Origin of the sequence: Aeromonas sp. CD, assembly GCF_033349375.1 — a bacterium.
In the GTDB taxonomy this organism is placed as follows: domain Bacteria; phylum Pseudomonadota; class Gammaproteobacteria; order Enterobacterales; family Aeromonadaceae; genus Aeromonas; species Aeromonas hydrophila.
Window position 1 is genome coordinate 1,787,468 of sequence record NZ_CP137631.1, and the last position, 460,148, is coordinate 2,247,615.

The following is a 460,148-nucleotide window of genomic DNA, read 5'->3' on the forward strand; positions in this document are numbered from 1 at the left end:
CGATGGCCACCGGCACCACCTGGATGCCGCCGGATTTCTGGATGACCGGCAGGGTGAAGTCGAGGGCGGTGGCGCCGCCATAGCCGATGGCGGCGGAGGGGTGGCGGCGCATCAGTATCGGAATGATCAGGATGGCGATGAGCTCGCGGCCCAGATCGTTGATGAAGGCGGCGGAGCCCAGTACCGGCCCCAGCTTGTCGGCCACCAGGATGCCGGAGAGCGAATACCAGCCGAAGCTGGAGCTGAGGGCCAGGCCGTGGGTCAGCGGCATGCCGAGCAACTGGGCGGCCAGCAGGCTGCCCAGCCAGCTGCTGAGAATGACGGTGACGGCGATCTTCATGCCCCAGGGGTTGAGCAGGATCTGGCGCAGCCGCATGCCGGAGTTGCGCATCTGCACCCCGATGAGAAACAGCAGCAGCATCAGTGCCCACTCACTCCACTTGTCGATGGGCAGGGTGCGCAGGTCGACCAGCAGCCCCAGCAAGACGCCGCCCAGCACCACGAAACAGAGCTGCAGCGACTCCCACAGCAGGTGCAGCTTGCTCGGCATCTGGCCGTCGCTGGCCTCATGGGTGGGAGGGGAGCGCCTGTCCAGCCACCAGAGGGCCAGCAGGTTGCACAGGGTAATGGCGGCGAGCATCACCCCGGCCACCTTGAAGATCACCGCCAGATTGCTGCCTAGGTTCTCTACGTAGGCGAGCCCCAGCCCCATCAGGAACAAAATGAGATAGACCATCTTGCCCAGCGATTGATTGACCAGCTTGATCAAACGGGCAGAGGAGAGGGGTACCAGATAGCCGATTACCAGCGGCAGCAGGATCAGCAACACATTGAGCAACATCGGGGCCTCGATCACAAAAACTGACAAAAATGACACCTTATCATCACTTATTGGGCCTGTGTCACATATTTGTGTGTTTGCCTGCTCCATCCGGAGCTTTTTTATCAATATGTTATGTTTTTGGTGCGAAATGAGGCCCGCTGTTGGGGCGCCGGCCTATTCTGGTGCAGCCAGAACGGGGTCTGACAGGCCCATTTTTCAACAGGATGCGCGTACTGCATGGTTGAATAAAGTCAATCTGGGTGGCTTGCGGCCAAAACGTAGGAATCTTCTTGCCAGCCTTGCGCTGCGGGTATAAAAAGGCGGTGTCGTCAGGCAGGGTGGATTAGCGTTTTATGCAGACAAAGTGCTGAAAAATACCTGTTTGACCAATAAAAATACAGACAAAACACCAAAGACCTCGGTTCTGTATTGTTTTTTAACTATCCGAGTGATATTTTCGCTGAAGGTTGCCATCGGTTAACTTTTTGTTAAATAAGCGATGGCGTGAGTCACGCCCCAGCGGCGTCTAGGGACAGACAAGGTTGTAATGGATGAGCGACGTTGCCGCACTGGAAGTTCGTGATCTGCACAAGTATTTCGGCACCCACGAAGTGCTCAAGGGCATCGATATGACCGCCCACAAGGGGGATGTCATCTCCCTTATCGGCTCCTCCGGTTCGGGGAAGTCGACCTTTCTGCGCTGTATAAATCTGCTGGAAACACCCTCTTCCGGCACGGTTTCCCTCCATGGCGAACTTATTCGCATGAAAACCAACCGGGCCGGTGAACGGTTGCCGGAGGACGTGCGCCAGGTGGAGCGTATTCGCAGCCGCTTGGCCATGGTGTTTCAAAGCTTCAATCTCTGGTCCCACATGACCATCATGCAGAACATCATCGAGGTACCGATCCAGGTGCTCAAGGTGCCCCGCGCCGAGGCGATGGCCAAGGCGGAACACCTGCTCAACCGGGTGGGACTGTGGGAGCGGCGCGACTACTACCCAGGTCACCTCTCCGGCGGCCAGCAGCAGCGGGCGGCCATCGCCCGGGCGCTGGCGGTGGAGCCCGAGGTAATGCTGTTTGACGAACCCACCTCGGCGCTCGATCCCGAGCTGGTGGGGGAAGTGCTCGGCCTGATGCGCGAGCTGGCCGAAGAGGGGCGCACCATGCTGGTGGTGACCCATGAGATGTCGTTTGCCCGCGATGTGTCGAACAAGGTAATGTTTTTGCATCAGGGCCGCGTGGAGGAGGAGGGCAATCCCAAGGAGATCTTCGCCCATCCCAAGTCCGAACGGTTCAAGCAATTCATCTCCTCCATCTATTGATGGCCGGGGCTGATCCCCAATAATCTGCAATTGCAACAGTCGATGATTTTATCAAGGAGAGATACATGAACAAGCTGATGCTGGCGACCGCCATAGTCACTGCCCTGTCTTCCGGCAGCCTGATGGCCAAGGAGTGGAAAGAGGTGCGGATCGGGGTGGAAGGTGCCTATCCCCCCTTCTCCTGGACCGAGCCGAGCGGCGAGGTGAAAGGTTTCGACATCGACATCGCCAACGCCCTGTGCGAGGAGATGAAGGTGAAGTGTACCCTGATCAAACAGGACTGGGACGGTATCATTCCGGCGCTGCTGTCGCGCAAGTATGACGCCATCATCGCCACCATGGACATCACCGAAGAGCGCAAGAAGAAGGTGGACTTCACCCAGAAGTACCAGCACATTCCGGCTCGCTTCGCCGCCAAGAAGGGCACCGAGATCAAGCTCGACAAGGAGTTCATGAGTGGCAAGACGGTGGCCGTGCAGCGCGCGACCTCCATGGACACCTACATCACCGACAACTTCCCCAACGCCACCATCAAGCGTTATGGCACCGCGGACGAAGCCTATCTCGATCTGAAATCCGGCCGGGTTGACTACGTGATGGCCGACTCCGCCGCCATCAGCGACGGCCTGCTCAAGAAAGAGGGTGGCGATGCGTTCGAGTTCATCGGCCCGAAACTGACCGATCCCAAGTGGTTTGGCGAGGGTGCCGGCATCGCGGTGCGCAAGGCCGACAAGGATCTGAAAGAGAAATTCAACGCCGCCATCCTGGCGCTGCGTGCCAACGGCAAGTACAAGGCGATAAACGACAAGTACTTCGACTTCGACGTGTACGGCGAGTAACCCCGAAGGCGCGCTACCCCGGTAGCCGCCGGCGCAATTGCGGCGAATCATCACGACAGGTTGACCCTAGTCTGTAGTCATCGGGCCCGTTGTCTCTCGCAAGGGAGCGATGGGCCCGCTTAGTTGCAATGGAGCTGCATGTGTTTGGTTTGAAAGGATATTGGGACGGGAGATCCCGCTCAATGAGTTGCAATGGAGCCGCATATGTTTGATTTGAAAGGATACGAAACCTCCCTGCTGGAGGGGGCCTGGGTCACCCTGGAAGTGGCGCTGGCCTCCCTGCTGCTGGCGCTGGTGCTCGGCATGCTGGGGGCGCTGGCCAAGCTCTCCCCCTACAAGTGGGCCCGCGGTTTTGCCACCGCCTACACCACCGTCATTCGCGGCATCCCCGATCTGGTGCTGATGATGCTGCTGTTCTTCGGCGGCCAGGTGCTCATCAACAACCTCTGTACCTGGGTCAACGAGAGCTACAACAACTACCTGCTGGCGAGCAATCCCAACCAGGAGTGGGTCTCCCTGCTGCCCGATTACATCGACATCAGCCCGTTTGCGGCCGGGGTGGCCACCATCGGCTTCATCTTCGGCGCCTATATGACCGAGACCTTCCGCGGCGCCATCCTAGCGGTGGACAAGGGCGAGCTGGAAGCGGCCCGCGCCTTTGGCATGCGGGCTACCCAGGTGTTTGTGCGGATCCTGTTTCCCCAGATGATGCGCCACGCCCTGCCGGGATTTGGCAACAACTGGCTTGTCTTGCTGAAAACCACGGCACTGGTCTCCATCATCGGGCTCGATGACATGGTGCGCAAAGCGTCCCTGGCGGCGGGCTCGACCCAACTGCCCTTCACCTTCTACATGGCGGTGGCCCTGATCTTCCTGATCTTCACTGCGGTCTCCACCTCGGCACTGAAATGGGCCGAGCGTCACTATGCGATAAAGACGAGGTAAGCCATGGATTTCTCAATCATTCTCACCGAATGGCCCACCTACTGGCAGGGCCTCTACACCACGGTGCTGCTGGTGGCGGCGTCCCTGATCCTCGGGCTGATGCTAGCGGTGCCGCTCGGCATCCTGCGCAACAGCCGCAACTGGCTGATCAAGGGACCGATCTGGGCTTATATCTACTTCTTTCGCGGCACCCCGCTGCTGGTGCAGCTGTTCATCATCTACTACGGCGCCGCCCAGTGGGAGTGGCTGAAAAACAGCATCGCCTGGGATCTGTTTGCCGAAGCCTGGTTCTGCGCCCTGCTGGCGTTCACCCTGAACACCGGGGCCTACACCGCCGAGATCGTGCGCGGCGCCGTGCTGAACATGCCCAAGGGGCAGATTGAAGCGGCCAACGCCTTCGGCATGACCCGCTGGCAGACCCTGACCCGGATCATTTTGCCCAACTCGTTTCGCCGGGCACTGCCGGCCTACAGCAACGAGGTGATCTTCATGCTGCAGGGCTCGGCGGTGGCAGGTATCATCACCATCGTCGATCTGACCGGCGCCGCGCGGATCATCAACTCCCGCTACTACAGCCCGTTCGAAGCGTTCTTGACCGCCGGTCTGCTCTACATGCTGCTGACCTTCGTCATCGTCTGGCTGTTCAAGAAGTGGGAAGCCCGCTGGCACGCCCACTTGCGCCCCCGCACCGTGTAAACATCATAAAAAAAGCCCGCAATCGCGGGCTTTTTTGTCGCTGCGTGTTGCTCAGCGGCCCAGGTATTCTCGGTCGAAGAAGGTGTTGACCCAGTGGGGGCGGTAGATGGCGAGCAGGGTCATGGTCATGCCGTTGAGCAATGCTTCGGGGAAGAGCAGCAGTGGCCAGATGGAAAGGTAGTCGGCGCTGATGGTGTACCAGGGGTAAGTGTCGCTAAGGCCCATCAGAAGGGCGCTGGCCACCACCTTGACCGTGATGGAGAGGGCGCCGCCAAGAAAGGCCACCACGAACAGGTAGACGAACAGATGGCGCGGCAGCCAGGCCCAGCTGGCCAGAAACAGCAGCCAGGTGGTGGCGACCGGCAGGGCCACGCCGATGAGGGCCTGCCAACCGATCTCGGCCAGCGGGATGACGCCAAAATAGCTGAGCACCAGCAGGGTGAGGCAGGGAGCGAGCAGGGCGAGGCGCCAGCCCAGCAGCAGGGTCAGGCTGGTGAGGCCGAGAAAGTGCACGTCCAGCCCCTCGTGCAGGCCGGCCCGCAGGGTCCAGAGCGGCACCAGCACGATGGCGCCGCCGAGGCAGAGATGTTGATAGAGCGGATTGTGGTAGAGGGTGCGCAGCAAGGTGCCGCGCAGGCTGAATATGAGCAGCAGTACCCAGAGCAGCAGGGCGGCGGCTTGTCCTTCACTCATGGCAGATCCTTGTCCGGTGACGGCATGCAGATGGGCGAAGCCCGATGTGAAAGGGGCCGGCGTTTTCCCGGCCAGCCCCTGAGCTATCAGTATTTGACGTTGTTGTGGTACTTGGCGAGGATGCCCTGGACGCGGTCCATGGTCTCCTTGCTGGGCGGCTTGATCCCGTTGAGATCATAGGTGTCGCCCAGTACGTCCCACTTGTGCTTGCCAAGCTCATGGTAGGGCAACAGCTCCACCTTCTCGACGCACTCTCCCAGTTCGGCGATGAACTGGCCGAGCCCTTCGGCGCTCTCGTCATCATCCGACCAGGTCGGTACCACCACGTAGCGGATCCACATGGTCTTGCCCTTGGCGGCCAGATAGCGGGCAAACTCCAGGGTGTACTTGTTGCTGACGTGGGTCAGCGGAATGTGCTTGTCGTCGTTGATCTGCTTGATGTCGAGCAGCACCAGATCGGTATTGTCGAGCACCTTGTCGAGCTGCTCGTCGTAGTGGCGCACGAAGCCGTTGGTGTCGAGGCAGGTGTGGATGCCCTTCTCCTTGCAGGCGGCGAACAGTTCGGCGATGAAATTTTGCTGCAACATGGCTTCGCCACCGGAGGCGGTGACGCCGCCGCCCGAGGCATTCATGAAGTGACGATAGCTGGTGATGTCGCTCATCAACTCCGGCACTGTCACCTCGCGGCCGCCCTGGGTGTCCCAGGTGTCGCGGTTGTGGCAGTACTTGCAGCGCATCAGGCAGCCCTGCATGAACACGATGAAGCGTATTCCGGGGCCATCGACGGTGCCGCAGGTTTCAACGGAATGGATCCGGCCAATGACCCCGGATGCATCGGCGGTCACACTGGTTTCAGCGGCGGTGGCGCTGACTTCGACAGCGGGGATCCGATTAATGACAGACATAGACGACTCCAATGATTCGAGCAGGCCGTTATTTTATTACATAAAGCCCTATAAATCCTACATGTTTAGCCCGGTACCGCGGCACCCAGCAGGCTCTCGAGGGCTTTGGCGGTGAGCGGCCGGCTGGTCAGGAAGCCTTGATAATGCTGGCATCCGAGGGATTTGAGGATGGCAAGCTGCTCTTCATCCTCCACCCCTTCGGCGGTGACGGTAAAACGAAAAACCTTGGCCAGTTCCAGGATTGCCTTGACGATGGCCTTGTCCTGTTCGCTGTGTACCAGGGTCTGGATGAAGCTTCTGTCGAGCTTCACCTCGTCCGCTGGCAGGTCGCGCAGATAGGCGAGCGACGAGTAGCCGGTGCCGAAATCATCGATGGAGAGCAGGATGCCGAGCTCCTTGAGCTGGCGCATTCTGGCGATGCTCTCCAGCCGGTTCTCCAGCACCACGGATTCGGTCACCTCCAGCAGCAGGCGGGAGGGGGGTACCCCGGTATCGCGCAGTATGTATTCCACCTGTTGCACGAAGCCGACGGTGTGGAACTGGCGGGCGCTGACGTTGACCGACAGATGGGGAATGGCCAGCCCGCGGTTGAGCCAGAAGCTGTACTGGGCGCAGGCGGTCTTCATCACCCAGTAGCCGATGTCCTGGATGAGGCTGGTCTCTTCGGCAATGGGAATGAACTCCGCCGGCGGCACCATGCTGCCGTCGCTGCGCTGCCAGCGCAGCAGCGCCTCGATGCCGGACAACGCGCCGTTGTCGACCCGGTATTGCGGCTGATAGTGCAGTTGCAGCTCGTGGTGGCGCAGGGCGTCGCGCAGCTGGTTGTTGAGCGCCAGCTTGCTCTTCTCCTTCTCCGCCATCGCCTCGCTGAAGAACACATAGTTGCCCTGGCCGGATCGCTTGGCCATGTGGGTGGCGGTGTCGGCCTGCTGCATCAGCACCAGGTGATCCTTGTCCTCGCTGGAGAAGAGGCTGATCCCCACCGAGGCGCTGCAGTGCAGCTTGTGATCCTCGATGTCGAAGGGAATGCGAAACAGCCCCATCAGCTCGCGGGCGAAGTGCTCGGCCAGAATCTTGGCGGTGACATAGCCCTGGCCCAGGGCGGTGAACAGCAGGGCGAATTCGTCCCCCGAGATGCGGGCCAGCACCAGGTTGTCCTGCGGCAGCCCCTTGAGCCGCTCCACCACCGCCTGCAGCAGCAGATCGCCACAGGCATGACCGAGGGAGTCGTTGATCGACTTGAAGTTGTCCAGATCCACCAGCAGCAGGGCGCCCCACTGGCCGCTGGCCTCCTGCAGAGTGCGCTGCATGATGTCGTTGAGGCTGCGGCGGTTGTAGAGGCCACACAGATCGTCGTAATAGGCGAGCTGCTCGATGTGGCGCGCCGCCTCCTTCTCCTTGCTGATGTCATAGAAGCTGCAGACGTAGTGGCTGATCTCGCCGTGCTCGTCCTGCACCCCGCTCACCATCAAGCGCACCGGGAACAGGTGGCCATCCTTGTGCAGGCAGCGCTCTTCCCCCATCCAGAATTCCTGGGCCGCCACGGCCTGGCGCACGTCCTGCTTCAGGTGATCGCCATAGTAGGTGGGCCTGAGCCGGACGATGTGCTGGCCGATCATCTCATCGTCGGCAAAGCCGGTGATGCGGGTAAAGGAGTTGTTGACCTTGAGGATGATCCCCTTGTGATCCATCACCAGCAGGCCGTCGTGGGTATTGAAAGCCACCTCGGCCAGCCGCAAGGCTTCGTCGGCGGCCAGCCGTTGCAGTTCGACGGCGGCCCGCTCGTGCTGGCTGCTGAGGGCGTCGAGCAGCGGCATGGGGTCGGCCAGCGGTGTGTCGAGCAGCAGGGTGAGCTGGCCGATGGGGGCACCGTGCTGACCGTGCAGCGGAATGCCGACATAGACGGGGGCATTGAGGGCCAGCAGCTGGCTGGCCTGGGGATAGCGCAGGGGCAGGTCTTCCACATAGACTGCCTGGCCGTGCTGGAACAGCTCCTGGCCGGGGCCCGGGTCCATCTGGATGGGTTTGAGCACCGAGAAGGTCTCTCCCTCCAGCACGCAGCGCGGGATCATCCACAGCTCCTGGCCGCGGGGCTGGTACTCGCCGATCCAGCCGATGCGGGCGCCACTGACGCTCATGCCCCAACGCACCAGCGCGCGGCAATAGGCGATGCCGGTCAGCAGGGTGAGCTCGGCCGGCAGGGCCAGCACAGGGTTGTGCACAGGTTCGGGGAGCGGTTGCCAGTGGCCGAGCAACTGGGCGCTGTGCCGCACCAGTTGCAACATCTCCTCGCTGAGCGGGGTGGCGTTGAGGTATTCAAGGCTCAGCACGCCGATCAGTTTTTCCTGCTCAAGCAAGGCGCCGTCGAGGCGCGAGCTCACCCCCGCATTGGCCAGGTAGTAGTGCTGGCTCAGCATGGGCTGGTGCGCCGCCTCCGAAAAGCTCAGGGACTTGCGGGTGCGCAGGGCGCGGATGTAGCGACTATCGCCGCGAATGGCGGCCACTTCGTCGGCCCCCAGGGTGAAGACCGGGGTCAGCTGCTCGCTGCCGAGGGGGCCATTGGCCTGATAGTGCCAGAGGATGAGGCGATCGGCCCCCAGACTCTCCTTGAGGGTCTCCAGCATGGCGGCAAACTGCTGCTGGCTCGCCATCTGGCTCAGGCGCGGCAAGTGCAGCGCCAGATCGGCCACCGGCTCCTGGCGCAGGGTCTGCAGGCAGATGAGCCAGAAGGCGTCCTGTTCGTGGGAGAGGGCAACGTGCCACTGCTGGCCGGCAAAGCGCAGCACCAGCTTGCCGCCCTGGCCGCTGGTGAGCGCCTGCTCGATGGGCAGGCGCAGCGCATCCGGCAACTGGGCCGGCCAGGGGCCTCTGGGCTCATCGAGCCAGTAGAGCGGGGTTTGCATCACATCGGTCAGGGCGACCAGCCGCTGGCTGCGCACGTCCAGACGAAAGAACAGCGGTGTCTGGCTGGCAGAAGAAAGGTGACTGAGCGCGGTTGACGACATGAACTGATAACATCCTGTTGAACGACTGTCGGGTGGCAAGAATACTGCAAAATCGGTACAAACAAAATTTCATTGAATTCTAAATTAGAAAATACTAATTTAATGGCAATCTGTCGTTGACTGGAGTCTTGCTGATGAAACGGATCCTGATTGTAGGCGGTGTGGCCGGTGGTGCCTCTGCGGCGGCCAGAGCCCGCCGTCTGAGCGAAGAAGCGGAAATTGTGATGTTCGAGCGGGGCGAGTTCGTCAGCTTCGCCAACTGCGGGCTGCCTTATCACATCGGGGGCGATATCCCGAACCGGGATGCCCTGCTGTTGCAGACCCCCCAGAGCTTCAAACGCCGCTTCAACGTGGATGTGCGGGTCTTTCACGACGTCATCGAGATAGACAAGGCCGGCAAGAGTCTGCTGGTGCGCAACCTGCTGACCGGCGAAGAGCGGCGCGAAGGTTACGACGTGCTGCTGCTGAGCCCGGGCGCGGCCCCCATCCGGCCTCCGTTCCCCGGTATCGACAGCCCGGGTGTGCACACCTTGCGCAATATTCCCGACATGGATCGCATTCTGGCGGCGCTGGCGCACGATCAGCCGCGCCATGTCACCGTGGTGGGGGGCGGTTTCATCGGGCTGGAGATGATGGAGGCGCTGCACCAGCGCAAGCTGGCGGTCACCCTGCTGGAGCTCTCCGATCAGGTGATGGCGCCGGTGGATAAAGAGATGGCCAACATGCTCCATGCCCGCATCCGGGAGGAGGGGATCGATCTGCGCCTGCGTACCGGCCTCTCGGCCGTCGAGAGCCTGAATGTGTTGGCGGAAAAAACCGCTGCCGTGGCCACTGAACAACGGGGTGGATTACGGCTGACCCTGAGCGATGGCTCCCGGCTCGATACCGGCCTGCTGATCCTTGCCATCGGCGTCAAGCCCGAGACCCTGCTCGCCGCCAAGGCGGGGCTGGAGCTGGGGCCCCGTGGCGGCATCAAGGTGGACGCCGGCATGCGCAGCTCGGATCCCTTCATCTATGCGGTGGGGGATGCGGTGGAGGAGACCGACTTCGTCACCGGCGAATCTGTGCTGATCCCGCTGGCGGGCCCCGCCAACCGGCAGGGGCGCATCGCCGCCGACAACATGCTGGGGCGCAGCGAAACCTACAAGAAGACCCAGGGCACCGCCATCTGCAAGCTGTTCGATCTGGCTGTGGCCAGCACCGGGCTCAACGAAAAACGGCTGCTGCAGTTGGGGCTGCCGTTCGAGAAGGCTTATGTCCACCCGGGCAGCCACGCCGGTTATTACCCCGGCGCCCACCCGGTCAGCCTCAAGCTGCTGTTTGCCCCCGATGGCAAGATTTACGGCGCCCAGGCCATCGGCAAGGACGGGGTCGACAAGCGCATCGACGTGCTGGCGGTAGCCCAGCGCGCTGGTCTCACCGTGTTTGATCTGCAGGATCTGGAGCTCACCTATGCACCGCCCTTCGGCTCGGCCAAGGATGTGATCAACATGGCCGGCTTCGTGGCCAGCAACCACTTGAAGGGGGATACCCTGCTCTGCCACGCCGCTGAGGTAGAGGCCCGTCACCCCCATCAGCAGGTGCTGGACGTGCGCAATGGCCCCGAACTCGACAAGCTGGGTCGCATCCCGGGTGCCCTGCATATCCCCCTCGATGAGCTGCGTGGCCGCCTTCATGAGCTGCCCAGGGATAAAGAGCTGCTCATCAGCTGCCAGGTGGGCTTGCGCGGTCACGTGGCCTGTCGCCTGCTGAGCCAGCACGGCTTCAAGGTGAAGAACCTCTCCGGCGGCTTCAAGACCTGGCAGATGGCGGTGATGGAGTAACTCGCCACAGCCGCAAGCGAGCGCCGACCCCAGGGTCGGCGCTGTTGCATCTGGCGTTTTAAATGCAATGAGTTTTGTGTCAAGCGAGCCTGATCCCTTATCCTGTTGGCTATTGCGCTGCACTGGCAGCGAGCCAATCAGGGATGACATTTATGCGTCGCGTCGACTCTCACCCTCGCTTCTCTTGTTCCTCACCGCAACAGACGGCCGTCCCCGGGCGCCGCTGGTCGGCCCTGCTGCTGGCGGGATTCACGGCGCTGCTGCTGAGTGGCTGCGGCCCTGACAAGCCTGTTGCCAATGGGCCTACCACGCAAACTGATGCCCAGCAGGAGGCCGGTGCGCCGAGTTCAGTCGTACAAGCCAATGCCCGTCAATATCGCGATGCCCCGGCACTGGCGCTGGTCTTCTCCGGCCCCTTGGCGCCCAAGGCAAACTGGCAGAGCTGGCTTTCGGTCAGTGAGGGGGGCAAACAGGTGCAGGGGGAGTGGATCCTGGCCGACGATGGTCGCACCCTCTATTTCCCGAACGTTCAGCCCGACAAGAGCTACGAGGTGAGCCTCAAGGCGGGGCTGGGCCCATCCCCCCAGAGTTGGACCCTCAAGACCCGGCCACTGGAGGCGGGGGCTTCCTTTACCGCGAGCGGCATGGTATTGCCGCTGCGCGACGAGCTGCGCCTGCCCATCAGTGCGGTCAATGTAGACGAGGTCAATATCGATTTCTTCCGGGTCGATGCGGAGTATCTGCCCCGTTTCCTGGCCGAGTATCGCCCCGGTGCCGGCATGGGCAACTGGGAGCTTGAGCAGATCACTAAGCGGGCCAAGCGGGTGTTTAGCGGCCGCTATGCGCTGGAACTCGATGCCAACCGGCGCGAGACCCGCCTCATCAATGTGAAGGAGCCGCAGCTGGCGGAGGCTGGCGTCTACTTTGCGGTGATGTCGCCCCTTGGCAATTACGACTGGCGCAAGGAGACTACCTATTTTGCGGTGAGCGACATGGGGCTCAGTGCCCGCCGTTACCGCGATCAGCTGGAGGTGTTCGTGAGCTCCCTGGCCAGCGCCGACCCGCTCAAGGATGTGCAGCTCTCCCTGCTCGACGAGAAGGGCAACCGGCTGCAGGTGCAAACCACGGATCCGCAGGGCCATCGTCGCTTCGATCAGGTGCAGGGGGCCCGCCTGCTGCTGGCCGAACAGGGCAATCATCTGGCGGTGCTGCGCCTCGATGGGGCTGCGCTCGATCTCTCCACCTTCGATCTCGGCACCCAGCCCTGGCAGGCCCAGCAGCTCTATCTGTTCAGTGGGCGCGATCTCTATCGCCCCGGCGAGCGGCTCGACAGCGAGATCCTGCTCAAGGGGCAGGATGGCCAGTTGCTGCCGGGGATGGCGGTGGAGCTGGAGGTGAAACAGCCGGACGGCCAGCTGCTCGAACAGAAGCGGCTGCTGCCGGATAGCCTTGGCGCCGCTCACTACGGCCTGCGCCTGCCGGACGATGCGCCGCTGGGGCGCTGGACCATCAACCTCAAGACCGCCGCCGGCAGCCGCTTCGAGTGGCCTTTCCTAGTGGAGGAGTTTTTGCCTGAGCGGCTGAAACTGCAGCTTGGCAAGGGGCCGGATGGGGAAGTGACGGATCTTGACGCCGCCCTCAGCCTGCCGCTGCAAGGGGACTATCTCTACGGTGCGCCAGCGAATGCCACCAAGGCGAAGGCGGAGGTGAAGTTAAGCCGCGCCACCATGCCCTTTACCCAGTGGCAGGAGTTCACCCTGGGGGACGTGCTGCTCGCTGAGCAAGCCAGGGATCTCGAGCCGCTGAATCTCACCCTCGATGCGCAGGGACAGGGGGCTTTTTCGCTTGCTGATGAGCTCGATGGGGTGCGCGCCCTCGGGCCGCTGGAGGTGGCCTATCGGGTGTCGCTCGCCGAGCCCGGTGGCCGCGCCGTCAATCGCAGCCGCACCCAGTATGGCTGGCCCGCGGGCAGCCAGTGGCCTGCGCTCAAGACCGACTTTGTGGCGGAGCGGGTAGAGGGGGGCAAGCCGCTGCCCTTCCAGATCCTCAACCTCGATGACAAAGGGCAGCCGGTGGCAGGGGCGGTGAAAGTGCGCCTTATCAACGAGTACCGCGACTACTACTGGCACTACGCCGATGGGGAGGGGTGGAAGTACGAGTTCAACAGCCAGCCCTATCTGGAGCAGGAGCAGACCCTGCAGCTGGATGGCAAGGGGCCGACCCCGCTCACGCTGCAACTGGCGGCGGGCTGGTATCGATTGGAGGTGGAGAACAGTCAGGGCCATCAATCGAGCCTGCGGGTGGAAATCGGCAGTTACGCCTGGGGCGGTGGTGGCGAGCAGGCGCGCCCTGACAAGATTGCCATCACCCTCGACAAGCGCGCCTATCAGGCCGGGGAGAAGGCCAAAGTGACCCTGGTGGCCCCGCGCCCCGGCAAGGGGTTGCTGCTGGTGGAGGATGGCGACGGCCTGCGCTGGTGGCAGCGTATCGAGCTCAAGGGGGCCGGTGGCGATGCCAAGGATGCCCGAGGCGAGTTCGAGATCCCGGTCAGCCCCGAGTGGCAGCGCCATGACTTGCATATTTCTGCCCAGATCGCCGCGCCAGACAGCGCCTCCAAACCGGTCAGCAGTCAGCAGGGGCAGAGCCTGCGCTCGGTCGGTCTGGTGCCGCTCACCCTGGATCGGGAAGCGCGCCGTCTTCCGCTTACCCTGAGCGCACCTGATAAAGCGGTGCCGCTCACTCGACTGGAAGTGACCGCCACCTCCACCCCCAACAGTCAGGGCCGCGTGGTGCTGGCTGCGGTGGATCGGGGCGTGCTCAATATCAGCGACTACCAGCCTCTCGACCCGTTCGAGATCTTCTTTGGTCGCAAGCGCTTCGCCCAAGATTTGTTCGACAACTATGGCCAGGTGATCCCGCCGCAAGATGGCAAGCTGGCTCGCCTCAACTATGGGGGGGACCGGGCGCCGCTGAAAAAGGGCGGCGCGCTGGAGAGTCGGGTCGAAATAGCAGCGCTGTGGAGCGGCGAGGTGAGTTTTGATGAGAGCGGCAAGGCGGTGATCCCGCTCGATCTGCCCAACTTCAATGGCGAGCTGGCACTGATGGCGCTGGCCTGGAACGAACAGCAAGTGGGTGAGGCCGAGCGCGCCGTCAAGGTAGTAGCGCCCTTGGTGGCCGAGATCGGCTGGCCGCGCTTTGGCGCCAGAGGCGATGAGACCCGGGCGCTGGTGCAGTTGCGCAACATGAGTGGCGAGGATCAGACCCTCTCCCTTGCCTGGACCCTGAACGGTGGGCTCAAGGCAAATGGCGAGCTGCCCGGCACCCTGTTCCTTAAAAATGGCGAAGAGCAGTGGCTGACCCTGCCGCTCACCGTGACCGGGGCGAGCGGCGTGGCGAGCCTGCAGTTAGCGGCCAGTGGCAAGGGTTTTGCGATAAGTCGCGACTGGTCGCTACCGCTGCGCTCCCCCTGGCCGGCCGAGACTCGCCAGCGTTACCAGATGCTGGCCCCCGGCCAGCAGATGAGCTTTGCGCCAGCTGAGCTGGCCGGGCTGGATCGCGCCAATCTGCAGGGGCTGCTCAGCCTCTCCGGCACCCCGCCCTGGGATCCGGCAGCCCAGTGGCAGGCGCTGGCCGACTACCCCTACGCCTGTCTGGAGCAGACCTTGTCGCGGGCCTGGCCTTACTTGCTGACCACGGCGGATGAGCGCATCGCCTGGAGCAAACCTGCAGAGGGCAAGCAAGCGGCGAGCGAGGCGGATGTGCAACGCGCCCTGCTGCAACGGCTGCAGCGGTTGCAACTGCCAAGCGGCGGCTTTGGCCTCTGGGATGGTCGCTCCGACGAGGAGCAGTGGCTCACCGCCTATGCTGCCGACTACCTGCTGGCGCGCAAGGAGGCGGGCGATGCCGTGCCGGAGGCGATGCTCAATCAGGCGCTGAACCGGTTGCAAAGCTATCTCACCGACAGCCAGTATGGCGAGCGCTGGAGCCGTGCCCCCGAGCACAGCCGGTTGGCCTATCAGGCCTACAGCGCCTATGTGCTGGCCCGGGTGGGCAAGGCGCCGCTTGCTACCCTGCGCCTTGTCTGGGAGCAGCAGGCCGACCACGCCCGCTCCGGCTTGCCGCTCTTGCACCTCTCGCTGGCCCTCTCGGCCATGGGGGATGAGCAGAACGCCGCCAAGGCCCTCAGCCGGGCGCAGACGATCGAGCGCGGTGACGATTATCTGGGGGATTACGGCTCGCCACTGCGCGATGAAGCCCTTGAGCTCTCCCTGCTGCGCCAGCACAAGCTGGCTGCGGAGCGCTGGCCTGATCTCAGTGCCAAGGTGGCCGATACCCTGGCCCATCGTCAGTGGCTCAGCACCCAGGAGCGGCTCGCCCTGTTGCGACTCGCCCGTTTCGATCCGGCCGTCGACTGGCAGGCCAAGGTAACTTCCTCTCTTGGCAGTGGATCCCAGAGCGGTTCGGCTCCGCTGCAGCTGAGCGCCCCCGAGGCACTGGCGGCCAGCGCCGTCACCAACGAGGGCAAGGGTTCCCTCTATGTGCAGCGCACTCTGGTCGGTTATCCCGAACAGGCACCGGCACGGATCAGCAAGGGAATGAGCGTGACCCGCAGCTGGTTCAACAGCGATGGGCAGCGTTTTGATCCCACCAAGGTGAAGGTGGGCGATCTGGTGGTGGTGCGGCTCAACGTCAGCAGCGAATCGGCGGTGCCCGATGCCCTGCTGGTGGAGATGGTGCCCGCTGGCTTCGAGCTGGAGAACCCGGCCCTTGGCAACAGCATCAAGCTCGAAGAGCTCTCCATCGAGGGGAAACCGGCGTGGCAGAGCGAGTGGAACGACTATCTCAAGCATCAGGAGTTTCGCGATGACCGCTACACGGCGGCGCTGGATCTGAGCGAGGGGAGCAACCAGCAGTTGGTTTACCTGATGCGGGCGGTGACGCCGGGTCGCTATCAGGTGCCGCCGACCCAGGTGGAGGATATGTACCGCCCCGAGCTGCGGGCTGTGGGTGAGGATATCCACGAGGTGCTTATCTCTGAGTAACAAACCCTCCCTTGAGCGGGTTCGCCCGCTCACCCGTTGGCAGCGTTGCTGGCTGAATTTGGGTCGCAGTGGCCGCGCTGGCTGGTGCTGGCTTGGTCGTTTGCCACGCTGGCTGCGTTTCTCGGTGCTGGGCGTTGTAGCACTGCTCCTGTCATTGCTGGCGCTGGATCGTATGTTCCCGCCGCCACCGCTCGACCCTGCCTATGCGCGGGTGGTGCTCGACATGAAGGGGCGGCCGCTGCGGGCCTTTGCCGACACCAGCGGGGTGTGGCGCTACCCCGTGACCCTGGAGCAGGTCTCCCCCCGCTATATCGAGGCGCTGCTCGGCTACGAGGATCGCTACTTCTGGCGTCATCCGGGGGTCAATCCGGTGGCCATGGTGCGCGGCATCGGTCAGTGGCTGCGCTACGGGCGCGCCGTGTCGGGCGGCTCGACCCTCACCATGCAGGTGGCGCGCCTTATCGAGCCCTACCACCGGAGCGTGCCCGGCAAGCTGCGCCAGATGGCGCGCGCACTGCAACTGGAGTGGCACTATGACAAGCGCACCCTGCTCACCGTCTACCTCAACCGAGCACCGTTTGGCGGCAACCTGGAAGGGGTGCAGGCGGCAAGTTTTGCCTATCTCGGCAAGAGTGCGGCCAAGCTGACCTATGCCGAGGCTGCACTGTTGGCGGTGTTGCCGCAGGCCCCCAGCCGTAACCGGCCGGACCGGCATCCCGAACGGGCTCGCACCGCCCGCGACAAGGTGATGGAGCGGCTGGTAGCGCAGGGTGTCTGGCCCGAGCCGGTGTGGTTGGAGGGGCGTATCGAGCCGGTGCTGGCCCGCGGTCACTTCACGCCGATGGAGGCGCCGCTGTTTGCCCGCCTCGCCGCCGACAATCAGGCCGGGGCGCTGGTGCACACCACCATCGACGGCGATCTGCAGCGCTGGCTGGAGGGGCGGGTGGCGAGCTATATCCGCCGCTTCCCCGAGCAAACTTCTGCCGCTCTGCTGCTGGTAGACAACAAAACCATGGCGGTGCGCGCCTATGTGGGCAGCGCCGAGTATGGCAATTTGCGTCGCCACGGTTACCTCGATATGGTGCAGGCGATCCGCTCCCCAGGCTCTACGCTGAAGCCCTTTATCTATGGTCTGGCGATGGACGAGGGGTTGGTGCACTCGGCCTCCCTGCTCTCCGATGCGCCGAGACTCCGGTCTGACTATCGCCCCGCCAACTTTTCCGGTGCCTTTCAGGGGCCGGTGACCCTCGCTCAGGCGCTGCAGCAATCCCTCAACGTGCCGGCGGTGCAGGTGCTGGAGGCGCTCGGGCCCGATAAGCTGGTCAGCCGCCTCGACAACGCCGGGGTGCGGCTGGCGCTCTCCGACAAACCCAATCCGGCCATCGCGCTGGGGGCGGCGGGCATTCGGCTTGAGCAGCTTGTGGCGCTATACAGCGCGCTGACCCGGGAGGGGCAGGTGGCGATGCCGGTCTGGCTGGCGGGGCAGCAGGCGGTGTCACGCCCCTTGCTGAGCCCGGGGGCGGCCTGGATCATCTGGCAGATCCTGAGTGCGCAGGGGCGGGCCGATCAGCCCTTTGCCAGTGAGGCCACCGGCCGGATCAACCGACTGGCCTGGAAGACCGGCACCAGCTATGGCTATCGCGACAGCTGGGCGATGGGGGTCTCCGGTCGCTGGACCATCGGCGTCTGGCTGGGGCGTCCAGACGGCACCCCCATGCCCGGTTTTTACGGCCAGAGCGCGGCGGTGCCGCTGTTGCTGTCGGTTTACTCGCGATTGGCTGACAACAGCCCCTTGCCGGCACAACCCAACACGGTGAGCGAGGCCGAAGTTTGCTGGCCGCTGGGGCGCAAGGCGAGCGCAACCCTGCCTGAAGCCTGTCTGCAGCGCCAGAGCGCCTGGTTGCTGGAAGGGCGCGATCCCCCCACCTTGCCAGATCCCATGGACTGGCCCTCGCCGCTGCGCCAGGTCGCATTGACCGCCGCGGGCAAGCCGACGCTGACCCGTTGCCAGAATGCGGCGCAATCCGGTTTTAGGGCGCTCTGGCCATTGTCGCTGGAGCCTTGGCGGGTGCCCGGTGAGCGGCGGCAGGCGCTGCTCGCCAGCGGTTGTGCAGGGGAAGGGCAGAGCGCCGAGCTGCAGACCCCCATTCGCATCGTGGCGCTGGGGGAGGGGAATCTTATCCGCAGCCAGCGTTACCGGCTGCAGCCCAGAGTGCTGGGCGGTGTCGGCAAGCCGGCCTGGTTTCTCAACGGCCAGCGGCTGCGCTGGGACGGGGATCAGGTGCTGAGCGAGGCAGGTCGATACCAGCTGGTGGTGGTGGACGAGGCGGGCAACAGCGATCGTATCGAGTTTCGGCTGGAGAATCCCTCCTGAGGGGGGGCTGTCTTTGGGGGGGGCAGGATATTGACGACATCGGGGGATGGCTCCGATGTCGTCAGCGGATTGTCGATCTCCCCGCAGGGCGCCGCGGAGTCAGGGCTTGACCTGACCCAAGCGGGTGAAGAAGTGCTGACTCTTGCGCTGGTGGAAGTGGCTCTTCTTGATGGAGTGAAACACCAGCTTGCTGTCCGGATGGCTCGCCTTGAGGCGATGGATCATCGCCATGGCAGGCAGGCCGGTACTCACCAGGGTAGTGAGCGGCAGACTCTGGGTCTGTGGCCCCAGCAGCTGGTTGAGCCCCTGCTGGGCCTGCTCGAAGCGGGTCAGCGCGGCGGGCTCGGCGTAGCCGCTGCCCAGCATGGCGAGCAGGGCATCGAGCGCCTGATTAAATTCGGCCAGCTGCTGGCGAAAGCCGCTGCGGCTGCGCAGGGCGATCAGCTCTGCAAACGGGATATCGCTCAAGTGAGTGGGCACTAGCAGCGGGATTTCGAGGTGGAAGCAATCCTGGCCACCCCGGTTGTGATAGCGGGATTCAAGCAGGTGGAGCAGTCGGTCGAGATAGTCGTGATCGGTGATGAGCGCCCCCTCATTGGCGAGCGCCCACTCGCGGGCGAGCCGCATGGAGAGCAGGTTGGCAAAGCGGCGCGCCATCCTGAACCCGCCCTCTTCCCGGCTGGCAAAACCGTGCGCCAGGCAAAAGCCGTGCAGCCGCTCCAGCCCTGCCTGGGCCGGGCAGAAGCAGTCGTGGTTGGCCGGTGTGCGCCAGCGACCGATCAGCTCCTTGTTGCCAAACACCTTGTGACGCACGAAGTCGGGGGCGAGCAGGCTGCTCAGCTGGCTCTCCAGCTGGGGGGTGATGGCGGCAAAGAAGGTGGCATCCGGCCGTTCGGCCAGCAGGTCCGTCTCCTGTTCGAGCGTCTGCAGCAGGGCGGTGAGGCCGCTCTTCTCACTGACGGTGAAGACGAAGGCGAGCCGCTCCAGATAGAGCAGGGCAAACTTGAGCCACAGCTCGTCGCGCACTTCCATGCCTGGGTAGTAGATATAGGTCTTCATCGAATGGGTCTGTGGTCAGGAATGTTGCCGGGACGCAGGTTCGGGAATATACGCAAGATTGCCTCGGTGCGGCAAACATTGCGTGGGGGAATGTGAGCAAACGCTCATCCAGTAGGCGCTGGCCACAAAGTTCTGATATAATTCGCGCCCTTAAATCAAGGTCACCCGAGTCATTACCATGAAGTTCATTATCTTTTGACTCCATGCGTAACGCATTGAATTTATAGCTAATCAACAACTTACAGCACAAAGATGGAAACATTGGCGGTAACTTTTGTGGTAAGACTAGCATAAGTGAGGTGTGTATGAGAAGGCGTGAGACTTGGGCCTTACAGCAGAAGGCAAATGGCTGGTACTTGGTGTGGAATGTCCCCAAGGCTATCCGTGGATTGCCGATGTTTGGCGGTCGGAGGCTCTACACAAAGACGTTACAAACAGGCGACCTCAAAGAAGCCCAGAGGAAGCGTGACCTCATCATTGCCAACTTTGACCGTTTGGTAGCACAGGCTGAAGAAGCCCCCAAGCGTCTGCGATTTAACGCTTACATCGAAGAGATTCAGCAGGCCATCAGGGAAGCAGAGCAGCGCATTGAAGCGGTCGTGTTGCCTGATGGACAAGAGGTTGTCGTTGAACCTGAAGGGCTCCATCATGCCTATGACGTTGAGGCTGCAATAGCTCGGGGAGATGAAGAGCTGGCAGATGCCATAAAGTTGGCCATCCACGGGGAGCAGGATGTCATCGACAAGTACGCCATTACGTTAAAAGAGGCGTCTACGGCGTTCATCGAGAGTGAGAAGGGCAAGGCCGCGAAGGGTCTTAAAGCCGCAGCTCCGGCAACGTTGAGTCGCGCCAAACACGCAGCAGAAAGCCTTGGATCCTTCCTTGGTGGTCAAGCGGTTCTGCTGAAGGATGTGGAGCGGAGGGACGTGACTTTGTGGCTAGATTCCCTGGCTGGCAGCAAGAGCGATAGCACACGGGTTGGTTACTTGTCGGCTTTGTCCCTTGTGTGGGAAAACTGCTATCTCACTCGGAGCGTGGAAGGGGATAACCCATTCAAGAGCGCAGGAATCAAGAGCACAGGCGACTCCCAGTCATACGCCCCTTTCACACTTGAAGAGATGGCCCAAATCGTCGAGAAAGCACCGCATGATCTTCGTATGTTGACGAAGTTCGGACTTATCACTGGTTGCCGCTTAAGCGAGATTATTGGTCTTCAGGCTGATTCTTTTGAGGTTAGCCAAGGCGTCCCGCTGGTGCGTATCAAGGCAGGCAAGACGGCAAACTCCATCCGTGCCTTCCCACTTCCGCTCGGTCTCTGGGAAGAACTCAGGCAATGCGTTGTCGGTAACGTGTGGCCTGTCCCTAAGTCGAAGAACCCCCACGGGTGGTCCAGCAAGTTTGGCAAGTTGAAAGAGGCTGCCACAGGCGTCAGAGATCGCACCAAGGGTTTCCACAGCTTGCGTGGCATGGCTATCACAGCCTACCAACGTGCAGGCATCCCAGAGGATGTGACAGCGCCGATAGTTGGGCACGGGACCAAAGGGCTAACGATGTCTTATGGTCTCTATTCATCCGGCCATGACTATTCACGCCAGCTCGAAGCCGTTGAGACCATGCTTGCGTCCGCCTACATGTCCCAGTTCCTCAAGTTGTTCAACAAGTAATCAACACAAACAAAAAGCCCCCTCGGTGAACATCAGGTAGTCCTGAAGTCCGCCAAGGGGGCTTTGTCGTTTGGTTGTCAGATAGTCTTCTGAATTTCAGAGGCATAGTTACCAAGAGCTGGAGGCTGGCTCGTAGCTCATAAAGATGGTCTCCATGACTGAATCATCAAATGCAAAGAGATTCATGAATGCGCTAAGAGGTGCATTTCTAAATCCAAGATCGAAAAGCTCGTGAACAGCCTCTTCCGCAGAGATTTCTCCTAAGCGAACACGCGCCACTAAATTAGCGACAATTACGAGAGTAGTTACAGAAGGATCATCATCAGGAAGAGAGGGATTTCTCATGACAAACTCCAGAGCATTTTGGGGTAGCTTTACCGTACCAGCATCTGACCCGACTGGAAATCCATAGCAAGGTCTGCAATTATGACTAGCTCAGGCTCCTAACAGCCCACCATTCTGTGAGGTCTCCACGTTGAGCATGGCGGCGACCTTGTGATAATCCAGCCCTACCTTCAGTCCCCTTGTGATCGTCTCCATGCAAGCGATCAGAGCGTTCATACAGGGGGCGTTGGATACCTGCTTGATGTACTCCTTGGCTGACCCATTCTTGCCAGTCAGGACAGAGGGGACATAACCAGTGGCAGCCTTGCAGGCCAGCCGGTAGAAGTTGCCGTAGGCTTTCCCGAACATGTCGATCCCCTTGGCCTTGATTGCATCGTTCATGGCCTTGCGGGTGGCGTCATGCTTCTCCAGCAGTTCAGGGGACACAGCGACAGACTCAGCGATAGCGGCTGCCTGCATGGTGTTGCCCTTGGTCAGCTCGTCGAAGGCGTCAAAGACAGCATCCTCGAACTCGCTGGAGCAGTACGCAGCGAAGGACAGCAGACCCCGCTTGTTTACCCAAGTGCCGCCTCCACGGTCAGCACGGGCTTTGCTGGTACATACGGAAAATTTACGGATGTAGATTTCATCCAGTGATCGCGCCCAGCCATCCAGAGCATTTACCTGGCCGCCAGTAGCAGCCCAAGCCTGACTCAGAGCAGTCGCATGGTATTGCCCTTGTTCGTTGGTGGGGATAGTGAAGGTGTTACCGTTGAAAGTGATCTGCATAAATGGGTTCCTTATGTTGTGCCTCTCATGCCGTCCTCTCTCCAGCAGGCCCCCACTGCTTACCCATAGGCAAGCTGGAGCAGCAGAAGAAGCACGACATAAAGACGCAGTGATTGATTGAAAGTGACCAGAGGAAGGTCTGTTGCTTAGGTCAGGGAGAATCGACTAAAGGAGTTGACGGGACAGTCAATCGAGACCGTGTTAGGCTCTTTATTCCTTTTAAAGCAGAGGGCAATCAGCATGGTTTGGGATGAACTGGGACTCACTCAAGAGGAGTATGAAGAGCTTGAGCAAGCAGGGATCGTGTGGGAGCTAGATGAAGGCAGTAGCGGCGAATCGCCTAACAGTTACTACGCATACGTCCCTGAAGGCGTAAGTCCTGAGATTCTGAAAGCGAAAGGCTGGAAAGTCGGTGACTCACTAAGAGTTTCACTCTGGGCTTTCGACGGTGAAGACGATTCGGCATTCGCTCCCGAAGACTAATAACCGATTACTTCTACGTGAAATCTTGGGGACAATCGCCCTGTGACTCTTCAGGATTTCACGTAGGCTCACCAGTAGTTGACTTGTTCACTTGGCTTTTCACTGCCCGTAGCGATTCATACCGGCTACTGCTAGTTGATCCGCTCGTTCGTTCATCGGGTGGCCGCTGTGTCCCTTCACTTTCTTGAAGGTCACTTGGCGGGTGTTCAGCAGGCCATCCAACTGTTCCCAGCGGTCCCTGTTCTGGACTGGCTTGTTGTCGGCCCTCTTCCAGCCCTTCGCCTTCCATCCGGCTAACCACTGGGTCGCCCCATTGATCACATAGGCGGAGTCTGTCAGGACCTCGACCACAGAGCCAGGTTTAAGGAGTGACAGCCCTTGAATGACTGCTTCCAGTTCTCCGGTCTGGTTGGACTCCCCAGCGCCCACGCAGTAGCCGCAGCGTTCAACTTTGCGGCCATCGCTACGGACGGCAAGGAAGCCCCAGCCAGCCACACGGACTGACGCTTTGGTGTGGTTGGTGTTGCAAGCGCCATCAGTGGCGAGTGTGTAGGTGTACGGTTGGGTCATTTGGTGTTGTCTCCGGTGGTCTTGATGTAATGCCTTGCGAGAAGACGCAGGCGGTCATAATCGCGCTTCAGACGTTTTGCCGTAGTCCGGCAGGCTTTCTGCCAGCCGCCCCCTTGGAGAACCCGATAGGCCACGCAGAAGAGGGCGTGACGGACTTTGGCTTTGCGTATGTGGTTCCAGTCCTTGATGGTGATCTTGCGCTTGGTGGTCATCAGGCGGCCTCCTGTTCGGCTGTCGGGAACAGCTCACGGACAAGCGCAAGCATCGACTCTTGGTCTGTCCCGTGGGACTGCATGACATACCGGTTGATTGCGTTCTGCACCTGACCAGTAGACGGACGGCGGCCAAGGCTCAGAGTGGCGAAGGCTTGAAGGCGCTTCACGAAGTCGCTGGGATGGACAAGAAAGGTTTCATTAGCGGTCATGTTGATAGGTTCCTTGGGTAGAGCAGGGGAGACGCTGGGCCTCCCCTGTGGGTTGCATTAAGCGGTCAGCAGGGCGGCCAGCTTGGCCTTGACCTTCGGAAGGGTCCGCTGGGCATGTTCGCGGCGGTCCTTGTTGTGTTCTTCAGTCGCACGACTCCACCGCCCCAGATCCTTCAGGGCTTCCAGCAGTTCGTCTTGGGTCGGCTCGTGGTACTTAAAGGTGTGATCACGGCCATGCTCGGAGCCGCTACGGTCACAGATAACCAGCCACTCGGTCGCTGCTGCTTTGCCCCATTCCTTCGCATTGTTGAAGTCGAAGCGGGTGGCGTAGACCCAAGCTGCCATCTGGCGGGAGTCTTCTTCGTAGGCTTCACGGTTGGCCTTGGCCTTTGCTGCTGCCACTTTGGCTCGCTGGTGTCGTTGGGAGGCGTCCATCTGAATCGTTTGGACTTGCGCAGAGGTCAGCCCTGCACGTTCGGCCAGTTCGTTGATAAGGGCGCGTTGGCCGTTGATTACGTCCAGCAGTTCTTCGGACAGGTCAGCAATGGTGATTTTGTTCATGTCGGTTTCCTTATGTGTGTGTTGAGACGGGCACAGTGGCCCCTCCAGAAGGCCGCAGAGGCTTTCCGGATGGCTGTGGTATGGGGTAACTAGGGGTTAGAGAAAGTGGGTTATTTGACGGATTGCAGGGCGCGACGCAGGCGATCCCATTTGGTCATCGCGGAGTCGTATTCCCCAGCGATACCGTCAGCGATAGCCTCTCGCAGCAGCTTCAAGCCAGACTGGGAGTTAAACGAGCGGACGCGGTTGATGTCGTTCTGAAGCTCGTTCATCAGGTAGTCGCTGGGCATTCCTACCTGTGCGGCCATGTCGATCATTACCGCTGTTGCATGGGACTGGATTTCCTCCCGACTCATACCGGAAGAAGAGACCACAGAGTCCATTCGGCTTTCGCCTAGACCCAGCAGCTCGTCAGCGTAGAACTCAGCGACTCCACCGCCTCCCAGCGCGTCATTCACAGCGTTCAAGCCTGAAAGAATGGCGTCCGGTAGGGACTCGGTGTCGTTGTCCTGGGAGAGCGCGTGATCGTCCTCGTCGTCGAAGAAGTAGTCCTTGAAGTCCTCGGCCTGTGCCTTGGTCATTTCGATCCCATCCAGTTCATAGAGGGCTTCCCCTTGGTCGTTCACGCCGCTGGAGTAGGAGGGCAGGTCGCAGGTCTCCACGCTGAAGCTGTAGTCGGCGGTCTGGTAGTCCATCACTGCACCTCCCCAGCCAGTTCACCTTGAGAGCGCAGCTTGTCGAACTCGCGGTTAACCAGTGCGTTGAGCATCTGGGTGCGGGTCAGGGCAAAGCCTGCCTGTTTGGAGAAGTGGAGGGTCAGAGCGTCAGCCTTCGGGATAACGTCTTCCCACAGGATTGCAGTGGTACGGGCTTGCGGCTTCTTTCGTTGCAGATTCGGGTGTTGAGTTTGAGTAGACATAAGGTCTCCTTGAAGTTGGGAAGTAATAGGTCAGAGTAACGTTATTCAAAAAAGAACCCCCAAGGGCAGCCCCCGTGAAGAACACAGGAGCTACGCATGGGGGTCTAAGGAAACACAACCATGACCATCGGTTTCGAGTAAGGCAGCAGAGGAAGAGAGGACCCTGACAGGAACCTCTCTCCATCCTTTGGTCAGGGAAATCCCCTTACGCTTCCAGCAGAGCGACCGCACAGGCCGGACGCAGGATGTTGTGACCGACGAACATCTTAGCCAGCACGGTGTTACCGACGCGCAGGGGCTCGGGGACCCACTTGGTCGCAATGTCGCGTACCTTCACGGTAGCCGCGCAGTCCTTCGTGTAGACCAAGCCCAGCAGCTTGGAGAAGTTCCCACGGTACGCAGCGGTACGGCCAGAGCCACCTTCTTCCACGCTCAGGGGTTCCGGTGAGCCGATCAGTCCGTTGCTTTCGTCTTGGTCCGGCAGGTTGTTGGACTCGAAGATCTTCATACCGGCAATGCGAAGGCCGGTGTCAGCGTTACCGTTGGACTTGTCCTCGCCAGTCTGACCCAAGAAGCGTTTATCCAGCCATGCCATGTTGCCAAGGTCGCCTGCTGCATTGGTCAGGGCCTCGTAGTCGTCCGGCTTCAGGACACACACAGGGATACCTGGGACGCTTGCCTTACGGAACTCGGTACGGGCACGGAAGATGGCGTCCACGATTTGCTGACCACGGGTCATCGGACGGCCTGCCGCATCGGTTGCTCGCAGGGTAATGTTGTCGGTGAAGGTCTCGTCCTCCAGTACGCCGTTCTCACCGAAGCGAGCGATAGCCAGCTCTTTGTTGGTAATGAAGGCAGCGTTTGCGATGGTCCGGAAGACGTTCTTGTCGATCATGTTCGACAGCTCATAGGCCAGCTCACGGGCATAGTGAGATCGAACCTCAAAGCTGCTCAGGTCTTCGTCTTGTTCTGCCACGAACACAGCAGCCACGGCGGCGTCATCGACGGTGACAGTGCGCAGGACGTTCTTGATGCCGCCAGCTCGGATCAGTTCGCCGGGCTTGTGGTACTTCGCATTGTGGCTCATGCCAAGTACAGGGAAATCGAATGCTTTGCCGCCCTTCAGGGTCATCACTCGGGTGGTGCCCAAGGAGACGCATTGATTGCGGAACATCGTCAGGACTTCACCAGCGAACAGCTTCATGAAGAGGGCTCGGGTATCGCCTTGACCGTTGTTCTGACCTAGATGGGTTACGTTTTGAAAAGTCGGGAAAGTGCCGTAAGCAGACATAGTTGTTTTTCCTTGTTGATAGGTGGATGGCCCTTCGGCCAAAGAGAAAAAGGGAAAGGGAGTCAGGACGTAGAAAAAGGGAGCCCGCAGGTTTCCCCACGGGCTGGTCCTTGAATTGCGCACTTTTGAGCGTCTTCCTACGTTCTTAGGTCAGGGAAATCCGGAGGGAGGCGAGAGGGGATCGAGAGGGTGTACGATTCTGCGGATTCCGCATTTCCTTACAGGGGGACGCTGGGGGCGGGGCTACCGGATTTCGGGATTCCCGATTTACGGACAGGGGGAGAGAGAGGGTGCCCGATTTTACGGAATCCGCATTTTCGGGCTGGGGATGCAGAGGGTGCCGATTTTTGCCCCGAGGGCATTTTCGGCTGGGTGGCACTGGGTACTCCATTTCTCGGGAATCCCGATTTTTGGAGTAGTTAGCAAGGACATCCTCGGGTCTGACGCTGGTGGTCCCCAAAAGACAAGCTCTCTTTTCGGGCCCCTCTGTTAATCACTCGGTCGCCCAGGAATGAATGATCGCTTCCCGCTGCTGCATCACACGGGCGCTATAGACTGCCCAGCGACGGGCGTCCCAGGCCATCACACGGCCTTCTGGTAGGTCGTGGTAGCTGATCACCTTGTTCTTCTTCAGGGTGTCGAAGAATGGCTGCCAAGCGCCACGGGCTGCCTGCTCCACCAAGTCATAGATGCCGCTGATTTCCATGGCGATCAACAGCCCTAGAAGATCGACGCGACGGTGGAAGGCATTTGCTGCGAGTGTGAAGAGCGACGGCTTGTTAAACGACACGATGAACCAGCGGCCAGAATCGCTTCGTGCCTTTTTCAGCGTCTTGAATACCGCTGAAGGGTTCTTTTCGTCGAAGGCTTTCCGGATTGCCGCCACGAAATCAAGGTTACTTACGACGGCACCACCTGGGGCCTTGCTCTCGGGCCTGAAGCTTTCTTCTACCTCTTCATGTACTACAAAGCTCCCGTCGTCGCTGACCTCAATGGCGTGGTAAATCTCCGTCGATCCTTTCGCACCTTGCACTGTCAGCAACACTCCTTTTTCCTCAAGGGCTTTCACTGTACGGTATACGTTCTGGCGTGGCGTCCCGTGTACTCGGCGCATGAAATCGAGCAAGTCTTTCATCGAGGGCTGCCAGTTATCGGATAGGAACCACACGATGTCGCGCTGGAGCTTTCCGGTCAGGATCTTGTCTTTCCCCTCGGTGGTGAGCACAGTGCCAGCGGGCAGAAGACGTGATTGCTTTTTGGTCATTTGATGACTTCTCCTTATGGTTGTGACATCTATTTTTTTAAATTAAACCAAAGTGGCATGTGCGACGCAATACTTGATGACACCCATAAAGGCAGTGTCATCAACTCTTGGTGTGCGCAGATTTGTCCTTGGGCCATTTTCGCGCAGACATACGCTGGGGTGAGCGGTTTTGCCCTCGGGCCATTTTCGCTCAGGGTCACATGGGGCTACCGGATTTGTTGCGCTAACATTTTCGGTAAGGCAAACGCAGGGCCATCCTCGGGACAACAGAGGGACTGACCTCGGGGGTGGTTGATTTTACGGAATCCGCATTTTCAACCAGTGCATCTTCAGGCCGTCCTCGGGTCTGACTTAGAAATTTGTCCCAAGGGCATTTTTCTAAGTGGTGCGTCTTCAGGTCGTCCTCGAGGGTGGTCGGTTTTCGGGATTCCCGATTTCCGACCAGAGCATCTTCAGGAACGGGCGTCCTCGCGGGTTTCGGAGCGGTCTTCAGTGGATGCCATCGGGACGGCGGAGATGGAGGACTCGGGGGTGGTAATTTTTCCTGATTCAGGATTTTTTACCAGTACGGCTTCAGGTCGTCCTCGGGCACCGCCAAATGCCGTTGGGACATTTCGCGGTCGTCCTCGGGTCCTCTTCCTTTTTTGCCGCGAGGGCATTTCCGGAAACGCAAGGATGGACCTCGGGACCTCTTCCGGTTTTGGGCTGATCCCATTTCCGGAAACGCAAGGATAGACCTCGGGACTACGCCGGATTTGCCCCAAGGGCATTTTCGGCGTATCGCAAGGCGGACCTCGGGGTACTGGCGGATTTGTTACGCCACCATTTTCGCCACTCACCAAGACAGACCTCGGGGGGCACATTTCCCCAAATTGGGATTTTGAGCCCCCTCCAGACCCCCTTCCGGATTTCCCTGTGCATAGGGGCTACAGGATAAGTACCTACAGATTACTTATAGATAACTCCCTCTCCTGCCCTTGCTTGGATGGACAGTGTTGATAGGCAATAAAGGGGAGAGTGGAGGGAGACGCTGGGGAGGTGTCCAGATTTGCCCTCGGGGCATTTTCGGACAGTCCCAAGGTCAGTCGCTGGGTGTGGTCCAGATTTGCTATGGGAACATTTCTGGACCCCTCGGGTCAGTCGCTGGGTGTTGCATTCTCCTGATTCAGGGTTTTGCAACAGGTCATCCCTTAGAGCTTCATAAGGAACTCACTATGTTCAACCTACGGATACTGTCGATTGATCATCCTTACTAGCTATCTGTCCTGAAGTCGTCACTCGGTTGTCCTAGGGATGGTCAGGGGGGAAGCCTTGAGGAAGCGACAACAGGACAGCCATTGAGGCGTCCTCGGGTAGTCGGTGGGTAGTCTTAAAGATACCTGTAGTTAGTAATGTATAGAGAGATAGTATCTAGGGTATCTAGTAGATGTCTTGTAGATATGTAGTGGTCAACTAAATCCGGACACTCGGTTAGGCCGATGTTCGGCTTTTGCTGGCGGTATCCCGTCATTGTGTTGATGTGGACGCCGCCAGTTGTAGTAATCCATCAGGTAATAACTGATATCCCGTTTCGCCTCCCGCAGGCTCAGGTATCCCGTTACCGGGAGCCACTCTGACTTCAGGCTCCTGAACAACCGCTCCATCGGGGCGTTATCCCAGCAGTTACCACGACGACTCATGCTCTGGGTCATGCGATAGCGCCACAGTCGTTGCCGAAATGCCCGGCTGCCATATTGGCTGCCCTGGTCAGAGTGAAACAGTACGCCGAACGGGCAACCTCGTTGTTGATAGGCCATCTCCAGTGCGTTGATGGCCAGCTCTGCATCTGGTTTATCTGACATCGCCCACCCCACAACCCGCCGGGTGTACAGGTCAAGCACCGCTGCCAGGTAATGCCAACGACCACCTGCCCAGACGTAGGTGATATCGCCACACCACACCTGATTGGGTTGCTGGACATCAAATTCGCGGGCCAGCAAATTGGGAATGTCCGGTCGTTCAGACTGTGCCACCTTATAACGGTGTGCGCCCGGCTGCTTGGATGCCAGCCCGGCTTCCTTCATCAGGTTACGTACTTTGAACCGGCCAATCTGATACCCCAGCTCCCGCATCATCGACATCAAGGCACGGCTGCCTGCCGAGTTCCGGCTCGCTTTGAACAACCGGCGCAACTCGCAGCGCTGCTGCATGCGCTCACGGTTAATCGTCCGCCTGCGAGCCAGATAATCGTAAAAACAGGAGGTGGGAACATCGAAAGCGCAGCAGACCAAGGTGATGGGGGCTTGCTCCCTTAATCGGTCTATCAGCGCGTACGTGTGAACTCGTCCGCCATCAAGAGAGCAGTAGCCTTTTTTAGAATGTCCTTTTCACGTTCGAGCCGGTTGATACGGGCTTCCAGCTCCTGGATTTTCTGCTGCTCCGGAGTCAGCGCTTTGCTGATTGGGGTAGTGCCACTGCGTTCGGATTGAAGCTGCTGAACCCAGCGGCGAAGCACGGTTTCACCGACATCCAGCGAACGGCTGGCTTCGGGGACTGAATACCCCTGATCAAGCACCAGGGATGCAGCTTCCAGTTTGAATTCGGCAGTAAACGAGCGACGCAATCTTGTCATTGAACACCTCAGGTCATGGTGGCGACTGTACCACCTAAAATGGTGTCCGGGATGATTAGACCACTACAATAGTCTTAGAGACGGGCGGAGGGAAGGAGAGAGAGGGGACCGGTCTTTCATTTCATTCAATGGTCAGGGAAAATTCAGATAGCCTCATTTGTCCCTGATCTGGAGGTCCCTGGAAGGTGTCTCGGTGGTGTCTCCGGGATACTCGTCGGGGTGCTCTTTCGGTTTTTCGAGATTCCCGATTTTCCGAAAACACCATGATGGTCGTCGGGACAGACTCACGGATAACAAACAGGGGCACTCAGACGAACAAGCCCAGAGTCGGCCCCAGCGCCTCCCAAACGACAAACCCCCAAGGTGTCGCAGTGAACAGCCTCGGGGGTCGATTGAAAGATCCGATCAAAGTGGGTTACTCGATCAGTTCTTTCTATTGGTCAGGGTAAATTAGCTTTCTCTAATGTTCTTTGGGACAGTCCCAGTGATCGGTCCTTTTGATGGTCCCAGGGTCAACCGATAGACACACTCGATCAACTCAGCTCCCCATCCTCTCGCATCCTTGTTGATAGGCGATGGACAGTCGCTCGGCTGACGCCATGAAGCGTAGCAATTTCCCGCAGAGACTTACCGCCTTCCAACAGGGTCGCCTTGATTGCATCCTCGTCGATACTCTTGGGCCTGCCTGTGTACTTCCCCGCAGCCTTAGCTTTGGCGATCCCTTCCATCTGACGCTCCTTGCGTAGAGCCGTCTCGAACTCAGCAAAGGCGCCCAGCATGGTGAACATCAGCTTCCCTTGGGCAGTCGTCGTCTCTAGGTTCTGGTCCAGTACACGCAGGGTCACGCCCTTGGCTTCCAGTTGTTCCGTAATGTCCAGCAGGTCAGCGAGAGAACGGCCCAGACGGTCCAGCTTGGTGATCACCACATCGTCCCCCTCTCGGACATACCGCAGGAGTTCGGCTAGTTGCTCACGGCCATCTGTGCTGGTCCCTGATACCTTCTCTTGGTACACACGCTCACAACCGGCTTTTGTCAGCTTATCCAGTTGAACATCCAGCGACTGACCGACAGAAGACACACGCGCATAACCGATAACCTGTCCCATCACTCTCTCCAACTCAATCCACCAATGCCCAAGCTGTCATAGGGACTTTCCCCGCATCGTAATGCTTTCCAGCAGCTATCTCTGCTTGCCGGTGGTCAATCGCTGCGATGACCTTCAGTTCCTCTTGGAGGCCCGTAGCCGCAGCCTTATCAAGCATCCTTGGGGCGACTCTATCCAGTGACTTCCTGTCCTTGAATCGGCGAAGCCTGATAACCAAGTCATTCATGCGGAAATCTCCTTCATCTTCTTCCTATTGCTTCAACGTGTGTCCTTGTCGGTATCACGCTGTCACATTAAGGTCTTAACCCGATGGGACTTAGATTATGAAACATAAATGAGACAGTCAATAGCCCCGTGTGAAAGAAGTTCATTAGGGTATACCCTACGTGGACAGCTATGATACGGTTATCCCGGCCTTGCGGTTCCCTTGGCCTTGTCCTGCATTAGAGAGTTATGGTGATCGCTTGCCCGTGGCTAGGCATGGATGCAAGCAGCGGTGATCCTGTGCCTGCTCGATGGGGGGGACGGGGGGGAAACGGCGCGGCTTCATTACTCAAGATGCCCCACAGATTTTTTGCAGAATTTACCGAGGGGTGACAATTACAAACATCGTTGTGAAAATAAACCATCAAACGAAAATCTTCATAATAAAATAACTGCGTTTACTAGCTGAGTTCATCAAGAACATTAATTGTCGACACAGTGCGCAACTATTTAACCTCGTGGCTGAGGTCGAGACAATTATAGCAAGTTCAAAGGAGATGGGACACTGCTTTAATTTTCTCCCCGACTATGGACGTATACATGCGAGGTTTAGTAGCATACTCATACAGCATCTAACCTTGGCACTATAAACATGTCATCAATCGCTAAAGTCACAGTAAAACACAGTGGTATTAAACTGAACGTATCAGAGCAAAAAGGCGTGATTTACTTTACTGATGAATCACATTCAATTTCGCTGTGCGCTCCAATAGGAAAAATTAGATTTGATAGTGAAGGGAGTATCTATTATCAGCAGTCAAGGCGTGAAAAATGGGCTATAGAATTGGTTGAAAATGACTACTCGCTACTTTCTACTTATGTTAGTAAACGAAAGAAAGAAATTAAAGAGAATAATAAGAAAATGGATTTACTGTTGAATTCAGGAATAGGTATGTCCGTTGTAAATACCATAGAGGATGAAGAATGAAACGTGACCTTGACATGATGAAAACCCTCCTTATTGCAATTGAAAGTAAGGGGTTCGATAAACCATACCTATCTCTTCGTGATTTTCAGTGTAAGACCCCAGAAGAACAATACGAAATTTCTGGCCACATGAGACTATTAATTGAAGATGGTCTTGTTGAAGGGAAAATAGATACATTTCTCGGAATGAAGATAGCCGATTTTCGTGCAATGAGACTGCGTTCGTCTGGACACGAATTCCTAAACTTAATTCGCAATGATACCGTTTGGAATAAAACCAAAGATACCATTTTGCAAAAAGGGCTGGAAGTGAGCGTTGAAACAATCAAAGCCGTGGCTGCTGCTGCAATTACTTCAATGCTTGGCCTATCTGCATAACCCCCCCCCTCTAACCGCGCTCCTGCTTGAAATCTTGGCCCTATGGTACACGTAGACCTGAAGATTTCACGTAGGAGCGCATTATGATGCCAGATTATCGGAGGGTTAAGGCTCGACCTGCTCAAGGTGTTCTACGGGGTTTATGCGTAGTAGATTGCGATCATTCAGGAGGCTATAGAAGAGACTCCTGTGCTTCTCACTCAGAGAATCAAGATACTGCCTGACGATAATCGCCCTGTTCTTTACCTCTTCTGCAATCTCTCTATCTTCCTGTTCCAGAAATTCTTGCTCATCAATCGTCAGCGGTTCTTCAAGGGATTCTATGTGCCTGATCGCTTCCATCCCCAGCGTGTAATAGTTGGCCTTGCTCTTGTAGCCTTCCCCGCCTTGATCAACGTAGTGCTCGATCTCAATTAACTTGCGCTCAGTGAGTTGGAGCATTGCTTGCCGAAGTGCATGGTTACTCATACCCAAATCTTCAGCTATTTCGCTCCTGTATGGTCTCACTGTGATGGAACCAATTTCATCCATCAGGCTTGCCAGATACAGAGCAACATTTTTTGCGTTGAAGGAACCAAAGGATCTTTCTGGGATTAGTGAGAACACATCGTAAATTGGAGCCATGTTAACCTTCTAGCCGCACACCTACATTAAATCTTGGCCTATGGTACACACAGGCCTGAAAATTTCACATAAGAGAGAGTTGTGATCCACGAGGTTTATTTGCTTCAAGCCTCGGGCCACTCTACCTGTCCGGTATACGGCAGGAGGCCACGGGATGATGTTGGGGCTCGTCTATGTATGAGCTTGGATCAGGGAGAAGGTGAGGAACAGGCCGGTGCTCAGATGGTGAGAGAAAGAGGGCGGCAGGGCTGCTTAGTGGTTGATTTTTTTTGGGGGGATACTGGGGGAAATCTCTGGCGTTAAATCACAGATGAGGCCGTTCAGATTTTTTCCAAAATTTGCCAAAGCTCTCTCTTTTGCATAGAGGCTCATCAAACACGGCGAAGTTGGCAAGCCCCCGTTGAGATCATCCGGATGTTCAGAGATAGTGGACCGCACCTCCTTCCTCTACAGAGAGTCCAGTACCATGCCTTTAAACGATTTCAGGTCTATTTATTTTCCCTATTGCCTCAAAAAGCAGACTGACGGTGCTTGGGTCGTTCTTAACCGTGAGTACAAGCCTGTCGGATTTAATACCCACGACTTCGTTAAGTATGAGAATTATCCCGTTGCGACCAAGTTTAAGGGGCTTGGACCTGCTACATTGGATAAGTTGGATTACAAAGGGTGTGCGTCAGGTGACACCGTTTTTCTTTACAATGATGGGTGTGTTCCTACCCACAATGCCGAGAACATGAAGGCGTACATGAAGAAGTTGCAGCTTCTTGCAAAGCTCCAGGTTGACACCAAGAGATAGCGTGTGAGCGAACACAAACACACCCAGAGTTGACGCTCTTGCCCTGGGGAGACTCAGGCTCGAACTTCGGGCCTGTCCTCCAGCCCTGCACATGACCAGACCTCTTGCATACCTTCCGCTACTCACCTCCTAGAAGCATCTCCCCGAAGACGTGTAGGCTGTCATAGAGATGAAACGGTTGGCCGACCCGCAGGCTTGAGAAAAACGGCGTCTTCTTCATTGCAATCACTCAAATTTGAAACATCTTTAAGACCAGTATGATAACCATACAATGGCGCCAAAACCTTCAGAGAGTAACCTGCCGCTATAGCAGAAACAGGCCTCAATTTTGCGCATTAACTCCTCCTGATTTGCTGTGATTAGCTCTTTGGGGCCAATACTCTCAATAGTTACTGTGTCTCCTTTGACGATGGCCCGTAGCTGAAAGCCTTCTATCTCGTTCTCAATGCGACGAATAGCTGTATCAAGGGCTATCTCGAAGGTTTCTTGGTCTACATTGTTTTTTTTGATTACTTTGAGTTGGTACATTTTAGTTACTCCACATGGACTCGTGTGCCTAAAAATAACTATGTATTGATGTCGGTTCAATTGGGACAAATCTGTTTTGTAATCAGGCTCTTACTCAGGGCTGTTGTTCACCCTGCTAGGTCAAATCGTGGGCTTGTCCTCCAGCCCTGCACACGGCCAGACCGCTTGTTCACCTTCCGGTACTCCCCGCCCAGCAGTATCTCCCACACGCTCCCATTCTCTCCCAGCACAGGGAATTCCTGGCCTTCAGCTACTCCTAGCTCAGCCTCTACGCACACCAGCATTTTTCGCTCGGTCATCATCTCCGCTTACTCCGCTTACTCCGCTTACTCCGCTTACTCCGCTTACTCCGCTTACTCCGCTTACTCCGCTTACTCCGCTTACTCCGCTTGATACGACTCGGCCTTGGCTTCCGCTTCTTCTTCGGTGCCCGTGTGTCGTCAATGAGTACGCATTGGTTTGAGCCCCCTGCCAGCTCTAGGCAAGTGGATAGCACGGCCAAATCAACGTCATTCAGTCCGGATTGCTCGGGGTTCGCTAGGGCTTCCTGTATGCGCTCAACGTCGAACGTGATCTTCATGACTGCCCCCTCACGAACAGAGCCTTCAGCTTCTCAAGGGCACTCCTGTTGTGCTCTTGGCTGGCCTTCTGGCTTGCTTCCCATTCCTCTGGTGTCCTGTTGACCCTCTTCCGGTCGAACATGGCGAACTTACCCACAGACGAAGAAACGGGAGCGTGATCCTTGTTACTTTGTTTCTGTTTAAAAGAAGTCGAAGACTTAGCCGGACGTTTGGTGCTGGGGGTACGGAAAAGGACTAGGAGTGCTGACCCGATGCGGTACACAGAGGCCAGATTCCAGTTGGCTATCTGGGCGTGTTTCCGGAACTCGGTCTTGAAGAAGCCGATGGCTTCCAGACGACGCAGAGAGTTGCGTACAGTGCGGGTGGTGCAACCGATACCATCAGCGATGGTCCGTAGGTAAAGACTCGCAGCCCAGCCGTGGGCCTTGTTCAGGTGTCGTGCGATGAAGAGGGCGGCTTCCTTGGTGTAGTGGGTCCCGAAGGTGGACACCGGCTGCTTGGCAAGGGTGGCAACCAGTTGGTCGCTGTGAGATAATGTGTAGCTGTTCACGGGAACTCCCATTCTAACATTCGTTCCCACATCTACTTGTAAGTCATTGATTTACCTTAAAATTTAAAGAGCCCCCATGAAGTTCATTATCAAGCTGTTCCCGGAAATCACCATCAAGAGCAAGTCGGTTCGCCAGCGTTTCATCAAGATCCTGCAGGGCAATATCCGCAATGTCCTGCGCCGCTTTGACGACGATGCCCGGGTGCGGATGGATTGGGACAAGCTGATCGTGAGCTCCCGCAATGACCAGTTCCGCGAGCAGGCCATCGAAGCCCTGGCCTGTATCCCCGGCATTCAGGCCTTCCTCGAGGTGCAGGCCAGCAAGTTTACCGACCTGCACGACATCTTCGAACAGGTGAAAGCCGTGTGGGGTGACCAGCTCGAGGGGAAAACCTTCTGCGTGCGCGCCAAGCGCCACGGCAAGCACGAGTTCTCCTCCCTCGAAGTAGAGCGCTACGTGGGTGGTGGCCTGAATCAGCATTGCGTCAGCAACGGCGTGCGCCTCAAGAACCCGGATGTGAAGATCAACCTCGAGATCGACGGCGAAGAGCTCTTCATCGTCAGCGCCATCCATCAGGGCCTGAGCGGCATGCCCATCGCCACCCAGGAAGATGTGCTGAGCCTCATCTCCGGCGGTTTTGACTCCGGTGTGGCCTCCTTCCAGTTCATCAAACGCGGCTGCCGGGTGCACTACTGCTTCTTCAATCTGGGTGGTGCCGCTCACGAGGTCGGCGTCAAGCAGGTTGCTTATCACCTGTGGAACCGCTTCGGCTCTTCCCACCGGGTGCGTTTCACCGCGGTGGACTTCGAGCCGGTGGTGGCCGAGATCCTCGAGAAGATCGACAACGGCCAGATGGGCGTGGTGCTCAAGCGGATGATGATGCGCGCCGCCGCCAAGGTGGCCGACGAGTTCCAGATCCCGGCCCTGGTGACCGGTGAGTGCGTGGGTCAGGTCTCCAGCCAGACTCTCACCAACCTGAACGTCATCGACCGGGTGACCGACAAGGTGATCCTGCGCCCGCTCATCACCTGGGACAAGCCGGACATCATCAGCGAAGCCCGTCGCATCGGCACCCTGGAGTTTGCCGAGACCATGCCGGAGTATTGCGGTGTCATCTCCAAGAAGCCGACCGTGAAGGCCGAGCTCTCCCGCATCGAGGCGGAAGAGGAGAACTTCGACTTCGCCATTCTGGACAAGGTGGTGGCCGAGGCCCGTTACCTCGACATTCGTCGCATCGGTGAAGAGACCGCCGCCGAGGTGCAGGAAGTGGAGACTACCGCCGAGAGCGGCGACAACGAGGTGATCCTCGATATCCGCTCCATGGACGAGCACGACGAGAAGCCGTTGCAGGTGGAAGGGCGTGAGGTCATGCATATCCCCTTCTTCAAGCTGGCCACCGCCTTTGGCGATCTGCCCAAGGAGAAGACCTACCTGCTCTACTGCGATCGCGGCGTGATGAGCAAGCTGCAGGCGCTCTATCTGAAAGAGAAGGGCTTTGCCAACGTCAAGGTGTACCGTCCGTAGTATGACGTTCACGCATGCATAAAAAAATCCGGCCATGAGCCGGATTTTTTTATTTCACTCGGGGGAGATGATTTTCGTTAAGGGCAGGGCACCGGGGTAAAGGTGGATTGCCCCTGACAGCGCCACCCCATCTCCGCCTGGCGCATCTGCCACAGGTTGTTGCTGCGAAACAGGGTCAGGATGTAGATCATGTCGCTCTTGGTGCCGTCGAGGGCAACGGAGAGCACCAGATCGTTGTCCAGCTGTTGTGCCTGGATGCGACTGGGGATGTCGCTGTGGCCGACAAAACGCAATGCCACTTCACGATAGTCATTGACCCAGCTCTGCTGGGCAGTGCTTGCCTGTCGGATCTGCTGGTTGAACTGCTGCACCGGGGTGGAAGCGAGCCGACCAAATAGTACCTGCGCTTCGGCCTGCGCCGTTGCCACATTCATCAATAGCAGTGATGTGATGAGTCCAAGTTTTTGCATGAGGGATTCCGGCTTACAACACTGGACCTTATGACAACAGAAAAGCCTGCTTGGTTCAACGCAACCTGGCCAGGAGTGCGACTCTCCCCCTGGCCACGGCATCAATTGCGCTGCAGGGAGAAGGTGGGCAGTGACAGATGCCAATAGATGGCCGCCACCCGCAAACCGAACACCGCCGTCATGCAGATGAGCATGGCGGTCACCCGATCCACGTTTATCTCCAGCGCCAGGGTATAGAGGATGCCCCCCAGGATGCAGGCGGTGGCATAGATCTCTTTTTGCAAGACCATGGGCACCTCACGGGCCAGCACGTCCCTGATCATGCCGCCAGCCACCCCTGTCATGGTGCCCATCAATACGGCTATCAGCCCCGATGTACCAAAGTTGAGGGCTTTTTGTGCCCCGATCACGGTAAAGAGTGCCAGCCCGAAGGCGTCGGCGACCGGCAGCACGTACCAGGGCATGCGGCGGGGCAGCTTGACCATCCACATCCCGATGAGTGCCGTTGCTATCACCACCCAGATGTAGAGAGGGTCGCGTACCCAGAAGACGGGGGTGGCCCCCAGGATCATGTCGCGGATGGTTCCGCCCCCGATGGCGGTGACTGCCGCCAATACCATGACGCCAAAACCGTCCATCCTGAGACGACCCGCCACCAAAACCCCCGAAAACGCGAATACCGCAGTACCAAACATGTCGCTGATGTAAACAATCTGCTCAACCAGTGTCTGCATGGAGAACAACTCACGTCCAATTGTTGATGGGGCCGCGATTTTAGGGGGGATCGCGACGTCTGACCAATGGCTGCCTGCCAGAAGTGGGAGCCAGACCAAGTTTTTGTCGACAGTGATGGCGCCGGCCATCGTCATGGTATCTGAACGGTACCAGATGGCCGGCAAGGCTCACGCTGCCTTGCCCATCGCCCTCTGTTGTTTGCATCATGAACCTTGCAGGAAAAACAGGGTATTTTTTTCCTCAAGTTCAACGAGAACATGCCGATAAATAGGGTAAGCGGCGTTAATGCGATGAAGCGTTGAAAATAATGCTAAAGACATCGAAAAAGAGGCCGTTAAATAAGACGCATCGAACAGGAAAGACAATAAAGTTCGAGCAAATTAGATAGCAAATTTAATAGCTTAGGAGAATGGTCATGGGTCTTTATATCAATACGAACGTTTCATCGCTTAACGCTCAGCGTAACCTGATGAACACCAACAAATCTCTGGATACATCCTACACCCGTCTGGCATCTGGTCTGCGCATCAACAGCGCCAAAGACGATGCCGCCGGCCTGCAGATTTCCAACCGTTTGACCTCCCAGATCAATGGTCTGGATCAGGGTAACCGCAACGCCAACGACGGTATCTCCGTCGCCCAGACTGCCGAAGGCGCCATGGATGAAATCACCTCCATGCTGCAACGAATGCGTACCCTGTCTCAGCAGTCCGCCAACGGCTCTAATAACACGGACGACCGTGCCGCGTTGCAGCAAGAGTACACCCAGCTGATTACCGAGATTGACCGAGTAGCAAAAGATACTACTTTTGGTGGTACAAATATATTAAACGGCAATTATTTTGGAACCTTCCAAGTTGGTGCTGATGCTGGCCAGACAATTACTTTTAAACTGACATCAGCCTTTACCTTGAATGGTATAGCATCAGCGTCTAAAGGTAGCGCAACGGTTCAATCTGTTGCTACAGCCGATAAATACACAGTCACAAAGCTGGCGACAGCAGCAACAACGACTAGTGTGGGCAGTATCAAAACGGCAAGCGCAGCCCAACTAGCCATGGCTAACTTGGATTTTATGATTAAGGTGGTTGATAGCAAGCGCGCGGAACTGGGTGCGGTGCAGAACCGGTTCGATTCGACCATTCGCAACCAGGCGAATGTTTCTGAAAACGTCAGTGCCGCGCGCTCACGGATCCGCGATGCCGATTTCGCGACAGAGACCGCCAACCTGACCAAGCAGAACATTCTGCAACAGGCAGCCTCGACCATACTGTCCCAGGCAAACCAGCGTCCGCAGTCAGCACTCTCCCTGCTGCAAGGCTGATAAAAGAAAACAGGGCGGTTGTTCAGGCCGCCCTGGTCAAGAGATGGAACAAAGGGGTGTTCGGTTCGCACTCTGTTCTATCGGGAGAGAATCTATTCTCTACTAGTAAAGCCAAGTGTTGTACAGCTGTTCAGTTCTGTCACGCTTGGTCATATTCTCCTGAGCGTATGCTCGTTTTAGGCCGGATTTTCCGGCCTCTTTTTATTGTGCCGTCAAATTGACGCCACTCCCCCATAGCAAAGCACAAACTGTGCCAAATATGTTCATTCATCTCTCCAAGCTGGTCTCAGGTCTGCTGCCGCGTCCAAGGACATAGGGTGCCTGCCGTTTGCCGTTTGCCGGACAAAACTTGCCACCTTCGGCAATTATTTTCCTAAAGCTTGTCGCTGTGCTGCCGTTAAATAAAGTGAAGCAATCGAGGGGTGTTCGGAATCCAACGTTTGCACTACTGCGGGTGGCCTGTCCGTTCAAACAGACACCCGCCAGAAGAATCAGGATCGTTCAACCTGTTCTTCTAACGGTGGGACGCCGCTTTGGCGGCGCAACCCGCAGTCGCATGTTCTTCGGGAGAATATTTTATGGCCATGTATATCAACACGAATACTTCATCACTGAACGCCCAGCGTAACCTGATGAACACCAACAAGTCCCTGGATACGTCCTACACCAGACTGGCTTCCGGTCTGCGTATCAACACCGCCAAGGACGATGCTGCCGGTCTGCAGATCTCCAACCGTTTGACCTCTCAGATCAACGGCCTGGATCAAGGTAACCGCAACGCCAACGATGGTATCTCTGTTGCCCAAACGGCAGAAGGGGCCATGGATGAAGTAACTTCCATGTTACAGCGGATGCGTACATTAGCTCAGCAGTCCTCAAATGGTTCCAATAACACAGACGACCGTGTCGCACTGCAGCAGGAATATGATCAGCTAATAACTGAGATAGACCGTATTTCTGAAGACACTACCTTTGGTGGGCAGAAGCTGCTTGATGGCAAGTACAAAGGGACTTTCCAAGTCGGTGCTGATGCCGGTCAAACCATTTCTTTTAAGATGACATCTGCCTTTAGTATCAAAGGTATCGCCTCAGCAACAAAGGGAAGTGCAACGGTCGCGTCTACTGCGACAGCAGATAAGTATACTGTGACAAAAGCAACCACTGCTGCCACAACAACAAGCGTTAACAGTATTAAAACAGCAAGTGGAGCTCAGCTGGCCATGGCCAACCTTGATTTCATGATCAAGGCAGTTGACAGCAAACGGGCAGAGCTAGGTGCGGTGCAAAACCGCTTCGATTCGACCATTCGCAACCAGTCTAACGTTTCCGAGAACCTGAGCGCTGCACGCTCTCGTATCCGTGACGCAGACTTTGCGACCGAGACTGCCAACCTGACCAAGCAGAACATTCTGCAACAGGCGGCGTCCAGCATCCTGGCGCAAGCCAACCAAAGACCGCAATCTGCGCTGTCCCTGCTGGGTTAACAGAAACGCAGTGATGAGATAGAAAGAGGAGCGACGATATGGCCAATGAAATTGGGATCCCGTCATCGGTCACTCCTTCTTCTCTTCAGTCAAGTAGCAAGAGCGGCCAATCGGCCGCTCAAGTGCTATCTGGCACGACGGAAGAGCAGCGGGTGACGGCACAGGATGTGAAAAAACAGCAAGAGGGACAGTCTGGTGAAAAAAACGCCAAACAGGATGTGCCTCAGGCAGACATTGAAAATGAGGTCCAAAAGTTGCAAGAGTTCAGTAAGTTGCAAGGCTGGACCGTCAATTTCAGTGTTGAAAAGGATCTGGATCAAGTGGTGATCAAGGTGGTAGACGCCGAGACCAAGTCAATGATCCGGCAAATCCCGAGCGAAGAGTTGCTGGCCATCAGCAAACGAATTAAAGATCTGCGTGAGAGTGATGCGACCGGAGGAGGTTCACGCGCCGGGTTGCTGCTCGATAACGAGATCTGATATGAAAACTTAAGAGGAGAGTGAGTATGCCCACCATTACTTCTGCAGGTGCCGGCTCCGGACTCGATTTGGAGTCAGTGATTGCTGCCAGCGTCGATGCCAAAAAAGCACAGCTGATGCAGCCCATCACCACCAAGAAGACCAACACTCAAATCACTCTCTCCGGTGTGGGGCAGCTGAAATCTGCCATTGCCTCTTTCGTGACTACCTTGCAGGCGATGGCGAAAGATGACGCGTTCAACAAACGCTCCATCAACATTACCCAGGACAAGGACAAGCCTGTGCTCAAGGTGGAGAGCAAGGCAGGGGCCTCCAATGGGCAATATGACATCAGCGTCGAACAGCTGGCAAAAACCAGCAAATTTGACGGTACCTTCGACTCGTCGACTACCCCTCTTATCACCCAAGACGGAAAATTGACGTTCAAGGCTGGCGACAAGACCTTTGATGTCGATGTCAAAGCTGGCGATTCGCTGCAATCCATTCGAAAGCGCATCAACAATGACGCAGACAACTTTGGTTTGAGCGTCAACATCATGAATACCTCCGATGGTAAATCCAAGCTGATGATCGATTCCGGGGTCAGCGGCAGTGGCAAGGATCTGCAGATCACCGGCAGCACCACCGAGTTGACCGACAACCTGGTATCCAAATTGACCAAGAGTCAGAGTGCTCAGGATGCCAAGATCAAGGTGGATGGCAACACGCTGACCAGCGCGACCAATACCTTTGATGGCACCATTGTCGGACTCAAGCTGACTGTGCTCAAAGAGTCGGACAGTACGACCTCGACCGATGCAGATGGCAATCCCGTCAAGACCTACAGCTCGAACAAGGTTGATGTAAGCACCGACAAGGCCGGCATTAAAGACATGGTCAAAAGCTTTGTCGACGGCTACAACGCGCTGGTGAAGAAGAGCAATGAGCTGGGCAAACGCAACTCCATCGTGGCCGGAAAAAGCCAGAATGATGGCGGAGCCTTGGCTGGTGATGCGACGACACGCGCCGTGATCAACATGATGAACGGTGCCATTACCGAACCCTCACAAAAATCCTCAACCTACTCAACGATTTTCCAGATGGGTGTGAAGATGGACAACAAAGGGGTTCTCTCCATTGATGACACCAAGTTCAGCGAGGCCATCGACAAAAACTTTGACCAGGTGGTGGCGGTTTTTGGCGGCAAGGATGGGGTGGCAGGCAAGCTAGCCAGTCAGCTAGAAACCTACTCCAAAACCGGTGGCTTGCTGGCCAAGCGGGAAGATACGCTGAATTCGGATCTGCGTGAGGTAAGCCGCAAGGAGTCGGATGTTGCTTCCCAGCTGATCAAGTATCAGGAGACCCTGCGTGCCCGTTATGGCAGCCTTGACACCATGTTGGCCAAGATGAACAAGTCGGCCTCTTATCTCAACCTGCTCAATACCAAAACGAATTAATACGTAGTCAGGAGCCGTGTCTCGTATGTATCGGAAAAATATCAAGGCCTATACCACCCAGAATCTGCAGTCTGAGCTTGCGGTGGCCGATCCCTACCGGGTGATCCAGTTGTTGATGCAGGGCTGTCTAGAGCGGCTTGCCCAGACCCGTGGCGCCATCGAGCGTCGTGATTTCGAGGGCAAATCCCAGTCTGTGTCCAAAACTATGGCCATCATCAATGGTTTGCAGGACTCGCTGGATCTCTCTTACGGAAAGGTGCCGGAGGATCTTTTTGCTCTGTATGACTATATGAAGGTGCGGATGATGGATGCCAGCCGCGACATGGACATCGCTGCCATTGATGAGGTAATGACCCTGATGCTGACCGTCAAAAGCGGCTGGGATGCCATTCCGGTCGAAGAGCGCGACAAGGCCATTGCCCAGCAAAAAGCGGGCAGGACGGAATGAGCGACGCCATTTTGTCCGGGTTGATGGCTCACGGCAGCCAGCTGTTGCTGCTGCTGGAGAGAAATGAGTTGTCGGCAGCGGAGGCACAAATGGATCACTATCTTGATGCTTTCGATGGTGTGTTTCGGGAGTTCCCCGTGGAAAGCCACCTTGATATGAAACAGCAACAGGCTCTGTTGCAGTTTCAAATGATCCATGAGCGAATCGCTAGCGCCAGGAGTCTGGCAGAAGATGAATTGCGCCAATTCTCGAAGGCTGGGCGAGCAACAAGCCTTTACAAGTCGAATGCGGGTTAAATATCGAATGGACTTTAATAAAAACATTGAAAGTGCAGAGGAAGAGCTTTCCCGTCTTGCAGTTCAAAAAGAACAGGAGGCCGCCATGCTGGCGGTGTTGCCTGTTCGCCATCAGCTTAATATGGCTGCCTTTGCAAAATACATGCCAGGGATCCATGCATTTTTCAAAGAGTATCAGCCGACTAGAGCCTTCCGGTTTTTCTGTAATGAAAATGGCATTCCAAATATTCTGTGGCTTGATGACAAGGTTTCCCTGTATGGAGACGATCCATTTGCCGAAGCACAAGCCCAGATTGCCGAGGTGATTGAGCATAGCGTACTTGAATGTATCGACTTCGTTCCTCAGTGGTATTTGGAGGGCCAAATCCATATCGCCTACAACAATGCCATTTCCAAACTAAAAGATAATGTATCGCTGGAAGGCTTGCCGCTTCGCAAGGCGCTGGATGCCGACATTCCCTTGTCATTCATGTACGGGATCGGCCTGGGTTATCAGCTGGGCTACCTGTATGAGCGGTGCCGGGTTCGAAATCTGTTTGCTTTCGAACCGGATATCGATATGTTCTATGCCTCGCTTTATTGTTTTGACTGGCACCAACTGCTCGAATATATGGAGCAGGAGTCGCTGAGCCTGCATCTTTTTATCGGTGTGGATGAGCAACTGCTGGTGGCCGACATGATGGAAGCGATGCATCGCAAAGGGGCATTCTGGTCGGCGAGTTATTTCTCATTTTGTACTTACCACTCCCCCAAGCTGCATGACTTGATCGACAAGGCTGAGGGTGAGCTTTATCTGCTCAAGACGGGTTGGGGTTTCTTTGATGACAATATTTATGCACTGGCTCACAGTCACACCCATCTACAGGATGGCACGCCGTTCTTGAAAAGGGAGCGGGATACCTCGTTGGCCGAGCAGGTACCGGTATTCGTGGTCGGTAACGGACCGTCGCTGGATCAGAACATCGACTTTATCCGGCAGCATCAGGGACAAGCCATCATCATCGCCTGCGGTACCGCCGTCAGTGCCCTGTACAAGGCAGGTATCAAGCCTGACATATACGTGGCGGTGGAGCGGACCAAGAGCTCGGCAGATTTTCTGCGCATTCTCGATGCTGATGACTTTCTCAAGGATGCGGTGTTCCTCAGCGTCGATGTGATCCACCCCGAGTGCAAGACTTTTTTCCGCAAAACAGGTCTGACTTTCAAACCTAATGAACCCATGTTTGCCATGCTGGTCAGCCGGTTTGGTCAGGCTTTCGAGTATGAGTCCATTGAATTTTCCAACCCCTTCGTTGGCAATACCGGTCTCAACTATGCTGCCCTGCTCGGTTTCAAGCAGGTATACCTGTTCGGGATAGACAATGGTTACAAGTATGCAGACAAGCATCACTCCAGTTTGAGCCTCTATTACAACGAGAAGAAAGAAGCCAAGTACAATGAAAGTCTAAAAGATACTTTCCCGGCTCCAGGCAATTTTGGCGGGGAAGTGCGGATCAATCACCTGTTTGGTCTGGCCATCCATAATATGACGCGCGTGCTGACTGGCCATCCGGATATACGCTGCCTGAATTGCAGTGATGGTGCTTACATTGACGGTGCCATCCCTCAACGAGTTGATGCTCTGCAAATAAACAGCTCTGAGCTGGATAAAATCGCTCTGCTTGATGAGCTGATGGCGCGCAGTTTCCAGCCGTTCGACATGACCAGTATCGACTTCAATGCCGCGCTCAACGTACCGCTGTTTGACGATTTGCTGGAGAAGTTGCGTACCGACTGGCAAGCGGTCAAATACGAACACAATGAAATATTGGCCATGATGCAGCGTCATCACGATTATCTGCTTTATTTGCTGATGAGCCGTGATTGCCATCTTTATCGCATTTTGATTGGCTCGATGAACTATTTCTACGCCAACATCATTGGTTTGATGATGACCCTGCTTGACGCTGCTCCTGACAAGTTCGAAGCCAAGATAAAAGAGGCCGAGACCATCCTCGAGCGATTCTTTGATGATGCGAAGCCGATTTATGCCGATGCCTTCCAGCGTCACGATTCCGTTTATTTCGTGGGGCTGGATATCTTCAAGCAGAAGTAACGGCTATCCCTCATCACATGTCTGCTGAATAAAAAAACACCGGCTATGGCCGGTGTTTTTTTATTGCGAAAATGACCAAGCTGCGCGCTTTACAGGCTTGGCAATTGTGCCTCTTCAATGGCAAGGCATATCTGCTCCACGGCGTTGAGGGCTCTTGGGGTGAAACGATGCAGTTCGTCCGAATTGATGAGATGAAGGCGCTGATGGTGGACGGCGTCTAGATTGGGCCATTGTTGCCAGTGGCGCAGAGCGTCGGGATCTTGACTCCCTGCCAGGATCAGCGCCGGATTGGCCTTGATCACCTGCTCCAGGCTGACCTGGGGGTAGGGCGTGCGGGCCGCTGCCATCACGTTTTCCCCACCGCACAACTCGATGGCTTGGGCGGGCCAGGCATTGCCGCTAACGCTGGTGAGCGGTGGATACCAGAGCTGATAAAACACCTTGATATGTTTTGGCTTGCCGTAGCGCTGCCCAAGTGCGGCCAGGCGGGCGAGATAGGCATCGGCCTCGACATTGGCGGTTTGTTCCACCCCCAATGTTTTTCCCAGCGCCCGCATCTCGGTGGCGAGGGAGGCAAAGTCGGTCGGTTCTGAATAGAACACCGGGATCCCCAGCTGCTCGACAGGGGCCAGCATACGGGATTGGGCGGATCGCCAGGCGACGATCAAGTCGGGCTTTTGGGCCAGCAGGGCTTCCAGATTGATGCTGCGGTAATTGGCCACCTGGGGCAGGCGTTTGACCCCGGGCGGATAATCGGAGGCATCGTCGGTGGCGACGATGCGATCGCCAGCACCGATGGCAAACAGCAGTTCGGTCAGATGAGGAGTGAGGCTGACGATGCGTGCAGGCGTCCCGGCCTGCAGGGCAGGCGACACGCACAACAGGCAGAGCAGGGTGAGCCATCTAGCCATGCAGGTGCTCCAGTACAGTGAGCAGCAATGCCAGTGCCAGCCAGCCCCAACCGGCTTGTTGCAGACGGTTGAGCAGGTGCAGGGCTGTACCGGCCTCCGGCTCGGCGGCGGCATCAAACACGGGGAAGCGGATCAAGCTGCCCTGATAGTAGCGGGGACCACCGAGCTTGCAGCCCAGCGAGCCGGACAGCAGCGCCAGCAGTATTCCCATGGCGGGGTAGGGCCAGCGCATCGCCGTGCGCAGCCGGCTTGCCAGCTGGCGTAGCTGGGTCAGGCACAAGGGCAGTGCCAGCAACAAGATGGCAGGGGTGCACAGGGCCTGATAGAGCACGGCGGCGGCTCGGCCAAAGTGGGCAAAGGCTGGCAGTTTCGGACTCCAGCCCTGATTCATCAACTGGGCGAGGCGCCACAGCAGGGCGCCTTGCACCCCCGCCAGGGCAAATCCCAGCAGAGGGCCGGCCCACTGTCCAATCAGACGTAGGGTGCAGCTTTCGCTGACCGCCTTGGCAAGCCCAATCAGAGATAGCTTGCCGGTATCGCGCCTGAGCCAGGGGGCGGCCTGCAACCTGGCCACCACCAAGGTATCCTGGTCTGTCAGCGAGCGAGTCGCACGGGCCAGCTCCCGCAGCGGACGCGATTCCAGCATCAGCAGCAGAAACAGCAGATCGAACAGCGGCTCCGAGAGCGAGAGGTTGCGCACCGCCCAGAGTCCGGCGGCGCAAGGCAGCCAGACAATCAGCATGGCCAGCAGACCGGCCTGCAATTGCTGACCGGGGGCACCATCGGGGCGACACACCTTGTGACCCAGCCGGGTCAACAGCGGCACGACGGCGGAGAGCCGATAGTGGGCTGGCCAGGGTACGATGGCCTCCAGCAGGGCGGCCCCGAGCAAGATGGCCGCCGGAGTGGCGGCCATCTGTTCCAGCGTGGTGAGTTGGATCACAGCTTGCCGAGCATCTTGATGATCACCTCGGCGGAGTGCTTGCCGGCCACCTCGATGAAGGCATCGAAGGATTCAACCTGTTCCTTGCCGGCGATGTCGGACATGGCACGCACCACCAGATAGGGCACCTTGAACATGTGGCACACCTGACCGATGGCCGCCCCTTCCATTTCGACTGCCAGCATCTGCGGGAAGTCGGCACGGGCTTTGGCGATGGCGTCCGGCTTGCACATGAACTGATCGCCGGTGCAGATGAGGCCGACTTTGGTCTGATGCTTGCCCTGCTCGGCGATGCAATCCTGGGCGACAGCGATGAGCGTCTCGTCGCAGGGGAAGGCGGCCGGTTGCTGTGCCATCTGGCCCATCTCGTAGCCAAAGGCGGTGACATCCACATCGTGGAAGCGCATCTCGCTGGCGATCACCACGTCACCGATGTGCAGGTCCTGGGCAAAGCCGCCTGCAGAGCCGGTATTGATGACATAGTCGGGGGCGAATTTTTCCAGCAGCAGGCTGGTGGCGACGCTGGCGGCGACTTTACCGATGCCGGAGCGGGTCAGGATCACTTCTTTGCCTGCCAGGGTGCCCTGATAGAACTCGCAGCCGCCCAGTTGCAGGGTGGTCGGGTTGCTCATCTGGCTGCGCAGCAGGGCCACTTCCTGTTCCATGGCGCCGATAATACCTACTTTCATCACTCACCTCGTCTTGATGGCCATGCGGCCGAATAAGTTGTTGTGGATCATAACAAAAGTTGGCGATGGCGCCGAGCATTCCGATACTGTGCGATGTGAAGGGGGGGCTTAAGGGTAGCGCTTGGCCAGATCAGCCAGATCAGCCAGCTCGCCGCTGTCCGCCAGCCGTTGCAGGGCATTGGCGAACAGGGCCAGCCGGGCAGGGGAGGTGCGCTGGTAAAACAGGATATAGAAGGGAATGGTCTCCATGGCGGTGGGGAGGATGCGAATTTGGCCGCTCAGATGGTGGCGCAGCAGGTCGGCCTCGAAGCCGGGTGAGCGGTAGTAGACGAAGCGCCCTCGTTTCATCAGCAGCTTGTCGTAATTGGCGGCACTGCTGATCCCGCCGCTGTCGATGATGAGCCCCGGCAGGGCCTGCAGTCGTTCGATGGCGCCGCTGCCGTGATTGATGAGGATGATGCCCTCTTCGCCAAGGGCCCTGACATCGTCCCACTGGCGGATCTCGACCGGATCATCGCTGCGCACTGCCAGGTGGTAGCGCACGGTGAAGATGGGGGGCTGCAGATAGAGGAAGTGGTTGCGACGGTCCGGGTTGTCGCCCACGCCGCAGATGAAGTCGAGCTGGCCGAAACGCACCTGTTTCTCCAGTCGCTTGAGGGGCACAAAGCGCTGATCCCCCTGGATGCGCAGGGCGGGCTCCTGGCGCTCCAGCAGTCGAAACAGCTCGACGCAGAATCCCCCGATGCGGCCATCCGCCATCTGGGTGTATTTGGGGGCGGATTCGGGCTGCGCGGCCGTGCGATAGATTTCGGTGGCAGAGACGGCCCGGTGAGCGACTGCCAGCAGACAACCCAGCATCATCACTCGGAATATCATGTCATGCTGGCCCTCAATGCGTGGGGAAATGCGACGTTGCCCGCCGATGTTACGGCGCTAGTGCTGAAACATTACGCCATATATCAGAACCTTATCAACCAAGCGCCGTATCGAGGGTCATCATCAAGGCAAACCCGGCCATCAGGCCCAGGGTGGCGTGGGTCTGGTGGCCGTTGCGGTGAGTCTCGGGGATCACCTCGTGGGAGACCACGAACAGCATGGCGCCGGCGGCCAGTCCGAGGCCGATGGGATAGGCGATGGCCAGCCCGCTGGAGAGGCCGACGCCGAGCAGGGCCCCGAGCGGCTCAAGCAGGCCGCTGCCGATGGCGACCAGCACGGCTTTGCCTGGGTGAAAACCGGCGGCGCACATGGCGAGCGCCACCGCCAGCCCTTCCGGTATGTCCTGCAACGCGATGGCGGTGGTGAGCGGCAGACCCACCGACATGTCGCCCTGCGAGAAGCTCACCCCGATGGCCATCCCTTCCGGCAGGTTGTGCAGGGCGATGGCAAACACGAACAACCAGACCCGGGAGCAACTCTCGTGGCCGGGACCACAGGGGCCGGTCTTGTCATGCTCATGGGGGGTGAATTGATCGAGCCCCAGCATCAGCAGCACCCCGAGGGTCATGCCTGCCACCACCACGGCGGCGGCGAGAAAGCCGTCGCCGGTGATCCCCTCTGCCGCCTCGAGTCCCGGCAGCAGCAGGGAGAAGGCGCTGGCCGCCAGCATCATGCCGGCGGCAAAGCCCAGCATGCTGTCTTCTACACGCTGGGGGACCGAACGCAGAAAGAGGGCAGGCAAGGCGCCGAGCGCGGTGGCGGCAAAGCCGGCCAGGCCGCCGAGCAGGCCGTAGCGAACGCCGGGGCTGATGTCGCCGGCGGCCAGCATCACCAGACTCTGCAGCAGCAACAGCACGACGGCCGCCAGTGCAACGAGCAGGCCGATGGCGATCACCGGGCGTGCCCGCAGTTGCTCGCGCAGCTGGGCAGACCAGGAGGAAAGGGGCAGGGCCGACGCGTTATCCATGAAGATCACCTCTCTTGCTTGATGGCGGGGACGGCGAGGCGCCCTCCGGGGACTCTTGCATTACAGCGAGCCGGGCCTGACTTGTCCATGCCGGTGCATCGATTGCATTCATCGGCTAACTATTTGAAATGATTTGGTCGCCTTGAATAGTTTGTGATGAAGATCTGGTTGTACGGAAAAACAACTTGCTTTGTTGCGGCTAAAGCTGGTGAAGGAGTAGGCAGGTTTGTGGTAAAGTGCCGCCCTCGCGAAACCCACCCTTCCCTTGGTCTTTCGCAACGTCCCATCTCCCGCCAGGAAAGCCCGGGTTACCAGTTCATACGGATGTGATCGCCACTGTGCACCTGCTTGTCAGCAGTCGAGGATCACCAGCCACCATGTTTTACAAAAATCTGTCTATCGGCAAAAAGATTGCCGTGGTCTTTGCGGTCATTGCCGCCGTCAACGTGATATTCGGTATTTTTCTCTCCAGCGAGCTGCGCGGCGTGCGCGATCGCGTGCTGAATTTCACCGATTCCACCCTGCCGAGCGTACTCTCGGTCGAGAACCTGCTCTACGACGTATCCTACGTGCGCCGTGCCCAGTTTGCCCTGCTGATGGTGGATGACGCCACCGATCTGCAGGCGCGTCGCGGCCGGATCCAGGCCAGCGTCCAGAAAGTCGAGCAGGCCTTTCGTGCCTATGAGGCCACGGTCGGTGCCGACCATGAGCGCCAGGTGTTCAACCGCGCCAAGCAGGAGTGGCAGCGCTACCTGAACTCGGTCAATCTGGTGGATCAACTGCTGGTGCAGGGTCAGCTTGCCCAGGCCAGGGATCAGCTGTTCCAGTCCAACCCCATTTATGGCGAGCTGGAGCTGGCGGTCAACGGCCTGGTGGAAGTGAACCTTGGCTTCGTGAAAGAGAACCGTGGCAGCCTGCTTGGCAGCGTCAACATGGTGACCAGTTTTGCCATGGTGAGCATCGGCAGCCTGCTGCTGTTCATGGTGGCCATGACCTGGTTCCTGACCCGCCAGATCTGCCTGCCGCTGCAGGCCGTGGTGGCGCAGGCCAACGCCATCGCCGCCGGCGATCTGACCCATCAGCTGGATCGCCAGCACATTGGTCGCGACGAGCTGGGCATGCTGGCCAAGGCCTCCCTCAAGATGCAGGACAACCTGCGTGGCCTGATTGAAGAAGTTGTGGCCGCCGTGACTCAGCTGGGTGCCGCCATTGAAGAGGTGAGCGCCGTCTCCGAGCAGTCGGCACAGGGGATCCAGAGCCAGCAGCAGGAGATCTCGCTGGTCGCCACCGCCATGGCCCAGATGAAGGCCACCGTGGCCGATGTGGCAGGCAACACCGAGACCGCATCCGAGTCGGCCAGCTCCGCCAATGCCTTGGCACGCCGTGGCAATCAGGATGTGCAGAGCTCGCTGATGTCCATCACCCGGGTTGCCGAAGAGATTGAACAGGCGGGTACCCTGGTCACCGAACTGGAGCGCGAATCCGCCCAGATCAACGTGGTAGTTGACGTGATCCGCGGCATCGCCGATCAGACCAACCTGCTGGCACTCAACGCCGCCATCGAGGCTGCCCGCGCCGGTGAGCAGGGTCGCGGCTTTGCAGTGGTTGCCGACGAGGTGCGTACCCTGGCGGGTCGCACCCAGGCTTCCACCGGCGAGATCGTTGCCATCATCGAAACCCTGCAGGCACGTGCCAACCAGGCCAAAGAGGTGACCGGCCAGAGCTGCGAGATGATCCGCCAGTGCGTGGAGCAGAGCGAGCAGACCAGCAACGGCATCCAGCAGATTGAAGAGGCGGTGGCCCAGATCGCCGACATGGCCATTCAGATCGCCAGCGCCTGCGGCGAGCAGGATGCGGTCTCCGATGAGCTGGGTCGCAACGTGGAGCGGATCAACGAATCCTCCAACGAGGTCGCCGTTGGGGCCGATCACACCGCCCGTGCCTGCCTGGAACTGAGCCAGCTGGCCGCCGGTCTGCGTCAGACCATCGGCCGTTTCCGCCTGGCGTAAGGCTGCTGCGCGCCAGGGAGGGCGACGCAACCGCTGTCTGCATTGGCAGGCACCCAAACAACCCGGCTCTGGCCGGGTTGTTTGTTATTGGCTGGCGGCTACTGGATTAGTCATATGGTTTGCCAGGAGGGGTGAAGGAAGGGGCTGAGAACAGCGTGGCAAGCCCGCGACGGCAGCCGGGTCGGCCTAAGAGCAGCCTAGGTCAGGCCGGGTGGTGGCGCAGTGCAGGCTTAGTAAAGATGCGTATCTTTTTGCCGTGTTGAAGAGAGAGCTAGCAAAGGGCCACCTTGCCTGGGCAACGAATGCAGTCACTCCGATGGGGTAGGTAGGGCAATGACGTGTGGGGATATGACGCAGAAAGGCACACTTTCCTTGCTGACGGCCATAAAAAAACCCGGCCTTGGCCGGGTTTGTGGTACGTGTGCTGCGCGAGGCTGGCTTATTTGGCCAGGGACTCCGGCAGGTTCTCACGGATCTTGCCGAGCATCTCTTTCAGAACGCGCGGGTTGGCAACCACGATGTTGCCGGAGTTTTCGTAGTTGTGACCACCGACGAAGTCGGTGACGATGGCGCCGGCCTCTTTGGCCAGCAGCTCACCGGCTGCGGTATCCCAGGGCTTCAAGCCGATTTCCCAGAAACCGTCGACGCGACCGGCAGCCACGTAAGCCAGGTCCAGCGCGGCAGAGCCGGCACGACGGATGTCGGCACACTCGATGAACATGCTCTGGAACATCTTCAGGTACGGCTCGATGTGGTGCTTCTGCTTGAACGGGAAACCGGTGGCCAGGATGGTGCCGGCCAGCTCTTTGGCCTTGCCGACACGGATGCGATAACCGTTCAGCTGGGCACCACTACCACGGGTAGCAGTAAACAGCTCGTCACGGATCGGATCGTAAACAACGGCTTGTTCAGTCTTGCCCTTCACGCGCAGGGCGATGGAGACGGCAAAGTGCGGAATGCCTTTGACCAGGTTGGTCGTGCCATCCAGTGGGTCAATGATCCATTGGTAGTCCGGATTGGTACCGGTAATCTCACCAGACTCTTCAGCCACGATGCTGTGTTCCGGGTAAGATTTTTTGATGGTGTGAATGATGGCCGCTTCGGCTTCACGGTCAACGTTGGTCACGAAGTCATTGCTGCCTTTCTGGATAACCTCGATGTTCTCGGGTTGAGAGAAGGCTTTTACTACTACTTGACCGGCGTTGCGCGCAGCGCGCACGGCGATATTCAGCATCGGATGCATAGGTTCACCACTGGATGTTAAAGAACGGGGAATAAAAGGACGCGGTATCATACCAGTCTTCGCGAGAATGGCAACCGTTATACGCTATCCCCCCAGCCTTGGCGACTGCCAGATCTGACGGCTCCAATATAGGCTCCTTTTGGTCTAGTCTTATGGGCAGCAGCCGAATAACAGGCTGCATTGAGCATAGGGACGTGGATCATGAATTTGTCATTAGTCAGTCAAAAACCGTCGGCAATCACTACCCAGGGGCTGCTGGCTGCCTTGCGCGCATCGACCGGATATGGCGACTACTTCAACGAGGTGAGCATTGCCCAGCCTTGCCAATGGCAGCCAGGCAAGGAAGAGGCGGCGATCTTGCTGCTCGATGGCGATGCGGCCTGGCCGGAATTTGCCTGGCAGCGCAACAGCGATACGTTCGGCTTGCCGGTGTTGCCGCTGCTGATGCGCAAAGGCGATGCGACTCTCACCATTCAGGGGCCGGACGTGCGGGACCCGCGCTTCTACTTCGTCTCAAACGGTATCGTGCTGGAAGAGTCGGAACTCGCCGATCCCGCCTGCAGCCGGGTGCTGCTGAGCAAACTGGAGTCCTACTTTCCACTCTTGTCCCGCCTGATCCTGCTGCGCCAGCGCCAACCCATGGGGCTGTGCAACTAGTCGCGTTCTTCCCTGCGTCCGGGCTGTTCAAGCGGCACAATATTTGTCATAACTGACCAGTATTGTGCCGCTTTGCCATGCAGGCATCGGAGCAAATGCCGGTGCGGCATCCACTCTGTGTTCGTTGTCGTCCCGCATGCGCGAGGCTGTGGCCGTCTTTGCACCAATGTGTGAATCACAAGGAGTTCATGATGATCGACTTTTATACCGCCGCTACGCCCAACGGCTTCAAGGTGGCGATTGCCCTGGAAGAGCTGGGCTTGCCCTATCGGGTGATCCCGCTCGATCTGTCGGCGCTGGATCAGAAGAAGCCCGAGTTTCTGGCCATCAACCCCAACGGCCGTATCCCGGCCATCGTCGATCGGGATAACGGTGATTTCGCCGTGTTCGAGTCCGGCGCCATCCTGCTTTATCTGGCGGAGAAGGCGGGCAAGCTGCTGCCGGCAGATCCCAAGCGCCGCTCCCAGGCTATCCAGTGGCTGATGTTCCAGATGGGCGGGGTCGGTCCCATGATGGGGCAGGCCAACGTCTTCTATCGCTACTTCCCGGAGAAGATCCCGGCCGCCATCGAGCGCTACCAGAAGGAGGGGCGCCGTCTGTTCGAGGTGCTCGACAGCCACCTGGCTCATCACGAATATCTGGCCGACGAGTACAGCATCGCCGACATCGCCACCTGGCCCTGGGTGCGAATTTATGACTGGAGCGGCATCTCCATCGAGGGGTTGCCCCACCTGCAAGCCTGGATGGACCGGATGGCAGAGAAGCCCGCCTGCCAGAAGGGGATCATCATACCGCCGCGCAACGAGAAGCCGGAGGATCTGGTCAAACAGGCCCAGCAGATGGTAACACGTTGATTTTTATTGCTGACGGGGCTAAAAACCCCGTCACATTAGAAAAACTAGGGAAAGCTGATTATAAAGATTCGTTCGTTTTTCGTGATCTGAATCACTAAGATCACCGCAAGCCTAGGGAGTGTCCTGCTCCCGGCCGGTGCGGGTTCTCCGCCTTGTATTTTCACCTTTGATTGACTCTGTGTTTTTGGATCCCCTCTGCAGGTTTCTGCCAGGGGTGCGGCAGCTTTTTGATGATTTTCGGGACTGAGATATGTATCGGCACAGTTTTTATCCGCTGTTTTTTCTGACCATTCTGATGGTCGCTGTGGGCCAGATGACCCAGACCCTGTATGTGCCCTCCATTCCCATGATGGCGGGGGACTTCAACGTGGCCTCCGGTCAGTTGCAGGCGGTGATGGCCTGTTACCTGATCCCGTACGGGCTCTCTCAGTTTGTTTACGGCCCGCTGTCGGATCGCATCGGCCGTCGCCCCATCCTGCTGATCGGCATGATGGTGTTTCTGGTGGGCACCCTGACCATTCAGTTGATCCCAAGCTTCATGGCGCTGCTGGTGGGCAGCTTCATTCAGGGGCTGGGCACCGGGGCGGGCGGCGCCATGAGCCGGACCGTGATGCGCGATCGCTACAGCGGCGCCGAGCTCAACCGGGCCAACAGCCTAGTGAGTATGGGGGTGATCTTCTCCCCGCTGCTGGCGCCGGTGCTGGGCGGCTGGTTAACAGAGCTGTTCAACTGGCGTGCCGGGTACTGGTTCCTGTTCGGCTTCGGTGCGGTGACGACTCTGGCGCTGCTGGCCTGGTTCGCTGAAACGCTGCCGGCGACCGCACGCCAACAGCCGCTGCGAGTCGGTGCCGCCTATCGCCACGTACTCGGCAATCCGCGCTTTCAGGGCAACCTGCTCTGCCTGATGGCGACCTTTGCCGGTCTGGCGGTGTTCGAGGCGGCGGCCGGCGTGCTGCTCGGCGATGTGCTCAAGCTGAGTGCCCGTACCGTCAGCGTGCTGTTCGTGCTGCCGCTGCCCGGTTATCTGTTCGGTGCCTGGCTCTCTGCCAAGCTCAGTTTTCGCCTGAGTCAGGGCAAGCTGATGCGCCTTGGCATCGTCTTCCTGGCGCTGGGGTCGCTGATCATCCTGCTGCCGGGTCTGTTCGGGGTCGTGAGTGCGGCCTCCCTGGTTGGCGGCGCCGCCGTCTACTTCATCGGCAGCGGCATTCTCTATCCGACCGCTACCTCCTGCGCCATCGAACCCTTCCCGGGTCAGGCGGGCACTGCCGGTGCCATTCTCGGCGGCATGCAGAACCTGGGGGCCGGTATCGTGACGCTGCTGGCAGCCTGCTTCCCAATGGAAGGGCAAGTGACTCTGGGGGCCATCATGACACTGATGGTGCTGATCGTGGCGCTGAGTTTCCTCTGGCTGCGCCACCACGGCTCACCCCATCAACAGATGGCTGTCTGAGCCGAGCGCATAGAAAAGACCCGCCCAAGCCGGCGGGTTTTTTATGGGCCGCTTCTGGTGTGACTGGCGCCGCGACAGGGGAGAGGGATAGTGCAGGAGATAAAGAAAAAGCCCGTCACACTGGTGACGGGCTTTTTGCTGTTGGTACCCCGGAGATGCCGTTGCCGGTTTGGGCCCTTGAACCGTCGGTTCAAGGCGGGGATCGGATCTGACCGCAGGCTTCTCGGTCGTGCCGAGCATGCGCAATAGCCAGAAGGCAGATCCCCTGTTTGGTATGAATATCGGCTCGGGGACTTGAACCGGCTGACAAACACCCCAGGGAATTTTAAAACGGTGGACGATTAGGGCTGCAGGCCTTCGTCGCTGGATTCGCCATATTGTCCGTGCTCGATCAAGGCCGCTTCGATGGTGCGTTGCAGCATCTTGATCCGCTTGTCCATGGTCTCAGAGTATTGGTGATTTTTCTCTTTTTCAAGGCAGAGCTCATGGCAAAAATTGAGCGCTGCCATCACCGCCAGCTGTTCGTTGCTGGAGACCTTGGAGCGTTGACGCAGCTCGATGAGTTTATCAGTCAGCTGGTCGGCGGCCTGGCGCAGGGCATCCTGCTGTCCCAGGGGACAGGATACCTTGTAGGGACGTCCCAAAATGACGATTTCTACGGCCTCTGTGCTCATGCCTTCCTCAATACGGCGGAGCTGATTTCCGCCTTTATCCACGTGGACAACTGGGCGGGACTATATAGCGCAGATGCAGAAGTTTCAAGGCCTTGCTGGCTCTGGAAGGGGGAGAATGCTAGGATCCTGACCATTAATTCTGCATATTTGCCTGAACTTTGAGCGGATCTTCGATGAGCAAAACGAACCCCCTGAAATACGCGGTCGTGGCCGACCTGATGGAGCAGCATGAGCTGATGGCGACGGCTGTAGAGGCCCATGGCGTGATCTGCGGTCTGGTGTGCGGTGGTGTGGCACTGGACGACAAGAGCTGGCTGCCCCATTTCAATGATCTGGTCAACGACGGTTTCGGTCTGCCGGCCCCGGTGCGCCAGGTGATGACCGATCTCTATCACCAGGTGATCGAGAGCCTGATGGCCCAGAAAGGGGTCGAGCTGCTGCTGCCAAGCGACGAAGCGCCGCTCGACGAGCGCATCGACTCGCTGGTGGATTGGTCCCAGGCCTTCCTGGCCGGTTTCGGTGTGGTGCAGCAGGAGCTCTCCAAGGCTTCCGAAGAGCTGCAGGAGATGATCCAGGATATCGCCAGCATCACCCAGGTCTCCGCCGAGTTCGATCAGGAAGATGAAGAGAACGAAGCTTCCTTCCTGGTGCTCTACGAGCATGTGCGCCTCGGGGTGATGATGAGCTTCGAGGAGTTCGGCAAGCGGCCGGATGCCCCGAGCACGCCGCCGACCCTGCACTGAGTCGGTCGGCCCCTAAAAAGAGCGCCTGGTGGCGCTCTTTTTACATCGGGATGTTGCCTGCGCCGGCCCGCCGTGATGAGGCAAGTGACGACAGAGACTGCGCTTTTTTGCCCGTGGCTTCGCATCCCGACCCCACGCTTTGTGTTAGCATGACTCCACGTTTTCAGTCTTTCCCCTCATCTCATGTCTCAATCTGATTTGAACCACGTCGATGTGGCCATCGTCGGTGGTGGAATGAGCGGCGCCGTGCTGGCGCTCTCCCTCGCGGCCCTGCCAGGGCCCAAGCCCCTGCAGATCCTGCTGCTGGAGGCGAGCGCCCCCGAGCTCAATGCGCACCCCGGTTTCGATGCCCGCGCCATCGCGCTCTCTGCCGGCACCTGCGAGGCGCTGGCCCGGCACGGGCTCTGGTCCCGTTTTGCACCCCATTGCAGCCCCATCAGCCAGATTCATGTGTCGGATCGGGGCCACTTCGGCCAGGCCGGCTTGACGGCGGCGGAGTATGGCCTGCCAGCCCTCGGCCGGGTGATCGAGCTGTCGGCGGCGGGCATTGCGCTGCAGCAGGGGATTGCCGCCTGCCCGCAGATCCGCATGCTGTGTCCGGCCCAGCTCGAGCGCGTGGAGCCATTGACGGAAGGGGTGAACCTGACCCTGGCCAGCGGCGAGCGTTACCAGACTCGCCTGCTGATGGCGGCCGATGGTGGCAACTCCTTCGTGCGCCAGCAGTGCAAGCTGGCGGTGAGCCGCCACGACTACGGTCAGAGCGCCATCATCGCCACCGTCAAGACCGCCGAAGATCCGGCCGGACGGGCTTTCGAGCGTTTCACCCAAGGGGGGCCGCTGGCCCTGCTGCCGATGCAGGGCGGGCTCTCCTCCCTGGTCTGGAGCGTGGCGCGGGATGAGGCGCCAGCCTTGATGGCGCTCGATGACGCCGCGTTTCTGGCCCGTCTGCAACAGGCTTTCGGCTGGCGCCTCGGCCGCTTCCTGCAAACCGGTCAGCGCCACGTCTATCCGCTGGTGCTGACGGTGGCCGACTACCCGCTGGCCCAGCGCACCGTACTGGTGGGCAACGCCGCCCATCTGCTGCATCCCATCGCCGGTCAGGGCTTCAACCTCGGCATGCGCGATCTGGATCTGCTCACCCGAGCGGTGGGCCGGGCGCTGACGGCGGGGGAGGATATCGGCAGCTTTGCGGTGCTAAGCGGCTACTGGCAGCAGCGCAAGGGGGATCAGGCCCAGACGGTCTGGCTCACCTCCTCGCTGGCCCAGCTCTTCTCCAATGATCATGCCCCTCTGGTGGCGGGCCGCAACCTGGCGCTCTCCCTGATGGGGCGGCTGAGCTGTCTCAAGGCGCCGCTGGCCTCCCGCACTTTGGGGTTTGTCGCCGATGTGTGCCGCCCCTGAGGCGAGGTGACGTCATGGGTATTGAACGGGTGCGCCTTCGGGCGTGCCCTCGCTGATCCCGGCGATCAGCCCTGAAAGGATATAAACGATGCAGATGCAAAACGTGGATGTGGTGATTGTGGGGGGCGGCATGGTGGGCCTGGGGCTCGCCGCCGCGCTCAAGGGAAGTGCACTCAAGGTCGCCGTGGTCGAGGGCCAGCTGCCGGAGCCCGCGCTTGACGAGGCGCCGGACAACCGGGTCAGCGCTTTGAGTCTGGCCAGTCAGCGCATCCTGCAGCAGGTGGGCGCCTGGCGCGGGATCGAGGCCCGTCGCCTGCAGCCCTACGGGCAGATGGAGGTGTGGGAGCAGGACAGCTTTGGCCGGATCGCGTTTGATGCCGCCAGCCTGCGCCAGCCCGAGCTCGGCCACATCGTCGAGAACCGGGTCATCCAGCTGGCGCTGCTGGAAGCGGTTCTTGATGGCGACAACATCCAGCTGCTGAGCCCGGCCCGGGCGAGCAGCCTGCAAAGCGGCGAGGCGGGCTCCCTGCTGCTGCTGGAAGATGGCCGCGCGCTGTCGGCCAAGCTGGTGGTGGCGGCCGATGGCGCTCACTCCTGGGTGCGCCGGCAGGCCGACATCCCGCTCACCAGCTGGGATTACGGTCATCACGCGCTGGTGGCGACGGTGCGTTGTGCCGAGCCCCACGAGGCGGTGGCGCGTCAGATCTTCACCCCCGAGGGGCCGCTCGCCTTCCTGCCCCTGTGGCAACCGGATCTCTGCTCCATCGTCTGGTCGGTGCCAGCGGCCCGTGCCGAGGCGCTCTGTCAGTGCGATGAAGAGCAGTTCAACCGCCAGCTCACCACCGCGTTCGACGGCCGATTGGGGCTGTGCAAGGTGGAAGGGGCGCGCAGCGCCATCCCGCTCACCGCCCGCTATGCCCGCGACTTTGCCCGCGAGCGGCTGGTGCTGGTGGGGGATGCCGCTCACACCATCCACCCGCTGGCGGGGCAGGGGGTCAACCTGGGGCTGCTGGATGCCGCCGCGCTGGCCGAGCAGATCCTGCGCAATCAGGCGGCGGGCAAGGACATCGGCCGGCTCGCCAATCTGCGCGGCTATGAGCGCTGGCGCAAGAGCGAGGCGGCCAGCATGCTGGCGGCGATGGAGGGGCTCAAGCGGCTGTTTGCCGGCAGCAACCCGCTCAAGAAGCTGGTGCGTGGGGCCGGGCTGTGCGCCTTCGATCTGCTGACGCCGCTCAAGCAAAGCGTGATCCGGGCTGCCATGGGGTTAGAGGGTGAGTTGCCGGCCTTGGCCAAGGGGAACAATTTGCCGACCCGGCCGAAGTAAGAGGGTGATCCGGGCCGCCATGGGGCTGGAAGGCGAGCTGCCTGCCCTGGCCAAGGGTGAAAAAATCTAATAATACCCGGCTGTTTTCACAACAAAACTAATGTGATGAGGCTGATGACCCGGTTTGGGCATCAGCCTTTAATCTGGGCGCTTGGCGAAACGTTTTTCTCCAAATTGTGACGAAACGGTAAAAATCAAAATTTAATATCGCCATTACCGGGTTTGGTCTGTTTTTATCACTGTTTTTACCTTAGTGTCTGGGGTCTGTTTACTGGCGGTGGATTAGTTTTTTTTGAGCGGCATGCGCGTCCGCTTGGCTTATAATCCGCTGCGTTCAAGGAATCACTCTTGCCCTGCAGGGCCGGAACGAGCACAGACTCAGGCACGTCGCTTGCTGCCACCCAGGTAGACAACCGGATGGTGGCTGCCGGGCGAGCGATGCGTGAGTGTTGTCGCGAACGCTTAAGGAAACACAGCGATGATCCAGACTACAGTATTGCATCCCAAGCACCTGGAAGCCGGCGCCAAGATGGTGGACTTCCACGGTTGGGAAATGCCCATCAACTACGGCTCACAGCTGGAAGAGCACCACCAGGTGCGCACCGATGCCGGCATGTTCGACGTCTCCCACATGACCATCGTCGATTTGACCGGCGAGCGGGTCAAAGCCTTCCTGCAACACCTGCTGGCCAACGATGTGGCCAAGCTCACCGTCTTCGGCAAGGCCCTCTACAGCGGCATGCTGACCCCGGAAGGCGGTGTCATCGATGACCTCATCACCTATTACCTTGGCGAGACCTTCTACCGCTTGGTGGTCAACTCCGCCACCCGCGAGAAGGATCTGGCCTGGATCCGCCACCACGCCCAGGACTTCGGGGTGACCGTGACCGAGCGCCCCGAGCTCGCCATGATCGCGGTGCAGGGCCCCAACGCCAAGGCCAAGGCGGCCAAGGTGTTCAGCGCCGAGCAAAATGCCGCAGTGGAAGGCATGAAGCCCTTCTTCGGCGTGCAGGCCGGCGAGCTCTTCATCGCCACCACCGGCTACACCGGTGAAGATGGCTACGAGATCGTGGTGCCGCAAGAGCAGGCGTGCGATCTGTGGCAGGCGCTGCTGGACAACGGCGTGGCCCCTTGCGGCCTGGGTGCCCGTGACACCCTGCGCCTCGAGGCCGGCATGAACCTCTACGGCCAGGACATGGACGAAACCGTCTCTCCCCTTGCCGCCAACATGGCCTGGACCATCGCCTGGGAACCGAGCGATCGCCAGTTCATCGGCCGCGCCGCGCTGGAAGCCCAGAAAGCCGCCGGCAGCCAGCCCAAGCTGGTGGGTCTGGTGATGGAAGAGAAGGGCGTGCTGCGCAGCGGCATGCCGGTCACCTTCACCACCGCCGCTGGAGAAGAGCGGGAAGGTGTGATCACCTCCGGCTCTTTCTCGCCCACCCTGGGGTACAGTATTGCCCTGGCGCGGGTGCCCCGTGATATCGGCGAACAGGCCTCGGTGGAGATCCGCAAGAAGCTGGTCACCGTCAAAGTGACCAAGCCGGCTTTCGTGCGCAACGGCCAGAAGCTGGTGTAACGACCCATTGCGGCGAAGGGGCTGCCCTTCGCCAGACCCCCTTGCCCCGGCAACGTCTGTCGAACGCGCCGGGACAAGTGATCCAAGTGAATAAAGGAAGCACAAATGAGCCATATCCCGAGCGAACTGAAATATGCCACCTCCCACGAGTGGATCCGTGTCGAAGCCAGCGGCGAGGCAGTGGTCGGTATCACCGAGCACGCCCAGGAGCTGCTGGGTGACATGGTGTTCGTCGATCTGCCGGAAGTGGGCAAACAGGTCGGTGCCGGTGATGACTGCGCCGTGGCCGAGTCGGTCAAGGCCGCCTCTGACATCTACAGCCCGGTGAGCGGCGAGATCCTGGCCGTCAACGAAGAGCTGGAAGGCAGCCCCGAGCTGGTCAACTCCGACCCCTACGGTGCCGGCTGGCTGTTCCGCATCAAGCTGGACGACGCGGGCGAGCTCGCCAACCTGCTGGATGCCGAAGGCTACCAGAACGTGGTGGACGAAGAGTAATGCCCCCGGGCCCTGCCAATGCGCAGGGCCCGTTTGTATAGGTGCCCGTCGGCCTGGAGGCCGACCGGCGAGGGTGAAGTCGTCCGCACCGGTTTGCCCGCGGCAACCCGGTCAGCCGCAAGACGCCCCCCTGTCGCTATGAGCGACATCCGGTGCCGGCAGGGGCCACCCTGCCAGCCGAACATGAGTGACGCCGGTCGAGGCCGGCTGTCAGGCACTTAGTTATCAGGACTTTTTATCAGGAATAGGGAAATGACCCAGTCACTGTTTGAACTCGAGCAAAAAACCGATTTCATCCGCCGTCACATCGGGCCGGGTGAGGAAGATCTGCGCGCCCTGCTGGCCGTGGTGGGCGCCGAGAGCCTGGATGATCTGATTGAGCAGACCGTCCCCGCCGCCATTCGCCGGCCGGGTCCGCTCGGCATCGGCGCCTCCATGACCGAGGTGGAAGCGCTGGCCAAGCTCAAGGGCTATGCCGCCCAGAACAAGGTAGCCAAGAGCTACATCGGCATGGGCTATCACGATACCCACGTGCCCCACGTCATCTTGCGCAACGTGCTGGAAAATCCGGGCTGGTATACCGCCTACACCCCGTACCAGCCCGAGCTGGCGCAGGGCCGTCTCGAAGCCCTGCTCAACTTCCAGCAGTTGACTCTGGACTTGACCGGCATGGATCTGGCCAGTGCCTCCCTGCTGGATGAGGCGACCGCCGCCGCCGAGGCGATGGCGCTGGCCAAGCGGATGGCCAAGTCCAAGTCCAACCTCTTCTTCGTGGCCGACGACGTGCACCCGCAGGTGATCGACGTGGTCAAGGAGCGGGCGGTCCACTTCGGTTTTGACGTGGCCGTCGGCCCGGCCGCACAGGCCTGCGCCGAAGAGGTGTTCGGTGCCCTGTTCCAGTACCCCACCACCACAGGGGAAGTGAAAGACCTGCGGGCCCTCATTGCTGCCGTGCAGGCCCAGAAAGGGCTGGCCTGTGTCAGCGCCGACCTGCTCTCCCTGTTGCTGCTCAAATCCCCGGGCGAGCTGGGGGCCGACGTGGTGCTGGGCTCGGCCCAGCGCTTTGGCGTGCCCATGGGCTACGGTGGCCCGCACGCCGCCTTCTTTGCCACTCGCGATGCCTACAAGCGCTCCATGCCGGGCCGCATCATCGGTGTCTCCAAGGATGCCCGTGGCAAGGCCGCCCTGCGCATGGCGATGCAGACCCGCGAGCAGCACATCCGCCGCGAGAAGGCCAATTCCAACATCTGTACCGCTCAGGTGCTGCTGGCCAACATGGCGAGCTTCTACGCCGTCTACCACGGCCCGGTGGGACTTAAAACCATCGCCTCCCGCGTGCACCGTCTGACCACCATTCTGGCGCTCGGCCTCAAGGCCAAGGGCGTGGCCCTCAAGCATGCCAGCTGGTTCGATACCCTGACCGTGCAGACTGCCGACAAGGCCGCGCTCATTGCCAAGGCCGAGGGGCTCGGCATCAACCTGCGTGCGGATCTCGATGGCGCGGTAGGGGTGTCGCTCTCTGAAACCACTACCCGTGGCGATGTGGCCGAGCTGTTCGAGCTGTTCCTGGGCGCAGGCCACGGCCTGGACATCGAGGCCCTCGACCAGGCGGCGCAGACCCATCACGCCATCCCGCAGGATCTGCTGCGCACCGATGCCGTGCTGACCCACGAGGTGTTCAACAAGTACCACTCCGAGACCGAGATGCTGCGTTACATCCACCGTCTCGAAGCCAAAGATCTGGCCCTCAACTACGCCATGATTTCCTTGGGCTCCTGCACCATGAAACTCAACGCTACCGCCGAGATGATCCCGGTGACCTGGCCCGAGTTTGGCAAGCTGCACCCGTTCGCCCCGCTGGCCCAGGCCAAGGGTTATCAGCTGCTGCTGGCTGATCTTGAAAACTGGCTGGTGAAGGTGACCGGTTACGATGCGGTCTGCATGCAGCCCAACTCCGGTGCCCAGGGCGAATACGCCGGCCTGCTCGCCATCAAGAAGTACCACGAGTCCCGCGGCGAGGGGCATCGTGACATCTGCCTCATTCCGGCGTCCGCGCACGGTACCAACCCGGCCTCCGCCCAGATGGCGGGCCTGCGGGTCATCGTCACCGCCTGTGACAAGTCGGGCAACGTGGATCTGGACGATCTGCGCGCCAAGGCCGCCGAGGCGGGGGAGAAGCTTAGCTGTCTGATGGTGACCTACCCCTCCACCCACGGGGTGTACGAGGAGACCATCAAGGAGGTGTGCGACATCGTTCACCAGCACGGTGGTCAGGTCTATCTGGACGGCGCCAACATGAACGCCCAGGTGGGCCTCACTGCGCCGGGCTTTATCGGGGCGGACGTGTCCCACCTCAACCTGCACAAGACCTTCGCCATTCCTCATGGCGGTGGCGGCCCGGGCATGGGCCCCATCGGCGTGAAGAAACACCTGGCGCCGTTCGTGGCCGGTCACGCCGTGGTCAAGACCGACAAGGAGAGCCGCAACAACGGCGCCGTGTCGGCGGCGCCGTTCGGCTCGGCCAGCATCCTGCCCATCAGCTGGATGTACATCGCCATGCTGGGGGACGAGGGGCTGAAGAAATCCACTCAGGTGGCCATCCTCAACGCCAACTACCTGGCCAAGAAGCTGGGTGAATCCTTCCCGGTGCTCTACTCCGGCCGTAACGGTCGGGTGGCCCACGAGTGCATCCTGGATATCCGCCCGCTCAAAGAAGCCTCTGGCATCAGCGAGATGGACGTGGCCAAGCGGCTGATGGACTACGGCTTCCACGCGCCGACCATGAGCTTCCCGGTAGCGGGTACCCTGATGGTCGAGCCGACCGAGTCGGAATCCAAGCGCGAGCTGGACCGCTTCGTCGAGGCCATGACCGCCATTCGTGCCGAGATTGCCAAGGTGCAGGACGGGCAGTGGAGTCTCACCGACAACCCGCTGGTCCATGCGCCGCACACCCAGGATGACGTGATGGACGCTGAGTGGTCCCGTGGCTACAGCCGCGCCGAGGCGGTGTTCCCGTCGGAGGCCGTGCGCGCCGCCAAGCTGTGGCCGTCGGTCAACCGCATCGACGACGTCTACGGCGATCGCAACCTGTTCTGCTCCTGCATCCCGACCGAGGATTACGCCAAGTAAGGGCAGCGTCGCTTCGACCCGAACAGAGAGACCAAGGGCCTTGCATGCGCAAGGCCCTTTTTATTGGCGGGGACGATGGCGCTGAAATGGCGGGGGAACTTGATCATTTCAATGTTTCTTGTATAGTTGAATTCATGCGGAGATAGACGGAGGTTTGCATGAACAAAGTGATCGCTACCAAGGTGTTTGAGTCCCTCGCATCCGGCATTCGTCTCGATGTGTGGCGCTTGCTGGTCAAGTCGGGTCTGGAAGGCATGGTGGCCGGCCAGCTTGCCAGCGAGCTCGACATCGCCCCAAATACCCTCTCGTTTCACCTCAAGGCCATGTTGCACGCGGGCCTGCTCTCGGTGGAGCAGGAGGGGCGTTTCTTGCGCTATCGCGCCAACATTCCCCTGATGCTCGATTTGATCGGTTATCTCACCGAAGAGTGCTGCGCCGGTCATCCGGAAGCCTGCGGGGTGGGAGGTGTCGAGCCCCTCTGTGCGCCTGCCTGTTGTGATAAAGAGTAAGGGCACTCTCTGCCCGCCATTCGTTACCCTTCTGGGAGTCTTTTTATGAGTACCAATGCCTGCTGCGATCTGCCCGTCAGCAAAAAAATGCGTTTTCTAGACCGCAATCTGACCCTCTGGATCTTCATCGCTATGGGCATCGGGGTTGGGATTGGCTATCTGTTCCCTCAAGTTGCCCAGTGGAACGAGGCCATGTCGGTCGGGACCACCAATATACCTTTGGCCATCGGCCTGATCCTGATGATGTATCCACCGCTGGCCAAGGTGAATTACGGCTCCATGGGGGCCATGACCCGGGATCGCCGCGCCATCACCCTATCATTGGTGATGAACTGGCTGGTGGGCCCCATCTTGATGTTCGTCATCGCGCTGGTGTTTTTGCACGATCAGCCGGGCTATATGGTGGGGCTCATCTTGATAGGCCTGGCGCGCTGCATCGCCATGGTGCTGGTGTGGAACGATCTCGGCGGCGGCAGCAAGGAGTACGGCGCCGGCCTGGTGGCGCTCAACAGCGCGTTCCAGATCCTCACCTACAGCCTGATGGCCTGGTTGTTTATTACCGTGCTGCCGCCGCTGTTTGGCCTGCAGGGCTTTGCGGTGGATATCACCATGCTGGATATCGCGCAAAGCGTGCTGATCTATCTGGGCATTCCCTTTCTGGCAGGCTTCCTGAGCCGTCACTATCTGGTCAAGGCTAAAGGGGAGAAGTGGTACACCGAGCGTTTTATTCCGGCAATTTCCCCCATCACGCTTATCGCGCTGCTGCTCACTATCGTGCTGATGTTCAGCCTCAAGGGGGGGATGATCGTCGAACTGCCCATGGATGTGCTGCGGGTCGCGGTGCCCTTGGTGGTCTACTTCGTGCTGATGTTCTTCACCAGCTTCTTGGTGGGCAAGAAACTGGGCATCCCCTATGACAAGAACGCCTCCATCGCCTTTACCGCCACTGGCAACAACTTCGAGCTGGCCATCGCCGTCGCTATCGCGGTGTTCGGGCTGAGCTCGGATCAGGCCTTTGCCGGGGTGATCGGCCCGCTGGTGGAGGTTCCCGTACTGATCGCCCTGGTCAATGTCGCCCTGCGCATGAAGCACTCTTATACCAACCCAGAGAACCCATCATGAATGACGCCCAAATCACCATCTACCACAACCCTGCCTGCGGCACCTCCCGCAATACGCTGGCGCTTATCCGCAACTCAGGCGTTGAGCCGACCGTCATCCACTATCTGGAGACACCGCCCAGTCGCGACACCCTGCAGGCCTTGATTGCCGCCATGGGCATGCCGGTTCGCGACCTGCTGCGCCAGAACGTGCCCCCCTATGAGGCGTTGGGACTGGCCGAGAACAAGTTCAGCGACGATGAACTGGTCGATGCCATGCTGGCTCATCCTATTCTGATCAACCGTCCCATCGTGGTGACACCGCTTGGCACCAAGCTGTGCCGCCCGTCAGAAGTGGTGCTGGATATTCTGCCGAGCCCCCAGCAAGGGGCCTTCAGCAAGGAAGATGGGGAGCAGGTGGTGGATGCACAAGGCAGGCGCATCGGCTGACTCTGGCCGTGGCGTGAATGGCGATGATGCCGGCAGCCATGACGGGGTGGTTGCCTTGCTGGTTGCGTTCGGGGCAGGATGAGGGGCGGGGCGATTGATTCGGCCCTGATCCCGCACAGATCCAGCACAAGGAGTGGCAATGGACAGTACCCAGCGATTCTCGACCCGGGTCGAGGCCTATGTGAAATATCGGCCAAGTTATCCTGCCGCCATGCTCGATTTTCTGGCCAGCGAGTTGGCCATGGGGCCGGCTGCCTGGGTGGCCGATATCGGGGCTGGCACCGGCATCCTGACCGCGCTGCTGGCCCCCCGGGTGGCGCAAGTCTGGGCGGTTGAGCCAAATGCGGAGATGCGCGGGGCGGCCCGGCAGCAGCTGCAGGCAGTGGCCAATGTCGAGTGGCAGGATGGCAGTGCCGAAGCCACCGGTCTGGCGGACGGGTCAGTGGATCTGGTGACGGTGGCGCAGGCGTTTCACTGGTTTGATCGCGCCGCCTTCAAGCAGGAGTGCCGGCGGCTGCTCAGACCCGGTGGCCGGGTTGCCCTCATCTGGAACGACCGGCTGACCGACACCCCATTTCTCAAGGCTTATGAGGCGGGGCTGCGTACCTATTCGGGCGATTACGAAGAGGTCAATCATCGCAATCTGGGTGAAGGGGATTTTCAGGCCTTCTTCGAGGGGGAGTACCGGCTCGATCGTTTCGCCAACCGCCAGCTGTTCGATCTCGACGGGGTGCTGGGGCGGCTCAACTCCTCTTCCTATGCCCCGGTGGCCGGTTCGCAAGCCCATGCCGAGCTGACGGCGCTGATCGCGCGGGAATTTGCCCGCCATGCGGTCGATGGCGTGATTGCCTTCAACTACGACACCCTGCTCTACAGCGGCCGGGTGTAGCAGGGGCCCAGATAAACAGCGGGCCCTTGCCACCGATGGCGAGGGCCCGCAAGGGCATGGCTGATCCTGTTCGCAGCGGTGGGCTGTGGTTCCTGCGCTAACTCTTGTTCAACCCCAGCATGGCCATCGCCTTGGCCAGGGTATCGACGGACTCCTGATGCTTGCCCGCCTTGTGCAGGACTTCCCCCTCGGCTCGCAACTTCTTCACCTCGGCCAGCTTGTCGGCGCTGAGGGCGGGTTTGGCGGCGAGGGCATCATCGATCTTCTTCATGTCGGCGGGGCAGTGAAAGGCGAGGGCGCTGCCGGTGAAGAGCAGGGTTAACAGAAACAGGGCTGGTTTCATCTTGATTACCTCGTTGGTGGACATCAGCAAGGATAGACCTCACCGCCGCCCTTGTGTTGGCCGGCATCGCAACTCGGTTCGCCCTGCGAGAGGGGGCTGTAGCCTACCCCTCAGACGCGGCCAGGGGCGTTACGGGGAAAGGAGAGGGTAAAGCAGCTGCCTTTGCCCGGCGCCGAGCGAGCCGTCAGGCCGCCACCCAGCACCGAGGTGGCGATGCGGCGGCAGATGGAGAGCCCCAGCCCGGAGCCCCCCTTGCCCAGGGTAGTGGTAAAGAAGGGATCGAAGATGTGGGCTAGTACGTTGGGCGCCATGCCGCGACCGTTGTCCAGCACCTCCAGGTGGACGGATTGTTGGTCCTGATGGGCCCGGATCTCGATGCGTCCATCCTGGCGATCCCCGATGCCATGGAGGAGGGCGTTGTGGATCAGGTTGAGCAGCACCTGGCCAAGGGGTCCCGGGTAGCTGTCGCAGAGCAGCTCCTCGTCGATGAGATTGTGCAGCACGACTTGATCAAACCCGGAGCCGGCTTTGAGGTTGGCCAGGTTGTCGTCGATGAGACGCCTGAGATCGAAGCTGCGCCGGCTCTCCGAGGTCTGCTCTATGGCCACCTGCTTGAAGCTGCTGATCAGCTTGGCCGACTGGGTGATGGCCTGCAGGGCCAGCTCGCTCATCTCCTGGCTGGCGTGCACAAACTCCTCCAGCGTGGTGCGACGGATAGTCTGAGCCCCCAACTGGGCGGCCAGCTGCCGGGTTTGCTCCTGCATGGCCGTGGTGGCGATCAGGGCGTTGCCGATGGGGGTGTTCAGTTCATGGGAGATGCCGGCCACCATGGCTCCCAGTGCCGCCAGGGTTTCGGTGTGGATGAGCTCCTCCTGGGTTTTTTTCAGACTGTCGAGGGTGTGGGTCAACTGCAACTTGTGCTGCTCGAGCTCTTCTTGCGTCTCCTGCAGACGAATATTGTCGTAGAGGGTGTGCATGCCCTGCTGCACCGAATCACGAAACTGCAAGAGTAATTGCCGGTAGAGGCCGCCGTAGTCGTTCTCCTCCCGGCTCAGCACGCAGATGGTGCCGAAGAGTCTGCCATCGGGCCAGCAGAGCGGCAGACCGCAATAGGAGATCATGCCGACTTTGATGTCCGGATTGTGCTGCCATTCGGGATTCTTGAGGGCATTGGGCACCAGGAGCTCCTGGCGGGTATCCATGACCCGTTCGCAATAAAGGCCGGAGTCGAGGTGTTCGCGGGCCCCGGCCGGATAGCAGTTGTCTGGCGTCTGGCTGGTGATGAACACTTCTATCTCGCGAGGGTGTACCCGCATGATGAGCCCGGCCGGCACGTGAAACAGCTCAGCCATCAGGTTGACGGTCTTCTGCCAGGAGAGACGCAGGGAGTCCGGGATCTCGAACTCGGGGGCAATCGGGTATTTGGATAGGCTCGCAGACATGAAGGCGTTCCTGTTTGCTGGGGCTGGGGTGAGTGGACTTTATTCCCATTCTAGTTGTCCGGCGCGGGCCCTGCGTGTCATGAGTTGACTGATCCCGAGAGGTTGAAGCGGGCAGGAAGCAGACGCTACCATGGTTGTTTTGCTCACGATTGAGCCAATCAGGGAGACCCCATGACACTCGCAAGGTTCCTCTCACCCCTGACCAGTCTGGTGATCTTCATTCTGGGCCACGGCATGTTCAACACCCTGCTGACGGTGCGCCTGTCTGCCGAGCAGGTATCGGCCCAGGCCATCGGCCTGGTATCGGCAGCCTACTTCGGCGGTCTGGTGCTGGGGGCCTTTGTCAACGCCCGCCTCATCATCCGGGTGGGTCACATCCGGGCTTATGCGGCCTATGCCTCCCTGCTCTGCTTTCTGTTTCTGCTGCACGGCATGGTGGTGGAGCCGCTGAGCTGGGCGGCGCTGCGGCTGGTGGGGGGCTTTGCCACCGGCGGCCTGTTCGTGGTGCTGGAGTCCTGGATGCTGGTCTCCAGCACGCCGGCCAACCGGGGCCGGTTGATGTCCCTCTACATGATCCTGCTCTACGGCTCTCTGGCTATGGGGCAACTGCTGCTCAAGTGGGTGGATCCCATGGTGCTGACCCCGTTTGCCCTGTGCGCCATGGCGGCGACCCTGTCGGTGATCCCGCTGGCGGTTTCCCGGGTAGCGACCCCGGCCATGGTGGCACCCCAGCCGGTCGGCGTGCTGGAGCTGGTGCGCCTCACCCCGGCGGGGATGGGCAGCAGCTTTACCTCTGGCCTCATCCTCGGGGCCATCTACGGCCTGCTGCCGCTCTATTTTACCGACAGCGGTTCGTCGCTCTCCAAGGTGGCGGACATGATGGCATTGGTGATCCTGGGGGGCATGTGCCTGCAGTACCCCATCGGTCGCCTCTCCGATCGCTACGACAGGCGGCTGGTGATCCTGCTGCTCGGCGCCGTGCTGGCGCTGCTGGCCCTGTTGATGGTGCTGCTGCCCGCCGGCTGGCGCGAACCGCTGATGGGGGGCCTGGTGTTCCTGCTGGGCGGCATGGCGTTCTCCATCTACCCCTTGAGCCTCAGCCACGCCTGCGACGAGCTGCGCCCGGATCAGGTGCTGGGGGCCAATCAGGGGTTGCTGCTCGCCTACAGCCTGGGCGCCATGACCGGGCCGCTGCTGGCGCCTTTTGTCATGGCGCAGTTCGGGTCAGAGGGGCTGTTCGTCTACTTCGCCCTCTGTGGCCTGCTGCTGGCGGGGTATCTCGGCTGGCGCAAGCGGCAGCGGGCCCCCATTCCGCTGGCCGATCATCAGGTGTTCATCCCGGTGCCGCCCAATACCCCGATGACGGCGGAGCTGGAGCCGAGAACGGATCTGGCTGGGGAGGCGGTACCCGCCAGCTATGCTACCCCCGGATCGGATGAGGGTCAGCAGTCAAAAGAAGGCTGAGTAGCGGGTGCGTAGCAACAAAAAAAGCCGACTCACTGAGTCGGCTTTTTGTCCATCTGGTCGCTATCAGGCGGTGACGGCGTCAGCTTTGGTCGCTTCCGGCGCCGGATTGCGAATGAGGTAATCAAACGCCCCCAGTGCGGCGGTCGCCCCTGCCCCCATGGAGATGATGATCTGCTTGAACGGCACCGTGGTGGCGTCCCCTGCGGCGTAGACGCCGGGCAGGGAGGTGGCGCCCTTGGTGTCGATCTCGATCTCGCCAAAGCGGGTCAGGGCCACGTCGCTCCCCTTGAGGAACTCGGTGTTCGGCACCAGACCGATCTGGACGAAGATGCCGGCCACCGCCAGATGCTTGATCTCGCCGGTGGTGCGATCTTCGTAATCCATGCCCACCACCTTGCTGCCATCACCGATCACTTCGGTGGTGCGGGCGCTCATGATGATGTCGATGTTGCCCATGGAGCGGGCCTTCTTCTGCAGCACCTCGTCGGCACGCAGAGTATCGGCGAACTCCACCACGGTGACGTGCTCGACGATGCCAGCCAGATCGATGGCCGCCTCGATGCCGGAGTTGCCGCCTCCGATCACCGCGACTCGCTTGCCCTTGAAGAAGGGGCCGTCACAGTGCGGGCAGTAGGCCACGCCCTTGGTGCGGTACTCGAGCTCGCCCGGCACGTTCAGGTCACGCCAGCGGGCACCGGTCGCCAGGATCACGGCGCGGCTCTTCAAGGTGGCGCCAGAGGCGAGATCCACGTTGACGTAGCCATCCTTGCTGATGGCGGCGGCGCGCTGCTCGGTGATCACTTCCACGCCGTACTGCTTGACGTGCTGCTCCAGGCTTGCGGCCAGTTTGGGGCCTTCGGTGTAGGGCACGGAGATGAAGTTCTCGATGCCGACGGTGTCCATCACCTGGCCACCGAAACGCTCGGCGACGATGGCGGTGCGAATGCCTTTGCGAGCGGCATAGATGGCGGCGGCGGCGCCAGCCGGGCCACCACCGACGACCAGTACGTCGTAAGGCGCTTTTTCGTTGAGCTCCTCAGCCTTGCGTTCGGCGGCGCCGGTGTCGAGCTTGGCGACGATCTCTTCCAGCGAAATGCGGCCCTGGCTGAACGGCTGACCGTTCAGGTAGACATTCGGTACCGCCATGATCTGACGCTCGTTGACCTCGTCCTGGAACAGGGCACCGTCGATCATGGTGTGGGTGATGCCGGGGTTCAGGGTCGCCATCAGGTTGAGGGCCTGCACCACGTCCGGGCAGTTGTGGCAGGAGAGCGAAATATAAGTCTCGAAGTGGAACTCGCCCTTGAGGTTGCGGATCTGCTCCTGCACGGCCGCATCGGCCTTGGAGGGGTGACCGCCGCTTTGCAGCAGGGCAAGGACCAGGGAGGTAAATTCATGACCCATGGGGATGCCGGCAAAATGAACGCGCGGGGCCTGGCCCTTCGGCGCAACGCTCATGGAAGGCTTGCGGGCGGCAGTGCCATCTGTCATGGCAATCTTGGGTGACATCTCGCTGATCTCTGTGGCCAATGCCAGCAGTTCTGCGGATTTGTCGCTGTCGTTGCCGGACACGCTGATCTCGATGGGATTGACGATGTACTGCAGATAGGTGTTCAGCTGTTGTTTGAGGTTGGTATCCAACATCTTCGAATTCCTTCTTGTGATTGCGGGTCGGCGTTTTGTCAGGCCAGAAAGCAGACCGGCCCTTGAACGGGCCGGTCTTCAGAGCGGGGAGGCTTAGATTTTGCCTACCAGATCCAGGGACGGGGCCAGGGTGGCGTCGCCTTCTTTCCACTTGGCCGGGCACACTTCACCCGGGTGAGCGGCAACGTACTGGGCAGCCTTGACCTTGCGCAGCAGCTCCAGGGCGTCACGGCCGATGCCGCCGGCGTTGATTTCAACGATCTGGATGATGCCTTGCGGGTCGATGACGAAGGTACCGCGGTCAGCCAGACCGGCTTCTTCGATCATCACGCCGAAGTTGCGGGTGATGGTGCCGGTCGGGTCGCCGATCATCGGGTACTGGATCTTCTGGATGGTGTCAGAAGTGTCGTGCCAGGCCTTGTGGGTGAAGTGGGTGTCGGTGGAGACGGAGTAGATCTCGACGCCCAGCTTCTGGAATTCGGCGTAGTTGTCGGCCAGGTCACCCAGCTCGGTCGGGCAGACGAAGGTGAAGTCAGCCGGGTAGAAGAACACCACGGACCACTTGCCTTTCAGGTCAGCGTCAGACACCTGAACGAATTTGCCATTGTGGTAGGCGGTGGCGTTGAACGGCTTGATTTCAGTGTTGATGTAGGTAGACATGTATTTGCTCCTTGGTGATGTACATATGCCCGTCTGGATTTGAAGAGTCGTGCCGGACGAGGCGTTTAACTTTCGATGGATTCATCATAGGGACTTTTCCTAATCGATCAAAGCCGCAATTTTGAATCACTTAAATCTACTTATTAGATAAACCATGGCTGCTGTACCTAACATGAATATCGCCGGCATGCCGGGATAACTCCTTGTCGAGATTCAACATCTGTGCGCGGCTTCGGCTTTTCAAGGGGGCGGGTGGCAGTCTGCCAACCGCAGAGAGGTGGGGTCTGCCGTCTTGCGACTCACAGGCGCCGGCACGCATGGGGGCGAGGGGAGGGGAAACGTGCAGATAAAAAAATCCCGGCGTCGTCGCAAGGACAAGGCCGGGTCATCAAACAAGGAATGGCTATATAAACAAAAGCTTTACAGCAAAGACTAACTACGGGGTGTGCAAACTTGCAGACATATGAGAGGAAGAGGACGGGTGCACAATCCCTCGTCTTCCGCTCGGCAACTATTGCATGACGGTCATGATAGTGTGATGCAGATCACAAAGCAAGGTTGTGGTGTAATTTTTCAATCAAAATGAAAGGGTTTCAGCTTTATTGCCGATCAAGTACGCTGAAAACGCTTTTGTTGTAATTTTATTACATGAAATTGAGATCAAAAGTCGCCAGGCGGCTCCTGCTCCTCCATCAGTTCCAGCAGGTTGATGGCGACGGCAATGAAGTCCGACTCGGTAACGATGCCGATCAACTTGCGTCCTTTGAGTACCGGCAGGCAGCCGTATCTGTGTCGTTGCAGGTAGAGCGCCGCCTCCTTGATGCCGGCATGGGGATCCACGCTCGCCACCTGGCGGGTCATGATCTCGTCGAGCTGCACGCTGTCGGTGAACTCCGCCTCCCGCTCTGGATTGATCAGCAGGAGTTTGGACTCGCGGGTGGCCAGGATGTCGGAGAGGGTGACCAGGCCCAGCAGATGATGCTGCTCGTCAACGATGGGGATGTGGCGGATCCGCTCCTGCTGCATCAGATCCATCGCCTGTTTGACGCTGTTTTCCGGACCCAGGGTGAAGGGGTGTTCAGTCATGATCTCGGATAGGGTCATCATGGTGGGCCTCCTTGTGTATCTGCTTTCACCCTAGCCCAGCCCCCCTCGGCAAAACATGATCAGGGTCAATACAAAACCTTAAAGGTTTTTTAACTGGCTCTGCTTCACATAATTGCTCGCTATCCCTTGTCTCCCTTGGGTTTTTGGTCTTTTGGGTTGCCTTGGAAGAAGGGGATAACTAGACTAGCCGCCGATTCCCCCCGAGGTGAAAGATGCAAGTATCCGATTTTCATTTTGATCTGCCAGACGAGCTGATTGCCCGCTATCCCATGACGGAACGTACCGCCAGTCGTCTGTTGCAGCTCGATGGTCAAACTGGCGCACTGCGCCACGGTCAATTTGTGGATGTGCTGGACCAGCTCAACCCCGGCGATCTGCTGGTATTCAACAACACCCGTGTCATTCCGGCGCGCATGTTTGGCCAGAAGGCCAGCGGCGGCAAGCTGGAGGTGCTGGTGGAGCGGATGCTGGACGAGCACAGCGTGCTGGCCCATGTGCGCTCTTCCAAATCGCCCAAGCCCGGTACCCGGCTCATTCTGGATGGCGGGGCCGACGGCGAGAAAGTCGAAGCCGAGATGCGCGCCCGTCACGATGCCCTGTTCGAGATCCATTTCCTCGACCCCCGCCCTGTGCTGGAGATCCTGGAAGCCATCGGCCACATGCCGCTGCCCCCTTACATCGACCGTCCCGACGAGGATGCCGACAAGGAGCGCTACCAGACCGTCTACAACCAGAAGCCGGGTGCCGTGGCGGCGCCGACTGCCGGCCTGCACTTCGACGAGCCCCTGCTCGAGAAAATTCGTGCCAAGGGGGTGGAAACGGCTTTCGTCACCCTGCACGTGGGGGCGGGCACCTTCCAGCCGGTGCGGGTGGACAAGATTGAAGATCACCACATGCACTCGGAGTATGCCGAGGTGCCGCAGGAGGTGGTGGATGCCATCGCCGCAACTCGCGCCCGCGGTGGCCGGGTGATTGCGGTGGGAACCACCTCGGTGCGATCGCTCGAGAGCGCGGCCAAGGTAACCCTGGCTCAGGGCAAGCCGCTGGCGCCGTTCTTCAGCGACACCGACATCTTCATCTTCCCTGGTTACCAGTTCCAGGTGGTCGATGCCATGGTCACCAACTTCCATCTGCCGGAGTCGACCCTGATCATGCTGGTCAGTGCCTTTGCCGGCTACGACAACGTGATGGCGGCCTACCAGGCGGCCGTGGCCGAGCAGTACCGTTTCTTCAGCTACGGGGACGCCATGTTCGTCACCCGTCGCCGGGCGCAGGCATAAGCCGCGCCCTTTATACCGGGTCCTCGGGCCCCCTACTGTCAGACTGTTTCTCTGACGCAACGAGGTAGCAATGAAATTTGAACTGAAAACCACTGACGGCCGTGCCCGTCGCGGCCAGCTGGTATTCGAGCGCGGCACCGTGCAGACCCCGGCCTTCATGCCGGTCGGCACCTACGGCACCGTCAAGGGGATGACCCCGGAAGAGGTGCGTGAGACCGGTGCCCAGATCCTGCTCGGCAACACCTTCCACCTCTGGCTGCGGCCGGGGCAGGAAGTGATGCGCGCCCACGGCGATCTGCATGACTTCATGAACTGGCAGGGCCCGATCCTGACCGACTCCGGCGGTTTCCAGGTGTTCAGCCTGGGGCACATCCGCAAGATCACCGAGGCGGGCGTGCACTTCCGTCACCCCATCAACGGCGAGAAGATCTTCCTCGACCCCGAGAAATCCATGGAGATCCAGTACGATCTGGGTTCCGACATCGTGATGATCTTCGATGAGTGCACGCCGTACCCGGCCACTTACGAAGAGGCGCGCAAGTCCATGGAGATGTCCCTGCGCTGGGGCAAGCGTTCGCGCGACAAGTTCGATGCGCTCGGCAACAAGAACGCCCTGTTCGGCATCATCCAGGGTTCCGTGTACGAAGATCTGCGGGATGTGTCGCTGGAAGGCCTCTTGGAGATCGGCTTCGACGGCTACGCGGTCGGTGGTCTGGCGGTGGGTGAGCCGAAAGAGGACATGCATCGCATCCTCGAGCACGTCTGCCCGAAAATCCCGGCCGACAAGCCGCGCTACCTGATGGGCGTGGGCAAGCCGGAAGATCTGGTGGAAGGGGTGCGCCGCGGTATCGACATGTTCGACTGCGTGATGCCGACCCGCAACGCCCGCAACGGCCACCTGTTCACCACCGACGGGGTGGTCAAGATCCGCAACGCCAAGTATCGCGAGGACACCAGCACCCTGGATGCCGACTGCGATTGCTACACCTGCAAGAACTACACCCGCAGTTATTTGTACCATCTGGACAAGTGCAACGAGATCCTCGGTGCCCGTCTGAACACCATTCACAACCTGCGTTATTACCAGCGTGTGATGCAGGGTTTGCGGGACGCGATCGAGCAGGGTAAATTAGACGACTTTGTAACTGAGTTTTACCGTCGGCAAGGGAAGCCCGTGCCTCCGTTAGCTGAAAATGACGTGAAATAACAACGATATATAAGCTAGTTTTCAAATCTACATCAATAAGAGGTTGTTAAATGAGCATTATCTCCAAGGCGTATGCAGAAGGCGCAGTTCCGGGTGCACAGGGTGGTGGCATGGAAATGATCATCATGCTGGCCGTATTCGGCCTCATCTTCTACTTCATGATCTATCGCCCCCAGGCCAAGCGCGCCAAAGATCACCGCAACCTGATGAGCTCCCTCTCCAAGGGTGACGAAGTCCTCACTTCCGGTGGCCTGGTTGGCAAGATCGCCAAAGTATCCGCCGACAGCGAATACCTCGTGCTGGCCCTAAACGATCAGACCCAGGTCACCATCAAACGTGACTTCGTCTCTGCCGTTCTGCCCAAGGGTTCTATCCAGTCCCTCTAATCTCCCGAGGAGCACAGCGTGTTAAATCGCTATCCGCTGTGGAAATACCTGATGGTGGTCGTGGTGATCGCCATCGGTTTTCTATATGCAGCCCCCAATCTTTACGGCGAAGACCCGGCCTTGCAGATCTCTGCCAGCCGGGGGGCCGAAGTCAAGCTGGACACCCTTGACCTGGTGAAGGAGACGCTCGATGCGGCTCAGATCCCGGTCAAGCATGCGGCGTTCGAGCACGGCTTCATCCTGGTTCGTTTCAAAAATACTGAAGAGCAGCTCAAGGCGCGCGACATCGTCGCCAACAAGCTGGGCGACAACTTCATTACCGCTCTCAACCTGGCCCCTTCCACGCCTGCCTGGCTTGAAGCCATCGGTGCCAACCCGCTCAAGCTGGGTCTGGACCTGCGCGGCGGTGTGCACTTCCTGATGGAAGTGGACATGGCCGAGGCGCTGACCAAGCAGCAAGAGCAGATGGTGCAGGATTTCCGCTCCGAGCTGCGTACCCAGAAGATCCGTTATTCCGGCGTGCGCCGGGCAGGTGATCAGGTACAGGTGCTGTTCCGTGACGAGGCCGACCAGGCCAAGGCCATCTCTCACCTGCGTCGTCAGAACCCGGATCTCACCTTCACCACCGAGCAGAAGGGGGATGAGTTCGTCCTGCTGGCCGGTTTGAGTGAAGCCAAGATCAAGGAAGTGAAGAAGTACGCCCTCGAGCAGAACATCACCATCATCCGCAACCGGGTGAACGAGCTGGGCGTGGCCGAGCCGCTGGTACAACAGCAGGGTGCCGAGCGCATCGTGGTGGAACTGCCCGGTATTCAGGACACCGCCCGTGCCAAGGAGATCCTGGGCGCGACCGCGACCCTGGAATTCCACATGGTCGATGAGACCGCCGACATCCAGGCCGCGGCCGACGGCCGGGTGCCGCCGAGCTCCAAGGTCTACAACGATCGCAACGGACGTCCGGTGGTGCTGCAAAAGCGCATCATCCTGACCGGTGACCACATCGTGGGTGCCCAGTCCGGTTTCGACGAATACAGCCGTCCCCAGGTCAACATCAAGCTTGATGGCCAGGGTGGCAACAAGATGGCCAACTTTACCAAGGACAACGTTGGTAAGGGCATGGCTACCGTGTTCATCGAATACAAGCCGGTCGGTCAGCCTGGTCCGGACGGTAAGCGCAAGTTCCGCAAGCAGGAGGAGGTGATCAACGTCGCCACCATCCAGTCGCGTCTTGGCAGCCAGTTCCGCATCACCGGCATCGACAACGCCAACGAAGCCCACAACCTGGCGCTGCTGCTGCGTGCCGGCGCGCTGATCGCCCCGATCCAGATCGTGGAAGAGCGCACCATAGGCCCGAGCCTGGGTCAGCAGAACATCGACAGCGGTATGGAAGCCATCGGCTGGGCCATGCTGGTGATCGTGCTGTTCATGGGGATCTACTACCGTGCGTTCGGCTGGGTGGCCAACATCGCCCTCACCATGAACCTGGTGCTGATCGTCGGTATCATGTCGATGATCCCGGGGGCCACCATGACCCTGCCGGGCATTGCCGGTATCGTCTTGACGCTGGGTATGGCGGTGGATGCCAACGTGCTGATCTACGAGCGTATTCGTGAAGAGATCCGCAACGGTCGTGGGGTGCAGCAGGCCATCCATCTGGGCTTTGATCGGGCATTCTCGACCATCGCCGACTCCAACGTCACCTCGCTCATCACCTGTGTGATCCTGTTCGGTATCGGTACCGGCGCCATCAAGGGCTTCGCCCTGACGCTGGGGATTGGTCTGAGTGCTTCCATGTTTACCGCCATCACGGTCTCCCGCGCCATCATCAACCTGGCCTGGGGTGGACGGCGCCTCGACAAGCTGCCGATCTAAGGAAGAGACATGTTTCAGATTCTACATTTTGAAAAGCCCATTCCCTTCATGCGCTATGCCAAGCCGGGTGTGGTCTTCTCTACCCTGCTGATGGTGATCTCCCTGTTCTTCCTGTTCGATCGGGGCCTGAACTGGGGGCTGGACTTCACCGGTGGTACCACCATCGAGGTGGGCTTCCAGCAGTCGGTGAGCCTGGACAAGGTGCATCAGGTGCTGGACGAGCAGAAGATTGAAGGGGCGACCCTGCAACACTTCGGCTCCAGCCGTGACGTCCTGTTCCGCCTGACCCCGAAAGAGGGGGTCAAGGTGGAGCAGCAGGGTAACGAGGTGCTGGCGGCGGCCAAGCTGATCGATCCTGCGGCCGTGCTCAAGCGCGTCGAGTTCGTCGGCCCCTCCGTGGGCGACGAGCTGGCGACCGACGGTGCGCTGGCCATGCTGGCCTCCATCCTCTGTATCCTGATCTACGTGGCGGTGCGCTTCGAATGGCGTCTGGCCATGGGGGGCATTCTCTCCCTGGTGCACGACGTGGTGATCACCCTCGGCGTCTTTGCCTACTTCCAGTACGAGTTCGACCTGACCGTGCTGGCGGCCTTGATGACCCTGGTGGGTTACTCCCTGAACGACACCATCGTGGTGTTCGACCGGTTGCGGGAGAACTTTCGCAAGGTGCGCAAGGGGGATACCGAGTACATCCTGGATCTCTCCATGACCGAGACCCTGAGCCGGACCATCATCACCTCGGGGTTGACCTTCGTGGTGGTGCTGGCACTGCTGCTCAAGGGCGGTCCGCTGATCCACGGTTTCTCGGTGGCCATGGTGATCGGTGTCGCCTTCGGTACCTACTCCTCCATCTATGTGGCGAGCTCGTTCGCCATGTTCTTCGGGGTCAAGCGGGAGCACATGCTGCCGACCCAGGTGGAAAAAGAGGGCGCGGATCAGCAAGAGATCCTGCCGTAAATGACAAGGGCGCCGCGAGGCGCCCTTTCTCTTATCGTCCGGGTGAGTCATTATGACGGTTTCACCCACGGCTGTTGGCCAACAGGCAAGGAGCAAGCCATGCAACACAATCCCCGTTTTCTGGCACTGGTAGAGGCCATTCGTCCCCATGTGCGGGAGACCGACGTGCACCAGATCAAACGCTGGCAGGATGAGGGGCGCACCTTTCACCTGGTCGACGTGCGGGAAGAGAGCGAGTGGGCCAGGGGCCATCTGCCGGGGGCGACCTACCTCGGTCGCGGGGTGATCGAGCGGGACATCGAGACCCGTTACCCGGATCCCGACACCGAGCTCTACCTCTATTGTGGTGGGGGATTTCGCTCCATTCTGGTGGCGGAGAACCTGCAGAAGATGGGCTATGGCCGGGTGGTCAGCGTCGATGGTGGCTTTCGGGGCTGGTGTGATGCCGGATACCCTGTCGAATCCTGATTTATTTGAGGGAGATAGGCTCAGCCACATGACAAAGTGTCGGCTGACCTTTACCATATGCCGGGTCAAGCGTAAGCGTCGGAGTGTTCATTGAACGTCAGGAAAGGGATTGGATACCTCCTTGGTATCCTGTTGCTGCTCCCCATGTGGGGTTGCAGCAGTAGCAGTCAGGTTGAAGCGCCTCAAGTTCCCAAGCCGCAACCCGCTTCACTGGTATTGGCGACCCCCCTGCAGGTCTCTTACCAGAGCGAGTTGGCGTTGGCGCGACTCGGGCAGATGCTCAGCGAGATGGAATTGACCACTGAGCAACGGGCTGAACTGTTTTATGAGCGTGCTGTCGTGTTTGACCGGGTAGGCTTGCGCTCTCTGGCGCGGCTGGATTTCAACCGCGCCTTGCGGGAGAAGCCGGATTTTGCCGAAGCCTACAACTTCATCGGCGTCTATCTGGTGCAGCAGCAGAATTATGACGAGGCCTACGAGGCATTTGATTCCGCCCTCGAGCTGGCTCCCGATTATGACTATGCCTACCTGAACCGTGGCATTGCGCTCTATTACGGCAATCGTCCCGAGCTGGCCGCGGCCGATATGAAGCGCTTCTACGAGGCGCAGCCGGAAGATCCCTACCGGGTGATCTGGCTCTATCTGGCCGAACAGAAGCTCAATGCACCGGCCGCCATGAGCCGGATGCGCGAGCGGCTCAACAAGTACGATGACGATGCCTGGAACTGGGATCTGGTGCGCCTCTATACCGGCGAACTCAATGCCACCCAGTTGATGGGCAATGTGGTGAAAGGGGTGAAGGACAACCGGGAGCTCGCCGAGCGCCTGTGCGAAACCTACTTCTACCTCGGCAAGTTTGAACTGGCCAAGGGCAACCGCAAGGAAGCCATCAGCTACTTCAAGCTGGCGCTCGCCAACAACGTGTATGACTTCATCGAGCACAGATATGCCCTGCTCGAACTGGAGCTGATGGCGCGCAAACCCCTGCCGCCCGGTGCCCAGAGTGCCCAGGGCAAGAGCAGCAAGCAGGCATCCTGAGCTTGCCCTGTTGCCGGTTTGAATGATGTAGAAAAGGCCTCACTGCGAGGCCTTTTTGCTGTCCGGGTGTCAGACGTGGCGATATGAGTCACCCCCGTCAGATGGCACACCGCCGGCTCATTGGGCCAGCATCATGCCGGGGATCTGGCGCCAGTAGCCGTTGCAGTCGCGCTCCTGCTGCAGGGGCAGGGGAGCCTGCCCTTGTTCATTGGCCTTGAAGCGGTCCAGCATCGTCAGGGTGTCCAGCCCCTCGGGGGAGAGGCGCACCACATCTACCAGCCCCTCCATCCCGGCCAGATCGTTGCCCAGGTTGTAGCAGTAACCGGACTGGGTCTGGATGCCGTTGAGGTTGAACACCTTCTGCCCCTCGCGGCTGCTGGCGAGCCGGCCGGTGGGGTAGTCGATGCAGGCCAGTTCGCAATTGTCCTTGGGCCGGTCGAGGGAGCGGGCGGTAAAGCAGCGCGCCGAGTAGGCGAGTGGCAGGTGGCCGTAGGCGAACACCTCCACCTCGAACTGCTGGCGGGCAGTGCCCAGATCCTGATTGAGCTGCACCAGCCAGTCGCGGGAGAGCTCCACCGGCATCACCCAGCGCTGCATCCCCTGTTTGAGCAGCATGCGCAGCACGTCGGCGTTGTAGGCGTTGATGGCGGGGCCGCAGACGAACGGCAGCCCGGCTTCGCTGGCGAGCTGGACTGCCCCCAGATCGTTGGCCTCGATCATCAGCTCGCCGTTGTCGACCAGCCGCTTGACCTCCTTGAGCTCGGAGGGGGCGGAGATGAGCGCCAGCGTGGAGAGCACCGCCTGCTTGCCCGAGCCGGCTACCTGACGGGCGAGGGCAATCCAGTCATCCACTTTCAGTTCGCGGCGCTTGCTGCAGACGGTTTCCCCCAGATAGACGATGTCGGCCTGGCTGGCGGCCGCCGCCTGATAGAAGCCCTGGGTGTCGGCCTTGGGCCAGTAGAAGAGCAGGGGGCCGAGAGAGAATTTCATGAACAGGGCTCCTTATTGCCACTGGCGATGGTAGGCACCGAGGGTGGTCTGACTCCCCTCGGAGACGCGGGCGAGCTGGGCATCCCACTCGGCCTTGACCTGATAGGCTTCCGGATTGGCCTGATAGGCGTCGATGGCGGCGCGCCAGACCCGGGTGACCTGCTCCACGTAGGCGGGGCTGCGTTGGCGCCCCTCGATCTTGACCGACTGGATACCGGTCTGGAACAGCTCGGGCAACAGGCCGAGGGTGTTGAGGCTGGTGGGCTCCTCCAGCGCGTGGTAGGTCTGGCCATCCACCTCGAAGCGGCCCTTGCACAGGGTCGGGTAGCCGGCGTTTTCCCCCGGGCCGTAACGGTCGATCAGCACCTCGTTGAGGCGAGATTCGAGGCCGCTCGGTGTCTCCTCCCAGCGCACGAACTTGGCCGGTGAGCAGGCGCCGACGGTATTGGGGCTCTCGCCGGTCATGTAGGAGGAGAGGTAGCAGCGCCCCTCCGCCATGATGCAGAGGCTGCCGAAGGCGAACACCTCGAGACCGACGTCGGTCTCGCGGGCCAGCTGCCTCACCTGGTGCATGGAGAGGACGCGGGGCAACACCACCCGACCGACGTTGAAGTGTTGCTGGTAGAAGCGGATGGCGGCGGCGTTGGTGGCACTGGCCTGCACCGAGACGTGCAGCTCCAGATCCGGGTAGCGGCGGCTGGCATAGTCGAGCACGGCGAGGTCGGCGATGATCAGGGCATCGGCACCCAGTGCGGCGCCCTTGTCCACCGCTTGCTGCCAACGTGCATCGGAGCCCGGGTGGGCGAAGGTGTTGATGGCGATGTGCAGTTTGCGGCCATGCTGGTGCACATAGTCGACCGCTTTCTCCAGCTTGCTGTCGGTGAAGTTGAGCCCGGCGAAATGGCGGGCGTTGGTGTCATCCTTGAAGCCGATATAGACCGCATCGGCCCCGTTATCCACGGCTGTTTTCAGTGCCGGCAAACTGCCTGCCGGACAGAGTAATTCCATCGGGTACGCTCCGAGAGGGCAAAAAATGCAAAAGTGGCCCGATTGTATTCACCGGCGTCCTTCCACTTTTTGACCTGAGGCAGCTTTGTGTGGCTTTACCCTTCTTGAGGTAAGTGGGCACAAGTTTGATTTCCAACAGGATCATGGCTGCGGCCCTGTGCTTGAATGCGCAAAAAACTGGGAGTTTATCGTGTTTCAACAACTGCAACGTCGCCTGGTCGAACAGGCTCCCCGCATTCTGCGCCATCCTCTCAAACTGGTGCCATTTTCCTTGCAGCAGAACCTGATGGAGCGCCTGCTGGCCAGCGTGTTCAAAGAGGCCATCGCAGATGGTGACTTTGAATTTCTGGCGGGCAAGTGGCTCAAGGTCGAAGTCTCGGATCTGGAGCTCTGCTGGTTCATCAGCGAGCAGGATGGCAAGCTGGTGGTGGCTCGCCACTGCGAGCAGGCCGATGTCTGTTTCAGCGGCACCACCAACGACCTCATTCTGATTGCCGGGCGCAAGGAAGATCCCGACTCTCTCTTTTTCCAGCGCAAGCTGAAGATTGAAGGGAACACCGAGTTGGGTCTGGAGGTGAAAAACCTGATGGACAGCCTGGATCTGGACGGTTTGCCAAGCCTGGTGCGTTATCCCTTGCTGGATCTCGCCACCTTCATCGAGCGGGCGAAGGCGGGATCAGCGCAAGAGGCGCACTCTGCGCCGGCGGGTGGGGTTGCGCCTCAGCTGTGAGACCAGCCCATCGGCATGGTGGCGGTAGTGATTGCGAGCCCACAGGCAGCGACAGGCCCACAGACAGGGCAGCAGAGCCAGCAGGGCGCCGGCGTTGGGAAGGCGCGAGAGCAGCAAACCCAGCGCCAGCCAGATGAACGGCTGGGCCTCGTAGAGCCACTCCGGCTGAAACCAGCGCTTGGTCGGGAAGATGACCAGATCGGTACGTCGATAGCTGGATCGCATCATCCAGACGGTGGCGCCGGCGACAAACAGCAAGGTGCCCGCCAGCCAGAGCAGCGGGGAGTGGCTGAGCAGGATGATGCCGACCGCCACCAGCAGATAGCAGACGGGCAACCTCTCATAAAGCCAGCGTGGGCACATGTTGCCTCCACTTTTCACCTTCCCATCCTTCAAGTCTAGCCAGTCAGCGCACCTGTCTCATACCGCTTTGTTCTGCAAAACGGCGTCATTGTTGTGAATTGGCGCGCCATTTACGGTGCCAAAATAGCGATTGGCTATGTTACAATTGCGCGCCATTTTTGACTGAAGATTGACTGGGCATGTTGGATCAGATTCGTATCGTGTTGGTAAACACTTCTCACACCGGCAACATGGGCTCTGCGGCGCGCGCCATGAAGACCATGGGCTTGAGCCAGATGGTACTGGTTGATCCGCAAGCACAGCCCGATGACAACGCCTATGCGCTGGCCGCCGGTGCCAGCGATCTGCTGGCCAATGCCCGTATCGTGTCGACCCTGGATGAAGCCATTGCGGATTGTGGTCTGGTCATCGGTACCAGTGCCCGTTCTCGTACCCTGAGCTGGCCCATGCTGGACCCCCGCGAAGCGGGCGAGAAGCTGGTAACCGAGGGGATGCAGCATCCGGTGGCGCTGGTATTTGGCCGTGAACGCACCGGCCTGACCAACGACGAGCTGCAAAAGTGCCACTACCACGTGGCCATTGCGGCCAATCCGGAGTACAGCTCCCTCAACCTGGCCATGGCGGTGCAGACCCTCTGCTATGAGGTGCGAATGCACTGGCTGCAGCAGGAACAGGTCGGCGAGACCGACATGGCGGTGGATTATCCCAGCGCCGAGCAGCTGGAAGGCTTCTATCAGCATCTGGAGCAGACGCTGCTCAAGACCGGCTTCATCGCCGATGACCATCCGGGACAGGTGATGAGCAAACTGCGCCGTCTGTTCAACCGGGCTCGTCCAGAGGCGGTGGAACTCAACATCCTGCGCGGCATTTTGACCTCGGTGCAAAAACCGAGACCGCAGGATTAAACCCGACTGGATTACTCAACCATATACTTGACTAATTTAGTCGGGTATGTGACCATATGCCCATATTGATTGGTTCGCAAAACGGTAAGGCATATGAGACTGACCTCAAAAGGACGTTACGCTGTGACTGCCATGCTCGACGTGGCGTTGCATGCAGAGCAGGGGCCCGTGCCCCTGGCTGATATTTCGGAGCGCCAGGGCATCTCCTTGTCCTATCTGGAGCAGCTGTTTGCCCGCCTGCGCAAGCATGGCCTGGTGAGCAGCGTGCGTGGCCCGGGCGGCGGTTATCGCCTCGGTCTGGCGCCGAATGCCATCTCGGTCGGTCAGGTGATCACCGCGGTCGACGAATCGGTGGATGCCACCAAGTGCCTCGGCAAGGGTGGCTGCCACGGCGGCACCCAGTGCCTCACTCACTCCCTGTGGCGTGACCTGAGCGAGCGGATCTCCAGCTTCCTGGGGGACATCACCCTGGCCGAGCTGGTTGATCAGGCCGATGTGCGCCGGATTGCCGGCAAGCAAGATGAACAAATGAAAACCGTGTTGTCCCTGGTAGATCGGGCAGAACGCGGCGATGTGAGCTTGAAAGTCCAACTATAAACAAACGTGCTTTCCACAGCTGGTCGATGTATGACCCTGGCTGTAACGGAGAAAAACATGAAACTGCCTATTTACCTTGATTATTCGGCAACCTGTCCGGTGGACCCGCGTGTCGCAGAAAAAATGATGCAGTGTCTCACCATGGATGGCCTGTTCGGCAATCCAGCTTCCCGTTCCCACCGCTTTGGCTGGCAAGCCGAAGAGGCGGTCGATCTGGCCCGTAATCAAGTGGCAGAGCTGATCGGTGCCGACCCGCGCGAGATCGTCTTCACCTCCGGTGCGACTGAATCCAACAACCTCGCCATCAAGGGCGTCGCCCATTTCTACGCCGGCAAGGGCAAGCACATCGTTACCTCCAAGACCGAGCACAAGGCGGTACTGGATACCTGTCGCCAGCTGGAGCGCGAAGGCTATGAGGTAACCTACCTCGAGCCGATGCCCAATGGCCTGTTCACCCTGGAACAGATCGAAGGCGCCCTGCGTGATGACACCATCCTGGTCAGCATCATGCACGTCAACAACGAGATCGGCGTGGTGCAGAACATCGCCGCCATCGGCGAGCTGTGCCGCTCCCGCAAGATTCTGCTGCACGTGGATGCGGTACAGAGCGTGGGCAAAATCCCGGTCGACGTGGAAGCGCTCAAGGTTGACCTGCTCTCCATGTCCGCCCACAAGGTATACGGCCCCAAAGGCATTGGTGCCCTCTACGTGCGTCGCAAGCCGCGTGTGCGCCTGGAAGCCCAGATGCACGGTGGAGGTCACGAGCGCGGCATGCGTTCCGGCACCCTGCCGACTCACCAGATCGTCGGCATGGGCGAAGCCTTCCGCATCGCCAAGGAAGAGATGGTGAGCGAAGGTCAGCGCATCATGGCCCTGCGTCAGCGCCTGTGGGACGGCATCAAGGATATCGAAGAGGTCTACATCAACGGTGACCTGGAACAGCGGGTGCCGGGCAACCTCAACGTCAGCTTCGCCTATGTGGAAGGGGAATCCCTCATCATGGCGCTGAAGGATCTGGCGGTCTCTTCTGGTTCTGCCTGTACCTCGGCCAGCCTGGAGCCCTCCTACGTGCTGCGCGCACTGGGCCTGAACGACGAGCTGGCGCACAGCTCCATCCGTTTCAGCATGGGTCGCTTCACCACCGAGGAAGAGATTGATTACGCAATCAAGCTTATCCGTGACTCCATCGGTCGTCTGCGCGAGATGTCTCCCCTGTGGGAGATGTACAAGGACGGCGTCGATCTGAACACGGTCGAATGGGCTCATCACTGATCCGCGGGATCGGTGTTCAACGGAATTAGCAGGAGTTAGATATGGCTTACAGTGAAAAAGTAATCGACCACTACGAGAACCCCCGTAACGTAGGTGGCTTCGACAAGAACGATCCCAGCATCGCTACCGGCATGGTCGGTGCACCGGCCTGTGGTGACGTGATGAAGCTGCAACTGAAGATCAGCGACGACGGCATCATCGAAGATGCCAAGTTCAAGACCTACGGTTGTGGTTCCGCCATCGCCTCCAGCTCCCTGGTGACCGAGTGGGTCAAGGGCAAGACCCTGGATGAAGCGGCCGGTATCAAGAACACCGACATCGCCGAAGAGCTGGCGCTGCCACCGGTGAAGATCCACTGCTCCATTCTGGCCGAGGATGCCATCAAGGCCGCCATCGCCGATTACAAGCAGAAGAAAGGTCTCTAAGGTCAGGAGCGCAGTATGGCCATTACCATGACAGATGCCGCAGCGGCACGGGTTTCCTCGTTTCTGACCAACCGGGGCAAGGGCATCGGCCTGCGCCTCGGCGTCAAGACCACCGGCTGCTCGGGTCTTGCTTATGTGCTCGAGTTCGTCGATGAGCTGGCAGATGAAGATCAGGTATTCGAGCAGGACGGGGTCAGGATCATCGTCGATGCCAAGAGTCTGATCCACCTGGATGGCACCGAACTGGATTTCGTCAAGGAGGGCCTCAACGAGGGCTTCCAGTTCAACAACCCCAACGCCAAGGGCGAGTGTGGTTGCGGCGAAAGCTTCAGTGTCTGAGATGTGTGCAACACATGATCGCTTGTCCGTTGAACTGGTCGGCCACGGCCGGTTCAACCATGCCGCTTCGCCCACCTGAGCGCGAGCGGCATGGGGGCAGCATCAGTGTCTAAGAGGTCTGCATGAATTATTTCGAGCTGTTTGGGCTGGTTGAAGGCTTCGAGCTCGATACCCGTCAGCTGGCAGAGACCTACCGCCAGTTGCAAACCCAGTTTCATCCCGATCGTTTTGCCACCGCCCCCGAGCGGGAGCAGCTGGCTGCGGTGCAACGTGCCGCCCAGATCAACGATGCCTTCACTACCCTCAAGGCGCCCCTGCGCCGAGCCGAGTACCTGCTCTCCCTGCGTGGCACCGAACTTCGTGGCGAGCAACAGACGTTGCAAGATACCGCGTTTCTGATGCAGCAACTGGAGTGGCGCGAGCGGCTGGCCGACCTGAAAGGGGAGACTGACCCTGAGCGTGCCATCAAGGATTTTCGCCAGGAGATCAGGCATGATCACCAGTTGTTGATGCAGCAGCTGACCCAGGCTCTCGCCACCGGCGAGGATCCGCGAGCGGCTGATTGTGTTCGCAAACTCAAGTTTGTCGACAAGCTCCTCGAGGAGCTGGAACGATTCGAAGACTCGCTGTTCGAGTCTTGATCCTTTAACGCTGGAAGTTTGATTACCCATGGCATTACTGCAAATCGCCGAGCCCGGCCAGAGCGCCGCACCTCATCAGCACAAACGTGCCGTTGGCATCGATCTTGGCACCACCAACTCGCTGGTCGCCGCCGTGCGCAGCGGTCAGGCCGATACCCTCTGCGACGAGCAGGGGCGTGATCTGCTGCCCTCCGTCGTGCATTACCAGGCTGACACCATCCGGGTCGGCGTCGATGCCAAGCGCGAGGCCGCCCTCGACCCGCACAACACCATCGTTTCCGCCAAGCGGATGATGGGCAAGGCGCTGGCCGACATCGATACCCGCCAGCAACCCTATCAATTCGTGGCGGCCGACAACGGCATGCCGCAACTGCAGACCCGTCAGGGGCTGGTCAACCCGGTTCAGGTCTCGGCCGAGATCCTCAAGAAACTGGCCGAGCGTGGCGCTGCCGCCCTCGGTGGTGATCTCGATGGCGTGGTCATCACAGTGCCCGCTTATTTCGATGACGCCCAGCGCCAGGGCACCAAGGATGCAGCCCGCCTGGCCGGCCTGCACGTGCTGCGCCTGCTCAACGAACCGACCGCCGCCGCCATCGCCTATGGCCTCGATTCCGGCCAGGAAGGGGTGATCGCCGTCTACGACCTGGGTGGCGGTACCTTCGATATCTCCATCCTGCGCCTGCATCGCGGGGTGTTTGAAGTGATGGCCACCGGCGGCGATTCGGCCCTGGGCGGTGATGACTTCGATCACCTGCTGGCAGACTGGTTGAAAGAACAAGCCGGTTTGACTGGCGAGCTGGATGCCCGTCTGCAGCGCGAGCTGCTGGATGTGGCTGCCGCCGTCAAGCATGGTCTGACCGACGCCGACGCCGTTCCCTGCACCTTTGCCGGCTGGCAGGGCTCTGTCACCCGCAACCAGTTTGACGAGCTGATCCAGCCGCTGGTCAAGCGCACCTTGCTGGCCTGCCGCCGCGCCCTGCGCGATGCGGGGCTCGAGCAGGAGGAGGTGCTGGAAGTGGTGATGGTCGGCGGTTCGACTCGGGTGCCGCTGGTGCGCGAGCTGGTGGGCGAGTTCTTCCAGCGTCCGCCCTTGACCAGCATCGATCCGGACAAGGTGGTGGCCATCGGTGCCGCCATCCAGGCCGACATCCTGGTGGGCAACAAGCCTGACGCCGAGATGCTGCTGCTGGACGTCATCCCGCTCTCCCTGGGTCTTGAGACCATGGGCGGCCTCGCCGAGAAGGTGATCCCGCGCAATACCACCATTCCGGTGGCCCGCGCCCAGGAGTTCACCACCTTCAAGGATGGCCAGACCGCGATGGCGATCCACGTGGTGCAGGGCGAGCGCGAGCTGGTGGCCGATTGCCGATCCTTGGCCCGCTTCACCCTGACCGGCATTCCGCCCATGGCGGCGGGGGCGGCCCACATTCGCGTCACCTTCCAGGTGGATGCGGACGGTCTGCTGTCGGTCAGCGCCATGGAAAAATCCTCCGGCGTGCAGGCCGAGATCCAGGTCAAGCCCTCCTATGGACTGGGTGAGGATGACATCCTCAACATGCTGAGTGCCTCCATCGCCAATGCCCAGCAGGACATGGACGCTCGCATGCTGGCGGAGCAGCAGGTCGAGGCCGACCGGGTGGTCGAGAGCCTCAACGCCGCCCTGGCCGCCGATGGCGAGGCTTTATTGAGCCCCTCCGAGCGGGCCGAGCTGGATGCCGCCATCGCCCATCTGCTGACCATGCGCAGCACGGGCACCACCAACCAGATCAAAGAGGCCATCGAGGCGGCGGACGCTGCCAGTGGCGAATTTGCAGCCCGCCGGATGGATGCCTCTATCCGCAAGGTGCTGACCGGACAAAACGTCAACAAGGTGTAATATGCCAAAACTGATTATTCTGCCCCATCCCGAGCTCTGTCCGGACGGCGCGGCCCTCGAAGGTGCGACCGGTGAAACCATTCTGGACATCGCGCTGCGCAACGGCATCGAGATCGAGCACGCCTGCGAGAAGTCTTGCGCCTGCACCACCTGCCACTGCGTGGTGCGGGAAGGCTTCGACTCCCTCGAGCCGAGCGACGAGCTGGAAGACGACATGCTGGACAAGGCGTGGGGGCTGGAGCCGGAATCCCGTCTCAGCTGCCAGGCCAGACTGGCGGACGAGGATCTGGTGGTGGAACTGCCCAAGTACACCCTGAATCTGGCGTCTGAGCGCCACTGATGACCCCTTAATTACACATGAGTGAATTGCACGTGCAGCATCTCGTGGTGCAGTAATGATATGGTGAAGGCCGTGACCCTTGAGGGAGCGGCCTTTTTTGTGCCCGTGATTTCCCTATTCGTTGATGAAAGTGCCAATAAAAAGGAAGCAAGAGAACATGGCTGACATGATGAACGTACGGTTGTCTTCCCAGGCTGCCGCCGCCCACTGGGGCGAGGGTGCCCTGCTCAGTTTCAACGGCGACGAAGCCCATCTCCATCTGGGCAGCGGCCAGGAGAAGGAGGCGCTGCGCGCCATCCAGCGCGCTGCCAGACGCCTCGAGTCGAGCGGCATCAAGCGCGTCAAGCTGGTGGGTGAGGGCTGGAACGGGGAGCGTCGCTACGCCTTTGCCCAGGGCTTCTATGCCGCCAAGGGGGTTCGCGAGCTCGATTTCGGCGAGCAGAGCGACCAGGAGGCTGCCGAGCTGGCTGCCTTGCTCAAAGCGACCCGCTGGGTGCGCGAGGTGACCAACGGCTGCCCGCAGGAGATCTACCCCATGAGCCTGGCGGAATCCGCCCTGCTGCTCATCCGCAGTCTCGCCGGTGACAAGGTGACCGCCCGCATTACCGCCGGGGAGGCGTTGCAGGAGGCCGGTCACATCGGGATCTGGTCGGTGGGCCGCGGCAGCGAGCGCGAGCCGGTGCTGCTGGAGCTCGACTACAACCCGACCGGGGATGCCAATGCCCCCGTGCTGGCGGCGCTGGTGGGCAAGGGGATCACTTTCGATTCCGGCGGCTACTCCATGAAGTCCTCCGACAACATGCTGCCGATGAAGTCCGACATGGGCGGCGCCGCCATGGTGACCGGCGCGCTGGCGCTGGCCATCAGCCGCGGCCTGAACAAGCGGGTGAAACTCATCCTCTGCTGCGCCGAGAACCTGGTCTCCGGCCATGCCTTCAAGCTCGGCGACATCCTCACCTATCGCAACGGCATCTCGGTCGAGATCCAGAACACCGATGCGGAAGGTCGCCTGGTGCTGGCTGACGGCCTGCTGGCCGCGAGCGAAAGCGGGGCTGCCTATATCCTCGACGCCGCTACCCTGACCGGCGCAGCCAAGACCGCGCTGGGTCGCGACTACAACGCCGTGTTTGCCCTCGATGAGGCGGAGCAGGCACGTGCGCTGGCTGCCGCCAGAGCCGAAAACGAGCAGGCCTGGGCGCTGCCGCTGGAGCCCTGGCATGCGGGCCAGCTCACCTCCGCCTTTGCCGAGCTGGGCAATGTGGCGTCCGCCGAAGGCACCGCCGGTGCCACCACCGCGGCGGCCTTTCTGTCGCGCTTCGTGCGTGACGAAGGCAAGGGCTGGGTGCACCTGGACCTGGCCGCCTCCTATCAAAAATCGGGCAATGATCTGTGGGCGACCGGTGCCAAGGGCCACGGCCTGCGCACGATTGCTCGCTGGCTGCAGGAGGTGAGTGCATGAACATCTGGTTGAGCCGAGAATTTGCCGCTCCCGAGTGGGGTGAAGGGGCGCTGCTCTCCCACCGCGCCGACGGCATGGTGATCCATCTGGTGACCGCCAGCCCCTTGCTGGATATCCAGCAGGCGGCACGGCGTCTGTGCAGTCAGGGGATCCAACAGGTGGTGCTGGCCGGTCACTGGGAGCGCGAGCAGCAGTGGGCCTTTGCCCAAGGGCTGCAGACCCCCAAGGTGGAGGTCGAGCTGCAGTGGGCTACCTCGTCCGAGGAGGATCGGGAGGAGCTGGAGGCACGCTGGCTGTGCGGGCGCTGGGTGCGGGAGATGACGAATGCCACGCCGGAACAGCTGGGGCCGCTGGAGCTGGCGGTTGAAGCCGCCGCCTTCATCACCGAGCTGGCGCCGGACCGGATCAGTCATCGCATCCTCAAGGGCGAAGCCTTGCAGCAGGCGGGCTGGGTCGGTCTCTACCAGGTCGGCCGTGGCAGCGAGCGCGAGCCCGTGCTGCTGGAGCTGGACTTCAACCCGAGCAAGGATCCCAAAGCCCCGGTGGCGGCAGCGCTGGTGGGCAAGGGCATAACCTTCGACTCTGGCGGCTACTCCATGAAGACCTCTCAGGGCATGCTGACCATGAAGCACGACATGGGCGGTGCCGCCATCGTCACCGGCGCCCTGGCGCTGGCCATCCTGCGTGGCCTCGACAAGCGGGTGAAGCTCATCCTCTGCTGCGCCGAGAACCTGGTCTCGGGTCATGCTTACAAGCTGGGTGACATCCTCACCTACAAGAACGGCACCACGGTGGAGATCGTCAACACCGACGCCGAGGGGCGACTGGTGCTGGCCGATGGCCTGCAGCTGGCCGGGGATTCCGGCGCCCCGCTGGTCATCGACGCTGCGACCCTCACCGGGGCGGCGGTGATGGCGCTGGGGGGACGTTACAACGCCCTGTTCGGGCTGGACAAGGGGCTGGTGAGCCGTGCCATGGGTTATGCGGATGCCGAGCAGGAACCCGCCTGGCCACTGCCGCTGGAACCCTGGCATCGCCAGCAGTGCCCGTCCCACTATGCCGACACCGCCAACAGCCGGCCCGTGCCGGGCGGCGGTCCGGGTGGTGCCTCCAACGCGGCGGGCTTCCTCTCCCGCTTCGTCGCCAATGAGGGGCAGGGCTGGCTGCACGTCGATCTCGCCGCCTGTTTCAGCGAGAACGGAGACAACCTGTGGGCACCGGGGGCCAACACCCTGGGGATGCGCACCATCGCCCACACCCTGCTGGCGGAGGTCCGCTGACCGGCAATGACAAGGGCACCTGCGGGTGCCCTTTCGACAGGGGAGGGTGAGCAATAGCCTGGGTTTCAGGGGGTTAACATGACTATCGTGCACAAGCGCACATTTTTTCCTGCCAGCCTGGGCCAAGATGAGTGGTGATGTTGTTTTAGGGAAGAATTTGTTTAATAAAAAGTTGCTTTTCTGTGTGTTATTTCGCTTTTTGTTTACGTATAATCGCCGCCGAACATGGATTCTAACAATAAATCTCTGTAGTTAAGGAAAGATCTCAATGGCCATCGAACGTACCTTCTCCATCATCAAGCCGGATGCCGTCAGCAAGAATCTGATCGGTGCCATCTACAACCGTTTCGAGAGCGCTGGCCTGAAAGTCATCGCCGCCAAGATGCTGCACATGAGCAGCGAGCAAGCCGCCGGTTTCTATGCCGAGCATCAGGGCAAGCCGTTCTATGACGGCCTGGTCAGCTTCATGACCTCCGGCCCCGTCATGATCCAGGTGCTGGAAGGCGAAGAGGCCATCCGTCGCCACCGTGAAATCATGGGCGCGACCAACCCGAAAGAGGCCCTGGCCGGCACTCTGCGCGCCTGCTTCGCCGAGAGCATCGACCGCAACGCCGTGCACGGCTCCGATGCACCGGCCTCCGCTGCCCGTGAAATCGCCTACTTCTTCTCCGACGCCGAGATCTGCCCGCGCGGCTGATTTCTGTTGGAAGAACCTCAAGGGAGCCTCGGCTCCCTTTTGTTTTTTGGTCATTCGGTCAATATCCACTTATTCTCCAGGTGGAAAGCCGGACCCATAATTTGTACAATGCCGCCCCCTGACGTAGGTCAGCCGATAATTTATGAAGTGTGTGAGCTGAGGCCCTTGATGAGCGAAACAAAAACCAACCTGCTGGATCTTGATCGGGATGCCATGCGCGCCTTCTTCGTCGAACTGGGCGAGAAGCCGTTTCGGGCAGATCAGGTGATGAAGTGGATCTATCACTTTGGTTGTGATGATTTCGATCAGATGAACAACGTCAACAAGGTGCTGCGCGAGCGCCTCAAGGCGATTGCCGAGATCCGGGCGCCGGAAGTGAGCCGTGAACAGCGCTCCTCCGACGGCACCATCAAGTGGGCGCTGCAGGTCGGCGGCCAGGAGGTGGAGACCGTCTACATTCCGGAAGAGGATCGGGCGACCCTGTGCGTCTCCTCCCAGGTCGGCTGCGCCCTGGAGTGCAAGTTCTGCTCTACCGCCCAGCAAGGCTTCAACCGCAACCTGAAAGTTTCCGAGATCATCGGCCAGGTATGGCGCGCCGCCAAGATCGTCGGCGGCAAGCGTCCCATCACCAACGTGGTGATGATGGGGATGGGCGAGCCGCTGCTCAACCTCGCCAACGTGGTACCGGCCATGCGGTTGATGATGGACGACTTCGGCTACGGCATCTCCAAGCGCCGGGTGACCATCTCTACCTCCGGCGTGGTGCCGGCGCTGGACATGCTGGGCGACCAGATTGACGTGGCTCTGGCCATCTCCCTGCACGCACCCAACGACAAGCTGCGCTCCGAGATCATGCCGATCAACGACAAGTACAACATCGAGGAGTTCCTCGCCGGTGTCCGTCGCTACCTCGGCAAGTCCAACGCCAACGGCGGCCGGGTGACGGTGGAATATGTGCTGCTCGATCATATCAATGACGACATGCAGCATGCCCACGAGCTGGCCAAGGTGCTCAAGGATACCCCGAGCAAGATCAACCTGATCCCGTTCAACCCCTTCCCGGGCAACCCCTACGGCAAGCCGAGCAACAGCCGTATCGACCGTTTTTCCAAGGTATTGATGGAATACGGCTTCACCGTCATTGTCCGCAAGACCCGTGGCGACGACATCGATGCGGCCTGCGGCCAGCTGGTGGGGGAGGTGATCGATCGCACCAAGCGCACCATGAAAAATCGGATGCAACAGGATGGGATTTCCGTCAAAATGGTTTAACTTGCTAAGCCATTGTATAGTCAGGGAATGGATACACGAACATTGATCGTAGTGGCAGCGCTCTGCGCGCTGCCAGGCTGTGTTACCGAGACCACTTACGCTGGCCAGAATTCCACCCAGCGTGAAGTGGGTCCCGATCTCAAGGCGGCAGCCCAGACCCGTCTGGATTTGGGTATTCAATATCTGCAACAGGGCAACGCCGAGCAGGCCAAGTTCAACCTTGACCGCGCGCTGCAGTATGACCCTGCCAACCCTCAGGTTTACGTCGGTTTTGCCTACTTCTACCAGCAGGTGGAGGATTTCAAGGCGGCCGAAGAGAGCTACAAGAAAGCCCTTGCCATGGATCCGTCCAATGCTGACGCGATGAACAACTATGGCGCCTTCCTTTGCAATCGTGGTCGCTTCGACGAGGCGGAAAAGGCCTTCCTGCAGGCCGTCAGCCAGCCCAACTACATCAAGATTGCCGATACCTATGAAAACGCGGCACTTTGCGCCGCGCAAAATCGCAGAAATGATAAAGCAAGCGAGTATTATCGCTTGGCCTTGGGGTATAATCCCCGCAATCCAAGGTTATTGCTGGACATGGCGGAGCTTTCCATGAAAGATGGCAAGCTGCCTGATGTGCAGGCCTATCTCGCCCGTTTTGCCGATGTGTCAGACGAGAACGAGAACAGTCTCTGGTTGAGATTGCGGCTGGCGCAGGCTATGGACAAACCGGCACTACTTCACCAATTCGGGACTGAGCTGGTAAGGCAATATCCCACTTCGCAACAAGCCAAGCGTTACTTAGCCAATGACTACTGAACAGCCACACGATTTTCAAGACGACTCCCAGGCAGTTGGCCCAGGCCAGCTGCTGCGCAACGCCCGTGAACAGCTCGGCTGGACACGAGAACAGGTTGCGTCTCGCATTCACCTTCGTCTGACCCTGATTGCCGCGATCGAATCGGATACGTATGACAAGCATACGTCCCATACCTTCATTCGCGGCTATCTGCGTACTTATGCCAAGCTGGTCGGTATCCCGGAAGAGACCATCCTCGCGGCTTATGACAAGCTGGGGCTGACGCCCCCCGACAACATCGACATGCAGAGCTTCTCCCGTCGCTCCCGTCAGCAGGCCAACGACAGCCGCCTCAAGGTCGTCACCTGGCTGGTGATCCTGGTGCTGATCGCACTCTCCGTCGCCTGGTGGTGGCAGAGCACGGCGCGTCGCTCCGCCGGTGACGAGGCCCTGGCCGCGACTGAAATGGGCGCAACCAGCAACACCCCGAGCGCCACCGTGCCGCCGGCGGTGGACGTGGCTGACCCTGTGGTTGCACCGGCAACTTCCGCTGCGGCCGCGACCCCGGCTGATCCCGTAGTGAGCGCCGCCGCGACCACGCTGCCGGTCGATGCCAGCAGCGCCGTGACGACCACGGCTGTTGCGAGCTCTGCCGCCACTGCCACGCAACCGGCTGCCGACACCGCCGCGAGCGAGCCGGCCAAGGTGCCCCAGCTCAAGATGAGCTTCACCGCCGACTGCTGGCTGGATGTCAAGGATGCCAAGGGCAAGACCCTGTTCAGCGGCCTCAAGAAGGCCAATGACGAACTGGTACTGGAAGGACCCGAGCCGCTCAAATTCATCATTGGTGCGCCCATGGCCGTCAATATCGAATATCAGGGCAAGTCCATCGACATGAGCCGTTACAACAACGGCCGGACTGCTCGCCTCTCACTGCCGCAGGAGTAATCTGTCCGCCATGTCCGCTCACGAATCTCCCATCATTCGTCGTAAATCCAGGCAGATCATGGTCGGTAATGTACCGGTTGGGGGCGATGCCCCCATCACGGTGCAGACCATGACCAACACCAAGACCACGGACGTGGCCGCCACCGTCGAGCAGATCCAGCGGATCGAGCGGGTTGGCGCCGACATAGTTCGGGTCTCGGTGCCCACCATGGAAGCGGCGGAAGCCTTCAAGCTCATCAAGCAGCAGACCCGCATTCCCATCGTCGCCGATATCCACTTCGACTACCGCATCGCCCTGAAAGTGGCCGAATACGGTGCCGATTGCCTGCGCATCAACCCGGGCAACATCGGCAATGAGGAGCGGGTCCGCGCCGTGGTCGACTGCGCCCGTCACTACAACATCCCGATCCGCATCGGTGTCAACGGCGGCTCGCTGGAGAAAGACATTCAGGAGAAGTACGGCGAGCCGACCCCGGAGGCGCTGCTCGAGTCAGCCATGCGCCACGTGGACTATCTGGATCGTCTGAACTTCGACAACTTCAAGGTGAGCGTCAAGGCGTCCGACGTCTTCCTGGCGGTCGGCGCCTATCGCCTGCTGGCCAAGCAGATTGAACAGCCGCTACACCTTGGCATCACCGAAGCGGGCGGTTTTCGCGCCGGCGCGGTGAAGTCCGCCATCGGTCTTGGCATGCTGCTGAGCGAAGGCATCGGCGACACCCTGCGCATCTCGCTGGCCGCCGATCCGGTGGAAGAGATCAAGGTGGGTTTCGACATCCTGAAATCCCTGCGCATCCGTTCCCGCGGCATCAACTTCATCGCCTGTCCCTCCTGCTCCCGCCAGGAGTTCGACGTCATCGGTACGGTCAACGCCCTGGAAGAGCGGCTGGAAGACATCATCACCCCGATGGATGTCTCCATCATCGGTTGCGTGGTGAATGGCCCTGGCGAGGCGCTGGTCTCGGATCTGGGTCTGGCGGGGGCGGCCAACAAGAGCGCCTTCTACGAGGGGGGTCAGCGGGTGGACCGGCTCGACAACAAGGATCTCATCCCGACCCTGGAGCGCCGCATTCGCGCCCGGGCCGCCATGCTGGATCCGGCCAACCAGATCCAGGTGGACGAGGGTTGAGCAACCAAGGGCCACTCAGGGTGGCCCTGTCTTTAGGTTGCTGATTTTACATCCCGCATTGGAATACCCTGATTTTACCTCGGGGTCGAAAATCCCTATAATGCGGCCAAATTTTACCTCTTTTTCTCGAGTATCAACGTGGCAAAACAGATCCAAGCTATTCGCGGTATGAATGATTGCCTGCCGGAGCAGAGCCCGGTATGGCAGAAAGTAGAACAGATCCTGCGCCAGGTCGTGGCCAGCTATGGCTACAGCGAAGTGCGCATGCCGATTGTCGAGCAGACCCATCTGTTCAAGCGCGCCATCGGTGAAGTGACCGACGTGGTCGAAAAAGAGATGTACACCTTTGAAGACCGCAACGGCGACAGCCTCAGCCTGCGCCCGGAAGGCACCGCCAGCTGCGTGCGGGCCGGCATCGAGCACGGTCTGCTTTACAATCAGGAACGCCGGATGTGGTACATGGGCCCCATGTTCCGTCACGAGCGTCCTCAGAAGGGCCGTTATCGCCAGTTCCACCAGTTCGGGGTCGAGCTGTTCGGCATCAACGGGCCGGACATCGATGCCGAGCTCATCATGCTGACTCACCGCCTGTGGCGTCTGTTCGGTATCAGCGAACACGTGACCCTGCAGCTCAACACCCTCGGTCAGAGCAGCGAGCGCGCCGCCTACCGCGATGCGCTGGTGGCCTACCTGGAGCAGTACAAGGATCAGCTGGACGAAGAGAGCCAGCGCCGTATGTACAGCAACCCGCTGCGGGTGCTCGACTCCAAGGACGAGAAGGTTCAAGCCATTCTGGTGGGCGCCCCGCGTCTGTTCGATCACCTGGGCGAAGAGAGCCTTGCCCACTTCGAGGGGCTCAAGCGCCTGCTCGAATCCGCCGGCATCCAGTACGAAGTGAACGAGCGGCTGGTACGCGGCCTCGACTACTACAACCTCACCGTGTTCGAGTGGGTCACCAACAGTCTGGGGGCTCAGGGCACCGTCTGTGCCGGTGGTCGCTACGACGGTCTGGTGGAGCAGCTGGGTGGTCAACCGACGCCGGCTGTGGGTTTCGCCATGGGCATGGAGCGACTGGTGCTGATGCTGGAGACCCTCGAACTCAACGGCGATATCTGCCCGGCGGTGGATGTCTACCTGGCCATGGTGGGCGAGGGCACTGAACAGGCCGGTTTCCAGCTGGCCGAGCTGCTGCGCGATGCCCTGCCTGACTTGCGCCTGATGAGCCACTGCGGCGGCGGCAACTTCAAGAAACAACTCAAGCGTGCCGACAAGAGCGGCGCGGCCATTGCCCTGATCCTTGGCGAGACCGAGGTGCAAAACGGGGAGATCACCATCAAATATCTGCGTGGCCAGGCCGAGCAACAGACCGTCACGGTCGACGCCGCCATTGCCCTGCTGGCAGCCAAAGGAGAGTAAGCTGTGGAAGTTTATACCACCGAAGAACAACAGGTTGAGGTCATCAAGAGCTGGTGGAAAGAGAACGGAACCTCGGTGATCGCAGGAACTGTCATCGGTCTGGTTGGACTCTTTGGCTGGCGCTACTACAACGAGCATCAGCAGACCAGCCAGGAGGCCGCCTCCCAGGCTTACAACGAGATGGCCGCCCAGCTGGCCAAGGGCGATGCCGCCGGCTTCGAGCAGGCGCAAAGCTTCATCAGCGCCCACAAGGGTGACTCCTATGCCGAACTGGCTGCCCTGCAGCTGGCCGCCGCCGCCGTCAAGGCTGGCAAGCTGGATCTGGCCGTCGAGCAGCTGACCCAGGTGGCCACCAGTGGTGACGAGAGCATCCGTCCCATCGCCGCCCTGCGTCTGGCCCGGGTTCTGAACGATCAGGGCAAGGCTGACGAGGCGCTGGCTCAGCTTGGCAAAATCAACAACGATGCCTTCAAGGCCCAGGTCGCGGAAGTACGCGGCGACGTGCTGCTCAAGCAGGGCAAGGCCGAAGAGGCGCGCGATGCCTATCAGGCGGCGGCCGATGCCGGCGGCCTGCAGGGCAGCGCCGAGCTCAAGCTGAAAATGGACGATCTGGCGTTGCCAGCGGTGACCACGGGTGAGGCTCCGGATGCGTAATCTGTTCAAGATGGTGGTGTTGGGGGCTGCGGTCTCCTTCGCCCTGCAGGGGTGCTCCCTGTTCAGTTCGGAAGAGGATCTCAACCCGATGGCGCCGCTGCCCAAGGTCGAGTCCGCCTTCACGGCCGATACCAGCTGGTCCTCCTCGGTGGGTGACGGCATCGGCGACTTCTACTCCCAGCTCAAGCCGGTGGTGGAAGAGGAGCGCATCTATGCCGCCGCTCGCGATGGCGACGTGACCGCTTTTGACCGCGAAAGCGGCAAGGAGCTGTGGAGCGTGGATCTGGCTGACTTGCCGATCAACGCCGACAAGCGCAGCGCCCGCCTCTCCGGTGGCCTGGTATCCCGTTACGGCAAGCTGTTCCTGGGTTCCGAGAATGGGGTGGTCTACGCCCTGAACCAGGAGAACGGTGAAGTGCTGTGGCAGACCTCGGTGCCGGGTGAAGTGGTGGCGAGCCCTGCCGTTGAGGATGGCCGGGTGGTGGTGCTGACCACCTCGGGCCGTCTGGTGGCGCTCGATACCGATGAAGGCAAGCTGCAGTGGACCCTGGCGGAAGAACAGCCGCCGTTGACCCTGCGCAGCGCCGGTGCCCCCATCATCACCAACGGCGCCGTGCTGTACGGCCGCGCCGATGGCAAGGTGGGCATCGCCCTGCTCAGCAACGGTCAGCCGGTGCGCCAGTCCAAGGTCGCCGACCCGCGCGGTGCTACCGAACTGGATCGGATGGTCGACGTGGACGCCACCCCGCTGATCGCCGGTGATGAGCTCTATGCCATCGCCTATAATGGCCAGCTGATGGCGCGCAAGCTGATGACCGGTGACGAGGTGTGGAAGCGCAAGTATTCCGGCTACCGCGACATGGCGGTGACCGGCAATGCCATCGTGCTGACCGACAGCCGCAGCCACCTGTTTGCGGTCGACCGTCGCAATGGTCTCGAGCTGTGGTCCAACACCCAGCTGGAAAACCGCACCGTGACCGCCCCCGTCATCCTGGGTGACTATGTGGTGGTTGGCGATGTGGAAGGTTACCTGTATTGGCTGGATCGTACCGACGGTACCATCAAGGCCATGCAGCAGCTCGACAGCAGTGGTCTGTACGCCGCCCCCCTGGTGGACGGTGACACCCTGTATGTGCAGAGCCGTGGCGGCAAGTTGTACGCTATCAAGCGTCTCTGATCGCCCGTCAATCTGAATATCCGGCTCCTGGTCTTCGGACCCGGAGCCTTTGTCGTCTTGAGAATGAGGCTTTTATGACTCCTGTAGTAGCCCTGGTGGGCCGCCCCAACGTGGGGAAATCCACCCTGTTTAACCGCCTGACCCGTACCCGGGATGCCCTGGTGGCTGACTTCCCCGGTCTGACCCGGGACCGCAAGTACGGCCAGGCGAAGTTGGGCGAGCTGGAATTTATCGTGGTGGATACCGGCGGTATCGATGGCACCGAAGAGGGGATCGAGCTGAAGATGGCCGAACAGTCCCTGCTGGCCATCGAAGAAGCCGACGTGGTGCTGTTCATGGTGGATGCCCGTGCCGGTTTGACCGCGGCGGATCAGGCCATCGCCGAGCACCTGCGCAAGACCCACAAGAAGGTGTTTCTGGTGGCCAACAAGACCGACGGCATCGACGGTGACTCCGCCGTGTCCGAGTTCTACGGCCTGGCCCTGGGCGAGGTCTACCAGATGGCGGCCGCCCACGGTCGTGGCGTACTGAGCCTGCTGGAGCTGGCGCTGGCCCCCCATCTGGAGACCCTGGTCGACGCCGCCACACAAGAAACCGCGCAGGATGAGGAAGAAGAGGACTTCGACGAAGAAGCCCTGCTGCGCATGGTGGCTGCCGGTGAACTCGACACCAAGGAAGACACCAAGGAGACGCCGTTCGCCGATCTGCCCATCAAGTTTGCCATCGTCGGTCGCCCCAACGTCGGCAAATCCACCCTGACCAACCGCATGCTGGGTGAAGATCGGGTCATCGTCTATGACATGCCGGGCACTACCCGCGACTCTGTCTACATCCCGATGGAGCGTGACGAGCAGAAGTACGTCATCATCGACACCGCCGGCGTGCGTCGTCGCGGCAAGGTGCACGAGACGGTGGAGAAGTTCTCCGTCATTAAGACCCTCAAGGCGATTGAAGATGCCAACGTCTGCCTGCTGGTGATCGACGCCCAGGAGACCATCACCGATCAGGACTTGAGCATCCTCGGTTTCGTGCTCAACACCGGCCGCTCCGTGGTACTGGTGGTGAACAAGTGGGACGGTCTGGATCAGAAGGTGAAAGAGGACGTCAAGAACGAGCTCGATCGTCGTCTGGGCTTCATCGACTTTGCCCGCGTGCACTTCATCTCCGCCCTGCACGGCAGCGGCGTCGGCCACCTGTTCGAATCCATTCAGGAGGCCTACCAGTCCGCCACCCGCCGTACCAGCACCGCCATGCTGACCCGCATCATGCAGATGGCGCAGGAAGACCACCAGCCGCCGATGGTGAACGGTCGCCGGGTCAAGCTCAAATATGCCCACGCCGGTGGCTACAACCCGCCGCGCATCGTGATCCACGGCAACCAGCTCAACGACTTGCCGGATTCCTACAAGCGCTACCTCATCAACTACTTCCGCAAGTCGCTGAAGATCATGGGGACGCCGGTCCGGGTCGAGTTCCAGGAGTCGGCCAACCCGTTCGAGGGCAAGAAAAACACCCTGACCCTGAGCCAGGAGCGTCAACGCAAGCGCCTGCTCAAGGCCAAAGCCAAGAAATAAGGCCCAGCGGCTGCCCTCACCGGCAGCCGTTTTTTCTAGGACAAGGGGAGGGGAATGTGCAGTGGGTGGGCCCACTGCACATTCACTTTGCAAGGAGCCAACCATGAGCCACCTTCACTGCCCTGCCTGTCAGGGCGAACTGGACAGTCGCAGCCGCGAGACCGCCTGCAGCCAGTGCCAGGCCCGTTTCCAGATCCGGGCCCTCTGCCCGACCTGCCGGCAGGAGCTGGAGCGGCTCAAGGCCTGCGGTGCGGTGGATTACTTCTGCAACCACTGCAACAGCCTGGTATCGAAGCGGGCAGTGGTCTTTGAGGTGAGCCCGCTGGCGGGGAATTGAGGCGATAAAAAACCCGGCAATTGCCGGGTTTATGCTGTGTGTTCTGCTATAAGCAAGGTGAAGGAGCGGTTTCGGCGCCATATCTTGCGTTTGATGTCATTGAGCTTGAGTTTGCGTCTGGGGCTCCAGCCGCACTTTGCTTTTCTGACCAGTGTCGTTCTTCTGCGAGCTCGCATCTTGGTCTCCTCCCATTGGGTGGCCATCCCGGCCTTGGGTGATGATGGGAGCCTATCTGAAAGTGCTGTCATCCCGAGTGCAAGTGGATGAAATAGCGCGATAAAAACAATTTCGGATAGGCTCCGGTATGGTCGGATGGTAACAGAGAAACCACCCGAAAAACAAACCTGTCAACAAGGGATCAGCGCAGGGTGATCTGCTTGACCACTTCGGCGATGACGGTGGGACGCTCGGCACTGGGCGGCTCGCTGCTGTCGTCATCGTCCAGCTCTTCGCGGCGGTGGGCTTTCTGCTGCTCGTTGTCGAGCCAGAGCAGGCTCTGGTAGTACTGGCGCACGTTGTTGACGTAGTTGCGCGCCTCGCCGCCACGGGCATAGCCGTAGCGTACCTTGCGATGCCAGCGCGACTGTTGCAGCAGCGGCAGCACCTCTTTCACGTCGCTCCAGGCATCGGGATTCTTGCCGAGCTCCTTGGTCAGGCGGCGGGCATCCATCATGTGGCCGTAACCGATGTTGTAGGCGGTGAGGGCAAACCACACCTTTTCGTCATCGGGCACCGAGGCGGGCACCTTCTCCATCATCTGCTCCAGATAACGGGCGCCGCCCTTGATGCTCTCCTCCGGGTGCAGCCGGTTGTTGACCCCCATCGCCTTGGCGGTGGGCTCGGTCAGCATCATCATGCCGCGTACCCCGGTGTAGGAGCGCGCCTCTGGATCCCAGTGGGATTCCTGATAGCTGATGGCGGCCAACAGGCGCCAGTCCACCACGTTGGCGTGGGTCTTGAACAGATCCTGATACTTGGGCAGCAGGCTCTTGGCCCGCTGCAGGAAGGTGCGGGTGTCGACGAAGTCGAAATTCTGCACGTGGCCGAAGTACTTCTCGTCGAGCTTGGCGATGGCGCCGTCCATGAAGCGCTGGCCGAAGAAGTCGATGATGCTGGCGTAGAGGCTGTCGTCTGGCAGCTTGGTCATGGCCCAGGCCACGGTCTGGTTCTTGGCCAGGGTCATCCCCTCGGTGAGCTCGGGGTAGTAGCGCTGGGTGCGGGCCAGCACGGTATCCTGCACCACCGTGTAGTCAATCTTGCCGTCGGCCACCTGCTTGAGCAGCTCCTCCACGTCGGCATCCCGATTGGTGCTCCACTTCAGGTTGGGGTACTGCTTGGCGAGCTCCTTGAGCAGATCTTCGCCGGTGGAACCGGCCGGCACCACTATGTTGCCCTTGAGATCGCCGATGTCCTTGGGCTTGGGAGAACCGTTGCGATAGACCAGCTTGGGGGAGACCTGGTAGAAGCCGGGGCCGAAGCGAAACAACTGACGCCGCTCCGGGGTGACCACGATGGCGGCGGCAGCCAGATCCAGCTTGCCCTTTCTCAGCAGTTCCACCAGTTCGGCGGTGGAGTAGACCGGCACTATGGTCAGCTTGACCCCCAGCCAGTCGGCATAGCTCTGCGCCAGCTCGTAATCGAACCCCTGGGCGGTGTCGTCACGCTGGTAATAAGAGGTGGGGCCGTAGATGGTGCCAACCCGGATCTCGCCTCGCTGGCGGATCTGCTCCAGCTGGCTGGAGGGGGTGTAGAAGTCGCAACCGACCAGGGTCAGCAGCAACGTCAGCCCGATAAACAGTCGAAAAATGCAGCGCAAGTAGGTGAGTACCCTTGTTGAAAAAATCGGCATTTGTCAAAAAAGAGGCACCTTTATACCAGAGAGTGTGCACCGAGTCACACTGGGCAAAACAAGAAAAACGTTTGTCCGGCATGGGCCTGATCCCTATAATACGCGCGTCTCAATTCCCCCCCACTTCAACACTTGGTGAGAAAGGTCATATGGATATCTTGCGTGGTGCCCCCGCACTGTCTGAGTTTCGTGTCCAAAAACTGCTGCAACGCTTCGCGCAGATGAAACAGGAGAGAGGAGTAGAGATAGAGGATGTCTATGCCGAATACGTGCACTTTGCCGAGCTCTCGAGCCCGCTGTCGCCCCCGGAGCGAGCGACCTTGGGCCAGCTCCTGCGCTACGGCCCGACCATCCCCGAACACACCCCCAGCGGTCAGCTGTTTCTCGTTACCCCCCGCCCCGGCACTATCTCCCCCTGGTCTTCCAAAGCAACCGACATCGCCCACAACTGCGGCCTGAATCAGGTCAAGCGGCTCGAACGCGGCATCGCCTATTACGTGCAGGCCAAGGGTGAGCTGAGCGCCGCCCAGCGTGCCGACGTGGCCGCCGTGCTGCACGACCGCATGATGGAGACGGTGTTTGGCGAGATGAACGAGGCCGCCGCCCTGTTTGCCCATCACGAGCCGCGCCCCTTCACCCAGGTGGATGTGCTGGGCGGTGGTCGCGCAGCCTTGGCCGAGGCCAACGTGGCGCTCGGTCTGGCACTGGCCGATGACGAGATAGACTATCTGGTGGAGAACTTCCAGCGTCTGGGCCGCAACCCCAACGACATCGAGCTCTACATGTTTGCCCAGGCAAACTCCGAGCACTGCCGCCACAAGATCTTCAACGCCGACTGGACCATCGACGGTGAGCAGCAGCCCAAGTCGCTGTTCAAGATGATCAAGAACACCTTCGAGCAGACGCCGGATCATGTCCTGTCTGCCTATAAAGACAACGCCGCGGTGATGGAAGGGAGCCAGGGTGGCCGCTTCTTCCCGAGCCCCGCCAGCGGCGAGTATCACTATCATCAGGAACGCGTCGACATTCTGATGAAGGTGGAGACCCACAACCACCCGACTGCCATCTCCCCGTTCCCGGGCGCCGCCACCGGCTCCGGCGGCGAAATTCGCGATGAGGGTGCCACCGGTCGCGGTGCCAAGCCCAAGGCGGGTCTGGTGGGCTTCTCGGTCTCCAACCTGCGCATCCCCGGCTTCGAGCAGCCCTGGGAGCAGGATTTCGGCAAGCCGAGCCGCATCGTCAGCGCGTTTGACATCATGCAGGAGGGGCCGCTCGGCGGCGCCGCCTTCAACAACGAGTTCGGCCGTCCGGCCATTCTCGGCTACTTCCGTACCTTCGAAGAGCAGGTGCCGAGCCACAACGGCGTCGAGGTGCGCGGCTACCACAAGCCCATCATGCTGGCAGGCGGTATCGGCAACATCCGCAGCGAGCACGTCCAGAAAGGGGAGATCCCGGTGGGGGCTGCCCTCATCGTGCTGGGCGGCCCGGCCATGAACATCGGTCTGGGCGGCGGCGCCGCCTCCTCCATGGCCTCCGGCCAGTCGGCAGAAGATCTCGACTTTGCCTCGGTGCAGCGCGACAACCCCGAGATGGAGCGTCGTTGCCAGGAGGTGATCGACCGCTGCTGGCAGCTGGGGGATGACAACCCCATCGTCTTCATCCACGACGTGGGGGCCGGTGGCCTCTCCAATGCCATGCCGGAGCTGGTGAGCGACGGCGATCGCGGCGGTCGTTTCTCTTTGCGTGCCATTCCGAACGACGAGCCGGGCATGAGCCCGCTCGAGATCTGGTGCAACGAATCCCAGGAGCGCTACGTACTGGCGGTGGCCAAGGAGAAGCTGCCGCTGTTCAAGGCGCTGTGCGAGCGCGAGCGCGCGCCTTATGCCGTCATCGGCAGCGCCACCGAAGAGAAGCATCTCACCCTCTCGGATGAGCACTTTGACAACAATCCCATCGACCTGCCGCTGGACGTGCTGCTGGGCAAGACCCCCAAGATGCACCGCGAGGTTGCAAGCCTGCCGGCGCAGGGCAAGCCGCTGGTGCTCGATGGCATCACCCTGGGCGAGGCTGCCGAGCGGGTGCTGCGTCTGCCCACCGTGGCGGAGAAGTCCTTCCTCATCACCATCGGCGATCGCAGCGTGACCGGTCTGGTCAACCGCGACCAGATGGTCGGCCCCTGGCAGATCCCGGTGGCCGACTGCGCCGTCACCGCCGCCACCTACGACAGCTACCATGGCGAAGCCATGTCGATGGGCGAGCGCACCCCGGTGGCGCTGCTCTCCCACGCCGCCTCCGCTCGCATGGCGGTGGCGGAAGCGCTCACCAACCTGGCGCCGGCCCACATCGGCTCGCTCAAGCGGGTCAAGCTCTCTGCCAACTGGATGGCCGCCGCCGGTCACCCGGGCGAAGATGCCGGCCTCTACGAGGCTGTCAAAGCGGTGGGTGAGGAGCTCTGCCCGGCCCTTGGCATCACCATCCCGGTGGGCAAGGACTCCATGTCCATGAAGACCCGCTGGCAGCAGGATGGCAAGGAGCACAGCGTCACCTCGCCGCTCTCCCTGCTCATCTCCGCCTTTGCCCGGGTCGAGGACGTGCGCAACACCGTCACGCCGCAACTGCGTACCGATCTCGGTGAGACCGACCTTATCCTTATCGACCTTGGCAACGGCAAGCAGCGTCTCGGCGCCTCTGCCCTGGCGCAGGTCTATCGCCAGCTGGGTGACAAGGCACCGGATCTGGACAACCCGGTCCAGCTCAAGGGCTTCTTCAACGCCATCCAGGCGCTGGTGAGCGATCGCAAACTCGTCGCCTACCACGACCGCTCCGATGGCGGCCTGTTTGTCACCCTGGTGGAGATGGCCTTCGCCGGTCACTGCGGTCTCGACCTGCAGCTGGATCGCATCGGCGGCGAGCTGTTGCCGGCCCTGTTCAACGAAGAGCTGGGCGCCGTCATCCAGGTGCGCCGTGAAGATAAAGAAGCGGTGATGACTCTGCTGGCCGGTCACGGCCTGGCCGCTTGCTCCCATGTGCTCGGCACGGTGCGCGAGGGGGATCTCATCACCCTGCAGCGGGCCGGTCAGGAGGTTTACCGCGCCAGCCGTACCGCTCTGCGTACCATCTGGGGCGAGACCAGCTGGCAGATGCAGCGCCTGCGCGACAACCCGGAGTGCGCGGATCAGGAGCATGCCGCCCGTCAGGACGCAACCGATCCTGGCCTGCAGGCCAAGCTCAGCTACCACCCGGCCGAGGACGTGGCCGCACCTTACATTGCCCGCGGGGTCTCCCCCCGTCTGGCGGTGCTGCGCGAGCAGGGGGTCAACTCCCACGTGGAGATGGCGGCGGCATTTGACCGTGCCGGCTTTGCGGCGGTGGACGTGCACATGAGCGACATCCTCGAGGGGCGCATCAAGCTGGAGCAGTTCCAGAGCCTGGTGGCCTGTGGCGGCTTCTCCTACGGCGATGTGCTGGGGGCGGGCGAAGGCTGGGCCAAGTCCATCCTGTTCAACGACGGTGCCCGCGAGCAGTTCCAGCGCTTCTTCGAGCGCGGCGACACCCTCTCCCTGGGTGTGTGCAACGGTTGCCAGATGATGTCCAACCTGCGCGAGCTGATCCCGGGTGCCGATCTGTGGCCGCGCTTCGTGCGCAACCGCTCCGAGCGCTTCGAGGCCCGCTTCAGCCTGGTGGAAGTGCAGGACTCCCCGTCGGCCTTCTTCGCTGGCATGGCGGGCTCGGTGATGCCGATTGCCGTCTCCCACGGGGAAGGGCGAGTGGAGGTGCGTGATGCCGCTCACCTGGCCGCGCTGCAACAGAGCGGGCTGGTGGGGCTGCGTTTCGTCGACAACCGTGGTCAGGTGACCGAGCTGTACCCGGCCAACCCGAACGGCGCACCGGCGGGTATCACTGCAGTGACCACCACCGACGGTCGCGCCACCATCATGATGCCGCACCCGGAGCGGGTGTTCCGCACCGTGGCCAACTCCTGGCACCCGGACAACTGGGGCGAGGACGGCGCCTGGATGCGGATGTTCCGCAACGCCCGGGTACGTCTGGGTTAAGCGCGCATCGCAAACAAAAAACCGGCCCCTGTGGCCGGTTTTTTTATGGCGGCTTGCCCGCTAGAACTGGCCGTGGCCCAGCTCATGGGGGGTGAAATCCCCGCGATCGAGGATGCGCAGGCAGGCATCCACTACCGCTGCATCCAGCTTGCAGCCCCGCAGTTCGATGATGTGAGCCCTGGCCTGGGGGATGCCGAGGGCGGCGCGGTAGGGACGATCGGAGGACATGGACTCGACGATGTCGGCCACCGTGAGGATGCGGGCCTCCAGCAGGATCTGCTCGCCCTTGAGCCCCGCCGGGTAGCCGGAGCCGTCGATGAACTCGTGGTGCTGGTGGATCATCTGGGCGACGGGCCAGGGCAGGGCGATGTCCTTGAGCACCTGATAGCCGGCGCCCGGGTGCTCCTTGACCAGGTTGAACTCTTGGGGAGTCAGCCGACCCGGTTTGGTGAGGATGTCGAGCGGCACCTGGATCTTGCCGATGTCGTGCACCATGGCCCCCAGATAGAGCCCCCGCAGCCGCTTGTCGTCCAGCTTCAGCTCGCGGCCGATGGCCAGCGCCAGGGTGGCGACATGCTTCTGGTGGCCGGCGGTGTAGGGATCGCGCTGCTCCAGCACGGCGGCAATGGCGCCGAGGGCATCTTCCAGCGCCAGCTCCAGCTGGCGGGCATGCAGCACCTTGTCGCGCTGGGCGGTGAGATAGGCCTGCTGGGTCGCGCGGGCCTGCAGGCCGTAGGCAAGGTAGTCCGCCAGCTGGCTGAAGAGGTGCACCTCCTCGCCGGTGAAGGGGCGGGCCTGCTCACTGTGAATGAGCAGGCCGCCATGCCCGCCGGCGTGCCACTGCAACGGCAGCAGCAGACGGGCGCGCAGGGTGGCCGAGTGGTGCACCAGTGCGCTGGCCAAGGCTTCGTTGCACGGCGCCCCGGTGCCGATGGCCTGATGCAGGGCGGGATCCCGGGTCAGCCAGTCGTCGCTGGCAAACCAGACCGCGTTGCCCGCCTGCGCCAGCACCTGCAGGGTGTGCGAGTCACTGTTTTCCTGCAGCACGGTGACGAGGGGAAAGCGGCCGTCGAAGGTGATGGCGTCGCAAATCTCCTGCAACAGGGTCTGCTCATCATCCTGCTTGAGCATGGCGTGCTGGGCGCGGCCGATGGCCTCCAGGGTCCAGGTGTATTGCTGCAACCGCTCCTGCTGCTGTTTCTTCTCGGTGATGTCGTCGAAGAAGACGCCGACCCCGACCACCTGGCCCAGCTCGTCGTACAGAGGAAACTTGGTGGTGCTGAGCCAGCGGGCCTCGCCCCCCTTCAGATAGGGCTCTTCATGGCGCTGGGTGGTGCCGCTGGCCATGACCCTCAGATCGTCATCCCGATAGCGCTTGGCCAGCTCGGCCGGGAAGAAGTCGGCATCGCACTTGCCGACCAGTTCGGCCGGAGTGAGGGCGAGATCGCCTGCCAGCAGCCGGTTGCAGGCGATGAAGACGGAGCGGGTGTCTTTGAGCAGCACCCGATAGGGAAGCTGATCCATCACCTGGCCAAGCAGGGCGGCCGTGGGCTGCGGGGGAAAGGGCGGTGCGGGTCTTGAACTCATTTCATCCAGCCTCGGTCAAAGGGGGGCAAAGCGATAGCCCGCCTGCCACACGGCGAAGCAGGCGCTGACCACCTGCTCGTCGTAGTGGACGCCGGCATAGCGGGTCAGTTCGGCAAAGGCATCGGTGAGGGACATGGCTCGCCGGAACGGGCGGTGGGCCGTCATGGCGGCGAGAGAGTCGGCGACCCGGATGATGCGTGCCTCCAGCGAGATGGCATCCCCCTGCAGCCCCTGCGGATAACCGCTGCCGTCCAGGTTCTCATGGTGCTGCTGCACGATGGCGGTGATGGGCCAGGGGAAGTCTATCTGCTGCAGGATTTCACACCCCGCCTGCGGGTGCTGTTTGATGAGCTCGAACTCCACCTCCCTCAGTGCGCGGGGGCGGGTGAGGATCTCCGCCGGGATCTGCAACAGGCCGATGTTGTGCACCATGGCGGCGAGGCCCAGCCCGTCGAGGCGTTCTTGGGAAAGTTGCAGATGCTGGCCGATGGCCAGTGCGAGATCGTGCACACGCCGCTCGTGGCCCGCGGTGCCGGGATCCTTGTGGGCGATGGCGGAGGAGAGTGCCGCTATGGTCTGGAACAGCAGGGTGCGTTGTTGCTGCTCGCTCTCCTTGATATGGGTGATGTCGACCAGGGCGCCGATGATGCCGGCCACCTCACCCTGATGGTCGTAGAAGAGATCCTTGAAGTTGAGCACCTGATAGCGGTGGCCGCTGCGATCAAACAGGGTGTGCTCGAAATATTGCGGCTGCCTGCTGCGCAGTACCTCCAGGTCGCGCTGGGTGTATTCGTCGGCTATCTCGGGGGGGAGGATCTCGTCCACCCGCTTGCCCTGCAGCTCGGCCTTGCTGATGCCGGTGATCTGGGTGAAGGTCGGGTTGCAGCTGATGAAGCGTCCCTCGACATCCTTGTAGAACACCGGTATGGGGATAGCCTTGAGCAGGGACTCGTTGAAGCGCTGCATGTCGACCAGCTCCGCCTGCTGGCGCAGGGCCAGCTGCTCGCTGTCCCGGCACAGCTGGATGGCGCGGGCCAGGTTGCCGAGGATGGGGCTGAACAGGTGGCAGAGCTGCTCTCCCTGCTGCTCCGCATTGGGGGAGAGCAGCAGCATCAGATAGCCCCCCTCGATCCGCAGCCGATAGGCAAACGGGTAGGGGCGCGAGCCTGGCAGCGGCAGCGCTGCCCGCAGGATGCACTGCTCGCCGTCGCTGACCCAGTGGGGCAGTGGGAGCGGCTCTCCCTGATGGCGAAGCAGCTGCTCGTCGCCGATCGCCTTGATGATCTTGTACTCCCCCTGCGGCAACTGCTGCAGCACCAGCCCGACCGGGCAGGCGCAGTGAAACAGAAAGCGCTGCAGCACCTTGGTCAGCAGGGCATCCAGCGTGACCTCGCGGCCGATGCAGAGGGAGAGATCGCAGACGATGGCCATGGCGTGGTCGTTGTTCATCGCAATCCCTCCCCATTGCAGAGAATGGCGCCGTTGTGAAACAGCGGATAGTCCCTCGGCCGCAGGCTGCCAATCTCGCCAAGGGAGAGGGCGCCCACCAGCTGGTGGGCGCCGCTGTGGCTGAAGAGGGTCTCCAGCTCCAGGGTGCTCTGTTCGCCGAAGTGTTGCTGGCGGCCGGCACAGTAGTAGATCTCGAGGCGCTCCGGTGCCCCGTGCCGGCTCAGCTTTTCGGCCAGCTCGATGGCGTGGGCGGTCGGGCTGTGCGGCGCCTTGAGCAGGGTGAGGATGCTGTGATCCGGCACTTCCCCGACGCAGAGCAGCGCCCCCTCGTCGGTGACGGCGACCGGGATGCGCACGATGACGTCGCCGTTGGCCCGCAGCAGCCCAAGCGGCAGGTGGACGCCGTACTGGTAGAACTGCTCCGGAGTCAGGCGCTGCTGGAACTGTTGCTGGACCAGAGACTGGTAGCGGCTGAAGGCGGGCTGCCAGTCGATGAAGGAGATCTTGTTGCCCTCGCTGCTGGTGGCCAGCATGGGCTGGGCGGTGAGCTGATAACCGTGCTCGAGCAGAGGGTAGCTGCGATGGGGCAGCAGGGCGCAGCAGACCGCCTGTGCCAGCAGCCTGTGGTTGTCGAACAGGCAGGGCATGGGGCGGAACTGGCCACTGCCGGCATTGACGCCGGCATAGTGGACCCTGTCCGCGAGATGCAGATAGATCCCCTCGAGGAGGGAGGCGATGTTGGGGATCATGGCATCGAAGGTCAGAAAGAGGGTTGGTATGCCTTCGGCTGGTGGCCACTGTGCAAGACGAGGGGCCAGCGCGTTGCAGAGCAGGCGGGCCTGCTCATCAGCGCTGGCGACGGGATCGAGCGGAATGAGCAGCGGGGCGTGGGAGGCCGGGCGCGGCAGCAGCCAGGCGCCGCGCTCATGAAAGCCGTGACGGCTGAGGAGGCAGGGAAAGAGGGCGCCGCTGAGTTGAATGTCGAGGTGGCTACATTGCTGCTGCAGGTCGGCTACGTGCGCTGCATCCTGCTCGGCCAGCAAGACGTCGAGCCGCTGGCCGCGATAGGGGCGCAGTGCCTCGGCCAGTGGCTGCGCATCGAATGAATGAAACGCGGGCTGCATCATCGCTCGGAACTCCTTTCCTGCCAATCATCAATATATCAGCAAGGGGGGCACGGTGGATACCCGGCCGTGTCCGTCAAGTGAGCATAAGCTATTATAAAGGAAGATAAATTTGAGATGGCTGAACAGGCATCCAGCGCTGTGGAGATAAAAAAACCGGCCACTTGGGCCGGTTTTTTGGGGGGCGTGAAATCAGTGCAGCACCACGTTCTGGAAGCCCTGCACCAGGCTGATGACCGGCTGGGGATAGAGACCCAGCGCCACCACCAATGCGGCGGAGAGCAGCACCACCAGACCACCGGAGGTGATGGCCCAGTCCCCCTTGGCGTCGCGCAGCTGCATGCCGGGCTCGCGCAGGTAGAGGGTGACCATGACCCGCAGGTAGTAGTAGAGACCCAGCGCACTGCCGAGCACGATGGCGCCGGAAAGCCACCACAGCTTCGCATCGACGGTCACCCCGATCAGGTAGAACTTGCCGATGAAGCCGAGCGTCATGGGGATACCGGCCAGCGAGAGCATCATCACGGTCAGCACGGCGGTCAGGTAGGGGCGACGCCAGAACAGGCCGCGGTAGCTGTGCAGGGAGTCCGCATCCTTGCCGCGATAGGGGCTGGACATCATGCTGATGACGCCGAAGGCCCCCAGGCTGGTGAACAGATACATCAGCAGATAGACGCCGGCCGCTTCCACCGGCATCTGGCCGAGACGGCTCGCCACGATCACCGCCAGCAGGTAGCCGAAGTGGGAGATGGAGGAGTAACCCATCATCCGCTTGATGTTGGTCTGCAGCAGAGCCAGCAGGTTGCCGATGACGATGGAGACCACCGCCATGGCGGCCAGCAGCCAGTGGATCATGGGATCCGCGGCGGCGGGCACTGCCAGGTAGAAGCGCAGCAGCACGCAGAACACCGCGATCTTGCTGACGGTGGCGAGGAAGGTGGCCACCGGGGCCGGCGCCCCTTCGTACACGTCCGGGGTCCAGAGGTGGAACGGTGCCAGGGAGAGCTTGAAGGCAAAGCCGACCAGCATCAGACCCAGACCGCCCATCAGCAACGGGTGGTGAGCCGGGGTGGTGGCCAGGGTCAGCCCCAGATCGCTGAAGCTCAGGCTGCCGGCCTGGGCATAGAGCAGCGCCATGCCGAACAGCAGGAAGGCGGTGGCGGCGGCGGAGAGCACCATGTACTTGATGCTGGCCTCCAGCGAGTGGCGCTCGCGATAGGCGTAGCCCACCAGACCGAACATCGGCAGGGTCAGCATCTCGATCCCGATGAACAGGGAGGCGAGGTGACGGGAGCCGGCCAGCACCAGGCCACCGGCGGTGGCGATCAGCAGCAGCAGGTAGAACTCTTCCCGGTTGTCGGGATAGCCCTTGAGCCAGGATCGGCCGAAGGTACAGGTCGCCAAGGCGCCGATGAGCACCAGCCCCATGTAGAAGACGGCGTAGCCATCGATCTGCAGCAGCGGGGTGACCCCCTGATCGCCTTGCGCCATCACGATGGGCAGGGAGAAGAGCGCCAGGTTGAGGCCGGCGATGGTGACCACGAAGGCGGTGTCATCGCACCGTTTCCAGGCGATGGCCAGCATCAGGGCCACCATGGCCCCGGTTGTCAGCAACAGGGGCAGCAGGGCCAGCAGTTGCGAAGCGGTGAAGGTCATTGCAGTGCTCCTGTAATGGACAAGGAAGGCAACAGGGCCAGCGGTTTAACAGCGGTCACTCTCATTGCAATGCTCCTGCGAAGGGCAGGGCGTACCAGTGCAGCACGCTCAGCAGGCTGTTGCCCGCGGTGTCGAGCACAGGTTGGGGATAGACACCGAGCAGCACCAAAAGACCGGCAATGGTCATCATCATCACCAGCTCGCGGCTGTCGAGCCCCTTGAGGACGCTCTCGTCCTTGGGGGTACCGAAGCAGGCGCGTTGCAGCATGATGAGGGAGTAGACCGAGGCCAGTACCAGCCCGAAGGTGGCGATGATGGTGAGTACGGGAGCAACCTGGAAGCTGCCGATGAGGATCAGGAACTCGCCGACGAAGTTGCCGGTGCCCGGCATCCCCAGAGAGGCGACCGAGAAGAACAGCATCACGCCGGGCAGGTAGCGCAGACGGCCCCACAGCCCGCCCATCAGACGCAGGTCCCGGGTGTGCAGCCGCTCGTAGAGCTGACCGCACAGGATGAAGAGGCCGGCGGCGGAGAGGCCGTGGGCGATCATCTGTACCACGGCGCCCTGCAGGGCCAGCTCGCTGCCGGAGTAGATGGCGATCATCACGAAGCCCATGTGGGAGATGCTGGTGTAGGCCACCAGCCGCTTGATGTCGGTCTGGGCGAACGCCACGATGGCGCCGTAGACGATGCCGATGAGACCCAGCACCATGGCGTAGGGGGCAAATTCAGCGGACGCCTCGGGGAACAGCGGCAGGGCGAAGCGCAGCAGACCGTAGGCGGCGGTTTTCAGCAGGATCCCCGCCAAGTCCACGGAACCCGCGGTCGGTGCCTGGCTGTGGGCATCCGGCAGCCAGCCGTGCAGCGGTACCAGCGGCATCTTGACCGCGAAGGCGATGAAGAAGCCCAGCATCAGCAGCCACTGCACGCCCTTGCTCATCGGGGTGTTCAGCAAGTCTTGATAGTCAAAGGTGAATACGCCGGTGGCGGCATGGTGAGTCAGCACCAGGCCCAGGATGGCGACCAGCATGATGAGGCCGCTGACCTGGGTGTAGATGAAGAACTTGGTGGCGGCGTTGATCCGGGATTTGCCGTCGGTGACCGAGTGGCCCCACAGCGCAATCAGGAAGTACATCGGTACCAGCATCATCTCCCAGAAGAAGAAGAACAGGAACAGGTCCAGCGCCATGAAGACGCCGAGCACGCCACCCAGGATCCACAACAGGTTGAGGTGGAAGAAGCCGATGCGCTGCACGATTTCCTTCCAGGAACAGAGGATGGCCAGCACGCCGATGAAGCAGGTGAGGATCACCATCAACAGCGACAAGCCATCCACCGCCAGGTGCAATGAGATGCCGAAGCGAGGGATCCAGGGCAGTTGCAGTTCGGCGGCCCAGACGGGCACGCCGCCCTGGGCAGCCAGGGTGAAGTCACCGCTCCACCAGACGGCGCAGGAGAGCAGCAGGCAGGCGCTCATCGACAGCAGGGCGACCCAGCGTACGAAGTACTCGCCGAATCGCTCGGTCTGCCAACAGAGCAGACCGCCGATGAAGGGTATTAACAAGATCCAGAGTAAGGTCACGATATCAGCTCTCGTCTATGTTCTAGTCACTGTGCAGGCCCGTGGGCTTGCTGCGAGTTCAGGGGCTGCATCACGGGATCAGCCGAGCAGCAGCAGGGCCAGGATCAGGGCGGCGCCCATCCCCATGGAGGCTGCATACCAGCGCAACTTGCCGGAAACGGTCCAGGCCAACAGCTGGTGGCCACTCTGTGCCAGCCAGGCCGGCAGGTTCATCATCCAGTCCAGCGGATCCTTGCCGAGCAGCCGGGTCGCCAGCAGATACGGCTTGACCCACAGCTGATCGTAAAGCCAGTCAAAGCCCCAGGCGTTGAACCAGAGAGTGCTGAGCAACTTGCCCGGCGCGCTGTTGGCCACGCTGCTGGCCAGACGGCGCTCGCCCAGGAACAGGAAGGCGGCCAGGGCAATGCCGGCGATGGCGATGACGGCAGAGGTGATCTCCAGCCCATGGCGCCCCTCTTCGATGTGATCCCCCGGACCTGCCGGCAGTACCCCCGCCAGCGGCGGCACGATCAGGGCGCCGATACCGGTGGAGAGCACCAGCAGGACCAGCAGCGGCAGCTGATGGGCCAGACCGTGGCCGGCGTGAGCCTGGGTCTGCTCCTTGCCGTGGAAGGCGATGAAGATCAGGCGGAAGGTGTAGAGGGAGGTGAGGAAGGCACCACCCAGACCGGCCCACAGCAGGGCGCTCTGGCCGCTGGCCTGCACCTGCCACAAGATGGCGTCTTTACTGTAGAAACCGGCGGTCACCAGCGGCAGCGCGGCCAAGGCCGAGCCCCCTACCAGGAAGCAGGCATAGACCAGCGGCAGGCTCTTGCGCAGGCCTCCCATCTTGAAGATGTTCTGCTCGTGGTGGGTCGCGACGATCACGGCACCGGCGGAGAGGAACAGCAGCGCCTTGAAGAAGGCGTGGGTCATCAGGTGGAAGATGGCCCCTTCCCAGGCGCCAACACCGAGGGCCAGGAACATGTAGCCGATCTGGCTCATGGTGGAGTAAGCCAAGATCCGCTTGATGTCGGTTTGCACTAGGGCCGCAAAGCCTGCCAGCACCAGGGTGATGGCACCGACCAGCGCCACCAGATGCAGGATCTCGGGGGCCAGCAGGAACAGGCCGTGGGTACGGGCGATGAGATAGACACCGGCGGTCACCATGGTGGCCGCGTGGATCAGCGCCGAGACCGGGGTCGGGCCCGCCATCGCATCCGCCAGCCAGGTTTGCAGCGGCAGCTGGGCCGATTTGCCGACGGCGCCGCCAAGCAGCATCAGACAGGCAAACGACAGGGCAGGGGAGCCCTCGGTAAACATCAGCGGTGCGCGTACCAGCAACTCGTGAATGTTGAGGGTACCCAGCTCGCGGTAGAGGACAAACAGACCGATGGCGAGAAACACGTCGCCGACCCGGGTCACCACGAACGCTTTGAGGGCGGCAGCGCCGTTGGCCGGGTTGCGGTAGTAGAAGCCGATCAGCAGGTAGCTGCACAGCCCCACCCCTTCCCAGCCGAGGTAGACGAACAGCAGGTCATCAGCCAGCACCAGAAACACCATGCTGGCGATGAACAGGTTGGTGTAGGTGAAGAAGCGCGAATAGCCCTCTTCTCCGCGCATGTACCAAGAGGCGAACAGGTGGATGAAGAAACCCACCCCGGTGACCACGCCGAGCATGGTCAGCGACAGGCCGTCCAGCGCCAGGCGGAAGGTCGGGGTGAAGTTACCCATCGTTATCCACTGCCACAGGGTCTGGGTATAGACGCCGCCCGTTGGCATGGTGTTGAGGAAATCGATGCCGACCCACAGGGTAGTGAGGGCCGACAGCCCTATGCTGCCGACGCCGATGAGCGCAGCAGTGCGCTCGCCGAAACGACCGATGGAGAAGGCCAGCACCAGCCATCCCAGCAGCGGAAACAGAAAAGTCAGGTATAGGAGGCTCATCCGCGCATCTCGCTCACAGTGTCCACGTTGAGGGTGTGGTAACGACGATAGAGCAGCAGTAACAGGGCGAGGCCGATACTGGCCTCCGCTGCCGCCAGAGAAATCACCAGTATGTACATGATCTGGCCATCAGCCTGGGCCCAGCGGCTGCCAGCCACCACGAATGCCAGTGCCGACGCGTTCATCATGATCTCGATACTCATGAGGATAAACAGCAAGTTGCGACGTATCAGCAGGCCGCACAGGCCGATACAGAACAGCACGGCAGCCAGCAGCAGGCCGTGTTCCATCGGGATTCCGTTCATCATTGACCTCCTTCTTGAGACGGATGTGCCGAGGCTTTTGGCACGGAGAGCACTTCCCCGCTCTTGTCTTCACGGCCCAGGTGATAGGCGGTGACCAGGCCTGCCAGTAGCAGGATGGAGGCAAGCTCCACCGCCAGCACGTAAGGACCGAACAGGGCAATGCCGACCGCTTTGGCACTGACGTCGGTCAGACCGAGTTCACCGCCGGTGACCCCGAGAATGCCGTAGGCCAGAAAACCCAGCAGAATGAGCGAAAGCAGGCCGGGGCCCACCCAGGTGGTGGGGGTGAGCCAGTTCTTTTCCTGATCCTGGGCCGAGCCCAGGTTCAGCATCATCACCACGAACACGAACAGCACCATGATGGCGCCCGCATAGACGATCACTTGCAGGGCGCCCGCGAAGGAGGCGCCCAGGCAGAAGAAGATCATGGCCACGGCGATGAGGGAGATAATGAGATTGAGCAGCGCGTGCATCGGATTGCTGGTGCTGATCACCCGCAGCGTGCTGTAAATGGCGACCAGGGCCGCGGCATAGAATGCCAGTTCCATGATTGACTCCTCAGGGCAGCAGGCTCTTGACATCGATGGGCTTGGCTTCGTTCTCGGCATCCCCTTTCGGCTTGCCGTCGATGGCCATCCCGCTCATGCGGTAGAAGTTGTAATCCGGATACTTGCCGGGGCCGCTTATCAGCAGATCTTCCTTCTCGTACACCAGATCCTGGCGGCGGTACTCGCCCATCTCGAAATCCGGCGTCAGCTGGATGGCGGTGGTGGGGCAGGCCTCTTCGCACAGGCCGCAGAAGATGCAGCGGGAGAAGTTGATGCGAAAGAACTCCGGGTACCAGCGACCATCTTCCCGCTCGGATTTCTGCAGCGAGATGCAGCCGACCGGGCAGGCCACCGCACACAGGTTGCAGGCCACGCAGCGCTCGTCGCCATCCGGATCGCGAGTCAGCACGATGCGGCCGCGATAGCGGGGCGCAGCATAGACGGCCTGTTCCGGATAGTTGAGGGTCTCGCGGGGGCTCCAGGCATGGGAGAACACCATGCCCAGGCTGCGCAATTGGGTGCCGACACCCTTGATGATGTTAATAATTTTCATAGTCGTGCCTCACTGCACATTCATCAGCACCACAGCCCGTACCGGCTGCATCCCGAGCGGGATGCAGGGCGGCGGGCAAGCAGACGTTCCAGCCAAACGGCATCACAATTTTTCTGTCCATTGCGGCCTCACTGCGCATTCATCAGCACCACTGCGCCGGTGACCAGCATGTTGAGCAGGGTCAGCGGCAGGCAGACTTTCCAGCCAAACGACATCACCTGGTCAAAGCGCGGGCGGGGCAGGGAGGCCCGCAGCAGGATGAAGAACACCATGAAACAGGCGGTCTTCAGGGCAAACCAGATGAAGGGCGGCAGCCAGGGGCCGTGCCAGCCACCGAAGAACAGGGTCACGATGAGCGAAGAGATCAGCACGATGCCAATGTACTCGCCCACGAAGAACAGACCCCATTTCATGCCCGCATACTCGATGTGATAACCGTCGGCGAGCTCCTGCTCGGCTTCCGGCTGGTCAAACGGATGGCGGTGGGTGACGGCGACGCCGGCAAACAGGAAGGTGATGAAGCCCAGGATCTGGGGGATCACGTTCCACAGTCCTGCCTGGGCTTCCACGATATCCCGCAGGTTGAAGCTGCCGGTCTGGATGACGATGCCCATCAAGGAGAGGCCCAGGAACACCTCGTAGGAGAGGGTCTGAGCCGAGGCGCGCAGGCTGCCGAGCAATGAATACTTGTTGTTGCTCGACCAGCCGGCGAACAGCACGGCGTAGACCGCCAGTCCCGCGATGGCCAGGATGTAGAGCAGCCCCACGTTGAGGTCCGCCACGCCCCAGGTGGGGGTGATCGGCACCACCGCAAACGCCAGAATGAAGGCGGTGAAGGCGATGATGGGGGCCAGCACGAAGATCCGGCGATCGGCGAACGGCGGGATCCAGTCCTCCTTGAAGAACATCTTGATCATGTCGGCCGCCAGCTGCAGCAGGCCGAAGGGGCCTACCCGGTTGGGGCCGTAACGATCCTGCCACAGCGCCAGCAGACGGCGCTCGATGAAGCTCATGAAGGCGCCGGCCCCCACGATCCCCACCAGCACGATCAATGCCTTGCCGATTTCCAGCAACAGATCGATCAGAGAGTCACTCATGCGATGGCCTCCTGCAGGTTAGCGAGATATTGCTGGTGCAGGGCGGTCGGCAGACCGTTGACACCAAGCGGCAGGCCCACCAGACCCGCAGTCAGATGCTCGCTCAGACGCAGGGCCAGTCGCCAGTGGTGGCCACCCCAGGAGAAGGCGACCTGGCTGCCGGCACTGAGGGCGAGACGGTTGGCGTCGGCCGGGTTCAGTACCAGCACGGGCTCGCTCATGCGGGCCTGGATGACGGGGCTTCTGGCAGACAGCTCTTCGCCGCCAAACAGCTGGTCATAGCTCACTACCTGCAGCGCCTCTTTGGCGCTGAACGGGGCGGGGACGGTGTCGAACCAGCCGAGGCTGTCCTCGCCCGCTTCCAGCAGACGGCGACCGGGATCCCCAGCGCGCAGGTTGCCACCCACTTCATCCTGGAACTTGTTCCAGGCGGACGGGGAGTTCCAGCCCGGTGCCCAGGCGAACGGCACCTGTTGCAGCGGCTGGCGGGCACCGGCGTAGCCTTCCATGGAGAAGTTGAAGGGCGAGTCGGGATCCTGGGCGACTCTGGGTTCGCTCACGTTCTGATCCGCCAGCATGGAGGTGCGGCCACTGTAGCGGTGCGGCTCGCGAGCGAGCTTCATGCCACGGATGCGCAGACCCGCGTTGGGAGCGGCTTCGCGCATGCTGGTCAGCAGTGGGGCGCTGGCGGCGCAGGCACTGCTCACCTCGTCGAAAGTGTTCCAGCGCAGCGGTTTGCGATCCAGCACGCCTTGCAGGGCGGCCAGCCAGCGCCAGCTCTCGCGCACCTGAATGTCGGCGTCGTAGAAGGCTGGGGCATAAACCTGGAAGAAGCGCTGGGCGCGGCCTTCCATGTTGATGAGGGTGCCGTCGGCCTCGGCGAAGCTGGCGGCAGGCAGCACCAGGTTCGCCTTCTGGGCTGTGCCGGTGTCCTGATGGTCGACTACCAGCAGGTGCTGCAGACGGTCGATGGCGGCATCGACACGGCTGCACGGTGCGCGGCGGTAGAGATCGTTCTCGAGCATCACCAGCGCGAGCTTCTCCTCTCTTTCGATACGCTCGAGGGCGGCTTCCAGCGGGGCGGCATTGCCGGCCAGCATGGCCAGCCCCAGGCTGTTGGTCTCCTGAGCGACCAGTGCGAGCTCCACGGCCTGGCCACGGCCCTTGAGGGCGCGGGCGATGTTGCTGGCCGCCTCGAGCAGCGCCTGGCTGCGGGCACCGGTGCCGGCGATGATGAGCGGCTTCTTGGCGTTGCCGAGCAGCGCGGCCCAGCTGGCGGCCAGGGCCTGCTGCTCGGGGGCGAGATCGGTCAGGGCAGGGGCGCTGCCATCGAGCAGATGGGCGATGGCGAAGCCCAGGCGCGCCTGATCCGCGTGGGGGGCGTGCAGGGTGCCGCTCGCCACGTCATCCAGTCGGGTGCTGTCCAGGCTGGTGATCAGCAGCGGGTAGCGCTCGTTCTGGGCCAGGGTCTGCACCGCGGCGACCTGCCACAGGTCCACCTTCAGCTTGCGGGCGATTTCGCGGCCCTTGCCCTTGACGGCCTGACGCAGGGCCAGGGCGATGCGGGCGGCGGTCTGGGTGACATCCTCGCCGAGCACCAGCACGGCGTCGGCCTCTTCCATGTCGCGCAGGCTGGGGGTGCGCACGCCACCGTGCTGCAGGATCTGCAGCATCTTCTGCAGGCATTCCCATTCGCTTTGCTCGACACCGCTGTAGAAGTTGGCGGCTCCCACCAGTTCGCGCAGGGCGAAGTTGCTCTCAAGCGACGCGCGGGGCGAGCCGATGCCGATGACGCCGGCGGCGGTGCGCAGGGCATCGGCGGCCCGGTTCAGGGCACCGTCTACCGTGATGGCCAGCTTGTCACTGCCATCCTGCAGCAGGGGCTGGCGCGGGCGGTCGGTCAGATTGACGTGGCCGTAGCCGAAGCGGCCGCGGTCGCACAGGAAGTAGTGGTTGAGGGCACCGTGATAGCGGTTCTCGATGCGGCGCAGCTCGCCATAACGCTCACCCGGGCTGATGTTGCAGCCAACCGAGCACCCTTGGCAGATGCTGGGGGCGAACTGCATGTCCCACTTGCGGTTGTAACGCTCGGAGTGGGTCTTGTCGGTGAACACACCGGTGGGGCAGACCTCCACCAGGTTGCCGGAGAACTCGCTCTCCAGGGTGCCATCCTCGACCCGGCCGAAGTAGACGTTGTCGTGGGCGCCGTAGACCCCGAGATCCTCGCCGCCGGCGTAGTCCTTGTAGTAACGGACGCAGCGATAGCAGGCGATGCAGCGGTTCATCTCGTGGTTGATGAAGGGGCCCAGATCCTGATTCTGGTGGGTGCGTTTGGTGAAACGGTAGCGACGGCTGTTGTGGCCGGTCATCACCGTCATGTCCTGCAGGTGGCAGGAGCCACCCTCTTCACACACCGGGCAGTCGTGGGGGTGGTTGGTCATCTGCCACTCCACCACCGTCTTGCGGAACTCCTTCGCCTCTTCATCCTCGATGGAAATATAGGTGCCATCGGTGGAGGGGGTCATACAGGACATGACCAGGCGGCCGCGCTTGTCGTCGGCATTCTGATACTGTTTCACCGCACACTGGCGGCAGGCGCCGACGCTACCGAGCGCCGGGTGCCAGCAAAAATAGGGGACGTCCAGACCAAGGGACAGACAGGCTTGCAGCAGGTTATCTGCCCCGTCTACCTCGTACTCTTTACCGTCTACATGAATGGTGGCCATACAACTTCCCTGACTTCAATGAGATAAATTCTTTGGCTCGCGCCGGTTCAGCGGGCCCGCGGCGGGCACTCTGCATGCCTTACCAGCGCTCGCCCAGCAGGTTGGGCTGGATACCCTTGAGCTGCTTGCGATTATCCTGCGGCGCCTTGACGCCGGCCTCGAATTCCGACCGGAAATACTTCATCGCACTGCCCAGCGGCTCAATGGCGCCAGGGGCATGGGCGCAGAAGGTCTTGCCTGGGCCGAGGAAGCTGACCAGCTGCTCCAGGGTGGCGAGATCTCCTGGCTGACCCTCGCCCCGCTCCAGCGCGCGCAGCAGTTTGACGCTCCAGGGCAGGCCGTCGCGGCAGGGAGTACACCAGCCGCAGGACTCGCGGGCGAAGAACTCTTCCATGTTGCGCAGCAGGGAGACCATGTTGATGCTGTCATCCACCGCCATGGCAAGGCCCGTGCCCATCCGGGTGCCGACCTTGCCGATGCCGCCGGCGTACATCTGGGCATCCAGGTGCTCGGGCAGCAGGAAGCCGGTACCGGCACCGCCCGGTTGCCAGGCTTTCAGGCGATAGCCGGGCTTCATGCCGCCGGCATAGTTTTCGAACAGCTCGCGGGCGGTGATGCCAAACGGCAGCTCCCACAGGCCGGGGTTGTTGACCTTGCCGGAGAAGCCCATCAGCTTGGTGCCGTGATCTTCCGACCCCGGCAGCGCCAGCCCCTGATACCAGGCCACACCGTTGCCGATGATGGCGGGCACGTTGCACAGGGTCTCGACGTTGTTGACGCAGGTGGGCTTTCCCCAGACGCCGGAAACGGCGGGGAAGGGGGGTTTGGCGCGCGGGTTGGCGCGGCGCCCTTCCAGGGAGTTGATGAGCGCCGTCTCTTCGCCGCAGATGTAACGACCCGCGCCGGTATGGATGAACAGCTCGAAGTCAAAGCCCGAGCCCAGGATATTCTTGCCGAGCAGACCGGCAGCCTTGGCCTCTTCGACCGCACGGCGCAGGTTGGCCGCGGCATCGACGTACTCGCCGCGCAAAAAGATGTAGCCACGGTAGGCCTTGAGGGCCTTGGCCGAGATGATCATCCCCTCGATCAGCAGGTGGGGCAGCTGCTCCATCAACAGCCGATCCTTGTAGGTGTTCGGCTCCATCTCGTCGGCGTTGCAGAGCAGGTAACGGATGTTCATGCTCTCGTCTTTGGGCATCAGGCCCCACTTCACGCCGGTGGAGAAACCGGCGCCGCCGCGACCCTTGAGACCGGCATCCTTGACGGTGCCGACGATCTCGTCCGGGCTCATCTGGCCCAGTGCCTTGCGGGCCGCATCGTAACCCTGCTTGCTCTGGTATTCATCCAGCCAGACCGGCTGGCCGTCGTCGCGCAGCCGCCAGGTGAGGGGATGGGTCTCGGCCGCGCGGGCGATGCGATTGGCGGTACCAAGGGATGCCAGACTCATGGGTAAGCCTCCAGGGTCTTGAGCAGGCTGACGGCGTCGAGCCCACCGTAGGTGTCATCGTCGATCATCAGCGCCGGCCCCTTGTCGCAGTTGCCGAGGCAGCAGACCGGCAGCAGGGTAAAACGGCCGTCGGCGGAGGTCTGGCCGGGGGCCAGATCCATCACCTCTTTCAGGCCGGCCAGCAGTTGTTCGTGGCCATTGATGTAGCACACCATGCTGTCGCAGACGCGGATGATGTGGCGACCGACCGGCTGGCGGAAGATCTGGCTGTAGAAAGTGGCGACCCCCTCCACGTCGCTGGCGGGGATGCCAAGCTCGGCGGCGATGGCGTGGATGGCACCGTCAGGTACCCAGCCGCGGGCCTGCTGCACTATCTTGAGCGCTTCAATGCTGGCGGCACGGGGATCTTCGTAGTGGTGTTTCTCATGCTCGATGGCATCGCGTTCTGCCTGGCTCAGGACGAAATCGTTCCCCTTGCCCTGGCATGAACTCTGTCCCTGCGGGGACTGATTGTGTTGGCACTGACATTGCTGGCTCATGGCTTAACCTTTTGTGGCTTGTCCTTTTTGTCGTGTAACGGGTCTTGGTAACAGCCGTTACTCAACGGTCCACATCCGACATAACGAAATCGATACTGCCCAGATAGACGATGAGGTCCGACACCATCTGGCCACGGATCACCGAGGGGATCTGTTGCAGGTGAGCAAAGCTCGGGGTGCGGATCCGGGTCCGGTAGCTCATGGTGGAGCCATCGCTGGTCAGGTAATAACTGTTGATCCCCTTGGTCGCCTCGATCATCTGGAAGGACTCGGCGGCCGGCATGACCGGGCCCCACGACACTTGCAGGAAGTGGGTGATCAGGGTCTCGATGTCCTGCAGGGTGCGCTCTTTGGGTGGCGGCGTGGTGAGCGGGTGATCCGCCTTGAACGGCCCTTCCGGCATGTTCTTCATGCACTGTTCGATGATGCGCATGCTCTGGCGCACCTCCTCGATGCGCACCAGGGCGCGATCGTAGGCATCGCCGTTGGCGCCGACCGGCACTTCGAACTCGAACTGATCGTAGCCGGAGTAGGGGCGCCACTTGCGCACGTCGAAGTTGAGGCCGGTGGCGCGCAGACCGCCGCCCGTGGTGCCCCAGGCCAGTGCTTGCTCTGTGTTGTAGGCGGCGACGCCGATGGTGCGGCCACGCAGTATGCTGTTGCGCATGGCGGCCTTCTCATAGTCCATCAGTCGCTTGGGCAGCCAGCTCAGCAGGTTGTCTTGCACCAGCCGCTGCCAGCCGACGGGCAGATCATGGGCCACGCCGCCGATGCGGAACCAGGCCGGATGCATACGGGCGCCGGTGATGGCCTCGATGATGGTGTAAATCCGCTGCCGGTCGGTGAAGGTGAAGAAGACCGGGGTCATGGCACCCACGTCCTGAATATAGGTACCGATGAACAGCAGGTGACTCTGGATGCGGAACAGCTCAGCCAGCATCACCCGGATCATGTCGACCCGCTGTGGCACCTTGATGCCGGCCAGCTTCTCGACTGCCAGCACGTAGGGCAGGTTGTTCATGACGCCCCCTAAGTACTCGACCCGGTCGGTGTAGGGGATGTAGCTGTGCCAGGACTGGCGCTCGCCCATCTTCTCGGCCCCGCGGTGGTGATAGCCGATGTCGGGCACGCAGTCGCGGATCTCCTCGCCATCGAGTTGCAGCACCAGACGGAAGGCACCGTGTGCGGAGGGGTGGTTGGGGCCGAGGTTCAAGAACATGTAGTCCTCATTCTCGTTGCCGCGACTCATGCCCCACTCTTCCGGTTTGAACAGCAGGTTGTCCTGCTCCTGATCCTGTTTGACCGCATCGAGCATGAAGGGATCGAATTCGGTGGCGCGCGCCGGATAATCCTTGCGCAGCGGGTGACCCTGCCAGCTCTTGGGCATCATGATGCGGGTCAAGTGGGGGTGACCATCGAAATTGATGCCCATCAGATCCCACACTTCCCGTTCATACCAGTTGGCGTTGGGGAAGTGGCGGCTGACGGTGGGTAGCGTCAGGTCACCCTCCTTGAGCGGCACCTTCAACATCAGGTCGGCGTTGCGATCGATGGAAATGAGGTGATAGAAGACGGTGAAGTCGCTGTCGGGCAGGTCGTGGCGATGGCTGCGCATCCGCTCGTCGGTGGCGCTGAGATCGAACAGCATCACGAACGGGGAGGGGAGCTTGCGCAGGAAGCCCATGACATCCAGCAGCAGCTCGCGGGAGAGCCAGACCACCGGCACGCCGGTGCGGGTATTCTGGATGGTGAAACGTTCGGCACCGAAATGGGCGAACAGCTCGCCGATCACCTGAGCGTCTTTGTGATCACTCGGTTGCCACTGGGCCATGGCGTAGTTGCTGGGGAATTCTCGAGTCAGTTTCATGGTCAGATCTCATCCGGCGTGCGCAGGTTGGTGACGTTGATCCGCTCGCCACGCTTGCGGTCCTTCTCGGCAGGCATTTGGGGGCGATAGATACCCTGATCGCCAACCACCCAGGAGAGCGGACGGCGCTCCTTGCCGATGGAGTCCTGCAGCAGCATCAGCGCCTGCAGGAATGCCTCGGGACGGGGCGGACAACCCGGAATATAGACGTCGACCGGCAGGAATTTGTCGACGCCCTGAACGACCGAGTAGATGTCGTACATGCCGCCGGAGTTGGCGCAGGCACCCATGGAGATGACCCACTTGGGTTCGAGCAGCTGTTCATACAGACGCTGGATGACGGGGGCCATCTTGATGAAGGGGGTACCGGCGATCACCATGAAATCGGCCTGGCGCGGTGAGGCACGAATGACTTCGGCACCGAAACGGGCCACATCATGGGGGGAGGTGAAGGCGGTACACATCTCTACGTAGCAGCAGGAGATGCCGAAGTTGTAAGGCCAGAGGGAGTTCTTGCGGCCCCAGTTGACAGTGTCTTGCAGCACCTCTTCGAGGCGCCCGATCATGATGCCGCGTGAGGCCTCTTGAGCCAGGGGATCCTCGACGGTCTGGCGCTGTTCCTGGGGGTAGCGCTCAACGGGCGCATCTGGGTCGATCCGGGTCAGGGTGTACTTCATGGTGCAACCTCAAAGGGATAATCAGTAATTCAGTCTGGCTTCTTGTCGGTCAGGACGCGCTTTTTCGGTGCCCAGTCGAGGGCGCCAATGCGCCACAGGTAGACGAGTCCTACCAGCAGCAGGGAGATAAAGATGGTGGCTTCGATGAAGCCGACCCAGCCGCTTTCCCGAACGGAGACGGACCAGGCGAAGAGGTAGAGTGCCTCGACGTCGAAGATGACGAAGAACATGGCAACCAGATAAAACTTGGCGGAGAAGCGTAGACGGGCATTGCCCACCGAATCGACGCCAGATTCGAAGGGTTTGTTCTTGGCACGACCATAGGCTCGACCACCCAGCAGGGCGGCAAGGCCGATCATGGTCAGGCAGATGCAGATGGCCCCAACTACATAGACAGCAAAAGCCCAATGCTGGACAGCAATATCAGCAAACATAGGAGTTTTCCCTAACCGAATTAATCACGCGACTTAACAAGGATGTTACGTATTATGCCACTTTCGTACTGATTTACATGTCATTTCAAAGGATTAATTATTAATCAGCGGGAGGAAAATCGTATTTTGCTAGCGGAGTCAATGTTCCTATTTGAGAATCATTTTCAATCGCTTTTAGGGTGAGGCGGAAATGGCGGGATCGTGTGAAAAATAAACTAATCGTGAAATGAGAGACCCCGCCAGGCGGGGTCTGCTCGATCAGGGTTTGAGGATGGGTAGCGCCTGTTCGGCCGCCTTGCCCTGGGAGAGGGTGATCTCGACCCGGCGGTTAGCCTGACGATGCTCGGCTGTGTCATTGGGATAGCGGGGCTGGGCATCCGCGACCCCCTGGGCGATGACCCGGGTGGCATCGAGTTTGGGGTTGGTCAGCAAGGTGTGCACGATGGAAGCGGAGCGCAATACCGACAGTTCCCAGTTGCTGCGATAGAGCTCTACCGGGGCCTGGGAATTGTCGGTGTGGCCGGTGACCACCACCTTGCCCGGAATGTCAGCCAGAATGCCGGAGATCTTGTTGACCAGCGGGATGAACTGGGGCTGCAGGAAGGCGGAGTCAGCCGGGAACAGCGCCTTTTCACCGATGCGGATCACCAACTGGCTGCCCAGTTGTTCCACCTCCAGATCCTTGGATTCAATCTGTGCCTTGAGCTGCTGCTCGAGTTTCTTTTTGGTGACCTGCACCCACTCCTGCTCCTTGGTCTTGTGAGGCCATGACTCCGTTGCACTCGGCTTTTCCGCGGCGCCTATGGTCTCGTTGAAGGGATCCGAGGCGGCCATGGGGGCATCCTTCTCCAATACCGTCTCTTTCTTCGGGCTGCTGGGGGTGGTCTTGGACTCGGGTTCCAGGATCCCGGTACCGCCCTGCATCACGGGGGAGCCCGCGGCAGGGGAGATGAGGCCAATTTTGCCCAGCGATTCGATGAAGCCCTGGATCAGCACCCGGGTTTCAGACTGCTTGGCCATGGCAAAGGAGTAGAGCACCACGAACAGGGCGAACAGCAGTGTCATGAAGTCGGCATAGGAGACCAGCCAGCGTTCGTGGTTCTCCGGTGCTTCAGCCTTTTTCTTTTTTGCCACCGTGGCCTCCGAGGTAGGGTTCGAGGGTGACTTGCAGGCGTTGCTGGGATTCGCCATCGACGATGCAGAGGATACCAGTCAGGGTCATCTCCTTGTAGTGACGAATATCATGGGCAAAGCCCTTGTAGCGGTTGCCGAAGGGCAGGAAGATCAGGTTGGCGGCACCCACCCCGTAGATGGTGGCGATAAAGGCCACCGCGATGGCGCCACCCAGCTTGTCAGGGGCATCCAGCAGGCCCATGGCGTGGATCAGACCAAACACCGCCCCCACGATCCCCATGGTCGGGCAGTAGCCGCCCATGGCTTCATAGAATTTGACGCTTTGCTCGAGATCTTCTTGCTCGAACTCTATCTCGTTCTCCAGCACCTCGTGGATCTTGGTCTTCTCGTAGCCATCGACCATCATCTGCACCCCTTTTTGCAGGAAGGGATCCTTGATCTCGTCGATCATGCCTTCGAGGGCCAGCATGCCACTGCGTCTGGCATTGCCGGCCAGGTTTTCCAGCAGTTCAGCCTGCTGCTGCATGTCGAGTTTGGGGGGCGCCAGCAGCCACTTGAAGCGTTTGAAGGTTTTACCGACGACAGAGAAAGGAAACTGGGTCAAGGCGGCACCTATGGTACCTCCGATCACGATGAGGAAGGCGGGCAGATCGAGCAGAGCGCTGGGATGGCCCCCCTCGATGATGTTACCGCCAAGGATACAAATTATTGCCAAAACAAGGCCAATCAAGCTCATTTTTTGGACGTCCCTGAATATTGATAATGGCTAGTGTAGCTATTTAAGTATCAGTTTTTCAAAATGATATCCAATCGATGAGCAATAAAGTCAGTGTCTTGACCTCGATGGACAGATCTCTTTCCCGGGTGGCAAGCAGCCGGGCCATGCAGGGAGTTTTACCGAAAAGAGGAGGGGGCTGTCGCGGGACTTTGACGGGAAGGGAGACCCGGCAGATCAGATTGCAAATGTTGGAAGACAAAAAACCGGCCACTGGACCGGTTTTTTTAGATTGGGTTGGGACGCTTTACCCCATGTGGTTTTTCCTTGTGGGCTGCGTTCAGTCGTTGATCACCGCAGGCAGCGTTGCTCGTACCCAACGAGGATGTTGCTTTCTTTCACGGGAGTCGCGCTTCTGAAAACCCCAAAAGCAAAAAACCGACCATCAGGTCGGTTCTTTAAAATTTGGCGGTGAGAGAGGGATGATTCACCACTGCGTGGCTCACCCCTTCGGGGTGGCCTGCGGCCGTTCATCGCAGCAAGCTGCTCTGCTCGAATCTGGCGAGGGTTCTCACCCTCCCTCTGTGGGCATCAGATTTGCTGTGCTCCCAGAAGCAAAAAACCGACCATCAGGTCGGTTCTTTAAATTTGGCGGTGAGGGAGGGATTCGAACCCTCGATACGTTGCCGTATACACACTTTCCAGGCGTGCTCCTTCAGCCACTCGGACACCTCACCAAATTTTCGCTCACAGCGCCGTTGCGCTGGAACGGGGCGTAATTTAGGGGAAAGGGCTGCCTGGGTCAACCACTTTTCCCCTTATTTTTCATAATCTTTATCGAACGCCTATCCCTTGAACAGAATGCCGGTTTTTTAAACCCGCTCAGGGCTTGGGGAGGATGATCAGGCTGTCCGGCAGCTCGTTCTGGTCGCGGGTGGCGGGGAAGGCGTCGGTCAGAATGGCGCTGGTCCGCTCGATGCACTCGAGGAAACCCTGTTCCACCTCTTTGTTGCGGACCCGGCGGGTGAAGTCATCGATGATCTCCTGCCACTGACCGTTGTCGATGTGCTGGGCGATGCCGTCATCCACCAGGATCTCCACGTAGTGCTCGGCCACCGAGACGAAGATCAGCACCCCCAGCCGATCCCGGGTACGATGCAACCCCTGTTCGACGAACTGCAGGCGTGCCATCAGGGCGGCCCTGTGCTGGCGAACCTGTTTGGGGATCAGGTACATCTTGATGGGGGTCCAGTGGAACAGGATGCTCAGCACCAGCCAGACCGACCACTGCACCAGCAGGATCTCGTACCAGCCGAGCCAGAAACCGAGCTCGAATACCAGCAGCGGGGTGAGCATGGCCAGCAGCGCTGCCCACAGGGTGGGGATGTAGCGATAGCCGTCGCTGGCGGGGGCCAGAACGGTCACCAGCTCGGCATCGGTTGCCTGCTCCGCCTGCTTGACCCTGGCCTGCAGCGTGTGAAAGAACTGTTTCGAAATCATGTGTCGTCTCTTAATCCCTGTTACCAACCACCGGAGGCACCGCCGCCGCCGAAACTGCCGCCCCCTCCGCTGAAACCGCCGCCACCACCAAAACCGCCACCGGAGCGACCGGCACCGAAGCCACCGGCGAGGTAAGCGGCGCGGCGCCGGCCACCTCTGCCGCCGCCACCACCACCACGCAGGTTGTGCAGCACGATCATCACTATCACCATCAGGATGAACAGCCAGGGCCCGCCCAGCTTATCCTTGCTGGCGTTGTCTACCGGTTTGTACTCGCCCGCCAAGGCCTGCATGATCGCCTGGCTGCCGGCGACCACCCCGGCCACCATGTCGCCGCGCTTGAACACGGGCAGGATCCGGGTCTGGATGATGTTAGCGGCGATGGCATCGGGCAGGGCGCCTTCCAGCCCGTAACCCACTTCGATGCGCACCTTGCGTTCATCCTGGGCGATCAGCAGCAGCACCCCGTTGTCCTTGCCCTTCTGGCCGATGCCCCAGTGACGGCCGAGCTGATAGCCGTACTCCTCGATGGTGTCGCCCGCCAGCGTGTCGATAGAGACCACCACCAGCTGAATGCCGCTGCGCTTCTCGAACGCCGCCAGCTGCTGGGTGAGCTGGTGGGCCTGCTTGCGGGACATCAGGTTGGCCTCGTCCACCACTCGCCCGCTCAAGGCGGGGAAGGTGGGGGCGGCGGATACCACAGTCGTCCACAACAGCAGGCAGGACAACAGGGCACGGATCACGCGCTTCATTGGAAGCTGACCTTGGGCGCCTCATCGGCACCGGGCTTGGCGCTGAACGTGGGTTTGGCCTCCAGATCCGAGTAGAGCAGCTTGGACCAGATGACGCCGGGGAAGGTACGGATCTCGGTATTGAACTGGCGTACCGCTTCTATGTAGTCGCGCCGGGCCACCGAGATACGGTTTTCGGTGCCTTCCAGCTGGGCCTGCAGGGTGAGGAATTGCTGATCCGCTTTGAGCTCCGGATAGCGCTCGACCACCACCATCAGCCGGGAGAGGGCGCCGGAGAGCTGGTTCTGGGCCGCTTCAAACTCCTTGAGCTGGGCGGGATCACTGACCTGCAGGCTGCCTACGCGGGCTCTGGCATCGGTCACCGCCTTGAGGGTCTCCTGCTCGTGGCTGGCGTAGCCCTTGACGGTGGCCACCAGATTGGGGACCAGATCGGCGCGGCGTTGATACTGGTTCTCGACCTGGCCCCAGCTCGCCTTGACCTGCTCATCCAGGGTCGGAATATTGTTCATGCCGCAACCGGTCAGGCCCAGCAGCAGGGTCATAACCAACAGGGACTGGGTCGCCCTCTGCCAGAGTGAAGTGGCCATCTTGTTGTTCTCCATTGACATTTTTTGCAGATAACAGCTCACCATACCAGCTTGTGGTCAACCGCCACAACGGGCGGGCAGCCTGGGTTTGTGGTAAGCCATCGAAACCTTGGGCAGTTGCGGCTTGTCTTTGAGCCAGGAGGCCAGCTCGGCGCCGCAGCCGTTGCCGGGCGGGATCGGCGCCTGAGGCTGGCAATCCGGGCTGCCGGCCGGGCAGCGCAGACGCACATGAAAGTGGCTGAAGTGGCCGACCCAGGGGCGCAATTTGGCGACCCAGGGTTCATCAGGCGCCCGTTTGCATACCTCGGCCTTGAGCACCGGGTTGATGAAGATGCGGGCGACCTCGGGCTTGCTGGCTGCCAGGCGCAGCAGGTTTAGCTGCTGGGGGCCGAAGCGCCCGGGCAGCACCCGGTAGCTGGGCTCATCGATCAGCGCCCACTCCTTGGGGGCATCCTGCTCCCATGTTGAGATGGGCTGGTTGGCCATGCGAAACCAGATGTCGGCGTCGAGGCCGGTCTGGTGGCTGCGGTGACCGGAGGTGAAGGGGCCACCGTGGGCCATGGCGAGATCGGCGATATAGAGATCCGGCATGCCGGCCATGCGGGTCTGGTTGGCCAGGGTGGTCAGGTAGGCGATGAGCTCGGGATGGCCGTAGTAGCGCAGTCGCTTGGTGCGGATCACCTGATAGCCGGGGCCGGTCAGCGGCAGTGCTACTCCATTTTTGAGGCAGCCGGCGGAGTAGCCGCCAATCGCTTCAGCCTGGTGGGGATGAGGTTCGGCAAGAAAGGCACTGGCCATGAAGAGCAGGGTGGTGGCAAGCATGAGACTCCCGACAAGCATGCGAATGGGCTCAGATGAAGAGAATGATACCAAGAGTCCGGTGAGGCCGTCACCCGATGAGCGAGCCCGGTTGCATCCCGGTGTCGGGCTCGCGCACAATGCGCGACAAAATTGGCGCATCCAGGGCGTGTAAACCCACAGGCAAGAGGAGAAGAGAATGAAGGTCAGTGAGCTGGTGAACAAAGAGGGACTGGTCTGGCTGATGCCCCCTGCTCGTCGTTTCTATCCAGTGATGGTGGTGCTGTTGCTGGCGAGCCTGGTCACCGTGCTGGCCGCCGTTGGCCTGGGTTATCCGCATATGGGCTTGCTGCCCTGGGTAGGGCTGGTGTTTGGCGGCATAGTGCTGCTGATGATGATACTGCCTCGCAGCTGGCAGCGTTGGCGGCTGGCGGAGTTGGCCTGGGACGAGACGCACCTTTACCTGCTCAGTGGCAGCAGTGATCGGGCACAGGCCCTGCCAAGATCGGTACTGGTCGGGGTCGAGCGGGATCGCAAGGTGGGCCACGATGGTCAGTGGCTGGCCTTCAGCCTGGATCTGGCGCTGAACGATGAGCAGCTGGCGGCCGCCACCGGGCTGATGGGGTTGAGTCGGGAAGGTACCCATGTCGTGGCGCCCGGCATCTATCGCTTTGGCTTTAAGCGAGCCTGGCATGGTCGACGCACGCTGCAGGGGCTGCTGGATACCCTGCTCCCCATATGAGCTGACTATTTTCTCGACAATCTTCCCCAAAGCTCAGATACTGCCAGTGACTCGAATTGATCTTGCCCGTTCTGTTCACCCAAGAGATCAATGACTTGAATGAACCGTACGGGGGAGTGCCCAGGCATGTGCCCTGGCAGGTCCGGCATGGGGGTTGTGCCCTTACCTTTGTGTTGGTGATTGGATAGAGAAGGCACCTTGAATCGAGAGTGGATGGCATGAAGATTTACGTAGGTAATCTGTCGTACCGGATGACGGCCGACGAACTGACAACCGTGTTCAGCCAATTTGGGCAGGTAGACAAGGTCGATATCATCATCGATCGCGATACCGGTCAGTCCAAGGGGTTTGGCTTCATTGAAATGCCTGTCAATGGCGAGGCTGAAAAGGCCATCGCCGGTTTGCATGGCACCGAAATCGGTGGCCGTACCATCACAGTCAACCAGGCCAAGCCGAAGACAGATGCACCACGTGGTCGCCCCCAGCGTCATCGCTGAGCTGCCTCGATAACGCAAAACGGCATGGGTTTCCCCCATGCCGTTTTTGTTTCTGGCGTTTGCCGGATGAATCAGGGCACGTCGTAGCCGAGCGCCGCCTTGCGGATGCGGAACCACTGCTGACGATTGAGGACGATGGATTCAGCGGCCACGGCGGCGGTGATGCGCTCCCGTTTGCCGGAGCCTATCAGCGGCAGCGGCTGGCTTGGCAGCATCATGACCCAGGCGTAGACCACCTGTTCGATCTGTTCAGCACCCACTTCCTGGCGGATCTGCTCGAGCTCGGCGCGCAGCGGGGCATATTCGGGGGCCTGGAACAGGCGCCCGCCACCGAGGCAGGACCAGGCCATCGGCTTGATGCGCAGTTGCTGGCATTGGTCCAGGGTACCGTCCAGGGTGGTGCTCTGGTTGAGCGGCGAGATCTCCAGCTGATTGGTCACCAGCGGGAAGGGCAGACGCGACTGCAGCAGCTCGAACTGGCGAGGGGTGAAGTTGGAGACCCCGGCATGCTTGATCTTGCCCGCCTGCTTGAGGGTAATGAAGGCATCGGCCACTTCGTCGGCATCCATCAGGGGATCCGGGCGGTGGATCAGCAGCAGATCCAGGTGGTCGGTGGCGAGCTTTTGCAAGGAGGCCTCGGCACTGGTGATGATGTGCGCCTTGCCGGTGTTGTAGTGATTCAGCGCGTGTTCCGGCTTGGCGGTGAGGGCGATGCCGCACTTGCTGACGATCTCCATCCGGCTGCGCAGAGAGGGTTCAAGGCGCAGGGCGTTGCCGAAGGCCTCTTCGCACTGGTAGCCACCATAGATATCGGCGTGATCGATGGTGGTGACCCCCAGCTCCAGGTGGTACTTCATCAGATCCAGCAGGGCGCTCGGGGAGAGTTGCCACTCCATCAGGCGCCAGTAACCCATGATGAGGCGAGAGAAGGTCGGGCCCTGTGGATGCAGGGAGAGGCGGGATACGGACATGGTGGCTCCTTGGCGGATAAGGGAAAAATGCTGCCAGCATCTTGGTCTCTTCTGGCTGGCAAGGCAATAATGCGGCTTTTGTTAATTCGAACTTTGGTTCTGAAGGGGAAGGAAATGAACGGTTTTGCCGAGCGCTTGCAGAGCCTGATCGGGACGGGCAGCATCAGTGCCTTTGCCCGCAAGGTGGGGTTGAGCGAGGCCCTGATCCGTAAATATCTGAAAGGGGCCGAACCCGGCCTTGGCAAGGCCAACCAGATTGCCATGGCCGCCAACTGCTCGCTGGAGTGGCTCGCCACCGGCTGCGGCTACCTTTATCGGCAGGCGGAAGTGGTGGACAGAGAAGCGCTGAGCGCCGCCGGCACTCTGTTGCAAGAACAGTTGCCGCAGCAGCGTCTGCCCGCAGAAGACGAGCTGGTTACCCTGCTCGCCTATTACCAGTTCTTGCGCAGTCACAAGCAGGCTGACGGATTTCTGGATCTGGCGCGGGCACGCGAGTTTGGCAAACACCTGCATGAGGCGTGAGCCTGAATGGGGATGGCCGGGCAACGGCCGGGGATTATTCTGATACCCTCTAAAGCAGATGAGGGCAGCGGGGAGAGGGTGATGGGCTATCTGATCTTGGGCAGCGGCGGATTGGGCACGGCGCTGGCACATGAGCTATCCGCCCGTGGCGAGGAGCTGGTGCTGGCCGGCAGGCAGCTGCCCAAGGGCGTGGATCCCGCCTGCTATTTCCCGTTGCAGGAGGTGGATGTGCTCTCCTTCGATGCCCTGTTCACCCTCTATGACACGGCGCCGTTGCCGAGCGTGGTGATCAACACCATCGGCCTGCTGCACGACATCAACTTCATGCCGGAGCGGCGGGTGGAGGAGGTCAACCCCAGGTGGTTGTGCGACAGCCTGCTGGCCAACGCCTGGCCGCAGCTGGCTCTGGCCGCCTGCCTGAGCCGCCGAATGACGGTGGATGCCTGCCTCTGGCTCTGCACTCTCTCCGATCTGGCCGGCAGTCTTGGCGCCAACGAGACGGGCAGTCGTTACAGCTACCGGATGAGCAAGGCGGCACTGAACATGGGGGCAAGAACGCTGGCCCACGAGTGGCGAGAACGCTTCCCCGCCGCCGGGGTTGTCACCGTGCATCCGGGGCTGATGGCCACCCCCATGAATCAACCCTTCCTCGATGAACTGGCGGCCGAGACCTTGCAGGATCCGGCGCTGGTGGCGCCGCGTCTGCTTGATCTCATCAACCAATTGTCGCCGGCCCAGTCCGGCGGCTTCCTCGACCTGCAGGGCCAGCCGCTGCCCTGGTAAGCCGTCACCGGCTTCACATTCCGGAAACGGCCCGCTTGCCAAGCCAGCTCCTGCTGGCTAACGTCATCCTCCTGCTTCAGGAGGGATGTCATGCGCTATATCGATTTACGAAGTGATACGGTCACCCAGCCCACGGATGCAATGCGTCAGAGCATGTTGCATGCCGAGGTGGGGGATGATGTCTACGGGGAAGATCCCGGCGTCAATGCACTGGAGGCCCGCGGGGCCGAGCTGCTTGGCAAGGAGGCCGCACTGTTTGTCCCCTCGGGCACCATGTCCAACCTGCTGGCGGTGATGAGCCATTGTCAGCGGGGGGAGGGCGCAATCGTCGGCCAAGGGGCCCACATCTATCGCTATGAGGCACAGGGGAGCGCCGTGCTGGGCTCGGTCGCGCTGCAGGCGGTGCCCATGCAGGCCGACGGTTCGCTGGCAGTGGCCGATGTCGCCGCGGCGATCGCCCCTGATGATGCCCATTTTGTGCAGACCCGGCTGGTCTGCCTTGAAAACACCCATAACGGCAAGGTGCTGCCTCTTCATTACCTGCAGGCGATGCGCAAGTTCGTCGACGAACGCGGGCTGCAACTGCATCTGGATGGTGCCCGTTTGTTCAACGCCGCCGTGGCGAGCGGCCATGGGGTAGACGAGCTGGCCGAACCCTTTGACAGCATTTCCATCTGCCTCTCCAAGGGGCTGGGAGCACCGGTAGGGTCGCTGCTGGTGGGCTCTCGCGTCTTCATCGACCGCGCCAGACGGCTGCGCAAGATGCTGGGTGGTGGCATGCGCCAGGCGGGGATCCTGGCTCAGGCCGGTCTGTTTGCCCTTGATCAGCATGTGGCCCGGTTGGCGGACGATCACCGCCGTGCCAGACGGCTGGCCGAAGGGTTGGCCGTATTGCCCGGCATCGAGCTGGATCTCGCGCTGGTGCAGACCAACATGGTATTTCTGCGGCTGGTGAAAGGGGACGGCGAGGCGCTGCTCGCGTTCATAAAGGAGCGGGGGATCCTCTTCTCCGGTTACGGTGAGATGCGGCTGGTGACCCATCTGCAGATCACCGATGACGACATCGACGAGGTGATCGATGCCTTCACCGAGTACCTTGCCGCACGTTAAGGTTCACTCAATAAAACAGGGCGCCAAGGCGCCCTGTTTTATTGTTGAGAAGAAAGCGGGTCACGCCTGGCGCTGGCCGCTCATCAGCATGGCCTCGTCGGTGGCGTCGTAGATCATTACCGCGATGTGAGTCACCTGACCGCCAAAGTCGGCCAGCGGCACCAGCGTCAGGTTCTGGAACATGTGGGGGGCTGAGCCGGTGATCGGGCGGTAGTTGGAGAAGCGCAGCAGATAGGGTTTCTGCTCCCAGGTGCTGAAGGCGCGGTTGTTGAGCTTGAACACCATGTTGGCCTTGCGCTCGAACCAGGCCCGATCCACATCGGGGAAGAGTTCGAACAGCACGCCATCGCGCACCTCGCCGGCCAATCGGCCGCTGTGGCTCTCCATGAAGCCGTTCCACACCTGCACCTTGTACTCCTTGTCGAGCACCACCAGCCCCACGTCCAGGTTCTGGACTATGTTCATCAGCCAATGAAATTCACGGATTTCCATGGTCACTCCTAGAGCATGTGCATGATTTTGTTGTTCATGGTGGCGATGGAATCTTCGGTAAACAGCAGCAGCAGATCGCACTGCACCGCGTAATCCTGGACCCGGTAGTTGATCTCGATGGCCAGGGTACGGCGCCAGCGGCTCTTGTTGGTGTTGATGAGCTCGTTGATGGGCCTGTGCTGGCCGAGTACCACAGGGTGGCCCTGACTGAAGGGGGTATCGAGCTGGCTGGCATAACCGCGCAAAAAGGCGCCGATCAGCACGTTGGCAGTATCCATCAAGAGTTCCAGTTCGGCGTTGCGATCGAGCACGCCCTGATGGTTCATCAGCCGGGCCAGATCCTTGAAACTGGAATCGTGGAACAGGATCAGCGCCTCGCCGGCGATGCCGGCGCCGATGAAGCCCTGGCAGACGGCGGAGAGGGTATCCGAGTCGGCGGCGGCCGAGAGGGCCATGTGCAGCTCGGACACTTCCAGCACGTTGACGTTGGGAATGGGCAGCACCACGAAGGCGTTGAGCAGGCGGGCCAGCAGGTCGGCGGCCTGGCCCATGGAGACGTTGGCGAGCTCCTGATAGACGTCGCGCACTTCAGGGCTGATCTTGATGCCAGTATCCAGACTGCCGACATCACTGACACTCTGGCCAGCGGGCCGGATGTCATGTGCAGTGGCGGCACCTTTGGCCTGCCACAGCTCATGCTGTTTCAGCAGGGCGCTGAGGGTTTCCGGTGCGGCGGGTTTCTTGATGAAATCAAGTGCTCCCAGCCCCATCACCCGCTGATAGGCTTCCGGCTGGATATCGCCGGAGACCACGAAGACCTTGTTGCGCAGCCCCTCCCGCTGGAGGGTCTCCAGCACGCCGTAGCCATCCATTTCCGGCATGGTCAGGTCGAGAAAGATCAGATCCCCATGACCCATCAGCACCTGCTCTATCCCTTCCAGCCCGTTGGCGGCGTAATGCAGCGTCACGTCCCAGTCGGCGGGAAGGGCGCGGGCCAGCTGTTTACGGGCGAATCCTGAGTCATCACATATCAATACATTCATAGTGTTAGGCTGGCCTGGTCAACGAGGATTGCTATAAGTGTGGCCCGCCAACGGTCAGATGCAATGGGACAGGCTGGTCGCCGGTGAAAATTGATTGTCCCATTGGCGATTCCGGTAGCGCGCTGAATATTTTTCAACAAATTCAGCGAACATCTTAACACGCAGCGGGGCAAACTGAGGCTGGCAGCGCAACATATAGAAGGGTCGGTTGCCGGTTTTCCAGTCGGGCAGTACCGGGACCAGCTGCTCATCCTGCAGGAAGGGATGCACGTAGTGGAGCGGGGCATTGACGATCCCCAGGTGGCGCCTGGCTGCCCGGACGGCAGCCTGGGTCTGGTTGACGGTCAGTTTGGCGGTGCGCTTGATCTGTACCGTCTGCTCGTCCCGATCGGTCAACTGCCAGTGCTGGTGTGGCCAGCAGTAGATCAGCGCGTGCTCTTCCAGCTGGGCGGGATGTGCCGGAGTACCCATCTTCTCCAGATAGAGCGGGGAGGCAAACAGGCCGTATTCGATGTGGCCAAGGCAGAGTGCATTGGGCAAGGACTGCGGCAGCTCGCCGTTGAAGAACACCAGATCCCGATCGTTGTCGAACAGATGCTGGTGGTCGTTGGTCTGGGTAATGTCGAACTGCACCTCGGGGTAGTGCAGGCCAAAGTCCGCCAGCATGTCGACCAGAATGGTGTTGGAGAGGGCGATGGGGGCCGCCAGACGGATCACCCCGTTGATGTCGGCCTCTTTGCCCTGGATCTCGCCGGTGGCCTGCTCGATCGCAGCCAGCGGGGTACACAGGCGCTCGTAGTAGCGCAGCCCTTCGTCGGTGAGGCGGAGTTTGCGGGTGGATCTGTGTAGCAAGGAGCAGCCGAGCTGCTCTTCCAGCTGAGAAATACGTCGACTGATGGTGCCGGTTGGCATGCCCAGTGCGGCAGCCGCGTGGGAGAAGCCTCCCTCTTGCACCACCTTGACGAACAGATAGAACTCTTCGATGTACTTCATAAGCGGTGTTCTGGGTGTAACAAGCCAGTGACCTTAAGAAGAGGCGCCCGCCTTGGCAAGCTCAATCCGGCGTTTAATTGATCTGGATTAGATTCGACTCCCGCTGGTACTGGTGCAACAGCCGGACAAATTCGACCGGATCCCGGTCAAGGCTGTTGTCCGGCACCAGCAGATCGTAGCCGAGCAGCTCGCGCAGTCGGGTCATGCGGTTGGCCAGCATGGCGATCACCCCCTCATAGCGCTGACCGGAGGGAGAGCGAAAATGGCTCTCTTCCAGCAATCCCTCGCCCTGAAAGGCATAGGCACAACCCCCGCCGCTGCAGGCTGGTTGTTCGCTACGCAGGGCCTGCAGCAAGACGCTGCGTTGCTCGGTCAGCAGGCGTACTGCCAATCTGGGTGTGATCAATGTCAAAAAATCGTCGTAATCTTTTATTTTCAAACCGATATAGGGCAGGGGGACCAGATCCCAGCCCAGATGAATGCGCGGCTGGTCTATTCGCTGAATATTTCTCCATTTCAGGATCCAACCGCCGTATTTATGGTGATATTGCAGACAATCGTGACAGAGCGAGAGACTGAAGTGAGGCTCAATCAGCTTCAATGAGCCGATAAATATCATCATCAGCCCCGCCAGCAGGCCGGAGACGAGGGGGATTAGTGGTTGTTCACCGAATAAAAAAAGTATAAAAATCATAGCAATGGTTACTATGATGCCCAACAATACCAACGTGAGTCCGTTTTTTCTGACCATGGGTTTCACATGTAGCGTTTTCATATGAAGTCAGCCCTTTGCGCATGCTTGTTTCACATTATGGGCTGGATCCGATTTTGTACCAGCACCGGGTGCCCGGGAGGGCCCTCCGTCGCTGGGTTTCCCTGTGATCACACATCATGAATCACCATATTAGATGAATACGCTAGACGAACGGTTATTGAACGGGATGGATGTGCTGCATACCCCAATCTGGGTTTATGACATCCGGCATCACCACATCTACTGGGCCAATCGCGCCGCCTTGAGCGTGTGGGAAGCGAGCTCGCTGGGCGAGCTGCAATCGCGCGATTTCTCGGCCGACATGGCACAGGCCATCGATCTGCTACTGCAGCGCTACCTCGGGGATTTCCAGCAGGGGCGCAGCTACAGCGAGTGGTGGACGCTTTCCCCCAAGGGCGTGAAAAAGCAGATCTATCTGCGCCTCTCCGGCATCCAGCTGGCGGGTCGGCTGATGATGATGACCGAAGCGGTGATCGACGCCGATACCCTCTATCAGGAGTCCTCGCTCGCCACCGGCGATACCCTGGCCTGTCTGTTTGACAATCAGGGCCAGCTGGAGAGCGGCAACCACCATTTCGACATGTGTTTCGGCAACCAGATCCGCTACCTCTCCCAGCTCTTTTCCGGCAATGACGAGGCTTTCTACCAGAAGCTCTCCCGCCTCGATGAAGTGGTGGCCGAGGGGGAGTGCCGCACCCTCAAGGGAATGCGCTGGTTTCAGTACCAGTTTCGCCACATTCAGCAGGGGGCCCAGATCCTGCTCACCATGCGCGACATCACCGACCGCAAACTGGAAGAGCTCGAACACCGCCACCTGGCCTGGCACGACTCGCTGACCGGCCTACTCAATCGCTATGGCTTGATGAAATCGCTGGAGGCCTATTGCGGGCTGGGCGGGCGTTTTGCGCTGGTGTTCATGGACTTGGACAACTTCAAGCTGGTCAACGACAACTACGGCCACAAGGCCGGTGATCGGCTGCTGGAGCGGGTTGCCGGCCGGCTCAAGCAGATCTGTCCGCGCGATGTGGAGCTGGCCCGGCTCGGTGGCGACGAATTCACCGCCCTGGTGCCGCTCAGCCACTCGAGCGATCGGGCGCAGGAGGTGGCCGACCTCATGCTCTCCCAGATGACCAAGCCGCTGCAGCTGAGCGGCGTGCCCGAGGTGACCATCGGCGGCAGCATCGGCATCGCCATCTATCCGGACGATGCGGACGACGGCGACAACCTCATCACCCGCGCCGACATGGCCATGTACCAGGCCAAGCAGATGGGCCGGCTGCGCTGGCAGCGCTTCACCCCCAGCATGCAGCAGACTCTGCATCGCAAGCTGACCCTGAAGCAGTTCCTGGCCAAGGCCATCGGGCGGGGGGAGCTGAGCCTCTGCTACCAGCCTCAGGTGGATGTGGCACAGGGCAAGCTGCTCGGCTACGAGGCGCTGCTGCGCTGGCACAATCCCGTGCTGGGCCAGGTTTCGCCGGTGGAGTTCATCCCGCTGGCGGAAGAGATGGGGCTGATCCGCGAGATAGGCAGCTGGGTGTTGTCGACGGCGCTGGCCCAGATGGCCCACTGGCAACGGGAGTGGCGGGTGAACGTGCCGGTGTCGGTCAATCTCTCCGGCTTCCAGCTCTCTTCCGCCCTGCCTGAACTGGTGGCCCAGCAGCTCAAGGAGTTCGGGGTGGCGGCCAGCCTGCTGACGCTGGAGCTGACCGAGACGGTGTTGATGCTGGACATGAAGGGGTGCATCGAGATCCTCGATGCCCTGAGCGCGCAGGGGATCAAGATTGCCATCGACGATTTCGGTACCGGCTACTCGTCGCTGGCCTATCTCAACCGGCTGCCCATCGATACCATCAAGCTGGATCGCTCCTTCGTGGTGGGCCTCAACCTGCCGGTGATCCGCGCCACCGTCGCCATGGCCACCAGCCTGGGTCTCGGCATCATGGCCGAAGGGGTGGAGGATGAGCACGAGCTTGCCGCCCTGCGCACCCAGGGCTGCCACGTGTTTCAGGGGTTCCTGTTCAGCAAGCCGATGACGGTGGCACAGGTGGAAGAGAGCCGTTTCATGGTCAGCTGCAAGGCCGGCCGCTATCCGCTGGCAGGCTAACGGATGACTCTGTGGCGCTGCTAATGCGAGGGGCCTTGGGCCCCTCGCTGTTTTTGGGTAGAGTGTGGGCTTCGTCTCTGGAGGCATCATGAACCCGACTCTCGACCTTATTCTCGCCCATCGCTCCATTCGTCAATTTACCGCCGAGCCCATCACCGACATTCAGCTCGACCAGATCCTGAGTGCGGCCCAGGCCGCTTCCAGCTCCAGCTTCCTGCAGGCCAACAGCATCATCCGGGTGACCGACAAGGCACTGCGCAGCCGCCTGGCCGAACTGGCGGGGCATCAGGCCTACGTGGCCCAGGCCGCCGAGTTCCTGCTCTTTTGCGCCGACTACCATCGCCACTGCGAAGTGGTGCCGGATGCCCAGACCGGCTTTGTGGAGCAGCTGCTGATCGGCGCCATCGACGGCGCCCTGATGGCCCAGAACGCCCTGCTGGCAGCCCAATCCATGGGTCTTGGCGGCGTCTATATCGGCGGGATCCGCAACAATCCGGCTGCCGTGAGCGAGGCGGTGGGGCTGCCATATCAGGTGATCCCGCTGTTTGGTCTCTGCCTCGGCCACCCCGCCCAGGCGCCCGAACAGAAACCCCGTCTGCCCCGCGCTCTGGTGGTGCATGAAAACCACTATCAGACCGAACTGGATCGGGATCTGCTTGCCGGCTACGACCAGCAGATCGAGGCTTACTACCAGTCCCGCAGCAGCAACAACAAGCAGCAGAGCTGGAGCGGCCAGATCCGGGGCATCCTGGGCAAGGAGGCGCGCCCCTTCATGCAGGATTTCCTGCGTTCCAGGGGGTTCAACCTCAAGTAATGGGCCCGATGGGCGATACTAAGGGGTAATGGCGGTGTCGCCAGCGCCGCGTGATCCTGGCTTTCCCTTGTGTTCCTGCCCGTCTGGGCACAACAAATCGGGGGCAAGCTCCGCGCTGCGGACTACCTTAACTAGGTAAGCTGTTGTAGGATCACGCAATTGGATTGGGACAGGAGTTTGGACTTCCTATGATTTTAACCCTGGTATTGCTGTCTATTGGCGCACTCCTGTTTCTGGTCATCGCCTATAACGTGGTGCAGCAATATAAGCAGAAGGCAGAGGCCGACAAGCGTCACGCCATCGCCCGCCACAAGTCGGTGGTGGATGAAACCGAAGAGATGCTGCTCAACGTCAACCTGGTGCCCTTCTCCAAGAACATAGTGTTGTTGCTGCAGCACCGGATCCTCGATGCCTATCGCGCGATCGCTCTGGTGATGCCGAGCGGCCAGATCAAGCAGCGCATTGCCGACGTGCAGACCCAGATCAAGAACGTGCAGGAGAACTACAGCAGCCAGGATGAGGGGCACTTCAAGACCCCGGAGTCGGATCGTCAGGCCATCCAGATGCTGCAGTTGGTCAAGAAGATGCGGGCCGTGCTGCGGGTCGAACACAACAAGGGCAAGATAGATCCGCAGGGTTTTGCCCAGGAGGATCGCCGCCTCGAGCTGATGCAGCTCAAGATCAACATTGCCAACCTGGTGAAACGGGCCATGGATGCCCAGATCCAGGGGCAGTTCGGCACCTGCCGGCAGCTCTACACCAAGGGGCTTTCGGCCCTGGCCAGCGTCACCGAAAAGGATCCCTACCTGATGGCCCGTGAAGAGGACATGCGGCAGGGTCTGGCCGGACTCGATGCCCATCTGCAGGAGCACAGTGAGAAAGAGCTGCAAAGCATCAAGGACAAAGAGGCGGACGAGCTGGACGTCCTGTTCCAACCCAAGAAGAAATGGTGATTATGTCGCACTCACTCGATACCACACTGGGGCCGATGGCCCCATTTGTTTGCCAGCTGTTGACCGAGCTGGAGGCCCTCGCCATCCATCCTGCCGCCATCGAGGTCGACCACCTCTGCTACCGGGCCGCTACCTTGCCTGAGTACCAGGCCCTGAAGGCACTGCTGGCAAGCCATGGTGACCTGCTGGTGGAGGGGATGATCGGCGGACGGCCCATCGCCACCTACCGCCTGCACCAACCGGTGCCCCACGCCCACGGCATCGTGCCCTGCATCGAGCTGGCGGCGCCCAAACCGGGTCGCAACCACCAGGCTGGGCTGGAACATATCGAACTGGTGGTGCCTTCGCTGGACGCCTTGCTGGCGGCCCATCCCGAGGTGTCCTTCAAAACCGGCAACCTGCGCGATGAGCGCAATCCTGACGTGGCGGTGATGCTGGCCTCTGGGCAGATCAAATTTCATCTGCGCACCTTGGCCGAGGTGATCGAGGAAGAGCTGGTGAGCGGCGCCGTGGTGCCGGTGCCTGCCGGCTACTACGACCAGCCTTGATGAAACGGGGCCGCTTGACCGGCCCCGTTTCATAGCCGAGATAGCATCAGGGATGGCAGATGCGGGGGTGGGCGGGGCGTCCCTTCAAGTGGCCGAGCCAGAGGCTCAACCCCGCCGTGATGACCAGTACCAGCTCGATGCCGAGCACCAATCCCCCGAGTTCCCCTTGCTCCCAGAAAGGGTGCAGATAGAGCCCTCCCAGACTGGCTCCCAGATAGTAACCCACTAGATAGAGCGACGAGGCGAGCGCCCGGTTGTGCTCCACGTGCTGGCCGACCCAGGCGCTGGCGCAGGCGTGGGCAAGGAAAAAGCCGAAACTCGAGATGAGCAGGCCTGAGAGGATGGCGCCGAGCGAGCCGCCCAGCAGCAGGGCGCTGCCGAGCGCCATCAGGGCTATGCCGACCAGCAGCAGGCGCTGCGCGCCCCAGCGATGGGCACAGCGGCCGCTGAGGGAGGAGGCCACAGTCCCAGACAGATAGGTCAGAAACAGCATGCCGAGCCACTGGGTCGGCAAGGAGAAAGGAGGGCTGGCCAGCAGAAAGGTGAGGTAGCTGTATTGGTTCAGAAACACCATGAAGTTGAGGCCGCCGATGAGGTAGGCCCCCACCAGCAGCGGGTTGCCGAGGTGGCTGGCGATGGCTTGACGAAATTGGCCCGGCTTGGCGATGACGGGCACGAAACGGGTCTGGGCTGGCAGCAGCCAGATGACGAGAGGAAGCAGCGCCAGGCTGATGAGCCCGATGCCGAGAAAGGTGTGCTGCCAGTCGCCAAACCAGCCGGCCAGCAGACCGCCGACCACTCGCCCGGCGATGCCCCCCAGCGAGTTGGCGGCGATGTAGACCCCGACGGCAGAGAGCAGGGCCCGCTTACTGAACTCTTCCCCCATGTAGGCGATGGCGGTGGCGGGCAGCCCCGCCAGCAGGGCCCCCTGCAGGATCCGTAGCAGCAGCAGTTGTTCAAATTGACTGACCAGGCTGATGAGCAGGGAGAGCAGGATGGCGCCGGTCAGACTCCACAGCATGATCCGGCGCCGGCCGAAGCGATCCGCCAGTCGGGCGCAGACGAGCAGCGAGGCGGCGAGCCCAGCGGTGCAACCGGCCAGGGTCCAGCCGGCCGACAGCGAGCTGACGGAGAACACCTCGGCCAGCAGCGGCAGCAGCGGGTGGGTTTGATAGAGATTGAGAAACACCAGGAAGGAGCCCAGGCTGAGGGCCAGGGTGGCGCGGATCCATTCACGACTACCGACTTCGATCATATGCAATTGTCCTGACAGCTTTGTTGCAGGTTAGTGCGCGCCAGAACATAAATATAATATATTTAAGTTATCCATCTGATAAACCAAATTGATATGGACCTGAAACAGCTCACCTATCTGCTGGCAGTGCGGGATGCCGGCTCCTTTACCAAGGCGGCCAACGGGTTGCACGTGGCGCAGCCCGCCATCAGCATGGCCATCGCCAAGCTGGAGCAGCAGCTCGAGCTGCGCTTGTTCGACCGTCAGGATCGCAACGTGCGGCTCACCCCGGAAGGGGAGGTGCTCTGCCGCCATGCCGAGCGCCTGCTGCGGCAGATGCATCAGGCCGAGGCCGAGATGGCCGAGCTCAAGGGGCTGGAGCGCGGAGAGGTGCGCATCGGCATCCCCTATATGATGGGCTCCTATTACTTTCCGCCGATCCTGATGGCCTTCAAGCATCGTTACCCCGGCCTCAAAATCCGGGTGGAGGAGGCGGGCACCCGCGAGCTGTTGAGCCGCATGGTGGACGGCTCGCTCGATCTCGCCATCCTCATCACCAGCGATCTGCCGCCGGCGTTGGAAGGGGCCCAGCTGCTGCGTGAAGAGATGTTGATGGTGGTGGGGGAGGAGCATCCGCTGCGCCAGGCCCGGAGTGTGTCGCTGAGCGAGTTCTTCAGCCAGGAGCTGGCGATGTTTCGCCGCGGCTTCTATCACCGCGAACACATGGAAGCGCTGGCCCAGGGGCTGGGCTGTGAGCCCGACATCGCCTTTGAGAGCAACCTCATCCCGCTGCTCAAGGCGGTGGTGAAGCAGGGCTTTGCGGTGACCACCTTCTTGCGGATGGCGCTGGACGAAGAGCCTGCCCTGACCGGGATCCCGTTTGCCCCCCCGATCTTTCTCGATCTGTGCGTGGCGTGGCGGCGAGGGGATCCGCTCTCCATGGCCAACCGCGCCTTGCGGGATTTTTTGCTGGCACAGGCACAGCCATAAATGGCCAAGAAGGAAGGGCTATCAGGCAAAAGTTTGTTAGTATTAGTTCAAGTCGCCTTTAGAGCCTAACATCATGAAACTCCAACAATTGCGTTATATCGTTGAGGTTGCCAACCACAGACTGAACGTGTCGGCAACGGCAGAGAGCCTCTACACCTCTCAGCCAGGGATCAGCAAACAGGTGCGCATGCTGGAAGATGAGCTGGGGATCCAGATTTTCGAGCGCAGCGGCAAACATCTGACCCAGATCACCCCGGCTGGCCGGGACGTGATCAAGATTGCCAACGAGATCCTGGGCAAGGTGGAGAGCATCAAGTCGGTGGCGAGTCAGCACACTCACCCCGAGCAGGGCACGCTCCACATTGCGACCACCCACACCCAGGCCCGTTATGCGCTGCCTGACGTGATCAAGGGCTTCATCAAGCGCTTTCCCAAGGTCTCCTTGCACATGCACCAGGGCACGCCGACCCAGATCAGCGAAGCCGTGGTCAAGGGCCAGGCCGACTTTGCCATCGCCACCGAGGCGCTGCACCTGTATGAAGATCTCATCATGCTGCCCTGCTACCACTGGAACCGCAGCGTGATCGTGCCCAAGGGCCATCCGCTGACCCAGGTCGGCAAGCTCTCCATCGCCGACATCGCCCGCTTCCCGCTGGTGACCTATGTGTTCGGCTTTACCGGCCGCTCCGAACTCGATACCGCCTTCAACCGGGCCGGTTTTGAGCCCAACATCGTCTTTACCGCCACCGATGCGGACGTGATCAAGACCTATGTCCGGCTGGGGGTGGGGATCGGCGTGATGGCGACCATGGCGCTGGATCCCCAGGTCGATACTGATCTGGTGGCGCTCGATGCCAGCCACCTGTTTGCCCACAGCACCACCAAGATCGGCTTTCGCAAGGGCTCTTTCCTGCGTACCTACATGTATGACTTCATGACCCGTTTTGCCCCGCATCTGACCCGGGACGTGGTGGAGCGTGCCATAGCACTGCGCTCCAGCGACGACGTGGATGCCATGTTTGCCGATATCGAGCTGCCTATCCGCTAGCGTCGCGGCGATACGAGAGCAACAAAAAACGCCTCCCGATGGGAGGCGTTTTTCATGGCGACGAGCGGCAAGGCGGGATCACTTCTTGAACATGTGATCCAGCTTGTTGGCCTTGGTCGAGAGGTAGAACTCGTTGTGGGGATTGCGCCCTTCCTGCAAGGGCACCCGCTCCGCCACCGGAATGCCGAAGGATTCCATCGCCTTCATCTTGCGCGGGTTGTTGGTCATCAACTTGAGGGATTTCACCTCCAGTTGCTTGAGCATGTCGGCGCAGATGGTGTAGTCGCGCATGTCGGCGGCAAAGCCGAGCGCCACGTTGGCCTCGACGGTGTCGGCGCCTTGATCCTGCAGATGATAGGCCCGGATCTTGTTGAGCAGGCCGATGCCGCGCCCTTCCTGACGCACGTACAGCAAGACGCCACGGCCGGCCTTGGCGATGTTTTCCAATGCAGCCTGCAGCTGGAAGCCACAGTCGCAACGCAGACTGAACAGGGCATCGCCGGTCAGGCACTCGGAGTGAATGCGGCCCAGCACCGGCTCATCACCCGTGATATCGCCCATCACCAGTGCGGCGTGATCCTTGCCGGTGCCGGTTTCCTGAAAGCCTACCAGCGTGAAAGTGCCCCAGGGGGTCGGCAACTTGGATTTGGCCACGAGGGTAACGCTGCTCATAGGTTGCTCCTTACTACAGCTGCTTAAAAAAGGGCGGCCAGTTTAGCGCGCCTTGTGCGGAACAACCATAAGAACAAAACCTTGCACAACTTAATGGTTTGCCTGGCGGTACACAAAGAGGACAGTTGCGACTGGTTTTGCGCAAATGTGTGCCACGACGACTGCCAGGCTCGGCACATTTGGGTATAATCGGCGCCCATTACCCCATCCCTCCCGGGATGTGTGCAACAAGTGTGCAGGAGAGACGTTATGCCGCAGATGGCCCCCGTGATGACAATTGATGGCCCGAGTGGTGCAGGCAAGGGCACCCTGTGTCAGTTGCTGGCTGAAAAACTGGGTTGGCACCTGCTCGATTCTGGCGCCATCTATCGGGTGCTGGCCCTGGCCGCCCTGCATCACGATGTAGAGCTCGATGCCGAAGCTGCGCTGGTTCCCCTGGCCGCCAATCTGGATGTGCAGTTCCAGGTCGATGCCGAGCAGGTTAAAGCCGTGCTGGAAGGGGAGGATGTCTCCCGTACCATCCGTACCGAGGAAGTGGGCAATGCCGCCAGTAAAATCGCCGCCTTCCCGCGGGTACGCGAAGCCCTGCTGCGTCGTCAGCGGGCATTCCGCCAAGCCCCCGGCCTCATCGCCGACGGTCGTGACATGGGAACCGTGGTTTTCCCGGAAGCCGAGGTGAAGATTTTTCTCGATGCCAGCGCCGAAGAACGGGCTGCTCGCCGCTATAAGCAGTTGCAAGATAAGGGCTTTGATGTTAACTTTGAGCGTCTTTTAACCGAGATTCGGGAACGTGACGATCGCGACAGAAATCGCGCCGTTGCCCCCCTTAAACCGGCAGAAGATGCTCTCGTGGTGGATTCAACCGCCATGTCCATAGAGGAAGTGCTGGTAACGGTGCTTGCCTATGCAGAGCAACAACTTGGTGATGTCAGTACAAACTGATGTCAGTCGTCTGCACCATGGATGGCGCAGATAATTTAAAACAACCCCGCTTGTGCCGGATTGCAAGTGGATGTTTCATTTGTGACATAAACAATGATCGAATCTTTTGCTCAACTCTTTGAAGAGTCCCTGAACGCCGTTGAAACCCGTCAAGGTTCCATCGTCAAGGGTACTGTCGTTGCTATCGAAAATGGTTTCGTACTGGTTGACGCCGGTCTGAAATCCGAGTCCGCTATCCCGGCTGAAGAATTCAAGAACGCCATGGGCGAGCTGGAAATCAACGTAGGCGACTCCGTTGACGTGGCTCTGGACTCTATCGAAGATGGTTTCGGCGAAACCAAGCTGTCCCGCGAAAAAGCCAAGCGCCACGAAGCCTGGCTGCAGCTTGAAAAAGCTTACGAAGAGCAAGCTACCGTTATCGGTATCATCAACGGCAAGGTCAAGGGTGGTTTCACCGTTGAACTGAACGGCATTCGTGCCTTCCTGCCGGGTTCTCTGGTTGACGTGCGTCCGATCCGTGACACCGCTCACCTGGAAAACAAAGAACTCGAGTTCAAAGTCATCAAGCTGGACCAGAAGCGCAACAACGTTGTTGTTTCCCGTCGTGCCGTGATCGAGACCGAGAACACCTCCGAGCGCGAAAGCCTGCTGGCTAACCTGCAAGAAGGTCAAGAAGTTAAGGGTATCGTCAAGAACCTGACCGACTACGGTGCATTCGTAGATCTGGGCGGTGTTGACGGCCTGCTGCACATCACCGACATGGCGTGGAAGCGCGTTAAGCATCCTTCCGAAATCGTCAACGTTGGCGACGAGATCGCAGTCAAGGTTCTGAAGTTCGACCGCGAGCGTACCCGTGTATCCCTGGGTCTGAAGCAGCTGGGCGAAGATCCCTGGGTTGCTATCGCCAAGCGTTACCCGGAGACCACCCGTCTGTCTGGCCGCGTGACCAACCTGACCGACTACGGCTGCTTCGTTGAAATCGAAGAAGGCGTGGAAGGCCTGGTACACGTATCCGAGATGGATTGGACCAACAAGAACATCCACCCGTCCAAGGTTGTTAACGTTGGCGACGTGGTTGATGTGATGGTTCTGGACATCGACGAAGAACGTCGTCGTATCTCCCTGGGTCTGAAGCAGTGCAAATCCAACCCGTGGCAGCTGTTTGCCGAAACTCACGCCAAGGGCGACCGTGTTTCCGGCAAGATCAAGTCCATCACTGACTTCGGTATCTTCATCGGTCTGGATGGCGGCATCGACGGCCTGGTTCACCTGTCTGACATCTCCTGGAACAACCAGGGCGAAGAAGCCGTACGTGAATTCAAGAAGGGCGACGAGATCGAAGCCGTTGTTCTGCAAGTGGACCCGGAGCGCGAGCGCATCTCCCTGGGCGTCAAGCAGATCGAAGAAGACCCGTTCAATAAGTACCTGTCTGACAACAAGAAAGGTGCTATTGTGAAGGGTAAGGTTACCGAGGTTGATGCCAAAGGTGCCGTGATCGAACTGGCTGACGGCGTAGAAGGCTACCTGCGTGCCTCCGACGCTGCTCGTGACCGCGTAGAAGACGCCACTCTGGTGCTGTCTGTTGGTGACGAAGTTGAAGCCAAGTTCATGGGCGTTGATCGCAAGAACCGCACTGTAAGCCTGTCTGTCCGCGCTAAGGACGAGGCTGATGAGCGTGTTGCTATCGACAGCCTGAACCAACAAGAAGAAGTTGTGTTCAGCAATGCCATGGCTGAAGCGTTCAAAGCCGCCAAGGGTGAATAATCCTTGATGCAAGAAAAGGGCGGCGTGTCACGCCGCCCTTTTTTATCATTGGCGTAATGAATATTGCATGTGATCGGGGAAGGAGATTTAACGTTATGACCAAATCAGATCTCATCGAACAATTGGCTGCCAGCCGCATGCATATGCCGGCCAAGGATGTCGAAGCTGCCATCAAGGAGATCCTTGAGCAGATGGCATCGACTTTGCAAAACGGCGACCGGATTGAAATCCGCGGATTTGGAAGTTTTTCACTGCACTATCGTGCCCCCCGCGTGGGCCGCAACCCCAAAACCGGGGACAAGGTTGAATTGACCGGGAAATATGTTCCCCATTTCAAACCTGGCAAAGAGTTACGCGAGCGAGTGAACATCGCTGAATAATGCAGAAAATGGCATACTTGGGTATGCCTTTTTTGTTTTTATGGTTTGCCTTGTGGCAATTGTCCGGTTTCTCCAAGTCTTTTCCCATTCGCTCTAGAGTCTGCCGGTGATTTTAAGGATAATCAGCCTTTCATTAGATACTGACAGGGAGCTCCTATGAAGCGTATCTTGGCCCTCATTCCACTGGCGCTGGTGTTTATTCTGACCCTGGCCGTCGGTTCACAAAATGGTCAGCCGGTGCAGTTCAACTATTTGATTGCCCAAGGCGAGTTTTCACTCTCCATGTTGCTGGGATTCTTTTTTGGTGGTGGCTTCCTGCTGGGTTGGCTGGTATTCGGTCTCTTGTTCCTGCGTCTGAAGATGCAGAATCGCACCCTCAATCGCACCATGCGCCGTCAATCCCGCGAGTTGGAGCTGGCTCGGTCGGCTGCCAAGGAATAATGTCCCTCGATGCTTGAACTGCTTTTCCTGCTGTTGCCCATTGCTGCCGGCTACGGCTGGTACATGGGGCGCAGGAGTGTTCGCCAGGACACCCAGAAACAGAGTAACCAGTTTTCCCGCCAGTACGTGGCGGGCCTCAATTATTTGTTGTCCGATGAATCAGACAAGGCGGTGGATCTCTTTATCCAGCTGCTGGAAGTGGACAGCGAAACCATCGAAACTCACCTATCCCTTGGCAACCTGTTTCGTCAGCGTGGCGAGGTTGATCGTGCCATCAAGATCCACCAGAACCTGGTGACCCGCCAGCTGACCCGGGAACAGCGCCAGCTGGCGTTGCAGGAGCTGGCGCGCGACTTTCTTGCTGCCGGTCTGCTGGACAGGGCCGAGGCGCTCTGGAACGAGCTGTGCGATGACAGCGACTATGAAGAGACGGCGCTGGCCCAGCTGTTGATCATTCATCAGCAACTGCGGGATTGGGACAAGGCCATCGAGGTGGCTATTCGCCTGCAGAAATTCCAGGGCAAGAAGCTGGCCGAGCCCATTTCCCATTTTTACTGCGAGCAGGCAGAGAGCGCCTTGCGTGAAGGGGACAAACCCGCCGGGCTTGCCAAGCTCAAGCGGGCGCTCAGCGTCAACCCCGCCTGTGCCCGTGCCAGCCTGCGTCTGGCGGAACTGGCCATGGCGGCAGGGGAGTACGAGCAGGCCAGCAAGGATCTCTTGCGGGTGTTCGAGCAGGATATCGACTTTGCCTCCGAAGCCATTCCCTCCCTCAATGAGTGCTATCAGCGGCTGGGCCGTGCCCACGATCTCATTCCTCTGCTGGAGCAGGCGGTGGAGGATCATGCCGGTGTCAGCGTGACCCTGGCACTGGCCAAGCTGGTAGAAGAGCGCGATGGTCTGAGTCAGGCCCGTGCGCTGGTGCTGCGCCAATTGCGCCGTCATCCCTCCATGAAGGGCTTCTATCAGCTGGTGGGCTTCCAGCTGGCAAGTGCTGAGGAGGGCCCTGCCAAGGAGAGCCTTGAGCTCTTGCAGCAGCTGGTTGGCGAGCAGATCAAGATCAAATCCACCCACAAGTGCCGGCAGTGCGGTTTTGCCACCCACTCCCTGTTCTGGCAGTGTCCCTCCTGCCGCCAGTGGGGGTCCATCAAGCCGATCCGCGGCCTGGACGGGGAGTAAGAGCCACCACAAGATCATGAGCCAGGCCCCTGCGGCCTGGTGTTTTCAGGTCGAGCCGGGGCCAAGCTCCGGGCGGCGAATAACCATCGATAGGAAGTGAGATGCTAGATCCCAAAGTACTGGTTGCGCTGGATTATCAGCACGAGGCCGATGCCTTCGCCTTCATTGAACGTATCTCCCCGGCCCAGTGCCGTCTCAAGGTAGGCAAGGAGATGTTTACCCTGTTTGGCCCCCAGTTCGTGCGTCAGCTGGTTGCCAAGGGATTTGATGTCTTTCTGGATCTGAAGTTTCACGACATTCCCAACACCGTCGCCAAGGCGGTAGCCGCCAGTGCCGAGCTCGGCGTCTGGATGGTGAACGTTCATGCCAGCGGTGGCGAGCGGATGATGCGGGCCGCCAAGGAGGCGTTGCTGCCTTATGGCGACAAGGCGCCGTTGCTTATCGGGGTGACCGTGCTGACCAGCATGGAGCAGGCCGACATGGCGCCGCTGGGGCTCACTGTCGGCCCGGCCGAGCAGGTGATCCGGCTGGCCAAATTGACCAAGGAGGCGGGGCTCGATGGGGTGGTCTGTTCCGCCGAAGAGGCGCGTGAATTGAAGGCGCTGCTCGGTGCCGACTTCAAGCTGGTGACGCCGGGGATCCGTCCCGCTGGCTCGGCAGCCGGGGATCAACGCCGAGTCATGACACCGCTGGCGGCAGTGGAGGCGGGGGCAGACTATCTGGTGATTGGCCGCCCCATCACCCAGGCGACCGATCCTGCCGCCATGCTGGCAGGCATCAATGCAGAGCTGGCAAATCGATAATGGACAGGATGCCGGCCCGATGGGGCCGGCATTGCATCAAAGGCGGCTCACTCCTTAGGAGCGGGCTCGCGCAGGGTGATCGGGAGCAGGCCGAGCAGCAGGCCGGCGCCCGAGCCAATCAGATGTGATTCAATGTGTACCCTGGCGCCGATGAGAGCGGACACCGGGCTCTCTCCTGCACTGTAGAAGTCCACCCCGAGCTTGATCGCCACCCCTGCCAGCATCAGCCAGCCGGAGTAGCGGCGATAGCGGATATCCTGCAGCGCCCCCCAGACGAACAGGCCGTGCAGCGCGCCCGACAATCCCATGTACCACTGGGTCTGCGGACACCACCACCAGATACCGAGCCCGACGGCGGAGCCGAGCAACAGCAACAGCAGCGGCAGCCGACAACCGGTCAGGTATTCGCGAAACAGGCTGTAAAGTACCCACAACCCGCTCAGATTGAGCAGCAGGTGCCACAGATTGGTGTGGGCCAGATTGCCTGTTATGATGCGCCACCCTTCACCCTGGGCTATCAGGGTGCGATCGAAGGAGAGCTGGTGATTCGGCACGATGAAAAAGAGCAGCAAACTGGCGAGTGAAAGCGTGATGACCCAGAGCAATCCTGATTTTTCTGACAACATGAAACAGTCCGACGACAACAAGAGCCGCTACTGTACACGTTGCACCAGAGCCCTCAAAGCCTGTCTGTGTGATTATATTCGGCAGGTGCCGCATCTCGCCCCTCTTCATATTTTGCAGCATCCGAGCGAAGTCGGGCATCCCAAGGGAACCGCCATCCTGCTGGCCGCCTCGCTGGCGCAGGCCCGTCTGCATGTGGGTGAACAGGTGGCCGACGTCCCCGAGCTGGCGGCCTTGCTGGCCGATCCCGCGCTGCAGTGTTATCTGCTGTGGCCGGATGAAGAGGCCATCTCGCTTGCCAGGGTGCGGGAGAGGGAGGCGGCCGAGCCGGCTCGCCGGGTCTGTTTTTTGCTGCTTGATGGCACCTGGCGCAAGGCCTACCGGATGCTGCACAGCAACCCCGAGTTGCAGCAGCTGCCGCGGATAAAGCTGGACGCCGTCGCGGGGCAATATTCCATTCGCAAGAAGCCGTTTGCAGAGGCGCTGTCGACCCTGGAAGCGGGCTACCATCTGTTGTCGCAGTGGGAGAGGGCGCCCGATCGCTTCGCCCCGCTGATGACCCTTTTTACCCATTTGAACCGGCAGTGGCACGATTTTGCCCAGGGCCGGCGCAGGTGAACTGCCCAGAGGAGAGTTATTCGTGAAAAAAGCCGTCGTGGTATTCAGTGGTGGTCAAGACAGCACCACCTGCCTGGTCCAGGCCTTGTCCCGTTATGACGAGGTGCACGCCATTACCTTCGATTACGGCCAGCGTCATCGGGAAGAGATCGAGACGGCGCGCCGTCTGGCCAGTGGGCTCGGCATCGCCGCCCACAAGGTGATGGACGTGACCATGCTGGGCGAGCTGGCCATCTCGGCCCTGACCCGGGACGAGATCCCGGTGAGCTTCGAGCTGCAGGACAACGGCCTGCCCAATACCTTCGTACCGGGCCGCAACATCCTGTTCCTCACCTTGGCTGCCATCTACGCCTATCAGGTGGGCGCCGAGGCGGTGATCACCGGGGTGTGCGAGACCGATTTCTCCGGTTACCCCGATTGCCGTGACGAGTTCGTCAAGGCGCTCAATCAGGCAGTCTCCTTGGGGCTGGATCGCGCCATTCGCTTCGAGACCCCGCTGATGTGGCTCGACAAGGCCGAGACCTGGGCACTGGCGGATCACTACGGCCACCTCGACACCGTGCGCCAGCAGACGCTCACCTGCTACAACGGCATTGCCGGCGATGGCTGCGGTGCCTGTCCGGCTTGCGATCTGCGCAGCCGCGGCTTGCAGCAGTACCTGGCCGACAAGGCGGGCGTGACGGCACGCTTGCACCAAAAAACCGGGCTGGGCGAGAAAAGCGGATGCTGAACCTGCGTCTCGGCCATGCTTGGGGTATAATCCGCGACTTTTGCAACCAGCCGTGACCAAGATGCACTACCCAATCAACGAGATATTCCAGACCATCCAGGGGGAGGGGGTCTTCACCGGCCTGCCCGCCATCTTCGTTCGCCTGCAGGGCTGCCCGGTGGGGTGCCCCTGGTGCGATACCCGCCATACCTGGGTGGTCGATCCTGCTCGTGAAGTGGGGGTACAGGCGGTGCTTGACTGCTCCAACGAATCCGATGGCTGGAGCAAGATGAGCACGGAGCAGATCCTGGCCAGCTTCCAGCAGCTCGGTTATCAGGCGCGCCACGTGGTGATCACGGGTGGGGAACCCTGCCTCTATGATCTGCAGGATCTCTCTGCCGCTCTGATTGAGGCGGGTTATCAGGTGCAGATCGAAACCAGCGGTACCAGCGAGATCCAGACCCATGAGCAGACCTGGGTCACCGTATCCCCCAAGATCAATATGAAGGGAGGGTTGCCGGTGCTGGTATCTGCCCTCGAGCGGGCCAACGAGATTAAGCATCCGGTGGCCACCGATCGCCATGTGGAGGAGCTCGATGCGTTGCTGGCCACCGCCAGCTTGCGTGAAAACGTGGTGATCGCGCTGCAACCCATCAGCCAGAAACCCAGGGCCACTCAATTGGCGATGGCAACCTGCATTGCTCGCAATTGGCGGCTCTCCATCCAGACCCATAAATATCTGGATATCGATTGAGATGGAGTGGTTGTCCGACGAGCGGGTATTGTTGTCCCTGGCCAACAAGATGCCTTACGGCAAATATCGGGGACGTCGCATCATCGATATTCCGGAGCCTTATCTGGTGTGGCTGGCCCGCACCGGTTTTCCCGCCGGTTCACTCGGTCAAACGCTGGCGCTGGCCTATGAAATCAAGCTCAACGGGCTGGAATCCATGATTGTTCCCATTATTAACAGGATGTCGGTATGAGGATATATACGAGGCAGGGTGACAAGGGCATGACTCGCCTGGCCGATGGGCTGCAACTGGCCAAAGACGATATGCGGGTAGAAACCTATGGTTATATTGATGAATTAAATTCTCATATAGGTCTTCTTATTGCCGAGGTGCCTGCGGCCGAAACCGGATTATTGGCTGACTTGTTATTATTGCAACAGGAATTGTTCGATCTGGGCGGGGAGCTGGCATTTTCCAGCGCAGCTCAGGAAGCGGCCATCTGGCAGGTGAATAATGAGTGGACCGTGCGGCTGGAGCAACAAATTGATGCCTACAGCGCCAATTTACCTGTGCTGCGCAATTTTATTTTGCCCAGTGGTTCCCGTGCGACGGCACAAGCCCATGTGGTGCGAACCCTCACCCGGCGCTGCGAGCGTCTGCTGCTGACCCTGAGCCGCAGCGAGCAGCTCAATCCGGCCATTCTGCCCTACATGAACCGGCTGAGTGACTGGTTCTTCACCATTGCCCGTTACCTGCTGGCCTGTACGGCGACCCCCGAAGTGCTCTGGGTCAAGGCGGCGGAGCGGGGCTGATAGCCAGGCTACAGACAATAAAAAACCTCGCGATGCGAGGTTTTTTATTGCGCCTGTGTGGCTTTATCAGATGGCAAATTCTTCGACGGATTTACCTTCGGCAACGGCCTTGGCAATCACGGAAGGCATGCGGCCCTGGCCGGTCCAGGTTTTTTCCACGCCGTTGTCCATATAACGGTATTTGGCCGGGCGGGGAGCACGTTTGCCCTTGCTGGCCTTGGCGGGTTCAACGGCCACGGTGCCAACCAATTCGGCCGGATCGATGCCGGCAGCTTTCAGCATTTCGGCATATTCGTTAATTTTACGCAGATGTTCTTCGCGAGCCTGACGCTCGGCGGCTTCATCCTGCTGGCGCTCGCTGACAATAGCGGAGAGCTTTTCCAGACCTTCTTCCAATTGTTCCAGCGTCAGCTCACGGCAAGCGGCACGCAGGCTACGGACATTCAGCAGGACTTTCAAAAATTCGTTCATAGTGTTCACCACGCGAGCAAAAGAGTGAATTAAATAGATATAGTAATTTTGGCTAATTTATACGGCCATTTATGATCAAGTCAAGTCAGCTGAATTAATAAATTCATAATGGAAATTAAGTGATCTATTTTGGATTCAGCCCCGATTCAGCAATATTGGCAATGCACATACTCGACTGAGTTCTTGATAGATGAAAATAGCGACAAAATCATAATGTTTGCACCATTTGACTACCACTATGCCATTTTAAGCCACGCCATTTGGTGATTTAATCAAAAAACTTGCTATAACGTGCCGGCACGATAAAATGTGCCTCGAATACCTTTAAGTAGAGGCGCGCTGCCTATGACTACTTGTGCGGAGGGTGATGCCTGTGATGCACGAGGAAAGGAGTCAGCGCCGAAGTGGCCAGGCCATCATACCGGGCTGCTGGTTCTGCATCTAATAGGTGCAGGACTGCCATAGTCATCCACTATGGAGCGCTACCTGAAGGGGCTGAGGAGTATTACCTCCCCATGGGTTTTGTTTCTTTATCCTCTCGGTAGATCTCCACCTGCTGTCTTTAGGTGCAAAGAGATCATGGACATCATTCACTACGCCGACTCCGGTTGGTCAATCATTCCGCCCCTGCTGGCCGTCGCCCTGGCAATCCTGACCCGCCGCGTCCTGCTGTCGCTGGGGGTGGGTATCGTCACTGGCAGTCTGCTGCTGAACCAGTTTTCTCCCCTCGATTCCCTGCATTACATGTTGAACACTGTGCTCAAGATCTTCTGGGTCGACGGTGCACTCAACCGTGACAACATCAACATGCTGCTGTTCATGCTGCTGCTGGGCGGCCTCATCAGCCTGATGAGCGTTTCAGGTGCGACCCGGGCCTTCGCCGAGTGGGCCGCCAAGCGCGCCAAGACCCGCAAGGGGGCCAAGACGCTGACCGGCATGATGGTCTTTGCCTTCTTCATCGATGACTTCTTCCACAGCCTGTCGGTGGGGGCCATCTGCCGTCCGGTGACCGACCGCTTCCAGATCTCCCGCGCCAAGCTGGCTTACTTGCTGGACTCCACCGCCGCACCGGTCTGCGTGCTGATGCCCATCTCCTCCTGGGGTGCTTATATCATCGCCCTGGTAGGCGGCATCATGGCGGCTCACGGTATCACCGGGCAGAGCCCCATCTCCGCCTTCGTCGAGATGATCCCGATGAACCTCTATGCGGTGTTCACTCTGATCATGGTGCTGGTGGTGATCGCGTTCCAGCTCGACATCGGTCCGATGCGTCAGCACGAGCAGTGGGCGCTGGAAGGCAAGCTGTGGGATGAGTCCAAGGGGCGCCCCATCGGCCTGGACATGGAGAGCCCGGAGGAGAGCAACGGCGGCATGATCGACATGGTACTGCCGATCCTGACCCTGACTGCGGCCACCGTCTATTTCATGATCGACTCCGGCGCCGCCGTGCTGGCCGCCAATGGCGAGCCGTTCAGCGTGCTCGGCTCGTTCGAGAATACCAACGTCGGCTCGTCCCTGGTGTATGGCGCCCTGTGCAGCCTGGTGGTCTCCATCGGTCTGGCCATGCGTCTCAAGCTCGGCGCCAAGAACTGGATCAAGGCTGCGCCGCAAGGGGTCATGGCCATGTTGCCGGCCATCAACATCCTGCTGTTTGCCTGGACCATCGGCGCCGTGGTGCGTGACGTCGAGACCGGCAAGTACCTGGCATCGCTTGCCAACGGCAACCTGCCCATCGAAGTGCTGCCTGCCGTGGTCTTTATCCTCTCCTGTGCCATGGCGTTTGCCACCGGTACCAGCTGGGGCACCTTCGGCATCATGCTGCCATTGGCCGGTGACATGGCGGCGGCCAGTGACATCACGCTGATGTTGCCGATGCTGGCCGCCGTCCTGGCCGGTTCCGTGTTCGGTGATCACAGCTCGCCCATCTCCAGCACCAGTATCCTGTCGGCCACCGGTGCCGGCTGCCACCACATCGACCACGTGATGACCCAGCTGCCCTATGCCCTGGCCATCGCCTTCGGTGCCGCCCTCGGTTATCTGGTGATGGGGCTGATGCACTCGGTGCTGGCAGGCTTCAGCGTCAGTGCGCTCTGGTTCGTCATCTTCTCCAGCTACCATTTGCGCAAGGCAAGGTCCCAAGCGGACCTGGCCATCGCATAAAAAGAACAAGGGGCCGCCAGGCCCCTTGGTTTTGTTGGGGGCTTTGGTTAGCATGCGCCCCATAAATTCAGTTTCGGAACAGTACCATGGCTTCACTGCACTACAAGTTTGCCACCATGAATTCAGGCAAATCGACCCAGCTCATTCAGGCGCACTTCAATTATCTGGAGCGGGGCATGCATCCCTTGGCCATGACACCCGCCATCGACGACCGCTTCGGGGTCGGGGTGATCAGTGCCCGGGTGGGGCTGGAGCTGAGAGTCGAGGTGTTCAGCGATAGCTGCGATCTGTTCGAGATGGTAAAAGCCCGTCATGCCGAGCGGCATATCGACGTGTTCATCGTCGATGAAGCCCAGTTCCTGACCAAGGAGCAGGTCTATCAGCTGGCCCGCATCGTCGATGAGCAGGACATTCCGGTGATCGCCTACGGCCTCAAGACCGATTTTCGCGGTGAGCTGTTTCCCGGCTCCTACCACCTGCTCTGCCTGGCCGACAAGTTCGAGGAGCTGAAAAGCATCTGCTGGTGCGGCAACAAGGCGCACATGAACTCCCGGGTCAATGAAGCCGGCCAGGTGATGCGCGATGGCGAACAGGTGGAGATCGGCGGTAATGATCGTTATGTCTCTCTGTGCCGCAAACACTATCTGGAAGGACGGGCCTTCAAATAACCTCCTCTTCATCGCGATGAGTGGATAGAAAAAGGCGCCAATCTGGCGCCTTTTTTGTTGCTGGCGGTTCAGTCAATCTCGATGTCGACGGGGGCTATGATGGGATCGGCCACCGGCAGGCGGTGGAACAGCTGGCGAAAGTGCTGCTGTACCCGGCCGATATCCACCAGCGACATGCCGGAGGCGAAGCCGAACCAGACGTAGAGGCCGGTGAGATCGCGAAACATGGGTGGCAGATAACGGGGCGCGCTGATGAGCCCCTCCAGATAGTGCTGATAGAGCACCGGGATGTCGTCCAGGGTCACTTTGCCGACAAACAGCATGGGCAGGATCTCGGGCACCCCCTCCAGCACGGCGCTGCGGATGAAGTTGACCGTCTCCACATAGCCCTTCACATAGGAGAGATCCTTGGTGAAGCAGGCGCCCCCCTCGACCATGCCGCCGCGAAACACCCGCTGGGTGATCTTGTAGGCGTCGTGTTCGCTGGTGCCCTGGCCGACGAAGTGCTGAAACACCTCGATGAAGTCGGCGCCGCGCTCGGCCATGTCGATGGCCATCACCCGATCCGAGATGCGCTTGGCCCGGTCCGGGAAGGAGCTGAAAGTGAGGGTTTCTATCAGCACCGCCAACCCCTCCTGACAGGCAGTGATGCGCGGCGAACCGGCACTGAGCCAGGTGGCATAGGGTTGCTGACGTCCGTTGAGGGTGGTGCCCACGTGCACCCAGCCCTCGTGGACCTCCAGCACTTGCAGATCCAGCTCGGAGAAACGGGCGTGGGAGTTGAGCTTGATGTAATCGCCGCCGGCCGCCGCGTCGGAGACGATGCCATCGCTCAGCTTGACCTGCACGGTGCCGTCACTGAAATAGCTCGACAGCTTGCCCTGCAACTTGGCCACTGCGGCTTCACCTTCGAACTCTTTGGGGTAGGGGCGGATCAGGTGGCGGGCGCCGGGCAGGGAGAAGATATCGCACAGCCTCGCGCCCAGCTCCTTGAGGGTCTTGCGATCGCCGCGCAGGTGATCGCCGGCCGAACCGTACAGCAGCTGGCTGTAGCGCAGAAAATCCGGTTGGCCGCGCTGGCGCAGCATCTCGATGACCACCATGTATTGATCCACCGTCTCTTGCAGGATGCGGCCAAGCTCGTCCTGGGGGCCGAGCCGGCGGCGGATCCGGTCCCGCAGCTCCTTGAGCTCCAGATACTTGTTGCGGGGATCGAAGCCGAGGGGGAGGCCATCATAGAAGACCTTGTCGACGGCCGGCAGCGTGCGTCCGCCACTGGCCAGAAAGTCGGCCTGCAGGTGACGGGGCCACTTGATGGCATCCAGAATGCGGATGGGCTTTTGCAGGATCAAGAGTTCATCCGAGAGGGATTTCAGATGCAGGCGGTACTTTTCTTGGATGGTCATTTAGCCCCCTGTGGGGCGAGTGTGGCGCTGGAATGGGCTGAGTATATGCAGGCGGCTTGCCAAAAAGAAGCGAGGCGTGTGCTTATCCGGCCAGTGCGCTTTTGGTTGCCGGAAAATTGGTTTAGACTGCGCCCCTTGATCCCAATTGTGTCGTGGAAATGATGAATATCCCCAGCTCCGAAATGATAATGCGTTGGTTGCAGCAGGCTCGTATCGAGCACTACGTCTGTGATCAGTGCCACGGTATCCACATTGTCTCTCTGCAGTCCGTCGAAGGTATTCAGGAGAGCCGGATCTTCGTCGAAGAGGAAGGGCTGCTGTTTTCATCCGAGCTGGAGGTGCGTCCCTCCGCCTTGCTGCCTCTGGTGGCCGAACTGGGTCGTCTCAACATGCAGTACCCGTCGCTCAAGGTGTTCCTCGACATCATCGATGACAACCTGCCGCGTCTGGTGGTGGGCCACACCGTCTTCACCAAGGCCGGTCTGTCGGTCGAGCAGTTCCTGCTGTTCGTTGAAAGCACCATCGCCACCACGCATGAAGTGGTTTCCGAATGCGAGCGGTTGGGTTTCCTGAATCTGCCGGAAATCCAGGTTGCACCGGAGTCTGTGCACTGATTTGTGCGTTAAATGTGCGAACGGTTCGCCTGATGCAAAAAGCCGTTGACGCCGGCGGGGCTTTCCCCTAAATTACGCCCCGTTCCAGCGCAACGGCGCAGCGAACACCGTGCTGGCTGAGCACGTTAAACAACAGACCAAAATTTGGTGAGGTGTCCGAGTGGCTGAAGGAGCACGCCTGGAAAGTGTGTATACGGCAACGTATCGAGGGTTCGAATCCCTCCCTCACCGCCAAATAAAGTAAAAGGGCCTGTCGCAAGACAGGCCCTTTTACTTTATCCGGTGACGGGCGGCGCGGTTCGGGCCCTGGTTCGACAGGCGGGCAGGATAGTCCGCCTGGACGGCCAGAGGCCGCCCGCAGGGCGAGCGCCATGGATGGCGCGAGTCAATCCCGACCCAGCGTACAGATTGAAAAACCGACCTGATGGTCGGTTTTTACTTTGGGGGGAAGAATTATCCGCCCATGTCGAAGAGGGAGGGTGAGAATCCTCACCGGGTTCGAGCAGAGCAGCTTGCAGTGATGAACGGCCGCAGGCCCCCCGAAGGGGTGAGCCAAGCAGTGGCGAATCATTCTTCCTTCATCGCCAAATAAAGTAAAAGGGCTTGTCGAAAGACAGGCCCTTTTACTTTATGGGCTGAAGACAGCCCGGTTCTGACCCAGGCTCGACCTGCTGGTCGGGCTTTTGCGTTTCTGGCCGGTGATTATCTGCCGATGCCGATGCCGATGCCGATGCCGATGCCGATGCCGATGCCGATGCCGATGCCGATGCCGATGCTGGGGATGTTTTGCATGGCATCTTGGCTTTATGCTGGGGAAGCTTGCCAAGCAGCGCGCTCGCTACGTTGTCTCTCTTCAGTAAGTGATCGCCGGACAATAGGTGAGGGGTAGAGATAAGTTCTGCTTTGCGCAATACATTGCCATTTATTCAGTGATTGGTGCTGGTTGTGCAAGAACTGGTAGTTTTATGTGCCAACTACGCAACTTGTTGCGCCGCATGGCGGTTGTGCAAGTGAGGGGCTGATTTAATTGTTTGTTTTTTAACGAAAAAACTGTTTGGCATGGTCACTGCTAACGGATTCGGTCGAGTGTCATTACCGTTCAACCAATCAGGAGCATACCCATGCCAACTCCATGTTATATCAGCATCGAAGGTAAAACCCAGGGCAACATCACCGCCGGTGCCTTCACTTCCGATTCCGTCGGCAACATCTTTGTACAAGGCCACGAAGACGAGATGCTGGTACAAGAGTTCCAACACGTTGTGACTGTCCCGACTGACCCGCAATCTGGTCAGCCTGCTGGTCAGCGTGTCCACAAGCCGTTCAAGTTCACCGTTGCGCTGAACAAAGCCGTGCCGCTGATGTACAACTCCCTGGCCTCCGGCGAAATGCTGCCGAAAGTGACCCTGAAGTGGTACCGCACCTCCGTAGAGGGCAAGCAGGAGCACTTCTTCTCTACCGTGCTGACCGATGCCACCATCGTTGACATCGACTGCCAGATGCCACACTGCCAGGATCCGGCGAAGTCTGACTTCACCCAGCTGATCCAGGTCTCTCTGGCCTACCGCAAAATCGATTGGGAACACACCGTTGCCGGCACTTCCGGTGCGGACGACTGGCGTGCGCCGATCGAGGCCTAAGCTTCGCTTTGTTATCTTGCTATTCCTTGTAAGTAATCTCGTATGTTGTGGCCGGTCTACACCGGCCTTTTATCCCGTATTTCTCCGGACAGTCTTGGGCTGCCGGAGTCTTTATGTTTTGCCATCCCTCTGCCTAATAAGTCGACTAAGTCGACGTCCAGTTGGTGAATGCGGAGTGATGGCAAAGCAATAAGGGGTGTTCTGTTATGCAGACACAAACAACGTATTACCCGTCATGTTACTTATCTTTGGCGACCGCTTGTGTACCAGAGAGGGCGGTAGCGTGGTGTTTTGACAGGTTTCTGGCGCAGTTTCGAAAGGTGATAGGGAGATATCATGGCTAATCAGACCGGATTGCAATTCACCGTTAAGGTGGGCGCGCTGCCTGCCACCACGTTTGTTGTGGCAAGTTTTACGTTGCATGAGGCATTAAGCGATCCGTTCACCCTTTCATTACAACTGGCGAGTAGTCAGCCGGATATCGACTTTGGTGCGGTACTGGATCAACCTTGTGAGTTGCTGGTGTGGTACGAGGGTGAGTTGCAGCGGCGTGTGAACGGTGTGGTGAGTCAGTTCGAACAGGGTGACAGCGGTTTTCGCCGAACGCGCTACAGCATGGAAGTCAGCCCTGCGTTGTGGCGATTGGGTTTGCGTCATAATGCCCGTATTCTCCAGGCCCAAAAGCCGGAAGAGATCATCGGCACCCTGCTACAAGAGCACGGCATTACCGACTACGCCTTTGCACTCAAGCATGCTCATGTGCAGCGGGAGTACTGCGTACAGTACCGGGAATCTGACCTTGAATTCATTAATCGTCTCGCCGCAGAAGAGGGGATGTTCTACTTTCATGAGTTTGAAGCTGGCAAGCATCGTCTCGTATTCGCAGATGATGCTGCTGCGCTCACCGATGGGCCTGCACTCTTCTTCAATTTGGGCAACCGCTCATTAGAGCAAGGGCCTTACATTCGTCAGTTCCACTATCGAGAAGCAGTGCGTCAGGCTGAGGTTGAGCTCAAGGATTACAGCTTCAAGACCCCAGCCTATGCCTTGTCCCACAAGAAGATGGGGGCCGAGCTGGAACATCAGCGCGATACCTACCAGCACTTCGACTACCCTGGGCGCTTCAAGCAAGACCCCAGTGGCAAATCGTTTACCCAGTATCGGCTTGATGCACTGCGCAGGGATGCCATGGCAAGCCGAGGCCAATCAAACTGTGCGGCGCTGTTGCCGGGCCAGACTTTTGCATTGAGTGAGCACCCAAATGCAGCGTTGAATACCGATTGGCAAATCGTCAGCATTGTCCATACCGGCAAGCAGCCTCAAGCACTGGAAGAAGAAGGTGGCGATGGTGCGACAACGGTGACCAATGAGTTCTCGGTTGTTAAAGCGCTGCAAACTTGGCGACCGCTCTTACCACATAAACCGATGGTTGATGGGCCTCAAATTGCCACTGTCGTGGGACCTTCTGGCGAAGAGATTTATTGCGACAAATATGGCCGGATCAAGCTGCAGTTCCCATGGGATCGCTATGGTGCCAGCAACGACCAGAGCTCCTGTTGGGTACGTGTCAGCCAAGGTTGGGCGGGTGGCCAATATGGCATGATGGCGGTACCGCGTATCGGTCACGAAGTGATTGTGAGCTTCCTCGAGGGGGATCCGGATCAGCCCATCGTGACAGGTCGTACTTATCACGCCACCAACCAAACCCCCTATGTATTGCCCGAACATAAAACACGGACACTGCTGCGAACCGACACACATAAGGGCCAAGGCTTCAACGAGCTGCGTTTTGAAGATGAAGCATCGAGAGAGCAGATTTACATTCATGCCCAAAAAGACATGGATGTGGTCATCAACCATATCCATCGCCAAAGTGTGGGGCTGGATCAGCATTTGACGGTCAATCAGGATCAGTTCCAGCGAGTGGACCGCCATAGTCATCGCACGGTAGCTCAAGATGATGTTGAACAAATTGGGCAGGACCATCACCAACTGATCGGTCGCCACTTTGTGCAAAAAGTGATGGCCTCATTCAAACGATTCATCGGTGGGGGCGAGATCACTCATCTGGATGGTAGCCGCCAGACCTCTATTTCTGGTGGAGAAGAGCTGGTCGTGGGAGCACATCAACGTGTGGTGGTGGGTACAGACAGCTACCTCAAAGCCACCGACATTGTGCTGGAGGCGGGGCAAGCGCTGACCATCAAGGGGCCAGGTGGTTTTATCAAGCTTGATGGCTCGGGAGTGACCATCTCGGGCAATGTGGTCAAGATCAACGATGGCGGTTCACCAGGTGCCGGTACAGCTCCTGTCGCAATAGAACCGGAGGCACCGAACAAGCCCACCCTGCCGGATGCACCGGATCGTCGTTAAGGAGTCATTATGCCAAGTGCTGCCCGATTAGGTGATAGTTGTTCCGGTCATGGCTGTTTTCCGGCGACCCCCATCATTGCTGGTAGCGGGGATGTCATCATCAATGGCAAGCCTGCAGCACGTAAAGGGGATGCCGTGCTGCTCCATGCTTGCCCCTGTCCCAACATGCCGCATGGCATTCATAGTCGCGCCATCTCCGGTGGTTCCAGCAATGTGTTTATCAATGGCAAGGCGGCAGCAAGGGTGGGGGATGCCATTGGTTGTGGCGGCTCCGTTGCAGCAGGCAGTGGCAATGTGATCATCGGGGATAGCCCCTATCAATCTCCAGCCAAGAGCTGTGCTGAGCAGACGGCCAAAAAACGGCTGCCCTTGTTGGCGCTCTCGCCCATGTTGGTGCCATGGCAAACATTGCTGGAATGGGCTGCTCCCGTCGCCTTGCCAGAGGCGGAGAAAACCTTGACAGAGGCACAGCGTAAGCTGCGCTATCAGGCGCGTAAACAATTATCCGAGCGTGCTGCCAAGGTGCCGGGATTGGCGGATGCAGGTAAACGTCTGGGCTTTAACAATGACAATATTTTGCGAGCTGAGGCTGCTAGATATGTCTATGAGGTCGATGAGTTCAATCGTGGTTTAAAGGATAAACTATCAACCTCTCCGGTGGGACTTCAACTAGTTGATGCTAAAAGAATACCTGGCCTAGAAAAGGCCGTCTTTACCAGTAAAGAGAGCGGATTTGGGGCGGCTTTGTTTAAGTCGTCCATTAACAACGAGACCATGCTTACCTATCGTGGCACGAATAATAAAGTGACCGGTAAAATGGATTGGATGACAAACATTGCTCAGGGGGGAGGGGCTGAAACGGCTCAATATAATCAGGCTATGTATTTAGCACAAAGAGTCAAACGTGCAGTCAATTCTCCTTCTTCACCATTGGTTTTGGTGGGGCATTCACTGGCCGGTGGAGAAGCTTCTGCGGGAGTCGGTGTTACCGGCTTGCCTGGTTATACCTTCAATGCTGCTGGATTACATGCCAACACCGTCAGCCGAAAAGGGGGACTACCACTTGATAAGATCAGTGAGTTAATCACAACTCAAGCGGTTGACGGTGAAATACTCACAATGTTGCAGGGGACGGGAAAATTGGCGGTCCCTACCCTGTTTGCCGGAATTGGCGGTGCGGTTGGAGGGACAACTGGAGCGGCGATTGGTGGTGCCTTGGGAGGCATGCTACTGGCTGGGGGAGCGCTCCCCCCTGCCGCTGGTAAGATGCTTTCTTTGCCCTCGCAAGGGGGGCATCCCGTCACTCGACATGGTATGGATCAAGTGATTGCCGGTATTGAAGCACAGAAGAGTGAGGATATCGGTACCATTACCAGCAAACTGGGAGGAGTAAAATGATATGGTTATCTCGTTTGAAGGTGCTCTGTGTCGGAGTGCTGGGCTTGTTATCGGCATGCCAAGTAGGAGGAAACAGTATGCAGGCCAGTGAATTTTTTCCTGCCCCGGTGGTCAGCGTGCTGGATGCCATTCAGCGTGGTGATGAAACGACGGCGCGGCGGTTAATGGAACAAGGTGTTGATCTCAATATTAGAGATACGGAGCCACCGGGAGCAACCCCATTGCTTTGGTTGATCAACACTAAAGATGAAAAAGCCATTCAGCTGGCGTTGAAATTGGGTGCAGACCCAAATTTCAAATTTGGTACTGGGGGCAATTGTGTGGCTATGGTCGCCGGCTCTAAATACCCCAACTTACTAAGAATGTTGCTGGATGCCGGTGGCGACCCTAACTCACTCAATGGTGATCATGAACCTGCCATCTTCAATGCCATCGGAGAGGCGCGTTGGGCTGATATCAAGCTATTGGTAGAGCGTGGTGCAGATCTTAACCTGACCGATGGTCCAGGCAGTAATAGCGCATTGTATGGAGCCTATATCAATCAATATGAAGTTGTTTACTGGCTGCTACAGCATGGAGCTGATTACCGGATGAGAGACAGCGGGGGCTCTGATTTGGCTTTCTCGGTGGAAGACAGTCTGTCACTTATGGACAAGTCATCTCCTCAGTATCCTTGGGCGCTTAAGGTAAAACAGTTCTTGGTAGATAAAGGTATTAAATTTCCCCCGTTGACACCTGCTGAAGTACGCGAACACTGGGCCAAGGGTGAGAAGGTCTAACTTGAGGTCGAGATACTGTCTGATGAGTATCTGGGGCGCCATACTGAGCATGTTATTTGCGTGTCAGGTAGGAGGGAAAAGTATGCAAGCCGGTGAGTTTTTCCCGGCCCCAGTTGTGAAAGTTCTGGAAGCGATTCAGCGTGGTGATGAAGCCGCAGCCCGTCGTCAGATTGAGCAGGGGGTTGACCTCAATATTCAAGATGAAGAGGGCATTACCCCGTTATTATGGTTAATCCTTGAGACCAAAGACTACAAAGCGGTTGAACTTGCCCTGAAAGTGGGGGCCGACCCCAACTATAAAGATGGATTTGGTGATAATGCGGTTTGTTCTGTTGCCGGTTCTAAATATCCTGAATTGCTTCAGGTTGTCTTAGATGCGGGAGGTGATCCTAATTCTCTGGATAGAAATGGTGAACCTGCCATTTTCAATGCTATCGGTGAAGCTCGTTGGGCTGATATCAAGCTATTGGCTGAGCGTGGTGCAGATCTTAACCTTACCGATGGTCCTGGGCGTAATAGTGCGCTATATGGTGCATATATTGATAAGTATGAAGTAGTCTATTGGTTGTTACAGAATGGTGCCGATTATAATGTGAGGGACAGCGGGGGGGCTGATTTAGCTTTCTCAGTAGAAGATAGCTTGTCACTGATGGATAAGTCCTCTCCTCAGTATCCTTGGGCGCTCAAGGTAAAACAGTTCTTGGTAGATAAAGGTATTAAATTTCCCCCGTTGACACCTGCTGAAGTACGCGAACACTGGGCCAAGGGTGAGAAGGTCTAACTTGAGGTCGAGATACTGTCTGACGAGTTTCTGGGGCACCATACTGAGCATGTTATTTGCGTGCCAAGTAGGAGGGAAAAGTATGCAAGCCGATGAGTTTTTCCCTGCTCCAGTAGTGAAAGTTCTGGAAGCGATTCAGCGTGGTGATGAAACGACGGCGCGCCGGTTAATTGAACAAGGTGTTGATCTCAATATTAGAGATACAGAGCCTCCGGGAGCAACGCCATTGCTTTGGTTGGTCAACACTAAAGATGAAAAAACTATTCAGCTGGCGTTGAAACTGGGGGCAGATCCTAATTTCAAATTTGGTACTGGTGGCAATTGTGTTGCTATGGTCGCCGGCTCTAAATACCCCAACTTACTAAGAATGATGCTGGATGCTGGGGGTGACCCTAACTCACTTAGTGGTACTAAGGAGCCAGCCATTTTCAATGCGATCGGTGAGGCGCGTTGGGCTGATATCAAGTTATTGGTGGAACGTGGTGCAGATCTTAATTTGACTGATGGTCCTGGCCGTAATAGTGCGTTATATGGTGCATTTATCAATCAATATGAAGTTGTCTACTGGTTGTTACAGCATGGCGCCGATTTTAGGATACGAGCTGCTGTAGGCGCCGATCTGGCCTACATCGTAGAAGATAGCTTGTCACTGATGGATAAGTCCTCGCCTCAGTACCCTTGGGCGCTCAAGGTGAAACAGTTTTTGATTGACAAAGGCGTAAAATTTCCCCCGTTGACACCTGCCGAAGTACGCGAACACTGGGCCCGAGGAGAGAAGATATAATGATGTGAGACAAATGGGGCAGGAAAGACTGCCCTATAACCTCGACATTGAAGGTAATATTTTCTGTGACTTCACCGACACCATACACCCACTCTCATTATCGCTCTTCTCATCACTAAGTTATTTGTCATGTTTAGATGTGATAAATACCTCCAATTAATTTAATAACTAGGCAATCGGTTCTAATGTCATTACCTATATTCGACATAGTCAGGAATGAGGCTGCCAATGTATATGCCATTATTGATGTCAGTAGGTTCGATGGCTGCATGGCTTATTGGAAAACTCTGTATCGACAATGCCAAGAAGAGTGGCGGCTATTGCCCAATGACTATGGTGTGCAGTGCTATCCGGTTACTGAATTACTATTGATCTCTATAAAAGAAGGTTCAGCAACAGAAAGCCTGTTGTTATGGCTTTTATCCCATCAACACTACCCTGGTACGGGGGTTGTGTTGTTCACGGCAACAGCCGAAATAGACGACATACAGCAAGCTTGCTTACATCGTCATACTTGTGTTTATCCCGATGGTCGGCATTTCTTCTTCCCCTTTCATGAACCGACTATGCTAAAAACTTGGCTGTCAATGGCAGATGTGTCAACGAGGCAGCAGTTTGAATTTCCTTTTGGAGGAGTATATCTTCCCGAGGTGGTTGATACATGTTATTCAACCTCACAGTTTGAGTGTGTCAGTACGTCAGTCTCGCCCAGAAATATATCGTCACAAGTATATGAAAATAGGTTGAGTGCCGAGGTTTATCGCGTACTGACCAATCAGTCACGTTACCAGTATTTGACCAAGGCGTTATTCGTCAGAGCCAGCGAATACTATCCATTTTTACTGGATATAACATGGCTGGAGCAGCGTTTCATAAGCGGTATTCTCTTGGCAAGTGAGTTGTATCCTGCTGCATCGGAGGATGAGTGGGAGGCCTGGTCCGCACACCGCTGGATTATCGGTTCAGATTATTATCAGCACCCTCAGTTTATTAAATTGGTTTCTCACTATTCGTTATCGATGGCCATTAAAAAATTCAAGATGGATGCTGCGCTGGTTAGTGATTCACGGGCCCATTTCCATCGACGTGAATGGATGTTTGGCCTGGTAGACGATAAAGGAGCGTAAGGCGTGAACGCAAGCAAGGTGATGATATCTGGCAAGTATCAGGATTATGAGTGGCTGCAGTTGCTTGATGGGCAAGGTTTGTTCATGTTTGCTGAAGCGGCCATCAACGAGGCTGTGCCTGGCCTGGCAGAAAAATGGGGCGGCAGCCTTGAGCAGACCAGGCTGTATTGGGGAGAGACGGGAAAGCTGCATAGCACTATCTCCCCCTATCTTATCCCCGTTCATCGGCAGAATTGGCCAGAGCTCCAGCGCCTTGTCATCCATCAACCAGGCTGGGGCCTGCTGCTCCAACTCGACTGGTTCATGCTGGCCTATACGCCGCTACAACAGTTGCAAGCATTGCTGGCACATCTGCGCCAGTGGTCCTGGATAACAACCCCTGAAGATGAAACCGCCATCTTGCGGCTTAGTGACTGGCAGGTGGTCAAGCCCCTCTTGATGGCAAGCTCTCCTGCCGAAGCCACTGCGCTGTTTGGCCCTGTCACCAAGATTATCGATGTGTCATCGGAGGGGGGGGGTGATTATCTCCAGCTCATTGAACGGGTCGAACATGACCTTGCAGGGCATGCACCGCAACAGTTATCACCCGCACAGTGGACTGCATTGAACTCGCTGTCAGACAGCGTTGCGCGCGATGAGTATGTCGCGCATATCCAGGCGCATCATCCGGTGGTTAAGGGGTGGCAATCAGAGCAGTTGTTCTCTTTCGTCAAAGAGGGTGAGCGAGAGGCACTCTCCCATGGATTCAAAAATCAGCAGGATGTCATTCGCTTCTTGAGTTTAAAACTGGAAATGCCAGCAGGGTTTATGGCGCTTCCCTGGGTAAAAAAAATCATGGCAGAACCAGCAGAATTAATTGGGCCACAAAGCCGCATGGACAGGCTATTTGAACAAGCACTTTGCGAGTTGGATAAGGGATAGGTTTAGAAAATCATGAATAAAAATAAAACGGCTAGTTTGCTGTCCAGCGATGAAGCTGCCAAACAGAATTTTTCGACAGATAACATCATCTCTGGTGGTTGCGTAAAATGTGGTTGCGAAGTCACCATTCATTATCACTATGATGATGGTAAACCCGTTCCTAATGCGCCATTTGTCCTGACCGACAGTAATGGCACTGTTATTAAAGGCAAAACCGATAGCAAGGGATTATGCCGAATTTATGATATGGGCTGCGAAACCTTTGAGTTGTTACTTGACGAAGGTAGCGATGATTTCAAACCTCAGGAAACTGTGCAAAATAACCCGGTGTTTCAATCCAACCCCGCTTATGCTGCGTTGGCTGGGGAATACTTCACACTGTTTCTCATTTTGCGTCAGCAAGGATTGATTGAGTATGACGCCTCTGACAGTGATGCAGATGAGGTAGATGTCGATAACGTCGGCATGCTCGGTGGAATTTTCAATAGTGTCCCGGATAAGTACAACCAGGCTTACAAGCGCTTTTGGGCGCTGGATAAAAAAATTAACAAAGGCAGCCGCGAGCTCAAAGTGGCGGTCAACAAGATACACCATAGTCTTGCCGCTGAATTGGGTGACAAGGCCAGTAGCAATGAAGCTGTGCTCCTGGTGTGTGAGGTTTTACTCGGGTTTGTACCTGTGGTCGGTCAGGTCATCGACCTCTATTCCATCGGTGAGTGGGGTTATGTCTCCTACAAGGAGCCGGCAAAGCTCGATGATAATATGCATCTCGCAGAAGGCGCGCTGTGCCTGATTGGCATTATTCCAGGCTTTGGGGATGCCATCAAAATCAGTGGACGAGCCATTATCAGGGCATTGGCGGATGTGAAAGAAATCCAGAAGGCGATACGAATCATTCGTAGTCTTTCCAATGGCAACCTGATTAAAGGATTGATGGAGCTGCGTGCCGAGATAGCGACATATGGTCAACAAGCCAAAGCTATTTTGCAGCAGGTGATTGCAGCATTGAAGAAAATGCTGATAGACCCGGCCAGCAACCGCTGGCTAATTGCCATGATGAAGGAGCAAATCACCGGAATTATCCATGCCCTGGAAAATCTCTCGGCAAAGTTTGACGCATCACTTGCTTATATCGCTGCGAAATTTAACGAATTTATTGGCAAGGTGGTGACTCGCGTGACGGGCTCGCCTAAAAGCAAACTGGTCGATGCGCCACCCAATAGCGTCAACGCCGGTCGTAACACAGGTGACAGGCATGCTGATAAACCACCCGTCGAAACAACCCAAACCGGGCAGGCTGATGGTAATAACTGTGCCGTGTCAAAAAATACACAATGCGCTAGTGACCCGGTCGATATGGCCACCGGTTTCGTGTTTGAACAGCGCGAAGATTGGCGCCTGGCCAGCTTGTTGCCGGTCGGATTGGCCCGTTACTACCGCTCTGGCGGGCAACGTCGTCCGGGTATTTTGGGGACTCTCTGGCGCACAGAATGGGACATGTCGCTCGAGCTGCAAGAGGGCATGGTCATCTTCACCGATGGCGAGTTCAACCAGGCCTTCTTTACCCTGCCTGACGAAGGTGAGTGGGCACACAGCCCCTCCAACCCCGAGTGGCGGCTGACCCGTATCAACGGTCTGCTGCAACTGCACCATCTGGATGGTCGTCGTTATGGCTTCGAGCATGCCCGTGGCCCCCACCTTTATCTCACATCCATGAGTGATGCCAGTGGCAACCGGGTGCGTTGGGTGTGGGAGCGGGGCCGCCTGGTGCGCGTCTTGTTGGCCGATGGTCGCCATATTCGGGTCAGCCATCAGGGGCGCAATGTATCTGCGCTTACCCTGGTGGTGTCAGAGTTTGACCCACCTCGCGAGCTGTCCCGTTATGAATATGACGACAGCGGCGCCTTGTTGCGGGTCAGAGCCGGTGCCGGGCGCAGCTTTGATTACCAATACTCACCGCAAGGGTGGCTCACCCGTTGGAGTGACCTGGCCCAAACCTGGGTCGAACACGACTATGACTCGCAAGGCCGTTGTCTGGCCAACCGCTGTGCAGGCGACTATTGGAAAGATCATTTCAGTTATGACGATGCCAATCTCACCAGCTATTACCACAGCGCTTTTGGTGGCGTCACCGCCTATGTGCGCGATGAGCGCAACAATATCCTGCTGCGCCGTGAGCCGGATGGCGGCGAGACCCGCTTTGAATGGTTGAACAATCAGTTGGCGGCACTGGTCAACCCCCTGGGCCAACGCACCGAGTTTGAACGCAACGCGTGGGGTCAAGTGACGTGCGTGACCTTGCCCGATGGCAGTGCCCACCGTTATGGCTACGATGACGCGGGCAGGCTGCTGGCCTATATCGACCCGAACGGTCAGCCTTGGCAATACAGCTATAACCCTCAGGGGCTCGTTGAGGAGGTGACTAACCCGCTGGGTCAGTGCTGGCGTCATGAATATACTCCTCAGGGGTTGCTAGCTGCGGTGACCGACCCGGTCGGTCAACGCAGCCAGTGGCATTATGGGGAGCAAGGTTTGCCGGTTCGTTACGAGCCAGCTAACGGTGCTCCCTGGCGGTTTGTCTATGACCAGCAAGACCGTCTGGTCGCCCGTTATCAGGAGGGCGAACAAGGCGCTCTGGTACGTCGCTGGGAGTATCGTCACCACGCCCGGCAACCCAGCAAGGTCATCTATGAAGATGGTACCGAGAGTCGCTTTGATTACGACATCGAAGGCAATCTGGTTCGGCTGACCGATGCGCTGGGCCATCACCACCAATTGACCTATGGCGCCTTTGACAACCTTCAGAGCGTAACCGACCCGCTGGGTGCCACCACCCGCTATCACTACAACGCCGAGAGCGAGTTTGCCGGTGTCACCAACAGTCAGGGGCATCACTGGCGTTATGACTTTGATGCCTGCGGCCGGGTCGCAACGGAAGTGCACTATGACGGGCGTCGCTATGACTACCGTTACGATGTGGCGGGGCAGTTGGTACTGCGCCGGGCACCGGATAATCGCGAGCTGCACTATCACTATGATGTGTTGGGGCGACTGGCTCGAATTGAAGCCTGGCGTGCCCAGGGCGAGCATAGTGACCCGACGGCGAGGGCAAAAGAGAGTGAAACCCACTTTTCCTATGATGCCGCCGGTCGTCTGCTGCAGGCCAGCAACGCCGATGCGGTGGTGGAATACGAGTGGGATGCATTGGGCCGGATGGTCTGTGAGCGCGTCAATGGCGAGACGATAGAGAGCCATTATGGCGAGGCTGGCCAGCGTGAGGTCATTACCGGCTTGCTGGCGCCGCTGGGGCTGGTTTGGCAACAAGGGCGACTGACCCAGCTCACAGTGGGCAGCCGCCAGCCCCTGCAGTTTGCCCACGACCGGCAAGGGCGCGAGCAGGTGCGCCAGAGCGAGGCCGGTTTTGCCCTCAATCAGGGGTGGAGCGCCACCGGGCTTTTGCTCTCTCAGTCCCTGGTGCCGGCGAGTGGCGCTGTGCCCGACACCCTGTCGCGTCACTACCAGTATGATGCCCTCGACCGCCTGGTTGGGATTAACGACAGCCACTGGGGCGAACAGGGCTGGAAGCTCAATGGTAACGGTCAAGTGGTGGCAGAGCGCAGCAAGCGCGGCCACGAGCGTCAGGCCCGGCTGTTTGGCTATGACAGCGAGCTGAACCTCTGCGAGCTCTCCCATATTCTGTCCAGCGATGGGCAACCGCTGTCCAGCCAGCAGGCGCAGGCCGAGCCCTTGCGTCGTTATGACGCAGCGGGCCGGGTCAGTCAGATAGGGCCCAATCAATACCGCTACGACAAGTGCGGGCGGCTCAGTGAGAAGGTGGTATCACACCCCGGTTTCCGGCCTCAGACCACCCAATTTGAGTGGGATGGCTTTGACCGCCTGCAACGGGTCATTTTGCCCGATGGCAGCCGCTGGCGTTACCGCTACGACCCCTTTGGTCGGCGTATCGGCAAGGAGCGGGAGGGGCAGGTGAGCCAACTTACCGCAATAACCCGCGTCCACTATCGCTGGGACGGTGACCAGCTGGTGCAGCAACAAAGCTACCGGGCCGATGGTAACGCCGCCCGTCAGGTGCAGTGGGTCTATGAGCCGGGCAGTTTCAGGCCGCTTGCCCAGTGGGAAGCTGGTGAGCAGGACGAGCGTCTGCACTATATCGTGACGGACGTGGCGGGCACCGCCCGCGAGCTGTGCAGCGAAGCCGGTGACATTATCTGGCGTGGTGAACAGCGGCTGTGGGGCAACTATCGCGCCGATGTTATCCCGCAACTGCTCAGGCGCTTCCTTGGGGATGCGGCCAACGAAGAGACCTACTGTGAGTTGCGCTATCAGGGTCAGATTTATGACCAGGAGACGGGGCTGTATTACAACCGGCACCGTTACTTTGACCCGGAGTTGGGGCAATATATCTCGCCAGACCCGATAGGTTTTGCGGGAGGGCTGAGGCCACAGGGGTATGTGCATAATCCGTTAGAGTGGGTAGATCCGCTGGGGTTGGCGGGATGTGAGGTGGATGCTTCGGGACGACCACTGAAGAGTACGCACTATTCTGTTGCTTATGAAGTTAAAATGGATAAAGGGGAGTTTTATCCAGGAGTATCAGATAAAAAACATTTCCAAGAAGCAAACAGACAGCTTCATGAAGCGATGCAAAAAGATTCTAGTTTTGCTAACGCACTTGAAAAACAATATCCCGGTATTATGGATGGGGTTAAACCTGGGCCTAGAGGTGCTTATCCTAGAAGAGCTCCAGTCGCAGAGTTAACATGGCATCATCATCCAGAGAGGGAAGGTGTCATGCAACTTATCCCAATGGCACAACATCAATCTCCGGGAGTCGTGCAGAGCTCTTTACATCCCAATGGTAAAGGCGGTATGCAAAACTGGGGAGGAGGCAGAAATTGAAAACATGTGAATTAATAAATTTTATTAAAACTAGCCATAGTTATCCTTGGGCTTACGCAGTATATGTCCCACAGAATGAGGCTTTGACACCAAATTTACCCACAATCGCGCTAGATCCTGATGATATTGAGGATGATGATGTGGATGAACCTGCTTTTGCTATTGAAAATGGATATAAATATTTGCTTTCAGTGCAAACAGTTCAATCCATTTGTAGAAACATTGAGATGCAGATGAAGGGAAAGGTGCCAGACGATATGTATATGAAAGCGTTTCTCTTTTATATGGAGAATGATGCATATATCACACTATAAAATGTACAGTCATAGTTATCACCTTACACCGGCATAGTGCCGGTGTTTTTTTACAAGCAACGGGTACGAGTGAGGTCAGAAACTCAATGGCAACGGTCAGGTGGTGGCCGAGCGCAGCAAGCGCGGCCACGAGCGTCAGGCCCGGCTGTTTGGCTATGGCAGCGAGCTGAACCTCTGCGAGCTCTCCCATATCCTGCCCAGCGATGGGCAACCGCTGTCCAACCAGCAGGCTCAGGCTGAGCCCCTGCGCCGTTATGACGCTGCGGGCCGGGTCAGCCAGATAGGGCCCAATCAATACCGCTACATCTAAGACGCTTCCTTGGGGATGCGGCAAACGAAGAGACTTACTGCGAGCTGCGCTATCAGGGGCAGATTTATGACCAGGAGACGGGGCTTTACTACAACCGACACCGTTACTTTGACCCGGAATTGGGGCAGTATATCTCGCCAGACCCGATAGGTTTTGCGGGGGGGCTGAGGCCCCAAGGATATGTACATAACCCGCTGGAGTGGGTGGATCCACTTGGCTTGAATAGTACGCTGCTAAATAAAAATATGGGCGGTGTAGCGGGAGACCAGCTATCTGCTCACCATGTAATACCTGTTAAAGTATGGGAAAGTAACAAGAGCTTTTCCAAGGAAATAGGCCTTGGTGGTAGGCGTGATAGTATTGAGAACGGGATTTTTATTCCTGGTAGTGAATCGGCGTTTAAAAACGATGTAGGCAAGGGGATGCCTGTTTTCCACAGCTCAAAGCATGATACATATAGTAAGGACGTAAATAATAGAATAACGACGATTAGAGATGAATATAAAGCTGGAGTCTTGTCTAAAGATGAAGCTAGAATAGCCGTCAGAAAAGAGCAAATGCAATTGAAATGAGATATATGGTCTGGGAATGTGTCTAAGAATTGCATGGGGAGGCTCGATTAATGAAAGAAAAATATTTCTTCTTGATGAATGATTATACTGAGACCAAGTTTTTACCCGGCGTCCTTGATGTCATGCCTGGGAGAAACATTCCTTTCGAGTCATCAGGTACAGTGTCCTTCCCGCATGATACGGATAAAATCATTAACAGCAAGGTTTATCTAAATTTTGATGAACATGAGGATTTATTTTTCGACTATAGAGAACATGACGGTCATTTATTCTCTGAAAGATTCGCATCTGTCATGCAGACTTTTAGATCGTCTCCCTCTATCGTCAAGCCATTGTCGATTTGGATGGCGGGCATAGAACAGCCTCTAAAATTTAACTATATTGCATTTTTCAGAGGAAGATGGGATAAAGGAAATCAATTGGATAATAACTTCTCATTTTATGATAAGGACAAGTCTGTTCATGCAGAGGGCAGAAGAAAAGAATTGGTGCCACTAGGTGAAATAATATTAACTGATGCTGTCGCACAGTATGACTATTTTCAATTCCTAGATACAAGCTATTTAGGTCGTTTTATCATTATCAATGAGAGAGTTAAGATTGCTCTTGAAGACGCAGCATTAAAAGGATTTAAAATAATCCCATTGCAAAATGGTTTCTCTGAATATTGTAAAGCATACGGAAGAACCATAGAGGAACTATTGCCGAAAATAAAAAGGAGGATGCCGTAAATAATCCTTCTGCACACATGCGTAGTTGAATATGTTTATGGTTGAGTCTTAAATGAACATAAAACATGATTTTTATTAAATCCAACGCCAATATCACGCTGGCGTTTTTTTACAAGTAACCGGTATGAGTAAGGCTGGAAGCTCAATGGTAACGGTCAAGTGGTGGCCGAGCGCAGCAAGCGCGGCCACGAGCGTCAGGCCCGGCTGTTTGGCTATGACAGCGAGCTGAACCTCTGCGAGCTCTCCCATATTCTGTCCAGCGATGGGCAACCGCTGTCCAGCCAGCAGGCGCAGGCCGAGCCCTTGCGTCGTTATGACGCAGCGGGCCGGGTCAGTCAGATAGGGCCCAATCAATACCGCTACGACAAGTGCGGGCGGCTCAGTGAGAAGGTGGTATCACGCCCCGGTTTCCGGCCTCAGACCACCCAATTTGAGTGGGATGGCTTTGACCGCCTGCAACGGGTCATTTTGCCCGATGGCAGCCGCTGGCGTTACCGCTACGACCCCTTTGGTCGGCGTATCGGCAAGGAGCGGGAGGGGCAGGTGAGCCAACTTACCGCAATAACCCGCGTCCACTATCGCTGGGACGGTGACCAGCTGGTGCAGCAACAAAGCTACCGGGCCGATGGTAACGCCGCCCGTCAGGTGCAGTGGGTCTATGAGCCGGGCAGTTTCAGGCCGCTTGCCCAGTGGGAAGCTGGTGAGCAGGACGAGCGTCTGCACTATATCGTGACGGACGTGGCGGGCACCGCCCGCGAGCTGTGCAGCGAAGCCGGTGACATTATCTGGCGTGGTGAACAGCGGCTGTGGGGCAACTATCGCGCCGATGTTATCCCGCAACTGCTCAGGCGCTTCCTTGGGGATGCAGCTAACGAAGAAACCTACTGCGAATTGCGCTATCAGGGGGCAGGTTTATGACCAGGAGACGGGGCTGCACTAGGCTGTGTTCTCAAAATGCTGGTTTTCTGTCCACCAATAGTTCCCGTAAGTAACGAAGGCAGAAAGCCAGCTTGATAAAAGCAGCAAAACTTCCCGCCAGCTTTCATACCTCGTTGAGAATCGGCGAAACTTCTTCAGCCATCCGAAGCACCGTTCGACCACATTTCTCCTACGGTAACGAGCTTTGTCTAACACCAGTGGACGTCCCTTATGTTGCTGTTGCTGTTGCTGTTGCTGGTCGCTGCGTTGCGGGATGACCGCTTTTATCTTTCTGCGCCGGAGTTCTGCCCGCAAAGCCCTGCTGCTATAGGCCTTATCTGCGGCAAGATGTGTTGGCCGAGTGCGATAACGGCCTGATGAAGTCGGGATCCTTGCCATGGCCAACGCACTTGTCGCATATCTGATTTCCGCTGATTGCCCCGGCGAAAGGCAGAACCCCAGCGGTAAACCATTACCATCAGTGACCAAGTGAATTTTGCTGCCAAAACCACCACGAGAGCGATCAAGAGCTTGATTCACCGGAGTGTTTTTTTACGCGCTCCGGCAGCATCTTTGGATGCCCAGACATTGGAGCCGTCAATGCACCACAGGTCGAAGTCGATAAGCCCTTCTTTATTGAGATGCAGTTGCAGCGCAGCAAGGATGGCATCGATACGGCCTGCCCTCAGCCAACGTCGAAAGGTGTTGTAGACCGAGCTCCATGGGCCGAAACGTTCTGGCAGATCTCGCCAAGGTGCGCTGGTGTGAAGTATCCAGAGAATTCCATCAAGCACTTGGCGTGGCTCACGAGTAGGGCGTCCGCTTATGCGGCGGCATAGAAACAGGAGCTCGATAAGCCCCCATTGTGCATCGGTCAACTGGTAACGACAGGGCACTGCATAGGTCTTAAGCTGTTGAGAAGAATTGAGATTATATATTCATCACTTTAAGAACATAGCCTAGGTGGATTAGATGGAACATCAAACAACACACTGTAGGTCCAAACAACCCTAGAAGGGATGAGTATTTACGTAAGGCGGATGAGCACAACAACAAACCACCTAAAAAGGGTGTTAAGAGGGGAGGCTAATATGATCGTTAGGAAAAAAGATTTACAAGTTGATACTGTTTTCTCTATTGAAGTGCCGGAATATGGATACGTTTTGGCTCAACTTAGAGACGATCATTGTATGGATGTCTTCGACAACCTGAGAAAAAATAACTCATGGGAAGGTGAAGATCTCAGCGCGGCCCCCATCTTATTCACCATTGTGGTTGCGGCACATAGGCTATTAAAGCTATTCTCAATGCATGTGACAAATATAGTTAAAGTCAACGATAGACCACAGCCTTCAATGAGTTTAGCATTCAGTTTAGAGGTAAGGCCATCTACAGGGCTACCTGGCCTAAGGCTGGAGAAACATGATAAAATATATGATCCAAATAATGTGGATATTATAGTGCCTTTATTGAGCGCTGAAAAACATCGTGATATCCTCTACTCATTTGAGCATCATGGGATGGTTGGGAAGCCAGACATTTTATTAGAGCGCATTAGCAACTACTATAAAACTGGAATCAACTGGGATAAGCAAAAAACAATATTGTACCCTGAACTGCCACCACCTCCTAAGGGATACATCAAAGTTACGAGTGATAATCTTGTTGGAGTATGATTCCAGCTGGTTTTTAGTTGATGTGATTGACCCTAAGAAGGGGGGGCGTGAAAGCTGGCGATGTATACTCAATTCCGTTGTTTTTAACGGGTGTTAGTGGGCTGGAAAGTTTTTATCGTTATGATTTTACTAAGGAAGGAATGACATTCTGTTTTGCTAGGGGAATTGAGGATAGAGGGGGGAGCGGCCTTATCATCGAAGTGTTTAATACTCAAGGTGGCATAGATATGTCCCTTTCTGAAATTATTAATTCTTCTCGCCTTTTCAATCTCGTTGCTGTCGCTGGTGAAGCTATTAAAAAGAAAAGATGGAGGCTAATGATTACGAAAAGGAAAGAGATTCACATTATAGTGAAATCACTTTTCTTATTGGTCCTCGAGATAATCGCTCGATTTGGAAAGGAGGAGTAGAGATACCTATAGATGACTCCAATTGCCATGATTTTGAAGAGTATATTATTTGGCCAGCAGTGCAAATTGAACAAAGGATAGTCCACAAACTTGAAAAATCGATAAGAATTAAAAAAATAAGAGATGACTATATAGCCATGTATTCATGCCGGCATTATGCTGGTTTTCAAGGAATGATTCAATTATAGTCATGAGGAAGTAATGCAGATGACGATTGTGGGAAAATCTCTATTGCATATCTGCCATTTAAGCCAGTTGAGAGATATGCACAAATATATAAGATAAGACTTTTCTAAAAAATTAAAAATATATAGTTAGTGATTTGTGGAGGTATTCATGGGGGCAGTAGGTTTTTATGAGGATGATGAGGGAGTTTGTTGCTATCTACTTTTGAGGGCTTTTGGTAGCAAATCAATTCAAGTCATCAACCTTGAACACTACGAACTATATGAGAAGTTCAAAGAAGATGTGCGTTTTATTTATAAAAACCAAATAGAAATTCATCAAACCGTGATCGCCAGTATAGATGAATATGTGCGCCAAAAGTATCAGTCTGATGATCATAGTTTAGAGTTGATGAAAATTTACACATTTCACAATGTAGAGAGAGAGTTTGGGCTGTTATTCGATTGCCGGGAAGACCCTGAACATGGTATTGGTGTAAGGATAAATAAAGACGGTGTGGTTATTAAAGTTGGTTCTGCCGAAACAGCATTCTTATGATTCACGGATATCTAATGGGAACGTTTTTGTGTTTCGTTTTCAAGTTTAGATGTTGCCGTAATATCAAGATGTTTATTTGGTAGTAATGTGTTGTGAGTATGGCTATGTTTTATAGCCAACCATTTAAATCGCCAACCTTACAAACAGCGTCTTTCATTCTTTATTAAATAGCGAAGTGTTAATTCAAACACCTGATGAAAAAGGCTAATGGCTCGGGAGGGCGCCATATCATTTTTGCACTCAGCAAAGAAATTTCTCCATGAAATATAGAGCTATATGGCTGATGTTGTTAGCCGGTCCATCGGGCTCAGTATCAACTGAACTTGCAGCAGGTAGATCAGCGGCAGTCGATTGAGTCGTTAACTCGGGTTACCGAGAATGTTGATACCCAAGTGTGGTTTGAGCTGATGGAGTTATAGCATAAGCAAGGTGAAGGTATGGTTCAATACCGGATGGGAACATTACGTGATGAAGGCCTGTGAGCTCTGCGTAACCTAGAACACATGCTTGGCATCTTACTGGATGCACGTTGACTTAGTTACTTCTCTTGATACCACATTGACACAATAATTAATGGATAGAACGATGATGAATATTGATGATTCAAATGTAAGCAAAAAGTGGAAGGCTCGCTTTCAGTTTTATCGTGAATTAGGGGCTGATGACTTAGGTAGAGATGAGATAATTAAAGCGGAGAGATTTAAAAAGCTAAGCTTTAGGGATAAGTGCCGTATCACTGGTGGTAATATATGGGCCTTTTGGGGAGGTTGTTTTATTACTTTGTCAAGGAGATGTGTGGTGGTCAAATAAATCCGGACACACAGTTAAGCCGATGCTCGGCCTCTGTTGGCGGTATCCCATCATTGTGTTGATGTGGTTGCTGCCGGTTGTAATAATCCATCAGGTAGTTGCTGATATTCCGTTTTGCTTCTCGCAGGCTCATATAACCCGTCGCTCGAAGCCACCCCGTCTTCAAGCTTCCTGAACAACTGCTCCATCGGCGCATTGTCCCAGTAGTTGTCACCCTGGCTCATGCTCTGGGCCATGGAGAGCACCACAACAGTTGCCGAAATGCCCGACTGCCGTATTGGTTGCCCTGGTCGGAGTGAAACAGCACGCCAGATGGACAACCCCGTTGCTGATAGGCCATCTCCAGTGCTTTGATTGCCAGCTCTGCATCAGGCTTATCAGACGTCGCCCAGCCCACGATCCGCAAGAACCGCGGTCAGGTAATGTCGGTGGCCACCAGCCCATACGTATGTAATATCGCCGCACCGTACCTGATTGGGTTGTTGGACGTCACATTCACGCACCAGAAGATTGTGAATATCCTGTCGTTAAGACCGTGTACCTGATAGTGGTGGGTTCCCGGTTGTTTGGAGACCAAACAGGTCTCCTTCATCAAGCGATGCACTTTGAATCGGCCAAGCAGATGCCCGAATACCCGTATCATCGACGTCAAAGCCCCGCTACCAGCGGAGCACCGAGGCGTCATAGTTCGCTTCGTTGCTGCACCCCTCACGGTTAATTGTGCGCTTGCGAGCGAGATAGTCGTATGGGTATGTCGAAAGCGCAGCAGACCAGGGGGAGCTTGCTCTCTTAATCGGTCTATCAGCGTGTACGTTCGAGCTCGTCCACCATCAAGAGAGCAGTAGCCTTTTGTAGAGTGGTCGTTTCGCGTTCAAGCCGGTAGATGCGGGCTTCCAGCTCCTGGATTTTCTGTTGCCCTGTAGCCAGAGTCTTGCTGATAGGGGTTGTACCCGTTCGCTCGGATTGAAGTTACTGAACCCATCGGTGAAGCACTGTTCCACAGACATTCTTCTTGGGGACTGAGTAGACGTGGTCGAACACCAGGGATGCGGCTTTCTGCTTGAACTCGGCAGTGAATGAGCGACGCAAGCTTGTCATTGAACACCTTTGGTCATGGTGGCGACTGTACCACCTAAAACGGTGTCCAGGATGATATCGCCCAATTTGCAAACCCAACAGGATGGTCTGGCTTTTACGTTTCTGGCCAGTGATATATCTGTCGATGTCGATGTCGATGTCAATGTCAATGTCAATGTCGATGCGAAGGGCAGGGGACATAGAGCCCAAGCCATGAGTTCAGTGGCAGATTGCCCTGCTACGCATCTTCCTAGCTAGCCATATCACGCTATCCAAGCAATCGGCCCGATGGTCGATTGTTTATTTGCGTATGTAGTCAGTTCGATACCGGATGATGTTGTGCATGGGGTCTTAGCTTAATGCTGGGGAAGATTGCCAAGCAGCCCTATTTTTTACAGCTCTGTCCCAGTTATGTTTCTGTTTATCATCTGCCAAAGATGAAAGTCTGTGGTCGCCCACGCTTTGATTGGCCAAGTGCCTATCTTCAGTAAGTGATCGCCGGATAATAGGTGAGAGGTAGGGATAAACTCTGCTCTGCGCAATGGATTGCCATTTACTCAGTGATTGGTGCTGGTTATGCAAAGACTGGTGGGTTTATATGTTAAATGCGCAACTTATTGCGCCGTATGGCGATGGTGCAAGTTAGGAGTTGTTTTAATTGTTTGTTTTTTAACAAAAAATTAGTTTGGCATGGTCACTGCTAACGGATTCGGTCGAGTGTCATTACCGTTCAACCAATCAGGAGCATACCTATGCCAACTCCATGTTATATCAGCATCGAAGGTAAAACCCAGGGCAACATTACCGCCGGTGCCTTCACTTCCGATTCCGTCGGCAACATCTTCGTGCAGGGTCACGAAGACGAGATGCTGGTACAAGAGTTCCAGCACGTCGTGACCGTGCCGACTGACCCGCAATCCGGTCAGCCTGCTGGTCAGCGTGTCCACAAGCCGTTCAAGTTCACCGTTGCGCTGAACAAAGCTGTACCGTTGATGTACAACTCGCTGGCCTCCGGCGAAATGCTGCCGAAAGTGACCCTGAAGTGGTACCGCACCTCCGTCGAGGGCAAGCAGGAGCACTTCTTCTCTACCGTGCTGACCGATGCCACCATCGTTGACATCGACTGCCAGATGCCGCACTGCCAGGATCCGGCGAAGTCTGACTTCACCCAGCTGATCCAGGTCTCTCTGGCCTACCGCAAAATCGATTGGGAACACACAGTTGCCGGCACTTCCGGTGCGGACGACTGGCGTGCGCCGATCGAGGCGTAACTTGCCCATCAGGGGGCTCTGCGTGCGGTGCCCCTTGTTTTCTTAACGCATAGCCCGTTGCTTTCAACCGAGTCAGCTTGTTTCCCCCTCATTTTTCTTATGTCCGTTTGCCTGGTGTGAGCGGGTACAAGAAAAAATCCGGGTTTACGTCTTGCCGCACGCCGTCAAGGGCGTGCGGTAGCCATGGTGTCAGAAAAACCGGGGCGATGGCGGATCTCTCACCCGGCTTGCAGTGCCCCGCCTGATGGGGCTACATGACATCTCAGAGGCGCTCAGCGATGGCAGACAGCACAGGATTACAATTTACCGTCAAGGTGGGGGCCCTGCCCGAGAGCACCTTCGTGGTGGCCGAGTTTGCGCTGGATGAAGGGCTCAACCGGCCGTTCAACCTGCGTCTGGAGCTGGCAAGCAGCCAACCCGACATCGACTTTGGTGCCGTGCTGGACCAGCCGTGCGAGCTGCTGGTGTGGTACAACGGTGAGCTGCAGCGGCGGGTGTGCGGGGTGGTCAGTGACTTCGCGCAGGGTGACAGCGGTTTTCGCCGCACCCGCTATCAGCTGCTGGTGCAGCCGACATTGTGGCGGCTGTCACTTCGCCAGAACTCCCGCATCTTCCAGGCGCAGAAGCCCGATGAAATTCTCTCCATCCTGTTGCAAGAGCACGGCATCACCGACTATGCGTTTGCCCTGAAAAATGAGCATGCCAAGCGGGAGTACTGCGTGCAGTATCGCGAGACCGACCTCGATTTCGTAAATCGCCTCGCCGCCGAAGAGGGGATGTTCTACTTCCACGAGTTTGATGCGGGCAAGCACCGCATTGTGTTTGCCGACGACGCAGCCGCCTTGACCGCCGGCCCCGAGCTGTTCTTCAACCTCGGTAACCGTTCCCTCGAGCAAGGCCCCTATGTGCGCCAGTTCCACTACCGGGAGGCGGTGCGCCCGAGCGATGTGGAGCTCAAAGACTACAGCTTCAAGACCCCGGCCTACGGTCTCTCCCACAAGAAGGTGGGGGCGGAGCTCGAGCACCAGCGCGACACCTACCAGCACTTCGACTTCCCGGGCCGTTACAAGCAGGACCCGAGCGGCAAGGCGTTTGCCCAGCACCGACTGGATGCGCTGCGCAATGACGCCGTGGCGGGCCAGGCTAAGTCCAACTGTGCCGCCTTGCTGCCAGGGCAAAGCTTCTCGCTGACCGAACACCCCAACGGCAGCCTCAACACCGACTGGCAAATCGTGCGTATCCGTCACACCGGTGAACAACCCCAGGCCTTGGAAGAAGAAGGCGGCAGCGGCCCGACCGTCTACCACAACGAATTCGGGGTGGTGAAAGCGAGCACCACTTGGCGGGCGCGCATTGGCAGCCCGGAAGCCCCTCACAAGCCGATGGTGGATGGCCCGCAAATCGCCATGGTGGTGGGCCCCGAAGGGGAGGAGATTTACTGTGACGAGCACGGCCGGGTCAAGCTGCAGTTTCCATGGGATAGATATGGCAGCGCCAACGACCAGAGCTCCTGCTGGGTACGAGTCTCGCAAGGCTGGGCCGGCGGTCAGCACGGCATGATGGCCATCCCGCGCATCGGCCACGAGGTCATCGTGTCATTCCTGGAGGGGGACCCGGACCAGCCCATCGTGACCGGTCGCACCTATCACGCCACCAACCGGCCGCCGTACGAGTTGCCGGCCAACAAGACCCGCACCGTGCTGCGTACCGAGACTCATCAGGGGGAGGGTTTCAACGAGCTGCGCTTTGAAGACCAGGCGGGGCAGGAAGAGATTTACATCCACGGTCAGAAAGACCTGAACGTGCTTATCGAGAACGATGCTGCCTGGCACATCAAACACGACCAGCACACCGATATCGACAACGAGCGGGTGACCCGTGTCAGGAAGGTGCCGGGTGAGGAGGGGACCCCGCCCAGTCTTGGCAACGATCATCTGACCGTTGAAGGAGAGAAGCGGGACCATATCAAGGCCGACTACTCGTTGACCGTGGATACCTCCATGCATCAAAAGCTGGGTCAGAGCTGGCTCACCCAGGCGGGACAGGAAGTGCACGTCAAAGCCGGTGCCAAGGTGGTGCTGGAAGCGGGTTCTGAGATTACCGTCAAAGTTGGCGGCTGCTTTATCAAGGTTGATGGCGGCGGTGTCACCCTGGTCGGCCCCACCATCAAGATGAACTCGGGTGGCAATGCAGGCTCTGGATCCGGTTGGGCTGGCAAGGTACCCAAGAGCATCGAGGGTATGCTGGACAGCCCTCACACACGCTGGATGAAGTTTTATCACCTCGACTCCGAGCTGATGCCGCTGGCGGGCACCCTCTACAAGGCCGTATTGAGCGATGGTTCGGTGCGGGAAGGCACGCTGGATGGTGAGGGCATGGCGCTGCTCGAGGATGTGCCTGCTGGCACCGCCTCAGTGACCTATGACCTGCAGGACACTTTTGCCGATCTGCCCCGTGAACCCATCTCGGCCCTCACCGGCCATCTCGACAGTCTGAGCGACGAGGGCTGATATGTTCGGTAACGATCTGTTTGAACAGCTCTATGACCACCTGGATAAGGCGGTGTCTGGTGGCGCGGCCTATGTCAAACAAAGTGCAGAGGCGGTAAAAAAGGGGGTTGCTTCCAGCCTGCAGTGGATTTGGGAGGCCCTGCAGGGTGACTTCAACCCCAATCAAAGCGCAGGACAAATCGCCGCCAATGCGGTGCTGGGTCTTATTCCCGTGGTCGATCAGGTGCTGGATTGTCGCGATCTGATTGCCAATGCCCGGGATATTTCCCGTGATCCCAAGCAGCCGGATAAGTGGGTTTTTCTGAGCTTTACCCTGATAGGTCTGATCCCGTCACTGGGTTCTGCGCTCAAGGGGGTGTTGAAAATCATCTTCCTGTTTGTCCGCAAGGCGGGTGGGGATGCCAGCAAGGCGATCAGACCCGCAATGGCGCCCGTGCTGACGTTTCTCAGTGATCCCAAGGTCAAGAAAGTGCTGGGTATTTCGCGCCTCGACAAGGTGCTGAAAGGATTTGCCGGCCAGATCCGTGGGCTGAGAGGACAGATTGCCGTCAGCGTGCTGCTGGGTTATCTGAATGATGCAGTCAAGTCACTGACCAGTTTGATCGGCAAGATCAAGGGATTGGCTCCTGCTTCAGTCAGGATCTGGCTTGAGCAATCCCAGCGTTTGGTGTTGCAGATGCAGTCACAGGCGGGTCAGATGCTGCCTGTCGCCATGGGGCCCGTGCTCAAGTCCCTCGATGAGATAGCCGCGGGATTGGAGAAAGAGGCGGTCAAGCATGCCCCTGGTTACAAGGCCGTGCCCGGTGGTACCGTTATCCACCCGCTGCCGGACGATGTGGTCAAAGTGAACCTCAAGATCTTGAGCCGCTCGAAGAAAGGGATTTATGGTGAGATCATCAGCGACAACTGGATGGCAAACCACAAGTTCGAGAACCTGTTGCCAGAACATCGCCGGGTACGTAGCCTGAATGACAAGCCCAGAGGGCGGGGTATCGATGGTATCTACAAGAATACCAATCCTCCTCCTCCCTACGTGGTGACCGAGACCAAGTTTCGGACGGCAGGGGGGGAGTATATCGACGGGGATGGCACCAAGAGCACCCAGTTGTTGTCGATGACCAAGGGGTCGGGCAAGCAGATGAGCGGCCAGTGGATAGACAAGCGATTGCCCGATGAGATCACGGACAAGAAAATATTAAAAGATCTTAAAAATGAAGGTTATGAGGCTTGGCTAATGATTGTCGATGAATCTGGTAAAGTGATACAGATAACCAAGCTGGATAAGTCAGCCAATGCCGTAGGTACGATTTCGATCAAGTAGGAGCAGTGAATGAGTTCGTTTATTGAGCAGCGTCGAGATCCACTATTATCTGAGCCATTTTTTTTAGAGCAGATAGAGGATTATAAAGAGTCATCATATTTTGACCAAAGTTGGTGGGCTAAAATAAACGATCCCTTACATGAACGTTGGAGTGATCCACATCGACGTCCTACCCGCTCCATGGCCAGCGAAAGTATGTTCATGGACAACTTGGAACATGCAATTCTTCTTTATTCTGGTGGCGTATCCCACGAAGAGATCAATGCATGCCTCTCGATAGTAAAAAAAGAACTGCTGCGCCATAAAAAAGAGTTTCCAGATGAACATTTTTATTACTGGGAGCAAGATGCTTATCAATATCTGCTCTGGATGTTCTCATTAAGCATCCTCTATGGTCAGGATGAGATATTGCCCGAGTTGGTGCGTTATATCAGTAAGAATCCGGAAGGGGACGACGACCCGCTGTGGAGCGTACTGTTGGCCCGCCTGGGTTATCCTGGCTTCCCTCGAGGTCCAGAATCCTATATTCCAGAGGTGTACCGCCCGCTATTTGATGCCATCAAGGGAGATGGTGTGAATCCCACCAAGGTTGAGCGTCAGGCGAGCATCAAGCAATATCTCAAAGGATGGTACAAAGGGTGTAAAGAGTGCTATTGGCACGACAGGCACAAGGCAAAGCATGCCATCTACTTTGGCTATTGGGCTTTTGAAGCGGCGCTGGTCACCCTGCTTTATGAGCTGGATGACAGCAGCTATCGAGATATGCGCTATTACCCCAAGGATCTGGTCGATTATGCCAGAGCCAATGGTATTGCAGAGAAATGGCAGGCATTGCGAGTAGCCCAACATCCTATTGCCATGCCGGGTTCCGTGGTGGAGCAGGATGGCAACTGGCGCTGCAACCTGACCGATGAGCAGTGGCAGCTTCGCAAAGGGCAGCGCTTACCTTCCCAAACCCATGTCAACAAGGATGACATGTTGTTCTGGGTACAGGAGTAGTCCGCAGTGTATCGATCATGCATTGTCTGCGTGATCGATACATCGCGAACCGAACATCGTTTTGGTGCTGCCGTGGTATTGCTTGGCCCCTTTGGCTCTGTATGAAAAAATCGAGAAAGAAAGGTGAAGGCGATAAAAAAACTATTTCTGCTCCTCTCCGTCATTATCTTGTCACCCCTGTTGATTCCCATGGTCTATGTCGAAAGACGAAGAAAGAAATGGCTTCTATCAATTTTACTATCTCCTCTGCCTGAAGAGATCAGAGTCGGCAGATTGAACGCGCTGATGAATACCCATACCGATGATCTACAGGGTGGCATTGTGTCAGCACTTGTTGAATTCAACTCTGATGAGCATTGGGTGTGTCTCAATATTGACTGGCGAGACGTCGAGGAAGTTGAGTTGCAGGGAAACGCATTGGCGGATATCCACGGCATCAAGGAACATTTTATTTTCTCCGAACCGGGTGAGGATACATCGGTTTGGCACATGTTGGTGCTTTATGACATATGGCTGCAAGCGCGAGGATATGAAGTCGTGCTTTGGGATATAGATGCAGATCAATATACAGGGTTTATTTGTCGAACGGATGTTCTCGATAAACTGTTAAACGAGGGGCGCAAGCTGGGTTTGGCTATGGTCAAGCTGGATCATGTGAACGAGCAATAAGATTATTGGGCGCCATGGGAATGTCCAGAATAAGGTCTGTTTAAAAGTTGATAAGCAATAGAAAGTCTATCTGGTTGTAAGCAAGAATTATGTACACAGCCACCCTTCCATCTTCATTATTTGCAGATACAAACGATGACATACCGCACATTATGTTTGGTACTGGCGAGCCATTGGCTAGCCGCTTGTTCCACTACGACACCACAGACTGAATCCGACCTCTTTCAAGCCGCTCAGCAGGGCCAGGGCAAGGCGCAATATGAGCTGGCCAATCGTTTGGCGGCCAAGCCGGATTATCCCGAGGCGATGCGCTGGATGAAACAGGCGGCCGAGCAGGCGGGCCCCCTGGCGGCAGATGCTGACATGCGGGGCAAAGCTGCACTGCAGGTGGGGAACTGGTATCAGGCTGGTCTGGGGGAGCCCAAGAGCCCCAAGCAGGCCAGTGGCTGGTGGCAGCGCTCGGCCAAGTTGGGGAATCCGGATGCCAGTTATCGGCTGGGGATGGAGTGTCGGCAACAGCACAAGGGCAAGCTGGCCAATGAGTGTCTCGACTGGTTCGAGCAGGCGGCCAAGCGCGATCATGCGAGTGCCCAGTTGATACTTGGACAATGGTATGCAGGTCAGGCGGGATCCGATGAGGAAGCCGTCAAATGGCTGGAGAAAGCCGCCGAACAAGGCAATCGGGATGCCCAATTCCAGCTTGGAGCTCGCTATGAGCAGGGAAAAGGGGTGAGCAAGCGCCCCGATCTTGCCCTGCGCTGGTATGAGAAAGCCGCCGCTCAGCAGCAGCCGGAAGCCTTGTTGGTGTTGGCACGCAAGGCACCACCTGAAGAGGCTCTCAGCCTCTATCAGCGAGCAGCCAATGCCGGTGCTGCGCCGGCCCAGTTGTGGTTGGGACAAGCCTATCTGGTTGGTGATCTGGTTGCCCAGGATCTTGCGCTTGGCCGCTATTGGTTGGAGCTGGCCGCAGGCAGTGGTTCCCATGAGGCCGAATATCAATTGAGCCTGCAACAGAGCGATAGCGCCGCGCGGGAACATTGGTTGACACGTGCCGCAGAAGGGGGATTGAGCCAGGCTCAGCTGGCATTGGCGCAATGGCAGCAAGAACAAGGGGATCTTGTCACAGCGCGCCAGTATTTTGCTCTGGCAGCAGCGCAGGGTAACGTCGATGCTCGTTATGCCTATGGCGAGATGTTACGGCTGGGATTGGGCGGCAAGGAAGACTACCCGCAGGCGCTTAAACAATATCGACTGGCCGCCAATGCCCAGCACCGAACAGCCCAATACCGCATGGGCATGATGCGAGAGCAGGGGTTGGGGGCGCCACGCAATAGACTGCATGCTTATGCGTGGTATCTGCTTGCTGCCACGGATGGAAATAGTGAGGCTTCTGAAGCACGTGACGAGCTTGAAAAAGGTATGACTGAAAAAGAGAAGAGCGCAGGTCAGAAACTTGCACAGCATTGGTTTGTAGCGCTTGCCCAAGGGAAGACATTGAACAGTTAGTTTGTTTCTTGTCAACAGTGATGAGTATACAAGCTACCTGAACAGTCGATGACCCAGAGTGCTTGATATAAGCCGGCTTATCCTGGTGACATCATCGTGCATATTATGTTCTTCAGTCCCTTCATTGTTTTGCATGATGAAGGGATTTTTTGTTCTTGAATTGTCATTTTTTGTTACATATTTTTGTCTGGTTGCGACCATTTTTGTCGCATTGGTTCATGGTGAGATGCATGAATCACTAACATTCAAATTTAATGACTCTGGAATCTATTTTTCTGGGAGTGAGGCCTATTTTCAATAATCACATGAAACTGTCTTAATTTGATTGTAACTGTCTGTTTTTACTTTGCTTTTGTATTTCACTGTCTCTTCGTTGATAAATAATCAATTGACTATCGGTGTTACACGCATATACCATGCGGCGCAAATGGCTCTTAGGCCAATATGACCTCTAACAAAGAGTAGAGGCAAAATCGGATTGTATAGATAACAAGATGCATACTGCGTTTTTGATTATTAGAGCTTTTGCTTTTGTATATCGGAGACGCATCGTCAGCTGATGAACTTCTCACTGAATCCATCGGTGGTTCAGTCAACTGTCATTTTTGACAGTTGTTGGCAAGGGCGTTGGCTATAAGCTTTAGGGTCTTGGTTGACCCTTAACTTGGTATTTAGAGCATGGGAAAAGGAATTGACGGCGGCACTGTTGCGCCCAAAGAACGTATCAACATCAAATATGTACCGGCAACCGGTGGTCAGCAGGCGGAAATAGAGCTTCCGTTGACCATGATGGTGGTCGGCAATATGAAGGGCCGTACTGAAGACACTCCGATCGAGGAGCGTCAGACCGTCTCCATCGACAAGAATAACTTCTCGTCTGTCATGAAAGAATCCGCGCTGGAACTGAAGTTTTCCGTTCCCAATCGTCTGGAAGAGAATAGCCAGGATGAGCTGCCGGTTTCGATCAAGATCCAGTCTCTGGAAGACTTCACCCCTGACAGCGTGGCGCAGCAAGTGCCCGAGCTGCGCAAGCTGCTGGAACTGCGCGAGGCCTTGGTTGCCCTGAAGGGGCCACTGGGTAATATCCCCGCCTTCCGCAATCGTTTGCAGGATCTGCTGTCCAGTGATGACGCTCGTGAGCAGTTGCTCAAGGAGCTGGATTTGATTAAGCCTGCCGAGTGATCGCCGGGTTGGATTGACTGAACGAGAAAGGAATAAACATGTCTTTGGTCGAAGAACAGGTTCAAGCGGGGGCGAGTGCCGCCTCCTCGTCCTTGCTGGACGAAATCATGGCGCAGGCTCGTATTACCCCGGTGGATGAAGGTTACAGCGTTGCCAAGCAGGGGGTTGCAGCACTGATCGCCAACATTTTGGACAGTGGTACCACCAGCGAGCCAGTCAACAAGGCATTGGTGGACAGCATGATTGTTGAGCTCGACAAGAAGCTCAGCAAGCAGATGGACGTCATCCTGCACGCCAAAGAGCTGCAGGAGATGGAGTCCTCCTGGCGCTCCCTCAAACTGCTGGTGGATCGCACCGATTTTCGCGAGAACATCAAGATCCAGGTGTTGCATGCCACCAAGGAAGAGCTGCTGGAAGATTTTGAGTTCTCACCCGAAATCACCCAGTCCGGTCTCTACAAGCATGTCTACTCAACTGGCTACGGTCAGTTCGGTGGCCAGCCCGTCGGTGCCGTGATCGGTGATTACGCCTTCACTCACAGCTCACCCGACATCAAGCTGATGCAGTATGTCAGTGCGGTGGGTGCCATGGCCCATGCGCCGTTTATCTCTTCCGTCGCACCAGCCTTCTTCGGCGTCGACAGCTTTACCGATCTGCCTTCCATCAAGGATCTGAAATCGGTATTCGAAGGGCCGGCCTACACCAAGTGGCGTTCCCTGCGTGAATCGGAAGATGCCCGTTATCTTGGTCTGACTGCACCGCGCTTCCTGGCGCGTCTGCCCTACGATCCGACCGAAAACCCCATCAAGGGTTTCAACTATCAGGAAGATATCAGCTCGGATCACGACCACTATCTGTGGGGCAACACCGCCTACCTGATGGGGACTTCCCTGACCGACAGTTTCGCCAAGTATCGCTGGTGCCCGAACATCATCGGTCCGCAGAGCGGTGGTGCCATCCATGACCTGCCGGTGCACGTCTACGAGGCCATGGGTCAGCTGCAGGCGAAGATCCCGACCGAGGTGCTGATCACCGACCGTCGCGAATACGAGCTGTCGGAAGAGGGTTTCATCACCCTGACCATGCGCAAGGACAGCGACAACGCCGCCTTCTTCTCCGCCAACTCGGTACAAAAACCCAAGGTGTTCCCGAACACCAAGGAAGGCAAAGAAGCGGAAACCAACTACAAGCTGGGTACCCAGCTGCCCTACATGTTCATCATCAACCGCTTGGCGCACTACATCAAAGTGCTGCAGCGCGAGCAGATCGGCTCCTGGAAGGAGCGTCAGGATCTGGAACGCGAGCTGAATGGCTGGATCAAGCAGTACGTTGCCGATCAGGAGAATCCGCCGGCAGACGTACGTAGCCGTCGTCCGCTGCGCGCCGCGCAGATCAAGGTGCTGGATGTGGAAGGGGAGCCGGGCTGGTACCAGGTTGCCATGGCCGTGCGCCCGCACTTCAAGTACATGGGGGCGAGCTTCGAGCTCTCTCTGGTAGGTCGACTGGACAAGGAATAAGGCCCGATGCCGCATCTCTCTTCCTGGGATAGAGGAAATGCGGCCAGCCTGTTTGATCGCATCCGGGGGGAGGGGCTTGGCTCCTCCCCTCGTTCGGAAGTTGATGAACTGGTCGACTCTGTCAAACGGCAGCTCGACCAGATCCTCAACACCCGTCCCGGCAATTGCCGCAGTGCACCCGATCTGGGGGTCATTGATCTCAATGACGCCACTCAGGGCAGTGCGGATATCAAGGGGCGGATCCGGGAGGCGATCCGGCAATGCATCCGTCGTTATGAACCGCGGATCGTGCATGTGGATGTACGTTCACCCGACTATCAGGCGAGCCCGCTTGAGATGTCGTTTCAGGTGACGGCCCACGTGCGGCTGGAGCATATCGAGCAAGTTACCTCGTTCAACGTCCATATGGACAGTCACCGTCACTACCGCATGGTCTGATCAATGTCGCTGGAACATTACTTCAGGGATGAACTGGCATTTTTGCGCCTGCAAGGGCGCGAATTTGCTGACGCCTATCCCGAGCTCACCCGCTTTCTGTCGGAGCAGAACACCGATCCGGACGTGGAGCGCCTGCTGGAGGGGTTCGCCTTCCTCACGGGCAACCTGCGCGCCAAGATTGAGGATGAGTTTCCCGAGCTGACTCACGGTCTGCTCAACATGCTCTGGCCCAACTACCTGCGTCCCGTGCCCAGCATGACCATCATGCAGTTTTCGGTCATTCCGGGGGCTATCGCCCAGCCGGCGCTGGTCAGGCAAGGTTGTCAGCTCGACAGTCTGCCCCTGGACGAGGTGACCTGTCATTTCCAGACCTGTCACGATACCTGGGTCTATCCGGCCGATATCCGTCATATCGCTGCCCAGAGCGGCAACGATCTCTCCACCATCTCGCTGGATATCGCCCTGCATGCCCCTTTGCCGCTCAGCGAGCTGCAACTAGACAAGCTGCGCTTTTTCCTTGGTGGCGACAGCTACACCGCCTATGAGCTCTACTTCTGGCTCTCCAACCAGCTCTCCCATATCGAGCTGGAGATCGACGGCAAGCGCTTTCGCCAAGAGGCCAAGGCCCTCAAGTCGGTCGGCTTCGAGCGCGATGACGCACTCTTGCCCTATCCGAACAACGTCTATTCCGGCTACCGGATCTTGCAGGAGTACTTCTGCTTCCCGGAAAGCTTCCTCTTCTTCGAACTCTCCGGTGGCGAGTGGCCCAAACAGCCGCTGCCGGTGAGCGAATTCAAGGTGCACTTCTGCTTCGATCGGCCGCTGCCGGCGGAGCTCAAGATCCGTCCCGACTCCTTCATGCTCAACTGCGTACCGGCCATCAACCTGTTCCAGCACGACAGCGAGCCGGTCAACCTCAACGGTCGTCAGGCGGAGTATCCCCTCAAGGCGAGTTATCGCCATGCCGACAGCTTCGAGATCTTCTCGGTGGATCAGGTGGAGGGCTGGGTCGAGGGGAACCTCGGCCGCTCCCGCGGTACGCCGCGCATCTATCAGCCGTTCGAGAGCTTCCAGCACCAGATTGAGCGGGCCAAGCAGCGGCTGGCGCTCTACTACCGGGTGCGGGTCAAGGAGGCGGTGAGCGGGGATGGTTTCGAACACAGTCTCTCGTTCGTGCGCGGGGATGAAACCACCACGGTCGAACTGGATGAATCCATCTCGGTGACGCTCACCTGCACCAACCGCTCCCGTGCCGCCCGTCTCAAGGTGGGCAGCGTCTGCGTGCCGACCGGCAGCTCGCCCTCGTTTGCCACCTTCCGCAACCTGATCCGGCCGACCCGGCCGCTGCGCCCGGCACTGGACGGCAGTCTGCACTGGACGCTGATATCCAACCTGTCGCTCAACTATGTCTCCCTGCTGCGCCGCGATGCCTTGGTGCAGGTGCTGCGCACCTACGATTTTCCGGCGCTGCACGACAAGCAGGCCGAGCAGGCCTCGCGCAAGCGGCTGGCGGGGATCGAGGAGATAGAGACCAAGCCGGTGGATCGGCTGGTGCGCGGCATGCCGGTGCGGGGGCTCAAGTCGGTGCTCTCCATCCGCCAGTCCGCCTTTGGCAGCGAAGGGGAGCTCTATCTGTTTAGTACCGTGCTGGCCCATTTCTTCTCGCTCTATGCCAGCGTCAACGCCTTCCACCTGCTTGAGGTGGTCAATCTCGACAACAAGGAGCGCTACCAATGGCCAGTCCAGATCGGTCAGCACTCCCTGATGTGAACGCCGCCCGGGAGGCGCCCCGTTTCAACTTTTTCCAGCTTGTTGAGCTGCTCAACCGGCTGGATGGTGCCGATCAGGAGCGGGGGCTCGACTACCTGCCCGGTGACGAGAACATCCGCTTCAAGGCGACCGCTTCCTTGGGGTTCCCCACTAGCGACGTGCTGCAGATTGGTCGGGACGGGCAGGGGCGCCACGAGCTGGAGGTGGCCTTCCTCGGCCTGCACGGCAGTCAGTCGCCGATGCCCGGCTATTACCTCGATTCGCTGGCGTGGGAGTACGCCCAGGGGGTGCAGAAGCTCGGCCTGTTCCTGGACTTTTTCCACCACCGTCTGCTGACCCTGCTGCACCGGATCTGGCGCAAGTATCGCTACCACGTGCGGTTCCAGGACAACGGCGAGGATGGCTTCTCCCGCCTGATGTTTGCCCTGGTAGGGCTTGGTAATGAGGCAGTCTGTCAGAGCCTGCCGGTCAACCGGGCCAAGATGCTCTCCTATGCGGGCATGCTGGCCAGTCCCAGCCGCTCCCCCGAGGTGGTGGCGGGGCTGGTGGCCCACTGCTTCGATCTGGCCGACGTGCAGGTGAGCGCCTGGCAGTGGCGCAAGGTGCCTATTCATCAGGATCAGCAAAACCGCCTCGGCGGCGCTTGCGCCACGTTGGGGAGCGATTTTGTCATCGGCGACAAGGTGAACGACTGTGCCGGCAAGTTCTTGTTGAAGATCAACAACCTGAGCTTTGGCCAGTTTCTCGGCTTTCTGCCGAACGGGGAGCACTTTCACGCCCTGGTGACCTTTGTCTCCTTCATCCTGCGCGATCAACTGGCCTGGGATCTGCGCCTGGGTTTCGGCCAGGAGCAGGCGAGGGGGCTGAGGTTGGGGGAAGAGCAGAGTGCCCGCCTGGGGTGGAGTACCTTTCTCGGCCAGCCGCCGAGCGACCCGTTCGTGACCATCTGCGTGCAGGAATAAGTGCAGACATCAGCAGCGCAGAAAATTTAACTACAGGAATCAGTGCAGGAGTAACTGTGGACGATTTTAACCAGCAACTTTCCCTGGTGGTGCTCAACAGCGAACAGCTCGACGGCAGCCAGCAGGTGCAGTACCGCTTCGACGAGATGGGGGGGACCCTGGGGGCCTCCGAACAGGATGACTGGCAACTGCGCGACAGGCTGGGGGCCGTCATGCCCGCCCACGCCCGCATCGAGCTCAACGACGGTCGCTTCTGCCTGTGCGATCTGAGCGGCCAGACCTATATCAACGGGGCCACTTCGCCCATTGGGCGGGCCCGCAAGGTGCATCTGGAACAGGGGGACGAGCTCGTGGTCGGCCCGTTCCGGCTGCGCGCCTATCTGGGGGCCATCACCCCCGAGCAGAGCCTGCAACAGGTGCTGGGCAATCGCCCCACCGAGCAGCTCGACGAGTGGCTGACCAGCGATGAGCCCGCTGCGCCCGCAGACGATCCGCGCACCCTGGCGGCCGATCCCTTGCTGGCATTGCAGCAGGAGCGCAGGGCGCCCAATCCGTTGATGGATGGCCCGTTGGCGGACGGTCGTCTGCAGGCCTCATTGCGTTCACAACCGGATGTGGACGTTCCCCCTCTTGCCCCTTTTTCTGCTGTCGAGAACACCATGAACCAAGAATTTCTGGATATGCCCGCCATCGAGAACCACCCCGATTATCAGCTGTCGCTGGACGGCGTCGATCACGTGGCCCTGACCCCGCTGATGCGCGGCCTGGGTCAACCCTTGCAACTGCAGGACACCCAGCAGGCCCACGACATGCTCGAAGAGATGGGCAAGACGGTGCGAGCCATGGTGGAGGGGTTGCTGCAGCTGCAAAACGAACAGGCCGCGCTGGCGGACAAGCACCTGCGCCCCATCGAGGACAACCCGCTGCGCCTGGGCCTCGATTATGACGAGACCCTGGCGGTGCTGTTTGCCGAGCAGAAGAGCCCGGTCCACCTGAGCGCGCCGGCGGCGGTGGCCGAGAGCCTGCACAACGTGCGCATCCATCACGTGGCGAATCAGCAGGCCATCGGCGCGGCGCTCGACAGCATCCTGCAGGCGTTTTCGCCGCAGGCCCTGCTGGGTCGGTTCGAGCAATACCGCCGCAGCGGTGCACCGGGCACGGCCGACGAAGGCTGGGCCTGGGACATGTATCAGCACTACTACCGCGAGCTCACCTCCGCCCGTCAGCAGGGGTTCGACAAGCTGTTCCACCAGGTGTATGCCCAGGCCTATGACCAGGCCGTGCGTCAGCAACAGGGACTGATTTGATGATACGTGCGCTGATGCTGGGCGCCGCGCTGCTGGCCCTGGCAGGTTGTACCACCATGGGCAAGATGGCCGACGTGGCCATGAACCCGGATATCCAGGTGGGCAGCAATGACAGTCAACCGACGACCCTGGGGCTGAGCCTGCTGGCGGAGCCTGACGTCAACCCCAACGAGAGCGGGGAGGCGGCGCCCATCGAGTTTCAGGTGGTGTTGCTGGCGGAGGATTCCAAGTTGCTTGCCACCGACTACGACCAGGTGACCGTGGACGTGGAGAAGGCCCTTGGCAAGAACTACCTGGATCATCAGGACTACACCCTGCTGCCGGGCCAGTTCAAATACCTGCCCCCCATCAAGCTCGACGAGAAGACCCGTTACATCGGGGTGATCGCACGCTACGCCGACCCCGACAGCGCCGAGTGGCGCAAGGTCATCAAGATCAAGAGCAAGGGAACGGCTTATCAAATCCTGGTGCACCTGCGCCTGGATGAAGTGGAACTGCAAAAAGAAGAAGAATAACCATGTCGAGTCGAAATCGGGTTATCTGGCGTGAGGGGCTGTTCATCAAGCCCCAGCACTTCCAGCAACAACAAAGACATTCGGATTACGCGCTGCACGCTCGCCTGAGCGCGCTGTCCGATTATTTCTATGGCTTGCAGTCGCTCGCCATCAACGAGGATTACCTGGGTTTTGGTCGCATCGCCCTGGTGGGGGCCACCGGCATCCTGCCGGACGGTACCGTGTTCAACATCCCCAATGACGATGTGCTGCCGACCCCGCTGGAAGTCACCGATGCCTCGGTGGCCAACCAGAAGGTCTATCTGGCGCTGCCGCTCTCGGTGAGCGGCGTCAACGAGGTCAATCAGGGCGGCCAGGTGGCCACCCGGTTGCAGGCCCATCGCCACGACGTGCGCGATCTGCACAGCGAAGGGGGGGACGTGGTCTCCCTTGAAGTGGGGCGGGTCAGCCTGCGGCTGATGCTGGAGCGCGAGGATCGCAGTGCTTATGCATCATTGGCCATCGCCCGCATTCTGGACAAGCGTCCGGACGGCGGCCTGGTGCTGGATCCCAACTTTATGCCCTGCAGCATCAGCGTCTCCGCCATCCCGACCCTCAAGCGCTTCCTCGGCGAGTCGGCCGGGTTGGTCGCCGAGCGGGCCCGCAGTCTCTCCCAGCGCATCGCCGCGCCGGGTCAGCAGGGGGTGGCCGACGTGGCCGAGTTCATGATGCTGCAACTGCTCAACCGGGCCCAGCCCCAGCTCTCCCATCTGGCGCGCCTTGGCACCCTGCACCCCGAGCGGCTGCACGAGGCGCTGGTGCAGCTCTGCGGCGAGCTGATGACCTTTACCGACGAGTCCCGCCTGCCGCCCGAGTTCCCCGCCTATCGCCACGACGATCAGCAGGTGAGCTTCGAGCCGGTGATGCTGGCCCTGCGCCAGGCGCTCAGCACAGTGCTGTCGCCGCGCGCCGTCTCCATCCAGCTGCGCAAGCACCAGTACGGCATCATGGTGGCCATGGTCAACGAGAGCGAGCTGATGACCAGCGCCGACTTCGTGCTGGCGGTGCGTGCTCGCATGCCGCAGGAGCAGCTGCGCAAGCAGTTGCTCCAGCAGACCAAGGTGGCCTCCAGCGACAAGATCCGCGAGCTTATCAGCCTGCAGCTGCCCGGCATTCCGCTGCTGCCGCTGCCGGTGGCGCCGCGCCAGCTGCCCTATCACGCCGGTTACAGCTACTTCCAGCTCGACCGGCAGAGCCCGGCCTGGAAGATGCTGGCGGTGGGCAACACCCTCGCCTTCCACATCGCCGGCGACTTCCCCGAGCTCGACATGCAGCTCTGGGCCATTCGCAGCCAGTGATCGCACCAAGGAATAAGCAGAGATGACCACGGACATTATCAAGAACGAGCAACTCAGCGACCTGCTGTTCGATCATGCCGAGCAGCTGGACATGGATTCGGACTACTGGTTCCGCCTGCGTGGCCAGAGCATCAACCCGATGATCGATGCGGTGACCCCCTTGCTGGGATTGGTGCAGCGGGTGCGCCTGCTGTCGCGCTACGACCGGGTGCCCGAGCTCTACCAGCGGGTGGTGACCGAGATCCAGGCCATCGAACAGGAGCTGATGGCTCAGGGCTACGAGAACGGGGTGGTGCTGTCGTTTCGCTACATCCTCTGCACCTTCATCGACGAGGCCGTGATGGGCCGCGACTGGGGCAGTCAAAGCGAATGGTCCGAGCACTCCCTGCTGACCCGCTTTCACAACGAGACCTGGGGCGGCGAGAAGGTGTTCGTGCTGCTGGCCCGTCTGCAGGAAGACCCGGTGCGTTATCGCGACATTCTGGAGTTCATCTACCTCTGTCTGTGCCTCGGTTTCGAGGGGCGTTACAAGGTGATGAGCAAGGGACAAGGCGAGTTCGAGCGCATCGTGCGCCAGCTGCACAAGCAGTTGGCCCCCGAGGCCGGCGGCGAGGCGCCCAGCGTGTTTCACCTCGATCTGGGCCAGCAGGCCTCCCGCTATCAGCTGCGCAAGCAGGTATCCCTGCGCAGCCTGTTCATGGGCGGTGCGCTGATCCTGGCGCTGATCTTTGGCCTCTATCACCACCAACTCAATAACCAGACCCAGGACGTGCTGCGTCAACTGGGCGAATTATTAAAATAAATACTTAAGGAGAGCACGCCTTGATTCGTATAGAGCTACCGGTACTGGTGGAAAGACTCAACCCCATCTGCCGTCACATGCTGGAGGAGGCTGCGGCCCTCTGCGTCAATCACCAGGGAGCCGAGATCCGCATCGAGCATCTGCTGCTGAAGATGCTGGAGACCCCGCTGAGCGACGTGCGCCAGATCCTGAAGGTGGCCGAGGTGGAGGTGGAAGAGCTCAAGACCCTGCTGCAACCTTCCGCTGCCGACGGCAGCTATGGCCAGGGTTACCCCTCCTTCTCGCCCATGCTGGTGGAGTGGCTGCAAGACAGCTGGCTGCTCGCCTCCGCCGAGCTGCAACATGCCCAGCTGCGCAGCGGCGTCATGCTGCTGGTGCTGCTGATGACCCCGCAGCGCTACCTGCCGGGCTCGGTGACCCGCCTGCTTGCCAAGGTCAATCGCGAGCTGCTGCGCCAGCAGTTCGACGAGTGGGTCAAGGAGTCTGCCGAGACGCAAGTGACCACCGCCCCCGGCGGCAAGACGGCCCAGGCCGCTCTGCCGGCCGATGCCAGCCTGCTGGCCCGCTTTACCGTCAACGTGACCGAACAGGCCCGCCAGGGCAGCCTGGATCCCGTGCTCTGCCGGGATCACGAAATCGACCTGATGATCGACATCCTCTCCCGTCGTCGCAAGAACAACCCCATCGTGGTGGGGGAGGCCGGTGTCGGCAAGAGCGCCCTCATCGAGGGGCTGGCCCTGCGCATGGTGGCGGGTCAGGTGCCCGAGAAGCTGCGCGGGGTCGAGCTGATGACCCTGGATCTCGGTGCCATGCAGGCCGGCGCCTCGGTCAAGGGGGAGTTCGAGAAACGCTTCAAGGGGGTGATGCAGGAGGTCAAGGACGCCGTGCAGCCGGTCATCCTGTTCATCGACGAGGCGCACACCCTGATCGGGGCCGGCAACCAGGCCGGCGGGCTGGATGTTTCCAACCTCATCAAGCCGGCGCTGGCCCGGGGCGAGCTGCGCACCATCGCCGCCACCACCTGGGGCGAGTACAAGAAATACGTGGAAAAAGACGCGGCCCTGTCGCGCCGCTTCCAGCTGGTGAAGGTCGGTGAACCCAATGCCGACGAGGCCACCGTGATCCTGCGCGGCCTGCGCAGCATCTACGAGAAGGCCCACGGGGTGCTGATCGACGAGGAGGCGCTGCAGGCGGCCGCCCAGCTCTCCGCCCGTTACATCTCCGGCCGTCAGCTGCCGGACAAGGCTATTGACGTGCTCGATACCGCCTGTGCCCGGGTGGCCATCAACCTCACCACCCCGCCGCGCGCGGTCAGCCACCTGCAAAATGCGCTGCGCCAGCGCGAGCTGGAGATCCGCCAGCTGGAGCGCCAGAGCCTGATCGGTCTCGGTGACAACGCAGAACGCCTGGCCGAGTTGCAGGGGGCCCAGCAGGCTTGCCGTGAAGAACTGACCGAGCAGGAGGCCCGGTGGCAGCAACAGCAGGGGTTGGTACACCAGATTGTCGAGCTGCGCGCGGCGCTGCTGGCCGACCAGCAGGATGAGATGCTGGCCAGAGAGGCGCTGGATCTCGCCGATGCGCCGCTCGATCCGCAAGCCGCTGCCGAGCAGCTGGCCACCCTCGAGCGCGAGTTGGCCGAGCTGCAGCAAGGAGAAGTGCTGGTCTCCGCCCACGTCGACAAGACCCAGATTGCCGCCGTCATCGCCGAGTGGACCGGGGTGCCCCTCAATCGCATCTCCCAGGGGGAGCTGGACGTGGTGACCCGCTTGCCGGAGTACCTCGGCGAGCTTATCAAGGGGCAGGATGTGGCGGTGGCCCACCTGCACAAGCACCTGCTGACCGCTCGCGCCGACCTGCGTCGTCCCGGCCGCCCGCTCGGCGCCTTCCTGCTGGTGGGGCCGAGCGGGGTCGGCAAGACCGAAACCGTGCTGCAGATTGCCGAGCTGATGTTCGGTGGCCGCCAGTATCTGACCACCATCAACATGTCCGAGTATCAGGAGAAACACACCGTCTCGCGCCTGATCGGCTCGCCGCCCGGCTACGTCGGTTTCGGTGAAGGGGGCGTGCTGACCGAGGCGATTCGGCAGAAGCCTTACTCCGTGGTGCTGCTGGACGAGGTGGAGAAGGCCCACCCGGACGTGCTCAATCTCTTCTATCAGGCGTTCGACAAGGGCGAGCTGGCGGACGGGGAAGGGCGCATCATCGACTGCAAGAACGTGGTCTTCTTCCTCACCTCCAACCTCGGTTTCCAGACCATCGTCGATCATGCCGAGCAGCCTGACGTGCTGCTGGATGCCCTCTATCCGGAGCTCGCCGCTTTCTTCAAACCGGCGTTGCTGGCGCGCATGGAGGTGATCCCCTATCTGCCGCTGGGCCACGATACCCTGGTACAGATCGTGGGCGGCAAGCTCAACCGGCTGGTCAAGCTGCTCAAGGAGCGCTTCGGCGCCGAGGTGGTGCTGGACGACGAGGTGGCCGAGGAGATCCTGCTGCGGGCCAATCGCAGCGAGAACGGTGCCCGCATGCTCGAATCCGTCATCGACGGTGCCCTGTTGCCGCCGGTCTCCCTGCAGCTGCTACAGCGCCTCTCGGCCGGTGAACCCATCAAGCGCGTCCACTTTTCCGTGGCCGATCACCAGTTCGTGGCCGAGGTGGGGGCTTGAGTATGGAGCAAGCCCTCGCATTTGCCCTGGCCCTCACCGCCCAGCGCGATGAGCCGCACCTGTGCCACTGGTGGAGCTCGACCGTCCATGCCAGCTTCCAGCCCAGAGGGCTGCTGCTCGGCATGCTGGATGTGAGTGGCCGCCAGCTGGAGTGCCAAGGCTGGGTCAGGGGGAAGGAAGTGGCGCTGGGGCTGGCGGTGGACGATTTTTCCCACCCGCTTGCCTATGTGCTGCACAAGGCCCAGTCCCGCACCTGGGACTCCCTCTACGGTGGTGCCCGCATCGAGCACGCCGGTTTTCGCGCACTGCTGGCCAACCTTGGCCAGCAGTGCGGGCTGCATGCGTATCCGCTGCTGGATGGCAACGGCAAGCCGTTTGCCGTGCTGGCCCTGATGGATGAAGGGGAGGTGCTGCGGGCCTGGGCCGACGGCCCCGAGCTGGCCCAGCTCTCCCAGGTCTTTTGCAACCAGCTCACCCTCATTCGCGATCTCGGTCGCAGCCGGCGGGATCAGGGGGTACTGCGCGACTCCCTGCGCCAGATGAAGGGGGAGGGGGAGCGGCTGCGCCAGCACGAGAAACTGCTCGGCGATCAGCTGGTCGGCCAGTCGGCGGTGATCCGCGGGCTGCGCGAGCAGATCAATCAGGCTGGCCAGCACAAGCTGACCGTGCTGATCCAGGGGGAGACCGGCAGCGGCAAGGAGGTGGTGGCTAGGCTGGTGCACCAGTGTTCCGATCGCGCCAACAAGCCGTTTGTCGCCATCAACTGCGCCGCCATCCCGGAGAACCTCATCGAGAGCGAGCTGTTCGGTTACCAGAAGGGGGCCTTCTCCGGCGCCCTTGCCAACAAGACCGGGCTGGTGGCCCAGGCCAATGGCGGCACCCTGTTTCTGGACGAGGTGGGTGACATGCCCGCCGCCATGCAGGCCAAGCTGCTGCGGGTGCTGGAAACCCGCAGTTACCGGCCGCTCGGGGCCGAGCAGGAGTATCACTCCGATTTTCGCCTCATCGCCGCCACCCATCAGCCGCTCACCCGCCATGTGGAGGAGGGGCAGTTTCGGGCCGACCTCTACCACCGCCTCTGCCAGTGCCTGCTGCTGATCGCCCCCCTGCGCGAACACATGGATGACGTGCCGCTGCTGTGCCAGCACTTCATGGCCCAGTTTGCCGCCCAGGATGGCAAGACCCTGGTGGGGCTGCAGCGCAAGTTCTTGAAACAGCTGCAGACCTATGACTTCCCCGGCAACGTGCGCGAGCTGCGCAACCTGCTGGAGGTGGCCTGTGCCCATACCCGTCACGGGGAGGAGGTGGGGCTGGAGGCGCTGCCGCCGGAGCTGCGCGAGCGGGTCAGCGCCCTGCTGCCCGGCACCATGGACGACTACAACCACATCCGCGATCTGCGCCGGGCCATGCAGCAGTACGAGGCCTCGGTCATCGAGGCGCGGCTGCGCCACTTCCAGGGCAATCGGATGCTGGTGGCTGAGAGCCTCAACATTCCCAAGCGCACCCTGGATCACAAGTGCCAGAAACTGGAGGTGAACTGATGAGCATCCTCGGCTTGTTACCGCTGCTGCTGGCCACCAGTGCGGCCGAGGTCCCGCTGGACATGGCGCGCTGGCAGGCCTGCCGGCAGGAGCCCTCGCCGCTGGTACGGCTCGCCTGCTACGACGCCATCGGCAATGGCGCGGCCAGTGCCGCCGAGGGGGCAGCCCCCAAGTCGGCGGCCTGGCAGGCCATCTGGGCCCAGGAGCAGGCCCGCACGCCAGCGAGCGCCCCCTTCCTGCTGCAGAGCGACGCCGGCCGTGGCAGTGAAACCCTGACTCGCCCGGCACTGCGTGGGGCGACCCTGGCCATCGGCTGCGTCGACAGCATCACCCATATCCGGCTGCGGTTGGATCAGCCTTGGAGCGGCGAGAAAGTGCAGGTCGAGCTGGATGGTCAACCGAGTGCCGGCTCCCAGAGCTGGTTTATCCGGGATCAGGGGTTGTTGCTGGAATATGGCCGCGGTCTGCCCGCCATCGAGGAGCTCAAGCGCTGGCAGGGCCATCGCGAGCTGCAGGTGCGGGCCGACAACGGCGCCCTTTTGCGGGTCGATTTGAGCGGCCTGAAAGAGGCGCTGGCACCGCTGCGTCAGCAGTGCCGCTGGTAGGAGGGGCGATGAGCTATCAACACCCCTGGTGTGCACGCCTGCTCACCAGCCTGCCGGATGAACAGATAAGAGGCGCTGTGCTGGCCGATGAGCCGCGCTGGGACTATGTGGAGACCGAGCTGGTCAAGCTGGGATCCCTCGCTCACAGCCAGGTGGATCTCAATGCGGTGGCCGAGGCGTGCCTCGGCTTGCTGGAGAGCCGCACCAAGGACATGCGGGTGCTGGCCCAGCTGCTGCGCTGCCTGCAGCATCCGGCCAAGGCAACTCCCCTGGGGGCGGCGATCAGTCTGCTGGAGGCCTGGATCCAGGCTTACTGGTTGCTGGCCTGGCCCGGCAATGCCAGCCAGAAGCAGCGGCTGATGGTGCAGATCGTCAAGCGCTTCGAAGGGGCCCTGCCGCGTGCTTGCGAGAGCGCTTCGGCGGCCGAGCTGGCCCAACTGCTGGCCCAGGCCGAGCAGCTGGAGCGGGTCTGGCTGGCGCAGTGTCCCGACAAGGGGGAGCTGCTCGCCCCGCTGGTGATGGGTCTGAAGCGGGCCCAGCGCCAGCAGGTGGCACAGGCCGAGGCCAATGCGGCAGGGCAGCTCCAGAGCAGCGGCGCTGCGGCAGCGGGCTCCCCGGCCTCGGTGGCGTCGACCGCCAGCAGCGCCGGCGCCATGGTGCTCAGCGGCGGTGGCGGCAGTGCCGCCGTCGACGTCGACAGTTCCAACGATCGCGCTTGGCGCCAGACCCAGCTCAAGGTGGCGGAACTCCTGATCGAGCGTCAGCCGGAGGCTGCAGTGGGCTATCGGCTGCGCCGTCACGCCGTCTGGGCCGGGATCACGGCGGTTCCCATGAGTGGGGCGGGCAATAAAACCCCGTTGGCGCCCATGTCGGCAGACATGGTGGATGAGTACCGCGCTGCCATGAACGCCCCCGATCAGGGGCTCTGGCAGCGCATCGAGCAGAGTCTGACTCTGGCGCCCTACTGGTTCGAAGGGCACAGGCTCTCGGCCGAGGTGGCCCAGAAGCTCGGCTTTGGGGCGGTAGCCCAGGCGATCGCCGAGGAGCTCGGGACTTTTCTGCAGCGCCTGCCGGCCCTGCGGGAGCTTGCCTTTAGCGACGGTACGCCGTTTCTCTCCCCCGAGTGCAGCCGCTGGCTGCAACCGGCCAAGGGGAGCAGTGCGGGCAGTGGCGAGGCAGGGCTGGCCGAGGAGGTCGCCCAGCGCCACGGCGAGCAGGGGGTCGCGGCGGCGCTCGCCCTGCTCGATGAGCGGATTGCGCAGTTGAAAGAGCCAAGAGATCGCTTCCACGCCTTGCTGGTGCAGGCGGAGCTGTTGGCGCAGGAAGGCATGGAGGCGCTTGCGCGCCAGCACTATCAACACTTGTGGCAAGAGGCCAGTCGCCTCGGGTTGTCGCACTGGGAGCCCGGGCTGGTCAACCGCCTGGAGAGCCTGGCGGCGCCGTTGTCGAAATGAATGCCGAAATGAGTCATTGAGTCGGAGTTGGATCACATTTTATGTTCAAAACCATTTTTACTTTTCTGCGGCAACAGCTGCCGAAATTGAAACCCTCCTGGCCCCTGCTCGGTGCTGTACTCTGGGTGCTGGCTCTCATCCTGGTGTGGTGGCTGGGCCCTCGTCTCGAGGTGCGCGGCGCCAAACCGTTCGAGCCGCTGTGGGGGCGGGTGGTGTTCACCCTGCTCTGGCTCTGGTTGCTGCTGGGAGTGGTCTCCTGGCGAGTGTGGCGCAAGATGCAGCAGCTCAAGGCCGAGCGCCAGCACGAGGTGGTGCTGGAGCAGGACCCGGTCAAGGGGCTCATCGACAGGCAGGCGCTGTTCCTCGATCGCTGGCTGCAGGCGTTGAATACCCATCTGGGCAAGGGGGCGCTCTACGCCATGCCCTGGTATCTGGTGCTGGGGCTGCCCGGCAGCGGCAAGAGCAGCCTGATCCACCGCGCCAACCCGGCCAACAAGCTCAACCCGAGACTCGATACCGAACTGCGCGACGTGGCACAGGATCAGCTGGTGGATTGCTGGCTGGGGGAACAGGCGGTGATGCTGGATCCCGCCGGGGTGCTGCTCTCCCAAAGCGAGGCCGAATTGGATCTGCAGGCCCGCAAGCATGAGCGGCTCTGGCTGCACCTGCTTGGCTGGCTCAATGAACACCGTCGTCGCCAGCCCCTCAACGGCCTGGTGCTGACCGTGGATCTGGCCTGGCTCTCCCACGCCAGCGTGGCCGAACGCAAGGCCTATGCCCAGCTGATGCGCTCGCGCCTGCAGGAGGTGTCGGCCACCATGAATACCCGGTTGCCGCTCTATGTCACCTTCACCAAGCTCGATCTGCTGCGCGGCTTTGACGTGATCTACCAGCAGCTCGACAAGGAGGCCCGTGAGGCCGTGCTGGGGGTGACCTTCAAGCCGGGTGCCGACTGGCAACAGGATCTGGCCCTGTTCTGGGATCAGTGGGTGGACAACCTCAACCAGAATCTGCCCGAACTGATGCTGAGCCGGCTCGATGCCGCCCAGCGCAACGCGCTGTTCTCGTTCGTGCGCCAGCTGGCGGGCCTCAAGGATTACGTGACCAGCCTGCTGGCCGAGACCCTGGCCATCGAGGAGAGCAAGCCGCTGCTGGTGCGCGGGGTCTATGTCAGCTCCGTCTATCAGCAAGGGGTGCCGTTCGATGCGTTTGCCCAGGCGGCCTCCCGTCGCTACAACCTGCCAGAGCCCATCCACTCGGCCCTGCGTGGGGAGTCCAACACCTATTTCGTGCGCCAGCTGTTCTCCTCCATCATCTTCCCGGAGGCCCATCTGGCGGGTGAAAACCGGCTGCATACCCTCTATCGCCGGCGCCGCATGGCCATCGGCCTCAGCTGCCTGTCGCTCTTCTCGGCCGCCCTCATCGGTGGCTGGCACTACTTCTACCGGGTCAACGAGGAGGCGGGCCGCAACGTATTGACCAAGGCTCAGGCCTTCATGGAGACCAACGAGGTGGCCGACGCCCACGCCTTCGGCGTGAGTCAGCTGCCGCGCCTCAATCTTATTCGCGAGGCGACCCTCTCCTTTGGCAACTACCGTGAGCGGATGCCTCTGGTGGCCGACCTCGGCCTCTATCAGGGGGACGAGATCGGTCCTTATGTGGAGGGCTCCTACCTGCAACTGTTGAGCCTGCGCTTCCTGCCGGCTCAGATGCAGGGGTTGCTTGCCGATCTCAACCAGGCGCCTGCCGGCAGTGAGGAGAAGCTTGCCATCCTGCGGGTGATGCGGATGCTGGACGATGCGTCCGGTCGCAACAAGGAGCTGGTGGCGCAGTACATGGCGAGCCGCTGGCAGAAGGCCTTCCCAGGGCAGGGGGCGGTGCAGGAGCAACTGATGGGGCACCTGGACTATGCCCTCGATCACACCAACTGGTATGGCGCCAGGGCCGAGCGGGATCAGGCCGCCATCACCGCCTTCGTGCCGTTCAAGGAGCCGGTCTACGGTGCCCAGCGCGAGCTCGGCAAGCTGCCCATGTATCAGCGGGTCTACCAGAATCTGGTGGTGAAGGCCGGTGATGTGTTGCCGCCGGATCTCAACGTGCGTGACGAGGTGGGCCCCACTTTCGACACCGTGTTTGCCCTGCGCAGCGACAACGCCGGCCAGGTGCCGCGCCTGCTCACCTGGCCCGGTTTCAACGACTTCTTCCTCAAGCAAGACAAGGCGCTTATCGATCTCACCGCGATGGATGCCTGGGTACTGGGCCAGCGCAAGCTGAGTCAGTTGAGCGAGGCGGATCGCAAGGAGATCACCCGTCAGGTCAACGACCGTTACGTCACCGATTACGTCAACCAGTGGCAAAAACTGCTGACCAACCTGGACGTGCAGACCCTGGAGAGCCCGGAGCAGGCGCTGGACGTGCTCGCCGCCATCACCGGCAACGATCAGCCGTTCCAGCGGGTACTGGCCTCGCTGGATGACAACACCCGCATTCGCAAGATCTCCGACGTGGAAGGGGACCCGGCCCAGGCCATCAGCGCCCGCATCGGTCGCCCCTTTATGGCCACTAATGGAGTATTGGCTGGACGTGGTGAGCAGGGACCGCTCATTCAAGAGGTCAACCAGAAGCTGGTGGAGCTGCAGCACTACCTGGAGCTCATCGTCAACGCCACCGAACCGGGTCAGTCCGCCTTGAAAGCGGTGCAGCTGCGCATGACCAACAAGTACGCGGATCCGGTGTTCGCGTTGCAGCAATATGCCCGCAGTCTGCCGGCCCCGCTCGATCGCTGGGTGGGTCAACTCTCCGAGCAGAGCTCGCGACTGGTGATTGACCTGGCCATGTCCTCCCTCAATCAGGAGTGGCAGGACAAGGTGCTGGCCCCCTTCAACAGCCAGCTGGCTGGTCGTTATCCGTTTGATCCGAGCTCGAACAAGGACGTGCCCCTCTCCGAGATGGAGCGCTTCTTCGCACCCAATGGGACGCTGGACAGCTTCTATCAGGTCAACCTCAAGCCCATGGTGGAGAGCGGCCTGATGGAAGGGGAGTTCAGCTCGCCCATCCAGGCCGAGCTGGTCAAGCAGCTGGACCGTGCGGCCCGCATCCGTCAGATCTTCTTCAGCCAGCAGGGCAACCTGGAGGTGCAGTTCGCCCTCGAGCCCATCGAACTCACCGCCAACAAGCGGCGCAGCGTGCTGAACCTGGATGGCCAGCTGCTGGAATACGCCCACGGCCGTCGTACCAAGATCCCGCTGGTGTGGCCCAACACCATGCGCGACGGGGCCGAGAGCAAGATCACCCTGGTGCCGGCCGCCCGCGAGCGTTCACCGCGCAGCGAAGGCTTCGTCGGCCCCTGGGCCATGTTCCGCCTGATGGACAAGGGGGAGCTGACCCAGGTCAATGACGCCACTTTCGATGTGCGCTTCCCGGTGGATCAGGGGGCCATGACCTATCGCGTCTACACCGACAGCGCGCAAAACCCCTTCACCGGCGGCCTGTTCAGCCAGTTCAGACTGCCCGAATCCCTCTATTGATCGCGTCGGGGGCACGCTGTGCCCCCTTCCTGCGTTGGAAGTCCATATGTCACAGAATCAACAAGGTCAGCAGGCCCTGAAAGTGGGGCGCGACCCCAGGATGTTGCCGGAGTACGAGGCGCTGCGGGCCGAGATCAACAAGCTCAGCCACGCTTCGCGCCCCGAAGTGGACTGGCAGCGGATCCATCAGCTCGCCAGCCTTATCTTCGAAAAACACGGGGTGGATCTGCAGACCGCCATCTACTTCACCCTGGCCCGTTCGCGTCTGCAGGGGCTGAGCGGTTTTACCGAAGGGTGCGAGTTTCTCGCCAACCTCATCGTCACCCAGTGGGAGAGCTTCTGGCCGCCGGTCCATCAGGAGCGGGCCCGCATCGAGATGCTTGACTGGTTCATCGCCCGTATCAGCGACGTCATTCGCCAGTACCAGATCAGCCACGAGGACAAGCGGCTGATCTATCGCTGCGAGCGGGCGCTGCAGCTCATCAGCGAGAAGCTGCACAACGCGGATCTGAGCCGCATTCCCCGGGTCGAGAATCTGGTGCACTTCATAGAGGGGTATACCCACCTCTTTGACGAGACCGAGATCGTCATCGTCTCCGACGAGCCGGGCCTCAAGGAGGATCTGCAGATCCCGCCCATGGTGTTCTTCAAGTCCGACCTGGAGAGTGACCATGGCGGCACGGTCTCGACGTCGACCCCGCACCTGCCCCAGGGCAGCATTCTGGTGGGGCGCGAGAAGGGGCAGGTCAAGCCCACCGTGCTGAAGATTGAGCAGCACCGCCGGCAGCGTCCGGCCTGGTTCTGGTTTGGCTGCGGCCTGCTCAGCTGCGCCCTGCCGGTGATGGGCTGGCTCGGCTGGCAGCAGCATCAGCAGGAGAAAACCGTGGCGGCCCAGCGTCTGGTGCAGCCGGCCGCCGAGCTGCCCCGAGCCCTCAGCTATGACGACATTCGCCAGGCCCGCATCGTATTGGGGGAGCAGACCCTGCAGAACATGGAAAGCGATCTGGTGGCTCGCTACCAGAACCAGTTGACCCGGCTCGAGCAGACGTCGCCGCTCTACTGGTATCGCTACGGCGAGGGGCTGCGCAACTCGCTTTTGATGCTCTATCCCGACTCGCTGGCGGTCAAGGCGCTGGACAAGCAGTGGCAGACGCAGCTTGGCGGTCAGCAGGGGGATGTCATCAGCGTGCCCACCTACCTGGATGCCCGCGCCGGGGTGGATGCCCTGCTCGATCAGCTGCTGGAGCTGGAGCGCCAGCGCAAGACGGTGACCATCTCCTACCTCAAGTCCCAGCTCTATGAAGTACAGAAGAACCTGATGCAGAACATCCCGTTCAGTCTGCGCCTCGGCGAGCTGGAGGCGAGAAAAGCCTCCCAGGAGCCCATCACGGCTGCCGAGCTCAAAAGCCTGGAAAATGATCTGAAAGCGCTCAACATCCGCCTCTATCAGCTGCAACAGGGCGTTTCCGGTAGCTGAACGTGCTGCCATGAGCAAGAAGTTGCGCAGGCTGTAGTTAGTTTGACTGGCAAGGCAAGGTTTGCCGGGAAACTTGCCCTGTCTTGCGCAATGGATTGCAGCAGATTTGTCAGGCTCAACGAGATTTAATCGTAATTAGCTGATTTTTAATGTGATTGTTTGCGACTTTACCATGGCATGGAGGCTGCTGGGTCGCCGTTCCAACTGTCTCTGCACCAGGCTGCGCTTGCACCATGGTTGCCCCACGGAGAATCCAGATGTGTCCTTCTATTGCATTGCTCGGTGACATCGGCACCGACCACGATGGTTTCCACCCATCCCCCGTGATTGCCGCCAGCCCGGATGTGTTCCTCGATGGCAAGCCGGTGGCCCGCCAGGGTGATCCGCTGGCCCCTCACGACAAACCCAACAATCCACCGCATCCGCGCAGCATCTCGGGCGGGGTCGGCTCTGTGCTGGTCAACGGCAAGCCCATCGCCGTGACCGGTACCGCCGTCGGCTGCGGCGGCGTGGTGATTGGCTCAGGCAGCGGACAGGCAGGTTAAGGAGCGCTTCATGGCAGACAGCACAGGATTACAATTTTCCGTCAAGGTGGGGGCCCTGCCCGAGAGCACCTTCGTGGTGGCCGAGTTTGCACTGGATGAAGCGCTCAACCGCCCGTTCAACCTGCGCCTTGAGCTGGCAAGCAGCCAGCCCGACATCGACTTTGGCGCCGTGCTGGACCAGCCGTGCGAGCTGCTGGTGTGGTACCACGGCGAGCTGCAGCGCCGGGTGTGCGGAGTGGTCAGTGACTTCGCGCAGGGTGACAGCGGCTTTCGCCGCACCCTCTATCAGCTGCTGGTACAGCCGGCCCTGTGGCGTCTGTCGCTTCGCCAGAACTCCCGCATCTTCCAGGCGCAGAAGCCCGATGAAATCCTCTCCATCCTGTTGCAAGAGCACGGTATCACCGATTACGCCTTCGCCCTGAAAAACGAGCACGCCAAGCGGGAGTACTGCGTTCAGTATCGGGAAACCGACCTCGATTTCGTGAACCGCCTCGCCGCCGAAGAGGGGCTGTTCTACTTCCACGAGTTTGAAGCTGGCAAGCACCGCATCGTGTTTGCCGACGATGCGGCGGCTCTGACCGCTGGCCCCGAACTGTTCTTCAACCTCGGCAACCGTTCGCTGGAACAGGGACCTTATGTGCGCCAGTTCCACTACCGGGAGGCGGTGCGCCCCTCGGATGTGGAGCTCAAAGACTACAGCTTCAAGACCCCGGCTTATGGCCTTTCCCACAAGAAGGTGGGAGCAGAGCTGACCCACCAGCGCGATACCTACCAGCACTTCGACTATCCGGGTCGCTACAAAGAGGACCCGAGCGGCAAGGCGTTTGCCCAACATAGGCTGGATGCGCTGCGCAATGACGCGGTGGCGGGTCAGGCTAAGTCCAACTGCGCCGCCTTGCTGCCGGGCCAGACGTTTTCTCTCACTGAACATCCCAACGGCAGCCTCAACACCGACTGGCAAATCGTGCGCATCCAGCACACCGGCTTGCAGCCACAGGCGCTGGAAGAGGAGGGGGGCAGCGGCCCGACCGTTTATCACAACGAATTCGGCGTGGTGAAAGCGAATACCACCTGGCGGGCGCGTATCGGCAGCCCCGAGGCTCCTCACAAACCGATGGTGGACGGCCCGCAAATCGCCATGGTGGTGGGTCCCGACGGTGAGGAGATTTACTGCGACGAACATGGCCGGGTGAAACTGCAGTTCCCGTGGGACCGCTACGGCAGCTCCAACGACCAGAGCTCCTGCTGGGTGCGGGTCTCGCAAGGCTGGGCCGGCGGTCAGTACGGCATGATGGCCATCCCGCGCATCGGCCACGAGGTCATCGTGAGCTTTTTGGAAGGTGACCCCGACCAACCCATCGTGACCGGTCGCACCTATCATGCCACCAACCGGCCGCCGTATGAGTTACCGGCCAACAAGACCAGGACTGTGCTGCGTACCGAGACCCACCAGGGCGAGGGTTTCAACGAGCTGCGCTTTGAAGACCAGGCGGGGCAGGAAGAGATTTACATCCACGGTCAGAAAGACCTGAACGTGCTCATCGAAAATGATGCCGCTTGGCACATCAAGCACGACGAGCATCGGGATATCGACAACGAGCGGGTTACCCGCATCAAGGCCAACGACCACCTGACGGTGGAGGGCGAGAAGCGCGACCAGATAAAGGCCGACTACTCGCTGATGGTGGATGCCAGCCTGCATCAGAAGCTGGGTCAGTCGCTGCTGGTGGAAGCCGGGCAGGAAGTGCATATCAAGGTGGGCGACAAGATGGTGCTGGAGGCGGGTTCTGAAATAACCCTCAAGGGAGGCGGCAGCTTTGTGAAAGTTGACCCGAGCGGCATCAAGCTGGTGGGCCCCGCCATCAAACTCAACGCCGGCGGCAGCCCGGGAGCCGGCTCTGGCTGGGGTGGCAAGGCCCCCGTGGTGCCCAAGGGAGTAGAAGTGGTGAAAGCTCCTGAACTGGTTGAACTCATCAAGGCCATTCCCACCGAGAAGGCGATGGAGGTGCTCTTGAAAGAAGAGAAGCCTGGCGCGTTTTACCTCTTTTCTGAATAAGGAAACAGCATGAAGTTTGCATTTCCCATCCTCACTGCCACAGGGGAAGAGTTCAAGGACGTCAAGGCGCTGATCAATGGCGAGCAATCGGGTCACTATCTTCTTGGCAACCATAACAAATGGCACGGTGGCATTCATATCAGCGACAAGAGTGCTCCTTGGTGCAAGGATAAGTATCCTGTCAGAGCCATGGCCGATGGCAAGGTGGTGGCATTCCGGATGATGAAGGATTACCTGACCTCTGAATTTCAGGGGGAGTCCTTGCGTTATTCCAACTGTTTCTGCCTGGTACAGCACGAATATTGTGAAATCAATGCAGAGACCAAGGCGAAAAACGAGTTCACTTTCTACTCGCTCTATATGCATCTGCTGCCTTGGGATCAGTACCAAAGTACCGAGAAGCTGGTACTGAAGAAGGGGTGGAATGCGCGCAATTCCGTTCCCCATGCCAATCCCGATGCCGAGCAGCAGCGTGTTGATGCCACCTTGCCGCGCTTCACGCTACCTAAAGATAGCGAACTGGAAATGGACAGTAACATGCCTCCTCAAAAAGGGAGCGTTGGGGGCAAGGAGTATGATTTCATCAGGGTGACGATCAAGAGTCAGCTGTCCAATACCCAGATGAAAGAGGCTGAGAAGGCCGGTGTTGTGGTCAGCCAAGGGAGTTCGGTCTGGATCGCCAATAGCCCGGAAGCTGTGACCTTTATCAAGCCTAATTTGCCAACCTGGCTATTTGACCAAATAGACGCCGAGTTGCTGACGAATATGGTTGGCCGTGCGGATCCTGTTCTCAATGGGCCTACAGGCCGTCTGATGGCGGGAGACCGAAGCGTTGCTCTGCCTGCAGGAACAAAAGTGAAGTATGATGCCCACCGACTCGAATTCCATTGGGTGGGTGACAAGGCGCGCAAGATGGCCAGATGCGAATATGTGACACCGAATGCAGATGGTGCTGCGGGTAGTTGCGGCATGGCCTGGGTGTGCGTCGAAGATGAATTTATCAAGGTAAATGTGCGTACACCTTCCCATCTCGGTGAGTTATATGTGTTGCCATCTCCCGTGGCCATTGCCGCAGGTGAGACAATAGGCTATCTCGGCCTGGTGGAAACGCCTGGCTCTCTGATTGGAGGCAAAAAGAGCAAGTATCAAGTCCATCTTGAAGTCTTCACCCAGGATCCTCGTCTTGACGATGTGTTGGCCAACAAGGCGGGAACAAGAGGCGGTGCTACCTATGCCAAGGTCCCGGCGGGACTCGTCTTGCACGAAAAGAAAAAGCAGGAAGATAAAGATCTTTGGGTGGCAACCGGTGACAAGAGTCTGGAAGAGTTGGTTGAGTCACCAAAGTTTGAAAAAGATGCCGCCAAACAGGAGTGGGTTTGTGTTTCGTCAGGAAAGTATGTCAAGAAAGAGCAAGTCGAACTGTTGAGCCAGCATGACTGGCTGAAGATTGGTTTTAAAAAGGTCGATGGTTCAGGCTCCGATGGCTATCTGGATCCCGATGCACCATCCAGCTTCTTTACCGAATTGGTCAAGAGTTTCGATACTGATAAGAGTGGTGAGCTTAGCAGTGAAGAAATACAGGCGGCCTTGCAAAACAGCAGCAATGCAGAAAAACTGCACAAACTAATCGTCAAGCATCCCAGTGAGTGGTATGAAAAATCATCAGTCAGCAGTTATCTGTGGCTAGATAAATTGATGACCAAGATTGGTTTGCCTGATTTTGACCTCTTGGTGGATCACGAGAAACAGCGTATCGATAAGCTGGAGTGGATGCAGAGTGCTGCGAAGCTAAAGCTTAGTAAGGATATTTGGCATATATCTCCAATGGCTATATATGGAAAGAAAAAAGATAGATTTGTTGTGCATTATACAAAATATGACTATGTCATTGGGAAAGCATTAGATAAACAGATGGCAATACCTTCTAAGTACGCACCTAAAGTGGGAAATAATAAACTGGCAAGTCGAGATGAGGTATTGCTCCATCTAACGCCAGACGATGACCTGACTAAAGATACTATCTATCAATTTCTTGATCTATCAAAATACTCAGAAGTTTCAGAGGATGAGATTAATAAATTTCTGTTAGGGCAAGGAGTCTTAGAGGGTAAAGGTTCTATTTTTATCTCTGCAGCTAAAAAGTATAATGTCAGTGAAGTGTATCTAGTTTCCCATGCATCACTAGAAACTGGTCGGGGGACATCAAGTTTTGCACGTGGAAAAGATTTTAATGGGGTTAAGGTTTATAATATGTATGGTATTAATGTTAGAGATGACAAGCCTTCATTAGGTACTGAATATGCATATAAAAATGGATGGAATTCAATTGATAAAGCAATAGATGGTGGGGCTAAGTGGATATCAGATAACTTTATCAACCACCATAAATATAAACAAAATACGCTTTATAAAATGCGTTGGAATCCAGCTTCACCGGGCGAGCATCAGTATGCCAGTGATGTTCTTTGGGCTAAGCATCAAATACCTAACATGAAGAAAAGATTTGATGCTTTCCCTAGTGCTATTTTACATGTCGATATTCCGGCTTATGAGGAATGATTAATGAAAAATGTTATCTATGTCTTCGCTTTCTTTTTTTCTTTTAGTCTTCAGGCGGCATGTGAGAGTGTAAGCTTCAATGAAGTACAGAAGAATAGTGGGATTTTTTACGATGTATCTAACATTATCGTGACATCGAAAGGTCGCACTTTTTTTTATGACATGCCTCTTGATGAGTGTAAGTCAAAAAAATTCATTATTAATGGCGACAAGGCAATTTCATATGCATCGTATAATGGATTTCAATATGTTGGTTATTTAGACCGGAAAGGTGAGGTTCATACAGGTTGGGTTGATTCAACCCGTATCACCAAAAAAGAAAAATCACCTGAGGATTTAAATGTTAAAAAAAACGATTTTGCTATATACTTTAATGGTTATGATATAAAAGTTGGTGGTGATTACAGTGAAGTTATCGGAGCTTTTAATGGATTCACCGAAATGTATAGTGGAAATGGTTTTGCCGATGTATTTAAAAATATTGATGGCGTAGATTATAAATTTTATCCTCATGACTTTGGTTTCATATATATAGAGTCATCAAACCTTGACTATAATAAATTAAAAAGAGACTTTGATGATTATAGGATAACTAAAGTCATTCTTAAGAAAGATGTGGGGTTTAGTAGTAGAGGGATCTATGTGGGAAGCAAAATGCTTGATGTCATAAAAGTATATGGTGTACCTGCGTCTAAGAAAGATGATGCTTTTACATATATACGTGATAACTACATGATGAAGTTTTTTGGTTCTGAAGTAGTCAATGAAATAGAGATATCTATCAATCCAATGTAAAAATTTTTAATTAGAATTTATATTCAGCTCTACTTATTACCAGACACCGGTCTCAAACCGGTGTCTTGTTTACTCAACTTTAGAGCGCACTTCCTTCGGTATCAATTTCAGGCCCTTTTTGAACATGCTGTAGGGGGGGGGCTGACCCTCCATCATCCTGCCCTGATGCGGCCGCTGTTCCAAATAGCTGTCCAGGTTTGACTACATCAGCCCCACCGACTTATGCCAAATTGTTCCCTCTGTGATACCCACAAGGTCCGAGACGGGTTGCTGGCAACCGCCAGCACCAATGCAGATGCATTTTAGAGTGTCGCTTGTGCGACCCGTTACGGGCATTTTTTCAGGAACGGGCAGGGCATTGGAGGGGCGGTTTATGTCTACCGGATTTAAATAGATAAAACTGGATGTCTTCTGAAAAGAGATAATGGGGTGGCTGATGGGGCTCGAACCCACGACAACCGGAATCACAATCCGGGACTCTACCAACTGAGCTACAGCCACCACTGAAAATATCCATCAATGCCCTGCATCGGAGAGATGCATGTCATCAATGGCGCGCCCTGCAGGATTCGAACCTGCGACCCACGGCTTAGAAGGCCGTTGCTCTATCCGACTGAGCTAAGGGCGCATTGCCTCGACAAGCCTGGCGGCATGCCGAAAAACCTGGTCGGTGATAAAGGATTCGAACCTTTGACCCTCTGGTCCCAAACCAGATGCGCTACCGGGCTGCGCTAATCACCGAAAATCTAGTCTCCAGCATAGCGACAGCGGCTGTACTGGACAACGGGCCGGCATCATACCCAAGCGGGAAAGCAAGCGTCAACGAATTTTTCCGCCAATGAATTCAAATGCCTACTTATTGCCCTCCATGCGAGAGCCGCTAACACCCGTGGCAAAAAAATGCGACAATGCGCGGCAGTTGAACACATGGTGAGTGAAGAACGATGTCTGCCAAAATCATTGATGGAAAACAGGTTGCGCAAACGATTCGCAATCAGGTCGCAGCGCAAGTCCAACAGCGGTTGGCACAAGGAAAACGGGCGCCGGGCTTGGCGGTGATCCTGGTCGGGGTGGATCCTGCCTCGCAGGTCTATGTCGGCAGCAAACGGCGCGCCTGTGAAGAGGTGGGTTTTATCTCCCGCTCTTACGATCTGGATGCGACGGCGAGCCAGGAAGAGTTGCTGGCACTGATCGATAAGCTGAATGAAGACGCAGACGTTGACGGTATTCTGGTGCAGCTCCCCTTGCCAGCTCACTGCGATACGACCCAGGTATTGGAGCGTATTCGCCCCGACAAGGATGTGGATGGTTTCCATCCCTACAACGTGGGTCGGCTGGCACAGCGTATCCCGGCACTGCGCCCCTGTACGCCCAAAGGCATCATGACGCTGATTGAAGCGACCGGTGTTAAAACGCACGGTTTGCATGCGGTAGTAGTCGGGGCATCCAACATCGTCGGCCGGCCGATGACGCTGGAGCTGCTGCTGGCAGGTTGTACTACCACCACCTGTCACCGTTTCACCCAGGATCTGGAAGATCAGGTTCGCCGTGCCGACCTGCTGGTGGTGGCGGTTGGCAAACCCAACTTCATTCCGGGTGAGTGGGTCAAACCAGGGGCACTGGTGATCGACGTGGGCATCAATCGGCTGGCAGACGGCTCTCTGGTCGGTGACGTTGAGTTTGAGACCGCGCGCAATCATGCCTCTTTCATCACGCCTGTGCCGGGCGGGGTTGGCCCCATGACGGTTGCCAGCCTGATGGAAAATACCCTGAGCGCCTGTCAGGACTATCACGACAACGCGCAATGATTTCCTTGTAGTCTGCTCGGGGGAACGAATTTCTCCTGTAAATTGCAGCAATAAAAAAACCGGCAACCTTGCGGCTTGCCGGTTTTTTTATTTATCCAGTTCGACTCTTACATGTTCTGTGCTTCGTTTGGCACAATGACAGAGGCGTGATTGCCTTTCGGCCCCTGCTGCAGTTCAAAGTTGACTGCTTGACCTGCTTTCAACGTCTTGTAGCCTTCCATTTGTATCGTGGAGTAGTGGGCGAAGATATCTTCACCACCTCCTTCCGGACAGATAAACCCAAATCCTTTTGCGTTGTTAAACCACTTGACTGTTCCGGTTGCCATACATCTACATCCTTTTATTGATTACCTTGAAGTCGTTGAGTAACCTGCGCCAGCCCTTTATAACTAGTAACATAGCCCATAGCAGACGGGCGCCGATTAGCAAGTAACCAATCTAGTCTAACTTTTGAGCGAGTCAAGGAGTTGTTAACAACTGATGTGATCTGGTTAACAAGTCTATTGACAATCTTGTGTTAGGCGGTAGTAATCTAGAGGTACCAAAGCGCGATTATGAGCAAGCAGAAAGAACTCTTTGCTAATGAAGAGATTGCAGAAGCAGAGAAAACCAAGCTGCAACCGCCACCCATGTACAAGGTCGTCTTGAACAACGACGACTACACACCGATGGAGTTCGTGGTGGAGGTGCTGCAAAAGTTCTTTGGTATGGATTTGGACAAGGCCACTCAGGTGATGCTGAGCGTGCATTATAGTGGTAAGGGAGTCTGTGGCACGTTCACCGCCGAGATTGCCGAAACCAAAGTGGTCCAGGTCAACACCTATGCACGTAACAACGAACATCCACTGCTGTGTACCATGGAAAAGGCTTGAATCTGATGACTTGATGGCGATGACGACACCACATTGTTGCTGTACTAGGGGAGGTGCCTATGTTGAATAAAGATCTAGAAAAGACGCTGAACGAGGCTTTCAAACTGGCCCGTGACGAGCGCCACGAATTCATGACTGTCGAGCACCTGTTGTTAGCCCTGCTGGATAACAGCTCAGCCCATGAGGCGCTGAGTTCTTGTGGTGCTGACGTGGAGCTGATGCGCAAAGAGATCAGCGCATTCATCAGTCAAACAACCCCGCTTATTCCCCGTGACGATGAAGATCGTGAAACCCAGCCCACACTGGGCTTCCAGCGGGTGCTGCAACGCGCCGTGTTCCATGTCCAATCATCGGGCAACACGGAAGTCAGTGGTGCCAATGTGCTGGTTGCCATTTTCAGCGAGCAGGAGTCCCAGGCCGCTTACTTCCTGAAAAAGGCCGAGATCAGCCGACTGGATGTGGTCAATTTCCTCTCCCATGGCGTGCGCAAAGACAGCAAGCCGGACAACAGCAGCAACAATGCCGAGTCCGACGACGATGTGTCTGCCGCCCAGATAGAAAGCTTTGCCACCAACCTCAATCAGCTGGTGCTGGAAGGGCGTATCGATCCGCTTATCGGGCGGGATCAGGAGCTCAACCGTACCATCCAGGTGCTTTGCCGCCGTCGCAAGAACAACCCCTTGCTGGTCGGTGAGGCCGGGGTTGGCAAGACTGCCATTGCCGAAGGGCTGGCCTATCGTATCGTCAAGGGCGATGTGCCCGAGGTGATTGCGGGCAGCACCATTTATTCCCTGGACATGGGCTCGCTGCTGGCGGGGACCAAATATCGCGGTGATTTCGAGAAGCGCCTCAAGGTGCTGCTCAAGCAGATCGAGCGCCAGGAAGGGGCGATCCTCTTCATCGACGAGATCCACACCATCATAGGGGCAGGGGCGGCCTCCGGTGGTCAGCTGGATGCGGCCAACCTAATCAAGCCGCTGCTCTCCAATGGCTTGCTGCGTTGTGTCGGCTCCACCACTTATCAGGAATACTCCCAGATCTTTGAGAAGGACCGTGCTCTGGCGCGTCGCTTCCAGAAGATCGATATCGTCGAGCCCAGCGTGGACGACACCACCCGCATCCTCATGGGTCTCAAGAGCCGCTATGAGGCTCACCACGGGGTGCGTTATACCGTCAAGGCCATCCGCGCAGCGGTGGAGCTCTCGGCCAAGTACATCAATGATCGCCATCTGCCTGACAAGGCGATCGACGTGATCGACGAGGCCGGTGCCGGGCAACGGCTGCTGCCGGCGAGCAAGCGCAAGAAAGTGATCAATGTGCAGGAGATCGAAGCCATTGTGGCCAAGATTGCTCGCATCCCGGAGAAATCAGTCTCGTCTTCCGACAAGGAAGTGCTGAAGAATCTGGAGCGAAACCTCAAGATGGTGGTATTTGGTCAGGACAAGGCCATCGAGGTGCTGACCGATTCCATTCGCTTGTCACGTTCGGGCTTGGGTAATGAGCGTCGCCCGGTGGGTTGCTTCCTGTTTGCCGGCCCGACCGGGGTGGGCAAGACCGAGGTTACTCAGCAGTTGGGCAAGGCGCTCGGCGTCGAGGTGCTGCGCTTTGACATGTCGGAGTACATGGAACGCCACACTGTCTCCCGCCTGATCGGGGCACCTCCCGGCTATGTGGGCTTTGAGCAGGGTGGACTCCTGACCGATTCTGTACTCAAGCACCCGCACTCAGTGGTGTTGCTGGACGAGATCGAAAAAGCGCACCCGGATGTGTTCAACCTGCTGCTACAGGTGATGGACAACGGCACCCTGACTGACAACAACGGGCGCAAGGCGGATTTTCGCAATGTGATCCTGGTGATGACCACCAACGCCGGCGTGCAGGAGACCCAGCGCAAGTCCATCGGCTTCCAGCAGCAGGATATGAGCCACGATGCCATGGCGGTGATCAACAAGACGTTCAGCCCGGAGTTTCGCAACCGGCTCGATCACACCATCTGGTTCAACCATCTGGACATGCAGGTGATACATCAGGTGGTCGACAAGTTCATCGTTGAGTTGCAGGTACAACTGGATGCCAAGGGCGTGTCTCTTGAAGTGTCCGAGGGTGTCCGCCACTGGTTGGCCGAGAAGGGATATGACAGGGCCATGGGAGCGAGACCCATGGGGCGGGTCATCCAGGAACACCTCAAGAAACCCCTTGCCAATGAGATCCTGTTCGGATCCTTGGTCGATGGGGGGGTAGTGAAGGTTGAGTTGATAAATGACAGCCTCAGCTTTGACTATCAGGTCAATGTTGAAGCTGTTTCCCACTAAGCTTAACGTTGTTGGAAAACCACAAAAAACCCCAACCGGAAGGTTGGGGTTTTTTGCTGAATTCCTGGCTTAGCGAGAGCGGAAAACAATACGTCCCTTGGAGAGATCGTACGGAGTCAGAGCTACCGTTACTTTGTCCCCAGTCAGGATACGGATGTAGTTTTTGCGCATCTTGCCGGAAATATGAGCGATAACCACGTGACCATTCTCCAGTTCCACACGGAACATGGTATTGGGCAGGGTTTCGAGAATAGTGCCCTGCATCTCAATACTGTCTTCTTTAGCCATTGAATCCTCTTGATAAGCCACAACAAAAAATCCGCTGGATCATGCCGGATTTAAGGCTATGTGTAAAGTTTACTCGGGCTTGCTGTCGATATTTTTCCATTCCCCCTGTATCAACCGTTCATGGGGCAGATACTGGCGCTTGTAATTCATCTTGCGGCACTCCTCCACCAGATAGCCCAGATATAGCCAGCTACGACCGGTTCTTCTAGCCAGTTCCAACTGGCTCAGAATGGCGAAGGTACCGAGGGAACGATCGGCATGGGCCGGGTCGAAAAAGGTGTACATGGCGCTGAGGGAATGGGGCAGCAGATCCGTGGTAGCGACCCCGATCAACCGGTTATCCTTGCGCATTTCCAGATAGAGGGGCGGCATCCAGTCGCAGTGCAGGAAGCCCTTGTACTGGGTACGGCTGGGGGGATACATGCTGCCGTCATGATGGCGTTCGCGAATGTAGCGCTCATAGAGCTGGTAGTACTCGGGCTTGTCGTCGTAGCTGAGCACCAGCTCGATATCCTGATTGAGCTGGCGGATCCGCTTCTGGCTGCGGCTCGGCACGAAGCGCTCACTGTGGATGCGCAGGGACTGGCAGGCATTGCATGCCGGGCAGTGGGGACGATAGATGTCGTTGCCGCTGCGCCGAAAGCCGGCCGTCAGTAGCCGTTCGTAGCCGCTGGCATTGAGCAGGCTGTGATCCATCAACACCAGCAATTGCTCCTGCTCATGACCCAGATAGCTGCATTGGTGCTTCGGGGTCAGCCCTACCTTGAGGATCACTTCTTCGGTCATAAGTGGATGCTCCCCGTTTGCCAGCAATTGGCCGCCAGCGGTTGTTGGCTCAGTTGTGCCAGCGTCGTCAAAAATTGGCGTCTCGGCCACTCTTCTATGCCCAGGGTGGCCAAAAAATCGTTCTGCATCTGGCAATCGATCAAGGCGCCATCATGGCGGGCGAAGTGTCGGCAGAGGGCCACCATGGCCAGTTTGGCACCGTTGTCGATACGACTGAACATGGACTCGCCGCAGAACACCCGGCCGAGGGAGAGGCCATAGAGGCCGGCTTGTAACTGGCCCTCCTGCCAGATCTCGATGGAGTGGGCATGGCCAAGGCGGTGCAATTGTCGATAGGCGTCGATCATGGGTGTGCTAATCCAGGTTCCACTGGCACTGCGACGGGGCGCGGCGCAGGCCGCTATAACCTCATTAAAGGCGCGATCGATGGAAATATCGAATGAGGTACCACGGATAAATTTGCGCAGGGTGCGACCGATGTGCAGCTGTTCCGGCCGGATGACGCCTCTGGGATCCGGTGACCACCACAGCAGCGGCTGGTGGGGTTCATTCCACGGGAAGATCCCCTTGTGGTAAGCTGCCAGCAAGCGGGCAGGGGAGAGATCCCCTCCGATCGCCAGCAGGCCGTTGGGTTCCTCCAGGGCATGCTCGGGGTCGGGAAACCAGCACAGCTCATCATCCAATTGGGTAAGATAGCGAGACATAAGGTAACGAGGTTCATAGATGAAGGCCATTATCCTGATAGTATCCAGCTTGTTTTGCTTTGTCACTGCGCCCGCCTGGGCGCAGGTCTACGAGCGCAATACGGCAAGACCCGTAAATCAGGTGGTGTTTGGCCAGGTCGAGACGGTGCGCAACATCACCCAGCGCCAAATTCTGGAGTCAGAACACTCCGGCTGGAAAACCTTGGGCGGCGCCGTCCTGGGCGGTCTGCTTGGCAACCAGTTTGGTGGCGGTCATGGCCGTGAAATCGCTACTGCGGTCGGCGCATTGGCGGGGGCGGCTGCGGCGCAGCAGTATCAATCGGGCGGCAGCGTGGTGGAAAACAAGCTGGTGGAGCTGCTTATTCGCAACGAGCAAAACGGGCTGGTCAACGTCATTCAGGATTACGATCCGGCCATGGTGTTCATGAATGGCGACAAGGTGCGCATCCTCTATTTCGACGATGGCGTGCGGGTGGACAAGACCTATTGAAGCAGGCGCTGGCTCAAGCGGTCATCAAGGGGGGAGAAGTGACCCGACACGCTGCCGGCTGGGCAAGCTGTCGGGCGGGTACTACACGGAGAACATCTGGCGAGGTAACGTCAGGCCGATGAGTCCTGCGACACTATCTTGTCACGGCCGGTGTTCTTTGCCTGATAGAGCAGGCGATCCGCCTCGCTCAGTGCCTCGTCCATGGAACCACGCCCGACCTTGATCACCCCGAAACTGGCGCGAACAAACAGCGGCGTTTCCCTGGACAGCGGTTGCTGGCGCATCTGCTGGCGCAGCCCCTCCAACCGTTTGAGCAGCACCGGCACGGTGCAGTGAGGCACCATCAGGGCAAACTCCTCGCCACCAAAACGGGCGATCATGGCATCGGGGAAGAACTGGGTGAGCAGCCGGGTGAGGTGGCAGAGCAGCTGATCGCCGATGGCATGGCCCCAGTGATCGTTGACTTGCTTGAAGTGATCCACATCGAGCACGCACAGCGCAAGAGGCGTCTCCTGACGCTGGTGTTCCTCGAACCATTTCTGTCCTTCATTGAACCAGTAGCGCCGGTTGTAGAGCCCGGTCAGGTAGTCGCGATTGGCCGACTCCTGGATGCTGTTGAACTGCTCCAGCGCTTCCAGGTTGTGGCTGACCCGGCATTGCAGCTCTTCCGGTTCGAACGGCTGGTTGAGGAAGTCGTTGGCGCCCTGCTTGAGATAGCGGGCGGAGAGGCCGCGCTTGTCCGACACCGAGATGCCGATGATGGCCAGCTGCTGCTTGCTGTAACGCTCGCGCAGCATGCGCACCAGGCTGATCCCGTCAATTTCTGGCATATAGTAGTCGACCAGTACCAGCCGAATGGCCGGGTTCTGTTCGAGCTGGGTCAGGGCCTCGCGGGCGTGGCTTGCCTCATGCACCTGCAGCAGCTGCTTGCGCAGCTGGGCCATGGTGCGGTGGCGGGAGGTGCGTGAATCATCGACCACCAGGACTTCGATGCGCTGGTTGAGGTAGAGGCGATGAACCAGGCTGACGGCGTATTGCAGGGAGTGGCGTGAATCCTTCATCACATAGTCCAGCACCCCAGCCTCCAGCCAGGCTGCACGCTTCTCCTCGCTGATATCGGCAGTGAGGATCACCACCGGCAAGCCCCGTTCCAGCAATACCTTGACCGCTTCCCCGCTGGGGGCATCCGGCAGGGTCAGATCCACCAAGGCGACCACGTACTCTTCTCCCCGACAATGGCGGGCCCCTTCCAGGGTATCGAATGCATCGATCTCCAGCCCGGTTTGCTGGGCAATGGCCTGGATCAGCATGCGTCGAATGGTCAGACTGTCCTCGACTATCAATATTTTCTGTTTCATCCGGCTCCTTAAAGTAAAAAGGCATGCCTCGCGGCATGCCTTTTATATCCCTTGTGCTTATTGCGCGTCCAGATAGCGCTCGGCATCGAGGGCGGCCATACAGCCGGTACCGGCCGAGGTGATGGCCTGGCGGTAGGTGTGGTCAGCCACGTCACCGGCGGCAAATACCCCTTCGATGCTGGTCTGGGTGGCGAAGCCGTCGAGGCCGCCACGCACCTTCAGATAGCCGCTCTGCATATCCAGCTGGTCGGCGAAGATCTGGGTGTTGGGCTGGTGACCGATGGCGATGAAGACGCCCATCAGTGGCAGGTCGGTGGTGGTGTCGTTCTGGGTGTTGCGCAGACGCACGCCGGTCACCCCCATGTCGTCGCCCAGCACTTCGTCCAGAGTCTGGTGGGTGTGCAGCACGATATTGCCGCTGGCCACTTTGTCGTGCAGACGCTTGATCAGGATCTTCTCGGCGCGGAACTCGTCGCGACGGTGAATGAGGTGCACCTTCTTGGCGATGTTGGCCAGATAGAGCGCCTCTTCCACGGCGGTGTTGCCGCCGCCGACCACGGCCACTTCCTGATTGCGATAGAAGAAGCCGTCACAGGTGGCGCAGGCGGAGACGCCGCGGCCCTTGAAGGCCTCTTCGGAAGGCAGGCCCAGATACTTGGCGGAGGCGCCGGTGGCGATGATCAGTGCATCACAGGTGTATTCACCGTTGTCGCCCTTGAGACGGAACGGACGCTGGGTCAGCTGCACTTCATTGATGTGATCGAACAGGATGCGGGTGTCGAACTTTTCCGCATGCTCTTTCATGCGCTCCATCAGGGCCGGACCGGTCAGACCCTCGGGGTCACCGGGCCAGTTCTCCACTTCGGTGGTGGTAGTCAGCTGACCGCCTTGCTGCATGCCGGTGATGAGCAGCGGATTGAGGTTGGCACGGGCGGCATAGACGGCGGCAGTGTAACCCGCCGGGCCTGACCCTAAGATCAGCAGTTTGCTATGAGTGACTTGGCTCATGATGTGATTTCCGAGACGTGATGAGTTTGCGCGATTGTAGGTAATTCGTGATAAGGGGTCAAAGGCCAGTGAGTCGATTGCATCAATCGGCTGGCGGGGTGGGAGCGGGGGGCAAAGGGGGTGAAAACATGCCCTGTCGCGGAAGGCTCCTCAACCGGGCCCGGCGCGCCTTGATAAGGAGCGCAATGGCTCTCTCGCCATGGTGATGTGAGAGGTGGCGCTTGGTATCCGCTGGCGCTTGCCGGGCGAGGCGCGCATTTCTATTGATGAGGTGCGGAAGGGCGCTTGCAGCCGCGGTTGCCAGCGGGCGCTGCCCACCAGGCTGATCCTGTCCGCTGGTGTGGCGGCGATCTAGGCGCGATTGACAAGTTTTGGCGCAGTGGCCCTCGCTGCCGGTGTTTTGTAATACAGCGCCTTAGGCCATGGCTGCCTCGTTAGTACGGGGGCACCTAATCAGGCTGCGCACTGACACGAGGTGGAAGCGCGTGTTGGCCGCTCTCCCGATGGGCACATTCACGATGGCGAACCCCCGTTATCCTGCAGGGCGAATGTCAAATCATTGCCGGGCAGTTGCGACGAAGACGCAGGGAGGGGGGAGGCGTTATGTTTTGAGTCTGATGGATACGCTGGCCGCGGTGAAAATTGCTGCAATGCAGGACAAAATAGCGACAGTGGCAGCGCGATAATCTGCACCACCTGAATCAATGCCGCTTCCTGCGCCGCTTTGGGCGAAAACAGTATGGTTTCGTGCTGTCAGTTCACGTACACTGGCCACAGCCATGCCTACGCGGTATTCATGGTTTTTTATTTCTTTAGGTACACCGATAATCATGCTATCCCTCGACTATCGATTGGTGGTTTATGTTGCAAGCTAGTTTTGCAACATTTGCGCCTTGCATATTCAGGTATTGACAGGATTTGTGACCATAATTATAAAATGACTGGTGATTCTTACCAAAAAATAGCCAAAGGATGGAATAAATGATGGAAGCTAAGAGTCGGCTAAAGGATTTGGACAGGATTGACCGCAACATTCTGAATGAGCTGCAAAAGGATGGCAGAATTTCGAACGTTGAGTTGTCCAAACGAGTTGGCCTGAGTCCTACACCGTGTCTGGAACGGGTTCGTCGCCTCGAGCGACAAGGGTATATCGAAGGGTATGCCGCCATTCTGAACCCTCATTATCTGGACGCGTCTCTGCTGGTATTCGTGGAAATTACCCTCAATCGCGGTGCCCCCGATGTGTTTGAACAGTTCAACAAGGCTGTTCAGGTGCTCGAGGAGATCCAGGAGTGCCATCTGGTCTCCGGCGATTTCGACTATCTGCTCAAGACCCGAGTCAGCGACATGTCGGCCTATCGCCGTCTGCTGGGGGAAACCCTGCTGCGTCTGCCCGGTGTCAACGACACTCGCACCTATGTGGTGATGGAAGAGGTCAAACAGAGCAGTCGTCTGGTGATCAGCACCCGTTGAGTCGGGTTATGCTGTGGCTTGCCAGCCTTGCGACAAGTCACGACATTCAGAAACGAGCGGCCGGTCCGCTCGTTTCTTCTTATCGAGTCGGTTGTGAATATGGCCGCCACGCCAGGCACTGGCTGACAACCGGTGGGCTTTTCAGGGATACTAGGCCCCCTTATCCCCCTGCATTACATGTTTTCAGAAAGGAGCCGGAGTTTGGCCGATAAAAAGCTGTTTACTCCTTTATCAGGTACACAACGGATCTTCGAAGCCGTCTTGATCGCCATCACTCTGATGGCTGCCTATCTCTTGCTTGCCCTGTTGTCCTACCACCCCGCCGATCCCGGTTGGTCCCAGACCTCCTGGCAAGGGGAGGTGAAAAACCTCGCCGGCAGCGCGGGGGCCTGGCTCGCCGACATCACCATGTTTACCTTCGGGGCGTTTTCCTATCTGGTTCCTCCCCTGGTCGTGCTGCTGGGCTGGAGCCTGTTCTGGCGCCCAAGCCGCCTGCTCGATGTGGATTACCTCACCCTGTCGGTGCGCATCGTCGGCTTCGTGCTGACCGTGCTCGGCATGTCCGCCATCGCCAGCATGAACTTCAATGATCTGCAGAATTTTTCCGCCGGCGGCTTGGTGGGGGACGTGATCTCCTCCGCCGTGGTGCCGCTGTTTGGCGGGGTCGGTGCCAACCTGATGCTGCTCTGCTTTGTGGCCACCGGCATCACCCTGTTCACCGGCTGGTCCTGGCTGACCATCGTCGAGCGGATCGGCGCCGCCTGCACCGGTTCGGTCAGCGCCGTTTACCATTTTCCCACCACCCTCGGCCGCTGGTTGACCGGTGGTTGGCGCCAGCCTCGGGTTGAGGGACCGGATCCCTTGCTGGAAGGGGGCGTGGGTGCCATCGAGCTCGATGATGAGGAAGATGAGCCGCACTCCAGCTGGACCCGTCGTCCCAAGGAGAAGGCCAGCGCCAAGAGCCAGAAGGCCAAGTCCGATGAGTGGCTGCCCGAACTTGATGAGGATACCTTCCAGTTCGACCCGCAGTTTGACGATGAAGATGACGAGCCGGCCCCCGTGGCCAAGGCCAAGCGAGCAGCCACCAACGGCGCTCGTCGTCAGCCTGCCCTGGTCACGGCCGATGACGAGGACGATGATCTCGACCTGCCCTGGGCGGAAGGGGATGAGGAGGCGCCTGCGCCGGCGGCTCCGACGCCCAGCAAGCCCAAGCGCCGTCTGCAACCTGGGCTGCCCCCCTTGCCCAGCATCGAGCTGCTGGACCGTCCGCCCGCCAAGACCCAGATGATGAGCAAGGACGAGCTGGAGCGCATGGGCCGGCTGGTGGAGGCGAAACTGGCCGATTACAACGTGCAGGCCAAGGTGGTGGGCGTCTATCCGGGCCCCGTCATCACCCGTTTCGAGCTGGATCTGGCGCCTGGCATGAAGGCGAGCAAGATCACCAACCTCTCCCGCGATCTGGCCCGCTCTCTGTCGGCCAGCAGCGTGCGGGTGGTGGAAGTGATCCCGGGCAAGACGTTCGTCGGGATCGAGCTGCCCAACCGGGTGCGTCAGACCGTCTACCTGCGCGAGACCCTCGACTGCGAGGCGTTCTCGGGCAGCCGCAACCCGCTCACCATGGGGCTGGGTCAGGACATCGCCGGCGAACCCGTGGTGGTTAACCTCGCCAAGATGCCCCACCTGCTGGTGGCCGGTACCACCGGCTCCGGTAAGTCGGTGGGGGTGAACACCATGATCATCTCCATGCTCTACAAGTCGACGCCGGACGATCTGCGCTTCATCATGATCGACCCCAAGATGCTGGAGCTGTCGGTCTACGAGGGGATCCCCCATCTGCTGACCGAGGTGGTGACCGACATGAAGGACGCCGCCAACGCCCTGCGCTGGTGCGTGGGCGAGATGGAGCGTCGCTACAAGCTGATGTCGGCGGTGGGGGTGCGCAACCTCAAGGGCTACAACGACAAGGTGCTGGCGGCCATCGAGGAGGGGGAACCCCTGCTGGATCCGCTGTGGCGTCCGGGCGACTCCATGGATCAGATGCCGCCTGAGCTGGAAAAACTGCCCCACATAGTCGTGGTGGTGGACGAGTTTGCCGACATGATGATGATCGTCGGTAAGAAGGTGGAGGAGCTGATCGCCCGTATCGCCCAGAAGGCGCGGGCGGCCGGTATCCACCTGATCCTCGCGACCCAGCGTCCGTCGGTGGATGTCATTACCGGTCTCATCAAGGCCAACATCCCGACCCGTATCTCGTTCCAGGTGTCGAGCAAGATCGACTCCCGTACCATCATCGATCAGGGCGGCGCCGAATCCCTGCTTGGCATGGGCGACATGCTCTACATGCCGGCCGGTACCTCCAATCCGACCCGGGTGCACGGCGCCTTTGTCGATGACCACGAGGTGCACAAGGTGGTGGCGGACTGGAAACTGCGCGGCGAGCCGAACTACATCGAGGAGATCCTCTCCGGTGAATCCGGCGGCGAGGGCGGCAGCGGCGAATATGGCGGTGGTGACGACGAAGAGCTCGACCCCCTGTTCGACGAGGCGGTGGCCTTCGTGGTGGAATCGCGCCGCGGCTCGACCTCCAGCGTGCAGCGCAAGTTCAAGATTGGTTACAACCGGGCGGCCCGTCTCATCGAGCAGATGGAAAACCAGGGCATCGTCAGCGCCCCGGGCGGCAATGGTCAGCGCGATGTGCTGGCCCCGCCACCGGTACGGGACTAAGCCTCACCCCTCTATCATCCTGGCCATGCCCCCTGTGGGCGTGGCCTTTTATCGAGATAGCCGTTATGAAAAGCGTGATGAAAAAACAACTGTTGATGGGCACTGTGCTGCTGGTTGCCAGCAGCCAGGTGTGGGCCGACGCGGCCAGCGATCTCAAGCAGAAGCTGGCGGGGGTGAGCCTCTTCTCCGCCAAGTTTGCCCAGACCGTCTATGACAGCAAGGGCAAGGAGCTGCAGCGCGCCGGTGGCGATCTGCTGGTGCAGCGCCCCAATCGCTTCAACTGGCACACCACCTCGCCGGACGAGAGCCTGATCGTGGCCGATGGCAAGGATGTCTGGGTCTATGATCCCTTCGTCGAGCAGGTGACTGCCCTCAAGATGAAGGATGCGGTGCTCAACACCCCCTTCGTGCTGATCGCCGGCAACGACAACAGCCTCTGGAAGAACTATGACGTGACCCAGGAAGGGGATGTCTACACCGTCACCAGTCGCAACCAGGACGAGCTGATCGCCTCTTTCCGCATCACCTTCGACAGGCAGAACAACATCAGCCGCTTCGACGTGAAAGAGGCCCAGGGCCAGTGGAGCGAGTTCACCCTGAGCAACTTCAACCGCAAGCCGGTGCTCAAGGGCAACGAATTTGTCTTCAAAATCCCCAAGGGGGTCGCGCTGGACGATCAGCGCTGATGAGCAGGCGGTCGCTGGATTTCTGGTCGGTCCGTCTGTCAATGGCGACGGACATGACGCTGGGGGTCAACACAGATGAGTAACCTCTTGTTGGATGTCTGGTCGGGCCGTTTTTCCATGGCGGTCTGCGTGATACGGAACGGTCAATACAGATGAGCAACTTGTCGCTGGATTTCTCGTCGGACTTTCGTCCGCTGGCGGCCCGGATGCGGCCGCAAACCCTCGAGCAGTATATCGGTCAGCAACATATCCTGGGGCCTGACAAGCCCCTGCGCAAAGCGATCCTGGCCGGCCACTGCCACTCCATGATCCTGTGGGGGCCTCCCGGCACCGGCAAGACCACGCTGGCCGAGTTGATGGCCCACTACTGCCAGGCCGAGGTCGAGCGGCTCTCGGCGGTCACCTCCGGCATCAAGGAGATCCGCGCCGCCATCGACAAGGCCAAGGAGAACAGCTGGCGCGGGGTGCGCACCATCCTGTTCGTGGACGAGGTGCACCGTTTCAACAAGAGCCAGCAGGACGTGTTCCTGCCTCACATCGAAGACGGCACCATCACCTTCATCGGCGCCACCACCGAAAACCCCTCGTTCGAACTCAACAACGCGCTGCTCTCCCGAGCCAGGGTCTATCTGCTCAAGCGACTGGAGGAGGAGGACATCCTCACCCTGATCGATCAGGCGATGCAGGACGCTCGCGGGCTCAATGATCCGGCGCTGACCTTCGCCCCCGGGGTGAAGGAAGCGCTGGCCAAGGCGGTGGATGGGGATGGGCGCAAGTCTCTCAACTACCTGGAGCTGCTGGCCGACATGGCCGAGCCCGACGGCAGCGGCCAGAAGCTTATCGACAGCACCCTGCTGGCCGCCGTGGTGGGGGAGCACGTGGCGCGCTTCGACAAGGGGGGCGATCACTTCTACGACCTCATCTCGGCGGTGCACAAGTCCATTCGTGGCTCGGCGCCGGATGCGGCGCTCTACTGGTATGCCCGCATGGTGAGCGCCGGTTGCGATCCGCTCTATATTGCGCGCCGGCTGCTGGCGATTGCCTCCGAGGATGTGGGCAATGCTGACCCCCGTGCCATGCAGGTGGCGCTCTCGGCCTGGGATTGTTTCCACCGCATCGGACCGGCGGAAGGGGAGCGGGCCATCGCCCAGGCGATCGTCTATCTCGCCTGCGCGCCCAAGAGCAATGCGGTCTACACCGCCTGGAAGGCGGCGCTTCACGATGCCAAGAACCTGCCGGACTTCGAGGTGCCGCCGCACCTGCGCAACGCACCGACCAAGCTGATGAGCGAGCTGGGCTATGGCGCCGAGTACCGTTACGCCCACGACGAGCCAGGTGCCTATGCCGCCGGCGAGCAGTACTTCCCGCCCGAGCTGGCCGGCAAGCAGTACTATCAGCCCACCGATCGCGGTCTTGAGAAGCAGATTGGCCAGAAGCTCGACTATCTGCATGAGCTGGATCGGCAGAGCCCGCGGCAACGGGACAAATAGTGATGCAATGGTGGCTGGTAGCGAGCCTCTCCCGGGTCTGTGTTGCCGGGTTGCGCGTTAATTGGTCAGCTGATTTGATCCAGGTCGTCATCCCCCGGAAAACAGGGCAAAACGGGCGCAATAGTCCCTGTTCGGGCGGGGGGGCGGTCTGATACACTGGCCCTCTGACCCCGCTTGTCTTGGCCTGGTGCCATCTTCTTGATTTCGAAGGCCTGCTCACCATAGGCCCGATTCTGAAAGACGACAGGGGTGCGCCAACCGATGTTAACTTCCGGATCTGTTTTCCAGCCCGTCATGATGACTCAGGCCCAGATCCCATTTTAAAAAAGTAGGTAAACCATGCTGGATCCCAAATATCTGCGCAGCGATATCGCCGAAGCTGCCGCTCGTCTGGCGACACGTGGCTACGTTCTGGACGTAGCGGCTGTCAATGCTCTGGAAGAGAAACGCAAGGATCTGCAGTCCCGTACTCAGGAGCTGCAGGCCGAGCGCAACGCCCGCTCCAAATCCATCGGTGAGGCTGCCCGTCGCGGCGAAGATGTTGCCCCGCTCAAGGCCGAGGTCACCAAGATCAACGAAGAGCTCGAGGCCAGCAAGGTCGAGCTGGATGCCTTGCTGGCCGAGCTGAAGGTCATCGCGGACGCCATCCCCAACCTGCCGAGCGACACCACCCCGGTCGGTCGTGACGAGAACGACAACGTGGAAGTGCGCCGCTGGGGCACCCCGCGCGAGTTCAGCTTCCCGGTGCGCGATCACATCGATCTGGGTGAAGCGGCCAAGGGCGTTGACTTCAAGAACGGCGTCAAGCTCTCCGGCTCCCGCTTCGTGGTGATGAAGGGCCAGATTGCCCGTCTGCACCGTGCCCTGGCCCAGTTCATGCTGGACCTGCACACCCTGCAGCACGGTTACACCGAGTGCTACGTGCCCTATCTGGTCAACCCGGACAGCCTGTACGGTACCGGCCAGCTGCCGAAGTTCTCCCAGGACCTGTTCAATACCGGCATCGACGGCGAAGGGGAAGAAGAGGGCAAGGTACGCAAGTTCTCCCTGATCCCGACCTCCGAAGTGCCGCTCACCAACATGGCCCGCGACGAGATCTTCGACGAGCAGGAACTGCCCATCAAGATGACCGCCCACAGCCCCTGCTTCCGTTCCGAAGCCGGCTCCTACGGTCGTGACACCCGTGGCCTCATCCGCATGCACCAGTTCGACAAGGTCGAGATGGTCCAGCTGGTGCACCCGGAGAAATCCTGGGAAGCGCTGGAAGAGATGGCGGGTCACGCCGAGAAGGTGCTGCAACTGCTGGAGCTGCCGTATCGCGTGATGGCGCTCTCCACCGGTGACATGGGCTTCTGCGCCGCCAAGACCTACGATCTGGAAGTGTGGCTGCCGGCCCAGAACACCTACCGCGAGATCTCCTCCGTCTCCAACTGCACCGACTTCCAGGCGCGCCGCATGCAGGCTCGCGTGCGCATCGATGGCAAGCCGCAGCTGCTGCACACCCTGAATGGCTCCGGTCTGGCAGTGGGTCGCACCCTGGTGGCGGTGATCGAGAACTACCAGCAGGAAGACGGCCGCATCGCCATCCCGGCGGCGCTGCAATCCTACATGGGTGGCCTGACCCACATCGGGTAAGCGTTCATTGCAGACGACAACGCCATGGCATGCCATGGCGTTGTGCATTCTGGCGTCGGTCAACCGTTTCAATGGGCCGTGAATGCGCTGGTTCGCCGCCTGTTTGAACCGTTAACACATTTTTATCAAGCATTGCGCAATCGTTTTTGTTAGACTGCGCCGCAATTTCGCAGGACATCTTTTTCTATGGTCTGGATTGATTACGCCATCATCGGCATCGTCGGTTTCTCTGCTCTCATCAGCCTGGTGCGCGGCTTCGTCAAGGAGGCCATGTCCCTTGTCACCTGGTTCGTCGCCTTCTTCATCGCCAGCCATTTCTATTCGGATCTCGCCATCTACTTCACCTCGTTCAGCGACCCGCTGGTGCGCAACGGCCTGGCCATCGCCGCCCTGTTCGTGGCGACCCTGATCCTCGGCAGCGTGGTGAACTACGTGGTGGGGCTGCTGGTGGACAAGACGGGGCTGTCCGGCACCGATCGGGTGCTTGGCATCTGTTTTGGCGCTATTCGCGGGGTACTGATCGTCAGTGCCCTGCTTTTTTTCATGGATACCTTCACCAACCTCTCCCAGAGTGACTGGTGGACGGCGTCCAAGCTGGTGCCCGAGTTCAAGCCGGTCATCCAGTGGTTTTTCGGGTTCATGCTGAACTCATCGAGTTTTCTTAAACAGGTATAGTGACTTCGAGGTAGCAAAGACATGTGTGGTATTGTCGGTATAGTTGGCACCACCCCCGTCAATCAGGCCCTCTACGACGCCTTGACGGTGTTGCAGCACAGGGGACAGGATGCCGCCGGGATCGTGACCATTGACAGTGGAAACTTCCGGCAACGCAAGGCCAACGGCCTGGTGAAGGACGTGTTTGAAGTGCGTCACATGCAGCGCTTGAAAGGGCATATCGGCATAGGACATGTCAGATATCCCACCGCAGGCAGCTCCAGTGCCGCTGAAGCCCAACCTTTTTACGTGAACTCCCCCTACGGCATGGTGCTGGCCCACAACGGCAACCTCACCAACGCCAAGGAGCTCAAGGAGCAGCAGTTCAAGGTGGCCCGTCGCCACATCAACACCACCTCGGACTCCGAGGTGCTGCTGAACGTGCTGGCGCACGAGCTGGATCTCTGCGACAAGATGGCGCTGCGCCCGGAAGACATCTTCTCGGCGGTACGCAAGGTGCACCAGCAGATCCGCGGCGCCTATGCCGTGGTCTCCCTGGTGATCGGCCACGGTCTCATCGGTTTTCGCGACCCCAACGGCATTCGCCCGCTGATCCTGGGCCGCCGGGTCGACGAGCAGGGGCAGGTGGAGTACATGCTCGCCTCCGAGAGCGTGGCGCTTGACGCCATCGGTTTCGAGACGGTGCGCGACGTCGCGCCGGGGGAGGCCATCTACATCACCGAGCAGGGCCAGCTCTTCTCCGAGCAGTGTGCGGAGAACCCGCAGATGAGCTCCTGTATCTTCGAATACGTCTACTTCGCTCGTCCTGACTCCTGTATCGACAAGGTGTCGGTCTATGCCGCCCGCCTCAACATGGGTCGCAAGCTGGGTCAGAAGATTGCCCGCGAGTGGGAAGATCTCGACGTGGACGTGGTCATCCCCATCCCCGAGACCTCCTGCGACGTGGCGCTGGAGATCGCCCACACCCTGGATCTGCCGTACCGGCAGGGCTTCGTGAAGAACCGTTACATCGGCCGTACCTTCATCATGCCGGGCCAGACCCAGCGCAAGAAGTCGGTGCGCCGCAAGCTCAATGCCATCAGCTCCGAGTTCAAGGGCAAGAAGGTGTTGCTGGTGGACGACTCAATCGTGCGCGGGACCACTTCCGAGCAGATCATCCAGATGGCCCGTGAAGCGGGGGCAGCCAAGGTCTACTTTGCCTCGGCGGCGCCGGAAATTCGCTTCCCCAACGTCTACGGCATCGACATGCCCACCGCCAACGAGCTGATCGCCCATGGCCGGGAAGTGGAAGAGGTGTGCAAGCTGATTGGCGCCGACGGCCTCATTTTCCAGGATCTGGAAGATCTGGAAGCGGCGGTGCGGGAGATCAACCCCGAGCTGCGCCACTTCGAGACCTCGGTGTTCAACGGTCACTACGTCACCTCCGACGTGGATCAATCCTACCTCGACCACCTCAACGCCATGCGCAGCGATGACAACAAGGCGGTGCGCGAGTGGCAGGAAGGTACCAGCAACCTGGAAATTTTTAACGAAGGAAGTTAAACGTTTTCCACGCTGACGTGTTGCAACGAGATGGGGGCCTTGGCCCCCATTGTTGTTTCCGCTCGCTGAAAAGGGCTCGCATCTGCTTGAAAAAGCAGCGTTTGTATCCGCAGCTATGGGCAGTGGCGGCGGGATCCGCTAGCATGGGCCGCCGCCGTATCAACCCGAACAGACGAGAATTCAGATGGATGACCTGCTAGCCCCCGTGCGCCAGTTTTTGCACTGCGAGACCCCGGATGCGTGGATCGAGATGGCGCGGGATCCCGCCTGGTTGCCGACCCTGCTCATCGATCACGCCAACTGCGAGAACAAGGCCGCGCTCACCGCCCACAGCCTGGTGCGCCGCTACTGCCTGCCCAAGGGCAAGCGTCATCTGTTGCCCAAGCTGGAGTTCTATCGGGAGCTGGACGCGATTCCGGAGAAAGCCGAGATCCTGGGCAAGCGCAGCATGGGGGAGTCTGATCGCACCGTGTTCGAGGAGCTCTCCCGCAATCCGCTGCTGTTTCCCATGGTGCGGCTCATTCAGGAGGAGCTGCACCACTTCGAGCAGGTGCTGGAGATCATGCAGGCCCGCGACATTCCTTACGGCCCGGTGACCGCCTCCCGCTATGCCCGCAACCTGATGCAGCATGTGCGTACCCACGAGCCCGCCACCATCGTCGACAAGCTGATCATCGGCGCCTATATCGAGGCGCGCTCCTGCGAGCGGTTTGCCAAGCTGGCGCCCCATCTGGACGAGGAGCTGGGCCGTTTCTACGTCTCCCTGCTGCGCTCCGAGGCGCGCCACTACCAGGACTATCTGGCACTGGCCGAGCAATATGCGGGGGAGGACATCAGTGAACGGGTGGCCTTCTTCGGCCAGGTGGAGGCGGAGCTGATCCGCTCGCCGGATCCGCAGTTCCGGTTCCATAGCGGTCTTCCTGTCAGATCTGACAGTTGTTGACGGGCAGGGCGCTGCCTACCATTGCAGCGTTCCTACTACGAGCGACGCATTCATTTTTGAGCGCAATTCCCGGCCCCTGAGCCGGGATTTTTTTGTCTCTTTTTCAGGCGCGACAACGGCGGGCAAGGGCCGGCGGCGAGCCGCCGGGCGCGGATCAGCGGCGGTATTCGTTGTTGTAGTTCTGAATGAGGCGCCGGGTCACCTCGTGCTGGGGATCGGCGAACACCTTGAGGGTCTTGCCGCGCTCCACCACCCGCCCTTCGTGCATCACCAGCACCTCGTCGCTGATGTGGCTCACCACCCCCAGATCGTTGGCCACCAGCACATAGCTCAGCCCCATGGTCTCCTGCATCTCCAGCAGCAGGTTGATGATCTGCGAGCGCACCGAGATATCCAGGGTAGAGAGCGCCTCGTCGGCCACCACGATCTTGGGGTTGAGGATCAGCGCCCGGGCCAGCGCCACTCGCTGCTGCTGACCGGCGGAGAGCATCTGCGGATAGAAGAGGGCGTGGTCCGCCAGCATGCCCACCATGCGCAGGGTCTGCACCACCTTGTCGCGGCGCTCCTCCTCGGTCATCTCGGTGTTGAGGCGCAGCGGCGTCTCCAGGATCTGGCCGACCCGGATCTTGCGGTTGAGGGAGGAGTTGGGGTCCTGGAAGATCATCCGCAGCAGCTTGCAGCGGGTCTGATAGTCACCGTGGATCATCGGCTGCCCCTCGATGGCGATCTCGCCACCGCTCGGCTCTATCATGCCCGCCAGAATGCGAGCCAGGGTGCTCTTGCCGGAGCCGGCCTCGCCAACGATGGCCAGGGTCTGGCCCACCTCGAGATCAAAGGAGAGCGGCTTGATGGCTTCCACCGCCCGGCGTCGAAACAGGCCGGTGCGGTTCTGATAGGTCTTGCACAGGCCCCTGACCTGCAACAGGGAGGGTTCGATCACTGTCCTGGCTCCTTGGTGAGAGGGCATGCTGCCACGCTCTGATACGGGATTGAATTCACTTTTTGGGCTCTTCCATGTTCAACGGGAAGTGGCAGCTGAACTGGTGCCCCTTGATCTTGCTCATCAGCGGGGTCTGCACGCACTGCTTCTGGGCATAAGGGCAGCGGGGGCCGAGCCGGCAACCGATGGGCAGGTGCTGCAGCGGCGGAATGACGCCGGGCAGGGTTTCGAGGCGCGACTTGTGGCGCACCAGCTTGTCAAAGTCGGGGATCGACTTGAGCAGCGCATCGGTATAGGGGTGGTGTGGCGTCTCCAGGATCTGCTCCCGGGTGCCCACCTCCACCATCTGGCCGCAATACATCACGTTGATGGTGTCGGTCAGGTTGGCGATGGCGGCGATGTCGTTGCTGATGATGAGGATGGTGGTGTTGCCCAGCTTGTTCATCTTGTCGAGCAGCCGCAGGATCTGCGAATGGGTGGTGGACTCCATGGCACTGGTAGGCTCGTCCGCCACCAGCAGGCGCGGCTGGTTGGCGATGGCCATGGCGATCATCACCTTCTGGCACATGCCGTCCGACAGCTCGTGAGGGTAGGCTCGCATCACCTTGCGGTGATCCTTGACGCCGACCCGGTGCAGCAAGGCGATGGCCTTCTTCTTGCGCCACTGGAAGCGCTGCCAGAACTGCCCCTCGAAGGAGTCGGTCGGGATCGCCTCTTCCAGCTGGGTGCCGATCTCCTCGGAGGGGTCGAGACAGCTGATGGGGTCCTGGAAGATCATGGCGATCTCGCGGCCCATGATGCGGCGCCGCTCGCGGGGCGCCATGGTCAGCAAGTCCATGTCGTTGAAGCGCATTCGGTCGGCGCGCACAGTCCAGTTGTCCTTCTGGATGCCGACGATCACCTTGGCCACCAGGCTCTTGCCGGAGCCGGATTCGCCCACCAGGCCGCGGATCTCCCCCTCGGCCAGGGTCAGGCTCACCTTGTCTACCGCCTTGACCTTGCCCTGCGGGGTGTCGATCTCGATGGTGAGGTTGCGTATGTCGAGCAGAGGCATCAGTCGTTCCCCTCTTTGAGTGCTTCGCGAATGCCTTCGCCAACCAGCGATGGGTTGACCTGCACGCAGTACAGGAATTGGCGGGGGACAAGGGTGAGCATGCCTATCTTGGGCACAGAGCATTGCATCAGTCATTCCCTTCTTTGAGTGCTTCGCGAATGCCTTCACCCACCAGATTGGTGACCAGCACGCTGAACAGGATGGCCATGCCCGGCAGGGTCACGGTCCAGGGGGCGAGATAGATGAGATCGCTCGAGTCGGCCAGCATGGCGCCCCATTCCGGTTGTGGTGACTGGGCGCCGAGGCCGAGAAAGCCCACCGCCGAGATGTCGAGGATGGCTGCCGACAGGGTGCGGGTGGTCTGGGCCACCAGGGTTTCGACGATGTTTGGCAAAATGGCCAGCCGCATGATCCGCAAGGGGGGTGAGCCGTCGAGCCGGCTGGCGATGATGTACTCCTTCTGCATCTCGGTGTGGACCGCGTTGTAGGTGGCCCGGATGAAGGGAGGGATCAGCGCCAGGGTGATGGCGATCAGGGTGTTGAACAGACCCGGCCCCAGGATAGCCACCATGATGATGGCCAGCAGCAGGGAGGGGATGGAGAGCAGGGTATCGAGCAGGTGGTGCAGCACGCTCGACTTGAGCCCCTTGCTCATGCCGCCGAGGATGCCGATGGCGGTACCCGCCACCATGGCGATCACCACCACCAGCAGGGCGTTGCCAAAGGTGAACCTGGCGCCCACCACCAGCCGGGAGAGGATGTCGCGGCCCAGATCGTCGGTACCGAGGAAATAATCGATGTTGCCGCTGTTGGCCCAGGAGGGGGCCAGCAGCAAGCGGGCGCTGTGCTGCTCGTCGATGCCGTAGGGCACCACCAGCGGGCCGAACAGGGTGATGAGCAGCAGGATCACGAAGCACCAGAGCCCTGCCATCGCCAGCGGATTGCGGCGATAGGAGGCCCAGGTCTGCTCCAGCGGCGAGAGGATCTTGAGCTCGGGGTAGAGGCTAGTCTTGTCTTGCATAGGATTCCTGGCTCCGGGTCATGCCATGAGCACGTTCAGTCTTGTTTTGCATAGAGTTCTTTGCGCCGCGCCGGGTAGATAATGGTGGTGAGCAGCTCGGTGCTGACGCTGATGAAGATGACGAAGCTGGCCACCACCAGGGTGGCACCGCGGATGGCGGCGTAATCCTGCAGGGCGATGCTGTTGATGAGCCAGCGGCCGATGCCGTGCCACTCGAACACCACCTCGGTGATCATGGCGGAGGTGAGCACGCTGCCCAGCTGCAGGCCCAGCAGCGGCAGCACCGGCGGCAGGGCGTTCTTGAGGCCGTGACGCCAGACGATCTGGCGACGGGAGAGGCCGCGGCTGGCCGCTGCCTTGATGTAGTTCTGCTTCATCACGTCGATGAGGGAGCTGCGCACGTGGCGGATCACCTCGGTGGTGGGCACCACCGCCAGCACCAGCGAGGGCAGGATCAGGTGGCGCAGGGCGTCGTGCAGGGCGGCCTGGCGCCAGGGCTCGTGACTCATCAGCACGTCGATGAGGGCGATGCCGGTGATGGAGGGCACGTCATAGAGCAGGCTGATCTGGCCGGAGGCGGGCAGCCAGCCCAGATCCAGCGAGAAGAACATCACCACCAGCAGTGCCAGCCAGAACACCGGCACCGCGTAGCCGATGAGGCCGGCGGTCATGATGGTGAGATCGAGCGGCTTGCCCTGGGAGAGGGCCGCCAGGGTGCCGAGCGGAATGCCCACCAGCAGCGAGATGGCGAAAGCCGCCACGCAGAGGATCAGGGTGGCGGGGAAGTAGTGACGGATCTCGTCCAATACCGGCAGGCCGGAGACGCTGGAGAGCCCCAGATCCCCGTCCAGAATGCGACGCAGGAAGTCGGGGTAGCCGCTCCAGAAGCTGGCCTGCTGGCCGATGAGGCGCACGTCCAGCAGGTAGGCGACGAAGGTCAGCGCCAGCAGGGTGATGAGCAGCAGATTGATGCGACGCAGGATATAGAGAAACATGCTTACTCCCGATAGGCCTGGTTGAAGACGGTGCCGCCAAAGGGCATCAGGGAGAGCCCCTCGATGTCGCTGCGGCTGACCTGGGTGCGCAGGGCATGGGCCAGCGGGATCAGCGGCATCTGCTCATTGAGCAGGGTCTGGGCGTAGTAATAGTTGCGCAGCCTGAATGCCAGCTGGGGCGTGGTCACCGCGTCGTCCAGCAGCTGATCAAACGCCGGGCTGCACCAGCGGCTGTAGTTGTTGCCGCGCTCGACGGCGGCGCAGCTCAGCAGCTGGCGAAAGAAGTTGTCCGGGTCGGCGTTGTCGGCAATCCAGCCGCTGAGCAGACTGTCGTACTGGCCCTGGGCGAGGCGGGCCTCGATGACCGGCCACTCCTGCTGCACGATTTTGAGCTTGATGCCGATCTTGGCCAGATCGCTTCGCATCAGCTGGGCGGTTTTGAGGGCATCCGGGTTGTAGGCACGGGAGCCCGGCTGCACCAGCACCTGCATCTCGAACCCTTGCTCCAGCCCTGCCTCCTTGAGCAGCTGGCGCGCCCGCTTGAGGTCCGGCTGGCGCATCGGCAGGGAGGGGTTGTAACCCCAGGAGAGCGGCGGCAGCAGGCTGTTGGCGGGCTGGCCCGTCTCGAAATAGACCGCCTGCAGCAGGTTGTCGATGTTGATGGCGCTGGCGATGGCCTGGCGTACCTGCACCTTGTTGAACGGCGCCTTGCGGGTATTGAGGGCGAGGAAGGCGACGTTCATGCCGGACTGTACCGCCAGGCTGAGGTCGGGATCCTGGTCGATCACCGACAGCTGGCTGGCGGAGGGGGTGCTCATCACGTCGCACTCGCCGGTCAGCAGCTTGGCCAGCCGCTTGGACGATTTGGGGGTGATGTCGTAGATGAGCTGTTCAATCTTGGCCTCGCCGCCCCAGTAACCGGGGTGGCGCAGGTAGCGCACGTATTCGTTGTGGCGATACTCCTTGAAGCTGAACGGCCCGGTGCCCACCGGGCGGCTGTCGATGAGCCCCGGGGTACCGGCCTTTTGCAGCTGCCCGGCATATTCGGCGGAGAGCACGATGGCGTAGTCGCTGGCCAGGGTGGCGAGGAAGGAGGCATCCGGCCGGTTCAGCTCGAATACCACCTGATCGGTGCCCTTCTTGTAGACCCGCTTGATCAGCTGATCCAGCCCCAGGCTGTAGAAGTAGGGGTATTCGCCACCGGAGATGTCGTGATAAGGGTGCTGCTTGTCGAGCAGCCGCTGCCAGGTGAACACCACGTCGTCGGCGTTGAGGGGACGAGAGGGGTTGAACCAGGGCGTGTGGTGAAAGGTGACTCCCTTGCGCAGGGTCAGGGTATAGAAGAGGCCGTCTTCGCTGGTGCTCCAACGGGTGGCAAGCCCTCCCTCCAGCGCCAGGGTGTTGGGATTCACCTCCAGCAGACGGTCGTAGAGCGGGCGCGAGCTGGCATCCAGGGTCACCCCGGAATTGGAGACCTGGGGATTGAAGGTCTGGGGGGAGCCTTCGGCACAATAGATGAGTCCCGTCCTGGACGCGTCGTCTTGTTTCTGACAACCGGTGAGCAGCACCAGCATTCCAAGCAGCAAGGGTTTGAGCATTCTCATTGTCGAACCATGTTTTTATACGAAGTTGCCGGCGACGGGGCCGGCAAGGGGTGGGTGCCGCTCTGGGGCAGGCTGCCCGGGTGATTAATCCGCATCGTTGTCACTGTCCAGCAGCTGGTATTTGCGCAGCATGCCGCGGAACTGGTGATAGCTCAGGGCCAGCAGTTGGGCGGCTTTGCGCTGATTATACTGGGATTGCTGCAGCGCTTGCTTGAGTAAATTAATCTCGTAGCCCGTCACCGCCTGTTTGAGATCCAGCGGCAGGGCGGGGGAGTCCGGTGCCACCGCCGGCGCCTGCTCCAGCTGGAGGGGGGGCGTGACCGTCGCCTGGGCCCGGGGGCGCCAGGGGGAATCGAACGGGTTGAGCACCAGCTCGGCCAGCGGCAACTGGGGGTTGCCCTGGCGGTAGATGCTGCGCTCCACCACGTTTTTCAGCTCCCGCACGTTGCCGGGCCAGGGGTAATCCAGCAGCAACTGGGTCGCCTTGCGCGAGAAACCGGCAAACAGCGGATAGCCGAGCTCCCGGGTCATGCCGTGGGCGAAGTGCTCCGCCAGCATCAGAATATCTTCGCGCCGCTCCCGCAGGGGGGGCAGGGTGATGACGTCGAAGGCGAGCCGGTCGAGCAGGTCGTGGCGAAACTGCCCCTTGTCGGCTAGCGCCGGCAGATCCTCGTTGGTGGCGCACACCAGCCGCACATCTACCTTGAGAGCCTTGGCGCCGCCCACCCGCTCGAACTCGCCGTACTCGATGACCCGCAGCAGTTTTTCCTGCACCCGCGCACTGGTGGTGGCCAGCTCGTCAAGGAAGAGGGTGCCGCCGTCGGCTCGTTCGAAGCGGCCCTGGTGGCGCTTGGCGGCGCCGGTGAAAGAGCCCGCCTCGTGGCCGAACAGCTCGGTCTCCAGCAGACTCTCGCTCAAGGTGGCACAGTTGACGGTGACAAAGCTTTGATCCCAGCGCGCCGAGAGATAATGTAGGCGGTGGGCGATGAGCTCCTTGCCGGTCCCCCGTTCGCCGATGATCAGCACGGGCTTGCGCAGCGGCGCCAGGCGGGAGGCCTGCTCAATGATCTCGAGAAATGCGTTGGATTCTCCCAACAGGCTTTCCGTGGCCGTGGTCATAGTCATCCCCGTGAATCGTTGAAAGCTGGTCAATCTTACCAAAAGTTGGTGATTCTAATCATTACTTGTGTGATGCATCTTGAAACTAGACTTATCTGCCCCATATAAATCAACAAGTTAAATTCTGTTCCAGATTGGCACACAAGTTGCCATTGTCAATGGAGAAACAACGTATGCCAACCACAGGAGTACAATCATGAGTATTTTTTCCCGCCTGGCCGACATCATCAATTCCAACCTGACGGCCCTGCTCGACAAGGCAGAAGATCCCCAGAAGATGGTGCGCCTGATCATCCAGGAGATGGAAGACGAGCTGGTGAAGGAGCGCTCCAATCTGGCCCGCTTCCTCGCTAACCAGAAAGAGATTGGCCGCCAGGTCAGCCGCCATCAGGAGCGGGTCGCCGAGTGGCAGGGCAAGGCCGAGCTGGCCCTGAGCAAGGGACGGGAAGACTTGGCCCGCGCCGCCCTTATCGAGAAGAAAAAGCAGGCCGAGCTGGCCGACGGCCTCGAGCGTGAGCAGCAGGCGGTGGACAGCGGTATCGCCAAGCTGGGGGAGGAGATCCGTCAGCTGGAAGCCAAACTGGAAGACGCCCGTGCTCGCCAGAAGGCGATGGCCATTCGCAGCGAAGCGGCCAGCAGCCGTCTCAACGTGCAGAGCCAGGTCGCCCGTGGCGACAGCCAGGCGGTGGTGAGCAAGTTCGAGCGCATGGAGCGTCGCATCGACGAGATGGAGGCCCGCGCCGATCTGGGACAGTCCGACAAGGCGCTGGCCCAGCAGTTTGCCGAACTGGAAGCCGACGATCAGATCAGCAAAGAGCTCGAGGCCATGCGCCAGAAGCTGGGCCAAGGCGATACCACGCCGAAACTGGGGGAGTAACAGATGGAAGATCTGCTGGGTGTATTGATGGTTCCCATGGTGGTCTTCATGGTGGTGGTGGCCCCCATCTGGCTGGTGCTGCACTACCGCGCGAAGGGACGCATTGGCGCCGGTCTTGCCGATGGCGAGCGTGAACAGCTGCAGGGGCTGCTGGTGCGTGCCGAGAAGATGCAGGAGCGGGTGGGCGCCCTGGAGTCGATTCTGGATGCGGAAGTGCCGGGCTGGAGGAACAAGGTATGAGCAGCATCAGTCGTGAAGGGCGCAACCTCTATCGTGACCCCCAGCGCGGCAAGATAGCCGGGGTCTGTGCCGGTCTGGCAGAGTACTTCGGGGTGGAGACTTGGATTGTGCGGCTGCTTGCCATCAGCGGCCTCATCTTCGCCGGCTTCATCACCTTCACCGCCTACGTCGCCGCCTGGTTTCTGCTCGACAAGAAGCCAGTCACCCTCTACGCCCAGGAGGATGCCGACTTTGCCGAGGTGCGGATGAAGGCGCGCAGCTGGCAGGCGGGCGTCACGCCTCATCAGGCCCTTGCCCGCATCGGCCAGGAGCTGGATGGGCTGGAGCCCAGATTGCAGCGCATCGAGAAGCTGGTGACCTCCAAGGAATTTACCCTGCAGCGGGAGTTTCGCAACTTGTAACCCTGAGCGGCGCGATGGCCCCGCCGGCGCGGGCTGGCCTTTGATGGCGGGCACCGCGCCAGGGGGCCATGGCGCGGGGGTGGCAGCGGCCATCCCCCCTTCGCTCTGGATGGACGGGAGAACAGGACAAGCCTTGATACTCAATAAACTGGAACAGCAGTTCAATCGCCTGCAGCACAAGGCAAGCGACGTGGTCAACCGGGTACGGGATCGCCACATCCGGCTGGCGGTCACCGGCCTCTCTCGCAGCGGCAAGACGGCCTTCATCACGGCGCTGGTCAACCAGCTGGAACACGCGGCCATCGACGGCCGCCTGCCCCTGTGGGATGCCCTGCGCCAAGGGCGCATCCTCGGTGCCCGCCGGGTGCCCCAGCAAAATGCCCACATTCCCACCTTTGCCTACGAGCGCGGCCTCGATGCCCTGTTTGGCGATCCGCCGGCCTGGCCCGAGCCCACTCGCGGGGTGGCCGAGGTGCGCCTCGAAATTCGCTATCGCACCCGCCATCCGCTGCGCAAGCACCTGGGGGAGATCTCCACCCTCTACGTGGATCTGGTGGACTACCCCGGGGAGTGGCTGCTCGACTTGCCGCTGCTGGAGATGAGCTACGAGCAGTGGAGCGAGCAGGTGCGCGAGCAGCTGCGCCGCCCCGAGCTGCAGGCCCTTGCCGCCGGCTGGCTGGCGCCCGGATGGCAGGCCGATCAGGGCTTCGAGGAGCGGCCGGTGGCCCAGCTCGCCGAGCGCTACACCGACTACCTGCATGCCTGCAAACAAGAGTTGGGATTGCATCTGATCCAGCCCGGCCGCTTCGTGCTGCCGGGGGAGTATGCCGGTGCCCCCATGTTGCAGTTCGTACCCTGGGTGTGGGATATGCCTGTTGGCGAGCCCGCCGAAGGCACCCTCTACGCCACCCTCAAGCAGCGCTTCGAGCAGTACAAGCAGCACCTGGTGCAGGGTTTTTATGAGCAGCACTTTGCCGGTTTCGATCGCCAGATCGTGCTGGTGGATTGCCTGCAGCCGCTCAACGCCGGGGCGGCCAGCTTTGGCGACATGCAGCAGGCCATCGCCCGCATCATGGAGAGCTTTGCCTACGGCAAGAGCAACTGGTGGCGCCGGCTCTTCTCGCCCCGTATCGACAAGCTGCTGTTTGTGGCGAGCAAGGCCGATCACGTCACCCCGGAGCAGCACGGCCCCATGGTTTCCCTGCTGCAGCATCTGGTGCGCAGCGGCCGCGGTCAGGCCCGTTTTGAGGGGATTGCCACCGAGTGTCTGGCGCTGGCCGCCATCAAGGCGACCGAGGTGGGCAAGGGGGTGGCCGATGGCCGCGAGTTCCCCGCCATCCGTGGCACCAGCCTGAGCGGTGAATCGCTGCTGCTGTTTCCGGGCGAGGTGCCGTCCCATATTCCGCCAGCCCAGTGGTGGAACAATCAGGGCTTTGATTTTCAGGCGTTTCGCCCGCTGCCCATGAGCGCCCATCAGGCGCTGCCCCATATCCGGCTCGATGCGGCGCTGGAGTTTCTGCTCGGGGATCACCTCGAATAACCGGTGTGCGGCACGGGTTTGTTGCCTGCGCCGTACCCGGGAGACCGTTTTCAGGAGAACAAGGCGATGAACGATCAGATAAAAGAGCGGCCACCGCTGCAGGGCAAGGTGATCCTGGAGCCCGCGTTGACGGCAGCCGAGAAGGAGCGAGCGCCGGCGCCGGCCCAGCGACTGGAGGAGGCGAGCTTCGAGCGCCTCGATGAGCTGGAAGATCTCACCGAGGTGGAGAGCGCCCTGGTCATCAAGCAGCGTCGCCGTCATCGGCTGCTGGCTTGGGGGCTGGGAGCGGTTGGTGTGCTCTCGCTGGGCCAGTACGGCGCCTTCCTTTACGATCAATTTCTTACCACCCCGCTCTGGGGCGGCGCCTGGCTGGCGGCCTCGGCGCTGGTGGCGGCGGGCACCGCCGGCGTGGTGGGGCGCGAGTGGCTGCGGCTGCGCACCCTCAAACGGCGCCAGGATGTGCGCTCGCGGGCCGAAGATCTGCTGGCCCATCAGGGGGTCGGCCAGGGCCAGGCGTTCTGCGAAGGGCTGGCCGAGCGTAGCGGTGACAAGGGGCGCGAAGGGTATCAGACCTGGCTGGCCCAGCTCGACGAGAGCCACAGCGATCGAGAAGTGCTGACCCTCTACAGCCAGCTGGTGCTCGGCGAGCGCGACAAGCTGGCGCAGGCGCGGGTGGCCAAATGGTCGGGGGAGGCCGCCGTGCTGGTGGCGCTGAGCCCACTCGCCACCGTCGACATGATGCTGATGCTGTGGCGCAACCTGCGGATGATCGAGGATATCGCCGACGTCTACGCCATTGAGCTCGGCTATTGGAGCCGCATTCGCCTGATTCGTCAGGTGTTTCGCAACATGCTCTACGCCGGCGCCACCGAGCTGGTGACCGAGGTGGGGATGGACTTGCTGGGGGCAGAGCTCACCGCCAAGCTCTCCGCCCGCGCCGCCCAAGGGGTAGGGGCCGGCCTGCTCACCGCCCGCCTCGGCCTGCGCACCATAGAGGCGTGCCGCCCGCTGCCCTGGTGCGCGGACGAGAAACCCAGGCTCGGCGAGCTGCGCAAGCGGCTGATCGGTCAGCTGGCGGGCTACCTCAACAAGGGGTGAACGGCCGGCCAGGGCTCGATTGTGGTTGTCACAAATTATTTACAATTGTCAGCGGCAGCCGACCCTTGGGTCGGCTGCTTTTTTGGGGGGCAAACCGTTACAGTGATCCCATCGCGCAATGGCGCCTGACCGCCCGGATGGCGGGTCGCAACCCAGAGGATGGAGTCACCCATGGCAAGTCTCTACACCGCCCACCAGCCGGATGAAGCGGGCACGATCCACTACTCGGACGAGGAGCACGGCACTTGGCAGATCCTGATCGCACGCCAGCTGGCGGCGCTCGAGGGCAAGGCCTGTGACGAGTACCAGGCCGGGCTGGCGCGGCTCGACCTGCCCCGGGATCGGATCCCCCAGCTGGCCCAGATCAACGCCGTGCTGCAACCGGCCACCGGCTGGTCGGTGGCGGCGGTGCCGGCGCTTATCTCCTTTGACCGCTTCTTTGCCCTGCTGGCCAACCGCCAGTTTCCGGTGGCCACCTTCATTCGCCGCCGGGACGAGCTCGACTACCTGCAAGAGCCCGACATCTTTCACGAGATCTTCGGCCACTGCGCCATGCTGACCAACCCCGCCTTTGCCCACTTCACCCATGTCTACGGCCAGCTTGGCCTGCGGGCCGGCAAGGAGGAGCGGGTCTTTCTGGCACGGCTCTACTGGTTCACGGTGGAGTTTGGCCTGCTGGCCACGGCGGACGGGCTGCGCATCTATGGCGGCGGCATTCTCTCCTCCATCGGCGAGACCGCCTATGCCCTTGGCGGCCAACCCGTGCTGCAACCCTTTGATCCCATCGAGGTGCTGCGCACCCCGTATCGCATCGACATCATGCAGCCCACCTATTTCGTGCTGCCCGAGCTTGGCGAGCTCTATCGTCTGGCGGAGCAGGACATCATGGCCATGGTGGCCGAGGCGCGCCGTCTGGGGCTGCGTCCCCCCCGCTTTGCACCGGCCGGCGGCAAGCAGGCGAGCTGAGCCGCCCGCCGGTGTTTGATTATCCCCTTTTCATCGATACACAAGGAGAGTCCCATGTCCGAACTGGCCAGCCAGCAGTGTGAAGCGTGCCGCGCCGATGCCCCCAAGGTGAGCGAGCAGGAGCTGAACGAACTGATGCACCTCATCCCCGACTGGCAGCCGCTGGTGGTGAAAGGTGAGCTGCAGCTGCGGCGCGAATTCACCTTTCGCAACTTCAAGGAGGCGCTCGCCTTCACCAACCGGCTGGGTGAACTGGCAGAGGCGGAGTTTCATCATCCGGCAATCCTGACCGAATGGGGCAAGGTGACCGTCAGCTGGTGGACCCACAAGATAGGCGGTTTGCACCGCAACGACTTCATCATGGCGGCGCGTACGGATGAGCTGCTGAAGTGAAGACGCCCTCACTCACCGAGTGGGCGATATGGTGACCGTCAGCTGGTGGACCCGCAAGATAGGCGGCTTGTATCGTAACGACGTCATCATGGCGGCACGCACCGACCAGCTGCTCAAATAAACGCCACTTTATGACGCGGGCCTGCCCGGTGAAAACGGGGCGGGCCCGCATTTTTATGGGCTGGCGCTCGCACTGGCGGGATCGAGTCTGTATTATCCGGTCATTCATAGAGTTAGCTAGGAAGTGTGTCCCGAATGCGTCTTGAAGTCAGCTGTGAAGACCGCCTGGGCCTGACCCGGGAACTGCTCGACCGTCTGGTGGAGCACAACATCGATCTGCGCGGCATCGAAATCGATACCTCAGGCATCATCTATCTCAACTTTCCCGAGCTGGAGTTTCGTGATTTCCAGCACCTGATGCCGGAGATCCGCCGCATTCCCGGGGTCTATGACGTCAAGACCATCCCCTACATGCCCTCCGAGCGCGAACATCACGAGATTGAGGCGCTGCTCAAGGCGCTGCCGGATCTGGTCTTCTCCCTCGATGCCAAGGGCAAGGTGACCCAGGCCAACCAGTCCGCCCTCACCACGCTCGCGCTGCCGGTGGAGGAGGTGCGCGGCGCGGCGCTCGGCTCCCTGGTCAAGGGCTTCTCCTTCAGCCGCTGGCTGGAAGCGAGCGAGATCCGGCCGCAGACCTGCAAGCTCAGCATCAATGGCGAAGAGTATCTGGCGGATCTGATGCCGCTGTTCGTGGCCGAAGAGAAGGGCAGACAGGCCCTGGCCGGCGCCGTGGTGGTGCTCAAATCCGCCCGTCGGGTCGGCATGCACTTCAGCGCGCTGCACGCAGTGGAAGTGGGGGGCTTTGAACACCTGCAGGCCGAGAGCCAGAAGATGAAACAGGTGCTGGCCCAGGCGAGCAAGCTGGCGATGCAGGATGCGCCGCTGCTCATCGTCGGTGAGACCGGCACCGGCAAGGAGCTGCTGGCCCGCGCCTGTCACGGTGCCAGCCTGCGCTCCAGCCACCCCTTCATGGCGCTGAACTGTGCGGCCATGCCGGACAACGTGGCCGAGAGCGAGCTGTTCGGTTATGCCCCCGGTGCCTTTGGCAACAACACCGAGGGCAAGCGCGGGGTACTGGAGCTGGCGAGCGGCGGCACCCTGATGCTGGACGAAATCGGCGACATGTCCCCCCATCTGCAGACCAAGTTCCTGCGGGTGCTGCAGGATGGCGTGTTCCGCCGGGTCGGTGACGAACAGGAGGTGAAGGTCAACGTGCGCTTCATCTGCACCACCCAGAAACAGCTGCTGGATCTGGTGCACGAGGGCAAGTTCCGGGAAGACCTCTACTATCGCCTCAACGTGCTGAGCCTGGCGCTGCCGCCGCTGCGCGAACGCAAGGCGGACATCATGGCGCTGGCCCAGCAGTTCGTCTCCCGCTTTGCCAGCGAACTGCAGCGTCCGCGCCCGCGCTTTACCCGCAACATGGCCGAGTACCTGACCGCTTACCGCTGGCCGGGCAACGTGCGCCAGCTGCGCAACTGCCTCTATCGCGCCATGACATTGCTGGAAGGGGACGAGATCGGCCCTGAGCACGTGGATCTGCCGGTGGCGGCCGACGCCATGCCGCTCATCGACGAGTGGTTCGAAGGGGGACTGGACGAGGCGGTGAAGCGCTTCGAGAGTCGGCTGCTGGAGCGGCTCTACCCGGCGTTCCCCTCCACCCGCCAGCTGGCCAAACGGCTGGGCGTGTCGCACACCGCCATCGCCAACAAGTTGCGGGAATACGGGATCAACAAGAAGTAACCCCATGAATGCACTTTATTGCAGGGCTCACGCACGGGTGGGCCCTCGTCATTATTGTGATGCCGGCCCGGTCAGCCCCTTGCTCTGTCGGCTGCGCCTTGTCATGCTGCTGACAAGTTCAATACTATTTCCATCCGGCTCACCCCTCGCGGGCAACCGCCCTTCATGGGTGCTGATGTGGGCTTAAGCGCAGGCACGATGCACTCTTTTTCACTGATCCGGATCCTGGCGTGGTTGGCGCCGCTAGTCTGCACGCTGGCCCTCTCCACCGAGCCGCCCCCCCTGACCTCGGCCGAGCTGCGAGCCGAGCAGGTGCGCCAGACCGTGCTCGACATTCTCAGCTACACCCGCTGGCCGACCGAACCGAGCGAGCTGCGTTTGTGCATTGCTGCACCGACGGAGTACGCCACCGCACTCTTCTCCATCAAGCAGCAGGCCAACGGCCGGCCGGTCAGCGTCCATCGCTACGACGTCGATGACAAGGCGATCGGCCCCCAGTGTGACGTGCTCTATCTGGGGGTATTGTCCCCCGAGCGGCGGCTGCCGTTGTTCGAGCGGCTGCGCGGCTACCCCATTCTCAGCATCAGCGAACACAGCACCGAGTGCGTGGCCGACTCCGTCTTCTGCCTGCAGATCGGCAAGGAGCGGATCCGTTTTCGGGTCAATCTGGATGCCCTGGCCAGGAGCGGAGTGCGGGTGCATCCCGCCGTGCTCAAGCTGGCCAAGGCCGATGAGGGGGGCTCATGATCGGCTTGTTCCGCCCTCCCAACCAGCGCCTCACCTTGCGACAGAGTCTGGGACGCACCCACCTGGTGACGTCCCTGACGGCGGTCTGCATGGCCGGTGTGCTGTTGACCGGCATCGCCCTGCTGGCGCTGCGGCTCTATGCGGATCACAACCTGGAACTGGTGGCGCGGGCCATCAGCTACACCAGCGAAGCGGCCGTGGTGTTCCACGACGAAGAGGCGGCCCGCGAGGCGTTGCAGGCCATCACCACCCACGAGGATGTGGCGCGGGCCAGCATCTATCTGCCGAGCGGCCAGCTGCTGGCGAGCTGGAGCCGGGCCATGAGCACCCCCTGGTCCGGTCTTGAGCAATACTTAGCGCGGCTCATTCTGCCGGGGCCGGTGGATCAGCCCATGCTGCGGGGCGGGGTGGAGATCGCCCGCATTCATCTGGTGGGGCACGGCCAATACCTGCTGCTGTTCCTGTTGCAGACCCTGCTGGCCATGCTGCTCTGCCTGGTGCTCAGCACCCTGGGGGCGCTTTACGTGGCGCGCAGGATGCAAAACTCCCTCACGGCGCCGCTCAAGGATCTGGCCCAGGTGGCCCACAGCGTCAGCCGCCAGCGGATCCTCGCCATGCGGGTGCCCGAGGCCAACATCGCCGAGCTGCACGCGCTCGGCCAAGATTTCAACTCCCTGCTCGATGAACTGGAGGCCTGGCAGGCTCACCAGCGGCGGGAGAATGCCAGCCTGCTGCACCAGGCCACCCATGATGCCTTGACCGGTTTGCCCAATCGCGCTCTGTTTGAGGCTCGTCTGGATCAGGCGGTGACCACCGGCCGGCTGCATGATGAGCGCTTTGCACTGCTCTACCTCGATTGTGATCGCTTCAAGCAGATTAACGACACCCTGGGCCATGCCGCCGGGGATGACGTGCTGATCGCCCTGGCCAGACGGGTACAACATCAGCTGCGGCCGATGGATCTGGTATGCCGTCTGGGGGGCGACGAGTTTGCCATCCTGCTGACCCCCTTGTCCCAGGTGGGCGAGGCGGAAGATGTGGTTACCCGCATCCAGCAGGCCATGGCAGACCCCGTGGTACTGGGGGATGGCAGCCAGCTGCTGGCTGCCGTCAGCATCGGGATCGCGCTGTATCCGGATCAGGGGCTGACCGCCGCCGATCTGCTGCAGCAGGCGGACCATGCCATGTACCAAGCCAAACGGCTGCGTCGGGAGCTTGCACTCCATGACCAGCTGGAATTCGATGTCTCTGCTGAGGAAAAATAACAATGAAGATCCATGTCCTGATGAAAACCGGCTTGATCGGTCTGCTGTTGAGCGTGCTGGCGGGGTGCCAAAGCGCCCCCCACGGCCTGACCGCAGAGCAGATCGCCGTACTCAAGGAGCAAGGCTTTCGCCTGACCGACGAGGGTTGGACTCTGGACTTCTCCAACCGTGTGCTGTTTGCCAACAACGCCGGTGCCCTGACCTCCAAGACCCGTGTGGTGGTGGAAAAACTGGGCAAGACCCTGCAGGAGGTAGGCTTGAACCGGGCGCGGATCGATGGTCATACCGACTCCAACGGGGCGGCGGACTATAACGATCAGCTCTCGTACAAGCGGGCGCAGTCGGTGGCCGACGTGCTGGTATCGGTGGGTATGCCACAGGCCAACCTGGACATTCGGGGCCGTGGTGAACGCGATCCGATCGCCGACAACAAGACGGCTGCCGGTCGGGCCGAGAACCGCCGCGTGGCGATTGTCATCAGCAATGAATGACATGGTTGTGTAGATAAAAAAAGAGCGCCTGATGGCGCTCTTTTTTGTGGCTCGCAGTTATTGCTGCTTGAGCTTTTCGCGGTCGTGGTGACTGCGCAGGCGGATGTTGATCATCTCCACCGTCAGCGAGAAGGCCATGGCGAAGTAGATGTAGCCCTTCGGAATGTGCAGATCCATCCCCTCGGCCATCAGCGCGAAACCGACCAGGGTGAGGAAGGAGAGGGCCAGCATCTTGATGGTGGGGTGGTTGTCGACGAAGTCACCGATGGCCTTGGCGGCGAACATCATGATGAAGACGGCGATCATGATGGCCAGCACCATGACCGGCACGTGATCCGCCATGCCCACGGCGGTGATGACCGAATCCAGGCTGAAGACGATGTCGAGGATGGCGATCTGGATCAGGGTGCTGACGAAGCCGGAAGCTGCCGCGATTGTGCCTTCCGGCTCGGCGGCCCCCTCCAGGGTGGCGTGGATCTCGTGGGCACTCTTGCCGATGAGGAACAGACCCCCCAACAGCAGGATGAGATCGCGGCCCGAGATGGCCTCGCTCAGCACGGTGAACAGCGGCTCGGTGAGACGCATCACCCAGGCCAGGGAGAGCAGCAGCAGGATGCGGGTGCCCATGGCGAGACCCAGCCCCAGGATCCGCGCCTTCTGGCGCTGTGCCTCCGGCAGGCGGCCGACCAGGATGGAGATAAAGATGATGTTGTCGATGCCCAGTACGATCTCGAGCAGGGTCAGGGTGGCGAGCGCGACCCAGGCGGAGGGGTCTGCAATCCATTCCAGCATGATTGAACCTTGGTTGAACTTTGGTTGAGGGTTGAAGTCGCGCATTCTAGCAGGGGGTTATGGCTTGTCCCAGTGGCAGGAAAAGATAAAAATGGCGGCCATCCAACGGGAGGGACATATGTTTCGTTTAGGACTCATCATCAATCCGGTCGCCGGCATCGGCGGCGCGGTCGGCCTCAAGGGCAGTGACGGCATGGTGGCCGAGGCGCTAGCCCGTGGCGCCGTCCCCAAGGCCCGCGAGCGGACCCGTCAGGCGCTGTTGCCGCTGTGTGAACTGGCAGACCGCTTCGAGCTGCTGACGGTGGCGGGCGAGATGGGGGCCGAGCTTGCCGGCGAGCTCGGCCTGCCTTGCCGCATCGTCCATCAGCCCGCGGCAGCAGCTACCACGGCGGCCGATACCCGCATCGCCGCCGAACGGATGCGCGAGGCGGGCGTCGATCTGCTGCTGTTTGCCGGCGGTGACGGCACCGCGCGGGACATCTGCGCGGCGGTGGGGGAGGCGTGCCACGTGCTCGGCATTCCGGCCGGCTGCAAGATCCACTCCGGGGTCTATGGGGTGACCCCCGCCGCCAGCGGCCGGGTGGCGGCCAGGATGATCGCCGGCGAGCTGCTGAGTCTGGTGGATGCCGAGGTGATGGACATCGACGAGGAGGCGTTTCGCGCCGGCAAGGTGCGCGCCCGCCATTACGGCCAGCTGCAGGTGCCCGGCGATCTGCGCTATGTGCAGGCGGTCAAGCAGGGGGGGCGCGAGTCTGAAGAGCTGGTGCTGGCAGACATTGCCGCCGGCGTGGTCGAGCAGATGGAGCCCGATACCCTCTATCTGATGGGCTCCGGCAGCACGGTAGCGGCCTGCATGGCGGAGCTCGGCCTCGAAAATACCCTGCTCGGTGTGGATCTGGTGGAAAATGGCCGGCTTATCGGGCAGGATCTGTCCGCCGCCGAGATCCTGACCCGGATCCGTGGCCGTCGCTGCCGGCTGATCATTACCTTGATCGGCGGTCAGGGACATCTGTTCGGGCGCGGAAATCAGCAACTGAGTCCAGAGGTGTTGCGGGCCGTCGGGCGGGACCAGATCCAGGTCCTGGCCACCAAAGCCAAGCTGGCGGCCCTTGCGGGCAGGCCCTTGCTGGTGGATACCGATGACCCGGCGCTGAACCGGTCGTTAAGTGGTTATCTGCGGATCACCACGGGATACAAGGATCAGGTCATCTACCCGGTGGCCAACCCGGAATAGGACATCAAGGATGCGGCTGGCCTGGCGCCAGAGAGCCGTGATCAACCGGATCGCGGTTCCACTCCCCCGAATTATTTTGCCGGCAACCCCGGAAAATGAGGCTGCGTTAAATGACGATTCATGATTTTGAGCACAAGTTGTTGGGACTGATAGACGGCATGGTGGCCACGGCGACCGACGATGAGCTGTTTGCCGGGGGTTATCTGCGCGGCCATATCTCGCTGGCGGTGGCGCGGGCCGAGCTGGAAGGCAAGACCCTGGTGCGGGATGTAAAGAGTTATGTGCTGCGCAGCCTGAACGAGGCCATCCTGCAGGGTGAACTCTCCGAGCAGGATGAGAAGCTGGTGCAGGCAATGTGGATTCGTTTGCAACAACAAGCAGAAGCTTGATCGGTTACACAGTTCAAACAGAAGTTTGAGTTTATTCTTCCCTGAAGTTAGTGAAAGGTTAATAATAGGTTTCGCCTTTTGTTTCAGGGATTAAACTATGGCTTCCTCCTCGCGTATTGCCAATAAACTGCCGCTCGAAATGCTCTACCAATGGGAGCGGCAGTGTCCTGACCGGGTCTATCTGCGTCAAACCATCCACCGCGAATACCTGGACTTCACCTGGGGTGAGGTCGCTGATGAGGCCCGCCGCATGGTGACGGCACTGCGTCAGCTGGGGCTGGTGGCCGGCGACAAGGTGGCGCTGCTCTCCAAGAACTGCGCCCAGTGGTTCATCGCCGATCTCGCCATGCAGATGGGGCAGTACGTGAGCGTGCCCATCTATCCCACCGCCAACGTCGACACCATCGAATACGTGCTGCGCCACAGCGAGGCCAAGGCGATTTTCGTCGGCAAGCTCGATGACTGGAAGAGCCAGGAGGCGGGGGTACCCGCCGAATTGCTGCGCATCGCCTTTCCCTATGACACCATGCCGGCGGCCCATCAGTGGGACGATCTGCTGGAGCAGCATGAACCCATTCCGGACAGCCCGGTGCAGGCCCCGGACTCCCTGCTGAGCCTGGTCTACACCTCCGGCAGCACCGGCAAGCCGAAAGGGGCTATGCTGAGCGTCGAGCGCTACGCCTGGTCGTGCGAGAAGCTGGTGGAGGCAGTCGGGCTGTGCGAGCAGGATCGCGGCTTCTCCTACCTGCCGCTGGCCCACATCACCGAGCGGGTCTATGTCTATGGCGGCAGCCTCTATGGCCGCGCCGAGATCGCCTTCCCCGAATCCCTCGATACCTTCATCGAGGACGTCAAGCGCTGCCGTCCCACCGTGTTCATCTCGGTGCCACGGCTGTGGGCCATGTTCCGCATCAAGATCCACGAGAAACTGCCCCAGAAGAAACTCGAGCTGCTGCTCAAGATCCCGTTCGTGTCGGGCCTCATCAAGCGCAAGCTGCAAAAGGGGCTGGGGCTGGATCAGGCGCGGGTGCTGGGCTGTGGTTCGGCGCCGGTGGCACCGGCCCTGCTCGAGTGGTACCACAGCATCGGCATCGAGATCACCGAAGCCTGGGGCATGACCGAGAACCACGCCTTCTCCACTCTCAACTACCCGTTTAGGGCCGACAAGATTGGCACGGTCGGCAAGGCGGGGCCGGGGGTCACCATCAAGATCTCCGACGAAGGGGAGATCCTCTGTCGCTGCGAGGGGATGATGCTGGGTTACTACAAGGATCCCGAGCACAGCCGTGAAGCCATCGACGAGGAGGGCTGGCTGCACACCGGCGACATGGGCAAGCTGGATCGGGAGGGTTACCTCACCATCACTGGCCGCATGAAGGACGTGTTCAAGACCGCCAAGGGCAAGTATGTGGCGCCGGTGCCCATCGAGGGGCTGCTCGGCCAGGAGCCCATCATCGAGCAGCTGTGCGTGATTGGCTACGGCATGCCGCAGCCGGTGGCCTTGGTGCAGTTGGCAGAAAGTGCCATGAAGGGGGATCGCTCCAAGATCAACGCCCAGCTGGAGGCGGCCCGCAACCGGGTCAACGAGCAGCTGGAGTCTCACGCCAAAATTCGTGGCATCCTGGTGGTGAAGAGCCCCTGGAACATCGAGAACGGGGTGCTCACCCCGACCATGAAGATCCGTCGTCACCTGCTGGAACAGAAATATGCGGATCTCGGCGACGCCTGGTCCTCTTCCCAGAGCATCATCTGGGAGTCCTGATGGGGCCCGGCAGGCTTGCTGCCGATCACCACAAAATAACAAGGGGAGCCACTGGCTCCCCTTGTTGTTTCAGGCAACGGCAGGTCAGACCGCCTGATACTCCAGCTCGACCGAACCGAGCGCCTTGAGGGTGGCGCGGGCGGAGTCCTGCTGGCTGATCTGGCCATCCTTGCTCTCCAGCAGCACGGCGCGGCGGATGGTGGCGAGATCTTCGCCGCCCAGCACCGCGTGGGCACAGGCCATCTGCATCGGCGGCAGGCTGGGGTTGAAGGCGGCGTTTTCGGCGTAGCGACCGCAGAAGATGCGACCGTCGGCGAACTGCAGCGCCACCGCGGCATAGCCCTGGCTGTAGGGGGCGTAGCTCTGGCGGGCGGCGGCCAGCGCGGCTTGCCACAGCGGATCGTCGCTCTCAAGGGTGAGCTCGTCGTGGGCCTGCGGGCTCATCAGTGCATCCGTGATGTCCAGATCCGCCGGGCCGAACGAGTGGGGCAGGAAGGATTGCAGCGCGCTCAAGTCATCCGGCAGGGAAACCTTGAGGGTCTTGGCGGTGCTCAGCTCGTTCATGAACTGGCGGCAGTGACCGCAAGGGGTGTAGTTGACGGTGATTTCAGAGATGCCGGTCTCGCCGCCCAGCCAGGCGTTGGAGATGGCAGACTGCTCGGCATGGACCGAGTGGAACAGACCCTGACCGGCAAACTCCATGTTGGCGCCGAAATACCAGTTGCCGCTCAGGCCGCAGGCGATGGCACCGACGAAGAACTTGGAGATGGGGGCCACCGAACAGGCGGCGGCCAGCGGCAGCAGGGCCAGGCGCAGGGCGCGATCGTCAAGACCGGTGGCGGCCTTCAGCGTGGCGACCTGATCCGGGGTGAAGCGAGCCTGGAAATCATCGCCCAGCATGGGCAGCAGCGCCGCCTTGAGCGGGGCGGACAGGGTATCGAGTGGCTTGGCAAAACGGGGATGCATAGTGTGTCCTCAAAGGCCAATTGGGGGGCCATTGTAGGGAGCAAGCTCGGGCAAATGTGTGAGCGTGCTCACGCCCTGACGGGCAAACGGAGGGGGATGGTAATGGAAACGTTTGTCTTGTGCAAATTGTGCGGCAGGTCGCACATCGGCGGGCCCGCAGGCCCGCCATCGCGGAAAAGGGTGCTCTTCAGCTCAACCAGTGGTAAATGGCAAACAGCAGGGGGGCGACGGCGGCGGTGAGGATGCCGCACACCACCATGGCCAGCGAGGCAAAGGCCCCCTGGGTGATGCCCTGCTCGGCAGAGGTGGCGGTGCCGATTGCGTGGGCGCAGGCCCCCATGGCCAGCCCCTGGGCTTCGGGGTCGGTGACCCGCATCAGTTTGAGCAGGGGGAAGCCGATCAGGGCGCCGACGATCCCCACCACCACCACCACGGCGGCGGCGATGGCGGGAATGCCGCCCAGGGACTGGCTGACGCTCATGGCGAGCGGCGTGGTGATGGATTTGGTGGCGAGCGAGGCCAGCAATGCCGGATCGGCGCCCATAAAATGACCGACAGCCAGGGTAGTGCAGACCGAGATCAAGACCGAGCTCAGGGTACAGATTAGGATGGGCTTGAGCCTGGCCTGGATCTGGCGGGCCTGCTGATAAAGGGGCAGTGCCAGCGCCACCACCGCCGGCTCCAGCAGTGCCGTGATGGGGCGGGTGCCGCTCTCATACTGCTCCAGTGGCAGATCGAACCAGAGCAGCAGACCGATGATGACGGCGGTGGGCACCAGCACCGGGTTGATGATGGGCCAGGGCAGCTTGCGATAGAGGGCCCGGGTGGCGAAATAGAGCGCCAGGGTCAAGGGAATGGCCAGCCAGAAGATCATTTGTTCATCCTCTGGTAGAGGCGGCCGACGGTGCCGAGGATCAGCACGATCCCGAGCACGATGCAGAGCATGATGAGGCCGAAGGATTGGCGCAGGGGCTCCAGCCAAGCCACCAGCCCGACCGCCACCGGCACGAACAAGACCCCCATGTGGCGCAGCAGCAGGCCGGCGCCCTGCTCAACCCAGTGCAGTTTCACCAGTTGCAGGGAGAGCAGCACGAACAGCAGCAGCATGCCGATGATGCTGCCGGGGAAGGCGAACGGCAGGATGGCTGCCAGGGTTTTGCCCGCCAGCAGGCAGGCGACGATGACCAGAAAGTCACGAAGGTACAGCAAGGCACGTTGCGCGATCACAGGAGCCCCATCTTGGTAACGGTGAACTAAGGAATACGCCAGTCTACCAGAGAGGCCGGGTCGCGGCATTAAAACAATAACAGCTGAAATCAGTTCGTTTGAGGCTGATTTAATTGAAGATTTTCAGATAGAACCCTTTTCGAACCACAAGGAGTCGCCATGACATCTCTCTTGTCCCGCCTGCGCCAGCTGGCGGACGACCACCATCTGCCCCCTTCGTTGCTGCAAACCCGCCAGTGGGAGGGCCCCCTGTGCCGGGTACGGCTCGACAACACCGGCAGCAGCGAGGCCCGGGTCGGGCACTGGACGCTGTTTGACGGCAAACTCGGCCTCTCGCCTGCGTGCGCCATCTACGGCGAAGGCTTCCAGATGCTGGCCCAGACCATGGGCAGCTGGCAAGCGCCGCAGCCGGTCGGTCGTTGCCCCGATGCCGGTGTCTATCGGATCACCGATGATCAGGGTTATCACACGGTGCACAACCTGCTGCTGGTGGAGCATGACAAGGGCTGGCTGCTGCTCGCCTTTGCCAGTTGTCAGCGCTTTGGCGGGGAGTTTAGGCTCTACCCCGATGGTCGGCTGCAGATCCTGATGAATTGTGAGGGGCGTGCACTCCCTGCTGGCCAGTTCTGGCAGAGCGAGGCGCTGCTCTGCCTCGAAGGAAAAGATCGGGAGGCACTGCTGGCCGAACTGGCACAGCGGATCGAGGCCGAGCATGGCTCACTGATCGGCCAGGTTGGCGAGCGCCCCAGCGGCTGGTGCTCCTGGTATCACTACTACGCGGACGTGAGCGCCGCCGACATTCGCGAGAACCTGCAGGTGCGTGCCGAGCGCTTCCCGGCCCTGCGCTACGTGCAGATTGACGACGGTTATCAGGCCAGGATGGGGGACTGGCTCACCCCGTCGGCCAAGTTCGAGCAGGGGGTGGCGTCCCTGGCTGCCGAGATCAAAGGCGCCGGCTGCGAGCCTGCGCTTTGGGTGGCCCCCTTTATCGCCGAGCCCGGCTCCCAGGTGTTTCAGGATCACCCCGACTGGTTCGTGAAGGGGGATGACGGGCTGCCGCTGCCCTCCGAGCGGGTTACCTACGGCGGCTGGCGCTGTACCCCCTGGTATGTGCTGGATGGCACCCATCCTGAAGTGCAGGCTCACCTCGAGCGGGTGTTTCGTACCCTGCGCGAGCAGTGGGGCATCCACTACTTCAAGCTCGACGCCAACTTCTGGGGGGCCATCCACGGCGGTCGCTTCCACGACCCGGCCGCCACCCGGGTCGAGGCCTACCGACGCGGCATGGCCGCCATCCTGCGCGGGGCGGGTGAGGGGGCCTTCCTGCTCGGCTGCAACGCGCCCATCTGGCCAAGCCTCGGCCTGGTGCACGGCATGCGGGTGAGCGATGACGTGGAGCGCAACGGTCATCGCTATCGCCAGATCGCTCGCGAGGCCTTCTGTCGCGCCTGGCAGAACGACCGACTGTGGGCCCTCGACCCTGACTGCATCTGCCTGCGGGATCTGCCGAGCCAGCAGGCGAGCCCTGCCGAGTACCGTTTCCATCTGGCGGCGCTGGTGGCAAGCGGCGGCATGATGCTGGCCGGGGACAGGCTGCAGGATCTCGACGAGGTACAGGCGGCGCAACTGCGCAAGCTGCTCGAGCTTTGCGCGGCGCGAGCCCCTGGCGCCCGTTTCGAGTCGATGGACTTTGCCTGCGGCGAGGTGAGCCTGCCCGGGGGAGTCACCCTGCTCTGCCTCTTCAACTGGGAGGCGCAGCCTCAGGAGTTCCTGTTGCCGGCAGGGGGCGAAGATTTCTGGGATGAGGGGACAGTCGGTACCGCGCTCACCCTGCAGGGGGGCGAGGGGCGGGTGATCCGCTACCGCTGAGCAGGCTGGCAATCATGATTCAGGCTCCCACGGGAGCCTGAATGTATTGCGAAAGGCGCTGCTATGCCGGAGTCAGTAACGCCACTCGAAGCCGATGGCGTAATTGGCGGCGCCATAGCCCGGGATCTCGTTGCTGGAGAGCAGGGCCTTGAAGGTGAGCTGCGCAGTGAGCGGAATGCCGAGCCCCATGCCGAGGGCTACCTCGTCGTTGGTGTTGCCCATCATGTCGGCCCGGATCATCCGATAGAGCGACATGTCCTGGCTCATGTGCACATAGCTCTGGGAGGCGCGGTTGTAGAGTTGGCCGAACACTTCCAGCTGGAAACCTGCCTGGGGGGTGATGGCCAGCGGCACGCCGACGAAGTTGTAGAGATCGGAACGGTTGAAATAGCTGTTGGTGATCTGGGGGGTAAAGTCGGTCTGCTGATAGAGGCGGCTGAAGTTGCTCTCGATCAACTGATAGGTCTGCTGCGGCAACTGCAACAGGTAGTCGGGGACATCAAAACGCACACCCGCCATGCTGGCCGATGGCAGCAGGGCGCAGATGAGCAAACCAAAACCGGATAATCCTGAACGCATCGGATGAGGCATCCCCAAGGGTCGATAGGCCAACCGGCCGTTAGTGAAATGTTAGCGCACAAATAATTGAAACATCAGGAGTCTTTGCTCCCCTTCCCATTATGTCGCGGGGCGGGGGAGCGTACAGTCATTTAACCGTGAGGCAGGTCACATCTCACAGATTTTCGAGGTAGTGATAGAGGCTCTTGAGGATGGCAAAGTTCCGTTCGTTACCCTGATTCTGTTCGGCCAGCGCCTCGAGGCGCGGCACATAGTCCGGCAGACGGCGGCTGAAGTAGTCGCTGCAGTGCAGTCGCCAGCGCTTTTGCTCCGCTTCGCTCAAGGTGTGCGGCCAGTTGCGGGCACGGTAGCGGAACAGCATCTCCGGCAGCCGTGAGTCGGTGAAGGCAAACTCCCGCTCACCCAGCAGATCCGCCGGGGTGGCGCGCACCAGATCCATGGTGGACTTGTCGCCGTGACCGAAGAAGCCGGCGTAGAGCTGGGTATCCGGATCGCCGTCATTGTTGCCGGCAAACTCCTGATTGAACACTTCCACCAGTTTTTCCCGCACTTCGGGGTGGGCGCGCAGCAGATCCAGGCTCTTGCGGCACTGCTCCCGGTCGATGCCAAGCTGGTCGGCACGCTCCGCCGTCAGGGTGGCGGCCGGCGCCAGCACCGGGCACTTGTTGATGTGTACCAGCTTCACCGGAATACCGGCCAGATCCCCCAGCTCCTCTTTCTTGGTGTAGAGGCGCTCTCTGATCTCCTCGCTGGTGAGCTCGATGAGCGGGGTGGGGTCGCGGGTCAGGTCCACCATGATCACCGCGTTCTGGTTGCTGGGGTGCCAGGCGAGCGGCGAGACCCAGCTTGCACACCCCTGCCAGGGGGAGAACATGCCGGAGACGTGCACCAGCGGCTTCATGGTCACCACGTCGATGAGGGCCTTCACCTTGTTCTTGTTGCGAAGGTCAAACAGGTAGCTGAACAGCTTGGGCTGGGCCTTTTTCACCAGCTTGGCCATCTCGATGGTGGCCAGCACGTCGGAGAGCGCATCGTGGGCGTTGGCGTGGGCCACGCCGTTGGCTACTGTCAGCTTCTCCAGCTTGAAGCTCGGCTTGCCCTCTTCGTCAAACGCCCACTCGATCCCCTCCGGGCGCAGGGCGTAGCAGGCGCGCAGCATGTCGAGGATATCCCAGCGGGAGTTGCCGTTCTGCCAGGCGTAGGCATAGGGGTCATAGAAGTTGCGATAGAGGGTGTAGCGGGTCACCTCGTCATCGAAGCGGATGCTGTTGTAGCCCAGCACGCAGGTACCCGGGGTGGCGAACTGTTCGTGGATCTGACGGATGAAATCCGCCTCGCACAGCCCGTCCTTCATCGCTTTTTGCGGCGTGATGCCGGTGATCAGGCACGCCTCCGGCTCCGGCAGATAGTCAGCGGGCGGCTTGCAATAAATGACCAGCGGCTCGCCGATGAGGTTGAAATCCCCGTCGGTACGAATGCCGGCAAACTGCGCCGGTCTGTCCTTGGCCGGGCTGATGCCGAAGGTCTCGTAGTCGTGGAAGTAGAAGGTCGGCTCGCTGCCGGCGTGTGCTGTTTTGCTCATGTTGCTCGAGAGGGATATCCGATGACGGTGGCGCCTGGCGCCAGGGTGGGGGTGCCATGCACCTCGGTTGCCTGCATGGTAAACCATAGCGCAGGCAGAACGAAGGGCAGACCAGCCGGCTGCCGCTTTATTGGGCAGACCACAGTGGTGTTATTTGGCGATGTCTCTTACTTTTTGCTCCACCTGATAGGCAATGGCTTGAATATGCGCCAGCTCCAGTGTGCCCACTCTCAACTGGGGCAAGACTTTGGGCAGTGCGGCCGCACTGACGACATAGGGGGCGGTCGCCTTCTGGCACAGTTCGATATACCAGCCGGGTAGCACCAGGATCCCGCCCACCGGCACATCTGTCCCCGTGGCGCTGTTGAGCCAGTTACGCACCGAGGTGACGCTGCGCCTGACCTGTTCCAGCGGTTCAGTTTCTACATGATTTGGGAAGTGCAGCGCATTGTTTTCCACCCTCACCTTGAACTGCTTGGTACCGTCATTGATGGGTTTAGATCGTCCCTTGGTCTCGACAACGAAGACGCCATTGGGGGAGATGATTAGGTGGTCGATGTTGAACCCATCGAACGGGACATCGTGATAGACCCGATAGGGATGATCCTTGGGCCTGACTAGGTATTCGAGCTCCTGACCGACGGCCAGCTCACAGGCATAACCGAGTTTCAGATGTTGAAGGCGTCTGATGACCTGATAGGTGCGATAGGAGAAGTAGCTGAAGGCGCCTGCTGCCATTACCCCGAAAATGGCTAGCTGGTTGAGTGATACCCGAGTGCCGTCGAGGGTGTTTTGCAGTAGCGACGTGAGGGCAAACATGAGCAGTATCAAGGGGGTCATCAACATGAGGCCGAAGAGATCGATCCTTTGATCATCGATTTGCTCTTGCAGGGTATGACCAGCCGGCCTGAGCAGATCCCGGGTCAAGGGGCTGGTGTGATGCCGTTTGTACCTCTTCATGATGAGCGTTATGGCGCCAATCAGTAAAAATATGGGGCCCAAAAAGAGCAGGGCAATAGCCAGAATCGAGGTGACCACTGAGGGGAGTTCCATTCCATCTCCTTGAAATACGACAGACAACGAAATTATTACCGAACAATCCCTGTGTGGAAGTCTCTTTTTCCGCCCGAACAGAGGGTTGCAAGGGAAGGAGATAGGTCTGAAGGCAGGTAGAGCCTGTCGCCATGGGTATCAGGCAGGGCTCCACTTCTGATGCATGACGTTCTGCTCAGATCAGGAAACGGGAAAGAGTGGCATCAGGGTATGCAGGTCCAGCAGGGTGAAGAAGCCGCCTTCGTCGGGATACCAGCCGCTCGTGTCTATGTAGTACACATTGCCAAGGCGTGCTGGGCGGCCCACCGGGGTGTGCCCCACCACCAGGGCGACAAGATCCTCGACTCCACTCTCGTCCAGTCGCTCGATGCGGCGCCTTGACCAGAGGCAGACGTTCTTGATGGCTCGAAGCCTCCCACCGCTCACCCCCGCATCCAGTTTGTCCAGCAGGCCCTGCCAGGAGGAGAAGGGGCAATCGGCGTGGAGCAGCCCGGCCGGGCCGGCCGGGGTGGCCACCTCGATGGCGATGGGCAGGGTGCGGTAGTGGGCAGCGAACTTCTCCTGCTCGCCTGAAGTCAGCAGCTGAAACCAGCCGCCGCCGTTCTGGATCCAGTTCTGCAGCTCTCGTAACGGCAGACGTAGTCGTCGTGATTGCCGCAGACAGGGTGGAACCAGGGCCTGGCCAGCCACTCGAGCACCTGAGGGCAGTCGGGGCCGCGATCCGTCAGATCGCCCACGGAGAAGAGGCGATCCCGAACTGGATCGAATCCCGCCTGATCCAGAGCCTGTTCCAACTGCGAAAAATAGCCGTGGATATCGCCGACGGCAAGATCCCGCCCCAGAGGGTTGCGGGCGAAGCGTCTGATCAGCGGTGACGGGTTCATGGCTTGCCTCCTTGTCTGGTGTGACCGGCTCGCGCCGCCGGATGGCCGATGGGATGATCGGGGGCCCGTGGACAAGTGCAGCATGGCATGCTCTGCCTCGCCATTGTAGAGGCAGATGGGGGCTCTTTTGCGTCGAGGTGACAGGCGGCCTGCATAAAGGAGGGCGGTTTGCCACACGCCGTCAGAGCCTCGTCTGGCGGGGTGACATCTGTCCGCGCAATCAAAGAAACAGCCCCGCTGGCGGGGCTGTTGTCATGCTGGTGGCCACTGGCCTAAGAAGGCGTTAGTGGCAGAGCTTGTAGTAGACCTCGTTCCACTGCAGGGTCTGCTTGAGCTCGGGGATGCGGGTGTGCTCGTCGATGACCACAAACTCGATGCCCATGAGGTCGGCGAAGGTATGCAGCTGCTCGATATCCACCGACTGGGTGAACACCGAGTGGTGGGCGGCTCCGGCCAGGATCCAAGCCTCGGCGCTGGTCTGCAGGTCCGGCATGGGCTGCCACAGGGCGCTGGCCACCGGCAGTTTCGGCATGGCCTCTGGCAAGTCCACCACTTCCAGCTGATTGACCACCAGCCGGAAGCGGTTGCCCAGATCGATCAGGCTGGCATTGACCGCCTTGCCGGCGGGGGCCGCAAACAGCAGGCGGGCCGGGTCTGCCTTCTTGCCTATCCCTAAATGCTGGGCATCCAGCACGGGTTTATCGGCGGCGATGGAGGGGCAGACTTCCAGCATGTGAGCCCCCAGCACCAGGTTGTTGCCCGCCTCCAGGTGGTAGGTGTAGTCCTCCATGAAGGAGGTGCCGCCCGCAAGCCCGGCCCCCATTACCTTGAGGGTGCGCAGCAGGGCGGCGGTCTTCCAGTCCCCTTCCGCGCCAAAGCCGAAGCCTTGCTGCATCAGGCGCTGACAGGCGAGCCCCGGCAGCTGGTGCAGGCCGTGAAGGTCTTCAAAGGTGGTGGTGAAGGCGCCAAAGCCGCCGTCGGTGAGGAATTTCTTCATCCCCAGCTCCTGGCGCGCCGCCTCATAGAGGGAGGCGCGAAGCTCCCCGCCCGCCTGCACCGCCTCGGTCAGGGTGTAGCTCTCTTCGTATTCGGCCAGCAGCGCCTCGATGTCGCTTGCGGGCACGGCGTCGATCACCTTCACCAGGTCGCCGACCGGGTGGTAGTTCACCTGATAGCCGAACTGGATCTGGGCCTCAATCTTGTCGCCCTCGGTGACCGCCACGTTGCGCATGTTGTCGCCAAAGCGGGCGATCTTCAGGTGGCGGCTGTCGTGAATGGCGGCAGCGACCCGCATCCAGTTGCCCAGTTTGCGGTGGGCCTCTTCATCCTGCCAGTGACCGACCACCACGGTGCGCGGCAGCCGCAGGCGGGCCCCCATGAAGCCGAACTCACGGCCGCCGTGGGCGGTCTGGTTCAGGTTCATGAAGTCCATGTCGATCTCGCTCCACGGCAGATCCCGGTTGAACTGGGTGTGGAACTGCAGCAGGGGTTTTTGCAACTGACTCAGCGCCGGGATCCACATCTTGGCGGGGGAGAAGGTGTGCATCCACACCATGAGAGCGATGCAGCGCTCATCGTGATTGGCATCGCGGGCTACTGCACTGATCTCGTCGAGGGTGGTGCCGGTGGGTTTGAGCACGATCTTGACCGGCAGGCCGGCGCGCTCGTTGAGCTGGCTGGTGATGGTGTGGGCGTGATCGGCCACCTGCTTCAGGGTGGCGGCGCCATACAGGTGCTGGCTGCCGACCAGGAACCACACTTCCAGCTGTTTCATCAATTCCATCTTGGTGTCCTCTTTATGCTTTTGTCTGGCCGTAATAGGCGTGTTTGCCATGTTTGCGCTGGTAGTGCTTCTCCAGCAGGTAATCGGGCAGGGGGCGGGCTGCGGGGTTGATCTGGCCGGTGAGCCAGGCCATGCGCGCCACCTCTTCCAGCACCACGGCGTTGTGTACCGCGTCCTCGGCGTTCCTGCCCCAGCTGAAGGGGCCGTGGTTGGCCACCAGCACCCCCGGCATGGTGAGGATGGGGGTCTGCTTGAGGGTCTCGACGATGAGATGACCGGTCAGCCCCTCGTAATCCTCCTCCACCTCACCCGGGGTGAGCAGGCGCGAGCAGGGGATCTCGCCGTGGAAGTAGTCGGCCTGGGTGGTGCCGAAAATGGGGATGGGGCGCCCCGCCTGGGCCCAGGCGGTGGCGTGGGTGGAGTGGGTGTGCACCACGCCGCCAAGCTCCGGATAGGCGCGATAAAGCACCAGGTGGGTGGCGGTGTCGGAGGAGGGGCGCAAGGCGCCTTCCACCTGCTTGCCCGCCAGATCCAGCACCACCATGTCTTCCAGCAGCATCCGCTCGTAACTGACGCCGCTCGGCTTTATCACCACCAGGTTGCGCTCTCGGTCGATGCCGCTCACGTTGCCCCAGGTGAAGGTCACCAGCTCGTGGCGCGGCAGATCCAGGTTGGCGACGAGCACCTGCTCCTTGAGCATCTTGAGGTTCATGCCGGTACCCCCCGGTTGTAGAGCGGCTCGGCGGCAGCGCCCCAGGCGAGGTAGCGCTGGTAGAGACGCTCGTATTCGGCGACCCGCTCAGGGTCAGGCTGGTGGGTGCGCTCCACGGCGCTCGCCATGTGGTGCTGGGCCTTGGCCACATCGGCGTGGATGCCGGCCGCCACGGCGGCAAAGATGGCCGCCCCCAGGGCGCAGCACTGATCCGAGGCCACCACCTGGATGGGTCTGTTCATCACGTCGGCGCAGGTCTGCATCACGGTGGCCGACTTGCGGGCGATGCCGCCAAGGGCGATCACCTGCTCCACCGGCACCTGTTGATGGGTCATGCACTCCATGATGCTGCGGGCCCCGAAGGCGGTGGAGGCCACCAGGGCACCGAACAGGTCTGGTGCATCGGTGCCGAGGTTGAGCCCGGTGACGGTGCCCTGCAGGCGCTGGTTGGCGTATGGGGTGCGGCGACCGTTGAACCAGTCGAGCACCACCGGCAGGTGGGCCAGATCGCGCTGCTGCTCCCAGGCGGCGGCGAGGCTTGGCAGCAGCTCCCGCTTGTGGGCCTCGATGGCGGTGCGCAGCTCCGGATACTGGGCGGCGAGGCTCTCCAGCGGCCAGCCGAGCTGGCGCTGATACCAGGCATAGATGTCGCCGAACGCCGATTGTCCCGCCTCCAGCCCCACCATGCCCGGCACCACGCTGCCGTCCACCTGGCCGCAGATCCCGGCAATGGCGCGATCACCGATGGTGGCCTCGTCGGCGATCAGGATGTCGCAGGTGGAGGTGCCTATTACCTTGACCAGCGCATTGTTGCCGGCCCCGGCCCCCACCGCGCCCATGTGGCAGTCAAAGGCGCCACCGGAGATCACCACTTCGCAGGAGAGATGCAGCCGCTCCGCCCACTCGGGGGTCAGGGTGCCGACCGGCAGATCGGCGGTCCAGCTGTCGGTAAAGAGCGGGTAGTCGAGATCCTCGGTCAACAGCGGATCCAGCGCGTTGAGAAACTCGGCGGGGGGCAGGCCGCCCCAGCTCGGGTGCCAGAGGGACTTGTGGCCGGCGGAGCAGCGCCCGCGCCGGATGTCGGCCGGGGCCTGGGTGCCGCTCAGGATGGCGGGGACCCAGTCGCACAGCTCGACCCAGTTGCAGGCGGCGGCGCGCACCGCCGCGTCAGCGCGGGAGACGTGCAGGATCTTGGCCCAGAACCACTCGGAGGAGTAGACCCCGCCGATGTAGCGGCTGTAGTCGGGGAACTGGCCGCCGTGGCACAGGGCGGTGATGGCCTCGGCCTCCTCGATGGCGGTGTGATCCTTCCACAGCACGAACATGGCGTTGGGGTTGTCGGCAAACTCCGGACGCAGGGCCAGCACACGGCCCTCCTCGTCGATGGGGGCTGGCGTCGAGCCTGTGCTGTCCACCCCGATGCCGCGCACGGCGGTGCGCTGACGCGGGGTGAGCTGGCTCACCACCGCCACCACCGCCTGCTCCATGGATTCCAGATAGTCGAGGGGGTGGTGGCGGAACTGGTTGTTGACCGGCTGACAGTAACGACCGGCCTGCCAGCGCGGGTAATAGACGACCTGGGTTGCCAGCTCGGCGCCGTCGTGGCAGCGCACGGCGAGTGCCCTGACCGAATCGCTGCCGAAATCGAGTCCGATGGTGATCTGCTCGGACCTGGGGTGCTCAGACATAAGTGCTCCTGACCATCAATGAGGGGTGACTGGTGAGGAACCATAGGAGATGGACCGGACGGGCGGTTAGCCATTGGCTGCTGGAAATATGGATTTAAACGCTATGCCGGCAAGAGAGTGACGGCCATCGAAGATCCACTATGTGATTATTTTGCTGAAAACATAGACAAAACGGCTGCAATTTCATGGCGTGATCCTGCTCTCCATTTTTCCATGTGAAAACGATTACAACTTGGTTCGCTCAACTAGCAATAACAATAACGTCCTGTTTAAGCATGTTTTTATATGGCTGCGACTTGATTGACGCAACGAGCAGCACGGCGTGGATACATGGATTGATAGAACACCTGGAGACACTCGCATGAACAAAATCGTTAACAGCATGATCGCAATGGGGTTTGCCCTTGGTATGGCAAATTCTGCTTTCTCGGCCGAGGCATTGAAGCTGGGCTACCTGGTCAAACAGCCGGAGGAGCCCTGGTTCCAGACCGAATGGAACTTCGCCGACAAGGCGGGCAAGGATCTCGGCTTCGAGGTGATCAAGATCGCCGTCCCCGATGGCGAGAAGACCCTCAATGCCATCGACAGCCTGGCAGCCAACGGCGCCAAGGGCTTCGTCATCTGCACCCCTGATCCCAAGCTCGGGGCTGCCATCATGGCCAAGGCCAACAGCATGGATCTGAAGGTCATCACGGTGGACGACCAGTTCGTCAACGCCAAGGGCCAGCCCATGGAGCAGGTGCCGCTGGTGATGATGGCCGCCACCAAGATTGGTGAACGCCAGGGCCAGGAGCTCTACAAGGAGATGCAAAAACGTCAGTGGGACGTGAAGGCGACCGGGGTGCTCGCCATCACCGCCGACGAGCTCGACACCGCCCGCCGCCGGGTCGAAGGCTCCCTGAGCGCGCTCAAGGCCGCCGGTTTCCCCGAGGGGCAGATCTACCGCTCACCGACCAAGGCCAACGACATTCCGGGGGCACTGGATGCCGCCAACTCCATGCTGGTGCAGCACCCCGAGGTGAAGAACTGGCTCATCGTCGGCATGAATGACAACACAGTGCTGGGCGGCGTGCGCGCCACCGAAGGGCAGGGCTTCAAGGCCGAGAACGTCATCGGCATCGGCATCAACGGGGTGGATGCGGTGAACGAACTCTCCAAGTCCAGCGCCACCGGCTTCCTCGGCTCCCTGCTGCCAAGCCCGGACGTGCACGGCTACAAGAGCATCCAGATGCTCCATGACTGGGTGGTCAACGGCGCAGAACCTGCCAAGTTCACCGAGGTGACCGACGTGGTGCTCATTACCCGCGACAACTTCAAGGTCGAGCTGCAGAAAAAAGGTCTGTGATTGACGACATCTAAACCCTGATACCGAGACCGGCATGGCGGAGTACGCCATGCCGGTCGGCTGGAGTGAAACATGAATCAGTCAGTTCCTTATCTGGAGTTTTGCGGCATCAGCAAGGAGTTTCCCGGCGTCAAGGCGCTGAAGAATGTCTCCTTCTGCTGCCAGCAGGGCACGGTGCACGCGCTGATGGGGGAAAACGGCGCGGGCAAGTCCACCCTGCTCAAGATCCTGAGCGGTTTTCAGTCGCCCACCACCGGGGTGGTGAAGCTGGCCGGCCAGGAGCGGGTCTTTCAGAGCACGGTCGATGCGCTGGAGAGCGGGATCGCCATCATCTATCAGGAGTTGCATCTGGTGCCCGAGATGACGGTGGCCGAGAACATCTACCTCGGTCAGCTGCCGACCCGGCGCGGGGTCATCGATCGGGAGAAGCTCTATCAGGATGCGGCCAGGCAGCTGGCGCGCCTCGGCATGGACGTCTCCCCCGAGACGCCGCTCAAGTACCTGTCGCTCGGGCAGTGGCAGATGGTGGAGATCGCCAAGGCGCTGACCCGGGATGCCAGCGTCATCGCCTTCGACGAGCCGACCAGCAGCCTGTCGTCGCGCGAGATCGAGCAGCTGTTTCGGGTCATCCGCCAGCTGCGTGACGAGGGCAAGGTCATTCTCTACGTCTCCCACCGGATGGACGAGATCTTCGCCCTGTGCGACGCCATCACGGTATTCAAGGATGGCCAGTTTGTGCGCACTTTCGCCTCCATGGCCGAGGTGGACCGGGATCTGCTGGTCAAGACCATGGTGGGGCGCGAGCTGACCGACATCTATGGCTACAGCCCAAGGCCGCTCGGCGAGGCGGGCCTCAAGGTAGATAACCTGATGGGGCCTGGGCTCAAGGCGCCGGTATCGTTCGAGGTCAAACGTGGGGAGATCCTCGGCATCTTCGGGCTGGTGGGGGCCGGGCGCAGCGAGCTGATGAAGCTCATCTTCGGCGCCGACAAGATGCACAGCGGCGAGATCGCGGTGTTCGGCAAGCCGGTGGTCATCGGCAGCCCCATCGACGCCATTCGCAGCGGCATCATGCTCTGCACCGAAGACAGGAAGGCGCTCGGCATCATCCCCATTCACTCGGTGCAGGAGAACATCAACATCAGTGCCCGCCGTCACCACGCGTGGGGGGGCTTCTGGATCAACCAGCAGTGGGAGGACGAGAACGCGAGGCTGCGGATCCGCGACATGCGGGTCAAGACCCCGTCTCCCCAGCAGGCCATCATGAACCTCTCCGGTGGCAACCAGCAGAAGGCCATTCTGGGGCGCTGGCTCTCCGAGGACATGAAGGTCATCTTGCTCGACGAGCCGACCCGCGGCATCGACGTCGGGGCAAAGAACGAGATTTACAACGTGATTTACGATCTGGCCAAGGTGGGCATCGCCGTGGTGGTGGTATCCAGCGAGCTGCCGGAAGTGCTGGGCATCGCGGACCGGATCATGGTCATGCGGGAGGGGGAGATCGCCGGCGAGCTTTCCCACGACGAGGCCAACGAGGTCAAGGCGCTCAATCTGGCCATGCCGGCCCGTTGATCTGCTGACCGCAACGAGATAGCACCCGGAATTTTCAGGAGAAATACCATGACAACTACTACCTCAGTCGGCCAGGCCGCCAGCGCCGCGACGGCCAGCGGCTCCCGCCTGCAACTGGCCCGCGTCTGGGATCAATACGGCATGCTGGTGATCTTCGCCATCCTGTTCCTGCTAGCCTGCGTGCTGGTGCCCAACTTCGCCAGCCTGATCAACATGCGCGGGCTCGGGCTCGCCGTCTCCATGTCGGGCATGGTGGCCTGCGGCATGCTGTTCTGCCTCGCCTCCGGCGAGTTCGACATGTCGGTGGGCTCCGTGGTGGCCTGCTCCGGCGTCGCCTGCGCGGTGGGCATCAACGCCACCGAGAGCATCACGGTCGGCATCCTGGCCGGCATGTCGGTGGGAGTGCTGTTTGGCCTCATCAACGGCATCGTCGTGGCCAAATTCAAGATCAACGCCCTCATCACCACCCTCGCCACCATGCAGATGGCGCGCGGGGTGGGCTACATCATCTCCGACGGCAAAGCGGTGGGCATCGTCGAGGAACGTTTCTTCGAGCTCGGCAACTCCGCCCTGCTCGGCATCCCGACCCCGGTCTGGCTGACCGCCGTCTGCTTCGTGCTGTTCGGCCTGCTGCTTAACAAGACCACCTTCGGTCGCAACACCCTGGCCATGGGGGGCAATGAGGAGGCGGCGCGTCTGGCCGGGGTCAACGTGGTGCGCACCAAGATCATCATCTTCACCATGACCGGGCTGATTGCCTCCATCGCCGGCATCATACTCGCCTCGCGCATGACCTCGGGCCAGCCGATGACCTCCATCGGCTTCGAGCTGGTGGTGATCTCCGCCTGCGTACTGGGGGGCGTCTCCATGAAGGGGGGGATTGGCAAGATCTCCTACATCATCGCCGGGGTGCTGATCCTGGGGCTGATGGAGAACGCCATGAACCTGCTCAACATCTCCCCGTTTGCCCAGTACGTGGTGCGTGGCCTCATCCTGCTCGCCGCCGTGCTGTTCGACCGCTACAAGCAGGTGCGCAAGGCGCGCATCTGATCCTGTCCAACCGGTGCAGGCCCGCGTGCTGCGGGCCTGCCGAGGGTTACCCCATGGCGCACGACACATCCCGTTGTGAGCCAGTTCACCAATTTCACACGGCGCCGCGCGCCGGATAGCGCGTTCCCAAGGTGAGTCTTTACAATGGCCCAAGCCGATTTTTTTACCCAAGCGCTGTTTTCCGCCATGTCCTCGATACAAAAAGAGAAGCCGAAACAACTCAACCCCCTGCTGCCGGGCTACGCCTTCGACGTCTTCCTGGTCTCGGGCATGACCCCCATCGAGCAGGGGAGTGCGCTCGACTTCATCATCGACCGGCCCCAGGGGATGAAGGGCTTCATCGTCAATCTGACCATCAGGGGCAAGGGGCAGATCTTTCAGGGGGAGCAGGCCTTCACCGTGGAGCCCGGCGACCTGCTGTTGTTTCCGCCGGCGGCGGTGCACCATTACGGTCGGGCGCCAGATGCGCAAGCGTGGTACCACCGCTGGGTCTATTTCCGGCCGCGGGCCTATTGGGCCGACTGGCTCAAGTGGCCGCAGGTGACGGAGCGGGTGGGGCGATTGCAACTGGCGGACGCCGCCTTGCTCGCCGAGTTCGATGCCCTGTTCCTCGACATCGAGGAGACCCACCAGCAGCTGCGACCCATGTCGGAGCAGCTGGCGATGAACCTGCTGGAGCGGCTGCTCATTCGCTGCTACGAAGCCTCCTCCCTGGATGCCTATCCCGCCATCGACCATAGAGTTCACCAGGCGTGCCAGATCTTAAGCGAGTCGCTCTGCGCCGAGATCTCGGTGGAGGCGCTGGCCGAGCAGGTGTTCTTGTCCCCGTCACGGCTGGCCCACCTGTTTCGCGAGCAGGTGGGGGTGAGCATAGTGCGCTGGCGCGAGGATCAGCGGATCATGCGGGCCAAGCTGCTGCTGCAGACCACACCGCTGTCGGTGGCCACCATCGGCCAGCAGGTGGGCTATGACGATCAGCTCTACTTCTCGCGGGTGTTTCGAAAGCGGGTGGGGGTGAGCCCCACCGAATACCGCAAGTGCGCCACCCCACTGTGATCCTTCTTGCCTGAGGCCGCGGCCCATCCTGTTCCATCAGTGGTCACCCCATGATGGGGTGGTTGCCTGGGGCAGGGGCCGCTGCTTACTTCATCACTCCTCGTCGATAGCGGCGAAACGCTCCACCAGATAGTCGATGAGGGCTCGCACCGAGGGGAGCAGGCCGCGCCGGGAGGGGAACACGGCGTGGATGAGTTCGGGCTTCGGCTCCCAGGCAGGCACTACCTTGACCAGGGTGGCGGCGGTCAGCTGCTCCTGCACCATCAACAGCGGCAACTGCACCACCCCGACCCCGGCAAGCGCCGCACTGCGCAGCGCCACCATGTCGGTGGTGACGAAGCGGGGCTGGTGGGTGAGGTCGGCATGCGCCCCCTGCGGCCCGAACAGCGACCAGAGGTAGTGCTGCCGCGGCGCCCCCAGCCCCATGCTGGGCCAGCCGTGCAGATCCGCCGGCGCGGTGGGCAAGCCCTGCTGTGCGACGAGTGCCGGGCTGGCCACCAGGCACTGGCGACGCTGCGCCAGTATCCGGATCACCAGCTCGCTGTCCTGCAGCGGCGCTGGCCTGACCCGGATGGCCACATCGACCCCTTCGGCGATGGGGTCGACCCGCCGATTGGTCCCTTCCAGCTCGACCCTGATCTGCGGGTGACGGGCCATGAAATCCGCCAGCATGGGGCCGATATGGGTGTGCAGCAGGGCGATGGGGCAGCTCATGCGGATCAGCCCGCAGGGCTCGGCCCGGATCATCTCGATGGCGGCCTGCGCCGCCTCGGCCTCAACCAGCATCGCCTTGCAGTGTTCGTAGTAGGTGCGGCCCAGCTCGGTCACCGCAAACTGACGGGTCGAGCGCTGGAGCAGCCGCACGCCGAGCCGCTCTTCGAGCTGCGCTATCCGGCGGCTGAGGCGGGATTTGGGCATGCCAATGGCGCGCCCAGCGGGGGCAAAGCCGCCGTGATCCACCACTTGGACGAAATAGTAGAGATCGTTCAGATCCTGCATAGGGTGCTCTCATCGTTCCGAAAATAGGACGCTGATGCCCAATTTAGCAGTCTACCCACCTGTTCGTCTCGAAACTATGCTGTCTCCAGTGTTCAATTCCACCGGATATGTCAGGAGCGACAGATGAAAAAGATCCTCGGCGTTTACAGCGCCCCCCGTCCTCACTGGGTAGGCGACGGCTTTCCCGTCCGCTCTCTCTTCTCCTACAACAGCCACGGCAAGCAGCTGAGCCCCTTCCTGCTGCTCGACTATGCCGGCCCGGCCAACTTTTCGCCGACCAGCCGGCCGCGCGGGGTGGGTGAACATCCCCATCGCGGTTTCGAGACGGTGACCATCGTCTACAAGGGCGAAGTGGCGCACCGGGATTCGACCGGTCAGGGCGGCGTGATAGGCCCGGGCGATGTGCAGTGGATGACCGCCGGTGCCGGTATCCTGCACGAGGAATTTCATGCCCCGGCCTTCAGCGAGTCGGGCGGTGAGCTCGAGATGGTGCAGCTGTGGGTGAATCTGCCGAGCCGGCACAAGATGACGCCACCCGGTTACCAGCCCATCCTGGCGGGCGACATTCCGACGGTGGCACTGGCCAGCGACGCGGGGTCGGTGCGGGTCATCGCCGGCGAGTTTGAGGGGATCCGTGGCCCGGCCCATACCTTCAGCCCGCTGCATGTCTGGGATCTGCGTCTGGTGCAGGGCAGTGTCAGCACACTCGAGTTGCCCGAAGGCTGGACCGGTGCGCTCATCGTGCTCAAGGGGATCGTGCAGGTCAACGGCAGTGCCATCGCCCGGGAGGCGCAGATGGTGGTGCTGGACCGGGCAGGGCGGCAGGTGCTGATCGAGGCAAACAGCGACGCCACTGTGCTGCTGCTGAGCGGCGAGCCCATCGAGGAGCCCATCGTGGGTCACGGGCCCTTCGTGATGAACAGCCATGAGGAGATAGTGCAGGCCATCGATGACTTCAACAGCGGCAGATTCGGCATGATGCCGGAGTGATAAATGGACAAGGCCCTCCCATGAGGGCCTTGTTTTTATGAGGCTGCGGATCAGCGCTGACGGGCCTTGAACCTGGGGTTGCTCTTGCAGATCACGAACAGCTTGCCGCGGCGGCGGACAATCTGGCAATCGGGGTGGCGTGACTTGGCGGATTTGAGGGAAGAGAGGACTTTCATGACTGCGCTTTTCCTTTGTTGAAGAACTGACCGAAACGCTGGCCGAAACGGGCGACCTGACCTTCCTTGCTCACCTGCTTCTGCTTGCCGGTATAGAAAGGGTGTGACGCACTGGAGACATCCAGCGTCACATAGGGGTAGGTGTTGCCGTCTTCCCACAGCTTGGAGCGATCGGTCTTGAGGGTGGAGCCCACCAGAAAATAGGTGTTGGCGGTCAGGTCGTGGAACAGAACCTGACGGTACTCGGGGTGAATGTCGGGACGCATGATGCTGGCCTCATAATTTGATTGTTATAACATAACAAATAAATCATGCCTTTGTTGAGAATAGATATCAACAATTTTTTGTCTTGTGTGGTGATGGGGTGATACGCCGAACGAGGTTCTGCCTCCCCGGCAAGCAGAGTAACCGGCGGGGTTTGGTGATGTTGCAGCAGGGTTGGCAACAAGAGGTTGATGATGGGCTTTACTTTTGATTTTTACTGTATAAAAATACAGTTATAAATCATGGAGAAGTATCCTATGCGTCTGGAAATCATCATCGACAAAAAACATCAGGTGCCCACCTCGACCATGGAGGCGCTGCGTCAGGAGCTGCTCAAGCAACTGGGCGAGAAGTTTCCCGACCTGCATGTGCGGGTCGCCCCCGGTAGCGCCATGGCACTGACGGTCAGCCGCGCCAGCAAGGAGGACAAGGAGCTGGCTGAAGCCATGGTGCAGGAGGTATGGGAGAATGCCGACAGCTGGATGCCGGAGAGTGTTGCCTCCTGAGCCTGGTGGCCGGGATTTTATCTAGCGCCTCTCTTGCCGAACAAAAAACGCAGCCCACGGCTGCGTTTTTTGTTGCTGCTGGGATGAGCTCCCGAGCTGATCGTGCGTCAGCACTCAGCCTTTACTCCTCAATCGTCAAAGCCCGGCCCAGCGTTTGAGGCTGTTGACCTGTACCCGCTGATCGGCCTGGGCAATGTCGCCGCTGGCGCGCAGAGCCTTGAGGGCGACGGGCAGGGCGGCCCGCACTTCGCTGGCCGTCATGCCGGCCTGCAGGGCCGGGTGATAGGCAAGCTTGAGCAGAACGTAATCGAGCCCGGTCGGGAAGCTGTCGATGCTGTTGTCGTTGAAGATGGAGGGGAACACCTTGTCCGAATCGTTGGGCAACCCCATCACCTGGGTGAGCTCCTCCACCACGCAGTCGAGAAAGCGCCCCTTGGCCCGGCTGTAATCCACCGGAATGATGATGGTGGCGCGGGCCATCTCGCGGCGGGTATTGGTGGTGAAGTTGGCCATGCAGAGCCCCTCCTTGAGCGCGGTCTTGACGGAGGCATCCTGCCCCATGGTGCGCTTGGCCCAGCTCGCCATCTTGGCGCGTTCGGTCATGATCAGGGTGATGTTGGGCCGCTCGCTGACCAGGACGATGGGGCGACCTATGATGCCGGCCAGATGCTGGCTCTGTACTCTGACCACCTCGCTTTGCAGCGCCTTGTCGCCAAATTCGTTGACCAGCTTGAGCCGGATGGGCTGTTCCCAGCGGGAGAAGTGCACGTTCTGTTCGTGGCCGTACTCCCGCTTCATGGCGACTTCGAAGAAACTCTCGGTGAGATAGGCATCGCTCTGCCAACGCTCGGCGGCCTGCAGCCAGGGGCTCAGCAACAGGAGCGCCACCAGCCAGCGGCCGAGCGGTCGGCAGCGGCCTGAATGGCACACGGCAAGGTAACGGCGCAATGAAGTCATGTCTCCTCCTTGAAACAGTCGGGATCAGCGCGTGGCCCGTTCGAGATCGCGCCAGGTGAGCCAGAGCCGCAGATCAAACTCCAGTTGATGATAGTCGGGCTCCATATGCTGACAGAGCTGATAAAAGCCCTTGTTGTGATCCTTCTCCTTCAGGTGGGCCAGCTCGTGCACCACGATCATCTTCAGGAAGGCCGGGTGGGCCTCCTTGAACAGGGCGGCGATGCGGATCTCGTTCTTGGCCTTGAGCTTGCTGCCCTGCACCCGGCTCACATAGGTGTGCAGGCCGAGGGCATCCTTGATCACGTTGATCTTGCCGTCGAAGATCACCTTGGAAAGCGGTGCTGAGCTTTTCAGGTAGCGGTTCTTCAGCTCCATGGTGTAGGCGAGCAGCGCCTTGTCACTCTGGATGAGGTGGGTCTCTGGATAACGCTTGGCCAGCACGTCCCCCAGCTTGCCCGCCGCGATCAGCTGTTGCACCTGGGCCTTGAGGGGCTCGGGGTAGCCACCGAGGTAGGTCAGTTCCGCCATGTCTGCATTACTCGTCATATCAAAAGAGCGCCATTGTAGTCAGCGCGTCGCCGCTTGCCTACCGTTTCGGGCCTTGCCTGCGTTGGCGCAACGAAAAGGGCCGTCATCGCGGGATGACGGCCCTGTTCGCTCAAGGGGGCTCAGCGTCTGCGATAGAGGCCAGGATCCACCTCTTCATACTGGCTCACCAGATATTGGTAGAAGGCGAGGCTGGAGGGGGAGCTGGGCTTTTTGAGCTCATCGGCCACCCGATCCGGCTTGGCGATGATGAACTTGGGACTCTGGCGCTTGAGGTCGGCCAGCACCCGTTCACGCACGTCGTAGGGTGGGTTGACGTTGGCAAAGAACAGGTAGGCGGAGGCCGGCTGGCGGTCGGTCCACAGGTAATACTGCGGCTGGATGCCGTCCACCCAGATCTTGTCGGTGGGGCTGGTCTCGGCCTTGATCCGATCGACCCGTACCTGGGCCGGCGGGTTGAACGGTGTGCCCTTCAGGGTGCCTTCCCAGGCGTTGTTGAGCAGCAGGGCCAGCATGGCGAGCGAGGCGAGCCAGGGGGTGGCGCTGCGCACATCCCAGGCGCGCCACAGGGGCACCAGGATGAGCACCGGCAGGGCCCACAACAGGCTATTGCCGAGTACTTCACGTACCCGTTCCAACGACCACTCCTTGGTGCTCCAGCCGTAACCGAGCTGCTGGGCCAGCAGCCAGCTGGCGGTCAGCACCACCAGCGAGATGCAGAGCAGGCCGAGGCCATCGGCCTGCTGTTCGCTGCGATCCAGCAGGCAGGCGAGCGGCAGCAGGGCCAGCGGCAGATAGAGCACATCGTAGTGATCGAACACGTGGCCGGAGACCGAGTTGGCGATCAGGGTGAAGATGACCCCAAACAGGGTGGCGCACAGGGCCGGCAGATACCACTCCTGGCGGCGTCCCATCATCAGCACGATGAAGGCGGGCAACAGCATGATGAGGCCGGTGCGCAGCAGGCCGACGCTGCCCACATCCGGCGAGAAGCCGTTGCCGTAGCTCCCCTCGAAGAAGATGTCGAAGGCGTAGTATTTGAATTCGGCCAGCAGGTTGTGATGCTGGAAGTAGGCCAGCAGCGGGCCGCCAACCAGTGCCAGTCCCAGCAGGCTGGAGCAGAGCAGGGAGAGGGCGCAGCGCCACTGCTCGCGCAGGCACCAGTGGCAGAACAGCACCAGATACCAGGCACCCCAGAAGGCGCCGTTGTTGGTGCGCATCCAGGCGACGATGGCAAAGGTGAGCGCGGCCACCAGCGCCGGTCCCCAGCTGCAGCGCTTGTCCAGCAGCATGGTGATGAAGGCCCACTGGGCGATGAGGGCCAGATGGAACGTCCAGTCCTCGGTCATGTTGCCGTAGTAGTAGCGGGTGCCGTAGAGCGCCAGCACCGCCAGCATGCTGCCGAGCCGGGCCCGCAGCGAGAGGCCGAGCTGGCCGAACGCCTGCCAGCTGGCCAGCAGCCCCAGCCAGCAGAGTGCCCACTCCAGCAGCCAGATCCCGAAGAAGCCGCCGAGGCTGTAGCCGAGGGCGTCGAGGGCGAAGATCATGGGGCCCTTGATGTCGATCATGTCCCGGTAAAGCACGCCCCCTTCGCTCCACATCTTGCCCATCACCGCAAACAGCGAGGCGTCAAAGCCTGGCGCCATGCCGTGGAACAGCGGGTTGCGCAGACAGAACAGCAAGGCCAGCAAGCCGGTGAGCAGGATCACCAGCGGCCGCAGGCCCGGGTTGACGCGAGGAGGGGTAAAACGGATGGCATGATTCATGGGTGACCTGTTCTTGCTGGGAAGTCTCGAAAGCGGGCCTATCTTGCCGAGCCTGACAGCACGATGCAATGGGCGAGGGGAATGTGCTTGAAATAATTTGTAAAAGTGCCGCTTTACGGCATGAAAGCGGCACGTTTTCTGACAAAACCGGCTAAAGCGACCTGGCGGGCCACCGCCAAGGGGCCCGGCAGATCCTTACCGGGTGGATGGCCCCTGATACGCCACCAGTGCCGGCGCAGCGGCGAGCTCGGGCAGATAGCGGGCCCAACGGATGAAGGCATCCGCCAGGGTGATGCCGAGCTCCTGGTTGTGCTGGGTTAGGGTGCGGGCCAGCGCGGTGTAGCCCTCCTTGCCGGAGGCGGTGTAGGCGCTGGAAACCCCCCGATAGATGGCGTCGGCCTCGACCGGCTGCCACTGGCCGGGGGCGCGCTCCCACTCCAGCCGGGTGATCCGGTGCCCCTTGGGCTGGTCCGCCTGATAACAGAAGCGCACGCCGGCGGTATAGGGGAAGCTGCCGCTGCCATTGCCCGTCACGCCGTTGTTGGTGGCATTGTCGATGGCCCCCTCCAGCGCCTCGGCCAGCTCATGGCCGTGCACCCGATAGAGGGTGAGCGGGATGGCGAAGGGCAGCAGACGGCCGGCGATGTCCGCTTCGCTGAGCGGCCCGGGCTCGAGGGAACAGCGCACTCCGCCGGCATTGTGCAGGGCGAAGTCCACCTGACCGACCTGCTCGCGGGCCCCGGCCAGCATGGCGCTGGCCACCAGGGGTGCCACCTGGCTGCCGGCCGGCAGGCTGGCGTCGGGCAGTCGTTGGTGGTGCAGCGGCCCGCCAAGGCGGGTCACGATGCGCTGGGTCATGGTCTCGAGCTCGGGCCGGTAGCGTTTGGCCAGCAGTTGCTCGAGTGCGGGCGCCGGCTCGCAAAAGTGCAGCCCGGCCGGCGGTGTCGAGGCAAACGGCCAGGGCTGCCAGGGCAGCCACTCCAGCTGGCCACGGCTGCGCGCAACCCGGCCGTGCTGGTCAAACGTCAGCTCGCACACCCCGAGGCAGAGGGCGCTGTGGGCGGCATGCAGGATGGCGACGCTGTTTCGCATCAGCGGATAGCGGCCCTCGCTCGCCAGACCGAGCGGCGCCAGATCCCCCAGCTGGCTGTGGGTGTGGCCACCGATGATGAGGCTGAGCTCGGGGAAATGCTCGGCCAGCAGTTTGTCCTGCTCCAACCCCAGGTGGCTGAGCAGTATGATGTGGCGGATGCCGGCGGCCTTGATCTCTGCCAGCGCGGCCTTCAGGGTCTGCTCGATGCCGTGAAAGCGGGTATGGGGATCGGGGCTGGCGATGGCCGCCATCTGCGGCAGCGTGATGCCGAGCAGGGCGAAGGGCACGCCGTCGATGTTGCGCCGGTGCCAGGGACGGCTAGCGTCATACAACTGGGGCAGGCCGCGCAGCCGCAGCGGGGCATCGGCGGGCTCCTGGCTGCTGTCGAGGTTGGCGGCCAGCACCGGAAAGTCGAGCTGGCGCAAAAATTCCACCAGCGGCCCGTTGCCCAGATCGAACTCGTGATTGCCGATCACCATGGCGTCCGGTCGCAGCAGGCTCAGCAGGTCGGCGTTGGCCCGCCCCTTGAAGCGGTTGAAATAGAGCGAGCCCTGGAAGGTGTCACCGCCGTGCAGGAACAGGCAGGTCTGGCCCACCGCGTCGGCTTGTCGGCGCAAGGCGTTGAGCCGGGTCAGGATGCGGGCGTAGCCACCACACTGGGTGCGCCACTCGGACTCGCCTGCGGGGGCGAAGCGCATGGGGGCGCCATCGAAATGGGAGTGGCAGTCACTGAAGTGGGCAAGTTGAACCGTAATACTCATCTCGGTCCTCCTTAGAGAAAAAAGAGCACCGAGTCTACTCCAATGGCGGGGGGAGATACTAGCCCGGCGGCAGGCCGGGCTGGTAGAGCGGGGGAGAGGCGGGGCAGCCGCTCAGGGAGCCCCGGCCAATTTAGGCGGGCACCATGATCTGGGTGGCGAGGATCACCACCAGCAGGCCGACCGCGACCGGCACCGAGGTGCGCTTGACCACTTCAAACGGAGAGAGGTTGCCCATCCCCGCACAGGCGACCACCACCCCGGAAACCGGCGAGATGGTGCGGCCCAAGTTGGAGGCCTGCAGCATGGGGATCACCAGGTAGGCGGGGTTGACGCCGAGGCTGGTGGCGAGATGGGGAATAAGCTCCACGAAGGCATAGAAGGGGGCGTTGCCGGAACCCGTGGTGAAGGCGGCCAGGGTGGTGATGACCACCAGCATCAGCATGATGACGATGCCGCCGGTACCAAAGCTCTGGGCCAGATCCAGGAGGTTTGCGATGAAGCCGAGCCCCATCAGGCCCTGGGCAAACACCCCGGCACCCACCAGCAGCATCACTACGCCGGCGAAGGCATCGGCCATGCTGCGCCAGCATACCTGCAGCCCGTCCAGCAGCTCTTTGCCGTTGCGTTTGCGGGCCAGCTCCAGCAGGGCGGCCAACACCAGGCAGATGACGATGATGGTGACGATGTCGAGCTTGGGCCCGAGTTTGCCGTCAAACAGCAGCACCCCGATGATGGGGGTAAAGGGCAGGATGGCGTAGAAGCCGGGGGCATCGGTGATGAGATCGCTCGGGGCGACCGCCTCGTTGTGCTCGCCGGCCTTCTGATCCAGATAACGCTGCCAGAAGAAGTGGGTCACCGCCATGGCGGCGATGGCCACCAGCGAGATGGGCAGGGTCAGCTTGAAGGCAAAATCGAGCAGCTCCATGTTGGCGGCCTGGGCGGCCATCACTACGTCCCCGGAGGTGGGGGCCAGGATGATGGCGGCCGGCGAGGCACATACCGCCGCCGCGGCGCCACGGGAGATCCCCATGTTGACCATCAGCGGGAACAGGGTGGCCATCAAGAGTACGCCGAGGCCGGTGGCGGAGCTCACCGCCAGCGACATGGCGCAGGCCACTAGATAGGCGGCAACCAGCAGGATGTAGGGAGACTTGATGATGCCAAGAGGCTTGCTGGCCAGCTTCACCAAAATGGTGTTGGCGCCGATGTGGCTCATGTAGCCGGCGAAGCCGCACAGCACCATGATCAGCATGCCGAGGCCACCGCCCCGATCCACCAGCAGGAAGCGCACGTATTCAAAGATGTCGGTGGCCACGTGGCCGGTGGAGGTGACGCTGGTGGGCAGCACCGCTTTGCCCATCAGGGCGGTGATCGCCAGCAGCAGCAAGCCGCCGCTGAGCAGCACCCCGGTGGCCGAGTAGCCCTTGAAGATGTAGCGACCCACAGCCAGGGTGACCAGGGTGCCGATAAGGAGTTCCATCATAGAGTGAGTTCCTGAGTACGAATGAAGGTGGATGCATTCCTGGCGTCAACTTGGAGGTTAATCTGGCCAATCCCGAAATGTATCGACATAAAACTCGGCGATTATTATCCAATAAGGGGTATCTCACCATGATGTTGCGCATCACTTGTGATCTTGCTTGCAAATCAATGGCGGTGCGGGGTTGCGACTTGTCAACCTGACACTTAGGCTTTGTGACGGGAGTAGGTGACAGTCGCGGGGATCGCGGTTAATCTCCTGCTTCGAGTATTAATGCGTTGATTATTAATTAAAATAACAACCCCGCCAGCAACGAGGTCAAGGCAGCAGAGATGGGAATGGTCAGCAAAGTTTTCATGGTGGCATTGATGTTGTTCGCCGCCACGGCCGGGGCCGAGAGTTCCCATTACACCGGTATCAAGGCGGTGCCTGACATCAAGGTCGACTTTCAGTTTTATCGGGTTTCCGGGCCGGACGTGGCGAGCCTGGCGCGCCAGATGACCAACGCGGGTACAGCCCGGGCCAACGGCCACATCGGCATGGCCAGTTACCAACTCTCCTGGCAGTTGCAGACCCGTCCCGAGGCGCAGCGCTGCGAGCTGGAGCAGGTCAGGGTCACCACCCGGATCAAGGTGATGGTGCCAAACTGGATGGACAAGGCCAGGGCCTCCGCCGCCGAGCGCCAGAAGTGGGACAAGCTGGTGGCTGCCATGTTCGATTACGAGAGCCGCCACAAGGATATCTTGCTGGAGAGCGTCAGCCAGCTCGGCATCCAGCTGGCACAGCTGCCGGTGGAGCGCGACTGCGCCGCGCTGGAATATCAGGCCTGGCAGCGGGGGCAGGGGGTGTTGGCCAGCTCGCGCCAGCGTTTCAGCCAGTTGCAGCAGCAGACCGATCACGGCCGCAAGCTGGGGCTTAACTGGCCAAAGGGCATCTGAGCCCGACAGGATTTGAGCGAACAAAAAGGGCTCCCGCTGGGGAGCCCTTTTTGTTGTTGCGCCTTGCCGAGCACTTGGGCGCTCACTGGAGCGGTTTGCCCTTGAGCAGCTTGCGCACCCAGTAGCGGGCCGGGTGGAGCGCCTCCAGCAGATCGGCCGCCAGCGGCAGCGGATCGCCGCAGATCTCGCTGGCCAGCAGCTCGCCGCAAAGGGGCGCCGAGCAGAGTCCCCGCGAGCCGAGCGCCCCCAGCACATAGAGGCCGGGATGCAGCGGCAACGGCGCCGCATTCTGCTGATAGCCCTGCAGTCCGGCGTAGTGATCTGCCAGGTTGGCCAAGCTGGCGACTGGCCCCACCACCGGCAGGTGATCCCGGCTGGCACTGCGCACGCCGACCCGGGCCTGATTGCCACTCACATCCACCTCGGCGGGCCAGCTCTGCTGTGGCAGGCAGGCTTGCAGTCGCGCCTGGTTCTGGGCCTGCTCGTCGGCGCGAAACCCGGGGTCGGTCTGATTGCGACCATAGCTGGCCCCGATGCAGTGGTGATCGTGGTGGGCCGGGGTGAGGTAGCCATCGTAACAGAGCACGGTGTTGAGCTTGCTCAAGCTCGCCGAGGTCGGTACATGGCTCACCTGGCCGCGCACCGGGTAGAGCGGCAGCTCGGCAAAGGGAATGAGCGCAGGCAACTGATGGCCGGCAGCCACCACCAGATTGGGGGCTTGCCAGCGGCGCCCGTCACGACTCTCGACCTGCCAGCCATCGGTCTGTTCGGCCATGGCGACAACCTCGGTATTGAACGCCACCTCAAGCAACCCGCGGGCCTGCGCCTCCTTGATGGCGGCGCGGGTGAGATCCGCCGGGCAGAGCCAGCCCCCCTGCGGATAGCTGACGCCACCGTGACCGCAGGGCAGGCCGACCACTTGCTCAACCTCCGGCTCGGAAAGTACCTGCATCAGTTCGGGCGGGAAGGGGCCTTGTGCCATCTTGGCCAGCTTGGCGGCGGATTTGTCGTCATAGCCGAGCTGGGTGACGCCGCACAGCGAGAAGGCGACGGGGTGGCGCTCGGCCAGGGACAGCAGTCGGCTTCTGGCAAAGCCGAAGGCCAGGGAATAGAAGCGCGACAGGGCATCGTGCTCGCCGTTGAGCAGCGGGTAGAGGGCTCCCTGCCGATTGCCGGAGGCGCCGGTCGCCGGCTCGCCATCCTGGCACAAGAGCGTCACCCTGCGGCCCCGCTCCACCAAGGAGAGCGCGGTCATGGCCGAGGCGATGCCGCCACCGATGATCAGCACCTCTCCCGCGCGGCCAGCAGGTCTGGCATACCAGGGGGCGATGGTCTGCTGTGGCTGTTTCTCTGCGCGCTCCCCGGCCAGCATCTCCCGCTTGCTGCCGTGTCCTTTCACCTTCTGCATGGCAAAACCGGCGGCAATCAGGCCACGGCGCACGAAGCCGGCACAGGTAAAGGTGGCGATGGTGGCGTGGGGACGCGCGAGGCGGGCCAGGCCGTCGAACAACTCTTGCGTCCACATCTCGGGATTTTTGGCAGGGGAGAAGCCATCCAGATACCAGGTGTCCACCAGCCCGTCTGCCGGGTGGGGCACCTGGGGCAGCATCTCCTTGATGTCGCCAAACCAGAGGTCGAGCCGGATCCGGCCGCCGGCAAAGAGCAGCCGATGACAGCCTGCGACGGGCAGCGGCCACTGCTCGATGAGGGGCTGGCTGAAGGTGGCAAGCTCGGGCCAGGCGGCCAGCGCCTTGCGCAGATCCTCCCGGGTCAGCGGGTATTTTTCGAAACTGATGAAGTGGAGGCGGGCACCGTTGCCGGATTGGGGCGCCTGTTCCAGAAAGGCGGCCATTGTCGCCAGAAAGTTAAGACCTGTGCCGAAACCTGTCTCACCTATCACGAAAATGTCACTATCGTGATGCGAAAATCGCGCTGGCAGCCGATTTTGCTGCAAAAAGACGTAGCGGGTTTCACTTAGACCGTTATCATTGGAAAAGTACACATCCCCGAACTCACTGGAGACTGGAGTTCCCGCTTCATTCCAGTCCAATCGGGCATGATGTAAGGATGTTTGACTCACGTTTTCCTCTGCTCGCGTCACAAAATCGCGGGCATTCTACGTGAAAGCAGACCAGTTTGGCAGCCGAAAGCGGGTAGACTTGGCGCCAGTTTTTCCAGACGAGATGAATTAATGAGAAGAGCAGTGATCACCGGTATCGGCGTCATCTCCAGTATCGGCAACAACAAGGAAGAAGTGCTGGCCTCCCTGAAAGCAGGCAAATCTGGCATCACCTATTCCGAGCAGTTCGAACAGTACAACCTGCGCAGCCGTGTCTGGGGTAACATCAAACTCGACCCGTCTGAACTGATCGACCGTAAAGTCATGCGTTTCATGGGCGATGCGGCGGCTTATGCCTATCTCTCCATGCAACAGGCCATCGAAGACGCCGGTTTGCCGGAAGAGATGGTGTCCAACGAGCGTTCCGGTATCGTGACCGGCTCCGGTGGCGCCTCCGGCAAGAACACCTCCGAGTCTGCGGATATCGCCCGTGAGAAGGGGGTCAAGCGTGTGGGCCCCTACATGGTGCCGCGCACCATGTCCTCCACCACCTCCGCCTGCCTGGCCACCCCGTTCAAGATCAAGGGTGTCAACTACACCATCAGCTCCGCCTGCGCCACCTCTGCCCACTGCATCGGTCACGCTCTGGAACTGATCCAGCTCGGCAAGCAGGACATCGTCTTCGCCGGCGGCGGCGAGGAGCTGGACTGGTCTTCCACCATCCAGTTCGATGCCATGGGCGCCCTGTCCACCAAGTACAACGACACCCCGGAAAAAGCCTCTCGTACCTATGATGCGGATCGCGACGGTTTCGTCATCTCCGGTGGCGGCGGCATCCTGGTGGTCGAGGAGCTGGAACACGCCCTGGCCCGTGGTGCCCACATTTATGCCGAGATCACCGGTTACGGTGCCACCTCCGATGGCTATGACATGGTCGCGCCGAGCGGTGAAGGCGCGGTGCGTTGCATGAAGATGGCGATGCAGGGGGTCGGCAAGGTGGATTACATCAACACCCACGGTACCTCCACCCCGGTCGGTGACACCAAGGAGCTGGAAGCGATCCAGACGCTGTTTGGCAGCAATGCGCCCAAGCTCTCCGCCACCAAGGCCATGACCGGTCATGCCCTGGGTGCTGCCGGCGTGCACGAGGCCGTCTACTCCCTGCTGATGATGGAACACGGCTTCATCGCCCCCAGCATCAACATCGAGACCCTGGACGAGAAGGCCGAAGGCCTGCCCATCGTGCGCGCGTACGAAGAGGCGGATCTCAATACCGTCATGTCCAACAGCTTCGGCTTTGGCGGGACCAACGCCTCCTTGGTGTTCAGCAAGTTCAAGGCTTGATGAGCCCACCATGAGTCGAAAAAAAAGGCGCCGCAAGGCGCCTTTTTCATTGGGTGCTCGTCAGCCCCGTTGCGGCAGTGGCAGTCGCATGTAGGTCGCACCCTCGCCATATTCGGTGAGGGACTTGCGGGTACTGGCCGGCTGGAAGCCCTGCTTGCGCCAGAAGGCCGGCGCATCCTGCACCGCCACCAGACCGGCGTGCTCAAACCCTTCGTCTGCGGCAAACGCAAGGGCGGTGGCGAGCAGCTGCTGCCCTATGCCCTTGCCGCGGGCCTGCCGTGAGACGGCAAGATCGTGCAGATAGAACTCGTCGTTGCCGGCCAGGCGCTGAATGGGGACGGAGAGAGGCGGTGGCTGGTGGGCGCGCCAGGGGTGGCAGAGCAGGTAGCCCAGCACCTGGCCCTGATGTTCGGCCACCCAGCAGCAGGCGGGGGCCAGTTCGGCCTTGTTGCTCATGACTTCGATGGGCTCAGGATCCAGCTGGTGATAACACTCGTCCTGAATGGCCATGATGGCGGGCCAGTCGTTGGCCCGGGTCGTGCGGATCTTGATCATAGTGGTAGGGCATGGCTGCCCGAAAACGCTGATTAAACAATGGATTCGTCAACCAGCGTACCAGAACCGGGTCATGAACTGAACAAACATCTCCAAATGATGCCTTTTTTGATCAGCGCGCCGCCTGTTTGCTGACGACCTTGATGAGCTGGTAGCGCAGGGAAGGGGCATCTGCTGGCACATCGGTGAGCTGCTGCTTGCTGACGGTCAGCTGATAGCGGTAGCCGGGCTCAAATTGAAAGCCTTCAATTTGCTGATAAAACAGGGTCCAGGGTTGCTGCTCGTCACTGCGCACCTGCATGCACTGCATGGGGCCGACGCCGACGCAGTGTACCAGCTGGCTGTTGACGTAGAGGGTCTCGCCTGCGGTTGGCGTGGGAGCGCTTTGACAGGCGCTGAGCAGCAGGGCGGCACCGGCGCTGAGGAACAGTGGTCTCATGATGAACTCCTTCGATGGAAAGGGGGGCATTAGAGCGGCAAATAAAAAGGCGGTCAATGACCGCCTTTGTAACAAAAAATCCGAAACCCGTGACTCAACGCTGGTCGAGCGGGGTGAACTCGCGCTGCGGCTGACCGGTATAGAGCTGACGCGGACGGCCGATCTTCTGATCCGGATCCGAGTGCATTTCGTTCCAGTGGGCAATCCAGCCGATGGTACGGGAGATGGCGAAGATCACGGTGAACATGGACATGGGGATGCCGATGGCCTTCATGATGATGCCGGAGTAGAAGTCCACGTTCGGGTAGAGCTTCTTCTCGATGAAGTAGGGGTCGGAGAGCGCGATGCGCTCCAGCTCCATGGCCACGTCCAGCAGCGGATCCTTGATCTGCAGCTCGGTCAGTACCTCGTGACAGGTTTCGCGCATCACGGTGGCACGGGGGTCGTGGTTCTTGTAGACCCGGTGGCCGAAGCCCATCAGACGGAACGGATCGTTCTTGTCCTTGGCCTTGGCGATGTACTCAGGGATGCGGTCAACGGAGCCGATCTCCTCAAGCATCTTGAGGCAGGCTTCGTTGGCACCGCCGTGGGCCGGTCCCCATAGGGAGGCGATCCCCGCGGCGATACAGGCAAACGGGTTGGCGCCGGAGGAGCCGGCCAGACGCACGGTGGAGGTGGAGGCGTTCTGCTCGTGGTCCGCATGCAGGGTGAAGATGCGGTCCATGGCGCGTTCGACGATGGGGTTGACCTTGTACTCTTCGGTTGGCACGCCAAACATCATGTGCAGGAAGTTGCCGGCATAGGAGAGGGCGTTACGCGGCTGCATGAACGGCTGACCGATGGAGTACTTGTAGCACATGGCGGCCAGGGTCGGCATCTTGGAGAGCAGACGGAAGGCGCAGATCTCACGGTGCTCTTCGTTGTTGATGTCGAGGGCATCGTGATAGAAGGCGGAGAGCGCACTGACCACGCCGCACATGACGGCCATGGGGTGAGCGTCGCGACGGAAGCCGCGGAAGAAGAAGGCAATCTGCTCGTGCACCATGGTGTGGCGGGTGACCAGACGTTCGAATTCCGTGTACTGCGCCTTGGTGGGCGCCTCGCCGTACAGCAGGATGTAGCAGACTTCCAGATAGCTGGCCTGGGTGGCCAACTGGGCGATGGGGTAACCACGGTGCAGCAAGACACCTTGATCGCCATCTATGTACGTAATGGATGATTTGCAAGAACCGGTTGCCATAAAACCGGGGTCGAAGGTGAAGTACCCTTGCGCGCCCAGTTTTCTGACATCGATCACGTCGGGTCCGACAGTTCCTGACAGGATCGGGAGTTCTACCGGGTCTTTACCGGGCAGATGTAGGGTGGCTATCTTATCAGCCATAGCACGTCTCCTTTGCTCTTTTATAATTTGATTCCAGCTCTACTTTATTACGAGTTTGATGACGCTGGCAAAGGTTCTGACCCGTACCAGGGCGGCTGGAGCGCCTTATTTGAAACAGAGTTCAGGGCTGTTGTCAATTTTGCTGGATGATCATTAATGATTTGTTAAATGAGTTGTGAGATCTGGTTTACGGTTTTGGGTTTTCTTTGTAGCTAATTGATTGTCATTGGTTAAGCCCGCCGATATACTGCGCCTCGTGGGTGATGGCTGTCGGTGTTTGAAACGCTTTCGCAAAGCTAGATGTGATATTGAAAATGTTATTTTTGGCTTTCCTGAGTTGTTTTGGTAACAAAAACCTAACAAATGCCACTCCATGCCCTCATAAGCGTGTAAAAACAATAACTAACGTGCTCAATGGAGCTGAGTGGGCAAAGCCGTGAAAAATAAACAGAGACCTGTAAACCTCGACCTACAGACGATCAGCTTTCCTGTCACCGCCATCGCTTCCATCTTGCATCGTGTCTCAGGGGTCATCACCTTTGTGGCGCTCTCAATCTTGCTGTGGATGCTTGGTACTTCACTCGCCTCTCCCGAAGGATTTGAGACCGTGGTGTCCATCATGGACAACTTCCTGGTCAAATTCGTGCTGTGGGGGATCCTGACTGCGCTGGCGTACCACATTGTGGGCGGACTGCGTCACCTGGTCATGGACATGGGCTATTGGGAAGAGCTGGAATCCGGTAATCAGAGTGCCCGCGTGGCCTTCGTGATCACCGCGGTTTTGGCGGTATTGGCGGGGGTACTGGTATGGTAACCAATTCTGCAACCTTCGGGCGCAGCGGCGTTCACGATTACATCCTGATCCGCGCCACCGCCCTCATCATGACTTGTTATGTCCTCTACCTGGTGGGCTTTGTCGCGTTCAACGACATCAGCTACGAGGTGTGGACCGGCTTCTTCGCCAAAACCTTCACCAAGGTGTTCACCCTGTTGGCGCTGCTGTGCGTACTGATCCACGCCTGGATCGGTCTGTGGCAGGTGCTGACCGACTATATCAAGCCGGTGGGGTTGCGCGGTGCGCTGCAATTTGCCCTGGTAGTGGTGCTGTTCGTCTACCTGATGACCGGCTTCGTTGTACTGTGGGGGGTGTAAGGTGACTATTCCAACTCGTGAGTTTGATGCGGTCGTGATCGGTGCCGGTGGCGCCGGTATGCGCGCCGCGCTGCAGATTGCCCAATCCGGCAAGAGCTGCGCTCTGTTATCCAAGGTATTCCCGACCCGTTCTCACACGGTTTCTGCCCAGGGCGGGATCACGGTTGCGCTGGGCAATGCCCACGACGACAACTGGCAGTGGCACATGTACGACACCGTCAAGGGCTCAGATTACATAGGTGATCAGGAAGCCATTGAATACATGTGCAAGACCGGCCCCGAGGCCGTCTATGAACTGGAGAACATGGGCCTACCCTTCTCCCGCTTCGACAACGGTACCGTCTATCAGCGTCCGTTTGGCGGCCAGTCCAAGAATTTCGGTGGCGAGCAGGCGGCCCGTACCGCGGCGGCAGCCGACCGTACCGGTCACGCCCTGCTGCACACCCTCTATCAGCAGAACGTCAAGAACAAGACCACCGTCTTCTCCGAGTGGTATGCGCTGGATCTGGTGAAGAACCAGGACGGCCACGTGGTCGGCTGTACCGCTATCGACATGGAGAGCGGTGAAGTCGTCTACTTCAAGGCCAAGGCCACCGTACTAGCTACCGGCGGCGCCGGTCGCATCTACCAGTCCACCACCAACGCCCACATCAACACCGGTGATGGCGTCGGCATGGCGCTGCGCGCCGGGGTCGGCGTGCAGGACATGGAGTTCTGGCAGTTCCACCCGACCGGCATCGCCGGGGCAGGGGTGCTGGTGACCGAAGGGTGCCGCGGTGAAGGCGGCTACCTGCTCAATAAAGACGGCGAGCGCTTCATGGAGCGTTATGCGCCGAACGCCAAGGATCTGGCTGGTCGTGACGTGGTGGCCCGTTCCATCATGATCGAGATCCGCGAAGGTCGTGGCTGCGACGGTCCCTGGGGCCCGCACATCAAGCTCAAGCTGGATCACCTCGGCAAAGAGGTGCTGGAATCCCGTCTGCCGGGCATCTGCGAGCTCTCTCGCACCTTCGCCCACGTGGATCCGGTCAAGGAACCCATCCCCATCATCCCGACCTGCCACTACATGATGGGCGGCGTGCCGACCAACGTGAATGGCCAGTGCCTGACCCAGGACAAGGACGGCAACGACGTGCCGGTGGTCGGCCTGTTTGCGGTGGGCGAAATCGCCTGCGTCTCGGTGCACGGTGCCAACCGTCTGGGCGGCAACTCGCTGCTGGACCTGGTGGTATTTGGCCGCGCCGCCGGCATGCACCTGGTCAACACTCTGAGCGAGATGGAGCACGGCCGCGCCGCCTCCGACGCCGATATCGACGCCGCGCTGTCCCGCTTCAACCGCTGGGAAAATTGCCGTGACGGTGAAGATCCGGTGCAGATCCGCAAGGACCTGCAGCGCTGCATGCAGAACAACTTCTCCGTATTCCGGGAAGGCGATGCCATGGCCGAAGGGCTGGCCGAGCTGAAACTCATCCGCGAGCGCCTCAAGAACGCCCGTCTGGACGACACCTCCAAGGAGTTCAACACCCAGCGCATCGAGTGCCTGGAGCTGGACAACTTGATGGAGACGGCCTATGCCACCGCGGTGGCTGCCAACTTCCGTACCGAGAGCCGGGGCGCCCACAGCCGCTTCGATTTCCCGGAGCGTGACGATGAGAGCTGGCTGTGCCACAGCCTCTATCATCCGGACACCGAGTCCATGACCCGTCGCGCTGTCAACATGTCACCCAAGACCCGTGAGGCGTTCCCGCCCAAGGTCCGGACTTACTGATTGCGGAGCTAGCCCTATGAACGTCACATTCTCTGTCTACAGATACAATCCGGATGTTGATAACGTCCCCCATATGAAGGAATATCGTCTTGATATTCCTGAAGGTTCCGACATGATGGTGCTCGACGCACTGATCCAGCTCAAAGAGCTGGATCCCACGCTCGCCTTCCGCCGCTCTTGCCGCGAAGGGGTCTGTGGATCTGACGGTCTCAACATGAATGGCAAGAACGGTCTTGCCTGCATCACCCCGCTCTCCGATCTGCTGAAGAAGGGCAATAACGTCGTTATCCGCCCCTTGCCAGGCCTGCCGGTGATCCGTGATCTGGTGATCGACATGACCCAGTTCTACACCCAGTGGGAGAAGGTCAAACCCTTCCTCATCAACGACGAAAAATTGCCGCCCGTGCGTGAGCACCTGCAATCCCCCGAAGAGCGCGCCAAGCTGGATGGCCTGTACGAGTGTATTCTCTGTGCCTGCTGCTCCACCTCTTGCCCCTCCTTCTGGTGGAACCCGGACAAGTTCATCGGCCCGGCCGGTCTGCTCGCCGCCTATCGCTGGCTGGCGGACAGCCGCGATACCGCTGCTACCGATCGACTGGGTAATCTGGATGACGCCTTCAGCGTGTTCCGTTGCCACGGCATCATGAACTGCGTGAACGTCTGTCCCAAGGGCTTGAACCCGACCAAGGCCATCGGTCAGATCAAGTCGATGCTGCTCAATCGGGCTGTTTAGTATCAGGGCCAGGGCGTCACGCGCCAGGCCCGACCTCTGGATAGCCATCCGTCACCATGGCTGGATGGCTATTTAAACCCTACAAGCTGCGCTGCAGTGAACAAGATGTACAAGGGATAGAAATGCATAACGGCGTGATGAAGGCCTGGTTGGAGTCATCTCACCTGGCTGGTGCGAATGCAAGCTATATTGAGGATTTGTACGAATCCTTCCTGGAAGACCCCGAGTCCGTAGCCGAAGAGTGGCGCAGCCTGTTTAGCTCGCTGCCCCAGGTCAATGGCCATGCGATAGAACAACCTCACTCCCGAGTCCGCGATTATTTCCGTCGCCTGGCCAAGGATCCCTCCCGCTACAGTGCCCCCGTCTCCGATCCGCAAGTGGATGCCAAGCAGGTGCGCGTACTGCAGCTGATCAATGCCTTCCGCTTCCGTGGCCATCAAAACGCCAATCTGGATCCGCTCGGCCTCTGGGCGCGTGAAACCGTTGCCGAACTGGATCCCGCGTTTCACAACCTGCAGGGCGCAGACATGGAGGCCACCTTCAACGTGGGCTCCTACGCCATCGGTCGCGAGACCATGGTGCTCTCCGATCTGTATGCCTCGCTGAAGAAAACCTACTGCGGCAGCATCGGCGCCGACTACATGCACCTCACCTCCACCGAGGAGAAGCGCTGGCTGCAACAGCGTCTCGAATCCATCGAAGGGACGGGCAGCTACACCCAGGAAGAGAAGACTCGCTTCCTCGAGAGCCTGACCGCCGCCGAAGGGCTGGAAAAATACCTGGGCGCCAAATTCCCGGGAGCCAAGCGTTTCTCCCTGGAAGGGGGCGATGCCATGGTGCCCATGCTCAAAGAGCTTATCCGTCGCGCCGGTGAGCAGGGCTGCAAAGAGGCCGTCATCGGCATGGCCCACCGCGGCCGTCTCAACGTGCTGATCAACGTGCTGGGCAAACGCGCTCAGGACCTGTTCGACGAATTTGCCGGTAAACACGGCGAATCCTGGGGCACGGGTGACGTGAAGTACCACATGGGCTTCTCGTCCGACTTCGCCACCCCGGGCGGCAATGTCCACCTGGCGCTCGCCTTCAACCCGTCTCACCTCGAGATCGTCAACCCGGTGGTCATCGGCTCGGTCCGTGCCCGCATGGACCGTCGTGGTGACAAGGATGGCTCGACCGTACTGCCCATCACCATTCACGGTGACTCGGCCATGTCCGGTCAGGGCGTGGTGGCCGAGACCTTCAACATGTCCCAGACCCGTGCCTATGGCGTGGGCGGGACAGTGCGCATCGTCATCAACAACCAGGTGGGTTTCACCACCTCTTACCATCGTGATCTGCGCTCCACCGAATATTGCACCGACATCGCCAAGGCGGTACAGGCGCCGGTGCTGCACGTCAACGGGGATGATCCGGAAGCCGTGGTGCTGGTGACCCAGATTGCACTGGATTACCGCAACACCTTCAAACGCGACGTGGTGATCGAGCTGGTCTGCTACCGTCGTCACGGTCACAACGAGGCCGACGAGCCGAGTGCGACCCAGCCGCTGATGTACCAGAAGATCAAACAGCACCCGACCCCACGCAAGATCTACGCCGACCAGCTGGTGGCGGAAGGCAGCATCAGTCAGGAGCTGGCCACTACCCTGGTCAACGAATATCGCGAGACCCTGGATCGCGGTGAGCGGGTGAGCAAGGAGTGGCGTCCGATGGAGCTGCACTCCGTCGACTGGACCCCTTATCTGGGCCACGACTGGGCCATGGCCTATGACAGCACAGTGCCGATGGATCATCTGAAGTCCCTCGGCGAGCGCATCAGCCAGTACCCGGCCACTCACGTGCTGCAGCGCCAGGTCGAGAAGATCTACGAAGACCGTCGCCTGATGGCCGCCGGCGAGAAGCTGCTGGACTGGGGCTTTGCCGAGACCCTGGCCTACGCCACCTTGGTGGACAAAGGCTCGCGCATCCGCTTTACCGGGGAAGACTCCGGCCGTGGCACCTTCTTCCACCGCCACGCCGTGCTGCACAGCCAGACCGATGCCAGCACCTACACCCCGCTGTGCAATCTGCACGACGAGCAGGGCCCGTTCGAGGTGTACGACTCCGTGCTGACCGAAAACGCGGTACTGGCCTTCGAATATGGCTACGCCAGCGCCGAGCCGGCCGGCCTCACCATCTGGGAAGCCCAGTTCGGCGACTTCGCCAACTGTGCCCAGGTGGTGGTGGATCAGTTCCTCTCCTCCGGCGAGCAGAAGTGGGGCCGGATGTGCGGCCTGACCATGCTGCTGCCGCACGGCTACGAAGGGCAGGGCCCGGAGCACTCCTCCGCCCGTCTGGAGCGCTATCTGCAGATGTGCGCCCAGCACAACATGCAGGTGTGCGTACCGTCCACCCCGGCGCAGGTGTTCCACATGCTGCGTCGCCAGGTGGTACGCCCGATGCGCCGTCCGCTGATCGTGATGACGCCCAAATCCCTGCTGCGCCACCCGCTGGCGGTGAGCAAGCTCGAAGAGCTGGCCGAAGGCACCTTCCAGAACGCCATCGGCGAGATCGATGCGCTGGATCCGAAGGGCGTCAAGCGCGTGGTGTTCTGCTCCGGCAAGGTCTACTACGACCTGCTCGATGCCCGTCGCAAGGCCGAGCAGCAAGATGTGGCGCTGGTGCGAATTGAGCAGCTCTACCCCTTCCCGGAAGAGGAAGTGCGCGCCATCCTGGCCGACTACGCCCATGTCACCGACTTCGTCTGGTGTCAGGAAGAGCCTCAGAACCAGGGCGCCTGGTACTGCACCCGTCATCACTACGACAGCGTGCTGCCAAGCCATGCCCGTCTGCGTTATGCCGGTCGCCCGGCGTCGGCTTCACCGGCCGTCGGTTACATGTCAGTCCACGCCAAGCAGCAAAAAGCCCTGGTGGAAGACGCGCTGACCCTGGAATAAACCCGTTGCGAAGGAGAGGGCACGCCGCTGCGCCGACCCTCTCCGACTCTGGAACAAGCCTGCTGGCCAAGAAGTAACAAGGAACTGATTAGATGACTATCGAGATCAAAGTACCGGACCTGCCGGAATCAGTGGCGGATGCCACCATCGCCACCTGGCACAAGAAACCGGGTGATCTGGTTGCCCGTGATGAAGTGCTGGTCGACATCGAGACCGACAAGGTCGTGCTGGAAGTGCCGGCGCCGGAAGCCGGCGTGCTGGGCGACATCCTGCAAAGCGAAGGGGCCACCGTGCTCTCCCGCCAGCTGATCGCCATGCTCAAACCTGCCCCGGTGGCCGGTGAAGAGACCAAGGAGAAGCCGGTCGAAGCGGTGGCCGATGACGCTGCCGATGGCCTGAGCCCCTCCGTGCGCCGCCTGGTGGCCGAGCATGACATCGATGTTGCCAAGCTGACCGGTACCGGCAAGGGTGGTCGCGTCACCAAGGAAGACGTGGAAGCCTTCATCAAGGGTGGCAACAAGCCTGCCGCCGCCCCGGTTGCCGCTGCAGCCCCGGCTGCGCCGGTCGCCCCGCTGGCCGGTCGCACCGAAAAACGTGTGCCCATGACCCGTCTGCGCAAGCGCATCGCCGAGCGTCTGCTGGAGGCCAAGAACACCACCGCCATGCTGACCACCTTCAACGAGATCAACATGGCGCCCATCATGAAGCTGCGCAAGCAGTACGGCGAGATCTTCGAGAAGAAGCACGGCATCAAGCTCGGCTTCATGTCCTTCTACGTGAAGGCGGTGGTGGAATCCCTCAAGCGCTACCCGGAAGTGAACGCGGCGCTGGACGGTGACGACATCGTCTACCACAACTACTTCGACGTCAGCATCGCCGTCTCCACCCCCCGTGGTCTGGTGACCCCGGTGCTGCGTGACTGCGACAACATGAGTCTGGCCGACATCGAGAAGGCCATCAAAGACCTGGCCGGCAAGGGCCGTGACGGCAAGCTGACCGTGGATGAACTGACCGGCGGCAACTTCACCATCACCAATGGTGGCGTGTTCGGCTCCCTGATGTCCACCCCGATCATCAACCCGCCCCAGAGCGCCATTCTGGGCATGCACAAGATCCAGGACCGCCCCATGGCCGTCGACGGCAAGGTCGAGATCCTGCCGATGATGTACCTGGCGCTCTCCTACGATCACCGCATCATCGACGGCCGCGAGTCGGTGGGCTTCTTGGTCTCCATCAAGGAGCTCTTGGAAGATCCGACCCGTCTGCTGCTGGACGTCTAAAGAAATCGGCCGGACCGGCAAGTCCTCGGCTTGACGGCTCGCGCCACAAGCTTGCCGCCGGACTTCCCGTTCGGCGGCAAGCGGGGGCCAACCCGGCCCCGACGGAACGTCTGAGTGAAAGTGAAATTAGAAAGATAACGAGGGGTCGTCTTGACCCCTTTCACAGGGGATTGAGAAACACGAGCCCCGGACGGAAATACCTACAACACGGATAGAGCATCTATGAATCTGCATGAATATCAGGCAAAACAGCTGTTTGCCGAGTATGGCCTGCCGGTCTCCGAAGGTTATGCCTGTGCCACCCCGCAGGAAGCGGCCGAAGCGGCCGACAAGATTGGCGGTAACACCTGGGTCGTCAAGTGCCAGGTCCACGCCGGTGGCCGCGGTAAAGCGGGCGGCGTCAAGCTGGCCAAGAGCAAGGACGAGATCCGTGCCTTCGCCCAGAACTGGCTCGGCAAGAACCTGGTGACCTATCAGACTGACGCCAACGGTCAGCCGGTCACCAAGATCCTGGTGGAATCTTGCACCGACATCGCCAAGGAGCTCTATCTGGGCGCCGTGGTTGACCGTGGTTCGCGTCGCGTGGTCTTCATGGCCTCTACCGAAGGTGGTGTGGAGATTGAGAAAGTCGCCCACGAAACCCCGGAACTGATTCACAAAGCCGCCATCGATCCGCTGGTCGGCCCGCAGCCTTATCAGGCCCGCGAGCTGGCCTTCAAACTGGGTCTGGTCGGCGAGCAGATCAAGCAGTTCACCAAGATCTTCATGGGTCTGGGCCAGATGTTCCTGGACTGCGACTTTGCCCTGCTGGAAATCAACCCGCTGGTGATCACCGCCCAGGGCAACCTGCACTGCCTGGACGGCAAGATCAACATCGATGCCAATGCCCTGTACCGTCAGCCCAAGCTGCGCCAGATGCACGATCCGTCCCAGGATGACCCCCGTGAAGCGCACGCCGCCCAGTGGGAGCTGAACTATGTGGCGCTCGATGGCAACATCGGCTGCATGGTCAACGGCGCGGGCCTGGCCATGGGTACCATGGACATCGTCAACCTGCACGGCGGTTCACCGGCCAACTTCCTGGACGTCGGCGGCGGCGCCACCAAGGAGCGGGTGACCGAGGCCTTCAAGATCATCCTCTCCGACAGCAAGGTACAAGCCGTGCTGGTCAACATCTTCGGCGGCATCGTGCGCTGCGACATGATCGCGGAAGGCATCATCGGCGCCGTCAAGGAAGTGGGGGTGAAAGTGCCCGTGGTGGTGCGTCTGGAAGGCAACAACGCCGAACTGGGTGCCCGTAAACTGGCCGACAGCGGCCTCAATATCATCGCCGCAACGAGTCTGACTGACGCAGCTCAGCAAGTGGTAAAAGCAGCGGAGGCCAAATAATGAGCGTTCTGATCAACAAAGACACCAAGGTGATCTGCCAGGGCTTTACAGGCGGTCAGGGCACTTTCCACTCCGAACAGGCGATTGCCTACGGTACCCAGATGGTCGGCGGCGTGTCCCCGGGCAAGGGCGGCACCACCCACCTGGGCCTGCCGGTGTTCAACACCGTCCGTGACGCCGTGGAAGCCACCGGCGCCACCGCCTCCGTCATCTATGTACCGGCCCCGTTCTGCAAGGACGCCATCCTGGAAGCCATTGATGCCGGCATCAAGCTCATCGTCACCATCACCGAAGGCATCCCGACCCTGGACATGCTGGACGTCAAGGTGAAGCTGCAGGAGACCGGTGTGCGGATGATCGGGCCGAACTGCCCGGGCGTCATCACCCCGGGTGAGTGCAAGATCGGCATCATGCCGGGCCACATCCACAAGCCGGGCAAGGTGGGCATCGTCTCCCGCTCCGGCACCCTGACCTACGAAGCGGTCAAGCAGACCACGGACGAGGGCTTCGGCCAGTCCACCTGCGTCGGTATCGGTGGCGACCCCATCCCGGGCTCCAACTTCATCGACATCCTGGAGATGTTCCAGAATGACCCGCAGACCGAAGCCATCGTGATGATCGGCGAGATCGGCGGCAACGCCGAGGAAGACGCGGCGGCCTACATCAAGGCTCACGTCACCAAGCCGGTGGTCTCCTACATCGCGGGTGTGACCGCCCCTGCTGGCAAGCGCATGGGTCATGCGGGCGCCATCATCGCCGGTGGTAAAGGCACCGCGGCCGAGAAATTTGCCGCCCTGGAAGATGCCGGCGTGAAAACCGTGCGCTCCCTGGCCGATATCGGCAAGGCCCTGCGTGAAGTGACCGGCTGGTAAGTTCTTTCGGTCTGTTATCTCTGATAAAAATGCCGCCCGATGGGCGGCATTTTCTATGGCTATCAGCTGACGAATTTTATACTCATCGATATCCATTAAATTTTGCATGACGCTTAAAATCGCATCTTATTAAATGGTAGCTACCTTAATTTTTTAAAAGACTTAGTTAGATTGGACTCTAGCTCTTTGACTATTTCATCTACATAATTTTTGGCAATGTCAAAAGCCTTTGTTTTTGCGGCTATTAGCAACGATGTAACATCGTTTTCTCTTCCACAGTTAGCACAAACAACAAAGCTATGACTTGGTGGTGTGTAATTTTCATAAGGTAAAGCAAACTGTCCAGAGCGACAAAAGGTACATCGCAAATGAATAGTTTTTTTGAGTTCATCCATAACTACAGTAGTCCCGGGAACGATCCAGCAACGCCTCCGACAATAGAGCCGACAAGAGGGTGCTCCAGGAATCTAGCAAGGCGTGTTTTGGCTTCTTTTTTTTCTTCGTTTGAAGCCGGGGACTCATCAATCTTGTGAATTAATTGATTGAATGCGTCCTGTATATTCTGAATGTTACCATTGCCAATTTGGGTAGGGCCATTAACATTCAATGTTGCGATTTGCATGGAGGCACCTAATTCATATGAACGATTCTTTCCATGTTTGATAGAGATAGCTCGACTTTGACCTTCTTCGGTCAATCTAATGTGTGAGAAGTATCTTGATGTTTTCTTTACTAGTCCGCGTGAATTACAAATATTGATGACTTTGAACAGATGCTCCTCTGGCCAGTTAAATAGTTTGTCAACAGCAACGCGGTCAGGCTCATCATCTCTGAACCCAAACTCAACAGTATTAATTGTTTCTCCTAGACTCTCCATATCATCGTTCATATAGGTTAACAGAGTATCAATGTCTGACTGTATTTTATCTGCGTCCATGATTTACCTTTGCCGTTAAGTATAAGGTGATAAGAAGAAGTACAATGAAAACTAACTTACCTCACTCTATCATGGGGATAGTCATATCGAAACATGTATGCAAAAGAAGGATAAGTATAATTATATTGACATATATATTCCGCACCTTTTAGATCTAGTATATTGGACCGACTGGTTAAGACTTCTGAAAGTACCCCTCCTCATTTATTATCGATAGTTTTTAACCTTGAAAAATTGGGCCATAGGGCGTATAACCACGCGCTTGTCAGTGTATTGAGTGAGCCAACTTTTATGCAGCAGAGTGAACCCGTGCAGAACGCCCCCTTTTGGCAGGTAAAAAGCCTGCAACAGATGACCATGACGGAGTGGGAGTCCCTGTGCGACGGCTGCGGCAAGTGCTGCCTGAACAAGCTGATCGACGAGGACACCGAGGAGCTGGTGTTCACCAACGTGGCCTGCAACCTGCTCAATACCAAGACCTGCCAGTGCTCCGACTACGGCAACCGCTTTAAAAAAGAGCCGGACTGCCTGCAGATCACCCACGACAAGATTGCCGAATATGACTGGCTGCCGTCGACCTGTGCCTACCGCCTGCTGGCGGAGGGGCAGAGTTTGCCAGAGTGGCATCCGCTTATCACCGGCAGCCGCAGCGCCATGCACCAGGCCGGTCAGTCGGTGCGCGGCAAGGTGGTGCACGAAGTGGATGCCGGCGATTGGATCGATCACATCATTACCTGGGCCAGCTAACGCCAGGCCTGTCTATCAGGCCAGCCGTCGAGCCGCATAAACTGCGAAGGGGCAGGGGAGTCATCACTCTCCTGCCCCTTCGGTTTTCTGGCCCCTTTTTAAGCGCTGCGAAGGCGCCTACTTGTCAGCCTTGCCCGCCGCATCGGCAAGTTTGGCCAACTGTTTGTCATACCAGGCCACCGGGCGGTTCTCATCTTCCGCCCGCTCCTTGCGCCGGATGGCGTTGCGCACCACCATGGCGCCCAGCCAGCGAAACGGCTCTGGCGGAAAATAGCCGCGCGGGCCGCTTACCAGCGCGCAGTCACGCCACGGCTTGTCCGCTTCCCGCACTTCATCGCGCACCAGGGCCGCCAGGATCTGGCCGCCCATCCAGCTCTGCGCCACCCCGTTGCCGGAATAACCGAGGCCATAGACGATATTGGGCTGCCCTCGCCAGTGGCCGAAGAAGGGGAGGCCATCTACCGAGCGGTCGGAGGCGCCGCACCAGCTGGCAGCGATGGGCACCTCCTTGAGCGCCGGAAAGAAGCGGCGCAGGGTGCGGGTGAGGGGGGCAAGATAATGGCTGGGGGCATCGAACTCGGCCAGATGGCGGTTGGCAAAGGCGAAGGTGTTGCCCCCCTTGCCCAGCATCAGCCGCCCTTGCGGGGTGGATCGGTAGTAGTGGACAAAGGTGCGGCCATCCACCACGGAGCGGCCGTGCGCAAGCTGCTGGGCGGCCAGTGCATCTGGCGCGGGGTCGGTTATCACCATGTCGGAGGAGACCAGCACTATACTGCGGCGAAACTCGCGAAAGTGCGCCGTCATGGCGCTGTTGAGGGCCAGCACCACCTTGCGGGCACGCACCTCACCCTGTGGCGTTTGCACCCGCGCAGGCTGACCCGCCTCAAGGCGCTGCATGGGGGAGTGTTCATAAACCTCGACCCCCAGCTTCCGCGCCACCCGCAGCAGGCCGCGCACCAGCAGTGCCGGTTGCACCGAACCGGCGTGGGGGCTGTAGAGCCCTTCCAGATGAACGTGGGAGCCGCTCTGGCTCGCCAGTTCATCCTCTTCAATCGTCTGCCACTGGTTAAGGTCGGCTTGCTCTAGTGCCCGCAATACCGGCTCCATCAGGCCGCGCTGCGCCTCGCTGGTGGCGGTGTAGCAGGTGCCCTCGACCCTCAGCTGTGCCTCTATGTTGTGCATTTCGCAGAAGCGGGCGATCTCGTGCACCGCCTGCTCGGATCTTTGTACCAGCCAGGCGGCCTGCTGCTCGCCAAAGAGGCGCTTTAAGGTCAGGTATTTGGCCGACCAGGTGAGCAGGCAGCCGCCGTTGCGCCCGGAGGCGCCGCTGCCGCACAGGTCCTTTTCCAGCACCAGGATGCGCAAGTGTGGCTCGGCCTGTTTCAGGGCGATGGCGCTCCACAGCCCGGTAAAGCCGCCACCGACGATGCAGACATCGACCTCGTGGTGGCCGACCAGGGGCGTGGGCGGCGCGGGCTGTTCGGCGGCGAGCGCTTCGGCCAGCCAGAAGGGGAGAGTGGACATGATGACTCCTCGACAAGGTTATGGGTGGCGCCAGCGCTGGGTGCGATCCAGCAGGGCGCGGCTCAAAAAGAGCTGGAGCAGCTTGACGGTGGCGGCGGCCAGCAGGATCAGGGTGGCCATGGCGGCGGCCGCGGCGGTATCGCCGGAATCCTCCATATTGAGCACGGCGATGGAGGCGAGCACGCTGTCGCTCGAGTAGAGGAAGATCACCGCCGAGGTGGTGGTCATGGCGTTGACGAACAGATAGATGAAGATCTCCAGCAGTGCAGGCAGGGAGGCGGGCAGGGTGACTCGCCAGAACGCCTTCCAGAGCGGAATGCGCAATGAGATGGCTACCAGCTCCAGCTCCTTGGGCAACTGCTTGAGGCTGGTCAGCGCCGTCATATGACCCACGGTGTAGTAGTGGATGATGCAGGAGAGCACCATCAGCGGCAGAGTGCCGTATAGGCCGCCAAAGAGCGGGTTGCCGTTGAAAAAGAAGATGTAACCCAGCCCCAGCACCATGCCGGGCACCGCCAGCGACAGCATGGCGAGCAGATGCAGCAGCTGGCGCAGCGGCGCGAAGTGGCGCCCCTTCTCCTGTACCCAGGCCAGCACCATCACCAGCACGGTGCCGATAAGCGCGGTATAGAGGCCCAGCTGCAAGGTGTTGGTAAAGGGCTGCCAGCCATAGACGCTGTTGCTGTCAAAGGCGTAGTGATCCAGCGTCAGAGCGAGGTTATAGGGCCAGAACTGCACCAGGGAGCCGTAAACGGCCATGCCCACCAGCGCCAGAAACAGCAGGGCCCACAGAATGCACCAGCCGAGTGCCAGCAGATCACGCAGGCGATGGGGTTTGGGCTGATAGGGCACCGCCTTGGTGCTGCTCTGCTCCTGCATCTTGCTGCGCACCCTGTGCTCCAGCGCAAAGCTCAACAGCGCCGGCAGCAGCAGGGTGACGCTGGCCACTGCGCCGAGGGAGAAGTTCTGCATCCCGATCACCTGCCGGTAGATGTCGGTGGACAGCACGCTGTATTGGCCGCCAATCACCTTGGCCACCCCGAAGTCGCAGATGGTGAGGGTGAAGACGGCGATGGCGGCGCTGAGTAGGCCATAACGGGCGGTAGGCAGGGTGACGGTGACAAAGGTGCGCCAGCCGCTGCTGCCGAGCACCCGGGAGGCTTCATAGAGGCGGGCATCGCTCTGACCGAGCGCCGTGATAAGGATCATCAGGGCGTGGGGGAAGCACCAGAAGCCAAGGCCAATGACGATACCGATGGGGCCGTAGATGCTCTCGCCGCCGAGCAGCCCCTTGGCGATCCCCTGATTGCCAAACCAGTAGACCAGACTGATGGCGGGCAGCAGGGAGGGCATCAGGAGCGGAATAAGACCGATGAGGCGAAACAGGCTCTTGCCCGGCATGCAGGTGCGGGTGAGGGCATAGGCGTAACCAAAGGCGATGGTCACCACCAGCGCGGTGATCAGCACCCCGAGCCAGAGGGTGTTGCCGATGGTGCGCCCCAGATGAGGGGAGTCGAAGTAGGCGCTGAAGTTGGCAAGCCCCACCCAGAGGCCGTTCTCATCCTGCAGGCTCTTTTGCAGCATGGTGAGCAGCGGCAGCAAGAGGCCCCCCACCAGCAGAGCGATGCCGAGCACCAGCAGGATCAGTTGCAGCAGCTGATCCCGGCTCCAACCGCGACAAATGCGCTGCCAGCGGGCGTCTTGGCGGGCTGTCGCTGGCGGCAGCAGGGAGGAGGTCGCAAGAGGGGCTGTCATGGGTGCTCTCCTTCAAACAGCTGCATCGCCCCGGCGGGCCAGTGCAGCGAGCAGCGCATGCCGCTGCGCCAGCCCCCTTGTTCGTGGCGGGGCAGCTCGTGGGTCGGGCGCTCCACCAGGATCTGCTGCGGGCCCAGATAGGTGTCGGCGGTACAGATAAGGCGCTGAGCGGCGCCGAGAAACTCCACCTGATCGATGGTTGCTTCAATGCCATGTTGGCCAAGATACGGTTCGCTCGGCGCACTCAGGGTGATCGCCTCGGGGCGGATCGCCACCTGCAATTTGCTGCCGGCAGCGGCCTGATTGGCGAGTTGCAGCGGTTGTTCGTTGAGGCGCACCTGAGTGGGGCTCAGCACCAGGGTCTCGAGGAAGTTCATGGTGCCGACAAAGCTTGCCACGAAACGGCTGGCAGGCTGGTGGTAGATCTCCTGCGGGGTGCCCACCTGCACGATGCGGCCGCCCTCCATCACCACGATGCGATCGGCCATGGTCAGCGCCTCTTCCTGATCGTGGGTCACCATGATGGTGGTGATGCCAAGGCGCTGCTGCAGGGCGCGGATCTCGCTGCGAAGATGGGTGCGCACCAGTGCATCCAGCGCGCTGAGCGGTTCGTCCAGCAGCAGCAGGCCGGGGGAGAGGGCCAGCGCCCGGGCCAGCGCCACCCGCTGCTGCTGGCCGCCGGAGATCTGACTCGGGTATTTGTGAGACTGGGCCGTGAGATCCACCAGCCCCAGCCAGTGATCGACCCGCTCCTTGATGAGATCCCGCGCCAGCCCCTGATTCTCAAGGCCGAAGGCGATGTTCTGGGCCACTGTCAGGTTGGGGAAGAGGGCGTAGGACTGAAACACGATGCCAAAATCGCGCTCCTGGGGCGGCAGGCGGGAGATATTGCGCCCCCCTTGCCAGATCTCGCCGCTGTCTGGCAGATCCAGCCCGGCGATGGCTCTGAGCAGGGTGGTTTTGCCGCAGCCGGAGGGGCCGAGAAAGCAGATAAACTCCCCCGGCTCAATGGTCAGAGAGATTTCTTTAAGGGCCTGAAAAGCACCGAACTGCTTGTTGAGATGTTGAATGTCCAGATAGGGCTGGGTCATGGTTCGACTCGCTACTGATTTGGTATATACCAGTTTGCGGGTGAAGTGTGACGGTCAGGTGATCGGGGGATGACAGCTTGATGACAGTCAAATGAGATCGGGTCGCCAGCAAGTGGCTGGGCACTGTGCGAATGGACTAAGCATCGCTAATTGAAGGCAATGCAAACTCGGGAAGTTAAAACCAAAAAGCGAAGGCCAACAGCTGTTGGCCTTCGACTGGCAGTTTATTGGCAGCGGTGTGTCTGGCGTGAACAAACCGCCGCCCTTCACGCTTACTGTTTGGCTTCGGTCTTGTCGTCGAAGCTGGCGCTCCACTGGGCCAGGATGGCGTTACGCTCGCGGGCTGCCCAGCTAAAGTCGTTGTCGATCATCTGGCCTTTGATATCCGCTGGATAGCCCGCTCTCGGTTGGGCCACATCGGGAATGGCGACCACGGCGAACGACTTGTTGTAGAGGGTGTTGGCCTGTTCGGTGGCGGCAAAGTCGAGCAGCTGTTTGGCGGCATCCAGCTTGGGAGTGCCCTTGATGATGGCGGCAGCTTCCATATCCCAGCCCGATCCCTCTTTCGGGAACACCACCTCGATGGGGGCTCCCTTGGCCTTGAGGCTGGTAGCCGGGAAGTCGAAGGAGATACCGATCACCGTCTCGCCGCTGGCGGCCAGCTTGCAGGGTGCGGAGCCCGAGTGAGTGTAACGGTCGATGTTCTGGTGCAGGCCGTTCATAAATTGCCAGCCCTGCTGCTCGCCCATGGTCTGCAGCCAGCCCGCAACGCTCAGGTAACCGGTGCCGGAGGAGCTGGGGTTGGGCATGATCACCTTGCCCTTGTAGATGGGCTTGGTGAGGTCGGCCCAGCTGGTCGGCTCCGGTATCCCCTGCTTTTCCGCCTCTACCTTGTTGAAGCAGATGGCGCTGAAGAAGGCGTCCAGACCGATCCAGTGCGGCTCGGCCTTGCTGTCGCGAAAGCGGCTGTCGAGCTTATCCAGCCCTTTCGGTGCATAGGCATTGAGCATCTGCTGCTGATCGAGCTGCATCAGGCTGGTGGCGGCCAGTCCCCACACCACATCCGCCTTGGGCTGGGCTTTTTCTGCCAGCAAGCGGGCAGTGACCACGCCGGTGGAGTCACGCACCCACTTGATGTTGATATCCGGATGCTGGCGTTCGAACGCGGTTTTCAGCTCGTTGAGCTGCTCCGGTTCGAAGGCGGTGTAGACGGTGAGATCGGTGGCGGCCAGTGCCGGAGCTGTCATGGCGGCCAGCACGGCGGCGGCCAGCAGATGGGTTCCCTGTTTCATCCTCTTCTCCATATAAGTTGGCTTGGTATAAACCAGATTGGTCGAGAGAGAGGCTAGGGGATCTTTATGACGTGACCGTGACGGCCCCGTGACGTTTTGCCGTTCCTGATTTGGCCGTGACTAATCCTGGGTATCCACCTCGATCTCCAGACTGTCGTGGCGCCAGTACTCCAGATCGAAGTCGAGCACCCGGCCGTGCTGATCGAAGTTGAGTCGCTCGAGGCGCAGGGCGGGCAGACCGGCGGTGGCCCCGAGCGCCTTGGCCACTTCGTCCGGCAGGGCGGTGGGGAAGAAACGCACCTGCATGCGGGCGTAGTGGAGATCGTAATGGGCCTGATAGATCTCGGTCAGGCTGCCGTTGAGATTCAGCTCCAGCAGGCCTGGTACCCGCTCGGGCAGGCAGTGGTTTTCGCAGTAGCAGATGGCACGCCCGTTGGCATAGCGCAGCCGTTTGAGCAGAAACAGGCTGTCGAACGGCTTGAGTTGCAACTGCGCCATCAACGCGGGTGGCACTGCCTGGCGGCTTTTTTCCAGCAGCTCGGTGCGCGGCTCGCCCCCTTGCTCCCGCACTATCTGGTGAAAGTTGGAGGTGCGTCTGGGGTTGAGGCTGAAACGCGGCGGGGTGACGAACCAGCCGCGGCGATCCTCCCGATAGATAAGGCCGTTTGCCTCCAGCTGAACCAGTGCCTCGCGAATGGTGACCCTTGTGGTGCCATAGAGCTCTCCCAGCAGCCGCTCGGAGGGGAGCTTGTCGTTGGGGGCCAGGCCCCCCGCCAGGATCTGGTTGGCGAGGGCATCCTTGATCTGAAGATATTGGGGTTTGCTCATGAAAATCCCTGGTTTTGCAATAAGTTGTGCAATGCGTTGTGCAATGGGCTGGGCACAGGGCTGGTCATCTGCCCGGTCGTTAAACGGCGGCGTCAAAAATGTTGGTAGATACCAGTGTTGGCCCTGTGGTTCAGGCTATCTAGATTATCGCGATCCCGACGCTGAAAATGAATTTTTTGTTGCACGTAGCGCCACCCCTTTGACCTTGGCGGGGCAGTTACCCACAATGCGCTCATTCTGGTATATACCAAAAAGGAGCGAAGTCATGACCCATATTCCTGCGGCCCCCGCCGCCGTCGATTACCTGCTGCTGACCCCGGGCCCCCTCTCGACCACAGCCACGGTGCGCGCCGCCATGCTGCAAGACAGCTGCACCTGGGATGCGGACTACAACCAGGGGGTGGTCGAGCCCATCCGCCGCGAGCTGGTGCGCCTCGCCACTGGTCCTGAATATGAGAGCGACTACAGCGCCGTGCTGCTGCAGGGGAGCGGCAGCTATGTGGTTGAGAGCGTGCTGGGCTCGGCGATCGGCGCCGATGAGAGTCTGCTGATCATCAACAACGGCGCCTACGGTGCCCGCATGGGGGAGATGGCCCGCTGCCTTGGCCTGCGCCACCATGAGCTCGACTGCGGCGAGACCACCCGCCCGGAACCCGCCGCCATCGAGGCGATGCTGGTACGCCACCCCGAGATCACCCATCTGGCCATGGTGCATTGCGAGACCACTACCGGCATGCTCAACCCCCTTGAGGAGGTGGCTGAGCTCTGCCAGCGCCGCGGCATTCGCCTGATCGTCGATGCCATGAGCAGCTTTGGCGGTATCCCCATCGACATGGGGCGCCTTGGCATCGAGTTTCTCATCAGCTCGGCCAACAAGTGCATTCAGGGGGTGCCGGGCTTTGGCTTCGTCATCGCTCGCCGCGCCGCGCTGGCGGCCTGCGCCGGTCGTGCCCGCTCGGTCTCCCTCGACCTGCATGCCCAGTGGCAGACCATGGAGCAGCAGGGGGGCAAGTGGCGCTTTACCTCGCCCACCCATACCGTACTCGCCTTTGCCCAGGCCCTGCGCGAGCTGGATGAAGAGGGGGGCATCGCCGCCCGCCATCGGCGCTACCGCGAAAATCAGCGCACCCTGGTGGCGGGGATGGCCGCCCTCGGCTTTGCGCCGCTGCTGCCAGAACAGTGGCAATCCCCCATCATCACCGCCTTCTACTCTCCGGCCCATCCTGATTACCGCTTCGCCGACTTCTACCAGCGGCTCAAGGCACAGGGCTTTGTCATCTATCCGGGCAAGGTCTCGCAGGCCGACTGCTTTCGTATCGGCAATATCGGTGATGTGACCCCTGAGCGGGTGCGCTGCTTGCTCGCCGCCATGGCCAGCGCCTGCTACTGGCAAGGGGACGCGCGATGACCAGCATGCTGGCTCAGGGTCGTGATCTGCGTGGCCACGATTTGCATGACCATAAGCTGCACGGCAGCGGCCGCGCCGACAGCGAAGGGGATATCAACCTTGGCGAGGGGCGCTCACGTTGGTGGGCGGGGCAGAGTGAAGATGTACAGGCCGGATTGGCGGAGGATAGCCGCTACTTTCTCCATCAGGCCCTCTCCACCCCCTGTCTCGATCTGCTTGAGCGCGCGCAGGGGAGCTGGCTGACCAGCGTATCGGGCGCGCGTTACCTCGATTTCCATGGCAACAGCGTCCATCAGCTGGGTCACGGTCACCCCAGGGTGGTGGCCGCGGTGCAGCAGCAACTCGCCGATCTGCCGTTTGCGCCTCGCCGCTACACCCATCAGGTTGCCATCGACTGTGCCCGCACTCTGGCCGAACTGGCCCCCGGCGATCTCAACCGGGTGCTGTTCGCCCCCGGCGGCAGCGAGGTGGTGGGGATTGCCCTGAAGCTCGCCCGTTTCATCACCGGCAACAGCAAGGTGGTGTCCCTGTGGGATGCTTTTCACGGCGCCTCTCTCGATGCCATCTCGGTCGGCGGCGAGGCCTGCTTTCGCGCCGGTATGGGCCCGCTGATGGCCGGAGTGGAGCGCATCCCGCCGCCCACCCGTTATCGCGGTGTCTGGTATCGCGGGGAGGGGGATGACCTGCACTATGCCGATTATCTGGAGTACGTCATCGAGAAGGAGGGAGGGATCGGCGCCTTTATCGCCGAGCCCATCCGCAATACCGATGTACAGGTGCCCTCGAAGGCCTACTGGCAGCGGGTGCGGGAGATCTGTGATCGCCACAAGGTGCTGCTGATCGTCGACGAGATCCCCAATGCCTTGGGTCGCACCGGCCACTGGTTCAGCTTTGAAGAGTTCGGTATCGAGCCCGACATCATCTGTCTGGGCAAGGGGTTGGGGGGCGGGGTGGTGCCGTTTGCCGCGCTCATCACCCGCGACCGTTTCAATCAGGCCGCAGCTATTTCACTTGGCCACTACACCCACGAGAAGAGCCCTATCGGCTGCGCGGCGGCCCTCGCCACGATAGAGACAATCCGCGAAGCGGGATTGTTGGCAAAAGCGCAGGAGGATGGCCGTTTTATGGCGGCCGAGCTCGGCAAGTTGGCCGAGCGTCACCCGCTGATCGGGCAGGTACGCGGCATAGGTCTCTTGTGGGCACTCGATCTGGTGGTCGATCACCAGAGTCGCACCCGCAATAACCAGGCCGCCGAGCGGCTGCTCTACCGCTGTCTGGAGCTTGGGCTCAGCTTCAAGGTCTCTCAGGGCAATGTCATCCAGCTCTCGCCGCCGCTCAACATCGCTCGCGCCGATCTGGTGCGTGCCATCACCATTCTCGATCGCGCCTTGAGTGAGGTCGCGCTTTCACCGAAACAGGAACATCACCATGACTGACTTGCAAATTGCCATCCAGCCGACCACCGACGTGGAGGCGCTGATCCTCGACTGGGCCGGCACCGTCGTCGATTTTGGCTCCTTCGCCCCCACCTCCATCTTCGTCGAGGCCTTCGCCCGTGCCTATGACTTTCCGGTGACCCTGGATGAGGCGCGCCAGCCCATGGGCCTTGGCAAGTGGGATCATATCGCCGCGCTGGGCCGTCTGCCCTCGGTGGATGCGCGCTGGCAGGCCCGCTTTGGTCACCCCATGAGCCACGCCGAGGTGGACCACCTCTATCACACCTTTATGCCGCTGCAGATTGCTGCGGTGACCCGCTTCGCAGACCCCATCCCCGGTGTGCTGCCGGTGCTGGATGCTCTGCGGGGGCAGGGGATGAAAATCGGTTCCTGCTCCGGTTACCCCCGCCCGGTGATGGAGACGCTGGTACCTGCGGCGGCCGATCACGGCTATCGCCCGGATCACTGGGTCGCCACCGACGATCTCAAGGCAGGTGGTCGCCCCGGTCCCTGGATGGCGCTGGCCAACGTGATTGAGCTGGGAGTGAGCGCGGTGCATCGCTGCATCAAGGTGGATGATGCCGTACCCGGCATTAGCGAAGGGTTGAATGCCGGTATGTGGACGGTGGGATTGTCGGTCTCCGGCAACGAATTTGGCGCCACCTGGGAAGCGTTTGCCGCCATGAGCGAGGCGGAGATCGCCGCCCGGCGCGCACCGGCGGAGGTCAAACTGCGGGCTGCGGGGGCGCACTATGTGATCGACACTCTGGCCGACATCGCCCCGGTTATCGCCGACATCAACCGCCGTCTGGCGGCAGGGGAGCGGCCCTGAACAAGGCGGGATGAGAGGAGGGGAGTGCCGGCCTTGCCGGCAGGTTTTCAGGCCTATTCTCCCTGACTATCAGGCATAAAAAAACCGGCGCCTTGGCGCCGGTTTTTGTTCACCGAGACTCTTATTACAGAGAAGCGGTGAAGGTACGGGTGATGACGTCTTGCTGTTGCTCTTTGGTCAAAGAGTTGAAGCGAACGGCATAACCGGATACGCGGATGGTCAACTGCGGATATTTTTCCGGGTTTTCCATGGCGTCCAGCAGCATTTCACGGTTCATCACGTTGACGTTCAGGTGCTGACCGCCTTCCAGGTTGGACTCATGGTGGAAGTAACCATCCATCAGACCGGCCAGGTTGGCTTTCTGGGCTTCCATGTCTTTACCCAGCGCGTTCGGCACGATGGAGAAGGTATAGGAGATACCATCTTTGGCGTAAGCGAACGGCAGCTTGGCAACGGAAGTCAGGGAAGCAACGGCACCCTTCTGGTCACGACCGTGCATCGGGTTGGCACCCGGGCCGAACGGCGCACCAGCGCGACGGCCATCCGGGGTGTTACCGGTCTTCTTGCCGTACACCACGTTGGAGGTGATGGTCAGCACGGACTGGGTAGCAACAGCACCACGGTAGGTGTTCAGCTTCTGAATTTTCTTCATGAAGCGCTCAACCAGGTCGCAGGCGATGTCATCGACGCGAGCGTCGTTGTTACCGAACTGCGGGTACTCGCCTTCGATTTCGAAGTCGATGGCAACGCCATCTTCGTCACGAACCGGCTTGACCTTGGCGAACTTGATGGCAGACAGGGAGTCAGCGGCTACGGACAGACCGGCGATACCACACGCCATGGTGCGATATACGTCACGGTCGTGCAGCGCCATCAGAGAGGCTTCGTAGCTGTACTTGTCGTGCATGTAGTGGATGATGTTCAGCGCGGCAACGTATTGCTTGGCCAGCCAGTCCATGAAGTGATCCAGACGATCCATCACGTCGTTGTAGTCGAGGTACTCGGACTTGACCATTTCGGTCTTCGGACCGACCTGGATCTTGAGCTTCTCGTCCATACCGCCGTTGATTGCATACAGCATGGTCTTGGCCAGGTTGGCACGGGCACCGAAGAACTGCATCTGTTTGCCGACGATCATCGGGGACACACAGCAAGCGATGGCGTAGTCATCGTTGTTGAAGTCCGGACGCATCAGGTCGTCGTTCTCGTACTGAACAGAAGAGGTCTCGATGGATACCTTGGCGCAGTACTTCTTGAAACCGACCGGCAGCTTCTCGGACCACAGGATGGTCAGGTTCGGCTCAGGGGACGGGCCCATGGTGTACAGGGTGTTCAGCATACGGAAGCTGTTCTTGGTGACCAGGGTACGGCCGTCAACGCCCATACCAGCCAGGGTCTCGGTAGCCCACATCGGGTCGCCGGAGAACAGTGAATCGTATTCCGGGGTACGCAGGAAGCGAACCATACGCAGCTTCATGACCATGTGGTCCATCAGCTCCTGGGCTTCTTGCTCGGTGATCAGGCCTTTCTTCAGGTCACGCTCGATGTACACGTCCAGGAAGCTGGAGGTACGACCGAAGGACATGGCGGCACCGTTCTGGGACTTGACTGCCGCCAGGTAGGCGAAGTAGGTCCACTGGACGGCTTCTTTGGCGTTCTTGGCCGGTACGGAGATATCGCAACCGTACTTGGCAGCCATCACCTTCATCTGTGCCAGGGCACGGTGCTGCTCGGAGATCTCTTCGCGCAGACGGATGGTGGCTTCCAGGTTGACACCGTTTTCCAGGTCAGCCTGCAGGGACTTGAACTGGGCCAGTTTGTCGGCCATCAGGAAGTCGATACCGTACAGGGCAACACGACGGTAGTCACCGATGATACGGCCACGGCCGTAGGCATCCGGCAGACCGGTGATGACGCCGGACTTGCGGCAGTTCAGGATGTCTTTGGTGTAAACGTCAAACACGCCCTGGTTGTGAGTCTTGCGGTACTCGGTGAAGATCTTCTCGACCATCGGGTCCAGCTGACGACCGTACACTTCGCAAGAGGTCTTGACCATCTTGATACCGCCGTTGGCGATGATGGCGCGCTTGAGCGGCTTGTCGGTCTGCAGACCAACGATTTGCTCCAGGCTCTGATCGATATAGCCGGCATCGTGAGCGGTAATGGTGGAGGGCAGGTCGGTATCAAAATCGACCGGCGCGTGGGTGCGGTTCTCGATCTTGATGCCTTCCATGACCTTGTCCCACAGCTTGGTGGTAGCTTCGGTCGCGCCAGCCAGGAAGGACTCGTCACCTTCATACGGGGTGTAGTTCTTCTGGATGAAGTCACGGGTGTTGACAGAGGTCTGCCATTCACCGGCCGCGAAGCCTTCCCATGCTTTTTGGAACTGTTCGTTAAGTTCTGCCATTTTCATTACCTCACACGGTATTGATGTAGTATCCCGCAATCATCCTTAATGATGACGACGGAAGATAAACCAGTAAGTCAGACCAACCATGACGCCACCACCAATGATATTACCTATGGTGACGGGAATGAGGTTGTGTAGGACGAAGTTGGATACGGTCAGGTCGGCAAAGGTCGCCGGGTCCTGGCCGATGGCCTGCCAAAATTCCGGGCCTGCTACCGCATGGATAGCGATACCGACCGGGATCATAAACATGTTTGCGATGCTGTGCTCAAAACCGGAGGCCACGAACATGGCGACGGGGAGCAGCATGACCATCACCTTGTCGGTCGCACTGCGGGCGCCGAACGCCATCCACACGGCGAGACACACCATGAGGTTGCAGAGGATACCGAGGGCAAGGGCCTCGAAGAAGGTATGGTGGATCTTGTGCTGGGCCACCTTGAGGGCGTTCAGACCCCACTGACCATCTGCCGCCATGTACTCGGCCGACATGATGATGAGGCCGACGATGATGAGACCGCCGATGAGGTTGCCGAAGTAGACCAGTCCCCAGTTCTTGAACAGCTGGGCCCAGGTGATGCGGTTGGCCGCCTTGGCCACCAGAGTCAAGGTGGTGGAGGTGAACAGCTCGGCACCGAGCAGCACGCAGAGGATCAGACCCAGTGCGAAACAGAGACCGCCGACCAGCTTGCTGAGGCCCCAGGCCACATTGCCGGCACCGGTAGTCACCGTGATGAAGAAGACGAAAGCAATGGCGATGAAAGCGCCTGCGGTGATGGCCAGGGGGATGACCTTGTATGCAGGCTTGGTGGCCTTGGCATAAGTGATATCTTCTGCCAGTGCAGCGATGGCTTCTGGCTTGAGACAATCAAAGGGAGATTCTGCTTTCAATTCTCATGTACCTGATGTTTTGCCTGTGGAAATCATAACAAAGGGCCAGATCGTCAAAATTGACTCCGATCAAGAATTGCAGATTGTGAATGTAATTTTACTACAAAAATTTGAGTCCTCCGGCAGCGTTGCTTTACACCAGGTTTCAGCTGAAACATAAATGCTGATTTTTTAATGCAATGATTTTAAACAATTTATTTTTCATTGCCGAAAAATGGTACTGGCAAGGCATCTTTGCATCTCCCCAGCATTCTCTGCCCCGGCTTGGCAACCCCCTAAGAGGTATTTTTTGTTTTTTATTTCATCTTTGAATAACAAATCGCCTCTCTGGCGACCATAAAGCAAAAGGGGCCATCAGGGCCCCTTCACATACTACCACATCAGCCCCATGAATGGGCTCGTTTGGCCTTCTGCAGCTTCTCATAGGCTGCCAGCAGCTTCTGATGCAGCGGGAACTGGCTGAGGGACAGGTCGGCAGCTGCCAACCCGTGGAAGCGCGCTTCGCCGCTGGCGTGGGCCCAGGCCTGTGCCAGCGTCTCTTCACCATACATGCGGGTGAACACGGCACGGTACTGCTCGGGGTCGCGATCCTCATCCAGGAACAGTTCGACGCAGGCGCGCAGGGCGCGGTAGTAGTTGGCACGATCGGCCGGGAACACCGACTGGTTGAACTCCATGGTCCAGTCGATGAGATCGAGCGCCGTGTCGAGTTCGCCGGCGGCCAGTGCCAGCATGGCTTTGAGCTCGCCCACCCGCAGGGTGTGCAGGGCGGTGCCCTTGGCGGCGGCGATGCCGAGCAGCTCGCGCACCCGGGTGCGCTCGTCGTGACCCTCTTCATCCAGCTGGTCGAACAGCGCCATGTACTGCTCCGCGTCCCACTCCAGCGCCGGCAGCGCCAGGATGGTCTCTCGCAGGTGGGCACCCATGGTGTTGTTGGCCAGCAGCAGGTCTTCGGCCGGATAGATGTCGGACATGCCGGGCACCAGGATGCGGCAGGCGTAGACACCCAGGTGCTCGTAGTCGGCGATGTAGACCGGCTGCTCCAGCTCGTGGAAGATGCCTATCAGGTGGTCGAACTCCTCCTGCGAGGTGCCGCGGAAGTCCCAGTCGGCAAACTCGAAGTCCGCATCCTGCTTGAACAGATCCCAGCTGATGAGGCCGGAGGAGTCGATGAAGTGGGTTTCCAGGTTGTGGTGATCCGCCACCTGCTCGTTGTCGAACGAGGGCGGCACGAACACGTCCAGATCCTTGAGGCTGCGGCCCTGCAGCAGCTCGGTGACGGTACGCTCGAACGCCACTTCGAAGCGCGGGTGGGCGCCGAAGGAGGCAAAGCAGGTGCCGTTGCTCGGGTTGAGCAGCACCACGCAGATGACCGGGTAGCGACCGCCGAGCGACGCGTCGAAGCTGTAGATGGGGAAACCTTCGGCTTCCAGCGCATCGATGGAGGCCTTGATGCCGGGGTAACGGGCGATCACCTCATTCGGGATCCGCGGCAGGCTGAGGGCCTCGGCGATGATCTTGTTCTTCACGTGGCGTTCGAACACCTCCGACAGCCCCTGGGTGCGGGCCTCGGTGCGGGTGTTGCCGGCGCTCATGCCGTTGGAGACATACAGGTTGCCGATGATGTTCATCGGGATGTAGACGGTCTGGTGATCAGACTGGCGCTCGAAGGGCAGGGCGACTATGCCGCGCTCTTCGTTGCCGGATTGCAGGTCCACCAGCATGTCGGCGGTCACTTCACCGTCCGGGTTGTAGAACTTGCGGGTGAAGCTGTCGAGCAGACCGGCGGGCAGCTGATCCCCCTCGATGGGGAACCACTTCTCGTTCGGATAGTGTACGAAGTCGCCATTGGCGACCTGCTCGCCCAAATAGAAGTCGGCGAAGAAGTAGTTGGTGGAGAGACGCTCGAAATATTCGCCCAAAGCGGAGGCGAGCGCCGCCTTCTTGCTGGCACCCTTGCCGTTGGTGAAACAGAGGGAGCACTCCTTGTCCCGGATGTGCACGGACCAGACATTGGGCACGGGGTTGAGCCAGGAGGCCTCTTCAATATCAAACCCCAGGGCTTGCAGCTTGGTCTGGAAGCGTTCGATGGAGTCTTCCAGCGCCGCGTCCTTGCCGGGAATAAAAGTGTGGTCGGTCATCACGATATCCTGATTTTTATTGGCTCATGTTTGGCCGCAGATAATAGCAGGGGTCGGCGCGTTTGGCAGGCAAAAAACGGGGCCCATGCCCCGTTTTGCTCTCCATCCAACCGAGCTCGGTCACCGCTCAGCCGATGAATTTCAGACCCAGGATCCCGCCGATGATCAGCAGCAGGCAGAGCACCCGGGCGAGGGTGGCCGGTTCGTTGAACAGCCAGATCCCCATCAGCACGGTGCCGACCGCGCCGATGCCGGTCCATACCGCGTAGGCGGTGCCAAGGGGCAACTGTTTGACCGCCATGGCGAGCAGCAGCACGCTCACCCCCATGGCGATCAGGGTCAGCAGGGTGGGCAGGGGACGGCTGAAACCGTCGGTGTATTTGAGGCCGATGGCCCAGGCGACCTCGAACAGGCCGGCCAACAGCAGGAGCAACCAGGACATAAGGCAGATTCCGCAGGCAGCAGGGTCGTCCCTGCGTATCAGGAGGCCTCGAGGTCGTCCTCGAGGGGCAGCGGGGCTGCCGGTCGGTCTCAATGATGCCCCAAGTGGGGGTGGGATGCCAACCGGCTGCCCGTAGGTCGGCCAGGCTGACGGATATTGCAGCGAACGGCACAGAATATTGCGCAATTCGACTTGCGCCCGCCGTCACAATCCGTAATGTGGACAGACGCATTTTTCGCAACCCATATTTTGTGAACCGCTTGTAAACGGCCCGCGCCGGACAAGGGATCACGGGTATTACACTCGGTTTCTATAAGCAGCTATCCAGGGTAGGACATTATGAAAAAAGTAGGTTTGGTCGGTTGGCGTGGCATGGTGGGTTCGGTGTTGATGAGCCGGATGCAGGAAGAGAAGGATTTTTCCCGCATTCAGCCCACCTTCTTCACCACCTCCCAGGCCGGTGAGGCCGCCCCCAATTTCGGCGTCGATGCCGGCACCCTGCAGGATGCCTTCGACATCGAGGCGCTGGCCGCACAGGACGTCATCATCACCGCCCAGGGCGGCGACTACACCAAGGATGTCTATCCACGGCTGAAAGCCGCCGGCTGGCAGGGCTACTGGATTGATGCCGCCTCCTCCCTGCGCATGGAGAAGGATGCGGTCATCATCCTGGATCCGGTCAACGGCGACGTCATCGAACATGCCTTGAACAACGGCATCAAGACCTTCGTCGGCGGCAACTGCACCGTCAGCCTGATGCTGCTGGCCCTGGGTGGCCTGTTCAAGGCCGATCTGGTGGAGTGGGTGAGCGTGGCCACCTATCAGGCAGCCTCCGGTGGTGGTGCGCGCCACATGCGCGAGCTGGTCACCCAGATGGGCCTGCTGCGCGATGAAGTGGCGGTGGAGCTGGCGGATCCCGCCTCCGCCATCCTCGACATCGAGCGCAAGATCACCGAGAAGACCCGCTCCGGCACCCTGCCGGTGGACAACTTCGGCGTACCGCTGGCCGGTGGCCTCATCCCCTGGATCGATACCAAGCTCGACAACGGCCAGAGCCGCGAAGAGTGGAAGGGCCAGGCCGAGACCAACAAGATCCTGGGCATCGAACACGCCGCCATTCCGGTGGATGGTCTGTGCGTGCGCATCGGCGCCCTGCGCTGCCACAGCCAGGCCTTCACCATCAAGCTGAAAAAAGACGTGCCGCTGGCGGAAATAGAAGCCCTGCTGGCCGCCCACAACGACTGGGTCAAGGTGATCCCCAACGATCGCGACATCACCGCCCGTGAGCTGACTCCGGCTGCCGTTACCGGTACCCTCAGCATCCCGGTCGGTCGTCTGCGCAAGCTCAACATGGGTCCGGAGTACCTGGCCGCCTTTACCGTGGGTGACCAGCTGCTGTGGGGCGCCGCCGAGCCGCTGCGCCGCATGCTCAACATCCTGCTGGATCGCGGTTGATCCGGTTGCACCCAGTATGAACAGGGGGCCACGGCCCCCTGTTTTTTGTGCCGCTGCCAACCCTGCCGGTTGGCAGCGAGTGCAAAAGAGATGGGCTGGCGAGTAGAGACAGCAAGGCGCCTGCCATCCGTTTGTTATTAATGGCATCAATATTGACTTCCCATCGGGCTTATTTTGGCATGACTCAATAACGGCAGACTTATTTCCCAGCAGTGGGCGCAACGTCAGGTCCACTATATTTTTCGGCACGGTTAACACGGTTAAGTTAACACGGTTAACACGGTTAAGTTAACACGGTTAAATAGTACCGTTCAGGCTATTCAAGGGCGCTGACGGATGGGCCAGATATATACCTTGTTACAAAAGCACGTCTGTTGCTGATATCCCTTCGGGGCTTGATTGATTACACTGACGACCACGGCCGGGGTGCAGGCTGCCAGCCTTTGGCTGCTGCATTGACTGGCTCGGGGCAGACGTTGCTGCCGGCAAAATATTATTCATGTCATCAATAATGCGAGGCACCTGTTGAGTGTTGTCGCCTTTTTTCCGTTGTTGCGCGCTGGATATGAACGACGCGCAGTGACCGCCAATAATAATGTTCAGGTTTGAAAATTGGGAAATAACATGAGAGTCGTGTGGAGTTTGCTCTATTTCTTCAGTGTCTTGGCCTTGGCCGGCCCGGTGCTGGTCAAGGAGCAGAAAAAAGTGGCCGATCCGCTGATCGTCCCCTATCAGCAATATCGGCTCGACAATGGCCTGACGGTGATCCTGACCCAGGATCACTCCGATCCCCTGGTGCACGTGGCGGTCCACTACCGGGTTGGACTGCCGGAAGAGGCCCCCGGCCAGTCCGGGCTGGCCCATCTGTTTGAACACATGATGTTTCAGGGCTCGGCCCACGTGGGGGAGGAGGGCTACATCCGGTTGCTGCAACAGGTGGGCGGGCGCAACATCAACGGCTTGACCTCCCGGGATCAGACCCGCTATTACCAGACGCTGCCAGCCAATCAGCTGGAGAAGGTGCTCTGGCTGGAGGCGGATCGCATGGGGTTTCTGCTCGATACCCTCTACCAGCAGAAATTGGAGGCCAAGCGCGACATCGCCAAGAACGAGCGAGCCACCCTGGTGGATGCTGCCCCCTACGGCCGGGTGCTGGAAGTGCTCAACCGCACTCTCTACCCCCCCAATCACCCCTATTTCAACACGCCGTTTGGCCGGGTGGCGGACCTGGATCGCCTCACCCTGGAGGACGTGCGCCAGTTTTTCCTGCGCTGGTATGGGCCCAACAACGCCACCCTGGTGATCGGTGGCGACATTCAGCCGGCCCAGACCCTGGCCTGGGTTGAGCGCTATTTTGCCGCACTGCCTCCGTCACCAACCCAGACAAGCCCGGTGGTGCGTCCGGTGACGCTGAAGAAGAGCCGCTATCGCACCCTGGTGGATCGGGTCAGCGAGCCCATGCTGGTGCTGGCCTATCCGACTGTCTCCGCCCGCGAGCCCGACTTCGAGGCCCTCGATCTGCTGGCGGACCAGCTGGGGGGCTCGGCCAGCAGCCTGTTGCAGCGACAACTGCAGCAAAGTGGCCGGCTGGTCTCGGTGACGGCCAGGCAGGAGTGCGGTGTGCTGGCCTGCATGCTGGTGATTGAGGCGGTGCCCAATCTGGCCAAAGGGGGCGAGCTGGGCCCCATCAAGGCGGAGATCGACCGGATCGTCGGCCAGCTCGCCAGCGAGGGTGTCTCCCGCGAGCAACTGACCCACTCGGTCAATGCCCAGCGGGCCCAGCGGATCTGGCCGCTGGACAGCGTGGCCGGCAAGGTGGAGCAGCTGGCCACCGGTCACACCCTGTTTGCTGACCCCAACTTCCAGTACCGCAACCTCCAGCGCATCGCCCGGGTGACGCCGGCCGACCTGCAACGGGTATTGACGCGCTATGTGTTGAACAAGCCCAGGGTGGTGCTGAGCGTGGTGCCGGCCGAGCACCCTGAATGGCAGGCGGGCAGCCCCAACTTTGTCGAGCCGCCCCCCTTGCCGCTGGCCCGGCCGACCCCCTCTTTGCTGCCGCATGTCATCAAGGAGACCCTGGACCGGCGCCAGGAGCCGGCCAGCGGTGGCGCCTTGCCGGTGCCCATGCCGACCCTGTGGCAGGCCAAGCTGGGTGAGCGGATCTCCCTGCTCGGCCACTACAGCGACGAGGTGCCGGCTTTTGCCATGAGCATCAGCTGGCCGGGCGGTGAGCGGGCCGAACCCGAGGGCAAGGACGGGGTCGCCACCCTGACCGACGCCATGCTCTTCCTTGGCAGCGAGCAGTTGCAGGCGGCCAGCATCGAGGAGCGGGCCCGTCAGCTGGGGGCCAGCATTCGCTTCAATCATGGGGAGGGGCGCAGCTACGTCGAGATCGAGGGGCTCACCTCCCATTTTGACGAGACGCTGGCACTGGTGCGGGAGCTGGTGCAGCAGCCTGCCATGCGCCTAAGCGATTTTGAGCGCAGCCGCTTTGATCATGTCCAGTGGCTGCAACAGCTGATGCAAGATCCCCAGTGGCAGGCGGACTGGCAGTTCGGCGCCCTGCTCGAGGGGCGCAAGCGGCCGGATCTGCTGGCCAGCGTGCGCGCGTTGACGCTCGACGATGTGCGCAACTTTTATCAGTCGGTCTATCGCAGCGGGGAAGCCCAGGTGGTGGTGAGCGGGGATCTGGCCCAGGAGCGGGTGATGAAGGCCCTCGGCTTTCTGGTCGAGCCTGCCGGTCAGACGCCGGCCCTGCACTCCCTCGGCTGGCGCGGCCAGCAGGCGAAGCGGGCCATCTATCTGCTGGACAATCCCGGGGCGGCGCTCAGCCAGATCCGGGTGGGACGGCGGGCCATGGCGGAGGATGCCTTCGGCGAGCACTACCTGACCCGGCTGATGAATGTGTCCCTCGCCGAGCGGCTGCACATCCGGCTGCGCGAGGAGCTGGGTTACACCTACTTTATCGACGCCGCCTTCGACGGCAACGCCGATGCGGGCCACTTCCTGCTGCAAAGCAGCGTACGCAGCGGGGTGACCGGGGCAGCCCTGCGGCAGATCCTGCAGGAGCTCGACAAGTATCAGCGGCTGGGGCCGACCCGGCTGGAGGTGCGTACCCTGCGGGATCGGGTGCTCAATGGTCAGGCGCTCGATTACGAAACGTTGCCGCAGGAAATGGAGTACATGCTGCCCATCCTGCTCAAGGGGTGGCCGGAGGATTATGTGGAGCAGCGGGTGCAGCAGGTGAGCCGGCTCTCTCCCTTTACCCTGCGTGAGCTGGCTCGCCGCTGGCTCGATCCCGACGACATGGTGATCCTGGTGGTGGGGGATGCCAAGACGCTGGCTCCCGAGCTGGCCGCGTTGGGCTGGCCGGTGCAGCGCCTCTCTGCCACGCCTTAAGCAGGGTTGCCCCTATCGGGCGATTGCCGCAAGCAAAACAGCCCGCCCCTGGCAGGGGGCGGGCTGTTTTTTTGCGCTCAAAAGAGGCAAACGGTCAGATAAGGGCCAGGGCGGCGGCCAGATCGGCAATCAGATCGTCGGCGTCTTCCACCCCGATGCTGAAGCGGATGAGATCGTCATTGACCCCGGCGGCGAGGCGGCTTGCCTCGTCCATGGCGGCGTGGGTGGTGCTGGCCGGATGGCAGGCCAGACTCTCGAGATCGCCGAGGCTCACTGCCTGCACGAACAGCTGCAGGTTGTCGAGGAGGGTGGCGCAACGGGCAAAGCCGCCTTCCAGCTCGATGCTCACCATGCCGCCAAAGCCGCTGGCGAAGGCGCCGAGGGTATCGTGGCCCGGATGGCTGGCCAGCCCCGGGTAGATCACCTTCTTCACCGCCGGATGGGCGGCCAGGAAGTCGGCCACCTTCTGGGCGTTGTGCAGGTGGGCATCCATGCGCAGGGGCAGGGTCTTGACCCCGCGCTGCAGCAGGTAGGCCTCCTGCGGGCCGATGGGGGAGCCGATGTGCTTGAGGGCCACGGTGCGAATCGACTTCATCAGCGCGTGCGAGCCCGCCACCACCCCGGCGATGATGTCGCCGTGGCCGCCCAGGTACTTGGTGCCGCTGTGCATGACGATGTCGATGCCAAGCTCGAGCGGGCGCAGCAGATAAGGGGTGAGGAAGGTGTTGTCACACACAGTAATGGCGCCCACCTTGCGGGCCGCTTCCACCACCAGCCGCGGATCCACCACCTTGAGGGTGGGGTTGGTCAGGGTTTCGAACAGTACCACCTTGGTGGCGGGGCGGATGTTGGCCAGCAGATCCTGATCGCTCTCGTAGGCGGTGACCTTGATGCCGGCGCGGCTGAAGGTCTGCTTGAGAAACGCATCGGTACCGCCGTAGAGCGGGCCGATATAGGCCACTTCATCGCCGCTGTCGGCCATGGCATACATGATGGCGCTCACCGCCGCCATGCCGCTCGCCACCACCAGCGCCTCGTCGGCCCCTTCCAGCGCCGCGAGTTTTTGCTCCAGCTCGGCGGTGGTGGGGTTGCCAAAGCGGCTGTAGATAAAGCCGGGGGCTTGACCTGCAAAGCGCTCCTTGCCCGCCTGGGCGTTGAAGTAGCTGAAGGTGCTGCTCTGGTAGAGCGGGGTGGTGAGGGCGCCGGTCTGGGGATCGATCCGCTGGCCGCTGTGCACGCTCATGGTTTTGAATTTCATTGTATTGCTCCGTCATTGCCAGGCTGTGGCCCAACTGTTTGTGTCATCTGCTTGTGTCATCTGAAGGGGGGCGCCGTGGCGCCCCCGTCTATTAGGTATGGCAGCGTCAGGCGAGTTGTGGCTCGCGCCGATCGCGCTTTGCGGTCTGTTCGCTGCTTGTCTGCGGATTGGCGGACGCCGGGGCGACGCCATAGTGGCGGGTCGCCACATCCGGGTGGGAGCGCAGCCTCCCTTTGAGCACGTTCTCCCCCACCTGATAAAAGAGCGGGTTGGTCGGGTCGCTCTCGGGCCCCTGTGCCTGTGCGGCCAGCGCGGGGGAGAGGCTGAGCAGCGGCACGGTCGCATCCAGTCGCGCCGCCATGAAGAAGGCGCAGGAGAGGCGCGATACCCCGGGCGGCGGGCTCTGCACCCGGTGCAGGGTGGCCTTGAGGTAGCCGTTGGAGGCGAGCTCCAGCAGCTCGCCGATGTTGACCACCAGGGCGCCCGGCAGGGGCGGCGCCGAGATCCAGCCGTCGGCCGTCTCCACCTCGAGCCCGGAGTGGTGGTCCTGCATCACCAGGGTCAGGTAGCCGGGATCCTTGTGGGCGCCTACCCCCTGACCGCTGCCCCCTGCGGCTTGCCCCGGGTAGTGGATCAGCTTCATATGCTGATGGGGCGCCCCGCGAATGCTCTCGTCAAACACCCCGGCCGGCTGCTCCAGCACCTCGGCGAAGGCGGCGAGCAGGGTGAGGGTGATGGCGCTCAACCTATCCTGCCACGCCAGTAGCTGCGCCTGCATGCCGGGTAGGGCGGCGGGCCACTGGTTGGGGCCGATGAGCCGCTGCCAGGGATGCTGCAGGCTGGCGGCATCGAGGGCGACCTCTTCGTTCATGATGTCGAACTGCTCGCGCAGATCCGGCCGCGCCCGGGTGAGCTCAGCCCCCACCTGGTTGTAACCGCGAAAGTGGGGGGAGTGCACCATCTGTACCGCCAGCTTCTCCTGCTGCGGCAGGGCGAAGAAGCGGGCCGCCAGCGCCAGGGTTGCCAGCTGTTCTTGCTCGCTCAGGCCATGGCCGATCAGATAGAAAAAGCCCACCTCGCGGGCCGCCCGGCCAAGGGTGGCCAACATCTGGCGACGGGTCTCGGGGGCGCCGTCGAGCGCGGCGAGATCGATGATCGGCAGTGGTGAATGTTCCATGTGCACCTCCTCACTGGCCAGGGGCGGGATGCTACCCGCACACCTGACATGAAAACGACGACGCCCTGACCGATGAATCGGCCGCAACCCTGTTGCCAGGGATGGCGCCATTTGGATTGAGGGAGATGCTACTGTTCGGAGTTATAAGACGGAAACAACAAATTATTCTTAGTTATATACAAAAATCGAAATAGAATTCGCCACCCATCCGGGTGGCTGCCGATTGAGCGGCGATAATGGCAATATACCGGCATACCGGCATACCGGCATACCGGCATACCGGCATACCGGCATACCGGCATACCGGCATACCGGCGCACTTGGCACCCATGTTGGCCTGACCCGGCATATACCGGCTTGAGTGCAATATGAGCGCGAGTTGGGCAAGTTGGGCAAATAGAGAGGCGAGCATCGCTGGCAGCGCAGAGATGCCCAAATACAGAGATGCAAAAAGGGAGGCTGATGCCTCCTTTTGTGTAACGGGCGCTGCGGCCCTGTGTGGTACCGAGGTCAGGCTCAGTAACCCAGGGTGAAGCGCTGGCGCAGGTGGGCCGGTTTTTCCGCTTCGTTGAGCACGCCGTCGGCCAGATCGCCGACCGTGATCCCGGCCGGTTGTTCACCGCTGAACAGCACCTGATCGGCACCGAGCCGGTAGCCACCGCGCTTCTCGCCGGGTTCCAGGAACACGGGCGGGGAGACGAAACGCCAGTCGAGGGTGGTTTCACGGCGCAGGGCGGTGAGGCCGTCGCGGGCGGCCAGGGCCCCCTGTTTCCACTCGGCCGGGAATTCCGGGGTATCCACCAGTTGCACGCCGGGGGCAATTTCCAGACTGCCGGCACCGCCGACCACCAGCAGCCAGCTGTTGGCCGCGATGGCGGCGGCCACGATGGCGCTGGCCCCCTTGAGGTACTGGTCGTAGATGTCCGGGGCGGTCCAGCCCGGGTTGTAGGCGCTGATCACCCGATCGTGCCCCTTGAGCACCTTGGCCAGCGCCTGGCTGTCCTGGGCATCCACCGCCACGGCGGTGACCTGCGGGTGGGCGGCAACCTTGCTCACGTCACGCACGATGGCGGTGACGTGATGGCCGCGGCTGACGGCTTCGTTGAGGATGGCTGTACCGACAAAACCGCTGGCACCGATCAGGGCAATTTTCATGGGAGATTCTCCTTCACTGTTGGAATGGGGCTATCCTACGCCCCCGAATGTGATTTAATAATCCGTTGTAAATTGCATTCACTTATAAGCTGGATTTAACAATGGAACAGCTCAAGCGTTACGCCATCTTCGCCGCCGTGGTCGAGGCGGGCAGCATGACCGGTGCCGCCAAGGCCCTCGGCATGACACCCTCCGCCGTCAGTCAGCATATCAGCCAGCTGGAGAGCCTGCTCGGCCTCACCCTGCTGCACCGCTCCACCCGCCGCCTCAACCTGACCGAGGCGGGGGAGGTGGTGTGGCAGGGGTGCCAGTCCCTGCAGCAGACCCTCAACCAGACCGAGCTGCGCCTCTCGGAGGTGCGTGACAGCCTGCTGGGGGAGCTGCACTAAACACTGCTACGCGTAGTACAGTACAATCCTCGCTAAACATAAACAACCCATTTGGAACCCATTTAAGGCGCGCATAACGCGCTGTCCGTGCGTATAGCAGTACATAGGGCACAGCTATAGCAGTGCATTAGCAACGCTACGCAAAGCAGGACAGCGCAGGAGGCAGCGCGAGAGGCACATATGTTACCAGCGTACATTTACAGCAGGATTTCCAGTAAGCAACAGACCTCAGGCGTTGGCTTAGACAGGCAGCTAGAGAACGCCAAGGCATACTGCCAAGCCAACAATCTCGAAATCGTGGACATACAAGCTGACGTTGCATCAGCATTTCACAGCAAGCACATAGACGGCAACTTAGGCGCATTCTTGGATGCTATAAAAGGCAACTTGATACCTGTACCCAGTGCGCTGGTGGTCGAGTCACTGGACCGCTTAGGGCGCGAACACGAACTAACTGCACTTTCCCGTTTCATTGACATTGTGAAAGCAGGCGTTGAGATTCACGAAATCAGTACTGGCATTGTATACAACATCGCCGACACTCATTTATTGCACGTTGCATTGTCCATAATGACCCGCGCTTATAATGAGTCCTCGATAAAAAGTAAACGCGCAACAGATGCCATTCAACGCAAGATAGAAGACGCACGAAAAACCAACAAAGTCATTGGTGCTAACATCCCTGCATGGATTGATAATATCGATGGTAAGTTTCATTTAAACAAACACGCAGAAACAGTAAAGCGGATTTACGACTTGTACATATCAGGCATGACAATCCGGCCAATTGTACGTTACTTAATCGAGCAAAACGTTGAATATCCTGTCCCTAAGATAGCCAAGAAAGGAGTAAATGCTGGCACTTACCAATGGCACTCGGGAAGGATAATGACTATCTTAAGTTCATCGTGTGTGTACGGGACATACACACCAAAAAACGGCGAACCAATAGAAGATTATTATCCTGCTGTTGTTGACTTGGCTACTTTTATGAAAGTGAAAGACATAAGAGAAGGCAGAGCACGTAAAGCAGTTAAAGTAAATGCTCTGTTGAGCATCTTTGGATCTTGCTGTCAGTGCAACTCATGCAAGCACACCTACATAAGTAACCAGCGCATTTTACGAAACAGAACAGGTGAAGTAAAAACGGTAGCTATGCGCTGTAATGGTAGACTTGCTGGGCTAGACTGCGATGGTGTAAACGTACCAAATGAAGACCTCGAAGCATACGTGTTGCCATTGTTGCCTGAGATTGATATTAGCAAGTTAAACCGCAACAAGATGCGTACCTTGGACACGCTAAAAGCCCGCCTTGCACTTAATACTGAACAGCAAGACAACTTGCTTGATATTGTGCAAATGGGTAACGCCAAAGCAAAAGAACGCTTTATGGCTTTGAGTGCAGACATTGAGAAGCTACAAGAAAAGATTGCCAAAATGGAGACTAGGATAGTCCCAGCCGTTGACTTGGACATCCAAGATGCACTGAACCAAGAGAACATTGAACTCCGTAGAAAGCTCAACACTCAGCTTTGCATGATGGGGCTTAAAATCATCATTGACTGTAAGCAAACAGGGAAGGCAGAAGTACAAGTGTATCTAAAAAGTTCACACATACATACTGGTGTAATGCAGTGGACAAGAAAGAATAGGGTAGGGGTAAAGAACACAACCGAAGTAGAAGACTAACAAACGGGTTGCGTAAATGGCATGGAAGCCATAACATCATCGCGTAACAACAAAAACCAGTTTCAATTTTAAGGGGCCTGTCATGTCCGAAGTTATCAAAACCATTACTAACATCCGTTCCATCCGTGTGCTTGCTCGCGAACTCGGCTTTGAAGCATTTAGCGATATCATTGAAAAGTTCAACGCTGTACAAGACGAAATGCGTGAAGAGTTTGAAAAAGAAGCCAAGCGCAAAGAAGCACTGGATGCAGCAGTTGAAGCCGCACTTGCTAACATCCCTGCTGAACTGCGTGACGAAGTACTGGCGCGTATCGCTGGCACTGTAGCACCTGCTGATGGCACTAAAGAGAAAAAGCCACGTAAAGAGCGCGTATCTGAAACCGTAAAAGTCAAAGTAAAGGATCAGATCATTGAAGTTAAGATGGCTGGCAAAGTCAACGATGAACTGAAAGCAATCATGGAAGATGCGGGTTTCACCACCAAAGAGCGCAAGCAGTTCGTTGAGAAATTCCGTGTAGAATAAAACATAAACGGTGAGTCAATAAAAAGGGGCCTATGGCCCCTTTTTTGTTTCTCTTATTCGCGATCAATGATTGTCCGCATTCGGCTTTGTAGTGAACGGGTCAATGCCGCTAGCCCTTCGGAGTTATTCAAGTACTTGATATAACGAAGATGACGAAGATCAAACGGAATGTCATATTCGCTTTGAGTGATCAATATCACTTCACGGCCTAACGTATGTGCAATGCCTGCCTCGTAAAACACGTTAGGGTTTCGACCGGAGCAATCACAGATAACAACCTTTGATTGATCAATTAATGATACTACATCCTGAATAATGGATGCATGTTCCCATATATCATCTGCTCGCTTACAGTCAAATCCTACATTATTGGCTGCTTGTTTAATGCTAGCATATACAGCGGTAAAACTAGCATCAAACGGCATCATTGCAGAGGCAAGTGACTCATTGATGCTTTCATGTTGTGGTATCTCAAAAACAGTTGGGAGGGACCGAGTAGGTCTAAGATTACGAAGCAAGAATCGGTAGAGATCGACGTCTTTAACTGACCAGTGATTTCTGGAAAACGCAAGCGTGCCAAGCATGTTAAGTTCAGTACGATTTTCATACAGAAGGCTGTTTCTTATCGGAGGTATGTCCTGATCGAAACTGATCTGTAATGTTATCTCTTTACCTGAGAATCTGGCGTCCGTAATGCGTCCAACGTATGCCAACTCATCCTGATAGCCTTCGTTGCAGAACAGACACGGAAGGGCCTTGAGCTTGTCTAAGTAGGGCTGCCCGCCTTGATCAATGAACTGTTCGGCAATGTAGTCATCGGTGTACTCAAAGACTCGTTGCTTTGAGATACCGATGGATCCGACTTCATTCCAATCTACAGACAGCATCAATAAGTTAAACATCTTAGCTCCAATCTCTCCCAGAAATTTGCCTATTATTACTCATTATTAGGCAACTGAATACCCTTGCAATCAACAATTTTATTAAGATGGGGTACTAATTGGAGCAGTTAACTGAACTTAACTTGGCATACTTTGCCGACATTCGCTAAGAATAGATCTGACATTGTATTTGGAATTGGCTTTGCTGATCTTGCATCATTACTTGAGACGGGATAAGTGAATGTCTGTCCTGCTAAAGTAAAGGTAATATTGAAATCATCTACTCGGCCTGAATTGGTAGTGATTATGATCTTATTGTCATACTGTGACCACCGTAGGATATACAGTTGCAACACAGTACCATAATCGGATCCTTGTGGATTTAATGCACCACACACACCATTCTTGTAACCCAAGTGCAAACGGCCTGAATCATTAAATTGGCCTATGGTCATTTGCAAGCCATTTGATTTACCCCAAAAGTCACTAAACCAAACAGGCCCACTTGGCTTGCCTGCTAGCTGTCTAACTCTAGGATCATTCAGTGTGAGCCCAGTAGCATCGATACCAAGCTCCGCCGCTATTTGGGACATATAAATTGCGCCACCCGTTGGAAGGGCCATAATTAGGCCCTCCCTTCTAGCTTCGCGATACGTGCTTCCAGTGTTTGGATAGCACCTGCCATATAAGCAACGAGTTTTGCATAGTCAACAGTCAGTGTGCCCATTTCATCTTCTTGCGTTTGCACTACTTCTGGAATGACTTCCTGTAGTTCTTGCGCGATAAAACCGCACTCCAGTCGATCTGTATCTTCACCAATACGCTTGTACTGGACTGGACGTAGCTGCATTACGCTCTCTAAAGCGTTATCTAGCGTTTTGACGTCTTTCTTTAGTCTACGGTCGGAGTACGAACCGATGTTGCCAGAGAACACGACATCACCGTTTGCAAGGTTCAGTGTCATTGGGTGACGGCCATTAGGGCCACCGTCCCACGAACCATTGTTTGCAGATGGTGAACGCAGCACATAGAACAAGTTACTATTGTTGTGCAGAATAGCGCCCATGTGATCAGTATCTTGCATTACGATAGTAGGGCTTGCATTGTTGATGTTGATATTACCAGTTGTTGCAACACCACTAGCACCTAATTGAACACCCGCTGCTTTGACTAAACTTGGAGCAGTGAAGTTACCAGTAATACCAAATGTGAAAGCTGATAGTGTTCCTTTAGAAGCCGCCTCAGCTGAACCTACGCGAATAACACCTGCGCCCCAATCACCACCACCTGAACGTATCACACCGAAATCTACGTCTGTAGTATATCCAAATCCGGTAGCAGCAGTACGGCCTTGAACAATAGGATAATAATCACTACTACCTGATACATTACCAAAGTTCACGCTATACGGAGCCCATGACGCATATTGTTCAGCGTATGCATGTGAATTACCAGAAGCCCACGCTGCACCATTCATTAACTGGAAATTAGAGCCTACTGAAACGATACGCTGTGATTCAGTAAATGCACCATTTGAAATAGAGGTGTGCAATAGGCCAGAACTAGCCTCAAGCCATTGAATACGACCGTGCTTACCTGGGCAATGATATTCCATTACGGCGTTAGCGTTAGCTTTTGCTGTCATTTGAATATTACCAGTGAACCACGACTTATCATTGGCGTCTGTTTTGAACAGTACAGTCTGACTAGTATCATTACCTGTTGCTATATTGAAACAGCCATCTGCTGCATAGGTATGGAACCAAGAGGTGCTGCCTGTATCTTGGCAATAACGAATAGACGCTGCTTTATTCAGGACAATTGAGCTTTTGCCATCCGGCGATATCAAGCTGCCGTTACCGGACAAGTTAATACCAGCTGGAGCGTTGATAATGCCTGTTACAGTACCACCAGTGAGCGGCAGTGCGTTCTTAGCACCATCTTCACCCTTAGCGCCTGTTGCACCAGTATCCCCTTTGTCGCCTTTATCACCTTTTGGCCCTTGGATGCCTTGATCACCCTTCGGCCCCATTGGGCCAGTTGCACCAGTATCACCTTTGGGGCCGATTGCACCAGTTGCGCCTGTTGCACCCTTAGCGCCAGTGTCGCCCTTGTCACCTTTCTCACCAGCTGTAACGCCGTTGATAGTCAGCTTGCCTTTGATGTTCAAGTTACCTGCAACCTCACCACCAGTAACAGCAAGTGCGCCAACGTCATCGGCAGTAGGCATATCAGCAGTACTGAATACACGTTGCCATGCGTTCCAGGTGCCATTTACGCTTCTACGTGTCCAGATCTTGCCGTTGTGTGCATAGAAGGTCTGTTGCAACCAGATACCCACTGCTGGGGCGGATCCACTAGAGGTTACTTGCAGATGCCCAAACGTAGCTTCTGGCAGGTTTGATGCAGTGTTGTTTACGTGGTAATGGCCGGGCAATGTGGCAGTGTTAAGATCGCCCAATGCACCTCTGTACTTAAACAGTAATTTTTCATCATTCAAATAAGACGTATCTAGCGGAGTGTTTTCAGTTAAGACCTCTTTCCATGCGTTCCACGGACCGTCTTTACCATTCCAAGCAGCGTTCAAGCCACGCGCATACTTACGACCAGTATTGAATGTAGTGTATTCTTGTGAGCAACCATAAGCGGAAGGAGTAACAAACAGAGAGCCAGCTTCACGGAATGGATAATTATTTGCTTCTGTAGCAGTTGCGTTTGCAGGATTATAATAAACACCTGCTGCCGACATTGAACCTAAGGTATTCAAGTTCTGCGTCGCGCTCAATGCAGTTTTGTAATAAGCGAAGTTCTTATCATCAACTTCTTTAAACTTTGCATCTACGTAATCTTTTCTAGTACTAGCATTCGGCAAGTTTGTTTGCGGGGTGTTTTGCAAGTAGTCGCGAGCAGAGCAAGTACCATTAGGATCAATTGACAGAATATCATTTTCACCGTTGTTACCATGCTTGAGCTTGAAAGTGTTGCCTTCGGAATTTAAGTGGAAGCGAGTGCCTGTTGCATCTTGAAAAGAAATAGAACCTTGGTTATTCACTAAGATTGCATTCTTGATAGGTGCAGCAGTTAAAGCACCAGACATAGTATCGCCTGCTTTGCTTAGGTTCTTCTGGTCTACGGAAGTTGAGAAATTACGTTCGGCTTGCGCTTTATCATCTACATATTTCTTGTTTACAAGTTGATTAGGGTCGTTATAAACAGACTGTTTGTGAATTAAGTAGCCAAACAGTTCACCACCTTTATTTGTAATTTGAATGCTGTTGTTGAAGTTGATGATCTCATTCAAGCTAGCGGCTAGCTGAGTTTCAGTACCCTTATAGCCGTACAGTTTCAACCATTCCAAACCAGTCTTAATGGTAGGCAGCAGCTTATTAACTTCGTTGGTAATACGCGCATCCAGGTCATCAAACTGTTTCTGTACAGCGTCAGGCACAACAGACGTAACGTCATACCAAGTTTTGCCATCCGAAGTAACCCATTCCTTAGTATCAGTCAAGAAATAGAAATCACCATTTGATGTTGTTGCGGTAGGCAGTGCTTTGCGTGATGCAATCACCTTAACATCGGTAATGTTGATCTTCTTGATTTCATCTTGTACATACGATTTTGTGGCAAAGTTTGTTTCGATATTAACTAGACGTTTATCTTGCGCGTCATTAGTTTGAATTAACTTTGCATCTACTGCTGTTAGCTTGTTTTCAAGAGCTGTTTGCGTTTCGAGAAAATTAGTACCAGAATCCAAGATGGACTGGTTCAAAATAACAAACTGGCCTTCAACTTTCTGTTGAGCTGCATCAGCTAGTGATTTATTTGTGTTTACTGTTTTGGTCAGATTAGTAATTGCATCAGCTCTAGTTTTTGCTTCTGCGGCATCAGCAGCTTTAAGAGCAGTTACTTCACTGTCTTTTTGTTTTTGCAGTGCGTCTACACGGTCATTAAGTGCGTCAACATCAGCTTTGCGTTCTGTTGTTTCGGTGGTAGCTTTAGCGCGAACATCGGCGATGTCAGCATCGGTTGATTTAATCTCAGTATCCAACGCCGCTTTAAACGCTGTATCTGCGTCTGTTGAGGCTTTTGCGTTGGCCTTGATAGCAGCATCAAGGGCGTTGTCCTTCGCTTGGAGACGTTGTTCTGCTGCTTTAATCTCACCGCGCAAATCGACAAACTCAGGAGCTGTACCTGCTGCGTTGACGCCCAGGAATTTACCCTTATTGTCGGTGTATTTGCCGACGTCCTCTAAGTCTTGCAGCCGTTTAGCAGTACTCTGTGGAGCAATACCAGAAGTCTCAAATTCCTGTTGATCAATCACATAGCCGTCGCCGTTAAGGAGTTCTAGCCGTAGCGAGATAGTTCTTATAATCATTATATTTCCTTTTTTATTATTATTTTTGGAAGTGCAAAACTATTAGAGAGTATTATCTTGGTCGAAATTGATAGTTCCTTTGCAAAATGTTTGCGTCCATTTATTGGCGTCTACGGATTGCAAGTCGAATTGGAATTTACGAGGGCGATTATCTGCTCTGAATTGAGCGGTGAGGTTGTGCGAGAGGACGATATAGAAAGCGCCACGTTCTTTAACTTGGTCAGCTTTAGTGAGTGGTAAGTTGAATGAATCAGCATCTGTGTTAAATGCTGTTCTAGCTGTACCAGTAATTGCGATATTAGTGAGATCAACGGGGGTAATTGATATTACCTCGCCTGTTTCGGAATCAGTTAACTTTTCTTCATACCAGAAGCGACCACGGAGATCGTCGCCAGTATCCATATAAAAATCATACCCGCGAGTGGTTTTTTTTGCATCGATCATATTATGTCCTTTTTTGTTATAGGATCTTATTGTTATTTTCTATTATGTATTTAAGGGAGGCGAACTCCCTTAATTTTTAGATATAGCGATTAAGCATATTTTCATCGAGTATAGGCTTAATAGTTACGCCTTCACTTTCTACCATAGTTACTTCGTGGCTTAACTCGGCGTTAATGCCATAGGTATCAATTTGCTGCCGCCAATTATCACGCTGTTCTTTTAACGCCGTACCTTCTGCATTAAGTAGCCCTGCGGCTGCTAGGCTATCAACTAAGTGTTTAAGCATTAGCCAATTTGTTTCTTGAAGCTTTTCAATTGGCGGGATTGACCCTTTAGCTTCTTGTGAAGTAAAACAAAACACATAATCAGCTTGCACTTTACTTGTATCATTGTCGATAACAAATGCCATTCGCGTATGGTTATTGGCGTTAATACTAATACTGTACAAATCTAGTGTGTTTGATTTTTGTATTCTTTTATATAGGATGCTTGCGATATCAACATCACCAACGATGTTGATTGTTCTTTTGCCAGTAATGTCGGCGAATACGTAATCATATTCGCTGATATTGAATGGTGCCTCCTTTGAAAACTCAGATACGCAAAACATAAACTCTCCTTGTTTAGTATCTAATGTTGCTGTCACTCATTGAGAGCTGTGTAATAACATGCTTAGGCGGCTTATCTCTGGGATTATCAGGGAATGACCATGTAGCTCCTACTTTATCGGTAGTGCATGTACAACGTAAGTAACAACCAGAGTAGTTACCGCTGTATGGTAATTGCGGTGCACCGGCTTTAGTAAGCTGTACTGAAATTGAAGTAAGCATTACTGCACTGTAGGTATTACAAGTTTCTTGGTGATCACCTGCGTTGGATCCACTGCATTGCTCCCAACTTGGATTAGCCCACGTTAAGCTAGCTACACCGTTATATCCACCCGCGCTAAAGCGTATCTCTTGCGGTCTGCCTGTACTTGATATGCTGCCTCGTGTCTGTATATACGTCCAATCAAAGTTAAGCGTAAACGGTACAGCTGCTATTTGATTACCTGAAGCATCAACTAGTTGAATGTTGAAGTTATACGCATTTGTGTTAGACGCATTTATTACTTGAACTTTCAAATTAACATCGGGTTGAACATTTGCACGTTTAGCTCTTTCATAATTACGTACTACCGTTTCACCATTTACGTTTTCAACGCCTGCTGCATCGTAGTTATACGGAACAACAGCGCAGAAATCTGTCTGTGCAATAGACCCGTTAGTCGGTGCTGGTAAGCTGCCATTTAAGCCTGCGGCTTCACGACACCAGTAGCGCTTGCCGCCCCAGCCATCTGCATCAGTAACAGTTAAGACTTTGTTTATACCGCCTTGAATGATCATGTTACCAGTTTCAATCAAGCAACCCTTCAAAACTGCACCTTGCAAAATACCAGATGCATAAAGGTTAGCTGCGTATATGTTGCCGCCTTTCTGGATACTCCATCCACTCTTTGGCGGCATATTAGCACCGCCAGAAATGAAGTTATGCGACTGGATAACATCACCAATCATTGCGTTAGTGATCCATGCATTTTCAGCTTTTAGTCTATCAGTAGTAATTGAGCCTGCTTTGATGTGCTTAGCTTCAATGCTTTCACCTTGAATATGATCGGCACCAATAGCACCTGCTATAATCTGCCCAGCTCCGATATCATCGATATAGGCATTAACCATCCTTAGTTTACCTTCACGGTATTCCATGAATGGCTTGTTATTCTTTGCTTCAGGATCCCAAAACAACATTTGGTTAGCCGCAAACGCAAGTGAAGTTGTTGTCACTGTCCCACTCTTACCAATTAGGCTGATGCCAGCAAATTGATTACCAGCTTGCAAAGAGATGGAATATTGAGACTGGATATTCGTAATGTCACCGGTCATTTCAGTAATCACTTTGGACTGCTGAGTAACTGTGCCTTTTACACCATTCAATGATGCTTCAAGCTTTGTTGCATCTTCAACGATCGCATTAGTTTTATCAGTAAAGGTACTCTTTACTTCTTCGATTTTTGCAGTGTTATCTTTAGTCGATGATTCGATTTTAACAAAACGTTCAGTGTACGCTTTATCCTTAGCTGTAAGTGTACTGTTGGTTTCCTTGATATCAGCTGTGTTGTCATCTAACTGTGTTTTAAGTTCTTTGACATCATTAGCAACTTTAGTTTTTAGATCGCTTATAGTTGTTTTTACTTCCTGAACAACAACGCCACGCTCTTTAATCTCTGCGTCTAGCTTTTCTTGCTGCGCTTTAGCTGATGCGCTTAAAGTAGAATTAAGTTCTTTCTTGGTGTTTTGGATTTTAGTATCAGTTTCTACTGTTACGCCTTTAATAGCGTCAGCGTGCTCTTTACCTATATCCTCTTTCATTGAAGTCATTTCATCAACGATATTGCTTGGTGAAATGCGGATCTCTGGGCTAAATTGCAGTTCATCAACACCAAATACATCGTAATGTGCAACATGCACATACCATACTTGACGTTTGATATCTGATTTTTGGAAGTAGCTACACGGTTCATCGCAAATTAAATCAGCATCCGTTGGTACGAAACCTTTATTAGCGTTTACGTAGATTCTAGTACCTTTGTAATCAAACTCTTGGCACGGTATCCATTCAGCTGTTAATCCATATACGTGACCTTTTACGTCTAAGCCAGTTGGTGCTTTACACTGTTCATTCTTTGCCTTTAGGACAGCAGGGCTATGTGATTTTGCACCGCCTTTAGACAGGATACGAACTTTGAATTGCACGTAGCGATTTAAGCCGTTCATCGCGTTTTGCTCAAAGGTATAAGTGAATTTTGGTTCAAGCGTTACAACAGTCTGTTTATATTCTCCATTTGCGCCGTGTGATATCTCAACCTCATAACCGCGTTTGACAGATTTTACAGTTTGATGGCCAGTTGCGTTTGGCATCATTTGCAAGTCAGCTTTTACCTCAACATCATCCATTGAATCCCACACAAGTGTGAAGTCTTTGGAATCGGTGATTGTTTTGTCTTTGTTGGTAGTGACTAACTTTAAGCCAGTTACTTGAGGCAGAATAGTGTCGTCATTTACATCAACTTTATAAAGAAACTCAAAAGCAGAATGTTGCATGAACTTAGTGCGAGTGAATACTCGGAAGTCATACATTGCACCGTGCAAATTGGTAATGTAAAGCTCGTTATTCTGTGTGCGGTTGTAATGCTGCCATTCTGTTTCTGGCTGGCTTGAGAGTTTATATTCAACAACGTATTCCAAGAAGTCAAAGCAACTCACACGATCCCACGTCAGCAAACCTGTAAATGTATCTGATACTTTAGCAACTTCAAACTTTAAGTTATGCGGTGCTGGGATCACTCTAGGCTGCTCAACAACATCAGTACCTTGGTTTGATACATGCTTCTTATCAAATGCTTCAACGTTGTGCTCGGACAGTGTAATTTGTGCCACACCTGTGTTATCAGTTGTAGTGCTACGCTTGATTTTCATCACACGGAACAGCTTCTTATTGAATTGATATTTTGAGTGGTTGACTTCGACAATATCACCAACTTCGCAGTTATAGGCTTTCTCATTACCTTTAAAAGTAAGGATACCGACTTTACGCATGGTTTCGTAATAGATAGAAGCAAAGTCATCGATTTGTTCTTTTGAAGTACAAAACGTAACCTTTACGTTCTTGGGTGATATGTTGCCATCGCGCGCAATTAGTTCATCATTAGTCAAAGTCGGATAAACTAACACATCACGTTGATAGTTCTTTTTAGCGTCTGCGTATTCAACTCGCAGTTGGTTAAATGCAGCTTTAGATGATGCCCATTTATAGTTGATATCTTCATCTAAAATATCATCCTCGGTAAACGACTCTTGGATAACATCAGGTGCCCATGAAATGAGTTTCCATTTGTTGGCTGGCTTAATCCATGTAAGGAAAAAGTCACTCTGCATTGCATCAATGTTAGCTTTTACTGTTTGTTTTTGATCCACTACACCGTTTATATAATGTGTAGCTTTATCAAATCGGTTGGCTTCTTGAATAACACTGTATTCATCTACATCGGCTGGGTCTACGTTTGCGCCAAATGGCGATGTAAAGTAGTCATACACGCACAAAGCAGGGTTAGTCCCAGGAGTACCTGCGGTGCTACGATAGGTCAGCGATGCACTTTCAAAGCGAATATCACGGATTAGGCGGCCTTCTACTTCCACCTCAACAGATGGAGTGGTTTGGATTTCGCCTTTATATGGATCGCGTAAAATACGCAGTGCAATAGAGGCAATACCATCGCCTACACAAGTAGCGTCCCATTCGGGGTGCAAGTCATTAACCATTTGATAGAAGAATGGCTTTTGACCCATGTTGAATTGAATTTGCAGGTGGTCGCGGAAGCGTTGATCAATCATGTCCTTGCCAATAGTGCCGCAAGTAACATCCTTGAACCCGTTTGCATTATTCTGCCATGCATCAACTAGTGCAGGATTGCCGTTGATGTAGATTTGTTTAAGGGCATTAAATGGGCCTTGACCAGCGGAAAGCACTACTGTTAACCAGTCGCCTTCCTTTACATCATTTTCAACGGGTTGAACATAGTTACTACCCATTAAGTTATTTTTATTAGATTGCCACCAAGCAGTACCTTTAGACTTGCCTACTTTCTCAAATACCTTATTGCATTGTACTCTTGAGCGACCATACACAAAGTCCAAACTCTTATTAGCGCCAGCGTCTGGAATATCAGCACCAACGTCATCCATGTCCATGCCTTTACCAGCTTGCGCCATAGCAACAACTGACATTGCCACCGAGGCACACATCATGACGGCAAAAAATATCTCAAAACCAGTCATTGTATCTCCTTATTATTGTTATTATTGGAGTCTTATATTATTCAGTTAGCCTGTAAGCTAACATCTCCACTTCGTAATCACGCACTGAAAAGCGATCATGTCTTAGTAAGTCAGCATCATCAAAATACAACCACTGCTTGCCTGCACAGAACGCGATGTCATCGTGTTCGTCCAAGACGAGTACAATGTCACCTAAAGCTGCTAACTCTGGCTCTATGCGCGATAGACGCTTGCTCTCTATGTATTCGTACAAGGAGCTAACACCAAAGGCTTTCTTTAGGTTTGTTTTTGCTCCTCGCAGTGTTTTGTATGTTAGCTTTTCTAGGTCATTAGTGCCGTATACAGCATCCATTACAAATGCAGTTGCTCGGTATTGATCAAACTGCATTGCCTTTAGTTGGGATAATGCAGCTAGATATCTTGTTAGCTGTGATGTTTGTTCTGTAATATTTGCACTCATAGCATCTTCCATATTTGCTTTTTACTGTCCTGTGTTGAGTTGCTGAACTTAAAGAAGTTATCACCTGGCTTGTATAATTGATGCAGCGCGTGAGCTGTTCTATTACCAGTTGAGTTGTTTAACTTTTCAAGTAACGCTGTTGTGGTTATCTTGAACTCCGCTTTTCCTTTTATCGCGTTCCACGTAAATTCCGGTTGATCGATAAAGCCACGTTCAAATTCCACAACAAAAAATGGAACTTCTGGATTTGGTTTTTGCCCAGTAACGTCCATGTATGCGTGATAACCTCTGATTGGGACCTTTAAGTATTTGGACTCGTTGAATAGCTGAATAAGCGTATCGCTTGAGTCACTTAACTTAACAGTCATTCCGCGCTGTATAAGCTCAGATGTTTCTTCGGAGTCGTCAAATGCTAGCAAAGAACCGTCTGATATAAAGCGCTTCGAATCAGCGTAAATGTCGCCTTGCGGGTCGTTGCATAATCTAAGTGTGAGATTGGGGAACTCTATCTCTAGTAAGTGGCGCGGGGTGCCGCAATATCTAAAAATATCTGGATATTGCACTTCACGGCGAATGCCTAGATCACGTTCAATTGCAGCTTGCACTTGTGTTTTGACATACGGGGCATTTAATGCACTGTTGAAGTTGATATAGTTGGAGTCTTTTGGTTTTTTCTTTGATCCGAATATGCCCATTAGAAAGCCTCCTTTACTTCAATTTCAAAGGTGGCTACCCAATCAACGTCATCGATTGTTGCTTTGTAATCCGAAGTGCAGCGCACAAGAATATTCACATCTTGAAGAATGACAGCTTCGCCTGCGTTAACATCGGCACGTAATGGAGGGAATATTTCAAGAACGCCGGATCCACGCACTGTATTCAATGCGCGATAAAGCTTAGCGTGGTTTAGGAAGGTAAGAGCATCACCAACTTGTATAGCGCCTCGGTGGCCTGATACTTGGATTTTATTAGTTCTAGCAAGTGCTTTAGTTGAAACAATAGAGTTGCTTAACGCAGATGATTGGAAAAGGGGGAGGGTAATATAGAAAGGCGTATCTGTATGTGACATAAAGAAAGCTTCAAGCTCGCGGATAGCTTCATGTCCAAATGCTTCGATGGTTAGCTTAAAGTCCCAACGTTGAACACCTGTCCATCTAGTTGAGACTCTGCCTGTTTGGGATACGTTGACTTGTTTTGGCATGACGTTGTCAGGTGCATAGCCCGAAATGAAGATACGCCCTTCCTTTTCTGGAAGGGTGTCGTACATAGTGTTTCCTTATTTGTTAGTGACGAAATGTCTGGTAATGCAGCTATTAACCGGCAACTTATACCATTCATCTTTTATCTTTACTGTAATAAAGCTAGAATTATGTGTTGTACGGTCTTCTAAGAAGAAAACGTCATATAATTTTAGCTCTCCGTCTTTGTCTGTCATAACCGTAAGTGGCTGGCCTAACGCTGAATAGCACGTTATATAACCAGCCATAGATATTGTGTCTGCATAAGCAGAGTGTAGTGGTCAACTAAATCCGGACACTCGGTTAGGCCGATGTTCGGCTTTTGCTGGCGGTATCCCGTCATTGTGTTGATGTGGACGCCGCCAGTTGTAGTAATCCATCAGGTAATAACTGATATCCCGTTTCGCCTCCCGCAGGCTCAGGTATCCCGTTACCGGGAGCCACTCTGACTTCAGGCTCCTGAACAACCGCTCCATCGGGGCGTTATCCCAGCAGTTACCACGACGACTCATGCTCTGGGTCATGCGATAGCGCCACAGTCGTTGCCGAAATGCCCGGCTGCCATATTGGCTGCCCTGGTCAGAGTGAAACAGTACGCCGAACGGGCAACCTCGTTGTTGATAGGCCATCTCCAGTGCGTTGATGGCCAGCTCTGCATCTGGTTTATCTGACATCGCCCACCCCACAACCCGCCGGGTGTACAGGTCAAGCACCGCTGCCAGGTAATGCCAACGACCACCTGCCCAGACGTAGGTGATATCGCCACACCACACCTGATTGGGTTGCTGGACATCAAATTCGCGGGCCAGCAAATTGGGAATGTCCGGTCGTTCAGACTGTGCCACCTTATAACGGTGTGCGCCCGGCTGCTTGGATGCCAGCCCGGCTTCCTTCATCAGGTTACGTACTTTGAACCGGCCAATCTGATACCCCAGCTCCCGCATCATCGACATCAAGGCACGGCTGCCTGCCGAGTTCCGGCTCGCTTTGAACAACCGGCGCAACTCGCAGCGCTGCTGCATGCGCTCACGGTTAATCGTCCGCCTGCGAGCCAGATAATCGTAAAAACAGGAGGTGGGAACATCGAAAGCGCAGCAGACCAAGGTGATGGGGGCTTGCTCCCTTAATCGGTCTATCAGCGCGTACGTGTGAACTCGTCCGCCATCAAGAGAGCAGTAGCCTTTTTTAGAATGTCCTTTTCACGTTCGAGCCGGTTGATACGGGCTTCCAGCTCCTGGATTTTCTGCTGCTCCGGAGTCAGCGCTTTGCTGATTGGGGTAGTGCCACTGCGTTCGGATTGAAGCTGCTGAACCCAGCGGCGAAGCACGGTTTCACCGACATCCAGCGAACGGCTGGCTTCGGGGACTGAATACCCCTGATCAAGCACCAGGGATGCAGCTTCCAGTTTGAATTCGGCAGTAAACGAGCGACGCAATCTTGTCATTGAACACCTCAGGTCATGGTGGCGACTGTACCACCTAAAATGGTGTCCGGGATGATTAGACCACTACAGAGCTTGACATAAAAGCAAAAAGTGCAAACAGAATTTTTTTCATATAAGATCCTTGTTATCTTTGTTGTATTTATTAGTCCATAGAGTAAGGAATACACCAGCCTTTAGGTGGAGCCATCATCTGAAGTTGTTCTTCCAAGTAATCAATAGCTGCTTTGTATTCGCGGGGGCTAAGCAAATAACACTCGGTTGATCCGCTAAACGTGTGCTCTGGTTCGTGCCAACATCCCGAGTTGCGCATTGCGTTGTGTAGTAGCTCTTCCCAGTACGATGCTCTAGGGGTGCCTTCTGCGTGCTCATACATCCAGTCCATCATGGGGATAATATTACGAAAGCGAATGCGAACTTCATCTAATTCAAATTCTGAGACGTCATACAAGAAGCGTCTATTTGGATTTTGGCTATATCCTACTTTCGTGAATGTCTCTCCATTCAACGTAATATCAGCAAAATAGATATATCCTTTGTCTGCTTTTGGCAGTTGCACTTCTTCAACCAGAACCATACATCCTCCTGATGTTTATTATTTTTACGTGTCATCACACGGGCAAAATACACATGCACAAAAACAAGCAAAAAACGCTTGTTTTTACTTGTTTTCTTTATGTTTCGTGTGCTTTTTTGGCTTGTTTGGTGTGTGTTTTAAATTAATATAAGCCTGCTAGTACTAAGTCCAAATCAACAAAGTTACCGCCATTATTAGCTAAATCCTCAAGCCACTCATTCATTGTTGCTTGAGCTTCTTCTTTCGTTTTGTATACTCGCCAGCCTAAGCCGTATTCAATGCGCTCTAGTTCACGCACAGTGCCTGTTATACAACTAAGCTTAACTAATCGTTGTACCGTGTTGTATGTGCGGGTTTCTGCGAAGGGCTTTAAATCATCCTGCATAATGCACAGCGCATCAAATGCAGCCTTTAGTTGCTGTAGTTCAATTTGTTGTAGTGAGGTAAGTTGTGCCATTAGTGCCTCCTTGGCTTATGTAGCGTATAACGCGCTGTAACGCTGCGTGCTGCATTCCTTGCAGCATAGCTAGTGCTTGTATTGCTTATGCTAGGAACGCCTTTAAAGCGCTCCTATGCTGTTATGTGTTACTGTATTTATGTGGGGAATAACGTGGCTTACATAAAGCCCTTGAGTAATATATCAAACTCATGCATCCCGCTATTGGGATGCGTGGTGAAGTAATCATCTAGTGCGGTTGATGCTGCTGTCCGTGCTGTGCGTGATATAGCACTTACTACTCTGTCCAGTTCATCGCCCCACAAGAACACACCGTTGTAGATGATTCTGGCGCGCTGGAGTTGCCCTGCTGCAACTTTACCATCACGTACTTTAGCGTCCTTTTCAATGAGTGTTTCATAATCGTATTTCCCATTTTTATACGAGTTGGGTACTCTGCGTTGGTACGTGATACTCAAATCGCGGCGGATAAATGTTACTGCGTGTTTCGCGCATAGGTCAGTCCACGCTCGTATCAGTTCATCCCTAGTTTTCCCAATATGCTTGTTTATATAGCTATGCACTAGTTTGTCTGAAAGTTCTGTTGCAAAGAAGAACCCATTATAGGCTTTAGTTTTTTCAATTATGTCCTGCGCGGCTTTGTGTTGTTTTGCTTGATAGTTTTGGTTGTTTACTTCACGCTGGGTTTGCTGCTTGTCGTCATGCCATGTGTCAAATATGATGTAATCGTTCATTGTATTCCTCCTTGAATTTCTGTTACTGATATAGGTTGTATGCTATCCAATCACAAGCGCCATCAATGTGGCCATCGTGATAATCATGCGGTGAGTCTAAAGTCAGGACGCATTCAAACACTCGTTGTTTGTCAGTAAGCTCTGGGTATTGTGATACGATGGCGTAAACTGCTTGTTGGAATGCAGTCAGTGTAGGTTGTTTTTGCATGTTCAATTCCTTGTGCTGTACAAATATTAAGCGATTTCCTTACGCTTATTGCTTGAAAATACACTATAATCCTTTACTTTCATGCAATAAGCGTAAGGAATTTTTGATTTCAATAATCACATAGCAGCGCGTTTAGCTGCTAGTTGACTAAATCCATTTACTTGCTTTGCTTTCACACAAGCAGCAAGTTGGCGTTGTGAATGTGATGTTTGTTTGGTGATTGTGTAGCCTGAAGTAGTTGTGCCTTCAACGGTACTCAAGCGTACAGTATTACCATTCACGTATGTTGGTTTGGTATTACTTAGTTTCAAATATTGACGCAGAATAACAGTAGCAGACTTCTGTTCAAGTACGCCGTTGTCATATTTTGCTTTCTTGTTCAAATCAACGTCAGCTGCTTGAATTGATTTGTCATTGCGCCAGATATTCATAATAGCTTCTGCATGGTGAGCTTTGCTGACAGCATCAAGTACGTCACCTACATTGATATTAGCATTGATGTAGTTGATGATCTTGTTCTCACGCTTCACTCGCTCAATATCAACAAGTACTGCTTTATAGGTGTTGCGAGTGAGCATATCAACTACATCAGTAGCGTTGATGTAGTTGTGTACTCGCAGTACTTTCACCAGCAGGTCACGTTCAAGGGTTTCTTCGCGCCGCTGCACCATATCGTTATATGCATCTTCCACGGTATCACGGAGCACCATATCAATTACGTTCTTCAATGCGTCTGCTTGACGTTGTGCTTTATTTTCTTCAGCGGCTTCATCAATAGCTTCCTGCTCTGCTTTACTTAAACGCGCTACGTGACTAAACATCATAACAACGTGGTGGTTTAGCTTACTCAAGCGCTCCTTGTATGACTCAAAGTTATATGAATCAAACGTTGCTTTGCTGTTAGATACACGGCCATCAATACCAACGTAGTTCGGTACAAACTTGTACAAACCATCTTCGCCTTTAGCAATGCGGATCAGTGTGTGGGGGCTAGTCTGATCATTTACGTCCTTGATCGCGTGCAGCTGATTCCTGGCAGCTGTATAACGCAGAGCATTATCAGTAACGGCACAATCAAGTACAATGTTGAGTGCGTTAGTGATCGTATTTGCGGTCGCCGTAACATCACTGCGCTTTAGAATGCTATAAGTAAGGTCAGGAGAAGTTTTTGATACTACATTGTATACTCGCACTGTTTTCGCTTTGCGATAACGGTTTGATACTTGCTCAATACGTTCAACTGGCTCATTACCTACAACAAACACATCAACAGTATCAACTTCATTCTTGATATTCATACCTTCAACAATACTGTTTGTGCCTATGATACCTTCGTACCCTTCACCTAAGCATTCTGTGGTTTTGAGAGCAATAACATCTGGGTGGTTCTTCACGCCAGTATCAGCTGTGACTGTGAGTAACTTTTTCTCTGTACCAATGAGAGCCGTCAATTTATCAATTTGTTTACAGTCATTCCAGTAAACTACAATACCGTCCGCTGTTGAGTTCAGTACTGAATATGCAACGTGACTGAAAACATCTTCAGCAATTACCCTAGTGGTAACTTTGGGTTCTGCTTCCTTACCTACACGTATTACCTTGTCAAACTTCACATGGTAATCGTCTGCGCTTGATGTACCTGACATGAATATTACTTGCTTGAATAGTTTAGCGGCGATGATTTCATATATTGTACTCATCATTTCACCCTTGAATGTATAGTCCAGATACAAGCCATGACTTTCATCAATGAACAAGGTAACGTTCTTGAGTTTTTCAACTTCAGCTATGTGAGCTGCCTTCTGTTGTGCTGTTTTGTCATTGTCATTGAGGACGTTGTACATAGTGACCAGCATATTCCACGTACACAGTGCGCGATTTGGCACAGTAAATTCATAAGTCAATGGGCCATTGTCAATCCCACCACTTGTATCGCGCTCCTTTGATTTCTTGCTAATAACGGATACGTTTTCAGTGACTTGATCCAGTACAGTAGCAACATCTGTATTGTCTGCATTTGCAGAAGTTGTGTTTTGGGACACAATAATACGAAGTGGGGAAACAACCCATGCATTAGGCGTGCGCGAGGATGTATAGTTTTTCCCTACACCACAATCAGCAATAACTAGGTTCAAATAACCAAGTTCAAACTTCCCAATAACATCGCCTAAACGTTGATCATCAGTTAAATAGAACTCTTGATCATACGCACTCACTTTTGTTTGTTTGGTTGTATTGAGCGCGTTTGCTTTTGCTTGTTCAGCTAGCTTTGAGCACTTAGTCTTGATGCCAATCTTCTCAAGAAACCAACGTACACTTGCATACTTGGTGTTGGCTTTATTGAAAGTAGTTGTCCAGTAACCGTGCGCTTTATTTGTACCTGACATTTGTAGGATAGTCTCTACTGTATTAGCATCAAACCCAAGCGCCTTCATTGTAGTACATGCTTTCAATCGTTCATCGTGACTAGCAAATGCGCGCGCGTTTATGTACGCCGCATGTTGGTATTGTGCAGTGTCATCTGCACTGAATGACATAACAGGCGCGGGTGCTAGTGGCTTAGTGTAGTACGGTGCGTAGTCATAAGCATCAAACAAGCGATTGCCTTTATGTTCACGCACAAAGTGATGCTTTTGATTTACAGGGCTCAGTACTGGCATCTTCATGAACTGAGAAATTTTGAAGCTATTAGGGTCTACTTGAGGGTATGCTTTGATGAATGTCTTACGGCGCACATCCCAATCTTCAAATGCCATAGGCTTAGCAAGTGGTAGGATTAAGCGGAATTTCTCAATGCCTGCATCAGGATCGTGGCTGTATGTTGAGTAAATCAAGTAAGTATAATCCTTCATCAACTCTTCAATCTCAGCAATAGTCACACCGTCATCAACGTCTAAGTAGAACAACTCACGTGCGATTACGTTGTCATTACAGCGCCAATTCTTGAGCATACTGCAACCAACAATGCCAGGCACTTTTGGTTTCTCTGATACGTAGTTGAATCCTTCTGTCTTGAACAGATCAACAATCTCACTCCACGTGAGAGCAAACATTTCAAGTTTTGGTTTGTCGTCTTGTTCAGTGTATCCAAAATTATAAATACTATTACTCATGTAGACCTCCTTGGTCATGTTTTAAAATCCAAATCTGTCATGTATTTAAAAAAGGTAAATGTTCACGCATTTACCTTTTTTTATTTTTCAAAGCCGCCATCGCGTAGCTTCTTAATACTCAGTGATATGCAAGCGTTACTTACGTTGTACTGCTTTGCAATGCTATCCATTGAGTACCCTCTAAAGTGCAAGTCCTTAAATGTTTGCGCTTGCTCTTTTGTAATCTTTGGCTTGCGGCCAGCTTTCTTTCGCATCTCTAACATAATGCCTCCTAGTGTATTTATATTATTTATGAAATTTTTTATGAAAAAGACCATTAAAAAGACCCCATTCCTGGAGTCTCTTTAACTGCTATATAAGTAAAAATGATAGGTTCACGGAGGGGCAAGTTTCCTTGCTTACTATATTATAACAATTTATTTTCGGAACGTTTAAACCACTTCTTACTTTTTCATTAGAACGTAATCAGTGATTTCTTGAATGTCTTGTTTTGCTGTTGTTGGGCGCGGTTGGACTTCACCTAAGCAGAGCGTTCTGCCTTGTTGGCTACTCTGGTACACTTCGGTGGCAGCAGCTAGACCCATACCAGCACCCATTACTAGAACGCCATACACTACATAAGCAACAACATCATTTAGTTTCATAACAGTCTCCTTGTTTATCTTCTGACATATGTATTTATAAATCAGCACAAGAAAACGTGTGTAATAACGTGGTTTTTCTGAAATATTTTATCCTAGCAGTTTGTCATGTCGTTGCTCTAGAGTTAGACCCAGCAGTTTGTCAAATTCAAGATGTGGGTGTTCGGCGTATAATTCTTTTAGCTTGTTCTCTAGAACTAGTTTAGCTATATAAACTGCATCCTTGCGGGTGATTTTAGTGAAATCAACTTTAGTATAAAAACCAAAACGCCCGCTGGTGATTTTTATATACGGGTGTAGTGAACCTAAGATCATCACTGCACCTATTGCGTCAGCTGTTTCTGGTTCAACTAGACCGCCTAGATACACGCAGTCACTTCCATATCGAACGTTGGTTTGTGCGCACAAATCCTCGCAATAAAACACCAACCACTCAATGACCTTTTTCATATCAATCTCAATCTCCAGAGTGCGCTTGATCAAAATCCACGGGGCAGTATTCAGACCTATGCCACGAATGAAGTTTGTATACCGGTCGATGTATTCAAAATCCACACCAAAGTATTGTTTAGCTAGATCGTTCAAGGTGAATACAGTAGTTGATGCAGTAATAGCAGTGGTCATTATTGATCCTATTTTACAAACGTTGAATGATTATCTTGATTAGGTCTGCTTTAGTGCAGCCTTCGTAAAGTTCGTTATTCAGTTCAGGATGTTCATTTAGTATTTCAGTTTTAGTGCATCTATTAAGACGCTTCTCTTCATCTTTTGGTCTATTTGGGTGATAGGGGTCTGAGCTGTAATCAGCCGAGTAATACTTGCCTAAGTTCACTAGATATTGCACTGCTCCATTTATACCTAGCTTGTTTACTGTTCCTGATCTAACAAGCACTTTCCATACTTGACCTGCTGTAGTGTTGCACTGTGAGCAGAGCACACCTCTTAAGTGGTGTTCGTGTGGTTCGTTCAAGTGGGCGTGATCAGCGACAGGCTTTACTACTACTTGATTGCAGAGAGGGCAAAGTCCCTTTTGCTCTGCAAGTTTCTGTACTCTATACCCGGCAAGATCCTTTTGCCGGAATTGCATTTGTTCTCCTTTTTACATTTCAAAAAGCTCAGGATTCCAGCGTACCTTTGTTGATTTTGGCTTCTTCGGCTTTACTGGGGCGGGCATTGCAAGCTGTGTCTTCATATACAGGTGCTCGTCAAACATACTTGATGGTGAAGCAGCTACGCGGTGGCGTTGCACAGCATTGGTACACTTTTTGGTCTTCTTGAGTTTCTTGCGGATTGCGGTCATTGCTTTGGCCTTATGGTTCAGTTGCAGAAATGCAGTACTGATATAAGCCGTTTGCACAGTTTTTTAAAAAATGAAGCCTAAAAATCTCGTAAGCGCCTGTTTCTATGAGAAATTTAGTTTCAGTGCAAGCAGCTAGCGAAGTTACCGCCAGTGTTTTTGCTGGAGGAAGTGGCCTAGCACTCTGTATTCCTGGATAGTCTCCGTTTCAGGCCGTGCCTTGTGTAGCTTCCTGAGTAAGCCAAGCAGCTCAGTCTTGTGGTACGTGTTGCGCTTCAACTCAACAGCCTCAACGTGATCCAGTCCAGTGCCTAAGACGATGTATTGGCGTTCGTTTACCTCGATGACTTCATTCACGTAAGCGTTTGAATCCACGTTGTACACGAACAGGGTATTACCCTCGAAACACGCAACAAGCCCACGTATAAACATAGCTGCGATGTCGTCTATAACGTGCGCTCCCTTAACGCTGTACAGCACGGGTACTAGGGTACTGTGCTTGCGCAACGTGCCAAGATAAACGCTCTCCTTGCGAATCTCTGTACAGTTATCTTTGCCGAAGTAATGGAACAGCGCGTTAGGATCACGCACTGCATAAATGGTTTGTCCTTGCAGTTCAGCTAAGACGCTTTTGGGTAGCTTGAATGTTCTCATAATGTCCTCCATATCTACTGACATTTGTATTTATAAAAGGACACGAAATACCACACGTAATGAGGTGATTATTCTAAAAATATTTTCTGTTGTTGTGTTTGTTGTCCAAATAGTAAGCGATTTCCTTACGCTTATTGCATGAAAATACACTATAATCCTTTACTTTAATGCAATAAGCGTAAGGAAAGCACAACAAAAAAATCACATAGCAGCAAGTAGTACAGTGCAGTGTTGCCTTACTCGATTAGGTGTTTGCTTATACCAGCTGGAATTTTTTAGTTCATCTGCTGCGGTGTCATAGTCCATTGCATCCAGCGCCGCTTTGAATTTCTTGAATCCGCTTGCTTTGCGCTCACCTAACTGGAACACCATTTCGATCAGCACATCCTGAACCTCAACGGAGTGCCTGTTCATTTCAAACAAGCGCCGTGCGCCTTGCTCTGCTTCAACTATATCTTGCAGTACAAGAATGCCTGCTTGCGTTTCGGAAATGCCACCCTTGAACTTTTTAACCTCGTTATCAGTACACAAGTGCCCATACCCAATTGTCCAGTAACCCAAGCTGTCCTTGTATAAATAGAATTTGCCATCCTTATACATGCCGTTCTTTCTTTGATACGCAATACTACCTTCGTTAGTTTTGATTCGTTGTACTAAATTATCACTAGCCATTTTATATCCTTATTATTATTCGCAATGTCCTGCGCTCTCTCGTTGTTTTGTAGCAATGCACAGCTATGCATTAGCTAACGCAGCAAATGCGCTATACGCTGCTGTACGTTGTTTAAATACGTTGTTTAACTGCTGTAATTACTTGCTGTTTAGTGTCCGGCGAATAGTCTCTGTAGATACACCTGTTGCTTCTGCAAGTTGGCGATGTGTGTATTCACCTGTTGCGTACTGCTCAACTACGAGTTTTTGTAGTTCAGGGGAGAGCTTTTTCTTGCGACCTGGTTGAGTTTTTTTCTTGGTACTAGCCAAGGACCTAAAGAAATTCTCAATAGCAACCTCGTCTTTTTTGCTGATACCAATAGACTTGTTTTCATAATTGTCCATCATCTTATTTTCGTATTCGTTGATCATAAATCTCTCCATTGTGTGTATTATTTATTGTTCTATTACGTGTATTTATGGCAGAGGATTTATAAATATTAGAGATAGAAGAACAGGAGACTATTATGAGACATTCATTCAACGCGCCTATTTGGTACGACCATAGAAACAAGTGTTATCGCAGAGGCCAGGTAATCATTAAAGGCCCATATAAGAAGCCACGCAAAAAAGATGATCTGTTAGGGGAGGGGATTCTTGAAGCTAGGTACAATGAAACATTAAATGACAGTACTGCACTAAACCACGATCTAGTAAGACAGTTTGAACTGGCAAGAACATCATTTACTTACTTAAACCCATTAAAAGAAGTCAAACAGCTTTTACCATAAATACATTGTGCTCATATCGACTGACATCGCTAAAATCCTTTAGAGCACATTGGCTCACTAGAAATAGTGGGCCTTTTTTATATCTGAAAGAAAGTGATACAGAATGCAGAGCTGTCTTAGAGTTGTTCTTGTTTACTTGGTCTAAAAAGGTCAGAAATATTTCTGAAAGATTTTTTAAAAGGTGTACAGGTGCGTGATATTAAGTGCGTAACACAAAGAGGAAGTATATGAAAAGCCTAATCACCATTTCCGCACTGCAATGTTTCCCTGCACTCATTTCAACTGAGCGCCAGATCCAGAAACGCCGTTACGGAGTCAAGACTAGAAACATACAAGTCATCTACAGCGACAAATTAAAGCTCGCATATGTAACAGCTAATGATAACTTACGCTCCCTGGATACGTGCATACAGCGCTTCCAAGCGTCTCTCGCAACGGCTAAACGTCGCTTAAAGCCGTTGGCACAAGCTAAGGATTTACGCTGCGAGACAGCAGGACAGGCGCGTATAGGCATAGAGCTTAATAATGCCAAGGCAAAGATTACATTAATGTATATCGAAAAGGGCTACACGGTCTTGAGCAACATACCACGCCCGAAGAATAAAAAGTTATACAAACAACTTGAATCTATAGCCTAGAAAAAAGAAGAGGGTGCATCTACGAATAGAGCACCCTCATTTAAAATCTGCTTGTGTTATTGTTGTGGTTGACTGAGTGAGATAAATTTGCGTACAGGAAAAATATCTCAGTTGAGCAAGGGGTAATTCGCCTAGCGTAGTCATGTTTCCGTATTCACATCAGCGTTACTTTCTACTTTCCTTAATATCCGCTCTAATAGCTGCCATATTAGCCGCCATATCAGCTTTGATATCCTGCCCCATTGTGCGAATCTCATCTCTAATCTCAGCTCGCAAATCTAGCTGGTTCTTCTCCAAATTAGCAATTTTCGCTTGCATGTTCTCGCGTTCAACCTCGGATCGCACTTTAAACTCACTGAGCATTTTTATTTCATTTCTGTAAGACCACATTAATGCACCTGCTGCTGGTATTACAACAGCAGTAATCCACTGCCAAATAGCAGCTATAGTAATAGATTCCATAAAGACCTCTGTTTATTATTGTTATTATTCAAGGAGGCCCCGAAGGGCCTAATCACTTATTAGTTATTTACACCTCTATCATCATTGTATTTTGCAACACATTCAGCAATGCGATCATAATGTTCGTCCAGCTTACCGCTAAACCATCCATTATCAACGACATCGCCTTGGATAGTCATAGGCATTGTAATGGAGATATTGCCTTTACCTGTGTTGTAATTACCAGTGTTGATCTTCTCAACTGCTTGGTCTAAACGAACGTTCAGCCGGTTATCAACTATACGTTCACCTTTCTGCAAGTTCCAAGTACCATCTGCCGGAATATAATCAATACCATCGTGTGCTTGACCTTGAATAAAGGTAGTTGCTAAGACTTGAGCAGCTTGCGCAGCACCTAATGCGTAGAACATAGGCACCATAGGTAAACCTTCCGGCCCAAGTTTCATTGCTTGCGATGCACCCATCATAGTGTTCATCGCGATCATGGCTAACGTAATAGCTTTCTGTGCAATAAACAGAGCCTTGTTATTCTTAGCTCCCATAGCTGTGATTTGTGACATGCCATCTGCCATAAACATTATTCTGGCATTTTGCGCATCCGCGTCCATTTGCTTACGCTGTGCAATTGCATCTGCATCATTACCAATAACTTCATCACTGTGCGATTTCATCATGCCGATTTCGGCATTGGTATAACCTTCAACAACTGATTGGCGTTCGCTGAATGCTTCTTCCATTCCACCCTTACCAAAGGCAGAAGTGTACAAGCGCCGCAAGTCATGACCGATACCTTCACCGTGCGCAGCTATCAACGCAGCTTCTTTAGCTTGCTGTGCTTTTAGAGCCTCAGTTTTCTTATCAAGCATTTCTTGGTACAAGGCATTCTGCTTGCCATATTCAGCCTCAAGTACATCAAGCTGGTTTTGGTATGCCTTTTCAAGCTGCCTTGTTTCTTCACGAATTTGATTTTGCTGGCCTACAGTCCCGCCTTGAATACCACCTACACCACGCTTACCCAACTTCTTCATTACTTCTTCATGCTGCTCACGCATATCTTTCATTAGCTTTGAGCTTTCATAAACATAACGCTTCTGTTGGTCTTCTTGGAGTTGTTTTTCTGCTTCTGCTTGGATAAGCGCAAGATCCATCTTCTTGTCATTCAGTTCACGCTGGATCTTTAATTCCTCCGCTGAACCTTGCTTGACTGTCTTTAAGCGTTCAGAGTAGTGATCATTTATGATTTGCTCAGCATCAACAAATGAATCTAAAAGTTCCTGCTTTTCAGCGTTAACAGTCTTATCCCAGTTTGCTTGCTGATCGTGTTTAAACTTGTCACGAATGGCTTGAATCTTCTTCATCTGCGATTCAAGTTTGGCTTCAAGTGCTGCCGTGCTTTTCTCTAAATCAGCTTCTGCTTTTGCGTTAGCTTCACTTTGTGAGTTGATATATGCAGCTTCACTAATGCTCTTGCCCTTTGGTGCATTGGGTGCGTCCTTTGGCTTAGGCTTATTCTTACTTTCTTCGTGTGCATGTTTCAGTTCATACAAAGCACCATCTTTTTTAGATGAATCTACAATTTCATTTGGATTGCGCTGCGCTTGATATTCTGCGTTTAGAATTTGACGCTGTGCAGCTAGTGGCTGAATAGCTTTTGTATTTGCGTCTATGCTAGAGAGCAATTTAGCGTAAGCTGGGTCATCTTTTAGTTGTTTACCAACGCCTATGTTACGTAGAACAACGTTATCATTTGGATTTGCTTTCATGTATTCCAAATGTTTTTTCTGTTCATACGCTATACGCTCTTGATCTAATCGATCACGCTGCTTGTAATGCTCGTCTAAGCGTTTCTCGCTTTGCGCTTGAGCACTAGTGAGCTTGTAATCATCGCTGTATACTTTGGATACTGAGCCACCCATTGCGCCTTTAGCTGAATTAGCAGCGTTAAGCAGAGCGATTTTTACGTTATTCAATGAGTCCATAAAGGACATTACACTTTCAATAGTGTCATACAAGAAGTTGAATATCTTGTCTGCCCATTCATCTACATAACTTTCAAAGCCTTCTTTAAACCCGCCTTTCGATTCGAACGCCGATGTTAGTTTCTTCGTCCAATCATCACAAATCATAGAGAACATTGGCGCGAAGCGAGCAACGATAGCAGTCAAGAAGTCATTACCTACTTGAGTAAGATAACCAAACTTGGAGATTAACGTTTGAATAGCTTCGGTGTTCATTGCGTTTGAAGTTGCTTCGCCAGTCTTTCTAAGCATTTCGAATTCAGCATTAGTCAGCTTCAACGTTGAAATAAGTTTAAGACCAGCATCACCCATTTCATCAGCCACACGCACTTGATCCGCTAAGCTCAGTTGTTGATATGCTTCACGCAACGCATATAACTTCTTAATAGGGTCATTTTCACCGACCCACTTCTTAGCTCCACCCATTTTGTCAAACAGAACGCCCATTGTATCGGCCATCTTCTCGCCGCTTTCAACTGCATCGCCTGCTTTAATGGAAAGCTCTTTCAGCGCATCAGCAAAGTCTTCTGTTTCTTGGCCTGCGTACTTTGCCATATACGCTAAGGAGTTCATTTGCTCTGATGATAGGTTGAACTGTTTAGCTAGCTTCTCTTGTTCGAGTCTGTTTGCCACGATAGCGCCGGTATAAACAGACAGACCTGCAACAGCCCAACTTGTGCTTTTAGCAACCATCCCAGCAGCGTTAGCGATATGTGGCCCCATACTCATAGCTGCATTGCCAACAGCACTAAATGCGCCTGCTAGCTTCTGTAGGTTGGTTGTACTGTGTTGAGCAAAGCCTTGCACTACTGCTTTTGCTTTATCAATAGCAGCAGATAGCTGAGCACTATTGGCACCGATATTGATATTAAGTGCGGCGGCGGTAAATCCATTTCCTCTTGCCATACTGTTTCCTTATTATTGTTATTATTTGGATGGTGCATCTTGCTCCATCTTGGAAAATAGATACAAAAAAAGACGGTCAAGCCGTCTTAATTTGTTTGGATATTTGTATTCAACTTGTGGAACTTCTCGCGGGTCAGTTTATTTCGGCTTTTTGCCCGTTCACGTTCTAAGTATTCTTCTTTAGTGAGCAGCCGAGCAGGGATTTCGTATGGTGCTTTTAAGTCCTTGAAGAAGTCTTTATCCAACTCATTACCTGATGTTCTAAGTTGGTATCCTTGTACACGGCGCAACTCAATCGCGATACTGTGTAAGTTGTCTGGGTATTGATTTACTCTTGCGAGCAGCATTTCATATTCCACTTGCCCCATGTCTTCAAAATCACAGAGCTTGTATTGTGGGAAGTGCTCCATTATTCGGAATCGGTCTTGGATTCCTGGGTCGGTGTAGACTGCTCGCTCAATTCGTTTTTTTCCTGCTCACCCAAACACATCCGCAAGACGGATTCTTCAAGTAGCTTGATAAGCTCAACGTCTGCTTTAGCGATGAACTTCTTGTAACCTTCTTTGGTAAAGAACGGATCACCATTCTTGTTAACTACACCGCCCATTAGTACTGCTTTGGTACTTTCATTCATTGCGTTTTCGCGTTCCGCATCGTTCTTTGCGTTGGCGAATTTAAATTGGTTAGTGGTATATGCGTACAGTGCGCCAGAAGTAAGCATACGTGTATAAAAGCGATTGCCATTATAAATTACTTCATCACCTCTAGTTTGCACTTCATCCAGCATATCCAAGCTAAAGTCTTTGATTTGTTCCATGTTCTGTTCCTCTTGTTATTTTTATTGTTTATTTTCTATACACTTCGCAACATCTAGTGGTTGGTGTTTACTGACAGTTACTAGATCTTGTATTTGCGCTTTGCCCTAAGGAAGCATCCAAATCGTCTGTAAAAATGGCCTCGCATCTAGCTAGGAATTGAGGCCAACAGAGGAAATATTACTTAGTAGTGGTGATAGCGATCTTGCCACTCGGGGACAGAGAGATAGTTACATCTACAATCTCAGGGTTGTCAGTTGCGGCTGGACGGCCTACTTTGGCGATGGCGTAGTTACCTACAACAGTTTCGCCCCATGGATACAGAACTTTCAGAGAAACAATGTTCTTCTTAGGGTCGTTGATATTAGCAACAAATGTATCCCAGATGACTTTGGTATCGGAGTTAAGCAGGAATTTAACTTCGATATCAGAGTTAGTCAGCTTGCCGCCGATAGAGTACTCATCACCGCCGACAGTTCCTTTCTTTTTAATCTCGCGGCTTTGCTCAATAGCGCCTACTTCGGATACATCGACGATCTCAGTAACGATTTCAGCAGCAGTTTTGCCTTGGTCAAAGTTCACAAACACTTGAGTGTCTTCGGTAGTTTGTACCTTAAAAGTATTAGTAGTGGCCATTTTTGGCTCCTTATTATTATGTTATTGGGTGCTCATAGTAATGAACACTAATGTCTAGTTGTGAAAACTTATCTTGCCCGATAAACATATCGTTTAAGTTTTGGACTTTAATTATCATCTCGTACCAATACCCTGGCGCTTCAACGTTCATTTTTACACTATCGAATAAGCGGAGAAGTTTATGTTGAAGTTCTTTAGCCTCAGTAATATGAGCCCCAAAGATTTTTATGTTTATAATAGCTTCACGTTCGCGTACATCTGAACGTTTAAGCGAGGGTATAGTTCTGGTACTAATTGTCGAAACAACTATTCCAGTTGTTTCGGCCTCCGGCAAATAACCTAAGTACACTTTACTAGATATGGACTTTATTGTTTTTGTTATTGCATCTTCTAGCATAGGTCTCCTTGTTATTTTTACGGTTTTAACTTGGCAGAACGCCGTGCCATCTTATTAATATAAGAGTTGGCTGTTTTAGTTCTGGAGTTCCAAAGTCTTTGCAATTCTGCTTGGGTAAGATCAATGAATTGTTGTGCGGCTTGATGTGCGTGTCTATAGAACGCAGTGCGCATGAAGGGGTTTGCTTGAACAGGTGCTATATCTACTTTGTACGGGCTTGTGTGATGCCCAAACAGCTGGTCCCGCTGCGCTGTATATCCATTACGGCCAAATTCGACCATTGTGGCATATGCGTTTGCGGCTCCTACAGTGTAGATATATCCTCTAATGAAAGTATCACTTCCCGATTTACGCATTGCGTTATTTCGTTTAGTGACCTTGATTTTGAATGATTCTGATAAGTGAACACCGTCCACTACAACATTATTTATCGGCGCCGATTGTATGATATCTTGCAGTATAGGCTTCAGTACCTGCCGCATTGCTTTAGCTGTTGCTTTAGTTGAAAGTACCGTACCCATTGCAAGCATACCCGCTTCAATTTGCGGGCCACCAGTGATAGCGAAATTCATATTCATCAACGCACCTTAATGCACTTGATCTCAAGTTCCCCATCATTGAATGGCATTTGCTGTAATTCAATCTTGTACATTGCACTGTCATAAAAGTCTACCGTCTCAACGTGCGTACAAGTCTTAATAACTGGGTGCCAAGGCACCTTAATTACACACGTTGATACTTCTTGTTCCTTTACGTTGTACTCTTGTGCTTTAGCAAAAATAACTTTACCTAGAGCTTCGTGCGCTTTGGTAAGTTCCTCGCCAGTTGAATGCCCAGTGTATTCACTCACTTTTTGCACACTACTATAGAAACACAAGTACGTTGTGTATTTGCTGTAGTCCATATCACATCCTTAACCTATAAGGTGTAAGCAAGTTCTCGGAGCAAATAGCAGCACGCTTTAGTGATTCAGATGTTAAGTCAGTCTTAGTTTGATGCAGTGCGCCAGCAAACATTAAGATGCCTTGAATAACTTCATCGGGTATTTGATGCAAGCCACGTGCTGTACTAAACCCGCAACTGTACTGAATTGTGATAACTCGATCACATTGGGCAGGTTCAATTTGGATTTTATTACGCTGCACTTTGTAGTCTTTTATATGTTCAAGACGTTCAGAGCCTACGGTAATGTATTCTAGAACACAGTTACCCCAGCGCATGTACATAGTGCCATCTGTATAAGCAGGCAAATGCACTTGAACTTGAATAGTGTGGCGTTGCAGCTTCCTTTGCATAAACTTTTCGGCGTAGCTAAAAGCTGCTTTAAGTGACCTAATTAAATCTTCGTCCGTAAGCGCATGTACGATCTGTACTTTATTCTTCAACTCATCGATGTTAGTGCATTGTTCAGTTTCTAACTTTTGAATACTTTCGGAAATAATATACATAGGTTCTCCTATTATAATGGGGCGCTAAGCCCCATCTGATTTACGGAGATTACTTAGCAGCAGGAACACGCAGACCTTTCAGAGCAAAGGAGTGCTCCATACGCATACCGAATTCTACTGAGTCGTAGATGTGGGTGTTGCCACGGAAGATAGCCAGCTCGTCAACCTTGTGTACGCCGTTGATGCGGAAGAATTGAACAGCGCGTTGCAGATCACCAAACATGACAGCAATCTTGCCAGCATCACCTAGGCCCGGCATGGTCGGATCGATGATTACTGGGTAGCCCAGCAGTTGGCCATCAAAGCCAGCAGTCAGGATGTCTTTGATCAGCGGACGGCCAGCACCATCAGTCAGCGAAGCCAGAGTGTCATAGGTCTCTTCGTTCATGTACCAAACAGCACCATTACGGTAAGCCATCGCCAGTGCGCGTTTAACGGCTTGCAGTTGTTTCAGAGAAACGCTGTAGCTCTTATCACCACCAAAGCCAGCAACCATGTCCAGAGCTTGGTACTTGTCGAACGCACGTTCTGCGTCAGCCTTGTTGTCGCCAAAGTAAGCGAACAAGCCAGGCATTTGCTCACAACCAAACAGAGCATTACGAGCAGCAGCTACAGCCAGGGTCTCTTGTACGTCAGCAGCCAAGCCAACCATATCGAAGTCGCCTTCACGCTTAGCCTCGTTAGTGATGATTTGGAATGACTCGATGCAGGTGAAGCCAGCCGGATACCATTCAAACTTTGCACCGCCAGTATCAGTCAGCATGGTGTTGGCTACGTTTTCGTGACCTACGCGGCAGCCAGTCTTGGATACTTGGACGCGCTTACGCAGACCACGAGTGCTATCAACATCACGAATACCAACTTTGGTCAGGATCGGGGAAAAGTCTTTCATCGGCTTGATGATTTCAGCTTCCCAACCTTGAACATACAGCGGAGCCATATCAGCGTTAGTAGAGGCAAATACAGATTTAGTTTCACCCATTTGGCCGGCAACGATACCGCTCTTATAAGCAGCACATACATCAGCAAATTTAACTTCAGGGGTGTTTTGAATAGTAGACATAGAATAGGTTCCTTTTGCTTGAGCATCTTGCAGTTGCTCGATTTGTTCTTGGAGGGAGGTGATGGTTTCTTGATTTGAAGCCAGAGCGGTATTAACAGCGGATTTGGTTTCGGCGAGTTCTTGGATTTGTGATTTGATTTCCTGAACATCGGAGGTAATAGCAGTTACAGCAGTTGCGTTTTTCTCGATAAATTCAGCTTGCTTAGTAGCTACTTGGGTAATGGTTTCTTGAATATCCATTTGTTTGTTATCCTTCTTATAAATGGAATAAATTTGACTAACTCAACATCCCGTTGAATTAAGGTGAAAGGTTTTGTTATTTGCTGAACATCCCGTTAGCAAATAGAAAGAAAGTTTTATGTGATAGATTTAGCTGGCCAGCTAAGGAGTAATTACTTTTAGAAGAGAGTTAAGAGGTGGCTTAATGCGCTCTTAACTTCTACGCTCTCGATTGGAGCGGGGAGGGGTGTTTCATTTAACGATTCGGAATTAGTTTCTTGTTCCACTTCGTCATTTGTATTTATATTTTGTGGCAATGCGGGTTCTTCAACAGGAGACAGCGTCTCCGCGCTTGTCTCTGCTTCCTCGGCAGTTGTAGTGTCCACGCTAAGGCCCTTATAGCCCTGTGCGAGAAACGCTTTTGCGCGCTTTTGCGACATACCTACGTCACGCAAGACTTTTTCCATTTCGCGTTCAGTTGGGACTTGTCCTTCTTCAAACATACTCTTTACAGAGTCGATTCGACTTTGAGCATTACAAGGGAAGGTAACGATAGATGTTTCTAGCAGTTCTACTTCAAGCAGTAGATTAGCTTTTTGCTTACTGTCGTATTTGCTATCAATGGTGACATAGCCGATAGACAAACCATCCAGTGCGCCCGCTGACAGTAACAGCAACGCTTCATCAGCTAGCTGTACGCCTTTTGTTAGACGCCCCTTCAAGTAAAGACCTTTGCTGTCTTCGTATGCTTCTTCCCATACTCCGATTACTTTGGTTGTGTCGTGCTGCCAAAGCATTTTAATTTTTGTGCCTGCTTCAACGTGTCGTTTTAAGCTGGCAGTAAACGCGCCTGGCATTGTGATATCTTGCGCATAGTCTTTGAAATTAAAAGTATTTGCGTACCCTGAAATCTCACCAGTCTCTGCGTTAAACTCACTCAGCTTGAAGCGGTAACTTTTCTTCTGACTCATTATTTATACCCTCGTTGTTATTGTTATTTTCGGGTTCTTCTGGCTCAGCTTGTGCTGGCTCTTTTTCTGCATTTACAGCAGCTCGTTGCAGATCTTGGATTTCATCCCAAGTACCCACAAACTCATTGTTGCGTTGGATCTTGAAGCGGTCGCCTTGGTCATTCCTAATGCGATTTAATTCAGCTCTAGCTTCGTTCCAAGTAATAAGCCCAGAGTCCCATAGTTGAGTGATGTTGTTACGCTGCTGGTCTACGTCACCACGTTTTAGCTCTGCTTCATCCAACGCAAAACAAATGCCATATTCATCTAAGTGGTCATTAAACGCTGCTTGGATTCTCGCGATATAAGGAGAGATGGTTTCAGTATAAAAACTCAACATTGATTGGCCGTAGTTGCTGTATTTAACATTGCCTGACCCTGTTAGTAGGTGTTCAGGGATTCGGAAAATAGAGCGAATCTCAGCTTGACCAAATTGACGGCTTTCGAGGAATTGTGCATCTGCGTTGGAAACAGTAATAGGGGTATAAGTTGATTTGCCTTGCAGAATTGCAAGTTTGCCAGTTGCTTTTGAACCACCGGAGAAAGTAGCTTGTAGTACGTCAATATTCTCGTGTACTGCGTCTTCTTCACCTGCTTGCACACCATCTACGTTAACGGAGACAATACCAGCAGGGATAGACGCGGTTTCAGCGAACTTGATACTGTGCTCGCGTTGCAACGTACTTAGCTCAATTGCCTGCCGTGCTTGCGCGATACAGCCTAGCCCCTTCAACAAGTTGCCCGATGCCATCCGAATGTGGAGCACTTCATCTTTGCTGTATTCAGTTTTGTATCCTTGAATACCCATTTGTGGGTTTAGAGAGAGTGAGTAAATTAGCTCACCATTTCGGAGCTGAGGTGTAACACAGGAGGGATGTTCAACGGGGAAGATAGATACAATGCGCTTGCCTGAGCGGTTGATAACTGCGTAGAAATTGCCATCAGTACACAAGTGGTAGATGACCATTTCTAGGAATGCTTGCATTGTTTGGAAGTCATTAGGTTTCTTGGTGAGCACTTTCAGCATTTTGTCTGCGTGAATGCGCTCGTCACCTGTCTCAGTTTCGCGATACAAATAAGCTGATAGTTTGCCTACTGTTTCCGCGATGATCTTGATACAGGCAAGTACAGTTGGGTCAGCTACTGGCGCTACATTCTGACCGCCGCTTCTATAATAGCTAGCGATGTCAGTTGCACTCAGTCCTTTGACCTCAACTTTGCGGTTGAAGTGATTCATTGTTTGCCCTTATTGTTATTATTTGTTGGGGTGTTGCTGTATTTATTGCTTGAGCTTTTAGGTGGGGTAGGTGCTTATTGGCGGTTGTGCTGTACAAATATTAAGCGATTTCCTTACGCTTATTGCTTGAAAATACACTATAATCCTTTACTTTCATGCAATAAGCGTAAGGAATTTCAAGCACAAGCAACTACAAATCCAGTACGCGAGCAACGCCCTTTTTGTACCTAGGTGTTTTCTCTTCGCGATGCACAAATCCAGCAAGTGCAGTGATGATTGCTTTTACGCAGTCAATTTTAAACTCTGAGTGATCGTTCTCTTTCACAACAGACACCAAGTTATACTTATCTACTTCAATACAAGAATTAACCATACACCATTCAAGCACTGCACTTCCTGAGTGACGGAGTTCATGATCCAATACTAGGCGTTCGAACAATTTAGTTGGTTCGTTCAAATCTTTCTTGCCTTGGCCTGTTAGCTTGGCGGGTAGTCTACGCTTCTCTAAATTTCGCTGTAGTTGATAGGCGTTATACTTATCTAGTTCTATGCTTTTTACATTGAACATCCTGCAAGCATCTACTAGTTCATCCTCAATCAAATCAAAGTCACAAGTACATCCACTAGTCAACGTAAAGCTACCGTCCTTCATATTATGCCATTTGGTATAATTCGATTTAGCTGTATCGGTTGCTTCGCTTAGGTTGTCATGCGGGAAGAATGCTTTAGTGAAGCAAGTAATGTTTTCATCCTTATCAATAAACACATACCCGATAGCAGTCAAGTCATCTACTAAACCAATATCCACACCAATATAACAGTCCAAATCATCACGCCCAGCAAAGTCCTCTAGCTTTAAGCTATTATCTGCGGTTGCTCTGATATCATCATACTGGAGCCATTTATCTGAACCCTGCACAAACACATTTAAGTACTTGGTGATAAATTCGGGCCTAGCTGATGGCCGTTTAGCAGCATCGTTTGCTTCATCTTGTAGTTCGTCTAATGGTCGTGCGCCGGAACGTAAAGAAGGATTTGATTTGTGCCACGCAGTTATACTATTAAAGCTATCACCTGCATCAATGGTATAAAGCGCACAGAACAGTGTTTCTGACAGAGTAGGGTCACTGATACCCTTTAGCATTTGCTCGTCTGACTGGAAGCGTTCGTGCCCGATACAGCCAATATATTTTCCTGCGGTACTAATAACGAAAAACATAGGGTTTTCACGAGCCGCCATACTGTGTTTCATAACGTCATACACTTCTGGCGATTTAAATGAATGGATTTCATCAAGTACAATAAGGTGCCCATTCATCCCGTCTAGGTTGTCAGGCTTGCTGTTCTTGTATTCCATCATTGCATTTAAGCCATCAACATAGATGGCATTATTGATTATTCGAGGATTGAACACATCTTTTAGGACGCTTTGTCTAAGCATCTTCCTAGTATCATCGAATACGATCCTGGCTTGTCTACCTGTTGGGCCCGAAGTGAAAACATCAGCACCAACTTCACCATCCATAAGCAGCATATAAAGCGCGATGCCGCACGCTAACGTACTCTTGCCGTTCTTACGTGCCACGAATACGTCTGCATATCTAAAACGCCGCAATACGCGACCTTCTGCTGTTGGCTGCTTACGCACCCAGCCAAATAGACTACCAACAATAAACTGTTGCCACGGTAATAATTTAAATGCGCCTGCTTTACCCTTTACGTGGCTTAGGTATTTGTAAAAATCAATTATCTTGAAAGCATAATTGTTGCTGAACTTGTAATTGAAACCTTCTGTCTTTGCGCGTTGCATATCGATGATATGGCGCACAGCGGCTAGCTTAATGTTCAAGCAAGTTTCATCTTTGTATTTGGTAAGCGCCTCATAACAGTACTGATGTACCCATCTAGGGTTTTGCTCTTCGTCCTTTAAATTGAAGTTGTATTTCTCTATATCAATGCCATAGGTCTTGAACAGGTTTATGTCATTTACAAAGTCCTCATAATGCAAAGCGTTCCAATCTTCGTATGTCATTTCCATTACAGATCATCCTCGCCAATTTGTGGCTGGGACTGCATGGCTTTTAACAGTTCTTCACGCTTTAGTTTTGCTTCATTGTTTTCAAGTTGGAGGGCTGCTTTTGATTTAGGTGTTAGGCCAAGTTCCTTTAGCCCTTCAAAGATATCTTTGTATGCTTTATCTCTCGCGTGACAACTAGGGTTGATAACTTTGCGTACTTGTCCTTTGTCGCCTACTTGATCAATGCATTCTCCGTTTACATCTACATCATCTTGCGCGGTTTTGTATGATACAAAGCGAGCAGCCAACAGGGTAATAAGCACATTGAATTCATCTGGTGAGTCTCCTCTTGCTTCTAGGGCGTCACAAATCAACTTATGGAAGCGTGTACCTAGTGCGTTTTTTGAGGTTATATTGAGGGGTTTCGTCATGTTTGCTCCTTTTATTATTTTTATAATTCGTAGAAAACAAGCGAAATAACGCCGTTTTCTTTTAAGAAAGTGACGTTTTCTTTAAGAAAAATGCAGAAATATGGCCATTTTCGACCATGTGTGGTTTTTCCGTGTCAATGCACGGAGAAAATTGCAAATATCAGGAATTTGCGGAGGGGGTGTTTAATGCTGTTATAGCGTGGTGGAATCTGCGGGCTATTGCGTGGCTGGGGGAAATGATTTTGAAAAATCGAGTTGGTCTAAGAAACACTGCGCGTTCGCTGTATGTGCAACGTGCAAAATTATTTTCGAGGTAGCCCCCTATGTTCGGTTGCAGTGTCACGTGGTATCATCCAACTGTTTAACTATTGGGTATCCTTATGCTGCTTTATAGAATGAGTCGCGCCATTAGAGGTGTATTTGGTTTAACGTCTACAGCACTTACAGTGTCGGCTATCCTGTGCGTCGTCGTCATCGCGATCAATGCGCTTGTGTGGAATCACCTAGTAGAGCCATTCAACGGAGCTGCCGCACTTGCATCGGCAGGTATAGATCTGCTGCTTGCGTATGTAGCTGGTTACATCTTCTATGTCATCACATCAGTGTATCCAGAGTACAAGAAGCAGCAGCTAATATACTGTACAGTAATGCGCGATGCTTTTATGGATATAGCTAAAGCATACGCTGATCTAATAAGTGACTTCGCATTCAACAGCAAGCATATAGAGCCGTTAGATGTGTTTATAAAGTATGGCTCAAAAGAAGGTCAGCAGTTATTGGTTGATGCAGCAAAACCATTAATGCTTACTGGTGGTGATGGTATCCACATTTATAAGTCATGGCTTACATATATGACAGCAATGAACAACATTGAGAAGAAATGCATCGAGAAGATGCTACGGTTCGATAACGATATAGAGCTAAACATTCGTGTATTGCTTGTCGATTTGCTTCATACAGATTACGTACATGCTATTGGAATCTTAAACATGCTACATGATAAGGAGTCTCCAAGACCGTGCATGGACATTATATATAAACTACACATTCACTTGCGTATGTTGATGGCACTGCAAAATCATATACTGTCTGTTGTATTGGGTAGAAAGTTATAATGCTTCTTTATTATTTCTTGTAAAGCGCATAGTGCCTTTCTTTGAGCGGCCAAGGTAAGTGCAGTTGAGTTGTCTTTCTATATCCTGTGGAGTTAAAAATGGAACAACATAAACGCACTTACCATCTATCTCAATTCTCATTGTTATTCTCCATCATCCCAGAAAAGGCCAAACATACCATATGATATAAATTGCAGCGGGTAAGCCAGCAACAACTGATAATGTAATATTCATTCTGGATATCCTGCAACTAACATATAAGTGAACTGGTCTTCTTCTGACAGATCATCAAGCGCAAGATTAAGCACATTAGGTATAGCATTATAATCTCTTATTGCTTCCGCTATTGAGAGTTGTTTTGGTAAGCCTAGCTCGGTCCAGTACTTATATAGTAACTGTTCAAGTACATCGAAGCCTGCCCGTAAGTAATAACACGGGTGCATAGATGGGTGTATTGCGTGTTGAAATGCAAGTACTGCTTTGTATTCATTTAGTGTCACGTTTACCTCCGCATACGACTTCCTTAAACCATTTGATCTGTTCCTCTTTAGTTAGGCCCTTTGGCATAACGTAGTGTGGGCCTTTTGCTGCTCTATCTAGGTCTCTTCTAATCCAACGCTGTCTGGTCTCTAGTGTTGGTGTTACTTTGTAGATCATTCTTGCCTCTTTAAATGCTCCAGCCAAGACACATTAAGCAGCGTTTCAAATTGCACAACATCTAGTTGGTTAGCTTTGCATTTGAGTTTTTGTAATTTATTTAAGACATTTGCACAGGCTGCTTTGATATGGTCTTTGTTTGTATCTTTGTTCATATTGATATGCAAACATTCAGTGAGGTACTTTGTATCATCACCTAAGTCTCTATTAAATGCATAAACAACAATTGAGCCGTTATACATTTCACTATGCACAGTGCAGCCTAGAATAGCGCTAAGCGCCTCAGTATATTTCTTTATGTTCTTGTGCAACGCATCGGTGAAATGGTTAGCTTGTATATTCATTAAGCAAATCGCACTTACAGTAAACACGCCAGCTTTGGTAATACGTGTCATTGAAACTGGCGTTAGTGTAATGTTTGCTGTTGTCATTAACTCAGCGGTGTTCATTGTGCCTCTTCTTTGTTTAGTTTCTTAGCTCCACGATATTCAGCTATTTCAGTAGAAATGCAGTACAGATAAAAAAACGCAAGCAACACTAACTGACGTGGTGTATCTGGTGTACTTTCGACTGCATAATGAGAAGCCCCAAGAGCACCAACAAGAACGGTAATAAGCGAACAGAACCAAACTGTTTGCTTTTTAGTTTGTCTGTACTCTGGTTTGTATCGTTCCTGTCTCTCATATGAACCATCGTACCCAATGTATAGCCAAAAAATCATAGCAAAGCCATACAAGTAAGTGGTGTAATCAGTAAAATCTATCATTGTTCCATATTCCTTTTTAACATATCTAATTTGGTTTTTTCTCCAGTAAGCTCTAGTTGCACTTTGCCTGTTTCATCTAGTATTGAGAGTTTATGGAAATATATAAATCTGCCGTGTTGATACGACTTTATTTGTTCAACGTCACAGGTGTAAGTATCAGGCAGCTTATAGGTTTCTAGGTACTTCATTGTTTTTTCATCTTTCAAACAACAATAAGTGAAGCACACAGCAAGCAAAATAAAAATCATAAGCATAGTAACAACAATGCCCATACCTGGGCCTAGAAAGTAGCCAGGCACGATTATCATTGCAAAGAAAGGCACGTAATACACTGAGTACTTGATTAACGCCTTTGGCATTGTAATAAACACTGCTTGCAGAATAACAACTGCGGTTTGTTTTAGAATTTCAAAATCTATCATTTGTTATCCTTCTTCGGTAGCCAAGTATCCTTGAACTGCTGTTTGTTTTCTTCTGGAGTGAAATACCAAAACAGGTCGATCATCATAAAAAAGCCAATCGGCCCGATGATCCAGCGTGTTGCTTCAAAAGACATACCATAATACATCATCACACTTTGAAATAGTTTCAGTGCAGTTATTTGACCCAGAAGGGCCATAGTAATGATTGAAAATGTTTTCATTCTTCTCTCTTTATTATTGTTATTGTACTAATGTAGTTATTGTTTTTTAAGTTCGTGTAGCCAACGGTGGTAAAAGCGTCCTGCTGGGCCTGTCCTGCGTTCTCCGTTGACGTAATAGCTACATGTAGGCACTGTAGCAGCTTGCCCACACTTGCCCTCCAAAGCGCAGAGAGCGCGTTTGTCGCGCTCCTCTATAACTTGCTTATTCATTACTGCTCCTTATTGATGCCGTAACAGCACACCACCTTCAACGCCGTAGCAGGCTTCTTTGTGCTCTTGGAATTGGATGGGTAATGAGTTTGCGTTTAGGCAAATAATTTCTTGTTGTGCTTGTACTATTTCTTCCAGTACTGTTATGCGCTTTGTTTGTTGGTTATCTATGTAACCCATACAAATAGCACTCGCGATAATTACGATCGCGGTTATAACGTTGGCTATTTTGTTCTTCATATCCCATCTCCATTTGTACAAAAATCATTTGTGACGTTTTATTTCGTCCTTTAAGTGGTCCTCTATATAGTCCACTGCTACCTTTTCAGCTGCATCCTTTGCAGCACTAGCGGCCAATTTTACTGCCTCATCTTGTATTACGCGACCTAGGAATTTCTTGATTGAGTTCCAGATATTCATAATTAGCTCCGTTGATACTCAGCGTCTAGTTGTACACGTTTAGCGTACCATTCAAGTGATTGTGCTTGCTGCTCTGCCTCTGGGCACTCGAAGCCATATGAGCCGCTTACTTCGGTATAATCGCCATCTTCACCGCGCAACAGGAACATTACTTCGCCGTTAGCTTTGACAAATTGAATTACGGTAGTGTCGTAGATTGGGGCTTTAAATCCTTCCATTTTTATTTTCCTTATTTGTTGTTATTGATATGGGAGCATTGAATTGAACCAGCTTCTACCATCGTAGCTTTCAATACGCCTAGCTTTTCTGGATCAGTGATTACACGGTCATTGCAGTTGATTGTGTGCGCTGTATCGTTGATAACAGGGTGACATTTAGTAAGTCGCGGACTTACCAGCTTAGTTTCATCAGCTAGCGGCACTTGTGTATTGATACGTTGGCCTGGAGCAAGCAGCCAACAGTCGAACCGCACTCCGAGTTGTTGTGCTTCATAAAGTGCTTTGTATTGTTCTTTTGTAAATTGTTGGGTTACGATATTCATTTATTTTCCTCTTCATCTAAATTTATGCCGTACATTGCGGCGGTAAAGCCTGTCTTGTCATCTAATATTGTGCGGATGGTATCTTGGTCTTTTGAAATATCACTGTCCATTGTGATTATTTCTTTGACACTTTCAGGAACTACGTATCCCTCTTTTTCTAATTCAAACGTAGCTACGCTTCGGCGCACCTGTAAGGTTGAACGTATAATAAGTTTTTCTAACTTATCTAGATTACCCGCCATCCTTTGGGTAACTGTGCTCAGCTCCTCGTCCATCTCAACCCCTCATCATCGCTTTTAGCATTTCGATATTTGCTTGTTCCATCTGTTGTTGTTTGTACCACTCTTCACGCATAAGCATTAAAGTAAGCTCAATCGTCTTCTCTGACATATCTTTATCCTTTTGCAAATTATTGCTCCTACTTTATTTATTATAACAATTACACGCTTTCTCCCACGGAATCGCTTGTGGTATCACTTCCTATCTTTGAACGATGCCCAACCAAATGCACGAACAGCCAAGTACATTAGTTGTGCTTGCGAACTTTCTACGCCTGCTTTGTGCATTTGTTCTTTGAATAGTGCATCGGCTTCTTTACGGGTCACTCGCATTTGCTTTGTACGGTACAAGTAATCGTGTGCAACGGCTGCGCCAGTATATAGACCAAATGGAGGATAAATGTTCCAGATGCAGCGGGGCACTGATGCTAAGTCTGTCACAAATCCTTTAGGGATGGTGAAACTCATGTGCTCGCTCAAGACGTAGTATTCTTCGTGCAGCTGCCAATTCAAATCATCCAGTGGCATTAGAATAGGTTGGGCGTAGCACGACCCAATAGGTTGCTTATATTGGAGGTTGTTATTCATTGATACCCCCAGCAAATGGATCATACATTAGCTCTAAGAGAAGTTGTCTTGCATCGGCATCAGTAAGCGCAATGTCTTCATCAGTGAATGGATCGATAAAATCAAACGCCAAGCTGCCGTTATTATTTGCTCCGATAGAGATAAGAATAAGTTCATTGTTGAACAGAACAAGCCGTCCATTTAAATCATTTACGTGTACACTTTTCATAAAAGTCCTTTTATTATTATTGTTTTTTCTTGATTGCCCAGTTGATGATGTCTGACGGGCTCAGTACCTTTCCGTTCAAGCGCTCTTTGCGAGCTTTTGCGGTCTTTCTGTTGTGGCAGGATTTACATAGGGCTTGGAAGTTTGACTTGGTGTATCTAAGATCCCAGTTGTCTTCCAGTTCAATAATGTGGTCAACATCAGTTGCTGGGTGCCAGATGCCCTTTGCTTTGCAATGCACACACATTGTATTTTTGATCAAATAGCGAGTTGCTATACCGCGCCATTTTTTTGAGTTGTAGAATGGGTCGTTTTGGCCTTGACCTAATGGGCCTTGTTGTTCAGTCATTGTTGCTCTCCTTTTTGGTATTTATGGATCGCTGGTATTTCGTATAATGCTGTACATTTATTAAGCAATTTCCTTACGCTTATTGCATGAAAATACACTATAATCCTTTACTTTAATGCAATAAGCGTAAGGAATTACACACAACAAAAAAGGCCCCGAAGGGCCTCAGTTACTTGTTTACTTGCTTGCGTTATGACCTAAGCAACTGCATTAGCTGCTTCTCAGTAAAGCCACCAAAGTTAGTCCCGTCATCATGTACAAGCAGAACTGGCCCAGTGCAAACAGGTGCCCCATTGATGTAAGTGTGTTCAGGCATGAACTTAAACAGTTTGCTGTCCCGTGGCACACGCCAAGAAGGGTAAACACCTAAAGCGTTATCTCCCATGAGCAGTGCCCAGCCATCGCCATAGTGCAGCACAGCGATCAAGTCATCCACTGCGCTCTGTAGCTGTGAGAGCCGATCACGCTTACTGTCCATCAGCACCATGTCTTCCATCAGTACAGGCACATCGAGGCTTTGAACGCTGAACTTCATAAACAGTCTCATACAAACTCCACTTGAATCATTTGTAGTGTTTTAGTCCGTGTAGTACTGTGTTGTGCAGCGAGGTGCGGATCACCGCCCCGGTGGGGATGGCCGGCCAGCCGCTGGCGCGGGCGCTCTCGCCGTTGCTGCAGGCCCACCCCGGACTGTGCATCCAGATCATCGCCGACGACGAGAAGCGGGATCTCATTGCCGAGCGCATCGACGTGGCGCTGCGGGTCGGTACGCTCTCGGACTCCACTTTGGTGGCGCGCAAGCTGGGCCAGACCCGGATGTTGCTGTGCGCCTCGCCCGCCTATCTGGCGCGCAAGGGCACCCCGCGCAGCCCGGAGGCGCTGCTGGAGCACGACTGGCTGGCCGCCGATATGCTGAGCGGCGGCCTGACCTTCTTCGACGAGAAGGGGCAGGGGCACAGGGTCAAGCCCAAGCCGCGGGTGGTCTGCAACAACGTGCTGCCGCTGCGCCAGTTCACTCTGGCGGGGCAGGGGGTGTCGCTGCAGCCGGAGGGGGAGATCGCCGACGATCTCGCCTCGGGTCGCCTGCTGGAACTGCTGCCGGGCTTTCGGGTGCCACCCATGGAGATCCACGCCATCACCCCGCAGCGGGAGATCCCGGAGAAGGTGCGCCGGGTGATCGCCGCCCTGCGCAGCCACTTCGCCGAACCGGTGGGGGCCGCGGCGACACGTCCGTAGTCCGGGCAAGGAAGAAGGCCGTTCCGGTTGGCCGGATCAAAAAAGAGGGCAGCCCGCGGGCTGCCCTCTGTCGATGCAAGGCCGGTGAGAACAGGCCCGGCGGCCTCACTTCATGTAGAGGCCGCCGTTGATGGCCAGGGTCTCGCCGGTGATATAGGCACCCGCCTCGCTGGCAAGAAACACCACGGCGGCGGCGATCTCCTCCGGCTTGGCCAGTCGGCGCATGGGGATGTCGGCCTTGATGCTGTCGAGGATGTCGGTGCGGATCGCCTCCACCATGGGGGTGGCGGTATAACCGGGGGCGATGGCGTTGACCGTCACTCCGAAGCGGGCTCCTTCCGCCGCCAGCGCCTTGGTGAAGCCCAGCATGCCCGCCTTGGCGGCCGAGTAGTTGACCTGACCGAACTGTCCCTTCTGACCATTGACCGAGGAGATGTTGATGATGCGGGCATCGCGCTGCTCGCACATGGCGTCGAACAGCGGCTGGGTCACGTTGTAGAGACTGCACAGGTTGGTGTGGATCACCTCGAACCACTGCTCCGGGGTCATCCGCTTGAAGGCCCCGTCCCGGGTGATGCCGGCATTGTTGACCAGCACGTCCACCCGCCCTTCATCCTGCAGCAATCGGCCCAGAGTGTCGCGGCACATGGCGGTGTCGGCGACGTCCAGCGCCAGCAGCCGCACCTGATCCGGCCGAAAACCCTGCTCCCCGTACCAGTCGTGCGCCGCCGCCCCGTTGGGGCTGGAGTGGGTGGCGATAATGCGATACCCCTGGGCCAGCAAGGCGGTGGTGATGGCGGATCCGATGCCGCCACGGGCTCCGGTGATCAAGGCAACTTTCTTCATCTTGGCTCTCCCTGCATAAAAGATTCGAACGAGGACTTTATGGGCTTTTTGAGGTAATTGATATATTTGTTTTCAAACAATCTGACAGGCAAACGCGTCACTTTTGTGACAGTCTGCCAAGCTGGCTTGACGCGCCGGCGCGAAGGGGCGGGCAAGGCCCTGGACAAGGGGGCCGGGGTGAGCGCAGCGGCCAGCGCTTGCCGCCAAGGTCGCGGCCATGTTTAATGGGGCCCTTGCGCGCAGCGCCTTGCCGACAGCCAGATCCGATCTCGTCATGACCAGCTTATCTACCATCCCCGACGCAGTGCCCCAACCGCACAGCCAGCTGACCCGCATCGAGCGGGTGCTCGACTACATCCACGCCAACCTGGATCAGCCGCTGGCGCTGGCCAAGCTGGCGGAGCAGAGCTGCTGGTCGCGCTGGCAGTTGCAGCGGGTGTTCCTCCATGAGACGGGGCTGACGGTGGCCCACTATGTGCGCGAGCTCAAGCTGAGCCAGGCGGCAGAAGCGCTGCTCTCTGGTCGCCAGCGGGTGCTGGATCTGGCGCTCTGTTACGGTTTTGGCTCCGAGGTGAGTTTCAGCCGCGCCTTCAAGCAGCAGTTCGGCTGCTCGCCGCTGGCCTATCGCAAGCGGGGTCTGCGGTTGGGGCTGCGTACCCCCCTGGTGCGGGCCGCGCTGCCGCAACCCATGCCTGCCAGGCTGGTACAGGTGCGGATCGAGAGTCAGGCGGGCTTTATCCTGCACGGGGTGAAGGGGCAGATCCGCGGGCTGTTTGCCGCCGCCCCCGACTTTCAGCAAACGGTGCCCGCCATCTGGCGCGCCCTGCGCACGGCGGGCGGTTTGCCACCCGGGCAGGAGCGGGTGGGGGTGGTGGATGTCCGTGGCGCCGGCGAGTTGCTCCCTTACTGGGCGGGCAGCATGATGGAGGAGGGGGCCAGCTTGTCCGTCGGTCTGGCGCGCCTCCCGGTACCGGCCCAGACCTACGCGGTGCTAAGTCACGTGGGCCCGGTCAGCCAGCTGGGGCAGACCCTCAACTGGTTCATCCTGCACTGGCTGCCGAGCTCCGGCTATCGCGGGGTGGACGGTTTCGAGCTGGAGCGTTATGCCCCCGATTTTGACGGCAACCAGCCGGATGCCCGCATGGAGTACTGGCTGCCCGTCGCCCCTCTCTGAGCTGACCACCTCTTGCCCGGCGGATGCCGGGCGCTGCTATCCCTCTTTCCTTTTTGCTGCGCCAGGCTTTGCTACCCATTCGACATCGCCTGCGTGTCTGCCGTCAATTGAGGTTGCCGGATGGGGCCAGGCTGGCCGCATTTTCTCTCTCTTCAGCGCCAACATGCCCCAAATTGTTAATTCAAGGGCAAAATGACCTAATAAAATGCAAATGAGATTTGTTACTATTCAATCATTGCATTCGAGGATCAGATGTACGCCACTCACCCCCCTTTGACCCTGGTCGCCGCGACTATCTCCGCCCTGTTGGCTGGCCCTGTGCAGGCAGCCGCCACCGAGCGCCCGACACAGACCCGGGCCGACGAGACCCTGACCGTGCTCGGCGAGACCTATCGCAACACCGCGACCAAGACCCGGCTCGACCCCCTGGAGACGCCCCAGGCCATCTCGGTGGTGGAGGGGGACACCCTGGAACAGCGCGGCGTCAGCTCGGTGAGCGAGGCGCTGCGCTACGTGCCTGGCGTCAACACCGAGCTGCGGGGCGGGGCGGTCAACCGGCTGGATCTGTTCAACATCCGCGGCTTTGACAACTACCAGAACTTCTACGACGGCCTGCTGCTGCAGTACAACGACTGGAACCTGCAGCCCCAGATCGATCCGGTGGCCATCGAGCAGCTGGAAGTGTTCAAGGGGCCCACCTCCGTGCTCTACGGCAGCATGCCACCCGGCGGCATGGTCAACCTCATCGCCAAGCGCCCCCAGCGGGAGAGCAGGCACAGCGTCAGCGTGGCGAGCGGGACGGGCACCCTCAAGGAGCTGACCCTCGACAGCACCGGTGCCCTCAACGACCAGTTTGCCTATCGGCTGGTGGGGCTGGCCCGTCAGAAAGAGGGCCAGGCGGTGACCTCAGAGGAGGAGCGCTACGTGCTGGCACCCTCTCTCGACTGGCAGTTGAGTGAGCGCACCCTGCTGAACCTCAACCTCTATTACCAGAAAGACCCGCAAGCCGGCATCTACACCACGGTGCCCGCCAGCGGCTCGGTCAAATCCAACCCGCTGGGCCAGCTGGGCAGCGATACCTTCCTTGGCGATGAAAACTGGAACCACTACAGCCGGGAGGTGACCCTGCTCGGCTACAAGCTGAGCCACGACTTCAACGCCAACTGGCAGTTGCTGCAAAACGCCCGCTATATGGATGCCTCGGCCAATCAGCAGAACACCTACAACGCGGCGCTGGCGGCCGATAACCGCACCCTGGCCCGCAACGCCTACCTGACCGATGAAGAGTCCCGCGGCTTTGTCATCGACAACCAGCTGGCGGGCAAGGTGCAGACCGGCAAGGCCCAGCACAACCTGCTGCTGGGGGTCGATTACCAGTATCTGGATGCACGCATTCTCTACCGGGATACCCTCGACTATGCCGCCCCCGTCATCGACATCTTCAACCCGAACCACCAGCAGATAGTGCCGGCAGACCTGGTCTTCAACTATCAAGACAACCGAACCATCCGTCAGTACCAGAGCGGCCTCTACCTGCAGGATCAGGTGCGCCTCGATCGGCTGGTGGCCATCGGCGGCGCCCGCTACGACCGCTACCGGATGGACACCGACAGCCGGACCCTCTATCAGGGGGCGGCGAGCAACACCCTGGCCCAGATTGATCAGGACAACCTCTCGCTGCGCCTCGGCGCCCTCTACGAGCTGGATCACGGTCTCTCGCCCTATGTGAGCTATGCCGAGAGTTTCGAGCCGGTGGCGGGAGCGGATAAGCAAGGCCAGGCGTTCAAACCGGCTACCGGCCGGCAGTGGGAGGGGGGGCTCAAGTTCCTCTCCGAGGACATGAGCAAGACCGCCACTCTCTCGGCGTTCCACATCACCAAGCAAAATGCCCTGGTGACGGATCCGGACAATGTCTACGGGCCCAAGCTGCAGACCGGCGAGATGGTCTCCAAGGGGGTCGAGCTGGAGGGGCGCGTCGACCTCACCAGCCGCTGGGATCTGGCGCTGAGCTATACCCGTCAGGATATGGAGATCACCCGCGACACCACCAGCCTGCAGGGCAAGACCCCGGTCTGGGTGCCCAAGCAAATGGCATCGCTGTGGAGCAACTACCTGCCAGCCGGTCCGCTGGCAGGGGCGCGCCTGGGGGCTGGCTTGCGCTACGTGGGGGAGGCCCAGCTTGATGCCGCCAACACCGACACAGTGCCGGATTACCTGCTGATGGACATGGCTGCCTCCTACGATCTGGCTCAGCTCAGCCAGCGCCTGCAAGGGGCGGAGGTGTCACTCAGCGCCAGCAACCTGTTCAACAAGACCTACTACTCCTGCTACGACCAGAACAACTGCTGGTTCGGCGCAGAACGCAGCGTGGAGGCGCGACTCAAATACGTATTCTGACCCTGCGTCCCGGGCCGCGCCCGGGACTCTCTCACCCCATGACTGGCGCCGGCCGCCGTGCCCGCACCCCGGGGGCGCGGCGCGAGCCGGATCTGCAGGCGCTGGCGGATCACGGCGCCCTGTTCGCGGCCGCCGCCGGGCTTATCCCGTCCCTCAAGGGACGGCTGGTGGCCGCCGGCGAGGCTGCGGCGCAGTTGACGGCGACCAAACAGGCCACGCCGGCCGAGGTGGCGGCAGTGCTGCACGAGTATTGGCGGCTGGCCCATCCGGAGGCGGGCCCCGCCTACTGGCTCACCCGCAGCTGGGGCATGCTCTGCTGGCAATCCATCTATCTTGCCATGGTGGCCGTCTATCGGCTGCGGGCCGTGCCGGCGCTGGAGAGGCTGGGCCAGGGCTATCAGGATGGGCTGGTATCGGGCTTTACCCTGCCGGCCGAGCCCATGATCAAGGGGGAGCTGGAGCTTTTGATCAAGGCGGCGGGCGAGCGGCTGCAGGCCCATTGGCAGGCACTGTTCGCAGCGCTGGGGCAGGCGCAGCGGCTGCGGCCGGGCTTCGTGCGCCCGCTCTTGGCGGACGATCTGCTGGCGGCGCTGGTGCGGGTACCCGAGTTTTTTGACGAGATAGGCCCCGCCGAGGTGGCGGCCCATGCGCCGCACTGGCTTGCCGCCTGCGGCCTGCCGGCCGAGCATCTGGCGGGCTGGCAGCCGGCGCCCTGGCCGCCAGCGGCCGGCTTGGTCGGTTATGTGCGCCAGCGCTGCTGCCTGCACTACAAGCGCCGCGATGGTGAGCTCTGCGCCAACTGCCCGCGGCGGCAGGGGGCGGTGAGCTGTGAAGAGAGTGCTTGAATAGAAGAAAGCCTGCGTGATGACAAGCCGCCCCAAGGCGGCTTTTTACTGCGCCTTTACGTCGCCCATCTTGCTGCGAATGCGCTCGAACAGGCTCTGCAAACAGGCTTGATCCCGGTCGGCGGCCCGCACCGCGCCATACATGTGGCGGCGCACCCCCTCGGCGAGCGGGCGCGCCTCGAGCAGCCCCTGACGGACAAACTCCTCGCAGGCCCAGCGCGGCAGGGCGGCGACGCCCAGGCCGGCGGCGGCCATTTGCTGCATCACGGAGGTGTTGTCCACCGGCTTGCAGCGGGCGGGCTCGATGCCGGCCGGCTGCAGGAAGCGGCTGAACACGTCCATCCGCGCCCGCTCCACCGGGTAGACCAGCAGCACCTCGGGGCGCAGATCCTCAGGCTTGATGGTCTGCTGCCCACAGAGGGGGTGATCCGGCGCCATCACCAGCACCAGCTCGAAGGCGAACAGCGGCTCGAAGTGGAGATCGCCGCGGGCCTGCACGTCCGAGGTGAGCAGCAGGTCGAGTTGGCCGCCGAGCAGGGCGCTGATGGCATCAAAGCCCGGCACCGACTCCACCTCCAGATCCACTCCCGGCCACTGGCGGCGAAAATCGGGCAACAGCGGCAGCAGCCACTGGATGCAGCTGTGGCAATCGAGTGCCAGGTGAAGGCGACCGGCCTCACCGCTGTGCAGGGCCTGCAGCTGTTTCTCGGTCTGTGCCAGCGCCGGCAGTACCTGGCGGGCCAGCCCCAGCAGCTGGTTGCCGGCCGCGGTCAGCACCAGCGGCCGGCTCTTGCGCAGATAGAGCTCCAGGTTGAGGCGGGTCTCCAGCTCCTTGAGCTGGTGGGAGAGGGCGGACTGGGTAAGGTTGAGGGTCAGCGCCGCCCCGGCCAGCGAGCCCTGCTCGGCCAGCGCGCTCACCGTTTTCAGGTGCTTGATGTCGATCCCCGGGTTGCTTGACACCGCCATGGTATCCCTCCTTGTTGTGCCTGGGCGGCGGTTTGGCGCCCGCCTTGAGAATTTCTTGAGAGCCAGTTGAAAAGGATTCAATAGCCAAGGCCACCTTATCTTGTCATTTTGGATGTGTAAACATCTGGATGGCTAAATCATCCAGTTCACCATCAGATGAACGAGCATAAGGAATGGAACCTATGACCTGCGCACACACCCTGGGCTTTCCCCGTATCGGCGCCAAGCGCGAGCTGAAATTTGCCCTCGAATCCTACTGGCGCGGCGAGACCAGCCAGGCCGAACTCATCGCCACCGGCAAGAGCCTGCGTGAGCGTCACTGGCAGGCCCAGCAACAGGCCGGTGTGACCCTGCTGCCGGTGGGTGACTTCGCTTGGTACGATCAGGTGCTCGGCACCAGCCTGCTGGTGGATGCCATCCCCGCCCGCCACCGTCATGGCGACACCGATCTCGATACCCTGTTCCGGGTCGCCCGTGGCCGTGCGCCGACCGGCCCGGCCGCTGCCGCCGCCGAGATGACCAAGTGGTTCAACACCAACTACCACTACCTGGTGCCCGAGTTCAGCCGCGACCAGCACTTCAAACTGGGCTGGAGCCAGCTGTTTGACGAAGTGGAAGAGGCCAAGGCGCTGGGGCTGCCGGTCAAGGCGGTGCTGCTGGGGCCCGTCTCCTACCTCTGGCTTGGCAAGGAGAAAGAGAGCGGCTTCTCTCGCCTCGAGCTGCTCGATCGCCTGCTCATCGTCTATCAGGAGATCCTGGCGAAACTGGCCGCCCAGGGGGTGGAGTGGGTGCAGATCGACGAGCCGGCGCTGACGCTGGACTTGCCGGACGAGTGGCGTCTCGCCTATCTCAACGCTTACGAGCGTCTGGCCGGCCCCTGCAAGCTGCTGCTCACCACCTATTTTGGCTCTGTTGCCCATCAGCGCGACATCATCACCAGCCTGAAGGTGGATGGCCTGCACCTGGATCTGGTGGCGGCGCCCGAGCAGCTGGAGACGCTAGTCCCGCACCTGCCGGCCCAGTGGGTCATCTCGGCTGGGGTCATCAACGGTCGCAACGTCTGGCGTGCCAACCTGGCCAAGCTGGTACCGACTCTAAAATCGCTGAAGGATAAGCTTGGCGAGCGGCTCTGGGTGGCCTCCTCCTGCTCCTTGCTGCACAGCCCGGTGGACTTGACCCTTGAGTTGGAGCTGGATGCCCAGACCCGCAGCTGGTTCGCCTTTGCCCTGCAAAAATGCTACGAGCTGGGGCTGCTGGCTGACCATCTCAATGGCGGTGAGCTGGACAAGATCACTGCCTACAGCCAGCCCATCGTGGATCGGGAGTCCGACAGCCGGGTGCACAAGAAGGCGGTGCAGTCACGGCTCGCCAGCCTCACCAACAGCGATTTCGATCGTCACAGCGCCTACCCGGTGCGGGCCGAGGCGCAGCGCTCGGATCTCAAGCTGCCGCTGTTGCCGACCACCACCATCGGCTCCTTCCCGCAGACCTCGGAAATTCGGGTGCTGCGCCAGGACTGGCGAGCCGGTCGCATCGACGATGGCGCCTATGAGGCGGGCATTCAGGCCCAGATCAAGGATGCCATCCTGCGCCAGGAGGCCATCGGGCTGGACGTGCTGGTGCACGGTGAAGCCGAGCGCAACGACATGGTGGAGTATTTCGGTGAGCTGCTGGATGGCTTTGCCATCACCCGTTTCGGCTGGGTACAGAGCTATGGCTCGCGCTGCGTCAAGCCGCCGGTGATCACCCGTGACATCGACCGGCCGACCCCCATGACCCTGGCGTGGACGAAGTTTGCCCAGAGCCTGACCGACAAGCCGGTCAAGGGCATGCTGACCGGCCCGGTGACCATCCTCTGCTGGTCCTTCCCGCGCGAAGACGTGAGCCGCGAGCAGTCCGCCCTGCAGATTGGCCTGGCCATTCGCGACGAGGTGGCAGATCTCGAAGCCGCTGGCATCAAGATCATCCAGATCGACGAGCCGGCGATCCGTGAAGGCTTGCCCCTGCGCAAACAGGATCACCAGGCTTATCTCGACTGGGCGGTGCGAGCCTTCCGTCTGAGCGCAAGCCCGGTGGCGGACAGCACCCAGATCCACACCCACATGTGTTACAGCGACTTCAACCTCATCATCGAGGCGGTAGCGGCACTGGATGCTGACGTGATCACCATCGAGACCAGCCGCAGCCAGATGCAGCTGCTCGAAGCGTTCGAGCGCTTCAACTACCCCAACGAAATCGGCCCGGGCGTCTACGACATCCACTCGCCGAACGTACCGAGCCAGAGCTGGATTGAAGGCCTGCTGCGCAAGGCGGCCAAGCAGATCCCGGCCGAGCGGCTGTGGGTCAACCCGGATTGCGGCCTCAAGACCCGCGGCTGGGAAGAGACCGAGGCTGCCCTCAAGGTGATGGTCGATGCCACCAAGGCGCTGCGTGCCGAACTGGCCTGAAGAACATCAGCAAACAACAAGAGAGTACGGGCATAACGAACGAGGGAAGGCGCAAGCCTTCCCTCTTTTTTTGTGCGCTTGAAGCCCCTCAGAGGGTGACGACAAACGCGCCGCTGGCAAGCCCCGGGCTTGGGACGGGCGAGGGGGCGCTCGGCAGCTGCTGCGGCTGGGGCTCCCTTGCCAGCGCCTCGGCCAGCCAGTGGTGATCGAGGGGGATGGTATTGCGATCACCGATCACCAGATTGAGGTGCTGGGCGCCGAGGCAGCCGTAGCGGGCGGGATCGGTCTGGGTAAAGAGACCGAGGCAGGGCACGCCGCTGGCGGCGGCCAGGTGCAGCGGCCCGGTGTCGCCGCTGACGAAGAGGGAGAGGCCGCCGGCAAAGCGGGCCAGCTCGCTCAGGCTGGAGAGGGAGACCTGCACGTCCCCGAGCCGGGGCTGGGGATCGGCGGGATCCTCGAGCTGGATCAGCAGGGCGCTGGGGTAGTGGCGGCGCAGATCCCCGAGCAGTCGTTGCCACTGGGGCAGAGAGAGTCCCTTGCCCTTGCGGGCCCCGGTGAAAAAGCCGATGAGCGGCCGCGCCGGGTAGTCCTGCCTGAGTGCCACCAGCCGTGGGCTGGCGCTGTGCAGCAAGCTGCCGAGCTCAATCTGATCGGCGAGATGGCCGTGCATGCCGAGCAGTTGCAGCGGCTGGTGGGCGTAATGGCAGTGCTGGTTGGGGGTGAGGGGCTGGGGGAACAGGGCGTCGCCCTTGGCATCATCAAAGCCCAGTTTCTCGCGCGCCTTCACCCAGCCGGCGATCAGGTGATCGGTGCTGGAGGCAAAGGGCACGTAGACCCGATCGTAGTGCTGACGGCGCAGCCGCCACAGCACTGACAGGGAGGCCAGCAGCCGCTTGCCCTGCAGCTTGACCGGATGAATGCGTTGCAACTGCAGATCGGCCAGGAAGGGGAGCAGCTGGCCGCCGCTGCACACCAGCTCTATCTCGGCGTGGGGGTGAGCGCTGCGCACCTTCTGCAAAAAGGGCAGCAGAAACAGGTTGTTGCCGATGCGGCAGGTACTGCGAATGACCAGGATCCGCCGGGGAGGCTGGCTGCTCGCCGGCAGGCGGCCTTGACGCGCGAGCCAGGCGAGGGCGGCCCGCTCCAGCCCGGCGGTCCAGCAGCGGCGCTGACCGTCGAAGTGGCGAAGGGCATCTCTGATGGTGCTCATAAGTAGTGGCTCCGTGCATGAAGATGAGCTCAAGATGACACTGCGATTCTTAAGGGCGTGTTAAGAGAAGAGGGAAAGGGGGCCGTCAGCAGCTTTTTTGTAAGAATTTGTTGCTGCATCACAGTTTTGTGACGAGCGCGGGGAGCAGAGGGATGGCGGTGTGACTCCCATGAGGCCGCGCGTCACCAAAATAAGAGGGGCCTGGCTGCATCTGGCGGTGGTATTGGGCGAGGGGATGCCGTTAAAATTGCGCATTTGAAATAAATGTTATCCGCGCAGGAGCCCCATGCAGTTCAGGGATTTTTTTCCGGTATCCACCAATACCAGTATCAAAGAGAGTTGTTACGGCGCCCTGGGCGCTTTCGTCGGGCTGTTGGGGACCGCCCTCTTGTGTCAGTGGGGGCTGGGGCTCGAGGTTCATTGGCTGATTGCCCCCATGGGGGCCTCCGCCGTGCTGCTGTTTGCCGCGCCCGCCAGCCCGCTGGCCCAGCCCTGGTCCATCGTGGTGGGCAACGGGGTCTCGGCGCTGATGGGGGTGCTGAGTGCCAGCCTGGTGGCGGATCCGGCGCTGGCTGCGGCCCTTGCCGTGATGCTGGCCATCGCCGCCATGTTTCTCACCCGCAGCCTGCATCCGCCCGGCGGCGCCGTGGCCTTGACCGCGGTCATCGGTGGCGAGGGGATCCGCCAGCTCGGGGTCGGCTATGTGCTGCTGCCGGTGCTGCTCAATTCGCTCTTGTTGCTGCTACTGGCGCTCTGCTACAACCGGCTGCTGGGGCGCCGTTACCCCAACAGCGGTCAGGCCCAGCCCAACCGCCACCAGACCGCCGATCCCCAGCCGAGCGAGCGGGTGGCGACCCAGGCGGCGGACATCGACTTTGCACTGGAAAAGCACGGCGAGCTGCTCGACATCAGCCGCCAGGATCTGCAGGCGCTGTTGCAGGAGGCCCAGCTGCACGCCCTGCGGGCCAGGGTGGGTACGGTGCGGGTGCAGGACGTGATGTCGCGGGATCTGATCCTGATAGAGGCGCCGCAGCCGGCCATGGCGGCCTGGCAACTGCTCTCCCACCATCAGGTGAAGGCGCTGCCGGTGGTGGACGAGGCCGGCCGGCTGACCGGCATCATCACCCTGCACGACCTGATGATCGACCGGGCGCTGCAACAGCCGCGAGGCGCCGCGGATTTGGCCGAGCTGCGGGTCGCGGATCTGATGACCCGCAACGTGTCGACCGCCCGCCGCTATCAGCCGCTCTACGATCTGGTGGGCGCCTTCTCCGATGGCGGCCTGCACCACATGCCGGTGGTGGATGGCGAGCAGTTGGTGGGGATCCTGACCCAGTCGGACATGGTGGCAGCGCTGTTCAACCTGGCGCTGCATCCGGCGCAGGGTGAAACCGGCGCGCCGGCCAGTCCATAAGAAAGGCCCCTCGCGGGGCCTTTTTGTTGTCAGCGGTTTGGCTCAGGGGGTCGGGTAGATGGTGTTGCCCAGAAACACGGTCTGCTCGACCCGGGTGTCGGCAATCTGCTCCGGGGTGCCGGCCTCGACCAGGGCGAACAGATCCCGGTCGAGCACGATGAAGTCGGCGGATTTGCCTGCCTCGATGGAGCCGGTGATTTCCCCCTGGCGCACCGCCCTGGCACCGTTGATGGTGTAGGCGGCCAGCATCTCGGTCAGCGAGATGCGCTGGCTGGCGCGAAATGCATCGTCGCTGCCGGCCGCTCGCACAATGCCGGCGGCCATGTTTTCAAACGGGCGGGGATCTCGGCTGTCGACCGGCGCGTCGCTGCCCGCCACCAGGATGGCGCCCGCCTTGCGGCTGCTCTCGACCGGATAGAGGGCCTGCTGCAGATAACCCAGCGGATCGTAGAGCGCCTCGCTCAGGGACTGGCCGGCCCTGGTGGGCTGGATGAAGGGGGTGACCAGCATGTCGTAGGCGAGCTGGGGCGTGGTCCAGGCGTAGGTGAAGGTGAGGTAGAGCCCGAGCTCGCCGAGGCGGCGCTGATCGTCCGGGTGCACCACCTGCAGGTGGGCCAGGGTGTGGGGGATGCCCCGATCGCCGTTACTGGCGCGGGCGGCAGCCAGCGCATCGAGCCCGACCCGGGTGCTGCGATCACCGATGCTGTGCATGTGAATGCCAAAACCCGCCCCGTCCAGCGCGGTGACGTAGCGCTTCAGATCCGCCTCCCGGTAGTTGACGATGCCGTTGCTGCCGGCGTCTTCGCTGTCGGTGGTGATGGTGACCCGGCCGCTGTCCGGATCCAGCGCCAGATGGGGGTTCTGGTAGTTCTCCAGCATGCCGGCGTTGGGCAGGAAAGGCGGCGTGGTGAAGGGATCCCCCTCCAGCACTCCGTCGAGGAAGATCTTGACCGCATCGGCCTTGATCAGCGGGTTGCCGGCAAAGGCGCTTCTGACCCGAGTGGCCTTGGCCAGGTGCCCCTCGATGTCCAGCTTGCCGCTGTAGTCATCCTCGTGAAAACAGGTGGCGGCGGTGATGCGCATCTGCAGCAGTCCCCGTGCCTGCATGCTGAGCAGGCGCTGGCGGATGAAGTCGGTGGCGCAGGCATCCTGCACACCGGTGATGCCGCGCGAGGCCATCAGGGTGGCGATGGCCGGCAGGATCTGCTCGTACTGGGCGGCGGCCCGCTCGTCGCTGGCGCTCAGCACCCCGCTGTCTGGCACCGGAATGGCGCTGCGGGCCCCCTCCCGGATGACGCCGCTGGTCAAGTCCACATAGGGGATGAACCGCTCGAACACCCCGCCCGGCGCCAATGTGGCGGGGTTGAAGCCCACCTGATTGCCATCCTGATCTTCGGCGCTGGCCAGTGCCTGCGAGTTGTATGCACTGGCGTGACCGTCCGCCCCGAGCAGTACCACCGGGTTGTCCGGCGCCACGGCATCCAGGGCGGCCAGCAGGGTGGCATGGCTCGCGGTCGGGGTATTGCCGTCGTAAGGGGACCACTGATTGACCACCAGCCACTCGCCCGGCTGCCCGGCGTAGCGGGGCAGGCACGCCTTGACCTTGGCAGCCAGCTGATCGAGATCGACGGCCTGGCCATCCAGATCGCACATGGGCAGGGCCACGGTGCCGAGCAGGTGGATGTGGTTGTCGTGCAGCCCCGGCAGCACCATGCGCCCCTGCAGATCCACCTGGCGGGTGGCGTTGGTCATGAAAGATTCGGCCCCCTGGCGCGAGCCGACGTAGCGGAACTTGCCATCCTCGACCACCATGGCCTCGGCCAGGCTGCGCTGGCCGTCCTGGGTGTAAATCTTGCCGTTGAAGTAGAGGGTGCTGGTCGGTTCCTGCGAGCGGTTGTCCTGCTGGCAGCCGCCGAGCAGGACTGTCATCAGCAGGGCGACAAGCCCCCGCCGGTGGTTGTGTTGTTTGCCATCCATTGCGTGCTCTCCTTGTATGATTGCAGTGATTACTGCAAATATGAGCACAGTTGTTTATTGCAGCTGCGCCGAAAAATGCCAGTGATTGCTGCACTTTTTTTGACTTGTGTTGAGTCTGTCTCATCATGTAGTGATGAGACTCGGTGACCATGGAGGGAGAGACGCAATGGCGGAACACGCATTGCCAGAGGGGCTCTGCATGCGGCGTCAGCCGCGGCAGCAGCGCAGTCAGGAGGTGGCGACCCGCATCGAGCAGGCCACCCTGGCGTTGCTGCGGGAGCAGGGGTTCGCGGCGCTCAACACCAATGCCATCGCCGCCCGCGCCGGGGTGGGCATCAAGTCGCTCTATCACCTCTATCCCAACAAGGAGGCGATCATCTGCCGGCTGGCGATGGACTGGCTGGCGGCGGTGTGCGAGGCGCAGGCAGAGATCCGCCAGCAGGCCGACAACTGGCCGCAGACCCTGGCCATGCTGGATCAGGCGCTGGACGCGCTGGATGAGCGCTTCGTCGGTTACGGGGCCCTGTGGCAGGCGATGGATCTCATCCCGGCCCTGCATGGGGTCGAGCAGGAGCACGAGCGCGGCCAGCTGGCATTTTGGCACGAGCGGCTGCGCCATTTTGGCTGCCGCTGGCCCGAACCCGAGCTCACCACCCTGATCCGCTACTTCTACCGGACGGCGGATGTGGTCAAGCAGTGCGCCAAGGAGCAGGGGCGCCTGGGGGATCCCATCTGGCTGCTGCATCGCCACTGGCTGCAGCAACTGGTGGCGAGCGCCATCGCCGAGCCGGATCCCGCCCGGGTGTGGCAGGCGCAGCCCGCCCTGATGCCGGGCGGTGCGGCGGCAGAGGCTGAATAAACCGCACTGGGGTCACAACAAACTGCGGTCAAAACAAACTGGGGTCAAAACAAGAGGGAGTGCCAGGCACTCCCTCTTTGGGATGAAACGGGAAGAGACGCAGGACAAGTCTCAGCCGTAGCGGGCCAGGGTGAGCCCTTCATCGCTGATGGCGGTGTCGCTGCCACTGATGAGATCGCACAGCAGCTGACCCGAGCCTGCCGCCATGGTCCAGCCCAGGGTGCCGTGGCCGGTGTTGAGCCAGAGGCCGGGGATGGGGCTTGGGCCCACCAGCGGGGTGCCATCCGGCGTCATGGGGCGCAGCCCGGTCCAGAAGTCGGCGCGGCTGATGTCGCCCCCCTCGGGGAAGAGATCGCCGACCACCATGGCCAGGGTGTCGTGCCGTTTCGGGTTGAGAGCCAGGTTGTAGCCCGACAGCTCCGCCATGCCGCCGACCCGGATCCGCTCATCGAAACGGGTGATGGCCACCTTGTAGGTTTCGTCCAGCACGGTGCTGCGCGGCGAGGCATCGGCGTTGATCATCGGCAGGGTGAGGGAGTAGCCCTTGACCGGGTAGACGGGCAGATCGAGCCCGAGCGGGCGCAGGAACCCAGTGGCATAGCTGCCGAGGGCACAGACGATGGCGTCGGCCTTGAAGCGCTGCTCACCGGCTCGCACCGCCACGGCGCGTCCCTGCGCCAGCTCGATCTCGTCGATGGCGCAGTTGAACACGAACTTGACCCCCAGTCGCTGCGCTTCTGCTGCCATGGCCTTGGTGAAGCGGAAGCAGTCGCCGGTCTCATCGCCCGGCAGGCGCAGGCCGCCCACTATCTTGCCGCGTACCCGGGCCAGCGCCGGCTCTGCCCCTTCACAGCCAGCGGCATCGAGGGACTGGTAGGGCACGCCGTACTCTTCCAGCACCTCGATGTCGCGCTTGCTGGCATCGAGCTGGGCCTGACTGCGAAACAGCTGCAGGGTGCCGAGCTGGCGCCCTTCATAATCGATGCTCAGCTCGTCGCGCAGCAGCTTCATGCAGTCGCGACTGTATTCGGCTAGCCGCACCATGCGCCCCTTGTTGACCGCATAGGCCGCCGGGGTGCAGTTGGCAAACATCTTCAGCATCCAGCGCAGCTGGAAGGGATCCGAGGTCGGTCGCACCGTGAAGGGGGCATGCTTTTGCAGCAGCCACTTGGCGGCCTTGAGGGGAATACCGGGGGCCGCCCAGGGGGCCGCGTAACCGGGGGAGATCTGGCCGGCATTGGCGTGGCTGGTTTCAAGGGCCACCCCGTCACGCCGCTCCAGCAGCGTCACCTTGTGACCTGCCTTGGCCAGATACCAGGCGCTGGTCACGCCGACCACGCCACCACCGAGTACCACTATGTCCATCTTGTCTCTCCTTGACTGGGGCCCTCACCTTAATCAGCCGCCACAGGATATTCAACTAGTGTAGATATAATTGGGATATATATCTATTTACATTTATTTAACTGGTTTTCGATGTTGAAAAGTGTGGACTTGTTGGTATTAGCTGTGGCAGTCAGAGCTGCTCCAGCCGGATCAGGTACTGCTCCGCCGTCGTCATGCCCGCCTACCGCCGGCCGGCCGTTCCAGTTGGCACTGGACCGGGTCAGGGTTGCCGTATTGTCTGCACAGATGCAGTAGCAGAAATTCATCCCGTGGTAGGTCATCACAAGGGGTGATAGATACTCGCTCTCTCCTTGCAGATCGGGCAGCGCCTGCTCCACCGCCCTCCGGTTCTGTCTTCACTTGCGCCGCCAGCCGAAGGAGTACAGACAGAGGGTGTTTGCGATGCATGGGATTGGCGGCCGCTGGCTGATGCGTGGAGAAACAGGATCTTGGCAGCGAAATAAACCGAGGGGCGGGCGGAGCACCAATGCCCGCGTCGGACCGGGTGAATGGGCGCTTTGTGAGCAGGCGCACAGCCCGGCGGTGCGCCTCTTGTCTGCCAATTAACCTGCCGTTAACGTGGCGAGGCTGCCCGCTGGCAGCACCCATCAATGGATCTTATTGGCCACCGACTGTTTACAACCGACATGGAGGGGAGTGATGCCAATCGTGACAGCTACGCCCCGGGCAGCCTGCCTGCTCGCCCACTGGTACACCCGGGATCCCATTCTGACCCTCGACTTTCCTCACCGCTGATTGGCGGCACCCGCCGTTTGAATTTGTCAGCCGGACGACCCTGATCGCCCCGGTCTCTTTGCCAATTCCAATTTCAAACACACTGGCCTTGCGCCGGTGAGGAGTCTTTTATGCGTCGTATACCCGAGCCGTTTCGTATCAAGATGGTCGAGCCCATCAAACAGACCACTGGCGCCGAGCGCCGCGCCGCCCTCGAAGCCGCTGGCTGGAACCCCTTCCTGCTGCTGGCCGAGGATGTCTATATCGATCTGCTGACCGACAGCGGCACCGGCGCCATGTCCGACCGTCAGTGGGCCGGCATCATGATGGGGGACGAAGCCTATGCGGGCAGCCGCAACTTCGTCGAGCTGGAGCGCGCGGTGCGCGAGATCTTTGGCTACCAGCATGTGATGCCCACCCACCAGGGGCGCGGGGCGGAGCAGATCCTCTTCCCCGAGCTGGTCAAGCGCTGCCAGGGCAAGGCACCGGTCTTCATCTCCAACTACCACTTCGATACCACCAAGGCCCATGTGGAGTTGGCCGGCGCGCGGGCCATCAATCTGCTCACCCCGAAAGCCCTCGACACCACGGCCCCTTACGCCTGGAAGGGGGATTTTGATCTCCCTCGCCTGACCGACACCATCGAGACCCTGGGGGCCGCCAACGTGGCCGGCATCATCATCACGGTCACCTGCAACAGTGCCGGCGGTCAGCCGGTCTCCATGGCCAATATGGAGGCGGTCTCCGAGCTGGCCCGTCGCCACCATATTCCGGTGGTGATCGATGCTGCCCGCTTCGCCGAGAACGCCTGGTTTATCAAGGAGCGGGATCCGGCTTATGCCAAGTGCAGCATCAAGGAGATAGTGCGCCAGATGTTTGCGCTGGGGGATATCTTCACCATGTCCGCCAAGAAGGACGGGCTGGTCAATATCGGCGGGCTCTGCTGCTTCAAGGAGGATCTCGACCTGTTTCGTGCGGTGCAGGTGCGCTGCGTGGCGATGGAGGGGTTTGTCACCTACGGCGGCCTCGCCGGGCGGGATATGGCGGCGCTCGCCATCGGCCTGCGCGAGGGGATGGATGAGGAGTATCTCACCTATCGCATCAGTCAGGTGGCCTATCTCGGCGAGCGGCTGGCCGAGGCGGGCATCCCCATCCAGACCCCAACCGGCGGCCATGCGGTGTTTGTCGATGCCAAAAAGCTGCTGCCCCATATTCCGGCCGAGCAGTTCCCGGCCCATGCGCTTGCCTGCGAGCTCTATCTGGAAGGGGGCGTGCGCGGGGTGGAAATTGGCTCCCTGCTGCTGGGGCGCGATCCCGCCACCGGCAAGCAGGAGGCGGCGGATTTCGAGCTGCTGCGGCTCACCATTCCGCGCCGGGTCTATACCCGGGATCACATGGACTATGTGGCCGACTGCCTGATTGCGGTGAAAGCGCGGGCCAGCGACATTCGCGGGCTCACCTTTGACTACGAGCCGCCGCTGCTGCGCCACTTCACCGCGCGGCTCAAGCCGGTCTGATTGCCAGCACTTTGGCGTCGTAGCCAGCGGATTTGTTTACAAGGCTCAACAACAAAAGCCCCCGCACCTAGGTGCGGGGGCTTTTTTGACGATGATTGCCGGGCGCGTTACTGGCTGCTGAACAGCTTGGTCTGGGGAGTGGACTGGGCGGTCAGGCTCATGCGACCGGAAGTCTCCAGCCAGGATTTGATCCGTTTGGCATCGGCCACCCGGGCGTTGGGGGTATCGGCATTGAGCAGCACCATGATCACCGGCTCGCGGTTGATCTGGGTGGCCATCACCAGGCAGCGACCCGCCTCGCGGATGTAGCCGGTCTTGGAGAGGGAGATGGGCCAGCTCCCTTCGCGCACCAGCCGGTTGGAGTTGAGGTAGTGCAGCTGACGCTTACCGTTGCGCACCATGCGCTCCTCGGTGGAGGAGTATTGGCGAATGAGCGGATAGGTGGAGGCCGCCGCCACCAGCTTGGCGAGATCGTGGGCGCTGGAGACGTTGCGGGGGGTGAGGCCGGTACTGTCGGAGAACTGGGTGCTCCACATGCCGAGCATGCGGGCCTTGGCGTTCATAGCCTCGATGAAGGCGCGCTGGCCACCCGGGTAGTTTCTGGCCAGCGCCGACGCGGCGCGGTTTTCCGACGACATCAGGGCGATATGCAGCATGTCGGCCCGGCTCAGGCGCGAGCCCACCGCCAGCCGCGACCCGGTGCCTTTGAGGCGATCCACGTCGGCCATGGTAACGGTCAGCATCTCGGAGAGCCGCTGGTTGGCATCGAGCACCACCAGCGCCGTCATCAGCTTGGTGATGGAGGCTATCGGCATCACCCGGTTGGCGTTGCGCTCCGACAGCACTTCACCGGTGCGCGGGTTGGCCACCACGAAGGCGGCGGAGCTCAGCGCCAGATCGTTGCGCTGCTCCAGAAAGCTGTTGGGGGAGTGGGACTGGGCTGAAAACGGATTGGCCTGGGCGCTCTCCATGCTGACGGGAACAAGGAAGGCACCGAGCAACAGGGTAAGAAAAGGGCGAGTAATCATGATTTGACGCTACCGTACGGCTGACAGGGATATTTGGCTAAGTTATATGACGGTAATTGACGCTTCACAACGTCTAATGGCCCGATATTTCAATTTTATGGGATGGCGCACCTTGAAATAACGGTAATGGTGGCTATGGGTGGCTTCATACGAGTAATTATGGGGTGGGCCGGAATGGGGAACCTGGTCGCGGCGCGCTGCTGGCGGCGCTCCCTGGCCGCCAGATAGTCACTCTTTTACCTCTCTCTGCTGCTTGTTTCCTTCCTCTCACTCATTCTGGGTGATCATCTCTGCTGAAAACGGCCTGATCAGGGGCGGCAACATGTGCTGATGGCCGCCATGGCCGGATGTGGATCATCACAGGATCAAGGGGATAACGGCAGGGCTTTTGGCATGCACCCGCTATGGTGTCATGGCCACCCGCATCAGCGCCGAGGGGCTATTTTCGACAAAGTAGTGCCAGAGGTGATCATAGAGTGCCTGCTGGCCGGGGAAGCCCGCCAGTGCCTTGGCCTCGGCCAGGCTGCACCAGCGGTACGCGGTGTGCTCGTGATTGAGGGTCACCGCCTGCGTTGGCGGACAGTAGACCACGAACACCGGCACCAGACAGACGGTGTTGGTGGCGTCCTCGTAAAACTGCTCCAGATACTGGCCGTTGTAGAGTTCGTGCACGACGATGCCGGTCTCCTCGCGAAATTCGCGCACTATGGTCTGCCAACCGGTTTCCCCCGCCTCGACCGTGCCCGCCACATGACACCAGAAGCCGCCCTTGACCCGTTTCATCATCAGCAACCGGGTCTCGCCCTGGACGGTGGAGAGCGCGACGCCGGAGACGGTGTGACAGCGAATGGGGATCATGGGATAGGCTCCAGAAACAGGTTCAATGGACGCCTATTGTTCGGCCGCCGACGGGAGGTTGGCAAGTGATTTCCCTGCCGGTGGCGTTTGTGCGGGCCCAACGTGACAGGGGCATTCAGCCCCTGTCACGCGCGCGGTCAGCCTCCCATCATGCGGGCGGTCTGGATCGCCTCGATCAGCGCGCTCCGGTTGATGCGGGGGCGCTCCTCGTCCAGCAACTGCTGCCAGAGGGCGATGGCCTGGGAGTAGCGGCCGTGCAGGAAGTGATCGGAGGCGAGCAGCATCAGGGCGCTCACCTCGCCCTTGTCCTGCTTGAGCGCGCTATCGAGCAGGCGCTGCGCCTCCGGGGTGAGCTGCTGGCCCGCCTGGTAGTAGAGCACGGTGGCCTGGGCGGCCTGGGTCGCCGCGCTGGCGCCCCCTTCTTGCAGGGCGAGGCGCTGGTAGGCGAGCAGGGCGTTGGCGTACTCGTCCCGATAGAGATAGAGCTGACCGAGCGCCGCCCAGCCGTCGAGATCGGCGGGGTTGGCTTGCAGACGCTGGTGCAGGGCGCCCAGCTCCTTGTCCTGCAGATCCCGCGGACTCAATCCCGCCAGCGGATCGGGGCGCGACTGATAAGACTGCCACGCCTGATAGCGGCCGGTGCCGGCATAAATGCCGGCCATCAGCGCCAGCAGCAGGGCCCCAAGCAGTATCCATGAGCGCAGCCAGGGCTGCGGACGAGCGGTGCGGTCCTTGGCCAGCCGATCGCACAGGGCCTGCTCGGCAGGTGGGGTGGCGTTGGCGAGGCGGGCCAGCTCCAGCTCCCGGTAGAGGCGGCTGTGGGGGGCAAGCCCCGCCTGCTGCTCGGCCATGATCAGCCGGTTCAGCTCGGCTCTGGGGTCGTGGGCGAGCACCCTCTCGGCTCTGTCGCCGATAAGCGGCACCCGCGCCGGTTGCCGGCGATGCAGGCTCCTGCGCAGGCGATTGAGCGCCAGCAACAGCAAGAGGGCTGGCCCCCCCCACAGCAGCGCCGTGCTGCGCTTGAAGGGGGGATCGTAGCGCACGAAATCGCCGAAGCGCTCCGTCATGCGGGCGATCACCTGCTCATCAGACTGTCCCTCGTCCACCCAGCGATAGACCTCGAGCCGCAGATCCAGCGCGATGGGGGAGTTGGACTCCACCAGGTTCTGGTTCTGGCACTGGGGGCAGCGCAGGGCGCGGGCCAGCTCCTGAGCGCGGGTCTGCCGCTCGGGGTGGCGAAACTGATAGGTGTCGACCCCGCTGGCAAGGGCCCCGAGGCTCAAGGCCAGCAAGAGCGGCGCGATCAGGGCGTGGCCGAGACGGCTCATGGCTTGCTCTCCTGCACTTGTCTCTTTACTTCTCTCTCCACTTCTCTTTCCACTTCGGGCTGGCTGGCGGTGTTGCTGCGGGCCTTTGCAAGCAGGGGGGCAAACTGGCGTTGCCAAATCTTGCGGGTGAGCAGGCCGGTATGACGGGTCAGTAGGGTACCGTCGCCGGCGAAGAGATAGGTCTCCGGCGTGCCGTAGACGCCGAGCTCCAGTGCGAGTCGGCCATCGGGGTCCGCCAGCACGGCGCGATAGGGGTTGCCCGCCTCGGTGAGCCAGGCGCGAGCGGCATCCCCCTTGTCCCGATAGTTGAGGCCATAGAGGGGCACGGCGCTGGCCAGCTCACCCAGCAGCGGATGCTCGGCGCGGCAGTTGGGGCACCAGCTGGCCCAGACGTTGAGCACGAAGGGTTCCCCCTTGAGCGCCGCGGTGTGGATGGGAGCGCCACCAAGCAGATCGTCACTCTGCCAGGCAGGCAGGGTGCGCCCGGCGACGGCCTCATCCTGGCTGTAGGGGTTGTTGCCAAGGCCGAGCCAGAGCAGGGTACCGAGCCCCAGAGTGAGCACGAGCGGGACGAACAGGCGCAAACGGGCGTTCATAAGGACTCCTGTTCAAGCCTAGGGTAGGGAGCGGCAGCTGGGGCTGGATGGCTAGCCAGCAGCGGCCGGCGGGCGAGCAGGCGCAGGGCGCCGCCCGTCATCATCAACAGGCCACCGAGCCAGATCCAGCGCACCAGCGGTTTGTAGTGCAGTCGCATGGCGTAGGCGTCTGGCCCCATCTTTTCGCCAAGCACCACGTAGAGATCGCCAAACAGCCCCCACGCGATGCCGGGCTCGTTCATGTTCATGGTGCGCACGCTGTAGTGACGCCGCTCCGGCGTCAGCCGCGCCACCTCTTTATCGTCCTTATGCACGCTAAGCGTGATGCGCTCGGCGGTGTAGTTGGGGCCGATGATGGGCTCGCTCCCCTCATAGCGAAACTCGAAGGCGCCGAGTCGATAGGGCTTGTCGGCGGCGAGTACCGCGCCCCCCTCCTGACTGTGGTGACTCACCTGCGCAATGCCGAGGGCGCACACCGCCACCCCGAGGTGGGCCAGCAGGCTGCCGAACCGATTGAGGGTGAGCTCACGCAGCGATGTCGGTTGCAAGAGCGGGAGCAGCAGGCTGGCCATCAGCCAGAGGCTGAGCACGTTGGCCGCGAGCCCCAGCCAACCGCCTCGCAGCGGCTCGGGATAGGCGAGGCTCAGCAAGGCGCCCCCCAGCAGGCCGAACAGGCATGGGAGCAGCACCTTGATGCGGCGCTGGGTTGCCAGATGCTGCCAGCGCAGGCGCGGCAGCTGGGTCATCAGCGCCATCAGGCAGAGGGCCAGCGGCACGAAGATGGTATTGAAATAGGGGGCGCCCACCGAGAGAGAGCCCAGATGGAGCGACTGGAACACCATGGGGTAGAAGGTGCCGAGCAGCACGCTGGCGCAGGCCACGCTGAGCAGCAGGATGGCGGCGCCGAGCAGCCCCTCTTTTGACAGCAAGCCAAAGCGGGCATAGGGGGCGCGAATGTCCGCCCGCAGGGCAAACAGGGTGAGTGCGCAGGTCAATAACAAGCCGAGCAGCAACAAGAGGGTGAGGCCGCGGCTGGGGTCCACCGCAAAGGCGTGCACCGAGGTGAGCACGCCGGAGCGCACCACGAAAGTGCCGAGCAGGCTCAGTGAAAAGGTAAAGATGGAGAGCAGCAACACGGCGTGGCCGTAAGCGCCGCGCTTCTCGCACACCACCAGGGCGTGCAGCAGGGCGGTGCCAAGCAGCCAGGGCAAGAGGGAGGCATTTTCCACCGGATCCCAGAACCACCAGCCGCCCCAGCCGAGCTCGTAGTAGGCCCACCAGGAGCCCAGCACGATGCCGGCGGTGAGAAACACCCAGGATCCGAGCGCCCAGGGGCGGCTCCAGTGAGCCACGGCGCCATCGAGCCGACCCGAGTGCAGCGCCGCCATGGCGAAGGCGAAGTTGACCGCAAAGCCGACGTAACCGAGATAGAGCAGGGGGGGGTGGATGATGAGGCCGATGTCCTGCAGCATGGGGTTGAGATCGCGCCCCTCCAGCGGCCCCGGGAACTGGCGGTCAAACGGGCTGGAGAAGATCAGGGTATAGAGGCCGAACAGCCCGACGATCAGCCCCATGATGGCCAATACCCGGGTTGTGATCAGCGGATCGACCCGCTTGGAGCAAAGAGCTACCAGCGCGCCCCACAGCCCCAGCGCAAAGACGAAAAAGAGCATGGAGCCCTCGTGGCCGCCCCACACGGCCGCCAGCTTGAAGCCAAGGGGCAGGGCGCTGTTGGCGTGTTGGGCCACATAGACCAGGGTGAAGTCATCCAGGCCAAAACAGCTGGCGAGCAGCAGCAGGGCGGCCCCGAGCAGGAGCGCGACCAGGAGGGCCAGCGGTGTTGCGCAGCCGAGCAGCGGGCGTGAGGCGAGCCGCAGCCCCAGCCAGGGCAGGGTGCCTTGCAGCAGGGCGAGCCCGGTCGCCAGCAACAGTGAGAGATAGCCGAGCTCCGCCAGCACACAACCTCCAGTCAATCATTCGTCTATGTTATGCCGCAGCGTCTGCACCGTACCGGCGCTGGGGGATAACAGCCACATTTCTGGCAACAGCTCATCGCAACAAATAAGCGCCAGTCACCCGAGGGTGGCTGGCGCTGGTGAGCATACCGTTATACGACAGTCATTTGACCGGCATAAAGCACGAAGTAGCGCAGCAGCAGGATCCCCATCAGGGTCAGGCTGCAGACCAGCACCAGGTAGCCGTTTTTGGCCCGCAGCGGTGCGGGGGCCAGCAGGGCCAGCAACTGGGGCAGCAGCATACCGATGCCCACCACCCCGAGCCAGAACACCTGAGCCCAGAAGCCGCTGCCGATGGCGGCCCACATGGCTGCCTCCTTCTGGCCGCCACCGAAGTAGAGGCCGGTAAAGAAGCAGACCAGCAGCAGCACCTCCACCACCAGTACCGGCCGCTCGAAGCGATGTACGAAGCTCACCCCCTGGCTGTGATGGTTCTCCTTGAACAGGGTGACCGCCAGCAAGATGGTGGAGGCAATGCCGGAGCTGACGCCGGAGATAAGGAACAGCACCGGCAGTACCGGGTTGTTCAACAGCGGATAGGTCTTGAGCGCGGAGAGCAGAAAGCCGGTGTAGGCCCCCAAGAGCACGGCAAGCAGCAGCAAGAGCGGCGCCAGCAGCCGCTCAAAGCGTGCCAACAGGGCGATCAGCCCATCCACAAAGGCGAACTTCTCTTGCAGCAGGTGACGGCGCAAGGTCTCGATCTCGGAGCGAAACACCACCGCCAGCCAGGCAAACAGCACAGCCATATAGACCTGAAACAGCATGACCCCCATCGACATCACGGAGTCGAACTGATAGTGGAACATCAGCTTCCAGAAGGTCCAGGGGCGGGCCAGGTGGAAGATGAGGATCAGTAACCCCAGCACCACGCTCACCGGCGCCAGAATGGCGGTCGCCTTGATGATGCCGCTCTCGCTGCCGGCCCCCTTGCGGCGCAGCAGCACCGAGAGGGTGGTGGCCCCGGCGGAGATGCCGAGCAGGAACAGATAGATGGCGATGGGCCAGTCCCATACCAGCGAGGAGAAGTGAAATGCGTCATGCAACATGATCCATTCCTCCTTCTGTTACTACGGTAGATGGCGATCGGACAAATCCCCACACGAGGGAAGGGAAGTGAAACGCCTCTTGCATGGTCATGACTTTATCTCCCCTTTGGGCACACGGTACATCTTGGGCGAGGTGCCGAGTGCCTGCTTGTAGCGATAGGTGGTCTCCTTCACCAGCCGTTTGGCGATGGGGCTGTCCGGGTCATCCAGATTGCCGAATACCAGCGCCTTGGTGGGGCAGGATTCCACGCACGCCGGCTCTTTGCCCGCCGCCAGATTGGTCTTGCGGCAAAAGTCGCACTTGTCGGCAACCTTGGTCACAGGGTTGATAAAGCGCACCTGATAGGGGCAGGCGGCCAGACAGTACATGCAGCCGACGCAGAGATCCGGGTTGACGTCGACGATGCCATCTTCTTTGCGGATATGGGAGGCACCGGTCGGGCAGACGTGCACGCAGGGGGCGTTGTCGCAGTGCTGGCAGGACTTGCGAAAGAAGTGGTACTCGGCATCGGGGAAGGTGCCGATGGGGCCGGAGCGGATGATCTCGAGGCGCGAGACCCCCTCTGGCACCTGATTCACCTCCCGGCAGGCATCCATGCAGGCGGTACAGCCGATGCAGGCCGTCTCGTCGTGGATCATGCCGTAGCGGACCCCGTCGATGGTCTGGCTGTGGGCGAGGGTGGTGGCAAGGGAGCGGGGAGCAGCCCCCGTCATCATGATGAGGGCCCCCGCGCTCATCCCCGCCATGAAGTGACGGCGAGAGCAGCTCATTGTGCCTCCTTGCCCGAGGTGGTGTTCGCCTTGGCCGCCTTGACGGCCTCATGCTGCTTGCTGTGGCAGTCGACGCAGAGCTTGATGCGGGACTTCTCCGGAATAGCCACCATGGGCTCCTTGGCCGGGTGCAGCTGGTGGCAGCTGGTGCAGGTGAGCTTGGTGGCGTGCACGTCGTGGGCCCAGAGCGCCTCGCGCAGCGGTTTGGGTTCGTGACAGCTCATACAGACCCCGTTCTGCTCGGCGATGGGGTAGCTCTCGGTACTCTGTTTGTCCTTGAAGCTGTCGCTAAAGCGCATCACATCCTTGACCCCTTCCCTGTGTTTGGGGGAGGGCTGACCATGGCAGTTGGTGCAGGTGACCGGCGCCAGGTTGTTGGGGTTGGTCGCCTGGCCGTGCTTGCCGTGCATGCCGTATGCCTGCTCCTTGTGGCAGTCGGTACAGGCGGCATCGGGATTGCGCAAAAATTCCACCTCATGTGTGGCAGAGACAGGTGTGGCGGGGAGGGCCGCAGGCGCGCCGGCCGCATCGGCGGCCTGGCCCTGCAGGCTGGTCAGCAGCATGGCTGCCATCAGCATCAGTCGTAAGAAATCCATCGTTAAATCACCCATAGGAAGCCTCCATCCGGCTGCGGGCCCGACACTGCGGGCCCGCATGCCTCGTCATTGTGCGAGCCGTCCGGCCGCTTTGGCCTCGGCATCCCAGGCGGGGACTGTGGTCTTGAGGAACTGGGCCTTGTCGCTGTTCATCTGCTTCATGTCCATGCCAAGAGCGGCCTGGGCCTTCTCCTTGCTGGAGATGTCAGGAATGGCGATCTCGTGGCTGATCCCCTTGGCAGCCAGCAGACGTGCCAGCTTGGTGCGGGCATCGGCGGCCTTGTCCAGAGCGGTTCCCAGCATGCGCAGCGCCACTTCCGGGGCGTGCATCTGCACCCCGTGGGAGGCGATGGAGAAGTCCCAGCGCCATTGGGCGTGACGGATGTCCTGCAGAATGTCCTTCATTTCGGCCTCGGTGGCGCCGGCATCCCAGGCGGCCTTGGCTTCAAAGTGGGCGTGCACCAGTTGCTTCTCGACTTTGAGCTTGATCTCGGTGACGGCATCCTTGCGCTGCTTGACCACCCCTTGCAGCATCTCCTTGCTCTGGGTGTGGCAGTTGCGGCAGGTCTGGTCGAAGCGATCGAAGGGGTTGCCTACCTTGTGATCGGTGTAGACCTTGCCTTGCTCGTTCTGCACCTTGGGCATGTGGCAGTCGACGCAGGCGACGTTGTTCTGGCCGTGAATGCCGGCGCGCCAGGTCTCGTACTCGGGATGCTGGGCTTTGAGCATGGGGGTCTTGGAGAGGGCATGGGTCCAGTCAGCAAAGCCTATTTCATCGTAATACTGCTCCATCTGCTCAACTGTGGTGCCCTTGTCCCAGGGGAATTTCACCGCCTTGGTCGGGCCGCTGAAGTAGTACTCCACGTGGCACTGGCCGCACACCTGGGACTGCTGATCGAAGCGCCCCTGCTCCTTGAACGGCTTGCCGATGGCGGTCATGGCCCGGTCAGCATAGGGGCGGGAGAGGTGCAGGGCGGGTTTGCCCTCCTTGAACTCTTTCGAGGCGGTGTCGTGGCAGTCGGCGCAGCCGATGGTGTTGACGATCTCGGGGCCGCCTTTTGCCCACATCCCCTTGAAGTAGCCATCCTCACCCTTCTCGTCGATGACGCGGGCCACGTCCGGGCCTTTGCAGCTCCAGCAGGCCATGGGCAGCGGACCGTCTTCGGCGGTCTTGGGGGCGCCGGTACGCAGGGTTTCCCGCACGTCGGTCAGGGCATAGAAGTGGCCGCGCGGCTTGTTGTAATCCTTGGAGAAGGGGTAGCCGGCCCAGAGCACCACCATCTGCGGATCGTCCGCCAGGGCGTCGGTGCGTTCCTTGCTCTCGCTGGTGCCTTTCCAGCTGGTGAACTGATCGGCGTGATCCTTGGCGAACAGCTCGCTGCGCGCCTCGATCTTGCCCTTGGGTTGTGCCTCGTCGGCCGCCTGTGTCCAGCCGCTGGTGCCAAGGCAGGTGGTAAGCAGCAGGGCGGCGAGGCCCAGCCTGGTCTGTCTGTTGTGTGAACTCACGATCATCACTCCCAAATCGATCTCATTGCCAAGCCTGACCGTTCCATCCTGGATGTGGGCATCAGCCCCCGCACTAGGCAGGAGCAGGCAGGCCGATTAATTGTTATTAGTGAATAAAACCCATGTATTTATGCGATTGCTCGAGCTGGATATTACCAAATGGGTAAAATGAATGATGATTTATCGGGAGCGGGATTGCGCTAGATCAATTGTCGGAGCAGGCAACGAGCGGAAATGAGATCCCGGTTAAATTATGAGGAAACTCAACTTATTGCATCATTGTTAACGCTGTGCACCACACACCGTGGCGGCCATGGCCCGCCAGCCCGCGTCCCACAAGGAAATGTACGTCAAATGGCGCGAGCTGTATTCATTTAGGGATAGAAAATTTTCTGTGAATAGATATGCATTATTAAATTCAGGGAAGGGAGCCATGATGATCCCCTGATTGCCGGATTCAATCAGAGGACTGTCCATGGATACCATGGTCTATTCGAACGATACTCCAGTAAAAAGAGCCGGCAATTGCCGGCTCTTTTTCTATCTGGTGCTTGCTTCTCGGCCCCTTTGCCAGGGCGATCTGGCCCGATATTGCAAGGGGATTACGCCAGGGCCCGGGCCAGCAGGTGGATGGGGTGTTCACAAGGGAACGGCGTGCTCATCTCGATCTGCCATTTGCAGGTTTCGCAGTCGGTGATGACCAGATCGGGCTTGAGCCGGTTTATCTGATCAAACAGCCCTTCGCCGATGGCCTGACTGGTCTGGTAGTTCTCCGACTTGAAGCCGTAGGTGCCGGCGATGCCGCAGCACTGAGAGTCCAGCACTGTCACCTTGACACCGGGGATGGCGCGCAGCAGCTCGAGGGTATAGATGACGCCGCCCATCTTCTCCATGTGGCAGGGGGTGTGGTAGGCGATGTGCAGATTGAGCGGCTTCATCGCCGGCTTGTTGCCTTTGTAGAACTCGTTCCACAGGAAGCGGGTCACCAGCGAGATGCGATCGCGCACCTTGTGGTTGTCCTGCTCCAGCAGGTGGGGATATTCGTCGCGCAGGGTGAAGCCGCAGGTGGAGGAGGTGGCCAGCAGCGGTATCTCATTGCCAAGCAGGGTGTTCTCCAGCTGTTTGATGTTGAAGGCCGCCTGCTGCTTGGCCTTGTCCATGAAGCCGTTGGCAATCAGCGGCACGCCGCAGCACTTCTCCCGCTCCAGCAGCTGGACGCCGATGTTCATGGCGTTGAGCACCTGCACCAGCTCCTTGCCGAGCTGCGGGTGGTTGTAGTTGACGTAGCAGCCGTGGAAGTAGGCTATCTGGCGCTCGAAGCGGGCCTGACTCGCTTTCTGTTTCTTGTACCAGCCGCGGAAGGTGCCCTGGGAGTATTTGGGCAGGTCGCGGTGGGAGGAGACCCCCAGCGCCTTGTCCAGCACCAGCTTCATCGGCTTGAGGCCGGTGGTGAAGTTGACCACCGGGGCCATCAGGGTGGACATGCTGCCCATCAGATCGGTGTGGGAGAGCACAAACTCGCGGATCCCCGGCTTGAAGCCGCTGTACTGGTGCTTGGCCTTGGCGATGATGTCGCCGATGCGCACCCCGCTCGGGCAGGCCACTTCGCAGCGCTTGCAGTTGGTGCAGTACTTGAGGGCGCTGTCAAAGAGCTCGGGGCTCTTGATGCGCAGCCGCTCCCCATCCGGGCCCGCCTGCTTGGGGCCGGGGTAGGCCGGGTTGGCCTTGGCCACCGGGCAGTAAGCGGTACAGACGGTGCATTTGATGCACTGATCGAAAGTTTGGTTGGCATGATCCAGTAACATGTCAGTTCTCCTCCCGTTGGGTGTGAAGGCACGGGATATGGGACAAAATCATCATTGGGCTGAACTCAAAATATGACCGGCAGCCTGCCAGCCGGTGGCGACGGCAACACCTGACCCTGACCCTTCCTTGATGGGGTCATAATGGGCCAATACACTGCCAGCCCCATAGAGGTTGACCAGAGGTTTACCGCCGCGCAGTACCCGTAGCTTGTCGTCGGTCTTGACGCCGAAGCCCATGAAGGGGTGGTGATCGAACAGGCGACGACCGGCCCAGGCGTCCCGCTCGGGCAGGCTCAGCACATCGGCGTTGAAGATAGGCTCGCGAATGCCGCGCAGGCGGGACTCCAGCCCGCGGCTGAAGAAGCTGCCGGAGGCGAGCACGAAGTGGTCCGCCTCGAACAGCTGATCGTCGCCATTCTGGCTGTGCACACCGATCACCCGATCGCCCTCGTAACGGGCGCCCAACACCCGCTCGCTGGTGAGGAAGGTGCCGCCAAGAGCCATGAAGCGGCGCTTGAGCGCCTCCTGCATCCGCATGCCGATCAGTGACGGCGGCATGGTGGCCACCTCCTTGATGATGCAGCCGGTGCGCTGCTCCAGCTCCGCCAGGCGCGGGCCGACCAGCCCCAGCGACAGGCAGGCGGGCAGCACCAGGTGGTGGCAGCGCGGCTCACCGCTCTCTTGCACCAGGCGGCTGATCTCGCGGGCCAGATCCGTCAGCAGGTCACGCTGGCCATTGCCCTGCTTGTCGAACAGGCGGGCGATGTCGGCGGAGCGAAACTCGTGGGGATTGCGGCTGAACTCGGCCAGCTGGGGCAGGCGGAGCTCCCCGGTCAGGATGCGGCAGTGGGCGAAGCGCGTGTGGGTCGCCAGGTTGGCGGCCGCGAGCTCGGGATGAAAGTCGCGAAATCCCTCCAGGGTGGCCAGCAGGATGGCGTCGGGGGCCGGTGCATCGGTCACGCAGGCGCAGGTGTCGGGGGAGAGCCAGGTGGCTTTGAGGGTGCCGATGGGGGTCAGCCGCTGGTGGTTGCGCTCCTGGCGAAACAGCGGCAATCCCTGCGCGGCGCAGTGGCGCTGTAGATCATCGAGGCTCGCCGCGATATGGGTCAGCCCCACCTTGTTGTAGGGATGCTCGGGGTTGGCGGCCATGAAGGCGGGCAGGGCGGCGCGGGGATCCCCTTCGCTCTCCAGCAGATCGACCGAGCCGGAGGAGAAGTGCAGGGCGCTCTGGCCGGAGGCCATCAGCAGGGTCTTCTGGCCGGCCTCGGCCAGACGCAGGGCCGCCGAGAGGCCCGCCATGCCGCCGCCGATAACGATGCTGTCAAATTTCATGGCTGCGCTCCTTGGTGGGGGTTGCGGTGCTGGCGTCGAGCGGGAAGGGCGGCTCGGCCACCAGGTGGGGGGCCGTCCACTCGCCAAGGCCGAACAGCCCCTCGTAGATCCAGTAGGTAAATTCGGCTTCGCGCAGGGCATCGCCCCACAGCACCGGCCGGGTGCCCTTGTAGCGCTCCTCCAGGAACTGGCGCAGCATGACGCAGGCCTGACGGCCGTCGGCCTTGCCATACTCCTGCATCAGGCCGGCGGCGCGATAGGCGCACAGCTCCCCCTGACAGGGGCCCATGCCCAGACGGGTGCGGCGGCGCAGATCCACCAGGTTGTCCACATCCAGCTCGCGCAGGGCGTATTCGATTTCACCTGCGGTGACCATCTCGCACTCGCAGATGAGGGCGTTGGCCTTGGGATTGTCGCGGAAAAAGGCGATGACCCGCTCGCCGTGGCGGTACTGGGCCGAGCCTTCGGCTGGCACCGAGAGGCCGGGGGCGGAGACCTTCTCCGGATCCCGTGAGCCGGGCAGGCTCAGTTCGGCGGTGCGGCAGGGCTTGCTGTTGCCAAGCTTCTTGGCCAGCAGATCGGTAGCCCATTCAGCCATCAGCCGGTAGGTCATCAGCTTGCCGCCGGTGATGGTGTTGAACCCCTTGAGACCATCACGTTCGGCGTGATCCAGCAGCACTATGCCGCGGCTGATGTTGCGGCCCGACTCGTCGCCATCCACCGCCACCAGCGGGCGCACGCCGGCGTAGGCGCGCAGCAGACGGGTGCGGGCCATGATGGGGGCGAGCTTGATCCCCTCGCGCAGCAGCACCTCCACCTCTTCAGGCTCGACGGTGAGCTGGTCAATCTTGTGGTAATCGATGCGACTCGACGTGGTGCCGATGAGGGAGATGGTATCGCCCGGCACCAGGATGTCCGCGTCCGCCGGTTTGCGGGCGCGGTTGAGCACCAGCTGGTTGATGCGGTAATCCATGATGAGCAGGGAACCCTTGGCCGGGAACATGCGGATGCCGAGATCGGCGTATTCGCAGATCTGCTGGCCCCAGATGCCGGCGGCGTTGATCACCTCCTGGCACTCCACCTCGAACGCTTCGCCGGTGCGGGTGTTGATGGCCTTGACCCCGTGCACCCGATCCTGGGTGCGCAAAAGCCCCAGCACCTTGCTGTGGGTGAAGATACGGGCGCCGTGCTCCTTGGCATCCAGCACGTTGGCGGCGGCCAGGCGGAACGGATCGACCGTGCCGTCCGGCACCTGGATGGCGCCGATCAGTGCCGGGTTGACGTTGGGTTCGAGGCGCAGCGCATCGGCGGGATCCAGCTGGCGGGCGTCGATGCCCGCCAGGGCGCAGGCGTCCATGAAGGTATTTTGAAAATTGATGTCATCTTCCGGCAGGGTGATGAAGAGGCCGCCGGTGTCCTCGACGCAGTGGCTGGCGATCCGCTTGAGGATGCGGTTCTCCTGAATGCACTCGCGGGCGGACTCCTGATCCGTCACCGCGTAGCGGGCGCCGGAGTGGAGCAGACCGTGGTTGCGACCCGTGGTACCGGCGGCGATATCGTCCCGCTCAAGCAGGATGCAGTCGATGCCGCGCAGTGCGCAATCGCGCATGATGCCGGCTCCGGTGGCGCCACCCCCTATGATGACGACTTGTGTGGTTATTCTTTTCATTCTTGCCCGTCTCATCTCTTCCAGATGGTGCCAGTGTGGCCTGTCTCTGGGCGAAAATGTTTGATATGGGCCAAGTTAATGTTCGCAAACGCTCAAGTTGAGGGGTGTTAATGAGCAAATCGTGATTGTTGTCACACTCCAGCAACAGCAGAGGGGGCCGCTGGGCCCCCTCTGTCGACACGAGTCGCGGCGCTCAGCCGCAGCACTTCTTGAACTTCTTGCCGCTGCCGCAGGGGCAGGGGTCATTGCGCCCCACTCGCAGCGGTGCCGGATCCAGCTCGCCGTCGGTGTAGACCCAGCGCCCCTGATGGCGTACGAAGCGGGAGCGCTCATGCAGGCAGTGGCGCGCTTCACCTTCCATGAACCAGGCCTTGAACTCCACCATGCCGAGGGTGTCATCGGGGCCGCCCTGGCTGGCGATGATCTCGAGCCCGTCCCATTGGGTGTCGGTCTGGGAGAGCGGCTCCGCAGTCAGATCCCCTAGATAGTCAGGGTGCCAGCTGTGCACCAGGTACTCCCCCAATCCCAGCACGAAGGCGCTGTAGCGTGAGCGCATCAGTTGCTCCGGGGTCTGGGCGGCGGCGCCCCGATGCAGTGATCCACAGCACAATTCGAGAGAAAGAGTTGAACCGCAAGGACATTTGTTCATGTGTCTGGCCATCAGCGTCGATAGATATGGAGGGCGGGGATTGTAGCGAAAGCGGGTCCCCGTCGACCAGCATTCTATACTGGTCTGGTAGGAACGGAACGCCCATAAAAATAGCTGCAAGGATGTGAAAGATGACGCTAAAGCAGAAAATTCTGTTGTTGGGAGCCGTCCCCGTGCTCCTGATGGCCCTGGTGGTCAACCTCAGCAACTACATGATTTCAAAGAGTGACCTGGAAGCCGATCTGGTGGTGGCGCGAGAAAATGCGATCAAGGAGCGCAAGGCGTTGCTCAGCAGCTACCTGATGCTCGCCAAGACGGCCGTCGACACGGCCTACAACCAGCCAGACAGCCCGGAAGCGCGCAAGCAGGTCACCGAGATCCTGCGGCCATTGCGCTACAGCAGTGACGGCTACTTCTTCGTCTACGACTTCCAGGGCAACACCATACTGCTGCCCACCCGCCCCGAGATGGAAGGCAAGAACCGCTGGCAGGACAAGGATGCCAAGGGCAAGCTGCTGATCCAGGAGATCGTCAAGGCGGCGCGCCAGGGGGATGGCTTCTCCGAGTACTGGACCGCCAAGCCCTCCATCGGCCGGGATGCCCCCAAGCTCTCCTTCAACCTGGTGCTCGACAAGTACCAGTGGGTCATCGGCACCGGTTTTTATATCGACGACATCGACAACGAGCTGGCGGTGCTGCGCACCGAGCGCGAGAGCAACATGCGCGACTCGCTGCAGAGCAGCGTGCTGCTGATCCTGGTGATCCTGGGGGTGACCCTGGCCGCCACCGTGGTGATCGGCAACCGGGTCACCCGGCCGCTGGCGGACGCGGTCTCGGCCCTCAACGACATTGCCGACGGGGAGGGGGATCTGACCCAGCGCCTCAAGGTGCAGAGCCATGACGAGATTGGTCAGCTGGCTACCGCCTTCAATCGCTTCGTGACGCGGATCCAGTCGGTGGTGAGCCAGGTGGGGGAGACCAGCAATCACCTGTTCAGCGCGGTGGAGAAGCTGCACCACCTGAGCGAGCACTATGACCATCAGATGCACGGCCACAGCCGGGAGACCGATCAGGTGGTCACCGCGGTGACCGAGATGAGCTCCACCGCCCAGGAAGTGGCGGCCAGCGCCTCCAACGCAGCCACCGCCACCAGCGACGCGGCGCGCGAATCCGATGCCGCACGCGGGGTGGTGGGCACCGCCATCAACAGCATCAACCGGCTGGTGGGGGAGGTGCACACCGCCTCCGGCGTCATCGAGCAGCTGGCGCAGGAGACCGCCAAGATAGGATCCGTGGTGGAGGTCATTCGCGGCATTGCCGAGCAGACCAACCTGCTGGCGCTCAACGCCGCCATCGAGGCGGCCCGGGCCGGCGAGCAGGGGCGCGGCTTTGCGGTGGTGGCGGACGAAGTCCGCTCGCTCGCCGGTCGCACCCAGCAGAGCACCAAGGAGATCAACGAGATGCTGCAGCGCCTGCAGGGCGGGGTGAAACAGGCGGTGGACGTGATGCAGGCGAGCGAAGAGCGCAGCCAGGAGACGGTGCAGGAGGCGAGCCACATCGCCACCTCCCTCGACAGCATGGTGATGGCGGTCAGCACCATCAACGACATGAACATCCAGATAGCCACTGCCGCCGAGGAGCAGCACGCGGTCTCCGAGGAGATCAACAAGAACCTGGTGGCCATTCAGCAGATCGTCAGCGAGCTGACCGACGCGGCGGTCGAGTCCAACAGCACCACCCGCGATCTCGCCAGCACCGGCGACAAACTGCGCAAGCTGGTCTCCCAGTTCCGCTACTGATGGGGTGACAAGAGGGGATGTCCCTCACAAGATGCGGCCTGAACCCCGGTTCAGGCCGCACTTAATTTGGGGATTGACCAATAATATGTGAAAATTGCCCCCTCTGTGTCAGCCCTTGCCCCGTACCCTATGAATGAGATCGTGAAAGGCAGTATCGATTTGATCCGTCAGCTCAACTATGGCCTGGTCTACGCCAGCCTGGAGGAGCACAAGGAGCTGTCCCGTACCGATCTCTCCCGCTTGACCGGCCTTTCGCCTGCCAGCATCACCAAGATCACCCGCGAGCTGCTCGACGGCGGCCTGGTGGTCACCTGTGGCGAGAGCTCGGTGGGACGCGGTCGCCGCCAGACCCTGCTGCGCATCAACGAGCGCCGCTTCCAGTTTCTCTCCATGCGCCTTGGTCGCGGTTATGTGGACATGGCGCTGTTCGATCTGGCCGGCCGCTCGCTCGCCCGTCATCGCCATGTCTTCAGCGAAGGGGAGCGCGCCGACCTGCTGGCCAGCCTGGTGCGGGCCATCGAGGGCTTCTTGCCCAAGAAGGCGCTGCGCCTCGCCTGCATCGCCCTCTGTCTGCCGGGCCAGGTGGAGCGCCACTCCGGCATGGTCAAGCACTTCCCCTTCTACGATCTGCGCAACTGGCCGCTCGGTCCCACCCTGCAGGAGGCCTTCGCGGTCCCCGTGCTGGTGAGTGGCGACGTGCGCACCTGGATCCAGGCCGAGCGTGAGTGGGGCGCCGCCAAGAACTGCGCCGATGCGGTGCTGGTGTTCGTGCACAACGACATCGGGGTCGGCATGGTGGTCAACGGTCAGCTGATCGAGAGCGAGTCGGCCCTGCTCGGCGATCTCAGCCACCTGCAGCTCGAACCCTACGGTCAGCGCTGCTACTGCGGCGGCTTTGGCTGTGCCTGCACGCTGGTGACCAATCAGGCGCTGGAAGCCCAGTACCGGGATCTGCGCGAGCGGATGCAGGAGTACGATCTGCCCGAGAGCGTCACCATCCGCGAGCTGTGCGAGCTGGCGCTGGCGGGCAACAGCCTCTGTCAGGATATCCTCCATCAGGCGGCGGGGCGGCTCTCCCGGGTGCTCTCCAACCTCATCTGCCTGCTCAATCCGGGCAAGCTGCTGTTGGGGGGGGAAATCACCCGTGCCGATCGGCTGCTGTTCCCCATGCTGCACCAGTCGCTGGCAAGCCAGCTGCCGGCCGAATACCTGGTGCGGCTGCAGATTGAATCCACCCACTTCTACGAAGATCCCACCAAGCCCACCTCGGTGCAGGTGCACAAGGCCCTGCGCGACGGCAGCCTGCTGCTCGACTTGTTGCGAGGCGACAAGGAGGCATGAAGCTGGGGTTGCAAGGACGCATCCTCCTCATGCTCTGTCTGGTCAGTCTGCTGCAGCTGGTGTTGCTGAGCGGGGCCAGTTACTACTATGTGTCCGAGCAGCGCTACCGCGAGGTAGGGGATCAGGCCCTCGACGTGGCGCGGCTGGTGGCCCGCGAGCCTGGCGTGCTGGCCGGGGTGAAGCGGGCCGACACCGCCCGCCTCAACGTGCTGGTGGAGCGGATCCGCGCCGAGGTCGGCGCCAGCTATATCGTCATCGGCGATAAGGACGCGCGCCGGCTGGTGCACCCCAATGCGGATCGCATCGGCCAGCCCATGATGGGGGATGATCCGAAGCGGGCGCTGCAGGGGGAGGCCTACATCTCCCGTGCTCAAGGGTCCCTCGGGGTCTCGGTGCGTGGCAAGAGCCCCATCCGCGATGAGCTCGGCCAGATCATCGGGGTGGTCTCGGTCGGTTATCTGGTGCGGGATATCGAGGCGGATCTGCAGGGGTTCCTGCGCTTCGGTCTCGCCATGACCCTGCTCATCGTGCTGCTCAACAGCCTGGCCGCCGCCTGGCTGGCCCGCCGTTACAAACGTGCCATCCTTGGCTTTGAGCCCGAGCAGATCGGCCGCCTCTATGCCGAACTCGACTGCACCCTGCGCAGCGTGCGCGAGGGGATCCTCACCATCGACGAGCAGGGCCGGCTCACCTCCCTCAATCCCAATGGCATCCGCTTGCTGCGCCTCGACGAGCAGACGGCCCGGGCCGCCATCGGCCAGCCTGTCACCCGGCTGCTGCCGGAGAGTCGCATGCTCTCCCTCATTCAGGATCCGCGCCCGCAGTTTGACGAGGAGATAGTGCTCAACGGCCAGTCCCTCATCGTCAACCGGCTGCCGCTGGTGCGCGATGGCAAGCTGATCGGCGCGGTGTCGAGCTTTCGGCGCAAGGACGAACTGGCCGAACTGAGCGCCCATCTCTCCCAGGTACAGGCCTACAGCGATCTGCTGCGGGTGCAGACCCACGAACACCACAACCAGCTCGGCACCATCGCCGGGCTCATCGAGCTCGGGGCCACCCGCGAGGCGCTTGCCTTCATCGGGCGAGAAGCGGCCACTGAGCAGAGCCTGCTCAGCTTTCTGCTGAGCGCCATCGCCAAGCCCAAGGTGGCCGGCCTGCTGCTCGGCAAATACCACAGGGCTCACGAGCTGGGGCTGGTGCTGGAGGTGGACCCGGATTCCCGCCTGCACGACATTCCCCTTCGCGTCAGCGGCTCCCAGCTGGTGACGGTACTGGGCAATCTCATCGACAATGCCTTCGAGGCGACCCGTCGCCACGGCGCCCCCTACCAGCCGGTACGGGTGGCGCTGAGCGATCTCGGCCAGGATCTGATCCTGGAGGTGGAAGACGGGGCGGGGGGGATCGATCCCGCGCTGGCGGATCGCCTGTTCGAGCGGGGAGTCAGCAGCAAGGCGGAGCCGGATCACGGCATCGGCCTCGCGCTGGTACGCAAGACCCTGGATGCCCTGCAGGGGCAGATCACCATCGAAGCCACGACGCAGGGGAGTTGCGTCGTCTGTTACATTCCCAAGGAGGTGTGAGTGATCAAGATCCTGATCGTCGAGGATGACCCGGCCATTGCCGAGATCCACCGCCGCTTCGTGCAGCGGCTGGCGGGGTTCGAGGTGCTGGGGGTGGCGCTCACCCTGTTCGATGCCAGGGAGCAGATAGAGATCCTCAAGCCCGATCTGGTGCTGCTGGACGTCTGGCTGCCCGATGGCGAGGGCTTTGCCCTGCTGCGTGAGCTGCGCCAGGCGGGAGCTTCCCTCGACGTGATACTGCTCACCGCGGCGCGGGAGGCCGGCGCCCTGCAGGAAGCAATGCGGCTCGGGGTGGTGGATTTCATCCTCAAACCCGTGGTGTTCGAGCGGCTGCGCGATACCCTCGACAAATATTGCCAGAGCCGCGCTGCCCTGGCGGCGCTGGCCGACATCGATCAGCAGGCGGTGGACGCCCTGCTGGGGACGCCGTTGCAGCAGGTGGCGGCGGGCGGCCTGCCCAAGGGGATCGACGGGCTCACCCTGCAGCGGGTGCTGGCGGCGCTGGGATCGCAGGGAGCCAGCGCCGAGGAGATTGGCGGCCGGGTCGGGGTGAGCCGTACCACGGCGCGCCGCTATCTGGAGTTTCTGGTGGGCCAGCAGCTGGCGAGCCCGGAGCTGGAGTACGGCACCGTGGGCCGGCCGGAGCGACGTTATCGCCAGCCCTGAATGGAATAACCCCCCATCTCGTCTTGCCAATAAAAAGAGCGCCTGTCGGCGCTCTTTTGCTGCGTGGGATCCGCCAACTCAGCTCGGTTCGGATTGCAGTGTGGCGGCCGGTGCGCGGCGCGCCTGCCACCACTGCCACACCGGCAACAGCAGCATTACCAGGGTGACCAGGGTGAAGGCGAGGGTGATGGGGCGCTCCCACAGGAAGCTCAGGGAGCCGTCGTTGATCACCAGGGCCCGGCGCAGGTTGTCCTCCAGCATGCCCCCCAGAATGAAGCCGAGCAGCATGGGCGCCATGGGGAAGTCCAGCAGGCGCAGGCCGATGGCGATCAGCGCCACCAGCGCCATCACATAGATGTCCATGGTGTTGAAGGAGACCAGATAGACCCCGATCAGCGAAAACAGCAGCACCATGGGGATGAGCACCGGGCGCGGCACCTGCAGGATCTTGGCCAGATAGGGAATGAGCGGCAGGTTGAGGATCAACAGCACCACGTTGCCCAGATACATGGAGATGATCACCGACCAGAACACGTCCGGGTGCTCCATGAACAGGCGCGGGCCCGGCTGGATGCCGTAGGCGATGAGGGCCCCCAGCATCAGCGCCGTGGTGCCGGAGCCCGGGATCCCCAGGGTCAGCAGCGGCACGAAGGCCCCGCTGGAGGCGGCGTTGTTGGCCGCTTCCGGCGCGGCGATGCCGGTCAGGCTGCCCTTGCCGAACTCCTCCTGCCTGCGCTTGCTGGCGAAGTTGCGCTCGGCGCCATAGGCCATGAAGGAGGCGATGGTGGCGCCAGCCCCCGGCAGCACGCCGATGAGGAAACCCATCACCGAGGAGCGGGCGATGGGGGGCGCTATCTCTTTGACCTCGTCCCTGCTCAGCTTGAGAGAGCCGAGCTGCTGGATTTTGCGCGCCTCCTCCTTGCTGGTGTCCTTGCCCGGGCGCAGCACCGTCATCAGGATCTCCGCCAGGGCGAAGGTGGCCATGGCTAGCAGCAGGAAGGAGAAGCCGTCGCGCAAGTCCGGCAGGCCGAAGGTGAACCTGTCCACCCCGACGCTGCGGTCGATGCCGACGGTGGAGAGCATGATGCCGAACAGCGCCATGATCAGCGCCTTGAGCACCTGGCCCTTGCCGGCAAAGGCCGCCACCGCCGAGAGCCCCAGCACCATGAGGGCGAAGTAGTCCGCCGACTGGAACGAGAGGGAGACCTTGGCCAGCAGCGGCGCCGCCACCATCAGGAAGATGGCGGACAGGGTGCCGCCGGTGAAGGAGGCGTAGGCAGCGATAGCCAGCGCCTTGCCCGCCTGCCCCTTGCAGGCCAGCGGATAGCCGTCGATGGCGGTGATCATGCTGGCGGAGCAGCCCGGGGTGTTGATCAGGATGGAGGAGGTGGAGCCGCCAAACATGGAGCCGTAATAGACCCCGGCCATCAAAATGATGCCGGAGGCAGGATCCAGCCCGTAGGTGATGGGGATCATCAGGGCGATGGCGGTGACGGGCCCAAGGCCCGGCAGCATGCCGATGAAGGTGCCGACGAAACAGCCGACGATCACCATGAAGATGTTGATGGGCAGCATGGCGGTGCCCAGTCCTTGCAAAATGCCGTCTAACATGGGTTCTCCTTATCCCAGCAACTGGGTGAACAGCCGGCCCGGCTCGAGGTAGACGTTGAGCCCCTTGGTGAGCAGGGCCCAGAAGATGAGGGTGAACGGCAGGCTCACCTTGCAGGCAAAGGCGAGGCTCTGCTCGCCCATCAGCCGGATCCCGCCGATGAGAAACAGGGTGGTGGCGACCAGAAAGCCGAGCCAGCCAAGGGCCAGGCCGTAGGCCAGCATCAGCAGCAGCAGGGCAAACACCAGCCGCCAGTTGCCGGTTTCGCGCTGCAGTCGCTCGCCGCCCGGAAAGCAGATCAGCAGCAGGGAGAGCAGGGCGCCGGTACCGGCCAGGGCATAGGGCAGGGTGCTGGCGGTGAAGGGTTCATATTCGTCCCCGGGGTAGCCGGGGATCTGGGTGGCGTGATAGCCGTAGGCGAGGGAGAGCAGCAAAAACAGCAGCCCCCCGAGTCGCTCCTTGGTCAGGTACATGGGATGACTCCGATGGGCGGGCCAGGCCCGCCGACAGTGGGATTACTTGATGAAGCCGAGTTCACGCATCAGGCCGCCGATCTGCTGCTCCTGCTGGATCAGAAAGGCGGTGAACTCGGGGCCGGCCTGATAGAGATTGGTCCAGTTGTTGCGGGCGCGGACCGTTTCCCACTCCGGCTTGTCATACATCTGCTTGAGCAGGGCGGCGAATTCGGCCGACTTGTCGGCGCTGACGGCGGGGGAGGCGAAATAGCCGCGCCAGTTGGCAAAGACAGTGGGGTTGCCCTGCTCGCTGAAGGTGGGCACCTCGCTCGCATCCGGCATCCGGGTCGGTGCCGTCATGCCGAGGATCCGCATCTGGCCCGACTTGACCGCCTCCATCGCCTCGCCAAAGCCGGTGGAGAGCACCTGGGTTTCTCCTGCCAGCACCGCCGCCATGGCGCTGCCGCCGGCATCATAGGCCACGTAGCGCAGCTTGCCGGCATCGGCTCCGGCATTCTTGAAGGTCATGGCGGCTACCAGATGATCCAGGCTGCCACGGGCGGAGCCGCCGGCAATCTTCACCTTGGCGGGGTTCTCCTGATAGGCGGCCAGCAGCTGGGGCCAGCTCTGGTAGGGGGAGTCCAGCGGCACGGCCAGCGCCTGGTAGTCGGCGATGATGGCGGCCACCGGGGTGAGATCCCGGAATGATTGCGGCAGCTCCTTGGAGAGGGATTTGACGATGATGGGGGTGGAGTTGACCATCAGGGTCTTGTCGGACTGGGCCGAGGTCTCGATCAGGTGAGCGATGGCCTTGGCACCGCCACCGGCCGAGATGTTCTGGTAGGAGGCGGTGGTGATGAGGCCGGATTTGGTCAGCGCCTCGCCGGTGCCGCGGGCGGTGTTGTCCCAGCCGCCGCCGGCGCCGCCCGGAATGAGGAAGTGGATTTCGTCGATCTTGGCCTGGGCGCCGAGGCTGGCGCCCAGCAGGCAGCAGAGCAACGTGCGTTTGAGGGTTCCTTGCAACATGGTGTTCTCCTTGTGATTGTTGCAAGAAGGTTAATTAATCGTGATTGGTCGGCAAACAATCTGACCGTAATGGCTATTAAGGCTGTTGTGGTCATTGTGTTCATTTTGGTCACGATGGGGTTAGGCTGGGCCATGACGGGACTGAAGGGGGCCGGAATACTGCGGTGACGGCTAAAAAGGCGCGAGGCTCCCCGTCAGACGGGGGACCTCGCGGATGACGGATTGGCTTATCCCTGTGATGCGGGTGCGGCGGAGACCTTGTCGCCGCCGGTGCCCTGCTGCTTGATGGCATCGGTCGCCTGCTGCCTGCGCTGCAACTGCTCCATCACCAGCTTGTAGGCGATGTAGTACTTATAGATGTTGCCGACGTAGGTGACCGTCTCCGGCCCAATCTTCTCCGCCGCCACGTACTCGACGTTGTGAAACCAGACGTTGGGATCCAGCCCCCGTTTCTTGGCCTCGGTGCGCAGCCGTGCCACCCGGGCGGGGCCGGCGTTGTAGGAGGCGAACGAGAAGAGTGCCTTGTCGAGGGCCGTCATGGGCTCGTCTGCATAGTAGTGGTCGATCATCCAGCGCATATATTTGACGCCGCCGTGAATGTTGGGCTCGAGCTGGCGGATGTCGCCCACTTTGAGCCCCTTGCCGGTGGCGGGCATGATCTGCATGATGCCGATGGCGCCGACGTGGCTGCGCGCCTTGTGATTGAGGGCCGACTCCTGATAGCCCTGGGCCGCCATCAGCAGCCAGTCCACCTCGTATTTCTCGCCATATTCGCGAAACAGATCCACCACCTGCAGAAACTTCTGGCGCTCGGCATCGGCGGCGGCGCTCTTGACGAACTTGTTCTGCTTGAGATAGCGGGCCAGGATGGTGTCACCACTGTGTTTGCCGCGCAGGGCGGCTATCTGCTCGTTGAGCATGGCCAGCAGTTGCGGGCTCTCCTTGCGCACCGCCCAGGCGATGACCCCCCCTTGCCGGAACACCGGCTGCTCATGGATGCGGATGGCGGGGAAGATCTTCTGCCAGAACCGGGCCTTGTGTTCGTCCATGACGATGAAGGGCAGCAGGCCGGCATTGACCATCTCAACCAGATCTTCATCTTCCAGCGCCTCCGGGGCCGGCTGGATGTCGACAAGCGGCTCTCCCGCCGCCTTGCGCGCCTGGTTGTAGGCCGTGAGGCTCTCGAAGTAGCTGGAGGAGGGGCGCACATAGATCCGTTGGCCGGCCAGATCGGCGGCGCTCTCCACCTTGGGGGAGGCAGGCCCCGAGATGAGCAGTTCCCGCACGTTCTCCAGCAGAGGGTCGGTAAAGAGCACCCCCTGTAGTTTGCGCCGCTCGGTGATGGTGAGGTTGGCGGCGGCGATGTCGCCCTTGCCTGCGATGAGGGCTTCCAGCAGGGCCTCGCGCGCGACCGGGATGAAGACCAGATGCAGCTTGAGATGGCGCTTGAGGCTCTTTTGCTTGCGCAACTGCTCGTTGAGCCGCTTCTCCACCTCGATGAAGGCGTCGTAGGTGACGCCCCGCTGCACCCCCTTGTAGATGAAATAGCCGGTCTTGTTGTAGGTGGTGAGCACCCGGATGGTGCGCCGTGCCAGCATGGCATCGAGATCGCCGAGCAGGGGCTGGGCCAGCTGGTCACTGCTGAAGGCCAGGGCGGCCGGCTCGGAGTCGGCTTCCTCTGCGGGGGAGGTTTGCGCTGCCGTGGCGGCCTGCAGCGGGCCGCACAGCAGCCAGCCCAGAAGGATCCATAACCGTATCATGACGATGCCCTCGTGTGTTTCATTGAGTGTAAGCGGCATGGGGCGGGCGCTTTAGCTCATTGGGTTTGGTCGGTGAGGGGCGCATAGCACGATAGGCCCTATCCTGCGGGGCGAAGCGGTGGGGCTTAGGCGAAAAGGAGAGAGGCATGAACGAAAAGGGGAGCCATATCGGCTCCCCTTGAGTTGGTGTACTTGGTGCTAGACCGTCGGCGCTAGAACCAGAAGCCGATGATGAAGGAGCCCGCCAGGGTCAGCATGACGTTGGCCACCGCATAGGTGCCGGCATAGCCGAGCGCCGGGATGGAGCTGTTGGCCGCCTCGTTCACCACGTCCATGGCCGGGGCGCAGGTGCGGGCACCCGTGATGGCGCCGAGCAGCAGAGCCGGGTTCATCTTCAGCACCCAGACCCCGAACAGGTAGCCCACCAGCACCGGCAGGGTGGTCACCAGCATGCCGGAGAAGAGCACCACGGCACCGACCTGGCTCAGGTGATCCAGAATGCCGCCGCCGGCTTTGAGGCCGGTGCTCACCATGAACACCGCCAGGCCGAGATCCTTGGCCAGACGCAGGGCGCCCGGCGGCACGTAACCGACCGTGGGGTGGTTGGCGCGCAGGTAGCCCATCAGGATCCCCGCCAGCAGCAGGCCGACGGCGTTGCCCAGCCCAAACTCCAGCTGGCCGAACACCAGGGAGACGGAACCTATCAGCAGCCCCAGCACGAAGAAGGTGGTGAAGGCCACCAGATCCGTGGTCTGGCTGTGGATGCTGATGAAGCCGATCTTGTTGGCCAGCAGCTTGACCCGCTGCTTCTCGCCGCTGATCTGCAGCACGTCGCCCTTTTGCAGCATGATGTTGCGATCAAACGGCATCTCGATCTGGGAGCGCACCACCCGGTTGAGGAAGCAGCCCTTCTCGGTGAGGTTGAGCTCCACCAGATGGCGACCCACCACCGCATCGTTTTTCACCACTATCTCTTCGGTGACGATCTGCAGGTCAAGCAGGTTGCGGTCGAACACCTCCTTGCCGTTGCGGTAGTTGACGTCGAGCTTCTCGTGGCTCTCGGGGTAGCCCACCAGGGCGATCTCGTCCCCTTCCTGAATGACGGCGTCGCCATCCGGGCTCGCCAGGATGCCGTTGCGGCGGATCCGTTCCACGTAGCAGCCGGTGTGGGGGTAGATGCCGGTCTCGCGCAGGGTACGGCCACCGATCCAGGCCGCCAGCTCCGGGCCGACCCGGTAGGCACGGATGATGGGCAGGTAGGTCTTGCGGCTCTCGTTGTCGGAGAGGCCGCGCTCGCGGGCGATCTTCTGCGCCTCGGTGTTGAGGTCGAGCCGTGCCAGCGAAGGCAGGTAGCGCACCACCAGCATCAGGCCGACCAGCCCCACCAGATAGGTCAGTGCATAGCCGATGCCCATGTTGTCGAGCACCGACTGCATGTCGGTCTGATGGGGCAGGTTGAGCAGGCCGCTGCGCAGGGCATCCTGCGCGCCCACCAGCGCTGGGGTCGAGGTGAGCGAGCCGGCCAATATGCCGGCGGCCATGCCCGGCCCCAGGTTGAAGAACTTGGCCAGCCCCACGGTGAGGAAGAGGGCGGTCAGCAGGATCACCAGGGTGAGGGTGATGTAGTGGATGCCGTCACGCAGGAAGACGCTGAAGAAGTGCGGCCCCGCTTCGATCCCCACGCAGAAGATGAACAGCATGAAGCCGACGTTCTCCGTAGTGGCGGTGAATTCAAAACCCATCTGGCCGAACAGCAGGGCGGTAAACAGCACGCCGATGGTGTTGCCGATCTGGAAGTTGCCGAACCTGACTTTACCGAGCAGCAGGCCGAAGGCCAGTACCACGAACAGCAGCAGGGAGTCGCTTTGATGTAGCAGTGTCACAAAATCTATGGTCATGCCCGGAAAAACCGAGGAAAAAAGTGGGGCCGATATTGTGCCGGATCCCTCACCAATAAAGAAGCGTCAAAGGAGGATTAATCGGCACTAACCCGCCACGCTGCCCGCCTGTGTGAGGGAAACTGCGGGGCGGGTCTGGTGATGACCTCTATTTCCCTCTGCTAGCCCCGCTGTCAATTAGTGATTCCTGCTATCTGTGATCCTCGTCTTTCCGCTCTGCTTGAAAATTTATTCTCTGCTGTTTGGCTGGGCGGTTTCCTGGTTTTTCAGCACATCTGACTGAAGGGGGTGGCATGAGTCCGGGAGCTGATAGGTGTGTGTTGCCAGGGAGTGACCCATGTTGTGCGGGATGGCGAAAAGATATCTGCAAAAGGCATCTGTCGGCGGCGATGGCAACCCATTCAGGGGGGTGGCCAAAAACAGCAGAAAATCAGGTCGGCGGGGAAAAACATCGCCCGTTGCTGGCAATGGCCTGCCAGCCTAGGCCGTCATTGGCTTTGCTCTACTTACCCACAGAATCTGTGGATAACCCTGTTCATGAAACTTGGTGATCAGGCTGTATCCCGCGCCAATACTGGGCTGCAAGGACTGTTCAAAAAATACCTGAGATAAATTGTTTCTATAAAAATCAAATAGTTAGGCGCAGCAGAACAAAACGCTGCCGGGGCGGATGCGGAATCAAAAGGGAGGCGTGACCGCGGGAGGCGGCTTGTGCATTAAAATTGGCAGAGGAAAGCACTAAAGTGGATAACTTGCACCGAGATGGTGAGGAGATTGGCTCCCCCGACTGGACTTGAACCAGTGACATACGGATTAACAGTCCGCCGTTCTACCGACTGAACTACGGGGGAACATCAGGCAAGGAGGAGCATCATACAGAGGTCGTATTTCGAGGTCAATAGCCGCTTCTTCCGGCAGAGTGGATACCCAGCCCACCCCATCTCGGAGTACACTTCTGCTCTTGCGTTTTTTTGCCGGGAGTCGTCATGAGCAAGTTATTCCAGCTGGCCAGCCAGTTTCAACCCGCCGGGGATCAGCCAAGGGCCATCGCCCAGCTGCTCGATGGCATCGAATCCGGCCTTGCCCATCAGACCCTGCTCGGGGTGACCGGTTCGGGCAAGACCTTCACCATGGCCAACGTCATCGCCACCCTCAATCGCCCCACCATGATCCTGGCTCCCAACAAGACCCTGGCGGCCCAGCTCTATGGCGAGATGAAGGAGTTCTTTCCCGAGAACTCGGTGGAGTATTTCGTCTCCTACTACGACTACTACCAGCCGGAAGCCTACGTGCCGACCACCGACACCTTCATCGAGAAGGATGCTTCCATCAACGATCACATCGAGCAGATGCGGCTGTCGGCCACCAAGGCGCTGCTGGAGCGCCGCGACGTGGTGATCGTCGCCTCGGTGTCGGCCATCTACGGTCTGGGGGATCCGCAAGCCTACCTCAGCATGATGCTGCACCTGAAAGTAGGGGACCTGATCAACCAGCGGGATATCCTGCGCCGTCTCGCGGAGCTGCAGTACACCCGCAACGACATGGCCTTCCAGCGCGGCACCTTCCGGGTGCGGGGCGAAGTGATCGACATCTACCCCGCCGAATCCGACAAACTGGCCCTGCGGGTGGAGCTGTTTGACGAGGAGGTGGAGCGGCTCTCCCTGTTCGATCCGCTGACCGGTGCCATCGAGCAGACGGTGGTGCGCTACACCATCTATCCCAAAACCCACTATGCCACCCCGCGCGAGACCATCCTGGGGGCCATCGAGCACATCAAGGAGGAGCTCAAGAGCCGCCGTGAGCAGCTGTTGTCGCTGGGTAAGCTGGTGGAGGAGCAGCGCATCAGTCAGCGCACCCAGTTCGACATCGAGATGATGCAGGAGCTGGGCTATTGCTCGGGCATCGAGAACTACAGCCGTTACCTCTCCGGTCGTGCGCCCGGCGAGCCGCCGCCCACCCTGTTTGACTATCTGCCGGGAGACGGCCTGCTCATCATCGACGAATCCCACGTCACGGTGCCGCAGATCGGCGCCATGTTCAAAGGGGACAGATCCCGCAAGGAGACCCTGGTGGAGTACGGCTTCCGGCTCCCCTCGGCGCTCGACAACCGGCCGCTCAAGTTCGACGAGTTCGAGGCGCTGATGCCGCAGACGGTGTTTGTCTCGGCCACCCCCGGCCCCTACGAGCTGGAAAAGTCCGGCGGCGATGTGGTGCAGCAGGTGGTGCGCCCCACCGGCCTGCTCGACCCCGAGATCGAGGTGCGTCCGGTCACCACCCAGGTGGACGACCTGCTCTCCGAGATCCGCAAGCGGGTGGCGGTGGAGGAGCGGGTGCTCGTCACCACCCTCACCAAGCGGATGGCGGAGGATCTGACCGAATACCTGGCGGATCACGAGGTGCGGGTGCGTTATCTGCACTCGGACATCGACACCGTCGAGCGGGTGGAGATCATTCGCGATCTGCGCCTCGGCAAGTTCGACGTGCTGGTGGGGATCAACCTGCTGCGAGAGGGGCTCGATATGCCGGAGGTCTCGCTGGTGGCGATCCTGGATGCGGATAAAGAGGGTTTCCTGCGCTCCACCCGCTCCCTCATCCAGACCATTGGTCGGGCGGCGCGCAACCTCAACGGCAAGGTCATTCTCTACGGGGATACCATCACCAACTCCATGCAGGTGGCGATCGAAGAGACCGAGCGGCGCCGCACTCTGCAGCATGCTCACAACCAGGAGCATGGCATCACCCCGACGGGGCTCAACAAGTCGGTGGGAGATGTGATGGATATGGGAGGCAGTCGCAGTGCGGGCAAGAGCGGGCGGGGCAGCCGCAAGGCCGCCGAGCCGCAAGGGGAGTACCATGCCCGCTCCGCCAGCGAGATCAGCAAGGAGATCAAGCGGATGGAAGAGCAGATGTTCCAGCATGCACGGGATCTGGAGTTCGAGCAGGCGGCAGCGCTGCGGGACCAGATCCAGCGGCTGCGCAACGAGTTGATCGAGAGTTGAGTGCCTTGCCGGGCGCTCGACGCTGGCTGATCTGGCGGCGTCTGCGCCGCCTCTATCGGGGTTTTCGTCACCCTGATACCCCCTGGTGGGCCAGGGGGCTGGTGATCCTGGTCCTGCTCTACGGCATCAGCCCGCTGGATCTCATCCCCGATGTGGTGCCGTTCGTTGGCTGGCTCGACGATGCAACCCTGCTGCTGTTTTTGTTGTGGGGTTGGGAGTTATGCCTGCCAGGTGCCGTGAGGGCGGCGCTCGCCGAGCGGGAGTAGGCCGCCTTGGCCGTGCCCGCTGCATCGCCCGTTGATTTGATGAAAAGTGTCATGCCGGTTGTGTTTGGGCGTGATAAGAAAGAGCATGGTGGGGGAGATTGTGGCGCTCAATGCATTGGCGTAGACTCCACGCCGTTCACTTTATGGGTATGAGAAAATGGATCTGATCCTGTTTGCGATTGATTTTATCCTGCACGTCGACGTGCATTTGAAAGAGCTGTTTGAAAACTATGGGATCTGGGTTTACGCCATCCTGTTTCTGATCATCTTCTGCGAGACCGGACTGGTGGTAACCCCCTTCCTGCCGGGTGACTCCCTGCTGTTCGCCGCCGGTGCGCTCACCGTGGGCAGCGTGCTGGATGTGCATACCCTGGCCGCCGTGCTGATCATCGCCGCGGTGCTCGGCAACGTGGTGAACTACACCATTGGTCACTTCTTCGGCGAGCAGCTGTTTCGCAATCCGGACTCCAAGATCTTCCGGCGGGATTATCTGGACAAGACCCATGCCTTCTACGCCAAGCATGGCGGCAAGACCATCATCATCACCCGCTTCCTGCCCATCGTGCGCACCTTTGCGCCCTTCGTGGCGGGCATGGGCGCCATGACCTACCCGCGTTTCCTGGCGTTCAATCTGGTGGGCGGTCTGTTGTGGGTCCTTTCATTCGTCTATGCCGGCCACTTCTTCGGCAATCTGCCGGTGGTGCGTCAGAACTTTACCCTGCTCATCTTCGGCATCATCGGCATTTCGCTGCTGCCCATGGTGATCGGCATGGTGAAGGCCAGAATGAACGCCAGCAAGGCGGCTTCCTGAGCACCCTGCTGCCTGGCTGATGAAGCCGAATGACATAAAAAAGAAGGGAGCCACTGGCTCCCTTCTTTATTTGTACTGCTATCGGGCTTAGCTGCAGCAGCGACCCTTGACCAGATTGCCGATGGCCACCACAACGAACACCAGCAGGTAGGCGGCGAAGATGGCCACCAGCCACTGAGGCATGGAGAAGCTGAGGAACTGCCAGGTGACCTCGCTGCAATCACCATCCGGGTAGAACATCCAGGGGATCCATTGATCCAGCGGCGCCCAGCTCGGGAAGTCGACAAAGCCTTCACAGACGTTGAAGGGGGAGGGATTGACCTGATAATCCACATGCTTGAGCGCCAGTTTCAGGCCCCAGAAGGCACTGGAGCCCCATAGCAGCAGAGCACTCCAGCGCACGTACCATTTCTGCGGCGCCACCATGCCGAGCAGCCCTGCGGTGAGGACTCCCAGCGTGGCGATCCGCTCATAGACGCACATGACGCAGGGATGCAGGCCCAGCACATGCTGGAAGAAAAGGGCGCTCAACTCGAGGAACAGGGCAGAGGCTGCAAGCAGACTCCAGGCCAGGCGATGGGCGGCAATACGGCGCAGAAACTCTATCATCTGGTTGATCTCACAGAAAAAACAGTGGCTGAATTAGAGCAGAGCAGGGGCCAAAAGGAAAGGGCCCGCATGGGCCCTTATGGTATCAAGGCAGGGCGGGCAGCACCGCCGGCGTGACATTGTCGAGCACCAGCCAGCCGGCCTGATAGAACCAGTCGGTGAGCGGCCCGAGCAGTATCTCCACCGAGAAGAAACCCACCAGTCCCAGCACCAGGGTATAGGGCAGCGCCATCCACACCATGCGCCCGTAGGAGAGGCGCAGCAGCGGTGCCAGCGCCGAGGTCAGCATGAACAGGAAGGCGGCCTGACCGTTGGGGGTGGCCACCGACGGCAGGTTGGTCCCGGTGTTGATGGCCACGGCCAGCAGTTCGAACTGCTCGCGGCTGATGGCGTTGTTGAGCAGCGCCGTCTTCACCTCGTTGATGTAGACGGTGCCGACGAAGACGTTGTCACTGACCATGGAGAGCAGGCCGTTGGCCAGATAGAAGAGCGCGAGCTGGGCGTCCGGCTCGGCGGCCAGCACCCACTGGATCACCGGCTTGAACAGCTGCTGATCGATGATGACGGCGACCACGCTGAAGAAGACGGCCAGCAGGGCGGTAAAGGGCAGCGCCTCCTGGAATGCCTTGCCGAGGGAGTGCTCCTCTGTGATGCCGGTGAGCGAGGTAGCCAGCACGATGACCGACAGGCCGATGAGGCCCACTGCCGCCAGGTGCATGGCCAGCCCCAGGATCAGCCAGAGGGCGATCATGGCCTGCACGATCAGCTTGGCCTTGTCCTGGGCGGTACGTCCTGCCTCTTCATAGCGGTTGTAATCCTCCATGATGCGGCGTACTGCGTCCGGCAGCTTGGCGCCGTAGCCGAACCAGCGGCACTTCTCGACCAGAACACAGGTGAGCAGGCCGCAGATGAACACCGGTACCGTGACCGGAGACATGCGAATGGCAAACTCGCCAAAGTTCCAGCCCGCCTGTTCGCCGATGATCAGGTTCTGCGGTTCTCCTACCAGGGTGCAGACACCGCCGAGGGCAGTACCGATGGCGGCATGCATCATCAGGCTGCGCAGGAAGGCGCGAAAGTCGTCCAGATGTTGGCGATTGAGTTCGTTGACGGCGCCATCATCGGTGTGATCGTGCGGGTTGCCGAACTCCTTGCCGGAGGAGACCTTGTGATAGATGGCGTAGAAGCCGGTGGCGACGCTGATCACCACGGCGATCACGGTGAGGGCGTCGAGGAAGGCTGACAGGAAAGCGGAGACCAGACAAAATGCCAATGAAAGCAGGGTCTTGGAGTGGATCCGGATCAGCAGTTTGGTAAACACATAGAGCAGCAGCTGCTTCATGAAATAGATGCCGGCCACCATGAAGACCAGCAGCAGCAGTACCTCGATATTGGCCACCAGCTCATGTTTGACCTGCTCGGCCGAGGTCATGCCGATCAGCACGGCTTCGATGGCCAGCAGGCCGCCAGGTTGCAGCGGATAGCACTTGAGCGCCATGGCCAGCGTGAAGATGAACTCGACGACCAGCAGCCAGCCGGCGATGAAGGGATCGAGGTAAAAGGCGATCGGGTTGATCAGCAGGAATAGAAGAATAGCGGCCTTGTACCACTGGGGCGCATTGCCCAGAAAGTTCCTGGCAAAGGCTTGCCCTAAGCTGATTGGCATAATAATGGGTCTCTGTGTTGTGGTTGGTATCTGCGTCTATGCAGTCAAGACAGGCTCGACCAGAACATCCGGATGTTGTCCCTTATCAGATTGATTCCTCATGATTTTAATCAAAAAGAGCATTAACTATAAATAACATAGTCGGACTTGCCCACGAGATCGGCCGTTTTATCGCCAACCGACGGGGTTGGCTGGCACCCACTACGGATTTAAATACATATTTTTAACAAAATGACCTGCTTATGTGAGCAGAGGACCGACCTTCTGCTTGCCAGTCCTCCCTGCTTTGCTATTATTCGTGAGCCTTTTTACGTACTACAACAGAGTCACTACATGGTCATAAAAGCGCAGAGCCCTGCAGGGTTTGCCGAGGAATATATCATCGAGTCCATCTGGAACAATCGCTTTCCTCCAGGATCCATCTTGCCGGCCGAGCGTGAGCTGTCCGAGCTGATTGGCGTGACTCGAACCACCTTGCGTGAAGTGCTGCAGCGTCTGGCCCGTGATGGCTGGCTCACCATTCAGCATGGCAAACCGACCAAGGTGAACAACTTCTGGGAAACCTCGGGCCTCAACATTCTGGAGACCCTGGCCAGGCTGGATCAGGACAAGGTGCCGGACTTGGTAGCCCAGCTGCTGTCGGCGCGCACCAACATCTGCACCATCTTCATTCGTGGCGCGATCCGCAACAATCCGGAGCAAGCCGCCGAGATCCTGCGCGGTGCCGACGCGGTAGAGAACTCCCCGGAAGCGTATGCAGAGTTTGATTATCGCCTGCACCACCAGCTCTCCTTTGCTTCCGGCAACCCGATTTATGCCCTGATCCTCAATGGCTTCAAGGGGCTGTATAGCCGGGTAGGTCGTTACTACTTCTCCGACAAGCAGGCCCGTGAAGCAGCCGATGCCTATTACAAGACCTTGCTGAATCTGGCCGAGACCAAGAATCACGAGGCCGTGTTCATGACGGTACGTCAGTACGGCATCGAGTCAGGCAAGTTGTGGACCCGTCTGCGTCAGGACATGCCGAGCAATCTGTGCGACAACTGATGGTATTCTGATGCAAGAAAAACGCGCCGAATGGCGCGTTTTTTTATGGTGGATGAGCGGCTTGCTCAAGCCGGTTTTTTCTCCGGGCAACGCCCGATGATATCGGCAGGCAGTTCACCATTGTCCTGTTCCAGCACCACATCGAACCCCCACAACTGGTGCAGATGCTTGAGCACCTCGTGACGTGAGTCACCCAGCGGGATCCGGTTGTGCGGCACGTAGCGCAGCGTCAGCGAGCGATCGCCCTTCACCGCCACATTGAATACCTGGATGTTGGGCTCCAGGTTGCTCAGGTTGTATTGAGCCGACAAGGTATTGCGCACCTGGCGGTAGCCCTCGTCATTGTGGATGGCGGAGACCTTGAGGTAGTTCTTCAGGTCGTCGTCATCGATGGCGAACAGCTTCATGTCGCGCATCACCTTGGGGCTGAGGAACTGGCTGATGAAGCTCTCATCCTTGAAGTTCTGCATGGCGAAATGCAGGGTATCGACCCAGTTGCTGCCGGCGTAATCGGGGAACCAGTATCTGTCCTCCTCGGTCGGGTTCTCGCAAATACGGCGCAGGTCGGTAAACATGGCAAAGCCGAGGGCGTAGGGGTTGATCCCCGAGTAGTAGCGACTGTTGTAGGGGGGCTGGTAGACCACGTTGGTGTGGCTGTGCAGCACCTCAATCATGAAGCGATCGCTGATCTTGCCCTCGTCATAGAGGTGATTGAGGATGGTGTAGTGCCAGAAGGTGGCCCACCCTTCGTTCATCACCTGAGTCTGCTTTTGCGGATAGAAGTACTGGCTGATCTTTCGCACGATGCGCACTATCTCGCGCTGCCAAGGCTCCAGCAGAGGGGCATTCTTCTCGATGAAATAGAGAATGTTCTCCTGTGGTTCAGCCGGGTAGCGTCTGTCTTCCACCCCGGAGGCCTTGTGCTGCTTGGGCAGGGTGCGCCACAGCTCGTTGACCTGGGTCTGCAGATAGTCTTCCCGTGCCTTCTGGCGTCGCTTCTCTTCGGCCAACGAGATCTTCTGCGGCCGTTTGTAGCGATCCACCCCGAAGTTCATCAAGGCATGGCAGGAGTCGAGCAGCTTTTCCACCGCATCGATGCCGTGTTTCTCTTCACACTCGGTGATGTAGTTCTTGGCGAACAGCAGATAGTCGATGATGGAGGAGGCATCGGTCCAGGTCTTGAACAGATAGTTGTTCTTGAAGAAGGAGTTGTGGCCGTAGCAGGCGTGGGCCATCACCAATGCCTGCATCGGCATGGTGTTCTCCTCCATCAGGTAGGCGATGCAAGGGTCCGAGTTGATGACGATCTCGTAGGCCAGCCCCATCTGGCCACGTTTGTAGTTTCGCTCGGTGTGAATGAAGCGCTTGCCGAATGACCAGTGCTGATAACCGATGGGCATGCCGACGCTGGAGTAGGCATCCATCATCTGCTCTGCCGTGATCACCTCGATCTGGTTGGGGTAGGTATCCAGTCGATAGAACTTGGCGACCTGGGCTATCTCCTGATGGTAAATGTCCAGCAGGTCGAAGTTCCAGTCCGGGCCATCGTCCAGCGGTGCGACTTTTCTTGCGGTTTCTACCATATGACCTCCCTCACGCCGCTTGCTTCTTGAACAGCTCCCGGAATACCGGATAGATATCCTCTACCTTGCGAATGTGTTCCATCGCGAAGTGGGGGAACTCGCTGGCGACCGATTCATATTCGTGCCACAACGTCTGGTGGGCACGGGTGGTGATCTCGATATAGGAGTAGTACCGCACTCGCGGCATGATGTCCCGCGCCAGGATCTCCCGGCATTGTGGCGAGTCGTCGGCCCAGTTGTCGCCATCCGAGGCTTGCGCCGCATAGATGTTCCACTGATGGGCAGGATAACGTTCGTTGATGATGTCGTTCATCATCTTGAGGGCGCTGGAGACGATGGTGCCGCCGGTTTCCTGGGAGTAGAAGAACTCATGTTCGTCCACCTCCTTGGCCTGGGTATGGTGGCGGATATAGACCACCTCGACGTTTTTGTAGGTCCGGCTCAGGAACAGATAGAGCAGGATGTAGAAGCGCTTGGCCATCTCCTTGGTGGCCTGATCCATGGAGCCCGACACGTCCATCAGGCAGAACATCACCGCCTGGCTGGAGGGGACGGGCCGCTTGACGAAGTTGTTGAACTTGAGGTCGAAGGTGTCGATAAACGGCACCGCGTCGATCCGTCTTTTCAGCTCCCTGATCTCCTTCTCGAGCTGGGCTATTTCGGCAAAATGTTCGTTGGGATCGGCCGCCAGCAGGGCCAGCCTATCTTCCAGCTCATGCAGCTGGCGTTTCTTGCCGGCCTGCAGCGCCATCCGACGGGCCAGCGAATTTTGCAGTGAACGCACCACGTTGATGTTGGCGGGTACCCCGTTGGAGGTGTAGCCCGCCCGGTAGGTTTTGACTTCCATCAGCTGGTTGAGCTGGGTTTTCTGCAGCCTGGGCAGCTCGAGATCTTCAAACAGCAGATCGAGATACTCATCCTTGGAGATCTGGAAGACGAAGTCGTCCGCCCCTTCTCCCTGGTTGGAAGCCTGCCCTTCGCCAGAGCCTTGACCGCCGCCTCCTCCCTTGGGGCGGTCAATCTTGTCGCCGGAGACGAACTGGTCATTGCCGGGATGCACCATCTCCCGTTTGCCGCCTTGCCCCTGATGGAAATGGGGCTCGCCGATATCCTTGGTCGGGATGCTGATGCTCTCGCCCGTGTCTACGTCCTGGATGCTGCGCTTGGAGACAGCATCAGAGACCGCTTGTTTGATCTGCTTCTTGTAGCGGCGGATGAAGCGCTGCCGATTGACAGCGCTTTTGTTTTTGCCGTTGAGCCTGCGGTCGATAAAATGCGCCATAACTCCCCCTTGAACAGTCAGGGTCAGGATGACTTGCGTACCCTGAGATACCATTCGGAGAGCAGTCGCACCTGTTTGCGGGTGTAGCCTTTCTCCATCATCCGTTCGACAAAGTTATCGTGCTTCTTCTGCTCCTCGGCTGAGGTTTTGCTGTTGAAGGAGATAACCGGCAGCAGCTCTTCCGTGTTGGAGAACATCTTCTTCTCGATCACGGTGCGCAGCTTCTCGTAACTGGTCCAGTTGGGGTTACGGCCTGCATTGTTGGCCCGGGCACGCAGCACGAAGTTGACGATTTCGTTGCGGAAATCTTTCGGGTTGCTGATCCCGGCGGGTTTCTCAATCTTCTCCAGTTCGCTGTTGAGCGACGCGCGGTCAAACAGCTGGCCGGTCTCGGGGTCACGGTACTCCTGATCCTGGATCCAGAAATCGGCGTAGGTGACGTAGCGGTCGAAGATGTTCTGACCGTACTCGGAGTAGGACTCGAGGTAGGCGGTCTGGATCTCTTTGCCGATGAACTCCACATAGCGCGGGGTCAGATAGCCCTTGATGAACTCAAGGTAGCGATCATGCAGCTCTTGCGGGAACTGCTCGCGCTCGATCTGTTGCTCCAGCACATAGAAGAGGTGTACCGGGTTGGCGGCCACTTCCGCGTGGTCGAAGTTGAAGACGCGGGAGAGGATCTTGAACGCGAAGCGGGTCGACAGGCCATTCATCCCTTCGTCCACCCCGGCGTAGTCGCGATACTCCTGATAGCTCTTCGCCTTGGGATCCGTGTCTTTGAGGCTCTCGCCATCATAGACCCGCATCTTGGAGTAGAGGCTCGAGTTTTCCGGCTCCTTGAGGCGTGACAGCACGGAGAACTGGCCCAGCAGTTCAAGGGTGCCCGGGGCGCACTTGGCATCGGTCAGCTCGCTGTTGACCAGCAGCTTCTCGTAGATCTTCACTTCTTCCGACACGCGCAGGCAGTAAGGCACCTTGACGATGTAGACCCGGTCGAGGAAAGCCTCGTTGTTCTTGTTGTTGCGGAACTGCTGCCACTCGGATTCGTTGGAGTGGGCCAGCAGGATGCCGTCGAAGGGCAGGGCGGAGAGCCCCTCGGTCCCGTTGTAGTTGCCCTCCTGGGTGGCGGTCAGCAGCGGGTGCAGCACCTTGATGGGCGCCTTGAACATCTCGACGAACTCCATGATCCCCTGGTTCGCCTTGCACAGCGCGCCCGAGTAGGAGTAAGCGTCGGCATCATCCTGGGCAAAGTGTTCCAGCATGCGAATATCCACCTTGCCGACCAGCGAGGAGATGTCCTGGTTGTTGTCATCGCCCGGTTCGGTCTTGGCGATGGCGATCTGGTCGAGAATAGAGGGATTGACCTTCTCCACCTTGAACTTGGTGATGTCGCCACCAAACTCGTGCAGTCGTTTGGCGACCCAGGGGGACATGATGGGGCGCAGATAACGGCGCGGAATGCCGTACTCCTTCTCCAGAATTTCGCCATCTTCTTCGATGTCGAACAGGCAGAAGGGGTGGTCGTTGACCGGTGAACCCTTGATGCGATAGACAGGCACCTTTTGCATCAAGGATTTGAGCTTCTCTGCCAGCGAGGATTTACCACCGCCGACGGGTCCCAGCAGATAGAGGATCTGCTTCTTCTCTTCCAGGCCCTGAGCCGAGTGCTTGAGATAGGAGACAATCTGTTCGATGGCCTCTTCCATGCCGTAGAAATCTTTGAAGGCGGGATAGCGTGCCACGACGCGGTTGGAGAAAAGGCGACTGAGTCTGGGGTTGACCGAGGTGTCGATCATTTCCGGTTCGCCGATGGCGACCAGCAAACGCTCGGCGGCGGAGGCGTAGCAGGATTTGTCCTGCTTACACATATCCAGAAATTCCTGGATGGTGTATTCCTCTTCCCTGGCTTTCTCATATCGCTGTTGATAATGCTCGAAGATGCCCATAACTTTGCCCTCGTTATAGTCGCTTACCCTGAAAAGAGTGGATCACTACTTTTGTTCTGTTTACCTCATTAAGCCTAGTCAACAGCCCCCAGTAATCCATCACCAACTATTGGTTTAAATTTGCAAGGGTACTTCCCGACCCAATGCGGGAAGGCGCAATCAGTGACACACCTATGTTACTGACTGTTAAATTATTTTTGCCACGATAGTGAGGTAAATGTCAAAGACATAAAAAATAAATGTTTGTCAGAAAATGGAAATGACATCGCGTTTATCTGGGTGACTGGCTGCAGCACAGACGGGGCAAGGGGCCGGGCGTAGACGAGATGAAATGGCATTACGTTTACGTGCACGGAAAGTGTTTTGTTTGGTGTTTTAGCTCTAATTTTTACATTGACGCTACATTGCGACTGCTCTAGATTGGCCCTGTGTCAGGCAGTCAGCGCTTTAGCAAGAGAGTGGCTGGTTGCTGATACAAAGCTCTGTTTAAGCACGTTTCCGTTGGCTTGACCCTCGCAGATGCGAGGGTCTTATTTTTTTGGCTCCACCCGATGTTTAAGTCGCTTATTCCTGTTGGCGAGCGGCATAAATGTTGGATACTGCCGCCAGCACATCGGCAAAGGGGTGGGACGCCAGCTGGCCGAATCCAGCCAGGCTTCTGGCCTTGAGCCGGGTGGTGAGCGGGGTGGTGATGCCGCACAGGAAACGCGTCAGGATGCGGGGATCCCGACTGTGACACAGGGCTATAAGTGGATCGCACCAGGCTCTGAGCCCCTGTTCATTGGGGAGTGTCCGGCTGGGTAAGGAGGGAAGCTGCGCCACCTCTCCCCGACAGACCGAGCAGTGCCCGCAATGGGTGGGCGCGGCCTGATCGGCAAAGTAGCGGGCCAGCTCATGGCTCAGGCAACGGCTGGAGGTAAAGAAACCCAGCAATGCCTGCAGACGCGCCAGCTCGCTTTGTTCTTTCTTTTCAAACAGTCCGTGCAGCTGATCGGCCAGCGTTGCTATGCCCAGACCTTGTTGCAGCACCCGATAGACCTCGGTCATCTGCTTGCTCTCCAGCTCGATCCAGCCTTGCTGCTGCAGGTAATCCAGCGCGGCAGCGGCCCGCGACCGCTCCCCCTGATAACCCTGCCAGAGCGCCTCGAAGTCCATGGTGCACCAGCTGCGCGCCTGTGGAGCACTGGCGAACACTTGCTCCAGAAACTGGCGTCGCGCCGGATTGAACCGGGCCAGGATGTCGGCCTTGTCCAGCACGAACTTGAAGCGGTACTCGGCAAAATAGCTGTAGGCCGGCGCTATGATGCCTGCCATCTCCAGGTAGACCAGCAGGGTCTTGAGCGGCAGCTGGCGGATATTGGTGTCGTTGGAGAGGCGCAGCAAGCCAAATTCCCACTCACTGCCGCTTTGCTGCAGGATCTCGAGCAAGGTGACGATGGCCGTTCTGTCCGGGGTGTCGCCATAGACGAAGTTTTCCAGCACCGGCAACTGGCTGCGATTGGCCAGTACCATGCAGCGGGAAGGGAGTCCATCCCGGCCGGCGCGGCCTATCTCCTGACTGTAGTTTTCGATGGATTTGGGTAGATCGTAATGGATCACCCGGCGAATGTCGGCCTTGTCGATCCCCATGCCGAAGGCGATGGTCGCCACGATGCAGTCCAGCTTGCCGGCCATGAAGTCGTGCTGGATCTGGCTGCGCAGGGTGGCATCGAGCCCGGCGTGATAGGCGCGTGCCCTGATCCCGGCTTGTTGCAAGCGGGCGGCGCACTGCTCTGCGGTGTGCTGCAGGGTGACATAGATGATGGTCGGTGCGGCGGGGTCACGATCCAGCTCGGCATGCAGCCAACCATCGCGAGCCTCGTCAGGCAGCGGTACCACGGCCAAGTCCAGGTTGGCGCGATAAAAGCCGGTGACGACGAGCCCCTCATCCTCGATCTCGAATTTGGCCTGCATGTCGGCCATGACCGCCGGGGTGGCGGTGGCCGTCAGCAGCAACACCTGCGGGATCTGCAATTCACGGCGGTAATCCGGCAGCTTGAGATAATCGGGGCGAAAGTTGTGGCCCCACTCCGAAATGCAGTGGGCTTCGTCCACCACCAGCATCGACAGCGGCACCTGCTGGATGAAACGGCGAAAGCGTTCGTTTTTGAGCCGCTCTACCGAGATCATCAGGATCTTGAGCTGGCCATCGCTGGCCTGCTGCATCACCCGGCGGCTCTCTTCCGGGGTCAGGCTCGAGTCGAGGGTCGCGGCGGCGATCCCTTTGCTGCGAAGGAAGGCGAGCTGATCATGCATCAGCGCGATCAGCGGCGAGATCACCAGGGTCAGATGGGGCAGAGCAAGCGCCGGCAACTGATAACAGAGGGACTTGCCGGAGCCGGTGGGGAAGATGGCGGCGGCACTCTGGCCGGCCAGTAATCGGCTGATCACCGCCTCCTGTCCCGGTCTTAACCGATCGAAGCCGAAGTGACGGGTCAACAGGGATGAGATCATGGCAGGGCTCCAGCGCAAAAACCGTCATGATACCACCGCCGGGGAGTGTCTGGATGGCCAAGCGAGGGAAAACGGCATCCATTTGAATGCTGTTGATATTGTGTTATCGCATTGTTGTGGTTTTTTTGTGAGGTAAACCGGATATTTTTCAGTGATTATATGGAAAAAAGCGGTTGCAGATGGGATATTCCTTGTCCGCAATCCCGTGTGTTACCGGACAGGCTCAACAGAAGGCTTGCCGGGGCAGATGACGCCAGCCGTGACATGGGTGTCGCCTGGCGTAGCGGTTGCCAACAGGACTAATGATTCACGCACTTCGGTGCTCAGGGACTATTTGATGACACAACAACACCCCCTCATGAGACTGGTCAACAGTACCAGCCTGGTTAGCCAGATCCTGGTCGGTCTGGTCTTCGGTATCCTCCTTGCCATGTTCATGCCGGAATGGGCCAAAACGGCGGGTCTGCTCGGCAGCCTGTTCGTCGGCGCCCTGAAGGCGGTCGCCCCGCTGCTGGTCTTTGTACTGGTCATGGCGGCGATCATCGGCCACAAGCAGGGCCAGAAGACCAACATGAAACCGATCCTGCTGCTCTATCTGCTGGGGACCTTCCTGGCTGCTGCGGTCGCCGTCGTGGCCAGCTTCCTGTTCCCCTCCAACCTGCATCTGGTGGCCAACAGTGCCGAGATCACCCCGCCGGGCGGGATCACCGAGGTACTGCAGACCCTGTTGTTCAACGTGGTGACCAACCCGGTCAAGGCGCTGCTGGATGCCAACTACATCGGCATTCTGGCCTGGGCCATCGGCCTTGGCATCGCCATGCGCCACGCCAGCGAGGGGACCAAGGCGGTGATCACCGACCTGTCCCACGGAGTCTCCACCATCGTGAAAGCGGTGATCCGCTGCGCGCCGCTCGGTATTCTGGGCCTGGTTGCCTCCACCCTGGCGGAAACCGGTTTTGACGCCCTGTTCGGCTATGCCCAACTGCTGGTGGTGCTGATTGGCTGCATGCTGTTCATCGCCTTCGTGGTCAACCCGTTGATCGTGTTCTGGAAGATCAAGCGCAACCCCTATCCGCTGGTGCTGACCTGCCTGAAAGAGAGCGGCGTGACAGCCTTCTTTACCCGCAGCTCTGCCGCCAACATCCCGGTCAACATGGCACTGGCCGAGAAGCTGCGCCTGCCGGAAGACACCTATGCGGTCTCCATCCCGCTGGGTGCCACCATCAATATGGCCGGTGCCGCCATCACCATCACAGTGCTCTCCATGGCGGCGGTACACACCCTGGGGATGGAAGTGGATCTGGCCACCGCCATTCTGCTCTCCGTGGTTGCCACCATCAGCGCCTGTGGCGCGTCCGGTGTGGCCGGCGGCTCTCTTCTGCTGATCCCGCTGGCGTGCAGCCTGTTTGGCATCAGCAACGACATCGCCATGCAGGTGGTAGCCGTGGGCTTCATCATCGGGGTACTGCAGGATTCTGCAGAGACTGCCCTGAACAGCTCCACCGACGTGCTGTTCACCGCCGCGGCCTGCATGGCCGAAGATGAAACCCTGCTGGATGCCGCGCCGGTGCCCAACAGCGAAGCCTGATAGCACCGCCTTCACCGCACTGAAAACGCCCTCATTCGAGGGCGTTTTTTATTGTCTGGCGGTCTGGGGGCTGGTCCGGTCCGCATCTGCAGGAGATGAGGGGGCCGGATGAAGTTGATGCAGTGGGCGCATCAAGAGCCCGGATGAACGCATGGTCAGGCAGGCTGTGTAGCACCGGCTTGTATAAGGCTGCATGGGCCATGGGTCAGCCATTGTCGGTTGCCGTTGAAGGGAGGATGACGAGAGAAGACGGGGGAATCGTCGGGATGGGGAGCTTGGACGATGTTATGCGAGTGGCGCGTCGGCCAACATGCCTGTGCATGCTCGCCTGTCGGAGAGCCAGCATCCGCTGCTGTTGGCGCCATAAAAAAATGCCAGCCGGTTACCCGGCTGGCATTTTTGCTGGTATGGCCGAGTGTCAGCCGAGCAGTTGGTAGAGGATGGCGGAGATGGCCGTCATCCCCATCACAGCTACGAAGACGTTGCTGATATGGCCCTGATACTTTGCCATGGCCGGCACGCGCTTGATGGCGTACATCGGCATGATGAACAGGATGGTGGCGATGATGGGGCCGCCCATCGACTCGATCATGCCGAGGATGGAGGGGTTGATCACCGCGGTGCCCCACAGGGTCAGGATGAAGAAGGCGATGATGAACATCTCGACCTTCGTGTGGTTCGGCTCCTTGCCGGACTTGCGCAGGTTCTGGACGATCATCCCCTTCAGGCCTTCGCGGGCACCCAGGTAGTGGCCGAAGAAGGAGGAGACGATGGCCACGAACGCTACCAGCGGGCCGAAGTAGGAGATGATGGGGCTGGCGTGCTGGTTGGCCAGGTAGGAGAGCACGGCGATGTTCTGGGACTTGGCTTCTGCCAGCTGTGCCGGGGTCAGGCTCATCACGCAGGAGAAGACGAAGAACATCACGAAACCGAGCAGGATGGTGGCGGTGCGCTTGAGGATGGCGTCAGACTTCTCGACCGCGTGCTCGCCGTGATCGCGGCGCTGGGCCAGCGAGAAGCTGGAGATGGCCGGGCTGTGGTTGAAGGAGAACACCAGCACCGGAATGGTCAGCCACAGGGTGATGGCAAAGTCCTTGCCGGACGGCATCTGGGAGAGGGCCGCGCCGGTCCAGTCCGGGATCAGGTAGAAGGAGATCCCCACCAGGATGGCGATGAGCGGGTAGACCAGGAACTCGGTCACCTTCAGCATCAGTTTTTCACCGGCCAGCATCACCGACATCATGCCCATGATCAGCACGATGGAGAGGATCCAGCGCGGGGGGGCCGTCATCTGCAACTGGTTGACCATGAAGCTCTCAACCGTGTTGGTGATGCCCACCCCGTAGATCAGCACTATGGGGTAGATGGCGAAGAAGTAGAGCAGGGTGATTAATTTGCCGGCACCCACGCCGAAGTGCTCTTCCACCACTTCCGTGATGTCGGCGTCGGGTCTGCTGGAGGAGAGTACGAAGCGGGCGAGGCCGCGGTGGGCCAGGTAGGTCATGGGGCCGACCAGCAGCGCCATCACCACCAGTGGCCAGAAGCCACCCATGCCGGCGTTGATGGGCAAAAACAGAATGCCGGCGCCGACGGCGGTACCGAACAGGCTGATCACCCAGCTGGTGTCTTGCTTGGTCCAACCACGCGATTGGATGGAGCGGGTTCCTTGCTCCTGTGAGGTCGCAACGTCCTGTGCGCCGGTGACAGTATTAGACATGTGTCTCACCCCGAATTGTGGTTTTTATTGAATCGGCGCAAGGATACGGTTTTTTTAATCAAAAATGTTGATCAAATTCACCTTTATGGGGCTCAAACCCGCATTCTTTTGTGGAAATGTGATCGAAAGAAGAATTAATCAATTATTTTTTATAAAAGCCTACGTGAGTTTAATGTTAATGCGCGAATGTTGCACAACGTTTTGTAGGCGAAATGTTATATGGCAAGTTGCCGAGAGAGCTGGCGGATCATGCTGGCGGTGGCGCCCCAGATGAAGTGGTGCTGCCAGGGGATCCAGTAGATGGTGTGCAGGTGATCGGCTCTGGGAATGGTGAGCGCGATATGGTGGCGTGGATCCAGCAGGTGGTTGAGCGGCACCTCAAAAGCCTGGTCGACCTCGTCCCGGCTCAGGGTGAGCTGATAGTCGGCCGTGACCAGCCCCAGCACCGGCAGCACGTCGTATTGGGAGACGGTGTTGAGGGGCGTGAGGGTGCCCAGCACCTCTATCTGGGTAGGGACGATGCCGAGCTCTTCCTGGGTTTCCCGCAGCGCTGTGTGGATCAAGTCCCGGTCGTCTGGATCCTGCCTGCCGCCAGGGAAGCTTATCTGCCCTGCGTGGTGGCGCAGGTGCGGGCTGCGCCGGGTCAGCAGCAGTTGCAGGCCGTCGGCCCGCTCGACCAGCGGCAGCAGCACGGCGGCGGGCTTGAGCCCGGCCACCGTCAGCCGGTGGGCGGGGGCGGGGCGTTGCAATAAAAAGCGGGTCAGCAGTTCGGCACGTTCCATCTCGATTCTTCTTCGCTCCAGTTGCTGTGATCCATTTTGTCAGGTTTTCAACGCAGTGTGTCCAGCAGCGGCAGAATGCGGGCCACCTTGTCATAAGTTTCCTGATATTCGTCGTCCACGTCGGAGTCGGCAATGACGCCGCCACCGGCCCAGCAGTGGAGCTGTCCCTGTGCGGCGATCAGGGTGCGGATGCAGATGCTGGTATCCATCCGGCCATGCTGGCTCAGATAACCGATGCTGCCGCAGTAGGCGTTGCGCCGCTGGGGCTCCAGCTCTTCGATGATCTCCATGGCCCGGATCTTGGGGGCGCCGGTGATGGAGCCGCCGGGGAAACAGGCGCGCAGCAGGTCCACCGCCTGCCACCGGACGTCCAGCTCGCCGTGGATGGTGGATACCAGGTGATGCACTGCCGGAAAAGACTCTACCGCAAACAGGCTGGGCACGCTGACCGAGCCGGGCCGACTCACCCGGCCGATGTCGTTGCGCAGCAGATCCACGATCATCAAATTCTCCGATCTGTCTTTGTCGGCGCCAGCCAGCTCGAGGGCACTGGCCTGATCTTGCGCTGGGTCGGCCAGTCGCGGGCGGGTGCCCTTGATGGGCTTGGTCTCGATATGGCGCTGGTCGAGCAACAGGAAACGCTCGGGGGAGAGGCTCAAAATGGCCCCTTTCGGCAAGCGCAGGAAGGCCGAGAAGGGGGCTCGGTTGGCTTGTGACAGCGCCTGATAGGCCTGCCACTCGTCGCCCCGATAGGGCGCGCTGAAGCGCTGGGTCAGGTTGATCTGATAGCAGTCCCCGGCGGCCAGATAGGCCTGGACCTTGGCAAACTTGTCACCGTATTGCGCGCGGCTCATGTTGCTCTGCCATCGTCCCTGCAAAGCAAAGGGCTCAGTGGCGGTAGCCTGCTGCGCTTCAAGCCACTGCAGGCGGCGGGCAAGGCCGGCCTCATCGCCCCAGTGCACCAGCTGCCACTGACCCGTCGCCACGTCCCGCAGCAGGGCCCAGTCATAGATGCCGACCGCCATGTCCGGGATGGTCACGTCACGGGCGGCCAGGCTCGGCAGACGCTCGAAACGGCGGCCCAGATCATAGCCAAACAGGCCGAGTGCACCGCCGATGAAAGGCAGGGGCGTCGCTTGACTGATGACCTCTCCCAGCAGGGCGTGTTGGCGTTGGGCCAGCAGCGTCAACGGATCATCTTCACGGGATTCGTGCTGATCTCCCTGCGCGATGCGGGTCAGCGCTCCCTCGGTCTGCAAAGTGGCCAGCGGATCGGCGGTGATGATGTCAAAGCCGTTGTCCGCTCCCAGCGGGCCGGCGGATTCCAGCAACATGGCCCAGGGCAGATGATGAAGGCGTGCGAACAGGGCATGGAGCGCCGTCTGGTGATCAAAATGGTGGATATGCAGCGTTGGTTTCATTTTTTGTTACACAGGCAACAGTTTACAGCCTGCTCCCTAGCCGGTACGGGGGTGGCAAGCGTATCATAGCCGCCGGAATTTTTAGAAAAAACACGCCGTTGTCTTATCGGGCCGACAGGCAAGTCGCCTGGCACCACCCCACCGAAGCACGGCTCATATGGAAGCCCTTGCTCTGCATCGAGCCGGAGACAAGGACCAGTGAGGATGATATGAGCATCATTAAAAAACAGGATTTTATCGATTCCATTGCCGACGCCCTGCAGTACATCTCCTACTACCACCCCCTCGATTTCGTGCAGGCCGCCAAGGCTGCCTATGACCGCGAGATCAACCCGGCCGCCAAGGACGCTCTGGCCCAGATCCTGATCAACTCCCGCATGTCTGCCGAAGGGCATCGCCCCCTGTGTCAGGATACCGGCATCGTCACCTGCTTCGTCAAGATCGGCATGCAGGTGCAGTGGGACAGCGACATGACGGTGCAGGAGATGGTGGACGAGGGCACCCGCCGTGCCTACACCAATCCGGACAACCCGCTGCGCGCCTCCGTGCTGGCCGACCCCGCCGGCAGCCGCAAGAACACCAAGGACAACGCCCCGGCCGTGGTGCACATCGACATGATCCCGGGTGACAAGGTGGAAGTGAGCATTGCGGCCAAGGGCGGCGGCTCCGAGAACAAGTCCAAGATGGTGATGCTCAACCCCTCCGACGACGTGGTCGAGTGGGTGCTCAAAACCGTGCCGACCATGGGCGCCGGCTGGTGTCCACCGGGCATGCTGGGGATCGGCATCGGCGGTACCGCCGAGAAGGCGGCTGTACTGGCCAAAGAGGCCCTGATGGAGCATATCGACATCCAGGAGCTGATCGCCCGTGGTCCGGAGACCACCGAAGAGAAGCTGCGGGTCGAGCTCTACGACAAGGTCAACAAGCTGGGGATCGGTGCCCAGGGGCTCGGCGGTCTTACTACCGTGCTGGATGTGAAGGTGAAATCTGCGCCGACCCACGCGGCCTCCAAGCCGGTGGTGATGATCCCCAACTGCGCGGCGACCCGTCACGTGCACTTCGAACTGGATGGCTCCGGTCCGGCCGAGCTGACTCCGCCGAAGCTGGAAGATTGGCCGGAGATCACCCGCTCGGCCGGCGGCAATGTGCGCCGTGTCAATGTCGACGGCATCACCAAGGCAGAGCTTGCCAGCTGGAAGAGCGGGGATACCGTGTTGCTCTCCGGCAAGATCCTGACCGGTCGCGATGCCGCTCACAAACGCATTGCCGACATGCTGAAAAAAGGTGAGGGGCTGCCGGAAGGAGTCGACTTCACCAACCGCTTCATCTATTACGTCGGCCCGGTCGATGCCGTGCGTGACGAAGTGGTCGGCCCGGCCGGCCCGACCACCTCCACCCGGATGGACAAGTTCACCGACATGATGCTGGGAGAAACCGGCCTCATCGGCATGATCGGTAAATCCGAGCGAGGCCCCAAGACGGTCGAGAGCATCAAACAGCACCAGGCCGTCTATCTGATGGCCGTCGGCGGCGCCGCCTATCTGGTGGCCAAGGCCATCAAGAAGGCGCGGGTAGTGGCCTTTGCCGACCTGGGTATGGAAGCCATCTATGAGTTCGAGGTGGAAGACATGCCGGTGACCGTGGCGGTCGACTCTCAGGGCAACAATATCCATGAGACAGGCCCGGCTTACTGGTCTGCCAAGATTGCCGAGCTCGACGGCAAACTGGCGTGAGCGAAAGCAGTTTGATAGCTGTTCACTCACGATCTTGAGACTTGTCTCGAGGCTCAGCGTAAACAGAAGCTGCGCGTGACCGTCATGAATGTAGCCGTGATACCGCTGCCATCATAACAGACAGAACGAAGGCGACCTCAGGGTTGCCTTCTCTTTTGGCCTGCGTGCAGTTGCATGATTGCCAACTGCCAACTGCCAACTGCCAACTGCCAACTGCCAACTGCCAACTGCCAACTGCCAACTGCCAACTGCCAACTGCCAACTGTGCTCGGTGTGAGGAACTCTGCGCCTTGCTTTCAATGCCGGCTTCCACTTCCGTCTGTCGGCAGGCACTTGCCGCTGTTGTCTGATGGTTGCAAGGCTTTTGTCACTGAGTGATTGCTGGGCTGTTCAGTGCCCAACGAAAAGCCTGTTCAACTCAGTAGTCAATCCTGCAAGGCGTCTCCTCGCACTCTTGGCACCTGTCAGTGGTTGAGATAGACATCCTGCCCGCCATAGAACAGTGAACCACTGTGGACGGGAGAGGATGCGGCCGGTTCGAAGAAACGGGTCAGAACCCCGCAGCGTTGTCCCAACTTGCTCAACTTGGCGCGATCCAGCATGACCTGTTCCGGCAGCCAGGTCAGCACGGCGGCGCAGCGGCCGTTGCCCAGACTCTGTTCCAGCGTACGCTGCCAGTTTTTGATCTTGGGGCTGTGCAGCACCAATACTCTAGCGGGATTGATCCCTTGTGCCTGCAACTGTTTGGCTACTGGCAGGCCGGGTGGCGCAATCAACAGGATCCAGCCGGTATTGCCATGGCTCAGTCTCACCAGCTCATCAAGCAGCGGGGCTTCATGGGCAATCGTTGCGCTATAACGCTCATCATCCATGTTGCCTTGATGCCGGGTGGGCCAGGGATTGCTCATACCGGCTGAGGTGGTGATCGGGTACTGACTCATGGGCTGGCTCATATGTTTGTCCTGTATGAATAACCATGCTGTATGCGCATACAGTAGTTGCTGTTGATGCCAGTGACAAGCCATTTGTGCTCTAAAATGTGATCGAATTGGCAGTGGTTGAATCTATGGTATTGATTATAAAGATTATTTATTTGATGTTGGCGGTGGGTGTTTTTTAGCCTATGGACAAAGTAGGAGGGGGCGCCCATGGTTATACAGTATGTCTTGCACAGAGGAGAGATGAGATGGACGTCAGCACCTTGCAACGACTGGATGCCAATATCCTGCTCGGGATCATCAACGAGAAGCTGCGGCTGGAGTGTGACGGGCTGGAGGAGTTGTTGGCCTACTACGACATGACGGAAGATCAGCTGGCTACCCGCTTATTGCAGATAGGCTATCACTATGACCCCATGAGCAACCAGTTCAAGGCTCATGGCTGACCCGCAGAAATCAACCGCACAGTCTTGGCCTTTGTTTCTCATGAACAGCGCACATTGAAATCGTTTTCAATGTGCGCTGAATTTTCAGTTATTTTCAAGGATTTTCAGCGCTTGGCAATCATTGAAAACCTATTCACGTATTTATATTTTCATGCCGAGACTAACTGTATGATTTTTAATGAAATTAAAGATTCATAATGGCAGGTTTCAGGAAAGGGTTTTCAAGCTTGAACTGTCATTTTTATGCGTTAAAGTGTGACTTGCGTTAACTTTTAAACCAGCGGCTTTAGCTAGTATGCCCACGCCGGAACATATTCTGAGATAACAACAGCGCCGGTCCCTAATGGGATAACAATTTATTATTCTGTAACGAAGGAAATGGTTTATGGCTACCAAGAAGAAGACAGACCAGGATCTCCAACTGGATAAAGATCAGCTCAAGGCGAGTATCGTGCGTCACCTGCGTTCTACCTTGGGTACAAGCGAACAGAAAGCCTCGCCAGAAGCGTGGTGGAAAGCGACCGCAGCCGCCGTCAACGAACAGGTGTACGAGCGCCTGACCCGTACTCAGCAGACTCACTTCAAGAAAGATACTCGTGCGATTCACTATCTCTCTGCTGAATTCCTGATGGGGCGTTTGACCTCCAACAACCTGCACAACCTCTCTCTATACAAAGTTTGCGAAGAGGCGCTGGGTGAACTCGGTCTGGAGCTGACCGATCTGTGTGAACAAGAGCCCGACATGGCGCTCGGTAACGGCGGTCTGGGCCGTCTGGCCGCCTGCTTCATCGATTCCCTGGCGACCCTGAACTACCCGGCGGTCGGTTATGGTATCCACTACGAGCACGGCTTGTTCCGTCAGGAAATTCAGGATGGTCGCCAGATTGAGCGCCCCGACTCCTGGCGTGAATATGGCAACCCCTGGGAGATCTGCCGCCCGGAATCCGTGCAGGAGATCCCGCTCTACGGCTATGTCGAGACCGTCTTTGGTGACAACGGTGGCCTCAAGAAGGTGTGGCACGCCGGCCGCAAGATCAAAGGGGTGCCTTGGGATATCCCGGTGGTCGGTTTTGGTGGTCATACCGTCAACATCCTGCGCCTGTGGGAATCCCGCGCCTCCGAGTTCTTTGACTGGGACGTGTTCAACGCCGGTGGCTATATCGATTCCCAGGCGGAGAAAGCCCAGGCCGAGACCATCTCCAAGGTGCTCTATCCGAACGATGAGACCGATGCGGGCAAAGAGCTGCGCCTGATCCAGCAGTACTTCTTCTGTGCCTGCTCCATCAAGGACATCATGCGTCGCTACAAGCGGGTGCATGGCGCCGACTTCAGCAACTTTGCCGCCCAGATTGCCATCCAGCTCAACGATACCCACCCCACCGTGGCCATCCCTGAACTGATGCGGGTGCTGGTGGACGAAGAAGGGCTGACCTGGGACGCGGCCTGGGCCATCAGCTATCAGGTCTTCTCCTACACCAACCACACCCTGCTGCCGGAAGCGCTGGAGAAGTGGTCGGTCAGTCTGTTCGAGAAGGTGCTGCCCCGTCATCTTGAGGTGATCTACGAGATCAACGCCCGCTTCCTGAGCGAGCTGGTGGAGCCCAAGTGGCCGGGTAACGACGCCATCAAGGCCAAGCTCTCCATCATCGAAGAGGGGGATGTGCGCAAGGTGCGCATGGGCAACCTGTGCGTCATCGGCTCCTCCAAGGTCAACGGTGTGGCCGAGATCCACTCCAAGCTGGTGAAGGAAGATCTCTTCCCCGAGTATGCCGAGCTGTGGCCCCAGAAGATGTGCAACGTCACCAACGGGGTGACCCCGCGCCGCTGGCTGCTGGCTTGCAACCCGGAACTGGCCGAACTCTACAACGAGGTGGTGGGCAAAGAGTGGCCGCTGCAGCTCGACAAGCTGCGCAACGTGGTCAAGTTTGCCGACGACAAGGCGTTCCAGCAGCAGTTCATGACCATCAAGCGCCACAACAAGGAGAAGCTGGTCAAGGTGATCAAGGCCGAAACCGGCATCGAGGTGAGCTCGGAGGCGATCTTCGACGTCCAGATCAAGCGTCTGCACGAGTACAAGCGTCAACAGCTGAACCTCATCCATATCATGGCGCTCTACCGTCGCCTGCTGGCCAACCCTGACTATGACATGCACCCGCGGGTGTTCATCTTCGGCTCCAAGGCGGCGCCTGGTTACAAGTTGGCCAAAGACATCATCTACGCCATCAACAAGCTGGCGGAGCGGGTCAACAACGATGCTCGCATCCAGGGCAAGCTGAAAGTGGTGTTCATGCCGAACTACCGCGTCAGCCTGGCCGAGAAGCTGATCCCGGCGGCTGATGTCTCCGAACAGATCTCCACCGCCGGCTATGAGGCCTCCGGTACCGGCAACATGAAGATGGCGCTCAACGGTGCCATCACCATCGGCACGCTGGACGGCGCCAATATCGAGATCGCCGAAGAGGCGGGAGCCGAGAACTGCGCCATCTTCGGCCTGAACGTGGACGAGGTGAAGGCATTGAAGGGCCGCGGCTACAACCCGTACGACTTCTACTATGCCAACTCCGAGCTCAAGGCCGTGCTGGACTGGTTTGATACCGACTACTTCACGCCGGGTCGTCCGGGCGAGCTCTCCTCCATCAAGCGCTCCTTGCTGGAAGGGGGGGATCCCTACCTGACCCTGGCCGATTTCGCCTCCTACTCGGAAGCCCACAAACTGATCGATACCTGGTATCGGGATCCGGCCCTGTGGGCGAAGAAGGCCATCATCAACTCGGCCACTATGGGCAAGTTCAACTCCGATCGTTCCATCCAGGACTATGTGGATCGCATCTGGCAATTGAAACCCTGCAGCATCGGCTGACCAGACGGTAAACCAGCAAACCCCCGCCATGCGGGGGTTTTTTATTTTGCGTGGGCGTGTTGGTGGGAGGCTGCGCGGAAAAGAGAGCCCAGAGGGAAACGTCAAACCAGAACCATCACCATACGACTCTTTTAGCTGAGAACTGTGGTTGTTCACAGGTGGTGAACGGATGAGCAGGGGAGCCGTCTGGCCGAGACTGCATACAGAAGAGGCAATAAAAAGGCCCCGTCAGGGGCCTTGGTACTCGGCATATCAGTGCAGTATGTCACCCATGAAGTAGGCGAGCAGGGTCAGAATGACGGTGAAGACCAGGTTCAGCACCAGGCCGGCCCGCATCATCTCACGCTGTTTGATATGACCGCTGGCGAACACGATGGCGTTGGGCGGGGTGGCCACCGGCAGCATGAAGGCGCAGGAGGCACCAACGGCGATCAGCACGGAGACGACGATGGGTGATACCCCCAGCGCCTGGGCAACCCCGGCAAACAGCGGCACCAGCAGGGCGGCGGTGGCGGTGTTGGAGACCAGCTCGGTCAGGAACACCACGAACGCGGCCAGACAGAGCAGGATGATGAAGATCGGCATGGTGGCCAGACCGTTGGAGAGGTGCTCCGCCAGGAAGGCGTTGGCCCCGGTCTGTTTGAGGATGGCGCTTAAGGTGAGGCCACCACCAAACAGCATCAGCACACCCCAGTCGGTGTTCTGGTTGATGTCGTCCCAGCTGGCCACCCGGCTGATGGCAATAGCCACGATGGCGCCCATGGCGATCAGGGTATCGAACTGGGGAATGCCTCCCAGTGCCTTGGCGATGGGCTGGGAGCCGATCCACAGCAGTACTGTGGTCAGGAAGATGAGCAGGGTGATCTTGCGTTGACCGGTCCACTGGATGGTGACCTGCTCGGTGCTGACCTGATGGGAGAGATTGGGACGGGTCACCATATAAAGCAGGCCAATGCCCACTGGCATGAAGATGAGCACCACCGGGATGCCGAACTTCATCCAGTCGGTGAAACCCAGCCCCATCTGGGCGGCGGCGATGGCGTTGGGCGGGCTGCCGACCAGGGTGCCGATGCCGCCGATGCTGGCGCTGTAGGCGACCCCCAGCAGGACGAAGACCAGGGTACGGCGCTCCTTGTGGGCGTCGAGACCTTTCAGCATGCCGAGGGCCAGCGGCATCATCATGGCGGCAGTGGCGGTGTTGCTGATCCACATGGAGAGGGCGGCCGTGATGGTGAAGAGCACGATGGCGGCCCAGCCGAGGTGGCCTCTGGCAAGCTGCATCACCTTGGCGGCGATCTGGGTATCCAGCCCCTGTTTGGAGAGTGCGGCGGCCAGTGCAAAGCCGCCGAAGAACAGAAACAGCACCGGGTTGGCGAAGTCCGTCAGCGACTTGCTCATGTCAAAGACCCCGAGCAGGGTGGCAAGTACCGGGATGGAGAGGGCCGTGATGGTGATGTTGACTGCTTCAGTCAGCCAGAGGATGGCGATGAAGACCAGGATCCCCAGCCCCTTGTTGACGCTGGGGTCAAAGGGGAGCCAGGCCAGCATGGCACAGAGCAGCAACACATCCAGGATGACGATCCCGGATTTGATGTCCAGCCAGCGTGATGGGGTAGTGGAGGGTACTGCAGATGTGTGCATATTGTTCTCTCGGTTAATTTATGGTTGTTGTTGTGTTGCCGAGATTACATTCATCCCCCCGTTTGAAACAGGGGGAACTGGTCAAAGCATGCCGGGACTCACAGAGTCAAGGAAAGTGAAAACATTAAATAAACACAAATTAAACATATTGGTATCATTTGTGGCCTAGATGAAGCTGTACAACCACTCCTTGAACATGCTGGGAGGAAGGGAGCCACTGCGCTGTGCCACCATCTTGCCCTGCTTGAAGACCATCAGGGTGGGAATGCTGCGAATGGCGTAACGGGCCGCAATGGCGGCTTGTTGCTCGGTATCGACCTTGACGAAGCGGAGTCTTGGTTCAAGTTCACTGGCAACTTGTTGAAAAACAGGTGAAAATTGAAGGCATGGCCCGCACCAGCTGGCCCAGAAGTCGACCACGACCGGGATATCCGACTGGATCAGGGTATCGAACTGCTGCTCCTGGCCGTTGACCGGGGTGGTAACGAACAGCCCGCTCTTGCAGCGGCCGCATTTCGCATTTGAATCCATTTTTTCTTCAGGCAGGCGGTTCCTGGTGAAGCAATGGCTACAATAGGTAGTGATAAATGACATAATTGATTCCTGTATGCATAAGCCCTGCAACATCTTATTGCACTGACAGGGCAGAGTAACGGTAACATAGTAGTCAGTTATCTTTCACAGCCAGTTATCCTGTGTCGACATGATGTCGGTGGATGCGTGGCCATGACATGAGAATCGAGACGGGATGAATAATGTGACACGGGTCAATCGTGTTGTGCTTAGCCTGATCATCGTATCGCTGCTGGCGTTTTCCGGCTATTGCTGGCAGCTGCTCAGCCAGCAGCAGAAGGCCTCCGAGCTCAGCGTTGCCGCAGAGTTGATCCTCAACCGGGTCAATACCGACACTGTCTATCTGCTTGGCCGCGAGAAGGCCAACGACGGCAATGTACAGCAACGTCTCAACCAGTTGTCGAGCAACCTCGACAGTTTCGTGCGCCAGGTGCGCAACGATCCCGATTCTGCCGACAATCCCCACTCCCAATCCCTGTTGCACGACATCGACAGCTATTTACTCGACTTGGCCAAGCTTTATTCCATGGAGATGGCGATCGAGTACATAGAGCAGCCTTTTCAAAAGCAGCTCAACGGCTTGCTGGCCACCTTGCCGGCAGACTCTCCGCTTGCCATCGACCTGACCGAACTGGCCCAGCTCAGTCACTACCTCAAGCGCAGCTGGGACAAGGGCGAGCAGCTGCGGCTGCAGGCCCTGCAGCGCCGCCTCAAGACGGCCTATCCCGCCCATCCCGAAGTAGCAGGATTGGCCCAGCTGAGCGAGGATGTCAGCCATCAGGTGGTGGAGTACCACGTGCTGCGCAACCAGGTGATCGACATGCACGAACTGGAGGGGCTGTCACTCTGGAAGCAGAGCAAGATGGAGCAGGCTTCCTCCCTCAAGAGCCGCTTCTATCTGATGGTATTGGGGGGGGCCATGCTCTGTTTCGGGCTGGTGGCGGTGACCCTGTGGCGGCGCAACCAGAAGCTGAGCGAGTTGTCGCGCCAGACTGGCTTGCTGGCCCAGGCCAAGAGTGACTTTCTGGCCAACATGAGCCACGAGATCCGCACCCCTATGAACGCCATCATCGGGTTCAGCTCGCTGGCACTGCAGACCGAGCTGGATCAGCAGCAGCGGGACTACCTCAGCAAGATCAAATCCTCGTCGGACACCCTGCTGCTGCTCATCAACGACATTCTGGATCTGACCAAGGTGGAGTCCGGCAAGCTGACCCTGGAGGAGATCGACTTCGATCTGAGCGAGCAGATCGACTCGCTGGCCGGCATGTTTGCCGATCTGGCCGAGCGCAAGCAGGTCGAGGTCATCATCAACAAGTCTCCGGCCGTGCCGGATTTTCTGCGCGGCGATCCGCTGCGCCTCGGCCAGGTGCTGGTCAATCTGGTCAACAACGCCATCAAGTTTACCGAGCGGGGCGAGGTGGAGGTGGCCATCACCCTGGTCAACCAGCACCCCATGCAGGTGCGTTTCAGTGTGCGTGACACCGGCATCGGCATCGCCGAGGAGAAACAGGCCCAGTTGTTCCAGCCCTTCACCCAGCTGGAGGCAGGCAATACCCGCAAATACGGCGGCTCCGGGCTGGGTCTGAACATCTCCCAGCGTCTGGTCGAACTGATGGGGGGCCGGATCACGGTACAGAGCAAGCCGGGAACGGGCTCGGTCTTCCAGTTCGAGATCCCCATGACCAAGGCTGTCTATGGCGTCTCCGGGCGGCGGGTCTTCTTCGAACATCAGCCGCTGGTGCTGGTGATGGATGACAACGAGCTGGTGCTGGATCTGGCCAAGGATATCCTGGGTCGGGCCGGTGCCAGGGTGATGGCGGTCAACAGCCTTTCCCGGGCCCGCCAGGTGCTGCGGGAAGAGGGGCAGAATATCCGGCTGGCCATTCTGGACTGGCGTATGGGGCAGGAAGACGGTCTGGATCTGGCGCTCGAGATGTATCAGCACAGCCAGTGGCGCCGTCTGCCGATCCTGATGACCAGTGCCTGGGCCAAGGAGGGACTGCATGGGCGGATGGAGAGCATGGGATTGACCCACTTCCTGCCCAAGCCGATGACCGAAAATGCCCTGCTGGCCAAGGTGGACGAGCTGCTCAACGGCAGCTCCCACGATCAGCAGTTCCGTCAGGCCGAGGCGCAGGGGGATCAGCAGCATTTTCGCGAGCTGCTGCAAGGCATCCGGGTACTGCTGGCCGAGGACAACCGGGTCAACCAGCAGCTCATCATCGAATACCTGCGCCGGGTCGATGCCCTGGTGACCGTGGTGGGCAACGGCCGGGAGGCGGTCGAGCGGGTGGCCGAGCAGCCCTTCGACGTGATCCTGATGGACTTGCAGATGCCGGTACTCGACGGGCTGGATGCCACCCGCCAGATCCGCAAGATGGTCGACAAGCACGATGTACCCATCATCGCCCTGACCGCCAGCGCCATGCCGGGAGACAGGGAGCGTTGCCTCGGGGTCGGCATGAACGGCTATGTCACCAAGCCGGTTAGCAAGCTCGATCTCTACAACAACCTGCTGCAGTGGGTGAAGAGTGCCAGTGGCGAGCGGCGGGTGCCGCTCGAGGTGAAACCGCCCGATCTGATGGGGGTGCTGGATCTGGAGGATGCCCTCAGGCGGCTGGAGCAGGACAAGGAGGCGCTGCAGATCCTGTTCAAGCTGTTCATGTCGGAGCACAAGGACGACCTGTGGGAGATCCGCTCCGCCCTGCGTCGTCAGCAGCCCGATATCGCCTGTCGGTTGCTGCATACCCTCAAGGGGGTCTCCGCCAATATTTCCGCCTCCCGTCTGCAGATCATGGCCGGTGAGCTGGAGTGGCGGTTGCGCCAGCAGGAGGAGCTGACCGAGCAGGATCTGGAGCAGTTGCAACAGGTGTTCAGTCTGACCCGGGAGGAGGTGTCCCACTTCCTGCTCACCGGGGAGCAGCATGAAACACCGTACGCAGGCTTCGGACAGCGTGATGATCGCTTGTTGTAACAGGTGAAATAGCAATAATTCTCAAGCCGCTTGCTTCAGGCTATCATGACCCCTTCGTATCGCCCCCAGTCGGGGGCGATTGCATTGAGTTTCCCCGTGATGGGCGCCGGCCCTGGGCCGGTCGCGACAAAGGATATCTACGTGAGCGTATTTGCAAGGCTGGGCTGGTTCTTCAAGGAGCAGTGGCGGCGTTACCTGATCGCCATCTCCCTGTTGATGATGGTGGCCCTGTTGACCGTGATCCCGCCCAAGGTGGTGGGCTGGGTGGTGGATGGCATTGCCAAAGGGTCCCTTGATAGTGCAACCCTGACAGGCTATCTGGCCGGGCTGTTTGGTCTTGGCCTGCTCATCTATCTGCTGCGCTACGTGTGGCGGGTCATGCTGTTTGGCGCCTCCTATCGGCTCGCCTATGTGCTGCGCAACCGGCTGTTCAGCCACTTCACCCGCATGAGTCCGGACTTTTATCAGCGCCACCGTACCGGCGATCTGATGGCCCACGCCACCAACGACATCCAGGCGGTGGAGATGACCGCCGGGGAAGGGGTGCTGACCCTGGTGGACTCCATCATCGTCGGGGTGCTGGTGCTCTCCATCATGTGCAGCCAGTACTCCTGGCAGCTGACCCTGCTCTCCCTGTTGCCGTTGCCGGTGATGGCGTTTTTCATGAACCGCTTCGGTACCCAGATCTACAAGGAGTTCAAGGCGGCACAGGGAGCCTTCTCCCGGCTCAACAACAAGACCCAGGAGGCCCTCTCCGGCGTGCGGGTGCTCAAGTCCTATGCGGTGGAGTCGCTTGAAGATCACGGTTTTGCCGAGCTGACCCGGGAGGCGGGCGCCTGCAACATGGCGGTGGCCCGCATCGATGCCAAGTTCGATCCCGTGATCTACCTCTGCATCGGCTGCTCCTACTTTCTGGCGGTGGCCGGCGGCAGCGCCCTGGTGCTGCGTGACGAGTTGACCCTGGGGGAGCTCACCAGCTTCACCATGTACCTCGGCCAGCTGATCTGGCCCATGTTCGCCATCGCCTGGTTGTTCAACATCATCGAGCGTGGCAGCGCCGCCTATTCGCGGATCGAAAGCCTGCTCGGCGAGCGCAGCGACATTGAAGAGCCGGCCCATCCGGTGGCGCTGGCCTCGGCCTTTCCGCTGCGCGCCGTGGCGCTCAGCTACCAGCTCGAGCAGCGCACCCTGCTGCGCAATGTGGATTTCATCCTGCAAGCCGGCGGCATGCTGGGGATCGTCGGGCGCACCGGCGCGGGCAAGAGTTCCCTGCTCAAGCTGTTGATGCGACTGGCCAACCCCACCGCGGGGGAGATCCGCATGGGGGAGGTGCTCATCTCGCAGCTGGCGCTGGGTGAGCTGCGCGGTCAGTTTGCCTATGTGCCGCAGGAGCCGTTTCTCTTCTCCACCACCATTGCCGCCAACATCGCCCTCGGCCGCCCCGATGCCAGCCGGGAGGAGATTGAGCGGGTGGCGCGCATCGCCTGCGTGCACGACGACATCAGCCGTTTCCCCAAAGGCTATGAGACCGAAGTGGGGGAGAAGGGGGTGACCCTCTCCGGCGGTCAGAAACAGCGGCTCGCCATCGCCCGAGCCCTGCTGCTGGAGGCACCCATCCTGGTGCTCGACGATGCCCTCTCTGCGGTGGATGCCCACACCGAGCAGCAGATCCTGCACGCCCTCAAGGCCCACAAGCGTACCCTGATCCTGGTCAGCCACCGGATGACGGCGGTGGAGCAGGCCGACGAGATCCTGGTGCTGGATCAGGGCCATGTCAGTGAGCGGGGTCGCCACGGCGCCCTGATGGCCCACAACGGCTGGTATGCGGATATGGTGCGTTACCAGCGTCTCG

General features: G+C 58.7%; 415 protein-coding genes, 6 tRNA genes, 3 other RNA genes, 6 pseudogenes and 1 riboswitch (2 of these 431 running past the window's edge). Of the genes and pseudogenes, 211 read left to right on the plus strand and 219 right to left on the minus strand.

What is annotated here, in order from left to right; all coding sequences use genetic code 11:
• Window positions 1–841: the 5' portion of a lysine exporter LysO family protein gene (locus R2E40_RS08360; protein WP_318165213.1), read on the minus strand. 62 nt of this gene lie to the left of the window's left edge; the window shows 841 of its 903 coding nt (coding positions 1–841); the start codon lies at window positions 839–841; its stop codon lies off the left edge, out of view.
• A gap of 533 nt (window positions 842–1,374) precedes the next feature.
• Here R2E40_RS08360 and R2E40_RS08365 point away from each other — a divergent pair.
• From R2E40_RS08365 to R2E40_RS08380, 4 genes are all read left to right on the plus strand, one after another.
• Entirely contained in the window at window positions 1,375–2,145 is a 771-nt protein-coding gene (locus tag R2E40_RS08365; protein WP_011705574.1) for an ABC transporter ATP-binding protein, read from the plus strand.
• Window positions 2,146–2,210: 65 nt separating this feature from the next.
• On the plus strand, window positions 2,211–2,984 hold the full coding sequence (locus R2E40_RS08370; RefSeq protein WP_011705575.1) for an ABC transporter substrate-binding protein: 774 nt from the start codon (window positions 2,211–2,213) through the stop codon (window positions 2,982–2,984).
• 204 nt (window positions 2,985–3,188) lie between these two features.
• Window positions 3,189–3,929, plus strand: a complete 741-nt coding sequence (locus R2E40_RS08375; protein WP_011705576.1) for an ABC transporter permease — start codon at window positions 3,189–3,191, stop codon at window positions 3,927–3,929.
• Window positions 3,930–3,932: 3 nt separating this feature from the next.
• Window positions 3,933–4,625, plus strand: a complete 693-nt coding sequence (locus tag R2E40_RS08380) for an ABC transporter permease (RefSeq protein WP_039214955.1) — start codon at window positions 3,933–3,935, stop codon at window positions 4,623–4,625.
• A 51-nt stretch (window positions 4,626–4,676) separates the two neighbouring features.
• Here R2E40_RS08380 and R2E40_RS08385 read toward each other — a convergent pair whose 3' ends face one another.
• The 3 genes from R2E40_RS08385 to R2E40_RS08395 form a co-directional block, all read right to left on the minus strand.
• Complete coding sequence (locus R2E40_RS08385) at window positions 4,677–5,318, minus strand: energy-coupling factor ABC transporter permease (protein ID WP_065478096.1); 642 nt, start codon at window positions 5,316–5,318, stop codon at window positions 4,677–4,679.
• An 86-nt stretch (window positions 5,319–5,404) separates the two neighbouring features.
• Window positions 5,405–6,223: a pyruvate formate lyase 1-activating protein gene (gene pflA / locus R2E40_RS08390; RefSeq protein ID WP_011705579.1), complete on the minus strand. Its 819-nt coding sequence runs from the start codon at window positions 6,221–6,223 to the stop codon at window positions 5,405–5,407.
• Between the two features lie 65 nt (window positions 6,224–6,288).
• Window positions 6,289–9,228, minus strand: coding sequence for an EAL domain-containing protein (locus R2E40_RS08395; protein WP_016350333.1), 2,940 nt, complete (start codon window positions 9,226–9,228; stop codon window positions 6,289–6,291).
• Between the two features lie 134 nt (window positions 9,229–9,362).
• Here R2E40_RS08395 and R2E40_RS08400 point away from each other — a divergent pair, with 134 nt between their 5' ends.
• From R2E40_RS08400 to pbpC, 3 genes are all read left to right on the plus strand, one after another.
• A complete protein-coding gene (locus tag R2E40_RS08400) occupies window positions 9,363–11,051 on the plus strand; it encodes an FAD-dependent oxidoreductase (protein WP_318165214.1) in 1,689 nt (562 codons plus the stop codon).
• Window positions 11,052–11,203: 152 nt separating this feature from the next.
• Window positions 11,204–16,093 (plus strand): alpha-2-macroglobulin family protein, encoded by a 4,890-nt coding sequence (locus tag R2E40_RS08405; protein ID WP_412055138.1) that lies wholly within the window; start codon window positions 11,204–11,206, stop codon window positions 16,091–16,093.
• Window positions 16,094–16,151: 58 nt separating this feature from the next.
• Window positions 16,152–18,467, plus strand: a complete 2,316-nt coding sequence (gene pbpC, locus R2E40_RS08410) for a penicillin-binding protein 1C (protein ID WP_318165216.1) — start codon at window positions 16,152–16,154, stop codon at window positions 18,465–18,467.
• Between the two features lie 99 nt (window positions 18,468–18,566).
• Here pbpC and R2E40_RS08415 read toward each other — a convergent pair whose 3' ends face one another.
• The gene (locus tag R2E40_RS08415) at window positions 18,567–19,526 is read right to left on the minus strand and encodes a hypothetical protein (RefSeq protein ID WP_318165217.1); all 960 of its coding nucleotides are present in this window, start codon (window positions 19,524–19,526) and stop codon (window positions 18,567–18,569) included.
• Window positions 19,527–19,831: 305 nt separating this feature from the next.
• Here R2E40_RS08415 and R2E40_RS08420 point away from each other — a divergent pair, with 305 nt between their 5' ends.
• Window positions 19,832–21,190: a tyrosine-type recombinase/integrase gene (locus tag R2E40_RS08420; RefSeq protein WP_318165218.1), complete on the plus strand. Its 1,359-nt coding sequence runs from the start codon at window positions 19,832–19,834 to the stop codon at window positions 21,188–21,190.
• Window positions 21,191–21,298: 108 nt separating this feature from the next.
• Here the strand turns inward: R2E40_RS08420 and R2E40_RS08425 are convergent, their stop codons facing one another.
• On the minus strand, window positions 21,299–21,535 hold the full coding sequence (locus R2E40_RS08425) for a hypothetical protein (RefSeq protein ID WP_058060605.1): 237 nt from the start codon (window positions 21,533–21,535) through the stop codon (window positions 21,299–21,301).
• Window positions 21,536–21,625: 90 nt separating this feature from the next.
• Window positions 21,626–22,303: a KilA-N domain-containing protein gene (locus R2E40_RS08430; RefSeq protein WP_318165219.1), complete on the minus strand. Its 678-nt coding sequence runs from the start codon at window positions 22,301–22,303 to the stop codon at window positions 21,626–21,628.
• Between the two features lie 240 nt (window positions 22,304–22,543).
• Between R2E40_RS08430 and R2E40_RS08435 the strand changes: the two genes are divergently transcribed.
• Window positions 22,544–22,786: a hypothetical protein gene (locus tag R2E40_RS08435; protein WP_043163148.1), complete on the plus strand. Its 243-nt coding sequence runs from the start codon at window positions 22,544–22,546 to the stop codon at window positions 22,784–22,786.
• Window positions 22,787–22,885: 99 nt separating this feature from the next.
• On the opposite strand, the gene R2E40_RS08440 is transcribed toward R2E40_RS08435, so the two are convergent.
• From R2E40_RS08440 to R2E40_RS08490, 11 genes are all read right to left on the minus strand, one after another.
• Window positions 22,886–23,356, minus strand: coding sequence for a ribonuclease H family protein (locus tag R2E40_RS08440; protein WP_257684407.1), 471 nt, complete (start codon window positions 23,354–23,356; stop codon window positions 22,886–22,888).
• A complete protein-coding gene (locus R2E40_RS08445) occupies window positions 23,353–23,568 on the minus strand; it encodes a hypothetical protein (RefSeq protein WP_318165220.1) in 216 nt (71 codons plus the stop codon). Before R2E40_RS08445 ends, R2E40_RS08440 begins: the two co-directional genes overlap by 4 nt.
• Entirely contained in the window at window positions 23,568–23,780 is a 213-nt protein-coding gene (locus R2E40_RS08450) for a hypothetical protein (RefSeq protein ID WP_042016711.1), read from the minus strand. Before R2E40_RS08450 ends, R2E40_RS08445 begins: the two co-directional genes overlap by 1 nt.
• Before the next feature lie 57 nt (window positions 23,781–23,837).
• Entirely contained in the window at window positions 23,838–24,341 is a 504-nt protein-coding gene (locus R2E40_RS08455) for a hypothetical protein (RefSeq protein WP_042016710.1), read from the minus strand.
• 110 nt (window positions 24,342–24,451) lie between these two features.
• Complete coding sequence (locus R2E40_RS08460) at window positions 24,452–25,036, minus strand: hypothetical protein (protein WP_318165221.1); 585 nt, start codon at window positions 25,034–25,036, stop codon at window positions 24,452–24,454.
• The gene (locus R2E40_RS08465) at window positions 25,036–25,260 is read right to left on the minus strand and encodes a hypothetical protein (RefSeq protein WP_042016706.1); all 225 of its coding nucleotides are present in this window, start codon (window positions 25,258–25,260) and stop codon (window positions 25,036–25,038) included. The genes R2E40_RS08460 and R2E40_RS08465 overlap by 1 nt, the downstream gene beginning before the upstream one ends.
• A 205-nt stretch (window positions 25,261–25,465) precedes the next feature.
• Complete coding sequence (locus R2E40_RS08470) at window positions 25,466–26,551, minus strand: capsid protein (protein WP_318165222.1); 1,086 nt, start codon at window positions 26,549–26,551, stop codon at window positions 25,466–25,468.
• A 493-nt stretch (window positions 26,552–27,044) separates the two neighbouring features.
• A complete protein-coding gene (locus tag R2E40_RS08475) occupies window positions 27,045–27,815 on the minus strand; it encodes a hypothetical protein (RefSeq protein ID WP_042016702.1) in 771 nt (256 codons plus the stop codon).
• Window positions 27,816–29,263: 1,448 nt separating this feature from the next.
• Window positions 29,264–30,426 (minus strand): IS3 family transposase gene (locus R2E40_RS08480; RefSeq protein ID WP_318164089.1). Its coding sequence is split into 2 segments (ribosomal slippage): window positions 29,264–30,171 and window positions 30,171–30,426, totalling 1,164 coding nucleotides; the frame shifts between segments, so codons are not numbered across the junction.
• Between the two features lie 533 nt (window positions 30,427–30,959).
• Window positions 30,960–31,532, minus strand: coding sequence for a recombinase family protein (locus R2E40_RS08485; RefSeq protein WP_017779893.1), 573 nt, complete (start codon window positions 31,530–31,532; stop codon window positions 30,960–30,962).
• A 13-nt stretch (window positions 31,533–31,545) separates the two neighbouring features.
• A complete protein-coding gene (locus R2E40_RS08490) occupies window positions 31,546–31,758 on the minus strand; it encodes an Hha/YmoA family nucleoid-associated regulatory protein (protein WP_024946490.1) in 213 nt (70 codons plus the stop codon).
• Between the two features lie 630 nt (window positions 31,759–32,388).
• Between R2E40_RS08490 and R2E40_RS08495 the strand changes: the two genes are divergently transcribed.
• Both R2E40_RS08495 and R2E40_RS08500 read left to right on the plus strand, forming a co-directional pair.
• The gene (locus R2E40_RS08495) at window positions 32,389–32,724 is read left to right on the plus strand and encodes a hypothetical protein (protein WP_318165223.1); all 336 of its coding nucleotides are present in this window, start codon (window positions 32,389–32,391) and stop codon (window positions 32,722–32,724) included.
• The gene (locus R2E40_RS08500) at window positions 32,721–33,101 is read left to right on the plus strand and encodes a DUF2513 domain-containing protein (RefSeq protein ID WP_318165224.1); all 381 of its coding nucleotides are present in this window, start codon (window positions 32,721–32,723) and stop codon (window positions 33,099–33,101) included. The genes R2E40_RS08495 and R2E40_RS08500 overlap by 4 nt, the downstream gene beginning before the upstream one ends.
• A 105-nt stretch (window positions 33,102–33,206) precedes the next feature.
• Here R2E40_RS08500 and R2E40_RS08505 read toward each other — a convergent pair whose 3' ends face one another.
• The 3 genes from R2E40_RS08505 to R2E40_RS08515 form a co-directional block, all read right to left on the minus strand.
• A complete protein-coding gene (locus R2E40_RS08505; protein WP_318165225.1) occupies window positions 33,207–33,725 on the minus strand; it encodes a hypothetical protein in 519 nt (172 codons plus the stop codon).
• 1,042 nt (window positions 33,726–34,767) lie between these two features.
• A complete protein-coding gene (locus tag R2E40_RS08510) occupies window positions 34,768–35,049 on the minus strand; it encodes a hypothetical protein (RefSeq protein ID WP_318165226.1) in 282 nt (93 codons plus the stop codon).
• A gap of 576 nt (window positions 35,050–35,625) precedes the next feature.
• Entirely contained in the window at window positions 35,626–36,192 is a 567-nt protein-coding gene (locus tag R2E40_RS08515; protein ID WP_412055139.1) for a hypothetical protein, read from the minus strand.
• 64 nt (window positions 36,193–36,256) lie between these two features.
• Between R2E40_RS08515 and thiI the strand changes: the two genes are divergently transcribed.
• Window positions 36,257–37,705: a tRNA uracil 4-sulfurtransferase ThiI gene (gene thiI / locus R2E40_RS08520; protein ID WP_318165228.1), complete on the plus strand. Its 1,449-nt coding sequence runs from the start codon at window positions 36,257–36,259 to the stop codon at window positions 37,703–37,705.
• A gap of 77 nt (window positions 37,706–37,782) precedes the next feature.
• Here thiI and R2E40_RS08525 read toward each other — a convergent pair whose 3' ends face one another.
• Both R2E40_RS08525 and R2E40_RS08530 read right to left on the minus strand, forming a co-directional pair.
• Window positions 37,783–38,175, minus strand: coding sequence for a hypothetical protein (locus tag R2E40_RS08525; RefSeq protein WP_039214967.1), 393 nt, complete (start codon window positions 38,173–38,175; stop codon window positions 37,783–37,785).
• Between the two features lie 101 nt (window positions 38,176–38,276).
• A complete protein-coding gene (locus R2E40_RS08530; RefSeq protein WP_011705587.1) occupies window positions 38,277–38,909 on the minus strand; it encodes a trimeric intracellular cation channel family protein in 633 nt (210 codons plus the stop codon).
• A gap of 416 nt (window positions 38,910–39,325) precedes the next feature.
• On the opposite strand from R2E40_RS08530, the gene flaA reads away from it, so the two are divergent.
• The 7 genes from flaA (at window position 39,326) to R2E40_RS08565 (ending at window position 46,472) form a co-directional block, all read left to right on the plus strand.
• Window positions 39,326–40,234: a flagellin A gene (gene flaA, locus R2E40_RS08535; protein ID WP_286040930.1), complete on the plus strand. Its 909-nt coding sequence runs from the start codon at window positions 39,326–39,328 to the stop codon at window positions 40,232–40,234.
• Window positions 40,235–40,812: 578 nt separating this feature from the next.
• Window positions 40,813–41,718: a flagellin B gene (flaB, locus tag R2E40_RS08540; protein ID WP_106552255.1), complete on the plus strand. Its 906-nt coding sequence runs from the start codon at window positions 40,813–40,815 to the stop codon at window positions 41,716–41,718.
• A 38-nt stretch (window positions 41,719–41,756) separates the two neighbouring features.
• Window positions 41,757–42,197 (plus strand): flagellar protein FlaG, encoded by a 441-nt coding sequence (locus R2E40_RS08545; protein WP_282465597.1) that lies wholly within the window; start codon window positions 41,757–41,759, stop codon window positions 42,195–42,197.
• 26 nt (window positions 42,198–42,223) lie between these two features.
• Entirely contained in the window at window positions 42,224–43,633 is a 1,410-nt protein-coding gene (gene fliD / locus R2E40_RS08550) for a flagellar filament capping protein FliD (protein WP_318165229.1), read from the plus strand.
• A 25-nt stretch (window positions 43,634–43,658) separates the two neighbouring features.
• Window positions 43,659–44,081, plus strand: coding sequence for a flagellar export chaperone FliS (fliS, locus tag R2E40_RS08555; RefSeq protein ID WP_011705592.1), 423 nt, complete (start codon window positions 43,659–43,661; stop codon window positions 44,079–44,081).
• Entirely contained in the window at window positions 44,078–44,377 is a 300-nt protein-coding gene (locus R2E40_RS08560) for a hypothetical protein (protein WP_318165230.1), read from the plus strand. Before fliS ends, R2E40_RS08560 begins: the two co-directional genes overlap by 4 nt.
• A 7-nt stretch (window positions 44,378–44,384) precedes the next feature.
• Entirely contained in the window at window positions 44,385–46,472 is a 2,088-nt protein-coding gene (locus R2E40_RS08565; RefSeq protein ID WP_318165542.1) for a 6-hydroxymethylpterin diphosphokinase MptE-like protein, read from the plus strand.
• Between the two features lie 89 nt (window positions 46,473–46,561).
• Here R2E40_RS08565 and R2E40_RS08570 read toward each other — a convergent pair whose 3' ends face one another.
• The 5 genes from R2E40_RS08570 to R2E40_RS08590 all read right to left on the minus strand — a co-directional run bounded on the left by R2E40_RS08570 (window position 46,562) and on the right by R2E40_RS08590 (window position 50,918).
• Window positions 46,562–47,383: a cobalamin-binding protein gene (locus R2E40_RS08570; protein ID WP_318165231.1), complete on the minus strand. Its 822-nt coding sequence runs from the start codon at window positions 47,381–47,383 to the stop codon at window positions 46,562–46,564.
• Window positions 47,376–48,326, minus strand: coding sequence for a cobalamin biosynthesis protein (locus tag R2E40_RS08575; RefSeq protein ID WP_318165232.1), 951 nt, complete (start codon window positions 48,324–48,326; stop codon window positions 47,376–47,378). The genes R2E40_RS08570 and R2E40_RS08575 overlap by 8 nt, the downstream gene beginning before the upstream one ends.
• Window positions 48,323–49,015, minus strand: coding sequence for a 5'-methylthioadenosine/S-adenosylhomocysteine nucleosidase (mtnN, locus tag R2E40_RS08580; RefSeq protein WP_024946103.1), 693 nt, complete (start codon window positions 49,013–49,015; stop codon window positions 48,323–48,325). The genes R2E40_RS08575 and mtnN overlap by 4 nt, the downstream gene beginning before the upstream one ends.
• A 108-nt stretch (window positions 49,016–49,123) precedes the next feature.
• Window positions 49,124–49,891 (minus strand): substrate-binding periplasmic protein, encoded by a 768-nt coding sequence (locus R2E40_RS08585; protein WP_318165233.1) that lies wholly within the window; start codon window positions 49,889–49,891, stop codon window positions 49,124–49,126.
• Window positions 49,892–49,985: 94 nt separating this feature from the next.
• A complete protein-coding gene (locus R2E40_RS08590) occupies window positions 49,986–50,918 on the minus strand; it encodes a ZIP family metal transporter (RefSeq protein WP_318165234.1) in 933 nt (310 codons plus the stop codon).
• 377 nt (window positions 50,919–51,295) lie between these two features.
• Between R2E40_RS08590 and R2E40_RS08595 the strand changes: the two genes are divergently transcribed.
• The gene (locus tag R2E40_RS08595) at window positions 51,296–52,927 is read left to right on the plus strand and encodes a methyl-accepting chemotaxis protein (protein ID WP_318165235.1); all 1,632 of its coding nucleotides are present in this window, start codon (window positions 51,296–51,298) and stop codon (window positions 52,925–52,927) included.
• A gap of 439 nt (window positions 52,928–53,366) precedes the next feature.
• On the opposite strand, the gene suhB is transcribed toward R2E40_RS08595, so the two are convergent.
• A complete protein-coding gene (gene suhB, locus R2E40_RS08600) occupies window positions 53,367–54,170 on the minus strand; it encodes an inositol-1-monophosphatase (protein ID WP_016350372.1) in 804 nt (267 codons plus the stop codon).
• Window positions 54,171–54,371: 201 nt separating this feature from the next.
• Between suhB and R2E40_RS08605 the strand changes: the two genes are divergently transcribed.
• From R2E40_RS08605 to emrD, 3 genes are all read left to right on the plus strand, one after another.
• A complete protein-coding gene (locus R2E40_RS08605; RefSeq protein ID WP_011705601.1) occupies window positions 54,372–54,827 on the plus strand; it encodes a hypothetical protein in 456 nt (151 codons plus the stop codon).
• 191 nt (window positions 54,828–55,018) lie between these two features.
• Complete coding sequence (locus R2E40_RS08610; RefSeq protein WP_318165236.1) at window positions 55,019–55,681, plus strand: glutathione S-transferase family protein; 663 nt, start codon at window positions 55,019–55,021, stop codon at window positions 55,679–55,681.
• Window positions 55,682–55,931: 250 nt separating this feature from the next.
• A complete protein-coding gene (gene emrD, locus R2E40_RS08615) occupies window positions 55,932–57,131 on the plus strand; it encodes a multidrug efflux MFS transporter EmrD (RefSeq protein WP_016350375.1) in 1,200 nt (399 codons plus the stop codon).
• 142 nt (window positions 57,132–57,273) lie between these two features.
• Here the strand turns inward: emrD and ssrS are convergent.
• Window positions 57,274–57,456, minus strand: a non-coding RNA gene (gene ssrS / locus R2E40_RS08620) — 6S RNA.
• A 16-nt stretch (window positions 57,457–57,472) separates the two neighbouring features.
• A complete protein-coding gene (zapA, locus tag R2E40_RS08625; RefSeq protein ID WP_016350376.1) occupies window positions 57,473–57,805 on the minus strand; it encodes a cell division protein ZapA in 333 nt (110 codons plus the stop codon).
• A 173-nt stretch (window positions 57,806–57,978) separates the two neighbouring features.
• On the opposite strand from zapA, the gene R2E40_RS08630 reads away from it, so the two are divergent.
• The 10 genes from R2E40_RS08630 to R2E40_RS08675 all read left to right on the plus strand — a co-directional run bounded on the left by R2E40_RS08630 (window position 57,979) and on the right by R2E40_RS08675 (window position 69,421).
• The gene (locus R2E40_RS08630; protein WP_318165237.1) at window positions 57,979–58,548 is read left to right on the plus strand and encodes a UPF0149 family protein; all 570 of its coding nucleotides are present in this window, start codon (window positions 57,979–57,981) and stop codon (window positions 58,546–58,548) included.
• A 183-nt stretch (window positions 58,549–58,731) separates the two neighbouring features.
• Window positions 58,732–59,949, plus strand: a complete 1,218-nt coding sequence (gene ubiH, locus R2E40_RS08635; RefSeq protein WP_318165238.1) for a 2-octaprenyl-6-methoxyphenyl hydroxylase — start codon at window positions 58,732–58,734, stop codon at window positions 59,947–59,949.
• 88 nt (window positions 59,950–60,037) lie between these two features.
• The gene (locus tag R2E40_RS08640) at window positions 60,038–61,273 is read left to right on the plus strand and encodes an FAD-dependent 2-octaprenylphenol hydroxylase (protein WP_318165239.1); all 1,236 of its coding nucleotides are present in this window, start codon (window positions 60,038–60,040) and stop codon (window positions 61,271–61,273) included.
• Window positions 61,274–61,751: 478 nt separating this feature from the next.
• Window positions 61,752–62,849 (plus strand): glycine cleavage system aminomethyltransferase GcvT, encoded by a 1,098-nt coding sequence (gene gcvT / locus R2E40_RS08645; protein WP_016350379.1) that lies wholly within the window; start codon window positions 61,752–61,754, stop codon window positions 62,847–62,849.
• 105 nt (window positions 62,850–62,954) lie between these two features.
• Window positions 62,955–63,344, plus strand: a complete 390-nt coding sequence (gcvH, locus tag R2E40_RS08650; protein ID WP_318165240.1) for a glycine cleavage system protein GcvH — start codon at window positions 62,955–62,957, stop codon at window positions 63,342–63,344.
• A 252-nt stretch (window positions 63,345–63,596) separates the two neighbouring features.
• Entirely contained in the window at window positions 63,597–66,473 is a 2,877-nt protein-coding gene (gene gcvP, locus R2E40_RS08655; RefSeq protein WP_318165241.1) for an aminomethyl-transferring glycine dehydrogenase, read from the plus strand.
• Window positions 66,474–66,631: 158 nt separating this feature from the next.
• Window positions 66,632–66,982, plus strand: a complete 351-nt coding sequence (locus R2E40_RS08660) for a helix-turn-helix domain-containing protein (protein ID WP_318165242.1) — start codon at window positions 66,632–66,634, stop codon at window positions 66,980–66,982.
• Between the two features lie 45 nt (window positions 66,983–67,027).
• Window positions 67,028–68,104: an ACR3 family arsenite efflux transporter gene (arsB, locus tag R2E40_RS08665; RefSeq protein WP_318165243.1), complete on the plus strand. Its 1,077-nt coding sequence runs from the start codon at window positions 67,028–67,030 to the stop codon at window positions 68,102–68,104.
• The gene (gene arsC, locus R2E40_RS08670) at window positions 68,101–68,532 is read left to right on the plus strand and encodes a glutaredoxin-dependent arsenate reductase (protein ID WP_318165244.1); all 432 of its coding nucleotides are present in this window, start codon (window positions 68,101–68,103) and stop codon (window positions 68,530–68,532) included. Before arsB ends, arsC begins: the two co-directional genes overlap by 4 nt.
• A gap of 139 nt (window positions 68,533–68,671) precedes the next feature.
• Window positions 68,672–69,421: a class I SAM-dependent methyltransferase gene (locus R2E40_RS08675; RefSeq protein WP_318165245.1), complete on the plus strand. Its 750-nt coding sequence runs from the start codon at window positions 68,672–68,674 to the stop codon at window positions 69,419–69,421.
• A 97-nt stretch (window positions 69,422–69,518) separates the two neighbouring features.
• Here R2E40_RS08675 and R2E40_RS08680 read toward each other — a convergent pair whose 3' ends face one another.
• Both R2E40_RS08680 and R2E40_RS08685 read right to left on the minus strand, forming a co-directional pair.
• On the minus strand, window positions 69,519–69,764 hold the full coding sequence (locus tag R2E40_RS08680) for a hypothetical protein (protein ID WP_318165246.1): 246 nt from the start codon (window positions 69,762–69,764) through the stop codon (window positions 69,519–69,521).
• Window positions 69,765–69,874: 110 nt separating this feature from the next.
• Window positions 69,875–71,206, minus strand: coding sequence for a GAF domain-containing sensor histidine kinase (locus tag R2E40_RS08685; RefSeq protein WP_318165247.1), 1,332 nt, complete (start codon window positions 71,204–71,206; stop codon window positions 69,875–69,877).
• A 171-nt stretch (window positions 71,207–71,377) separates the two neighbouring features.
• Between R2E40_RS08685 and R2E40_RS08690 the strand changes: the two genes are divergently transcribed.
• Window positions 71,378–72,670: an MFS transporter gene (locus R2E40_RS08690; protein ID WP_318165248.1), complete on the plus strand. Its 1,293-nt coding sequence runs from the start codon at window positions 71,378–71,380 to the stop codon at window positions 72,668–72,670.
• 66 nt (window positions 72,671–72,736) lie between these two features.
• Here R2E40_RS08690 and ahpF read toward each other — a convergent pair whose 3' ends face one another.
• The 3 genes from ahpF to R2E40_RS08705 form a co-directional block, all read right to left on the minus strand.
• Window positions 72,737–74,317 carry an alkyl hydroperoxide reductase subunit F gene (gene ahpF, locus R2E40_RS08695; protein ID WP_273774976.1) on the minus strand — a complete coding sequence of 527 codons (1,581 nt, stop codon included), beginning with the start codon at window positions 74,315–74,317 and terminating at the stop codon, window positions 72,737–72,739.
• Window positions 74,318–74,410: 93 nt separating this feature from the next.
• Window positions 74,411–74,977, minus strand: a complete 567-nt coding sequence (gene ahpC / locus R2E40_RS08700; protein WP_011705621.1) for an alkyl hydroperoxide reductase subunit C — start codon at window positions 74,975–74,977, stop codon at window positions 74,411–74,413.
• A gap of 660 nt (window positions 74,978–75,637) precedes the next feature.
• Window positions 75,638–76,084, minus strand: a complete 447-nt coding sequence (locus R2E40_RS08705; protein ID WP_011705622.1) for a CBS domain-containing protein — start codon at window positions 76,082–76,084, stop codon at window positions 75,638–75,640.
• A 212-nt stretch (window positions 76,085–76,296) separates the two neighbouring features.
• Here R2E40_RS08705 and queA point away from each other — a divergent pair, with 212 nt between their 5' ends.
• The 7 genes from queA (at window position 76,297) to nlpI (ending at window position 83,292) form a co-directional block, all read left to right on the plus strand.
• On the plus strand, window positions 76,297–77,364 hold the full coding sequence (gene queA, locus R2E40_RS08710; protein ID WP_016350388.1) for a tRNA preQ1(34) S-adenosylmethionine ribosyltransferase-isomerase QueA: 1,068 nt from the start codon (window positions 76,297–76,299) through the stop codon (window positions 77,362–77,364).
• A 70-nt stretch (window positions 77,365–77,434) separates the two neighbouring features.
• The gene (tgt, locus tag R2E40_RS08715) at window positions 77,435–78,571 is read left to right on the plus strand and encodes a tRNA guanosine(34) transglycosylase Tgt (protein WP_016350389.1); all 1,137 of its coding nucleotides are present in this window, start codon (window positions 77,435–77,437) and stop codon (window positions 78,569–78,571) included.
• Window positions 78,572–78,621: 50 nt separating this feature from the next.
• Window positions 78,622–78,957, plus strand: a complete 336-nt coding sequence (gene yajC, locus R2E40_RS08720; protein ID WP_011705624.1) for a preprotein translocase subunit YajC — start codon at window positions 78,622–78,624, stop codon at window positions 78,955–78,957.
• A gap of 18 nt (window positions 78,958–78,975) precedes the next feature.
• Entirely contained in the window at window positions 78,976–80,829 is a 1,854-nt protein-coding gene (gene secD / locus R2E40_RS08725) for a protein translocase subunit SecD (RefSeq protein ID WP_011705625.1), read from the plus strand.
• A 9-nt stretch (window positions 80,830–80,838) separates the two neighbouring features.
• The gene (gene secF, locus R2E40_RS08730; RefSeq protein ID WP_118881448.1) at window positions 80,839–81,786 is read left to right on the plus strand and encodes a protein translocase subunit SecF; all 948 of its coding nucleotides are present in this window, start codon (window positions 80,839–80,841) and stop codon (window positions 81,784–81,786) included.
• A gap of 99 nt (window positions 81,787–81,885) precedes the next feature.
• Complete coding sequence (locus R2E40_RS08735; protein ID WP_011705627.1) at window positions 81,886–82,254, plus strand: rhodanese-like domain-containing protein; 369 nt, start codon at window positions 81,886–81,888, stop codon at window positions 82,252–82,254.
• Window positions 82,255–82,344: 90 nt separating this feature from the next.
• Entirely contained in the window at window positions 82,345–83,292 is a 948-nt protein-coding gene (gene nlpI / locus R2E40_RS08740) for a lipoprotein NlpI (RefSeq protein WP_280940144.1), read from the plus strand.
• Window positions 83,293–83,409: 117 nt separating this feature from the next.
• Here nlpI and R2E40_RS08745 read toward each other — a convergent pair whose 3' ends face one another.
• Window positions 83,410–84,282, minus strand: a complete 873-nt coding sequence (locus tag R2E40_RS08745) for a U32 family peptidase (protein WP_318165249.1) — start codon at window positions 84,280–84,282, stop codon at window positions 83,410–83,412.
• 12 nt (window positions 84,283–84,294) lie between these two features.
• Window positions 84,295–85,290 carry a ubiquinone anaerobic biosynthesis protein UbiU gene (gene ubiU / locus R2E40_RS08750; protein WP_017410222.1) on the minus strand — a complete coding sequence of 332 codons (996 nt, stop codon included), beginning with the start codon at window positions 85,288–85,290 and terminating at the stop codon, window positions 84,295–84,297.
• A gap of 190 nt (window positions 85,291–85,480) precedes the next feature.
• On the opposite strand from ubiU, the gene ubiT reads away from it, so the two are divergent.
• Window positions 85,481–86,020, plus strand: a complete 540-nt coding sequence (gene ubiT / locus R2E40_RS08755) for a ubiquinone anaerobic biosynthesis accessory factor UbiT (RefSeq protein WP_011705631.1) — start codon at window positions 85,481–85,483, stop codon at window positions 86,018–86,020.
• On the opposite strand, the gene R2E40_RS08760 is transcribed toward ubiT, so the two are convergent.
• Window positions 85,967–86,383, minus strand: a complete 417-nt coding sequence (locus R2E40_RS08760) for a hypothetical protein (RefSeq protein WP_011705632.1) — start codon at window positions 86,381–86,383, stop codon at window positions 85,967–85,969. The genes ubiT and R2E40_RS08760 overlap by 54 nt on opposite strands.
• A gap of 179 nt (window positions 86,384–86,562) precedes the next feature.
• Here R2E40_RS08760 and trmJ point away from each other — a divergent pair, with 179 nt between their 5' ends.
• The 20 genes from trmJ to R2E40_RS08860 all read left to right on the plus strand — a co-directional run bounded on the left by trmJ (window position 86,563) and on the right by R2E40_RS08860 (window position 105,502).
• Window positions 86,563–87,288, plus strand: a complete 726-nt coding sequence (gene trmJ / locus R2E40_RS08765) for a tRNA (cytosine(32)/uridine(32)-2'-O)-methyltransferase TrmJ (protein WP_101148882.1) — start codon at window positions 86,563–86,565, stop codon at window positions 87,286–87,288.
• A gap of 93 nt (window positions 87,289–87,381) precedes the next feature.
• Window positions 87,382–87,885, plus strand: a complete 504-nt coding sequence (iscR, locus tag R2E40_RS08770; RefSeq protein ID WP_011705634.1) for a Fe-S cluster assembly transcriptional regulator IscR — start codon at window positions 87,382–87,384, stop codon at window positions 87,883–87,885.
• A gap of 57 nt (window positions 87,886–87,942) precedes the next feature.
• Window positions 87,943–89,157, plus strand: coding sequence for an IscS subfamily cysteine desulfurase (locus R2E40_RS08775; protein WP_005299763.1), 1,215 nt, complete (start codon window positions 87,943–87,945; stop codon window positions 89,155–89,157).
• Between the two features lie 41 nt (window positions 89,158–89,198).
• A complete protein-coding gene (gene iscU / locus R2E40_RS08780; RefSeq protein WP_005299770.1) occupies window positions 89,199–89,582 on the plus strand; it encodes a Fe-S cluster assembly scaffold IscU in 384 nt (127 codons plus the stop codon).
• Window positions 89,583–89,597: 15 nt separating this feature from the next.
• Complete coding sequence (gene iscA / locus R2E40_RS08785) at window positions 89,598–89,921, plus strand: iron-sulfur cluster assembly protein IscA (protein ID WP_219590942.1); 324 nt, start codon at window positions 89,598–89,600, stop codon at window positions 89,919–89,921.
• A 122-nt stretch (window positions 89,922–90,043) separates the two neighbouring features.
• On the plus strand, window positions 90,044–90,562 hold the full coding sequence (gene hscB / locus R2E40_RS08790; protein WP_016350399.1) for a co-chaperone HscB: 519 nt from the start codon (window positions 90,044–90,046) through the stop codon (window positions 90,560–90,562).
• A gap of 28 nt (window positions 90,563–90,590) precedes the next feature.
• Window positions 90,591–92,438: a Fe-S protein assembly chaperone HscA gene (hscA, locus tag R2E40_RS08795; protein ID WP_318165250.1), complete on the plus strand. Its 1,848-nt coding sequence runs from the start codon at window positions 90,591–90,593 to the stop codon at window positions 92,436–92,438.
• 1 nt (window position 92,439) lies between these two features.
• Window positions 92,440–92,778, plus strand: coding sequence for an ISC system 2Fe-2S type ferredoxin (gene fdx, locus R2E40_RS08800; RefSeq protein ID WP_005299781.1), 339 nt, complete (start codon window positions 92,440–92,442; stop codon window positions 92,776–92,778).
• A 157-nt stretch (window positions 92,779–92,935) separates the two neighbouring features.
• Window positions 92,936–94,237: an aminopeptidase PepB gene (gene pepB, locus R2E40_RS08805; RefSeq protein WP_318165251.1), complete on the plus strand. Its 1,302-nt coding sequence runs from the start codon at window positions 92,936–92,938 to the stop codon at window positions 94,235–94,237.
• Window positions 94,234–95,517 carry an aminopeptidase PepB gene (gene pepB, locus R2E40_RS08810; protein ID WP_011705640.1) on the plus strand — a complete coding sequence of 428 codons (1,284 nt, stop codon included), beginning with the start codon at window positions 94,234–94,236 and terminating at the stop codon, window positions 95,515–95,517. Before pepB (R2E40_RS08805) ends, pepB (R2E40_RS08810) begins: the two co-directional genes overlap by 4 nt.
• 268 nt (window positions 95,518–95,785) lie before the next feature.
• Window positions 95,786–96,214 (plus strand): nucleoside-diphosphate kinase, encoded by a 429-nt coding sequence (gene ndk / locus R2E40_RS08815; RefSeq protein ID WP_011705641.1) that lies wholly within the window; start codon window positions 95,786–95,788, stop codon window positions 96,212–96,214.
• Window positions 96,215–96,382: 168 nt separating this feature from the next.
• Window positions 96,383–97,486 (plus strand): bifunctional tRNA (adenosine(37)-C2)-methyltransferase TrmG/ribosomal RNA large subunit methyltransferase RlmN, encoded by a 1,104-nt coding sequence (locus tag R2E40_RS08820; RefSeq protein WP_011705642.1) that lies wholly within the window; start codon window positions 96,383–96,385, stop codon window positions 97,484–97,486.
• A gap of 12 nt (window positions 97,487–97,498) precedes the next feature.
• Complete coding sequence (tapF, locus tag R2E40_RS08825) at window positions 97,499–98,290, plus strand: PilW family type IVa pilus biogenesis/stability lipoprotein TapF (RefSeq protein ID WP_011705643.1); 792 nt, start codon at window positions 97,499–97,501, stop codon at window positions 98,288–98,290.
• Window positions 98,280–99,218, plus strand: a complete 939-nt coding sequence (rodZ, locus tag R2E40_RS08830; RefSeq protein WP_318165252.1) for a cytoskeleton protein RodZ — start codon at window positions 98,280–98,282, stop codon at window positions 99,216–99,218. The genes tapF and rodZ overlap by 11 nt, the downstream gene beginning before the upstream one ends.
• Before the next feature lie 10 nt (window positions 99,219–99,228).
• Window positions 99,229–100,344, plus strand: a complete 1,116-nt coding sequence (gene ispG, locus R2E40_RS08835) for a flavodoxin-dependent (E)-4-hydroxy-3-methylbut-2-enyl-diphosphate synthase (RefSeq protein ID WP_016350405.1) — start codon at window positions 99,229–99,231, stop codon at window positions 100,342–100,344.
• Window positions 100,345–100,482: 138 nt separating this feature from the next.
• On the plus strand, window positions 100,483–101,760 hold the full coding sequence (gene hisS, locus R2E40_RS08840; RefSeq protein ID WP_202002353.1) for a histidine--tRNA ligase: 1,278 nt from the start codon (window positions 100,483–100,485) through the stop codon (window positions 101,758–101,760).
• A 3-nt stretch (window positions 101,761–101,763) separates the two neighbouring features.
• The gene (locus R2E40_RS08845) at window positions 101,764–102,414 is read left to right on the plus strand and encodes a YfgM family protein (RefSeq protein ID WP_202002356.1); all 651 of its coding nucleotides are present in this window, start codon (window positions 101,764–101,766) and stop codon (window positions 102,412–102,414) included.
• Window positions 102,407–103,591 (plus strand): outer membrane protein assembly factor BamB, encoded by a 1,185-nt coding sequence (gene bamB, locus R2E40_RS08850; RefSeq protein WP_202002358.1) that lies wholly within the window; start codon window positions 102,407–102,409, stop codon window positions 103,589–103,591. The genes R2E40_RS08845 and bamB overlap by 8 nt, the downstream gene beginning before the upstream one ends.
• Before the next feature lie 74 nt (window positions 103,592–103,665).
• On the plus strand, window positions 103,666–105,165 hold the full coding sequence (der, locus tag R2E40_RS08855; RefSeq protein ID WP_011705649.1) for a ribosome biogenesis GTPase Der: 1,500 nt from the start codon (window positions 103,666–103,668) through the stop codon (window positions 105,163–105,165).
• A 103-nt stretch (window positions 105,166–105,268) separates the two neighbouring features.
• A complete protein-coding gene (locus tag R2E40_RS08860; RefSeq protein ID WP_016350409.1) occupies window positions 105,269–105,502 on the plus strand; it encodes a zinc ribbon domain-containing protein in 234 nt (77 codons plus the stop codon).
• Window positions 105,503–105,860: 358 nt separating this feature from the next.
• Here R2E40_RS08860 and mltF read toward each other — a convergent pair whose 3' ends face one another.
• A complete protein-coding gene (gene mltF, locus R2E40_RS08865; protein WP_011705651.1) occupies window positions 105,861–107,351 on the minus strand; it encodes a membrane-bound lytic murein transglycosylase MltF in 1,491 nt (496 codons plus the stop codon).
• A 149-nt stretch (window positions 107,352–107,500) separates the two neighbouring features.
• Here mltF and purL point away from each other — a divergent pair, with 149 nt between their 5' ends.
• Window positions 107,501–111,406, plus strand: coding sequence for a phosphoribosylformylglycinamidine synthase (purL, locus tag R2E40_RS08870; RefSeq protein ID WP_318165253.1), 3,906 nt, complete (start codon window positions 107,501–107,503; stop codon window positions 111,404–111,406).
• A gap of 60 nt (window positions 111,407–111,466) precedes the next feature.
• On the opposite strand, the gene R2E40_RS08875 is transcribed toward purL, so the two are convergent.
• From R2E40_RS08875 to mepA, 24 genes are all read right to left on the minus strand, one after another.
• A complete protein-coding gene (locus R2E40_RS08875) occupies window positions 111,467–112,993 on the minus strand; it encodes an HD domain-containing phosphohydrolase (protein ID WP_318165254.1) in 1,527 nt (508 codons plus the stop codon).
• 15 nt (window positions 112,994–113,008) lie between these two features.
• Complete coding sequence (locus R2E40_RS08880) at window positions 113,009–114,442, minus strand: HD domain-containing phosphohydrolase (protein ID WP_318165255.1); 1,434 nt, start codon at window positions 114,440–114,442, stop codon at window positions 113,009–113,011.
• The gene (locus R2E40_RS08885; protein WP_318165256.1) at window positions 114,439–115,569 is read right to left on the minus strand and encodes an FIST signal transduction protein; all 1,131 of its coding nucleotides are present in this window, start codon (window positions 115,567–115,569) and stop codon (window positions 114,439–114,441) included. Before R2E40_RS08885 ends, R2E40_RS08880 begins: the two co-directional genes overlap by 4 nt.
• 189 nt (window positions 115,570–115,758) lie before the next feature.
• A complete protein-coding gene (nuoN, locus tag R2E40_RS08890; RefSeq protein ID WP_017410206.1) occupies window positions 115,759–117,222 on the minus strand; it encodes an NADH-quinone oxidoreductase subunit NuoN in 1,464 nt (487 codons plus the stop codon).
• Window positions 117,223–117,283: 61 nt separating this feature from the next.
• Complete coding sequence (gene nuoM, locus R2E40_RS08895; RefSeq protein WP_011705657.1) at window positions 117,284–118,804, minus strand: NADH-quinone oxidoreductase subunit M; 1,521 nt, start codon at window positions 118,802–118,804, stop codon at window positions 117,284–117,286.
• Between the two features lie 78 nt (window positions 118,805–118,882).
• The gene (gene nuoL, locus R2E40_RS08900; protein ID WP_318165257.1) at window positions 118,883–120,730 is read right to left on the minus strand and encodes an NADH-quinone oxidoreductase subunit L; all 1,848 of its coding nucleotides are present in this window, start codon (window positions 120,728–120,730) and stop codon (window positions 118,883–118,885) included.
• On the minus strand, window positions 120,727–121,035 hold the full coding sequence (gene nuoK, locus R2E40_RS08905) for an NADH-quinone oxidoreductase subunit NuoK (RefSeq protein ID WP_005299823.1): 309 nt from the start codon (window positions 121,033–121,035) through the stop codon (window positions 120,727–120,729). The genes nuoL and nuoK overlap by 4 nt, the downstream gene beginning before the upstream one ends.
• The gene (nuoJ, locus tag R2E40_RS08910) at window positions 121,035–121,583 is read right to left on the minus strand and encodes an NADH-quinone oxidoreductase subunit J (protein ID WP_011705659.1); all 549 of its coding nucleotides are present in this window, start codon (window positions 121,581–121,583) and stop codon (window positions 121,035–121,037) included. The genes nuoK and nuoJ overlap by 1 nt, the downstream gene beginning before the upstream one ends.
• Window positions 121,584–121,593: 10 nt before the next feature.
• Entirely contained in the window at window positions 121,594–122,136 is a 543-nt protein-coding gene (gene nuoI / locus R2E40_RS08915) for an NADH-quinone oxidoreductase subunit NuoI (RefSeq protein WP_011705660.1), read from the minus strand.
• A gap of 128 nt (window positions 122,137–122,264) precedes the next feature.
• Window positions 122,265–123,233: an NADH-quinone oxidoreductase subunit NuoH gene (gene nuoH / locus R2E40_RS08920; protein ID WP_011705661.1), complete on the minus strand. Its 969-nt coding sequence runs from the start codon at window positions 123,231–123,233 to the stop codon at window positions 122,265–122,267.
• Entirely contained in the window at window positions 123,230–125,959 is a 2,730-nt protein-coding gene (nuoG, locus tag R2E40_RS08925; RefSeq protein WP_318165258.1) for an NADH-quinone oxidoreductase subunit NuoG, read from the minus strand. Before nuoG ends, nuoH begins: the two co-directional genes overlap by 4 nt.
• Before the next feature lie 79 nt (window positions 125,960–126,038).
• Window positions 126,039–127,406, minus strand: a complete 1,368-nt coding sequence (nuoF, locus tag R2E40_RS08930; protein ID WP_318165259.1) for an NADH-quinone oxidoreductase subunit NuoF — start codon at window positions 127,404–127,406, stop codon at window positions 126,039–126,041.
• Entirely contained in the window at window positions 127,403–127,945 is a 543-nt protein-coding gene (gene nuoE, locus R2E40_RS08935) for an NADH-quinone oxidoreductase subunit NuoE (protein ID WP_029303307.1), read from the minus strand. The genes nuoF and nuoE overlap by 4 nt, the downstream gene beginning before the upstream one ends.
• A gap of 61 nt (window positions 127,946–128,006) precedes the next feature.
• The gene (nuoC, locus tag R2E40_RS08940) at window positions 128,007–129,812 is read right to left on the minus strand and encodes an NADH-quinone oxidoreductase subunit C/D (protein WP_041218270.1); all 1,806 of its coding nucleotides are present in this window, start codon (window positions 129,810–129,812) and stop codon (window positions 128,007–128,009) included.
• 2 nt (window positions 129,813–129,814) lie between these two features.
• Entirely contained in the window at window positions 129,815–130,489 is a 675-nt protein-coding gene (locus R2E40_RS08945; RefSeq protein WP_005299840.1) for a NuoB/complex I 20 kDa subunit family protein, read from the minus strand.
• A 29-nt stretch (window positions 130,490–130,518) separates the two neighbouring features.
• The gene (locus R2E40_RS08950; protein ID WP_016350419.1) at window positions 130,519–130,923 is read right to left on the minus strand and encodes an NADH-quinone oxidoreductase subunit A; all 405 of its coding nucleotides are present in this window, start codon (window positions 130,921–130,923) and stop codon (window positions 130,519–130,521) included.
• A 258-nt stretch (window positions 130,924–131,181) separates the two neighbouring features.
• Complete coding sequence (locus R2E40_RS08955; RefSeq protein ID WP_253626727.1) at window positions 131,182–132,057, minus strand: flagellar motor protein MotB; 876 nt, start codon at window positions 132,055–132,057, stop codon at window positions 131,182–131,184.
• Window positions 132,035–132,793 (minus strand): flagellar motor protein, encoded by a 759-nt coding sequence (locus tag R2E40_RS08960; RefSeq protein ID WP_065477944.1) that lies wholly within the window; start codon window positions 132,791–132,793, stop codon window positions 132,035–132,037. Before R2E40_RS08960 ends, R2E40_RS08955 begins: the two co-directional genes overlap by 23 nt.
• Before the next feature lie 445 nt (window positions 132,794–133,238).
• Window positions 133,239–133,367, minus strand: a non-coding RNA gene (locus tag R2E40_RS08965) — RtT sRNA.
• A 54-nt stretch (window positions 133,368–133,421) separates the two neighbouring features.
• Window positions 133,422–133,509 (minus strand) — tRNA-Ser (locus R2E40_RS08970).
• Window positions 133,510–133,654: 145 nt separating this feature from the next.
• Window positions 133,655–134,272, minus strand: coding sequence for a TPM domain-containing protein (locus R2E40_RS08975; protein WP_042064353.1), 618 nt, complete (start codon window positions 134,270–134,272; stop codon window positions 133,655–133,657).
• Between the two features lie 20 nt (window positions 134,273–134,292).
• Window positions 134,293–135,024 carry a TPM domain-containing protein gene (locus tag R2E40_RS08980; RefSeq protein WP_318165260.1) on the minus strand — a complete coding sequence of 244 codons (732 nt, stop codon included), beginning with the start codon at window positions 135,022–135,024 and terminating at the stop codon, window positions 134,293–134,295.
• Window positions 135,021–135,626, minus strand: a complete 606-nt coding sequence (locus R2E40_RS08985; RefSeq protein WP_016350422.1) for a LemA family protein — start codon at window positions 135,624–135,626, stop codon at window positions 135,021–135,023. Before R2E40_RS08985 ends, R2E40_RS08980 begins: the two co-directional genes overlap by 4 nt.
• A gap of 42 nt (window positions 135,627–135,668) precedes the next feature.
• On the minus strand, window positions 135,669–136,433 hold the full coding sequence (gene mepA / locus R2E40_RS08990) for a penicillin-insensitive murein endopeptidase (RefSeq protein ID WP_180807310.1): 765 nt from the start codon (window positions 136,431–136,433) through the stop codon (window positions 135,669–135,671).
• A 175-nt stretch (window positions 136,434–136,608) separates the two neighbouring features.
• Here mepA and R2E40_RS08995 point away from each other — a divergent pair, with 175 nt between their 5' ends.
• Together R2E40_RS08995 and R2E40_RS09000 are read left to right on the plus strand one after the other, a co-directional pair.
• Complete coding sequence (locus tag R2E40_RS08995; RefSeq protein ID WP_318165261.1) at window positions 136,609–137,151, plus strand: hypothetical protein; 543 nt, start codon at window positions 136,609–136,611, stop codon at window positions 137,149–137,151.
• Between the two features lie 218 nt (window positions 137,152–137,369).
• Window positions 137,370–137,648: an RNA recognition motif domain-containing protein gene (locus tag R2E40_RS09000; protein ID WP_026080382.1), complete on the plus strand. Its 279-nt coding sequence runs from the start codon at window positions 137,370–137,372 to the stop codon at window positions 137,646–137,648.
• 71 nt (window positions 137,649–137,719) lie between these two features.
• Here the strand turns inward: R2E40_RS09000 and R2E40_RS09005 are convergent, their stop codons facing one another.
• A complete protein-coding gene (locus R2E40_RS09005) occupies window positions 137,720–138,619 on the minus strand; it encodes an aldo/keto reductase family oxidoreductase (RefSeq protein WP_318165262.1) in 900 nt (299 codons plus the stop codon).
• Between the two features lie 114 nt (window positions 138,620–138,733).
• Here R2E40_RS09005 and R2E40_RS09010 point away from each other — a divergent pair, with 114 nt between their 5' ends.
• From R2E40_RS09010 to ltaE, 3 genes are all read left to right on the plus strand, one after another.
• Entirely contained in the window at window positions 138,734–139,141 is a 408-nt protein-coding gene (locus R2E40_RS09010) for a helix-turn-helix transcriptional regulator (protein WP_318165263.1), read from the plus strand.
• Window positions 139,142–139,222: 81 nt separating this feature from the next.
• Window positions 139,223–139,924 carry a short-chain dehydrogenase gene (locus tag R2E40_RS09015; RefSeq protein ID WP_318165264.1) on the plus strand — a complete coding sequence of 234 codons (702 nt, stop codon included), beginning with the start codon at window positions 139,223–139,225 and terminating at the stop codon, window positions 139,922–139,924.
• 90 nt (window positions 139,925–140,014) lie between these two features.
• Window positions 140,015–141,034: a low-specificity L-threonine aldolase gene (gene ltaE / locus R2E40_RS09020; protein WP_318165265.1), complete on the plus strand. Its 1,020-nt coding sequence runs from the start codon at window positions 140,015–140,017 to the stop codon at window positions 141,032–141,034.
• 60 nt (window positions 141,035–141,094) lie between these two features.
• Here the strand turns inward: ltaE and R2E40_RS09025 are convergent, their stop codons facing one another.
• From R2E40_RS09025 to R2E40_RS09040, 4 genes are all read right to left on the minus strand, one after another.
• Entirely contained in the window at window positions 141,095–141,526 is a 432-nt protein-coding gene (locus tag R2E40_RS09025; RefSeq protein ID WP_005346525.1) for a PAS domain-containing protein, read from the minus strand.
• Window positions 141,527–141,534: 8 nt separating this feature from the next.
• Window positions 141,535–142,569 (minus strand): response regulator, encoded by a 1,035-nt coding sequence (locus tag R2E40_RS09030; RefSeq protein ID WP_039214923.1) that lies wholly within the window; start codon window positions 142,567–142,569, stop codon window positions 141,535–141,537.
• 54 nt (window positions 142,570–142,623) lie between these two features.
• Window positions 142,624–143,562, minus strand: a complete 939-nt coding sequence (locus R2E40_RS09035; RefSeq protein ID WP_011705681.1) for a LysR family transcriptional regulator — start codon at window positions 143,560–143,562, stop codon at window positions 142,624–142,626.
• Window positions 143,563–143,635: 73 nt separating this feature from the next.
• A complete protein-coding gene (locus tag R2E40_RS09040; protein WP_045526401.1) occupies window positions 143,636–144,337 on the minus strand; it encodes a DUF2982 domain-containing protein in 702 nt (233 codons plus the stop codon).
• Window positions 144,338–144,503: 166 nt separating this feature from the next.
• On the opposite strand from R2E40_RS09040, the gene R2E40_RS09045 reads away from it, so the two are divergent.
• From R2E40_RS09045 to R2E40_RS09060, 4 genes are all read left to right on the plus strand, one after another.
• Entirely contained in the window at window positions 144,504–146,441 is a 1,938-nt protein-coding gene (locus R2E40_RS09045) for a putative bifunctional diguanylate cyclase/phosphodiesterase (protein ID WP_017410190.1), read from the plus strand.
• Window positions 146,442–146,529: 88 nt separating this feature from the next.
• Window positions 146,530–147,255 carry an oxygen-insensitive NADPH nitroreductase gene (gene nfsA, locus R2E40_RS09050; RefSeq protein WP_318165266.1) on the plus strand — a complete coding sequence of 242 codons (726 nt, stop codon included), beginning with the start codon at window positions 146,530–146,532 and terminating at the stop codon, window positions 147,253–147,255.
• 188 nt (window positions 147,256–147,443) lie between these two features.
• Window positions 147,444–148,208, plus strand: a complete 765-nt coding sequence (locus tag R2E40_RS09055; protein ID WP_042064367.1) for a DNA repair protein — start codon at window positions 147,444–147,446, stop codon at window positions 148,206–148,208.
• Window positions 148,202–148,756: a VOC family protein gene (locus R2E40_RS09060; protein ID WP_318165267.1), complete on the plus strand. Its 555-nt coding sequence runs from the start codon at window positions 148,202–148,204 to the stop codon at window positions 148,754–148,756. The genes R2E40_RS09055 and R2E40_RS09060 overlap by 7 nt, the downstream gene beginning before the upstream one ends.
• Window positions 148,757–148,802: 46 nt before the next feature.
• On the opposite strand, the gene R2E40_RS09065 is transcribed toward R2E40_RS09060, so the two are convergent.
• Window positions 148,803–150,011 carry an MFS transporter gene (locus tag R2E40_RS09065; RefSeq protein WP_318165268.1) on the minus strand — a complete coding sequence of 403 codons (1,209 nt, stop codon included), beginning with the start codon at window positions 150,009–150,011 and terminating at the stop codon, window positions 148,803–148,805.
• 93 nt (window positions 150,012–150,104) lie between these two features.
• Here R2E40_RS09065 and R2E40_RS09070 point away from each other — a divergent pair, with 93 nt between their 5' ends.
• Both R2E40_RS09070 and cysB read left to right on the plus strand, forming a co-directional pair.
• Window positions 150,105–150,980: a LysR family transcriptional regulator gene (locus R2E40_RS09070; protein WP_010634255.1), complete on the plus strand. Its 876-nt coding sequence runs from the start codon at window positions 150,105–150,107 to the stop codon at window positions 150,978–150,980.
• Window positions 150,981–151,053: 73 nt separating this feature from the next.
• Window positions 151,054–152,028, plus strand: coding sequence for an HTH-type transcriptional regulator CysB (gene cysB, locus R2E40_RS09075; RefSeq protein ID WP_010634254.1), 975 nt, complete (start codon window positions 151,054–151,056; stop codon window positions 152,026–152,028).
• A 78-nt stretch (window positions 152,029–152,106) separates the two neighbouring features.
• Here cysB and ribA read toward each other — a convergent pair whose 3' ends face one another.
• Entirely contained in the window at window positions 152,107–152,700 is a 594-nt protein-coding gene (gene ribA, locus R2E40_RS09080; RefSeq protein ID WP_010634253.1) for a GTP cyclohydrolase II, read from the minus strand.
• A gap of 249 nt (window positions 152,701–152,949) precedes the next feature.
• On the opposite strand from ribA, the gene cmk reads away from it, so the two are divergent.
• The 6 genes from cmk to pyrF all read left to right on the plus strand — a co-directional run bounded on the left by cmk (window position 152,950) and on the right by pyrF (window position 158,206).
• Complete coding sequence (gene cmk, locus R2E40_RS09085) at window positions 152,950–153,642, plus strand: (d)CMP kinase (RefSeq protein WP_318165269.1); 693 nt, start codon at window positions 152,950–152,952, stop codon at window positions 153,640–153,642.
• A 93-nt stretch (window positions 153,643–153,735) separates the two neighbouring features.
• Window positions 153,736–155,406, plus strand: coding sequence for a 30S ribosomal protein S1 (rpsA, locus tag R2E40_RS09090; protein WP_011705690.1), 1,671 nt, complete (start codon window positions 153,736–153,738; stop codon window positions 155,404–155,406).
• Between the two features lie 95 nt (window positions 155,407–155,501).
• Window positions 155,502–155,786: an integration host factor subunit beta gene (ihfB, locus tag R2E40_RS09095; protein WP_011705691.1), complete on the plus strand. Its 285-nt coding sequence runs from the start codon at window positions 155,502–155,504 to the stop codon at window positions 155,784–155,786.
• A 156-nt stretch (window positions 155,787–155,942) separates the two neighbouring features.
• A complete protein-coding gene (locus tag R2E40_RS09100; protein ID WP_318165270.1) occupies window positions 155,943–156,227 on the plus strand; it encodes a LapA family protein in 285 nt (94 codons plus the stop codon).
• Between the two features lie 9 nt (window positions 156,228–156,236).
• Window positions 156,237–157,403 carry a lipopolysaccharide assembly protein LapB gene (gene lapB, locus R2E40_RS09105; protein ID WP_318165271.1) on the plus strand — a complete coding sequence of 389 codons (1,167 nt, stop codon included), beginning with the start codon at window positions 156,237–156,239 and terminating at the stop codon, window positions 157,401–157,403.
• A 101-nt stretch (window positions 157,404–157,504) separates the two neighbouring features.
• Window positions 157,505–158,206 carry an orotidine-5'-phosphate decarboxylase gene (gene pyrF / locus R2E40_RS09110; protein WP_318165272.1) on the plus strand — a complete coding sequence of 234 codons (702 nt, stop codon included), beginning with the start codon at window positions 157,505–157,507 and terminating at the stop codon, window positions 158,204–158,206.
• A gap of 47 nt (window positions 158,207–158,253) precedes the next feature.
• Here pyrF and rrtA read toward each other — a convergent pair whose 3' ends face one another.
• Complete coding sequence (rrtA, locus tag R2E40_RS09115) at window positions 158,254–158,832, minus strand: rhombosortase (protein WP_235587760.1); 579 nt, start codon at window positions 158,830–158,832, stop codon at window positions 158,254–158,256.
• On the opposite strand from rrtA, the gene R2E40_RS09120 reads away from it, so the two are divergent.
• From R2E40_RS09120 to R2E40_RS09140, 5 genes are all read left to right on the plus strand, one after another.
• Complete coding sequence (locus R2E40_RS09120) at window positions 158,762–159,448, plus strand: tRNA-uridine aminocarboxypropyltransferase (RefSeq protein WP_318165273.1); 687 nt, start codon at window positions 158,762–158,764, stop codon at window positions 159,446–159,448. The two genes, rrtA and R2E40_RS09120, sit on opposite strands and share 71 nt — an antisense overlap.
• A 22-nt stretch (window positions 159,449–159,470) precedes the next feature.
• Entirely contained in the window at window positions 159,471–160,178 is a 708-nt protein-coding gene (queC, locus tag R2E40_RS09125; RefSeq protein ID WP_077096919.1) for a 7-cyano-7-deazaguanine synthase QueC, read from the plus strand.
• Window positions 160,179–160,239: 61 nt separating this feature from the next.
• Window positions 160,240–160,911, plus strand: coding sequence for a 7-carboxy-7-deazaguanine synthase QueE (gene queE / locus R2E40_RS09130; RefSeq protein ID WP_318165274.1), 672 nt, complete (start codon window positions 160,240–160,242; stop codon window positions 160,909–160,911).
• 1 nt (window position 160,912) lies between these two features.
• Complete coding sequence (locus R2E40_RS09135) at window positions 160,913–161,143, plus strand: DUF3820 family protein (protein ID WP_005299948.1); 231 nt, start codon at window positions 160,913–160,915, stop codon at window positions 161,141–161,143.
• Window positions 161,140–161,703, plus strand: a complete 564-nt coding sequence (locus R2E40_RS09140; protein ID WP_318165275.1) for a cob(I)yrinic acid a,c-diamide adenosyltransferase — start codon at window positions 161,140–161,142, stop codon at window positions 161,701–161,703. The genes R2E40_RS09135 and R2E40_RS09140 overlap by 4 nt, the downstream gene beginning before the upstream one ends.
• 66 nt (window positions 161,704–161,769) lie before the next feature.
• Here the strand turns inward: R2E40_RS09140 and R2E40_RS09145 are convergent, their stop codons facing one another.
• A complete protein-coding gene (locus tag R2E40_RS09145; RefSeq protein WP_011705701.1) occupies window positions 161,770–162,174 on the minus strand; it encodes an H-NS family nucleoid-associated regulatory protein in 405 nt (134 codons plus the stop codon).
• A 321-nt stretch (window positions 162,175–162,495) separates the two neighbouring features.
• Window positions 162,496–162,667, plus strand: a riboswitch (Lysine riboswitch).
• Window positions 162,668–162,753: 86 nt separating this feature from the next.
• Between R2E40_RS09145 and R2E40_RS09150 the strand changes: the two genes are divergently transcribed.
• Together R2E40_RS09150 and R2E40_RS09155 are read left to right on the plus strand one after the other, a co-directional pair.
• Window positions 162,754–164,334, plus strand: coding sequence for a Na+/H+ antiporter NhaC family protein (locus R2E40_RS09150; protein WP_011705702.1), 1,581 nt, complete (start codon window positions 162,754–162,756; stop codon window positions 164,332–164,334).
• 86 nt (window positions 164,335–164,420) lie between these two features.
• Window positions 164,421–165,002: a thymidine kinase gene (locus R2E40_RS09155; RefSeq protein ID WP_011705703.1), complete on the plus strand. Its 582-nt coding sequence runs from the start codon at window positions 164,421–164,423 to the stop codon at window positions 165,000–165,002.
• Between the two features lie 68 nt (window positions 165,003–165,070).
• Here the strand turns inward: R2E40_RS09155 and R2E40_RS09160 are convergent, their stop codons facing one another.
• Entirely contained in the window at window positions 165,071–166,408 is a 1,338-nt protein-coding gene (locus tag R2E40_RS09160) for a flavohemoglobin expression-modulating QEGLA motif protein (protein ID WP_318165276.1), read from the minus strand.
• A 158-nt stretch (window positions 166,409–166,566) separates the two neighbouring features.
• On the opposite strand from R2E40_RS09160, the gene R2E40_RS09165 reads away from it, so the two are divergent.
• The 18 genes and pseudogenes from R2E40_RS09165 to R2E40_RS09250 all read left to right on the plus strand — a co-directional run bounded on the left by R2E40_RS09165 (window position 166,567) and on the right by R2E40_RS09250 (window position 184,590).
• Window positions 166,567–167,022 (plus strand): YbjN domain-containing protein, encoded by a 456-nt coding sequence (locus tag R2E40_RS09165; protein ID WP_029301206.1) that lies wholly within the window; start codon window positions 166,567–166,569, stop codon window positions 167,020–167,022.
• Window positions 167,023–167,168: 146 nt separating this feature from the next.
• Window positions 167,169–167,256: transfer RNA gene (locus R2E40_RS09170), tRNA-Ser, on the plus strand.
• A 224-nt stretch (window positions 167,257–167,480) separates the two neighbouring features.
• Window positions 167,481–167,609, plus strand: a non-coding RNA gene (locus tag R2E40_RS09175) — RtT sRNA.
• 534 nt (window positions 167,610–168,143) lie between these two features.
• A complete protein-coding gene (gene hcp1, locus R2E40_RS09180; RefSeq protein ID WP_010634822.1) occupies window positions 168,144–168,662 on the plus strand; it encodes a type VI secretion system effector Hcp1 in 519 nt (172 codons plus the stop codon).
• 336 nt (window positions 168,663–168,998) lie between these two features.
• The gene (locus R2E40_RS09185) at window positions 168,999–171,035 is read left to right on the plus strand and encodes a type VI secretion system tip protein VgrG (protein ID WP_318165277.1); all 2,037 of its coding nucleotides are present in this window, start codon (window positions 168,999–169,001) and stop codon (window positions 171,033–171,035) included.
• A 9-nt stretch (window positions 171,036–171,044) separates the two neighbouring features.
• Complete coding sequence (locus R2E40_RS09190) at window positions 171,045–172,433, plus strand: PAAR domain-containing protein (RefSeq protein ID WP_318165278.1); 1,389 nt, start codon at window positions 171,045–171,047, stop codon at window positions 172,431–172,433.
• A gap of 77 nt (window positions 172,434–172,510) precedes the next feature.
• Window positions 172,511–173,212, plus strand: coding sequence for an ankyrin repeat domain-containing protein (locus R2E40_RS09195; RefSeq protein ID WP_099359047.1), 702 nt, complete (start codon window positions 172,511–172,513; stop codon window positions 173,210–173,212).
• Window positions 173,213–173,294: 82 nt separating this feature from the next.
• A complete protein-coding gene (locus tag R2E40_RS09200; RefSeq protein ID WP_318165279.1) occupies window positions 173,295–173,993 on the plus strand; it encodes an ankyrin repeat domain-containing protein in 699 nt (232 codons plus the stop codon).
• 82 nt (window positions 173,994–174,075) lie between these two features.
• Entirely contained in the window at window positions 174,076–174,777 is a 702-nt protein-coding gene (locus tag R2E40_RS09205; protein WP_318165280.1) for a hypothetical protein, read from the plus strand.
• A gap of 185 nt (window positions 174,778–174,962) precedes the next feature.
• Entirely contained in the window at window positions 174,963–175,904 is a 942-nt protein-coding gene (locus R2E40_RS09210; protein WP_318165281.1) for a DUF4123 domain-containing protein, read from the plus strand.
• Window positions 175,905–175,907: 3 nt separating this feature from the next.
• A complete protein-coding gene (locus R2E40_RS09215) occupies window positions 175,908–176,825 on the plus strand; it encodes a DUF4123 domain-containing protein (protein WP_318165282.1) in 918 nt (305 codons plus the stop codon).
• Window positions 176,826–176,837: 12 nt separating this feature from the next.
• Window positions 176,838–181,745, plus strand: coding sequence for an RHS repeat-associated core domain-containing protein (locus tag R2E40_RS09220; protein WP_318165283.1), 4,908 nt, complete (start codon window positions 176,838–176,840; stop codon window positions 181,743–181,745).
• Entirely contained in the window at window positions 181,742–182,059 is a 318-nt protein-coding gene (locus R2E40_RS09225) for a hypothetical protein (protein ID WP_139070627.1), read from the plus strand. Before R2E40_RS09220 ends, R2E40_RS09225 begins: the two co-directional genes overlap by 4 nt.
• Before the next feature lie 103 nt (window positions 182,060–182,162).
• On the plus strand, window positions 182,163–182,369 hold the full coding sequence (locus R2E40_RS09230; protein ID WP_318165284.1) for a hypothetical protein: 207 nt from the start codon (window positions 182,163–182,165) through the stop codon (window positions 182,367–182,369).
• A 62-nt stretch (window positions 182,370–182,431) separates the two neighbouring features.
• Window positions 182,432–182,530, plus strand: a pseudogene (locus R2E40_RS09235) (RHS repeat-associated core domain-containing protein); the annotation flags it as partial.
• Window positions 182,531–182,587: 57 nt separating this feature from the next.
• On the plus strand, window positions 182,588–182,941 hold the full coding sequence (locus R2E40_RS09240; protein ID WP_318165285.1) for an AHH domain-containing protein: 354 nt from the start codon (window positions 182,588–182,590) through the stop codon (window positions 182,939–182,941).
• 50 nt (window positions 182,942–182,991) lie between these two features.
• Window positions 182,992–183,672 (plus strand): Imm43 family immunity protein, encoded by a 681-nt coding sequence (locus R2E40_RS09245; protein ID WP_029303276.1) that lies wholly within the window; start codon window positions 182,992–182,994, stop codon window positions 183,670–183,672.
• Window positions 183,673–183,834: 162 nt separating this feature from the next.
• Entirely contained in the window at window positions 183,835–184,590 is a 756-nt protein-coding gene (locus R2E40_RS09250; RefSeq protein WP_318165286.1) for an RHS repeat domain-containing protein, read from the plus strand.
• A gap of 31 nt (window positions 184,591–184,621) precedes the next feature.
• On the opposite strand, the pseudogene R2E40_RS09255 reads toward R2E40_RS09250, so the two are convergent.
• Window positions 184,622–185,486 (minus strand): annotated as a pseudogene (locus R2E40_RS09255) (IS5 family transposase).
• 195 nt (window positions 185,487–185,681) lie between these two features.
• Between R2E40_RS09255 and R2E40_RS09260 the strand changes: the two are divergent.
• From R2E40_RS09260 to R2E40_RS09275, 4 genes are all read left to right on the plus strand, one after another.
• On the plus strand, window positions 185,682–186,266 hold the full coding sequence (locus R2E40_RS09260; protein ID WP_318165287.1) for a hypothetical protein: 585 nt from the start codon (window positions 185,682–185,684) through the stop codon (window positions 186,264–186,266).
• A gap of 47 nt (window positions 186,267–186,313) precedes the next feature.
• On the plus strand, window positions 186,314–186,676 hold the full coding sequence (locus tag R2E40_RS09265; protein ID WP_318165288.1) for an Imm26 family immunity protein: 363 nt from the start codon (window positions 186,314–186,316) through the stop codon (window positions 186,674–186,676).
• A 336-nt stretch (window positions 186,677–187,012) separates the two neighbouring features.
• Window positions 187,013–187,399: a DUF6985 domain-containing protein gene (locus tag R2E40_RS09270; RefSeq protein WP_318165289.1), complete on the plus strand. Its 387-nt coding sequence runs from the start codon at window positions 187,013–187,015 to the stop codon at window positions 187,397–187,399.
• Window positions 187,400–187,984: 585 nt separating this feature from the next.
• The gene (locus tag R2E40_RS09275) at window positions 187,985–188,209 is read left to right on the plus strand and encodes a hypothetical protein (protein ID WP_318165290.1); all 225 of its coding nucleotides are present in this window, start codon (window positions 187,985–187,987) and stop codon (window positions 188,207–188,209) included.
• Here R2E40_RS09275 and R2E40_RS09280 read toward each other — a convergent pair.
• Window positions 188,202–189,307: pseudogene (locus R2E40_RS09280) on the minus strand (IS3 family transposase). The gene R2E40_RS09275 and the pseudogene R2E40_RS09280 sit on opposite strands and share 8 nt — an antisense overlap.
• Before the next feature lie 731 nt (window positions 189,308–190,038).
• On the opposite strand from R2E40_RS09280, the gene hcp1 (R2E40_RS09285) reads away from it, so the two are divergent.
• The 25 genes from hcp1 (R2E40_RS09285) (at window position 190,039) to R2E40_RS09405 (ending at window position 224,614) form a co-directional block, all read left to right on the plus strand.
• On the plus strand, window positions 190,039–190,557 hold the full coding sequence (gene hcp1 / locus R2E40_RS09285) for a type VI secretion system effector Hcp1 (protein ID WP_010634822.1): 519 nt from the start codon (window positions 190,039–190,041) through the stop codon (window positions 190,555–190,557).
• Between the two features lie 278 nt (window positions 190,558–190,835).
• Window positions 190,836–193,067 carry a type VI secretion system effector VgrG gene (gene vgrG, locus R2E40_RS09290; RefSeq protein ID WP_318165291.1) on the plus strand — a complete coding sequence of 744 codons (2,232 nt, stop codon included), beginning with the start codon at window positions 190,836–190,838 and terminating at the stop codon, window positions 193,065–193,067.
• Window position 193,068: 1 nt separating this feature from the next.
• Complete coding sequence (locus R2E40_RS09295) at window positions 193,069–194,388, plus strand: type VI secretion system polymorphic nuclease effector (RefSeq protein WP_102988955.1); 1,320 nt, start codon at window positions 193,069–193,071, stop codon at window positions 194,386–194,388.
• Window positions 194,389–194,397: 9 nt separating this feature from the next.
• Window positions 194,398–195,387 (plus strand): type VI secretion system immunity protein, encoded by a 990-nt coding sequence (locus tag R2E40_RS09300; RefSeq protein ID WP_318165292.1) that lies wholly within the window; start codon window positions 194,398–194,400, stop codon window positions 195,385–195,387.
• A gap of 123 nt (window positions 195,388–195,510) precedes the next feature.
• Window positions 195,511–196,056, plus strand: a complete 546-nt coding sequence (locus R2E40_RS09305) for a hypothetical protein (RefSeq protein WP_318165293.1) — start codon at window positions 195,511–195,513, stop codon at window positions 196,054–196,056.
• A gap of 135 nt (window positions 196,057–196,191) precedes the next feature.
• Window positions 196,192–197,562, plus strand: a complete 1,371-nt coding sequence (locus R2E40_RS09310; protein ID WP_318165544.1) for a tetratricopeptide repeat protein — start codon at window positions 196,192–196,194, stop codon at window positions 197,560–197,562.
• Between the two features lie 678 nt (window positions 197,563–198,240).
• Window positions 198,241–198,744 carry a type VI secretion system contractile sheath small subunit gene (gene tssB / locus R2E40_RS09315; RefSeq protein WP_005299975.1) on the plus strand — a complete coding sequence of 168 codons (504 nt, stop codon included), beginning with the start codon at window positions 198,241–198,243 and terminating at the stop codon, window positions 198,742–198,744.
• A 38-nt stretch (window positions 198,745–198,782) separates the two neighbouring features.
• On the plus strand, window positions 198,783–200,261 hold the full coding sequence (gene tssC / locus R2E40_RS09320; protein ID WP_005299978.1) for a type VI secretion system contractile sheath large subunit: 1,479 nt from the start codon (window positions 198,783–198,785) through the stop codon (window positions 200,259–200,261).
• 6 nt (window positions 200,262–200,267) lie between these two features.
• A complete protein-coding gene (tssE, locus tag R2E40_RS09325; protein WP_065477881.1) occupies window positions 200,268–200,699 on the plus strand; it encodes a type VI secretion system baseplate subunit TssE in 432 nt (143 codons plus the stop codon).
• 3 nt (window positions 200,700–200,702) lie between these two features.
• Window positions 200,703–202,469 carry a type VI secretion system baseplate subunit TssF gene (tssF, locus tag R2E40_RS09330; protein WP_011705715.1) on the plus strand — a complete coding sequence of 589 codons (1,767 nt, stop codon included), beginning with the start codon at window positions 200,703–200,705 and terminating at the stop codon, window positions 202,467–202,469.
• On the plus strand, window positions 202,433–203,431 hold the full coding sequence (gene tssG, locus R2E40_RS09335) for a type VI secretion system baseplate subunit TssG (protein ID WP_318165294.1): 999 nt from the start codon (window positions 202,433–202,435) through the stop codon (window positions 203,429–203,431). Before tssF ends, tssG begins: the two co-directional genes overlap by 37 nt.
• 56 nt (window positions 203,432–203,487) lie before the next feature.
• The gene (gene tagH, locus R2E40_RS09340; protein WP_106552307.1) at window positions 203,488–204,738 is read left to right on the plus strand and encodes a type VI secretion system-associated FHA domain protein TagH; all 1,251 of its coding nucleotides are present in this window, start codon (window positions 203,488–203,490) and stop codon (window positions 204,736–204,738) included.
• Window positions 204,738–205,253: a type VI secretion system lipoprotein TssJ gene (tssJ, locus tag R2E40_RS09345; protein WP_318165295.1), complete on the plus strand. Its 516-nt coding sequence runs from the start codon at window positions 204,738–204,740 to the stop codon at window positions 205,251–205,253. The genes tagH and tssJ overlap by 1 nt, the downstream gene beginning before the upstream one ends.
• Window positions 205,254–205,255: 2 nt before the next feature.
• The gene (gene tssK, locus R2E40_RS09350; protein ID WP_318165296.1) at window positions 205,256–206,590 is read left to right on the plus strand and encodes a type VI secretion system baseplate subunit TssK; all 1,335 of its coding nucleotides are present in this window, start codon (window positions 205,256–205,258) and stop codon (window positions 206,588–206,590) included.
• 22 nt (window positions 206,591–206,612) lie between these two features.
• Window positions 206,613–207,392, plus strand: a complete 780-nt coding sequence (gene icmH / locus R2E40_RS09355; protein ID WP_010634228.1) for a type IVB secretion system protein IcmH/DotU — start codon at window positions 206,613–206,615, stop codon at window positions 207,390–207,392.
• Between the two features lie 20 nt (window positions 207,393–207,412).
• Window positions 207,413–210,055, plus strand: a complete 2,643-nt coding sequence (gene tssH, locus R2E40_RS09360) for a type VI secretion system ATPase TssH (RefSeq protein WP_318165297.1) — start codon at window positions 207,413–207,415, stop codon at window positions 210,053–210,055.
• Window positions 210,056–210,057: 2 nt separating this feature from the next.
• A complete protein-coding gene (gene vasH, locus R2E40_RS09365) occupies window positions 210,058–211,596 on the plus strand; it encodes a sigma-54-dependent transcriptional regulator VasH (protein ID WP_318165298.1) in 1,539 nt (512 codons plus the stop codon).
• Window positions 211,596–212,201 (plus strand): type VI secretion system-associated protein VasI, encoded by a 606-nt coding sequence (gene vasI, locus R2E40_RS09370; protein ID WP_318165299.1) that lies wholly within the window; start codon window positions 211,596–211,598, stop codon window positions 212,199–212,201. Before vasH ends, vasI begins: the two co-directional genes overlap by 1 nt.
• Window positions 212,202–212,209: 8 nt before the next feature.
• Window positions 212,210–213,655 (plus strand): type VI secretion system protein TssA, encoded by a 1,446-nt coding sequence (gene tssA, locus R2E40_RS09375; protein WP_318165300.1) that lies wholly within the window; start codon window positions 212,210–212,212, stop codon window positions 213,653–213,655.
• Window positions 213,656–213,696: 41 nt separating this feature from the next.
• Entirely contained in the window at window positions 213,697–217,182 is a 3,486-nt protein-coding gene (tssM, locus tag R2E40_RS09380) for a type VI secretion system membrane subunit TssM (protein WP_318165301.1), read from the plus strand.
• Between the two features lie 46 nt (window positions 217,183–217,228).
• Window positions 217,229–218,659 carry a VasL domain-containing protein gene (locus tag R2E40_RS09385; protein ID WP_318165302.1) on the plus strand — a complete coding sequence of 477 codons (1,431 nt, stop codon included), beginning with the start codon at window positions 217,229–217,231 and terminating at the stop codon, window positions 218,657–218,659.
• 257 nt (window positions 218,660–218,916) lie between these two features.
• Window positions 218,917–219,204: a type VI secretion system PAAR protein gene (locus tag R2E40_RS09390; RefSeq protein ID WP_017411057.1), complete on the plus strand. Its 288-nt coding sequence runs from the start codon at window positions 218,917–218,919 to the stop codon at window positions 219,202–219,204.
• 10 nt (window positions 219,205–219,214) lie between these two features.
• Window positions 219,215–221,260: a type VI secretion system tip protein TssI/VgrG gene (gene tssI / locus R2E40_RS09395; RefSeq protein ID WP_318165303.1), complete on the plus strand. Its 2,046-nt coding sequence runs from the start codon at window positions 219,215–219,217 to the stop codon at window positions 221,258–221,260.
• A 9-nt stretch (window positions 221,261–221,269) separates the two neighbouring features.
• Window positions 221,270–223,819 carry an N-acetylglucosaminidase gene (locus R2E40_RS09400; protein ID WP_318165304.1) on the plus strand — a complete coding sequence of 850 codons (2,550 nt, stop codon included), beginning with the start codon at window positions 221,270–221,272 and terminating at the stop codon, window positions 223,817–223,819.
• Between the two features lie 3 nt (window positions 223,820–223,822).
• Window positions 223,823–224,614, plus strand: a complete 792-nt coding sequence (locus R2E40_RS09405; protein ID WP_318165305.1) for a hypothetical protein — start codon at window positions 223,823–223,825, stop codon at window positions 224,612–224,614.
• Between the two features lie 69 nt (window positions 224,615–224,683).
• Here the strand turns inward: R2E40_RS09405 and R2E40_RS09410 are convergent.
• The 4 genes and pseudogenes from R2E40_RS09410 to R2E40_RS09425 form a co-directional block, all read right to left on the minus strand.
• A pseudogene (locus R2E40_RS09410) lies at window positions 224,684–224,848 on the minus strand (IS481 family transposase); the annotation flags it as partial.
• A 191-nt stretch (window positions 224,849–225,039) separates the two neighbouring features.
• A tRNA-His gene (locus R2E40_RS09415) sits at window positions 225,040–225,115 on the minus strand.
• A gap of 50 nt (window positions 225,116–225,165) precedes the next feature.
• Window positions 225,166–225,242 (minus strand) — tRNA-Arg (locus R2E40_RS09420).
• Between the two features lie 36 nt (window positions 225,243–225,278).
• Window positions 225,279–225,355 (minus strand) — tRNA-Pro (locus R2E40_RS09425).
• Window positions 225,356–225,558: 203 nt separating this feature from the next.
• Here R2E40_RS09425 and folD point away from each other — a divergent pair.
• Window positions 225,559–226,422 (plus strand): bifunctional methylenetetrahydrofolate dehydrogenase/methenyltetrahydrofolate cyclohydrolase FolD, encoded by an 864-nt coding sequence (gene folD, locus R2E40_RS09430; protein WP_017411050.1) that lies wholly within the window; start codon window positions 225,559–225,561, stop codon window positions 226,420–226,422.
• Window positions 226,423–226,529: 107 nt separating this feature from the next.
• On the opposite strand, the gene cspD is transcribed toward folD, so the two are convergent.
• Window positions 226,530–226,748: a cold shock-like protein CspD gene (cspD, locus tag R2E40_RS09435; RefSeq protein ID WP_005300025.1), complete on the minus strand. Its 219-nt coding sequence runs from the start codon at window positions 226,746–226,748 to the stop codon at window positions 226,530–226,532.
• Between the two features lie 228 nt (window positions 226,749–226,976).
• On the opposite strand from cspD, the gene clpS reads away from it, so the two are divergent.
• Window positions 226,977–227,294 (plus strand): ATP-dependent Clp protease adapter ClpS, encoded by a 318-nt coding sequence (clpS, locus tag R2E40_RS09440; RefSeq protein WP_005300028.1) that lies wholly within the window; start codon window positions 226,977–226,979, stop codon window positions 227,292–227,294.
• 59 nt (window positions 227,295–227,353) lie between these two features.
• Entirely contained in the window at window positions 227,354–229,606 is a 2,253-nt protein-coding gene (clpA, locus tag R2E40_RS09445; RefSeq protein ID WP_024944043.1) for an ATP-dependent Clp protease ATP-binding subunit ClpA, read from the plus strand.
• Window positions 229,607–229,675: 69 nt separating this feature from the next.
• Here the strand turns inward: clpA and infA are convergent, their stop codons facing one another.
• The 3 genes from infA to aat all read right to left on the minus strand — a co-directional run bounded on the left by infA (window position 229,676) and on the right by aat (window position 231,384).
• Complete coding sequence (infA, locus tag R2E40_RS09450; RefSeq protein WP_005300033.1) at window positions 229,676–229,894, minus strand: translation initiation factor IF-1; 219 nt, start codon at window positions 229,892–229,894, stop codon at window positions 229,676–229,678.
• Between the two features lie 69 nt (window positions 229,895–229,963).
• Window positions 229,964–230,680, minus strand: coding sequence for an arginyltransferase (locus tag R2E40_RS09455; RefSeq protein WP_011705735.1), 717 nt, complete (start codon window positions 230,678–230,680; stop codon window positions 229,964–229,966).
• Window positions 230,677–231,384 carry a leucyl/phenylalanyl-tRNA--protein transferase gene (gene aat, locus R2E40_RS09460; RefSeq protein ID WP_318165306.1) on the minus strand — a complete coding sequence of 236 codons (708 nt, stop codon included), beginning with the start codon at window positions 231,382–231,384 and terminating at the stop codon, window positions 230,677–230,679. Before aat ends, R2E40_RS09455 begins: the two co-directional genes overlap by 4 nt.
• Window positions 231,385–231,403: 19 nt before the next feature.
• On the opposite strand from aat, the gene R2E40_RS09465 reads away from it, so the two are divergent.
• On the plus strand, window positions 231,404–231,874 hold the full coding sequence (locus tag R2E40_RS09465; protein ID WP_016350454.1) for a glycine zipper 2TM domain-containing protein: 471 nt from the start codon (window positions 231,404–231,406) through the stop codon (window positions 231,872–231,874).
• A gap of 110 nt (window positions 231,875–231,984) precedes the next feature.
• Here R2E40_RS09465 and R2E40_RS09470 read toward each other — a convergent pair whose 3' ends face one another.
• The 3 genes from R2E40_RS09470 to R2E40_RS09480 form a co-directional block, all read right to left on the minus strand.
• Complete coding sequence (locus R2E40_RS09470) at window positions 231,985–233,232, minus strand: response regulator (protein ID WP_016350455.1); 1,248 nt, start codon at window positions 233,230–233,232, stop codon at window positions 231,985–231,987.
• A gap of 57 nt (window positions 233,233–233,289) precedes the next feature.
• On the minus strand, window positions 233,290–234,240 hold the full coding sequence (gene trxB / locus R2E40_RS09475) for a thioredoxin-disulfide reductase (RefSeq protein ID WP_318165307.1): 951 nt from the start codon (window positions 234,238–234,240) through the stop codon (window positions 233,290–233,292).
• Window positions 234,241–234,841: 601 nt separating this feature from the next.
• The gene (locus R2E40_RS09480) at window positions 234,842–235,072 is read right to left on the minus strand and encodes an alanine dehydrogenase (protein ID WP_075384527.1); all 231 of its coding nucleotides are present in this window, start codon (window positions 235,070–235,072) and stop codon (window positions 234,842–234,844) included.
• Window positions 235,073–235,221: 149 nt separating this feature from the next.
• Here R2E40_RS09480 and lrp point away from each other — a divergent pair, with 149 nt between their 5' ends.
• The 8 genes from lrp (at window position 235,222) to miaE (ending at window position 245,408) form a co-directional block, all read left to right on the plus strand.
• Window positions 235,222–235,713 carry a leucine-responsive transcriptional regulator Lrp gene (gene lrp, locus R2E40_RS09485; protein ID WP_005300047.1) on the plus strand — a complete coding sequence of 164 codons (492 nt, stop codon included), beginning with the start codon at window positions 235,222–235,224 and terminating at the stop codon, window positions 235,711–235,713.
• 201 nt (window positions 235,714–235,914) lie between these two features.
• On the plus strand, window positions 235,915–238,437 hold the full coding sequence (locus R2E40_RS09490; RefSeq protein WP_318165308.1) for a DNA translocase FtsK: 2,523 nt from the start codon (window positions 235,915–235,917) through the stop codon (window positions 238,435–238,437).
• A gap of 77 nt (window positions 238,438–238,514) precedes the next feature.
• The gene (lolA, locus tag R2E40_RS09495) at window positions 238,515–239,123 is read left to right on the plus strand and encodes an outer membrane lipoprotein chaperone LolA (RefSeq protein WP_011705742.1); all 609 of its coding nucleotides are present in this window, start codon (window positions 238,515–238,517) and stop codon (window positions 239,121–239,123) included.
• A 152-nt stretch (window positions 239,124–239,275) separates the two neighbouring features.
• A complete protein-coding gene (locus tag R2E40_RS09500; RefSeq protein WP_065477836.1) occupies window positions 239,276–240,613 on the plus strand; it encodes a replication-associated recombination protein A in 1,338 nt (445 codons plus the stop codon).
• A gap of 339 nt (window positions 240,614–240,952) precedes the next feature.
• Window positions 240,953–242,248, plus strand: a complete 1,296-nt coding sequence (gene serS, locus R2E40_RS09505; RefSeq protein WP_318165309.1) for a serine--tRNA ligase — start codon at window positions 240,953–240,955, stop codon at window positions 242,246–242,248.
• A 186-nt stretch (window positions 242,249–242,434) separates the two neighbouring features.
• Window positions 242,435–242,923 (plus strand): CvpA family protein, encoded by a 489-nt coding sequence (locus R2E40_RS09510; RefSeq protein WP_011705745.1) that lies wholly within the window; start codon window positions 242,435–242,437, stop codon window positions 242,921–242,923.
• Window positions 242,924–242,944: 21 nt separating this feature from the next.
• Window positions 242,945–244,465 (plus strand): amidophosphoribosyltransferase, encoded by a 1,521-nt coding sequence (gene purF, locus R2E40_RS09515; RefSeq protein WP_011705746.1) that lies wholly within the window; start codon window positions 242,945–242,947, stop codon window positions 244,463–244,465.
• A 184-nt stretch (window positions 244,466–244,649) separates the two neighbouring features.
• Window positions 244,650–245,408, plus strand: a complete 759-nt coding sequence (gene miaE, locus R2E40_RS09520) for a tRNA isopentenyl-2-thiomethyl-A-37 hydroxylase MiaE (RefSeq protein ID WP_017409658.1) — start codon at window positions 244,650–244,652, stop codon at window positions 245,406–245,408.
• A gap of 154 nt (window positions 245,409–245,562) precedes the next feature.
• On the opposite strand, the gene R2E40_RS09525 is transcribed toward miaE, so the two are convergent.
• The 7 genes from R2E40_RS09525 to pspF form a co-directional block, all read right to left on the minus strand.
• Window positions 245,563–246,348 (minus strand): ATP-binding cassette domain-containing protein, encoded by a 786-nt coding sequence (locus tag R2E40_RS09525; protein WP_011705748.1) that lies wholly within the window; start codon window positions 246,346–246,348, stop codon window positions 245,563–245,565.
• 55 nt (window positions 246,349–246,403) lie between these two features.
• Entirely contained in the window at window positions 246,404–247,402 is a 999-nt protein-coding gene (locus tag R2E40_RS09530) for an oligopeptide/dipeptide ABC transporter ATP-binding protein (RefSeq protein WP_005300065.1), read from the minus strand.
• A complete protein-coding gene (locus tag R2E40_RS09535) occupies window positions 247,402–247,530 on the minus strand; it encodes a hypothetical protein (protein ID WP_318165310.1) in 129 nt (42 codons plus the stop codon). Before R2E40_RS09535 ends, R2E40_RS09530 begins: the two co-directional genes overlap by 1 nt.
• Entirely contained in the window at window positions 247,530–248,423 is an 894-nt protein-coding gene (locus tag R2E40_RS09540; protein ID WP_011705750.1) for an ABC transporter permease subunit, read from the minus strand. Before R2E40_RS09540 ends, R2E40_RS09535 begins: the two co-directional genes overlap by 1 nt.
• Window positions 248,424–248,458: 35 nt before the next feature.
• The gene (locus R2E40_RS09545; protein ID WP_011705751.1) at window positions 248,459–249,418 is read right to left on the minus strand and encodes an ABC transporter permease; all 960 of its coding nucleotides are present in this window, start codon (window positions 249,416–249,418) and stop codon (window positions 248,459–248,461) included.
• A 2-nt stretch (window positions 249,419–249,420) separates the two neighbouring features.
• Window positions 249,421–251,016, minus strand: a complete 1,596-nt coding sequence (sapA, locus tag R2E40_RS09550; RefSeq protein WP_318165545.1) for an ABC transporter substrate-binding protein SapA — start codon at window positions 251,014–251,016, stop codon at window positions 249,421–249,423.
• 90 nt (window positions 251,017–251,106) lie between these two features.
• Entirely contained in the window at window positions 251,107–252,141 is a 1,035-nt protein-coding gene (gene pspF / locus R2E40_RS09555; RefSeq protein WP_318165546.1) for a phage shock protein operon transcriptional activator, read from the minus strand.
• 196 nt (window positions 252,142–252,337) lie between these two features.
• On the opposite strand from pspF, the gene pspA reads away from it, so the two are divergent.
• From pspA to R2E40_RS09615, 12 genes are all read left to right on the plus strand, one after another.
• Window positions 252,338–253,018 (plus strand): phage shock protein PspA, encoded by a 681-nt coding sequence (gene pspA / locus R2E40_RS09560; protein ID WP_318165311.1) that lies wholly within the window; start codon window positions 252,338–252,340, stop codon window positions 253,016–253,018.
• Window positions 253,019–253,021: 3 nt separating this feature from the next.
• Complete coding sequence (gene pspB, locus R2E40_RS09565; protein ID WP_005300084.1) at window positions 253,022–253,258, plus strand: envelope stress response membrane protein PspB; 237 nt, start codon at window positions 253,022–253,024, stop codon at window positions 253,256–253,258.
• Entirely contained in the window at window positions 253,255–253,659 is a 405-nt protein-coding gene (gene pspC / locus R2E40_RS09570; RefSeq protein ID WP_029301161.1) for an envelope stress response membrane protein PspC, read from the plus strand. Before pspB ends, pspC begins: the two co-directional genes overlap by 4 nt.
• Before the next feature lie 133 nt (window positions 253,660–253,792).
• Window positions 253,793–255,199 carry a YcjX family protein gene (locus tag R2E40_RS09575; protein ID WP_318165312.1) on the plus strand — a complete coding sequence of 469 codons (1,407 nt, stop codon included), beginning with the start codon at window positions 253,793–253,795 and terminating at the stop codon, window positions 255,197–255,199.
• A 66-nt stretch (window positions 255,200–255,265) separates the two neighbouring features.
• On the plus strand, window positions 255,266–256,297 hold the full coding sequence (locus R2E40_RS09580; protein WP_318165313.1) for a TIGR01620 family protein: 1,032 nt from the start codon (window positions 255,266–255,268) through the stop codon (window positions 256,295–256,297).
• Between the two features lie 171 nt (window positions 256,298–256,468).
• Window positions 256,469–257,263 carry a phenylalanine 4-monooxygenase gene (phhA, locus tag R2E40_RS09585; protein ID WP_011705758.1) on the plus strand — a complete coding sequence of 265 codons (795 nt, stop codon included), beginning with the start codon at window positions 256,469–256,471 and terminating at the stop codon, window positions 257,261–257,263.
• Between the two features lie 54 nt (window positions 257,264–257,317).
• Window positions 257,318–257,656 (plus strand): 4a-hydroxytetrahydrobiopterin dehydratase, encoded by a 339-nt coding sequence (locus tag R2E40_RS09590; RefSeq protein WP_287847906.1) that lies wholly within the window; start codon window positions 257,318–257,320, stop codon window positions 257,654–257,656.
• Window positions 257,657–257,684: 28 nt separating this feature from the next.
• Window positions 257,685–257,777: a 4a-hydroxytetrahydrobiopterin dehydratase gene (locus tag R2E40_RS09595; protein ID WP_412055140.1), complete on the plus strand. Its 93-nt coding sequence runs from the start codon at window positions 257,685–257,687 to the stop codon at window positions 257,775–257,777.
• Window positions 257,778–257,911: 134 nt separating this feature from the next.
• Window positions 257,912–259,459: a transcriptional regulator TyrR gene (tyrR, locus tag R2E40_RS09600; RefSeq protein WP_016350472.1), complete on the plus strand. Its 1,548-nt coding sequence runs from the start codon at window positions 257,912–257,914 to the stop codon at window positions 259,457–259,459.
• A 165-nt stretch (window positions 259,460–259,624) separates the two neighbouring features.
• Window positions 259,625–260,206: a YfiR family protein gene (locus R2E40_RS09605; protein ID WP_180345219.1), complete on the plus strand. Its 582-nt coding sequence runs from the start codon at window positions 259,625–259,627 to the stop codon at window positions 260,204–260,206.
• Entirely contained in the window at window positions 260,203–261,471 is a 1,269-nt protein-coding gene (locus R2E40_RS09610) for a diguanylate cyclase domain-containing protein (protein ID WP_017409648.1), read from the plus strand. The genes R2E40_RS09605 and R2E40_RS09610 overlap by 4 nt, the downstream gene beginning before the upstream one ends.
• A 2-nt stretch (window positions 261,472–261,473) precedes the next feature.
• A complete protein-coding gene (locus R2E40_RS09615; protein ID WP_318165314.1) occupies window positions 261,474–261,962 on the plus strand; it encodes an OmpA family protein in 489 nt (162 codons plus the stop codon).
• 57 nt (window positions 261,963–262,019) lie between these two features.
• Here R2E40_RS09615 and R2E40_RS09620 read toward each other — a convergent pair whose 3' ends face one another.
• Window positions 262,020–262,754, minus strand: a complete 735-nt coding sequence (locus R2E40_RS09620) for a TerC family protein (RefSeq protein WP_318165315.1) — start codon at window positions 262,752–262,754, stop codon at window positions 262,020–262,022.
• A gap of 118 nt (window positions 262,755–262,872) precedes the next feature.
• Here R2E40_RS09620 and R2E40_RS09625 point away from each other — a divergent pair, with 118 nt between their 5' ends.
• The 3 genes from R2E40_RS09625 (at window position 262,873) to R2E40_RS09635 (ending at window position 266,139) form a co-directional block, all read left to right on the plus strand.
• Entirely contained in the window at window positions 262,873–263,988 is a 1,116-nt protein-coding gene (locus R2E40_RS09625; RefSeq protein WP_166464454.1) for an ATP-NAD kinase family protein, read from the plus strand.
• 110 nt (window positions 263,989–264,098) lie between these two features.
• Window positions 264,099–264,377 carry a YfcL family protein gene (locus R2E40_RS09630; RefSeq protein ID WP_011705767.1) on the plus strand — a complete coding sequence of 93 codons (279 nt, stop codon included), beginning with the start codon at window positions 264,099–264,101 and terminating at the stop codon, window positions 264,375–264,377.
• Window positions 264,378–264,474: 97 nt separating this feature from the next.
• Window positions 264,475–266,139, plus strand: a complete 1,665-nt coding sequence (locus R2E40_RS09635) for an AMP-binding protein (protein WP_318165316.1) — start codon at window positions 264,475–264,477, stop codon at window positions 266,137–266,139.
• A gap of 84 nt (window positions 266,140–266,223) precedes the next feature.
• On the opposite strand, the gene cdd is transcribed toward R2E40_RS09635, so the two are convergent.
• The 3 genes from cdd to R2E40_RS09650 form a co-directional block, all read right to left on the minus strand.
• Window positions 266,224–267,105, minus strand: a complete 882-nt coding sequence (cdd, locus tag R2E40_RS09640; RefSeq protein WP_124252890.1) for a cytidine deaminase — start codon at window positions 267,103–267,105, stop codon at window positions 266,224–266,226.
• A 187-nt stretch (window positions 267,106–267,292) separates the two neighbouring features.
• Window positions 267,293–267,979 (minus strand): LrgB family protein, encoded by a 687-nt coding sequence (locus R2E40_RS09645; protein WP_318165317.1) that lies wholly within the window; start codon window positions 267,977–267,979, stop codon window positions 267,293–267,295.
• Complete coding sequence (locus tag R2E40_RS09650; protein ID WP_011705771.1) at window positions 267,976–268,332, minus strand: CidA/LrgA family protein; 357 nt, start codon at window positions 268,330–268,332, stop codon at window positions 267,976–267,978. The genes R2E40_RS09645 and R2E40_RS09650 overlap by 4 nt, the downstream gene beginning before the upstream one ends.
• 159 nt (window positions 268,333–268,491) lie before the next feature.
• Between R2E40_RS09650 and R2E40_RS09655 the strand changes: the two genes are divergently transcribed.
• A complete protein-coding gene (locus tag R2E40_RS09655; RefSeq protein ID WP_318165318.1) occupies window positions 268,492–270,201 on the plus strand; it encodes a glycoside hydrolase family 36 protein in 1,710 nt (569 codons plus the stop codon).
• Window positions 270,202–270,273: 72 nt separating this feature from the next.
• Here the strand turns inward: R2E40_RS09655 and R2E40_RS09660 are convergent, their stop codons facing one another.
• From R2E40_RS09660 to R2E40_RS09695, 8 genes are all read right to left on the minus strand, one after another.
• Window positions 270,274–270,780, minus strand: a complete 507-nt coding sequence (locus R2E40_RS09660) for a hypothetical protein (protein ID WP_039214596.1) — start codon at window positions 270,778–270,780, stop codon at window positions 270,274–270,276.
• A 154-nt stretch (window positions 270,781–270,934) separates the two neighbouring features.
• Complete coding sequence (gene sbcB, locus R2E40_RS09665) at window positions 270,935–272,362, minus strand: exodeoxyribonuclease I (protein ID WP_318165319.1); 1,428 nt, start codon at window positions 272,360–272,362, stop codon at window positions 270,935–270,937.
• A gap of 150 nt (window positions 272,363–272,512) precedes the next feature.
• Window positions 272,513–273,415, minus strand: coding sequence for a nuclease-related domain-containing protein (locus R2E40_RS09670; protein WP_226033410.1), 903 nt, complete (start codon window positions 273,413–273,415; stop codon window positions 272,513–272,515).
• 180 nt (window positions 273,416–273,595) lie between these two features.
• Window positions 273,596–274,105, minus strand: coding sequence for a hypothetical protein (locus R2E40_RS09675; RefSeq protein WP_226033411.1), 510 nt, complete (start codon window positions 274,103–274,105; stop codon window positions 273,596–273,598).
• Window positions 273,991–274,299, minus strand: a complete 309-nt coding sequence (locus tag R2E40_RS09680) for a metallophosphoesterase (RefSeq protein ID WP_226033412.1) — start codon at window positions 274,297–274,299, stop codon at window positions 273,991–273,993. Before R2E40_RS09680 ends, R2E40_RS09675 begins: the two co-directional genes overlap by 115 nt.
• A 283-nt stretch (window positions 274,300–274,582) precedes the next feature.
• A complete protein-coding gene (gene araA / locus R2E40_RS09685) occupies window positions 274,583–276,082 on the minus strand; it encodes an L-arabinose isomerase (RefSeq protein ID WP_318165320.1) in 1,500 nt (499 codons plus the stop codon).
• A 13-nt stretch (window positions 276,083–276,095) separates the two neighbouring features.
• Window positions 276,096–276,794, minus strand: coding sequence for an L-ribulose-5-phosphate 4-epimerase (locus R2E40_RS09690; RefSeq protein WP_039214609.1), 699 nt, complete (start codon window positions 276,792–276,794; stop codon window positions 276,096–276,098).
• Window positions 276,791–278,482 carry a ribulokinase gene (locus tag R2E40_RS09695; RefSeq protein WP_318165321.1) on the minus strand — a complete coding sequence of 564 codons (1,692 nt, stop codon included), beginning with the start codon at window positions 278,480–278,482 and terminating at the stop codon, window positions 276,791–276,793. Before R2E40_RS09695 ends, R2E40_RS09690 begins: the two co-directional genes overlap by 4 nt.
• 361 nt (window positions 278,483–278,843) lie before the next feature.
• On the opposite strand from R2E40_RS09695, the gene R2E40_RS09700 reads away from it, so the two are divergent.
• The 4 genes from R2E40_RS09700 (at window position 278,844) to araC (ending at window position 283,505) form a co-directional block, all read left to right on the plus strand.
• Window positions 278,844–279,827: an arabinose ABC transporter substrate-binding protein gene (locus R2E40_RS09700; protein ID WP_011705778.1), complete on the plus strand. Its 984-nt coding sequence runs from the start codon at window positions 278,844–278,846 to the stop codon at window positions 279,825–279,827.
• Between the two features lie 72 nt (window positions 279,828–279,899).
• Window positions 279,900–281,399, plus strand: coding sequence for an L-arabinose ABC transporter ATP-binding protein AraG (gene araG / locus R2E40_RS09705; protein ID WP_043163159.1), 1,500 nt, complete (start codon window positions 279,900–279,902; stop codon window positions 281,397–281,399).
• Between the two features lie 48 nt (window positions 281,400–281,447).
• Window positions 281,448–282,449, plus strand: coding sequence for an L-arabinose ABC transporter permease AraH (gene araH / locus R2E40_RS09710; RefSeq protein ID WP_029303215.1), 1,002 nt, complete (start codon window positions 281,448–281,450; stop codon window positions 282,447–282,449).
• Between the two features lie 144 nt (window positions 282,450–282,593).
• Window positions 282,594–283,505, plus strand: coding sequence for an arabinose operon transcriptional regulator AraC (gene araC, locus R2E40_RS09715; RefSeq protein ID WP_372587768.1), 912 nt, complete (start codon window positions 282,594–282,596; stop codon window positions 283,503–283,505).
• A gap of 93 nt (window positions 283,506–283,598) precedes the next feature.
• Here the strand turns inward: araC and R2E40_RS09720 are convergent, their stop codons facing one another.
• A complete protein-coding gene (locus R2E40_RS09720) occupies window positions 283,599–284,504 on the minus strand; it encodes a LysR family transcriptional regulator (protein ID WP_318165322.1) in 906 nt (301 codons plus the stop codon).
• A 123-nt stretch (window positions 284,505–284,627) separates the two neighbouring features.
• On the opposite strand from R2E40_RS09720, the gene R2E40_RS09725 reads away from it, so the two are divergent.
• Window positions 284,628–285,494 carry a pirin family protein gene (locus R2E40_RS09725; RefSeq protein WP_318165323.1) on the plus strand — a complete coding sequence of 289 codons (867 nt, stop codon included), beginning with the start codon at window positions 284,628–284,630 and terminating at the stop codon, window positions 285,492–285,494.
• Window positions 285,495–285,544: 50 nt separating this feature from the next.
• Here the strand turns inward: R2E40_RS09725 and ykgO are convergent, their stop codons facing one another.
• Window positions 285,545–285,670 (minus strand): type B 50S ribosomal protein L36, encoded by a 126-nt coding sequence (ykgO, locus tag R2E40_RS09730; RefSeq protein ID WP_005300174.1) that lies wholly within the window; start codon window positions 285,668–285,670, stop codon window positions 285,545–285,547.
• A complete protein-coding gene (locus R2E40_RS09735) occupies window positions 285,667–285,936 on the minus strand; it encodes a type B 50S ribosomal protein L31 (protein WP_201886267.1) in 270 nt (89 codons plus the stop codon). Before R2E40_RS09735 ends, ykgO begins: the two co-directional genes overlap by 4 nt.
• A gap of 255 nt (window positions 285,937–286,191) precedes the next feature.
• On the opposite strand from R2E40_RS09735, the gene R2E40_RS09740 reads away from it, so the two are divergent.
• Window positions 286,192–286,440, plus strand: coding sequence for a DinI family protein (locus R2E40_RS09740; protein ID WP_011705785.1), 249 nt, complete (start codon window positions 286,192–286,194; stop codon window positions 286,438–286,440).
• Between the two features lie 135 nt (window positions 286,441–286,575).
• On the opposite strand, the gene R2E40_RS09745 is transcribed toward R2E40_RS09740, so the two are convergent.
• From R2E40_RS09745 to dcuC, 5 genes are all read right to left on the minus strand, one after another.
• The gene (locus R2E40_RS09745; RefSeq protein WP_318165324.1) at window positions 286,576–287,397 is read right to left on the minus strand and encodes a DUF2927 domain-containing protein; all 822 of its coding nucleotides are present in this window, start codon (window positions 287,395–287,397) and stop codon (window positions 286,576–286,578) included.
• 24 nt (window positions 287,398–287,421) lie between these two features.
• Window positions 287,422–287,925, minus strand: coding sequence for a M48 family metallopeptidase (locus R2E40_RS09750; protein ID WP_011705787.1), 504 nt, complete (start codon window positions 287,923–287,925; stop codon window positions 287,422–287,424).
• Between the two features lie 140 nt (window positions 287,926–288,065).
• The gene (locus tag R2E40_RS09755; RefSeq protein ID WP_318165325.1) at window positions 288,066–289,709 is read right to left on the minus strand and encodes a hypothetical protein; all 1,644 of its coding nucleotides are present in this window, start codon (window positions 289,707–289,709) and stop codon (window positions 288,066–288,068) included.
• 195 nt (window positions 289,710–289,904) lie between these two features.
• Entirely contained in the window at window positions 289,905–291,563 is a 1,659-nt protein-coding gene (locus R2E40_RS09760) for a bifunctional UDP-sugar hydrolase/5'-nucleotidase (protein ID WP_318165326.1), read from the minus strand.
• Window positions 291,564–291,693: 130 nt separating this feature from the next.
• Window positions 291,694–293,046: an anaerobic C4-dicarboxylate transporter DcuC gene (dcuC, locus tag R2E40_RS09765; RefSeq protein WP_318165327.1), complete on the minus strand. Its 1,353-nt coding sequence runs from the start codon at window positions 293,044–293,046 to the stop codon at window positions 291,694–291,696.
• Window positions 293,047–293,381: 335 nt separating this feature from the next.
• On the opposite strand from dcuC, the gene R2E40_RS09770 reads away from it, so the two are divergent.
• Window positions 293,382–293,981 (plus strand): DUF922 domain-containing Zn-dependent protease, encoded by a 600-nt coding sequence (locus R2E40_RS09770; protein ID WP_162498574.1) that lies wholly within the window; start codon window positions 293,382–293,384, stop codon window positions 293,979–293,981.
• An 82-nt stretch (window positions 293,982–294,063) separates the two neighbouring features.
• Here R2E40_RS09770 and mnmC read toward each other — a convergent pair whose 3' ends face one another.
• Window positions 294,064–296,082, minus strand: coding sequence for a bifunctional tRNA (5-methylaminomethyl-2-thiouridine)(34)-methyltransferase MnmD/FAD-dependent 5-carboxymethylaminomethyl-2-thiouridine(34) oxidoreductase MnmC (mnmC, locus tag R2E40_RS09775; RefSeq protein ID WP_318165328.1), 2,019 nt, complete (start codon window positions 296,080–296,082; stop codon window positions 294,064–294,066).
• Window positions 296,083–296,172: 90 nt separating this feature from the next.
• Between mnmC and fabB the strand changes: the two genes are divergently transcribed.
• Window positions 296,173–297,384, plus strand: a complete 1,212-nt coding sequence (gene fabB / locus R2E40_RS09780) for a beta-ketoacyl-ACP synthase I (RefSeq protein WP_016350500.1) — start codon at window positions 296,173–296,175, stop codon at window positions 297,382–297,384.
• A 60-nt stretch (window positions 297,385–297,444) separates the two neighbouring features.
• Here the strand turns inward: fabB and R2E40_RS09785 are convergent, their stop codons facing one another.
• The 3 genes from R2E40_RS09785 to R2E40_RS09795 form a co-directional block, all read right to left on the minus strand.
• Window positions 297,445–297,939: an N-acetyltransferase gene (locus R2E40_RS09785; protein ID WP_318165329.1), complete on the minus strand. Its 495-nt coding sequence runs from the start codon at window positions 297,937–297,939 to the stop codon at window positions 297,445–297,447.
• 112 nt (window positions 297,940–298,051) lie between these two features.
• Window positions 298,052–298,378: a DUF4377 domain-containing protein gene (locus R2E40_RS09790; RefSeq protein ID WP_318165330.1), complete on the minus strand. Its 327-nt coding sequence runs from the start codon at window positions 298,376–298,378 to the stop codon at window positions 298,052–298,054.
• A 94-nt stretch (window positions 298,379–298,472) separates the two neighbouring features.
• A complete protein-coding gene (locus R2E40_RS09795; RefSeq protein ID WP_005300205.1) occupies window positions 298,473–299,759 on the minus strand; it encodes a citrate synthase in 1,287 nt (428 codons plus the stop codon).
• A gap of 424 nt (window positions 299,760–300,183) precedes the next feature.
• Between R2E40_RS09795 and sdhC the strand changes: the two genes are divergently transcribed.
• The 8 genes from sdhC to sucD all read left to right on the plus strand — a co-directional run bounded on the left by sdhC (window position 300,184) and on the right by sucD (window position 309,886).
• Window positions 300,184–300,573, plus strand: a complete 390-nt coding sequence (sdhC, locus tag R2E40_RS09800; protein WP_011705795.1) for a succinate dehydrogenase cytochrome b556 subunit — start codon at window positions 300,184–300,186, stop codon at window positions 300,571–300,573.
• Window positions 300,567–300,911, plus strand: a complete 345-nt coding sequence (gene sdhD, locus R2E40_RS09805; RefSeq protein WP_011705796.1) for a succinate dehydrogenase, hydrophobic membrane anchor protein — start codon at window positions 300,567–300,569, stop codon at window positions 300,909–300,911. Before sdhC ends, sdhD begins: the two co-directional genes overlap by 7 nt.
• 1 nt (window position 300,912) lies before the next feature.
• Window positions 300,913–302,679, plus strand: a complete 1,767-nt coding sequence (sdhA, locus tag R2E40_RS09810; protein WP_318165331.1) for a succinate dehydrogenase flavoprotein subunit — start codon at window positions 300,913–300,915, stop codon at window positions 302,677–302,679.
• 16 nt (window positions 302,680–302,695) lie between these two features.
• The gene (locus R2E40_RS09815; RefSeq protein ID WP_011705798.1) at window positions 302,696–303,412 is read left to right on the plus strand and encodes a succinate dehydrogenase iron-sulfur subunit; all 717 of its coding nucleotides are present in this window, start codon (window positions 302,696–302,698) and stop codon (window positions 303,410–303,412) included.
• Window positions 303,413–303,534: 122 nt separating this feature from the next.
• Window positions 303,535–306,345, plus strand: coding sequence for a 2-oxoglutarate dehydrogenase E1 component (sucA, locus tag R2E40_RS09820; protein WP_318165332.1), 2,811 nt, complete (start codon window positions 303,535–303,537; stop codon window positions 306,343–306,345).
• Between the two features lie 92 nt (window positions 306,346–306,437).
• Window positions 306,438–307,625, plus strand: a complete 1,188-nt coding sequence (odhB, locus tag R2E40_RS09825; protein ID WP_011705800.1) for a 2-oxoglutarate dehydrogenase complex dihydrolipoyllysine-residue succinyltransferase — start codon at window positions 306,438–306,440, stop codon at window positions 307,623–307,625.
• 222 nt (window positions 307,626–307,847) lie between these two features.
• Window positions 307,848–309,014: an ADP-forming succinate--CoA ligase subunit beta gene (sucC, locus tag R2E40_RS09830; protein WP_016350506.1), complete on the plus strand. Its 1,167-nt coding sequence runs from the start codon at window positions 307,848–307,850 to the stop codon at window positions 309,012–309,014.
• Window positions 309,014–309,886 carry a succinate--CoA ligase subunit alpha gene (gene sucD, locus R2E40_RS09835; protein ID WP_005300222.1) on the plus strand — a complete coding sequence of 291 codons (873 nt, stop codon included), beginning with the start codon at window positions 309,014–309,016 and terminating at the stop codon, window positions 309,884–309,886. Before sucC ends, sucD begins: the two co-directional genes overlap by 1 nt.
• Window positions 309,887–310,026: 140 nt before the next feature.
• Here sucD and R2E40_RS09840 read toward each other — a convergent pair whose 3' ends face one another.
• Together R2E40_RS09840 and R2E40_RS09845 are read right to left on the minus strand one after the other, a co-directional pair.
• The gene (locus tag R2E40_RS09840) at window positions 310,027–310,281 is read right to left on the minus strand and encodes a hypothetical protein (protein ID WP_318165333.1); all 255 of its coding nucleotides are present in this window, start codon (window positions 310,279–310,281) and stop codon (window positions 310,027–310,029) included.
• 2 nt (window positions 310,282–310,283) lie between these two features.
• Window positions 310,284–310,823, minus strand: coding sequence for a hypothetical protein (locus tag R2E40_RS09845; protein WP_303810415.1), 540 nt, complete (start codon window positions 310,821–310,823; stop codon window positions 310,284–310,286).
• Between the two features lie 291 nt (window positions 310,824–311,114).
• Between R2E40_RS09845 and R2E40_RS09850 the strand changes: the two genes are divergently transcribed.
• Window positions 311,115–311,570, plus strand: a complete 456-nt coding sequence (locus tag R2E40_RS09850; protein WP_005300228.1) for a YcgN family cysteine cluster protein — start codon at window positions 311,115–311,117, stop codon at window positions 311,568–311,570.
• 117 nt (window positions 311,571–311,687) lie between these two features.
• On the opposite strand, the gene R2E40_RS09855 is transcribed toward R2E40_RS09850, so the two are convergent.
• The 5 genes from R2E40_RS09855 to phnR form a co-directional block, all read right to left on the minus strand.
• Window positions 311,688–313,094, minus strand: coding sequence for an FAD-dependent oxidoreductase (locus R2E40_RS09855; protein WP_318165334.1), 1,407 nt, complete (start codon window positions 313,092–313,094; stop codon window positions 311,688–311,690).
• 18 nt (window positions 313,095–313,112) lie between these two features.
• Window positions 313,113–314,849 carry a putative 2-aminoethylphosphonate ABC transporter permease subunit gene (locus R2E40_RS09860; RefSeq protein ID WP_318165335.1) on the minus strand — a complete coding sequence of 579 codons (1,737 nt, stop codon included), beginning with the start codon at window positions 314,847–314,849 and terminating at the stop codon, window positions 313,113–313,115.
• Window positions 314,846–315,940, minus strand: coding sequence for a putative 2-aminoethylphosphonate ABC transporter ATP-binding protein (locus R2E40_RS09865; RefSeq protein ID WP_318165336.1), 1,095 nt, complete (start codon window positions 315,938–315,940; stop codon window positions 314,846–314,848). Before R2E40_RS09865 ends, R2E40_RS09860 begins: the two co-directional genes overlap by 4 nt.
• A 272-nt stretch (window positions 315,941–316,212) precedes the next feature.
• Window positions 316,213–317,232: a putative 2-aminoethylphosphonate ABC transporter substrate-binding protein gene (locus R2E40_RS09870; protein WP_318165337.1), complete on the minus strand. Its 1,020-nt coding sequence runs from the start codon at window positions 317,230–317,232 to the stop codon at window positions 316,213–316,215.
• A gap of 120 nt (window positions 317,233–317,352) precedes the next feature.
• Complete coding sequence (gene phnR, locus R2E40_RS09875) at window positions 317,353–318,060, minus strand: phosphonate utilization transcriptional regulator PhnR (protein WP_318165338.1); 708 nt, start codon at window positions 318,058–318,060, stop codon at window positions 317,353–317,355.
• Window positions 318,061–318,325: 265 nt separating this feature from the next.
• On the opposite strand from phnR, the gene phnW reads away from it, so the two are divergent.
• From phnW to phnX, 3 genes are read left to right on the plus strand one after another with little or no spacing between them, the layout of a single operon-like run.
• A complete protein-coding gene (gene phnW / locus R2E40_RS09880) occupies window positions 318,326–319,468 on the plus strand; it encodes a 2-aminoethylphosphonate--pyruvate transaminase (RefSeq protein ID WP_318165339.1) in 1,143 nt (380 codons plus the stop codon).
• The gene (locus tag R2E40_RS09885) at window positions 319,465–320,904 is read left to right on the plus strand and encodes an aspartate aminotransferase family protein (RefSeq protein ID WP_318165340.1); all 1,440 of its coding nucleotides are present in this window, start codon (window positions 319,465–319,467) and stop codon (window positions 320,902–320,904) included. Before phnW ends, R2E40_RS09885 begins: the two co-directional genes overlap by 4 nt.
• A complete protein-coding gene (gene phnX / locus R2E40_RS09890; protein WP_318165341.1) occupies window positions 320,897–321,736 on the plus strand; it encodes a phosphonoacetaldehyde hydrolase in 840 nt (279 codons plus the stop codon). Before R2E40_RS09885 ends, phnX begins: the two co-directional genes overlap by 8 nt.
• A 124-nt stretch (window positions 321,737–321,860) precedes the next feature.
• Here the strand turns inward: phnX and pflB are convergent, their stop codons facing one another.
• The 4 genes from pflB to sugE all read right to left on the minus strand — a co-directional run bounded on the left by pflB (window position 321,861) and on the right by sugE (window position 327,620).
• The gene (pflB, locus tag R2E40_RS09895) at window positions 321,861–324,143 is read right to left on the minus strand and encodes a formate C-acetyltransferase (protein WP_016350517.1); all 2,283 of its coding nucleotides are present in this window, start codon (window positions 324,141–324,143) and stop codon (window positions 321,861–321,863) included.
• A 45-nt stretch (window positions 324,144–324,188) separates the two neighbouring features.
• On the minus strand, window positions 324,189–325,037 hold the full coding sequence (gene focA / locus R2E40_RS09900; RefSeq protein ID WP_011705812.1) for a formate transporter FocA: 849 nt from the start codon (window positions 325,035–325,037) through the stop codon (window positions 324,189–324,191).
• 380 nt (window positions 325,038–325,417) lie between these two features.
• On the minus strand, window positions 325,418–327,178 hold the full coding sequence (gene ycaO / locus R2E40_RS09905; RefSeq protein WP_318165342.1) for a 30S ribosomal protein S12 methylthiotransferase accessory factor YcaO: 1,761 nt from the start codon (window positions 327,176–327,178) through the stop codon (window positions 325,418–325,420).
• A gap of 127 nt (window positions 327,179–327,305) precedes the next feature.
• The gene (gene sugE / locus R2E40_RS09910) at window positions 327,306–327,620 is read right to left on the minus strand and encodes a quaternary ammonium compound efflux SMR transporter SugE (RefSeq protein WP_011705814.1); all 315 of its coding nucleotides are present in this window, start codon (window positions 327,618–327,620) and stop codon (window positions 327,306–327,308) included.
• A gap of 339 nt (window positions 327,621–327,959) precedes the next feature.
• On the opposite strand from sugE, the gene asd reads away from it, so the two are divergent.
• Both asd and R2E40_RS09920 read left to right on the plus strand, forming a co-directional pair.
• A complete protein-coding gene (asd, locus tag R2E40_RS09915) occupies window positions 327,960–329,075 on the plus strand; it encodes an aspartate-semialdehyde dehydrogenase (protein WP_077096509.1) in 1,116 nt (371 codons plus the stop codon).
• A gap of 624 nt (window positions 329,076–329,699) precedes the next feature.
• On the plus strand, window positions 329,700–332,477 hold the full coding sequence (locus R2E40_RS09920) for a pitrilysin family protein (RefSeq protein WP_318165343.1): 2,778 nt from the start codon (window positions 329,700–329,702) through the stop codon (window positions 332,475–332,477).
• Between the two features lie 94 nt (window positions 332,478–332,571).
• Here R2E40_RS09920 and R2E40_RS09925 read toward each other — a convergent pair whose 3' ends face one another.
• From R2E40_RS09925 to R2E40_RS09935, 3 genes are all read right to left on the minus strand, one after another.
• Window positions 332,572–333,735, minus strand: coding sequence for a PLP-dependent aspartate aminotransferase family protein (locus R2E40_RS09925; RefSeq protein WP_318165344.1), 1,164 nt, complete (start codon window positions 333,733–333,735; stop codon window positions 332,572–332,574).
• 106 nt (window positions 333,736–333,841) lie between these two features.
• The gene (locus R2E40_RS09930; protein WP_318165345.1) at window positions 333,842–334,912 is read right to left on the minus strand and encodes an isopenicillin N synthase family dioxygenase; all 1,071 of its coding nucleotides are present in this window, start codon (window positions 334,910–334,912) and stop codon (window positions 333,842–333,844) included.
• 516 nt (window positions 334,913–335,428) lie between these two features.
• Window positions 335,429–336,067: an NAD(P)-dependent oxidoreductase gene (locus tag R2E40_RS09935; RefSeq protein WP_045525077.1), complete on the minus strand. Its 639-nt coding sequence runs from the start codon at window positions 336,065–336,067 to the stop codon at window positions 335,429–335,431.
• A gap of 101 nt (window positions 336,068–336,168) precedes the next feature.
• Between R2E40_RS09935 and R2E40_RS09940 the strand changes: the two are divergent.
• The 3 genes and pseudogenes from R2E40_RS09940 to R2E40_RS09950 form a co-directional block, all read left to right on the plus strand.
• Window positions 336,169–336,450 (plus strand): annotated as a pseudogene (locus tag R2E40_RS09940) (LysR family transcriptional regulator); the annotation flags it as partial.
• A gap of 186 nt (window positions 336,451–336,636) precedes the next feature.
• A complete protein-coding gene (locus R2E40_RS09945) occupies window positions 336,637–338,145 on the plus strand; it encodes a recombinase family protein (protein WP_318165346.1) in 1,509 nt (502 codons plus the stop codon).
• Window positions 338,146–338,227: 82 nt separating this feature from the next.
• Window positions 338,228–338,668 (plus strand): hypothetical protein, encoded by a 441-nt coding sequence (locus tag R2E40_RS09950; RefSeq protein WP_234664361.1) that lies wholly within the window; start codon window positions 338,228–338,230, stop codon window positions 338,666–338,668.
• A gap of 53 nt (window positions 338,669–338,721) precedes the next feature.
• Here R2E40_RS09950 and R2E40_RS09955 read toward each other — a convergent pair whose 3' ends face one another.
• The 23 genes from R2E40_RS09955 to R2E40_RS10065 all read right to left on the minus strand — a co-directional run bounded on the left by R2E40_RS09955 (window position 338,722) and on the right by R2E40_RS10065 (window position 361,148).
• Window positions 338,722–339,570: a hypothetical protein gene (locus tag R2E40_RS09955; protein ID WP_289974313.1), complete on the minus strand. Its 849-nt coding sequence runs from the start codon at window positions 339,568–339,570 to the stop codon at window positions 338,722–338,724.
• Window positions 339,571–339,677: 107 nt separating this feature from the next.
• On the minus strand, window positions 339,678–340,172 hold the full coding sequence (locus tag R2E40_RS09960; RefSeq protein ID WP_318165347.1) for a hypothetical protein: 495 nt from the start codon (window positions 340,170–340,172) through the stop codon (window positions 339,678–339,680).
• A 2-nt stretch (window positions 340,173–340,174) separates the two neighbouring features.
• Window positions 340,175–343,927, minus strand: a complete 3,753-nt coding sequence (locus tag R2E40_RS09965) for a tail fiber domain-containing protein (protein ID WP_318165348.1) — start codon at window positions 343,925–343,927, stop codon at window positions 340,175–340,177.
• A 42-nt stretch (window positions 343,928–343,969) separates the two neighbouring features.
• Entirely contained in the window at window positions 343,970–344,371 is a 402-nt protein-coding gene (locus R2E40_RS09970) for a hypothetical protein (protein ID WP_318165349.1), read from the minus strand.
• A gap of 76 nt (window positions 344,372–344,447) precedes the next feature.
• On the minus strand, window positions 344,448–344,981 hold the full coding sequence (locus R2E40_RS09975; RefSeq protein ID WP_318165350.1) for a hypothetical protein: 534 nt from the start codon (window positions 344,979–344,981) through the stop codon (window positions 344,448–344,450).
• Window positions 344,982–344,994: 13 nt separating this feature from the next.
• A complete protein-coding gene (locus R2E40_RS09980) occupies window positions 344,995–349,245 on the minus strand; it encodes a phage tail protein (RefSeq protein WP_318165351.1) in 4,251 nt (1,416 codons plus the stop codon).
• A 37-nt stretch (window positions 349,246–349,282) separates the two neighbouring features.
• The gene (locus R2E40_RS09985; RefSeq protein ID WP_318165352.1) at window positions 349,283–349,705 is read right to left on the minus strand and encodes a DUF6950 family protein; all 423 of its coding nucleotides are present in this window, start codon (window positions 349,703–349,705) and stop codon (window positions 349,283–349,285) included.
• On the minus strand, window positions 349,702–350,400 hold the full coding sequence (locus R2E40_RS09990) for a hypothetical protein (protein WP_318165353.1): 699 nt from the start codon (window positions 350,398–350,400) through the stop codon (window positions 349,702–349,704). Before R2E40_RS09990 ends, R2E40_RS09985 begins: the two co-directional genes overlap by 4 nt.
• Window positions 350,400–350,972 (minus strand): hypothetical protein, encoded by a 573-nt coding sequence (locus tag R2E40_RS09995; protein WP_318165354.1) that lies wholly within the window; start codon window positions 350,970–350,972, stop codon window positions 350,400–350,402. Before R2E40_RS09995 ends, R2E40_RS09990 begins: the two co-directional genes overlap by 1 nt.
• A 252-nt stretch (window positions 350,973–351,224) precedes the next feature.
• A protein-coding gene (locus tag R2E40_RS10000) for an IS3 family transposase (protein WP_318164089.1) occupies window positions 351,225–352,387 on the minus strand; the annotation gives its coding sequence in 2 pieces (ribosomal slippage) (window positions 351,225–352,132 and window positions 352,132–352,387; 1,164 coding nt in all).
• Between the two features lie 142 nt (window positions 352,388–352,529).
• Window positions 352,530–352,961 (minus strand): GIY-YIG nuclease family protein, encoded by a 432-nt coding sequence (locus R2E40_RS10005; RefSeq protein ID WP_318165355.1) that lies wholly within the window; start codon window positions 352,959–352,961, stop codon window positions 352,530–352,532.
• Window positions 352,962–353,103: 142 nt separating this feature from the next.
• Window positions 353,104–353,418, minus strand: coding sequence for a hypothetical protein (locus R2E40_RS10010; protein ID WP_318165356.1), 315 nt, complete (start codon window positions 353,416–353,418; stop codon window positions 353,104–353,106).
• Between the two features lie 158 nt (window positions 353,419–353,576).
• Window positions 353,577–354,152, minus strand: a complete 576-nt coding sequence (locus R2E40_RS10015; protein WP_318165357.1) for a hypothetical protein — start codon at window positions 354,150–354,152, stop codon at window positions 353,577–353,579.
• Window positions 354,153–354,174: 22 nt separating this feature from the next.
• Window positions 354,175–354,360, minus strand: coding sequence for a hypothetical protein (locus R2E40_RS10020; RefSeq protein ID WP_318165358.1), 186 nt, complete (start codon window positions 354,358–354,360; stop codon window positions 354,175–354,177).
• 116 nt (window positions 354,361–354,476) lie between these two features.
• Entirely contained in the window at window positions 354,477–357,473 is a 2,997-nt protein-coding gene (locus R2E40_RS10025; RefSeq protein WP_318165359.1) for a hypothetical protein, read from the minus strand.
• An 80-nt stretch (window positions 357,474–357,553) separates the two neighbouring features.
• The gene (locus R2E40_RS10030) at window positions 357,554–357,736 is read right to left on the minus strand and encodes a helix-turn-helix domain-containing protein (protein WP_318165360.1); all 183 of its coding nucleotides are present in this window, start codon (window positions 357,734–357,736) and stop codon (window positions 357,554–357,556) included.
• A gap of 180 nt (window positions 357,737–357,916) precedes the next feature.
• A complete protein-coding gene (locus R2E40_RS10035) occupies window positions 357,917–358,117 on the minus strand; it encodes a hypothetical protein (protein ID WP_318165361.1) in 201 nt (66 codons plus the stop codon).
• 87 nt (window positions 358,118–358,204) lie between these two features.
• Window positions 358,205–358,738, minus strand: a complete 534-nt coding sequence (locus tag R2E40_RS10040; RefSeq protein WP_318165362.1) for a hypothetical protein — start codon at window positions 358,736–358,738, stop codon at window positions 358,205–358,207.
• A gap of 13 nt (window positions 358,739–358,751) precedes the next feature.
• On the minus strand, window positions 358,752–359,201 hold the full coding sequence (locus R2E40_RS10045; protein WP_318165363.1) for an endonuclease domain-containing protein: 450 nt from the start codon (window positions 359,199–359,201) through the stop codon (window positions 358,752–358,754).
• Window positions 359,202–359,213: 12 nt separating this feature from the next.
• Window positions 359,214–359,414, minus strand: a complete 201-nt coding sequence (locus R2E40_RS10050) for a hypothetical protein (RefSeq protein ID WP_125606142.1) — start codon at window positions 359,412–359,414, stop codon at window positions 359,214–359,216.
• A 141-nt stretch (window positions 359,415–359,555) separates the two neighbouring features.
• Window positions 359,556–360,065 (minus strand): hypothetical protein, encoded by a 510-nt coding sequence (locus tag R2E40_RS10055; RefSeq protein WP_318165364.1) that lies wholly within the window; start codon window positions 360,063–360,065, stop codon window positions 359,556–359,558.
• Between the two features lie 201 nt (window positions 360,066–360,266).
• On the minus strand, window positions 360,267–360,737 hold the full coding sequence (locus R2E40_RS10060; RefSeq protein ID WP_318165365.1) for a glycoside hydrolase family protein: 471 nt from the start codon (window positions 360,735–360,737) through the stop codon (window positions 360,267–360,269).
• A 138-nt stretch (window positions 360,738–360,875) separates the two neighbouring features.
• Window positions 360,876–361,148 carry a helix-turn-helix domain-containing protein gene (locus R2E40_RS10065; protein WP_318165366.1) on the minus strand — a complete coding sequence of 91 codons (273 nt, stop codon included), beginning with the start codon at window positions 361,146–361,148 and terminating at the stop codon, window positions 360,876–360,878.
• Window positions 361,149–361,734: 586 nt separating this feature from the next.
• Here R2E40_RS10065 and R2E40_RS10070 point away from each other — a divergent pair.
• On the plus strand, window positions 361,735–362,145 hold the full coding sequence (locus R2E40_RS10070) for a hypothetical protein (RefSeq protein ID WP_318165367.1): 411 nt from the start codon (window positions 361,735–361,737) through the stop codon (window positions 362,143–362,145).
• A gap of 165 nt (window positions 362,146–362,310) precedes the next feature.
• Here R2E40_RS10070 and R2E40_RS10075 read toward each other — a convergent pair whose 3' ends face one another.
• The 14 genes from R2E40_RS10075 to R2E40_RS10140 form a co-directional block, all read right to left on the minus strand.
• Entirely contained in the window at window positions 362,311–362,607 is a 297-nt protein-coding gene (locus R2E40_RS10075; RefSeq protein ID WP_318165368.1) for a hypothetical protein, read from the minus strand.
• A 59-nt stretch (window positions 362,608–362,666) separates the two neighbouring features.
• On the minus strand, window positions 362,667–365,531 hold the full coding sequence (locus R2E40_RS10080; protein ID WP_318165369.1) for a hypothetical protein: 2,865 nt from the start codon (window positions 365,529–365,531) through the stop codon (window positions 362,667–362,669).
• Between the two features lie 86 nt (window positions 365,532–365,617).
• Entirely contained in the window at window positions 365,618–365,941 is a 324-nt protein-coding gene (locus tag R2E40_RS10085) for a hypothetical protein (protein ID WP_318165370.1), read from the minus strand.
• Window positions 365,941–366,348, minus strand: a complete 408-nt coding sequence (locus R2E40_RS10090; protein ID WP_318165371.1) for a hypothetical protein — start codon at window positions 366,346–366,348, stop codon at window positions 365,941–365,943. Before R2E40_RS10090 ends, R2E40_RS10085 begins: the two co-directional genes overlap by 1 nt.
• Window positions 366,349–366,526: 178 nt before the next feature.
• Complete coding sequence (locus tag R2E40_RS10095; RefSeq protein WP_318165372.1) at window positions 366,527–366,982, minus strand: hypothetical protein; 456 nt, start codon at window positions 366,980–366,982, stop codon at window positions 366,527–366,529.
• A gap of 16 nt (window positions 366,983–366,998) precedes the next feature.
• Entirely contained in the window at window positions 366,999–367,379 is a 381-nt protein-coding gene (locus R2E40_RS10100) for a hypothetical protein (RefSeq protein WP_318165373.1), read from the minus strand.
• A 17-nt stretch (window positions 367,380–367,396) separates the two neighbouring features.
• Window positions 367,397–367,957: an HK97 gp10 family phage protein gene (locus R2E40_RS10105; protein ID WP_318165374.1), complete on the minus strand. Its 561-nt coding sequence runs from the start codon at window positions 367,955–367,957 to the stop codon at window positions 367,397–367,399.
• Window positions 367,957–368,283 carry a hypothetical protein gene (locus R2E40_RS10110; RefSeq protein ID WP_318165375.1) on the minus strand — a complete coding sequence of 109 codons (327 nt, stop codon included), beginning with the start codon at window positions 368,281–368,283 and terminating at the stop codon, window positions 367,957–367,959. The genes R2E40_RS10105 and R2E40_RS10110 overlap by 1 nt, the downstream gene beginning before the upstream one ends.
• Before the next feature lies 1 nt (window position 368,284).
• Window positions 368,285–368,827 (minus strand): hypothetical protein, encoded by a 543-nt coding sequence (locus tag R2E40_RS10115; RefSeq protein ID WP_318165376.1) that lies wholly within the window; start codon window positions 368,825–368,827, stop codon window positions 368,285–368,287.
• A gap of 49 nt (window positions 368,828–368,876) precedes the next feature.
• Window positions 368,877–370,130: a phage major capsid protein gene (locus R2E40_RS10120; RefSeq protein ID WP_318165377.1), complete on the minus strand. Its 1,254-nt coding sequence runs from the start codon at window positions 370,128–370,130 to the stop codon at window positions 368,877–368,879.
• A 158-nt stretch (window positions 370,131–370,288) separates the two neighbouring features.
• A complete protein-coding gene (locus R2E40_RS10125; protein ID WP_318165378.1) occupies window positions 370,289–371,080 on the minus strand; it encodes an HK97 family phage prohead protease in 792 nt (263 codons plus the stop codon).
• Window positions 371,043–372,356, minus strand: a complete 1,314-nt coding sequence (locus R2E40_RS10130) for a phage portal protein (RefSeq protein ID WP_318165379.1) — start codon at window positions 372,354–372,356, stop codon at window positions 371,043–371,045. The genes R2E40_RS10125 and R2E40_RS10130 overlap by 38 nt, the downstream gene beginning before the upstream one ends.
• A 190-nt stretch (window positions 372,357–372,546) precedes the next feature.
• On the minus strand, window positions 372,547–374,394 hold the full coding sequence (locus R2E40_RS10135; protein WP_318165380.1) for a terminase large subunit: 1,848 nt from the start codon (window positions 374,392–374,394) through the stop codon (window positions 372,547–372,549).
• Window positions 374,394–374,804, minus strand: coding sequence for a P27 family phage terminase small subunit (locus R2E40_RS10140; RefSeq protein ID WP_318165381.1), 411 nt, complete (start codon window positions 374,802–374,804; stop codon window positions 374,394–374,396). Before R2E40_RS10140 ends, R2E40_RS10135 begins: the two co-directional genes overlap by 1 nt.
• Window positions 374,805–375,184: 380 nt before the next feature.
• Here R2E40_RS10140 and R2E40_RS10145 point away from each other — a divergent pair, with 380 nt between their 5' ends.
• A complete protein-coding gene (locus R2E40_RS10145) occupies window positions 375,185–375,919 on the plus strand; it encodes a hypothetical protein (RefSeq protein WP_318165382.1) in 735 nt (244 codons plus the stop codon).
• Here the strand turns inward: R2E40_RS10145 and R2E40_RS10150 are convergent.
• From R2E40_RS10150 to R2E40_RS10215, 14 genes are all read right to left on the minus strand, one after another.
• The gene (locus R2E40_RS10150; RefSeq protein WP_318165383.1) at window positions 375,914–376,060 is read right to left on the minus strand and encodes a hypothetical protein; all 147 of its coding nucleotides are present in this window, start codon (window positions 376,058–376,060) and stop codon (window positions 375,914–375,916) included. The genes R2E40_RS10145 and R2E40_RS10150 overlap by 6 nt on opposite strands.
• Window positions 376,061–376,572: 512 nt before the next feature.
• A complete protein-coding gene (locus R2E40_RS10155; RefSeq protein ID WP_318165384.1) occupies window positions 376,573–377,025 on the minus strand; it encodes a hypothetical protein in 453 nt (150 codons plus the stop codon).
• The gene (locus tag R2E40_RS10160) at window positions 377,022–377,342 is read right to left on the minus strand and encodes a hypothetical protein (protein WP_318165385.1); all 321 of its coding nucleotides are present in this window, start codon (window positions 377,340–377,342) and stop codon (window positions 377,022–377,024) included. The genes R2E40_RS10155 and R2E40_RS10160 overlap by 4 nt, the downstream gene beginning before the upstream one ends.
• A complete protein-coding gene (locus tag R2E40_RS10165) occupies window positions 377,339–377,764 on the minus strand; it encodes a hypothetical protein (RefSeq protein WP_318165386.1) in 426 nt (141 codons plus the stop codon). The genes R2E40_RS10160 and R2E40_RS10165 overlap by 4 nt, the downstream gene beginning before the upstream one ends.
• Window positions 377,761–377,985, minus strand: coding sequence for a hypothetical protein (locus R2E40_RS10170; RefSeq protein WP_318165387.1), 225 nt, complete (start codon window positions 377,983–377,985; stop codon window positions 377,761–377,763). Before R2E40_RS10170 ends, R2E40_RS10165 begins: the two co-directional genes overlap by 4 nt.
• Before the next feature lie 219 nt (window positions 377,986–378,204).
• The gene (locus R2E40_RS10175) at window positions 378,205–378,435 is read right to left on the minus strand and encodes a hypothetical protein (protein ID WP_289973919.1); all 231 of its coding nucleotides are present in this window, start codon (window positions 378,433–378,435) and stop codon (window positions 378,205–378,207) included.
• Between the two features lie 24 nt (window positions 378,436–378,459).
• Window positions 378,460–378,615 carry a hypothetical protein gene (locus R2E40_RS10180; RefSeq protein WP_318165388.1) on the minus strand — a complete coding sequence of 52 codons (156 nt, stop codon included), beginning with the start codon at window positions 378,613–378,615 and terminating at the stop codon, window positions 378,460–378,462.
• Window positions 378,616–378,617: 2 nt separating this feature from the next.
• Window positions 378,618–378,833, minus strand: a complete 216-nt coding sequence (locus R2E40_RS10185) for a hypothetical protein (protein WP_318165389.1) — start codon at window positions 378,831–378,833, stop codon at window positions 378,618–378,620.
• A gap of 11 nt (window positions 378,834–378,844) precedes the next feature.
• Entirely contained in the window at window positions 378,845–379,156 is a 312-nt protein-coding gene (locus R2E40_RS10190; protein ID WP_318165390.1) for a hypothetical protein, read from the minus strand.
• Window positions 379,153–379,431 (minus strand): hypothetical protein, encoded by a 279-nt coding sequence (locus tag R2E40_RS10195; RefSeq protein ID WP_318165391.1) that lies wholly within the window; start codon window positions 379,429–379,431, stop codon window positions 379,153–379,155. The genes R2E40_RS10190 and R2E40_RS10195 overlap by 4 nt, the downstream gene beginning before the upstream one ends.
• 198 nt (window positions 379,432–379,629) lie before the next feature.
• Window positions 379,630–380,046, minus strand: coding sequence for a DUF1353 domain-containing protein (locus R2E40_RS10200; RefSeq protein ID WP_318165392.1), 417 nt, complete (start codon window positions 380,044–380,046; stop codon window positions 379,630–379,632).
• Complete coding sequence (locus tag R2E40_RS10205) at window positions 380,015–380,230, minus strand: hypothetical protein (protein ID WP_318165393.1); 216 nt, start codon at window positions 380,228–380,230, stop codon at window positions 380,015–380,017. The genes R2E40_RS10200 and R2E40_RS10205 overlap by 32 nt, the downstream gene beginning before the upstream one ends.
• A 16-nt stretch (window positions 380,231–380,246) precedes the next feature.
• Window positions 380,247–380,576, minus strand: a complete 330-nt coding sequence (locus R2E40_RS10210; protein ID WP_318165394.1) for an HNH endonuclease signature motif containing protein — start codon at window positions 380,574–380,576, stop codon at window positions 380,247–380,249.
• A 190-nt stretch (window positions 380,577–380,766) separates the two neighbouring features.
• Complete coding sequence (locus R2E40_RS10215; protein WP_318165395.1) at window positions 380,767–381,123, minus strand: hypothetical protein; 357 nt, start codon at window positions 381,121–381,123, stop codon at window positions 380,767–380,769.
• A 50-nt stretch (window positions 381,124–381,173) separates the two neighbouring features.
• On the opposite strand from R2E40_RS10215, the pseudogene R2E40_RS10220 reads away from it, so the two are divergent.
• A pseudogene (locus R2E40_RS10220) lies at window positions 381,174–381,812 on the plus strand (substrate binding domain-containing protein); the annotation flags it as partial.
• Window positions 381,813–381,917: 105 nt separating this feature from the next.
• Here the strand turns inward: R2E40_RS10220 and R2E40_RS10225 are convergent.
• Window positions 381,918–382,658 (minus strand): SDR family oxidoreductase, encoded by a 741-nt coding sequence (locus R2E40_RS10225; RefSeq protein WP_011705821.1) that lies wholly within the window; start codon window positions 382,656–382,658, stop codon window positions 381,918–381,920.
• 274 nt (window positions 382,659–382,932) lie between these two features.
• On the opposite strand from R2E40_RS10225, the gene R2E40_RS10230 reads away from it, so the two are divergent.
• The 3 genes from R2E40_RS10230 to R2E40_RS10240 all read left to right on the plus strand — a co-directional run bounded on the left by R2E40_RS10230 (window position 382,933) and on the right by R2E40_RS10240 (window position 387,074).
• A complete protein-coding gene (locus tag R2E40_RS10230; protein WP_318165396.1) occupies window positions 382,933–383,832 on the plus strand; it encodes an AraC family transcriptional regulator in 900 nt (299 codons plus the stop codon).
• Between the two features lie 252 nt (window positions 383,833–384,084).
• Window positions 384,085–386,229, plus strand: a complete 2,145-nt coding sequence (locus R2E40_RS10235; RefSeq protein ID WP_318165397.1) for a TonB-dependent siderophore receptor — start codon at window positions 384,085–384,087, stop codon at window positions 386,227–386,229.
• Window positions 386,230–386,267: 38 nt separating this feature from the next.
• Entirely contained in the window at window positions 386,268–387,074 is an 807-nt protein-coding gene (locus tag R2E40_RS10240) for a siderophore ferric iron reductase (protein WP_318165398.1), read from the plus strand.
• 45 nt (window positions 387,075–387,119) lie between these two features.
• On the opposite strand, the gene R2E40_RS10245 is transcribed toward R2E40_RS10240, so the two are convergent.
• Entirely contained in the window at window positions 387,120–388,040 is a 921-nt protein-coding gene (locus R2E40_RS10245) for a LysR substrate-binding domain-containing protein (protein WP_318165399.1), read from the minus strand.
• Window positions 388,041–388,222: 182 nt separating this feature from the next.
• Here R2E40_RS10245 and metE point away from each other — a divergent pair, with 182 nt between their 5' ends.
• Entirely contained in the window at window positions 388,223–390,487 is a 2,265-nt protein-coding gene (gene metE / locus R2E40_RS10250; RefSeq protein WP_318165400.1) for a 5-methyltetrahydropteroyltriglutamate--homocysteine S-methyltransferase, read from the plus strand.
• 88 nt (window positions 390,488–390,575) lie between these two features.
• Here the strand turns inward: metE and R2E40_RS10255 are convergent, their stop codons facing one another.
• Window positions 390,576–391,697 (minus strand): glycosyltransferase family 9 protein, encoded by a 1,122-nt coding sequence (locus R2E40_RS10255; RefSeq protein ID WP_318165401.1) that lies wholly within the window; start codon window positions 391,695–391,697, stop codon window positions 390,576–390,578.
• Window positions 391,698–391,983: 286 nt separating this feature from the next.
• Here R2E40_RS10255 and R2E40_RS10260 point away from each other — a divergent pair, with 286 nt between their 5' ends.
• Window positions 391,984–393,111, plus strand: a complete 1,128-nt coding sequence (locus tag R2E40_RS10260; RefSeq protein WP_201886240.1) for an HPP family protein — start codon at window positions 391,984–391,986, stop codon at window positions 393,109–393,111.
• 42 nt (window positions 393,112–393,153) lie between these two features.
• Here the strand turns inward: R2E40_RS10260 and R2E40_RS10265 are convergent, their stop codons facing one another.
• Entirely contained in the window at window positions 393,154–395,088 is a 1,935-nt protein-coding gene (locus R2E40_RS10265) for an amidohydrolase (RefSeq protein ID WP_318165402.1), read from the minus strand.
• A gap of 166 nt (window positions 395,089–395,254) precedes the next feature.
• On the opposite strand from R2E40_RS10265, the gene R2E40_RS10270 reads away from it, so the two are divergent.
• The gene (locus R2E40_RS10270; protein WP_318165403.1) at window positions 395,255–395,947 is read left to right on the plus strand and encodes a TetR/AcrR family transcriptional regulator; all 693 of its coding nucleotides are present in this window, start codon (window positions 395,255–395,257) and stop codon (window positions 395,945–395,947) included.
• Between the two features lie 111 nt (window positions 395,948–396,058).
• Here the strand turns inward: R2E40_RS10270 and R2E40_RS10275 are convergent, their stop codons facing one another.
• Window positions 396,059–397,312 carry a D-amino acid dehydrogenase gene (locus tag R2E40_RS10275; RefSeq protein WP_318165404.1) on the minus strand — a complete coding sequence of 418 codons (1,254 nt, stop codon included), beginning with the start codon at window positions 397,310–397,312 and terminating at the stop codon, window positions 396,059–396,061.
• 887 nt (window positions 397,313–398,199) lie between these two features.
• On the opposite strand from R2E40_RS10275, the gene R2E40_RS10280 reads away from it, so the two are divergent.
• Window positions 398,200–399,585, plus strand: a complete 1,386-nt coding sequence (locus R2E40_RS10280) for a tryptophanase (protein ID WP_318165405.1) — start codon at window positions 398,200–398,202, stop codon at window positions 399,583–399,585.
• 107 nt (window positions 399,586–399,692) lie between these two features.
• On the opposite strand, the gene pbpG is transcribed toward R2E40_RS10280, so the two are convergent.
• From pbpG to R2E40_RS10345, 13 genes are all read right to left on the minus strand, one after another.
• Window positions 399,693–400,613, minus strand: a complete 921-nt coding sequence (gene pbpG / locus R2E40_RS10285) for a D-alanyl-D-alanine endopeptidase (protein WP_011706303.1) — start codon at window positions 400,611–400,613, stop codon at window positions 399,693–399,695.
• Window positions 400,614–401,015: 402 nt separating this feature from the next.
• The gene (locus tag R2E40_RS10290) at window positions 401,016–401,471 is read right to left on the minus strand and encodes an NUDIX hydrolase (RefSeq protein ID WP_318165406.1); all 456 of its coding nucleotides are present in this window, start codon (window positions 401,469–401,471) and stop codon (window positions 401,016–401,018) included.
• A gap of 137 nt (window positions 401,472–401,608) precedes the next feature.
• Window positions 401,609–402,799 carry a heme lyase NrfEFG subunit NrfF gene (gene nrfF, locus R2E40_RS10295; RefSeq protein ID WP_318165407.1) on the minus strand — a complete coding sequence of 397 codons (1,191 nt, stop codon included), beginning with the start codon at window positions 402,797–402,799 and terminating at the stop codon, window positions 401,609–401,611.
• The gene (locus R2E40_RS10300) at window positions 402,796–403,395 is read right to left on the minus strand and encodes a DsbE family thiol:disulfide interchange protein (RefSeq protein WP_318165408.1); all 600 of its coding nucleotides are present in this window, start codon (window positions 403,393–403,395) and stop codon (window positions 402,796–402,798) included. The genes nrfF and R2E40_RS10300 overlap by 4 nt, the downstream gene beginning before the upstream one ends.
• On the minus strand, window positions 403,392–405,353 hold the full coding sequence (gene nrfE, locus R2E40_RS10305; RefSeq protein WP_318165409.1) for a heme lyase NrfEFG subunit NrfE: 1,962 nt from the start codon (window positions 405,351–405,353) through the stop codon (window positions 403,392–403,394). Before nrfE ends, R2E40_RS10300 begins: the two co-directional genes overlap by 4 nt.
• A gap of 149 nt (window positions 405,354–405,502) precedes the next feature.
• Window positions 405,503–406,456: a cytochrome c nitrite reductase subunit NrfD gene (gene nrfD / locus R2E40_RS10310; RefSeq protein ID WP_318165410.1), complete on the minus strand. Its 954-nt coding sequence runs from the start codon at window positions 406,454–406,456 to the stop codon at window positions 405,503–405,505.
• Between the two features lie 87 nt (window positions 406,457–406,543).
• Window positions 406,544–407,227 carry a cytochrome c nitrite reductase Fe-S protein gene (gene nrfC, locus R2E40_RS10315; protein WP_318165411.1) on the minus strand — a complete coding sequence of 228 codons (684 nt, stop codon included), beginning with the start codon at window positions 407,225–407,227 and terminating at the stop codon, window positions 406,544–406,546.
• Window positions 407,224–407,838 carry a cytochrome c nitrite reductase pentaheme subunit gene (gene nrfB / locus R2E40_RS10320; RefSeq protein ID WP_139707263.1) on the minus strand — a complete coding sequence of 205 codons (615 nt, stop codon included), beginning with the start codon at window positions 407,836–407,838 and terminating at the stop codon, window positions 407,224–407,226. The genes nrfC and nrfB overlap by 4 nt, the downstream gene beginning before the upstream one ends.
• A gap of 51 nt (window positions 407,839–407,889) precedes the next feature.
• Window positions 407,890–409,335 carry an ammonia-forming nitrite reductase cytochrome c552 subunit gene (nrfA, locus tag R2E40_RS10325; protein WP_318165412.1) on the minus strand — a complete coding sequence of 482 codons (1,446 nt, stop codon included), beginning with the start codon at window positions 409,333–409,335 and terminating at the stop codon, window positions 407,890–407,892.
• A 596-nt stretch (window positions 409,336–409,931) separates the two neighbouring features.
• Window positions 409,932–411,134, minus strand: coding sequence for an anaerobic glycerol-3-phosphate dehydrogenase subunit GlpC (glpC, locus tag R2E40_RS10330; RefSeq protein ID WP_318165413.1), 1,203 nt, complete (start codon window positions 411,132–411,134; stop codon window positions 409,932–409,934).
• 51 nt (window positions 411,135–411,185) lie between these two features.
• Window positions 411,186–412,466 carry a glycerol-3-phosphate dehydrogenase subunit GlpB gene (gene glpB / locus R2E40_RS10335; RefSeq protein ID WP_318165414.1) on the minus strand — a complete coding sequence of 427 codons (1,281 nt, stop codon included), beginning with the start codon at window positions 412,464–412,466 and terminating at the stop codon, window positions 411,186–411,188.
• Complete coding sequence (glpA, locus tag R2E40_RS10340) at window positions 412,456–414,135, minus strand: anaerobic glycerol-3-phosphate dehydrogenase subunit A (RefSeq protein WP_043165128.1); 1,680 nt, start codon at window positions 414,133–414,135, stop codon at window positions 412,456–412,458. The genes glpB and glpA overlap by 11 nt, the downstream gene beginning before the upstream one ends.
• 193 nt (window positions 414,136–414,328) lie before the next feature.
• Window positions 414,329–414,796 carry a YchJ family protein gene (locus tag R2E40_RS10345; RefSeq protein WP_318165415.1) on the minus strand — a complete coding sequence of 156 codons (468 nt, stop codon included), beginning with the start codon at window positions 414,794–414,796 and terminating at the stop codon, window positions 414,329–414,331.
• A 119-nt stretch (window positions 414,797–414,915) separates the two neighbouring features.
• Between R2E40_RS10345 and R2E40_RS10350 the strand changes: the two genes are divergently transcribed.
• The 4 genes from R2E40_RS10350 to R2E40_RS10365 all read left to right on the plus strand — a co-directional run bounded on the left by R2E40_RS10350 (window position 414,916) and on the right by R2E40_RS10365 (window position 420,170).
• Window positions 414,916–416,583 carry a methyl-accepting chemotaxis protein gene (locus R2E40_RS10350; protein ID WP_253626831.1) on the plus strand — a complete coding sequence of 556 codons (1,668 nt, stop codon included), beginning with the start codon at window positions 414,916–414,918 and terminating at the stop codon, window positions 416,581–416,583.
• Between the two features lie 129 nt (window positions 416,584–416,712).
• Window positions 416,713–417,924 carry an ROK family transcriptional regulator gene (locus R2E40_RS10355; protein ID WP_024944477.1) on the plus strand — a complete coding sequence of 404 codons (1,212 nt, stop codon included), beginning with the start codon at window positions 416,713–416,715 and terminating at the stop codon, window positions 417,922–417,924.
• The gene (locus R2E40_RS10360) at window positions 417,921–419,504 is read left to right on the plus strand and encodes a sensor histidine kinase (RefSeq protein WP_318165416.1); all 1,584 of its coding nucleotides are present in this window, start codon (window positions 417,921–417,923) and stop codon (window positions 419,502–419,504) included. Before R2E40_RS10355 ends, R2E40_RS10360 begins: the two co-directional genes overlap by 4 nt.
• On the plus strand, window positions 419,505–420,170 hold the full coding sequence (locus R2E40_RS10365) for a response regulator (protein WP_017409571.1): 666 nt from the start codon (window positions 419,505–419,507) through the stop codon (window positions 420,168–420,170).
• Between the two features lie 78 nt (window positions 420,171–420,248).
• Here R2E40_RS10365 and R2E40_RS10370 read toward each other — a convergent pair whose 3' ends face one another.
• From R2E40_RS10370 to R2E40_RS10395, 6 genes are all read right to left on the minus strand, one after another.
• Complete coding sequence (locus tag R2E40_RS10370; RefSeq protein WP_041217435.1) at window positions 420,249–421,781, minus strand: tripartite tricarboxylate transporter permease; 1,533 nt, start codon at window positions 421,779–421,781, stop codon at window positions 420,249–420,251.
• A 9-nt stretch (window positions 421,782–421,790) separates the two neighbouring features.
• On the minus strand, window positions 421,791–422,252 hold the full coding sequence (locus R2E40_RS10375) for a tripartite tricarboxylate transporter TctB family protein (protein WP_318165417.1): 462 nt from the start codon (window positions 422,250–422,252) through the stop codon (window positions 421,791–421,793).
• Window positions 422,253–422,294: 42 nt separating this feature from the next.
• Window positions 422,295–423,260, minus strand: coding sequence for a tripartite tricarboxylate transporter substrate binding protein (locus tag R2E40_RS10380; RefSeq protein WP_029301042.1), 966 nt, complete (start codon window positions 423,258–423,260; stop codon window positions 422,295–422,297).
• 227 nt (window positions 423,261–423,487) lie between these two features.
• Window positions 423,488–425,020, minus strand: a complete 1,533-nt coding sequence (locus tag R2E40_RS10385) for a lytic transglycosylase F (protein ID WP_318165418.1) — start codon at window positions 425,018–425,020, stop codon at window positions 423,488–423,490.
• Between the two features lie 212 nt (window positions 425,021–425,232).
• Window positions 425,233–426,918, minus strand: coding sequence for an aspartate:alanine antiporter (locus R2E40_RS10390; protein WP_011706282.1), 1,686 nt, complete (start codon window positions 426,916–426,918; stop codon window positions 425,233–425,235).
• A 775-nt stretch (window positions 426,919–427,693) separates the two neighbouring features.
• Window positions 427,694–427,769, minus strand: a tRNA-Asn gene (locus tag R2E40_RS10395).
• Between the two features lie 135 nt (window positions 427,770–427,904).
• Here R2E40_RS10395 and uvrB point away from each other — a divergent pair.
• The 3 genes from uvrB to R2E40_RS10410 all read left to right on the plus strand — a co-directional run bounded on the left by uvrB (window position 427,905) and on the right by R2E40_RS10410 (window position 430,994).
• Complete coding sequence (gene uvrB / locus R2E40_RS10400; protein WP_318165419.1) at window positions 427,905–429,917, plus strand: excinuclease ABC subunit UvrB; 2,013 nt, start codon at window positions 427,905–427,907, stop codon at window positions 429,915–429,917.
• On the plus strand, window positions 429,914–430,183 hold the full coding sequence (locus tag R2E40_RS10405; protein ID WP_318165420.1) for a YkvA family protein: 270 nt from the start codon (window positions 429,914–429,916) through the stop codon (window positions 430,181–430,183). Before uvrB ends, R2E40_RS10405 begins: the two co-directional genes overlap by 4 nt.
• A 157-nt stretch (window positions 430,184–430,340) precedes the next feature.
• On the plus strand, window positions 430,341–430,994 hold the full coding sequence (locus R2E40_RS10410; protein ID WP_011706279.1) for a DedA family protein: 654 nt from the start codon (window positions 430,341–430,343) through the stop codon (window positions 430,992–430,994).
• 87 nt (window positions 430,995–431,081) lie between these two features.
• On the opposite strand, the gene dsbB is transcribed toward R2E40_RS10410, so the two are convergent.
• Window positions 431,082–431,603: a disulfide bond formation protein DsbB gene (gene dsbB, locus R2E40_RS10415; RefSeq protein WP_016350563.1), complete on the minus strand. Its 522-nt coding sequence runs from the start codon at window positions 431,601–431,603 to the stop codon at window positions 431,082–431,084.
• An 85-nt stretch (window positions 431,604–431,688) separates the two neighbouring features.
• The gene (nhaB, locus tag R2E40_RS10420; protein WP_318165421.1) at window positions 431,689–433,269 is read right to left on the minus strand and encodes a Na(+)/H(+) antiporter NhaB; all 1,581 of its coding nucleotides are present in this window, start codon (window positions 433,267–433,269) and stop codon (window positions 431,689–431,691) included.
• Window positions 433,270–433,602: 333 nt separating this feature from the next.
• Here nhaB and fadR point away from each other — a divergent pair, with 333 nt between their 5' ends.
• Entirely contained in the window at window positions 433,603–434,316 is a 714-nt protein-coding gene (gene fadR, locus R2E40_RS10425) for a fatty acid metabolism transcriptional regulator FadR (RefSeq protein ID WP_016350565.1), read from the plus strand.
• Between the two features lie 65 nt (window positions 434,317–434,381).
• On the opposite strand, the gene R2E40_RS10430 is transcribed toward fadR, so the two are convergent.
• The 4 genes from R2E40_RS10430 to R2E40_RS10445 form a co-directional block, all read right to left on the minus strand.
• The gene (locus tag R2E40_RS10430; RefSeq protein WP_318165422.1) at window positions 434,382–435,899 is read right to left on the minus strand and encodes a SpoVR family protein; all 1,518 of its coding nucleotides are present in this window, start codon (window positions 435,897–435,899) and stop codon (window positions 434,382–434,384) included.
• 10 nt (window positions 435,900–435,909) lie between these two features.
• On the minus strand, window positions 435,910–437,181 hold the full coding sequence (locus R2E40_RS10435; protein ID WP_016350566.1) for a YeaH/YhbH family protein: 1,272 nt from the start codon (window positions 437,179–437,181) through the stop codon (window positions 435,910–435,912).
• A gap of 23 nt (window positions 437,182–437,204) precedes the next feature.
• Window positions 437,205–439,127 carry a PrkA family serine protein kinase gene (locus R2E40_RS10440; RefSeq protein ID WP_011706273.1) on the minus strand — a complete coding sequence of 641 codons (1,923 nt, stop codon included), beginning with the start codon at window positions 439,125–439,127 and terminating at the stop codon, window positions 437,205–437,207.
• 564 nt (window positions 439,128–439,691) lie between these two features.
• Window positions 439,692–441,620, minus strand: a complete 1,929-nt coding sequence (locus tag R2E40_RS10445; RefSeq protein WP_318165423.1) for a RecQ family ATP-dependent DNA helicase — start codon at window positions 441,618–441,620, stop codon at window positions 439,692–439,694.
• 337 nt (window positions 441,621–441,957) lie between these two features.
• Here R2E40_RS10445 and sstT point away from each other — a divergent pair, with 337 nt between their 5' ends.
• Window positions 441,958–443,208, plus strand: coding sequence for a serine/threonine transporter SstT (gene sstT, locus R2E40_RS10450; RefSeq protein WP_318165424.1), 1,251 nt, complete (start codon window positions 441,958–441,960; stop codon window positions 443,206–443,208).
• Between the two features lie 418 nt (window positions 443,209–443,626).
• Here sstT and R2E40_RS10455 read toward each other — a convergent pair whose 3' ends face one another.
• From R2E40_RS10455 to pabB, 3 genes are all read right to left on the minus strand, one after another.
• A complete protein-coding gene (locus R2E40_RS10455; protein WP_318165425.1) occupies window positions 443,627–444,925 on the minus strand; it encodes a serine/threonine transporter in 1,299 nt (432 codons plus the stop codon).
• Window positions 444,926–445,140: 215 nt separating this feature from the next.
• Window positions 445,141–445,707, minus strand: a complete 567-nt coding sequence (locus R2E40_RS10460) for a CoA pyrophosphatase (protein WP_227289575.1) — start codon at window positions 445,705–445,707, stop codon at window positions 445,141–445,143.
• 47 nt (window positions 445,708–445,754) lie between these two features.
• Complete coding sequence (gene pabB, locus R2E40_RS10465) at window positions 445,755–447,041, minus strand: aminodeoxychorismate synthase component I (protein WP_318165547.1); 1,287 nt, start codon at window positions 447,039–447,041, stop codon at window positions 445,755–445,757.
• Window positions 447,042–447,337: 296 nt separating this feature from the next.
• Between pabB and R2E40_RS10470 the strand changes: the two genes are divergently transcribed.
• Window positions 447,338–448,861, plus strand: coding sequence for a fumarate hydratase (locus R2E40_RS10470; RefSeq protein WP_024944465.1), 1,524 nt, complete (start codon window positions 447,338–447,340; stop codon window positions 448,859–448,861).
• A gap of 464 nt (window positions 448,862–449,325) precedes the next feature.
• Here the strand turns inward: R2E40_RS10470 and R2E40_RS10475 are convergent, their stop codons facing one another.
• Complete coding sequence (locus tag R2E40_RS10475) at window positions 449,326–449,814, minus strand: cell division inhibitor (RefSeq protein WP_318165426.1); 489 nt, start codon at window positions 449,812–449,814, stop codon at window positions 449,326–449,328.
• 233 nt (window positions 449,815–450,047) lie between these two features.
• Between R2E40_RS10475 and R2E40_RS10480 the strand changes: the two genes are divergently transcribed.
• On the plus strand, window positions 450,048–450,245 hold the full coding sequence (locus R2E40_RS10480) for a DUF4250 domain-containing protein (protein WP_005300391.1): 198 nt from the start codon (window positions 450,048–450,050) through the stop codon (window positions 450,243–450,245).
• A 385-nt stretch (window positions 450,246–450,630) separates the two neighbouring features.
• On the plus strand, window positions 450,631–453,105 hold the full coding sequence (locus tag R2E40_RS10485; protein ID WP_318165427.1) for a glycogen/starch/alpha-glucan phosphorylase: 2,475 nt from the start codon (window positions 450,631–450,633) through the stop codon (window positions 453,103–453,105).
• A gap of 252 nt (window positions 453,106–453,357) precedes the next feature.
• Here the strand turns inward: R2E40_RS10485 and R2E40_RS10490 are convergent, their stop codons facing one another.
• Together R2E40_RS10490 and trxC are read right to left on the minus strand one after the other, a co-directional pair.
• Entirely contained in the window at window positions 453,358–454,746 is a 1,389-nt protein-coding gene (locus tag R2E40_RS10490; RefSeq protein ID WP_318165428.1) for a DASS family sodium-coupled anion symporter, read from the minus strand.
• Between the two features lie 165 nt (window positions 454,747–454,911).
• On the minus strand, window positions 454,912–455,340 hold the full coding sequence (trxC, locus tag R2E40_RS10495) for a thioredoxin TrxC (protein ID WP_318165429.1): 429 nt from the start codon (window positions 455,338–455,340) through the stop codon (window positions 454,912–454,914).
• A gap of 154 nt (window positions 455,341–455,494) precedes the next feature.
• On the opposite strand from trxC, the gene R2E40_RS10500 reads away from it, so the two are divergent.
• Both R2E40_RS10500 and R2E40_RS10505 read left to right on the plus strand, forming a co-directional pair.
• A complete protein-coding gene (locus tag R2E40_RS10500; RefSeq protein WP_318165430.1) occupies window positions 455,495–458,296 on the plus strand; it encodes a response regulator in 2,802 nt (933 codons plus the stop codon).
• A 141-nt stretch (window positions 458,297–458,437) separates the two neighbouring features.
• Window positions 458,438–460,148: the 5' portion of an ABC transporter transmembrane domain-containing protein gene (locus tag R2E40_RS10505; RefSeq protein ID WP_318165431.1), read on the plus strand. The gene runs 26 nt beyond the window's last position; only the first 1,711 of its 1,737 coding nucleotides appear in the window; its start codon is at window positions 458,438–458,440; its stop codon lies beyond the right edge, outside the window.

Bases quoted from the DNA above. Each gene is read 5' to 3' on its own strand.
- R2E40_RS08365 (WP_011705574.1), top strand. From the start codon at position 1,375: ATGAGCGACGTTGCCGCACTGGAAGTTCGTGATCTGCACAAGTATTTC.
- R2E40_RS08370 (WP_011705575.1), top strand. From the start codon at position 2,211: ATGAACAAGCTGATGCTGGCGACCGCCATAGTCACTGCCCTGTCTTCC.
- R2E40_RS08375 (WP_011705576.1), top strand. From the start codon at position 3,189: ATGTTTGATTTGAAAGGATACGAAACCTCCCTGCTGGAGGGGGCCTGG.
- R2E40_RS08380 (WP_039214955.1), top strand. From the start codon at position 3,933: ATGGATTTCTCAATCATTCTCACCGAATGGCCCACCTACTGGCAGGGC.
- R2E40_RS08385 (WP_065478096.1), bottom strand. From the start codon at position 5,318: ATGAGTGAAGGACAAGCCGCCGCCCTGCTGCTCTGGGTACTGCTGCTC.
- pflA (WP_011705579.1), bottom strand. From the start codon at position 6,223: ATGTCTGTCATTAATCGGATCCCCGCTGTCGAAGTCAGCGCCACCGCC.
- R2E40_RS08395 (WP_016350333.1), bottom strand. From the start codon at position 9,228: ATGTCGTCAACCGCGCTCAGTCACCTTTCTTCTGCCAGCCAGACACCG.
- R2E40_RS08400 (WP_318165214.1), top strand. From the start codon at position 9,363: ATGAAACGGATCCTGATTGTAGGCGGTGTGGCCGGTGGTGCCTCTGCG.
- R2E40_RS08405 (WP_412055138.1), top strand. From the start codon at position 11,204: ATGCGTCGCGTCGACTCTCACCCTCGCTTCTCTTGTTCCTCACCGCAA.
- R2E40_RS08415 (WP_318165217.1), bottom strand. From the start codon at position 19,526: ATGAAGACCTATATCTACTACCCAGGCATGGAAGTGCGCGACGAGCTG.
- R2E40_RS08420 (WP_318165218.1), top strand. From the start codon at position 19,832: ATGAGAAGGCGTGAGACTTGGGCCTTACAGCAGAAGGCAAATGGCTGG.
- R2E40_RS08425 (WP_058060605.1), bottom strand. From the start codon at position 21,535: ATGAGAAATCCCTCTCTTCCTGATGATGATCCTTCTGTAACTACTCTC.
- R2E40_RS08430 (WP_318165219.1), bottom strand. From the start codon at position 22,303: ATGCAGATCACTTTCAACGGTAACACCTTCACTATCCCCACCAACGAA.
- R2E40_RS08435 (WP_043163148.1), top strand. From the start codon at position 22,544: ATGGTTTGGGATGAACTGGGACTCACTCAAGAGGAGTATGAAGAGCTT.
- R2E40_RS08440 (WP_257684407.1), bottom strand. From the start codon at position 23,356: ATGACCCAACCGTACACCTACACACTCGCCACTGATGGCGCTTGCAAC.
- R2E40_RS08445 (WP_318165220.1), bottom strand. From the start codon at position 23,568: ATGACCACCAAGCGCAAGATCACCATCAAGGACTGGAACCACATACGC.
- R2E40_RS08450 (WP_042016711.1), bottom strand. From the start codon at position 23,780: ATGACCGCTAATGAAACCTTTCTTGTCCATCCCAGCGACTTCGTGAAG.
- R2E40_RS08455 (WP_042016710.1), bottom strand. From the start codon at position 24,341: ATGAACAAAATCACCATTGCTGACCTGTCCGAAGAACTGCTGGACGTA.
- R2E40_RS08460 (WP_318165221.1), bottom strand. From the start codon at position 25,036: ATGGACTACCAGACCGCCGACTACAGCTTCAGCGTGGAGACCTGCGAC.
- R2E40_RS08465 (WP_042016706.1), bottom strand. From the start codon at position 25,260: ATGTCTACTCAAACTCAACACCCGAATCTGCAACGAAAGAAGCCGCAA.
- R2E40_RS08470 (WP_318165222.1), bottom strand. From the start codon at position 26,551: ATGTCTGCTTACGGCACTTTCCCGACTTTTCAAAACGTAACCCATCTA.
- R2E40_RS08475 (WP_042016702.1), bottom strand. From the start codon at position 27,815: ATGACCAAAAAGCAATCACGTCTTCTGCCCGCTGGCACTGTGCTCACC.
- R2E40_RS08485 (WP_017779893.1), bottom strand. From the start codon at position 31,532: ATGGGACAGGTTATCGGTTATGCGCGTGTGTCTTCTGTCGGTCAGTCG.
- R2E40_RS08490 (WP_024946490.1), bottom strand. From the start codon at position 31,758: ATGAATGACTTGGTTATCAGGCTTCGCCGATTCAAGGACAGGAAGTCA.
- R2E40_RS08495 (WP_318165223.1), top strand. From the start codon at position 32,389: ATGTCATCAATCGCTAAAGTCACAGTAAAACACAGTGGTATTAAACTG.
- R2E40_RS08500 (WP_318165224.1), top strand. From the start codon at position 32,721: ATGAAACGTGACCTTGACATGATGAAAACCCTCCTTATTGCAATTGAA.
- R2E40_RS08505 (WP_318165225.1), bottom strand. From the start codon at position 33,725: ATGGCTCCAATTTACGATGTGTTCTCACTAATCCCAGAAAGATCCTTT.
- R2E40_RS08510 (WP_318165226.1), bottom strand. From the start codon at position 35,049: ATGTACCAACTCAAAGTAATCAAAAAAAACAATGTAGACCAAGAAACC.
- R2E40_RS08515 (WP_412055139.1), bottom strand. From the start codon at position 36,192: ATGGGAGTTCCCGTGAACAGCTACACATTATCTCACAGCGACCAACTG.
- thiI (WP_318165228.1), top strand. From the start codon at position 36,257: ATGAAGTTCATTATCAAGCTGTTCCCGGAAATCACCATCAAGAGCAAG.
- R2E40_RS08525 (WP_039214967.1), bottom strand. From the start codon at position 38,175: ATGCAAAAACTTGGACTCATCACATCACTGCTATTGATGAATGTGGCA.
- R2E40_RS08530 (WP_011705587.1), bottom strand. From the start codon at position 38,909: ATGCAGACACTGGTTGAGCAGATTGTTTACATCAGCGACATGTTTGGT.
- flaA (WP_286040930.1), top strand. From the start codon at position 39,326: ATGGGTCTTTATATCAATACGAACGTTTCATCGCTTAACGCTCAGCGT.
- flaB (WP_106552255.1), top strand. From the start codon at position 40,813: ATGGCCATGTATATCAACACGAATACTTCATCACTGAACGCCCAGCGT.
- R2E40_RS08545 (WP_282465597.1), top strand. From the start codon at position 41,757: ATGGCCAATGAAATTGGGATCCCGTCATCGGTCACTCCTTCTTCTCTT.
- fliD (WP_318165229.1), top strand. From the start codon at position 42,224: ATGCCCACCATTACTTCTGCAGGTGCCGGCTCCGGACTCGATTTGGAG.
- fliS (WP_011705592.1), top strand. From the start codon at position 43,659: ATGTATCGGAAAAATATCAAGGCCTATACCACCCAGAATCTGCAGTCT.
- R2E40_RS08560 (WP_318165230.1), top strand. From the start codon at position 44,078: ATGAGCGACGCCATTTTGTCCGGGTTGATGGCTCACGGCAGCCAGCTG.
- R2E40_RS08565 (WP_318165542.1), top strand. From the start codon at position 44,385: ATGGACTTTAATAAAAACATTGAAAGTGCAGAGGAAGAGCTTTCCCGT.
- R2E40_RS08570 (WP_318165231.1), bottom strand. From the start codon at position 47,383: ATGGCTAGATGGCTCACCCTGCTCTGCCTGTTGTGCGTGTCGCCTGCC.
- mtnN (WP_024946103.1), bottom strand. From the start codon at position 49,015: ATGAAAGTAGGTATTATCGGCGCCATGGAACAGGAAGTGGCCCTGCTG.
- R2E40_RS08585 (WP_318165233.1), bottom strand. From the start codon at position 49,891: ATGATATTCCGAGTGATGATGCTGGGTTGTCTGCTGGCAGTCGCTCAC.
- R2E40_RS08590 (WP_318165234.1), bottom strand. From the start codon at position 50,918: ATGGATAACGCGTCGGCCCTGCCCCTTTCCTCCTGGTCTGCCCAGCTG.
- R2E40_RS08595 (WP_318165235.1), top strand. From the start codon at position 51,296: ATGTTTTACAAAAATCTGTCTATCGGCAAAAAGATTGCCGTGGTCTTT.
- suhB (WP_016350372.1), bottom strand. From the start codon at position 54,170: ATGCATCCGATGCTGAATATCGCCGTGCGCGCTGCGCGCAACGCCGGT.
- R2E40_RS08605 (WP_011705601.1), top strand. From the start codon at position 54,372: ATGAATTTGTCATTAGTCAGTCAAAAACCGTCGGCAATCACTACCCAG.
- R2E40_RS08610 (WP_318165236.1), top strand. From the start codon at position 55,019: ATGATCGACTTTTATACCGCCGCTACGCCCAACGGCTTCAAGGTGGCG.
- emrD (WP_016350375.1), top strand. From the start codon at position 55,932: ATGTATCGGCACAGTTTTTATCCGCTGTTTTTTCTGACCATTCTGATG.
- zapA (WP_016350376.1), bottom strand. From the start codon at position 57,805: ATGAGCACAGAGGCCGTAGAAATCGTCATTTTGGGACGTCCCTACAAG.
- R2E40_RS08630 (WP_318165237.1), top strand. From the start codon at position 57,979: ATGAGCAAAACGAACCCCCTGAAATACGCGGTCGTGGCCGACCTGATG.
- ubiH (WP_318165238.1), top strand. From the start codon at position 58,732: ATGTCTCAATCTGATTTGAACCACGTCGATGTGGCCATCGTCGGTGGT.
- R2E40_RS08640 (WP_318165239.1), top strand. From the start codon at position 60,038: ATGCAGATGCAAAACGTGGATGTGGTGATTGTGGGGGGCGGCATGGTG.
- gcvT (WP_016350379.1), top strand. From the start codon at position 61,752: ATGATCCAGACTACAGTATTGCATCCCAAGCACCTGGAAGCCGGCGCC.
- gcvH (WP_318165240.1), top strand. From the start codon at position 62,955: ATGAGCCATATCCCGAGCGAACTGAAATATGCCACCTCCCACGAGTGG.
- gcvP (WP_318165241.1), top strand. From the start codon at position 63,597: ATGACCCAGTCACTGTTTGAACTCGAGCAAAAAACCGATTTCATCCGC.
- R2E40_RS08660 (WP_318165242.1), top strand. From the start codon at position 66,632: ATGAACAAAGTGATCGCTACCAAGGTGTTTGAGTCCCTCGCATCCGGC.
- arsB (WP_318165243.1), top strand. From the start codon at position 67,028: ATGAGTACCAATGCCTGCTGCGATCTGCCCGTCAGCAAAAAAATGCGT.
- arsC (WP_318165244.1), top strand. From the start codon at position 68,101: ATGAATGACGCCCAAATCACCATCTACCACAACCCTGCCTGCGGCACC.
- R2E40_RS08675 (WP_318165245.1), top strand. From the start codon at position 68,672: ATGGACAGTACCCAGCGATTCTCGACCCGGGTCGAGGCCTATGTGAAA.
- R2E40_RS08680 (WP_318165246.1), bottom strand. From the start codon at position 69,764: ATGAAACCAGCCCTGTTTCTGTTAACCCTGCTCTTCACCGGCAGCGCC.
- R2E40_RS08685 (WP_318165247.1), bottom strand. From the start codon at position 71,206: ATGTCTGCGAGCCTATCCAAATACCCGATTGCCCCCGAGTTCGAGATC.
- R2E40_RS08690 (WP_318165248.1), top strand. From the start codon at position 71,378: ATGACACTCGCAAGGTTCCTCTCACCCCTGACCAGTCTGGTGATCTTC.
- ahpF (WP_273774976.1), bottom strand. From the start codon at position 74,317: ATGTTGGATACCAACCTCAAACAACAGCTGAACACCTATCTGCAGTAC.
- ahpC (WP_011705621.1), bottom strand. From the start codon at position 74,977: ATGTCTACCTACATCAACACTGAAATCAAGCCGTTCAACGCCACCGCC.
- R2E40_RS08705 (WP_011705622.1), bottom strand. From the start codon at position 76,084: ATGATGACCCTATCCGAGATCATGACTGAACACCCCTTCACCCTGGGT.
- queA (WP_016350388.1), top strand. From the start codon at position 76,297: ATGCAAGTATCCGATTTTCATTTTGATCTGCCAGACGAGCTGATTGCC.
- tgt (WP_016350389.1), top strand. From the start codon at position 77,435: ATGAAATTTGAACTGAAAACCACTGACGGCCGTGCCCGTCGCGGCCAG.
- yajC (WP_011705624.1), top strand. From the start codon at position 78,622: ATGAGCATTATCTCCAAGGCGTATGCAGAAGGCGCAGTTCCGGGTGCA.
- secF (WP_118881448.1), top strand. From the start codon at position 80,839: ATGTTTCAGATTCTACATTTTGAAAAGCCCATTCCCTTCATGCGCTAT.
- R2E40_RS08735 (WP_011705627.1), top strand. From the start codon at position 81,886: ATGCAACACAATCCCCGTTTTCTGGCACTGGTAGAGGCCATTCGTCCC.
- R2E40_RS08745 (WP_318165249.1), bottom strand. From the start codon at position 84,282: ATGAAATTCTCTCTCGGCCCCCTGCTCTTCTACTGGCCCAAGGCCGAC.
- ubiU (WP_017410222.1), bottom strand. From the start codon at position 85,290: ATGGAATTACTCTGTCCGGCAGGCAGTTTGCCGGCACTGAAAACAGCC.
- R2E40_RS08760 (WP_011705632.1), bottom strand. From the start codon at position 86,383: ATGTGCCCACGCTGGCTTTATGAGAGGTTGCCCGTCTGCTATCTGCTG.
- trmJ (WP_101148882.1), top strand. From the start codon at position 86,563: ATGTTGGATCAGATTCGTATCGTGTTGGTAAACACTTCTCACACCGGC.
- iscR (WP_011705634.1), top strand. From the start codon at position 87,382: ATGAGACTGACCTCAAAAGGACGTTACGCTGTGACTGCCATGCTCGAC.
- R2E40_RS08775 (WP_005299763.1), top strand. From the start codon at position 87,943: ATGAAACTGCCTATTTACCTTGATTATTCGGCAACCTGTCCGGTGGAC.
- iscU (WP_005299770.1), top strand. From the start codon at position 89,199: ATGGCTTACAGTGAAAAAGTAATCGACCACTACGAGAACCCCCGTAAC.
- iscA (WP_219590942.1), top strand. From the start codon at position 89,598: ATGGCCATTACCATGACAGATGCCGCAGCGGCACGGGTTTCCTCGTTT.
- hscB (WP_016350399.1), top strand. From the start codon at position 90,044: ATGAATTATTTCGAGCTGTTTGGGCTGGTTGAAGGCTTCGAGCTCGAT.
- hscA (WP_318165250.1), top strand. From the start codon at position 90,591: ATGGCATTACTGCAAATCGCCGAGCCCGGCCAGAGCGCCGCACCTCAT.
- fdx (WP_005299781.1), top strand. From the start codon at position 92,440: ATGCCAAAACTGATTATTCTGCCCCATCCCGAGCTCTGTCCGGACGGC.
- pepB (WP_318165251.1), top strand. From the start codon at position 92,936: ATGGCTGACATGATGAACGTACGGTTGTCTTCCCAGGCTGCCGCCGCC.
- pepB (WP_011705640.1), top strand. From the start codon at position 94,234: ATGAACATCTGGTTGAGCCGAGAATTTGCCGCTCCCGAGTGGGGTGAA.
- ndk (WP_011705641.1), top strand. From the start codon at position 95,786: ATGGCCATCGAACGTACCTTCTCCATCATCAAGCCGGATGCCGTCAGC.
- R2E40_RS08820 (WP_011705642.1), top strand. From the start codon at position 96,383: ATGAGCGAAACAAAAACCAACCTGCTGGATCTTGATCGGGATGCCATG.
- rodZ (WP_318165252.1), top strand. From the start codon at position 98,280: ATGACTACTGAACAGCCACACGATTTTCAAGACGACTCCCAGGCAGTT.
- ispG (WP_016350405.1), top strand. From the start codon at position 99,229: ATGTCCGCTCACGAATCTCCCATCATTCGTCGTAAATCCAGGCAGATC.
- bamB (WP_202002358.1), top strand. From the start codon at position 102,407: ATGCGTAATCTGTTCAAGATGGTGGTGTTGGGGGCTGCGGTCTCCTTC.
- der (WP_011705649.1), top strand. From the start codon at position 103,666: ATGACTCCTGTAGTAGCCCTGGTGGGCCGCCCCAACGTGGGGAAATCC.
- R2E40_RS08860 (WP_016350409.1), top strand. From the start codon at position 105,269: ATGAGCCACCTTCACTGCCCTGCCTGTCAGGGCGAACTGGACAGTCGC.
- mltF (WP_011705651.1), bottom strand. From the start codon at position 107,351: ATGCCGATTTTTTCAACAAGGGTACTCACCTACTTGCGCTGCATTTTT.
- purL (WP_318165253.1), top strand. From the start codon at position 107,501: ATGGATATCTTGCGTGGTGCCCCCGCACTGTCTGAGTTTCGTGTCCAA.
- R2E40_RS08875 (WP_318165254.1), bottom strand. From the start codon at position 112,993: ATGAGTTCAAGACCCGCACCGCCCTTTCCCCCGCAGCCCACGGCCGCC.
- R2E40_RS08880 (WP_318165255.1), bottom strand. From the start codon at position 114,442: ATGAACAACGACCACGCCATGGCCATCGTCTGCGATCTCTCCCTCTGC.
- R2E40_RS08885 (WP_318165256.1), bottom strand. From the start codon at position 115,569: ATGATGCAGCCCGCGTTTCATTCATTCGATGCGCAGCCACTGGCCGAG.
- nuoN (WP_017410206.1), bottom strand. From the start codon at position 117,222: ATGACCTTCACCGCTTCGCAACTGCTGGCCCTGCTGCCCCTGTTGCTG.
- nuoL (WP_318165257.1), bottom strand. From the start codon at position 120,730: ATGAGCCTCCTATACCTGACTTTTCTGTTTCCGCTGCTGGGATGGCTG.
- nuoK (WP_005299823.1), bottom strand. From the start codon at position 121,035: ATGAACGGAATCCCGATGGAACACGGCCTGCTGCTGGCTGCCGTGCTG.
- nuoJ (WP_011705659.1), bottom strand. From the start codon at position 121,583: ATGGAACTGGCATTCTATGCCGCGGCCCTGGTCGCCATTTACAGCACG.
- nuoI (WP_011705660.1), bottom strand. From the start codon at position 122,136: ATGAAAATTATTAACATCATCAAGGGTGTCGGCACCCAATTGCGCAGC.
- nuoH (WP_011705661.1), bottom strand. From the start codon at position 123,233: ATGAGTGACTCTCTGATCGATCTGTTGCTGGAAATCGGCAAGGCATTG.
- nuoG (WP_318165258.1), bottom strand. From the start codon at position 125,959: ATGGCCACCATTCATGTAGACGGTAAAGAGTACGAGGTAGACGGGGCA.
- nuoF (WP_318165259.1), bottom strand. From the start codon at position 127,406: ATGAGTCTGGCATCCCTTGGTACCGCCAATCGCATCGCCCGCGCGGCC.
- nuoE (WP_029303307.1), bottom strand. From the start codon at position 127,945: ATGAGCCAGCAATGTCAGTGCCAACACAATCAGTCCCCGCAGGGACAG.
- nuoC (WP_041218270.1), bottom strand. From the start codon at position 129,812: ATGAAACTGACTCGAGAATTCCCCAGCAACTACGCCATGGCCCAGTGG.
- R2E40_RS08945 (WP_005299840.1), bottom strand. From the start codon at position 130,489: ATGAAGTACACCCTGACCCGGATCGACCCAGATGCGCCCGTTGAGCGC.
- R2E40_RS08950 (WP_016350419.1), bottom strand. From the start codon at position 130,923: ATGTTTGCTGATATTGCTGTCCAGCATTGGGCTTTTGCTGTCTATGTA.
- R2E40_RS08960 (WP_065477944.1), bottom strand. From the start codon at position 132,793: ATGAGCTTGATTGGCCTTGTTTTGGCAATAATTTGTATCCTTGGCGGT.
- R2E40_RS08975 (WP_042064353.1), bottom strand. From the start codon at position 134,272: ATGATTTCGAAACAGTTCTTTCACACGCTGCAGGCCAGGGTCAAGCAG.
- R2E40_RS08980 (WP_318165260.1), bottom strand. From the start codon at position 135,024: ATGAAGCGCGTGATCCGTGCCCTGTTGTCCTGCCTGCTGTTGTGGACG.
- R2E40_RS08985 (WP_016350422.1), bottom strand. From the start codon at position 135,626: ATGGAGAACAACAAGATGGCCACTTCACTCTGGCAGAGGGCGACCCAG.
- mepA (WP_180807310.1), bottom strand. From the start codon at position 136,433: ATGCTTGCCACCACCCTGCTCTTCATGGCCAGTGCCTTTCTTGCCGAA.
- R2E40_RS08995 (WP_318165261.1), top strand. From the start codon at position 136,609: ATGAAGGTCAGTGAGCTGGTGAACAAAGAGGGACTGGTCTGGCTGATG.
- R2E40_RS09000 (WP_026080382.1), top strand. From the start codon at position 137,370: ATGAAGATTTACGTAGGTAATCTGTCGTACCGGATGACGGCCGACGAA.
- R2E40_RS09005 (WP_318165262.1), bottom strand. From the start codon at position 138,619: ATGTCCGTATCCCGCCTCTCCCTGCATCCACAGGGCCCGACCTTCTCT.
- R2E40_RS09010 (WP_318165263.1), top strand. From the start codon at position 138,734: ATGAACGGTTTTGCCGAGCGCTTGCAGAGCCTGATCGGGACGGGCAGC.
- R2E40_RS09015 (WP_318165264.1), top strand. From the start codon at position 139,223: ATGGGCTATCTGATCTTGGGCAGCGGCGGATTGGGCACGGCGCTGGCA.
- ltaE (WP_318165265.1), top strand. From the start codon at position 140,015: ATGCGCTATATCGATTTACGAAGTGATACGGTCACCCAGCCCACGGAT.
- R2E40_RS09025 (WP_005346525.1), bottom strand. From the start codon at position 141,526: ATGGAAATCCGTGAATTTCATTGGCTGATGAACATAGTCCAGAACCTG.
- R2E40_RS09030 (WP_039214923.1), bottom strand. From the start codon at position 142,569: ATGAATGTATTGATATGTGATGACTCAGGATTCGCCCGTAAACAGCTG.
- R2E40_RS09035 (WP_011705681.1), bottom strand. From the start codon at position 143,562: ATGAAGTACATCGAAGAGTTCTATCTGTTCGTCAAGGTGGTGCAAGAG.
- R2E40_RS09040 (WP_045526401.1), bottom strand. From the start codon at position 144,337: ATGAAAACGCTACATGTGAAACCCATGGTCAGAAAAAACGGACTCACG.
- R2E40_RS09045 (WP_017410190.1), top strand. From the start codon at position 144,504: ATGGATGTGCTGCATACCCCAATCTGGGTTTATGACATCCGGCATCAC.
- nfsA (WP_318165266.1), top strand. From the start codon at position 146,530: ATGAACCCGACTCTCGACCTTATTCTCGCCCATCGCTCCATTCGTCAA.
- R2E40_RS09055 (WP_042064367.1), top strand. From the start codon at position 147,444: ATGATTTTAACCCTGGTATTGCTGTCTATTGGCGCACTCCTGTTTCTG.
- R2E40_RS09060 (WP_318165267.1), top strand. From the start codon at position 148,202: ATGGTGATTATGTCGCACTCACTCGATACCACACTGGGGCCGATGGCC.
- R2E40_RS09065 (WP_318165268.1), bottom strand. From the start codon at position 150,011: ATGATCGAAGTCGGTAGTCGTGAATGGATCCGCGCCACCCTGGCCCTC.
- R2E40_RS09070 (WP_010634255.1), top strand. From the start codon at position 150,105: ATGGACCTGAAACAGCTCACCTATCTGCTGGCAGTGCGGGATGCCGGC.
- cysB (WP_010634254.1), top strand. From the start codon at position 151,054: ATGAAACTCCAACAATTGCGTTATATCGTTGAGGTTGCCAACCACAGA.
- ribA (WP_010634253.1), bottom strand. From the start codon at position 152,700: ATGAGCAGCGTTACCCTCGTGGCCAAATCCAAGTTGCCGACCCCCTGG.
- cmk (WP_318165269.1), top strand. From the start codon at position 152,950: ATGCCGCAGATGGCCCCCGTGATGACAATTGATGGCCCGAGTGGTGCA.
- rpsA (WP_011705690.1), top strand. From the start codon at position 153,736: ATGATCGAATCTTTTGCTCAACTCTTTGAAGAGTCCCTGAACGCCGTT.
- ihfB (WP_011705691.1), top strand. From the start codon at position 155,502: ATGACCAAATCAGATCTCATCGAACAATTGGCTGCCAGCCGCATGCAT.
- R2E40_RS09100 (WP_318165270.1), top strand. From the start codon at position 155,943: ATGAAGCGTATCTTGGCCCTCATTCCACTGGCGCTGGTGTTTATTCTG.
- lapB (WP_318165271.1), top strand. From the start codon at position 156,237: ATGCTTGAACTGCTTTTCCTGCTGTTGCCCATTGCTGCCGGCTACGGC.
- pyrF (WP_318165272.1), top strand. From the start codon at position 157,505: ATGCTAGATCCCAAAGTACTGGTTGCGCTGGATTATCAGCACGAGGCC.
- R2E40_RS09120 (WP_318165273.1), top strand. From the start codon at position 158,762: ATGAAAAAGAGCAGCAAACTGGCGAGTGAAAGCGTGATGACCCAGAGC.
- rrtA (WP_235587760.1), bottom strand. From the start codon at position 158,832: ATGTTGTCAGAAAAATCAGGATTGCTCTGGGTCATCACGCTTTCACTC.
- queE (WP_318165274.1), top strand. From the start codon at position 160,240: ATGCACTACCCAATCAACGAGATATTCCAGACCATCCAGGGGGAGGGG.
- R2E40_RS09135 (WP_005299948.1), top strand. From the start codon at position 160,913: ATGGAGTGGTTGTCCGACGAGCGGGTATTGTTGTCCCTGGCCAACAAG.
- R2E40_RS09140 (WP_318165275.1), top strand. From the start codon at position 161,140: ATGAGGATATATACGAGGCAGGGTGACAAGGGCATGACTCGCCTGGCC.
- R2E40_RS09145 (WP_011705701.1), bottom strand. From the start codon at position 162,174: ATGAACGAATTTTTGAAAGTCCTGCTGAATGTCCGTAGCCTGCGTGCC.
- R2E40_RS09150 (WP_011705702.1), top strand. From the start codon at position 162,754: ATGGACATCATTCACTACGCCGACTCCGGTTGGTCAATCATTCCGCCC.
- R2E40_RS09155 (WP_011705703.1), top strand. From the start codon at position 164,421: ATGGCTTCACTGCACTACAAGTTTGCCACCATGAATTCAGGCAAATCG.
- R2E40_RS09160 (WP_318165276.1), bottom strand. From the start codon at position 166,408: ATGACCATCCAAGAAAAGTACCGCCTGCATCTGAAATCCCTCTCGGAT.
- R2E40_RS09165 (WP_029301206.1), top strand. From the start codon at position 166,567: ATGATGAATATCCCCAGCTCCGAAATGATAATGCGTTGGTTGCAGCAG.
- hcp1 (WP_010634822.1), top strand. From the start codon at position 168,144: ATGCCAACTCCATGTTATATCAGCATCGAAGGTAAAACCCAGGGCAAC.
- R2E40_RS09185 (WP_318165277.1), top strand. From the start codon at position 168,999: ATGGCTAATCAGACCGGATTGCAATTCACCGTTAAGGTGGGCGCGCTG.
- R2E40_RS09190 (WP_318165278.1), top strand. From the start codon at position 171,045: ATGCCAAGTGCTGCCCGATTAGGTGATAGTTGTTCCGGTCATGGCTGT.
- R2E40_RS09195 (WP_099359047.1), top strand. From the start codon at position 172,511: ATGCAGGCCAGTGAATTTTTTCCTGCCCCGGTGGTCAGCGTGCTGGAT.
- R2E40_RS09200 (WP_318165279.1), top strand. From the start codon at position 173,295: ATGCAAGCCGGTGAGTTTTTCCCGGCCCCAGTTGTGAAAGTTCTGGAA.
- R2E40_RS09205 (WP_318165280.1), top strand. From the start codon at position 174,076: ATGCAAGCCGATGAGTTTTTCCCTGCTCCAGTAGTGAAAGTTCTGGAA.
- R2E40_RS09210 (WP_318165281.1), top strand. From the start codon at position 174,963: ATGTCATTACCTATATTCGACATAGTCAGGAATGAGGCTGCCAATGTA.
- R2E40_RS09220 (WP_318165283.1), top strand. From the start codon at position 176,838: ATGAATAAAAATAAAACGGCTAGTTTGCTGTCCAGCGATGAAGCTGCC.
- R2E40_RS09245 (WP_029303276.1), top strand. From the start codon at position 182,992: ATGAAAGAAAAATATTTCTTCTTGATGAATGATTATACTGAGACCAAG.
- R2E40_RS09260 (WP_318165287.1), top strand. From the start codon at position 185,682: ATGATCGTTAGGAAAAAAGATTTACAAGTTGATACTGTTTTCTCTATT.
- R2E40_RS09270 (WP_318165289.1), top strand. From the start codon at position 187,013: ATGGGGGCAGTAGGTTTTTATGAGGATGATGAGGGAGTTTGTTGCTAT.
- R2E40_RS09275 (WP_318165290.1), top strand. From the start codon at position 187,985: ATGATGAATATTGATGATTCAAATGTAAGCAAAAAGTGGAAGGCTCGC.
- hcp1 (WP_010634822.1), top strand. From the start codon at position 190,039: ATGCCAACTCCATGTTATATCAGCATCGAAGGTAAAACCCAGGGCAAC.
- vgrG (WP_318165291.1), top strand. From the start codon at position 190,836: ATGGCAGACAGCACAGGATTACAATTTACCGTCAAGGTGGGGGCCCTG.
- R2E40_RS09295 (WP_102988955.1), top strand. From the start codon at position 193,069: ATGTTCGGTAACGATCTGTTTGAACAGCTCTATGACCACCTGGATAAG.
- R2E40_RS09300 (WP_318165292.1), top strand. From the start codon at position 194,398: ATGAGTTCGTTTATTGAGCAGCGTCGAGATCCACTATTATCTGAGCCA.
- R2E40_RS09310 (WP_318165544.1), top strand. From the start codon at position 196,192: ATGACATACCGCACATTATGTTTGGTACTGGCGAGCCATTGGCTAGCC.
- tssB (WP_005299975.1), top strand. From the start codon at position 198,241: ATGGGAAAAGGAATTGACGGCGGCACTGTTGCGCCCAAAGAACGTATC.
- tssC (WP_005299978.1), top strand. From the start codon at position 198,783: ATGTCTTTGGTCGAAGAACAGGTTCAAGCGGGGGCGAGTGCCGCCTCC.
- tssE (WP_065477881.1), top strand. From the start codon at position 200,268: ATGCCGCATCTCTCTTCCTGGGATAGAGGAAATGCGGCCAGCCTGTTT.
- tssF (WP_011705715.1), top strand. From the start codon at position 200,703: ATGTCGCTGGAACATTACTTCAGGGATGAACTGGCATTTTTGCGCCTG.
- tssG (WP_318165294.1), top strand. From the start codon at position 202,433: ATGGCCAGTCCAGATCGGTCAGCACTCCCTGATGTGAACGCCGCCCGG.
- tssJ (WP_318165295.1), top strand. From the start codon at position 204,738: ATGATACGTGCGCTGATGCTGGGCGCCGCGCTGCTGGCCCTGGCAGGT.
- tssK (WP_318165296.1), top strand. From the start codon at position 205,256: ATGTCGAGTCGAAATCGGGTTATCTGGCGTGAGGGGCTGTTCATCAAG.
- icmH (WP_010634228.1), top strand. From the start codon at position 206,613: ATGACCACGGACATTATCAAGAACGAGCAACTCAGCGACCTGCTGTTC.
- vasH (WP_318165298.1), top strand. From the start codon at position 210,058: ATGGAGCAAGCCCTCGCATTTGCCCTGGCCCTCACCGCCCAGCGCGAT.
- vasI (WP_318165299.1), top strand. From the start codon at position 211,596: ATGAGCATCCTCGGCTTGTTACCGCTGCTGCTGGCCACCAGTGCGGCC.
- tssA (WP_318165300.1), top strand. From the start codon at position 212,210: ATGAGCTATCAACACCCCTGGTGTGCACGCCTGCTCACCAGCCTGCCG.
- tssM (WP_318165301.1), top strand. From the start codon at position 213,697: ATGTTCAAAACCATTTTTACTTTTCTGCGGCAACAGCTGCCGAAATTG.
- R2E40_RS09385 (WP_318165302.1), top strand. From the start codon at position 217,229: ATGTCACAGAATCAACAAGGTCAGCAGGCCCTGAAAGTGGGGCGCGAC.
- R2E40_RS09390 (WP_017411057.1), top strand. From the start codon at position 218,917: ATGTGTCCTTCTATTGCATTGCTCGGTGACATCGGCACCGACCACGAT.
- tssI (WP_318165303.1), top strand. From the start codon at position 219,215: ATGGCAGACAGCACAGGATTACAATTTTCCGTCAAGGTGGGGGCCCTG.
- R2E40_RS09400 (WP_318165304.1), top strand. From the start codon at position 221,270: ATGAAGTTTGCATTTCCCATCCTCACTGCCACAGGGGAAGAGTTCAAG.
- R2E40_RS09405 (WP_318165305.1), top strand. From the start codon at position 223,823: ATGAAAAATGTTATCTATGTCTTCGCTTTCTTTTTTTCTTTTAGTCTT.
- folD (WP_017411050.1), top strand. From the start codon at position 225,559: ATGTCTGCCAAAATCATTGATGGAAAACAGGTTGCGCAAACGATTCGC.
- cspD (WP_005300025.1), bottom strand. From the start codon at position 226,748: ATGGCAACCGGAACAGTCAAGTGGTTTAACAACGCAAAAGGATTTGGG.
- clpS (WP_005300028.1), top strand. From the start codon at position 226,977: ATGAGCAAGCAGAAAGAACTCTTTGCTAATGAAGAGATTGCAGAAGCA.
- clpA (WP_024944043.1), top strand. From the start codon at position 227,354: ATGTTGAATAAAGATCTAGAAAAGACGCTGAACGAGGCTTTCAAACTG.
- infA (WP_005300033.1), bottom strand. From the start codon at position 229,894: ATGGCTAAAGAAGACAGTATTGAGATGCAGGGCACTATTCTCGAAACC.
- R2E40_RS09455 (WP_011705735.1), bottom strand. From the start codon at position 230,680: ATGACCGAAGAAGTGATCCTCAAGGTAGGGCTGACCCCGAAGCACCAA.
- aat (WP_318165306.1), bottom strand. From the start codon at position 231,384: ATGTCTCGCTATCTTACCCAATTGGATGATGAGCTGTGCTGGTTTCCC.
- R2E40_RS09465 (WP_016350454.1), top strand. From the start codon at position 231,404: ATGAAGGCCATTATCCTGATAGTATCCAGCTTGTTTTGCTTTGTCACT.
- R2E40_RS09470 (WP_016350455.1), bottom strand. From the start codon at position 233,232: ATGAAACAGAAAATATTGATAGTCGAGGACAGTCTGACCATTCGACGC.
- trxB (WP_318165307.1), bottom strand. From the start codon at position 234,240: ATGAGCCAAGTCACTCATAGCAAACTGCTGATCTTAGGGTCAGGCCCG.
- R2E40_RS09480 (WP_075384527.1), bottom strand. From the start codon at position 235,072: ATGATTATCGGTGTACCTAAAGAAATAAAAAACCATGAATACCGCGTA.
- lrp (WP_005300047.1), top strand. From the start codon at position 235,222: ATGATGGAAGCTAAGAGTCGGCTAAAGGATTTGGACAGGATTGACCGC.
- lolA (WP_011705742.1), top strand. From the start codon at position 238,515: ATGAAAAAACAACTGTTGATGGGCACTGTGCTGCTGGTTGCCAGCAGC.
- R2E40_RS09500 (WP_065477836.1), top strand. From the start codon at position 239,276: ATGAGCAACTTGTCGCTGGATTTCTCGTCGGACTTTCGTCCGCTGGCG.
- serS (WP_318165309.1), top strand. From the start codon at position 240,953: ATGCTGGATCCCAAATATCTGCGCAGCGATATCGCCGAAGCTGCCGCT.
- R2E40_RS09510 (WP_011705745.1), top strand. From the start codon at position 242,435: ATGGTCTGGATTGATTACGCCATCATCGGCATCGTCGGTTTCTCTGCT.
- purF (WP_011705746.1), top strand. From the start codon at position 242,945: ATGTGTGGTATTGTCGGTATAGTTGGCACCACCCCCGTCAATCAGGCC.
- miaE (WP_017409658.1), top strand. From the start codon at position 244,650: ATGGATGACCTGCTAGCCCCCGTGCGCCAGTTTTTGCACTGCGAGACC.
- R2E40_RS09530 (WP_005300065.1), bottom strand. From the start codon at position 247,402: ATGCCTCTGCTCGACATACGCAACCTCACCATCGAGATCGACACCCCG.
- R2E40_RS09535 (WP_318165310.1), bottom strand. From the start codon at position 247,530: ATGCAATGCTCTGTGCCCAAGATAGGCATGCTCACCCTTGTCCCCCGC.
- R2E40_RS09540 (WP_011705750.1), bottom strand. From the start codon at position 248,423: ATGCAAGACAAGACTAGCCTCTACCCCGAGCTCAAGATCCTCTCGCCG.
- R2E40_RS09545 (WP_011705751.1), bottom strand. From the start codon at position 249,418: ATGTTTCTCTATATCCTGCGTCGCATCAATCTGCTGCTCATCACCCTG.
- sapA (WP_318165545.1), bottom strand. From the start codon at position 251,016: ATGCTCAAACCCTTGCTGCTTGGAATGCTGGTGCTGCTCACCGGTTGT.
- pspF (WP_318165546.1), bottom strand. From the start codon at position 252,141: ATGACCACGGCCACGGAAAGCCTGTTGGGAGAATCCAACGCATTTCTC.
- pspA (WP_318165311.1), top strand. From the start codon at position 252,338: ATGAGTATTTTTTCCCGCCTGGCCGACATCATCAATTCCAACCTGACG.
- pspB (WP_005300084.1), top strand. From the start codon at position 253,022: ATGGAAGATCTGCTGGGTGTATTGATGGTTCCCATGGTGGTCTTCATG.
- pspC (WP_029301161.1), top strand. From the start codon at position 253,255: ATGAGCAGCATCAGTCGTGAAGGGCGCAACCTCTATCGTGACCCCCAG.
- R2E40_RS09580 (WP_318165313.1), top strand. From the start codon at position 255,266: ATGAACGATCAGATAAAAGAGCGGCCACCGCTGCAGGGCAAGGTGATC.
- phhA (WP_011705758.1), top strand. From the start codon at position 256,469: ATGGCAAGTCTCTACACCGCCCACCAGCCGGATGAAGCGGGCACGATC.
- R2E40_RS09590 (WP_287847906.1), top strand. From the start codon at position 257,318: ATGTCCGAACTGGCCAGCCAGCAGTGTGAAGCGTGCCGCGCCGATGCC.
- R2E40_RS09595 (WP_412055140.1), top strand. From the start codon at position 257,685: ATGGTGACCGTCAGCTGGTGGACCCGCAAGATAGGCGGCTTGTATCGT.
- tyrR (WP_016350472.1), top strand. From the start codon at position 257,912: ATGCGTCTTGAAGTCAGCTGTGAAGACCGCCTGGGCCTGACCCGGGAA.
- R2E40_RS09605 (WP_180345219.1), top strand. From the start codon at position 259,625: ATGGGTGCTGATGTGGGCTTAAGCGCAGGCACGATGCACTCTTTTTCA.
- R2E40_RS09610 (WP_017409648.1), top strand. From the start codon at position 260,203: ATGATCGGCTTGTTCCGCCCTCCCAACCAGCGCCTCACCTTGCGACAG.
- R2E40_RS09615 (WP_318165314.1), top strand. From the start codon at position 261,474: ATGAAGATCCATGTCCTGATGAAAACCGGCTTGATCGGTCTGCTGTTG.
- R2E40_RS09620 (WP_318165315.1), bottom strand. From the start codon at position 262,754: ATGCTGGAATGGATTGCAGACCCCTCCGCCTGGGTCGCGCTCGCCACC.
- R2E40_RS09625 (WP_166464454.1), top strand. From the start codon at position 262,873: ATGTTTCGTTTAGGACTCATCATCAATCCGGTCGCCGGCATCGGCGGC.
- R2E40_RS09630 (WP_011705767.1), top strand. From the start codon at position 264,099: ATGACGATTCATGATTTTGAGCACAAGTTGTTGGGACTGATAGACGGC.
- R2E40_RS09635 (WP_318165316.1), top strand. From the start codon at position 264,475: ATGGCTTCCTCCTCGCGTATTGCCAATAAACTGCCGCTCGAAATGCTC.
- cdd (WP_124252890.1), bottom strand. From the start codon at position 267,105: ATGCATCCCCGTTTTGCCAAGCCACTCGATACCCTGTCCGCCCCGCTC.
- R2E40_RS09645 (WP_318165317.1), bottom strand. From the start codon at position 267,979: ATGATCTTCTGGCTGGCCATTCCCTTGACCCTGGCGCTCTATTTCGCC.
- R2E40_RS09655 (WP_318165318.1), top strand. From the start codon at position 268,492: ATGACATCTCTCTTGTCCCGCCTGCGCCAGCTGGCGGACGACCACCAT.
- R2E40_RS09660 (WP_039214596.1), bottom strand. From the start codon at position 270,780: ATGCGTTCAGGATTATCCGGTTTTGGTTTGCTCATCTGCGCCCTGCTG.
- sbcB (WP_318165319.1), bottom strand. From the start codon at position 272,362: ATGAGCAAAACAGCACACGCCGGCAGCGAGCCGACCTTCTACTTCCAC.
- R2E40_RS09670 (WP_226033410.1), bottom strand. From the start codon at position 273,415: ATGGAACTCCCCTCAGTGGTCACCTCGATTCTGGCTATTGCCCTGCTC.
- R2E40_RS09680 (WP_226033412.1), bottom strand. From the start codon at position 274,299: ATGAACCCGTCACCGCTGATCAGACGCTTCGCCCGCAACCCTCTGGGG.
- araA (WP_318165320.1), bottom strand. From the start codon at position 276,082: ATGGAATTGATGAAACAGCTGGAAGTGTGGTTCCTGGTCGGCAGCCAG.
- R2E40_RS09690 (WP_039214609.1), bottom strand. From the start codon at position 276,794: ATGAACCTCAAGATGCTCAAGGAGCAGGTGCTCGTCGCCAACCTGGAT.
- R2E40_RS09695 (WP_318165321.1), bottom strand. From the start codon at position 278,482: ATGTCTGAGCACCCCAGGTCCGAGCAGATCACCATCGGACTCGATTTC.
- R2E40_RS09700 (WP_011705778.1), top strand. From the start codon at position 278,844: ATGAACAAAATCGTTAACAGCATGATCGCAATGGGGTTTGCCCTTGGT.
- araG (WP_043163159.1), top strand. From the start codon at position 279,900: ATGAATCAGTCAGTTCCTTATCTGGAGTTTTGCGGCATCAGCAAGGAG.
- araH (WP_029303215.1), top strand. From the start codon at position 281,448: ATGACAACTACTACCTCAGTCGGCCAGGCCGCCAGCGCCGCGACGGCC.
- araC (WP_372587768.1), top strand. From the start codon at position 282,594: ATGGCCCAAGCCGATTTTTTTACCCAAGCGCTGTTTTCCGCCATGTCC.
- R2E40_RS09720 (WP_318165322.1), bottom strand. From the start codon at position 284,504: ATGCAGGATCTGAACGATCTCTACTATTTCGTCCAAGTGGTGGATCAC.
- R2E40_RS09725 (WP_318165323.1), top strand. From the start codon at position 284,628: ATGAAAAAGATCCTCGGCGTTTACAGCGCCCCCCGTCCTCACTGGGTA.
- ykgO (WP_005300174.1), bottom strand. From the start codon at position 285,670: ATGAAAGTCCTCTCTTCCCTCAAATCCGCCAAGTCACGCCACCCCGAT.
- R2E40_RS09735 (WP_201886267.1), bottom strand. From the start codon at position 285,936: ATGCGTCCCGACATTCACCCCGAGTACCGTCAGGTTCTGTTCCACGAC.
- R2E40_RS09740 (WP_011705785.1), top strand. From the start codon at position 286,192: ATGCGTCTGGAAATCATCATCGACAAAAAACATCAGGTGCCCACCTCG.
- R2E40_RS09745 (WP_318165324.1), bottom strand. From the start codon at position 287,397: ATGACTTCATTGCGCCGTTACCTTGCCGTGTGCCATTCAGGCCGCTGC.
- R2E40_RS09750 (WP_011705787.1), bottom strand. From the start codon at position 287,925: ATGGCGGAACTGACCTACCTCGGTGGCTACCCCGAGCCCCTCAAGGCC.
- R2E40_RS09755 (WP_318165325.1), bottom strand. From the start codon at position 289,709: ATGAATCATGCCATCCGTTTTACCCCTCCTCGCGTCAACCCGGGCCTG.
- R2E40_RS09760 (WP_318165326.1), bottom strand. From the start codon at position 291,563: ATGAGTATTACGGTTCAACTTGCCCACTTCAGTGACTGCCACTCCCAT.
- dcuC (WP_318165327.1), bottom strand. From the start codon at position 293,046: ATGATGGAACTCCTTATCGGCACCCTGGTCACCCTGGCTGTGGGTCGC.
- R2E40_RS09770 (WP_162498574.1), top strand. From the start codon at position 293,382: ATGGTCAGCAAAGTTTTCATGGTGGCATTGATGTTGTTCGCCGCCACG.
- fabB (WP_016350500.1), top strand. From the start codon at position 296,173: ATGAGAAGAGCAGTGATCACCGGTATCGGCGTCATCTCCAGTATCGGC.
- R2E40_RS09785 (WP_318165329.1), bottom strand. From the start codon at position 297,939: ATGATCAAGATCCGCACGACCCGGGCCAACGACTGGCCCGCCATCATG.
- R2E40_RS09790 (WP_318165330.1), bottom strand. From the start codon at position 298,378: ATGAGACCACTGTTCCTCAGCGCCGGTGCCGCCCTGCTGCTCAGCGCC.
- R2E40_RS09795 (WP_005300205.1), bottom strand. From the start codon at position 299,759: ATGGCTGATAAGATAGCCACCCTACATCTGCCCGGTAAAGACCCGGTA.
- sdhD (WP_011705796.1), top strand. From the start codon at position 300,567: ATGGTAACCAATTCTGCAACCTTCGGGCGCAGCGGCGTTCACGATTAC.
- R2E40_RS09815 (WP_011705798.1), top strand. From the start codon at position 302,696: ATGAACGTCACATTCTCTGTCTACAGATACAATCCGGATGTTGATAAC.
- sucA (WP_318165332.1), top strand. From the start codon at position 303,535: ATGCATAACGGCGTGATGAAGGCCTGGTTGGAGTCATCTCACCTGGCT.
- odhB (WP_011705800.1), top strand. From the start codon at position 306,438: ATGACTATCGAGATCAAAGTACCGGACCTGCCGGAATCAGTGGCGGAT.
- sucC (WP_016350506.1), top strand. From the start codon at position 307,848: ATGAATCTGCATGAATATCAGGCAAAACAGCTGTTTGCCGAGTATGGC.
- sucD (WP_005300222.1), top strand. From the start codon at position 309,014: ATGAGCGTTCTGATCAACAAAGACACCAAGGTGATCTGCCAGGGCTTT.
- R2E40_RS09840 (WP_318165333.1), bottom strand. From the start codon at position 310,281: ATGGATGAACTCAAAAAAACTATTCATTTGCGATGTACCTTTTGTCGC.
- R2E40_RS09845 (WP_303810415.1), bottom strand. From the start codon at position 310,823: ATGGACGCAGATAAAATACAGTCAGACATTGATACTCTGTTAACCTAT.
- R2E40_RS09850 (WP_005300228.1), top strand. From the start codon at position 311,115: ATGCAGCAGAGTGAACCCGTGCAGAACGCCCCCTTTTGGCAGGTAAAA.
- R2E40_RS09855 (WP_318165334.1), bottom strand. From the start codon at position 313,094: ATGTCCACTCTCCCCTTCTGGCTGGCCGAAGCGCTCGCCGCCGAACAG.
- R2E40_RS09860 (WP_318165335.1), bottom strand. From the start codon at position 314,849: ATGACAGCCCCTCTTGCGACCTCCTCCCTGCTGCCGCCAGCGACAGCC.
- R2E40_RS09865 (WP_318165336.1), bottom strand. From the start codon at position 315,940: ATGACCCAGCCCTATCTGGACATTCAACATCTCAACAAGCAGTTCGGT.
- R2E40_RS09870 (WP_318165337.1), bottom strand. From the start codon at position 317,232: ATGAAACAGGGAACCCATCTGCTGGCCGCCGCCGTGCTGGCCGCCATG.
- phnR (WP_318165338.1), bottom strand. From the start codon at position 318,060: ATGAGCAAACCCCAATATCTTCAGATCAAGGATGCCCTCGCCAACCAG.
- phnW (WP_318165339.1), top strand. From the start codon at position 318,326: ATGACCCATATTCCTGCGGCCCCCGCCGCCGTCGATTACCTGCTGCTG.
- R2E40_RS09885 (WP_318165340.1), top strand. From the start codon at position 319,465: ATGACCAGCATGCTGGCTCAGGGTCGTGATCTGCGTGGCCACGATTTG.
- phnX (WP_318165341.1), top strand. From the start codon at position 320,897: ATGACTGACTTGCAAATTGCCATCCAGCCGACCACCGACGTGGAGGCG.
- pflB (WP_016350517.1), bottom strand. From the start codon at position 324,143: ATGGCAGAACTTAACGAACAGTTCCAAAAAGCATGGGAAGGCTTCGCG.
- ycaO (WP_318165342.1), bottom strand. From the start codon at position 327,178: ATGACCGACCACACTTTTATTCCCGGCAAGGACGCGGCGCTGGAAGAC.
- sugE (WP_011705814.1), bottom strand. From the start codon at position 327,620: ATGTCCTGGTTGCTCCTGCTGTTGGCCGGCCTGTTCGAGGTCGCCTGG.
- asd (WP_077096509.1), top strand. From the start codon at position 327,960: ATGAAAAAAGTAGGTTTGGTCGGTTGGCGTGGCATGGTGGGTTCGGTG.
- R2E40_RS09920 (WP_318165343.1), top strand. From the start codon at position 329,700: ATGAGAGTCGTGTGGAGTTTGCTCTATTTCTTCAGTGTCTTGGCCTTG.
- R2E40_RS09925 (WP_318165344.1), bottom strand. From the start codon at position 333,735: ATGAAATTCAAAACCATGAGCGTGCACAGCGGCCAGCGGATCGATCCC.
- R2E40_RS09930 (WP_318165345.1), bottom strand. From the start codon at position 334,912: ATGGAACATTCACCACTGCCGATCATCGATCTCGCCGCGCTCGACGGC.
- R2E40_RS09935 (WP_045525077.1), bottom strand. From the start codon at position 336,067: ATGAAAATTGCCCTGATCGGTGCCAGCGGTTTTGTCGGTACAGCCATC.
- R2E40_RS09945 (WP_318165346.1), top strand. From the start codon at position 336,637: ATGTTACCAGCGTACATTTACAGCAGGATTTCCAGTAAGCAACAGACC.
- R2E40_RS09950 (WP_234664361.1), top strand. From the start codon at position 338,228: ATGTCCGAAGTTATCAAAACCATTACTAACATCCGTTCCATCCGTGTG.
- R2E40_RS09955 (WP_289974313.1), bottom strand. From the start codon at position 339,570: ATGTTTAACTTATTGATGCTGTCTGTAGATTGGAATGAAGTCGGATCC.
- R2E40_RS09960 (WP_318165347.1), bottom strand. From the start codon at position 340,172: ATGGCCCTTCCAACGGGTGGCGCAATTTATATGTCCCAAATAGCGGCG.
- R2E40_RS09965 (WP_318165348.1), bottom strand. From the start codon at position 343,927: ATGATTATAAGAACTATCTCGCTACGGCTAGAACTCCTTAACGGCGAC.
- R2E40_RS09970 (WP_318165349.1), bottom strand. From the start codon at position 344,371: ATGATCGATGCAAAAAAAACCACTCGCGGGTATGATTTTTATATGGAT.
- R2E40_RS09975 (WP_318165350.1), bottom strand. From the start codon at position 344,981: ATGTTTTGCGTATCTGAGTTTTCAAAGGAGGCACCATTCAATATCAGC.
- R2E40_RS09980 (WP_318165351.1), bottom strand. From the start codon at position 349,245: ATGACTGGTTTTGAGATATTTTTTGCCGTCATGATGTGTGCCTCGGTG.
- R2E40_RS09985 (WP_318165352.1), bottom strand. From the start codon at position 349,705: ATGAGTGCAAATATTACAGAACAAACATCACAGCTAACAAGATATCTA.
- R2E40_RS09990 (WP_318165353.1), bottom strand. From the start codon at position 350,400: ATGGGCATATTCGGATCAAAGAAAAAACCAAAAGACTCCAACTATATC.
- R2E40_RS09995 (WP_318165354.1), bottom strand. From the start codon at position 350,972: ATGTACGACACCCTTCCAGAAAAGGAAGGGCGTATCTTCATTTCGGGC.
- R2E40_RS10005 (WP_318165355.1), bottom strand. From the start codon at position 352,961: ATGGTTCTGGTTGAAGAAGTGCAACTGCCAAAAGCAGACAAAGGATAT.
- R2E40_RS10010 (WP_318165356.1), bottom strand. From the start codon at position 353,418: ATGGCACAACTTACCTCACTACAACAAATTGAACTACAGCAACTAAAG.
- R2E40_RS10015 (WP_318165357.1), bottom strand. From the start codon at position 354,152: ATGAACGATTACATCATATTTGACACATGGCATGACGACAAGCAGCAA.
- R2E40_RS10020 (WP_318165358.1), bottom strand. From the start codon at position 354,360: ATGCAAAAACAACCTACACTGACTGCATTCCAACAAGCAGTTTACGCC.
- R2E40_RS10025 (WP_318165359.1), bottom strand. From the start codon at position 357,473: ATGAGTAATAGTATTTATAATTTTGGATACACTGAACAAGACGACAAA.
- R2E40_RS10030 (WP_318165360.1), bottom strand. From the start codon at position 357,736: ATGTTAGAGATGCGAAAGAAAGCTGGCCGCAAGCCAAAGATTACAAAA.
- R2E40_RS10035 (WP_318165361.1), bottom strand. From the start codon at position 358,117: ATGAAACTAAATGATGTTGTTGCTTATGTAGTGTATGGCGTTCTAGTA.
- R2E40_RS10040 (WP_318165362.1), bottom strand. From the start codon at position 358,738: ATGACCACTGCTATTACTGCATCAACTACTGTATTCACCTTGAACGAT.
- R2E40_RS10045 (WP_318165363.1), bottom strand. From the start codon at position 359,201: ATGCAATTCCGGCAAAAGGATCTTGCCGGGTATAGAGTACAGAAACTT.
- R2E40_RS10050 (WP_125606142.1), bottom strand. From the start codon at position 359,414: ATGACCGCAATCCGCAAGAAACTCAAGAAGACCAAAAAGTGTACCAAT.
- R2E40_RS10055 (WP_318165364.1), bottom strand. From the start codon at position 360,065: ATGAGAACATTCAAGCTACCCAAAAGCGTCTTAGCTGAACTGCAAGGA.
- R2E40_RS10060 (WP_318165365.1), bottom strand. From the start codon at position 360,737: ATGGCTAGTGATAATTTAGTACAACGAATCAAAACTAACGAAGGTAGT.
- R2E40_RS10065 (WP_318165366.1), bottom strand. From the start codon at position 361,148: ATGATCAACGAATACGAAAATAAGATGATGGACAATTATGAAAACAAG.
- R2E40_RS10070 (WP_318165367.1), top strand. From the start codon at position 361,735: ATGAAAAGCCTAATCACCATTTCCGCACTGCAATGTTTCCCTGCACTC.
- R2E40_RS10075 (WP_318165368.1), bottom strand. From the start codon at position 362,607: ATGGAATCTATTACTATAGCTGCTATTTGGCAGTGGATTACTGCTGTT.
- R2E40_RS10080 (WP_318165369.1), bottom strand. From the start codon at position 365,531: ATGGCAAGAGGAAATGGATTTACCGCCGCCGCACTTAATATCAATATC.
- R2E40_RS10085 (WP_318165370.1), bottom strand. From the start codon at position 365,941: ATGGAGCACTTCCCACAATACAAGCTCTGTGATTTTGAAGACATGGGG.
- R2E40_RS10090 (WP_318165371.1), bottom strand. From the start codon at position 366,348: ATGGAACAAATCAAAGACTTTAGCTTGGATATGCTGGATGAAGTGCAA.
- R2E40_RS10095 (WP_318165372.1), bottom strand. From the start codon at position 366,982: ATGGCCACTACTAATACTTTTAAGGTACAAACTACCGAAGACACTCAA.
- R2E40_RS10100 (WP_318165373.1), bottom strand. From the start codon at position 367,379: ATGCTAGAAGATGCAATAACAAAAACAATAAAGTCCATATCTAGTAAA.
- R2E40_RS10105 (WP_318165374.1), bottom strand. From the start codon at position 367,957: ATGAATATGAATTTCGCTATCACTGGTGGCCCGCAAATTGAAGCGGGT.
- R2E40_RS10110 (WP_318165375.1), bottom strand. From the start codon at position 368,283: ATGGACTACAGCAAATACACAACGTACTTGTGTTTCTATAGTAGTGTG.
- R2E40_RS10115 (WP_318165376.1), bottom strand. From the start codon at position 368,827: ATGTATATTATTTCCGAAAGTATTCAAAAGTTAGAAACTGAACAATGC.
- R2E40_RS10120 (WP_318165377.1), bottom strand. From the start codon at position 370,130: ATGGATATTCAAGAAACCATTACCCAAGTAGCTACTAAGCAAGCTGAA.
- R2E40_RS10125 (WP_318165378.1), bottom strand. From the start codon at position 371,080: ATGAGTCAGAAGAAAAGTTACCGCTTCAAGCTGAGTGAGTTTAACGCA.
- R2E40_RS10130 (WP_318165379.1), bottom strand. From the start codon at position 372,356: ATGAATCACTTCAACCGCAAAGTTGAGGTCAAAGGACTGAGTGCAACT.
- R2E40_RS10135 (WP_318165380.1), bottom strand. From the start codon at position 374,394: ATGGAAATGACATACGAAGATTGGAACGCTTTGCATTATGAGGACTTT.
- R2E40_RS10140 (WP_318165381.1), bottom strand. From the start codon at position 374,804: ATGACGAAACCCCTCAATATAACCTCAAAAAACGCACTAGGTACACGC.
- R2E40_RS10145 (WP_318165382.1), top strand. From the start codon at position 375,185: ATGCTGCTTTATAGAATGAGTCGCGCCATTAGAGGTGTATTTGGTTTA.
- R2E40_RS10150 (WP_318165383.1), bottom strand. From the start codon at position 376,060: ATGAGAATTGAGATAGATGGTAAGTGCGTTTATGTTGTTCCATTTTTA.
- R2E40_RS10155 (WP_318165384.1), bottom strand. From the start codon at position 377,025: ATGAACACCGCTGAGTTAATGACAACAGCAAACATTACACTAACGCCA.
- R2E40_RS10160 (WP_318165385.1), bottom strand. From the start codon at position 377,342: ATGATAGATTTTACTGATTACACCACTTACTTGTATGGCTTTGCTATG.
- R2E40_RS10165 (WP_318165386.1), bottom strand. From the start codon at position 377,764: ATGATAGATTTTGAAATTCTAAAACAAACCGCAGTTGTTATTCTGCAA.
- R2E40_RS10170 (WP_318165387.1), bottom strand. From the start codon at position 377,985: ATGAAAACATTTTCAATCATTACTATGGCCCTTCTGGGTCAAATAACT.
- R2E40_RS10175 (WP_289973919.1), bottom strand. From the start codon at position 378,435: ATGAAGAACAAAATAGCCAACGTTATAACCGCGATCGTAATTATCGCG.
- R2E40_RS10180 (WP_318165388.1), bottom strand. From the start codon at position 378,615: ATGAATATCTGGAACTCAATCAAGAAATTCCTAGGTCGCGTAATACAA.
- R2E40_RS10185 (WP_318165389.1), bottom strand. From the start codon at position 378,833: ATGGAAGGATTTAAAGCCCCAATCTACGACACTACCGTAATTCAATTT.
- R2E40_RS10190 (WP_318165390.1), bottom strand. From the start codon at position 379,156: ATGAATATCGTAACCCAACAATTTACAAAAGAACAATACAAAGCACTT.
- R2E40_RS10195 (WP_318165391.1), bottom strand. From the start codon at position 379,431: ATGGACGAGGAGCTGAGCACAGTTACCCAAAGGATGGCGGGTAATCTA.
- R2E40_RS10200 (WP_318165392.1), bottom strand. From the start codon at position 380,046: ATGATCCATTTGCTGGGGGTATCAATGAATAACAACCTCCAATATAAG.
- R2E40_RS10205 (WP_318165393.1), bottom strand. From the start codon at position 380,230: ATGAAAAGTGTACACGTAAATGATTTAAATGGACGGCTTGTTCTGTTC.
- R2E40_RS10210 (WP_318165394.1), bottom strand. From the start codon at position 380,576: ATGACTGAACAACAAGGCCCATTAGGTCAAGGCCAAAACGACCCATTC.
- R2E40_RS10215 (WP_318165395.1), bottom strand. From the start codon at position 381,123: ATGAGACTGTTTATGAAGTTCAGCGTTCAAAGCCTCGATGTGCCTGTA.
- R2E40_RS10225 (WP_011705821.1), bottom strand. From the start codon at position 382,658: ATGAAGAAAGTTGCCTTGATCACCGGAGCCCGTGGCGGCATCGGATCC.
- R2E40_RS10230 (WP_318165396.1), top strand. From the start codon at position 382,933: ATGACCAGCTTATCTACCATCCCCGACGCAGTGCCCCAACCGCACAGC.
- R2E40_RS10235 (WP_318165397.1), top strand. From the start codon at position 384,085: ATGTACGCCACTCACCCCCCTTTGACCCTGGTCGCCGCGACTATCTCC.
- R2E40_RS10240 (WP_318165398.1), top strand. From the start codon at position 386,268: ATGACTGGCGCCGGCCGCCGTGCCCGCACCCCGGGGGCGCGGCGCGAG.
- R2E40_RS10245 (WP_318165399.1), bottom strand. From the start codon at position 388,040: ATGGCGGTGTCAAGCAACCCGGGGATCGACATCAAGCACCTGAAAACG.
- metE (WP_318165400.1), top strand. From the start codon at position 388,223: ATGACCTGCGCACACACCCTGGGCTTTCCCCGTATCGGCGCCAAGCGC.
- R2E40_RS10255 (WP_318165401.1), bottom strand. From the start codon at position 391,697: ATGAGCACCATCAGAGATGCCCTTCGCCACTTCGACGGTCAGCGCCGC.
- R2E40_RS10260 (WP_201886240.1), top strand. From the start codon at position 391,984: ATGCAGTTCAGGGATTTTTTTCCGGTATCCACCAATACCAGTATCAAA.
- R2E40_RS10265 (WP_318165402.1), bottom strand. From the start codon at position 395,088: ATGGATGGCAAACAACACAACCACCGGCGGGGGCTTGTCGCCCTGCTG.
- R2E40_RS10270 (WP_318165403.1), top strand. From the start codon at position 395,255: ATGGCGGAACACGCATTGCCAGAGGGGCTCTGCATGCGGCGTCAGCCG.
- R2E40_RS10275 (WP_318165404.1), bottom strand. From the start codon at position 397,312: ATGGACATAGTGGTACTCGGTGGTGGCGTGGTCGGCGTGACCAGCGCC.
- R2E40_RS10280 (WP_318165405.1), top strand. From the start codon at position 398,200: ATGCGTCGTATACCCGAGCCGTTTCGTATCAAGATGGTCGAGCCCATC.
- pbpG (WP_011706303.1), bottom strand. From the start codon at position 400,613: ATGATTACTCGCCCTTTTCTTACCCTGTTGCTCGGTGCCTTCCTTGTT.
- R2E40_RS10290 (WP_318165406.1), bottom strand. From the start codon at position 401,471: ATGATCCCCATTCGCTGTCACACCGTCTCCGGCGTCGCGCTCTCCACC.
- nrfF (WP_318165407.1), bottom strand. From the start codon at position 402,799: ATGAGCCGTCTCGGCCACGCCCTGATCGCGCCGCTCTTGCTGGCCTTG.
- R2E40_RS10300 (WP_318165408.1), bottom strand. From the start codon at position 403,395: ATGAACGCCCGTTTGCGCCTGTTCGTCCCGCTCGTGCTCACTCTGGGG.
- nrfD (WP_318165410.1), bottom strand. From the start codon at position 406,456: ATGTTGCATGACGCATTTCACTTCTCCTCGCTGGTATGGGACTGGCCC.
- nrfC (WP_318165411.1), bottom strand. From the start codon at position 407,227: ATGAGCTGCTCTCGCCGTCACTTCATGGCGGGGATGAGCGCGGGGGCC.
- nrfB (WP_139707263.1), bottom strand. From the start codon at position 407,838: ATGGGTGATTTAACGATGGATTTCTTACGACTGATGCTGATGGCAGCC.
- nrfA (WP_318165412.1), bottom strand. From the start codon at position 409,335: ATGATCGTGAGTTCACACAACAGACAGACCAGGCTGGGCCTCGCCGCC.
- glpC (WP_318165413.1), bottom strand. From the start codon at position 411,134: ATGTTACTGGATCATGCCAACCAAACTTTCGATCAGTGCATCAAATGC.
- glpB (WP_318165414.1), bottom strand. From the start codon at position 412,466: ATGAAATTTGACAGCATCGTTATCGGCGGCGGCATGGCGGGCCTCTCG.
- glpA (WP_043165128.1), bottom strand. From the start codon at position 414,135: ATGAAAAGAATAACCACACAAGTCGTCATCATAGGGGGTGGCGCCACC.
- R2E40_RS10345 (WP_318165415.1), bottom strand. From the start codon at position 414,796: ATGGCCAGACACATGAACAAATGTCCTTGCGGTTCAACTCTTTCTCTC.
- R2E40_RS10350 (WP_253626831.1), top strand. From the start codon at position 414,916: ATGACGCTAAAGCAGAAAATTCTGTTGTTGGGAGCCGTCCCCGTGCTC.
- R2E40_RS10355 (WP_024944477.1), top strand. From the start codon at position 416,713: ATGAATGAGATCGTGAAAGGCAGTATCGATTTGATCCGTCAGCTCAAC.
- R2E40_RS10360 (WP_318165416.1), top strand. From the start codon at position 417,921: ATGAAGCTGGGGTTGCAAGGACGCATCCTCCTCATGCTCTGTCTGGTC.
- R2E40_RS10370 (WP_041217435.1), bottom strand. From the start codon at position 421,781: ATGTTAGACGGCATTTTGCAAGGACTGGGCACCGCCATGCTGCCCATC.
- R2E40_RS10375 (WP_318165417.1), bottom strand. From the start codon at position 422,252: ATGTACCTGACCAAGGAGCGACTCGGGGGGCTGCTGTTTTTGCTGCTC.
- R2E40_RS10380 (WP_029301042.1), bottom strand. From the start codon at position 423,260: ATGTTGCAAGGAACCCTCAAACGCACGTTGCTCTGCTGCCTGCTGGGC.
- R2E40_RS10385 (WP_318165418.1), bottom strand. From the start codon at position 425,020: ATGATACGGTTATGGATCCTTCTGGGCTGGCTGCTGTGCGGCCCGCTG.
- R2E40_RS10390 (WP_011706282.1), bottom strand. From the start codon at position 426,918: ATGACCATAGATTTTGTGACACTGCTACATCAAAGCGACTCCCTGCTG.
- uvrB (WP_318165419.1), top strand. From the start codon at position 427,905: ATGAGCAAGTTATTCCAGCTGGCCAGCCAGTTTCAACCCGCCGGGGAT.
- R2E40_RS10410 (WP_011706279.1), top strand. From the start codon at position 430,341: ATGGATCTGATCCTGTTTGCGATTGATTTTATCCTGCACGTCGACGTG.
- dsbB (WP_016350563.1), bottom strand. From the start codon at position 431,603: ATGATAGAGTTTCTGCGCCGTATTGCCGCCCATCGCCTGGCCTGGAGT.
- nhaB (WP_318165421.1), bottom strand. From the start codon at position 433,269: ATGCCAATCAGCTTAGGGCAAGCCTTTGCCAGGAACTTTCTGGGCAAT.
- fadR (WP_016350565.1), top strand. From the start codon at position 433,603: ATGGTCATAAAAGCGCAGAGCCCTGCAGGGTTTGCCGAGGAATATATC.
- R2E40_RS10430 (WP_318165422.1), bottom strand. From the start codon at position 435,899: ATGGTAGAAACCGCAAGAAAAGTCGCACCGCTGGACGATGGCCCGGAC.
- R2E40_RS10435 (WP_016350566.1), bottom strand. From the start codon at position 437,181: ATGGCGCATTTTATCGACCGCAGGCTCAACGGCAAAAACAAAAGCGCT.
- R2E40_RS10440 (WP_011706273.1), bottom strand. From the start codon at position 439,127: ATGGGCATCTTCGAGCATTATCAACAGCGATATGAGAAAGCCAGGGAA.
- R2E40_RS10445 (WP_318165423.1), bottom strand. From the start codon at position 441,620: ATGATCTCATCCCTGTTGACCCGTCACTTCGGCTTCGATCGGTTAAGA.
- sstT (WP_318165424.1), top strand. From the start codon at position 441,958: ATGACACAACAACACCCCCTCATGAGACTGGTCAACAGTACCAGCCTG.
- R2E40_RS10455 (WP_318165425.1), bottom strand. From the start codon at position 444,925: ATGTCTAATACTGTCACCGGCGCACAGGACGTTGCGACCTCACAGGAG.
- R2E40_RS10460 (WP_227289575.1), bottom strand. From the start codon at position 445,707: ATGGAACGTGCCGAACTGCTGACCCGCTTTTTATTGCAACGCCCCGCC.
- pabB (WP_318165547.1), bottom strand. From the start codon at position 447,041: ATGTTGCTGGAATCCGCCGGCCCGCTGGGAGCGGACAACGGCTTTGAC.
- R2E40_RS10470 (WP_024944465.1), top strand. From the start codon at position 447,338: ATGAGCATCATTAAAAAACAGGATTTTATCGATTCCATTGCCGACGCC.
- R2E40_RS10475 (WP_318165426.1), bottom strand. From the start codon at position 449,814: ATGAGCCAGCCCATGAGTCAGTACCCGATCACCACCTCAGCCGGTATG.
- R2E40_RS10480 (WP_005300391.1), top strand. From the start codon at position 450,048: ATGGACGTCAGCACCTTGCAACGACTGGATGCCAATATCCTGCTCGGG.
- R2E40_RS10485 (WP_318165427.1), top strand. From the start codon at position 450,631: ATGGCTACCAAGAAGAAGACAGACCAGGATCTCCAACTGGATAAAGAT.
- R2E40_RS10490 (WP_318165428.1), bottom strand. From the start codon at position 454,746: ATGCACACATCTGCAGTACCCTCCACTACCCCATCACGCTGGCTGGAC.
- trxC (WP_318165429.1), bottom strand. From the start codon at position 455,340: ATGTCATTTATCACTACCTATTGTAGCCATTGCTTCACCAGGAACCGC.
- R2E40_RS10500 (WP_318165430.1), top strand. From the start codon at position 455,495: ATGAATAATGTGACACGGGTCAATCGTGTTGTGCTTAGCCTGATCATC.